We start from the raw sequence: 333,783 nt of genomic DNA, 5'->3' as shown, positions 1-333,783 counted from the left end.
CCCGTCCGCCGCTAACATCAGGGAGCAAGCTCCCATCTGTCCGCTCGACTTGCATGTATTAGGCACGCCGCCAGCGTTCGTCCTGAGCCAGGATCAAACTCTCCGATAAATGGATCACAGGTTAAGTTCACCGCATTCTGCGGCGACACCTGTGTGACCTGCATCGTGCAGGCCCTAGTTTGACTGACTACGCACATCGCTGTGCGATTTATTTAAAAATGAATTAACAGGTACGTTTTGTCTTGTTTAGTTTTCAAAGATCATTCTGTTACTTACTTCTCAATGAAGCAGCTTTACCAATATAACATTTAGCTTCTTTTTTGTCAACAACTTTTTTTCGAATTGTTTGAAGCTTCTTGTTTTGTCTGCTGTTCATCAGCGACGTTTAATAATATAACACCTGTATTCATTTAAAGCAATAGTTTTTTTTAAAAAATCTATAAAACAAATAAACTATAATCTTCGTCATGGTATCTATCCCGTATTTATCATATAGCTATTTTAAAAGAACATCTATTCAGTAATGCAATCTTGTTGTTTTTTTCTTTTTCTTGTATAGTAGAAACGAACTAAATACTGATGACCACAAGGGGAGCATTAAAGCTGAGAGTGAGCGGTTTCGTTCTGACCCTTTGAACCTGTTAGTTAACGCTGGCGTAGGGATGTGGCAAAGTCAAATGAATTGCAGATTGTAAAGCAGTGCGTGGAACTTTTCTCATCCTTCCGCGTGCTGCTTTTTTGTTGTCCTTTTGGTTTGTCTATTGATGGAAGGGGATTTTATGAATCAATCTAAGCAACTGGTTCGTCTTATTGAAATTGCAATTATGACTGCGGCTGCTGTTATTTTAGACATCGTCTCGGGAATGTTTCTCCGTATGCCTCAAGGAGGCTCGGTCTCCATCATGATGATTCCGATCTTTTTGATTTCCTTTCGGTGGGGTGTCAAAGCTGGCCTTACTACCGGTCTGCTGACAGGTCTTGTTCAAATAGCGATCGGAAACTTATTCGCACAACACCCTGTCCAGCTATTGCTAGATTACCTTATCGCGTTTGCAGCTATCGGATTAAGCGGATTTTTCGCTTCTTCTGTCCGTAAAGCCGCTGTATCCAAAACAAAAGGGAAACTGATTGTTTCAGTGGTCAGCGCAGTTTTTATCGGCAGTTTCCTGCGCTATGCCGCACATGTCATTTCAGGGGCTGTGTTTTTCGGCAGCTTCGCTCCAAAAGGAACGCCTGTATGGATTTATTCTTTAACTTATAATGCTACCTATATGGTTCCTTCATTCATCATCTGTGCAATTGTCCTTTGTTTATTGTTTATGACAGCACCGCGTTTGCTCAAAACTGACAGAGCTTAACGAGAAACCCCCAGCGCAATCCGCTGGGGGTTGTTTTTTGCTATCTGTTAAGGACTGTTTTCAAAGCAGGAAGATCCGGCCAGCCAAACCCTACTTCTTTCAGCCTTTCTCCTGCAATTTCAAAGCTGTCCTCCGCTTCTCTTTCAGGGGAATAGGACTGATAAAATGTAATTGAGGGGTTCTTCTCCATCACCCAAACAAACATGCTCGAAAACCCATGATGAAGCAAAAACTCTGCTCCTTTTGCTAAGAGCGCTCTTCCTGCCCCTTGCCGCTGATGTTCTTCTAAAAGGTAAATAGCGTATAGCTCGCCGTCATAGCCTTTTTGTTCAGAGCTGATAGGTCCAAATGAAGCAAAGCCGAATATCGAGCCTTTTTCATCCTGAGCGACAAATACACCCTTTAACGAGCGGCTTTTCCATTTGTCTTCAAATTCCTTATAATTCAGACTGTTTAAGTAATCAGCCGGGACAATTCCGCGATATGTTGTCCTCCAGCTGTCCACATGCACCTTTGCAATGTCCTTTATATCTTCTACCTTTGCTTCTCGTAAGATTACCATCTGCTGCAATCCTTTCCGCAGTCATTATTCTGGTTTTTGGACCGTTTTTGCTTCTTTTATTTCATTTGTTAATTCGTTAATGCTTTGTTTTACGTTTCCTTTTCCTGAAAAGTTCTCAATCATTTCTTTTACGTCAATTCCCGACGATGCTTTCAAGCTTTCTTGCAGGCTTGACATTAAGTTTGTCGCATAGCTGGTTACTTTGTTGGCGCCGCTTGATTCACCGCTTCCACCTGTATCAACAACGGTGATTTTATCAATATTTGAAAGAGGTGCAGCAGCTTGTTTCGCGTATTCCGGAAGCATTTTTACGATCATGTCGAAGATCGCAGCCTGCCCGTACTGCTCGAAGGCAGCCGCAATTTTCTCTTTTGCTTCCGCTTCTGCCAGACCTTTTAGGCGGATAACCTCAGCTTCTGTTTCCCCTTTCGCTTTTTCAGCTTCTGCTTTTGCCAGTCCGTCAATTCTGACTTTTTCCGCCTCAGCCTTCGCCATTGCTTCTATACTGTACTTCTTGGCATCGGCTTCCGCGAGCTGTTTGGCTTTCTCGGCTGCTGCGGACTGCTCGACTGAATAACGGTCTGCATCGGCTTTTTTCTTTACCTCTGAGTCGTATTGGCGTTCACGGCGAAGAATTTCTTTTTCTTCCAGTTCTATTTGTTTTTGGCGTTCGATAATTTTAACCTGCATTTCCTGCTCTGTGACTTGCTGGCGCGCCCTGGCAGTCTCTAAATCATATGCCTGGTCGGCATTCGCTTTTGCCGTATCTTGTTCTCTGCGGTATTCAGCCATTTTGAGCTGATTGATTTTTTCAGCTTCAGCGATTTCTGTCGCCCGTTCAAGCTCTGATTTTTTTGCATCTTTGTCCGCTTCTGCCCGCTTAATCCGGGTTTCTTTATCAGCCTCTGCTGTTGCGATATCAGCATCACGCTTTACCTGGGCAATTCTCGGTTTCCCTAATGATTCAAGATAACCGTTTTTATCACGTACATCTTTAATGGTAAAGGAGACGATTACAAGCCCCATTTTCGCGAGGTCCTGTGAAGCGACACGCTGCACCTCTTGAGAAAATTTCTCCCTGTTTTTATAGATTTCTTCAACTGTCATTGAGCCGAGAATGGAACGAAGATGGCCTTCTAAAACCTCCCGCGCTTCCTGCTCACGGTCTTCTTTTGATTTCCCTAAAAATTGTTCGGCTGCTGTAGCGATTTCTCCTATAGAACCGCCGATTTTAATAATCGCAGTTCCATCGGCCATTACAGGCACTCCTTGTTCTGTATAGACTTCAGGTGTCGAAACATCCAGTTTGCTTGATAATAGGCTTAGCGGCTCTGCCTGCTGGAAGACGGGTAGAACAAAGGTTCCTCCGCCGCGGACGATTTTAATACGGTTGCCGCCTTCATCGACATGAACGTTTTTATTGCCGAGATAGCTCCCCGTTACGATTAACGCTTCATCAGGCCCTGCCGTACGATACTTTGTGATAAACACGGCTATTAGTGCAATTAATAAAAAGAATACAACTCCGATGACAATTATAATCGGCATTGTCATATCACATTCCTCCTTGTTTTATATAGGTTCATGCGGAGTAACCGAAAGAACTCCGTTGTTGACATCTACAACTAAAACCGTTGTTCCGTAACTGATCTGCTGATTCTCAAAGCTGACCGCTGACTTCGAGATGGTGCCGCCTATCCCTTCAATGACTACTTCACCAAACCCGTCAACAGGAACAGCTGTAATCACTTTACCGACTCTTCCTTTTAGATCAGCTTCTTTATAAGCCAAAGATTCTTCAGCGGATGATAATGGTATGAGTACAAAGATGTGAAGCAATGTCACCAGAATGATCGAAAGGATGCAAGATAAAAACGCGAGCAACATGCTGGACAGGGGCAATATGAGCTCGCCTATATATCCGCCTGCTGAAAAACATGTGAAAAATGCGAGCACCAATGTCGGATTAAGAAGCGGAATGCCTTCTGACAGCCCTGCAAATACATCTCCGAAAAATAGAAATAACAGCGTAAGACTGCCCGCAATAATAAGCGTATAAAGATAAATTGTTTGTATAGGAACGCCCAATAACTCCAAATGCCTCATCCTTTCCTCATCAATGCATTGATGAACGGCTGCCGTTACCATTTATACGAGACACAATGGAAAAGGTTTCAAAATTTTTAGATAAATACTCCCTGTTAAGTGCTTTATAAATGATAATTGCTTATATATATGGTAATGTCATTTTAGGAGGAGATATGATGAGTATCTTTAATGAAGCCAGATTAGAAACGTGGAACGAAGTGAAAGGACTTTCTGACGAAAAGCTGAATCAAAAGCCTTCTGCTGAAGAATGGAGCATACGTGAAGTTCTTGACCATTTGAAAAAAATCGATATGGCCGCACAAAAAATGCTGAAGGAACGGGTAAAGGAAGCTCCTGTTAAAGAAGTTGAAGAAAAACCGCTTGAGACTGCACAGGACAGAAACAATAAACGGAAAGCTCCGAGTCACCTTGAGCCTGAGCATGATTTTATTTCAGGCAGTCAAATGAAACGCGAGCTTGATGTAGTGAGAGAGCAGCTGACAGCTGCAATTGCCTCTCTGAAAGAAGAAGATTTTGAGAGAGTGCTTCCGCATCCTGTGTTTCAAGAGCTGACTGTCAGACAGTGGATCGATTTTATCGGCCACCATGAAAAACGGCACCTCAGCCAGATTAAAGAAATTAAAGAAAAGGTAGAAAGGGTCTGATTTGGTCAGACCCTTTCTGCTTTTCGTTTGACTTTCCGCTGATAGGAATGAACTTCTATTTCATCACCTGAATAAACAGCACCGGGTCTCTCAACAATGCAGACAATCCCTCTTATGCCCAGTGCGTGGCGGACGAAAGCAGGCGCCAGCTTCGGCTTGTCCGGATAATAAGATTGAATGACTTCGCCCGGCTGGATACACGGATCATTTTCTCCCTCACACAGCAAAGCGGCTCCGCTTGGGAAAATGAGCCGGCTTCCTTCTTTTAATGATGTGAAATCATGTATGCCGCTGACTGCCACATTCGCCCCAAGCCATTCCGGCAAAATGTTCGGCACTCCCATTTTTAAAGCAATTAGATCACATTCCTCTATTGATACAATAGAAATTTGTCTGCGGTTGAAAATTTCTGTCCCTTTTGAAAACATTGGTTCTCTGGCTCCCGCTTTTTTGGTCAGGCCAAAATGCAAGTCGCCCGGGATGCCGCCATAATCAAAATCAAGCTTTTCCATTTGCTTTGTTACGAAACTTTCTGTATCTGCGATATATAAGCCTTCCGTTTTTGCAGTCATACGCTTCCACATCAGCCGGTACCTTCCTTCTTCTCTAAAATTTCCATCTATGCTTCATTATCCAAAAAAAATCCCGCTCTGTAAATGAGCGGGACATCGATTATACTGTTTTAGGTGTAAGGTTAAAGCAGCGCTTGTAGATCCAATTGTATGCTTTTTCATTTAAATCTCTAGGATTTCCGAAGGTTTGCGGATCTTTCATTGCTTCTTTTGACAAGCGTTCGATCATATCGGGTGATACTCCCTGCTCTTCTAAAGTCGGTACTTCTAAATCTTCAACAAGGTCATACATCCAATTAACAGATGCTTTCGCAGCTTCTTCTGTTGTCATATTGCTTGTATCAATACCGAACGCTTTCGCAATACGTGCAAACTTCTCAGGATAGCCCTTCCAGTTGTACTCCATGACAGGACCCATCATCGCAGCCACACATTGACCGTGAGCGACTGGGATAATACCGCCAAGCGTTTGGCTCATCGCATGAGCCGCGCCCGCTGATTCACTGCCGTAAGAAAGACCTGCAAGCATCGCAGCCTGCGCCATTCCGTATCTTGCTTCCAGATCCTCTCCGTCAGCAAATGCTCTTCTAATGTAATGAGCGGCATATTCAATCGCCATCAAGGCAACTGCATCCGTAATTGGCTGCGCAAATTTCATAGTATAGCACTCAATGGCATGAGCAAGCGCATCAATTCCCGTCATGGCTGTTACATGCGGAGGCATTGAAATATGAAGCTCAGGATCAATGATGGTCAGGTGCGCTGCGATCAGCGGACCGCCCGTGTTGAATTTGAATTCTCTTTCTTCATCTGTGATAACCGCCCACTGGGTTACTTCTGATCCTGTTCCGGCCGTTGTCGGAATTGTCGTCAGCGGAGGAATGCGGTTTTCCAGCGGTTTTTTTCCATCTGCCGCTTCATAATCAAGCACGCTTCCTTCGTGAGTTGCTTCTACTCCGATTGCTTTCGCTGTATCCATGGAGCTTCCGCCTCCGACTGCCACTAAACCATTACAGTTCTCTTTTTTGTATAGCTCAGATCCTTCATTCACCAGACGGACAGGCGGGTTTGGCTCTACTTTATTAAAGAGCACCACTTCAATGCCTGCTTCTTTAAGTGATTCGATAACAGGATCAGCAACGCCGGCTTTATAAATCCCAGGGTCTGTGACAAGAAGTGCTTTTGAAACACCCAGCGCAGCTACTTCTTCACCCGTATGCTTGACGGCTCCGATTCCGTGCTTAATCACAGTCGGAATTTCAAATGTGTGGAATTTTTGCATGCTTTCTACTTTCATATTTAATGTCATCATCAATCTCCCCCTCTTATGAATTGAACCAATTAACCGCTGCCGGTTTTGTATTGCGATACACATGTTTGACTTCTGTGTATTCTTCAAGGCCTATTTTTCCAAGCTCGCGTCCGAACCCGGATTGCTTATAGCCGCCCCATGGCGCCTGCGCAAAATACGGATGGAAATCGTTAATCCAAACGGTTCCCATTCTCAAGCGGGCTGCTACGCGTTCACACTTTTCAATATCTTTTGACCATACCGCTCCGGCCAAGCCATAGATGGTATCATTTGCAAGCGCGATTACCTCTTCTTCCGAGCTGAAGGTTTCGACTGTCAATACAGGACCGAAAACCTCTTCCTGAACGATTCTCATGCCAGACTTGCAGTTAGAGAAAATAGTAGGTTCATAGAAAAACCCGTTTTGCAGCGCAGGATCTTCCGGGCGTTTGCCGCCTGTCTCCAGCTTTGCGCCTTCTTGTATTCCGATCTCTACATATTTTTCTACCTTTGCCCTGTGCTCTGCAGAAATAAGCGGGCCGCTTTCTGTCTCTGCGTGAAAACCGTTTCCAAGTTTTATGCGCTTTGCCCGTTTGACAAGCTCTGCTAAAAATTGATCGTGAATGGCATCTTCAACAAGCAAGCGGGAACCGGCAGAGCACACTTGGCCGGCGTGGAAAAAAACAGCGTTTAACGCCTGATCAACCGCAACCTCTAAATCTGCGTCCTTGAAAACGATATTGGGATTTTTCCCGCCCAATTCAAGCGCGATTTTTTTGACGTTTCCGCTTGCCGCCTGCATGATTTTTTTGCCTGTTTCGATTCCACCCGTAAACGAAATCAAATCGACGTCTTTGTTTGCGGCAAGCTCGTCGCCCACTGTGGCTCCCGGTCCAAGGACAAGATTCGCGACCCCTTTTGGAACACCGGCTTCTTCCATCAGCTTAAAGACTTTGATTGTGGTCAGCGGCGTGATCTCACTCGGCTTCATGACGATCGTATTTCCTGCAGCCAGTGCGGGCGCGATTTTCCAGCTTGCTTGGAGGAGCGGATAATTCCACGGAGTAATCTGGCCGCAAACCCCGATTGGCTCTCTGATGATTTTGCTTTCCGAATCAGGGATCGGAGATGAAATGATCTCTCCGCCATCTTTATCCGCCAATCCGGCGTAGTATTGAAAAACATTGGCGATATCGTCCATATCGGCCTTACTTTCTTCGAGAGTTTTTCCCGTATCAAGAGATTCAAGCTCAGCCAGCTCATCAAGATCGCGTCTGATTAATTCCGCAATTTTCAGAACAATATTCCCGCGTTCAAGTCCAGATAGAGATGGCCATTCTCCTTTGTCAAATGCTCTTCGCGCGGCTGCGATTGCCTTGATGGCGTCCTCTCGCCCTCCCTCGCTTACGGTTGCAATTTCTTCTTGATTAAATGGATTGATAATGCTTCGGATCTGCTCTTTTTCGGCACTGATCCATTCTCCGTCAATGTATAATGTTTGACTCATATAAGCCTCCTTGACGTAATAAAGTTTGTTAAATAAAAATTTAACGTTTTTAACAACCTTAATCTAACACATGGTTTTTAAACTGTCAAAGCCCCATCTTGATTTTTCATTTTGACTTTTCTTTATGTTTCGTTAAGATAAAGAACATAAAGAAATAACTTAACGAATTTAATTTTCTAAAGGAAAAGAGGGTCAGTATGGATGAAAATCCAGAGTTTGCAACTATAGAACAGGCACGGGATCTTGTTATCGACTCCATTGCTGAAACGATGGATCTTTACGGAATTACCCGCAGTGTCGGGATTTTATATGGGACGATGTATATGAGGGATGAGATGACGCTTGACGAAATGCGTGAGGAATTGCAAATGAGCAAGCCAAGCATGAGCACAGGCGTCAAAAAGCTTCAGGACTTAAATGTAGTGAAAAAAACATTTCACCGGGGCATCCGTAAGCATACATTTGTGGCTGAAAAAGATTTCTTTAAATTTTTCACTAATTTCTTTCCGCCAAAATGGGAGCGGGAAGTTCAAGTAAATGTAGCAGCGATTGAGGAAGCTCAGGCTGATTTACAAGAGGTTTTAAGCAAGGAAGGTCTCAGTGAGGACATAAAAAATGAAGCGCTCCAGTTATACGAGCAGCTGGAAAGCTCTAAAGCCTACTATGACTGGCTGAAACGTCTTGCTGAATCGGTGCAGAGCGGGGAAATTTTTAAGTTTATACCGATCGAAACAAAGTAAAACAGAAAAACGCCTGGGAAACCGGGCGTTTTTTTGTTCGTTTATATGTAATTACTACAAATTTGAAAAATACGGGAAAAACACCCCATTTACTTCCAAAATATTTGATGGTAATTTTATGTAGGTAAAATTTGTATTTGGCCATTCAGAGGAGGTGAAAAGCGGGCAGGCCAGTATATTTTATAACTTTTTAGGGGGAATTTTATTATGAAACGCAAATTATTATCTTCTTTGGCAATCAGTGCATTAAGTCTCGGCTTACTCGTTTCTGCACCTACGGCTTCTTTCGCGGCTGAATCTAAATCAACTTCCGCTCATACTGAGTCTACTATGAGAACACAGTCATCAGCTTCATTGTTTGCAACAATCACAGGAGCCAGCAAAACTGAATGGTCTTTCTCTGATATCGAATTGACGTATCGTCCAAACACGCTTCTAAGCCTTGGCGTTATGGAATTTACATTGCCAAGCGGATTTACTGCAAATACGAAAGACACGATGAACGGAAATGCTTTGCGTACAACACAGATCCTCAACAACGGGAAAACAGTAAGAATTCCTCTGGCACTTGATTTGTTAGGAGCTGGCGAATTCAAATTAAAACTGAATAACAAAACACTTCCTGCCGCTGGTACATATACTTTCCGTGCGGAGAATAAATCGTTGAGCATCGGAAATAAATTTTACGCAGAAGCCAGCATTGACGTGGCTAAGCGCAGCACTCCTCCGACTCAGCCATGCGGCTGCAACTAATCTAAAAGACCGGTTCACGCCGGTCTTTTTTGCGTTTTCACCTCCCCTTTTTTCTCTATTTCCAGTTATCTTTTTTCTTGTTTAAAATTTAAATTGACAAACACTAGAAACAGGAGTAAATTCTTGAGTGTTCAATTTCATACAAACTCTTTTACCGCTTAATCAAACACGAACGGGGGAACCAACGATTGGCTGTTTTATTAACAGCCTTGGGGTGAATCTTACTAAGTAAGAGGGGGTACTCTGAATCCCTAATCCGACAGCTAACCTCGTAGGCGTATACAGAGAGGAGGTCTATTTTCGGCCATTCTTTGCAATGGCCTTTTTTGCTTCAAAAACGTTAATTTACTAAGGGAGATATGAACATTGGGAAGAATTAAAAATAAGCAATTTGCCGTGATCGGGCTGGGCCGTTTTGGCGGCAGCATTTGCAAAGAGCTGCATAGAATGGGCCACGAGGTCCTTGCGATTGATATCAACGAAGAAAAGGTAAATGCATACGCTTCTTACGCAACTCATGCAGTGATTGCCAACGCCACCGAAGAGAACGAATTGCTTTCATTGGGAATACGTAATTTTGAATATGTGATTGTTGCCATCGGAGCGAATATTCAAGCGAGTACGCTGACTACCTTACTATTAAAGGAGTTTGACATCCCGAACATTTGGGTAAAGGCGCAAAACTATTATCATCATAAGGTGCTTGAAAAAATCGGCGCTGACCGCATTATTCATCCTGAAAAGGATATGGGCGTCAAAATCGCACAAAGCCTTTCTGATGAAAACGTTTTGAATTACATTGATTTATCTGATGATTACAGTATTGTCGAGCTGCTGGCAACACGCAAGCTTGATTCAAAATCGATTATTGATCTGAATGTAAGAGCGAAGTACGGCTGCACGATCCTGGCTATTAAACATCATGGAGATATTCGTCTTTCTCCCGCACCTGAAGACATCATTCACGAACAGGATTGCCTGGTGATCATGGGGCACAAAAAGGATATTAAACGTTTTGAAAACGAAGGGATGTAGACAAAGGTGACACTTCAAAAGGATAAAGTGATCAAATGGGTTCGGTTTACACCGCCTCAAGTGCTTGCAATCGGTTTTTTCCTTATCATTATCATCGGTTCTGGGCTGTTAATGCTTCCGATTTCTACAACGAAGCCATTGTCATGGATAGACGCCCTTTTTACTGCGGCTTCCGCTACAACCGTTACTGGGCTTGCAGTTGTCGACACCGGCACTCAATTTACACTTTTCGGGCAAACGGTCATCATGGGGCTGATTCAGATCGGCGGGCTTGGATTTATGACATTTGCCGTTTTGATCGTCATGATATTAGGAAAAAAAATCGGATTAAAAGAACGAATGCTTGTCCAGGAAGCCTTAAACCAGCCGACAATCGGCGGCGTCATAGGCCTTGTCAAAGTCCTGTTTCTGTTTTCGATTAGTATTGAATTGATAGCAGCACTCATTTTATCCATCCGGCTTGTGCCTCAGTATGGCTTGGCATCCGGCTTGTTTGCCAGCCTGTTTCACGCGATATCTGCTTTTAACAATGCCGGGTTTTCGTTGTGGCCGGATAATTTGATGAGCTACGTTGGCGATCCTACAGTAAACCTTGTGATCACTTTCTTATTTATTACAGGAGGGATCGGATTTACAGTTCTGTTTGACGTTATGAAAAATCGGCGCTTTAAAGCCTTTTCTTTACATACGAAGCTCATGCTGACAGGAACGCTGATTCTGAATGCGATTGCTATGCTTGTGATCTTTATTTTAGAGTACAGCAACCCTGGCACGCTTGGCCACCTGCATATAGGGGATAAACTGTGGGCTTCCTATTTTCAGGCAGTGACGCCGAGAACCGCAGGCTTCAATTCCCTCGATTTCGGAAGCATGAGAGAAGGAACAATTGTATTTACTTTATTATTGATGTTTATCGGAGCAGGAAGCGCCTCAACGGCGAGCGGCATTAAGCTGACTACGTTCATCGTGATTTTAACGTCTGTTATCGCTTATTTGCGAGGTAAAAAAGAAACGGTTATTTTCCGCCGTTCCATCAAATATCCGATTATCATTAAGGCTTTAGCTGTGAGCGTCACCAGTCTATTCATCGTGTTTTTAGGAATTTTCGCCCTGACGATCACAGAACAAGCGCCCTTTATTCAAATTGTATTTGAAACCTTTTCCGCATTCGGAACTGTCGGTCTATCAATGGGATTGACTCCTGAACTCACAGCAGCAGGAAAATGTATTATTATTGTCATCATGTTCATCGGAAGAATTGGTCCTTTGACGTTCGTCTTTTCATTCGCGAGAACAGAGAAATCAAATATTCGTTACCCTGACGGCGAGGTATTTACGGGATGATAACAAAAAATCCGGCGATTTAGGCGCCGGATTTTTTTATGATTCGATATGAGATTGATTTTGTCTTTTTTCCTGCTCCGCAATGATTTCGTTATCTTCTGCGTTATCACGGGTCACTTTTTGTGTAAGAATCGCACCGACCGCTACAAGTATCATAACAGCAATGTAGTAGCCTTTTTCATTGAGTTCCAGGTTATCAGCATTATAGAGTCCGACACTAAACAAAAATACTCCCGCAAAAAAAGTGAAATAAGCTAATACTGTAAAAGCAACCGTGTTTCTCCGTCTATATTTCTGCACCTTTGTTCCCTCCTGAAAGCATAGTCAATAAGTGATAACTTCCGTGGAATATTATACCTCAAATTCCCCGGAATGGAACAAAGAATTAAAAATACCAGTAAAAAGGTCTCAGGTTGCTTCCTTTATTTCAACAGCTGAATCATCAATCCAGCCGATGAGTTTATCATTGATTTGAAATTGGTACCATACGGACTGGCCTTTCTGCTTTTTAGATACAACCTTTATGTCCTTGCCGACGTAAGATTGGGCAGATGTCAGTTTAATGGACCGATCATCAGTAGAAGGCTTGGACCATACGTCTTGAACGGCACTGTCTTTGATAGAACCGTATAAATCCACTGATTTCAGGGATGGATTTACCTCATCGTACTCATCTAAATCGTATTTTTCTACAATAGCGCTGATTTTGTCAGCGTAGTCAGGGTCTGTAGCATATCCTGCTGTTTGCAAGGCAGTTGCCGCTTCCTTATAATCCTCAGCCTCAAGTACCGGTTTATACTTCTTTTTATTCCACGATGTGCCGCGGACAAACAATTGGGCGTGGTCATCCATAGATTCAAAAAACGTGCTGTATTTTCGAAACTTCGCGCGAATGGTTTTTCTTTTCCCTTTTTCAAATTCGTCCGTTTCCATCGTGACGTGATGGCCTTTATAATTTCCTTTTACGCCAAAAAGGTTGTTGGCCTGAGCAGAAAGCTCGCTGTTCCCCCAGTCAGATTCGAGAATGGCCTGAGCGATCGTGATGCTTGGGAGGACATGATATTTCTCATACAAAATTTGTGCATGTCCGGACAGGCTGTCAATAAATACTTGCTGTTCATCAATTTCTTCAGGTTCTTTGGATGTTTCAATCGGTTTTGATAAAGTTGTCGCTAATACAAACAGGGCTAGCGGAATCGATACAATGAAAAATAGTGAAATGAAGAGTCTACGTTTTTTCAGTTTTTTACGGGCCATGAAAACCTTCCTTCAAGTTAAAAGATTACGAATGTAAAAGAATCTACTTTTAGAATTTTACTTGCACTTCTAATATTTTTCAATTCTTTAGGGATAAAGTTGTGAAAGGATTGCAAACAAAAAACCTTTTCCCTCAAGGAAAAGGTTTTGATCATATATCAAATTTCTGTTTACACTTTCTGAGTGCATTACGATATTCTGTATCATGTATTACTTTATGTGATTTGACAGCAGCCTTTGACAGTGCTGAAACGGCCGGTTTTTCCGGAGCCGATTTCGCTTTATCATGCGGTTTATGAGCCAGCTTGTGCCCCATACCTGTGGCGTTCATACAGAATGATAAGCAAACGAGCAGCACGCTCAGGACAAAAGAAATGAAAAAGAGATCATGATAAGCAGTCATCATAGAATCCTGCATCGTACTGCTTTGTCTGGCAGCATCTTTTTTCGTAAAGAAGCCGATGAGGATTGGAACTCCCATATAAACAAACAATCTTAAAAACTGAACAGCTGTCATTCTCTTGACCAAATCAGGCAGCGGGCCGCCCATGGCAGCTCCCATCAGCCCAGCGGCAACTGTCAGCCCTGTTCCAGCCGCAAGCATAATAAACAGCACTGCGAATATAGAGAGTGACGATTGATCCTGCATATGCAGCCATTGAAAATTCACAAACACGAGAATGAGGCCGCCGATAATACCGAGCATCCCTGGCCCGACTCTATCATAAAACAGTGCGCTCAAAATGGCCGCGATCGCCACTCCGATTAAAAGAGTCAAGTTTAAAAGAATGAGATGCTCCTGAGAAATATCATACATTTGACGGAGCAAGCCTTGAAAAGCAGCAAGGCTGACAGCTACCGTTATCGTCCCTGCAGCTATGATAAATAAGCCGAGCACCGGTTTTGGCAGCAGCATCAGTTTAATAGAAATAAAGGGGTTCTTCACTTTATATTCCACAATCAATAGAACAAGGAGCAAACATAACGTAATCCCGAAACCCGTCCATACATAACCTGATGAAAGCCCCCATTTTTGCAGAAAAATGAAAGTAACCGCTGAGGCTGCGGCAAGGCAAACAGATAAAAGGATTCCCGCACCATCTAGCGGCTGTTCTTGTTCTGCCGCCCCATGATGCTCATCATGAAGAAAGAAATAGCTCACCGCGACACCGATCAGTGACAGTGCGCCAAAGATAAAAAACAGCCATCTCCAGTGGCCGCAGCTTGTTGCAATTGTTCCTAGGATCGTACCGATGATAACAGAGCCATAAAATCCCCCGATCAGCACCAGCAGTGCATAATTCCTGCGGTCAATCGGAAATGACAGAACAAGCATAGGGATCATAATCATCAGCATGACGCCTGTAGCCGCTCCCTGTAAAAAGCGCCCTGCCGCCATCCATGCAATATCGCTCGAAAATGCGAAGAGCAGTGAGCCAAGTATAAAAACGGGTAATGAAGCCAAATAGATCGGACGGGCACCGAATTTTTTCCTCAGCAGCGGTCCTGCCGGCACTAATAAAGCAAAGGCCATATTGCCGATCAATATTGGATTTACTGATGTGAAGTCACTTGTTCCAACCGTCTTCTGAACAAGGCCTTGAACTGACGACAACGCCGTGTTAGACATCAATCCCGGCCCGACCGCTAAAACGGCAAGCAAAGAAATCACCCAATAGTGTTTTGTCTTCATGTTGTCATTCCTTCCTATATGAATACATACGAAACACATCTTTTTTTGAAAACAAAAGAAGCTAATAGATTTTGCATGCCATTAGCTTTCATTCTAATTCTCTCCCCATCAGGGGACATAATATTATTTTATGATAATATGTGAAGAAATGAGCATATACTCAAACATTATTCCAAACCGATGGTATTTTGTCAATGGCGCAAATTTCAAGCACAAAACATGAACAGCTTTGCCCGGAGCCATAGGGCTCGAAATCCACTTCGTGAGCTTCCATAACCGAGTCAATCAAAGTAAGCCATTTTAAAAGTGCATCGGAAAATTCTTTCGCCTTCTTCTTAGGTAACGGCGGCGCTTTTCCGTTCACTTTTTTAATAAATTTGAATTAATAAACATGAATAAGTTGTTGGCCGCACATTTTTTTGTGTTCACTAGGCGTTTGCCGCCTCTAAATTGTATATAGGTAAATATCATGAATTAATCTGCGAAATACCTATGCTAGTCAATAAATGACCCGGGAGGCAAAAACGTATGGAACTGTATGAGTGTATCCAAAACATTTTTAGCGGCTTGAAAAATCCATCGGTTAAAGATTTGGAAACTTCTTTAAAACAAATTCCAAACGCATCAACATTGAGTCAACCGTATATTAAGGAACCAGACCAGTACGCTTACGGCCGAAATGCAATATTTAGAAACAACGAATTGGAAGTTATCGTTATTAACATTCCGCCACACAAGGAGACAGCAGTACACGATCATGGTCAATCCATTGGTTGCGCAATGGTGTTAGAAGGAAAACTTCTCAATTCTATTTATCGCTCAACCGGCGATCACGCGGAACTCTCCAATTCATACTTTGTCCACAAAGGAGAATGTCTTATTTCAACCAAAGGTTTAATTCACAAAATGTCCAATCCTGCTTCAGAACGAATGGTGTCTCTTCATGTTTACTCCCCCCCTTTGGAAGACATGACGGTCTTTGAGGAACAAAGTGGTGTATTGGAAAGTTCATGATTTACAGGTGAACTGCTCAACTTTGACTTAGGATCAACAGAAGAGGGCAGCGAATGATCCTTTTATTAAAAACAAAAAAACCCTTATAGAATAAGGGTTTACAGGTATGGAGCCAAGGGGGCTCGAACCCCTGACCTCTACGCTGCCAGTGTGGAGATGTGTTTCTGATGCGAACAGACGTTTTATTTCCAAACCCTATTTTATAGGGTTTTCTTACATAAGTTTCTGATTAAAAATTTTCTTTTTTGATTAAAAATGAGGAAGTTGGTCCCCAATTCGTCCCCATCTGTCCCCAAATCCAACTTATTGACAAAGGAACTTACGTTCGAATATCATCCTTGTAGGAGATGATCAAATGACTGATTTTGAACGGAAAGTATATCAGATCATAGTGAACATGCAGTTATATGGTAAGAATCCAACTTTGAACGATTTGAAAAGGAAAACAGGAAAGAGTGAAGAGAATATTCGTGCAGCTGTGAAGAGCCTTTTGATGAAAGGTGAATTGAAGTGGGATAAACTGCAGAAAAAATGGATAATAAATTGAGGTAATTAAAAAAAGCTCACCTATTGGTGTGCTTCCTCTTCTAATCTATAATTAGTACGGTCAACTACCCATTCCCGATTTAACATGACTGTTTCCTTGAATAATTCATACTCTTCGTTTTTCAAATTCCCAACTGGAGATTCAATCCTCATATTTTTGACATTACTCCAAGAGGTTTTATGTGTCCTTATATAACACTCTTCATTAAGCCCCAGTTTATTTTTTAAACCAGAATCTATATGTATATCATGTTTTGGATGAGGTAGTCTTTGTTTTAAAGTAGAGATCGGTAATATCTCATAATCGATACTCATAGGATTGGGGCAGTCGTCTTCAAATCCTATAACCAAAACAGGGCGAGCTTTCACCTTTATTTTTCTCGCCCTAGTATCATAATACTTTTCTAGAGATGTAAAAATTTTTCCTATATTATTTATTGGATCGGACAAAGATTAGTGCACCTCACAATCGATAAGTTGCTCATCATTAATCATTATGTCGTTTATAATGTCTTCTTTTTTTATAATATCGGATCCGTTTTCGTCATCACGTAAACCTAACCTTGAAATTTTATAAGCAGTGTCTTCATGACTCAAATTCCTAAGGTATCCAGCTGTATACTTACCATAATCATGAATAACTTCCCTTAAAGTATATTCCTCCTCTAAGGTTAATTCGTCTTTGTAGAATTCCAGCATTTTAAAGCTGCCTCTTACCCTACGGCTTACCGGCCCATGAACCCATCCTTCAAAATCGTTATTAAATAACCATTCTCCGAATGTAGCATAATGATGTTTTTGAGCGAAATACAGCAGTTTGTGCATCTTCATTTCTGTTAAATCATTTTCACCATCAGAAACATTAAAAATTGATGTGTAAAGCGATTCTAGTGCTGCTGCAATTGGTAAAATGTCACGGGGCATATTAAACACCTCCATCAAATAAAAAGAAACTGTTTGTTTCTTTCTTATTCCATAATATGTGAAACTTGTTCGGATGTAAATAATAATGATTAAAACTTATTAACAATTATTAAACCTTAATAATCAGTTTTAAACCAAAAGTTTTATAAATGAGTTGTTCTGAATAAAACAAAAACCCTCCTCATCTCGAGAAGGGTTTCATTCATCATACGGCCGGTACTTCTTCCGGCCGGCTTCTAATTCCTTTTTAAGGGCTTGTACATGTCCAAGCAAAAACAATGCAACGGTCCCAACCTTTTTCACCGGCTTGAGCTTTCCGGAAGTCACAAGGGTGCTTAAACGCTGCCGGGTGACTCCAAGCAGCTCCCCCGCTTCCGCTGCAGTCAAAACTTCTTCCTGGATAAACTTAATTTTTTCGCTTTCTTTCATGTCGGCTTTCTCTCCACATCATAATGAATCCTTTTAACAAGGTAATAACAACGGCTATCATCAATACAGTATGCGCAATCTTTCCAGACATACCCTCATCGGTCAGATCAATTGCCACGATCCCGGCAATCAATATGAGCAAAACGGCAAAATCTGCTGTGCTGTACTGCTTAAAATATTTTTTCATATTATCGTGGACGTGATATAATGGTATGAGCAAGGGGATTTACTCCCCTTTGCTCACTGTGTATCAGCGCTTCTTGCTTACCCGGCGGGAGCGCTTTTTCTTTTTCTTGCTATGCTTTTCGCTTTCCTTCTGCCATATGTCGTAGATGTGTTTAATAATGGTCACGATACCAGCGATAGCAAGAATCCAGTTTCTCACCTCGTCCACTTCAGCACCTCCTTTCTATACTTTAATTATACAATATCTATTTACAATCGTCAATAGATTTAATAAAAAAAGAGCTGGTATTACACCTGCTCTCTATCTTAATAAACTGCTATTAAGGGTTTAGTCCTCAGTACGATGAGTTCTGTAATAATTCTCAGCGGTATAGATTCCCCAATCCCAAAAATTCGATCCCTGAGATAAAATATACCGATCTAAAAATATCTCAAAATTAAGTTGCAGTGGTTCATAATCTACAAACCTGAGGAACCATAAATAGTTTGGATCTGTGGAAATTCTGGTTTTGTCAATTAACAAATAACATCCGTCTAACAGATGTGCGACGGGAATAAACTGAGGCTTTAAAAAACCATTTTGCATATACTTTTCAATCTCTTCTAAATTAAGAATATGCAACCCCCCACCTACATTCTCGCCGTAAATCAACAAATCAAATATTCTGGCCCCGTTATGCAGTTTTAAAAAGGTTTTATAATCTTCAGGAAGTGACACTTTTATTTTCTTCTCAAAACTCTCAATCTCTAGATCTGTTGCACCTTTAGAGAAACTACATTCTGTTTCTAAAAGAGCTCCTTCATCCCCTAAAATTTTCAAACGTCCTTTTTCATCAATTAATTCTTTTAGACCTTGGATCGTTTTTTCAACAAAAACTGTCATTAAGCCACCTCTTACTTACTAATATTTATCCCACCAACGATTTAATACGTTTTGGTGTATATCACGAGGAAGAGGGAACAAATTATCAAAGTTATTCTTTCCCCCATACTTTAACGGAAGTACATGGTGAACATCTAATGCTGACCAATTCCACTTTGGATCACCGTATTTGTCGATGTACTTCTTTATATAGTTGCCTCTTTCCTTTCTATTCCATTCTTCTCTTTTATCTGCAGGTACAACTGGGAAATTCGCTTTAGCTGGTATTGGCATTGTCTTTTTGCTGTGGTTATTTCTTATTTCTGGATACAGCCATCCTATTTTATTGGCAAGAACAGGAGCCAACGTTCCAGTGGAAGTATCAGGTACTGTTCCTTTCCAACCGGCTACCGTAGTATGTTGGGACATATAAAACTTTGTCTTTTTAGGATAATAGGACTTTGAATATGATTTACCTACTTTAATATCCTTCCCTAAGAATTCTCTGCTATGGACAAAAACCCTTCCGTATTTTCCGCTATAAGTGTTGCTATCATATAAATCGTTTCTAGCTTCAATAACTATCGGCTTTTCGCCGACTATGCTTGCTATTTTAATTGTAGTTGTGATGGATTTTTTGTTGGGGTCATATATTGTTGTGTAGGACATCGAAACTAAGCTGGCTGCTTTGGGATGTGCTTTCTCATCTTTTTTCTCAACGACTGGCACATTAACAATGTTGTTTTCTTCTTTAGCTACAGGATTCTTGTAGGTTATTTCATTGTGATTACTCTTGTTAGCAAGTTGTCGTGCTTTCTTAATGACAGAAGCTTGGTCATCGTTTGTGCTCTTAGCCACTCCATTCTTATCTACTGTTAAAGTTTCTTTTTCCTCAATGGTTACTGGTTTTGCCAATCCAAATGAGTTCTCTTCTGCTGCTTTCGTTTGTGGTGAAAATCCAATAGTAGCAATCAATAGAGTTAAGACGAGCAAACAAATCGAATTCTTTAACAATTTCATACAAATCCTCCTTAATTTGTTTTCTGGTCTAATATACTATATTTTTACTTTTATTTCAACAATATGTAAATTATTTGACTACTATTATTAGGTCTTCCCAAAAGAGAAGACCCAGTAGACCTATTTTAATAGAGATTCAAGCTTCGCTTTTGTAGCTGGTCCATAAATGCCATCAGCTTTTAATCCATTCATCAACTGGAACCGTCTGACGGCATCTGCTGTTTTTGGTCCATAATAGCTATCGATACCGAAGTTTTTGGCTTTCTTATCTGGATAGAAATGCAATGCTGCCAGTGCTGTTTGGATCTGCTTAACAGCATCGCTGTGGATCAAAGGACTTTTCACTTTGAAAATGCCGGAAGGCAGACTGAAGGACGATTTCTTTTTGCTTGAGCTTGGTTTTTTCACCGTCTTAGATGAAGTTGTTTTCTTACTTGATGTTTTGCCGCCAAGCGCTTTTAATTCAGCATCAATCGCCGCTTTGACTTCATTCCAGCGTCCTTCTGACAAGATACGATGCGGGCAATACTTTCCGCTCCAGTCTTGGTGCTTCCGCACACGATCAATACCCCATCCTCGTTCTTTAAGCAGCTGCGCCACAAACTTGATAGCTAACTTTTCAGCAGCGTAGTATTTAGCGCCTCCTGACTTGCTGTAGCAGATTTCAACGCCGATAGACTTACGGTTTCCGGTGCCATTTGTGCCGTCTCCTGTGTGCCATGCATTGCGATCAATTGGGATTCCCTGCCTTACCTCTTTATCATCAACAGCAAAGTGGAAACTCGTTGAACTAGTGTTTCCGATCATATAGCTGACCTCATTAGCAGCAGATGCATCATTGTAAGTGTTATGAATGGTGATGTATTCCGCAGTCATCGAATTAGGACATTTCAAAGCGTATTTTGCTTCTGATACAAGGTTCTTTTTCACTGCAATTGTCATGAAAATCTCTCCTATTCTGTTTTTGAAATAGAAAGAGCCACCAGCTGGCAGCTCATTTGGTTAGATCGTGATTTTTCAGGACGGCTTTTTGCTTGTGTCCTTTTGCTGTCACGTAGTTGTTTTTGAACCATGCAGCAAGTGTCGTACCGATAGTAAAGATCAGAGAGCCGGCAGTGTATAGCGCATCAGCCAGTTGGTTCACTTGTGCATCAGTAATATCCAAGGGTGATTTACCGAACATCAGCATTGTTTGGTTGATAAGCGCAATTAAAAGAAGCGCAGTCCGAACGACTGTGCCTTTGTCAAAGTTTTTCATATGTTATTTTCCTCCTTAATGTTGCAGCACATTATAAAAAATAGCGATTAGTCCCCCTATAACTCCGGTGGAAATCGCTGTAATGATAGCGCCCGTGATTGTGCGCTTGATCCAAGTTGTATTCTCTTCAATTTTGTTGAGCTTTTCATTGAGTGACATGATTTGCTGATCTTGCCTATCCGAGGATCGTTCAAGCGAGCTTACCCGTCTTTCAAGCGATTTTTGTTCTAGTTTGAACTCTGCCATCTCTTTTTGTATTGCATTCACATCCGGTACCTCCGTCAGTTGCGACATTAGTACGCCCCCCTTTTATCTATTTCATGCGATTTCACCTCCTTTGAGGCAAAATAAAAACACCTATGCGTTTACAGGTGTGCTTTCTGGTTCTGTCTGATTTTCAGTTTGTGCTGCCGCTGCTTCTCCTTCTAACTTTTCCAGTTTGTTTACTGCGACCGTATACAAGGCTTTATATTCAGCCAGTTTTTCGTTTTTCTCATTTAGTTCAGCCAGCAAAGAGGCCGCTTTGTACGTTGCAATTTCAAATTGTTCCTGTAATTGTTCTTTTGTCATTTCTTGCATTCAAAACACTCCTTATTCTTGGTCAGGATATGCGTCTCCGCGAGTCAGAGTAGTTATATCATCATATTCACTTTGTGATATCCAGCCTTTTTGAACCGCATTCCTCATTTCCTTCGTTAATACAGTCCCATTAATCCAGCAGTCTTCGAAAAAGCCATAAAGAACACTGCGGTTTTCCATGCTTCATCCCCCAGTTAACTTTGATTCATCAGCATATTGCACACACGTTGAAGGTCAAGAACCTGCTCTTTTAGTTTTTCCACTTCCGTTTTCTCTTCCTCGCCTTTATTCCCCAATTCAATAGGTTCAAGTTTCATTTTCCGCCTCCTGTTCTTTGGTGAAACTATAAATTGCGCCATTTATTTCTCCTGTAGGATTAACAACTACATCAATAATTTTATAAAGGAGACGATACTTTTCGCTTTCTTCATAGCTTGGATAATAACCATCCTGATCAACAGTTGATTTGTACAACAAATAATCAACCTTATCATTCTCTGTGTCATAAACCAGATGCAAAATATATGCTACTTTTCTCGTCTCTTCAGCATTAATAGTAAATTCCGCTGGGTCTATAAGATATGGTTTCTCTAAGCTTCCGTCATGATAGGTGCCACCTGTTAAGGAAAAGCCAGAGACTGTTTTTGTAACCGTCAGATTTTCTGTATATCTATAGTCATTGGTCAAATTTATTTGCTCAAGCAATGTTTATCACCTTCTATTGAGCTTCATATAAAACTAACATTCGCACTGTAATTTTGCGCCCTGCAACACCGGTAGATGTCCCAGTTCCTCTAACATGAACTTCAAATCCTCCAGAGCTTTGATGTTCTATGCCAACAGTAACAGCGTTAGAATAAGCACCGTAAGGAGTAGCCATAACTGCAAATATGTTCTCGGGTGTATCATAATAAGCATCAACCCAAGGGTTAATTGTTACTTTCGCATAGGCTGTTGAACTTCCATTATCGGGCATAGAAACATCCACACTTGTAACACACATACTTAAATTATATTGCAAGCCTCCGTGAATATCTGAAATGTAAGTTGTAACATTCCCGGAAGCCAGGGGCTGTTTATTTTTAGTTACGTTCCCTGGATAAATATTTGATCCAGCCGGCAAAGTCGCAGGTCCACCTTCAATAAGTGTTCCGTTTTTTGATTTAAGGCGTATTCCACCTGTTACATCAGCTTCGAAATTTGCTGTTTTAAAAGTCGCTAATGTCGAAGAACCGCTGAATTTCGCTGTATTGTACGCATAGCTAAAAACACTTGAGTTTTCTGAGTTCGCTGGCGTATTTGAAGCAGTTATGCTCAGCACATCACCTGGGACGCTTGCAGCTTTATCAATAGACATGTCTATCACGGATTGATAAGAACCGTTTGATCTGCTGCCATATAAGTCTATCTTCGGAATATCCTCCAAAACATAATCATATCCGGATCCGTATATACTCACTTTCCCATCGCCAATTTTGACTGATCTATACACAGTTCTTTTACCGCCAGAGTCTTGATCCCCGCTTTCTTGTGAAATGGAACTAGAAGTGATTTTCAACTCTGTATAATCTCCGTAGGTACCGGAAGCAGTGCTCCTGTTAAACTGATAAAATTCCTTACCATCAAAGTACGATTTATAGTTATCAGTGGTATTCAAAGCTTCAAATTTACCACCCTTGATTAAAGAGCCCTCAATCGTGATCCCTTTTATAGTACCTGCATTGATTTTATCGGCAGACAAATCTTTTATTTTCGCGTTAGTGATTGCACCGTCAATAATCTGAGCAGTATCAATAATAGCTGTGCCAAGATGAGCTTTTTTTATTGCCGCGTTCTGGATGGCAGCTGTACCAATAGCCGCTTCAGCAATTTGTGCGCTCGTTATGGCCGCTTTTTGTATGTGTGTTGTGCCAATAGCTGCCGATTGAATATATTCTCCATAGATAGCGCCATCAGTGAGCATGACGTCATAAGGGCTGTATCCGTATTCCTTGATCTCCTCGCCCTTTCTGACTTGAATCTTGCGAAAAACAAAACTGCATGGTTCTGTATTTCCGTTTGTATTTCGGCCGCCGATTCCAATAGTATAATCAGATCCAGTTGCTGGCGCTGCGAATTTGATATTGACCCTCACGAATTGATCGGACGGAAAACTGGATATGTCGTTCAGGTCTGCTCCGCTTATCAAGGTGAATTCTTTGTCCTTTTTCAAATGAATGAAGTTTAAGTTAGTCGTGTTGTTTCGCTTTACCTCAAATGATAGAGTGTATACTTGCCCCTCAACTAAAGACATCCGCTGTATGTTATTCGGTGAACCTCTGTAGCCAGCTACTCCGAATACAGTAGTATCGCCATTGATCACTTGTGAAACAGTCATTTCATTGAAAGTCTTTTGTTCAACACTGAGAGTAGAATCGCTGTAGGTGTAGAATTGATTTGCTTTCAGCAAAGACCCTGGGAATATATTACCTTCATCAAAATCTCTGGCTATCTTATCAGCTGTAACTGCCAAGTTAGCCAGCTTTTCGGCTGTAACTGCACCGAAAACAATATCATTGGTCAGTATTCGCTTAGTAGTGGCCGAGAATTCGGCTGTAAAATCGCTTGCTGTACCCCTTGTATTGATTGCTCGAATACGGTAATACCAAAGTTCATTGACGCCTGTAAAATGCTCGTAGCCTCCTGTTTTCCCTCTGAAAATTAGATTCTCTTTTAAGGGGGTGAAGCCCTTAATCTGAGAAGCATATACCTCATAGGCAGCGATGTAACTGGATGGGATATAGTCCCAAGTAAGAGCAATATTTTGAAATAGCGCTTTTACTTGAACGTTTGTCGGGACCGGTGGTTTTGTATCCGGGAAACTGCCATCAGTGACTTCGCCAACGTCTGGCTTCCTCTCCCAAGTACCTCGGTTCTTGTCGAGTATATTCTCTATCTGATCAATCCGATCATCACCTTGGAGCACTGATAAAAATTGCCCTATTTCCACAACACAGGTATTGTCCGGATCTGTAATGTCATATTCCATGGAAATGATGCGCTGTGACGTTTCTATTGGAATAGCAAAGTTTCGGTCTATGGCAATTGTTGTATCGCCCAGTTCTACGTGCTCATGCTCATAACCTGGTACATTCTGAAGCAACTGAACTGAAAGCTCATAATTCACCTCAGTTTTTGATGCTGTTGTAATGAGATGGTTGTATGTGGCTTTTAAAAGCTCCACTGGATCAGTGATATCTTCATTGTTGTATTGCCCTTCTCTGTGGATCAATTCACCGTTTTTAAGGCGCCCCAGCCTTTTTAATAGATCCGGATCGCCAACCCATTCCTGCCCCAGTGGTTTATCGACAGGATCTCCTTTTGATTTCTTCCACTCTACTTCGGAGAAGTCAATAAACCGCGAATAACCGCCCGTCTCCTCCCCGTCTTCGTCTGTTGAGGCAATAGAGGCACCATATCCCCAAAGAGCTGTCAATGGGTAGCTGATGACTGTCCTTTTGATATTCTCTGTATCTTTATCTATCTCAAAGCGTTTCCCGCTGTCTTTTCCTCGTCGTGGCAATATCTTGATAATTCTCTTTGTGATCTTGTTTCCATCAAATTCGATAGAATCTTGAAGTTCGCCGCCCCAGATGTTTATCACTTCAGCAATACATTCTAAAGCCGTTTTCTTATAAAACGTGGTGGAGTTTGTACCGAGTTCAGCGCTTACCTCTGCCACCCACCGAGAACGAGCGAGTACATTGTCCAGAACATATTGTGCTGTTTTGTCAGTTGGCCGGAAGTCTTTAACAAAGGTTTCTGCCAGCTCCATCATGGCAGCTTCACATGTAACCAGTGTATTAACCTCTGAGTTTTCATCTGTATCATCGAGCTCTTTTATTACAAACAATCGGAGAATGCCGTCTTTATCTCTAAAAATGACTTGATTCTCCTCAAACAAATAGCGCGCATCAGGATGGGAAGCATCTGCTACAAAAGAAAAAGAAGAGCCTTTATTCAGCTCTTCTTTGTATTTGGCATCCCAAAATCTGCACGCTTCTTGTCCGTCGCTGGACAGCACTGTCAGCACTTGATCATCTGGTGAAAGAATATACATGTCAGCCATTAACGGACCCCCTTACAAATAAGCCTCATCGAATTTGATGCTGCTTGCGTGGCTTAACTTCAATTTTGTTGGTACTTTTGGTGGCAGCGTGAACCACTCAGACTGTATTTGTAGAGCAGTCATGATCAATTTACCGCTGCATGTCACTTTTCTCTTTGATGAATCAATAATGAGAGTGTCGCCGGCGATGAAGTTGTAAACGACTTTTATTTTCTTAGAAACAGATCCATCACCATTTAAAATAGCCACTTCATATAAAGTGGCCGCCTCTTTAAAAACGCATTCGATTTTTGGTTCAATCTCCGCATACCCCGGGTTTGTGAAAACCTGTACCCCGGGATTTAGTTCTGATTCCGCAGCCGCTCCATATTTTTTAGGATCAGGGCAGATAAAGGTCAATGTAGCCTGTTGAAAGCCACCCTGCTCCTCGCTTTCAGATACACTCTCAAATATTGCGTAATAGGTTCTGTCGGGCTCATCATGGAAAACGAGGGGTTTCGGCTCGTCTGTATGGAGAATATAAGTCAGTTCTTCTTGCTTCTTCTTCAATTCCTCTTCACTGCTGAATGCAAAAAGAACGTCTATAGTTATCGTTCTAATTGGTAGTCTGGTGCCACGATAGAAACCGCCTGGACGGTTCCCGATCGTGGCTGTGTTTACCTCTCGGCTCATTACTCCCCGCCCAGTGGTTGATTTCACATAAAAGAAGGGTGAAATATCGATCCCATTGAATGTGATTTTCCACTGATTGGGCAAAATCTCCTGATAGTTGATCAATTAAATCTCACCCTCCTTGCATTTGATCTTCTTTGTGCGTCTGTTACAGGCTTTTCTACGCCTTGTCCGACTTTCTTGCTGTCCATTTCGATAATGATAGTTCTTTCAGGTAACTCAAGGTTTTTGACATCTGCACTCAGTTCTTTTCTGACAGTGCCAAGGTCGCTTCTTGATATGGATGTATCGTAAGCAAGATTCATATCTTTCTGCTCGATATACATGGCATCGCTGACAGCAGTCATCGCCCGCTGAACCGTTCCGATACCGTTCTGAATACCAACTGCGATTCCCGCTGGCACCATCACACCAACTTGATCCCTCATTAACCGTGAAGGAGAATGGATCTTCAGCTTTTTCTTGATTGTCTTCTCGATTGTGGAGGCAATAGTGTTGGCTTCCTTCGCAAGCTCACCTTTCATATTTCTCATTCCGGAAATAATGCCGGCCATCGTGTTATAGCCGATTGCTTTCCCGCTGTTTTTCAGTGAGCCCAGCTGCTTCACATTGACAGTAAGCTCACCAATTTTTCTCATGTAGTCGTTCTTCAGGAGGCTCAATTCTTTATTGGCAGCTGAACGAAGCTCATTAATTTTCTTGGCAGTCTCGTTCTTCAGGCCAGTCAATTCCTGAGCAGCCTGCGTGCTTGCGAGTTTATGCTTCTCTGTCCAAAGTCTGACGTACTCATCCAATTCAGACGAAGTCATACGAGCAATTGCATTGATCTGATCTGCTGAACCGACACCCATTTCTTTCAGTTCATCAGCAAAAGCTTTCGGCGCCCTGCCTGCGATGCTTGCAATATCGCTGTCAAATTGCTTTAGTTTCGCCAGCTGATTTTTAAGGTTTGATGTCAACTTTGAGCCATTAACCTTCTCACTTGAAGCATCGTCAAATAGACCGATTGCGTTGTAAATCGCATTTGTTCGGTCTTGGAGCTCCTTCTTATAGGCATCGTTTGCCGCTTTTATGTCTGAGGTTAGTTTGTCATTGATGCTTTTGAATTTGGACAGATATGTGTTATTGGCTGAGAGAATACCTTTGTTGATTTTATCTGCCGCTTTTCTTTCATTCTCTTTTTGCTTCCTGACCTTATCAGCCATCGCTTTTTGAGTTTGATAAATCTCACGCTGTACCTTGATTTGCTGATCAGAAGTCAGTTTGTTCTTCTTACTGATCTTCTGGAGAGTCTTGACGTATGTGTTACCACTGATCTTCCCTGTATCGTACTTGGCCTCAGCTCGTTTAATCTGATCAGACACCTTTTTGGTGTACGCAAGCTTTGCTTTTGCTTCTTTGCGTTGCTGCTCTTTCAAAAGCTTTTTCTGTTTGTCAGAGGCATTTTTAGCAGCCTGATAGATTTCACGCTGGATTTTCCGGCTTTGCTCGCTTGTCAGCTTGTTTTGCTTCTGGATTTTCTGCAACGTCTTGATATAAGTGTCAGCGCCCATTTTCTTGGTGTCATATTTAACTTCAGCGTTTTTAATTTTGTTGGTCACTTTCACTTCAGCAGCTTTTTGAGCCGCTTTAGCCGCTCTCGCCGCAGCCGCTTTTACTTTGGCCTGTGACTTATCAATACCGGCTGCCATACCGGTGCCGACGTGATAACCAACTTGATCGCGCATAACCCTTGATGGCGAGTGAATTCCAAGAAGTTTTTTCATGCCGTTAGGGATTGCGTTTGCCATCGATTTAATTTTGCTGGCTAACGCTCCCGCCATGCCGCTGATACCATTTATCAGACCTTGAATAATGTTACGGCCAATGGTTTTCAGATTGATTCCTTTGAAAAACTTCATCACGCTGTTCCAGATACTAACTATCTTTTCTCGGGTGGCAATTATGCGATTTGCGATCTGATTTTTCATGTAAAGGAAGGCATTTGACGCCGCTGATTTTATTCCGTTCCAAATGGATTGAACTTTACTTTTGATTGCATTCCATGTGCTAAGAATTTTTTCACGGGTCGCCAAAATCCGGTTTGCTATTTGGTTTTTCATGTACAAAAAGGCTGCAGATGCGGCCGATTTCAACGCATTCCATATCGCAGACACTTTGCTCTTTATAGCATTCCATACACTGAGTATCTTTTCTCGAGTAGCCAGAATTCTGTTTGCAATCTGGTTTTTCATATAGAGAAACGCTGCAGATGCGGCGCTTTTCATGCCATTCCACACTTTAGTAACTGAGTTTTTAATCCCGTTCCAGACTTTTGAAGCGAATGATTTAACGGCATTCCAGACCGTCATGACGATCTTTCTTTGCAACTCGAAATTTGCCTTTATAAGCGTAACAAGAGCCGACCATACTTTCGAAGCCGCATTCTTAATCCCTGTCCAAGCAGATGAAAGCCACTTAGAAACAACGCCCCAGACTTTGATTGTATAAGCCTTGATCTTATCCCAGTTCGCAATGATGAGGACAACCAGACCCACTACAGCCGCGGTGATCCATCCAATAGGACCCATAGCAATGACCCAAGATGCCGCCATTCTCGCCGCGTTTGCAGCAGCCTGAGCCGCAAGAATGACAAGACGTTTTCCGAAGGCAATCATTTGAGTGATTCCAGCTGCCAACATAGATGCAAATGAGCTTATTTGAGCCGCTGTCCACGCTGCGGCCATTCTCGCTGCCTGCGCAACAGATTGAGCCGCCATAACAGCCATGTTTTTAATCCATAGGCCCATTTGCACTATCCCAGCTCTAAGGGAAGTTACAAAAGAGCTTATTTTCATGATTGTCCACGCTGTTGCTGTGCGAGTTGCCTGTGCAATTGACTGTGCCGCCATAACAGTCATATTCTTGATCCACAAACCCATTTGAACTATGCCGCTCTTTAGGGAAGATACAAGAGCAGATATTTTCATCGCTGTCCATGACGCTGCCATTTTAACTGCATTTGCTGTGGATGCTGCAGCCGCGGCCGTGTATCTCGCAATGAATCGTCCTACTTCTAAAATGGCAGTTTTTAATTGAGTCACAAGTCCAGCTAGCTTTATTCCTGCAGCCGTATCTTTAAAGGTTCTTAGGTATTGTGCCGCATCCCTAAAATCTTTAAGTCCATTTGTAACAGCACTCACAGCGACCATAGCAGGAACTATAGCTCTCAATGCTCCCACTAATGAAATTCCAACAGCGATAAACTGACCAATTGCAGGATTTGCTTGCATCGCTGCATTAGTGAATTTCAAGAAACTATTTACTGTTTGTAAAATGGTTTGTCCTAACGGAGCCATACCAACAAGCAAATTGATGATTGTTTTGGCAATTTCACCAATCGTACTCCAAACAGTTGGACCGTTCGTTTTGATGTAGTCAATAAACGACTGAAATTCTTTCGTTTTCGTGACGCTGCCGGCCCATTCATTAAACCTCTGAGTCATGTTGACAAGGGATGTCATCATGTCCTGAGACATCGGGGCAAAACCGGTAAATAACTTTGTTAGACCGCCTGATAAGTTCCCGATGATCTGCAGCAATTTAGGACCGTTTGTTTTGACATATTCAATAAACGTTTGGAACTTCTTCGAAGAACCTAAATTGGCTGACCACTTCACCCATGAAGCTGTGGCCTTTTCCAAACTGGCCGACATATCGTTCCCAAGAGGTCCAAAAGCAACAATCAGATTCATAACTGTTCTGAGGACGTTGCCGGCTATTTTTCCAAACGTGACGAAAGCCTGACCAGCATTTTTGTTCATGTAGTCTATAAAGCGCCGCATGTCGGTGTCTTTAAACGCCGCATTCATGCTTTTTGCTAATGTAACGCCGCCATTTGCCACGCTTTTGAACATAGGTCTTAAACTATTCAGAACACCCTTAAACGTCGTCAGCGAGCTCGTGAACGTTTTTAAAATCGGTTTCTGTACAGATTGAGCGATGCTCTGCCAATTCGCTTTAAAATCTTCTAATGTATCAAGGGCCTTCTTCTCTTCTTTTCCAAGAGATTGCTGGATGACCTTGATCTTCTCCATGATTTTTGCGCGTTCCTTGGCGTCGGTGGTTTCATCGAGCTTTTCCTGAAGCTTTTTCAAGTCCTCAGATGCTTTAAATACACCGCTTAATGAAGAGACCGCCAGCGCCCCGAATGAAGCCGCCCCTGTTCCTGCTACTGCAAAAGCACTTCCGAGCCCCATAACTCCACCAGCTGCCACACCAAGCATCGGGCCAAGTGATCCTATGGCGCCAGTAATACTGGCAAGAACCGGAGAAATTGCAGGCAATACAGCAGTGAATGCGCCAGCAAGTGAATGCTGAATAACCGTTGAAACAGAATTTGTGATTTTCGCTAAACGATTCATGGAGTTTTCAAAACGGTCAATTCGAGCTTCTATATGAATCCAAACTCTGTTAGGAAGAGATCTTAATGTTGTCCGAGCAATTGCCACTGATCTTGCTAAATTTGATGAATCACCGTTAATGTTGGTTGTTACCCGATTGGGCAATGATGCAAGTTCTGTTCGCGCCGCCGATACTGCCCGTTGTATGTCGTCAGAGTCTGCGTCTAAATCGACTCGAGTTCTCTGATGCCGATGAATAAAGTTGTCGATCTGCTGTTCTGCTTGTCTGACTCGCGCTTGGAAGCTTGCGGTTTCTGCTTCAACTTCAACAGTATGAGTATCAGCCATTCGCCGCATCATATCATTGACTCGGTCCATACTTCTGTTGAATCTCTGCGTCTGAGCTTCTATAACAGCAGTAAGCCTCTCGATCATGTCCTCACCCCTTTTCTTTGGATTGTTTTCCGAAATAAGACCGCACAGCGTCATTTAACATCTGCACGCCTTTGGCTCTCGGACCGAGCTTGTTTATGTCTGATTCACGCCATTTGTTTTCGTCGCTTGTCAGAGAACGTTCAAGCTCTCTGCGGGCTTTTCTAGCGTCAAACATCTTAGACTCTTTTGGTCTCTTTTCGTTTAAAGCATAACGATGAAACATTGCATTTCTCGCCAGCAGCTCTATCTCGTCAATTTCACGCAGCTTGGCTGCTTTTAGCTTTCGTTTATACTCGTTTGGAGTCCATGACATAATGACATCGTTGTCATAGACACCCATCCAACGAGCTGCATTTTCAATTACTTGGAGATAGTCGATCCCGTCTTCTCTTTGTACGCTTCTTCCATCGTCTCCAGCATGTCCTTGTTCATTTCGTCTTCCTCCAGACGCTTCGCTTCCATTTCCGGAGTTTCGTTCGGGCTGACCTTCTTCGGTTTCGCCAGCTTGTTCATCATCTTCCATTGCTGACGGATCTTTCCTTTGAAAAAACCCGCTGAATCCAGTGTGTTAAAAGCTTCTTTCACCATCTCATCAACGGCGTTGCCAGTTTCATCTTCTTCAATGATCTTGGCAATAGCATCCTCAATCTGCTCGACAGAAGGTTTGCCTTTTTTCAAGTGAGCAAGTGCGCAATCCCAAAATGCAGAAAGGTAAACCGCATCATCATTCAGTAAGCTATTGTAAATCGTTAATGTGCCGCCTGATTTGTCACCGTTTTTATCTTCTTTCGCATATTTCTCATTCGCTGTTCTGTCGAATGCGAAATCACAACGTGCAGCATAATCTTTTCCGTCAATTGTTAAGTGAGCCATATATAAAACCTCCAAATTTTTATATTAAAAAGAGCCCTGGCAACAGCCGGGCTCCTATGCTTCTTCTTTATTTGTGCGAATCGTGAATTTCTCTGACCAAGCCGATTCCCCAGCATCGTTAACCGCAGAGACATTGAAAATGTATGAACTATCGGGTTTAAGAGTCGGATTGGACAGATATGAGTTTGTCGTGACAGTTGCTATCTTTGCATAATATCTGTAAATGTTGTACGAGGTCGCCCCTTTCACCGCGTCCCATTTAAATCCCGCTTGATTTGAAGTGACGCTTGTCATGGTTATGTTACGGGGTGTATCAGGGCGCAGTCGCTTGAGTTCTTGTAATAATCTCGGTCATCGGTGATTCCCCAGCATCGTTAACCGCAGAGACATTGACCGTCAGCTGGGTATCTGCTGCAATGCCAGTCAATGTGTGGGATGTGCCAGTAACTTCACTATCAAGTTTCTTTTCTGACCCTCTGTACACTTTATATGACGTTGCCCCATCTACCGCTTCCCACTTCACGGTCACGCTGTCAGTAGTAGCCGTGAACGATAGATTTTGGGGCGCATTAGGGTGTAGTTGTGCCGCCAAACTGCTCAAATTTCGTTGCACCAGCTGAAGACTCAATTGCCGCAAGAACTTCATCAGGTAATGGATCAAGCTCGCCTTTAAAAGTTTTGCCTAGTACCGGTAATGTCACTGATGTTTCAACGAATCCATCCTGTGGTTGACTAACCTCTAAACTCTCAATAATGGCATGGCCATAAACTGCATTATGCTTCCCGTTTGCATTTTTATTTTTATTGGCCTTCCATACTTTGATAGCCTGTTCATTGTCGTAAGCTGTCTCAATTGCTTCCTGCCCTGGATCTGAAACAGCAGCATAATAAGTCAGCTCAAAAGATTCGTTTTTTGTTCCGTAGCCAACAATGCGTCCTGATTTCGTGGATTCATCAAGAGTGTCCTGTTCTTTTGTATGAGATCCTTCTGTCTGGAAAGCAATGAACAAACCATCAGTTCCTGTTGCGTTCATTGGCTGAACGAAATAAATCTCATCTTTACCATTCAATAATTCTGCCATTTTGTTCATCCTCTCAATTGTTTATTGTGTATCGCATCCTGAGAATGCCGTGTCTGGTGTATCCGTCAATGTCGGTGATCACCTGCATGCCGCGCATCTCAGAACGGCATAAAGAAAAGCCCTCTATTTCTAGGGGCTCTCTCGTTATTGCTTGCAGCATCAAATCAAGAATCTGCATCGCTTCTTTTTTGCCGTTATAGTCGCTCCAGCAATGGAGAACAACATTGATGATTTCACCTTTAGACGTTTTTGTTTCAAATGGCGAAACGTCATCATCGCCTGTTGTTACATATGGCTTTTTCTGATCTTTCGAGACTGCATCAAGCACACCAGTGACGCGTGCATTCAGCTCTTCATCAGTTGATAGCCTTTGAAATATAGCCGTCTGCAACGGCCACATGGCTGACCGCATAATGACAGCCCCTTTCTATCACATTTGACTGGCGAAGTACCGCATACCTTCCTCAATAGACGGATTCCAGAACGGCTGGGCCCGCATCCCCCGCGTCATAACCCATTGGTTAAGCTTGGTATCATAATAGACCCAAGGAGTCTGCCGGCCGCCTCCGTCCTCCGCATAGATTCCGGTACCGTATTCGACATAAATTGCATAATCAGCACCAACAGAAATGACGGCCGTTAAGCCGCCGTCACGATAGTCAACCTCTATTGAATTTTTCAGGTTCCCGCCGTCAATCATGGCTGTTGGAGCATTTAAGACGGCGTTGCTGTAAATCAGCTCGGCCGTGTCAGTTACTATCCGTTTGGCTTCTTCAATCACATTGTTCCTGAACTCTTCAGTGGCTCTGCGCATTTGCCTGACCCATCTGCCACTAACTCTCGCCATTAGACTTCAGCACCCCCGACACCTGACATTTCAAATTCAAGACCTCATGCATACCACCTTGATCAATTGGCTCTGATTTGAGAATGAGGATCTTGTTTTCGTAAATGATCCTCATTGTTTTCTCGATATCAGTCCGATAAGGGAAATACACATTGCATTCAACCGGGTTTTGCAGCTGCTGAGCCTGATAATATTCCCGGGAACTGACGCCACTGACTAAAGCTTCAGTTGTGGTGTAGTCAACGTAACCTTCTTCATAACCACCGCCACCGTCCGGCACCTTGCCCATCCGCTGAAACGTGATTTCATGGGGAAATTCCTCATAAATCATTTAACTCTCAGCCTTCGATATGGCGTAAGGTGTTTTGTAATGTGCCGAGGAAATTCAGTATTGAACGAATACGATACATCCCCCATGCTTCTTCCTGAGAGTCCAGAAGGAGTCATGTTATATTCTGCAGCCTTCGCAACAAAAAGCTTCACACCAGCTGGCAAAGCCTCCGGATCGAAAGTGTTACTACAAAAATCACTTGCAGACTCAATCAAAATAGGGACTATTTCAGACAAATATTCGTCATGCCTATCTGTCTTAATCCCTGTCATTCGCTTTACTTGTGCGATGTCCACTAAATCACCTACTCTTCACCTAAGACAATCTTGATCAGTTCGTCTTTAGGCGCTTTAGGGTCAAAATCATATTCATTCTCTTTCAAGAAAGCAATAATCTCATCTTTGTTTACTTTCTGCAGTTGAGCCTCAGTCATATCAAAAAGATCGGCAACTGGCTTTTTGACCTCATCCACTCTCTTAAACCCAATATGAGAGTAAACCACCTCAAAAGCCTTTTCAGTGCATTCAATTGTTTTGGAGCCATTAGATGCTTTCATATCACGCGCTTCCTCCTTCCAGTGCTTTCAGACGGTTTTCAATATCAGTGAGTTTTGCTGTTACATCATCACCAAGCTTAGCTAACGTAACAGCCTTTGCAGCGATATTTGCGTTTTGCACACTGCTGGACCCAATATTTCGACTTTGAACAGAACCATCACCAATATTGATGTTTTTTACTTCTCCGTCGCCAATCATTTGAGAAGTGATGCTTTTAGCAGCAGGCGTTGAACCGGGCAAGCCGGTCACTTTTGCGCCTGATTTGATCTCTAATTCGCCACCGATCACCAATTTGTCGCCGTTATTTGTCTTATAGTTTTTAGATGTGTATCCCATAAGCTTACGCCCCCGTTGCTGGAGTAATAGCTGCAAACGCATCATCAGTCAATGTCATGAAACCGACTTGCTGAGTCACACGAAGAGCAACCATGTCACGCTCATACAAGTTGATTGGGTTTCCGTCTGCATCAACAATTGTTGTCAATGTTGCATCCTCAGAGATTTTGTATTCCATGCCTTGAGGGATGCCGTAGCGTGTATAGTTCCAGTCAGCCGCAAGTAATGCCGCTTTTTCGTAATCCCATGACTTAGAATCCACATAGCCGATCGGAAGACCAAGAGCCTGTTGAGTTGCGCCGCCAGTTGCATCGTTGAAGATCGGAAGCCCGTTACCGTCCTTAGTACCGCGAAGTTTTTGACGGAATCGGCGTGTTGTTGTAAAGCCGTTCACATCCTTATCAGCATCCTCGACTAGGGCCATTACTCCATTAAGCTCGTCATATAGGTTGCCAAGTGAGTTTAAAGCAACAGTGTTACCGGATTCCTTAATTTTTTCAAATACAGAAACACCTTGACCAAATGGTGAATCGACACCGAATAACGCAGCCTGATCGAATTTAATAGCAAAGGCTTCAGCGATAGCCGGGCGCATTTGTGTGAAGAAATCAGCGATGGTATAACGCAAGAATTCTTTAGAAACAGGGATGATGACACCCAATTTCTTTGAAATCATTTTTGCTGTTAACCATTGGGCCTTAGAAGTTTTGATTCTCTCGCCTTCTCCAACCCAGTAAGCCCCTGGTCCAGAAGCCAAGTATGTGAATTCTTTCTCCGGCTTAGTCATTTCTTCATATTTTGCGAGTTTTGTAACAGCAGATTGAGTCATAAACTCTTTTAAAACTAGAGTACCTTGTTCAGTTGGGACCTTTCCGTTTACTGCGTCTTGCATCAATGCATTGTTTGGATCAAATGTTGGCATAAAGATAGCCCTCCTTATTTTCTAATACTTGCTTCAGCTGCAAGCGAGCTAATATCTAAACTTTGATTTGTCGGTTCATTGCTGCCGGACTGAACATCACGGCCATTCTCTTGGAACTTGGATTCAATCGCCTTTTGAAGTGCAGCATTGTATTTCTCTTCGAATGCTCCGAGGTTCTTCATCGTTGATTCTTCATCCTCACCGAGAAAGAACTCCACTACATCGGCCGGCAGTTGCTTTTCAGAAGCATAAGAGACAGCTTTATTTAAAAGCTTTTCACGTTGTGCTGCTGTCTTTTGATCCTTCAGCTCTTTCTCCAGCTTCCTGATTCGCTTTTGTTCCTCTGTTTCTTCCGGATAAAGCTCTTTTACCTTTGCATCAACCAGAGCATCGAGGTTGTTCGCCTTCCATGTATCAAGGCTTTTCGTAAAATGAGAATCCAACCGAGGCTGAATAAATCGTTTCCCTTCGTCTGTTTCAAGGAACCCTTCCACCTTATCTGCTGATACGGCCGAAAGTTCTCCTACAAATGCTTTTACTTCTTCGTTCTCTTTATTTTCTTCGAGAAATTTTTTCACTTCTTCTAATGTTGGCATTACAATTCTTCCTCCTTTGCCCTCTACAGTGCGCGCCTGTTATGAGTGCATGAAAAATAAGCCTTTTAACGTCATGCTCGGGACGGGTGGTTAATTAGTTCACTCGTGAAAACTCCATTTTGAGTTCTTTAATACATATTTGATAGCTTCTTCTAGGGGAGCATTCGAATAGTTTTGTTCTGTGCCCAAATCCTTTATTTTTTCTTCTTGAGTGCACACATCTTTTAGATATTTTGAGTCAATATAAAATGTTTTCACTTCACCATTAGAAACTTTGTCTATATCCTTTAAGCTTTCCACGACTTTTGTGCCGTCCCGATAAAAATATCTATCGGTATCAATGTGATAATTGGCAATTTCGGCAAGCTGTTGAAATGGCAAGGCGTGGTGTAATGGATGGCCTATCTCATCTGTGAATTTATATTTCAATAACTCATCAATTATGGAAAGTAGATCATCCTTTGTCTTGTTGGTCCTGTACTCCTCTTGAAATTTAACAATCTTTTCAGCAGTCTTTGTATCAAATGCTTTAGGGGCAAACAGTGATTGCTTCAACTCACTGATAATCTCGTTGTAACTATCAGAGTCATTATATTGAATTGCATTATTCAACATTTCTAGGAGGTATTTAATACGTTCGTTCTCTTTCATGAATTATTTCCCCTTTTCCTCAATGGATTTGTACCACTCTTCATAGGTTTGGTATGGGATAGTCTCACCAGCACCATTGCCGCGCTTGCGGGCCCTTCTTGTATCCGGCAGCACGCCGTTTACTTTGAAAGCAATCGTACAACGGCAGTTAATATCATCCTTGGCGTTATTCATGTGCCCCGGAGCCGGTCCGACACCGCCATATATTGATTTGAATAGGCCGTTTCGTTCAACAGTCTTGCCATCAAGCTTCCTGTGACCGGAACGAGTCTTAAGATCAAGAGTCGCATTCCACATCTTTTCGAGTTTGCTCTTTTTAGAAGCCTTCTCAGCGCTTTTCATCCTCGCCGAGACTTGTACCCTATGAGTCTCTGTTCTTGCCACGTCACGAGCCTTTCTGCGGGCAAATTCGGTCGTTTGCTCAATACGCCGGGCAATCTTCGAGTAATCTTCACCAGCCTGAATGCCTTGAGCAATTGAAATCTGTATTTGCCGAACATAATCATCCCTGTGACGCTTATATAAAGCTGAGAGAGTCAATTCAGCTATCGGGTTTAATATGGCCTGCTTGATTACTTCGACAGTAGGAATGCTGAAGCCTAAGTCAACCGCAGCCTCCATCTCGTACAAATAGGCAGAGCGCATGTAACTCTCAAGGAATTGTTTAGCAGCCAAAGCCTCAACGATTGTGAGGATAGTTTTGAATGCCTTACTGGATTCCTCAGTCATGCGCTCCATTTCTTTTTTAAACCTGTTGTATTTATTCATATCAGCCATCGATAGCTGACCATCTCTGCTGTATTTCGCATAAAGGGCCGCGATTTGTTGATTGATCTCTTTCAGCCGTTGAGCAAAAACGACATCAATCTTTTTCGCGTCCTCTGTGATCATGTCATCCAGGTACTTATCAATATCATTCTGGTTCATCTTCATCACCGCCCGTATCCGTAGGGATTTCTCTCAACGGCGGCATACTTTTCCCGTACTCCTCTTCTTCATCTTTCATCTTCTGAAGCTCATACTGAACATCATCGACAAACGACAGGAGAGATAGACGGGTTTCTTCGCTGATGTTGCCTTTAAGCTGCGATGTTGTCTGTGCCTCTTCAAGAACGTTGGCTGGAAGGTTACGCTTGAATCCGAACCATACTTTCAAATAATCTTCTGCTTTAGCTTTATTTTTCGTTGCCCAAGCTGAAAAGATCAACTTGTATTGATAACGGAGGGCAGCAGTCATTTTCCGTTCCATCGTGATACATTTATTCTCAAGCGCCATCAATTTAAATTTCATTGCAACGCCAGTGACATTGCCGCCAAATGATTCATCAGAGAAATTGACCGACTTTGCAAAACGGAGAATGTTTTCTTCCAGACGGTTCAAATGATTTTCAATAATCGCGTCATTTATATCTTTTGTTAGATAGCTCACATCATCTTTTTCATCGTAAAGCTCAAGAATTCCAGTCTTTTTAAGCTGTTGGAGTGTGTCCTCATCTGCTCCCAATCCCTTTAGGATCAAGTATGCTAGTCTGTACTGCTCAATTTCATTTGAGGCGTCTGACAGTGTCCTGTCATAGGCATCAATAAGAGACAATACCTTCTCGGCATCGCCTTTGAGCTCTTTATTGTTTGCCAGCCCGAATAAAGGGCAGCCATCGAACATATGAGGCTGTTTGTTGTCCAAGGTAAAAGCTGAACTATCCTTCGTACTGAAATAATAAATCGTTTTGCTATCGTAAAATTCCGCTTTTTGCTGCCCGTTATATGTCTCGTAATAACGCAAAGCATATTCTGGTTCATGAATATTCCCATCGCTGAGGAAAACAGCTTCCCATGGTTCAATATTTTTGACTCGTTCGTTACCAGATCGATCAATGTAAGCCAGCCGAGCTCCATAACCGCAAATGGTAGCCATCTTCCCCCATTCACTATCTTCGTCAGCAATATTATTCAAGGTGTTGAAATCATCAATCATTTGCTTTCTGGTTGAAGTAGTGCCAGTCTCTCGCTTATCGTCAAACTCATAAGTGATCGGATGCCCGAAGAGATAGCCCACTTTTGTATCAACTATGTCTGAATCAAACGAGTTATTGAGTTTGTTATTGACTTTATGATCTATCCGCTTAACATGGCCGGTCTCAAAATCCTCGTATTCAATGGCTTCTCTGGTTAAGATCGGCACGCCCTGGACCTCAGCCTGGTAACGATCATATAGTTTTTTCATTCTGTCATGATCGTTTTTATGTGCTTCGATGATTTCTGCAATCAATTCAGGTGTAATGCCTGAAGCTCTGATCTGGTCTAAGAACTTTATCAACCTCTAAACCTCCTTGTTACCCCATGCCCTTTAAGGCTAGATACCTCATAATCATCTAAGCCGTACCAAATGGCCGAGAATGTATGCGGATCAATGTTGAATTCGTCTTCGATGATGTTCCCGTCTTTGTCCACTTTGAACGTGAGGTCCTTCAGTTCCCTAACGACATCAGGACATTGATCGGAGCAGATAATTTTTTTGAATCGTTTTACTTTCTTGGTGTATTGCAGGCGCGAACCTTGAAACTTCTTTGCGGGTTTCATGAGGAAGCCCTGCTGCCTAAAGAATCGAATTGTTTTAGGCTCGGCACTGTCGGCCTTGATCAAAACGCGCTTAAGTTCTTTTAAGTCCTCAGCTGTTTTGTCATCGGTCGTATCGTTTTTGTAATATTGCCAGTAGATGTACAGAATCTTTTCCTTATGGTCGATAGCCATACGAACCAAAGCGTTATAAGAATCAACAAAACCGAAGTCCATACCATTCTTCAGAACCGGCCTGTCAATTGCTCTTATCGCATTCATCACTTCTTCATGCGGCCGCTCTTCAAACTGCGGCAGAACAAGTTTTCCGTTAACGCCAAAACGACCTTTCCGGGCAATACGGTAAAGGTCTGGGTCATGTGTTTTTAAGTCTTCTAGCTGCTCGATATAGCTTTCAGGCAAAAATAAATTATCATCAGCAGTCGAGTGATGATAATAGGTTTTGTTTCTTATGATCGTTTTCTCTTTATAAAGTTCTTCGTCATCCAAGACAAAAAACTGATTCGTGTCATCTTTAAAAAAGTGTTTATACGACCAATTCCCTTTGCTGACGGGGTTTGTAGATAGAATCATATGGAGTTGCAAAGTCGGATGCCGCAAACGCCCCAGCAGCTCTTTAAAACCGTCATATTTCACTTCTGAACACTCTTCAATCCATACAATCGAAATATTATTGATCGATTTCAGCTTCGCCGGCTTATCCATCCCTTTAAAGATGATCTTGCTGCCGTTTGGAAAGCGTATCTGCATCGGTGAGGAGACACATCGGATTTTATGATCCAACCCTATGTCGGTAATGATCTCTTCGAGTAGGGAAAAAGTCGAATCTCTATGGGTGTCGTAAACCTCTCGGACCACCAAGGCTGTTCGCTTTTCTTTGAGCAATTTCAGAACAATCTTCAAAGCAACATGATAGCTTTTGGATGATCCATAACCACCAACAAGGAAATAAAACTTTTGTGACCAATCAAAAAGAAAGTTTCTAAAACGGGGATTCACCTCTTTTTCCATCAGCGTCCTCCCTTATCCTTGATGATAATTTCGAATGACGAATCCTCATCTTTATTTGTCAGGCGTTCTACTTCTGCCTTTGTTTTGTCGATATTCAAGCGCATTTGCTCCAATTTAAGGCGCCGTTCATCTTGTTCATGGGCCAGCTGATCAAATTGCTTTATCAAGCTCCTGAGCTCTCCCATTGCCCGAGATTGGGCATTCAGGAATGTAGCATGACGATCCCAAGCAAATTGTATTTCAAGCTCTTCTTCAGCAATGGACTTTTCAAAATACTCGTTTCCGTCTTCATCCTCTTCAGGTCGATAAACGTATTTCGCCTTTTTCAGTTCTTTTGCAAGATCATCCTTATCCTGCACGAACATGATGCGCTGCGCCCGGATAATAGCCGCATATTGAATCTGTATCTGATCCCATATCATATCAGCTGGAGAACGCTCCTGAATCTCTTCCATGATTTCAAGCGTCTCTTCTGGCAGGAATTTAGAGAAAAAGCCGTGAGTCACAGCGTTTTGATTCTTCTGTGGTGCGCCGCCGTTGTTCCCTAATGCATTTTTGTTGCCCGGTTGCCCGCCTTTTTTTGTGTGCACACTTTTTTCAATGGGTGCACCCTTTTTCCTTTCCCAACCATGCCGCTGCTTCCACGATTTAATGGTGTTCACTGACACCCCGTATTTTTCGGCAAGGTCCTTGTATTTCATGCCTTTGACGTAATCCTTATACGCCTGAATGTGCTTTTCGGCCATCTACATTCACCGCCGCCCCCTTCTGATTCGTGTTGTTTTGGAAAAGATATTCCCTCTAAACCACCACCGTGCTCAAGCCGTTAACCGCCAATTGTCTATCCTGAGACTTACCGGAAGCAGTTTACAGGGAACAAAAAAAGCACCCCGCAGGATGCTAAATAGTTTCTTTCATTTTTTCAAAAATAAGTTGCCGAACATCATCATCTAAAGTCTCTCTCTGGGATTCTTTAGGCATTAATGTCCAAGGTATAAGAATGTTTTTATTTGGTTCGAATGCTTTTACCATATAAACATCCTCGCTATTGCTAGCTGTTGAAACATCCCATTGCCAAATACTTTGTGGCGACCCGTTATAATCACTTATTTGAAGCATATATTGATTTTCAATTACGAATTTGTCAACCTTTCTCATTTTCTCACCTCCCACCTTATTATCGGATAAGGAGCGTGACAAAGGAACTATTCGCAAAATTTGTCGAACGAAACTGTTGAATAAAACCATAATTTGTCGGGGATATTAATGTACACGCAATACTGCTGCTGTTTTATCACCGATTCACTATGTAAGACCTCCCAGTTGAGTTGATCCTCGCTTACCACTGGGAGGTTTTACTCATTGTATGAAATTTGTGGTGACGCAGGAATAATCCGCCGCGCCGATCCTGCCTCCCATTTTACACCGCCGATTTAAACGAGTTCAAATATTGCAGAAAGTTGGCTTCTTTGACTTTATTGACGATGTTGCCGATTATGGTTGTTTTGATCTTTCTGATGGTATCCCGGGAGCAATCAAGGTGGTTTGCGATAGCAGTGTAGCTCATGCCTTCCATCATGCAATCATAAACGATACGGTGTTTTTCTTCTTCAATGTGTTCCATGGCGTTGTCCAGGTAATGCACAATAGATTCATATTTGTGGAGGCGTCTCTCTCTTCGGTCCATCTGTCGCAATTCTGCCTGACTGACGCCTGCTGATCCCCTTGGCATGCCCGCTTCATCCCCGTATGTTGCAGTGAGCTTTCCGCCAATAAAGTCCACTTTGTTTAATACACGGTTGAGCCTTTTGATCTCCCGCAGCATGAATTTATAATCACGAATCCATTCCTCAATCTCCCATGCAATCATTTGATCTGTCATAGTGCTTTCCCTCCTGATAGTTAAATAGAGTAAGTGTCATTCCAGTTGTTTGCTTTTTGCTCTGCGATATATTGAGGCCTCGATACCTCTTTCACGCTGATACTGAAGGTTTTAACCAAGAAGGCTTTCAACTCGTTGTAGAGCTCTTCTTTGCCGCAAAAGATATTCACAAGCTTTCCGTTTTTATAAGCGAATCCGTATTTCACCCTGAAACTCTCCTTTTACTTTCTGCGTTTATAAGCGCCGCCTTTGCCACGTCTGAGTGTTTGCATGTTCGTGTTCATCATGGATTGCCAGAAACGATCTGAGCGCTCCTGTTGCTTCTGTGATGGTTTCTTTTTGGACTGTTTCATGTATCATCACTCCTTTCACCGCTAGTAATCGCGATAGACATTCAGATAGTTGCGAAATAAAAAACGGACACCGATCAAAGCACAGATTTCTCTGTACAGCGATCAGTGTCCGCAGGCTTTCCGTCTTGGACTTATTCAGTTAAAGCAGCACGTATGTAGCAATTGTGCCGATAATAGATGTGATACATATTGCTGTTAAGTGATTCCGTAGCTGTGAATCCTTATCCTCTCCTATAACTCCCATAAGAGAGATAACCAGAACCAGTAGGAGAACTATTTTCATGGCTATTATCACTTGTCTTCCCTCTTCTCTATATACTTATCAATATCTTTAAAGTAAGCCGCAGCCGTGAATGAAATAATTGCCCCGATCAAAGCTAGGTTCGCTTTCATGTCCGGCCTGTAATCGTGTTGGAAATATATCCAGAATCCGCATCCCATCAGCAGAAACAGTATCCTGAGTATCATAGGTTGCTCTCCATCACTCCGCGTCCTCCTTCTTAACTATCCATTTATTAACGAGGTAGCCGCTAATGAAACCACCAGACGTTATGAATCCTGTTTTGATGTAACCATTTCCATAATGATGACTTAGCAAAGCGCCCGCCATAGTGAATATCATCGGCGCCAGAAAAATAATGATCATTCTATTGATCTGTTTCACTCCGCACCCTCCGATCTAGGTTTATAAATTAAAACTGGTTCAATTCTTCCCGGCGCATAATCGATGTTGTATCCCTCACAATACGGGCAGCATTCCGGCTCCTTTTCCCTCTCTAATAAAAGCAATGAATCGCAGTCTCTGCATTTGTATTCGTACATAACTAGATTTCTCTCCATCACTCCGCGCCCTCCAATAACTCAGGATTTTGATAAACGTCGCCGAGTAGTTCGAAATTCGGTTCAATGTTATATAAAGGCCCTGCTCCCACTCCCTCTACATAAAATCCATAAGTGTCCTTTGAGAATTCGACTTTACCCAACACTTTGTCATAACCAGGATGCCAAGTTGATTCTCGTTTCCCCTTTATAATGTCAGCTTGATAAATTACACCAACATCGAAAAAGCCGATTCCAAACATGAGAACAGATTTCCCATCATGGCTATGTGCTACCGTTTTACCTCTTATTCTACACCGTCGTAAATCCCAAGCGCCGCTCGCTTCGATAATAAGCGTCAAATCTTCCTCGTGTCCGTAATGCATTTCCTCGCCGTCCCAAACTCTGTATGCTGTGATCATTTATTTTCACTCTCCTTTTCCTTTTCATAAGACTCAATTCGTTCGTTAATCAGATCCAAAACACTAGGCTGGCCCTCGTTCATCTTTTTGATCATCGCTTTCCAATCGTTATAATCGATTTCATTCACGCTATTTCCTCCTCAACGCCCATGCTGCAGCCGCATTTCGGGCAGCGTGCATCTGGGCGGATTTTTATATCTAATTCGTTGTGACCACATTCAGGGCAGCTGTATTCGATCATGGCCGCGCCTCCAAGCTAAATAAAGATTGTTGAAAGTAACTTTGTTCAGCAGCTACGGGGTTTATCCAAAGGACTTCTTCACGTTTGGCTCCTGCTTCGGCCGAAACTTGCCGGACTTCCCTTTTCCAATGCTTGAGCCGTTCATCATACACTGGATGAGCATATCCTGAGAGAAGAACAGGACCAGGGTGTTTGTCCAATGTTTCAAGTAACTCAACATGATCATCAATTGTCATTTCATGCTTGTAATGCCGCTTTGTCCGCGTCTCGATGATATAGGGAGGATCAGCGTAAACAAGAACCTCTTTTCGCTTATACCGTTCAAGCAGCTGGACAGCTGGCTGATGCTCAATCTGTGCCTCTTTCAATCGCTTGGCTACTAACAATATCTTCGCCGGCAGTTTGCCCCATTCTTTAGCCGTGTCAGGCCCGTTACTGCTGATAAGGCTCCGCCAACCTGTCCGATCACTTGTTTTTGCTCCTATGGCCTGCCAGCAACGGATAAGGAATCGGCGGGCGTCCTCTAATTCATTGCCTGATTCAGAGTCATAGGAGCCGTAATACTCCTCTCTAGATAACGGCGTCCATTCGATCAATCTTGCAAGCTCTTCCGGATGGTCCCGAATCACCTTGAAAAGATTGACCACGCTGCTATCCAGATCATTTATCGTTTCAATGGTTGAAGGCTGCTTATTAAAAAACAATGCTCCGGATCCAAAGAAAGGTTCAACGTATGTTTTATGCTCGGGCATATGGCTAATGATCCAATCTGTCATTGACCATTTACTCCCCGGGTAGTGTAAAATTCTCGGAAACCCCATGTCTTAACCCCCTATCCCCGGCAGAACTGCGATTGCAAAGAATAAAACCACAACCATCGCCCCAATGAGCCAACCGTTTGTCTTATCACGCTTGGCAATGATGGTTTCATCACCGATCATTTTCAGATCGTCTGACTTTGCCACGAGCACCGGTATGTAATCTGGATGCACTTTCAAATATTCCGCCGCCTGCTCAACTGTCATCGCTTCGTCTTTCGTGGATTTGACTGCCCGCTGCAGCTCAACTTGTAAAGGAATCATTCTGCATCACCCTCCTTACACTACTGAAGCCGATACTGAAATTGTCTGCTCGACGCTTATGCTCACTGCTTTTCTGTAAAATGTTTCACCATCTATAACAATTGATGTTTTCCTCGCTTTCTTGTATAACGACGGAAATTTTTCGACAGATGAAGCAGAAACTAGCCCCCACACTTTCCATTCATCCATTGAGCTCTCAAGATCTCTGGCCTCGTAATGACATCCATCCCAAAATTCCTGTTCTAACCATTTGTCTAATTCCAAGGAGTCTTCAAATATATAGGCTTCGTCACATTCATCTTCATGAAAGACAAAGAAATATTCGTTCCAAGCTCCATAACCATTTGATTTAACAAAATCAACAAACGCCTTCCAGTTACTTTTTAGGCCGCCTTGATCAACATGTTTCACTGTCATTCTGCTTCCCCCTCACAATAACATTCACTTTCTTTTTCGCCGCATTCTTCACAAATTTTTTCGACCTGCCAACCCTCGAAGCGATACTGCGGCATGGAATAATAATCTTTATTGCATTTCGAACACGTTACAGTTCCGTCGCTGTCCGAATCCCAGTTGGCATAGCATTCTTCTTCTACGCAACCGCAGTACGGGCAAATTTGTTTATACGAATTCATTTCACATCACCCTCCAATTCATTTTGAGCAACTGTTATCGCGAAATTGAGATTGGTAATGATCTTCTCTAATGCCTGTTTGTATCGCTTCCTATCGCCGCTTAGATGCTGAATATCCTTTTGAGCCTGCCGGAACTGATGAACCGTTACTTCCTGCTGGCGTTTGTTTTCCTCGATGATTTCCCGCTGCTTAACAGCCAGTTCAGCTTGCTCAATAAGCCAAGCAATTTCCTTCTGCGGAATGTATGTCAGTTTTTTCAGACGTTCAATTCTCTCTTTCATGCCCGTTCCTCCCCCGCAGGGGAAAGCCCCTGCTATTTGAATTTGTGGCCGATCCTATAATCTAAACGAGACAGACCGCCCTTAATTGTTTGAATGATTGTTTCTCCGTGTTCTGGGGCTTCAAGGACATGTGCAGTGCCCTCGTTCCCATCTAAAATAAGAATTTGTATTTTGCCCGGCTCGATTGCCTGTTGGATTGTTGTATCTTTGCTTAAATTAATTTCTCTTGGGTTGTACATTCTTAGCGCCCCCTGTGCTATGATAGAAGTACCAGTTCATATCAAGGCACTGAGGCCACGCGCTTCGGTGCTTTTTTTGTTTAATAGTGATCCGGTTTCCATCCGGCCATCGTGAATGTTGGCGATGGTTTCAGATCCTCCCGGTAAACGATCGGATGCTTTTTGACGTATTCAGCCAGCTGTTCCGGCGTCATCTTCCATTCTTCAACCGGTCCTGGCAGGTAAGGATTGATGCTTTGCTGTTCCATGGTATCTACCTCCTGAATTGATTTTGGGAATTTCCGTGCCGCCGAGCTTCTTGCAATCAGAACCCATTCGGCTGGCGCATGCCTTAAACTGAGAGCAACGTGTCATACAGGCCATGAGCTTATCTTCTTCCTGCACCCACAACGGCCGATCGTCTGCGATTACCACGTTTAACAGTGGACTTTCCCGCCTTTCTTTTGAGTTTTTTCAGCTCGTCCAGCTCGATGAAGCCAAGTGACTTATCCAGAGCCAGCACCTTGAGTGGCGTATCATATCGGCGCTCATACAACTTGCGTTTGATGGCAAATTCCTTTGTTTCCACGCCCTTGATGTCAATGATCTCGATGCTGCCGTCCAAGTTATGAACCTCAAAGTCTGCAATATATTCAATCTTCCGAAAAGTTTTGCCGTTCTTTTTGAATGCCTCTTGCAGCAGGAACCCTGGCTGCAGCTTAAAATCTTTGATCTTCTTACTCACCTTGAGCCATTTCAGCTGCTCATAGTATTTGGCTTCGGCCCGGCTATCGAACATGATGCCGTCCACCTGTGTTTTCCTGGCGCCGTACTTATTTTCTGGCATGTGAAGCCTCTCCTATTCTGATTAGTAATGTAAAAGGAAGGAATGTGCATTTTATAAACCGCATCCCTCCAACCGAAAGGATTTCAAAACCGATATTCCAATTTAGTAGCGCCAATCCCCAGAAGAATCTTGGCATCATTCTTCCGCCTCCATATCTCTGACTATTTCCTTATCGGCCCGTTCCCTCGTGCCCTCGTTACCTCCCGTCAATCTGTTCCCATTGCTGGATCTGCTTTTCCTTGTATGGCGCCGTCAGTATGATGGCCGGCAGCAGGATCACCGCTTTAAGCACTGCGCATCAGCTCCATTTGTCTGATCTTTTCCTCAAGCACCCGAATAGCCGGTGTGAGATCCTTGCCGCCCTTTTGTTCAGCAGGCCCGAACAAATACATTCCTTTGGATCCTATAACGTTCGTTTTCTCGTTCAATCCCAATCACCCAATCTATGATTTAATTCCATCCGGTTTCCCTGAATGATCACCGTGTAATACTTACACATCTGGTAAATCCGTGACCCCAGCGCCTCGTCAACGTCCAGCAGTTCGTCTGTTGTGAGCTCAGAAGAGATCAGCAGAGGCTTATGGTTCAGGTAGCGATAATTCACAACTGACTGGATCTGTTCGACTTGCCATTCAGTTGCCCGGGGCTTCCCGCTTACTGGCTTGAATAAGTCATCTATGAACAACACATCTACTTTCCGCATGGCGTCCAGCTTTGTTTCCAGCTGATCAAAGTCAGTTTTCAGATCACTCATGCCCTCAACGTAAGGGAAGTACATGCAGTGAATTGATTTCTTCTTTATCAGGTTGTTCATGATGGCCGTTAGCAGATGGGTTTTGCCGCTTCCCGGCTGTCCCAGCAGAGCAATGCTATTGGCGCGCTCTCCTCTGATCTTTTCAAAGTCTTTGAAGTATTCCACCGCACATTCATAGGCATCTTTGATCATTTGAGGCTTGCCGTTTGTATTGAAATTTCCAAATAAGAGCATTTCAAATTCCTCCGTAATTCCGCTGGCTGCCATGAGCCGCGCTATTTTCTTCCGTTTCACACACTCACATTGCTTGGAATAAGTGTCCTTCCATTCCCGGGCCTTATCCGGCGCGCATACCTTTCCTGAAAGAAATTCATCTTCCGGCACCATGCTCTCAGGAACTAATAGATCAAGCTGTTTGTCTAAATTCCATTTTGTATCCTTGTGAACCCGATAAATCACAACGCCGCGATCCTTGCACTCGGAGCACTCATACTCAACCTTTTCTTCTGAGTCGGCCAGTTCTGTTTCCCAGGAACGCGATTTTGCTTGAAGACCCTTCATCATTGCTTGGAACGCTGTGTCTATGCTGACTGCTTTGTTTATTGCCATATTGTTGTTTCTCCTTTCTCTTTTGGCTGAACGGGTTTGACAGGATCGCCTCAATGTAGTTCAGGCCAACGTTGCTGCCTTTATTTCTGAAAGCCTGCTTCATTGCTTCCATGACCTTCTCTTCGCCGTAATCATCCACCATGTAGCCGATTCTTTGCGCCTCAATGGAGCCGATAGAACGAGCGACCTTATTTTCGAATAGATCAAAAGCGTTTTTCATTTTTGGATCAACCTCCTGCGTTTCTTGTGGTGCTGGTGCAGGTTCAGGAACAGGCTTTTCTGATGGTTCCTGCTCTGATACAGGCGTTTCAAATGAGATCAGCCTGTATTGCCCTGCCTTCCTCCCCTGCGGCTTATATTCAATTCTTTTAAGATCAATCAGCATCTTTCTGTGTTTGATCAACGTATTTTCGGAAATCTCGATCTTTGCTTGCAAAGTGGTATTTGAAGTGGTGAACCACTCCCTCCACCCTGCCTTGTTGTTGATGTGCAAAAGATGAAACCATAATGCTTGAGTTGTAGCAGACAACGGATTCGTTTCTAGCCAATTCATGAAGCCGTTCATTTCTTTCAGGTAGTTCATGGCTCACCTACTTCCTTTCACACAGTGCTGTCATTCCGCTGATGCGGACTAAACGTAAGCCAGGTTCATTTGTTCTGAGATAGCCTTCAACGTAAGCACGGAACAGCTGCGCGCGATTTGGCGCCCCTTCCGCTAGCCACTTGTAACAGAAGGGAATACTAACCTTAATCAAATGGGAGGTCATCGTCACTGATGTCTACAGGCTTACCGTCAAAAGGATCAGCATCCTGCGCACTTGGTTTTTCATTCGGCTGTTGGGGCTCACTCAAAAACTGATTGCCGCCTAAATCTAGAACATTATCGTCATATACGGACTGAGCTTCTGCTGTAATATCTTTTCTGACCGTCTCGTCTTGAGCTACTTGTCTTTGAATCTCAATACTGATCGGCAGATACTTCCACATTCTACGAATAACTGTTTTCTTCGCCATTTCTTCATAGTCTGTTTGCCATGGCCCGTTATCTTTTGATTTACTTCTCAAACGTACATTTTCAATGTCTTGTTTGCTGAATACATCGAATTGATAACCGCCGTCTTTAAAATGAGCAACCGCATAAACATGAGTCATTTCGCCTCTGTGTCCCGTGCTCGGCTTATGAACCAGCTTAGGATGCAGCCCCAATTCGTAGTCGAATTCGTCTTTTTCATAAACTGCATGAGCATATATGCTTTCGATATGTCCCGAACGCCTGGCGAGATCAATCATTCCTTTATAGCCGATTATGAATTGAACCTCTTTTACCCATTGATCCGGTGCCCCATTTTGCCCTTTGATCTTTTTGTTAAACGGTACAAAATAACAATGTCCAACCAATCCAGGTTCGAGTCCTAATTGAGCTGACTGCATGACTGCACCGAGCAATGAAGCTGGGGAACACTGCTGCAATCCCGGGTTGCTTCTAATAGTTGTTAAAGCAATCCTTGTGATCCGTTCAGGTGTGATATGTTCAGGTAAAGCCTTTTGAAGCTCCGGTTTCATATCATTGAGATAATCTGCTAACGTTTTAGGCTTATCCTCTTTTTGAACGCTATTCACTTTGTTTGCTAACTGATTGCGAACGTCGTCGTTTTTAGCCATTGTCTTTTAACTCCTTCACACTGAATCTTCTATGAGTCGATACTTTATTGAATTTTTCAAAGAGCTCAGGGTGTTCTGCAGCAAATGCTTTTGTATCAAAACGATTTGTCGTAACGGTTTTCCAAGTAACAAGCGCTTTTTCAGCATTGCCTACCTCATACTCCCCGAGCATCCCTTTTAATTGGTTTTCAGCTTCTTTGAGCCTTTCTTTGGCTTCTTTCTCCTCAGCCTTAGCTGACTTGTATTGTTCAATTAGCTTATTTGCCGCCAGAGGAAGCTCTGTTTCATCTTCGAATCCTACAGGGTACATATGCGTTAAAAGCTCAGTAGAAGCCTCAGAACCATCAAACATAGGAGGGATTTCATTCTCGATATGGTTTTTCCAGAAGTCCTGTTCAATTTGAATCAGGTATGCAATGAGCTCTTCGTCTCGTTCAACCTTTTTGTAAACAAACTTGTTGCCGCCAATCAGAACAGCGATCCACCAAGCTCTTAACCCGGTAACAGCCATATAATGCTGACATTGAACCAGATACGCGTCCGGCACCTCCTCGCCGTCCCATTCACCTTTTAGGTATTCTGATGCTGTTTTGCATTCCAGTCCTGCTCGTTCGCCGACTATTAATCTATCAACGTTCGCAAGCATAAACGGGTAATCAGGATGCTGTAAGATTGCTTTCCGCCGCCGCACCTTCTTGCCAGTTCTCTTTGAAAATTCACGGGCAACGGTTTCTTCGTGAATGTGCCCCCAATATGCAGCCTCACTGGTTATATGCTCTTGAGGTGCCTGGCCGAGCTTGTCCAGATAAACTGACATTGGCGTTTTCCACTTACTCAGCCCAGCAATTGCAGCAGCATCAGAACCCCCGATGCCAGCGCGCCGAGCCTCAAGCCATTGATCCTCCGTCATGTTGTCCGTAGGCATGTAAACTTGTGCAAGCATCAGATCAGCCCCACCTTTCTTTTGTATGCTTCTGTTCCTAGCCGCTGCCATTCTCGGTAGTGATCCATTGAAGGGAAACTAAACTGTGCTTTACCGTTTTTGGTGAATACAATTGAACCGCCGACCTGTCTCAAACGTTGCTGATCCTCCGCACGCTCGCTGAATGCCACTTTAACTGCTTTAGCCATGTATAAAACCTCCATTGTGTTTTTTGAGGCGTTTTGGTATAATTAAGTAAATATTTAAGTCAAAACGCCTTACCGAGTCCACTCTGCCAAGTGGACTTTTTTATTGCCCATTTACAAACTGGAAACCTAGTTGCTCCCTCAGATAGCGATCAAGATTCTCTCTCAAGATCACCGCGCCGCAATCGATTACATATTCATCGACTGGTGTTACTTCATCCCCGAAAAAATCCTTTTGTGTTTCTGGCTCAGTCAGCCTATCGTGCCAGTTGTTCAGAATCATTGGGTTTTCGATCATTCATATTCTCCTTTCTGTAATTTGCTGTACGTTCATCCCAAATCAAGTGCAGTTCGCTATGATTTCGGATTCTTTCACACCATGCTCTGACCTCCAACGCTGTTGCAGGTTTGTGGACAAAGTGAACCATCATCCCAAACACCTACTTATCACTGCCAAATTGATGCCGCGCTGTTGCATTTTCATAGCTGTTTCATATAAACGCCCTTTATTAGCCAGTCGGCTGATATCCTCTGTAAGAACTTTGATACTTCCGGCGAGACTGATTGCCTCTTCATAATCACCATCACGTAATGCCTCCGAAAGCATGATAGAAAGCTCCTCCGCTGATTCGATTTTTCTTTTTGCTGCATCTACATCTGACTTCAAAAACTGATTAGTTTTCATGCAAAAACCGCCTTCCTTTCTTCTTGTTTTGACATGGCTACCTGATCCATCAACGCTTTACGGGTCCACCTATCTGCCAGCTCTTGCATATTCAGTCCGTGATTCCGAACTAATGAGTAGATCAGTGTTTTATTTGCCGGGATTAGATCAAATATTTGTTTAATATCTCCCATTGGTAGATCGTTTGAACGGCCCGGCCGATCACTTGCCAACCATCGTGCCAATTGCTTAGTAGCCTGCAATGCTTCTTCAAGCTGATGAATCATATTTATTACCGCAGCGCTTGCGCTTTCATTTAATGCAGGATCAATCGGCGCAACCGCTGTCGGATGCAGCTTAAACAAGTAATGTACGAGATCAATGTGTTCATAGGCTTCGCAGGCTTCAAACCACTTAATGCACAACTCAGGTGTTAGTCTGCTAAAACCGTTTTCAACGTCTGAGACATAACGCTGATCTTTTCCTCCGATTAAAATTCCGATTTGATATTGTGCAAGACCTGCCGCCTTGCGGGCTCTGCGCATAATCTGCGGTAAATTCCGCAAATTGTATGGGTTGTTCTCCATATGTTTGCCTCCTGATATATAAGTTATTTACTGGTAAAATTTAATTAATGAAGGGATGGTGGTTGTCCCTTTGCCATAAATGGCTATTTCAATCTCCCCAAAATTGTGGAGATTAGTACCTCACTCCTCAAAGTTGTGGAGTGAAGCGCGATTAAGCCGATTGAGACGACATGAATTTATTTACAAAATAAATCTGACCTTTACCGGTTACCTTTGGTGTCCGTGTGGTTCTGATTGAGCCGTCAAGGTTGCTTACCGTTCTTTTCTTAATTTCGAACAGCCCCATATCCATACTGCGTTGGGTTGGGAGATTAAATGACTCACCTTTTTTGCGAATCAGATACCCATTGTCACGCAACCATTGAAATAATTTGTTCGGCCCGATATCTACACCGTTTTGCTGAATGATTTTCGCTAATTCACCAACAAGCACAGAGGACTCGGACGATTCAACCGCCTCAGCGAAAATCACTTTCGGTTTCATGGTTTCTATTTGCTTGCTTTGCTCTTTCATAGTGTGAAGAGTAGTTTTGAAAAGCAGCTTTGTATTTTCATCAGCTTGCGGCAAGTATGTTTGGATGAATAACTCGTCATTTGCAACGTAGCCGCCCGTTTTTCTGATTGTCGGGATGACTTCGATTGCTAACCAGTCTTGGAATTGCTCAGCAATTTGGTTAGATGCTTTGAAAGCTAGCTTGTACACTAGTGGTTCAGGGATGAAATCACCTTTCCCCACTTCTGGGGAAGACTGTGGTAAATACTCATTCACACGTTCCCAACGGATATATTGTTTGTTGTTCTTTTCTTGTATGATCCCTAATGATTTTGCAACTCTTTCAACATCAAAAAGAATTTGGTCATTTTCAACCTTGGCAGCAACTTCGAATAAATCATTCTTGAACGTTTGTAATTGATTCATTCATGAACCTCCTTAATAGAGTTGTCATTCACTAAACGGAAATTTTCGTTCAGTAGGTCCTTTGCTATTGCGCTTGTTTCATATTTGCTTGTTCCTGTGCTTCGATCCACGCATCTATGTTGTGCTTAGTGAAGAAAATACGTGTTCGCACCCGAAAGTGAGGAATTTCTTTTTCACGAACCATTGTGTAAATCGTGTCGTGATGAACACCAAGATATTCAGCCGCTTCTTGAACAGTCATTGTGTTGCGAGCCATTTCGTAACCTCCTATGAAAGTTTAGTTGGACTATCTTTGTCAAAGAGTTTTGTTTGATAATCTCATACTTACATAATCATAGTATGAGATTCTTGTCCTTTTCGATTTAAAAAAAGGTCCTTAATATCACAACCCAATATCTCAGCCACCTTAAATGCATCTTCCATTTTTGGTGTAGAGTAACCGTTCTCCCAGTTTGAAATAGTGGATTTTTTATACTTTAGTTGATTTGCTAATTTTTCTTGTGTCAACCCTTTCGCTTTTCGGGCTTTAACAAGGTTGTGATTTTTCATTTACTCACCCCCTGTATAAGTTTCTTGTACTTCTTGTCTTTATTGTAAGTATAAGAATCTTGTATGTCAATAAAAAGTATGAATTTCTTATACAAAATTTTAATCTGTAACATATTGTTGTACAATTATCTTGTACTTAAATAAGATCAGCGGTCTAAGTGGAGGAAATCAGTATGTTGTCTAAAAGATTAAAGCTTATCCGGAAGAGAAGAGGTTTAACACAAACAGGATTAGCTAGTAAAGTTAAAACAACAAAAGGTACAATTAGCAACTATGAAAACGGACATAGTACACCTTCAAACGAAATGCTTCGTGATCTTGCAGATGCTCTTGATACGACTACTGACTACCTCTTAGGCAGAACTGACATTGACACAAATGTTAGTAGGACTGTTTCTTACTCTGAAAGTGATATTGAAACTGATCCAGACTTGCAAATAGCGTTTCGAGAAGCTTCAGATTTTTCCGAAGAAAACCGAAAACAAGCTATTGACTTTATCAATTATCTGAAAGAGAAAGAAAAGGCGAAAGGTCGTAAAATTCCAAATTCATCTGATGAGTAAACAGAAGCAAAAAATAATTACATAACAAACACATTTGTCTTTATTTATTATTATTGTTTTGTTTAGTTTAATTAATGCTGAACACTTCGCCTCAAAATTTGAGGTAAACTATTCAGTTGAAATGATTTCAACCTCAAAAATTGAGGTGATCTTTGAGGTTATATTCTCTTTCAACAGCAAATTTTGAGGTGATCCGCTAAGTGAATTCACCATCTTACCCCCGTTAATATTATGAATCTATTAACATTTTTGGCAAAATCCTCTTGAATTTTTGGCAGTTTTAGCCGATTATTAATAGGTATTCTAATTTATGAACTGGGGGAATTAGGTTGAAAAAGTGGTTCGTTTTATTCATGTCTTTGGGACTGGCACTTGCGTTAGCAGCATGTAGCTCGACAGATGATGTCTCTACAGGGAGTAGTGATTCAAAAGACAAAAAAACTGAAGAGACTAAAGATGACGGCTCTAAAAAAGTCGATGCAAGCAAACAATCTGCTGAAGCTCTGGGAATGAAAGTTAACCTGGGCGACGTAAAGATCATGAAAGACAAAATAAACGTTGGACTAAACATTGAAAATACTACCGACAAGGTCCTAACTTTCTATCCTGACCAAGGAAATGCAGTTATTGGCAGCATGCAGTTATCTGCAAACATGTTCTTAACAGATGGAGAAGTTGGCGGAGAAGTTCAAGGTGGCGTTAAACAAGAAGGAGTTCTTGAATTCACAGCTCCTGAAGGAAAAGAGATTGACGTTGATAGCGTTAAAGAAATCAAATTGAACTTTGGTGAAGTTATAACTGAAGACTTTATGCATAACAAAGCAGTATCAATCACAGTACCAGTTAAGTAAGGAGATTTTGAAATGAAAAGAACAACTGAATTTGTTTTAGGTCTAATCGGGAGTATTTTTGGTTTTTTCGGAGCAATAATCGCTTTATTTGTAGGTGGAATTGATGCCTCTATTAATTCGACTGGAACAAGTGAAATTATTGGATTAGGTTGGGGCGCCGTGTTCCTATCAATTCTTGGTATTGTTGCCTCTATCCTTGTCAAAAGCAAACCTAAACTAGGTGGAGTTTTACTTATTATTTCTGGTGTTGGTGGATTAATCTGCATATTCTTGTTCTACTTACTGCCTGCTGTACTTCTTATTATCCCTGGTATCATGGGACTCGTTAGAAAAGACAAATCTCAGACAACAGCAGCGTAACGAAGAGCCCTCCAAAGGGCTTTTCTTTCACACCAAAAACAGAACATACATTCCCATCAGGTGGTGCTATTATGACAATTCAGTTATCTCATCTAGAAGAAGAAGTAAAGAAGATTTATACAAAATTGAATATGTTTACTCCTGAAGAGATTGACATGGAACGGATTGCGGCTGCTTTTCAGATTTGGATTCACTACGAAAGAAAAGGCAGCAGCATGTTTTGTATAAATGGTCTTTATAGCATGGTTTTGGATTCAAGGACTTCTCGTCAACAGCAATGGGAGGACTTTGTCCATGAACTCGGGCATGTGATTAAACATTGCGGAAACCAATTCAATATGAATCGTATGTTTCGCCAGCTGCAAGAGTACCAGGCCAATAGTTTCATGTATCACTTTTGTGTACCAACATTTATGCTCGAAAAGATTTCGTTGCCGCGCATGCAATCGGAGGCTATAAAGTTAATTGGGGATACCTTTAACGTCACATACCCTTTCGCAGCTAAACGGCTGGAAATGTACAAAAGAAAACAGTTTTCTATTCTCTGGCATCAAAAGCTCTATCAAATGAATTAATAGAACAAGGAGGTTGCCACATGGCTAGTATTGAACGACGTGGTGAAAAATCTTTTAGATTAATAGTTGAAAATGGTTATGACGCAAACGGTAAAAGAGATAGAAAAAAGAAATCGATTCGTATCGAAGATCCAAAAATATTAAAGTCTAAACGGAAATTACAGGAGTATCTCGAAGATCAGCTGCACCGTTTCAGAATTGAAGTAGAGGCCGGCGAATATATTGCTCCTGAAAAAGCTACTTTTGAATCATTTGCGGAGAAATGGGTTGAAAAGAAACTCTTTAATAAAAGTGGAAAACCTTACTCTTATAAAGCATCTGAGAAACACTCAGGACACTTACACAATCATATCCTCCCTGCATTTGGGCATAAACAAATAGACAAAATAAAAACACTTCACGTTGTTGATTTTATAGATGATTTATCTAAAGATGGGGCTCGGAAAGATGGAAAGCCTGGCGGACTTGGTGATAGAACAATTCTTGATGTATTTCAAACTCTACAGGCAATGTTCAAGACAGCTACAGAAGAATGGAAACTCATTAAAGACAACCCTATGGAGGGATTAAGTCAGCCGCATGTGGAACCGAAAGAAATGCAGTATTTTCAGACTGATGAAGCTGAAGAATGTATTCGAGTTTTATATGAGATTGATATTAAATGGCGTTTATACTTTTTGGGTGCAATGATTGGCGGTTTACGGCGTGGTGAAGGACTTGCCTTTCAATGGCACTTGGATGTGGATTGGGACAGAGGAGGATTCTATGTAAATCGCTCAATATCTAAAACAGTCAACGGGCAGCCGCTTGTAAAGGCACCTAAATCTCGCAGTTCCAAACGTTTTGTTAAAATGCCAGATTTCTATATGGAGGATTTAGCAAAGTATTATCGCATGTGGAAGAAAGAAAAACTTATGCTCGGTGATGCCTGGGAAGGCGAGGACAATCAATACATCTTTCATAGTGGAACAGGAAAGCCATATTACTACACTACCCCTACTGCAAAGTGGGCTAAAATCAAAAAGAAGTATGGGCTTAAAAATATTAGGCTCCATGATCTGCGGCATACGATGGTGGCTCTCCTAATAGAAGCCGGCGAAAATATGAGCGCAATTCAAAAACGTGCCGGTCACGCAAGCAGACGAATTACATCTGATATTTATGGCCACGTTACCGAAAAACTTGAAAATGAAACAGCTCAATATTTTGATCAATTTAACCCTAATTTGAAGGTGAAAAGCAACTAAATGACCCCAAAATAAAATTTTCGTCCCCAAATTGTCCCCAATTGCTTTTTTGGGTTATTGGCTCTGTTCCTGACAAATAAAAAAACCCTTATAGAATAAGGGTTTAAAGGTATGGAGCCAAGGGGGCTCGAACCCCTGACCTCTACGCTGCCAGCGTAGCGCTCTCCCAGCTGAGCTATGGCCCCGTATGTAACGTCATGTTTATTATAGATGATTTTTTTTTGAAAAACAAGCTGTTTCCTCTTGAATGAACAGAAAAAATAAGGCTCCAAAAGAGCCTTATTTTTCGGTTTACATCATGATTAAAAGTAAAATCACACCGAGGATGATTCGGTAGATGGCAAATGGGACAAGTTTGATTTTATTGATCAGTTTTAAGAAGAAACGGACGACAAACAGCGCGACAACAAAGGCGCAGATAAAGCCGACGATGAAAAACGGCATCAGATCCGAGCTTAAGCTGTCCCAATGCTTCACAAGGCTTAAAAAGCTCGCTCCCATCATGATCGGCATCGCCATAATAAACGTAAAGTCGGCTGCCGCGCGGTGGTTTAATCCGAGAATAACGCCCCCGGAAATGGTTGAACCTGAACGCGAGAAACCCGGCCAAAGGGCAAGACATTGGAATAAGCCGACCCCTATCGCCTGCTTATATGAAATGCGGTCGAGAGTGTCTGTCGCTGTTTTTCGTTTATTTACCCAATCAGCAAAAAGCATCAGGACTGCCCCGGCGATTAAACCGATGGCAACAGTTTTAACGGAAAATAAATATTCATCAATGTAATCCTCAAACAAAAAGCCGAGGACAGCTGCAGGCACGAGTCCGACGGCAATTTGCGCAATGCTTAATTTATGTCCCTGCTCCTGGTCGCTTGTAATATTCTTTTTTAAGCCGAGCAAATTCAAAATCCGGTCTTTAAACACGATTGCTACCGCTAAAATGGAGCCTAGCTGAATAACCACTTTGAATGAGTTGGCAGCTTCTTCTGACATCAGATCGCTTGATTTAAGCCAGATATCGTCTACTATGATCATATGTCCTGTCGAAGAAACCGGCGCGTACTCTGTTAATCCTTCTACGATTCCTAAAATGGCAGCTACAAACAATTCCCATAGAGTCATGATTTTGATTCTCCCCATTAGACATTTATTTTTTTACATAACGGGAGCTTTCCATAAATGGAAAGCCCGTCTTACATAACTATAAACGAAAATCACACTTTATGACCCGACGTATTTTCTTTTTTTTCTTCATCGTATAAGTGTGACTGCATTTTAAACCAGTCAAATAAATGTGTTGTAATGACTTTGGCAACTGCATAGCCCGGAATTGCCAGAATGATTCCAACAACGCCAAACAGCTTGCCGGCTGTTAATAGCAGAAAAATAATCGTAATCGGGTGGATGTGAAGGTTTTTCCCCATAATTTGCGGAGAGATCAATTTCCCTTCAATCAGCTGAACAATGGTCCATACGATGACCAGCTTAAGCAGCATGAGCGGCGATGTCACTATGGCGATGATAATCGCTGGCGTAATGGCAATCGTCGGTCCTAAATATGGAACGATGCTTGTACAAGCCGCAATGACAGCAAGCAATGAAGCATAATCCAGCCCGATAATCAAATAACCGATAAACAGCAAAAACCCGATACAGAAGCTGACAATGATCTGGCCTCTGATATAAGAGCTTAACCGATGATTCATTTCGCTTAAGACTGTATAAGTCTGTTCTTTCAATCGAGTCGGCACAAACTTCAGTATATAGACCGGCAACTTTCTTCCGTCTTTTAATAAATAGAAAAGAATAAACGGAACCGTGACGATCGAAATGATAATCTCAGTCAGTGCGCCGATAAAATTCCCAACGCCGGTAAAGGTGCTGTTCACAATCGTCGCCGCCTGATCTGAAATCTTTGTTGCGAGATCAGATATATTGATGTTCATCGTTTGCTGGGCCTGGTTGACGAAATTGCTGCCGATGAGCTGTTTCGTCTGACTTTCTACGATATCCACATATCTCGGGATGTTGTCAATCAAGCTCATAATTTGTTCTTTTAAAAAGGGGATGATGGACACGATCGTGATCGTGATCAGCCCGATAATCAATAGATATAACAGCAAAATAGAATAGATTCTTCTTATTCTTCTTCTCTCAAGGAAATCGACGACTGGGTTTAACAGATAAAACACAATACCCGTTAAAATAATCGGCAGTGAAATCGTTTTGAGAAGAACAATAATCGGGGTAAAAATGAATGATGTTTTTGTAAAAACAAGAATATTTAAACCAATCAGCAGCAGCACAAGCAAAAATAAAACAAACTTATTGTCCAAGAAGAATCGCTTGAATCTGCCGCTCCATGTTTGCAACGTCTCCACTATCGTTCCTCCGTCATACTTAGTTTAATTAAATTGTACACTATCGTCCCTATAATGAAAAATAATAACGGCTAATTGTTGGAAAAACTTCCTTGCTTTAAAAATGCGATTTGATCTATCATGTGCTTTTCTCCTTTTTAAGCTATAATTTAGCTATATCATACAAAAGGAGCGATAAGAGTGATACGTTTTGCAATAGTAGGAACCAACTGGATTACAGACCGCTTTCTTGAGTCAGCAGCGGAGATAGAAGATTTCCAGCTGACAGCCGTTTATTCAAGATCGGCTGAACGCGCTGCCGAGTTTGCCGCTAAACACGGTGCTGAGCACACCTTCTCAGATCTTCAGGAAATGGCGGCAAGCGATTGCTTTGATGCCGTATACATAGCCAGTCCGAATGCCTTTCACAAGGAACAAGCCGTTCTCTTTATGAACCATGGCAAGCATGTGCTTTGCGAGAAGCCGTTTGCTTCGAATACAAAAGAAACGGAAGAAATGATCTCAGCAGCTAAGGCAAACGGCGTTGTCCTCATGGAAGCGATGAAGACCACTTTCCTGCCGAATTTCAAAGAGCTGAAAAACCACTTACATAAAATCGGCACTGTCCGCAGATTTACCGCAAGCTACTGCCAGTACTCCTCACGGTATGACGCGTTCAGAAACGGAACCGTCTTGAATGCGTTTCAGCCTGAGCTTTCCAACGGATCATTAATGGATATCGGTGTCTATTGTATTTATCCTGCAGTCGTGCTGTTTGGTGAGCCGCAGAATGTGAAGGCGAGCGGATATGCTTTGTCCTCCGGAGTGGATGGAGAAGGAACCGTCATTCTGTCTTACGACGGGTTCGAAGCCGTTTTGATGCATTCTAAAATCTCTACTTCCTATGCTCCGGCGGAAATCCAGGGTGAAGACGGAACGATTGTGATCGATACGATTCACCGGCCTGAACGAGTGGAAATCCGCTATCGCGACGGCCGCCTGGAAAACATCTCGATTCCTGATCCTAAACCGGCGATGTTCTACGAAGCAGAGGAATTTGTCACGCTCATAAAAGAGAAAAAGCAGGAATCGGAAGAAAATACATTTGAACGGTCTTTGATCACCGCCAAAATCATGGAAGAAGCAAGAAAGCAAATGGGGATTGTGTACCCTGCCGATCAAGCCTAAAAAATCCGCCCGCGAGCAAAGGCCGCGGCGGATTTTTTATTAGACAATCGGAGTAGATGCATTCCTTTTCAAAAGCACCTTTTGTTCATACTCTTTTATGTCATGGAGCCATGCCTCTTTTACCGGCACGCCCATTTGTTCACAGTAGGAATCCCAGATGGCCCCGAAAGGATATGTTTTGAATTCCTCCATCAGCGCCAGCCTTTCTGTAAAGCGGCCCTCTTCCTGCAATTGTTTTAAATAGCCGTTCGGGAGAAGTAAGGCATACAATATAGCTTTGACCATATTTCTCGTTCCGATGGTCCAGGCGGCAACACGGTTAATGCTGGCATCGAAAAAATCGAGGCCGATAGCGACCTTCTCAAGTGCCTGATTGCGTACAATTTCAAGCGCGATTTCTCTCAATTCATCATCTAAAACCACAACATGGTCGCTATCCCAGCGAACGGGACGGGACACGTGCAAGGCGAGTTTATCTGTGTAAAGCAGCATGGACGAGATCTTATTTGATACCGTTTCAGTCGGGTGGTAATGGCCTGTATCAAGTAAACAAAGCTTATGATTCGTCAAAGCATAAGCTAAATAAAACTCATGAGATCCGACAACATATGATTCGGAACCAAGCCCGAACAGCTTGCTCTCGAGTGAATCAAGATTGTGTTGTTCACTGATCTCCTCTGCGAAGATCCGATCCAGTGATTCTTTTAATCTTTTACGCGGTGTCAGCCTGTCACTCGGGATATCCTTATAGCCGTCGGGAATCCAAATATTCGTCAAGCAAGGTGTGCCTAATTCTTTCCCGAAATATTCCCCAATACGGCGGCACGCGATGCAATGCCTGATCCAATATTCCCTGATGTTCGGATCGGGGTGTGAAAGGGTGAGTCCGTCTGCCGCTTTCTCATGCGAAAACAAGGTGGGATTAAAATCTAAACCAAGACCGAGATCTTTTGCCCATTTCACCCAGTTTTCAAAATGCTGCGGCTTCAATTCGTCCCGTTCAGTCGCTTCCCCGTTTGTTTCTGCATATATCGCATGCAGGTTCACGCGGTGCTTTCCAGGAATGAGAGAAAGAGCCTTCTCCAAATCTCTTCTTAATTCTTCAGGGGTTTGCGCTTTTCCGGGATAATTGCCGGTCACATCAATTCCGCCTGAAAGCTCTCCCTTATTTACTTCAAAGCCTTCAATGTCGTCACCCTGCCAGCAGTGGATTGAAATGGGCACTTGCTCTAATTGCCGAAGCGCCTCTTCAACATCGATTCCCCATTTTTCATACGCCTGTTTTGCACTGTCATAATTGGCTTTTATGGTCATGCGTCTCTCTCCCTTTTTCAGTTTTTTAATCCAAATAAAAAACTTCCTTAAGATCTATCGAAACAGGACTGAAATCCGGATTGGTTTTCATTAATGGCGACATCGCTTTCCACCATCTCTGGCAAACTTCAGTGTCCGCCATCTTTCTCCACTTCTCCTCATCCTCTATTTCTAAATAAGCAAAAAGCCGGCCTGTTTCTTCGTCTAAAAAAATGGAATAATGGTGGGCTCCATGAGCTTTGAGTGCTTCTGCCATTTCAGGCCAAATGTCATCATGCCGCTGTTTGTATTCCTCGTACTTGTCTTGATGGACAAACATGATACTGGCTTTTCTTTTCACACCTAATCACCTCTTCACCTTTTAGATAGCGCTTTCAAAATAGTTTGCCGAAATGACTGAATGATCGTGCTTCTGTCAATGTCTTTAGGTGTAAACACTTTGATCGGAAAGGAATTTCTGACGGCTTGCCGGGCTTCTTTTATGTCTTTGACTTCTTTGGCAGCAATCATTTGCATTAGTATATTTCCGATGGCGGTTGCCTCTATGGGCCCTGCGTATACCGCTTTTCCGCTCATGTCTGCCGTTAATTGATTTAAGAAGTCATTCCGGGCTCCGCCGCCAATGATATGAAGCTGCTGAATCGAATTTCCTGTGATCGTTTCCAGCTCTTTGATGGCTATCGCATAGATGATGGCTAAATTGCTGTAGATGCAGCAGGCAAGTTCGCCTGCAGTGCGGGGAATCTTCTGGCGGGTTTCTCTGCAATAATGTTGTAATTCCTCTATCATGCTGTCTGGATTCAGGAAACGTTCATCATTTAAGTTTATAAACTGCAGGAATGGTTTTGTTTTTCGGGCTTCTTCTGCAAGCTGCTGGAAAGAGTAATCTGCTTGTAATTGCTGTCTTACTTCCTGTATCACCCACATGCCGATGATGTTTTTGAGAAAGCGAATGGTGTTGTTTGCGCCGCGTTCATTTGTATAGTTGTTTTTTAAAGCCAGATCAGTTAATATCGGCGTTTTGTTTTCAACCCCGATTAACGACCATGTTCCGCTGCTGATATACGCCCAGCTATCGTTTACACCTGGAGCCGCGATGACGGCCGAGGCAGTATCATGCGTTGCGACTGTTATCACCTTGCAAGCCGGCAGATCATAATCCGGGAACCAATCATTTTTCAGCATGCCGAGCTCACACCCCGGTTCAGTCAGCGGCGCAAATTGATGTTCCTGAACAGACACGGCTTCAAGCAATTCAGGGTCAAGCTTTCCAGTTGAGACGTTTAAAAGCTGTGTTGTGGATGCATTTGTGATTTCCGTTACGGCTTTTCCGGTTAAACAATAGCCTAAATAATCAGGAACCATAATAATTTTGTCTGTTGTTTTCAGCAGCTCACGGTCTTCTTCATACAATTGATAAATCGTGTTAAAAGGCTGAAATTGTATTCCTGTTTTTTGATAGATTGTGTCTTTTGACAGGGTGTATTCCAGTTTATCTATTGTGTGTTCTGTTCTTTTATCCCGGTAGGACATCACTTCCTGCAAACGATTGCCTTTGTCGTCCAGTAAGACATAATCAACTGCCCATGTATCAATGCCTACGGTGCAGCGTTCATACCCAAGCGCTTTCACCTTTTGCAGTCCTTGCAGGATTTGTTTTAGCAAATGATCAATATCCCAGAAGCAATGTCCGTCTCTTTGAATGAAGCCGTTAGCGAATCTGTGAATCTCTTGTACTTCAAGCTTCCCTTCCTTCAGTTCACCTACCATGACTCTCCCGCTTGATGCGCCTATATCAATGGCAGTATATATCATTCTTTCACCCTCTCTTCGGAAGGGGAACAGCTGTCACGTTCACCTTTTTGTCTTCAAGAGCTTTTACCGATACCGGATCAAGTCCGGAATCAGTAATAAGGCGGCTGATATCTTGCAGCGAGGCGATATGTGAAAACTCGCGGTTCCCCCATTTGCTTGAATCGGCCATCAAAATGGTCTGATCAGACCTTTCGATCATCCGTTTTTTGAGCAGTGCCTGCCACTCGTTTGAGTCGCTCATCCCGTTGTTTATGTCAAATCCTTTACATGACAGAAAGGTTTTGTTGACATGGTAGGTCTCAAGTGAACGTTCTGCTAACGGGCCGGCAAATGATAATGATTTTGCCAGCAAAATGCCGCCTGTTGAAATGACTGATATGTTTTCTTTATTGCTGAGTTCAATAGCTGCCTTCATTGAGTTTGTAATGACAGTGAGCTCAATATCAGGGAGTATTTTCGCCATGTACCAGGCGGTGGTGCTTGCATCGAGAATGATTCGGTCTCCGCTCTTTACATATTTGACTGCTTCGTGAGCGATGGCTTTTTTTTCTATGACATTTGTGATTTCCCGTTCAGAAAAATGAACTTCTGATTCCTGCTGCTGAATACTGACCGCTCCTCCGTGGCTTCGGCTCAGTTTATGTTCTTTCTCAAGCTTCTCAAGATCGCGCCGAATGGTTTCTTCTGTGACAGAAAATATGTCACTTAATTCGGATACGCGGATGCTTGAACGCATATTCACTATTTCGACTATTTTTTGCTGCCGTTCTGCTACTAACATCGGTAACGCCCTTCCTCATATTGTAATCCGTCTTGTTATTTTTATCATAGCATACTTCTAACGCGTGAAAGCAGCAGGGACGCCGCCGTCTACCGTGATCATGCAGCCCGTTGTTTTTTCGGCTTTAGAAGAAGCGAAAAATGCGATGGCTTCGGCAATATCCTGCGGGTAAATATTGACGAGCAACGCCGTGCGTTTCCGGTAATGTTCCTCAAGCTGATCTGGTTCAATCCCGTATGCTGCGGCCCGTTCCTCCCGCCAGCTTGATCCCCAGATAGCCGATCCTTGAAGTACCGCATCCGGCAAAACGGAGTTTACCCGAATCCCGTATTCCCCTCCTTCTGCTGCGATACACCTTGCCAAATGGGTTTCAAGCGCTTTTACCGAGCTGTAGGCAGATGCGTTTTTACCCGCATAAACTGAATTTTTTGATCCGACAAATACCATACTTCCGCCTCTGTTTTGCTGTTTCATTTGTTTAAACGCTTCACGGGCCACAAGAAAATAGCCTGTTCCTAATACGTTCATATTAAGATTCCATTCTTTTAGACTTGTTTCGTCAAATGGGCTTGATGTGGCCAGCCCGGCATTATTGACGACGATATCAATGCCGCCGTAAGCAAGCGCTGCTTGTTCTAAGGCTGACCGTACTTCCTCTTCCTTTGTCACATCCATTTTGACAGCCATTGCCCGTCCTTCTCCGTATGCATCGTTTATTTCCCCGGCAATTTTCTGTGCGCCTTCTATATTTAGATCAGCTGCGATCACGTGCCCTCCTTCAGCTGCAAAGCGGCGGCATGCTGCACTGCCGATTCCGCCGGCTCCTCCTGTTATCAACGCTACTTTACGGGAAAATTCTGCTTCCGGCGGGGCCAGCGTGAGCTTGTATAATTCTAGCGGCCAATATTCGACATGGTAGGATTCATTTTCATTTAAAGAAACAAAGTGCCCAAGAGCTGTTGACCCTTTCATAACAGCGATGGCCCTCCGATATAAAGCGCCGCTTACTTTAGACATGGCGTAACTTTTTCCCGTATTCACCATTCCGATGCCAGGAATCAATATTACCCGCGGGGCTGATTCAAAGATTTGGTCCCCCTCCTGCTGATTGCGTGTAAAGTAAGCCTGATATTCTGATGTAAAACGTTCGACTCCTGATTTGATCAGATCCGCCAGCTTATGCACATCTTGAGTTTTCGGATTCCACTCAATGTACAGCGGAACCCGCTTTGTGTGAACAAGATGATCCGGACATGCCGCACCGATTTGCGAAAGCGCTGGCGCTTGGACACTGTTGACAAATTCTAAGACGTCATCATGATCATCATAGGAAAGGATCATTTTCTTTTCTTCACTGACAGCTCCTCTGATCACAGGCATGATGGCTGCTAATATTTGTTTTCTTTGATCCTCCGGCAGCGGCTGATATCTTTTGCCTCCGAATATCTCATGTTGATTGATACGATCGTTAATATATTGCTCAGCTTCTTGAATGATGGATATCGTTTTTTCATAACATGTTTCAGACGTCTCGCCCCAAGTGACTAATCCGTGTTTCTCCATTAACACAAGCTCTGCGTTGGGATTGTTCGCTACGCCTTCAGCGATCATTTTAGATAAAGTAAATCCAGGGCGTACGTATGGCACCCAAACAAACCGGTTTCTGTAAATGTCTTCAGCGATTTGTTTTCCATTATCAGCGCAGCAAATGCTGATAATCGCATCGGGGTGGGTATGGTCAACGTGATTGTATGGCAGAAAAGCGTGTAGCAGCGTTTCAATTGAAGGGCGGGGATGCTTGCTGTCAATCATACAATGAGACAAGTAGTCTACCATTTCTTCATCTGACATGTGGTCCCTTTCGATCAGCGGGCGGATGTCATCTAATCTCAAACCGGTAAAGTTATGCGCTCTCATTGTTGCCAGATCAGAACCGCTTCCTTTCACCCACATGACTTCTGTTTCACGGCCTCTGAAATCCTTTTCCGTTGTTTTCATAGACGTATTCCCGCCACCCCAGTTGCAGACAGTGCGATCTGACCCGATCAGATTGGACCTGTACACCAATTCCTCTACGCCTTTTTGCAGCTGTGCAGCATGATCTGAATCCCATACATGTTTCACCATATTTGATATTCCTCCATCCCCTTTTTATTTGTATCCGTTTTCATTATATATGATCTTTGTTTGTTTTTGAATTCTTTTTGTTTATTTTTGTTTTAATAAAAAAAGAAAGCGGCAGGATATGCCGCTTTCTCTTTCCATTACGATTCAATTTTAAATTTCTTCGTGATGTCCTGAAGTTCTTCCGCCATGTTTGCCAACGTTTCAGCTGAAGAGCTGATTTCTTCCATAGACGCAAGCTGTTCTTCCGCCGAAGCTGCGATGTCTTGAATGCCTGCAGAGCTTTCTTTCGCCACTGCAGAAATGTCTTCAACCGCACTTGACACTTCTTGTGATCCGTCTGACAGCTGTTCCACCGTCGCGTTCAGGTTTTGCAATTCGCCGGAAATTTGAGTTGTCATCTCATAGATTTGTTTAAAGCTTTCCGCTGTTTGGTCAGTAATCTGCAAGCCTTCCTTCACTTCATGATTCACGGATTGGAACATCGCAAGTGAAGTGCTGATTTCTCTGACAATCTCTTGAATTAACCCTTCAATTTCCTTAGCTGAGTCTGCTGATTGTACGGCAAGTTTTCTAACCTCTTCCGCTACTACTGAGAAGCCTCTTCCGTATTCTCCCGCTCTTGCCGCCTCAATCGCAGCATTTAATGCCAGCAGGTTGGTTTGATCAGCAATACCGTTAATCACATTTAAGATGCTTGTGATGTCTTGCGATTTTGTTTCTAGACCTTTCACAACCGCTTCCGCTTTTTGAACGGATTGGTCGATTGTTTTCATTTGGCCGACTGTGTGTTCAACCAGTTTCTCTCCGCTGCCCGCTGCCTCAGAGGACTGGATCGATGATTTCGTAATCGTTGAAGAGGCTTGAGCCACTTTTGAAATCCCGTGGTTCATTTGAGAAAGATGGTTTGAGCTTATTTCCAGTTTCTCGCTTTGCGCCTCATTGCCATCTGAGAACTGTTCGATGGCGAGTGTAATGTGTTCAGTTGCTTTGCTCGTTTGGGCTGCGCTTGCCGTCAGCTCTTCAGAAGATGATGCCACGTTTTCTACAGACGTTTGAATGACACCAATAACAGAACGCAATGATGCAGACATTTCGTTAAAGCTTTCGCCAAGCTGGCCGAACTCGTTTTTCGAGTGAATATCAATGACTTCTGTGAGATCCCCGCTGCTGATTTTTGCGGATGTAGAAACCAGTTTTCTTAACGGCTTGGTGATGGCCCGGATAATAAAGAGAATGAGTATGCCGCCGATCGCAATTGACACGCATAGAATGATAACCGCTGTGTTCAGTACCGGACTTGAAGCATCTTGCAATTCACTGACAAAGTATGTGCCCGCGATTTTCCAGCCTGTCAGTTTATTAGTCGTGAAGGCCATTTTCTTTTCTTTGCCTTCGAAGATATATTCAAATGAGCCGTCTTCTTTGGAATATACTTGGTTTGTCCAGTTGCCTGATCCTGTTGTCCCAGGCTTAATCGTCGGATGGGCGATATATTTTTTGTTGCCTGTTGTAATAAATGCAAAGCCATTTTTGCCAATTTTGATTCTCTGTGAAGCAGTAAGCACTTCATCCAGATTTAAATCAAGTGCTATGACTCCTGAGCCGTCTTTTATTTGTTTTGAAATTGTGACAACCATATCCCCTGTTGCTTCATCAGTATACGGTTCTGAGAAAACAGCCTGTCCTTTTTTCGCAACGGCTTGTTTGTACCAGTCACGTCCTGTCGGATCGAAGCCTTTAGGGACACCGCTATCCGGATATTTGTAAAGCTTCTTACTTTCGGAAGCCGCATAGATTGCTCCTACATCGTCGTTTAGTGTCGTGTACTGCTTAAGTTTCTCTTTCAGTAAGGTTTTGTTTTTGCCTTGTAATATGTCTTTATCGATTGTCTCACTATAATAATCTATTGCTTTCACTTTATCTTCCAGTTTATTTTGCAGCGTACTGTTGAGCTCTTCAACATTTCCCTTCGCGCTGTTTATCAGCTCTCTGTCTAACGCATTCCAAGCTGATTGATAACTGAAATATGCTAAAACCCCAACCGGCAAAATAAGCACTGCCAGAAATGCAGCGATAAGCGGTTTGCTGATCGATGGCTGTTTGATCCATTTTATGAATTTTCCCATTCTTGCTGACTCCTCCTTTAAGCTAAATCTAATATCGTCAAACTAGGATAAAAGGTTTAATAAAAAAACTAAAAAAAACACCCAAGCGTACAGGCTTGGGTGTTTGGGCTCATTATTCGATTTTAAATCGTTTGGTCATGTCGCGAAGCTCTTCCGCCATAGACGAAAGGGTTTCTGCTGACGAACTGATTTCTTCCATGGAAGCAAGCTGCTCTTCAGCTGATGCGGCGATATCTTGGATATGAGCTGAGCTTTCTTTTGAAATCGATGCTATGTGCTCGGATGCTCCCGAAACTTCCTCAGAGCTCGCAGAAAGCTGCTGAACCGTCGCACTCATATTTTGCAGTTCGCCGGCGATTTGGTTCGTCATTTCAGAAATGCGTTTAAAGCTCATTTCTGTTTTATCTGTGATGTCAAGGCCTGTCTGCACCTCTTGATTGACAGACTGGAACATGCCGAGAGATGTATTGATTTCCTTCACAATTTCGATGATTAATCCTTCAATCTCTTTTGCTGAATCTGCTGATTGAACTGCCAGCTTTCTCACTTCTTCCGCTACAACGGAGAAGCCGCGGCCGTACTCGCCTGCGCGCGCCGCTTCAATCGCTGCGTTTAGGGCAAGCAGGTTCGTCTGATCTGCGATACCGTTAATTACACGCAAAATATTGGTGATATCTTTCGATTTCGTTTCCAATCCGCGTACGACTTGTTCTGCTTCTTTAACGGACCTGTCAATGACGTTCATTTGGCCGACGGTTTGATGAACAAGCTTGCCGCCTTCACTTGCAATTTCTGTCGATTGAACAGATGAATCTGTAATTACTTCAGAAGCTTGAGCCATATTCGTCAATCCGTCATTCATTTGATAAATGTGCTCTGCTGCGGTTTCAATGTTTTCGTTTTGTTTTTCATTGCCGTTAGAAAATTGTTCAATCGCCAATGTAATGTGCTCTGTTGCCTTGCTCGTTTGCGCGGCTGATGCGGTCAGCTCCTCAGAGGAAGCCGCAACATTGTCCACGGAATCCTGGATAGTGTGGATGAGAGAACGAAGTGACGACGCCATATTGTTGAAGCTTTTGCCGAGTTCGCCCAATTCATCTTTTGAACGGATATCAATGGTTTCCGTCAAATCTCCCTCGCTGATCCGCTTAGAGGAACCGACAAGCTGTTTCAGCGGCGTTGTAATTGACCGAATGATCAATGTCATGACGATAATCCCTATGATAATAGCTGCTGCCAAGACAATTAAAGCAATGTGAAGGACAGGCTGGGCTGCCTCATGAATTTCATCCAAATACATGGTGCCGCCGATTTTCCATCCCGTTAACTTGTTTGTGTCAAAGGCCATTTTTTTCTTATCGCCGTCCATCGTGTATTGAAAATCGCCTTTATCCGCATTTAGCACCTTGTCGAGCCAGTCGCCCTTCAATTCAGTTCCTGAGGTTTCATTAGGATGAGCGACAACCTTTTTGTCCTTCGTCATGATAAATGCGTAGCCTTGTTTACCGATATTGACTTTTTTAGTTGTTTTCAGCAGATTTTCAATCGTCATGTTGATTGCGATAACGCCTGAACCATCTTTTGTCTGTTGGGCGATGGTCACAACCATTGTATTTGTAGAAGCGGTTTTATAAGGGTCAGTCACAACAACTTTTCCTTTATTCGCAACCGCTTTTTTGTACCAGTCGCGTTCAACCGGATTATAGCCGCTCGGCATCGGAAGATCCGGGTAACGGGTGAAACGCCCGTTTTTGTCACTTGTATAAATGGATTCTACATCTTTATGAATGCTGATATATTGTGAGAATTTCTCTTTAATGCTTGCATCGCTTTTTGCTTTATATTTCTCTTTTGTCAGCCATTCGCTGAAGTAAGCGGCGCTGTTTTCTTTTTCACCGATGCTGGAGTTAATAATTTCGTTTAATTGCTGTACATTTTCCAATGCGCTCCCCATCATCTGTCTGTCGAGTGAGCTGCTTGCTGATTGATAAGCAATGGCTGCCAATATGACAACCGGTATGATGAGGATCGACAGAAAGGAAACGAGAAGTTTCCGTGTAATTGATCTTTGTTTTATGAGTTGGAGTATTTTTTTCATCATTCATTTCTCCTTTTTTATGCTACCCTTCATATCGGCAGGAAATGGGTAAATATATACAGTAAAAAAGAAGAAATTTAACAAAAGTAACTAATTTCCCATAAATAGATAGTTATTTAGCCCTATTATTTATCCACTTTAAATCGTTTTGTCAGATCACGGAGCTCTTCAGACATTCTTTCAAGCGTCTGTGCTGATGAACTGATCTCCTCCATGGATGCCAGCTGTTCCTCAGCAGAAGCGGCGATATCTTGGATGCCGTCCGAGCTTTCTTTGGAAATGGCCGTGATATCATTTGAAGCAGCGGAAATTTCTTGAGCTCCTGCTGACAGTTCCTCAACCGTCGCATTCATGTTTTGCAGTTCGTAAGCAATTTGATTGGTCATGTGCGATATATGTTTGAAGCTTTGTTTTGTTTCATCCGTCATGACAAGCCCTGTTTCAACTTCTTTGTTTACGGACTGAAGCACGTTCAATGATGTGTGAATTTCTTTTACAATTTCGCTGATCAGCGATTCAATTTCTTTTGCCGAGTCAGCTGACTGTACCGCGAGTTTTCTCACTTCTTCAGCGACGACGGAAAAGCCCCGTCCGTATTCCCCCGCTCTGGCCGCTTCAATGGCGGCATTTAAAGCCAAAAGATTGGTTTGATCCGCAATGCCATTGATGACACGCAAAATATTTGTGATATCCTTTGATTTGATTTCCAGCCCCTTCACCACCTGTTCTGCTTCTTTCACAGTGTAGTCAATCGTATTCATTTGGCTGGCTGTTTTCTGTACGAGTGTCTCACCCTTGCTTGATACTTCTGTTGAATCTGCGGATGTTTCTGTAATCACTGCGGCAGCCCGCGCCAGTTCAGACAACCCGTCGTTCATTTCATTAATTTGTTCGGTTGTCGTCTCAATTTTGTCGCTTTGGCTTTCGCTGCCGTTTGAAAATTGTTCGATGGCCATCGTAATATGCTCAGTGGCTCTGCTTGTCTGGTCTACGGATGCAGTCAATTCTTCTGATGATGAAGCAACGTGTTCTACTGAGTCTTTGATGCCGTGAATGAGTGAGCGGAGCGAGTGGGCCATATGATTGAAGCTCTGGCTCAGAACGCCCAGTTCATCTTTTGAATTGATTTCAATCGTTTCGGTTAGATCGCCTTCACTGATTTTTTCAGCTGATGCGACAATGCGTCTCAATGGTTTTGTGATGGACCGAATCACAAAATAAATCGCCGTCATTCCAGCTGTGATGGCAATCGCCAGAACGATTGAAGCCATGGTCAGAACTTTGCTTGCAGCATCTCGGATCTCGTCCGCATACATCGTGCCGCTGATTTTCCAGCCTGTTGTTTCGCTTGTGGCAAATGCCATTTTCTTCTCTTTTCCATTGTATGTATATTCAAAGTCGCCGCTTTTATTTTTGTAGAGCTTATCAACCCAGTCTCCTTTTAATTCTGCTCCCGCTTTTTCTCCGGAATAGGCGATGACTTTTTTGTTTTGGCTTAAGATAAAAGCATAGCCTTCTTTTCCGATATTGATTCCTTTCGCGGTTTTGACCAGGTCATCAATTTTCATATCTATGGCGACAACACCTGATCCATCCTCCGTCTGGCGGGCGATGGTAACGACCATTTTTCCTGATGAAATGGATTCATAAGGCTCAGTAACGATTGTTTTTCCTTTATTGTCCATTGCTTCTTTGTACCAATCCCGTTCTAAAGCATTAAAGTCACTCGGCATGTCTGCGTACGGATAACGTGTGAATTCCCCGTCTTTGCTGCTGGAAAATACCGCAGCGACATTGTCATTCATTTGAATAAATTGTTTAAATTCCTCTTTCAGCTCTGTTTTCTTTTTATCCTTAAACTTATCTGCTGTAGCCCAATCGCTGAAAAACGCGAGGCTTTTTTCAGTCGTGCTGATTTTATCATCAATGATGTTATCTAATATTTGAACGTTTTCCTTTGCGCTTTGCGTCATCTGTATATCAAGAGAGGCAACTGCTGATTGATAAGCGCTTACCGAAAGGACGGTAATGGGAACAATTAAGATCAGCAGGAAAGAAATAATAAGTCTCCTGGCAATTGATGACCTGCGAATAGTGGTGAGTGTTTTTTTCATTTCCTTTTGAACCTTCTTTCAATAATTTACAAATTATATCGGCGGATCTTCCTTTATATTACATTGAAAATGCAGGTAAAAATGAAAAATAGTTCTAAACTCACCGGATATACTAGGTCTTTGTTATTAATTCCTCATAAAAAAACAGCGCCTTGATAAGCGCTGTTTTTTTATGCTTTTATTCAATTTTAAATTGCTTTGTCAGATCACGAAGCTCTTCTGCCATCTGCGCAAGGGTGGTCGCTGATGAACTGATTTCTTCCATTGAGGCAAGCTGCTCCTCGGCTGAGGCAGCAATGTCTTGAATGCTTGCCGAGCTTTCTTTCGACACATCGGCAATGCCGCTGACTGCTGCTGAAACATGCTGTGAACGGTCTGACAGCTGTTCAACTGTGGAATTCATCGTCTGCAATTTGCCTGCGATTTCGTTTGTCATGCTGAAAATGCTCTGGAAGCTTTCTTTTGTATTGTCTGTGACAACAAGTCCAGACTGTACTTCCTGATTCACTGCTTTAAACATATGAAGAGAGGTTTCGATTTCTGCTACGATTTCTTGGATCAGCTTTTCGATTTCTTTTGCTGAATCAGCAGATTGAACAGCCAGTTTGCGCACTTCCTCCGCTACGACAGAGAAGCCGCGGCCTGATTCTCCGGCACGCGCCGCTTCAATGGCTGCGTTTAATGCCAGCAGATTTGTTTGGTCAGCGATGCCGTTAATGACTCTCAAAATGCTTGTGATGTCTTTTGATTTTCCTTCTAAGCCTTTGACTACAGCTTCAGCCTGCTGAACTGATTGATTAATTGAGTTCATCTGTCCGACTGTCTGCTGGACAAACTTTTCACCCGTTCCGGCGATTTCTGTTGATTGAATAGACGCCTTTGTAATATCTGATGATGTTTGTGAGACTTGCTGGAGCCCTTCATTCATTAAATTCAGCTGATGAGAGCTGGAATCCACCTTTTCGCTTTGCTCCTCGTTTCCGTTTGAGAACTGCTCAATCGCCATCGTAATATGCTCGGTGGCTTTACTTGTCTGTCCGGCAGATGCGGTAAGCTGTTCGGACGATGCGGCCACATTGTTCACCGAGTCCTGTATAGTGCTGATCAGTGAGCGGAGAGATTGTGCCATTCCATTGAAGCTTTCCCCTAGCTCTCCAAGCTCATCCTTCGAACGGATTTCGATCGTTTCTGTCAGATCTCCGCTGCTGATTGTTTTCGATGATTGAACGAGACGTTTTAACGGTTTTGTAATCGAACGAACGATAAACAGAATTAAAAGCCCGCCTGCCGCAATGGAAGCGATCAGCACGATCATGCCTGTTATCAAAACAGACTTTGAGGCATCCTTGATTTCACTCATATACATTGTGCCGGCAATTTTCCACCCAGTCAGTTCATTTGTTGTATAGGTCATCTTTTTATCTTCGTTACCCAGAGTGTACTGGAGGTCACCGCTGTCATTGGCATACATTTTGGCAACCCACTCTCCTGACAGCTTTTCTCCAGCCTTATGGTCCTGGTGGGCAACATAGGTTTTGTTTTTCGTTGCAATGAAAACATAGCCTTCTTTTCCGACCTTGATTTGTTTCATCTGTTCTAACAATTTATCAATGGTAATATCCATGGCGACAACGCCAGATCCGTCCTTCAGCTGCTGGGCAATAGTAATGACCATGCTTCCGTCATTCGCTGCCACGTAAGGATCTGTCACTACAATTTCACCGCCGGCCTTCATCGCATCTTGATACCAAGGGCGCTGTCTCGGATCGTATCCATCCGGCAATTGTTCTTTCGGCGCTTGTACATAGGTGCCGTTTTCTGCGCCTCCATAAATTCTGGCTACTCCTTGATTAATTGAGACATATTGTGAAAACTTAGCCTTGAGCTCTTCTTGATTAGACTTTCCTTTGAACGCGGAGCTTTTAAGAGATTCACTGAAAAAGGTGACTGCTTTCGCTTTTGCTCCCAGATCATTTGTAACTGTTGTATTAAATGTATCTACACTGTTTTTCGCATTTCCCATAATTTCCTGATCCAGCTTTCCGCTGGCGCTTCGGTAAGAACTAAATTCCAATATAAGAATAGGGATAATGAGAATTGCAATAAATGAGACGATTAATTTCCTTGAGATAGACGGTTTCTTCAGCCAGTTGATAAAAGTCTTCATGTCCAGTTTCTCCTTCGGGTTTGATACAGTATATATCGGCTGCTTAAAAAAGTTTTAAAATAAAAAATGGAAGAAGTTCTTTTTCGGCTGCCTTCTGTTTTTTAAAACTTTCATTGCCCAAGCCCTTTGCATATCTTATAAAAAACAAGGGGGGCTAAAGATGATTATTGTATCCGGACAATTGCTCCGTCCCCAAGATATTGAAAACTGGAAGATTGATAAGAATTTGAATCCGCTGTTAAAAGAGATGATTGAGACGCCCGTTCAGTTTGATTATCATTCAATTGCTGAACTGATGTTTGAGCTGAACCTGCGGATGAATATCGTTGCAGCAGCAAAAACGCTGCACAAAAGCGGAGCGAAGTTTGCCACTTTTTTGAAAACATATGGGAATACAAAGTATTGGAGGGTTTCACCGGAAGGCGCCTTGGAACTGAAATATAGAATGCCGCCTTCAAAAGCCATTCGGGATATTGCAGAAAACGGCCCGTTTTATGCGTTTGAATGTGCGACCGCAATTGTTGTTATTTATTATCTGGCCTTGATTGATACAATCGGGGAAGAAAAATTTGATGCCAACTTTGACAGGATTATTTTATATGACTGGCATTATGAGAAATTGCCGATATATACGGAAACAGGACATCACTTTTTCCTCGGAGATTGTTTGTATTTTAAGAATCCCGAATTCGATCCGCAAAAAGCGCAGTGGAGAGGCGAAAATGTGATTTTACTGGGAGAAGATAAATATTTTGCCCATGGCCTTGGAATTTTAAGCGGACAGCAAATTATCGATAAGCTGAATTCTTTTAGAAGAAAGGGAGCCGTACAGCCGGCCTACCTTATGTCTCAGGCGACCAGATTGGATGTTCCGTCTCTTTACCGCATCGTCCGCTAAAAGCCCCATCGCCTATTTCCGGGACGATGGGGTTTCAAATGCTTTTCGTTTTCGATAAAAAGGGGCTGTGCCAAAATACTGGTTCGCAGCCCATTCCATTTTTTCAAGGTCATTTCTTGTCACGATTGGATCTAAGCTGCTCCATTTAATAAAGCGGACAAAATAGTAGCCTTTGATAGGAGCCATTGTAACTTTTGAGTGAGGCCAGCCTTCAAATACAAACTCAATTTTCCCTCTTTTTTTATAAGAATATTGAAGAATGTTCATCATCTGTCACCTCTGTTTATCAAGTTACGTTCGGCAAAGCTCGGCTAACAGCGTCTTCACATCAGCGGGCCCGTTAAGCATTCCGACAGATTGCCCGGCCCACAGAGACATGTACCCGGAATCTTTTTCACTGGCTGCGTGCTTTCTCATCGGCTTTGTTAACGTGTTTTGCAATGGATAAGGAAGCGCGTTTGCCTCCTCAGTTTGCTGCTCTTTCATCCATTGATTGACTATACCCCTTGCAGGCTTACCTGAAAACAATGAGGTGAGGCGCGTGTCTGTCCCCCGCGCTTTTTTTAATTCGCGGCTGTACGCTTCAGATACTTCGCATTCCTTACACATGAGAAACGGCGTCCCAACCTGTACACCTTGGGCTCCGAGACAATGAGCGGCTTGGGCGCCGCGCCGGTCGGCAATTCCGCCTGCAGCGATTACTGGAACGGAAACGGCGTCTGCCGCTTGGGGAACCAGCGACATGAGGCCCAGAGCGGATTCCCCGCTGACAGGCAGAAAGGAACCGCGGTGGCCGCCCGCTTCGCTTCCTTGCAGTACGATGATGTCCATTCCGCGTTCTTCAAGCAGGACAGCTTCCTGCGGAGTCGTAGCTGTTCCGATGAGAGAGCAGCCATTTTTCTTTAACGCTTGAATGCTTTCGTCCGGCGGAATGCCAAACGTAAATGAACAGGCTTTTACATTGTGTTTGAGAATGATGTTTATTTTTTCATGGAAGTCCTTCCATTCTTCTTCCTCTGAAGAGAATGGAGGAGCCTGTTCGGCAAACGGAATTCTGTTTTTCCAAGTTTGAATGATGTCCTCATCCGGTTCTTTTCTGCTTTCCGGAACAAACACATTCACCTGAAATACTCGATCAGTCAGCTGCTGCATCTCAATGATTTGCTTTTCGAGCATGTCGGGACTGAGATATCCTGACGCCAAGCTGCCGAGCGCGCCTTCATTCGAAACAGCGGCTGCCAGTCCGGGCGTGACAAGCCCGCCGGCCATTGGCGCTTGGATGACAGGTTTAGTCAGCGATAATGCTTTCATCCATTCTGTCATGAAACCCCTCCTGTTACCCTATGATTTTGATATAACATGTCCGTGTACGCGGCCCGTCAAATTCGCAGAAATATATGCCCTGCCACGTTCCAAGAATGAGTCGGCCGTTGTCAATAATGACATGCTGTGAAGCTCCGACCGTACTCGACTTCATGTGTGCAGCTGTATTGCCCTCCATATGGCGATCCAGCTCGTGTTCCCATGGATAGACCTCATCAAACCTTCTGAGCATATCTTTTTTGACATCGGGATCGGCATTTTCATTAATTGTAATGCCCGCAGTCGTATGAGGACAGTAAATCAGCGCCGCGCCGCTCGTTACACCTGTTTCTTGAAGAAACGCTTCCACCTCGCGGGTGATCTCAATCATTTCATCTCGTTTGGTCGTTTTGATTTGCAATGTTTTCAGCATTTGTTTCTCCTTTCATTTGTCCGCTCTATTTGCTAATTCGTTCTGTGTTCTTTTTTTCCTGTTAAACCGCTCACATAAACTTGATAAAAACAAAAACTCCAGTCTTTGGCTGGAGTTTAGCGCCATACATATATTCTTGCTTCATACGGCTTTAACAGTACTGATGTCATGTGCTTATGCGGCTCTGTTTCCACATTTGACAATACGAGTGCGTCTGATGACAATGGCAATCCGGAGCGCTTGAAAAAAGCTGGCGTTCCTGTCAGATTGGCTGCAATCAGTGCAGTATGGCTCTCGTTTTTCCGAAGATACGCAAAGATTTGCTGATCTTCCGGTAAAATGAGCTCGTATGTTCCATTGATAAAAACATCGTATGTTTGACGCAGCTTGATCAGGCTCTTGTAAAAGTGGTATACAGATGTTTTATCGTTTTTTTGCGCCTCGGCATTCAGCCATTTGTAATTCTCATTGATTCCGATCCACGGTTTTGCATCAGAAAATCCGGCGTATGGACCAGCAGTCCATTGCATCGGCGTTCGTGAATTGTCCCTTCCCTTTTTCCAGACAATTTTCATCACGTCCTCGTGGGAAGCACCTTTCGCCGTTTCTATATCATACAGGCGTTTCATGGCGACATCATCATAGTCCTCAATAGATGGAAATGCCACGTTTGTCATGCCGAGTTCCTGCCCCTGATAAATAAACGGTGTGCCTTTCATGAGAAAATAGACAGAAGCAAGCGCTTTTGCACTTTCTTTCAGGTACACTCCGTCGTCTCCCCACACAGAAACGGAACGGGGCTGGTCGTGATTTTCCATAAACAGAGCATTCCAGCCGATCCCTTCAAGACTGTCCTGCCACTCTGTTAGAATTCGTTTGAAGGAAACGATATCAATGCTTTCATTGATCTCTACATCCCACAGGCCGAGATGCTCAAATTGAAAAATCATGCTGAAGATGCCGTTTTTTTCACCAGCCCATTCAGCCGCTTCCTTTGCAGCGACACCATTTGCCTCTCCGACTGTCATAATCGGATAGCGGGAAAATGTGTTTTCCTTTAGCTCTGTTAGCAAATCCATAATGCCGTCAGCATTCATATGATAAGGAAAGGAAGGAACGCAGTCCAGCCCTTTGGGATTCGGCATATCTGGAAGCCCCTCTTTTTTCTTAATATGCGTAATGGCATCCACCCGAAATCCGTCAATTCCTTTTTCGAGCCACCAATTGATCATGTCGTAAACGGCATTTCTCACTTTTTCATTTTCCCAATTCAAATCAGGCTGTTTTTTATCAAAAAGGTGAAGATAATACTGGCTTGTCTTTTGATCATACTGCCATGCCGGCCCGCCGAAAATACTTTCCCAATTGTTTGGCGCTTTTCCGTTTTTGCCGTCCTTCCAAATATACCAGTCGCGCTTTTCCGAGTGTATGGATGAACGGGATTCAATGAACCACGGGTGTTCGTCGCTTGTATGGTTCACGACAAGGTCCATAATCAGCTTCATGCCCAGCTCATGAATGTCACCAAGCAGCTGGTCGAAATCAGCCATGGTGCCGAAATCGCTTAATATGTTTTTGTAATCCCTGATATCATAGCCGTTATCCGCATTGGGCGAATCGTACAAAGGGCAAATCCAGATGACGTCAGCGCCCAGCTCTTTTATGTAGTGAAGCTTGGATCTGATTCCTTGAATATCCCCGATCCCGTCGCCATTTGAATCTTTAAAACTGCGGGGGTAAATTTGGTAGACAACCGCTTCCTTCCACCAAGCCTTTTTCATACAGCCACTCCCTCCTAAGTGTCCCGGTCTATATATCTTATGTAGAAAAAAGGCTTTACAGCATTGCTTTTTCAGAAAACCGCCGACGTCATAAAAAAACAGCCGCTCAATCTTCGGCTGCTTTTTATAAAAAGTCAGTTTTTTTAATTTCTATAAAACGGATGTGATGATCTTCGGCGTCGAGGATTTTAAACTCACAACCCTCCGCGTGTATCACATCTCCTGCTTTCAGCTCCATTTTTTGCGTCAGAAGCCAGCCTGCAATCGTATCAATTTCTTCATTTTCAATGGCAATGTCGAGCAGATCGTTTACTTCGTCTATTAGCGCTTTTCCATCCATTACATAATGGTGCTCGCCTTTTTTTAAAATGTGCGGCGTTTCATCCTGATCATATTCATCGCGGATTTCCCCGACGATTTCCTCGATAATATCCTCGACAGTGACAAGACCTGCCGTTCCCCCGTATTCATCTACGAGAATCGCCATGTGAATCCGCTCCTTCTGCATGCGGATCAAAAGCTGCTGAACAGGGATGCTTTCAATGACTCTGATGACGGGCCTCATAATCTGCTTCAGCTTGATCGGCTGTCCGAGAAAATAAGCTTTAAACATATCTTTGCTGTTGATGATCCCTAAAATATGATCCTTGTCTTCTTTAATGACAGGGTAACGTGTATACCGTTCATTAATGATGTGATGGATCGCTTCTTCAAGCGACTGCTCCAGAGAGATAACCGCAATTTCTGTCCGCGGAATCATAATCTCTCTCGCTACCCGGTTGTCGAATTCAAAAATCTTATTCACATAGCGGAATTCAGACTGATTGATTTCTCCCTTTTCATAGCTTTCTGAAAGGATCAGCCTCAGTTCCTCCTCGCTGATGACAACCTCATGCTCTTTCACTGAATGAAAGCCAAACAATTTCACAAGAAAACTTGCAGAGCCGTTCAACGCTTTAATAAATGGATACGTGATTTTATAAAACCAGATCAGCGGCTTTGCAATCCATAAACTAACAGCTTCAGCCTTTTGAATGGAAACCGTTTTCGGGGCAAGCTCACCCATCACCACATGCAAAAAAGTGACGATGATAAATGCAACGATAAATGTGACAATGTGGTTAAACGGTTCCGGCATGCCTGTCATTGTAAATAAGGGATGAAGAATACGTTCAAATGTCGGTTCACCAAGCCATCCAAGGCCGAGGGCAGTAATCGTAATCCCGAGCTGGCAGGCTGATAAATACTCATCAAGGTTGGAGATGATTTTATGTGCGGCAAGCGCCCGGCTGTCACCGCTTTCGATGAGCTGATTGATCTTTGAACCTCTGATTTTGACGATCGCAAATTCCGCTGCAACGAAAAGAGCCGTAATGCCAATCAAAACAAAAATGGCGATCAGTTGTAAAATAAGCAAAAAAAGCCCTTACCATAAATGGTAAGGGGCCACCTCCTTAACGTTAATTCTCATTACGACCGTTTAAGAAGATCATCACAAAGCGAAGAAGCTCAAACAGGGAAACCAGGGCGGCGGCCACATAAGTTAAGGCGGCGGCGCTCAGCACTTTATTTACCCCATTCTCTTCATTGTTCCGGATGAATCCTTCTGACACAATAATTTGCTTCGCGCGTGAACTTGCATTGAATTCGACAGGCAATGTAATCAGCTGGAAAAAGACAGCGGCTGAAAACAAAATGATGCCAAGCCCGATCAGATTCAGGCTACCGAGAAGCATGCCTCCTAAGAAAAGCAAAGGAGCTACACCGGATGCAAAATTCACGACTGGGAAGATTTTATGTCTCAGCACAAGCGCACCATATGACTCCTGATGCTGCAAGGCATGTCCGACTTCATGGGAAGCTACGGATATGGCGGAAATTGAGCGGCCGTAATAGACCGGCTCAGATAAACGCACCACCCGTCTTGTCGGGTCGTAATGGTCTGTTAAAGTGCCTCTTACCGGTTCGACCGGCACGTCGTAAAGACCGTTTATATCTAAAATCCGTCTTGCCGTTTCTGCCCCTGTACGTCCGCTTGAGGCTTCCACTTTTGAATATTTTTCAAAGTTGCTCTTTACTTTAAATTGTGCCCAAAACGACAATCCCAATGCGGCTATTGTTAAAAATATAAACAGCATTTTTCATCATCCTTTTTCCATGATCATTTCTCTATTACGATTATTTTAATGAGTTTTCTTTTCCGTGTACAGAAATGCGCTTCTTCCTCCGGCTCGGAGCACACAATCCGATCAGCAGAAAGAACAGACCTGCTGAAAACAAATAAAAGGAAAAGCTGCCGACCAGCTCTTTCAGAAAATGAAGCCAGGAGAAGCTGCCGGAAAAGTGATTATATGAATTCAAATCGAAAATAAACAAAATCACCGAGGATGCCGCCAGCTGCGTACCGATCAAAACCACGATCGTTCTTTGCAAGATCGTCATCTTTTTCATCCTTTTTGTTTTAGTTTATGGAGAAATCCATTTTTATATGTTTTGTTCATTTTTTGAAAAACATCATCGGAAGTGGGACATACTGTTAGAAAAAAGCACGGGTGTGATGGAAGCCATGAAAGTGACGAGTGAGGAAAAGGAACAGCTGAGCACAGCAATCGACCGAATGAATGAAGGGCTGGATGCATTTATCCAGCTTTATAATGAATCGGAAATCGATGAGCCGCTTATTCAGCTTGAAGATGATACAGCCGATTTAATGAAGCAGGCACGAGATACGTACGGCCAGGAAAAGCTAAACGAGAAATTAAATACAATTATTAAACAGATTTTATCCATCTCATTATCTGAAGAAGGAGAAAAAGAATGAAATCAAATCGGATATTTATTTCATGGCTCAGGTGGCCGTTATTTATCCGAATCGGGGTTATTATTTTATTTCTGATTCTTTTATTCGGCCAAATCATTTATGTTCTTGAGCCGAAGCAGTTCACTTCAGTATTTGAAGGCATTTGGTGGGCTGTCGTTACCGTTTCAACAGTCGGCTATGGAGACTATGTGCCGCACACGCCGCTTGGACAGGCAGCCGGAATACTGCTGATTTTGAGCGGAGCAAGCTTTGTCACCGCATATTTCGCCACGTTATCTGCAGCCGCAATCAGCAGACAGCACCGCTACATCGAAGGAAAAGTCGCTTACAAAGGGCGGGGCCACATCATTATGATCGGGTGGAATGAAAAATCAAACCGGCTGCTGAAGGAGCTGCAGCTTACGGCCCCTTCCAAGACGGTTGTGCTGATCGATGAATCTTTAAAAGAAGGCCCGCTTATCGAAAACGTCCATTTCATACGCGGGCACGCTGCCGATGATGAGACATTGAAACGGGCCAATGTTGCTGAAGCGGAGTCAGTGATGGTGACAGCTGATCAGTATAAAAGTGAAGCTGAAGCAGATATGCTGTCAGTGCTGATTCTTTTATCTGTTAAAGGGCTTAACCCCCTTGCATACTGTATCGTCGAGATTTTGACTGACCGGTTTGTCACCAATGCGGAGCGGGCAGGCGCTAATCAAATCATCGGAACTTCAGAATTTATCAGCCGGGCAATGCTGCAGCATTATCAAGTCAAATTACGGCCGTCTAAGCAGAACGGAATTAAGCTGACACTTGATCAACATGTGAAGCTTCTTTCTGTTCCTGACAATCTAAAGGGAGCTGCTTACAAAACGTGCGTCCTCCATTTCCTTGATCACAACACGACAATTATCGGCATACAAAAAGAGGAAGGGCCGATGATTTCCCCTCCTCTTACATATAAAGTGCTCGAAACAGACCAATTTCTTGCGATCTAATGCAGCAGAACATCCTCCAATTCTTTCACAAGGGAGGCGCCGATATCCAAATACGCCGGATCAATTTCCGCGTCGCGCCTTTCCGGCTCGGAAAATTGATTAAACAGTGATTGGAATGGCCCTCCCTCGGCATAATCGTCAAGATCCGCCTGAAACACCTGCCTCAGCATAAATGGCGTTCCGATCCGAACAGCCGCCCCGCGTTCATCGAGACTGCCCTGTACCGCATTGACGGGAATCCTTAAAAACAAATAGCCGTCTCTATCATCAATTTTATAATCAAAGTAGCCGTGATCGTATTCCCAGCCGCCGTTTATCACATAACCGAGCGGCTTCATTACTTGTTCCAGTTCTTGAAGCAGAAAAGACTGCCCATCTATCGCGGAAGGTATTGGTATCATCAAAAAATGCTCCTTTTTCACTTATCCTGTCCCGTCGAACAAGACTTCATTCAGAGGCGGACTACATGGAAATCGTTGTTTCTTTCGTGCGGCCAACAAAAAAGAAAGCGCATTCAATTAAAAAGTAAACAGCCATTGCCGCTGCAAGCCCTGCAGCAGATTCCCATGAAACATAAACAACTGCGGCATAGAGTCCTAATTTAGTGAAAAGAGTATGAGATCGTTTTAAATGCATCATCCGGTGTACCGCATCGGTAAAAAGCGCAAGCGGCAAACCAATGAGAATAAAGGCGTGGATGAAAAAGTGTGATAGCGTGCCGCCGAAGCTTGAAGAAAACTCTGTATACACGGCATCAAAGGAGATTAGAATGCTTAGAACAGCTGCAGAAAAAACGGCAATGATGAGATGTTTAACCATTTGTTTCATGAACATCAGCACCTTTCTGATTTTATAAAAAGCCGACCGGCGATGCCAGTCAGCTTTCTCACATTAATCTTCCAGACGTTTTTCAAGCTCTGCTTTTTTCTCTTCAAAGCCAGGTTTGCCGAGTAACGCAAACATATTGACTTTATACGCCTCTACTCCAGGCTGGTCAAATGGATTGACGCCAAGGAGATAACCGCTCATCGCGCAGGCTTTTTCGAAGAAATATACAAGGTATCCAAAAGTATATGCATTCAGCTCAGGAATGTTGACGATTAAGTTCGGAACATTTCCGTCTGTATGGGCAAGCATCGTGCCTTGGAACGCTTTCTTGTTAACGAAATCAATCGTTTTTCCGGCTAAATAGTTTAAGCCGTCAAGATCGTTATCCGCTTCTTCGATTGTCAGTTCATGTTTAGGTTTCTCTACGTTCAGCACCGTTTCGAATAAATCTCTGCGGCCTTCTTGTACATACTGGCCTAATGAATGAAGATCTGTTGAATAGTTAGCTGAAGAAGGATAAATGCCCTTCTCATCTTTCCCTTCACTTTCTCCGAACAGCTGCTTCCACCATTCCGCAAAGTATTGAAGCGCCGGTTCGTAGTTGATGAGCATTTCGATTGTTTTGCCTTTATTATAAAGCACATTGCGAACAACCGCATATTGGTATGCAGGGTTTTCTTCCAATTCAGAAGTCGCAAAATCTTTGCTCGCATCCAGTGCGCCTTTCATCATGTCGTCAATGTTGACGCCGCTGACAGCAATCGGCAAGAGGCCTACAGCTGTTAATACAGAATAACGGCCGCCGACGTCATCAGGAATGACAAATGATTCAAAACCTTCTTCGTTAGAAAGCGTTTTTAATGCGCCGCGCTCTTTATCAGTTGTCGCGTAAATCCGGGCTTTCGCTTCTTCTTTGCCGTATTTCTCCTCAAGAAGCTTACGGAAAATACGGAAAGCGATTGCAGGTTCAGTTGTTGTGCCTGATTTAGAAATCACATTAATAGAGAAGTCAACATCTTCAAGAAGATCCATGACATCTCTCATATAAGATGAACTGATGTTGTTTCCGATGAAAATAACTTGCGGATTGCCGCGTTTTGCCTTTGGCAATGTATTATAAAACGCGTGATTAAGCGCTTCGATCGCAGCCCGCGCACCGAGATAAGAACCGCCGATGCCGACAACAAGCAATACATCAGAGTCAGATTTGATTTTTTCGGCGCTTTTTTTGATGCGCGCGAATTCTTCTTTATCATAATGTTCAGGGAGGTCCACCCAGCCTAGAAAATCGCTGCCAGCGCCTGTTTTTTCATGAATATTATGGTGTGCTGTTTTTACAAAGTCCCGCAGGTATGTAAGTTCATGTTCGTTGAAGAAAGTCAACGCTTTTGAGTAGTCAAAGCGTACATGCGTCATTGCTTGTCCCTCCATAACGGTATAATGTTTTCATCTTTCACTTTATATGAACTTATCTGTGAAATCAAGTCAAGAAGAAAGGGCGGAATGACTGGATTCCGCCCTTTGGGATTATAGAGACGCGCGAAGGATGGCAAGTACGTCATCTTTGTTCAGTTTTTGGAAGTTGCCGAAGCCGCCGTGTTCCATTTCTTTGGCTGCGATATCAGCAATCAGCTCAAGCTTATCTTCTCCGATATTGTAATCGGCAAGTCGGGAAGGCGCGCCGAGGCTTGTCCAGAATGCAGACAGCTTGTCGATTCCTTCAAGTGCGATTTCTTTATCTGTTTTGCCTTCAGTATCAATGTCAAACATGTTGAGCATGAGGTTTTTGAAGCGGCCGACATTTGTATCAAGCGTATATCTCATCCAGTTCGGGAACAGAATCGCGAGTCCGCCGGCATGCGGAATATCATACACAGCTGAAACAGCGTGTTCCATTGTATGAGAAGCCCAGTCGCCGAAGTAGCCCATTTGGAGCGTGCCGTTTAATGCGATAGTGCCTGCATACAGGATTGTTTCACGAAGCTCGTAATTTTCCAGATCTTCAAGAAGCTTAGGAGCTGTTTCGATAACCGTCTGCAGAACCGCAAAGCACATTCTGTCTTGAAGCGGCGTGTTTTCGACATTATGGAAGTATTGCTCAAATACGTGGCTCATCATGTCAACCATGCCGTATACTGTTTGATTTTCTGGGACAGTGAACGTATTTACAGGATCTAAAATGGAGAAACGCGGATGAGTCACATTGCTGCCCCATACATATTTCTCGTTTGTTTCCCAGTTTGTAATCACGGAATCAGGGTTCATTTCAGAGCCTGTCGCAGCAAGGGTTAAAACAGTGCCGAACGGGAGCGCATCCTCTGCTGTTACTTTTTTGCTGAAAATATCCCAAGCGTCGCCGTCGTATTTGACGCCGGCAGCAATCGCTTTTGTGCAGTCAATGACACTGCCTCCGCCGACTGCAAGCAGAAAATCAATGTGATGCTCTCTGCATAGGTCTATGCCTTTTTCCACTGTCGCAAGACGCGGGTTCGGTTCTACACCTGACAGCTCATGAACCACAGCGCCTTCTTCTTTTAAAATGCCTGTGACTTGATCATAGAGGCCGTTGCGTTTAATGCTTCCGCCGCCGTAAACAAGCAGCACATTCTTGCCGTATTGCTTTAATTCTTTTCTTAATTGTTCAATCTGGCCTTTTCCGAAGATCAGCTTCGTCGGATTATAATAAGTAAAATTTTCCATTGTAAAACCTCCAAATAATGCTGGTAAAAAAAACAGATTTTCCATTGTAACACAAGTTAACAAAAAGAAAAAGGGAAGCAGCCGAACAGCTGTTTCCCCTTTTTTTATAGAGATGCTTTCAAAATGGCAAGCACATCTTCTTTGTTGAGTGATTTAAACTGGCCGAATGTACCGTTAGCCATAGCCTTGTCTGCAATTGTATCAAGCTGCTCATCATTAATATCGTAATCAGCAAGACGGTTCGGAGCGCCAAGGCTTGTCCAGAATGCAGACAGCTTATCGATACCTTCAAGTGCAATTTCTTCATCTGTTTTACCTGCTTCTTCAACCTCAAACACGCGAACTGCAAGCTGTTTCATGCGGGCAGGGTTTTCAGATAATGTGTGTCTCATCCAGTTCGGGAACAGAATCGCCAGTCCGCCGGCATGCGGAATGTCATAAACGGCTGATACTGCATGTTCAATATTATGAGTTGCCCAATCCCCTCTTGCACCCATAGAAAGCATGCCGTTTAATGCGATTGTTCCTGTATACAGGATCGTCTCACGCAATTCGTAATTTTCGAGATCATTGATCAGCTTAGGCGCTGTTTCAATGACTGTACGCAGAAGTGATTCACACATACGGTCCTGATACGGCGTATTTGATACATGATGGAAGTATTGTTCAAATACGTGGCTCATCATGTCAACCATACCGTAGATCGTGTGATTTTTAGGAACGGTGAATGTATTCACCGGATCAAGAATCGAGAATTTAGGGAATACGAGCGGGCTGCCCCAGCCGTATTTTTCTTTTGTTTCCCAGTTTGTAATCACCGAGCCTGAGTTCATTTCAGAACCAGTCGCAGCGAGAGTCAATACGGTTCCGAATGGCAGAGCATCCTTCGGCTGATGTTTTTTTGTGACGATATCCCACGCATCACCATCATACTTCGCTCCTGCGGCAATCGCTTTTGTACAGTCGATTACACTTCCGCCGCCGACAGCCAGCAAGAAATCAATGTTGTGTTCTTTACAGATGGCAACACCTTTATTAACAGTCGACACACGCGGATTCGGTTCAACGCCTGCTAATTCCTGCACGGTCACTCCGGCTTTATCCAGCTGTTCAATCACTTGATCATACAGGCCGCTGCGTTTAATGCTTCCGCCTCCGTAGACAAGCAATACGTTTTTCCCGTAAGGTTTGAGTTCCTCCGGCAGTCTTTCCACTTCCCCACGCCCGAAAATTAACTTGGTCGGATTCCAGTATGTAAAGTTTTGCATGACATCTCCTCCTTAGATTTTTTATTATGCAGAATGTCCTTACTACATGTAAAGCAATCAGCTCTCACCGGGTTGCATATCGCTTGGTTTTATATGGCAGGATACTGGGAAAGAAACCGATATAGGTAAGGGAAGGCTGGATTCCCTCAATATGGAGAATGCATGTATAGATTCTCCAATATGTCACAATCTATAACTGTTTTAATAATTCATGGAGGAGGTTGCAGAACATGAGTACCATTCAGAGAATTTGTCTTGTTTTAACCATCATTGGCGCTATTAACTGGGGACTGATCGGATTTTTCCAATTTGACTTAGTAGCGGCCATCTTCGGCGGCCAAGGTTCAGCCCTTTCCCGCATCATTTACGGACTTGTCGGAATCGCCGGTTTAATCAACCTCGGTCTGCTGTTTAAGCCAAACGAGGAAAGATCACGTGAAGAGGCAGCAAATCCTGAAATGCGATAGGATAAAAAAGCACCGAACATTCCTGTCCGGTGCTTTTTTCGTGCTTATTTTTTGATAAGGTCTTTGCGGTTGGACATTTCGATCCACTCTTCAAGCTTATCTTTTAATGTGTTGAAACCTTGTGGTGCAGAAGCTTCTTCGCTTACTTGCGCAGCTTTAGGTTTTCTTGGTTTGCTTTCTTTTTTCTCAGGCGCAGCTTGTGTCGCACGAATTGAAAGGCTGATTTTTCCTTTTTCTTCATCAACAGCAAGTACTTTTACTTGTACTTCGTCGCCAACTGAAAGGTGCTCGTTGATATCTTTTACGAAACCGTGAGTCACTTCAGAAATGTGTACTAAACCTTGAGTTTCTTCATCTAATGCAACAAACGCACCATACGCTTGTAATCCTGTAACTTTACCAGTGTAAACACTGCCCACTTCAAATTTTGCTGCCATTCATAACAACTCCTAAGTTAAATTAAATATCTGTTTATACGCAATTTAAAATTATATCACACATGTCTTATTTCCGCAAAGAAAACTTTTTTGTAAAAAATCTGGTTTATGCGCAGCAAAAAGGGGGTAAACTGAAAATACCAAAGGCTTTCTAGTATTCCCCCCTTTTATTGGATGCGAACAAAAGGTTCGTATCTTTTTTTATGTTGTTTTGTGCAGGAAGCGTTTTATTCTGACTAATGCTTCTTGAAGCTGCTCGATCGAGGTTGCGTATGAACAGCGGATATAACCTTCACCGCTCGGACCAAACACACTTCCCGGAACAACAGCCACTTTTTCCTGCGTCAGAAGCGCCTCGGCAAACTGCTCCGAACTCATTCCCGTGCTTTTGATCGACGGAAAAGCATAGAAAGCGCCGCCCGGATGATGACAGCTGAGGCCGATTTCATTGAGCGTTTCTACAAACAAATTCCGTCTTCTTCGGTAGCTTTTTTTCATTTTTTCTACATCTTCCATGCCGTTCTTCAGACCTTCCAAAGCGGCAAACTGCGCCATTGCCGGCGCGCACATCATCGCATACTGGTGAATTTTAAGCATTGCATCCCGAAGAACGGATGGTGCTGCCGCAAAGCCGAGTCTCCAGCCCGTCATCGCAAACGCTTTTGAAAAGCCTGAGATGACAACCGTCCGTTCCTTCATTCCCGGTAATGCCGCTATGCTTGTAAATTCCTCATCATATGTCAGCTCAGCGTAGATTTCGTCAGCTAAGACGATTACATCATGTTTTTTGGCAAACTCAGCAATCTCATTCAGCTCTTCCTTCGAATAAACCGAACCTGTCGGATTCGATGGCGAGCAGATGAGAATGGCTTTCGTTTTTTCAGTGACTGCCGCTTCAAAATCCGCAGCCGTTGCTTTAAATCCTTTGTCTGCCGTTGTGTGGACATGAACCGGAATGCCTCCCGCCAAAGAAACAAGCGCATCGTACGCCACAAAACACGGCTCAGGAATGATGACTTCCTCACCTGGATTCACAATAGCGCGGATTGCAATATCTAAAGCCTGACTTGCCCCTACTGTCACAATCAGCTCATTGTCTGGCGAGTAGCGAAGGTCAAACCTACTGCTCAAATAACGGCTGATTTCCTCACGCAGTGAGTACAAACCGGCATTGGCTGTGTATGACGTATAGCCCTGTTCAAGCGAGAGAATGCTTGCTTCACGGACATTCCATGCGGTAACAAAATCAGGTTCGCCGACGCCTAAAGAAATGACGCCTTCCATCGTTGCCGCCAAATCAAAGAATTTGCGGATGCCGGACGGCTTTATTTGTTGTACATAGTCAGATAAATACGAAGTCATTTACGGGGACACCACGATTCTTTTGTCGTCGTCTCCTGTTTCAAACACTTTGCCGTCATGCTTGTATTTTTTCAGGATAAAATGAGTTGTCGTAGATACAACTGAATCAAGTGTGGACAGTTTATCTGAAACAAAACGCGCTACATCAGACATCGAATTGCCCCGAATCACGACAGACAAATCGTACACGCCTGACATCAGGTAAACTGATTCAACCTCCTGGAACCGGTAAATCCGTTCCGCCACTTCATCAAAACCGACTCCCCGCTTCGGCGTTACTTTGACGTCAATCATGGCTGTTACGCCTTCATGCCCGTCGACTTTTCGCCAGTCAATCATAGCGGAATAATCGATGATAACCTTTTCTTTTTCCAGTTTGTCAATAATTGTTTTTACTTCATTTACAGGGATCCCCGCCATCTTTGCAATTGTTTCTAAATCGGCGCGGCTGTTTTCGTCTAAAATTTCTAATATTTCTGTTTCTTTCTCTGTCAATTTCATTCGATTCACACCTTTGCAATGTCAAGAAATCTTCATGACATTATATCACGTTTTTTGACGAATGCTAAGAAAAAAACAAGGAGAAACTTCCGCTAGAATTGTCAATTTAAGGGCACAATACAGACATCTTATAAAAGGGAGTGACACAGAATGGAGGGGGTTTCACCAATAAGGCGGCTTACGGTCGATGGAGTCAATGTATACTATGAACATTATCAAAATCCGGGCAGGCAAACGCTTGTCTGCGTACACGGTTTTTTATCGTCTGCTTTCAGCTTCAGAAAAATAATCCCACTTCTCCGGGACAAGTACGACATCATCGCGCTTGATTTGCCTCCTTTCGGCCAATCCGAAAAATCGAAAACATTTATCTATACCTATCAAAACCTCGCGAAGCTTGTCATTGGGATTTTGGAACACTTGCAAGTCAAACAGGCTGCGCTTGTCGGCCATTCTATGGGCGGACAGATATCGCTGTCTGCTGTTCTGCAAAAGCCGGAGCTTTTTTCAAAGGTTGTGCTGCTTTGCAGTTCAGGGTATTTAAAACGTTCGCACCCGACAATCACTTTCGGGACCCACCTCCCGTATTTTCATCTTTATATCAAGCGCTGGCTCTCGAAAGAAGGCGTGATGAAAAATTTATTAAATGTTGTGCATGACAAATCGCTGATTGATGAAGAGATGATTGACGGCTATGGCAGGCCGTTTCAAGACGGGCAGATTTTCAAAGCCATGACAAGGTTTATCCGCCATAGAGAAGGAGATTTAGAACCCGAACAATTAAAGAAAATGAACAAGCCTGCTTTATTGATTTGGGGCGAGGAAGACCGAATCGTTCCTGTGGAGATCGGTAAACGGCTGCACGGGGATTTGCCTGATTCCGTGCTGTACTCACTTGGCCAGACTGGACACCTGGTGCCTGAGGAACGGCCTGAATTCGTTTCCGAACATATTGCAGAGTTTATTAAATAACAAAAAACCGGTGTAGAACCGGTTTTTTAAGGCGTGCAGGAGCTGCTGTCTTTAATAAATAAAAGCTGGCCAGCCACTTCCCGGCAGCTGTCGATCGGCAGCGTTTGTTCAAAAGAAACTTCAAATATATGCTGAATGCTTTTCGCCAACACGTCGGGATCGTCTTCATCATAGACAGCCTGCACGACATCAACAGCTTCCGTTTCGTAAAATTCTTCTCCATATTTAAACGGGTCCCATTTGGCAATGATCTTGATCATTTCCCTGACCGCTTGACTTTCTTCCATAATCATCACCGCTTATAATAAGATTTGCAGTTCTATTTTATCATAGTTACGTTAAGAAGAAGAAACCATGAGGGGGTAACAGAATGAACTTTGATAAACGAGAAGAACGCCTAGGCACCCAATCGGTCAAATGGGACAAAACAGGCGAATTATTCGGCGTGACAGACGCACTCCCGATGTGGGTGGCTGATATGGATTTCCGCGCGCCGGAAGAGATAAATGAAGCATTAAAAGAGCGCCTTGACCACGGGATTTTCGGTTATACGGCCCCAGATCAAAAAACGAAGGATGCTGTGTGCGGATGGATGCAAAACAGGCACGGCTGGAAGGTGAACCCCGAAAGCATCACATTCAGCCCGGGCGTTGTCACAGCTTTGAGCATGGCGGTACAAGCTTTCACGGAACCTGAAGACCAAGTGGTTGTCCAGCCTCCTGTTTATACACCTTTTTACCATATGATTGAGAAAAACGGCAGGCGCGTTTTACATAATCCGCTGCTAGAAAAAGATGGCACATATGCAATGGATTTTGAGGACTTGGAGGCGAAGCTCAGTGATCCAAGCGTTAAAATGTTTATTTTATGCAATCCTCATAACCCTTCAGGGCGTTCGTGGAGCCGGGAGGATTTACTGAAGCTCGGCGAATTGTGCCTTGAGCACGGCGTTACAGTTGTATCAGATGAAATCCATTCCGACTTGATGCTGTACGGAAACAAACACACGCCGTTTGCTTCTTTCTCTGACGATTTCGCTGAGATATCCGTGACATGTGCTGCGCCAAGCAAAACATTTAATATCGCCGGATTGCAGGCGTCGGCCATCATTATTCCGGACCGGCTGAAGCGCGCCAAGTTTTCCGCAAGTCTGCAGCGCAATGGTTTAGGCGGGCTGAACGCGTTTGCAGTTACGGCGATCGAAGCTGCTTACTCAAAAGGCGGACCGTGGCTCGATGAATTGATCTCTTACCTTGAGAAAAACATGAACGAAGCTGAAGCCTTTTTGAGCACCGAGCTCCCAAAAGTCAAAATGATGAAGCCGGATGCATCTTACCTGCTCTGGCTCGACTTCAGCGCTTACGGCTTGTCCGACGCGGAGCTTCAGCAAAGGATGCTGAAAAAGGGGAAAATTATTTTAGAGCCCGGGACGAAATACGGGCCTGGCGGAGAAGGATTTATGCGCCTGAACGCGGGATGCCCTCTCGCAACCTTACAGGACGGCCTGCGCCGCATCAAAGCCGCATTAGCGTAAATATAGCTGTTAAACGCCTTTACGTCTTCATTCGTAAAGGCGTTCTTTATAAAGGAATTTTATATTTTACTTCTAATATTTAGTGTTATAATAGATTCATATTTTATACGAAAGGATTTCACACGAATGGAAATTCTAAAAGACTATCTCCTGCATATTTGCTTTATTTTGTTTCCTATTCTTCTCTACCAAGTGTTTTGGCTTGGAAAGCCGGCGATCCTTGTGCCAAAAATAAACAGCGGATTGGTCACGTTATTTGCCTGCGGCGCCTCCATTTTATGCATTATATTCCCTATTCATGAAATGAACTACATACAATACGGCCTCCAGATGATTCCCGTTATCATTTGTTTATTTTACGTTAGTACTGCTTCCGGGCTTACAGTCGCCGCATCTGTCTTATGTTTTGAACTGCTGTTTTATGAACCTTCCGCAATGTTTGTTTTCACTTTGCTGCCTTTTCTTACTATCATCCCAATTTTATTTCAGAAAAAATGGCCATTCATGTCCAAAGCGAGAAAACTGCTGCTGTCTTTATTGATCGGCTGCTTGGAGATCTTCTTATTTTTCGCCTCCAGCTGGATTTTTTCCGCCTTGAATATTTTAAATTTTCAAAAATCAGGAATCTTACTTTATGAGGCGGCTGTCTCTGGGCTGTTCCGCTCCAGCGTTCTTCTTTTAAGCATCTATATTATCGAAAGCATCGCCGAAAATATCGCCCTGCGTTCACAGCTGATCCATTCAGAAAAAATGACGATTGTGAGTGAACTGGCAGCGAGCGTCGCTCATGAAGTCAGAAATCCGCTGACAGTAGTCCGCGGGTTTGTCCAGCTGCTTTTTAATGACGAAACCCTTCAAAACAAATCGAGTACAGATTACAAAAAGCTTGTACTGTCAGAGCTTGACCGGGCGCAAGGCATTATTACAAACTATCTCGATATGGCCAAACAGCAATTGTACGAAAAAGAGGTTTTTGATTTATCAGCTCTTATCAAAGAGACAAGCTCCCTTATGGTGTCGTATGCCAATTACAAGTCTGTAACCGTTGAGGCCGAAGCAGAGCCGGGCCTTTCATTATACGGAGACGCAACAAAGCTGAAGCAGGCTGTCATCAACCTGATGAAAAACAGCATTGAAGCGGTTCCCCACGGGAAGGGAATGATCCACATATCAGCCAAAAGAAGCGGCCATACGATCATGATTAACATCTCAGATAATGGAGTCGGCATGACAGACCATCAAATGCAAAAACTCGGTGAACCTTATTATTCATTAAAAACGAACGGAACGGGACTCGGGCTCACAGTGACCTTTTCCATTATTGAGCATCATCACGGGACCATTTCGTTTAACAGCAGCTTCCAAAGAGGCACCACGGTGACGATTAAGCTTCCCGCCGACCTTCCTCACTAGCAAATCGATTGGAACTTTAATAGAATAAATGCGAGGTGATGACAGATGAGCACGTTTGAGACAGGCTCTATCGTTAAAGGATTTTATAAAACAGGTGTATACATAGGAGAAATCACGGCTTGCAGGCCGCAGCATTATTTAGTGAAAGTCAAAGCGGTTCTCACCCATCCCGCTCAAGGGGACCTTCATCATCCAAAACAGGCTGATGTGCCGTTTTTCCATGAGAGAAGAGCGCTCGCATACGGTGAACAGACCAATATCCCCCATCATATGGTGAAGCCTTATGATGGCGAAGTGCCGGATTATACCGAGTCTCTGCGGGAGGCGGTAGCACAGCTGAGAGCCAAATTGAATGAGGATGGTTCGGAGTGGGCAAAGCGCTCCCTGAATAATCTGGACGTTTTAGAAAAAGAATATTTTAACCGGCCATAACCCAGTCTGACAAAAGATTGGGTTTTTTTAAGTTGCGCGTTTAAACAGTTCGGATAAATCGATTCTTTCGCCGATTGTCGGCGGTTTTGGCTTTTCGAGATACTGCTTATCCTGCTCAACAAGCTTAAAAAGCTTATATGCTGTGAGGGCGTCATCAAGCGCTTTATGATGGGTGCCGGTTCCGGTATCTCCATACTCCTCGGCAGCTTTCCATAAACCCGTCAGTGTCCGGTCTCCAAAAAAGTTTTTGTATTCAAGCGATAAATCTCTCATTTCTCCCTTAAACGGGAAAGGAATATGGTTAAACATACAGTTTTGCTTCAGCACTTTCATGTCCATGTTTCCCCACGTAATAATCGTGCTGTTCTTCTCAGGATCAAGCTCGTTTAGTTTGCGGATGAAATCCTCGAACCTCATCCCCTCGTCTACCTGCTTTTGGGTTATTTTTAAAAACGATTTGCAGCGTTTTGTCAGCTTCGGGAATTTTTTCGGTCTGATATAGCTCGAAAACGTCTCAACTACTTCATCATCAACCGACTTTACAATTCCGGCTTCAATGATTTCCGGGAAGAAATTTTGCGGGCTGTACTTTCCATCAGGCATCGTAAATTCGAAATCAATAATGAGTAAGCTGTTTGTCGTCACCTTTTTACACCTGCCTTTCCTCCGATCAGAAAATGCTATCTTTATAGTATATCAATTCCCCTTCTCGACCTTTCTTCATTTTCTAAAAATAATGAATTTCCCCAGCCGCTTTGTTTCTTTTAAATCGTGAATCGTTTCTTTATAATTAGTAAGGAACCCGAAATAATAAGAAGGTGATGTTATTTCTATCCGCAAGAAAAACTTTGTCATTGTGTGGCTGGCGAATTTCTTTGTATCAGCCAGCACAACGATGATCGTTCCTTTTCTCTCCTTATACATTGAGACGCTCAGCACTTTTTCAAACGGCTTTGTGCAAAGGTGGAGCGGCTATGTGTTCGGCATTACATTTCTCATGGCGTTTTTGGTATCCCCGTTTTGGGGGCGGTTCGGAGACAAACGCGGATACAAGAAAATCCTTATGGCAACCGGAACGGGCATTGCCCTCAGTATTTTATTCATGGGCTTTGTTACATCGGTGTACCAATTGTTTTTTCTGCGTATGGCAATGGGGCTTGTAACCGGATTCATCCCGACATCTCTTGCGATGATTTCGGCACAGACTCCGAAGAGCTCAGCCGGTAAAACCCTCGGCACGCTGCAAATGGGGCAAGTGTCCGGAAGCTTGTTCGGCCCGCTTTTGGGAGGCATGCTTGCTGATCGTTTCGGCTTTACGTATACCTTTTTTATCACATCCTTTGTGATTTTCTTATCCGTTCTTCTCGTGTTATTCGGTGTCAACGAACAGCCTCTTGCAGAAAAGGCAGCCAAACGTACGTCTTACTCGAGAAAAGAAGTGCTCTCTTATATTTTTCACCAGCCGGCGCTTTGGGTCATGATGCTGTTAACCATGCTGATTCAAACAGGAAATTTCAGTATCCAGCCGCTGCTCGCTTTATATGTAAATGAGCTGCACGGACCTGTCAATCTGGCCTTTTTTTCAGGCATGGCATTTTCAGCAACGGGACTCGGAAGTTTGCTGCTGGCTAGAAAATGGGGAGATCTGGGCGATCGCTACGGCCACCGCCGCATTTTAATCGGACTTTTACTCGCCGCCTCTATCTTTTTTATTCCGCAGGCGCTCGCGTCATCGCTCAGCGTGCTCCTTGTTTTCAGATTTTTATTCGGAATGGCGATGGGCGGCTTGCTTCCATGCATCACGGCAGCGATCCGCGTACAGGCTCCCGGCAGCATCCAAGGAGAAGTTCTCGGCTACAATGTCAGCTTTCGCTTTTTAGGAAATGTGCTTGGGCCTCTTCTCGGCGGAATCATATCGAGCCATTTTACAATTTCGGCCGCCTTTTATGTCACAGCGTTTCTCTTTTTCGCCGGCGCCTGCCTGCTTTGGATCATGCAAAAATTCCGGAAAGATTCTTATGCCAAAGCAAGCTGATTCTCAGAAAAAACTAAGGAATCTTCTAAATTTAACCTTCTCGTAAACTCAAAAGAATGGTACGATATGGCTAGAATTTAGGAGAAAAGAGAGTGACCATGTTACGAAAAATAATCGGATGGATTTTGCTCCTTTGCATAATCCCATTGTTTGCATTTACAGTTATCGCTTCCGGAAAAGAAGTAAAACAAATGAAGTCCCTGGATCAGGTGCTTGATAAAAATATTAATCTGAAAGATATCAGCCTTGTTCAGAACAGCTACATGTATGACAGGGACGGCTCCCTTGTCTCGGAAATCGTCAGCGATCACGAAAACCGCGTGCTCGTTCCATTTGACAAGATTCCCGAGGAAGTCAAACAGATTTTCTTAACGTCTGAGGACAAACATTTTTACGAGCATAAAGGCTTTGACTTTATGGGAATGGTGCGGGCAACTGCTTCTAACGTAAAAGACAAAAAAATTGACCAGGGCGCCAGCACCATCACACAGCAGCTTTCAAGAAACTTGTATTTAAGCCACGAACGCTCCTTCAGCCGCAAGCTGACTGAGCTCGCATATTCTTATCAGCTAGAGAAAAAGTATACGAAAAATGAAATTCTTGAAGCTTACTTAAATACTATTTATTTCAACAATGGCGTTTACGGCGTCGGTTCAGCGGCTGAATTCTATTTCAGCAAACCGCTCAAATCTCTCACAGTGGGAGAAATGGCTTTTATTTGCGCTATACCTAATAACCCTACATTATATGATCCTCTCAAGCATTTTGACTACACGAAAAGCCGTCAAGAACGTTTGCTTAAAGGGTTAAAAAATGCCGGTGTCATTACGGATAAAGAGCTGAAAAAAGCCGTAAAACAAAAAATCAAACTGGATGTTGAAAAAAGAGAAGATAAATATCCGGACTATGTTTCCTATGTCAATGATGAATTCACTCAGCTGGTGTCTGAATCAGAAGGCTTTGATAAACGTCTTCAAAAAGCGTCAGGAAAACAAAAAGAAAAGATCGAAAACGAGCTGTCCGCAAGAGTCAGCACTCTGATGAAAGACGGCGTAAAAATTTATACCGCACTTGATCCGTACATGCAAAATCAAGTTGTGGCACAAATGAATTCCAAGCTCCCGTATGCGGACGTACAGGGCGGAGCGGCTGTGATTAATCATCAGACGCATCAAATCATCGCTCTATCCGGCGGGAAAAACTATCAAAAATATGATTTTAACCGCGCCTACCAGGCATACAGACAGCCGGGTTCATCCATTAAGCCGCTTCTTGATTACGGCCCTTATATTGAACAGACCGGCGCGACAGCAAGCAGCTCCATTGATGCCAGCAAGTTTTGCAGCAGAGATTACTGTCCGCAAAACTACAATAACCGCACGTACGGCACAGTGACGCTCGATACAGCGTTTAAAAATTCATATAATACACCGGCCATCAGAATGCTGGACCGTGTGGGAATCCAAAGAGCATTCAGTTATATTGAGCCATATCATTTTTCCAAACTTGTCGACAGCGACTATCTTCTCCCGGCGGCGCTTGGCGGATTTACAAACGGCATGACGCCTCTTGAGATGACAAAGGCATATACGACATTCGGCAACAGCGGAAGCTATACGCCGAGCCATGCGATTACAAAGGTGACAGATTTAAAGGGAAAAACGCTTTATAAATGGAATGATAAGTCGACTCAAATATTCAGCGTCCGCACGAACATGCAGCTGAAAAAACTAATGTCTTCCGTTGTGAAAAGCGGGACAGGGAAAAAAGCATATTTTAAAGCGCCTTACATCGGCGGTAAAACAGGAACATCAAATGATTATCACGATATGTGGTTCGTCGGCCTGACAGATACGTATACAATGGGTGTTTGGGTCGGAAAAGATACACCGAGCAGCGTTGAATATCTTCACAGCATCAGCCCTCAGCTTTCCATCTGGAAAGGAACGCTGCAAACGGCTTATTAAAGAATCGGAGGGGATCTGGCGTGCAATCAGAACAAATTCCAAATCGCGTTTTGCTGTTTGACGGCGTGTGCAATTTATGCAACGGCGCCGTGCAATTTATCATTAAGCGTGATCCGGACGGATTGATTTCTTTTACATCGCTGCAGTCGGAAACAGGTCAGAGCTTGCTGAAAAAAAGCGGGCTCCCGACTGATCAGTTTGACAGCTTTGTCTTTATTGAAGACGGCCGAGTTTACACAAAGTCAACTGCAGCCATAAAGGTTTTCAGGCATCTGCGGGGCCCATGGCGGCTCTTCGTCCTGTTTTTCGCAGTGCCGAAGCCTGTCAGAGATATGGTCTATTCTTTCATTGCCAAAAACCGCTATAAGTGGTTTGGCAAAAAAAATGAATGTATGCTCCCCTCCCCTTCTATTAAAAAAAGATTTTTACCGTAAACGAAAAAATGGCTAGCTTACACAGGTAAGCTAGCCATTATGCTATTATAAAGCTTGATAAATATGAACAGAATACCGATAACAAAGGTAAACCAAAACAGCAGTTCCAATAAAATGAATCCGACTAATGACATGAGAGAAAGCGTTGAATAAATCCGGTATACGATAAACACAAAGTAAGCGAGCGTGACGACCGCAAACCAGATCACAATCCAGATGACATTTTGCAAGAGCACAAAGGATAAAATCCCGCCTCCTAAATAAATCATGGAACCCATTCTGATTTTTTTCAGATTGTTCCCTTCCGGATCGTTAGCAAAAAACAGCAATGACAGCTCAGTCACGGTATTCGCAATTAATTTCAGAGCGGACAGAACCATAAAGTATAAAAGGGCAAAGGCAGCAAATAACGCAAGCCTGATCCCTTTCTCTGAAAAATAGTCGAGCATTCCATCATACATTCCAAATGAAGACAGCATCTTCAACGCATAAAGTGAAGTTGAAATGGATAAAGACGAACTAAAAAGCAGGATCGCAATCAGCGGAAAGTATCCCGTCAAATAAGTATTTTTCATATAAAAAAGTCCCTTTCTATAATCTACCTCATTTATTATGGAGGACTTAAAACACATTGACAAGATAAATTATTCCATTTTTTCTCCTTTTTACGAATTACGATCCCAAATCTTCACAAAGCAGCTTTTTGAGAGTAAAGTAGTACGCAGGAATCATAAAACGTAAGGAAGTTTACTATGAAAAAAACATTGAAACTGCAAACCAGACTCACCATATTTGTTTGTATCGTTGTGTTGATCGCACTGCTCATTACGTTTTTTACAGTCGGTGCCCAAACCACCAAACGGATTAGAGATCAGGAAAAAGCCACAGCGATGCAGACCGCTGAAATGGTAGCCGAAGCGCCGATCACAGCCTCTGCTTTAGAGAGCGGAAAAAACCAGAAGGAACTGCAAAGCTACACAAAGCGGGTTCAGAAAATCACCGGCACGGAATTTGTCGTTGTCATGGATATGAACGGCATTCGCAAAACCCATCCTGACCCAAGCAAAATCGGAAAAAAATTCATGGGCGGTGATGAAGCCGAAGTACTAAAAGGACATGTCCACATCAGCACAGCCTCTGGCACGCTCGGGAAATCACAGAGAGCATTCGTCCCTGTCTACGCCGAGAATGGAAAACAGGTCGGTGCAGTTGCGGTCGGGATCACTGTAAATGAAATTGATGAAGTGATCAGCCACAGCTTACGGCCGCTCTACTTTATTATCTGCGTCAGCATTTTCGTTGGTGTGATGGGAGCTGTTATCGTCGCCCGTACGGTGAAAAATATTATGTACGGACTTGAACCTTATGAAATTGCGACTCTTCTTGAAGAACGGAGCGCGATGCTGGAATCGACGAAGGAAGGAATACTCGCTGTCGATGAACACGGCAAAATCAAACTAGCCAATGCGGAAGCAAAGCGCCTATTCGTGAAAATGGGCATTAATACAAATCCCGTTGATCAGGATGTAAATGACATCTTGCCGAAAAGCCGCTTGAAAAAGGTCATTGAGACAAAGAAACCTCTTCAAGACAGAGACGTCCGCATTAACGGATTAGAGCTTGTATTTAATGAAGTTCCCATCCAGCTGAAAGGACAAACCGTCGGAGCGATTGCGACATTCCGCGACAAAACCGAGGTAAAACATTTAGCTGAACAGCTTTCCGGTGTTAAAATGTATGCAAACGCACTGAGAGCGCAGTCTCATGAATTTATGAACAAGCTGCATGTGATATTAGGTCTCGTCCAGCTGAAAGAGTATGACGATCTTGGAGATTATATTAAAGATATTGCGATTCAGCAAAAATCAGAAACAAGCGAAATTATAAATGATGTCAAAAGCTCCGTGCTAGCTGGTTTTCTGCTCGGAAAACAAAGCTTCATACGGGAACAGGGCGCAAATCTTGATATTGAATGCAGCGGTGTCATCCCGAACGCGGCAGATCCTTCAGTCATTCATGAACTTATTACAATCATCGGAAATCTCATCAACAATGCCTTGGACGCCGTTGCCAATATGCCGAAAAAACAAATTACCATGTCCATGCGTTTTCATAACAGCATACTGGACATTGAAATTACCGATACAGGAGCAGGCATGTCTGAAGAAGATCAAGCCAAAGTCTTTGAACAAGGCTATTCAACAAAGGGCAAAAACCGGGGATTTGGCCTTTATTTCACACAGCAAAGCATCGAAAATTTAAAGGGCCAAATGATCCTCACAAGCGAAGAGAATGAAGGAACGACATTCAGTCTTCGCATCCCGTACGAACCGAAGGAGGAAAATCATGATTAATGTACTAATAGTTGAAGATGACCCCATGGTGGGTGAATTAAATAAACGATACTTAAGCCAGATAGAAGGCTTTCAGCTGAAAGGCATTGCCTCTTCCTTTCAAAGTGCTCTGCATATTTTAGGAGAGCATCACATCGACCTCATTTTGCTCGATATTTATATGCCGGGTAAAAACGGGCTTGAACTGCTGACGGAACTGAGAGCCCAAAATGAAGCGGTTGACGTCATTGTCATCTCAGCGGCCAGTGAGCTTGACGTTATCAAGAAAACACTTCGTTACGGAGCTGTCGATTATTTAATCAAACCGTTTGAATTTGAACGTTTCCAAACTGCCCTGTCTGATTACAGACGAAAACAAAAGGTATATTCAACCCATCGCAACATGAGCCAAAAAGAACTGGACGCCGAACTTTTTCAAAAGAAAGAAGCAACAGAAAAAGTGCAGCTTCCTAAAGGCCTGACAAAAAGCACGCTGAAGCTGATTTGGTCCAGTATCCAGTCATTTGAAAATGAATCATTTACGACAGAAGACCTGGCAAAGCACACAGAAATCTCTCAAGTATCCATACGAAAATACTTAAAGTTTCTTGAAGATATACAGGTTCTGAATGTAGAAATGGCGTACGGAACAATCGGAAGACCTGTGTTTCAGTACAACGTCAACACAGGAAACCTTAACGCAATTAAGCAATTTCTATAAAAAACCGCACTGTTCACTCTGAGCAGTGCGGTTTTTTCTGTCATATCTCTTGCCAAGATCCTTGATTCTATTGATGATAAGTTATACAAGAATAATAAAAGACTTTTTTACACTTTTGATCAAACAATTCTAAAAATAGATATTTTTTAAAAAATTATGCGAAATTCTATTTATTTCTTGTAAGTAAAATGATAAATTATGATTGGTTAGTTGATCCCAAAAACTAAGTCATAAGTCTCACTTCAGAAAAAGATGTCACGGTTTTCCGCCCGGAATGCCTTCCGCATCCTTCTCTTCCCCGCCTTTCGAAGGAAACACTCACACCACGCTTATTCAGGGAAGATCAGAACTGTCTCAGCGCATTCCATTTATTATTATCGGAAAATTTTATCGATTCTAAGAATTTGTTCAGGACAGCCCATCACATGACTGACCGGATCAGCTTTGAACCAAATTTTTCTGGGGGGTTATATCTTGAATAAACGAAAAATCGGATTGGCGATGTCACTTGTGATCGCAGCAGGCACCATTTTAGGAGCATGCGGAACCAGCGATAAAAGCAGCGGCACAAACACTGACAAAAACAAATTCAGTGTGGCAATGGTTACTGACGTAGGCGGAGTGGATGACAAATCCTTCAACCAATCAGCCTGGGAAGGCATTCAAGCCTTCGGGAAAGAGAACGGGCTGGAAAAAGGCAAAAACGGTTACGATTACCTTCAATCAAAATCAGATGCTGACTACACAACAAACTTAAATAAATTAGCACGTGAGAATTTCGACTTGATTTACGGCGTCGGCTACTTAATGGAGGACTCAATCAGCGAAATTGCTGACCAGCGCAAAAATACAAACTTTGCGATCATAGATGCTGTTGTCGATAAAGACAACGTCGCAAGTGTTACGTTTAAAGAGCAGGAAGGCTCATTTCTCGTCGGAGTGGCCGCAGCCTTATCAAGCAAATCACAAAAAATCGGATTTGTAGGCGGCATGGAATCTGAGTTAATCAAAAAATTCGAGGTCGGCTTCCGTGCCGGCGTGCAGGCCGTAAACCCTAAAGCCGTTGTCCAAGTAAAATATGCGGGCGGTTTCGATAAAGCCGATGTCGGCAAAGCCACCGCCGAAAGCATGTATAAATCGGGCGTAGATGTGATTTATCACTCCGCAGGCGCCACTGGCACAGGTGTCTTTACTGAAGCGAAAAACCTGAAAAAAGAAGATCCGAAACGCGATGTCTGGGTCATCGGTGTCGATAAAGACCAATACGCAGAAGGCCAGGTAGAAGGAACAGATGATAACGTCACCCTCACTTCCATGGTCAAAAAAGTAGATACAGCGGTTGAAGATTTAACGAAAAAAGCAAGCGAAGGAAAGTTCCCGGGCGGTGAGACGCTCACCTACGGCCTTGATCAAGACGGGGTCGGCATTTCCCCATCTAAACAAAATCTATCGGATGATGTGATCAAAGCGGTTGATAAATGGAAGAAAAAAATCATCGACGGATTGGAAGTGCCGGCAACTGAGAGAGAGTTGAAAACCTTCAAAGCTGAATAAGAATCGCAGGGATAAGGAGGTCGAGCCCTTATCCCTTGTTTTTCTTTTATATTGAATAAAGGAGCGGTCAAATCAGTGGAATATGTCATTGAAATGCTCAATATCCGCAAGGAGTTTCCAGGTATCGTCGCCAATGACAATATCAATCTTCAGGTCAAAAAAGGCGAAATACACGCGCTGCTCGGTGAAAACGGAGCGGGGAAATCAACGTTGATGAATGTCCTTTTCGGGCTGTATCAGCCGGAGCGGGGTGAAATTCGGGTGCGCAGCGAGAAGGTGCACATCAACAGCCCGAACAAAGCGAATGACCTTGGAATCGGAATGGTGCATCAGCACTTTATGCTTGTTGACACCTTTACAGTTGCTGAAAATATTATTCTCGGGAAAGAGCCAAAAAAGTTTGGCAGAATTGACCGGAAGCGGGCTGCCCAAGAGGTGCAGGACATTTCCGATCGATACGGCCTTCAGATCAATCCTAAAGCAAAAGTTGCTGACATATCAGTCGGCATGCAGCAGCGCGCAGAAATATTAAAAACCCTCTACCGCGGGGCTGACATTCTGATTTTTGACGAACCGACGGCTGTATTGACGCCTCATGAAATCAAAGAACTGATGCAAATCATGAAGAATCTGGTCAATGAAGGGAAATCAATCATCTTAATCACCCATAAACTGAAAGAGATTATGGAGGTTTGTGATCGCGTGACCATTATCCGCAAAGGAAAAGGCATCAAAACACTTGATGTCCGTGATACAAACCAAGATGAGCTCGCCAGTCTTATGGTCGGCCGCGAAGTCTCGTTCAAAACTGAAAAGAAGGCTGCACATCCGGGAGCGGAAGTGCTTGCGATTGACGGAATGACCGTAAAGGATACCCGCGGAGTTGAGGCAGTCAGGAATCTGTCGCTTTCTGTTAAAGCGGGAGAAATCGTCGGCATAGCCGGTGTCGACGGAAACGGGCAGTCGGAGCTGATTGAAGCGATAACAGGACTCCGCAAAACAGATTCAGGAACAATCACCTTAAACGGTAAACAGATCCAAAACCTGCCGCCCAGAAAAGTCACCGAATCCGGAATCGGGCATATTCCCCAGGACCGCCATAAACACGGTCTCGTCCTCGATTTTCCGATCGGAGAAAATATGGTGCTGCAAAGCTATTACAAAAAGCCGTATTCAGCATTTGGCGTGTTACATAAAGGCGACATGTATAAAAAAGCACGCAGCCTGATCAGCGAGTACGACGTCAGAACGCCGGATGAATATACACACGCCCGGGCATTGTCAGGCGGAAACCAGCAAAAAGCGATTATCGGGCGGGAAATAGACCGGAACCCTGATTTATTAATCGCTGCCCAGCCGACCCGCGGCCTTGATGTCGGAGCGATTGAATTTGTCCATAAAAAGCTTATTGAGCAGCGTGATGCCGGAAAAGCCGTTCTTCTCCTCTCGTTTGAGCTTGATGAAATTATGAATCTCAGTGACAGAATCGCCGTTATTTTTGAAGGACACATTATAGCCAGCGTCGATCCGCAGGGCACCACTGAGCAGGAGCTCGGTCTCTTGATGGCAGGAAGTACGCAAAAGGAAGCGGGGAAAGCAAATGGTTAAACGACTCTCTCATTTACTCGTGCCGCTCATTGCAATCATCCTCGGTCTTGCGGCCGGCGCGCTGATTATGCTTGCGAGTGGATACAGTGTGATCAGCGGCTATTCGGCTTTGTGGAATGGGATATTCGGAGAAATCTATTATGTCGGAGAAACCATCCGGCAAATTACGCCTTATATTTTATCCGGATTAGCTGTTGCCTTTGCATTCCGAACCGGGCTCTTTAATATCGGCGTCGAGGGGCAGCTGCTCGTTGGCTGGACAGCAGCGGTTTGGGTCGGGACGGCATTTGACGGACCGGCTTATATTCATATGCCGCTTGCACTGATTACAGCGGCAGCTGCCGGAGGATTATGGGGTTTGATTCCCGGCGTTTTGAAGGCGCGCTTCTACGTTCATGAGGTCATTGTCACCATTATGATGAATTATATCGCGCTTCATATGACCAATTACATCATTTCAAACGTCTTGACAGATCGTCAGGATAAAACGGAGAAAATTCACGAATCCGCCTCCCTCCGCTCGCCGTTTCTTGAACAGATCACCGATTACTCACGGCTGCATTGGGGGATCATCGTCGCCCTTCTCGCAGCAGTTGTCATGTGGTTTATCATCAACAAAACAACAAAGGGATTTGAACTTCGGGCGGTCGGATTCAACCAGCACGCTTCCCAATATGCGGGCATGAGCGTACGGAAGAATATCATGACCTCCATGCTCATCTCAGGTGCCTTTGCAGGGCTTGCCGGCGCCATGGAGGGCCTTGGGACATTCGAGTACGCAGCCGTGAAAGGTGCATTTACCGGCGTAGGCTTTGACGGTATCGCTGTCGCTCTTCTCGGGGGGAACACAGCTGTCGGAGTTGTGCTGGCGGCATGCCTGCTTGGCGGCCTGAAAATCGGCGCTTTAAATATGCCGATTGAATCCGGCGTTCCATCAGAGGTCGTCGATATTGTGATTGCCATTATCATTCTGTTTGTGGCTTCAAGCTACGCGATTCGTTTTGTCATGGACAAATTGAAGAAAAAGGGGGCGAACTAAGTGGACTTTGTGCAGATTTTATCCATCATTGTCCCAGCCACACTCGTCTATGCGGCCCCGCTAATTTTAACTGCTCTCGGCGGCGTGTTTTCTGAGAGATCAGGTGTTGTGAATATCGGCCTTGAAGGCCTCATGATTATCGGGGCGTTCACCAGCGTGTTATTTAATTTATTTCTAGGTCAGGAATTGGGCGCCGCCGCGCCTTGGCTTTCGCTTCTTGCCGCCATGGCAGCAGGCGCGCTGTTCTCACTGATTCACGCGGCAGCGGCGATTTCGTTTCGCGCCGATCAGACAGTCAGCGGCGTCGCCATTAACATGCTGGCGCTTGGGGCAACTTTATTTATCATAAAACTGATCTACGGCAAAGCGCAGACAGATAAAATCCCTGAGCCTTTTTATAAAACGAATATTCCCGGCTTGAGCGACATTCCCGTATTGGGAAAGATCTTCTTTTCGGATGTCTATTATACGTCTATTCTTGCCATTGCACTGGCCTTTATTTCTTGGTTTCTCTTGTTCAAAACACCGTTTGGCCTTCGCATCCGTTCTGTCGGAGAGCATCCGATGGCAGCGGATACGATGGGAATCAACGTATATAAAATGCGCTACACCGGCGTGATGATCAGCGGATTGTTCGGCGGGCTCGGAGGCGGCGTATATGCTTCCACGATTGCGCTTGATTTCACGCACTCTACCATCTCCGGGCAAGGCTTTATCGCCCTGGCAGCACTTGTATTCGGAAAATGGCATCCGATTGGAGCACTGGGCGCCGCCCTGTTTTTCGGATTCGCCCAAAGCTTAAGCATTATCGGCTCACTGCTCCCTCTTTTTAAAGACATACCAAATGTGTATATGCTGATGGCGCCTTATGTATTAACGATTATCGCTTTAACCGGCTTTATCGGGCGGGCTGATGCGCCAAAAGCCAATGGTGTGCCTTATATTAAAGGAAAACGATAAACCATTCTCCCTTGGGAAGACGCTTCTCAGGGGATTTTTTCTAATCCAAAAGACCCTCTTAATTTAGTTGTTTATCACTTTTTTAACTTAAAAAAATATGAAGTGTTAACGCTTTCTTGTAGACTGTAACAAACAATACATGGGGGTGTATAACATGGGAGCAATTCCAAAAACGGGGACAATTTCACCTGAGCAAAAAGTCACACAGGAGAAAAACCTGTTTCAAAAAATATGGTCCTGGGAAATCGGTGTGATTCCTCTGCCATTATACACAGTATTAGCTATTATTATTATTCTTGCAGCCTATTACAATGAGCTGCCCGCAAATATGCTTGGCGGGTTTGCCATCATTATGATTTTGGGTGTGTTTCTTGGAGACATTGGCCAGCGCATTCCGATATTGAAGGATATTGGCGGCCCTGCCATTTTATCTTTGTTTGTTCCTTCATTTTTAGTCTTTTACAATGTGCTGAATTCAACATCTTTAGACGCTGTAACCAATCTGATGAAAACATCTAACTTCCTTTATTTCTATATCGCTTGTCTTGTTGTGGGAAGTATCCTCGGAATGAACAGAACTGTTTTAATACAGGGTTTTATCAGAATGTTTGTTCCACTGGTTGCAGGAACGATCGCAGCAGTTGCGGCCGGCATACTCGTCGGATTTATTTTTGGCTACAGTGCCTACGATTCCTTTTTCTTTGTCGTTGTTCCGATTATTGCTGGGGGCATAGGCGAAGGAATTTTGCCGCTCTCGATCGCCTATTCACAAATACTCGGTTCATCCGCTGATGTGTATGTGTCTCAGCTGGTCCCTGCTGCTATTATCGGAAATGTTTTTGCTATCATCTGTGCAGCCTTAATGAAAAAGCTTGGCGATAAGCGTCCAGATCTGAATGGAAACGGCCGTCTCGTCAAATCTAAAAAAGCAAATGAGATTTTCAATCAAAAAGAAGCCGAAGCAAAAATTGATTTTAAACTGATGGGAGCCGGTGTTCTGCTCGCGTGTACATTCTTTATCTTCGGCGGGTTATTGGAGAAATTCATCTTCATCCCGGGCGCGATCTTAATGATTATTTCAGCGGCGGCTGTCAAGTATGCGAATGTTCTTCCGAAAAAAATGGAAGATGGCGCTTACCAGCTTTATAAGTTTATTTCTTCAAGCTTCACTTGGCCGCTGATGGTTGGTCTCGGCATCCTCTTTATTCCATTGGATGACGTGGCGTCTGTGATTTCTATTCCGTTTGTCATCATTTGTATTTCAGTTGTTGTCGCGATGATTGCTTCTGGATATTTTGTAGGCAAGCTGATGAACATGTACCCGGTTGAATCCGCCATTGTTACCTGCTGCCACAGCGGTCTAGGCGGAACAGGTGATGTTGCGATTTTATCAGCGTCAGGAAGAATGGGCCTTATGCCATTCGCCCAAATTTCCACCCGTCTCGGCGGTGCAGGTACAGTCATTTGCGCGACAATTCTGCTTCGTTTCTTCACTTCATAAACAGAAAAAGAGTTCCGTCATATGCGGAACTCTTTTTTTATCTGTTCACAATTCGAATATACTCTCGGGGACCGAACGGCAGATCCTTTGATTCCATTTCACTCATTCTGGCTGAAAGGTGGTGCTCCAATAAATACAGCTCCCACTCATCACTAGCCGCACCACTGCGTCCGTCATACTGATTCAAAATGAATGCCCCTGTGAATACTGAGCAGAATAAACCTGAGCACATCAGAACCTTGCTCTTCACATGATCAGCTCCTTACATTCAGCTTGATCAGGATTGATTTTAAATATACAAATAACATCATTTTTGTTAGACTTATTTTAAGGTCAAAGGAACTCATAAAAACCTATTGCAGCAGTTCGAAGCATGGCGGCTTCCAAAAAAGTGCGATATAATTTGGACTGGGTCGTTTGACCGTATATTTGATACATAGCGCATTTTTTAATTGAGAACGAGAAAAAGGAGGTCTTATCTTTGCAGCTCTTACATTTTGCTATTTTATCGCCTTTTTTATTTGCCATTATCATTCCCTTCTTGGCAAAATACGCAAAAAGAGTGCACACGGGCTGGTTTGTGTTGATCCTGCCCGTCTTGCTGTTTATATACTTTCTCCCAATGATCAGGATGACACATTCGGGAGAAACACTGCGGTCGGTATTGGAGTGGATTCCTTCACTTGGCATTAACTTTACCGTTTATATAGACGGTCTCGGATTGTTATTCGCCTTGCTGATCACAGGCATCGGCTCTTTGGTCACTCTTTACAGCATTTTTTATTTATCGAAAGAAAAAGAACAGCTCGGGCCCTTTTATGTCTATTTATTGATGTTTATGGGTGCGATGCTCGGTGTCGTTCTTGTAGACAATGTCATGGTTCTCTATATGTTTTGGGAACTGACAAGCCTTTCATCCTTCTTGCTGATCGGATATTGGTATAAGCGTGAAAAGTCGCGCTACGGCGCTGCCAAATCACTTTTAATTACGGTCAGCGGCGGGCTGTGCATGCTCGGCGGATTTATTCTCCTTTATCTGATAACAGATTCCTTCAGTATTAGAGAGATGATTCATCAGGTTCAATTAATTGCCGGACACGACTTGTTTATCCCAGCTATGATTCTCATTTTATTAGGGGCATTTACAAAGTCCGCGCAATTCCCTTTTTATATCTGGCTGCCTGATGCGATGGAAGCTCCGACGCCTGTCAGCGCATATCTCCATTCAGCTACTATGGTGAAAGCCGGCATTTATGTAATTGCGAGATTCAGTCCTATTTTCGCCTTTTCAGCTCAGTGGTTTTGGATCGTTTCCCTCGTTGGGCTCTTTACGATGGTATGGGGTTCATTCCATGCCGTGAAACAAACTGATTTAAAATCGATTTTGGCGTTTTCAACCGTCAGCCAGCTCGGTATGGTCATCTCCATGCTTGGGGTCAGTGCCGCAGCTCTTCATTACGGCCATACAGAATATTATACAGTTGCCGCCATGGCTGCCATTTTCCATTTAATCAACCACGCTACCTTTAAAGGAAGCTTGTTCATGGCAGTCGGGATTATCGATCACGAAACAGGCACTCGGGACATCCGGAAGCTCGGCGGCCTGATGGCGATTATGCCGATTACATTTACCATTTCCTTAATCGGGACATTTTCAATGGCCGGACTTCCGCCGTTTAACGGATTTTTGAGTAAGGAAATGTTTTTCACAAGCATGCTTCGCGTAACACATTTCGATCTGTTCAACGTGCAGACATGGGGCGCTTTATTTCCTGTTCTGGCCTGGATCGGAAGCGTATTTACATTTATCTACAGCATGAAATTGCTGTTTAAAACGTTCAGGGGAAGTTACCAGCCTGAGCAGCTTGAAAAACAGGCTCACGAAGCGCCGGTTGGCATGCTCATATCTCCTGTCATTCTGGTCGCGTTCGCTGTCAGTCTCTTCTTTTTCCCAAATATCCTGTCCTACAGCTTGATTGAGCCGGCGATGAACTCGATCTATCCGACACTGCTGGACAGCCATGAGAAATTCCATGTTCACATTTCGCAATGGCATGGGCTGAATACGGAAGTGCTGATGACTGCAGGAATTATTGTTATCGGCACCATTGGATATTTGACGATGAATAAGTGGAAGGGAATCTATAAGCTATTTCCTTCGAAGCTCACACTCAATCGGTTATACGACAAGCTTGTGACTCTGATGGAAAAAGGTTCTTACCGAGTCACCAAACAATATATGACCGGCTTTTTAAGGGATTATTTGCTGTATATCTTCGCTGGTTTCATCATTCTGATGGGCGGCGCTTTTGTCATCAAAGGCGGATTTTCCTTTACAACGGAAGGCATGGCTAAAATCGGCGTATACGAAATTATTCTGACGCTTGTCATGATCAGCGGCACAGCGGCGACTGTTTTTGCCAGATCAAGACTGACGGCGATTATTTCACTCGGTGTTGTCGGTTATACGCTCGCATTGTTTTTTGTGATTTTCAGAGCGCCGGACTTGGCATTGACCCAGCTTGTCATTGAAACGATTTCTGTCGCACTGTTTCTGCTTTGTTTCTACCATCTGCCGAAGCTGCGGCTGAAAAAGAAAACGAGAACATTCCGGATGACGAATTTCATCATTTCTTTAGGCGTCGGGATTATCGTCACTCTGCTCGGCATCGCATCTTCAAGCCAGCGTACAAAAGACAGCATCGCATCCTTCTTCACAAAACACAGCCACGATCTCGGCGGAGGGGATAATGTCGTCAATGTCATCCTCGTTGATTTCAGGGGCTTTGATACGATGTTTGAAATAACGGTGCTGACGATTGCCGCTCTTGGCATTTACAGCATGATTAAAACAAAAGTAAAAGAGGAGGGGAAAAGCGGTGAATGAACAAAAAACAAATGACTTAATTCTTCAAACCGTGACAAAGCTTGTATCCTTTATCATTTTGCTTTTCTCTTTCTATTTATTTTTATCAGGGCATAACGCGCCTGGAGGAGGCTTTGTCGGCGGGCTGATCACGTCCTCTTCCATCGTTCTATTGCTGCTGGCATATGATTTAAAAACCGTGCGTTCGATTTTGCCGGTTAATTTCATTTATGTCGCGGGAGCCGGACTTCTGCTCGCTGTATTAACCGGCGTTGGCTCCTTTGTCTTCGGAGCTCCTTTTTTAACCCATACATTCGGATATTTTCAGCTGCCGATCCTTGGGAAAACGGAGCTTGCCACGGCGACGATATTCGATTTAGGCGTTTATCTTGTTGTCGTAGGCATTACGATGACCATTATTCAAACGATTGGAGAGGAAGAATAATGGAAATCTTAATGGCTGTTTTAGCCGGTATTATTTTTATGGCAGCTACGTATTTGCTGCTGTCTAAAAGCCTGCTCCGCGTCATTATCGGGACAGCACTGTTAAGCCATGGCGTTCATTTAATGCTTTTGACTATGGGAGGATTAAAGAAAGGCGCTGCTCCGATTTTGAGCGAGCATGCCAAATCATTTGTCGATCCGCTTCCGCAAGCCCTGATTTTGACGGCAATTGTCATTTCATTTGGCGTTACATCATTCATCCTCGTCATGGCCTTTAGGGCTTATCAGGAATTGAAATCGGACGATATGGATCAAATGAGGGGAAATGATCAACATGAATAATTTTGTTATTTTGCCAATCCTGATCCCGCTCCTGTCGGCCATTCTGCTGATTTTCATGACGAAGAATCTGATGCTCATGCGAATCTTCAGCACTGCGGCATCGGCAATCGGGATTGTGATCAGCGGCATACTCGTACAGACTGTCTTTACAAAAGGTATCCAGACACTCAGTCTGGGCGGCTGGAAAGCGCCGTACGGCATTGTGCTCGTCGCAGACCAATTCGCCAGCCTGCTCGTTCTCACAACAGCGGTAATCGGTTTATTGGTTGGGCTTTATTCCTTCCGTTCCGTTGGTGAAAAACGGGAGCGTTCCTTTTATTACTCCGGCGTGCAGTTCTTGCTTGCCGGCGTCAGCGGAGCGTTTTTAACAGGCGATTTATTTAATATGTACGTATTTTTTGAGCTTCTGCTTATTGCTTCCTATATGCTGATTGTATTAGGCGGCACAAAAATTCAGCTGCGGGAGTCCATTAAATATATTGTGTTTAATATCGTGTCGTCGGCCATGTTTGTCATCGGTGTCGGCTTTTTATACGCTGTAACCGGTACGTTGAACATGGCGGACTTAAGCGCCAAAATCAGTGAATCCGGGCAAACAGGCCTGATTACTGTCATCGGTGTCCTGCTGCTGATTGTATTCGGTATGAAGGGCGGAATCTTCCCCCTCTACTTTTGGCTTCCGGGCTCGTATTACGCGCCTCCGGCGGCAATCTCCGCGTTGTTCGGCGCATTGCTGACAAAAGTCGGTTTATATGCGATCACGAGGGTTTTCACATTGATTTTTATTCACGATACAGCCTTTACCCATCAGCTGATGATTTGGCTGGCGGCACTGACTGTGATTTTCGGTGTTATCGGTTCACTCGCTTATACGGATGTCATGAAAATTGTGATCTACAACATTATCACCGCTGTCGGCGTGATTTTGTTCGGTGTGGCAGTTCATACCCCCGCATCCATTCAAGGCGCAATTTACTACCTGATTCACGATATGCTGATTAAAGGCGCTTTATTTATGCTGGCGGGCACGCTGATCGCATTGACTGGAACAGCGAGCCTGCATAAAATGGGCGGGCTGATCAAACGCTACCCTGTTCTTGGATGGATGTTTTTCATTTCAGCTATTTCTCTTGCGGGCATCCCGCCTCTCAGCGGATTTGTCGGCAAATTTAAAATTGCGGAGGGCGGCTTCGCGGAAGGTGAATTTACGATTTCCATGCTGATTCTGCTTTCGAGTCTGCTCGTACTATACTCTGTGCTGAGGATCTTTATACATGCGTTTTGGGGCGAAGAAAAAGAAACACCAAAACCAAATCATAGAACAGCTAAAGGACTTCTTTATCCGGCAGCTATTTTTCTCTTACTGTCTCTGCTCTTCGGTTTGGGCACAGAATGGGTGTCCCCTTACGTTGATCAAGCGGCTGAGACGCTGCTGAATCCGGAAAAATATATTGAAGCTGTTTTGAAGGAGTAGATCGCATGGCATTTCAAATTTTATTAAATGTGTTTCTCGCATTTTGCTGGATGTTCTTGAGCAATGATCCAAGCGCCGCAGGATTTATCACAGGCTATGCTCTGGGAATGCTCTCTCTCTTTTTCTTCCGGCGCTTTTTTACCCGCCAGTTTTATCTATGGAAAATGTTTTCTATTATCAAACTCTTTTTGATTTTTTTAAAGGAACTGTACCTTGCCAATGTCAGTGTGATGAAATCAGTCCTATCGCCGAAACTGAATATCAGACCGGGCATTTTTGCTTTTAAAACAGAGCTCACGAAGGATTGGGAAATCACCCTGCTGTCACTGCTCATTACGTTAACGCCGGGAACCTTGGTGATGGATATTTCCGATGACAGGACGATTCTTTACATTCACGCGATGGATATTGAGGATGCGGAAAAAGCCATTTTTGATATTCGGGAGTCATTTGAGAAAGCCATACAGGAGGTGAGCCGCTGATGTTTACGCTGATTCTGCAAATCGCGCTCGGCATTATGGCAGTGTCTACCCTTTTGTATGTCATTCGTGTCATTAAAGGACCGACTGTGCCTGACCGGGTTGTGGCTCTGGATGCAATCGGCATCAATCTGATCGCGATCACGGCGCTTGTCTCCATTTTGCTGAAAACAAGTGCGTTTCTGGATATTATTTTGCTGCTGGGGATCTTATCGTTTATCGGAACAATTGCATTTTCTAAGTTCCTGGAGAAAGGAGAGATTATCGAAAATGATCGAAATCGCTAAAGTCGTCGTGGCTGTATTCATTCTGCTCGGCTCTCTTGTATGCCTTGCCGCTTCATTTGGGACGCTTCGTCTTCCTGATATGTATACACGCTCACACGCTGCTTCTAAAGGCTCAACATTAGGCGTCAATATGGTTCTGCTCGGTGTCTTCTTCTTTTTGTGGTTTATAACCGGGGAAATATCGGCTAAAATCCTGCTCGGGATTTTCTTTATCTTTATTACGTCGCCTGTCGGAGGACACTTGATCTGCCGTGCTGCGTACAACTCCGGCGTCAAGCTTGATGAGAAAAGTGTACAGGATGACTATAACGGGATCAGAAACTTTGTGATTAAACGAAAAGAGGATTCTTACTTATAAAAATAAGCAGCCGGACAGGCAGAGTTCCGGCTGTTTTTTTATTTCTTGATGACAGCCAGCGTGCATCTGGATATACAGATCAGCCTCTCTTGCTCGTCATAGATGTGTATTTGATAGACAATGGTCGTTCTGCCTTTATGAACAGGTTCGGCTACTGCCTTTACCGTTCCTTCCTTTACGGATTTCAAATGATTGGCGTTAATCTCCAAACCGACACAAGCTTGTGTTGTGTGATCAATCAGATTTTGCGCACCTGCGCTCGCCGCGGTCTCCGCCAGAGCAACTGAAGCGCCTCCATGCAAATATCCGAACGGCTGCACCGTCCGATGATCCACCGGCATGACCGCAATGCATCGTTCCGCCGTGCTTTCAACAATCTCGATTCCAAGCGCTTCAAGCAATGTGTGTTTCATATCCATCATATACAACTCCCTTATTTAAAGTACACCGTCTGATTTTGCAATCAAAACCGCTTCCGTCCGGGAACCGACATTCAGCTTATTGAAAATTGATGTCAGGCTGTATTCAATGGACCGCTTGCTTAAATGAAGCGCATCTGCGATTTCTTGGTTTGTAAATCCCTTTTCAACTTCTTGAAGAATCAGGCATTCTCTAGGTGTGAGCACATCTTGTTCTTTTTGAGAGGAAGGAGCCGGCTTTGTTTTTTGCTGAGTCATCAGCTGTTTAAAATAAGCAAAATCGACTAAAATTTCTCCGTTGAGTACGTGGTATATGTATTGGGTGATCTTTTCTTTCGATTCGGTTTTGCTGATGGCACCGTGCAGACCCGCACGAATCGCTTCCTCAAAATAATCCTCGACCTCATAACCGGTATACACGATAATTTTACAATGAGGATTCTCTTGTAAAATCTGTTTAGAAAGCTCCATCCCATTGACCTCGCCGCCTAAATTCAGATCCATTAAAATGAGATCATATGACGAGAAATCATGCTGCTTGATAAACTGTTCGCTCGGTTCAGGACTGAGACAATCAACAGACAGATTCGAATCCGTTTCCAAAATTGTCTTGGTGCCTTCCATGACAGCCGGATGGTCATCAATCACTAGTATCTTTTTCATGTTTTCCTCCCTTTTACTCACTCATTTCCATTTTATAAAAAAGACTTGGCCTGTGCCAAGTCGTTTCCGTTATAAAACCATTACAATTCGATTTCAATATCAGCCTTAAAGCCCTTTCCTTCACTTGTTTCAATCCGAAGGCGTCCATCTAAAGCCCTGACTCTCTCCTTAATGCCAGAAAGCCCCATACTCATGGAATGCTCATTATTTTTTTCTTGATCAAACCCTACGCCATTGTCCTCATAATGAAGAACGATTTTGTTTTGAATACTGATGAGCATAATCAGCACATCCGTCGCCTGAGAGTGCTTGACCGCATTAGACAGAAACTCTTGAATGATCCGGTACAAATTCAGCTGCGAATCCAGATCAAGCGAAGCCGTAAATCTGCCGGTATTTAAACGGATATGAAACGGCACCCGCTCCTGCTGCTGCGCCACAAGCTTCGACAGCGCCTTCACCAGCCCAAGATCATACAGAAGCTGCGGCCGCAGCTCATGACACGTCTCCCTCGTCATCGAAATCACATCAGACATCTGCTCATTCATCTGTACGAGCTTGTCCTGCACCTCTTCACGGCATGGATCATCATCCTTCTTAAAATCAGCCAAAAACAGCTCACACTGGCGTTTTAAGGAAATCAAATCCTGAAGAACGGAATCGTGGAGATCGCGGGCGAGATCAGAGCGTTGTTTTTCTTCGATCGTGTACATGAGTTTTTTGAGCCATACTGGATTTGATTCTTGTTGTTTTATTTCTTCTAAATGACTCATCAGCTCTTCAATTTTCATGACGTTTTCGATCGATACGTTTGTATAAAAAGCCAAGGTTTTCAGCCAAGAAAGTTCCTCAAGTGTGAGACGGGGCGTATTCATTTTAGATAAACAAAGAATCACAAATGATTTACCGCCGCGTTCACCTATCTTCATGACAAAGCCTTTATTAAATTCAACGATTTTCCCTATTTCGGGTGTTACTTTTCTAAATTCTTTTTGATATACTTTTTCAAATGAATTTACGATCTCATCATCATATAGTTTAATACTTCCATCAGCTGAAACTTCATAAACATGGGCTCGGCTAACAAGGGAGACCTCAAGTATAGTAGTTTTCAGTTCTTCAAATACTTGAGTCAGGGAAGTTGAGTCTCTAATCAGCTGCGTAAATTTATATATACTGTCTTGATAATTGAATTTTTCCGAAACCCTTTTTAATCTAAATTTAAAATCAAGAACTTCTTTATAATAAAACACTGCCACCATAATAATATACATCAGAATCGCAAGTCTGAAATAATAATAATCTCCAGCTGGACTTCCCATTAACTCAAATACAGTAACTAAAATAATTGTGGGCGTTAATGCTAAAATTCCATAATATTTTAACCTACTTAAAATAAAATCCACATTATAAATTTTATTTGTCATAAATTGATAAACCAAAGAAAATGGTATTAGGAACATAAATGAAGCAGCTATAAAAGAAGAAATCCCATCAGTGCTTAAGAATACATAAGGTACTATATATAAAAACAAAAACGGCGAAAAAGATAAAATATTAATTATGGTAAGAACTTTTAAAATATGCGCTTGTTCAGTATCCTTACTTTTAATTAAAATAGATCCAAAATATACGCTCACGATTATAAATGAAATAAAGAACGAAAGTAAATTTATTTTAGGCACATAATGTCTAAAGAAAAGGTGAGTTCGCAACAATTCAAAAACTAGATTTAGTACTGGAATTGCATATACTATAAAAACTTTTTTGTTAAATAACACAGTGCCTAGCTCTTTAAAATACTGATATAAGAAAAGAAGATAGTTAAACATTACAGATGTTAAAGTGAATACCATTATACATCTGCTTAACCAATCTCCCTTTGCAGATCCACCCGCACTTAAATAAGCTAAAGAAGCAGATAACAAAAAAATTATTAAAATCAAAGCAGAGAGTAGTTTTTTCGATTCATTTATTTTAAGAATGAAGAAACAACAAAATAGACAAGCTATATAAAATATTAGTGGGATCACAAAAGTAGTAAAATTTCCATCATTCATTAAATCAGGCTTAATTTTAACCTTTGCTCCATTTCTCTCGACGACTATTGAGTTCACATGGTTTGAATTGTATTTTTGAACTTCAAGAGGACGCTTAACTTTATGATTATTGATACTTTTGATGACGTCCCCTTTTTGTATTCCTGAATAATAAGCCGTAGAGAACTCCTCAATATTTGTTATTACAACTTCATTGTCTTGATTTTTGGCTACTGCTGCACCAACTAAAAGTTTACTCGAACTTATATACGTTAAATAACTTACATAGACTAAACTCACTAAAATCAAAAAAATTGAAACTTTGTTGTACCATGCCTTCATTTAATAAAGCCTCACGAAGGAACCCAATTACCATTAGTATAAATTTGCAATCCTCTAAAGGCATCAACTATACTTTTCAATTGATCCTTATCTATATTCAATAAAGAGGCTCTACCTTCCATGACCTCATCTAAAACTTCTGGATTTTTCACTAAGTATCCGACTATTTCCTGCATATAAATCCTCCTTTATTTTATGATTCCTGTTATTAATTCTTTTATTTTATTCTCTTGTAATTCTAATCTAGCAATTTCTTTTTTTAGTTTTTGTAATGACAAGTGTTTCATCACAAGTAAATATTGCACTACGCCTGCCTCAGTTAGTTTTTCTTTTATATGTTTGGGATTTAATGATAAGAACAACTCAGCATTTTCATACCAACTCAAGATTTCTACAGAAGCTTCATTAAAACGTTTATTTAAGTATAAGTATGCCAATGTGTTTTTCTTCTGAATAAAATCGTTATTTAAATAATATAAACCTTGGTAATCATTTTCAATTTGTGCAATAATGCCGAGTTCATAAGAATAAGAAGCCACGATGGGATGGTATTTGCCGGTTGCCAGCATTACTCCCATAACACAGGGCAGTGCTGTTAGCGCTCCTGATTTATTTTTGATCATTTCAAGACAGGCTTCTTCAGTTTTCGGCGCATTCACAATATCATCATGCTGGCCTTGAATTGATTGTAATGCAAAATTCAATATCTTTTGTGAAAATTGTGGTTCATGACTAGCTTGACACATCACTTGTATACTTAGGGTGTATAGAGCTGTAACTGCATTTAAAGCGATAGACGAATCAATCTTCATCCATACAGCATTTCTATTATCTTTATCCTCTAAGTCATCATAAATATCGAATGAGAGTATAAGCAATTCAATTCCGGCAGCTAGCAATTCGATTGCTTTTTTGTCCTGACCGTTAAAAGCTAAATAATGATGAAGGGCCAAATCGGCAAACTCAAAAGTCTCCTTAGACTCAATAAAATTCTGAAGATATCGTTCCAAGTCACGATTCATTATTTTTTGGCTAACAATCTCCTTCATTTTCTCCTTGATTCGGACAGAATCTAAACACATCTGCTCAATAACGACTTCCCCCCTCCCATTCCATTTTACTAAATGGGACATTTAAAGGACAGCAGGTTTTTCGTTTTTTAACAATCATATAATACTTTATCCATTTATTGTATGGGTGGAACGAAAAAAAAGACTTGTTTCCAAGTCTTTTTTACGAAATTTTCATTGCGTAATTGTATTTATCGAGCTGATCAATGCTTTTGTTAATGTTTCGTAATGAATCTGTTGTTTCTTTAATATCAAGTTCGAGTCGGAATAACAATTGTTTTACTTCTTCAAGTTTCTTTTCCATCGTTTCCACACTCCTTTTTTTGAAAGATCAATGAATTGTGTATGGTGAACGAGTCCTAGGTATTTGATCTGTTACTAATAGTGTATCTGCTTTTGGCTTATTTTTCACCGAAAAATATACAAAAAAGTCCTGCGTGACACCGCAAATATCAATAGGCCCTTATACTCAAAGGAATCACAATGAGAACGGGACTATATTTCTATGCAGAGGAGCGTTTCTTTCCCCTGAAATTGAGAAAGATTCTTAATTCCCTTGATTTTAACGTGTTTCGCATTTTCACTAAGCAAGACTATAGTCCTTCATACCGTATTTTCAAAATTAAATATGCGATTCTTGGCGTATCCTGACCGACAAACACCGAAAAGACCGCAACGCTAAAGTTGTGGCCTTTTCGCTTTGTCATATTCGGCTATTTGAGATCTATACATATAGAAACATCCTTTTGTGTGAGGTGCTCCCATGAGATATCATTATCCTTGGTTTTACGCCTATCCGTATGAGATTCGCCGCCCGCCTGCTCCCGCTGTCCAAACAGATACCTTTATCCGTTCAGCGAGAGAGGCCGCAGGGCTGTTCGCCGATGCCCAGCTCGTTTTAGGCCGCATTGCGGGCTCGCGGGAGCTCTCGCGCCGCATCCTGACCGCAGCCGAGCAGTCAGATAAACAAACTGTAAAGCGCCTGATCAAACAAATGGGCGTCCGGCATGAAGTGGATGCGGTCTTTAATCCCGACGGCATCTACATCAGCCTCATCGGGACGCAAAGCCGAATGATTCTTGCTTTGCGGTGGTCAGAAGACCGCAATCACTTTGCGTCCATAAGCTTATGACACCACTCCAGAGCCTCAAGATAACATTCATACGCTTCTTCTTTGTCCAGTTCTTTGCCTAATTCTGTGCAGGTGTCCCAGTTGTTGCTTTCAATTAATTTCACAAGCTCGAGCATTTGGTAGTAGTCGTTTTGATGGCCTAATAACGCTTGTCCGACTTCATCTTTTAAAGGCAATTCTTGAATAATATCCTCTATTTCTCTGTGCAGCAGGGTGTCTATGAGAGAAAACATTCCGATCAGCATATAAGAAGCAGGCTGCGGCCGGGCTGTTTTTCTCGCCAGCAGTTCACAAAGCTTTGCTCTCATCAAAGAAATCTTAATGATTTCGTGCTTGCTGGAATTCCCTTTTCTGCTTAAATCCTTAAAGGAAAGAATGTATATCCACCGTTTGATTTCATTAAACCCAAGCAGCATAATGGCCTGTTGAATGCTTTCAATTTTCTGGCTCAGTCGGCTGTGGGATGAGTTTAAAAATTTTAAGATTTGATAGGACAGTGATAAATCCCGCTCTATGTACTCTGTCACACGTTTTATGTTAGGCTGTTCTTTGCTCAATTCGTTAAGCAGTTCATAATAAGAATAGAAATGAGTCGACAGATCATGCCCGCTGATAATGCGCGGCTCGCTGAAAAAGTAGCCCTGGAATAATTGAAATCCGTCTTGGGCTGCCTGTTTATATTCTTTTCGGGTCTCTACTTTTTCCGCTAAAAAAATCAAACCGCTGCAGCCGTAGGTTTGCAAAATTTTTCTGCGTTCCATTCGTGTTGTTTTGAGAAAATCAATTTTCAATATATCAATATAGCTCATGAGCTTTTCCAGTAAGTCTTCATTTTGCGGATTTATGGCATAAAAATCATCAAGCGCCAGCATATACCCCATTTTTTTTAGCTCTCTGCATCTTGAGATGAGGGCCGGCGTGATCGGTATATCTTCAAGGATTTCAATGACAAGCTGTTTCGGATTGAAGGAGGTGGGAAGATTCGAGAACATCAGGCTTTCCGTAAAATTAACAAAACAGCGTTTCCCTTCCGTCAGCTTCTCAATACCGATGTTTAAAAAGCTGTTGATCACCAAATCTGTTGTTGCCTGATCGCCGTCTTTAGCGCTATACACATTCTCTTCACTCTCTCTATACAGCAGTTCATAAGCAACAACCTGCTCTTTTCTATTAAAAATAGGCTGTCTTGCAACAAACACCCTCATTGGTTTATCCCCCTTACAATGCGCGCGGCTTTCACCCCTAAGTATATCAAATAATTTGACGAAAATTGTCTAAACATGAAAAATAATATTCATAAAGAAAAACTGGCCTCTTCGCGAACGAATGGCCAGTTTTCTTTATTCTTCTTCAAGCTCTTCATCAAGTCTGCTTTTCACTTCGTGGATCCGCTGCATTTTATTGCTCCAGCAGTCCTCGCTTAAATCAACTGGATATTCCTCCGGCTTGCTGATTCTCTTATATTCCTCCCACAGCAGGCTGAGGTTATCCTGCACATACTGCTGTATGTCTGAGATCTCAGGGTTTTGATAGCAAAGAATACCCTTTTCAAAAATCAGCTCATGAAGATCCTTCGCATAAAAATTCGTGACAAATTTGCTGATGAATGTATGAACCGGGTGGAACATTCTGAGCCGCTTCTGATCATTCACCTGCTCATCATAAAGCGCAATATAGTCGCCTTCAGAATGATGATTGGACTGATTGATAATGCGGTATACTTTCTTTCTGCCCGGTGTCGTCACTTTTTCAGGATTGGACGAAATTTTAATCGTGTCGACCATTTTCCCGTCTTCTTCAATGGCAACGAGCTTGTAAACTGCGCCGAGAGCCGGCTGGTCATAGGCGGTAATCAGCTTCGTACCGACACCCCAGACATCAATGCGCGCTCCCTGAGCCTTTAAATTCATAATGGTATGCTCATCCAAATCACTTGAAGCAATGACTTTCGCGTCTGTAAACCCTGCTTCATCAAGCATTTTCCGGGCTTTTTTTGACAGGTACGCCAAATCGCCGCTGTCCAGGCGGATGCCAATGAAATTGATGCGGTCTCCGAATTCCTTAGCAACTCTAATCGCATTCGGCATGCCTGAACGAAGCGTGTCATACGTGTCGACTAAGAAGACGCAATCCTTATGCGTTTCCGCGTATTTTTTGAAAGCTGTATATTCATCGCGGTAAGCCTGCACAAGCGCATGCGCATGCGTGCCGGATACCGGGATATTAAAGCGCTTTCCAGCTCTTACATTGCTTGTTGCGCTGAAGCCGCCGATTAAAGCTGCTCTCGCTCCCCACATGGCCGCATCCATTTCATGCGCCCGTCTTGTTCCAAATTCAAGTGCGACTTCATCGCCGATGACGCCTTTAATCCGGGCAGCCTTTGTTGCGATTAATGTTTGGTAGTTCACAATGTTGAGCAAAGCCGTTTCAATCAGCTGTGCTTCTACCAAGGGGGCCTCCACCCTCATAATCGGCTCATTGTTAAAGACGAGCTCTCCTTCTTTCATGGAGTAAAGAGAACCTGTAAAAGATAAACCGCGCAAATATTCAATAAAATCTTCATGATACCCGAGCTCATCCTGTAAATAACTCAGGTCGCTATCCGTAAACTTGAAATTTTCCAAGTATTCGATGGCTTTTTCCAAGCCCGCAAAAACCGCATAGCCATTTTCAAACGGAAGCCTTCTGAAAAAAAGCTCAAAAATCGCTTTCTTTTCATGAATGCCGTCTCTCCAGTAAGTTTCTGCCATGTTGATTTGATAAAGGTCTGTATGTAATGACAGGCTGTCATCTTTAAATCCGTACTCTAACACTGTTTTTCCCCTTCCTTACTCTGCCACTTGCGCTCCGATGCTATTTGCAAAATGGGAAAGAGCCCACGTGTGCCCCTCCTGATTAAAGCTGGCAACAGCCTGTTTATGCACAACAATCCGGAAACCTTTGTTGTATGCGTCAACCGCTGTATGCAACACACAAATATCTGTGCAGACGCCGGCAAGATGCAGCTCGCCAATCTGCCGCTCTCTGAGTTTGAGCTCTAAATCAGTACCCGCAAAAGCAGAATATCTCGTTTTTTCCATGTAGTAAACATTTGGTTCATGTTCATGTTTCTGATATAGAGGCAAAAGCTTTCTGTACAGATCTTTTCCTTCCGTGCCTTTTATGTTATGCGGAGGAAAAAGACGGGTTTCAGGGTGATATTGATCCCCTTCATCATGAGAATCTACTGCTAATACGACGTAATCACCGTTTGTGATGAATTCTTCGGTCAAATTGACGATCGCCTCTTCAATCATTCTGCCGGGCTCCCCGCAGGTCAATTTTCCGTCACTCGCCACAAAATCATTCGTATAATCAATACAAATAAGTGCTTTTTTCATAGCCGGCCTCCCCGCCATCAGTATGAGAACATTATATCTTATCTCCAGTTGTAAGTGAATTGCCATGAACAAAAAGACAAACGATCCGTTTGTCTCTTAAGGTTTCAGCACTGACCGGTTAAAAATGTCGTCCTGAACATATATCAATTCACGATTCATAGCGATATCAGCCGCAATCACAAGGCCTAAAGGCGTATGAAACTGAAAATCAGATACGATCTTGAAGTTCACTCCGTTCCGGTTCGCCATTTGGATATAGGGAGAGTAAGACTGGTACTGAAGCTCTCCATTAATCAAAAGAGTGATGTTTTTGCTGTTTTTGAGTGCGTGTTCCGCTTCTTCATACGGTTTGCTTCTGAGCACCTGTCCTTTCGTCAGTGCCAAAAGGACTCTTTCCCTTAATGAGCCTAAAAACAAATGGCGCTCGTCTGGCTTTGTCTCCAAGGGCCCATACATTCCTTGCTGCAAATAGAGATCCATTTTATCATCACTCAAAAGCTCGTCCTCCCGTCTTGTTTGTCTTCATTATCACCTGATCAGGCAGGAGCTAAACTTTCAATGGCCGTTTACATTTCTGTTACCCAATGAATGATTTTTTTGGCCAGCTCACCAGCCGGGTCTTCCTCTGTATGCCGGCGCAAAGAAGCTTCCAGCCGTTCAGGCAGAGATGCTTTATCTTCCTCATAAGAAATGATCGTGCTCCACTCCAGCTGCGGAACCGCTACAAGCGTGCGCAGTTCTTTTCTGTTTTCATGCAGATACACGTCCGTGATCATTCCGGTTTCCGTATTGATATTCGCTTTTCTGATTTTCATAACATAACCTCACTATTTAAAGACTAACCATATTATACAATAAAAAAAGCAACAGCCTCTCCGAAAAGGCTGTTACCCGTTAAACGACACTGTTTCATCAATGATATCGGCATCTTTGAGGATGGTTTTACTGTGTTCATTATTGATCTTTATATAATCACCTAATTGAAACGCACCCGATCCCGCTCCGGTATGATCAACGCTTTTCGGCGAAATCGCAAACACATCTCCAAAGCTGGCCGCTGCATCACCTGATATGGACATAATATAAATCGGACCTACAATCGCAGGCATTTCCCCACCTCCGCATTGACTTACAGCATCATATGCAAAGAGGCGCAAATGGTGCCCGCCTATTCAGCGGGCTTTGCGTTTTCTTCAAGGCGTGACCGCTGACGCAGTTTGATTAAGCGGACAATATTCAGGAAGAATGCCTTCACTACCGCGTAGACCGGCACCGCTAAAATCATGCCGAGAATTCCGCCGAAGCTTCCGGCTCCGATCAACAGCAAAATAATTGTAAGCGGGTGCGTATTCAGCCGCTTTCCGATCACGAGAGGAGACAGCAAGTTCCCGTCAAGCTGCTGAACGACGACAACTACAATAATCGCAAACAGCGCTTTGGCCGGCGAATCCATAAAACCGACAATGACAGCCGGCGCAGCACCGAGAAAAGGCCCGACATAAGGAATGATATTGGTAATCGCCATGACAATCCCAAGAATCAGGGCATACGGCAGCCCGGCTATTAAGTAGCCAATAAAACACGCTGTTCCGACAAACAGACAGATTAACAGCTGTCCCTGAAAATAAGCCGCAAGCGTATCGGATAAATCTTTAAAAATCTTCAAGCCTTCTGTCCGATATGAAGCCGGAAGAATTTTTACTGCCAAGTTCGGAAAGCGGTGTCCGTCTTTCAGCATATAAAAAAGGATAAATGGAACAGTGATAATAACAAGCGTGATGTTTGTCACGACGCCAAACACCGCAGATAAACTGGACGTGATATTTTGCGGCAGGTTTTGGAGAAAGCTTGTCAACGACTGTTCAATTTTTGATATCGATACATAATCCTGATTCATCATCCAGGTAAACCATTGGGAATGGGACAAATCTTTTGTCAGCGCCTGAATCTGTTTTATATAATCAGGAAGATTGTTAAACAGCCCGGTAACCTGCGATGTAATAACAGGTCCGACCGACGCTGAAACGAAGGCAAGCAAACCGATAAAGAGTAAGTAGATCAATAGAATGGATAATGTCCGCGGAATTTTTTTCTCAAGCAAGCGGACGACCGGATTAAAAATGAAATACAAAATTCCCGCAATCAGCATCGGGAAAAACAGTGTCGAGATAAAAACAATAAACGGCTGAAATACAAATGAAACTTTTGTTGCTACGTAAATAATCAGCAAAACAAATAAAATCTGCAATGTCCAAAAATGGACTTTTGATTTCAACAAGCTTTGTTCCTCCTAGTTTTTCTTTATGTGTCAGATAAAAGGACTTATACCCCATCATTGTAACAAAAATGAACTCATATCAGAACTCTTAATATGATGAAAGGAGTGTTGGTGATGCAGGCTGTGACATACGATAAAGATTCCGGACTGGTTTATATCCACCTTCTTCATCCGAAAGAGAGCAGGAATGTACGGTCAGAGGAGCTTAAAGTCAATGATTGTATCCTGCTGGATATCGGCCAAAACGGCAAAATCGCCGGATTCGAATGTTTTGGTGAGGCAGCACTGCTCTGTGCCCCGTTTGCCGGGAAATCACGGCTCTATGTAAAAGATGCAGACGGCTATCACTTTCGTGTTCGTCAACAGGCTTCAGTCCGTTCCAGCTATACAGTGTACGGTGTCACTTTTTGTTTTTCAGATGGCGGCTGCCAGGAATTTGCCGGTTTTGACCTTGACGAATCGATGTATCACAGTGCGTTTTTGCAGCGCTTAACTGAAAAATAGGACGTCCCGATGTACGCCTATTTTTCATGCGCAAGCACTGTTAAACCCGCTCACTGTAATCTGGCGTGACGGAAATCATGTGCTGGATTCTAATCAAACAAACAGCATTTCGGGCTCCTTCAATTGTGATATGGTCAGGGTTTACATCGATCAGTCTGCCTCTGACCGTATCTCGTACTGTCTGTATAACGAACCTTGAGCCGATGAGCTTTTTAATGGTCTGATAGACATAAGGATCGACTAAAGAGACCAGTTGCGGGCTACCTTGGTTGACCATACTTCAATCCCCTTTTTATGTTTTATCTCAGCTTATGCCGCAATTATGGATAATGACACAGGCTTACCTGAGAAAACGAGGGATGCGGGGATTTTAGGAGAATATGTTTGGAAGCGGGTGTAAAGGAAATGGTAATGAAGCGGAGACAGCGTAGAAAGCTGGCGCTGTTCCGTGTAAAAAGCGGGACTTATACTTGCTTTATCATGGATGCCTGGGCTTGGTCGATTAATTGGTCCAGCTTTTCTATTTTTTGACGTGCAGTTGAAGGATCAATTTGACGGTAATGATGGTGGCCGCCCGGCTCTTCATCAAGTTCGTCCGCTTTTTTGACAATCTGCTGCAGCGTGTTTTTATCTAATTCACCTTCAGGCAAATAGGAATCGGTATGAAGCAAAATGGCAAGGGCAATTTCTTTTGCCGCTTTCGGTTCCTCGCCAAGCCGAATTAGAAGCTTATGCGCCCGTTCTGCTCCTTTGATGGCATGAATGTCATTTCGTTTGTATTTCTCATAATCCCACTCACCGTCCGTATACCATTCATAATGGCCGATGTCATGCAGCAGTGCCGCTTTTGCAGCTAAATCAGGGTTGATGCCAGCCTTTACAGACAGCCTGTATGCATGATAAGCGCAAGCAATCGCATGTGCCACGCCTGAGCGCTGCATATATTTTTGTGCAATTGGATGGGTGAAAACATCCATTAATGTAACCTTTCTCATGGAAACCCCTCCTTTAGATATTTTTAGAATCCTAACATAATTTGCAGAGAAACTCAATTCTTATGTCACATCATTTTATCTTCTTATCATCATTGTTATACCCTAAAAGCAGAGTTTCAGTCAGTATATGCGGCTGTTCAACAAAGTGCGCGGACTGTTGCCTTTTTATAAAAAAAAGAGCAGAAAATCTCTGCTCTACAAAAACTCTTTTATATCATAAATGCGGCCGTTTTCCGCGCCTGTTTCTAATAAAGAAAGCAGCGTATCGGCAATAAAGGCCGGACTGCGAAGGCTTCCTGTTTTATTTAATTTCCGGAATCGTTCAATGTCGTGGAAATCCTTTTTCGATGAAGAACGGATGACGGCTTGCATCTCAGTGTCCATAACACCCGGTGAGAAAGAAATCATGTTCACGGGCAGTTCTTCATCCTCCTGTTCAAATCCGAATGTCCTCGTAAACATGTCAAGCCCGGCTTTTGAGCTGCAATACGCGCTCCATCCCTTGTATGGTTTTTTGGCGGCGCCTGACGTAATGTTGACAACCGTTTTTTTGCCGCTGTATGAAGCAAACCGTTTTGTAAACAGCTGACTCAAAAGCACGGGCGCTGTCAGGTTCAGCTGATAATGGCGCTGCAGTTCGTCAAGAGACGCTTCGCCGGCGCGTTTGATCGGTGTTACCATTCCAGCGTTATTGATCAGGGTAATACCTGAATAACGATCTGGATTGATGGATGAAAGCAATGATTCAAATTGCTGTTCAGCTTCTTCGAGATTGATGAGGTCTATATGATGCTGCGTCAGTTTTTCATGTGAGACATCAGCTTTTGTCCTGGATAAGGCATGGACTTCATGGCCCTTCTCTAAAGCCTGCAATGCGATGGCTTCACCCAGTCCTTTTGACGCTCCGGTAATGATATAAAGTTCCATTGGAAACCTCCTCCTTCCGTTCCTATTGTACGTACCGCTTTTACTCAACACAAGCACGGGAGCCTATGCCTTTTTGTTCTCCTGCGCTGTGACTTTTGGGATGAGGAACACAATGCCTGCTATTCCGAGCAGAATCAGCACGACATAGATAATCGGAAGCAGCAGAGAAGATGTTTCTTGTTCTTCTTCTGTTTCCGTGGATGACGCCTTTGTGATTGGTTTTTCAGCAAAGGTAATCCCAAGCTGTTTCGATTGAGCCGCAATCGTGTTGGATTCCTCGGTATTTGTTGATGTAAACAAATCTTTTAACAGCTCTGCATCCTTATCCTCCGGCTTATCAAAGGTGATATCCTTCTGTTCTTCAGGCAGTTCTGTTTTTTCTTCATAGTAGGTATCTTCATGCAAATAATTCGTATCGATTTCAATGTCTTTTTTCTCATATTGGTTTGGCGCGACATCTGTATTTTCTTCGGTTTCGGCAGCGGCGGCAGAGGGTATGAAAAGGGAAAAGGAGAGCATACAAATCATGATCCCCTTTTCCATGCTGCGATTACGCTTCATACGTTTCATCGCTTTCTGCTGTTTTTTCTGCCATCAGCCGGATAATAAGCGGCAGAGCCGCGGCAATCACCGTAATGATCAGTAGAACCGATATTCCCATTGCAAACAAATGCCCAGTACCATACTGGATGTCGATATATACATTCGATACCGGATCTTCAAATGTAAAGTTCGGCATAATCAAATCAATAAGCGGTGCGACGTAGAATAGAATCATTGCTGCCGAAGCCACCCATCCAGGGATCGATCCGAATCTGAATGCCGCACGGATGAAGGCTGAGCTTGCGACCAGCAGTAGAATCGTAAACACTGACCACTTAATCGTTTGATCGTCCGGCAATGAATAAATATTCAAACCGAACAAGCTGATCATCAATCCGACAAGGATATTCAGAATTCCAAATAGCGCTCCTTTGACGAGAAGCGGCGCGTTTTGGTAATACGAGCTGAAATAGCCGATTAACAGACTGCTGATCAACACAATGACAAGGATGACAACCGGCGGCACCGTTTGAGTTTTTTCTTCCGGAACCTCTCCGCTGATCTTAAGCGGATTCGCCAAGTAATCATATACATAGCCGTTGTTTTGCCCGTCTACTAATGTATTCCCCAATATGCCGTATACGTCATTCCGCACGAGTTTCGTTGAGGCGACATTTTTCCCCCAGTTGTTGTTTAAGGTGTCAGCTTTCGTCTGTACATCATTGACGCTTTGCTGCATGTTGGTTGTGTAATCGATAATGCCTGACTGGCGGTCAGATAATGAACCCATCATGTCTGACATTTGCAGCACTTCCTGGCCGACCGTATCTTGTACACTCAGCGCCATTGTGCCAGACAGCCCGTCGTTACTGAACGTCGCAGATTCCTGTGTTGCGCCCGTTACCAGCTGTTCTGACGCTTTTGCGGCACTTTCAGAGATTTTCGTCAGCTCGTCCAGAACACCTGCTTGAGTGTCACGGATAAAACCGCTGTATTCGTCCGCAAATTTGGTCATGCCGTCGATAAAGCTGTTAATGTCTTCATCGGTTTGCATCGTGTTGTTTTTGAGATCTTCCCAGCTGGCTGATTCTGCAGGTGAGAGAGCCAGGATGGATTTGACGTTGCCCTGCTGACCGTCAATGGCATTGGTTTTTGCAATGCTGTCGATAGTTCCGGATAATACAGAGTCATAAACAGATAAATATTTATAGTATCTCATTAAAGCGGAGATGCTTTCTGTATTAATTTCTCCCGGGAATTGAAGCTGATCTTTATTTTCAAGCTCACGAATCGCGCTGTAAATCCCTTCGAACTCCCTCTTCCGTTTCGCTTCAAGATTTTCAAGTTTACCTTCTAGCTTCTTTACTTGGTCTTTCAAGTCATCAATTTCATCATTAAGACCATCCATTTGCTCTTTTAGTTCTTCTAATTTCTTTTTCAGCTCTTCATTATGGGCAGTTTCTTTTTCTTTGAGCTCTTCTTCAATTTGCTTGATTCGCTCAGACGCTTTGCTGAGCTGTTCTTTTGCTTTTGCGATATCAGAAATCTCATCGTTTCCTGTTTGATCTTCGTCCTCAGGCTGAGTCGTGCCGCCGTCGCCTCCGGTATCTCCTGAATCGCCGGTTCCGTCTTCATTTGCCAGCTGGATCAATTGAAGGGCAGAATCTGATGAAGCGGTCTGTTCAGCAGATGTGCCTGTTTCGGTTTTTCCGCTGTCTGACTCATCATTAGAGGCATCTCCGTTCTGCTCCTGACCGTCTGTTCCCTGCTGCTGGTCTTGATCCTGAGTATTGCCGTCCGTTTGTCCGTCATTCCCGGTATCACTGCTGTTATCATCGTTTCCGGTGTCTCCCTGTGAATCATCGGGATTTGTGTTGTTTCCGTCATCAGGATTTTCCGGGTTGTCAGTGGACGGTTCGTCTGTTCCAGGATTTTCAGTTCCAGGGTTCTCTGGCGTCGGCTCCTCTTTTTCAGGCTCTTTTAGATTGTCCGAAATGTCCTGAATGTCTGCTGCGATGTTTTTCAGTTCTTCACGCTGTTTTTCAAGATCTATTTTCAGTTCTTCAGGGTTTTCTTCCTTTGGATCTTTATCTTCATCATCTGAACCATCATCTCCATCAGGCTCCGGATCGCCTTTCGCAACAGTAAGCGCTGCGCGAGACTCAACAAGGAGTCCGTATACTTGGTTTAATGCAGCCTGCCTTGATGTTGCCTGATATTGATCGATTAAATCACTTTGGATTTTTGCCATGCCAAGTTCCTGCTGAGGCACCTGGCCTTCCCTGATTTGCTGTGCGGCTGCCAGAACTGTGCTGGTTTGCCCAAGCTGTGTTTTCACTTGGCTGATCCCTGTTGATAGTCCGCTCATGCGTTCGCTGAACTGATTCGCCTTTTGCTGAGCTTGGATGGCATCCAGGCCTGTGTGGATTTGCTGCTGGGTTGAATCCTGGGCTGCCAAAAGCAGTTTTTTCTGATTTTCTTGATATTCTTTGTATCTTTCAACTGTATCAACGAATTCTTTCAGCGTGTTTTTGGCTTCCTCCGCTGTTGAAGCTTTTTCTTTTGTCGTGCCCTGCGCTTCATTCATTGATTTCTTCAGCTCATCGATTAAGTCTTTTTGCTGTTTGATTTCACCTGCTAAATCATTAGAGCTTGGTTTGTAAAAGTTGTACATGACATTCTGGAATTCAGATTCTTTATTGACGATTTTGTCAAATTCTCCTCTGATGTTGTCCACTTTTTGCGAAACAAAGTTCCAGTATAAGGCCGACATTTTTTTGTTCATTGTCTTTTGGGCATCCTCAAGCTCACGCTGAACTTTTTCTTTGTTGACCGCATTCAGGTTATCTTGAATGCTGAATTCGAGCGTTGCTTTTTGAGGATGATCTTTGTCATAGCTCAAAATATTTTTTGAGAAATCTGAGGGGATGTAGACGATCGCATCGTATTTCTTTGACGCGAGACCAGTCTCGGCCGCGCTTCGGTTTACGACCGTCCACGAATAATCGGGACGTTCACCCAGAACGGCCGCTACTTCCTTGCCGAAATGGGCGGATTTGTCCTCTTCATCAGACTTCACCTCATCACTCAATACGCCTGTGTCTTCATTCACCACCGCGATTTGCCGCGTGGAATTGACTGCTTTTTTCGTCGGATCGTCTCCGATAAAGCGGAAAAACAAAACCGGCAGCAGCAAAATGATGATGACGGCGGATATTAACTTGATCAAGCTTTTTCGTTGTTCTGTCATCTAGCACTCTCCCTTTCAGCAGAACATAAAGGAATTTGAACTTTTTGCTCCTTCCCGTTTTCCACAACATATCCGAAGCCCGGCTGAATCTCAGGCTCCTGTCTTTGGTACGGGAGAGGAATGACATTTTGCTCAGATTTTTTCATCAGCAGAATCGCGTGGCGAATTTGCTTCATCTCTGTCGTCAAGGAGTCATAGCCTTTTGAGAATTCGCTGTGGTTTCCGCCCGGGATAAAGCTGAAGCCAAGATGCGCGTATGATTTCATGAAGTTTGCCAGACGGTCTTGTATTCTCGTATCAATCGTCTGCTGGAATCTCGTAATCCCGTCAATCATCAGCACCACTTGTGAGAATCGCAGGTTTTGCACATCTCCCTGGCGGACGGCTTCTATATACATGGCTTCTCTTGTTTTAAAAATATCTTCTGCTGTTTCGATCCACTGCTCAATATCTTCTTTCGTTTCCAAATATGAGACGTCTGATTCCTTCGCATATTGGGACAAGCCGCGGTCAATCGAGTCAAACAGGCCGATCATTTCGGTTTCATCATCAATCAGATGTTCAAGCATTACTTTTAAGACGTTTGTTTTCCCGCGCTGGGTCTGACCTAAAATCAGGCAGTGCTTATGCTTGCCCAAATCAAAATAGACTGGGCTGACTGTTTCTTCATGAAGCCCGATCGGTACAGATAAAGGCTTGCGTTCCAGCTTGAAGCGGAGAGAAAATTCTCTTGTCGACAGGCTCTCAGGCAGCATCGGAATCGGTGCCGGCAGGTCCATTGAAGCAAAGCGCTCCTGAAGATGCTGAACGTCTGATTTCAGGCCGTTGAACATGCTGATATCATCGTCCGCGTCAACAGGCAGGAACATTTGCGCGAAATAAAGCTCTTCCTTTTGAATGATGACGCGCCCCGGAATCGGTTCAAGATTGAACTTCGGCCGTCCGTAAATGGAATATCCCTCAGATTGATCCATGAGATAATGGACAACCTTTGTTTTCAGGTTATTTAACAATGACTGGCGGACTGCATTCACACGCGTTGCTGTCAGCATGAAGTAGATACCCAAGCTCTGTCCGTCTCTGGAAAGCTGGACAAATTCCGATTCAAGCTCATGCATCTCATCCTTGACGATGTCAAAGTTGTCAATGGTGATGAAAATGAACGGAAGCTCTTCCTCGCTCAGCGCATTGTACATTTTGATGTGGCTGATTTCTTTTTCCCTGAACAGACGTTTACGGCGGTCAATTTCTTCTTTGATTCGAATCATGAACTTTTCAATTTTTCTTGACTGGTCCATCAGGAAGTAATCCGCTGTATGAGGCAACTTCGCTAATGGCAGAAGCGTTCCGTTTCCGAAATCAAAGATATAGACATGAAGTTCTTCTGGTGTGTATACGTCCGCAAAGCTCATCAGGAACGTTGCGGCTGCAATCGATTTTCCGTAGCCAGAAGAGCCGAATATGCCGATATTTCCGTCTTCCATCATCTTATAAGCAATCGGCGCCTGTCTTTGCAGATCAGGTTCGTCGACATACGCGAAGTGGAAATGGTCTTTTTCTTCTGAAGGAAAAAGAGTGCGCGGGATACGTTCCGCAAGCGGCGGCAGCCAAGGGCTTGGCAACTTCTCGATTCCCATTTCATCTTGGATGCGTTCAATTTCGTCAACTACTGCTTCGATTTCTGTTTGAACGTCTTTTTTCGCGATATCTTCGGTATCAACTTCGGAAAGCGGGATCAGACCCGTATCCGTGACGATCGCGATTTCATCCTCTGTTCCGTAGACTTCCTCTAAGTAAGGCGCACCGCTCCAAGCTGATTGAAACAGCTCATACACTTCATTGTTGCCGACCTGCAAATACCCGCGTCCTGTCACGGTAATGTTTGCGGCATCGCTGTTTTTCAAAATTTCTTTACTGTCGGTGGCATCCTGAACCTTCAGCGCTACTTTAAAGCGCGAGTTGCTCCAGATCTGGTCGTCAATGATGCCGCCCGGCTTCTGTGTCGCCAAAATCAAATGAACGCCGAGGCTTCGCCCGATACGCGCGGCACTGACAAGCTCTCTGATAAAATCCGGCTCCTCGCTTTTCAGCTCGGCGAATTCATCAGAAATTAAGAACAAATGAGGCATCGCCACTTCTGCTTTCCCCTGCTTGTACAGCTTTGTATAGTCATTGATGTGATTGACTTGATATTGATCAAACAGGCGCTGCCTTTTTTTCAGCTCGCTTTTTATGGAAGCAAGCGCACGCATACTGAAGTTTTTGCTGCCTTCAATATTTGTGATTGTGCCGAGCAAGTGAGGAATATTGCGAAACGGCTGTGCCATCCCTCCGCCCTTATAGTCAATTAATAAGAAAGCCGCTTCATGCGGGTGAAAATGCACCGCAAGTGACAAAATGTAGGTCTGGAGAAATTCACTTTTCCCTGACCCCGTTGTCCCTGCAAGCAACCCGTGCGGACCGTGGGCTTTTTCGTGAAGGTTCAGGTACACAATGTCATCTTTTCCTTTATAGCCGATCGGCACTGACAGCGACTTCGCCGATTCACTCGTCATCCATCTTTGCTGAATGCCGATTTCCTTTACTTCCTTCGCATGGAAAAGCTCCAGGAACGATACCGTTTCCGGAATGGAATTCGTAATGCCGACCTGGTGATTCAGCGTCCGCAGCGTGCGTGAAAACCGTTCGTTGTCCCCGCGCTGATGATAATCGAGGCGGAACGGAATTCTTACCGCTTTTTTCTTTTGTATTAAAATGTCGCCTTCATGCTCATTGATGTAGCGGACAAGAGTCGTAATGTTTTCCGACAAGCTTTCCTTTGTTTCCGCAGCGACAATTGTAGAGATGCCCAGATGCTCATGCTGTCCTTCTAAATATTCGAGTATGACGTGCTCTGAGATCAGCTGCTGATTCGTAATGACAAATACAAAATGCGGTTTGAACTGCAGTTTTTCTTTGTCATCTTCGAGATCGCGCTCTCTGATCAATTCGTAAAGCGAAGATAGGAGCTGGTCTCGGGTTTGCTCATTATATATAAAACCTTTCGCATAAATATGGGGCATTTGAAATTGCGGCAGCCACTTCATCCACTCCCAGTCTTTATACTCTTCTTCATGAAAAATAAAAACGAAACGCAAATCGTGATAGCTGTTGAAGAACGACAGCTGTCCGATCAGCTGGTGAATCTCATTTTTCACAATTTGCGATTTACCGACAAGCCCCATCGGACCTTCCGCCAAATCAACCGTAACCGGGGCATTGCGAATGTCCTTATAGACACGCTGCATGTGCTGGGATTTCTCCATGAGGTCATCGATATCACGATTGGCCAAGTCCCCGCCGCTCATATTGATTTCATAGCTTGAAGGGACTGTTCCCGTCCCAAGCCGCAGCTGGAGATAATCCTTGCTTTCAAGCGATTTTTCCCAGATCCGGTCACTGATTTCACTTGTTAAGTATTTCATTTGTTCGAATGAAGGAAAATGAAATTCCAGAACCTGCTTTTGCTTTTCAGCAAGCGCCTGAAGCTCTTTCCGCTTATTGTCTAGGTAAAGCTTATACACGCGCTCCCGTTTTTCTTCGCGTTTTTTCCGCTGGTTTTTATCCCGGAAATATTGCACCGTCGAGGTAATGAGGGTCATCATAAACATCGCCAGAGAAACGAGTATGAATATGCCGCGCGGCTGAATGATTGCGACAACGCCCATCACGATCAGCATCACAAGCGGAGGCAGAATGACGAGCCACAGCCCTCTATTGGTTTGATCGCTCTCCTGAGAGGGAAAACTGAAAGAAACGCGGTCATCCGGCAGGTCGTACACCATTCGCGGCGTTCTTCTGTACTGCGGATATTTTTTCTGCATCTCTGTGCTCGGTTTGACCGTTTCTGTTAATGCCGTTTCAAACGGGGCAAAATGAACAATTTCTAAAAGGTCTTGTTCCGTCACTCTCATTTGCGTAAAGTTCCAGAAAATTTCATCCCCCGGCTGGAGCGTTGTATTGTCGATGATCTTCTCTCCGTTCAAGAAGATCGTCCCTCTTTCAGGACGAACCGACCAGCTTCTGCCGACAAGAAGCAAAGAGAACGTGCTGTGTTCTGCAAAAGCAAACTCTTGCGGATTCAGATAAATATCTGCATTTGTCTTTTCTGAAGAGCATATGATTTCATCCCGATTCCCCGTAAAATAAACGGATTTATGAGGCTCACTGCCCGTCAATATCAAGCGTATATCCTGCTGATCCGTTTGGAGAGAAAATGATGTATCCGGCTCAATCGTGCCGAGACAATCATTTCCCAGGAAAACTTCGTATTGGCCGCCGGATTCGTTTCTTTGAAGGGAAATCACTCCGCTTTCAAACGGAATAGTGCCGATCGTAACGGAATCCTTCACATCAGGCCCTATGGTCACCGGATGGGACGACGGGAGGTCAGTCAGTTTCAGTTTTTGAACGTTATTTTGGTAAAAAACCCATAATAGACTCAAATGGCGAACCTCCTAACGGCCGAATAGCAGCATGCGATGACCCGCGCTTCATGTATCACGTTATTTGTCATCTTTTTTCTCATCTTTCTTTTCTGTTTCTTTTTCTTTCTTCAATTGTTCTTCTTTTTTCGCTTTTTCCTCGGCTGCGGCTTTTTCTTCTGCCGCTTTCTCTTCAGCTTGTTGTTTTTCTTCGTCTGTTTGTTCTTCGGCTGTATCGACTAAAGACGTGTCAGTATTAGACTGTCCTTGATTGTCGTCATGTTCCTTTTTTGCTTTTTCAAGCTCACTATTTACTGAATCGAGTTCTTTTTGTATTTCTTCATCATTTGTATCTTCAGATAAAAGCTGCTGTTTATATTTAGCAAGGCCAAAATAAATATAATCATTGTACTCAAGTTTACGGCCAATACTGATAGCTTCTTTGTAATTCCCTCGGCCATAATCAATCCAATACAAGAAATGCTGAGGGTCTGATTGCAGAGTGACTAAATTATTTTCAATATTTTTCGTTTTTGCACTCCCTAGATTTTCAACCTCAACATAAGACGTCGCCAGCTGATACTGCACCGATTCAGGCAGGCTTTCCGCATCGTATTTAGACAGTGTGCTGATAACCTCACTGTACTGCTTGTTTAGGAAAGCGCGGTTGCTGTCCACTATCGCCTGGTGCTTTGGCTGTGCGAAAAATAAAGCGTACATCGAATAAATAAGGGCCGGCACCAGCAAAACAATGAGCCCCAGGCCGATATATCGCTGAATGTTCCACTTTTTTCTCGGGATATGTATGTATGTTTTCGCTTTGGCTTCGAGCTCATCGATATAAGTTTGAATCTGCTCGAGCAGGTCATCATAGGTCGCCGCATCCAATATCGCCTTAGCCTCTGCGGAGAACGTCAGCGTATCATTGAATTTCAGGTAGTCTTCAAATGCAAACGCGCCGTCAACTGCCAAAGCTGCTGCCGCTTTCAGCTCCCGCCACACTCTTTCCTCATCACGCTCGTAAGGAGGAATGCTTTCTTTTACTCCATAATGGAGAAAATAAGGCGTTAGGCCTTTATCGAATACAATATTTTCAGGAGCGACAATCAAATTCAGCCTCGACAGATTGTGCTGCTGTACAGCTTGAACAAGCTGATAGGCGAACTGCCATTTGCTTTTTTTATCTTTAGCTTTCATTAAGCGGAATGCTTTATAGGAGGGAGGAGGTTGGATTGTGATGATTACTTCATCATCCGTCACATCGATCTCTTTATGAAAAAATGGATTTACATCTTTGATCACGTTGGCTTCGAGACCGTCCAGAAGCTTTATTTTTTCCCGCTGAAAGGTAAATGTATAGCCGGCATCTGTTTTCTCGGCAACGGCTTCTAATTGGTTTTCTAAATATGATTTTTGTTTATCCGACATTCAACCAGATCCTTTCATAATATTTCAAGCCGGTCTCCGTTTGTAATGCCGCAATCAGACAGCTTGCATTCTCCGGAAAACACCGTATCCTTATTAACCACTCTGATCCAGTGCCCTTCGCGCGGAGGTATAGCTACGCTTTGAGCCTGCCAAGCAATATCAATTACTTTTTTCACCGGGTGGTAATCTGACAATCTGAGATCAAAGACACTGCCGTTATAATGTTTCAAATCTATTGTAATATCAATATACATTTTAGGATCACCCTTACATAGAAAGAGCGCCGTCTTCTCGTGAATCAGGCGCTCCTTCCCTTTCATACTGTTATCCGCGGATTTGATTTGCGATGTCTTGGTCAGTAGACTCAAGTGTATTTGCTGTTTGATCAAGCTGCTGATTCACATCTTGAAGCAAATCTGACATTTTGATAAATGAAGGTTTGAGCTGCTCGTATTGATCTGCGAACGCTTCGCTTGAAGCACCTTCCCACATGCTTTTCAAATCAGAGATCATTCGGTTTAAACGATCAACCTGATTCAATACTTCTTGGCTTTCAACGCCGTATTGCTTCGCCATCGCTCTTAGCTCTTCGGGTGTGACACGAATTAATCCTGCCATATTCCTCATTACCTCCTGTGCCATCAGCCTAAATATGGGCTAATTCACTTATTTTTAGAACGTCATTATTATAAAAACAGTTTTTCGGTACAGTCAAACAAATATGTTTTAATTTTACAAAATGAGTCCAATGGTTTACCCCAAATCACTTAAAAATGACATAAATTGTTAAATAGGTAGGTTCATTTTCTCAATCTTCTCTTCATCCTCCGAATAATCCAAAAGACCCAAATGATTCTCCAACTCCCAAAAAAAACCTTTCAGAAAATTTGATGCTAGAGCACCATTTCTGAAAGGTTCAGTTTTTTCTTTCCTTAATCAGTCTCGCCCCCGATGACTTTCTTAGAAGAATAATAGGATAAGCTTTCGTATCATATAAGGCATACAACTGTACTGCAAAGAGGCGGATGCACCGCCAATCATATAAGACGTTTCTCTCAGTATGCCATGTAATTGTTTTTTTGGCTTCCGCTCTTTGTTGTTGATTTTCACAAACAACAACAATCATAATAAAAGGAAGGGGATGAGATGTCAAAGAGAAATCAAGCATGAAAAGTAGGGAGATTTATGACCATGCCGAATGATCCGTTTAAATACAGTTTTGACAGACTTGAAGATGTGGCTGATCATATCAGCGACGTTCTGCGTTGCCCGATTACTATAGAAGATTTCAACCACAAGCTGCTTGCCTACAGCACACACAGCGACTGTACAGATCCTGCCCGAACGTCTACAATCATTGGCAGAAGAGTACCGGAGAAGGTCATTAACAAGTTGTGGAAAGACGGGACGATTCCAGCTCTTTTAAAAACAGACCAGCCGATCAGAGTAAAGCAAATAGATGAAGTCGGCCTAAGCAATCGCGTTGCAATTTCCATTTGGAAAAACAACCAAGTGCTTGGCTTCATATGGGCGCTTGAGATCCAAAAAACATTGTCTGACGATGATCTGATGACACTGCAAATGGCGGCTAAAGCAGTAAGAAACAAGCTTCTCAAACTCCAAATCAGAAAAACGAAAAATGAAGAACGCAGCCAAGAGTTTTTCTGGAAAATGCTGACCGGACACATTTATCAGGAGCAAGACATGGCGGATGGGTTCCACAAGCTTGGAATGGTCGCCCCTTCTGAGTTTTCCGTTATGATCATCCGGATAAACGGCGAGCTGACAGAAAAAATCGAACAGCAGCTGCAATATTTGCAGGAAACAACCCAGCAGGTTCACGTTCTGCTGACAACAGTAGATTCCAATGAACTCATTATTTTAACCGCTCCTAAAACAGATCACCCTTTTCAAGATTTAAAGCAGTTTGCTTTCAGTACGCAAAAACAGCTGAAGGAACGTTATAAAATAGAAGACGTTTCGATCGCTTTTGGCGGAATATACAATACTATTTCTTTTGTCTCCCGCTCCTATCAGGAAGCATTATCCGTCTTAAAAGCCAAGGAACGGTTCGCAGAAGAGACAAAACATCTTTTCAGTTTTTCTGAGCTAGGCATTTATCAATACTTGGATGTCCTAGATGAAAAACGGAAACAGACGGGATATTTTAATTATTCACTTTCCAAACTGGAACAGTATGACCGCGATCACCAGTCTAATATGGTAGAAACGCTAGAGCGTTTTATTGAAGCAGACAGCAACGTGAATACCGCTTCCAAGGTTTTGAATATACACGTTAATACGTTGAATTACCGTCTCAAGCGCATCAGCCAGATCGCTGAAATCGATTTAAAAAATGTGAATCAAAAATTCACCATCTATTTAGATATCAAGCTTCGGCACATGGATTTGTGAAATTTCACAAATCCATGTTTTTTTATTTTCTTATTCAAACAAAGAATTTTCCAAAAAATCAAGCTACACTAAAAACATCATAGATACAGGAGGAGACAGATATGATCATAGGGGTTCCTAAAGAGATAAAAAACAATGAAAACCGCGTCGCACTAACACCTGGAGGCGTTTCTCAGCTCGTTTCAAACGGCCACCGGGTACTGGTTGAAACAGGCGCGGGCCTTGGAAGCGGATTTGAAAATGAAGCCTATGAATCAGCAGGAGCGGAAATCATTGCTGATCCAAAACAGGTCTGGGACGCCGAAATGGTCATGAAGGTCAAAGAACCGCTGCCGGAAGAATATGTCTACTTCCGCGAAGGACTTGTGCTGTTTACGTACCTTCATTTAGCAGCTGAGCCTGAGCTTGCACAGGCCTTGAAGGATAAAGGGGTTACGGCCATCGCCTATGAAACGGTTAGTGACGGCCGGACATTGCCGCTTCTGACGCCAATGTCAGAGGTTGCAGGCAGAATGGCAGCGCAAATCGGAGCTCAATTCTTAGAGAAACCTAAAGGCGGAAAAGGCATTCTGCTTGCCGGAGTGCCAGGCGTTTCCCGCGGAAAAGTAACGATTATCGGAGGAGGCGTTGTCGGCACAAACGCGGCCAAAATGGCTGTCGGCCTCGGTGCAGATGTGACCATCATCGACTTAAACGCAGACCGCCTGCGCCAGCTTGATGACATCTTCGGCCATCAGATTAAAACGCTAATTTCTAATCCGGTCAATATCGCAGATGCTGTGGCAGAAGCGGATCTTCTCATTTGCGCGGTATTAATTCCGGGTGCTAAAGCTCCAACTCTTGTGACTGAGGAAATGGTAAAACAAATGAAACCTGGTTCAGTGATTGTCGATGTTGCGATCGATCAAGGCGGCATTGTCGAAACTGTCGACCATATTACTACCCATGATCAGCCGACATATGAAAAACACGGTGTTCTCCACTATGCTGTAGCAAACATGCCGGGTGCTGTCCCTCGTACATCAACAATCGCCCTGACTAACGTTACTGTTCCATACGCGCTGCAAATTGCTAACAAAGGGGCAGTAAAAGCGCTAACAGACAATGCGGCACTGAGAGCTGGTTTAAACACAGCAAACGGACACGTGACCTATGAGGCTGTGGCAAAAGATTTAGGATATGAGTATGTGCCTGCCGAGAAAGCTTTACAGGATGAGTCATCTGTGGCGGGTGCTTAATTCACATTGAGCTTGCAGAAAGATTTCTGCAGGCTTTTTTTATCTTTTAAAAGGAAAAAAGAGACCATTTCACGAACTAAAACTATGAAGTTGATCATAAAGGAGGATTCATATGGCTGTTCAGCAATATGGCGTGTTAAAAGGCATTGTCTTAGACATGAAGCGTGAAACCGATGATGACAGTCCTCATTTCCAAGTCAAAGTGCTCGGTGAAGAGAATACGTATTACAGGTGCGCCATCAATGTGATGTCCAGTTCTGAGGAATCTGAAGTATTGTATTTGGCTGACGATCAGTTTGATTCAAGCTCGATTACCATCCTTCCGAACATGCCGTATGGATATACAAGGATCAATGAGGCAAACCGTGAAGTGGCGCTGGATTATGTGCGGGGCAATTTGTTTGACCCGCGGAAAATGAAGCCTTTGCCGCATGAAATCACGGGGCCAGATAATGATTTAAATGATTTTATTGAAACGTATATGAAGAAAGCGAAAGACGAGAAAGCGCCGGTTTATATATTCGGTTCAAAATTTGGGCCGGAACAGGCTCCGGATAAAATATTCGGGTTTACTCCGACCAACGGCATGCACAATATCCATATGAATCAAGGGAATGCAATGGATACCCGCTGGAAAAAAGACAACGGCTCTTGGCATGACGGAGGCATTCTGATTCAATTTGCAGATCAGTGGGCCGCTGTGTTTTTAGCGTTTTTATCCCAATCGTGGTGTACAGATGAAAACGGGAACCCGGTCAGAGACTGTGATCATACCCAAACTTCTGCATAAGATAGAAAAAGAGACTGCAGCAAGCAGTCTCTTTTTTTGCGATTACACATTTTCAACAGGCTTTAAGCTGTTTGGCCTCATATCGCTCCAATGCGATTGGATATAGTCCAGACAAGCTTCACGCCCTTTTTGCTCATGAACGACTGTCCAGCCGCTCGGCACATCTATAAAACCGGGCCATAGGGAATACTGGCCCTCTTCATTGATCAGCACCAAATATGTGCCATCCGCATTTTCAAAAGGATTTGCCATCTATTGCTTCCCCCTTATTTATTCATCTCTTCCAGTTTGACAGCGAGAACCTTGCCGATTTGAGCAAGCGGTTCCGGCTGACAAAGATCTTTATGACGGCAGTCGATGTCGATTTGTTCAATTTGTCCGTGAATATAAGGCTTCCACGAATCAGGTTCAATCGGATCAAACCAATCAGGAATGATTGTTGATCTGAAAAACAAGACATTTCCACGGAAGGGTTTCGGCTTATATGAGCCTAAAATGCCGACAGAATTGACATACGTATTCTTCAGATTTAAAATGACCGATTCATCCAGGCTCGCAAGCGCGCTGCCGTCACGGCGAAGAATCTCGATCGCTGTTTCAAAATCAAGCGGTTTGTCCCCTAAGCTGTCCGGGTCGTACCCGCCTAACGCCAGAAGGGCAATAAGCGCTTCCTCATCATCCGGCGCCTCTTTTATAGGAAGGAAGTGGTTCGGATAGGCGTCCAGCATCACCAATAGGGATACTTCTTCTCCTTGATTTTGCAGCTGGGTGGCCATCGCTTGAACGACATTCCCGCCTAGGGACCAGCCTAGCAAATGGTACGGGCCTTTCGGCTGGATTGTTCTGATTTGTTCAATATAATCGGCAGCCATGTCGTCAAGTGTTTTTGGAAGCTCATCCCGCTGTCCGATTCCGCGTGCTTGCAAGCCGTAGATCGGATAATCTGTTCCTAAATTGGTCATCAAACCAGCATAGCACCAGCTGAGTCCGCCTGCCGGATGTACACAGAATAAAGGAAGCTTGTCTCCACTAGTTCGGAGCGGCAGCAGAACGTCGAGTGCGCTTTGGCTTGAACCCATCTCAAGTCTTTCAGCAAGCCCGGCCACAGTCGGCGCTTCGAATAGGTTGCCGATGCTAAGTTCAACGCCGAGCGCTTCACGAATACGGCTCATCAGCTGAACAGCAAGCAAGGAATGTCCGCCTAAATCAAAGAAACGGTCATCAATGCCGACACGCGGCAAGTGTAGCACCTCCATAAACAGGTCACAGAGGATTTCTTCCTGCGGCGTTCTCGGTCCGCGTCCTGTTACTGCCGCTGCGAAATCCGGAGCAGGCAGCGCTTTACGGTCAAGCTTTCCGTTCGGTGTCAGCGGCAATTCTTTCATCGTCACAAAGGCAGAAGGCACCATGTAATCCGGCAATCTCTCAGCAGCATATTTGCGCAGTTCCGCCATATCAAGCGTTTCTTCTGAAGAAGGTATGACATAAGCTGCCAAACGTTTATCTCCCGGCTGATCCTCACGCACGATTACTGCCGCATCTTCAAGCTGCGAATGCTGAACGAGCGCGGCTTCAATTTCTCCCAGTTCAATCCGGAAGCCCCGAATTTTCACTTGGTGATCGGCACGGCCGACATAGTCGAGAGAGCCGTCAGCGCGGAGGCGGGCCACATCCCCAGTGCGATACATCCGAGTGCCCGGAGGACCAAACGGATCAGCTATGAAGCGTTCTGCTGTTAATCCAGCCCGGCCTAAATAACCTCGTGCCAACCCAGCTCCTGATACATACAGCTCTCCGGCAACACCCGGCGGGACCGGCTGCAAGCGCTCATCCAGCACATATACGCCAAGATCCGGAATGCCGCAGCCGATCAAGCTGTTTGCCCGTAAAGCTGCAACGCTTCGGTCTAATTCGATATAACTCACATGAACCGTCGTTTCTGTAATACCATACATATTGATCAGCTGCGGTCTATTTTCAGGATGGCGGTTATACCAATCCTCTAGACGGCTGAGTTCAAGCGCTTCTCCGCCAAAAATGATACAGCGAAGGCTGAGCGCCTGTCCGAGATCCGGTTGCTCTCGTTCAGCCTGCATAAACTGATAGAAAGCGGACGGTGTCTGATTCAGAACGGTTACACCCTCTTTTACCAGCAGGCGCAGAAACGCTTCTGGTGATCTGCTGACGTGATGAGGCACGATGACAAGACGTCCGCCATGCAGCAGAGGCCCCCAAATCTCCCACACAGAAAAGTCAAACGCATAGGAATGGAACATGGTCCAAATATCGTCTGAGCTGAAATGGAACCAGTGATCAGTTGCTGCAAATAAACGTGTTACGTTTTGGTGAGGGATCATCACACCTTTTGGAACACCCGTTGAACCGGATGTATAAATGACATACGCCGTATTCAAAGGAGAAAGCGGCTGAATTCTATCCGTATTATTCGGATTCTCAGTAGGGTATGTGTTTAGTTTCTCTGACAGTTTTGGATCATCCAGCACGATTTTCGGCACGTTTTCGGCTGGCGGAATGTGCTCTGCAGCTTTTGTGTTCGTCATGATAAACGCAGGCTGCGCATCTTCCAGCATAAAAGCGATTCGGTCAGCCGGATAGTCCGGATCGAGTGGCAGATAAGCCGCGCCGGCTTTCAGCACCGCTAATAGCCCGACAGCCATTTCCAATGACCGAGGCAGTGCCAAGGCCACAAATTGCTCTGGACCGACGCCTTCGCTGATCAGCATTCGGGCAAGCCGATTTGCTCTTTCATTCAGCTCTGCATAGCTCAGTGACTGATCTTCGTAAACAACAGCAATGGCATCAGGGCTTAAAGCAGCCTGCTTCTCAAACTGCTCCGGCAAACTTGCGTGCGGAATTTTTTCAGAAACATTTTGCCATTCTGTCGCCATGTTGCTGCGCTCCTCCGGTGCAAGGATGTCCAGATTTCCGATTTGCTGGTCAGGATCAGACTCAGCAGCCTCCAGCAGGCGCATCAGACGGTCAGCAAGAGCCTGAGCAGTTTCCCGCTTGAAAAGATCAGTGCTGTATTCTAGCAGTCCATCCAATCCGTTTGGTGTCCCGTCAGCAAGACGGTTTTCACTGATTTCCAGCGTCAAATCAAACTTGGCAGAACCGACACTGTGGATCCGCAGGCTGCTTTCCATGTCAGGAAGAGGCAGTTCAGCATCTGGTGTGTTTTGGAACGCAAGCATGATTTGGAATAAAGGATGCGTCGCCCGTGAGCGAGCCGGATTGAGCACCTCTACAAGTCTCTCAAACGGCAGATCTTGATTTTCATAGGCTGCCAGATTCACTTCCCGCACTCTGTCAAGAAGCTCACGGAAGCTTGGGTCACCAGACGTATCGGTTCTGAGCACCAATGTATTGATAAACAGTCCCACAAGATCGCCTAGCGCATCATCATTCCGACCCGCGATCGGACTGCCGATCGGAATGTCAGTGCCCGCTCCCAGTCTTGTCAATAAAGCGGCGAGACCGGATTGAAGCACCATAAACAGGCTCACCCTATTTGCGCGAGCCAGCTGCTGCAATCGCTTGTGAAGCTCAGGCTCAATACGGAAATGAATCGTATCCCCATCATGACTCGGCTCAGCCGGACGTGAATAATCGGTTGGCAGTTCAAGCTGATCAGGCAGATTTTTCAAGGTTTCTTTCCAGAAAGCAAGCTGTCCGGCAATCAAACTATTTGGATCATCTCCGCTCCCAAGCAGTTCTTGCTGCCAAAGCGCATAGTCTGCATACTGCACAGCAAGGGGCGCCCATTCGGGAGCTTTTCCGTGACAGCGAGCCTCATAAGCCGCCCCAAGGTCACGGGTCAGCGGCGTTAAGGACCAGCCGTCCCCGACAATATGATGCACGAGGAGAAGAAGCACGTACTCGTCAGGCCCGATGACAAATAGCTCGGCACGAAAAGCAGGTTCAGCTGCAAGATCAAAGCTGTAACGCACGGCTTCAGCAAACCGCTCAGAAAGCTCCTTCTCAGTAATCTCATTAACATGTAAATCAGGCCTTGCTTGATCAGCGTCTAAAATATGCTGATAGGATGTCCCCTGTGATTCAGGGAAGATCGTCCGAAGGCTTTCATGGCGGCAGACGAGATCATATAGTGCAGCTTGCAGCACTCCTTGGTCCAGTTCACCCGACAGACGGGCAGCAACCGGTATATTATAAGTAGGGCTCGGCCCTTCAAGACAATGGAGGAACCATAGCCGGCGCTGAGCAAAAGAAAGCGGAATTCTTTCAGGCCGCTCAGCTCTCTGCAATGCGGGACGTGCACTCTGCGCCTGATCAAGATGGGCAGCGAGTCCGGCTACTGTCGGTTCGTCAAAGAGCTTGGCAATACCAAGTTCGGCTCCCATTACCTCGCGAATGCGGCTCATTAGACGGGCTGCAAGAAGAGAGTGACCGCCCAGCTCGAAGAAACTGTCATCGATGCCGACCCGTGCCAAACCGAGAACCTCGGCAAACAAGTCACACAATATCCCTTCCTGAGGAGTTCGCGGTCCCCTATCACTGACAGATGTGCTTAAATCAGGCGCCGGCAGTGCTTTCCGATCGAGCTTGCCATTAGGTGTCAATGGCAGTTCGTCCATCTCTACAAATGCCGCCGGCACCATATAATCAGGAAGACTGGCACCCACATAACGGCGAAGCTCGGCAGTATCAATAGCTGAAGCAGCGACTACATATGCCACCAATCTTTTGCCTCCCGGCTGATCTTCCCGAACGACAACCGCGGCCTGTTCGATGTCCGGATGCTTAGCAAGCACGGCATCAATTTCTCCAAGTTCAATTCGGAATCCGCGAATTTTGATTTGATGATCCGCCCGCCCGATATAATCCAAAGACCCATCAGCGCGCCAGCGGGCCTGATCTCCGGTCCGATACATCCGAGCCCCCGGCGGTCCGTATGGATCTGCAACAAAACGCTCAGCCGTTAAATCAGGGCGGCGGAAATAACCTCTAGCCAAGCCTGTTCCTGCAATATAAAGCTCTCCTACAACTCCCGGCGGCACCGGCTGCAAACCGTTATCAAGCACATACACCTGCGTATTCCAAATCGGTTTGCCAATTGGCGGAACGCCCTTCAGTCCTTCTTCAAGAAAAGCTGCTGCAGACCAAATCGTTGTTTCAGTCGGACCGTATAAGTTCGTGACTGGACAATGAAGCTCATGAAGCGCCTGTAAAAGACCGCTCGGCAGCGCCTCGCCTCCGACAAGTACTCTGAGTCCCCGAAGTTTCTCAGGTTCATTCGTCACCAAGGCATGCCACAGTGTCGGTGTCGCCTGCATGATATTGATATCGAAATATTCAATCATTTGAGCTAATGCCTGTGGCTCACGGATCGTTTCTTTCTGTGCGATCACGATTTGCGCCCCGCTGATAAGCGGAAGATATAACTCCAATGCTGAAATATCAAAAGCGACAGTCGTCACAGCCAACAGCCTGTCTTCTTCTCCTAGAGAAAATACCTCCTGCATGGACAGCAGGAAATTGCTTAAGCTTTTAAGTGTAACAACGACACCCTTCGGTCTTCCTGTTGATCCTGAGGTATAGATGATGTACGCAGGATGGGCAAGAGAAACTGATACATTCGGATTGTCAGGCGAATAGCGTTTTACAACCTCCTGTGTAACAGCTTGGTCAAGCACAAGCTGCGGAACAGCCAGGTCATCAGGCAGACGGGCTGCTATTTCCTCAGTCGTTATGATGCATGATGGGTTTGCATCCTCCAGCATGTAGGAAATTCGGTCGGCCGGAAACTCCGGATCTAACGGAAGATACGCCGCACCAGTCTTCAGTACAGCAAGCATCGAAGCTACCATCTCTGGAGAACGCGGCAGCGCCAAAGCGACAAACTGCTCCGGACCAAGGCCTTTTTCGATCAACAGATGCGCGAGGCGGTTTGCCTCTTCATTCAGCTCTTGATAGTTTACTTGAACATCATCACATATGAGAGCGATACGTTCTGGCGTAAGAACTGCCTGCTTCTCGAACATGTCCTGAAGGCTGAGCAGGTTCTCAGGTTTTGCCGTCTCATTCCATTCACTAATGACTTGTTTTTTCTCCTCTGGCAATAGGAGCTCCATTTGCCCAATCAGCATGTCCTCCCCAGCTGAAGCTATTTGCAGCAGCTGCAAAATACGCTGCTGATGAAGCTTAATATCAGACTCGCTGTATACCTCAGGATTCGCGTCTACATCAATTCGCAGCCCGCTGCCATCCGTTCTGTCATATACATTGATTGATAGATCATCAACAGGACCGGCTGAAAGATTATGCGTTGTGCCCCGGGCCCCGGCAAAGTCGAGACCGTAATCAAACGGCATGAGATTGATTTGAGGGCCAAATAATCTATGGTTTTCTCCTATCAATTTCAGATCGCGTCGAAGCTCTTCATGGCGATACTTATGATGTCGCCGAATACTGCGGATTTCCCGGGAAATTTGCTGAATAAGTTCTGAAAAGCTCATCGAAGAGCTTACAGACAGCCAAAGCGGGAGAAGGTTCATCACCATAGCCGGTACATTCAGTGATGCGGACCCTATCCGTCCCATCATGGGCAGACCGAGCACAACATCCTCAGAGCCGGTCATTCGGTGCACATAAACAGCTGACACCGCAATCACGACTTCATGCCAGCTTCCTGAGAAATAGCGCGCCGCTTCTTTTAACGCGTATACATCAGATAGAGCCAGATACGCCGTATGACGAAGAAAACTGTTAGATGTTCTTGGTGCCCGGTCTGCCAAACTTACAACCTCAGGTCCATCAGCAAAACGATCCAGCCAGAATTGACGATCCTTCTCATACTGCTCGGATCCGCGGTAATCTGTATCCTCCTCCAAAATGGCTTGGAGAGACCCAAAGGAACGATCTTTAGCTGATTGTCCTTTCACAAGCGCGGCATACGTACTTGCCACACGCTGAGCAATCAGGGAAAAACCGAAGCCGTCGATCGCAATATGGTGAATGCGCTGATACCAAAAGAAACGATCAGGCCCGGCTATAAAAAGAGCTTCATTGAACAAAGGGTCATATCCTAAATCGACCGGCTTTGCCAAATCTGCTTTCATCCAGTCTAATGCTGTTTTTTCCGGATCAGGCTCAGAGCTGACGTCAATGACGTGCAGCTGGACATCCGGAGACGGGTTTATCATCTGCCAAGGCCCGTCCATATTTTCACCGAAGCGGACATGCAGCGATTCCGCTTCCTTTATCACATGCCGCAAAGCTTCTTCAAATAGAGCAATATTGATTGGTCCATTGATTTCTATATATTCCGCTGTATTGTAGATTGGATTGTCCGGATCAAGCTGCTGAGCAAACCATATGCCGGTTTGCGCTCCGGTCAAAGAATATTGAAGGTCTTTTGTATCAGGCATCCGTTTGTTTACCCTCCTTTTATAAATAATCCGCGTTTGGCAGCACTTGCTGGCTGCGGGTTGTAAGCAATTTCTGCCATTCTTCGATCGTCGGGCGTTCAGCCAGTTCCACGAATGTTACCTCGGCTCCTTCACGGCGCCATTGTTCTACTAATGTCATGATCCTTACCGAATCAAGCCCCCGGTCGAGCAAATCCTCTTGATCTGTAATGTCTTCAGGTGTTTCTTGAAGAAGCTCAGCAATTTGTTTACGGATACTCTCACATGTAAACACTTCACTGCCAGTAGTCATTGACGTTTTCTGAGCAGCAGCAGGCACCTGCTTCAGCTGGTCGAGAAGACTGTCAGTCATTATGGTAAACGCACAGCGCCCAGCTGCATAATCCAGCGCCATTTGATGTTTTTCTAATGAAAAATCAGCAACTGCATCTCCCACAAAAAAAGCTTCGATATCCTCCATAAATGCTTCACATGCTGTAACGAGACAGCCGATATGGGCGTAAATTCCGGAAATGATCAGCTGATCACGTCCCTCTTTGCGCATAATCTCAAGCAGATTCGTTCTCTTAAACGCGCTGTATCTCCATTTTGTCAGCACGAGATCATCATCTTCCGGTGCCAGCTCAGTTACAATTTTCTCCTCATAAGGGCCGCTGTTTAATCCCGGACCCCAAAAGTCTGTCAGCAGCGCCCGGTCTGCCGGATTTTGACTTCCAGGCTGTGCAGTATAGACGACAGGTATTCCAAGCTGGGCACATTGATCCTTCAGCTTGCGTATATTCGCCGAAAGCTCTGTTACCGGAGAAGCTCCAGCTGTGAAAGCATCGACAAAATAGTTTTGCATATCGTGTATTAATAGGACCGCCCGATTTGGATCAGGCACCCATGAGACTTTGTTTTGCGGCATATCAGACGCTGTCGGCATTTGATACGGCTGAATGGCAGGTATAGCCATTTGAACACTTCCTCTCAAATTGTTGTTTTATTTTTTTGATCCTGCAAGAAGCTTCTCGGAAATGGCTTCACGGAGCGCTTTTTTACTGACTTTTCCTACCCCTGTCTGCGGAAAGGACTCAACAAATTCAATCCGGTCAGGGATTTTATATGCCGCCAGTCCGCGCTCTCTCAAAAACGCTTTGAGCTCTGCGGCTTTCGGAGCTTCATTCCGGGGAATAATGAACACACAAGATCTTTCGCCAAGAAATTGGTCAGGCATAGAGACCATTGCGGCATCATGGACAGCCGGATGCGCCAGCAGATGATTTTCCACCTCTTCAGCCGCCACTTTTTCTCCTCCGCGGTTAATTTGATCCTTCGCCCGGCCTTCAACGACGATATAGCCGTCTGATGTCAGTCTGACGATATCACCCGTGCGGTAAAAACCATCCTCAGTAAATGAAGCAGCGTTATGCTCTTCTGCCTTATAGTAACCCCGAATTGTATACGGTCCCCGTGTCAGCAGATGTCCTGTTTCACCAGGTTTTACGTCACGATCCTGATCATCCCAAACACGTACCTCATCATATGGGGACATCGGTTTTCCTTGGGTGTTGACAATGACCTCTTCAGGGTCATCCAATCTCGTATAATTGACGAGCCCCTCTGCCATTCCGAACACCTGCTGCAGCGTGCAGCCGAAAACAGCGTTTACCCTGCGCGCAGCTTCAGCACTGAACTTGGCGCCGCCAACCTGCAGCACTTGAAGGCTGGATAGATCGTCTTGGCGTGAGGATGCCGCATCCATCCATACCATCGCAAGGGGCGGAACAAGAGCGGTAATCGTGACTTGTTCCCGTTCAATCAAAGGAAATGCGTCATCAGGACTTGGAGAAGAAGATAACACCACTCTTCCTCCGGCGTATAATACGCCGAGAACCCCAGGCGAGCTGAGCGGATAATTGTGCGCCATCGGCAATGCTGCCAAGTACACCGTACTGTGGTCGAGCCAGCAAACCTCTGCACTCAGCTTCAGGCTGTAAATGTAGTCATCGTGCGTCCGCGGAATCAGTTTTGATAAGCCGGTGCTTCCACCAGAAAGCTGAAGGAACGCCACATCTGAAGATTTGACTTCAGGCAGTTTTACAGGTTTTGTATGCAAATCCTCCAGGGACAGAAATTCCTCTGCCTCACCTGCGACAATGACGTGTTTCAAAGACGGTAGCTTGCTTTGTACCTGTCTGGCGAGTGATCGGTAGTCAAAGCCGGAATAGGAGTCGGGAATGATATAAGCAGCCGCTTCAGCAAACTCGCAAAAATATGTAATTTCACTGCTTCGATGAGAAGGCAGTGCAAAGACCGGGAGCGCCCCCAGACGGAAGAGCGCAAAAATGACTTCAAAAAACTCTGCGATATTCGGCAGCTGCACCACGACACGATCCGTCTGTTTAATGCCGAGCTTCTGAAATCCGGCAGCCAGACGATCAACCCTCGTGTCAAGCTCTTGATAGCTCCAATGGGTGTTTCCGCAAGTAATTGCAATGCGATCGCCATGTTTGGCAGCCCGGTCCCTTAACAAATCTCCAAACGTCTCGCCGGCCCAGCAGCCGTTCTTTCGATATGTCTCAGCTAACTCATCAGGCCAAGGAGTAAATCCATTCAGCATGTTGTATCCCTCCAGCAATTCATTCTGATCATATGTGATTCACGCCCATTGCCCGCAGCATCGTCCGAAACTTCGCGGATGTCTCCTGAAGCTCGTCCTCAGCTTTTGATCCAGCAACAACACCGGCTCCGGCATACAGGCGAAGTAAGCGTTCTTCTGCCTCTGCGCAACGGATCGTCACGACCCATTCTCCGTCACCTGCATCGTCACACCAGCCGACCATGCCGGTAAAGAAACCGCGGTCAAACGGTTCAATGCTGAGAATCGCTTCTCTTGCAAGATCAGTCGGTGTTCCGCAGACGGCCGGCGTCGGGTGGAGCGCAGCCGCCAATTCCAGTGCGGTCACGGACGGATCGGAAAGCTCCCCCTTAATCACGCTGGACAGATGCCACATCGTCTCCGTTTTGATCAGTGAAGGCTTTTCCGGAACATCCAGCGTCCGGCAGAAAGGCCGTAGCGCTGCCGCAACCGCGTCAGCCACAACCGCGTGCTCATGGAGATCCTTTGCGGAAGAAAGCAATTCTTTTGCCCGGCGCTGGTCTTCAGCAGGATCGTCACTGCGAGGCCTTGATCCGGCTAATGGATTGGAAACAACCTGAGTGCCCATTCTTGAAACGAGAAGTTCCGGACTTGCACCGAGCAATGTTCGGCGGGAAGACGTTTCCGCTTCGCTGGACACGTCCGCGGCAAACGTGTAGCCGTGCGTGTTGTGCTGCGCCAGATGGCGAAGCAGTTCATCCGTCTGAATCGGTTCAGACGATGTCAAATGCAGTGATCTGGACAGGACGATCTTGCTGAGTGTCCCATCGGCAATGCGTGCCAGTCCTTGTTCCACACCATTTTTGTAATCCTCTGGTGCAGGAACAGGCTCTATGTGGTATGTATGCCCAGACTGCTGTTCCTTCTCCGCATGATCAAATTGAAGCGGTCCTGACCAGCTCACTTCTTCAGGAACAACGAGCCGAGCTGCTTTTACATGATCAAAAGGAACGGCACCGACAACAAGCGGACGGCTTTGCCCCGATTGCTTTGCTTGATTCAGCGTCTCTGCAATACGGCCGGAAAGGGTTTCTATTTGGTTTTGCCCGTCTGCCTCCGGTACGATTTCACTAATTCCTTTCGCTAACAGTACACGATGAGGAGAAGCTAAGAAAAAAGCACCCGGCTCATACTCATGAAGCAATTGCTCCGCTTTTGTTTGTGATATAACGTTTTGTTCCGACATTCTCATGAACCTCCTTTAAATTGAGTTACACGCCTAAGGTCGCGCCGCCATCTACGCATAAATTATGCATCGTAATATGCCCTGCCTGGCCAGAAACCAAAAAGAGCACAGCATTTGCAATATCTGAAGGCTGAGCCAGTTTTTTGAGCGGGATCCCTGTTTTAAATGTCTCAAGTGATCCTTTTATGACTTGCTCCGCTCCATTTTCATCGGCCCATAATGACCACTGCATGTCTGTTTCCGTTGATCCGGGAGACACAATATTGCAGCGGATATTATATTCTGCAAGCTCCAGGCCAAGGCATTTCGTAAACATCACTGCCGCTGCCTTTGAAGAGGCATATGCCGCCATAGATGTCCTTGGCACCCCCGCAGCATTCGATCCGACCGTTACAATCGAACCCGATTTCCGGTCCATCATATATTTGCTGACTGAACGCGAGGAGTTAAAAACGCCGGTCGAATTCACTGAGAACGTGGCTTCCCATTCCTCATCGCTGAGTGAATGGATCAGTCCCGGGCGAAGGACACCCGCTACATTCACCAAAATATCGATCGGCCCCATTTCACGTTCGATGCGCGCCGTGATCCCGTCAATCGCTGCGCTGTCTCTTACATCCGCGGGAAAGGCTTCCGCATGGCAGCCTTCCGCTTTGAGGCTGCTCACAACCTTTTCCAGCTTTTCAGGATTATAATCAACTGCCGCAATGTGTGCGCCTTGACTGGCAAGCGTCCGTGCAACAGCTTCACCTATTCCTTGGGCAGCTCCTGTTATAAAAGCAATTTTGCCCTTTATACCCATTGCATTCATATCATCAATTCCTTTCTTCACTTCAGATGCCGAACGGACATCCAGCGAAAAAGACTGCTGCGCCTCAAAAAAAGCGCAATCTATTGATAATGATTATCATTATCAATTATAAAAATAATCATATCCAAATGTCATGTGACAGTCAAATATAATTTCAGTGACGTTTTTAGAACCAAGGCTGAGAATGTCTCAGCCCATTGAAATATGCGGTCCGTCAGGGTGAAGCGCAAAACGCAGCGCCCGGCTGACCAAAACAGGAAGAACCGAAATATGTCCTTCTCCTGAAAACTCGCAAAATTCTGCCCGTATGCCTTGTTCAGATAAAACGGCCAGCCTCTCGTAAAGCTCCCTCGCATTATCGTTCATCCGGCTTTTATGATGCTGCTCCAATTCTCCTGCTGCAAGCAGGATATTGATAGACTGATTGTTTTTCTTGAAGCAGGAGGCGAAATGGTCCGCTTTCTCGAGAATAAATGGTTTATTCCAATGAATCGACGGACTTCCCGCGACATACGTTTGAAACGCATCCGGCTTCGTTAACAGCACCTGCAGCACGAACAGCCCGCCAAGCGAGTGCCCAAAGATCGTTTGTCTGTTTCTGTCAATCTGGTAATCTCGTTCTATCTCCGGTTTTAGATCCTCCTCAATAAATCTGAAAAAGCCCTCTGCTCCGCCATGCTCCGGCCATTCTTTGCCGTCGGGCCTTACAGGAAGATTCGATTGAGCTGTTGGCATAGTAAAATCCCGGTGGCGCGCTGAGGAGAACGGCTCTGCCGTCGCATAGCCAATGCCCACGATCACAGCAGGGATCACCCCGGTTTTTTCAGGACGGCGCCCCTGTATTCGAACGGCTTCCGCCATCGTTCCGAAGACAGAATTGGCATCCAGCAGATAAATAACCGGATAACCAGCGGGCGGCGGAGGCGTACTCGGCTTCGAGATAAAAATTTGATAGGCACGGTTTTCATTTCGTGAAGACAACATACGCACTTCTGTACCAGGAATGGTAAATGCGTTTTGTGTCCCGCCTTTCACCCGGTCTGTTGTATTCTCATTCATGCAGTACGACATTCCTCTCCTTAAACTAAACCGCAATGTATGATAATGATTTTCACTATCAACTAGACAACTCAAATAATAGGTTTTCTTCCAGAGAAAGTCAACTTTTTCCCGAATAAAAAAGGCACCTTCATCAAATAAGGTACCTGAAGACTATCGATATGGAAATAAAAACCTACAAAAGATGCAGATGGTCCTGCTTGAAATAGAACCTTAATCCCATGTAAATCTTTGATTTTGCCAAGGATCGCCTCTCATGTGATAGCCGTTCTGCTCCCAAAAGCCGGGGTGATTTTCTTTCGTAAATTGGATGCCGCGCAGCCACTTGGCACTTTTCCAAAAATACAGATGCGGAAACACGCCCCGCAGCGGGAAGCCGTGTTCAGGCGTTAAAGGCTCGCCATGATGCGCATAAGCAAGAAGTGAAGTTTCTGCCAAAAAATCATCAAGCGGCAGATTGGTCGTCCAGCCCTCTTCCGCATGTAAAATGACGTAGCCCGCCTCTTCTTTTACACCCGCTTTTTCCGCTATATCACGAGCCCGCACGCCTTGCCACACATTATCAAGCCTTGACCAGCCAGTAACGCAATGAATGTCATTTTTCGATTCGTACTGAGGAAAGGCTTTGACATCTTCAAAGCTTAGCAGCATCGGATGGTCAACCAATCCGTATACTTGCAGATTCCATTTGGCCATATCTTTGTAATACGGGACATTTCCCGTATGAAGCACAGGAAATGAGGTTGTGACGTTTTGATTTGGCGGCACTCTCCCAGATTGGTCAGATTGTTTTGTTTTTCCGAAATACATATAGAACCCTCCTTTTTGTTAACCTAATTCCAATTTATGTTGACAATCCATTTGTACTTTATTACTCTATGATTGTGTATGTAAACCTAAGGGGGAACAACTATGAAACAACGTAAACTTCGTGCGGCAGATATGGCGCTGATCGGCATGTTCGCCGCACTTATGGCTGTCGGCGCCAACATTACATCAGTAGCACCCTTTTTACAAGTAGCCGGCATTCCGCTGTCGATGCAGCCGTTTTTCTGTCTCTTGGCAGCCTTGCTTCTCGGCAGCAAACGAGCAGGTATTGCCATGATTGTATATGCACTTGTCGGATTGGCCGGAGCGCCTGTTTTTGCTCAATTTTCAGCAGGCTTCGCACCGTTTGTGGGAAAAAGCGGCGGGTTTATTATCTCATACATCCCGGCAGCATTTGCAGCTGGATGGTTCTTAGAACGCAAAATTAAGCCAAGCAAAATCCGGTTTCTGATTGCTTCTCTTATCGGAACGGCCATCATGTATATCATCGGGACTACTTATATGTATCTTGCACTGAATCTGTGGATTCATACGCCGGTGAGATATGGTACGGCTTGGGGATTTATGACTTGGTTTATGGTAAAAGACACGGCGCTGGCTGTGATTCTGGCGTTTATCGCCCCTGCGATCTACCGCTCTATTCATAAAGCAACCGGCTTTAACCGAAATCACATATCGTCCACGTAAAAACCGTTCTATTGGACGTTTTTTTACCATAATGAGAAAAGGGCTCCCCAGTAAAGGGGAGCCTTTTTCCTATAAAACAAGCGCTGCAATCCAGCCAAAGATAACAAGCGGAATATTATAAAATATAAATGTCGGCACACAAGTGTCCCAAATGTGGTGATGCTGGCCGTCCGCACTCAAACCTGAAGTCGGCCCAAGTGTACTGTCGCTTGCAGGTGAACCGGCATCGCCAAGCGCAGCAGCCGCTCCGATAATCGCAATCGTTGCCATCGGGCTGAAACCGAGCTGCATGCATAGAGGCACAAAAATGGTTGTGATAACAGGAATCGTCGCAAAAGAAGAGCCGATTCCCATTGTAATTAACAAGCCGACAATGAGCATCAGCAATGCGCCCAATGACTGACTGTGTCCGATAAAACCAGCTGACGTTTTGACCAGTGACTCGACATCTCCGGTTTTCGTCAATACATTTGAAAATCCGGCTGCAACGAGCATAACGAAACCGATAAAGGCCATTAGGACCATTCCATCAGTAATTAGTGAGTCCGCTTCATCACGCTTCATCACACCGCTGACAAACAGAATAATCAGACCTGCCAGCGCCCCCATAATCATCCCTTCTACTCCCAAAGTCTGAGATAAGTAGAGCTGGACGCCGAGTGACACGACGATGGCAAGCACCGCGATAGCCAGGCTTTTTTTCGTATAAGGCGATGCTTCTGCACCTGAGATGTCTTTTGTTTCGTAATGTTTAGGTTTACGGAATACGATGACTGATAAAATAAGGCCGACAACCATACCTGCAACAGGGATGATCATTGCATATGGTATGTCAGCAAGCGGAACGTTTAACCCGGCATCCGCCATATTGTCCTTGAGCATCCCCTGGAAGATTTGGCCGAAACCGACCGGCAGTAAAATATAAGGCGCCGTTAAACCGAATGTAATCACACACGCAATCAGACGGCGGTCCATTTCAAGTTCATTAAAGATTTTCAAAAGCGGCGGAATCAGCACCGGAATAAATGCGATGTGAACCGGAACCACGTTTTGCGAAAAACAAGATACAATTAAAATAATCAGCACAATCAGAACTTTAGACAGTGCTTTTTTGCGAGAATCTTCTTTATTTCCGATTAATTTAACAGAGGCTTCCACCATTGCGTCCGGTAGACCCGTTTTCGTTAAAGCCGCAGCAAACGCGCCAAGCATGGCATAGCTGACTGCAACGGTGGCATTTCCGCCGAGTCCGTCCGTAAAAGCTTTAACCGTTTCGCCAAGACCGAGCCCGCCTGTTAACCCGCCGGCCAGAGCGCCTATAATTAATGCGATAACAATATTGACACGCAGCAGGCTTAAGACAAGCATAAGCAGCACCGCGATGACGACTGCATTCATGATACCCCTCCAAAAAATCCTTTAGTTTGCTAATGTAGTAGATAAATAAAGTACGAACGTATCGTATCATAATTGATACACTTTAGTCAACTAAAGATTTTGGAAGAAAAAATCCCTGCCGTATACTGCAGCAGGGATTCATCATTATTCGCTTTTATCTTCTTCCAATGTAAATCGTTCCGCCAGTGTGGCCAGTGTTCTGGCCATAACACCGGTGGCCCCGGACGGCCCGAAGCAGGTTGCTTTATTGGAAGTCGCAGTGCCCGCAATATCAAGATGCACCCAAGGTGTTGCTTCAGCAAATTCACCAAGAAACGTTCCTGCCATAATCGCATGTCCTTCGCGTCCCGGCGAATTGCTGAGATCCGCCATTTGGCTGCTTTTCACACGCTTTTTATCCTTCTCTGTTATTGGCAGCTGCCAGATCGCCTCGCCGCACTCTTCCGCAGCATCAGCTACCTGCTGATAAAAGCCTTGATCATTTGTCATAGCTCCTGTCGTTTCTGTTCCTAATGCCACAACGACACCGCCGGTAAGCGTAGCCACATCAACAAGAACTGAGGCGCCATGCTGTTTGGCGTATGTAATGCCATCAGCAAGCACAAGCCTTCCTTCAGCATCCGTATTGAGAATTTCAATTGTTTTTCCGCTTAATGATACGATCACATCATCAGGCTTCATCGCCCCTCCGGAGATCATGTTGTCGGTTGACGGAATGACAGCCAGCACGTTTTGCTCGGGACGAAGCTCTCCGATCGTTTCCATAGCTCCGAGAACCGCAGCTGCTCCTCCCATATCAGATTTCATGCCGACAATTCCAGATTTCGTTTTAATGGAGTAGCCGCCTGTGTCAAAGGTAATCCCTTTTCCGACAAGTCCGACGACGTCTTCCCAATCCTTTTTGCCCTGATACTTCAAAACAATCATTTTCGGCGGTTCGGAAGAGCCTTGGTTTACCGCAAGTATTCCGCCCATGCCGAGCTCTTCCATCTCTGACTTCTCCAATATCTCACACTCAAAATCATATTTCGCCGCAAGCTCCTCTGCATAAGAAGCGAGGTCAGTCGCTGTCAGCATATTTCCGGGCATATTCACAAGCGTTCTTGCCGAATTTGTCCCTTGCCCGTATGCCTGGCCGACGCGAAGTCCCGCCTGCACTTCCTGTGTATCTTCATCTGTGACGGCGTACACGGTTTCAATTTGTTTATCCGGCTCATTTGATTTGTGCTTATAATCCTGCACCTCATAGGAAGCAAGCAGGCAGCTCTCAGCTAAAGCATGAGCGGCATCGGCTGGAGGCACGTCTTCCGCAATAAATGTGTCAAGCAGGACAGCTGTTTCTTGTTTTCGGTCTTTATGAATGGCTTGAAAAACATGGGCAAACCGTTCCTTCGCCTGTTCAAACGAATAATTTGCTTCTCTTCCCAGACCAACGAAATAAATCCGTTTCATACCCGCAGAAGATGGAGGGAATACTTTTGATACTTGATTCGGTTTCGAAGAGACATCACCATCTTTCAAAAGCTGTGTCAGATGGCCTTCCAGCATCTCATCAATTTCCAATGCTTTGCCTGTCAGCTGGCTTTTTTGAAAAAGTCCGACCACAAGGGTTTCTGTATGCTCTAATTGCTGAACCGCATAAAACATAAGGCTTACACTCCTAACGTAATGGGTATTTGTAATGAACAATGGTATAATAGGAAAAACATTCTTTCCATTACACTTATTTTATCAAACAACAGTCTAAGACTTGCTTTTTTCTTTTGAAACACGAAGGATTTTTTAAATAGAAAGGATGTCGCCGATGGAACTTTTAACGAATTTTCCTTTATTATCAAGCCTGGCCGCGATTATTTTTGCTCAGGTCATCAAAGTGCCCATACAGTTTATCGTGTCCAGAAAACTGGACTGGTCGCTGGTCACAAGCACAGGCGGCATGCCGAGCTCTCACTCCGCAGCGGTCACTGCGCTTTCTACGGGCGTAGCCTTGGAGCATGGATTAGGCTCCTCTCTCTTTGCGGTTTCTGCCATTTTTGCCGTCATTACCATGTTTGACGCAACTGGCGTCAGACGTCACGCCGGTGAGCAGGCAACAGTCATCAATAAGCTTGTCGTTGATTTTAACCGCTTCGTACATGAAGCAAAGGACTTCCCGAAGGCCAAAGATAAAGAAAAGCAAAAAAAGCTGAAGGAGCTTCTCGGACATCAGCCGATCGAGGTCTTTTTCGGAGGCTTAACAGGTATTTTACTGACATTGATACTCGCTTACTTTTTCATGTAAAAAACGCTCCAGCAGTTGCTGGAGCGTTTTATTCTTTCACAGTTTTATATTGATTTCTGAACACCTGCAAAGACTTTGTTTCATTGAGCTTCTCAAGCTCATCCTCGGTGACCTTTCCCGTCCCCTTTTTAATCACATATACATCAAGGCTTTTTTTGCCCCATTCATTGTACACATCTTTGACGGTTTCAAAGTACAGATCAAGGCGGTTTCCCTTAATCGCTGATCCCGTGTCGGCCACAACTCCGAGACCATAGTTCGGGATAAATAAAATCGTGCCGATCGGGAAAACGGACGGATCAGCGGCAACCGTGGAGTATAAATCCCGTTTCACTTTCACACCTGAATATGTAAGCCCGTATAATGGATCGCCGGGCTTCTTTCCCGTCGATTCAACTCCTGCTGTGTAGCCTGTTGCGGTTACTCTTTGGACCGGATACTCGTCCCAGTCAAATGCTTCTTCTAACGGTTTTGTTTTATCCTTGGCCGCTGACATGGTTTGTGTTTTTTTCTGTTGCAATGCTTTTAATGTCAGTCCTGCATGCTTCAAGTGCTTTTCTTGATGTTCCTGCACCCATTTTGACAAGTCCTTCGCTTCGATTCCTGACACTGATAAAAATGTCGTGCCAAATGCAAGCAGAAATAAACAGGTCATCAGCAAACGTCTGATCATATTCAACATCATTCACCTCTCCTCCGGATCATTGTTCCCAATTGGAGAGAGCAATATTCAAAATGGTGAATGAGCTGAAAGCACAAAAAAAGCTTTCTTTTAGAAGAAAGCGGCATTTAAAACATTTGATATCCTCTTTTTCTGAGCATGTTGATCGCTATACCGGACACGATGGCGCCAGCCAAACCGCTGGCCAAAATCAGCACATCGGCAGCCGCTAATGATACGACACGATGAAACAGGCCGGCAAAGGATTCTCCCGGCGACTGGACATAGCTGATCAGCTTTTCCTTGCTGATAATGAAAAGGCATACAATCGGATAAATCACAGCCATAATCCAAGACATTCTCAGCAGCATGTTTAATAAGAAACCGATTCCAAAAAACAAGACAAAAAACAAAACAATTGAGATGATTACGACTGGCAGACTAATCAACCTATCCCACCCCCTGCGTTATTTTTAGTGTAACGCGGGGGCTGAAATAAAGTCAACGGCTGGAAAAAGAATGACTGTCTTTTCCTGTCCCCTGGCAAGACGGACAAGTCTCTGAACCGCCGAGGATCAATTGAAAATACCCTTTCCCTGAGCAAAATGGGCATGTATGCGAAGCGGTTGTCGTTGCAGTTTTCATCTGATCATCACCATTTTTCTTAATTTTCTGATAATATAACATATCGAGCTGTCAACAATAAAGTCAGATCATGTGACAAATCTTTTGATGTAAGCGGAAACATACTTGTTTTCCTCTTGTTCTCTTTTTATTTTGGCGTTTTTCAATAAAGAAAACCCGCTTCCGCGGGTTTTTAGAAAAACTTGAACTTGCCTTTTTTCAGCGTCAGTCCGAGTCCGCCGATCAAAAACAGCGAGCGGTTATCAATGACTTTTTTCATAAACGAAGCCGGCGTGCCTTTCAGCTTTCTGCCATAAACGACTCCAACCGCGTTATGCTCGCCAAGAGAAGCCACCGTTCCTTTAATGTCGGGCTTGAATTCCTCAAGCTCCCCGCCTTTAATGAGCCTGCCAATGTTTTTAGCAACCGTTATCCCCTGTTGCATCGCAATTTGCGCAGTCGGGGGATACGGGCGCTCTGTATCCTCATTCATAAACAGCGAGCTGTCACCGAGTATAAAGACGTTGTCATGTCCAGGTGCACGAAGATCCGGATTCACTTTGACCCGTCCGCGCATATTTTCAAAACCGGCTTCCTCCACAATCGGATGGCCGCGGACACCTGCCGCCCATACAACAGTTTGCGATTTGATCTGCTCTGGTTCTTCATCTTTTTTGCCGACTCTGACTCCTTCCGGTGTACATTCTTGCACAGCCGTTCCGATCTTAAACTCAATTCCGTTTTCCTCAAGATAATGAACCGCATAATCGACAAGCTCAGGATCAAATCCCGGCAAAACGGTCGGCGCCGCTTCCACACAAATAATGCGCACAAGACTCCTGTCAACGTCATATTCCTTGCAGAGCTCAGGCACGCGGGCTGCCAGCTCGCCAAGAAATTCAATCCCCGTAAATCCGGCTCCGCCTACAACAATGGTTAACCTGTCCGGCCGTTTTTCCGCTTCCGTATTGTAAGTCGCAAACTGCAGCTCAATATGTTCCCTCAGCAGGCGCGACGTGTTGATGTTGGCAATCGGAAACGCATATTCTTTCAAACCTTTAATGCCGAACGTTTCGGGCACAGCGCCGAGTCCGATGACTAAATAATCGTACTGCAGCTCTCCATTTGCAAGCACAACTTTTTTCTCATCTATTTTGATTGCCTTTACGGTATCCTGTACAAAATTGACCCGCGACTGGTTGATTACATCTTTTATCTGATAACGGCAGCGGTCATGGTGGAGCGTACCCGCGCTCGCTTCATGCATCCATGTCGTTTCATAATGATAATTGTGTTTATTCACAAGCGTAATATCAGCATCATTCGGCCCGACAAACTTTGTCAGCCTAGTTACCGTCATCAATCCGCCATATCCTGCACCTAAAATCACGATTTTGGGCTTATTCAATGCCATCACATCCACCTTCTCTTTTTTTGCTTTTGTTAGACGCATAATAAAATCATCATTTGTGTTAGCTTCAGCTTATTGGCGGGATTTTATGAAATATATTGAAAAGTTTTTTGTGAAGTCCTCACGCATAGCACTACTATCATATTTATCCGGCTGGCCCAAGAAACATTCAGAAAAAGATCAATTCATTTGGTTATCATCGTATCGGTCGGCGGAAATATTTTCAAGAACGGATGCGCACGCCATACACTTAGGATTTTTTCTGCTGACTCGTCAATTTAAACGGCAATATGGTATAATTAATAACAATTTTCATTTAGGAGGCAATTTTCGTATGCGAGAGGATACAAAGGTTTATGATATTACAATTATAGGCGGGGGACCGGTCGGCTTATTCACCGCTTTTTACGGAGGCATGAGACAGGCAAGCGTCAAAATTATCGAAAGCCTGCCTCAGCTCGGCGGACAGCTTAGCGCCCTTTACCCTGAGAAATATATATACGATGTAGCGGGCTTCCCGAAAATCCGCGCACAAGAACTTATCAATAACCTAAAAGAGCAAATGGCGAAATTCGACCAAACCATTTGTCTGGAGCAAGCGGTTGAATCTGTTGAGAAACAAGCGGACGGCGTGTTTAAGCTCGTGACAAATGAAGAAACCCACTATTCTAAAACAGTCATCATTACTGCAGGAAACGGCGCATTCAAACCGAGAAAGCTGGAACTTGAAAATGCCGAGCAGTATGAAGGCAAAAACCTTCACTACTTCGTTGACGATTTGCAAAAATTCGCCGGCAGACGCGTTGCGATCCTTGGCGGTGGAGATTCAGCAGTTGACTGGGCGCTTATGCTTGAACCAATCGCAAAAGAAGTATCCATCATTCACCGCCGCGATAAGTTCCGCGCGCACGAGCACAGTGTGGAAAACCTTCATGCGTCGAAGGTTAATGTCCTGACACCATTCGTCCCTGCGGAGCTGATCGGGGAAGACAAAATTGAACAGCTTGTGCTTGAAGAAGTGAAAGGCGATCGAAAAGAGATTTTAGAAATCGATGACTTAATCGTCAACTACGGTTTCGTTTCATCTCTTGGACCGATCAAAAACTGGGGTCTGGACATCGAGAAAAATTCCATTGTCGTGAAATCAACAATGGAAACAAACATCGAAGGCTTCTTTGCAGCAGGTGACATTTGCACATACGAAGGAAAAGTCAACCTGATTGCAAGCGGCTTCGGCGAGGCGCCGACAGCAGTGAACAACGCCAAAGCTTACATGGATCCGAAAGCCCGCGTACAGCCTCTTCACTCAACAAGTCTTTTTGAAAATAAATAATAAAAAAAGGAGTTTGTGTCAACGACACAGCTCCTTTTTTTATTTGAAGATATTTATATAATTCATCGCAGTTCCAAGAACCAGCGCAATCACAAGGGCTGCGACGATCCAGATCATTGCCATAATAATGCGGTCTTGGATCTTTTGGGATTTCGGTGTTCTTTCTTCGTTTTGCGTCATCTCATTCGCTCCTTTCACATGTCCATGTCATAAAGAAAGCCTGGTGCTGAACGACCAAGCTTTGCTGAACGTATATCATTCGCGTTTTGATCCGCTCTCTAAGACTTTTCGTTAAGACTATGATACCCAAACTCACTGAGCATGACAAGCTTCGGCACTTGTACATACGTGCCAGCAAATAATAATGTTTGACATCCTAAATAAAACAGAGTACATTATAGAAGGCGAACATTTCATATAATATCATTTTAAATATTCGTTTTTAGGAGTGAAAACCATGGAAAACGTATTTGATTACGAAGATATTCAGCTAATTCCTGCAAAATGCATTGTAAATAGCAGATCAGAATGTGATACATCCGTACGTTTAGGCGGACGTACATTTAAATTGCCCGTCGTCCCTGCCAATATGCAGACGATTATAGATGAAAAACTAGCGATTTCATTAGCCGAAAATGGCTACTTTTATGTGATGCACCGATTTGAAACTGAAAAACGGATTGATTTTATTAAAGATATGAACGCACGCGGATTATTCTCTTCTATCAGCGTGGGCGTCAAAGATGAGGAGTATGAATTTGTCCTCCAGCTGGCAAAAGAAAATCTGGCTCCTGAATACGTGACTATTGACATTGCTCACGGGCACTCAAATGCTGTCATTGAAATGATCCAGCACCTAAAAAAACATTTGCCGGACAGCTTTGTTATTGCTGGCAATGTCGGAACGCCGGAAGCGGTCAGAGAAATTGAAAATGCGGGAGCGGATGCCACTAAAGTCGGCATCGGACCGGGAAAAGTATGTATTACGAAAATCAAAACCGGCTTCGGCACAGGCGGCTGGCAATTAGCGGCGCTACGCTGGTGTGCCAAAGCAGCCAGCAAACCGATTATCGCGGATGGCGGCATCCGTACACATGGCGACATCGCAAAATCAATCAGATTTGGCGCAACGATGGTCATGATCGGTTCACTATTCGCCGGACACGAAGAATCTTCAGGCCAAACGATCGAAAAAGACGGAAAGCTCTACAAAGAGTACTTCGGCTCAGCCTCTGAATTCCAAAAAGGCGAAAAGAAAAATGTAGAAGGCAAAAAAATGCACGTGGCGCATAAAGGCTCAATCAAGGATACGCTGATTGAAATGGAACAGGATCTGCAATCTTCTATTTCTTATGCAGGCGGAACAAAGCTTGATGCGATCCGAAATGTGGATTATGTGATTGTGAAGAATTCGATTTTTAATGGGGATAAATATTAATAATACAAAAACGCCAAGTCAGCGGTTTTCCGCTTGACTTGGCGTTTACTGTTATTAGCACCTTCAGGCCCACTGGCATACGGAGGGTTTCATAAAAGTGGGCTTATATTTGCTTTTTGAATCTCTTTTCCATCAATTCTGCCATTTGTTTTGAATTTAGATTTCCTTCATTTTGTAATTCTTTAATGATGTTCGTATAATCCGTTTCATCTCGGTTCTGGCTTAATTTATATGCCACCTGAATGTCTCCTACCTTAATCTTAAATCCAACTATACCTTTCAATTCACTTTCTAAAAGAGTTGGAGAAAGTTTATCCCATAAAACTGGATTTTCTCGATGTTTTTCGTATTTTCCCAACATAATTGTTAATTCTTCAATTAATTCATCTTTCTCTAAAATGCTTGCTTTACCATACATGTGGACAGCCTGATAATTCCACGTCGGAACATTTTCGCGGGAATACCAAGAAGAAGAAATATAAGCGTGCGGTCCCTGAAACATCACAAGCACATCTTCACATGCTGCAAATGTTCTCCACTGAGGATTTCCATAAGCCATATGCCCAGTAATATAGCAATCATCACCTTTTTTATTGAATCCTAAGGGCAAATGAGTGGCAATTGGTTTCCCTTGTTTTGTTGTGACAATCGTGCCAAAAGAGTTATTTTGAACAAAATCAACAATTTCATCAACATTTGTGACCTTATAATACTTTGGAATATACATGTTAATCCCCATTTCAACAAGTTATAGGAGTGTTTTGGCCATGATATAGTCTATTTGTTCTTCATCGCCCATATAAAAAGAGTGAGCGCCGGTTTGAACAAACCCCATTTTCTTATAAAAAGCAATGGCATTTTCATTTTTTTCCCATACACCCAGCCAGACTTTCTTTTTATTACGTTCCAAGGCAATTTCCATAGCTTTGTTTAATAGATGTTTGCCAAGCCCATGTTTTTGAAATTTGTTCTTTATATAAATCCTCTCTATTTCAAGTGATTCTTTACCCATTTCTTCAGACTGAGCATCATCGGTGTTGATCTTTAAATATCCAGCGACTTCATGATTAAAATAAACAAAAAAGAACTGCGAAGAAGTATTGGATAATTCCTTTTCCAACTGTTTAGCGTTAAATGCACTTTCCAAATAGGCTTTCATATTTTCAGGTGAATTCTGGTCTTTAAATGTATCATTGAATGTTTCAATACTAATTTCTTGAAGTATTTTTAAGTCTTCTTGGCTGCACTTTTTTATATTTATGGTCATTTATGTCGCTCCTTTATATAATCAATAATTTCTCGTGTTTTTCTAAATTTCCAGTCCTTTTCTATACTTTTTCTTTTTATAAATGGAAATACATTTTTCCTTTCTCTGTTGGAAAAAGTTTTTTGTTCGATCTACCTTTATCCTTTCGGCTAACTTTTTCATGAGGATTCCTGGGTTTGTACATATTCGGACAAGGTACAGATACGGCCCTTGCTGCCACTTCAATTTCATGAAGAATCTCCCTCACATGTATTTTTTGTTGCAAATACAATAAAAATACCGTACGTTAAATATAACCCAACTTTGTTGCATTTACAATATAAATGAAGATGAAGGAGGCCGCGTAAAGTGAATTTTGTCTATTTAAGCCATAATAAAAACGCCTCCCTTAACGATGGTTTATCGCTAAGAAAAGCGTCATGAACAATCTAACGGTTACTCGTAGGATGCAATCACGCAATCCTCCAAAACTGGTGAGATGATCGATTCATATCTCGAAATATCGGGGCGCCTAGCACTCTTCAGGCTTACCTGCATTCGTTGCTGTTCTAAAAGAAGAACCGCAGCCGCATGAGGCGATGGCGTTTGGATTGTCGATGGTGAAGCCGCCGCCGAGCATGGATTGTTTATAGTCAATCACAGTGCCGTTCATGATATCAAGGCTTTCTTTGTCAACAAGAACCGTGATGCCATGCTGATCAAACATACTGTCTTTTTCGCCCTTTTCATGCTCAAAGCCCATGCCGTAAGAAAGACCGCTGCAGCCGCCGCCTTTGACGCCGACACGCAGAAACGCGTTTTCTTCTTCATGCTCTTTCATCATATCTTTTATATGCAAAGCTGCTGCTTCTGTTATTGTTACCGGGTTGCTCATCTTTGTGAACCTCCTTTTAAAAACCGGATGTTGTCTTTTATTATAAACATGATCGGTTCAATTCTCAAACAAGGTGTTTTACAAAAAATAGACACCTTCACAAACGGTCTCAGCCGGCCCTGTCATCATCACATGGCCGTTGTCCTTCCAGTTAATCACCAAGTCTCCGCCTGCTAAATGCACCGTGATGTCTTGATTTCGTTTTGATACGCCGTTTAACACTGATGCGACCGCCGCTGCACACGCTCCTGTCCCGCATGCCTGAGTAATGCCTGATCCCCGTTCCCAGACGCGGAAATGCAGTTCATGTTCATTCACGGTTTCGACGAATTCCACATTGATGCCTTCCGGAAATCTCGGATCTTTCTCAATCACCGGTCCCAGTGTCGTCAGGGGTGCCTGTTCAATGTCAGCGATCGGAAAAACGATATGCGGATTTCCCATTGAAACAGCAGTGCCTGTTAGTTCGGCTTCACCAAACGTCATCGTTTGATTGATCGTGTGCTCTTTCCCGCCGCCAAGCATTGGCAGCTCGGCTTTTGTCAGGCGCGGTTCGCCCATATCGACAGTGACAACATTCACTTTTCCGTTTTCAGCTTGAACCTCCGCTTTCACTAGCCCGGAGAGGGTTTCAATCAGAAAAGATGTTTCCTCAACCAGCTTATGCTCATATGCGTATTTTGCGACGCAGCGCAGGCCGTTGCCGCAGTTTTTCCCTTCAGACCCATCATTATTAAAAATCCGCATTTTGACAGGCGCTTGATCTGAAGGGCATATCAGGATCATTCCGTCAGAACCGATCCCTGTATAAACAGAAGAAACCTGAACGGCAATCTCAGACAGTTTTTCTTCCGGCAGCTGTTCTTCAAATTGATTCACATAGATATAGCTGTTTCCCAGGCCGTGCATTTTGGTAAATCGAAATGAGTTCATAGGTGCCTCCAACTTTTTTTCTTTTACTTAGTATAAAAGCTATTATAAACGGACACAATACAATTATCCCCCGTTTTTCATACATAAAAGCTCCTTGCACTGACGCAAGGAGCTTTTATCGTTTATATAAACATGCCAGCAATGGCTGCGCTGAGCAGATTGGCTAATGTTCCCGCTAGAACAGCCTTCAAGCCAAGGCGTGCGATATCTGAACGGCGGCTCGGCGCTAAACCGCCAAGCGTACCGAGCATAATCGCAATTGATGAAAAATTGGCGAATCCGCATAATGCGAAACTGATAATGGTAGCGGTTTTCTTAGAAAACTCGCCGATGTGCGGACCGAAGTTAGAATAAGCAACAAACTCATTCAGCACCAATTTCTGGCCGATATAACTTCCTGCCTGCAACGCTTCATGCCAAGGCACGCCAATCAAAAAGGCAATTGGAGAAAACACATAGCCGAGGATAGATTCTAATGTGACGCCTTTTAAGCCGAACAAGCTGAAAACTCCGCCAAGAATACCGTTTACTACGGCGATTAATGCAACGAACGCAAGCAGCATCGCTCCAACGTTTAAAGCAATTTGCAGGCCTGTTGACGCTCCCTTTGCAGCTGCGTCAATGACATTGGCTGCGCCTTCGCCTTCATCCATTTTGAAATCGCTTTTTACGGTTTGGGGCTTTTCCGTTTCGGGTATAATCAATTTACCGAAGACAAGACCCGCGGGAGCAGCCATAAAGCTGGCCGCAAGCAAGTATTCAATCGGAATACCGAGAAGCGCGTACCCAAACAAGGTTGAACCCGCAACAGCCGATAGACCGCTCGTCATAATCGTGAACAATTCAGAGCGCGTCAGCCCTGCAATAAGGGGTCTGATCACTAACGGAGATTCAGATTGTCCTACAAAAATATTAGCAGCAGCTGCAAGAGATTCCGTTTTGCTTGTCCCAAGGAGCTTCGACAACCCGCCGCCAATGACACGGAAAATGAGCTGCATGATTTTTAAATGATATAAAACGGCGATCAGTGCTGAGAAGAAAATGATAACGGGCAGTACACTTAATGCAAATGCCGGACTGTCACCGACTTTCAGAAGCGGTCCAAAAATAAAACTGATGCCTTCATTCGCATAATCAATCAGAAGCTGTACACGGCTTGAAAACCATAAAAAAACAGCGCGTCCTGCTTCCCATTTCAACACGATGTATCCAAACGCCACCTGTGTGCATAAACCAATGATGACGGTTCTTATCTTAATATTGCTTTTCTTTTCTGAAAATAAAAACGCGATAGCAATGATCGCAACTGCGCCGAGCAGTCCCCACAGAACACTCATGAATACACCTACACCTCTTAACATTTTATTTAAAAAAATATCTTTTATACGATAACAATAATATTTTTTGATGTCTACACATTTTTTAGTTCTTTTGTATGACAAAATAAAAAAGGGCCTGGACAGGCCCTTTTCTTCAAAACATTGGATTTTCTTCAATAAATGTATATATATTCTCAACAAGCTCAGCAGGCGTTTCACCCATGACGACTTCTCCGTTTACAAGAGCGAAAAGCGACTCCATGCATGTCCCGCAGTAGCTTAAGCAGCCGTATTCGAGAACATCCAGGTTTGGGTCCTTCTCCAAAATCGCCCGGGCTTCCTGAGAGCCGTGAGCCAGATTGCTGACACAAAATTCAATCATTGGATTCATGCGGTTTCACCTCACATATGTCCATTATCGCGAATTTTTTACCATTCGTCAAAGATAACAGATTCATCAAAATTTATTATCGTAACATATCATTCCTCAAATAACGTTTTACTAATTTGTGATTAAAGGCTAATTTGTAGGTTATTTTGAAACTATTATTGTGATTTTAGATCAAATTCGATATAATTCTAGATGTTATTTTACATAGTTCGTATTTTCTTCAATGTGTCTATCATACTCTTCGGATTAAAGGGGAATTCAAATGAAAAAATTGGTCTTGATCGGCGGAGGTTACGGGAACATGCGTGTTCTTCATCGCTTATTGCCAAACCAGCTGCCTGATGATGTTTCAATCACGTTAATTGACAGAAATCCTTATCACTGCTTGAAAACAGAATATTATGCCCTTGCCGCAGGCACAATTTCTGACCATCATATCAGAGTGTCATTCCCAGAGCACCCTCGCCTGGATGTCCAATACGGTGATATCTCATCAATTGATATTGCACAAAAACAAGTGCTGTTCCAAGATCGTGAACCGATTTCTTACGATGACGCCGTGATCGGGCTCGGCTGTGAGGATAAATATCACAACGTGCCGGGAGCGCCTGAATTCACCTACAGCATTCAAACCATCGACCAGTCCCGCGAAACCTATCAAAAGCTGAATAACCTGAGCGCTAATGCCACTGTCGCCATTGTCGGAGCGGGCCTTAGCGGCGTTGAGCTTGCAAGTGAATTGAGAGAAAGCCGTGATGACCTGAACATTATTTTGTTCGACCGCGGCAATCTCATTTTATCAAGCTTTCCCGAGCGCTTGAGCAAATATGTGCAAAAATGGTTCGAAGAGCACGGTGTCCGCATCATTAATAGGGCAAATATCACTAAAGTAGAAGAAGGCATTGTGTATAACCACGATGATCCGATTTCTGCAGATGCCATTGTATGGACAGCCGGCATCCAGCCCAACAAAGTCGTCAGAGACTTAGATGTGGAGAAGGACGCACAAGGGCGTATCGTATTAACGCCTCATCACAATATTCCTGGTGATGAACATCTGTACGTAGTCGGCGATTGCGCCAGCCTTCCTCATGCACCGAGCGCCCAGCTGGCAGAGGCTCAAGCAGAGCAGATTGTCCAAATCTTGCAAAAACGCTGGAATGGAGAAGCCCTTCCAGAATCAATGCCGCAGTTCAAGCTGAAAGGCGTTCTCGGTTCACTCGGTAAAAAAGCCGGCTTCGGTCTTGTTGCTGACCGCCCGCTGATCGGCCGTGTTCCGCGTATGCTGAAATCCGGCTTGCTGTGGATGTACAAACACCATAACGGTTAATGATAGAGAAGAACCGCTGATCATATCAGCGGTTTTCTGCATACCCATGCTTCTCCATTTCCTCATAAACGTCTTTTAATTTCGGATTGCCTTCACCGACAATTTTGTCTGCTACGAGCACAAGCGGATAAAAATACTCGTCATTTCTGATTTTCTCCGCAAGCTCTTTCGCATGTTCATTGTCAGGCGGCTCATGAATATCGATGTATTGCATCATAAAAGGCTGATTTGGATATTTTCTTTTCAGCGCTGCCTCAAGCCATTCGTATGTATCCTTGGCCGTCGGCATATTGACACAGCTTGCACAAATGGTTTCTGCCCCGTACACGCTGAGCATGACTGGTTTTGTCACTGATAAACCCTCCTTCTCCTTTCTATTCAGTATACAGAGCCAAGAGACATTTTTATAGAAAAAAACCGTTTTTGTGTTCAAGTCTGAATGTGCTATAATAGGGAAAGCAACTTTGCAAACCAAACAATAGATTTTTATTGTTACACTGAATATAATGGTTTTATGACGACGAAAGGAGCGAATGTCATGACTGAAGTTGAAATGAAAGAACAGGTGCAGGAAGTACTGGACAAACTTCGTCCGTTTTTACTTCGTGACGGCGGTGACTGTGAGCTTGTAGACGTAGATGAAGGTATCGTAAAGCTTCGTCTTCTAGGCGCATGCGGCAGCTGCCCAAGTTCAACAATTACGCTGAAAGCCGGAATTGAACGCGCTCTTCTTGAAGAAGTGCCGGGTGTCGTTGAAGTAGAACAAGTCTTTTAATAAAGCAGCCAGGCTGATATTTCCATCAGCCTGGCTTTTTTTTAGAGATATTGATCAAACCATGAGCTGATATAATTCAGGCGTTTGATCCGCTGTCCCGGGTGACCGCTGCGTGACAAATTGTGCGATGCTTTCGGAAAACGGACGAACATGGTTTCCTTGCCCATTTTTTTCAAGGCAATAAATAGCTGCTCAGCCTGCTCGATCGGGCACCGGTCATCTTGCTCGCCATGCAGAATCAAAAGCGGTGTCTCGACATTTGCTGCGTACTTTATAGGGGAACGGTCCCAGAGCTTTTCTGTGTCTTCAAACACGTCATGCTCAAGCTGCCAGTCTGTGAAGAAATAGCCGATATCACTGACGCCGTGAAAGCTGATCCAATTTGATATGGAGCGCTGGGTGACGGCAGCTTTAAAGCGGTTCGTCTTCCCGACGATCCAGTTGGTCATAAAGCCTCCGTAGCTTCCTCCCGTGACACCGAGCCGCTTCGGATCAATCTGCGGATCTCGTTTGATAGCCTCGTCCACAGCCTGCATCACATCCTCATAATCCTTTCCTCCATAATCTCCTCTGACGGCATTCACAAATTCCTGCCCGTAGCCGTGGCTTCCTCTCGGATTGATATAAACTACCGCGTACCCTTTCGCTGCCAGCACTTGAAATTCATGAAAATATGTATGCCCGTACATCATGTGCGGTCCGCCGTGTATGTTGAGAATAAGAGGGTATGATGTCTCATCTTCCGCCTGTGCAGGCTTCATCAGCCAGCCGTTCACCGTCACGCCGTCTTCTGTGACAAATTGAATATCTTCAGGTATTGAAATCGTATGCTCGCCGACAAACTTGTCATTCGCGCCAGTCAGCCGTTTCTCTTCCTGCCCAAGCGGGATGCTGTATAGCTCGCTCGGTCTGTCCGGCTTTGTCACACTGGCAATAAAGTGTTGTTCGTCAGGTGAAATGGAAAAGCTATTGATGTACTCTTTTTCGAGACGAATCGGATACACAAGGCCTTCAATCGAGATATAATAGATTCCCGTGCTGCCTTGATCTGTGCCGATAACATAAAACCCTTGGCAGTCTTTCGTCCAAACCGGGTGCTGTTCGGCACCTCCGATCAATGAATCTCCAATCAGCGCATCCGCTAAATGAACGTCTAGCATCTCAGTCAGACATGTGAGGCGGTCTTGTTCGATATCATAGAGCCACGCCTTTTCGAGCGTTGCATTATGATATTCCTTTTCATGCCCAAGCAAAGCAAGATACCTTCCGTCCGGTGAAAATGAGCTTGGTCCGAATGAGCCGCGATGAGGTGTAATCTGCTTAAGATCTCCAGACTCCAGCGACATGATATAAACATCATGCGGCTTGCTGGCATCATCCGTCTCAGTCAAATTAGCTGAGAAAACAAGCCATTTGCCATCAGAAGAAAAGGCAGGGTCGCCATGATCGGCTTTGTGATTTGTCAGCTGCTTCACCTTACCAGACTTCACGCTGACAAGCACAAGCTGGGCATACGCACCTCTCGTCAGCCCTTTGCCGTCCCGTTTATAGGATAGACCTTGCACTTCAATGGGTTCAAAGCTGTCCGGCTCCGTTTTTTCTTGGTCATCAATCCTTTCTCCCTCTCCCAAACTGACATTGACCAGCACCGATTCGCCATCCGGGGACCATATTGGTTTTGACACGCCATACGGGATATCAGTCAATTTTCTCGCTTCTCCACCTTCAGCGCTTATGATATACAGCTGTGCCGCATCGCCTTCACGATCAGATATAAAGGCAAGCGTGCGCCCGTCCGGAGACCATCTTGGGTCCGTGCTCCGCTTTTTTCCGTGTGTCCAAGGAACAGATCTGCCCGTTTTCGTTTCATAGATCCATATATTTGATGTATACGAATCTTTCTCTTGGTTCACTTGTGACTTCACATATGCGGCACGGCTGCCGTCTGGGGCATATTGAGGATCGGTCACAGAGACAATCGCTGTGATGTCTTCTGCGGTTATCAGCTTTTTCATTTTCATCTCCTCCTTTTTACAAGTATTTCGTTTTTCTAAATAAAAACTCCTTTATCTCCAGCAGAAAAAAAGCGCCCTCCGCTGACGCTGAGGAACGCTTGGCATGATCTATACACTTTTTACTTGATATAAAGGATTTCGCTCTATTATACTTCCCTCTTTCGGAACGGTCAAAGCGTCAACTTCACAATGAGGGAAATGAAGCGCGAGCTGTTCTTTCAGCTCTTCTCCCTTTCCTTTTTCAGTCATGACGAGAATCGTCGGGCCTGCCCCGCTGAGCGCCGTTCCATATGCGCCCCTCATCTCGGCGACATGTTCTACCTTGGACAACTCAGGGACAAGCATCGCCCGGTACGGCTGATGAAACATATCCTTCTTCATGATTTTCCCGACGAGCGCCCAATCCTTGGACATGATCGCAGCGATGAGTATATTGCTGACGGCACTTGCTTTTACGGCGTCGGCATATGGAAACTCTTTCGGAAGCACGTCTCTTGCGTCTCTTGTCAGCACCTCGTAAAAAGGAATGACAACGACAACGTCAATGTCAGCATCCGGGACGCGTATCATTTGTGTCTCGTCTTCTTCATGCAGGCCAATAACAAGTCCGCCAACGAGAGAAGCGCCCGCATTGTCCGGATGTCCTTCTTCAAGACTGGCTAAATGCAGCTTGTCCGCTTCAGACAGCTTTAAGCTGCATAATTCATCAGCCAGTTCAATGGCCGCTACAATCGCCGCGGCGCTGCTGCCAAGGCCGCGTGCGAGCGGAATGTCGCTCCACACCTTCACATGGACAGGCGGCATTTCTTTGCCGTACAAATCTGCTGTCCGTTTTGCCACTTGATAGATCATATTATCTGTACCCGCCGGAATTCCGGCGACTGTTTCTGTTTCAGCTTCAAAAGACCATTTGTCGCTTTCAAAGACGGTCAGCTTCAAATATCTGCTGAGCGCCATTCCGACTGAATCAAAGCCGGGGCCTAGGTTAGCCGTGCTTCCGGGAACAGTGACAGTGAACAGCATGTCGGCTTCGTTCATACACGGGCCGCTCCTTTTACATATTCAAGGATGCTGTCTTCATCAGTCGGCAATGTGACAGGCTTGATTTCCGAAATGTCGACCGCTGTGTTCGGATCTTTCAGTCCGTTTCCTGTTAACACAGCGACGACCTTGCTGCCTTTCGGTATTTCTCCGGATTTCACCTGTTTCAGCACTCCTGCGATAGACGCGCAAGAACCCGGTTCTGCAAACACGCCTTCTTCACGGGCGATCAGTTGATACGCGTGAAGAATTTCATCATCAGTGACTTCGTCAATTTTCCCATTGGATTCCTCAGCTGCTTTTACAGCTTTGTCCCAGCTTGCCGGGTTTCCGATACGAATGGCCGTTGCTATTGTTTCGGGATTTTCAATTACTTCATTGCGCACGATTGCCGCCGCGCCTTCCGCTTCAAAGCCGCGCATTTTCGGAAGGCCTGTGCCGTTTTTCTCATGATATTCCTTGAAGCCCTTCCAGTACGCAGTGATGTTTCCCGCGTTTCCGACCGGGATCGCTAACACATCCGGCGCTTCTCCCAGCTGCTCGCACACTTCGAAGGCAGCTGTTTTTTGGCCTTCTATGCGGTAAGGGTTAACTGAGTTGACAAGGGCAATCGGTGATTTCTCACAGATGGAACGGACAATTTTAAGCGCATCGTCAAAGTTTCCGTCAATTGCAATAATCTCGGCTCCGTACATGACAGCCTGAGCGAGTTTACCAAATGCGATTTTGCCGTTCGGGATGATGACGATGCATTTCATGTTAGCGCGGGCTGCATAAGCCGCCGCAGCAGCGGAAGTGTTTCCTGTTGACGCGCACATAATCGTGTCGTTGCCTTCTTCTTTTGCTTTCGCCACAGCCATGACCATTCCGCGATCTTTAAATGATCCCGTAGGATTGACGCCTTCTGTTTTAACATGAAGCTCAATTCCGAGCTGCTCAGACAGCTTCGGCAGATAAATAAGCGGTGTGTTTCCTTCATGTAAAGTAAGCGCCGGTGTTTGATCTGTTACAGGTAAAAAATCTTTATATTGATGGATAAGTCCTTTCCACATTAGCTCCAACCGTTCCCTTCTACACGATATGTGCTTTTGACTTCTTGAACGACTTCCAAATCATTTAGGTTTTGCAGGATATCACTGAAATCAGCTTCAGATGTATGGTGTGTCACAATCACGATTTCGGCTAACTCATCATGGCCTTTAATCGGCAGCTGAAGGATCTTTTCAAAGCTCACGCCCCGTTCTGAGAACACAGACGTAATTTTCGAGAATGAACCGACCTCATCTTTTACATGAATTCTTAAAAACTGCTGTGCGTAAATGTCAGACGGCGATTTCATATTTTTCTCATATTGCGGCCCAACAAAGCTGTTGCCGGTTACGCCGAGGCGCATATTTTTCATGACAGCGACAAGGTCAGAAACAACAGAGGTCGCAGTCGGCATGCTTCCGGCTCCCGGTCCGTAGAACATCGTCTCACCGACAGCCTCGCCGTATACATAAACGGCGTTAAACTCATTATGAACAGCAGAAAGCGGGTGGTGGTCAGGAAGCAGTGTCGGCTGTACGCTGACTTCAATTTTGCTGCCGTCACGCTGAGCAATCCCGATCAGCTTCATCGTATAGCCGAGGCGTTTGCTGAAGCTGATGTCCTCGTCTGTAATTTGGGAGATCCCCTTTACTTTGACGTCTTCCAGATCCACGTTCATTGAGAAGCCGAGGCGCGCCAATATCGCCATTTTCCGTGCGGCGTCAAGCCCTTCCACGTCTGAAGTCGGATCAGCTTCGGCAAAGCCAAGATCCTGCGCTTCCTTGAGCACTTCCTCATAAGGGCTTTTTTCTTTAATCATTTTTGTTAAGATAAAGTTCGTTGTTCCGTTCACAATCCCCATCATTTTTGTAATCCGGTCTGATGAGAGACCTTCCTCTAACGTACGCAGAATCGGAATCCCGCCGGCAACACTGGCTTCAAAGTAGATATCACAGCCATTTTCCTTCGCTTCCGCAAGCAGCTCAGAGCCGTACACAGCCATTAAATCCTTGTTTGCTGTGACAACATGCTTTTTCGATCTCAGCGCGTCGAGCAAATATTGTTTTGTCTGTTCAACTCCGCCGATCACCTCGATGACGACATCAACATCTGGATCATCGATGACATCATACACTTCGGTCGTGAGCACTTCCTTTGGCAAATCTACTTCTCTCTTTTTCTCTAGATCTTTTACAAGCACTTTTTTTATCGTAACCGGACAGCCGACCTGATGCATCAGCTTATCCTGATGGTCTTGAATAATTTTAACGACACCGCTTCCGACGGTACCTAAACCTAAAAGCCCTACACGAATCGCTTTCAAAAAAACTCCACCTTTCTATTGATTGTCCTCTCAAAAAAGACAATTGTTAACTCAACACAGACATATAAGTTACAAACATTATATAAGCCCTCTCCTGTTTTGACAAGACAGCAATCGGCTGAATTTTACGAATGTAAACGCTTAACACATTGATATGACAAGATTCTTTATTTTCTAATTATTTTTGTCAGATTTTCTCCTCCCCCTGGGCTGCCGTTGCCGAGCCAGCTCACGCGGGGAACAAATGGCTTCTGCGCCCGCATATTCATGAATTCCTGCGCTGTATTGAGAAATTGCTCATAGCGGCCGCAGTCGCTAAGAATGAAGTCAAGCTGTTCTTCATAATAATGCTTTTCTGATTCTGACGACATGTAGTAGCTCTCCACGATTTCAAAATAATGAAGCGGGAAGAGCAGGCGGCTGTACAGAAGACGTTTCGAAAACGAAGACAGCGGCGTGACTTGCCCGTATTCCTGTAAAAAGAGAAAGCCCTGCTGATTAAAATCCTGTCTGTGATGCAAAAACGTATGTCTCATATATTCAGCCAAATCGCGTGAGGCGTGGTCAAAAACCCAATCCGCCGGAATCCTAAGCAAGGATTCGGATGACCATGTATGTCTTTCCATCCGCTGATGGCATATCGTTCCTGAATCAGCGGCTTGGGGCTTGTCATCCAGCTCAGTGTCCACTAAATATTGTATCGCGTTTTCTGACAGACCTAAATAATATGGAAATGACTCGATCATTTTTTTATCGAATGGCTCGTGCGGAGGGGTATGAACCTTCCGCTGCCAAAACGCTTCCAGCTGATCAATGCGTTTTCCCCACAGATCCTTCCACTGGCCGATTCTTCCGGCTGCCTTCACTTCATACGGATACCCTCGGCCTTTTCGGTGAAATTCCGCCAGCTCCGCTCCAATGGAGAACGCCCGGTTTGAAACAGGGGGTGCCGCCTTCAGCAGAGCGTACGTTTTTCCTTCATGTTCAAACGTTAGCTCACCTTCTTTTGTAAAGATAAAAACCGAAACGTATGGGTCACTTTGTTCTTGTAAATACTGACTCATGTAATAAAGCTCCGCCAGTTCCGTATCTGAGAATTGGGAAACGGGGACAATCAGAAAGAATGAATTCGGCGTCTGAAAGCATTGATATGTGTGCTGGTACATGGAAAGCTGCCTGATATGAATACCGTATTTTTCTTTTATTGTACCTTTCACAATGATCACCTGCCTGTAGAATTAGGGCTCATCACATCGTAGTCATACACGTCCGGAATTATGAATACATATTTTAATCCGACGAAGGCGCAAGAAAAAGTCGTAAACATCTCAAACATTTTGTATAAACTAGTAAAAAAGATTGGGTGAAGCTGATGTCAGAAAACGAACAAATCAGTCAGATGGAAGCAAAAGCAAGAGCACGGATGAAGGAGCGCGGCGTTGAGGTGTCAGACATTGCCGAGCTTGTCTTTTTTCTGCAGAAAAAATATCATCCGGATTTAACCATTGATGAATGCACGTTGAACGTCAATCGCGTTCTCGCAAAACGCGAGGTGCAAAATGCGATTTTAACGGGCATTGAATTGGATGTTCTTGCTGAGCAGAAAAAACTGTCTGAACCGCTGCAAACGATGCTGGAAACAGATGAGAGCCTATATGGAGTAGATGAAGTTCTGGCATTTTCCATCGTGAACATTTACGGATCAATCGGGTTTACGAACTACGGCTACATCGACAAAGAAAAACCCGGAATCCTTACACATTTGAATGATAAATCAACCGGCGAGTGCCATACCTTTCTAGATGACATCGTCGGTGCGATTTCCGCCGCGGCCTCAAGCAGGCTCGCACACCGCGCGCGGCACACAGAATAAGGGCACCCTTTTGGGGCGCCCTTTTTTAAATGTTTGGAATCCATTCAGTCAGAGAGTCAATGGCATGAGTCGGTTTTTCCATATCGTCTGTCATATGCTCTCTTTTCGTTACGCCTGTGTGAACAAGCAGCGTATCCATACCGGCGTTAATGCCGGCCATAATGTCCGTCGCGTAGTTGTCGCCGACCATAAGTGTTTCCGACACATCTGTGCCGAGAACGCGCATCGCCTGCTCCATAATAATTGATTCCGGCTTGCCGATAAATACGGGCTGTACGCCTGTCGATACGGTTAATACAGATGTCAGTGAGCCGTTTCCAGGCAGAAGGCCTCTTTCAGTCGGTATCGCAATATCTCCGTTAGTGGAAATAAAGCGGGCGCCATTTCTGATTGCAAGGCAGCCGACAGCAAATTTTTCGTATGTAATGGCCCGGTCAATACCAACAACGACAAAATCCGCGTTTTCCTCGCCAAACGTCAGGCCGTTTTCTTCAATCGCCTGGCGGATGCCTTCTTCCCCGATCACATACACAGACGCGTCTTTTTTCTGCTGGGCAATATGCTGGGCAGTCGCCATGCTTGTCGTAAAGACCTGCTCTTCTGTTGCCGGAATATCAAAAGACATAAGCTTGTCCGCCACCTGCTTCGGTGTGCGCGAAGAGTTGTTTGTCACGAAAAGATAAGGAACGCCGCGATCTTTCAGCGTTCTGACAAATTCACACGCTTCCTCGATTTTTTCCGTGCCATTGTACATTGTTCCGTCTAAATCAATTAAATACCCTTTATATGTTTTCATTTCCAACACTCCAGTTGTTATTTAAACGCGGAAACAGGGCCAAGCTCTGTTTCCAAGTAGCTTCTGATCCGTTGCGGGAAGTCTTGCAGAGCTGTCTGATGTGCCGTGATCAGCCTGTAAAGCTCTGCGCTGTCAGCGAGCAGGTACTGCTGAACCAATGTTTTGCGGTAGGCGATCAATTTTTTGAGCTCCGTTCCCTCTTGTTCTGTGACAACTTTTTCATCAACAAGTATGTCCATAATGTCATCATAGCTGCCCGGGTCCCGCATAATAAAACCGTCAATCATGTCATTTCCTGTATCCAGAATGCATTCGATTAGCAAATGGCCTATACGCTGAAGCGCCAGTCCCCCGATTTCAGACTGCCAGTCTGTTTGTGAGTTAAAAAGCGCCAGCTGGTGCTCAAAGAACCCAAGTGTTTGCTCGATCTTGTTTCTGTCAACAAAATACATGACAGCATCCCCTTTGTGTATGTTTATTTTCTGATCCGTTTCAAGACAAAATACGCACAGCCGAAATTGCAGTATTCGTAAATGTATTCATCTAATGTACTGATTTTCGTTTCGAAGGTTGCCTTTTGATTCTGGTCGTCAAAGAAGCCCTTGAGCCTAAGCTGACCGTATCCCCAGTCTCCCACAATATAATCGTATTTATTTAAAATATCGGAGTAGCGGGCTTTAAAAGCCTCTTCGTTGAAGCCGTCTTTGAAATTGTGCACCAATTCAAATTCGGCATTTTGAATAAGAATCATGATCTCACCTCTTTTTCACTCATTCCTATCATAATTCATTGCCCCGTCCCCATCAATTGCTAAAGAATAAATCATGCGATTTGGCTACCCTACACATAAGGAGGGATTTATAAATGAAACCAACTGCTGTCAGCCTCTGCCTGTTGGCCGGTCTTTTATCCGGATGCGGAGGCGCAGGATTAGATAATGCCGAGCAAAATGTCCAAAACCAGACGCGGAATCAAACCAGGCCCATTTATGTGTCTGACCGCAACGAGGCTTTTAACCGGCATGATGAGAACGAACAATTTGGCTATGTCCGTTATCAAAAAGAACAATTTGACGGCGAACAGCAGGAAGCACCGGTGATGAATCGGGAAGAAACCGCTCACATCATATCAAGTTTAACGGTTCAGCTCCCTCATATTCAAGATGCTGCCACACTGGTGACCGATCGAGAAGCGCTTGTCGTGTACAAAACCGATTCCAAAAACCGCGGGCTGACCGCCGATCAGGTGAAGAAAACGGCAGCTTCTGTGATACCGCGATACTATCATGTGTATATTTCTGATAATCCAAACCATATGCAATCCATCGAAAATTACAGCAATCTCGGTTCCGGTTCAAGGGATATTAGAGAGATCATGTCGGGGACCATTCAAGAAATGAAAAACTCCCCTCAAGGAAGCCCTGTCTCAGAGAATGAAAATGCCAACGGAGAAACCCGTCAGGACATGAAAATCGACAGGAATGACAAAAACGCCAGATGATCTGGCGTTTTGGCATTATGCTTGTGCTTGGCGCTTTTTAGATGCTTCGTTCACCTGTTCATCCGCATGGTAAGATGAACGGACAAGCGGACCGGCTTCGCAGTGGCTGAAGCCTTTTTGCATTGCGATTTCCTTTAATTCTGCAAATTCATCAGGGTGATAGTATTTTTGGACTTTTAAGTGTTTCTTTGTCGGCTGCAAATATTGGCCGATTGCCATAATATCCACATTGTTTGCCAAGAGGTCGTCCATGACTTCAATAATCTCTTCTTTCGTTTCGCCAAGTCCGATCATGATGCTTGATTTTGTCGGAATGTCAGGCTGCATTTCTTTCGCACGGCGCAAAAATTCCAACGAACGGTCGTACGTCGCACGCGCGCGAACTCTTGGCGTCAAGCGGCGAACCGTTTCGATATTGTGATTCAGGATGTCTGGACGTGTATCCATTAAGGTTTTCAGGTTATCATAATTTCCGCCCATATCAGACGGCAGCACCTCAATTGTTGTGAACGGGCTTTTTCTGCGGATCGCACGAACAGTTTCCGCGAAAATGCCTGCTCCGCCGTCTTTCTGGTCGTCACGCGCAACAGCCGTAATGACCGCGTGTTTCAGATTCATAAGCGCGACAGAATCCGCTACGCGTTCCGGCTCTTGCAGATCAAGCTCAGTTGGAAGGCCCGTTTTGACAGCACAGAAACGGCATGCTCTTGTACAAACAGAACCTAAAATCATAAATGTCGCTGTACGTCTGACCGCCCAGCATTCATGAATATTCGGACATTTTGCTTCTTCGCATACGGTATGCAGGTTGTTTTCCCGCATGAGTTTTTTGAGGCCTGTATAGTTTTCATTTGTATTTAATTTGATTTTGAGCCATTCGGGCTTTCTGAGGTGTTCGTCTTTCTTTGCCAATTCCCATCATCTCCAATATCCAATATACTCAATTTCTGACACGAAACATTCTGAAAACGAGAAAGGTATTTCTGCAACAAAAATAATGTTTTTCTAACTAAAGAAAGTCTTTTCTCTAGACACTTTAACATAGGAAAAATTTCTCGACAAGGGAAGATGATTACTGACATTTTTAAGCCGGCTTGCCGCAAACTATGTGTATTCAATATGAAAGGAGATTATTTTGTGAAAGTTTTGTTAACCGCTCTTCTTCTCCTTTTGTTTGCGCTTGAGCCTTATGCGTCTGGAAAAGAGCTTTCAGATCCAGTGCTGTCGAAACGGATGGAATTATATCATAAAGTCGAGGCTGTGACGCAGATTCCTTGGTATGCGCTCGCCGCTGTAGATCAATACGAGGAAAATGTGCGGAGCAACCGAAAAGATCTGCCTGACAAAGCGGGAATCATCAGCATCTATATACCGGATGAAATCTGGAGCGGGCCTGAAAACCCGAATCCGAAAGACGATGCGCCGTTAAGCATTAAAGTATTTGACGGGATCGGAATGGATGGTGACGGAGACGGAAAAGCCGAGGTCAGCAATGATGAAGATATTTTGTATACGTTCAGCCAATACTTGCTGTCGTATGGCACAGATGAGGACAACATCCGCATTGGGCTTTGGGATTATTACCGGCGTGATCAGACAGTTGGGATCATATCTGAATTCATGAAGCTGTTTAAAGCCTACGGCCATATTGATCTAGGCGAGCATGCGTTTCCGCTTCCAATCAGAACCGATTACAGCTATCGCAGCACGTGGGGAGATGCCCGGGGCTTTGGGGGGAGACGGATTCATGAAGGCACGGATATCTTTGCCCATTACGGCCTTCCTGTCAGATCCACCTGTTACGGCGTAGTTGAAATGAAGGGCTGGAACCGCTTCGGAGGATGGAGAATCGGCATAAGAGACATTAACAATACGTATCATTATTTTGCCCATCTTAATGGGTTTGCCAAAGGGATTAAAACAGGACAAATTGTTGAGCCCGGCCAAGTAATCGGATCAGTCGGCAGCTCAGGATACGGCCCGCCGGGAACCGCTGGGAAATTCCCGCCGCATCTTCACTACGGCATGTACAAAGATAACGGAAAAACCGAATGGTCGTTTGATCCATACCCGCATTTGAGAGCGTGGGAGCGGTATGAATACAGAAAAAAGAAATAACAAAAAGCCGCCTCTTCGACAGGCGGCTTATTTGCTGCTTTTTTCATTTTTTGATTCGGCACTGTCCTCTTTTTTGCTGCTCGGAAGCTGGACAGAAGGCGTGACACCCGAGGCGCCGCTTCCGTTATAAAACTGCGGCACTTCGCCCTGAACTGCTTTAATCGATACAGGCACATTATTTGTGACGACAGCGGTTTTGCTTGCGAACGGAATAATGACCTTCACTTTAATTTCAACAAAGATGCTGATATCAATTAGTGCATTATTTATGCCATACGGCTTGATTTTGGTTTTGACATCTGTAAAAGCGTCACCGATTAAATTGAACCGGACCGGGATTTTCGGGCCGAGGTTTCCGAGGAGGCTGTTGCCGGTTACCTGCCCCAGCGGAATGTTGATCATAATATTTTCACTGGCGCCGCTGTGTCCGGTGTGGGTTTCCATCTCTTTCAGATGAGCCTGAAGCTGCTTTGTCACTTTTGTTTTCACACTGTTTACAACCTGTGTATTAAAATCGATTGTCGTTAAATTTCCGTTTTCATCAGAATTCATTTGAAACATATCTTTCATATTCTCACTGTCAGACATATAATCCTCAATTGAATCTTGGATCACCTCTGTCGCCACACGCTTCGTTTCCATCTCGCCGATGCTCATTAAAACAGGTTTAATCGAGCCATTGATCATCCAAAGGCTGACTGTTGTTGACAGGATAAAAAAGACAACTGACAAGAGCAGCACGTAACGGAAAGGCAAAGGTCCTCTCTTGCGAAAAGGGCCGCGATATCTTGGCAAGAAAATCCCCCCTTACATATCACAATGTATGCTTGTAAGAGGGGACATAGTAATAGCCGGGCCAAATTTTTATTTCACCATTTTTAAAAGCGCTTCTCTGCCGCTCATGCCGGCATGGATGCCGAGATCTTCCGCGGCATGCGTGACGGATTCTAAAGGTGCGTCTAACAGCTGGTCAATTGTTCGTACACCAACTGCGCGCCCCGCCACAATGCCCCGCTCCTTTAATTTTTCATTCAGCAGCGCCACATCAAGCGCGCCGCACATAATGTATCCGTGATCATTGGTGACGGCCATAAAATTCGTTTTTGGAAGCTTCACTGTCACAGCTGTAAAAGGCTGTCCTTCTATCATGATTGGTGTCAGATTTACCACGTCAACCACTCCCTTCATTCATCACTTTATGATGAAGGGCACAGCTTGTTGTGGGCTGACTCCCTTATTGCGCGAGCTTCCAAGCGAGCAGATCCCGCAAAAATTCAGGCATAAAATATTCTTTTTCTGCGGCGTCGCGGATGATCGGAAACATCCTGCCGAGCGTAAACATGTCGAGAACCGCAACGGAGTATTGTTTATGTTTTTCAATCTCTTCCCCGTTCAGCGTGATCCGTGTGACATGCGTGATTCCGTCATCCAGGCGTTTCGTTTCTACATCAACACCAGCGTACACCATTTTTCCCATCACTTCTCCGCGGAAGCCGAGCCCTTTGATCCGGAGCTGCTCCATTTGTTCTGAAGCGGCATGGACAATGGTCTCTTTGAGTTCTTCTCCCGTCAGGCGGACAGCCACCGGGTTGATCGGGTGAGGACAGATGCGGTGCAGATCCAGCTTCGTCACTGGACCCGCTTTCAGCGGACCGAGAATGACACCGGAATTCACCATACTGATGTCCGTCCCGCACCATTCCTTTAACGCGTACGCCAGAAGCAAAGGCAGCTCTGATTCTTCAAACCACTTCACCTCAGCATCTTGTGCAAGCTCCGCAACGGCATCGGACAGCTTCTCCTCGGCTTCACGTTCTTTCTCATTAAGAAACGCTTTAGTTTCGGCGGATTCTCCTGGCCATTCCGCCATGTTCTGCACAGACGCTGTTTTGCTGATGATGCTTCGCTGTACACTGTCCACCGTGATTTCTACACAGCCGACATAATGCCCGTATTTCTCTGCGCTGGCAAGCAATACACCGTTTACTACTTGTCCATCTTCAAGCAAATGATGGGTGTGCGATTCGAGGATCACATCAATCTCAGGTACCGCTTCAGCCACTGCCTGATCATCAAGAATGCCTAAATGCGACAGCAAAACGACGATATCAGCCTGCCCTTTCACTTCCTGAATGGTTTCCTTTATGCTTTCAAGAGCATCGGTTACTGTCCATCCCAGCTTGTCATAAACGGGGTAATAAGGCACAGTTACGCCTAAGAAAGCAATGGACATACCGTTTTTCAATGATTTGATATGGTAAGGAACCGCCCAGGACGGACGGTTTCCTGTTTTGTCATACAGGTTGGAGACGATAACGGGAAATTCAGCATGATCATATAGTGCGGCAAGCTCTTCATGCGGAAGCGTAATCCCTTCGTTATTGCCGATCGCCGCTCCATCAATGTGAAGACGGTTTAAGAGATCAACATTCGCTTTTCCGAATGTCGCCTCTGTCACGAATTGAAAACGATCAAGATGATCGCCAATATCAAAAACGAGCGTCTCTTCGCTGTCTGACTGATGCTCTTTTCTTTTCTGCTCGATATAATCTACAATTTTCGGCCAGTTTTCAAAATGGCTGTGCAAATCATTTGTATGATATAAGCGGAGCTTCTCCTTCATATTATCTCTCCCTAATCGTTCAGCTGAAAATGCCTTCATAAATGAGCTGGCAGCCGATCAAGATCAGTACGATCCGCATGATCATAACGATCGTTTCCGTCTGCATTTTCCTATTGATGGCGGCGCCAAGCTTTCCGCCGAACCAAGCGCCGGGCACCAGCGCTAGGGCATACAGCCAATTGACGTGCCCGGAAATAACATGTGAAACAGACCCTGTCATAGAGGACAGGAAAATAATAAACATGGACGTTGCCACCGCCACCTTTGGCGGGAACAGGAATAACAGCATCATCGCCGGAACCATCAGCGAACCGCCGCCTATTCCGAAAAGCCCGCCTAAAAAGCCGACAACAAAGGCAATCGCAATGCCAATAGGAGCCTGATATGAGTACGTATAAGGCTCACCGGCATCATCCTGAAATGTCCGAATAATCCCTTTGTGCGCTTTGTTGATCGGCCGGGCTTTCGCTTTCAGCATTAAGGATAATGAAATAAGAATCATAAAAATGCCAAACCATACGGAAAACGAGTTTGAATTGAACAGCTTTGACACGTAAGCCCCGATAATGCTGCCGGGACCTGAGCCAATAAAGAAAATGAGACCGCTCTTATAATCAACGGTTTTATATTTAATATAAGCCAAAGTTGAAGAAAGACCCGTAAAAATAATGACCAAAAGCGAAGTTCCAATCGCGACCTGCGGCGTCACATCCTGAAACAGCGGCGTCACTGTGCTTAAAAACATCAGAGACGGCACGATGACAATTCCGCCGCCAAGCCCAATCAGACTTCCCACCGTACCTGCGATTAATCCCAGTACGGCCAAAATCACAAACGACATCAATGAAAACCTCTTTTCTAAAATAAATCGAGCTGTCTCGGAGCAAGTCCGCTGTACTCGATATCAAGCAGCTCAAGCATTTGCTTGCCGTTATCCGCGGCGTCTCCGCCGGAATTGTTATTGAACAGGACAAAAACATCCTTACATTGCTGCTGCAATTCATCCAGGTGCTTTTTCCAATCCTCCAGCTCCTGTTGGTTGTAGCGGTATAAGTACCTGACCTCCCGCCAGTTTTTCCCGCCATCAGGCTTCATCCAGCCCTGCTTGTTGCGTCCGTGAAACCTGACGAGCGTTTTGTTTTCATCGGTGGCGCGCAAAACAGTCGGAACGCTGCCTTCTCCGATTTGCGGTTCATCACAAACACTGTGAATCCAGCCTTCCGCTTTCATAAATGAAAGTGTCTGCTCATAAAATGGCGGCGAGAACCAGGAGCGGTTTCTGAATTCAAGCGCACAAGGGATATCTCCCATTTGATGCTTGCACCACCTCAAATAGGCGACATTCTCCTTCTTGCAGTCAAACCACGGCGGAAATTGAAACAGCACCATGGCAAGCTTATTGCTATGTAAATATGGCGTTAAAGACACCTTAAACGCTTCAAACATCTCCTCTTTTGAGTCAAAGGGAATTTCGCCGCGCTGATGCCCCGTCATGCCCTGATACGCTTTCACGATAAATTGGAAGGTTTCCGGCGTTTCCTTCACCCACTTTTCATTATTGCGCGCCGGCTGAATCGCGTAAAAGCTCGCGTCTAATTCAACGATCGGAAAATGGGAGGAATAGGCCTGCAATTTTTTCTGGCTGGCCGTTTTCGGCGGATAGATGCTGTCATGATCCCCCCATCCCGTCAGTCCGATATAAATCACACTCATTCACCTCTCTTCCAGTTTATCACACGTGTTTTCAGGTTTCCTCGGAAATGCTGTTCATATGGCGGGAAAATGCAGAACGAAGATGCTGATATTGTTCCTCATTCGTATCTAAAAACGCCTCTTCTCTTGAGGAAGGAATATGCTGATAATCAATAGGCGCCTGAAACTGCTCACTCGTAAAATCGAACATCACACCATTGATGCTGTTGTAAAAATGCCAGCTTTCACCGACTTTTGTTTTGAAAATGGCGCCGCCGAAATGATCCTGAATCACCAATGCCGTCACACCGCATTGGCCGCATGACGGGCATTCTTCCGTCCATTTAGAGCTCGTATGGCGCGACCATGATTGCTTGAGTATGTATTTGACATGTTCCATTTCCACCGCCTCCTTAAAAAAAAGATACCACGTTGATTGCATTTTAAAAACTGATCAGATCCTTTGTATGATAAATTAGTGGTAATGAATGACACCTGGAGGCGAATCATGAAAATTAACCTGCTTACGATTGGTACGAGGGGCGATGTACAGCCCTTTATCGCATTAGGAAAAGAATTATCCAGACGCGGACATTATGTGACGATTTGCACTGAAGGCTCGTTCAAAGATCTGGCGGAGAATAACAAACTCTCCTTTTCACCCATCGGAACGGATTACACACATTTGACGCAATCAGAAGAAGGAAAAAACATGCTGAAAGGGAACCCGCTATCAATTGTCAGCCAAATGAAAACAGTCATTTATCCGATGATGGAACAAATGTTAGAGGATATATGGGCGGCCTCTAAAGATGCTGATGCAATCATTTATCACCCTAAAGTATTTGGCGGATATGATATTGCCGAAGCCCTGCACATTCCTGCCTTTATCGCCCATCCGGTTCCTATTGTAGCTCCCACCCGTCATTTTACTAATCCGGTCTTTCCGTTCTCATTGCAGAGCGGAACGCTTAACAAGGCCAGTTTTAAAATCAATCGATTATTGACCGCAGCGTTTTTTTCGCTGATTAATAAGTGGAGACATGAGACACTCAGCCTGCCCGATAAACGTTCTGTTTTTAAAGATGATTCCGTACTGAATGGAAAGCTTATTCCTGTTCTGTATGGGTGCAGTCCTTCCATCATTCCCTTTGACCAACAATGGAAAGGCCATGTTTCAATGCAGGGATTCTGGTTTTTAGCCGAAGATGACTGGAACCCTCCACCTGAGCTATTGCATTTTTTAGAAGCGGGGCCGCCTCCTTTTACCGTTAGCTTTAGCAGTATGCCATTACAAAACCCGGATCACATTCTGAACATGCTTCAGCAAGCATTCAAAGAAACCGGACAGCGTGCCATTTTGCTGACGGGCTCGAGCGGAATCAAACAGATGACAGATTCACCTCATATTTATACAGCTGGCTCCATTCCTCACGGATGGATTTTCCCTCAATCATGAGCTGTCATTCATCATGGAGGGGCTGGGACTACGGCCGCAGCATTGAAGGCCGGCAAACCTATGGTGATATGCCCGTTCTCTGGGGATCAGCCTTTTTGGGCAAGAAAAACGCGAGACATCGGAGTGGCTGCTGCCCCTCTGAAAGAAAGAGATATGACAGTTGCAGCCTTCGTTTCCAGAATCAATGAACTGATATCAAACAACACTTATTCTCAACGTGCATCTGAAGCTGCCTCTCTTATTGATAAAGAAGATGGAGTAAGACATACTGCGGATTTTATTGAAGAAAAACTAGAGGAGAAAAACCCGGCAAAATAAATCTGCCGGGTTTTTTACGATGGAACGATCAGCGCTCCCTCAATTGCTCTTTCTGTTTTGTCACTGCCACTGTACACACACCGGCCTCTGCTGTATGTAGCCGAAATGCCGCAGGGAAATGTATGCCCTTCGTAAATGCTTTGCTTATGCTTTGCAAACATCGATTCTTTTGTGACAGTGTACGGCTCCATGCTGACGAGCACAAAATCGGCATCACACCCCGCTTCAAGCCGTCCTTTTTGCTGAAGGCCGAATCGTTTTGCAGGGGCCGCCGCTGTCCATTCTGCGATGGTTTCAAACGGAATCTGATGCTCAAGCGCCAGTTCCAGCATTCCTAATAAAGTGAACTGCCCGCCGCTGATTCCGCCCCATGATAAAAACAGATTGTCCTCCCGCTTCAAGGACGGACGGCAAGGGGAATGATCAGAGGAGACCATGTCAATGTGCCCCGCAATGAGCGCCTCGATCAACGCCTCCATTGATCGCTGCGACCGGAGCGGAGGCGCGCATTTTGCGACAGAGCCCTTTTCTCGTAAATCGTCATGGCTGAACAAGACATAATGCGGGCATGTTTCGACCGAAACATCAAGCCCTTCCTGTTTCGCCTCTCTGATCAGCCGGACCGCTTTCGCCGTGCTGATATGGACAAAATGGACCGGACAGCCTGTCACCTTCGCATACTGAATCGTGCGATACACCGCTTCAGCTTCGGCTTCCTCCGGGCGGGAGGCGGCGTACGCATCCGCATCCACTTTTCCTTTATTGGCCAAGACCATCTGCAAATAGCTTGTGATTGCGTCGCTCTCGGCATGAAGAGCGAGGATTTTTCCTGCAGCGGCGATTTCTGTCATGCCTTTGAGCAAGGTCCTTTCGTCAACAGAGCGGAACTCGTCTGTGCCTGATTTTGATAAAAACGCTTTAAACCCGATCGCTCCCGCTTCAGCCATTGGGCGGATGTCCTCGATATGGCCAGGCACAAGGCCGCCCCATAGCGCAAAATCCACGACTGATTTTTGCCTGCCAAGTTCAGCTTTTGCGAGAAGATGTTCTGCCGTCACAGTTGATGGAATGCAATTGAGCGGCATATCAAAATAAGTGGTGCAGCCGCCTGCTGCCATCATCTGCGAACCTGTTTCAATCCCCTCCCAATCCTCTCTGCCCGGTTCATTGAAATGAACATGGCAGTCTATCGCACCGGGAAACACGTATTTTCCATCTGCCTGGATCATTGCTGCCCCGCTTGCTTCAATGTCTGAACCAATCTCGGCAATGACACCGTTTTGAACTGCAATATCAGCATTTTTAACGCCATCTGGCGTAACTGTCTTCGCACCTTTTATCACCAAATCGTAAGCCATATTGATCCCTCCATGTAAGGATAACGATTTTTCATGTCAGTTTATGTAACACAATCAGTTCTATTTTCAACAGTTTACTGCTACTATGATCGTATTACATCAGCAAAACCGCTAGAATTCCTATTGAAAATTATTCATCTTAACCAATGTTTTTTATAGAAAAGGAGAATGCTCTATGAATATTTTTGATGTGATGAAAATACCGGCTTATGAAAACGCCAATTTAGTCGCGGGAAAAGCAGGAGGAGAAAGAGAGGTGCAGCATGTCAATATGATGGACGCTCCGGATATCGCAGACTTTCTGCATAAGAACGAATTGCTCGTCACTACCGCGTACCACCTGAAGGATACCCCTCACCAGTTATCTGAACTGATTCGGCAAATGGCAAAACGCGGCTGCGCGGGCCTCGGCATTAAAACAAAACGCTATCTGGAGGATATCCCGAAAGAAATCATCGAACTGGCCGATTCATACGCGTTTCCGATCATCGAGCTCCCGGAACACATCCGCCTTGGCGATATTGTGAATGCAACACTCAGCCACATTCTCGATATGCGTTCTAACGAGCTGCAGCAAGCCATTTACGCGCACAAAAAATTCACAAACCACATTATGAGCGGCAAGGGGCTGCAATCTCTCCTCAAAAAGGTGTCAGACCTCCTTCAGCTTCCCGTGCTGCTTCTTGACCAGCATGCCAAAATGCTCTCTGCGTCCCATCAGATTTCAGTTGAGACCGAAAAGCTGAAAGGCACCCTGAATACTGTATCCGGGCCGTTTTTCACTTGTTTCTCTACAATCTCGGATCAAAAAACGTATTCTGTCCTTCCTATTTATAATCACGAAAAAAACTGCGGCTACCTGCTGATACCGGACATGGTGCAGGCCGGCGACAAAGGGTTGATTCTCACGATTGAACAAGCGGCCAACGTGATTTCCTTTGAACTGCTGAAGGAAAATGCGCTGAAGCAATTCAGCCGGCGGGCGCGCAATGAGTTTTTCAGCAATTTTATTGAGCGGTCATTTTCTTCAGATGATGAAATTAAAAACCGGGCGAAAGAATTCAAGCTGCGCTGGGATCAAAAATACATGTGCATTGCCGGAAAACTTGACCGTAATGACGAATCGATCAGCTTTACAGAAAATCAGCTCGCCTCAGACAGCGTATTCGAATTTCTTGAAGGCGAATTCTCGGCCTTCCCGTTTCCGCCCCACCTCTTTATTAAAGGAAACGTCGGCATTATTCTGATCGAAGCAACAGACAGCTGGAGTGAAATGCACGCCTCGGTGATCAGCTTTTTAGAGCAGTTCCAATCACAGGTGAGGGCCCAATTTAAACGGACCGTGTCCTTTGGGATCAGCAATATATGCCAAAAGCTCATTGATGTTCCCGACGCGTTCACAGAGGCTTCTGATGCTCTGCAATCGGGGCATTTGTCAAGAAGCACGGAGTTTATTCAAGTGTATCACGCCAAAGATGTCCCTGAGCTTCTTCGCCTGCTCCCGGTTGAGGATTTGAAGAAATTTTACAACTCCACGCTTCAAAGCCTCGCTGAAAAACAGCAGGAGGATCAAAGCCTCCTTCATACACTGTCCGTCTATTTAGAGACACACTGCCAAATTTCCGAGACGGCAAAGCGTCTGTACGTTCATCGCAATACCGTCATCTACCGCCTTGAAAAATGTGAGGAGCTGCTTGGCAAAAGCTTAAAAGATCCTGAGACGACGATGCGTTTACGGCTTGCCTTACGGATGCAGCGGCTGATCAGCTAATGTTTGTTACATTCTCTTACAAACCGAATCGTTTTTCGTCACTTTCAGCAATAACACCTGTCTTTTTCGGCTACTGTATCCAATGACACCCGACAATCGGCACGCTATCATGTTACTAAAGTTCACATTAAAAGGAGGGGCTATAGTGAAACAAAGATCGTTTGCGGTATTTACTCTTGGCCTTCAGCATGTGCTGGCTATGTATGCAGGTGCGATTTTGGTGCCCCTGCTTGTAGGCAGGGCGCTGAATGTAACATCTGAACAGCTGTCTTACCTATTGGCGATTGACCTGTTAACGTGCGGCGTCGCGACGCTTTTGCAAACCTTGCGCGGAGCGTACATCGGCATCGGGCTTCCCGTCATGCTTGGCAGTTCATTCGTAGCCGTTACCCCGATGATTGCAATCGGAGCCAATTACGGCATTCACGCCATTTACGGTTCAATCATCGCGGCTGGTGTGTTTATCTTTTTGTTTGCGCGTTTTTTCGGCAAGCTGACCGTGTTATTCCCTCCTGTCGTAACAGGAACCGTTGTAACCTTGATCGGCCTTTCTCTTGTTCCGACAGGTGTGAAAAATATGGCTGGCGGCAGCGCCAATCCCGAATACGGTTCGCTCGAAAACCTTCTTCTCTCTGTCGGCGTCCTTATACTGATCCTAGTCCTCAACCGCTTTCTCAAAGGGGTTGCCCGAACGCTGTCCGTTCTGATCGGAATCGCTGCCGGGACAGCGGCAGCAGCCATCATGGGCAAAGTCAGCTTTTCTGCTGTCGCCGAAGCCCCGTTCTTTCAAATTCCGAAGCCATTTTACTTCGGAGCCCCTTCATTTGAAATCGGCCCGATCTTAACGATGCTGATCGTTGGAATCGTCATTATTGTAGAATCAACCGGCGTTTTCTACGCGATCGGAAAGATATGCGGCAGACCTCTAACCGAAAAAGATCTTGTCAAAGGCTATCGGGCGGAGGGAATCGCCATTCTCATCGGCGGGCTCTTCAACGCCTTTCCCTACAACACCTTTGCGCAAAACGCCGGCTTATTGCAGCTGACGAAAGTGAAAACGAGAAATGTCGTCGTTACCGCAGGCTGTATCCTTGTCTGTCTCGGACTGATTCCGAAGATTGCCGCCCTTGCTTCAGCTGTTCCTGCAGCTGTGCTTGGAGGCGCGACCGTTGTCATGTTCGGCATGGTGATAGCGTCCGGCGTCAAAATGCTCAGCACAGCGGATCTCACAAATCAATATCACCTCCTGACCATCGCATGCTCAATCGCACTCGGCATCGGCGCCAGCACGGTGCCCGGGATTTTCGCTGAATTCCCTGCTCCAATCCGGATTCTGGTCAGTGACGGCACCATCACCGGAAGCCTGACCGCCATCTTTTTGAATCTATTTTTCAGCTTGCGCGGCAAAAAAGAAACAACAGCGCAGAAACCAGAACTTCCGGTATTAGACCATACACTTGCATTAGAAAAAGAGGTGTAAAAAGACATGAAGGAACAGTACAATTCCTTTCAGCTAATGATGCTCGGACTTCAGCATATGCTTGCCATGTATGCGGGAGCGATTCTCGTTCCGCTGATCGTTGGAGCGGCGATCGGGCTGAATGCAGGGCAGCTGACGTATTTAATTGCGATCGATTTGTTCATGTGCGGGACGGCGACTCTTTTGCAGCTGTGGAAAAACCGGTACTTCGGCATCGGCCTCCCCGTTGTGCTCGGATGTACGTTTACCGCAGTCGGCCCGATGATTTCCATTGGCAGCACATATGGTGTCTCAGCGATATATGGTGCCATTATCGCCGCAGGGCTGATTGTCGTCTTAGCTGCGGGCTTTTTCGGAAAGCTTGTCCGTTTTTTTCCGCCTGTCGTGACCGGTTCAGTCGTCATGATCATCGGCATCAGCCTGATTCCAACAGCAATGAATAACATGGCCGGGGGTGAAGGAAGCAAAGACTTTGGCACACTGGACAACGTGCTCCTCGGGTTTGGGGTCACAGCTTTTATCTTATTGATGTTTTATTTCTTTAAAGGCTTTATCCGCTCCATTGCGATTTTGCTCGGCCTTGTCGCCGGAACGGCGGCCGCATTCTTCATGGGAAAAGTCGATTTTTCTGACGTCATAGAGGCATCCTGGCTTCATGTTCCGTCTCTGTTTTATTTCGGCCCGCCGACCTTCGAGCTGCCGGCTGTTGTCACGATGCTCCTCGTTGCCATTGTCAGCCTTGTTGAATCGACAGGTGTTTACTTTGCGCTCGCTGATATCACAAACCGCAGACTGTCGAAGAGGGATCTGGAAAAGGGCTACCGGGCGGAAGGTCTTGCGATTGTGCTGGGCGGCTTATTTAACGCGTTTCCCTATACCGCCTTCTCGCAAAATGTCGGCATCGTTCAGCTTTCAAAAATGAAAAGTGTCAACGTCATCACGATCACAGGAATTATGCTCATGGCGATCGGGCTGGTTCCAAAAGCCGCAGCATTGACAACAGTGATTCCAAACCCAGTTCTCGGCGGCGCGATGATTGTCATGTTCGGCATGGTCATTTCTTACGGGATCAAAATGCTCTCCAGCGTTGACTTCGATTCGCAAGGCAATCTGCTGATCATCGCCTCTTCCGTCAGCTTAGGGCTCGGCGCCACAACAGTTCCCGCTTTGTTTTCGTCTCTTCCGGGTGCGGCCTCAGTTTTGGCAGGAAGCGGAATTGTGATCGGCAGTTTGACGGCAATTGCACTGCACGCTTTTTTTCAAACCAAGCAGCCGGATGGCGCTGAAATGAAAACGTAAAGGAAGATGCCAATGTTCACAATGGATGACCTGAATCAAATGGACGCACAAACACTGACAGACACGCTTGGATCTATTTTTGAACACTCTTCATGGATTGCGGAGAAAGCCGCGACATTGCGGCCATTTTCTTCCCTTTCCGACCTTCACCACAAAATGGCCGGCATTGTAAAAGCCGCTGATCGCCAGACACAGCTTGGTTTAATCAATAAGCACCCTCGTCTCGGAACAAAGAAAACAATGAGCGCTTCCTCGGTAAGAGAGCAGCAAAACGCGGGTCTCAGCACGCTTGAACAGCAGGAATACGAGGAATTTCTCAAGCTGAATGAACACTATTATGAACGCTTCGGCTTTCCTTTCATTTTAGCGGTAAAGGGAAAGACGAAACAGGATATTCATGAAGCCCTGCTGGCAAGGCTGAAGAACGAATGGGAAACGGAGTTCCAGCAGGCTCTTGAAGAAATTTACCGCATCGCCCGCTTTCGTCTGGCGGACATCATAACTGAAAAAGGAGAGACGCAAATGAATAGAACCATGTCTTACGGCAAAGGCAATGTATTTGCATACCGAACGTTTTTAAAGCCGCTCATAGGAGTAAAGCAAATCCCAGAGTCATCTTTTACAGGGAGAGCCAATACCGTTGTCGGCGTTGATGTGACATGTGAAATTGGCGGGGATGCCTTTTTGCCATCATTTACAGATGGAGATAATACACTCGTCGTAGCTACAGACTCAATGAAAAACTTTATTCAGCGCCATCTCGCTTCCTATGAAGGGACAACAGCCGAGGGATTCTTACACTATGTGGCTCACCGATTTTTAGATACCTATTCTCATATGGACACGATCACTCTGACCGGCGAAGACATTTCGTTTGAAGCGATGCCTGCATACGAGGAGCAAGAGCTCGGTACCAGCCACCTCGTCTTCAGAAGATCGCGCAATGAACGCGCCCGGTCTGTTCTAAAAGCGGAACGAACCGGGGATACAATAACGATCAAAGAGCAATACAGCGAAATCATGGATCTTCAGCTCGTCAAGATAAGCGGCAACTCCTTCGTCGGCTTTATCCGGGACAAATATACAACACTCCCGGAAGACGGCAACCGCCCGCTGTTTGTCCATTTAAACATCAGCTGGCATTATGAAAACACAAATGACGCATATGCTGCCGATCCCGCCCGCTATGTTGCGGCTGAACAAGTCCGAGACTTAGCGAGCACCGTTTTTCACGAGCTCGAAACCCCTTCAATCCAAAACTTAATCTATCATATCGGCTGCAAAATATTAATGAGATTCCCGCAGCTCACCGATGTCAGCTTCCAATCTCAAAATCACACATGGGATACGGTCGTCGAAGAGATCCCAGGCTCAAAAGGTAAAGTCTACACCGAACCGCGCCCGCCATTTGGTTTCCAGCGCTTTACCGTGACAAGAGAGGACGCCGAGAAAGAAAAACAGAAAGCCGCTGAAGCATTAGGGAGCCTGAAGGCATAATGGGAAAGCTGACAACCCATATCTTGGATTTAACCTGCGGCAAACCCGCAGCGAACGTAAAAATTGAATTGAAGCGGCTGGGCGAAGGCAGCAGCAGCCTTGTCAAAGAGGCATTCACCAACGATGACGGCCGAGTCCATGCTCCGCTGCTGGCTGGTGAAGAGCTGGTGTCCGGGGAATATGTGATGGAGTTCCATGCAGGAGACTATTTTGCAAGAAAAAAAGCGAGTACAGCCGGCCAGCCGTTTTTAACCATTATCACCGTCCGTTTTCAGCTTGCAGACCCAGATACTGATTATCATATCCCGCTTTTGCTGTCGCCGTTTGGTTATCAGGTGTATAGGGGGAGTTAAGAAAAAGGAGGAAGCCCGCCGGTGAGGCGGGCTTAGATGATGTTCAGGGGTTAAGTTGGAACCTAAAAAAACTTCTGGGAAAACTTTTTATATCCACCTAACATGATCTCCGAGTTTCAAAAAAGCATCATCCTAAAAGATAAGACTTTTCATTTAATATATAGATTTATCTAAAAAACTGAACTCCTCCTTGTGGGCCTCCTAGTTGAGAAGCTGAAACTTGGGCAGAACCAGCAACACAATTACCGCCAACTCCTAAAGGAAAGACGATTGTAACAAGTTCTTGGCCAGCTTGAGTAAAGCTGGATCTGTGTATAAACACCCTTGTGCCTGCAGCCAGCACTTGACCATTAGGCAAAGTTAGATTACCGGGAATCGATATAAACGTACCGACCAAACCTTCAAAAGCACGACTTTCACCCGTATATGGGTAATAATAATTTGGATACATAAAAAATTACCTCTTTCTTATAATGAATTCGCCTTTCGCTTACTTTATATTCCATTTATTACGATTGTGTGAAAATAACTTTTAAAAAACTTTCTCCCGAAATCCCCGCCTATGGGTGTCATGTTTCGTCCCATAATTTCTTCCCAATCATACTCGTAGAGGCAGGGATAGCCCAGGGTAATAGCATTGAAGGAAATAAAGTCGCTGGCTCGAAATCCTGCAGCAAGACACCTTATTCATGGAACATGACCAAAAGAGCAGGGATAAACCCCGCTCCGCCTTTCGGCTTCCCGCTCCCGAAGACCAATAGATCTTTTTCTTTATCGCCCATGAAATTAAATAAGATTGATTCATAATCACCTGTACGTACACTTGATTTCCTTTTGGAGCAGCACCGCTTCAATTCCCTTTAGCGTTTTGGTTGCCCGGCGAATGCTTACTCTCTTTTGCTCCCTTTATTTCCTTTTTGCGTTTTTATTCCTTTTAGGTGCACCAACGGGTTAGTAACGTTACCTTTCAGATTCTGTTCCATTTATCTTGATTTTGTTTTTAATAGTTTTTAATTATGCATTTCTATTAAGCCTTTAGACAAAATATTCATTTTTTCTTATTTAGACTTAAATCTATGTCGAAAATTATCGTTTGCCATATCTTATACTATCCTCACTAAAGGAGGTGGCAATATGGGTTATTCAAATGGTTATGGTAGCTCCTTCGCTTTAATCGTGGTGCTATTCATTTTATTAATCATTGTTGGTACTTCTTTCTTTGGTAGTTACTAATTTTTACTCTTGCCTAACCTCCGCCGTAGTAGCACCTCCTAGTTCGGCTGACGCCATAAGAAGTTTTTATGGCGTTATGCTACGTGATTAACTAATCATATCTGACATATTTTTTGAACCAGGGATATATAAACATCGTATTCGATTCAATCGTTTCTGAAGACATAAAAAAGACCCTCCGTATAGAAGGGATTTTAGGAGTAATCGTTCTTCAGGTTTGAAGACGATCTGAAGCAATATGAAATGCGTTTTGAGTTTGGTTTTCTGTTAAGTTGGTTACGAAACTACATACTAAAACGAATGACAAACTCAGAATAAGACATATCATCTTCTTAAAAGTCATACACTCATTCTTCCCTTTGAATTTGTCAAAAATCTAAATACGTTTGGATTCTTAGAATAAAAAAAGGGAGCCATGCTCCCTTTTATTCATTCTATTACAGAATTTTCCAATGTGTATGATCCACCAGTTTTTGCAGTGCTATATCCAGCAACCCTTATACTATAAGTATAGCTTTTACTGACTGCAATAGTGTGCTTCGATAATTCTGAGGAATCATAAGAATTCACAAGAGTTACTTTTCCAGTATTGATATCTTCTTTGTAAATACTAACTTTTAACGCGGTTGTGTTACTACTTTTGGACAAATAAAATTTTACTTTTGTAGCTGATCCCGGATGGAATTGCCACTCATCTCCTTCTTTAGCAGCAGCGGCATCAGCAAAAGATCCACTTACTTTGTCATTAAGAGGAAGTATACCTTTAAATTCATAGGCTGATGCACTTCCCATAGCAGTAAAGATTAACATCAAAACAAAACACATTGATACTAATAACTTTTTCATATTAAATCTCCTCCTTAAAATTAAAGTCTTTGTATTATTACTCGCCCTAATTTACAAATACTTCCACAAGGTAATAATTTCATATTTTTTACACAAAAGGGAAACTAAAGATATCGATCATGATTATTTTACAGTGTAATCCTGTATTAATGAGCTTTCTTCCCATTTATTGTTTACTTTCCATTTGCGAACAGTGCTGCTTGTTACGCCTAATTCTTCGGTAGTGTCTTTTAACTTCTCGGTTCCTCCCGCTCTTGTCACATTTCACCACCCATTTTTGAGTTTGTTTTAATAGGTTTTGATTATGATTTTCTATTAAGACTTTAAACAAAATATTCATTTTTTCTTATTTAGACTTCAATCTATGTCGAAAATGATCGTTTGCCATATCCTATACTATCCTCATTAAAGGAGGTGGCAATATGGGTTACTCAAATGGATATGGCAGCTCCTTCACTTTGATCGTGGTGCTATTCATTCTATTAATCATTGTTGGAGCATCTTTCTTTGGAGGCTATCCAGAAGGCGTTCCAATTTAGTATGTTATAAGCACCTCCCTGTTCGGTCTAGACGCCATAAGAAATTTTTATGGCGTTTTGCTATGTGATTTGCTGACAAAGTTTCTGAACTAAGGAAATATAAACATCGTTTTTGAGACATAAAAAAAGATCCTCCGCTTTAGAAGGTTTTGAAGACGATTTGAAGCAATATGAAAAGTATATGTGTTTGGTTTTCTGTTAAACTGGTTCCCAACCACATTCTAAACAAATGATAAACATAAGATGCTTCGTAGCAGCTGCGGTCTCACAGGCAATCACTTCACCATACGAATATTTCTTATTCTTTTCTAGGTTTTATTAACTCAAAAACAAAAAAAGAACAGGTTTATCCCTGCCCTTTTTTCCTTTTCACATCATCTAATCTTAGAACCACAATACTTAATAAAATCAAACCAATAAACGTACCGTACTTTCCTGTGTCTAAATGTGTGAGTGGAGCTATAAAATATTCAATTATGAATATGATTATAGCAATTGAAACTAATATACGATTCATTTAGTAATTAACACCTCGTTTATGCATTTCTCCAAGGCATATTAATGGTTGACGCAATTAACTAATGATAGTTTACTCGTCCACAGTGCTTCAGCAAGGGCACCAGCGATGGAGCATCCGGCTGCTCTTTCATTATATTACAATTTCGAAAACTAATAAGCCCGCTTTTAAAAACCGGACTCCCTTTTTCCATCGTTCAGCTCTTTTCTAATCCTGCATGCAGACCGCATAATCCCTCCATACCCGGTACACCGGCACAAATTCCCCGCCAGCCCTTCTTCTATGTCTTCATCAGACGGATGCGTTTTTTCCTCAAAGAGTGCTTTAAGCGCCATTATCATTCCTGGGGTGCAGTAGCCGCATTGAAAGCCGCCTTCTTCCAGGAAAGCAGTTTGGCAGATATCCAGTTCTTCTTTTTGAACTCCCTCGATGGTTGTAATGGAATGGCCGTCCACTTGATAAGCCATGGTCATACATGCATTGGCCAGCTTTTCGTCAATTAAGATGGAACATGCTCCGCAACGGCCGATTCCGCAGGACACCTTTGTCCCGGTCAGTTGAAATTCTGTTCGCAGCAGGTCAATCAGACGTGCCGTGGGAACGGCTGCAACCTCACACTCCTGCCCATTCACAGTCATTCGGAATTTTTCCTTTTTTACAGGAAATGGCCCGGCTTCTTTTACGTCCATTGCTTCAGCCCCTTTCTGTCTATCGCGGTTAGAAGCTCTTCTCTTGAAATTGGCAGCTTATTTATCCAGCAGCCGACCGCATCATGTACAGCCTTTACAATCGCTGGGGTGATGGCGATCGTTCCGATTTCGCCAACACCTCGCGGGCCGTAGAAATCCCCTTCCAACAGCTCTTCTATCGCGGTCAGCTTCATATCGGGAACATCCTTCACACCGGGAATGACATACTGGTCGAGATTTTCCGCCGCGTAACGGCCGTCCGTCATTTTAGCTTCCTCCATCAGCGTATAGCCGAGTGCCATAGCAGCGCCGCCTTCAATTTGCCCCCGATAGCCCTGCGGACTGACAACCGGACCTGCCGCAATGGCGTGCTCACAATCTATCACTCTGACATCGCCTGTTAATAGATCAACCTCCACCTCAACAGCAGCCGCTCCAAATGAGTAGAGAAAATGGCCGCCGACTACAGGATCAGGTGTTGTCGGAAAGTCGAATGCCGTTTCCGCTGCCAAAGGGCCTTTTTCAGCCAGCTCTCTATACGTCGCCACGAGTTCCTTTGTGTTTTGATCACGCAAGCCCGCTGCACCGAAAATAAGGTTTTCCGCTGAACAGCCGCTCCATTCTGCCACCCGTTTTTTTAGTTGAGATAGAAACGGCTTCTTCAAACGCTGGATCGCGTGCCACACCATGCTTGTGCCGCGGGATGCTGTGGAGGAGCCTGACTTCGGCACTTTTGCGGTATCCCCAATGACAATGGATATATCCTCTGCCGCACAGCCCAGCTCATCCATGACAATATGTTCAATCGCCGCTAGAATCCCCTGTCCGCATTCTTCAAATCCGAACGAAGCTGTGATTTTGCCATCACTCGAAAGGGACAAACGGCCTCCTGCCGTATCCATTCGGCCATAACCCAGCCCGCCGCCGTGCATCGTAATTGCCGCTCCCGTGCCTCTCCGTATATACCCGGAGTTCTTGCGTTTTCTTGTGAGAATGGGAGATTCAGAAATGGCATTCAACACCTGCGCCGCTCCGTCAGTCGGTGCAATCCGATGCTCAAGCGGCCCCAAGTCATGCGGTTTTCTGATATTTTTTCTTCTCAGCTCCAACGGATCGATGCCGAGCATATCACTGAGACGATCAAGATGGGTTTCGAGTGCAAATGTGATTTGATTGCCGCCAAAGCCCCGGAATTCTCCCGCAACCCCGTTGTTCGTAAACACAGAAATCCCTTCCGTCCGGATATTTGGAATACGGTACGGACCCGCAGCATGCTCGACAGAAAAATCAAGAACAGCCGGTCCAAGCGTAGCGTAAGCACCTGTGTCCGCCACAATTTTCACATCATGAGCCAAAATTTTTCCTGCCTGATCTGCACCTGTTTTGATTGTAATCTTCATCGGGTGGCGCTTAATGCCCGAGCGTACAGATTCCTTTCTGGTCTGATGAATTTTGACAGGAAGTCCGCTTTTCAAGGCCAAAAGCGCGGCATACGGCTGGATATTCAGCTCATCCTTTCCGCCGAACGAGCCGCCCATCGGACTCGACACAACTCTGATTTTCTCTTCAGACATGTCAAACACACGGGAAAGCTGGAAACGGTCTTTATAGCCGTGCTGCGTTCCTGCATAGATCGTAAAGCCCCCATCGTCTTCCGGAACAGCTACGCCTCCTTCTGTTTCCATATACGTATGCATCTGACGCGGCAGCCCGTAGGTTTCTTCGAGGACTATGTCACATGCTCGAAACCCTTCTTCCACATCGCCGTGTGAAAAAAACGCACGGTGAAGGATGTTCCCGTCCTCGTGCAGTCTATGCGCGTCAGGCCGAAGCGCTTTTTCCGGTGAATCAATGATCTCCAGTTCTTTATATTCAACGCGAATCAACTCCAGCGCCGCTTCCGCGATTTCCTCCGTTTCCGCAGCAACTGCGGCGATCGCATCCCCGACATACCGCACCCTGTCCTCACATAAAACCGGCTGATCAGGGATGACAATGCCAAAGCGGTTTAAGCCGGGAACGTCTATATGAGTAACGACTGCCCGCACACCTTCCATTTCTTCCGCTTTCATGGTGCAAATCGACACGATCTCCGCATGAGGATAAGCGCTTCTTAGCACTTTGCCATACAGCATTCCTGGAAAGCTGAGATCGGTCATATATTTCAGTTCCCCTGTGACCTTTCTTCTTCCATCCGGCCTCACTCTTGACGGTTTGTTGACGATCATTTATTCCCCTCCCTCAGCCATCAGCTCTGCCATAATGACGTTGGCCACGGCTTTTTTTCTGTATGGCGCTGACATAAAAGCATCTGCTGAAAACGGCAGCTCATTGATAAGTGTTTCGTACAGCTCGTGAGGATCCCACCCTGACACCATCCACTTCGCTTCGCTTTCCACTAATCTTTCCGGTGTGATATCAGCATGGCCAGCGGCGAGGCGAATGCCGCCGTCTTTTAAAAAACGTCCAGCTGCAACAGCAACAGCTCCTGTAAAAGCCTGGCGCCTCCCAAGCTTGCGGTAAAACACACGCTCTCCCTTTGCGTGCGGAATGTTGACACGCGTGACGATGGCATTTCCAAAGTCTTCATCTATGAGCCAATCGCCAAGCTGCAGCCTGATCAGCTCCTTTTGATATACGATAAGCTCAGCATCTAGCACAAGCAGGAGGGGAATCAAATCCCCGATTTTACTCGCTATGTTGCCGCCAATCGTGGCCCGGCTGCGAATTCCGGGTGCGGCGACAGCGGAAGCAGCGTCGCTGAAACAACCGAGCGCACTCTTAATCAAAGGGTTCTTTCTGCATTCACTCAGCGTTGTGAGTGCCCCGATCGAGAGGTGGGTGTCACTGGCGCTGATCCCTCTCATCTCTTCAATTCCTTCAAGACTGACGAGATGCTGTTTCGGAAGAACCCCTTTGTCCCACTGAAGCTGAAGCAGCGTGCTTCCCGATGCGGCACACACATCCGGGGCATGCTGCTCCAAAAGCGAATAGGCCTCATCAAGCGCTGCCGGCCTCCATAATTGAATATTCATCCTTGCTTTTGTCACTTGGCCGTTCAAACCATCGCCCTCCTTACCATGTCGTATTCCTCCGGTGTATCAATATCTTTCAACTCCGCGCTTTCCTTCGCCTCCAAAACCGCTCCTGTTCCAAGCTGTCCGCTTTTCAGGAGCCTGCGAGCCCCCTCATCTCCCTTTAACTCCTTTACATAAGGAAAACAAGCCGATGAGAAATAGATTGGCGGGGTGAACGCGCCTAAAAATGATGACACGGCAAATGACTCAGGAGCGATTGCCACAAGGGCATTGAGATGATTGACGGAAAGCTGCGGCTGGTCGGCTAACAAAATGACAACGCCTTCAGCTCCCATGCTTTCTGCTTTTCTCACCCCGCTGCTGACTGAATGTCCTTGACCCTTTTCTGCGTCTTGACAAACGTGCAGGGTCCAGCGTTTTCGAAAAGGCGGAGCGTGATAAGGCGCTCCCATCCACTCAAGGGAAGCATGTTCTGTTCTCTCGACAATCAGCACATGATCTAGGCGGGACAGAAGAGCTGTTTTCAAAGAAAGCGATCCGATGGTTTCTCCTTTTAGCGGCAAAGCCAGCTTGTTTTGGCCCATTCTTTTGCTTTTGCCGGCAGCGAGAAACACTCCGATAATATAGGGGCTTCTCATACAACCGCCAGCCGTTTTCTTGTTTGAATGATTTCCGCGACAACGCTGACGGCAATTTCCTCAGGGCCTTCCGCACCGATTTTCAGCCCGACCGGACTGTAAAAGTGAGCCGGCGGCTGTTTTCCGTTCAGCAGCCGTTTGGTACGGTTTGCCGAACCCAACAATCCGATATAATGAAGATGTTGAGAAAATAAGCAGTCGACGATCGCTTGATCATGCTGAAAATGGTGGGTTGCCACAACAGCTGCATCCTGCGGAAAAAACTGAAATTCATTGAGCATATGTTCTGGAAAAGCGGTGATCAGCTGATCCGCTTTTGGAAAAAGGGAGGATGTGCAATAAGCGGGACGCCAATCTGTCACGATAACAGAAAACCCTGTATCAGCCGCCAAATTGGCAAGCGGCACAATATCCGGTCCCGCTCCGAACAGAATGAGACGCGGCTTCGGTTCAATTCGCTGAATAAACATGTTGGTTGATGAATCAAAATGCGGTAAATGAAGCGTAGAAGCGATACGTTGAATGTCCTGCAGAGGCGCGTCCGGCCAGTTCCCAAAACGCCCGTTCTCAGACAGAAATAAATAACGGGAGGATTGAATCTGTTTAACGGCTGTTACAGCTTTGCCTGAATGAAGGCAGTCCCTCACGATTTCATAGTGCCGTCTTCTTTCCTGAGTGATTCGCTCCGCATGAATATGAATCATGCCGTTGCACCCGGCCCCCATGCCCCAGGAAAGATCGTCCTCCGCCCGCATGTCATAGGAAATCAGCGCTGACGTCAGCTGATCGGCCATCTCACTAATTCTTTGGAATAAATCTTCTTCCACACATCCGCCGCTCAGCAAGCCGACCCGTTCGCCATTTTTCTTAAAGAGCATAGAGGCGCCTGCTTTTCGATACGCGGAGCCCTCAACTTGAACAATTGTCGCCAGCACAGCCTCATCCTGATATTCCAGGAGCGCATCTAATATCATGTGCAAATTTCCCAATGCTGCATCCTCCTCTCAAAAATCGCTGTTAGAAACAACTAGTTCAGCGTGGTTTTGTAGGTAACTTGTATAAAGAATAGATGATGGAAGGAAAAATGACTCATGCTTCGTCAGAAAATGCAACACAGGGAAAGAGGATTTGTAAAAAGAGTCAAACGAAGAAAAACAGATTGGAGAAAAAGCGAAAACGTATTACTAAAAAAGCTTGCGGAGTTCCCGCAAGCTTAGATTGTTGACAAAATCCTAAAACGGTTTATAGTTTTAGGATTTTGTCATCTTTTCAGCGTGATTGAAAACCCTTGAAGTCTAGAAAAGGCGAGCATCGGAGCACAGCGAATGTTAAAATTCGTGAGCACCGAAGCGCAGCCTTGACAACGAATGCGAGGGTTTGTCGACACGCTGAAGCTTGCGGAGTTCCCGCAAGCTTTTCTTTATACCGCAGCCTGGCGGCCGGCGTTTTCATACACATCAAGCGCTGCCTGGAGTGCTTTTCCTGCTTCGATTCCTGCGCCATGTCTGAGAAGCACAGCCTCTAAACCGGCAAGCACGAACAATACGTTTTCTTTTCTGCAGCTGTAGCCCATCGTGCCGATTCTCCAGATCTTCCCCGCCAGCGGGCCGAATGAGCTGGCGATTTCGATGCCGAATTGCGCCAGCAGCATGTGGCGGACAGACTCGCCGTCAATGCCATCAGGGATTTCTACACAGGTGACAACAGGCATTTTGCAGCCGTCATCTCCAAACAGCCTCAGCCCCATCGCCTTAATCCCTGCTGCTAATGCGGTCTCATGGTAGCGATGGCGCTCAAAACGGGCTTCAAGACCTTCTTCAAGCACCAGTCTGACACCCTCACGCAAGGCGTACAGCATCGTCGTCGCTTCTGTATGATGATTGAGCCGTCTTTCGCTCCAATAATCCTCAAGCTGGCTCAAATCAAAATAATTGCTTGTGATCGGCCGATTTCCTGAAATCCTGTCAGTTTGTGTCGCAATCCCGCGCTCCACCTTTTTTCGGGCCGCAATGACATCCGCCACCCGCTCATTATATGTAATCGGCGCCATTCCCGATGGAACAGACAAGCATTTTTGCGTGCCGCCGATGGCCGCGTCAATGTTCCATTCATCCACCTTTACCTCACACCCGCCGATCGTAGCGACTGCATCGACGATAAACAATGCTTCCTGGACACGGCAGGCTTCGCCGATGGCTTTCAGCGGGTGCATCCGACCTGTCGATGTTTCCCCATGCACCATCGCCACGATTTTCGGTTTCACTTTTTTCATTTCCCTTATGATGTCATCCGGGTCAAAAACCGTTCCCCACTCGCACTCAAGCGTATGAACATTCGCCCCGTACCGCTCGGCAATTTCAGTCAGCAAATAACCGAAGCGCCCATAAATCGGAATGAGCACATCATCTCCCGGCTCAATCACACTCGCCAGCACCGCTTCGATACCCGCCCGTGAAGTGCCATCAATCGGGTATGCCCAGCGGTTTTTCGTTTGAAATACCTCCCGAAGCATCTCCATCGTTTCATTCATGATATCTGTAAACGCCGGATCAAATTGGCCGACAACCGGGGTGCTCATCACTCTTAATACACGCGGATCAACCTCAACAGGACCCGGTGTCATAATTGTTCTTAACGGTGTACATAACTCTTTTCTGCCTGACACAGCCATTCCTCCTTTATCAGTAAGCCAGTTTGTATAATAAATCAGTCAATGTGCGGACGCCGATCTCAAGCTGTCTGGCTGAGGTATATTCCTTCGATGAGTGGCTGATGCCGCCGCGGCTTGGTACAAACAGCATACAAGCAGGATGGCGCCTTCCGATCATTTGCGCGTCATGCCCTGCTCCGCTCACCATTTCTTCACACCTGATGCCGTTTTCTGCCGCTGTTTCCAGAGCCGCAGCCTTCAGTCTTTCGTCCATCGGTACAGGCTCTATCCGCATATATTCATCAATTACAGCGCGAATCCCTTTTTGATGGCAAATGCCGTTGATCAAAGCAGCCATGTCTTCATGAAATTGTTCCAGCACGTGCTCATGCTGATGGCGAATATCGATTGAAAACTGCACGCGTCCCGGTATCACATTGGCTACATTGGGCTCTGCAGTTATTTTTCCGCATGTCAGACGGAGCTCATCCGGCTGCTCTTCCGACCGCAGCAGCAGTTCATGAATAATATGGCTGCTGGCTGCGAGCGGGTCTTTGCGCCATTTCATGGAGGTTGTTCCCGCGTGGTTGCATTCCCCCTCCAGCGTGACGAGATATCGCCTCTGCCCCGCAATACTTGTCACAATGCCAAGATCCCGACCTGACATTTCCAATGTCTGTCCCTGTTCTATATGAAGCTCGACAAAGGCGCTGATATCTGTCCTGTACGGAGCCTGATACACACCTTTGCCAAAACCGCACTCATACATCGCTGATTGCAGAGAGACGCCTGTTTCGTCTTTCGGTTCTACTCCATCCTGTAATGAAAAAACGCCCGTCATATTCCCTGATCCCCAATAGGTCATTGGAAAACGGCTGCCCTCCTCCTCACATAAGGACACCGCTTCGAGTGTTTTTTTCGGCGCTCCGTACGTTTCTTTGAGCTGCTTTATCGCGAGCATTGCCGCAAGGACGCCATAGGCGCCGTCATACTTTCCCCCACTGATGACAGTATCGATATGTGAACCGGTTACAATCACTTCATCCGGAGACTGGGTGCCCGAAAGCCTTCCAAACACATTGCCGACATCGTCGAATCTTGTTTCAAGTCCGAATGAAGACATTTCCCTTTTCAAGGCAAGCTGCGCGTCCATCCATTCTTTTGTATATAAAAGCCTCGTCACACCGTCGTCAGCGGATGCGCCGTATTGGGCGAGCCATTCGATATAATCTGCGATGCCGCTTTTTACTGAAAGCTTCTGCTTTTCCATGTACTCCCCCCTCTGGCCGTTATGGTGACTTCATTATAGAAGGAGGAACACGATAGTTCATTGGCAGATTAACCAAAAAAACGTTTATTTTTTAGTCATAGTATCTATCCGGCATCAAGCAGCCAGAAAACACCCTACCTCTCAGGGCTATTCTCATATAAAGCCAAAAGAAAACACAGTAAGGGAGAGAGCCAATATGCAGCAATGGATTAAAGAAACAGCAAGAGGAAAAAAGGGGTCAAAACACCTTTCATAGGAACAAGCTAAACTTGCGGGAGAAGCGATATTTTCTGGCGAGGCAAGCGATGTGCAGATCGCAGCGTTTCTGATCGCGGAACGGATCAAAACAGAATCGCCGGACGAATTGCTGGGCATCACCGAAGCAATGCGGGCGCATTCCTCGGTGCTTCAATTACCGCCACACATCGGCGGACATGCCGTCGATTTTGCCGGGCGTATACGGGCAGGCGCTCTTTTCTCGCCACCATTCCTGCGTCTCTTTTACTCTCGGAAAGAGGCATACCGGCATTTCTTCACAGCAGCGACGTGCTTCCGCTGAAATATGCAACAAGCCGGAGCAAAAACGGGGCCTAAAGTTATTGGAACAGTGGATATCCGCCTCCTCCAAAGGGACTAATTTACAATTTTAATGAAAAATATACAAAATGACACTTCTATCCTTTATTTCAATTTTAGATAATAGACATGATCTGATAAAAGGAGGGCAAGTGATGACAAAAAAAGCAAGGTTTCTGCCGCTCGTCTGTGTATTACTGATTTCCGGATGGTTTGCGCCCGCCGCTACAGCAAGCGCGCAAACCGCATTGAGCCTGAACGACCGATTGGCGTCTTCCCCTTCAAGAACCGGGGACCTTCTCTCATTAACCGCTCCCGCTGCACCCTACGCTGACACAGATACCTATTATGAAGGGGCTGAAGGAAAAACTGGAGAATCGCTAAAAAGCACCCTGCACCGCATCATCAGCGGACACACGATGCTGTCCTACAGCGAAGTATGGAACGCGCTGAAAGAAACCGATGAAGATCCGGCAAACCCGAATAACGTCATCCTGCTCTATACGAATGAATCGCGGTCGAAAAACCTGAACGGCGGCAATGTCGGCGATTGGAACCGCGAGCACGTCTGGGCAAAATCCCATGGCGATTTTGGTACAAGCATGGGGCCTGGCACCGACATTCACCATTTGCGCCCGGCTGATGTTCAAGTTAACAGCGCCAGAGGAAATATGGATTTTGACAATGGCGGCACTGAATATGCGAAAGCGCCCGGAAATTATTATGACGGAGATTCATGGGAGCCCCGTGATGATGTGAAGGGCGATGTCGCCCGCATGCTGTTTTACATGGCTGTCCGTTACGAAGGGGATGACGGCTACCCTGATCTTGAGCTTAATGATAAAACAGGCAACGGCTCAGCCCCTTACCACGGAAAACAATCTGCCCTGCTCGAATGGAATAGGCAGGACCCGGTTGATGACCGCGAGCGAAAAAGAAATGAAATCATTTATGAAAAGTATCAGCACAACCGCAATCCATTTATCGACCACCCTGAATGGGCGGACGACATTTGGCCGTAAGAAAAAGGTGCTCCTTTTAAGGAGCACCTTTCCTAATACACACCCTCTTCCGTCTCCGCATCGAAAAAGACGACGTGATCCATTTTCACCGACAGCTGGATCGAATCGCCTGCGGCGATTCGCGTGTTTCCATCCAGGCGGACCGTAAGCCGCTCGTCCCCAGCCATGACATGCACAATCAGCTCCGATCCCAGATTTTCATTCACTTCCACCCTCGCTTTAAGCACTGAATCAAACAGCTGATCATTTCCCATCAATTGTGTCATATGCTCCGGCCGGACGCCGGCAATCATCTGTTCTCCGGCGTATCCTTTTTCCTTAAGGCTCTTCGCTTTTCCTTCAGGAATATGAAGCCGGATTGAAGGGTTTGTGAAAAACAGCTCGCCATGCTGCTCTTCAATGACGCCTTTCAGAAAGTTCATTCCCGGGGAGCCGATGAAGCCTGCGACAAACAGATTCGCCGGGTAATGATAAATGTCATGAGGTTTCGCCACTTGCTGGATTTCCCCTTCATTCATCACGACAATCCGATCGCCCATTGTCATCGCTTCGGTCTGGTCATGCGTGACATAAATGATGGTTGCCTCCAAACGCTGGTGCAGCTTGCTGATTTCTGTCCGCATCGTCACTCTCAGCTTCGCATCCAAATTGGAAAGCGGCTCGTCCATTAAAAAGACCTTCGGCTCCCTCACAATCGATCTGCCAAGCGCCACCCTTTGCCGCTGCCCGCCGGAGAGCGCCTTCGGTTTTCTCTTCAGCAAATGTTCAATCTCTAAAATTCTAGCTGTCGCATGAACCCGCTCGGCAATTTCCTGTTTCGACATCTTTCTAAGCTTTAATCCGAACGCCATATTATCAAAAACCGTCATATGCGGATAAAGCGCATAGTTTTGGAATACCATCGCAATATCACGTTCTTTCGGCGGAAGATCATTGACCCGCTCCCCATCAATAAGAAGGTTTCCTTCAGAGATGCTTTCCAGTCCCGCCACCATCCGCAGCGTTGTCGATTTTCCGCATCCTGACGGCCCCACCAGCACCAAAAGCTCCTTATCCTTTACATTTAAATCAAAGTCCTTCACCGTTAATTGTGAATGATATGATTTTTTGACATGCTCAAATGTTAATGAAGCCATCAGAAATGTCCCCCTATCTTTTGACCCGTTATTTCGTCACTGGAAACAACTCGGTCTTTCTGTTATTTTTAGAGTAATCGATTCCTATTTTTGCTATATTTCTAAAATAAAAAATGTAAATTTGTATTATAACGTCATAATACATTATAATATGAATAATAGGTTAAAAGGAGGCTACCCCTTGTTAAACAACGGAAGTTCTACACCTTTATACATTCAGCTAAAACAAATCATCACTGATGACATCAAAAAGGGCGTGTATTCCCCAACCACCAAGCTGCCTACCGAAAACGAGCTTTGCAGCAAGTATAATGTCAGCCGCATTACTGTCAGGAAAGCCATTCTTGATTTAGTCGAAGAAGGCTATCTGATCAGGCAGCAGGGAAAGGGAACGTTCGTTAAAAGCCCTAAATTAAAGCGAGAGCTGATCGCTGTAAACGGCTACTCGGAATTTATGGAATCGACCGGCAAAAAACCGAAGCATCAGGTGCTGTCCCATGACATCATTCCAGCGTCAAAACCCATCGCCGAAAAGCTTCAAATCCATCCCGAGAGCCCTGTCGTTGAATTAAAACGGATTTTATATAACGATGATCAGCCTCTCACCTTTGAAGTGACGCATTATCCGCTTGATTTGTTTCCCGGCATTGATACCTTTATTGCTGACGGCGTATCCATGCATGATATTTTGAAACAGCAATACCAAGTTGTTCCCACCCACAATACGAAGCTATTAAATGTTGTATATGCCCAGCAGGAGGAAAGCAAATACCTGGATTGCGATATCGGGGATGCACTGTTTGAAATTGATAAAACGGCTTTTACATCAAACAACCAGCCAATCTACTGCTCACTGTTTTTGATGCACACAAACCGTGTCACCTTTACGATCAACAGCCCTTACACATAACAGGCATAAAAAACGAGACACTGCTTATAGTATTCTCGTTTTTTCACTGCTTCCCCCGTCCTCCAAACGAAAAGGATGGCCGTAGCCGAATGCCCCGTACACGCCGCATGTTTTCGCAGCCGTTTCGGCCGCTTGGCGCAAAGCTTGCGTCATGTCCTGCTTCTCGCAAAAGGCAGTCAAAAAGCCCGCTATAAATGAATCTCCGGCTCCAAGTGTATCTATTATATCAGTTTCCACAATCGGCTGATGATAGATTCGGCCTCCCGCAGACAGGATTGCTCCTTGTCCCCCGCGGGTCAGACAAACGAATTTGGCTCCATACCCATGAGCTGTTTTCGCAAGCTCACCGCACTCCGACTCACTCAGATCGCTTCCTGAAAAAAACGCATACGTCACATAAGGACAGACCTTCCTCAAATAATCATCCTCCCGATTGGTTGAAAAATCAAAGGAAACCGGGATCAGTCCGCACAGCTGCGGAAGATCGTTCTCAAGCCGGCTGTACACACTGGTATGCAGCAGATCATGCCCGCTGATAAAGGCTAGATCTTTCTCCTGGAACACTAGACGGAGCCGGGACTGAATGCCGCCTTTATTTGATCTGACAAAAATACGGTCCCCCTGTTCATCAAGGGTGACAATCGCCATCCCGTTTTCTCCGTGCGCCTGGCGGATATAATCCGCATTGACCTTCTCCAATTTCAGTACGTTCAAAAGATGTGCCGCTGCTTCGTCATTGCCGACGATTCCGATATAGGAAGCCTCATGCCCGAGCCGTTTGGCAAGCACCGCGACGTTTAAGGCATTTCCTCCCGGGTAGAACGTTTCTTGATCCTGATAGTAATCTACAACGTTATCTCCAACCGCAATCAATTTCATTATGCTTCCTCCTTATCCTTTTACACTTCCGCTCGCAATCCCGCGGACAAAATATTTCTGCATAAATAAAAATAGAATAATAATCGGCGCGGCTGAAATCGTTAATCCCGCCAGCAGGACGCCCCAATCTGTCTGTAATGCGTCTCTGAACTGCATCAGCCCGGCTGGAATGGTCCGCAAATTCTCATCATCTATGAAAATAATCGCAAACATGAACTCATTCCACGTATGGTAAGCCGTTAAAATACCGGATGTCACCAAAATCGGCACACTCATTGGTAAGAAAATTCTGAAAAATACTCCGAAACTCGTACACCCATCTAAATAAGCCGCCTCCTCCAATTCTTTGGAAATAGAAAGAAAATAAGAGCGGATCAAAATGATGGTGAATGGAATCCGGTAAGCCGCATACGGCAAGATTAACGCCCAATACGTATTGTAAAGGCCCAGCGACTGAATAATAGAATACAGCGGCACAAGACTGACCTGCGGCGTCAGCATCAAACCGCCAAGACAAAGCACCAAAAAGAATCCTTTTCCCTTAAACTCAAACCGGGAAAGGCCGTACGCCGCCCATGCACTGATAAAGACAGTAATCACACACGTCAGCGCCGTGACGATGACACTGTTCATAAAATAAGAAGAAATCCCCTGATTCCAGGCGGACACAAAGTTTTCCGGATGCCACGAAGACGGCAGCGACCAGCTGTGCTCAAAGATATCGTCCGAGCTTTTAAAGGCGCTCATGACCATCCATAACAGCGGATAGGCGATCGCAATAAGATAAAGAAACAGAAAAACCCACACAGACGTTTCTCCGATGTACCATTTTCGTCTCGGTTTTCTTTTCATCTCAATGTGCCGGTCAGGCACTGGCTCCAATCTGAACGAATCTGTCTTCTTCTGAGGCAGCATCTGTTAGTCCTCCTTTCCGGTTTTAAAGAACTTCATTTGCATGAGCGACAATGCGAGGGTAATGATTAACACAACGGTGGCAATCGCTGACGCATAGCCCATCATATCCTTTGTAAAGGCGCTTTTATATAAAAACGTGCTTAACACTTCTGAAGCGTTTCCCGGCCCGCCGCCTGTCAATATGTACGGTTCATTAAATACCGTAAAGGCGCCGGTCAGCGTCATGACCACCGCAACAAAAGACATCTCTTTCGTCTGGGGAACGGTAATATGAAAAAACTGCTGAATTTTCCCCGCGCCGTCAAGCCGGGCCGCTTCATACAGTTCATCCGGTATTTTTTGAATTGACACAATGTACAGCATCGCAATATAACCGACAGATTGCCATTGAGACACAAAAATGACAGATAGCATAGCCGTGCTGTCATCACCGAGCCAAGCCCTCGTCAGCTGATCAAGACCGATTGCCTGTAGCAGCTGATTCAAAAGCCCCGTCTCAGGGTTGTAAATAAAATCAAACAAAAGCGCGATCACCGTCATGGAGATGACAACCGGCAAAAAGAAAACGGTGCGAAAAAACGGCGACCATTTTCTGACCAGCTTATCCTCAAGCACCGCCGCCAAAATCAAACCGCCAAATACCTGGCATACAATAGAGATCACTGCGTAAAGCACATTATTGGTAAGTGCCTGATAAAAGACAGGATCATGAAATAATTCAACATAGTTTTTTAAGCCGATAAACGTTTTTTCAGGAGAAAAAGAGCTCCACTGAAACAGGCTGAGAAAGACATTCTCAAAAATCGGGATATAAACGAAAAGTAAAAAAACGAGAGCGGGCACCAAAAACAAATAGGGGATTACCTTATTCTGATTGACCAAGGATATCTCATCTCCTTTATAAAAAGAAAAGGTGCAAAGCTCACCTTTTCTTTGATTTATTCAGCTGACGCCCTCACTTGCTTCGCTGCTTTTTGAACGGCTTTCATCACCTGCTCCGGTGTCATGTCGCCGCCAAGCATTTGCTGGACGCCCGTTAAGTACGCGTCTGCGATTTCAACATCAACATCCATATCAAACCATGGAACCATTGATTCGGCATCAACAATTTGCTGAACCGCTTCACGCTGAATGGCTGTAGAATTTTCTTCAGTAGCAGTTCCTTGCACCGCACTGTATTTCCCGACATCTTTGACGAGCTTTTCACCCATTTTTTTCGACGTCAGAAACTGCAAAAATTCCATCGCTTCCTTCGGATGTTTTGTTTTTGAGGAAATCATGAACCCTTCCGGCGCTCCCGTTAATGCCTCTGAAGAACCTTTTTGCCCGCTGATTTCAGGAAATGGGAACATCCCCAGATTCACCGGTTCAACCAGCTTGATTTCCGCTGTTTCCGCATATATCATCGCCGACTTTCCGCTCTTAAATTGCTGTCTCACATACTCGTGGTCGACGGAGTTTACATGTTTATTGAAGTAAGGCATCAGCTCCTGAAGCTTTTCAAGTGCTCTCACATAGCCTTCATCAGTAAATTCACCCGTTTTGGCGTTATAATCCTTTTGTCGTGTTTTTTCATCGACCATCCGCTGATTGAGCGTGCCGATATAGTGCGAGATTGTCCAAGTCGCCTTTGTTCCGAAGCTGATCGGTGTGTAGCCCTTTTCTTTGAGCTTCTTTGACACATCGATTAATTCATCCCATGTCTTCGGGGGATCAAGGTTCAGCTTTTGAAAAATGTCTTTATTATAGAAGAATGATTTAGCGTCCATTTGCCACGGTACGCCATATTGCTTGCTTTCATAAGTAAATGGTGTAATTTGTGATTGAACGATCTGTGATGACCAATCTGTATCATTTTTGTAGTAGGACGAGAGATCAAGTGCCTTATTGCCTCTGATGAATTTAAACGCAAACTCGTCACTCCAAGAGAAGTAAATGTCAGGAGGGCTGGTGGTTCCCAGCATAACCTTAATTTTGTCTTTATAGGAGTCATTCAAAACGGCTTCAATTTGAATGTCGATATCCGGATGATCTTTTTCAAATTCTTTTACAACCTCTTCAAAATAACTTTTTTCCGGCTCCTTTGGCCATCTGTGGAAAAATTTCAATGTCACCTTTCCGTCCGCTGAACTGCTTTGGCTTGAACAGCCTGCGATGGTGAGCATACTGACAGCTGCAATGATCAAGAACAACAACATTTTCTTCAAAGGGTTGGCCTCCTCTGGACATTAGACTATAATGTTATATAACATTATAGTCTAATGCATAATGGTTCCGCATTTTCAGATCAATACTCAACTTTCCACATGTATCTTCTATGAGATAAAGGATGATTTCTCGCCTCTGCCAGCTCGTCCGCATAGCTTCTCAGCACACGGTTGAGAACGAGCGGGGCAAGGTAGCCTTTAACTGAATCGTCAATCGCAGTGAAATCGTAAGATGCAGCATCAAGCACAGTGAGCTTTTTGCCATACTTTTTCGAGAAGGTAAGCGCCCGCTCTTCAAGAGGTCTAGTTTCATCTAAACCGAGCAGGATGATAAACGGCACGGATTCATCAATAATCTCAAACGGTCCGTGAAAATATTCTCCGGCATGAATGGCGTGGGAATGAATCCATTGCATTTCCATGAGAATGCAGATGCTGTAGGAGTAAGCGACACCGTAGTTTGCACCGCTTGCCATTGTATAAATAATGCTTTCTTTTTCATGAGCTTTTGCAAATTGCTGTGCATTGTCAGCTTCCTGCTTAAGGGCTTCATCATACACAGCCTGCAATTGATCTAACCCTTCAATTGCTTGTTCAAATTTCGTATTGTTTTCTAATACTTGCAGGGTGCCGAAAACGATTTGATACAGAACGCCATAGTTCGTATTCATTGCAAGCGCCTCATCACCCCAATCGTACTGGGCAACATATTGCGCTTCCTGTGCTAAAGGAGAATCCGGTTTATACGTCATCGCAATCGTAAGTGCGCCTTTGCCCCTCGCAAACGCAGCAGCTTTGACTGTTTCCGGGGTATTTCCCGAATGCGAGCACAAAATAACAAGAGATTTTTCACCAAGCTGAACAGGGTTGCGCTGAATAAATTCGTTAGAGCTGTAAAGGTCGGAGTTCATTGATTTTGACTCCCTGTCAAACACATACTTACTCGGATACATAATGGCCGAAGAGCCTCCGCATGCGACAAAGAATACATGGTCAATGGTTTTCCCTTTCAAATCCTGCAAGAAAGCTTGAACCTCACGATTTACTTTTGCTGTGGCTTGACTCAAATCCTTCACTCCTCATTTTTATTATATAACGTTATATAACATTATATATTGTTATATTAAAGTCCGCAGCTAGGATTGTCAATATTATTTTCTGAAATTTCTCAATAATTCACTTGGACGATAGACAAAGGGTCTACATGCGGAAAATGCCCAAACCAAAAGCCAGAACTTAACATAAGCTCTGGCTTCGCTGTTCAATCCGCAGACTGACGTCTTATTTAAAAAATGCCTTGTCTATATTGTACTTCGAGTGCTGTGTATTGATGATATATGTTTCGTAAATGTCTCTTTCCATTGGATTATCGACTACACATACTTCAATTTTATATACTTCGTCTCTGTGATGTTTGATCGGTGAGACAGTGTCTTCAAAATGCTTCTTAATTCTCTGTCTTAACTTTCTGGCTTTACCGACAAACAGCAGCTCGTCATGAATGTTGTAAAACATGAAGATGCCGCCTTTATCCCTTGGTATCTGGTGAAAGTCAATGAATCCGTGAATCGCCTTTATTTTCGGCTCGTTATCATTAGCTGACTGCTGTCGTTCAGTGATGGTGACATTCGGTGCGGGTATATCAATTTTTATCAAAATTAGTTCACGTCCTCTTTTTCATTAAAGATAAATGCTAACACAGACAGAAAAGAAAAGCCAGAACAGCTTTATTATATTTGTTTGTTATGCTTTTACTTATTATGCAACGCTCCGGCTGGATCATAAGGGCTAAGATCTATTTCTGTCTGCTTTCCGAGAACTAGTTTTGCGAGCTCTGACCCCAAGAATGGCCCCATCGTTAATCCCGAGGCGCCTAAACCGTTAGCGGCAAAAAGACCTTGAACGTCCGGTACAGCGCCCACAACCGGGAGAAACCCAGGTGTAAACGGCCTGAAGCCCACTCTTGTTTCAATGGCAGCGGCATCAGCAAGTCCCGGAGCCGCTGCTAGCGCTTTGCTCAATACTTCGTGCTGGCCTCCGGCCGTCACACGCAGATCATCAAGTCCGGCATCGTTTTCGTGCGTGGCGCCAGCTACAATTCTGCCGTTATCAAACGAAAGAATGTACTGATCGTTCGGCGGCATCACAACCGGCCAAGATCCTGTATCCGTTTCCGTCATTTCAAAATGCATAATCTGCGCTTTCTGAAAGGACACTTGAAAATGAATGCCAAGAGGCTTCATGACCTCATTGGCCCATGCCCCCGCCGTCACAATCACCGCGTCAGCCGCAAACTGCTGTGTGTCTGTTTGCACCCCGGTAACCGTGCTGTTTTCAAAAAGCAAGGACGCATTTCCTTTGATGATCTTTGCGCCTCGTCTCTCTGCAGCGCTTAAAAGCGACCGGCACAGCGCTCTTCCATTCACCCGGGCGGCACCGCTGATATGAACCGATTCATAACCATCAGCTAAAATCGGAAACAGCTTTTTCGTTTCACTTGCAGACAAGCGGGTAATGTCGCCGATTTCCGGCGCATCCTCCCGTCTCTTATATGCCCTTTCCTCCATCTTATCGAGCTTTGACGGATCAGGATGAATGCTGATCGCACCGACACGTTTATATCCTGTATCCGTTTCTCCGTCCTCTTCCAACTGATTGATTAAATCCGCATAGTATCGCGCCCCGCCCTTAGCAAGCTGATACCAATCCTGATTGCGGCGCTGAGAGAGCCAAGGACAGACGATCCCCGCCGCCGCATCAGTCGCTTGTCCAGGTTCGTTCCGATCAATGACAGTAACTCGAGCTCCTGATTTTGCGAGATGATAAGCCGTCGACGCACCTAGTATACCGGCGCCGATGATGATGTAAGATTTCATATGCAAACACCTTTTCTATTATAATGTCTATTCATTTTACCAAATAGAGTGCTTTCCTTCGACCTTTTGCCCTAATGTGGAAAAACCGCGAAGTTCGTCCAATCTCTTCACTCTCCTATCGAATATCCTGTCACTATCAATAGAGAAAGGATGATACCATGAGCGAAAATCGTCATGAAAATGAAGAAAACCAAAAGCGCAATGTATCAGTTGCTAAAGTTGAAAACAGCGGCAATGCAAAAGTCGTAGTCAACGTGAATACAGATCAGGATCAGGCACAGGCACAGTCTCAAGACGGAGAAGAGTAATGAACGAGAATATCATTCCTATCAATAGACATACTCAAGATATGCCTAACAATGGATCTATGATCGAAAACAGCGGCAACTCAGAGGTCCATATCGATATCCACATTGATACAATGCCGATCGCCTTTGCCATTTTATGCTCAGCATTAGCCGCAAAGCAGATGTCAAAAGAGGAATTCGACATGGCCTATACTCGTTTACAAGAGATGAACAGGGAGCATAACAGCAATACATCTGTAAAACAAATCATCAATCAGGAGATCGAAGAGTAAGAAACCGCGGCCCCCGGCCAGCGGTTTTTCTCCTGCATACAAAAAGGACGCGACTGAAAACCAGCCACGTCCTTTTTTATGAAACAATTACCCGATTGAAACTTAATTAATCGTAAATAATACAGTTATAATTTTTGATTAGAATTCACCAATAAATCGCTTAGAAATATGGTTATTTCATGCATTGATTACTTCTGTACAATTTGAATAAGGTTACCGCATGTATCGTCGAAGACAGCTATTGTGACTTGGCCCATTTTTGTCGGTTCCATAGTAAAGTTCACGCCTTTTTCCATTAATCGTTTGTACTCTTTTTGAATATCTGCAACGCCAAACATTGTTGCTGGGAAGCCTTCGGAGAATATCTTCTTTTGATACTCCTTGGCGGCAGGATGTTCATTCGGTTCAAGTAAAAGCTCGGTTCCGTCTTGATCATCTTGAGAAACAAGCGTTATCCACCTGAATTTCCCCATGGGAACGTCCTCCTTTTTTACAAACCCCAGTTTTTCTGTATAAAACTCCAGTGCCTTGTCTTGATCTTGTACGAATATACTGGTAACAATGATTTTCATACTGTTTTTGCCTCCTTTGATTATTTATGACGCACGGTACTGTGCTAACAGTCTGGCTGCCAGCAAAACAACCCGCACATTTGTCAGACATCCTTTTCCGATTTTATAAAATTACTCTATCCATCCTTTCAGCAAATTTTTAAGTGGTTCGTTGTTGAATATAAGTACTCGATATTTTCCCTTTCGTTTTGACTTTACAAGCCCTGCATCTTCCAGTACAGAAAGATGTTTAGCTATCGCCTGCCGCGTAATGGAAAGGCCGTGCTTCGTAATGAGACGTATCGTAAGTTCATACAACGTCAGCTCGTTGCGTTCGGATAGTTCGTCTAATATAAGCCGCCGAGTCGAATCGCCGAGTGCTTTGAATAAAGTGTCTTTGTCCCAATTCATATATTGAGTATAAGCAACTATATGGTTGCATGTCAAGAATAAGCAACTGTACGGTTGCGTGATATAGGAACTGAATCATGTAGCCGTTAAAGTCACATAATAGTAGTTTGAACCTTATAGAAAAGATTACTTGTGCAAGCAGGATATATTGCCCCGATTGAAATTATTAAAAAGGACAAAAGAGACGGCATAATGTGGTCATTATCACAACAAGAACAGGCTTTTGACAAAAAAGAAAAAGAAAAAACTGCCTGAACCTGGCGCCAGTCTGAAATATGTATCTAATCGACTAGGACATAAAACCATCTAAACAACAGCGGATACTTATTTTGATATCACTAAAAAAATAAAAGGAGGCGAACTTCAAAAGTTCGCCTCCTACACACGAAATCGGCACGCCGACAATTTTAAAATTTATAATAATCCCTTAAACCCTTGATAAAACAAGGTGTCTTCATCATTAACCAATAGAACCTTCCATCTCGAACTTGATTAAACGGTTCATTTCAACTGCGTATTCCATTGGAAGCTCTTTTGTGAATGGCTCGATGAAGCCCATTACGATCATTTCAGTTGCTTCTTCTTCGGAAATACCGCGGCTCATCAAGTAGAAGAGCTGCTCTTCAGATACTTTAGACACTTTCGCTTCGTGCTCCAATGAAATGTTATCATTTAAGATTTCATTGTAAGGAATTGTGTCTGACGTTGATTTGTTATCCATAATGAGCGTATCGCACTCGATGTTAGAACGGGCGCCTTCCGCTTTGCGTCCGAAGTGGACGATTCCGCGGTACGTTACTTTTCCGCCTTGTTTTGAAATCGATTTTGATACGATTGTAGATGATGTGTTTGGTGCAAGGTGAATCATTTTCGCACCCGCATCCTGATGCTGGCCTTTACCCGCAAGAGCGATAGAAAGCGTCATACCGCGCGCGCCTTCGCCTTTTAGGATACAAGCCGGATATTTCATTGTCAGTTTAGAACCGATGTTGCCGTCGATCCATTCCATTGTTGCGTTTTCTTCACAGATCGTACGCTTCGTTACAAGGTTGTAAACGTTGTTCGCCCAGTTTTGGATCGTTGTATAACGGCAGTAGCCGCCTTTTTTCACGATGATCTCAACAACCGCACTGTGAAGTGAGTTTGTTGTGTAAACAGGCGCAGTACAGCCTTCAACATAATGAACGCTTGCTTCTTCGTCAACGATGATCAGCGTACGCTCGAACTGACCCATGTTTTCAGAGTTGATGCGGAAGTAAGCTTGAAGCGGTGTTTCCACCTTTACGCCTTTAGGGACGTAGATGAAAGATCCGCCGGACCAAACTGCTGAGTTAAGCGCCGCAAACTTGTTATCAGTCGGCGGGATCACTTTTGCCCAGTGCTCACGGAAAATATCTTCATTTTCTTTCAGCGCGCTGTCAGTGTCTTTAAAGACGATGCCTTGCGCTTCAAGATCTTCTTTCATGTTGTGGTATACAACCTCAGATTCGTACTGAGCAGAAACACCCGCAAGGTATTTTTGTTCAGCTTCTGGAATACCGAGCTTGTCGAATGTTTGCTTAATTTCGTCAGGAACTTCATCCCAAGAACGCTCTGAACGCTCAGACGGTTTTACGTAGTACGTAATTTCGTCAAAGTTCAGTGAGTTTAAATCTCCGCCCCATTGAGGCATCGGCATGTTGTAGAAATGCTCAAGTGATTTCAAGCGGAAATCAAGCATCCATTGAGGCTCTTCTTTCATGCGAGAAATTTCTTCTACGATTTCTTTTGTCAATCCGCGCTCTGAACGGAAAATGGAAACGTCCTTGTCGTGAAAACCATACTTGTATTCACCAATATCAGGCATTTTTTTAGCCATCCATTTTCACTCCAATCCTTTTAATTGCCGCCTTCTTCTTTTGCGACTCCTTTTTCAAGTGCTTTCCATGACAGGGTTGCACATTTGATACGGGCAGGGAATTTTGAAACGCCTTGAAGGGCTTCAATATCCCCCAGATCTATAGAATCATCATACTCTTTCCCTTGCATCATATCCGAGAAAATCTTAGACATGGAAAGGGCTGTTTCAATATCTTTCCCTTTAATCGCCTGAGTCATCATCGAAGCGGATGCCATTGAAATGGAACAACCTTCCCCTTCAAATTTCGCATCTTCCACGATGTCTCCGTCAAGCTTCATTGTCAGTCTGATTCGGTCGCCGCACGTCGGATTGTTCATATCCACGACGATGCTGTCATTCAAAACCCCTTTGTTGCGCGGGTTTTTGTAATGATCCATAATCACCTGTCTGTACAATGTATCTAAATTTGCATTAAAAGACATTTGTAAAATACTCCTTTGTCTTTTGAAGAGCTTCCACAAGCTTATCAATCTCTTCCTCTGTATTATACAGATAAAAGCTTGCTCTTGCAGTAGCAGTTACATCCAGCCATTTCATCAGCGGCTGCGCGCAATGATGGCCGGCTCTGACAGCGATTCCCTCCGCATCAAGCACGGTTGCCACATCATGCGGATGAACATCATCAAGGTTAAATGTAACAAGCCCGGCACGCTCTTCTGGTCCGTAAACCGTCACGCCGTCAAGCTGACGGAAGCGTTCAAGCGCATAAGCTGCAAGCTTGTGCTCGTGGCGGGAAATCTCATCAAGACCGATTTCTTCGAGAAAATCAATGGCGGCACCGAGGCCGATTGCTCCTGCAATAATCGGCGTACCCGCTTCGAATTTCCACGGAAGCTCTTTCCAAGTTGATTCATAAAGCCCGACAAAGTCGATCATTTCACCGCCGAATTCAGCAGGCTCCATGTTTTCCAGCAGGGCTTTCTTTCCGTACAGCACACCAATACCGGTAGGGCCGCACATTTTGTGGGAAGAAAGCGCAAAGAAGTCGCAATCGAGATCCTGCACGTCAATTTTCATGTGAGGCGTGCTTTGTGCACCGTCCACCACAATAACAGCCCCATTGTCATGAGCGATTTTCGCCATTTCTTTAATCGGGTTGATCGTGCCGAGGACGTTAGATACATGAGACACTGCAACAATTTTTGTGTTGCTTGTGACCGTTTCTCTGACGTCTTCTAAAGAAATCGTTCCGTCTTCCTGCAGCGGAATATATTTTAATGTGGCGCCAGTCGCTTTTACAGCCTGCTGCCACGGAATGATATTCGCATGATGCTCCATATAGGTGATGACCACTTCATCACCCGGTTTCAAGTTGGCGCGCGCATAGCTTAACGCCACCATATTCAGTGATGTGGTCGTGCCTTTTGTGAAAATAATCTCAGCCATTGACTTCGCGTTAATAAACTTGCGGACTTTTTCACGCGCTCCTTCATAACCGTCTGTCGCTCTGGTTCCAAGTGTATGGACGCCCCGGTGAACATTGGAATTGTATTGGTTATAATACTTATCCAGTGTTTCAATGACAGCACGCGGCTTCTGGGAAGTCGCCGCGCTGTCGAGATAAACGAGATCATGTCCGTTCACTTGCTGATGAAGGATCGGGAACTGTTCACGAATATCTGTGATATTCATTACTTCACTTTCCTTTCGATAACAGAAACTAATTGTTTCTTAACGCCTTCAATCGGAAGTTCATTTACTACCGGTGCAAGGAATCCGTAGATGACTAAGCGTTCTGCTTCTTCTTTCGCAATACCGCGGCTCATCAGGTAGTAAAGCTGAATAGGGTCCACACGGCCGACAGATGCCGCATGTCCTGCAGTTACATCGTCTTCGTCAATTAAAAGAATAGGGTTTGCGTCTCCGCGTGCTTTTTCGCTGAGCATCAGCACACGTGATTCTTGCTCCGCATTCGCTTTAGAAGCGCCATGTTCGATTTTGCCGATCCCGTTAAAGATAGAAGAAGCGGAATCCTTCATTACACCGTGCTTCAAGATGTATCCTTCTGAAGCTTTACCAAAATGAATGATTTGTGTTGTAAAGTTTTCTGTTTGCTCTCCTCTTCCGACAACAACCGTTTTCGTATCGCCGTATGTGCCGTCACCGTAAAGGTTTGTTGTGTTTTCGGAAATCGTGTCGCCGTCGTTCATCAGGCCGAGAGCCCACTCGATTTTGCTGTCGCGTCCGCGCGCAGCACCTCGGCGGTTAACATATGTTGTCACACCGCTAGACAGGGTATCCACCGCACCGTATGTCACGCTGGCATTATCACCTGTGATGACCTCACTGATAATATTGAACACAGCGTCTTTAGGGTTTACAGTGCTGATGTAGTTTTCTACATATGTTACAGAGCTGTGGTCTTCAGCCACAATCAGCACGTGGTTGAATAGAGCTGTATCGTTGCTTTCGTGGACATAAACAGCCTGAACCGGCGTCTCCACCTGAACATTTTTCGGAACATAAAGGAATGCTCCTCCGTTAACAAGAGCTGCGTGAAGTGCAGTTAATTTATGCTCATCAACCTTCACGCCGTCCTTCATAAAGTATTTCTCCACCAAGTCGCTGTGCTCGCGTGCGGCAGTCAGAATATCAGTGAAGATGACGCCTTTGTCTTTCAATTCTTGTGAAAGAGAAAGGTATGCCGGTGTCTGGTCACGCTGTACGTATAATGTTTTATCTTCATTTTCAACATCAATCAGCGCTTTTACTTCATCAGTCAAATCTTCTAATGAAGAAAGCGGTTCGTTATCAACTGTATGCTTCGCGAAGTTCGTGAAGTTCCAGTTTGTGATTTTTGTTTTGTCAGGCTTCGGCATCGGCAGATCCTCAGCTTGTTCAAGAGCCTGTAAGCGCAGGTTTTTCAGCCAGGCAGGTTCTTGATGCTTTTCGGAAAAGCTTTTGAGATACTCCTGATCTACGGATAGTTTTGTACCTAGTGTCATATTAATCCCCCTAACGCTTACGCTTCTTGGCCTACAGTTTCGTCTTCAATGCCAAGTTCTTGTTTGATCCAGTCATAACCTTCTGCTTCAAGACGCTGTGCAAGTTCTGCACCGCCGGATTTTACAACGCGGCCTTGCATCATAACGTGAACAACATCCGGAGTGATGTAGTTTAACAGGCGCTGATAGTGAGTGATCATCAGGCAGCCGAAGTTTTCGCTGCGCATTTTGTTGATTCCTTTAGATACAACTTTCAGAGCATCAATATCAAGACCTGAGTCGATTTCATCAAGGATGGCGATTTTCGGTTCAATCATCATTAACTGAAGGATTTCATTGCGTTTTTTCTCCCCGCCTGAGAAGCCTTCGTTAAGGTAACGCTGAGCCATTTCAGGGTCCATTTCAAGGAACTCCATGTTTTCGTCCATTTTGCGGATGAATTTCATAAGAGAAATTTCATCGCCTTCTTCTCTGCGCGCATTGATTGCTGAACGAAGGAAGTCGGCATTTGTCACACCGCTGATTTCACTTGGGTACTGCATCGCAAGGAATAAACCTGCCTGCGCACGCTCGTCCACTTCCATCTCCAGTACATCTTTGCCGTCAAGCGTGATACTGCCTTTTGTTACTTCATATTTAGGATGCCCCATAATAGCAGCTGACAGAGTGGATTTACCAGTTCCGTTCGGTCCCATTACTGCGTGGAACTCTCCGCCTTTTATTTCAAGGTTTACACCCTTTAAGATCTCTTTCCCTTCGATTTCAACGTGAAGATCTTTGATCGTTAATGTTGAAGCAGCCATATCTATACCTCCAAAAATATATAATCATTATTCTCAATTTATTCTCATTCTAATTTTATAACAAATGAAAAGTAAATACAACTTTTTATCGTGCCTTGCACATTCCTCAAGTTTAACAAAGATCAGCACTTTATTAAAGCGATTGAAAAAGAAAAAGAGTGGATTCCCACCCTTTTTTAAAGATTATTTTCTCAATAAGCTCCCGCAGAAATCCGCTTGCTTTTTTCATAATCAAGCTCTCTCTGCCGCTCTACTTTCATTCTTGTTTCCAGCCGGCGTCCGTATTCCTCGTATCCAATTCCGTGAGACAGCTGCATCGCTTTTTCCATTTCTGACGTATAATCGAGGTCCAGTCTGTCCTGGCTGCTGCAAATAATGAATCAATCCCTTCATATATTTGCTTCTATTGTATCAGCGCTGAGATGGGTGCCGCAAAAAGGATATGGCTTGAAATAGCGGCAGATGAGACGAAAGCATCCTTTTAGATCAAATGAGAATGGTTTTTCGGAATATTCCTTCTCTTAATGCGTGGTGTTTCCGAATTCCTCTATGCACTGCTGGACGACTGTCACGCCTTGGCTGAGAGCCGCGCCGCCTCCAAATGCCGCTGCCACACTGACGGCTTCGAGAATGTTTTCTTCTGTCGCTCCCTCATCAAGACAGCCTTTTGTGTGATAGATCATGCAATATTCATCCTGGGCATTGATGGCGATTCCGAGGGCGATCAGCTGTTTTTCTCTTTCAGTCAGAGAATTGCCGGCAAAGCATTGTTCAGTAAACTCGTTAAACTTTCTTCCCATCAGCGGCATCTTTTGTTCAAATGTGCCTAAACCTAATTTATACTGTTTTAGCGCGTCCTGCATGCTTCCTCTGTCTTGATTCAAAGAAAATCCCTCCATCTGTTTAACATTCCTTTTTATTATGAACAGCTTTTAGGAAAATACCCGAAAAAAACCCCGGATTTCTCATCCGGGGTTTCAGTCTTATTCAGATACAGGAAGCACAGCTCCGTCGTATTTTTTGTCGATGAAGTCTTTGATCTCTTTAGAGTGAAGAACTTCCATCAGCGCTTTGATTTTTGCAGAATCTTCTTCGCCTTTTCTTACTGCGACGATGTTAGCGTATGGGTTGTTTTTCGTTGATTCTACTTCAATCGCGTCTTTTTTAGGATTTAATTTATTTTGGATCGCATAGTTTACATTGATGAAGACCGCGTCTCCTTCTTTGTTATCATATGCTTTTGCCGTTAATTCAGGCGCTACTTTTTTGAACTCAAGGTTTTTCGGGTTTTTCTTAATGTCTTTCAAAGTTGCGTCAACTGCTTCCACTTTAGAATCAAGTGTAATTAATCCTGCATTTTCAAGCATTGCAAGCATACGGCCTTGTTCAGCAACGTTGTTTGTCAGGATAATTGTCGCACCGTCTGGAAGGTCTTTTAATGATTTGTATTTTTTAGAGTAAATACCGAATGGCTCTAAGTGAACAGCACCGGCATTCACAAGTTTGTAATCTGTGTTTTCTTTCATTTCTTGCTCAAGGTAAGGAATGTGCTGGAAGTAGTTCGCATCCACTTCTTTATCAGATAAAGCTTTGTTGTACATCTTGTAATCACTAAGCACTTTCACTTTCAGCGTGTAGCCTTTTTCTTTCAGCAGTGGTTCAGCTTCTTTTAAAATTTCCGCATGCGGTGTTTTTGTTGCCGCAACGACAATTTCTTTCTTGCCGGATTCAGCGCCGTTATTCGAACCGCAGGCAGCCATAACTCCTGCAAATACAAGCAATAATGCACCCAAAAATAGCTTTTTCAATGTAAATCCTCCCTTATCGTTTGTCTATAATATTTGTTATGACATCACCGATGATTTGAATAATAAATACGATGATTAAAATAAACACAGTAGCAACGAAGGTAACATCAGTATTATTAGACTGATAGCCTTCTACGTACGCAAGGTTTCCAAGGCCTCCTGAACCGATGGCACCGGCAATTGCCGTTGAGCCGATCAATGCGATGGCCGTAACCGTAATACCAGAAATCAGAGCCGGCATCGACTCCGGAAGCAGCACTTTGAAAATAATTGTAGACGTTTTAGCGCCCATTGATTTAGCAGCTTCAATAACACCCTTATCCACCTCGCGAAGCGCGATTTCAGCAAGACGCGCGTAAAACGGTGCAGAGCCGATAACCAAGGCCGGCAATGCGGCATTTGGCCCTAAGATGGTGCCGACTAAAAACTTCGTAAACCCTAGCAGTAAAATAATTAAAATGAGGAACGGAATCGATCTGAATATGTTGACAATGGCCGCAATTACAGAGTTGACCGCTTTATTCTGCCAAAGGCTCCCTTTGCTTGTCAGGAAGAGCAGCAAACCGAGGATCACCCCGATGACAAAGGCAAACAGTAAAGAGATCAGCGTCATATAAAGTGTTTCATATGTCGCGTTCCACAATTCAGTTAAATCAACGTTCGGGAAGTATTTTTCAAACATTCGTGATCACCTCTGCTTTCACCTGTTTGTCATTAATAAACCGGATCACGTTTTGTACTTCTTCCTCGTCTCCGTCAATGTGGATGAACAGTGAACCGTACGCCCCATCCTTCGTCTGCGAGATTTTCCCTTGCAGAATATTGACACTGATATTAAAGTTTCTGATCATCTCTGTAATCAGAGGCTGTTCAGCTGAATCGCCGACAAATGTGAGCTGAACCGTTTTTCCTGATGCTGTTTCATTAAGAAGGTGCTGAAGCGTTTCTTTCGTTTCTTCCGGTTCTGTCACCTGCTGAACAAATCGTTTTGTCATTTCTTCCTTCGGATTTTTGAAGACATCGAGAACTTCGCCTTCTTCAACAACCTTTCCGTTTTCCATGACAGCGACTCTGTTGCAGATTTTGCGGATCACATGCATTTCGTGTGTGATCAGCACAATCGTCAAACCGAGTCTTTCATTAATATCGGACAACAAATCCAAAATTGAATCTGTCGTTTGCGGATCTAATGCTGATGTCGCTTCATCACAAAGGAGAACCTTCGGATTGTTTGCAAGCGCTCTGGCGATTCCGACACGCTGCTTTTGCCCGCCGCTCAGCTGAGACGGGTAAGATTTTTCTTTTCCTTCTAAACCTACCAGTTTAATCAGTTCATTGGCGCGCTTGATCCGCTCGCTCTTTTTCACCCCGGCAATTTCTAAAGGAAACATGATATTATCTCTGACGGTCCGCGACCAAAGCAAATTGAAATGCTGGAAAATCATACTGATTTCATGGCGTGCTTTTCTTAAACCGCGTCCATTTACTTCATTAATCTTGGTTCCCGCCACTTCCACGGTTCCTGAGGTTGGTTTCTCAAGGCCGTTCAGCAGACGGATTAAGGAACTTTTACCAGCTCCGCTATATCCTATAATTCCAAAAATCTCACCTTTTTTAATGGAAAGCGAGACATTTTGGACAGCATTGACATCTCCATGTTTCGACTTATAAACTTTTGAAACATTTTGAAGATTGATCAAAGCAATCACCTGCCTTAACACTATTCTAAGAAATCTTCCGGGTTTTTTTGCAAAAGAAAAGCCTTTCTGCACACTTGAGCAGAAAGGCTTATATAAAAATGCCTTTCTCTCATCTTTCAAAGCTGAACGCTTCGTGTGAATTGGCACCATTTCAACAGCGTTGATGGTTGCCGGGCTTCATAGGGCACTTCCCTCCACCTCTCTTGATAAGAGAAATATATAGTCTTTTTCGTCCGGAAATTCTTAATGTAGAATAGCATGGCGAATGATTAAATGTCAATAAAATAAATAATGTCAACTTTTACTATTATAATAATTTCCTATTTTTTAATTTTTCAAAATCCTCTGAAAAAATCCATTTGTCAGCCAGAGAATGGCTTCTAGTTTTAACAGGGCTCTGAATGACCCCTTCACTTTTAGGCTTCCGCTCTGGATCAGGTGCTGAAGGGAAATGTCTCCGTGCAATAAATGAATGATTTCTGCTTGGTTTCCGTAAAAGGTCAGGTTGGACGTTTGGGGCGGAGAAATTTTTTTCATTTCTCCCTGTTCGTTTATTGAGACGGTTAAGGCTTCTGTTTCTCCTTGGAAGGTAATGAGCAATGTTGAAGCGTTCAAAAGGGGTTTTAAAAACAGATGCTGATACTCATCTTCTAAAACTTCCGCTTTCTCCATATGTACAACCTCCTATTTGTTGGTCATACATACACATTTCTCTTTCTGGCGCAAGAACCCCTTTATAAAACGAACGACAATTTCATTGAAATGTGCTGAGAAATATGTCATAAATGGGACGCGGAAGATGATTTTTGTTTGATCAGCTCATATAAATAAGAAACGGAATGAAACGCATATCCCCTTTCGACCACTTTTCCGCCTTTAAACAGCAGAAAACAAGGGACACTTTCAATTTGATGCGCTTTTGCGAATGTCGGAGAGTAATTGACATTGTTTTTATAGAAGGCGACATCGGGCAGCATTTCTTTCACGACTGTCAGCATTTTGCTTGCAAGCTGGCAGGTGCCGCAAAACGGAGTATATAAATATAGGAGATACACATCATCAGCAATGTGCTCAAGCTCGTGTTCTTGGAGTTCTTTCATGCTATACACCTCGGGACTTTCTTTCAAGAAAAATAGTATGCACATTCAAATTCGCGCGCAGCAATACAGCGGCGACATGGTGTCTGGGCGCAGCCGCCACTTCCTTATAGGCTCTGTCGATATGCAAATGGCAGGCTTCGTTAAATTCTCTTTTCAGCTGTTTTCTCAATTTCTCGCCTGAATCATCAGCATCAACTAATATGTAGACGTCTTTATCATAAAGCTCGTCAGCCAATTCCTCAAGCTTCAGCTGGCTGATTGTTCCGTTTGTGCAGATAATGCGCACTGGTTCATTCAGGACGCTTTCGATTTTCTCTTTATCTGATTTCCCTTCGACAATCATAACCTTTTCCAGCTCTTCCATCTTCATCTTCTTCACCTGCCGCGTCAAATTTGAAACGTTCAGATTGTAAAAGAAGGCAGTGAAATTCACCGCCAACATTAACACCAGCCGTTTTCGTAGTCACAATCCACATATTTTTCATCGTTTTCCGAGACCACATCGGCTGTCTTATAAAATTTCTCATTTTCAAAGGAATAACCGGATTTTAGCTCATATTCATCCATGCTTGTCATTTGGCCGATCATCTCATTATCATGATATAACGAGAGCCGGCCATTTTGAAAGCGGCCTGTCACATCATTGGTAACATCGAGCTTTTGTTTGCTGAAAGCCATATTGGACACCTCCCATAACGTTAGCGTGTCCAATTGCCTTTACAGCTATCCTGTTTTAGTCTTCTTGTGTCATCTCTTCGTATTGCTCTGCTGTCATCAGTTTTTCAATTTCAGAAGCGTCAGACGGCTCAACGACGATCATCCATGCTTTTTCGTACGGAGATTCGTTAACGAATTCCGGACTGTCATCAAGATCTTCGTTTACTTCTACAACAGTTCCGTTAATCGGTGCATAAAGCTCAGATACCGTTTTAACGGATTCAACACTGCCGAATGGCTCGTCCGCTTTGATTTCAGCGCCAACTTCAGGAAGTTCGACAAACACGATGTCGCCTAGCTCGGACTGGGCAAAATGCGTAATCCCGATTCTGGCTTTTTCTCCTTCAACTTTTACCCACTCGTGTTCTCCTGAGTAACGCAAATCTTTAGGTATGCTCAATTGAATCCCTCCATTTTTTACAGCACTACAATAAGAAGATACCACACTTTTCGAAAAAAATTTACATTAAGCCCAGTTTTCTTCAAATTGCTCTTCTTTAAAACCGACTGTCACTTTTTCGCCGTCTGTTGTAAGCGGGCGTTTGATCAGCATTCCGTCTGAAGCCAGCAGTTCAAGCTGTTCATCCTCCGACATATGATAAAGCTTTTCCTTGAGATTCAGCTCGCGGTATTTCATGCCGCTCGTGTTGAAAAATTTCTTGAGATCCAGCCCGCTTTTTTCATAAATCGCTTTTAGTTCTTCTTTGCTTGGAGGCTGCTCTGCAATATGTATTTCGTTTATTTCTTTCCCATGCTCTTCAAGCCATTTCTTTGCTTTGCGGCACGTTCCGCATTTAGGGTACCAGTAAAAAGTTAACGACATCTTCTTCCCCCTCAATAAAATAATCGAGGTTATTTTAACACAATTTGTTTTAAAAACCTAAAACGGTGCTTCTTAAAAAAAGCTCCGCACATGCGGAGCTCTTGGGCAATCAGACAATATATTTTTCAGCTTCAAAAATGCCCGCTGCCGCTTCGCGCTTTTTCTGAATGACGTTTTTAGGCGTTACGCGCGTCAGCTTGCGCAGAGCGGAAAGCATCATGCGAAGTGAATCTCCTTCTTCCATTGCGATAAGGGACTCCTTCGCGTGCGCTTCAATTTCGTTAAAGGCTTCCTGAACGAAAATTTCCGTATACAGCACCTTTTGCGCTGCTTTTTCTGCGCCTTGTGCGGCAATGGCCTTTTCCGTTCTGAGCACAGCTGATTCCATTGCGTACACATTGCTGACGATATCCGCGACGTTTACGAGAATTTCTTGTTCGCGATCGATGGCTTTTCCGTATTTTTGCGCAGCGAGGCCGGCGGCGAATAGCGCGATTTTTTTGGCTTGCTTGACGATATATTTCTCCTGCTCTAAAACGCCGCTGCCAGGCTCTTCAGGCATAAGCATCATGAGTTCTTCCTGCAGTGATTGTGCTTTTTCAAATAGAGGGAGCTCGCCTTTGAGCGCTTTTTTCAGGAAGGTGCTTGGCACGATCAACCGGTTGATTTCGTTTGTGCCTTCAAAAATCCGATTGATCCTTGAATCCCTATAGGCTCTTTCTACTTCGTACTCCTGCATAAAACCGTAGCCTCCATGAATCTGCACACCTTCATCAACGATATAATCAAGCGTTTCAGAGCCGAATACCTTATTCAGAGAGCATTCGATGGCATATTCAGCAATTGACTTGGCAATTTGCCGTCCGTCCTTGAGATCTTCGGCCGTAAACTGGCTCATATTGTCTTCAAACAGCCCGACGGTTCTGTACACAGAGCTTTCCATCGCGTACAGCCTCGATGCCATTGTCGCCATTTTTTCCTGTGTCAGCGAAAATGCTGCAATCGGCGTTTTAAATTGGCGGCGCTGATTTGCGTATGCCGCAGAGAGCTCGATTACCCGCTTAGACGCGCCAATTGTGCCAACCGCCAGCTTGTAGCGGCCGATATTTAAAATATTAAAGGCGATGATATGCCCTTTGCCGATTTCTCCAAGCAGGTTTTCTTTTGGGACTTCAGCTTGATCCAGAATGAGGGTTCTTGTCGATGATCCTTTAATCCCCATTTTCTTTTCTTCCGGACCCGTGGATACTCCCGGGAAATCTTTTTCTACAATAAAGGCCGAGAACTTTTCGCCGTCCACCTTAGCGTAAACGACAAATACATCAGCAAAGGCAGAGTTGGTAATCCACTGTTTTTCCCCGGTTAATACGTAATGGGTTCCCGCTTCATTCAGCACGGCTGTTGTTTTTGCTCCAAGCGCATCAGAGCCAGAGCCCGGCTCAGTCAATGCATAAGCCGCGATCTTTTCGCCTGAAGCGAGCCCGGGCAAATATTTTTTCTTTTGTTCTTCTGATCCGAAAAAGACGATCGGCAAGGAACCGATGCCGACATGCGCCCCATAAGAAAGCGAAAAGCTTCCCGCACGCGAAAATTTTTCAGTGATGAGTGCCGAGCTGATTTTATCAAGGCCGAGTCCTCCGTATTCCTCCGGCACATCGGCGCCAAGCAGTCCCAGTTCGCCCGCTTTCTTCAACAGCCTGACGGAATGCTCGAACTGATGGTTTTCGATATCATCTATATGAGGGAGAACATCTTGCTCAATGTAATCCTCTGTTGTTTTCGCAATCATTTTATGCTCGTCAGTGAAATCCTCCGGTGTATACATTTGGTCGTATGTGACATCCTCGATTAAGAAACCGCCGCCTTTTTGTACTTCAGCCGCTTTTTTTGCCATTTGTTTTTCCCCCTTTAGCATAATTCAAATACACCGGCCGCTCCCATCCCGCCGCCGATACACATTGTGACGACTCCAAATTGCTCGTTTCTCCGTTTCATTTCATGAATCAATGAGAGTGTAAGCTTTGTACCCGTACAGCCAAGCGGGTGTCCGAGTGCGATTGCGCCCCCGTTGACATTCACTTTTTCTTCATCAATTCCCAGCTCTCTGATGACTTGAATGGCCTGTGATGCAAAAGCTTCGTTCAGTTCAAACAAGCCGATGTCCTGCAGCTGAAGCCCGGCAAGTTTTAAGGCACGCGGAATGGCTTCCACCGGACCGATGCCCATCACTTCCGGCGGTACGCCGCCTACGGCAAAGGAGCGGAATTTTACAAGCGGGGCTAAGCCCAGCGCATCAGCCTTTTCCCGGTCCATCAGCATGACAGCCGCCGCTCCGTCACTCGTCTGCGAGGAGTTGCCCGCAGTAACCGTTCCGTCTACGGAAAAAGCCGGACGCAATGTCGCTAAGATGTCGGCTGTCGTTTGCGGGCGAACGCCTTCATCTTGAGAAAACACAAACTGTTTTTCCTGCGGCTTATGGTTGTCTCCGATTTCTGTCACCGTCACTTCGACGGGTACAATCTCATCTTTAAATTTTCCCTCTGCAAGGGCTTTGGCCGCGTTCTGGTGGCTGCGAACAGCAAACGCATCCTGATCCTCGCGGGAGACGCCGTATTTTTTCGCGACCTGCTCGGCTGTGTGGCCCATGCTCATGTAATATTCCGGCGCCTTTTCTGCCAATGCGAGGTTCGGACGGGTCACATGCCCCATCATCGGAACCTGCGACATGGATTCTGCTCCGCCCGCGATCGCTGTATCGTAGGCGCCGAGCATAATCTTTTCTGCCGCATATGCGATGGACTGAAGACCTGAAGAGCAGTAGCGATTGACTGTAATCGCCGGGACCGTGTACGGCAGGCCAGCGAGCGCGCCGATATTTCTCGCCATATTAAGCCCCTGTTCTGCTTCAGGTGTCGCACAGCCGATAATCAAGTCGTCAATATTGCCTTCGTAGCCGCCTGCCCGTTTCAGTGTTTCTTTTACGCAAATCGCTCCCAAATCATCCGGGCGAACGGTGGCCAGCGATCCTTTTTTTGCTTTCCCAACCGGTGTTCTTGCACCTGACACAATGACTGCCTCTTTCATAAGCTCCCTCCTAATTCCGTAAAGGTTTACCTTTCACAAGCATATGCTGCATTCTCGCTTGAGATTTCGCCTCTCCAGCCAAACTCAAAAACGCCTCTCTCTCGATCTCCAATAAATACTCTTCATCAACCTCAGTACCGAACGGCACTTTTCCGCCGGCAATGACATAAGCGAGTTTTTTCGCGATCTTGAAATCATGCTCAGATATATAGCCGGACAGTTTCATTTGCTCGGCGCCAAGCAAGAGTGCCGCATAACCGGTTTCTCCCGCCACCTTGACCTTTTTCTTTACTGGCGGCCGCCAGCCGGTGTCGTATAAAGATGCGGCAAGCTGCTTTGCATCATACAGCAGGTGGTCCTGATTTATACTGATGTGATCTGTTTCTGTTAAGATGTTCATCTCTCGAGCCTCTTGGGCGGAAGCGGACACTTTCGCCATCGCAATCGTTTCAAATGTTTTCATTGCCGCATTCATCGGATCAAGACCGCGGTGAAGATGGTTGATGTACAGCTCTTTGTTTCCTCCTCCGCCAGGGATGAGGCCGACACCGGATTCCACAAGTCCCATATAGGCTTCGCTTGCTGCTTGAATGCGCGCCGCCGGCAGGCACACTTCCGTTCCTCCGCCGAGCGTCATGCCAAATGGAGCGGCGACAACCGGTTTCGCACTGTATTTGATCTTCATCATCGTCTCCTGGAAACGGCGTATCACGAAATCAACTTCCAAATAGTTGTCATCTTGGACTTCCATTAGGATCATGCCAAGATTCGCACCGACGCAGAAATTTTTTCCTTGATTCCCGATGACAAGACCTTTGTAGTTCCGCTCTGTTTCCTCTAACGCTTTGTTGATTATTTGTATGATATCGAGGCCGATCGCATTGCTTTTCGAATGAAATTCAAGAAGGACCACATCATCTCCAAGATCGATCAGGCTTGCTCCGCTGTTTTTCGCAATCACGCCGTTTGTTTCCTTGAGCGCTTGTAAATGAATCCGTTTTTTGTTTTCTTTCACGGCTCTGTATTCGCCGCGGTCATAATAAAATATCGTTCCGTTCTCTTTGATGTAGAAGGTTTCATTTCCTTTGTCCAGCATGTCTTTGATCCAGCCAGGCACATCTGCTCCAAGCTGTTCAAGCTTTTCCGCCGATCGCTTGAGGCCTATGGCATCCCACATTTCAAATGGGCCCAGCTCCCAGCCAAAACCCCACTTCATGGCTTGGTCAATCGCATGAATATCATCAGCAATTTCCCCAAGCAGTTCGGCTGAGTAAAGCAAGGTTTGAGAAGTGATATTCCACAGCAGCCTGCCTGCTCTGTCATCCGAGTAAATAAGCGCTTTCATTTTGGCTTTTGTCCCTTTTGCCTGTTTTGCTGCTTCAAGTGAGGCTGTTTTCATTTTTGTCCGCTCGCCGTAAGTAAGCGTCACTGGATCAAGCTCATAAATCGTTTTTCCTTCTTTTTTATAAAAGCCTTGGCCGGCCTTGCTTCCGATCCACCCTTTCTGCAGCATATCGTTCATGAAGCCTGGCAGGCGGAACACTTCTTTCTCGTCACCATCCGCTTTGTCATACACATTTCGAGCGACGTGGGCGAATGTATCGAGCCCGACAACATCAAGCGTTCTGAAGGTCGCGCTTTTCGGTCTTCCGATCAGCGGGCCTGTGATTGAATCAACCTCCCCGACCTGATAGCCGCCTTTCAGCATTTCTTGGACTGTAACGAGAAGCCCGTACGTTCCGATGCGGTTTGCGATAAAGTTCGGTGTGTCCTTTGCTGTGACGACGCCTTTACCGAGGACATTTTCACCAAAGGATGCCATAAACGTTAAAATAGCAGGGTCCGTTTCCTTAATCGGAATGATCTCCAGCAGCTTTAAATAGCGGGCGGGATTAAAAAAGTGTGTTCCGAGAAAATGAGCTTTAAAATCATCCGATCTGCCTTCTGCCATTTTCTGCACTGATATGCCGGATGTGTTGCTTGAAACAATGCTTCCAGGCTTTCGATGTTCATCCACAAGAGCGAAAATTTGCTTTTTGACCTCTAGGTTTTCGACAACAACCTCAATAATCCAATCTGCTTCTTTCAGCTTTGCTGCATCATCCTCCAGATTACCTGGAGTGATATAGGAGGTATTTTTCGCTGATGTGAGGGGAGCCGGCTTTTGTTTCAGCAGTTTTTTCACCGCCTGCCGGCTCAGCCTGCTGCGCACCTCCGGACTGTCCTTCGTCAGCCCCCTTTTTTCCTCTTCCTTTGTCAAATCGTTCGGCACAATATCTAGCAGCAGGACAGGAATTCCGATGTTAGCCAAATGCGCTGCAATCCCGGAACCCATTACCCCCGATCCTAAAACGGCTGCCTTCCGAATGTGTTTGTGCATGAGACATCCCCCTTGAACATTGAATGAATAGTCATTCATTTTTTGACCAAAAAAAATGAAACCCGTTTCTTCTTTCATCTTAAAAGATTTCCGGTTCGACTTCAATAGCTAATTTGTTATTTTTTGAATGAAGCGTATAAAAGACGGGCAACTTAAGCCCGGAGGTGAAGGGAATGGTGCGAGAGAAAAAAAATCCGTCTTCAGCGGCAGTCAGCGCGGCTAGCGTAAAGGGAGACGCCGGTCCGACCCAGCATTACGGCGGCGGAAAACGGACAAGTCAAAATCAGCAGTATAAAAAACATAACATGGAACAATCATGACGCAGCTGCTTCTCGCGGCTGCTTTCACTTTTTCAAGATTCCTTTTAACACAAACGCTGCATTGGCGGGCCGTTCGGCAATTCTTCTCATAAAGTAGCTGAACCAGTCCGTTCCATATGGGACATACACACGCATTCTGTACCCTTCTTTGGCAAGTTCCTTCTGCCGCTCCGGCCTGATGCCGTACAGCATTTGAAACTCAAATTGTGACGCTGGGATATGATGTTCAGCAACGAGCTGTTTCGTAAACGCAATGATATCATCGTCATGTGTGGCGACAGCCGTGTAGTTCCCGCTTAACAGCTGCAGCTTTATTAAGCTTTGAAAATGAAGGTCTGTTCCTTTTTTGTCAGGAAACGCTACAGCCGCAGATTCTTTATAAGCGCCTTTCACGAGCCTGAGAATTGGCTTTAGATCGCGCATATGTCTGATATCTTCTGCCGCCCGGTACAGATATGCCTGAATCACCGTGCCGAGCATCTCAAATTCCTGTTTGCATTGCCTGTAGATGGCAAGTGTCTGTTCATAATGAGAATAGTCTTCCATATCAATAGTCACAGCAACGCCATATTGCTTCGCAGCAGATAGAATAGCACGCAAATGAGAAAGGGCAAGTTCTTCTGAAAGATCGAGCCCGATTGATGTCAGCTTTAATGAAAGTTCTGAGTCCAGTTGGTGTTCAGCAATGGCTTGAATGGCTTTTTTGCATTCCCCTGCGACTTGATTCGCTTCTTTTTCCGAAGCGGCATACTCGCCTAAATAATCGATTGTTGCGCACAATCCGGATCTGTTTAGTCTTTTGACGGTCTTAACCGCCGATTCAATTGTATCCCCTGCGACAAACCTTCGTGCTCCAAGCCGCGTTCCGTATGCTTTTGCGAACTTGGTAAGTGTTTTATTTTTTGATAAGAATAAAAACATATGTCTCAACATCCCGATTCCCTCCTGCCGTCATCTTCAAAACACCTGTATATAACTCCCAGACTGAAGGAAACTATAAATGAACAGAAATCAAAGGAGGATCACAATGGACAATCAGCAGCAATCTCAAATGCCGCCTTCCGTTATTTCGACAAAGGATCATTTGTATCTGAATGACATGCTGAACTGGAATTTGCTCGCGATGAAAAAAGCACATTTCATGGCGCAGCAGTGCCAGGATCAATCATTAAAACAAGAATTCGACCGCGTCGGACACATGCATCATGATCACTATCAAAGAATATTAAAGCATCTGCAGCCAGGCCAGCAGCAGTCCGGCTACATCCAATAAGGAGGCGCCAGAATGAATCAGCAAAATCAGAAAATCAGCAACCCTCAGACACCTATACCGACAACTTCGGAGATGAATGACAGAGATTTCGTCAACGAACTGCTGACAACAGAAAAATACATGACAACAGCTTATTGCACAGCCTTGCACGAATTCAGCCACGAGTCTCTTTATCAGGATATTCAATCCATTTTTGATGAGTCACAAAAAGCGCAAAGAAAACTGTATGACCTCATGTTCCAATATGGATGGTATTCTGTTGAAGCGGAGGATGCCCAGAAGCTGCAGCAGTCCTATCAAAAGTTCCAGCAGACCATTCAGCAGCAGTCTCCATACCAGCAATAACACTATCAGTAAAAGGGATACGATGTTCTTTCGGACATCTATCCTTTTTTTGTGTAAAATAAGTTGACTTTTCATTTACGCTTATTTATATTTAATAAGCATTAACTATTTTGTTATCAAAATATATATACAGTGTATGTAACAGAGGGGAAATGAATATGAAGAGTGCGGATCAGTTAATGTCCGATATTCAATTATCGCTTCAGGCGCTCTTTCAAAAGATACAGCCTGAAATGCTGGAAAGCATGGAGAAACAAGGTGTCACTCCAGCGCAGCTGTTTGTGCTGGCCAGCTTAAAGAAACACGGCAGCCTCAAAATTTCTGAAATTGCCGAGCGTATGGAGGTCAAGCCAAGCGCGGTGACGTTAATGGCAGATCGCCTTGAACAAAAAAATCTCATCGCCAGAACACACAACACAAAAGACAGACGAGTGATAGATATCAGTCTTACTGATGAAGGAGACAGAAAGTTCGAGGAGGTTTTGGCAGGCAGAAAGGCCATTATGGCACGGTACCTTTCCTTCTTGACAGAGGAGGAAATGCTTCAGGCGGCCCATATTACAAAAAAGCTCGCACAGGCTGCAGCGGAAACTGATGAAAAGCAAAATATGAAAGAAGGAAACGGATGAAATGAGTAATGAAGGCAAACAATCAAAACGGACGTTATTAATAACAGGCTTAATTATTGCCATGTTTTTTTCAGCTCTTGACGGTACCATTGTCGGAACGGCCATGCCGAAAATTGTCGGTGATCTCGGCGGTTTGAGCATGATGACCTGGCTGACAACTGCATATTTGTTAACATCAACAACCATCGTTCCAATTGCCGGTAAACTGGCCGATTTATTGGGACGCCGCATTGTCTATGTATCAGGTTTGATTATTTTTATGGCAGCTTCTGCTTTGTGCGGAATGGCCAATAATATGACAGAATTGATTATCTTCCGTGGACTTCAAGGAATCGGCGGAGGCATCATGATGCCGATGGCTATGATTGTTATCGGTGACTTGTTCACAGGAAAACAGCGTGCTAAATTCCAAGGGGTCTTTGGCGCAATTTACGGGCTTGCTTCAGTGATTGGGCCGCAAATCGGCGGCTGGATTGTAGACTCGCTAAACTGGAAATGGGTTTTCTATATTAACCTTCCAGTCGGAATTATTGCGGTTATTTTTATTGCCAGAGGATTGCAGGGCCGCCAGCAGACTGGTCCGATCAACTTCGATATCGCTGGTATTTTCACGATGATTGTCGGAGTTGTCAGCCTTCTTCTCGCCCTAAGCTTTGGCGGGAAAGATTACGCGTGGGATTCATGGCAGATTCTTGGTTTATTCGCACTCGCGCTAATCGGCATTGTCAGCTTTATTATCGTAGAATCAAAAGCAAAAGAGCCAATCCTGCCAATGTATCTATTTAAAAACAGAACGTTTACATTTTTAAACCTGATCGGCTTTTTTATGAGTATCGGAATGTTTGGTGCAATTACGTTTGTTCCTTTCTTTATGCAGGGAATTGTCGGTGTAAGCGCGTCTGAATCAGGCACGATTATGACACCGATGATGATCTCTATGATTATTACAAGTATTATCGGCGGCCAGCTTGTTTACAAAATTGGCATTAAACCGCAAATCATTACAGGCATGCTGGTTATGGCCGGAGGATTCCTTCTGTTAACAACTTTGGATCTTGATACGAGCAAGCTTGTCGCTACATCGTATATGGCGATTATTGGTCTGGGAATGGGTCTGGTTATGCCGATTCTGACACTGGCTTTACAGGAAAGCTTTTCGAAGGAAGAGCTTGGGGTTGTCACCTCATCCAGCCAATTCTTCCGTTCTATCGGAGGAACATTTGGTATTACCATGCTGGGAGCCGTTATGAATGCGAGATCCGGAAGTTTATTAACTGATAAACTGGTGCCATATTTAGACTCACTTCCGGCACAGGCAAGCTCATTTGCCGCCCAGCTAAAGGGTATGATTGATACAAATCCGCAAGGGCTGCTGCAATCACTGTTCAGCCCGGACGCAATCAAACAAATCCCTGCGGCTTTCTCATCCCATATTATGCCGATTTTAAAAACATCGTTGATGGATTCGCTCCACAGCGTGTTTTATACAGGCCTAATCTTTATCGCAGTCGGAGCCGTATTTACATTGTTCTTAAAACCTATCAAGCTATCGAATAAGAAAACGGGAGAACAAGTAAAGGAGAAAGCGGCACAAGCCGTTGAATCACCTTCCCATTAATAGAAAACCCCGCGGGTACCAATCCGCGGGGTTTTTTTATTGTATCATCTGAGCCCTTCCGTTTCCGAAAGACCAATCCTCATCCTGATTTCCGGCCAGCATGATAAACACATCTTCTTTTCTTACACCAAGCTCGGAATGAATCCCACTTGCGATTGAGCGGTAAAGCGCTTTTTTCTGTACAGTTGTTCTTGAATGCTTCAACGTAAAATGAATGTATATCAGTTCATCAGTACGCTCAACCTGCAGATAAGACGGATCATAAAAAAATTCGCTTTTCTCATATTGCCTGATGACTTGAAAATAGTCATCTTCCGGCACATTGATTTCTTCGATCATCGATTGGTGGATGGTTCTGCTTAGTTTTTGAAGCCACGCTTCGCTTCTCCCCGCCCGCAAATGAATTTGTACAAATGGCATCCCCGCATCTCCTCTCTTTACAGCGTCTGTCCGCTGTCAATTGTGATGATTTGGCCTGTGAGTGATTCCTGTTCAACAAGCGAACAGATCAATTTGGCGACCTCTTCCGGTTCAGCAATACGCTGTAACAGCAAAGAGCCGATCATGCTTTTCATTTTATCTTCCCGGCCAGCCCACCATCTCGTTGCGACAGCTCCCGGTGCTACACCGCTCACTCTGATTTCGGGCGCTAAGGCGTGGGCCAATGATTTCGTTAAACCGTGCACCGCCGATTTTGACACTGCGTAAGGCATAGATGAGCCCGCCCCGGTTAAACCTGCGATACTGCCGACATTTACGATCGCTCCAGCCTTGCTTTTTTTCATAAACGGAACAACGGCCCGCGCGCAGAAAAACATCCCTTTCACATTGACAGCGTACAGCTCATCCCAGATGTCTTCTGTCGCAGCTTCTAGATCATCCATTGGAATATGCCGCGTAATGCTGGCGTTGTTGACTAAAACATCAATCGTGCCGTGTGTTTTCACAATCGATTGAACCATGTCCTGCACTTCGCTGTTTTTGGATACATCCGCTTGGATGGCGAAGGCTTGCCCGCCTTCTTTTTTAATCATTTCCACGGTTTCCTCCGCTTCGGATTGCGAGCGTGAATAATTCACCGCAACAACCGCTCCGCGTTTTGCCAATTCCATGCTGGCAGCTCTTCCGATTCCTGTGCCGCCCCCTGTTACGAGAGCTATTTTGTTGATTACATTCATTGCCGCCACTCCTTGTTGTTAATTAAATGATCTTGCTGTTTCCATTGTAATCCAGATTGGATGTTACGTATAATGATTGTTAAAGATACTTGATATCACTCAGATTGATATCAAATGAACGGAGGAATTCAAAATGGAAAGCGGAGATTTACGTGTGTTTCAAATGGTAGCCCGTGAAGGCACAATTACGAAAGCCGCCCTGCAGCTTGGCTATGTGCAATCGAATGTCACAGCAAGAATTCAACAATTGGAAGCTGAGCTTGGCACCATTCTGTTTTTGCGCCATAATCGCGGCATGACACTTTCTGCAAGCGGAAAACTGCTGCTGGACTACGCAAATAAAATTATCGGCCTGCTGGATGAAGCGTCTAAAGCGCTCTCATCCTCCGTCGAACCAAGCGGGCCGCTTATGATCGGCTCTACTCAGACAACCGCCGCGGTAAGGCTTCCGAAGCTTCTAGCTGCTTATTATGAAGAGCATCCAAACGTACAGCTATCTTTAACAACAGGGCATACACAATTTCTCATTGATAAAGTTCTTCGTTATGAATTGGATGGCGCGTTTATCGGATGCGAATGCAATCATCCTGAGCTCAAATCCTATCCTGCATTTGAGGAAGAACCAGTGGTTGTTTCGGCTGCTTCTGTTTCCAATGCAGAGGAAGCCATCACAAAGCCGATTCTCGTTTACAGCACAGGCTGTTCGTATCGAGAGACACTTGAAAAATGGCTGCGCTCTGTCGGCGTCACACAGCCGGTCATTATGGAATTTGGCACGCTTGAAGCGATTATCGGCGGGGTTACAGCAGGTCTTGGCATTTCTTTGCTGCCGAGAACGGTTGTGCAGAAACACGAGGCTGAAGGGTCGATTCGATTGTACCCGCTGCCTGAAGCCCTCAGACAGATGAAAACAGAATTTATTGTTCGAAAAGATTCGTTTATCAGCAGCGCGTTGCGGACCTTTATGGATTCCTTTGCGCCTGATAAAACGGCAGCATCACAAAAAAGCAGTCTGCTCTGATTGGCAGACTGCTTTTTCAGCTATTGTTTGTTTCGATGCGCTTCATTTAATTCCTTAATATGCTGAATGATATCTTTAATGCCCTGCTTTGCATCAGGATATGTCGCATTCCAATGCTTAGCGAGCGGAGGCATGCTTTTGGCTATATGCGTGTACAAAATCCATTGCTTCACTTCTTCTTTTAGCTCATTGTTTGATTCACCAAGCAGAAGCTCAGTATATTTCTCCAGCAATCCATCTAACTGCTCCTGAAGTTTTTGTTCCATTTTCCATCTTCCTTTCGAAAAAAACAGCAAGGAGCTTTCTCAGGGTGAAAGCTCCTTCCGCTGGCGTTATTTATCCATGTGATGTGAAAGCCGCTTCCTGGACAATGCATCTGCCCTTGCCATGAGGGATGCAAAGAGGCGTTCCAAACAGCGGGTCCTGTGTGACCTGACAGTTCATAGAAAACACATTTTGCACAAGATCACAAGTAATGACCTCTTCAGGACGGCCTTCAGCATAAATACGTTTATCTTTTATAGCCACGAGATGATGCGCATAGCGGCACGCCAAGTTTAAGTCATGGAGAACCATAACAATCGTCCGCTCTTCCTTTTCATTCAGCTCAAACAGCAAATCAAGAATTTCTATTTGGTGCGTCATGTCTAAATACGTCGTCGGCTCGTCTAAAAGGATGATATCCGTTTCCTGCGCAAGCGTCATCGCGATCCAAGCCCGCTGGCGCTGTCCTCCTGACAAAGAATCGACGGCGCGGTCAGCCATGTCCTCAAGCTTTGTTGCTTTAAGCGCTCTCTCAACTGCTGCCTCATCCTCTTTTGACCACTGTTTCAGCCAGTTTTGGTAAGGATATCTTCCTTGTTTGACCAGCTGATGCACTGTCAGCCCCTCTGGAGCCGAAGGACCTTGCGGCAGGATGGCGAGCTCTTTTGCGACTTCCTTCGTCGGAAGCTTGGCAATCGCTCTTCCTTCCAGCAGCACTGAACCGCCTCTCGGCTTCATCAGACGCGCTAATGAACGTAAAAGTGTCGATTTTCCGCAGCCATTGCTGCCAATAAATACGGTGATTTCACCTTTTGGAATTGTTAAATTCAACTCATCGATAATAACGGCATCCCCGTATCCTAAGCTCAGCGTTTCTGTAGAAATTGCACTCATACCCATAACCGCTCCTTTTTGCTGGCTTTTTAGCAGCACTATGTATTGCACGTTTTCTATATACATGCGTTTTAAGTCAATTGTCATCAATGCAAGTTGATTCGATATTCAGCCATTTGATATGGTCATATATCCCTCATTGTAGCAGAAAACAATGACTTTGAAAATCATTTTCAATTAGTTTTTTGGACATAATTGGCGTTTATGGGTTTTTTATCACAAGGTTATTTCTTAATTTCTCTGACTGAGCCGTCCTTCAGCTTCAGTTTTAAGTCGATATGATCATAATGGCTGTCCAAATTAAATGCTGCCAGCACACTGTGGATCACTTCTGTTTCTGCCATTTGGTCTGTCACGGAAAGCTCGCTCAGGATTATTTTCATCTCATCTAATGCTTCTTCTCCCTCCTGTTTGACGCCGGAGAGCTTATCCTGTATTTCCGCTGTTTCCTGAGTCCCGTTTTTTGTATATATGCTTTCATAACGATTATGCTCACCATCCCCATAGCTCACCCGAAGCGAGAAATTGCTGTAAGGAACGGACTTCTGCTGGGTGAGGGCTGTATTTTCTCCTTCTGCCTGCTGCTGATCTTCATTGAGACGGCAGCCCGCAATCAGAACCACTGCGAGACAAACAGCCCCGGCTGCTCTGATCAAATGCATATGTTTCCCCCCTGTAGGATTCCATTTGTTTTAGGTATATCCAGAGAATGAAATCCTCATTCAGAGGAGAATTGAAAAAGAAGCCGAGGCAACTTACGCCACGGCTTTTCTTTAAGATTCAGTCATTTGCAAAAAGGCTTCCGCATCCCGAACGGCCAGCTTGATTGCATTCTCCCAGAAATCACGCTTCGTGATATCAGCGCCCAAATGCTTCATCGCCAAATCTTCAACGGTCATAGAAGCCGTATCGCGCAATAGCGCTATATACTTTTCTTCGAACGCATTTTTTTCTTCAAGCGCCAATGCATAAATACCAAGAGAAAACAGGTAGCCGAACGTATAAGGGAAATTGTAAAATGGCACCCTCGTGATATGAAAGTGAAGCTTTGACGCCCAAAAAAGCGGATGATACTCCCCTAACGCATCGCAATATGCCTCTTTTTGCGCCTCTTCCATCAGCTCATTCAAGCGGTCGGCCGGGACAGCTCCCCGCTTTCGTTCTTCGTAAAATCTCGTTTCGAATAGGAATCTGGCATGGATATTCATGAAGAACGCAACGCTTCTTTGCACTTTATCTTCAAGAAGGACAAGCTTTTCCTCCTTCGTCTGCGCCTGCTGGACAGTCGCGTCCGCCACAATCATCTCTGCAAACGTCGAGGCCGTTTCCGCGACGTTCATAGCGTAGGAACGGTTTAACGGCCTGACGTTGAGCATCGCTTCCTGATGGAACGCGTGTCCGAGCTCATGTGCAAGCGTTGAGACATTTGAGGCACTTCCCGAAAACGTCATGAAAATCCGTGATTCACCGCTGTCCGGAAAGCTCGTGCAAAAGCCGCCGACTCTTTTTCCGCTCCTGTCTTCCGCTTCAATCCAGCGGTCCCGAAACGCTTTTTCAGTGAAAGAGGACAGTTTTTTGCCTAACGTTGAAAACTGGCTGACGATAACATTTGCGGCTTCATCATATGAATAAGCCTTTCCATCAGAACCGATCGGCGCCTGAACATCGTACCAGCTGAGCTTTTCAAGGCCGAGCATTGATGCTTTCCGGTTCAGATACTGAACGAACGGCTGTTTGTTTTCAGCTATGACCTGCCACATCGTATCCAGTGTTTCTTTTTTCATCCGGTTGATCTGCAGCGGCTCCTTCAGGACGTTCTCCCAGCCGCGCGCTTTATAGGTTTCAAGCCGGAATCCCGCTAAATGATTCAGTGTGCTGCTGAACACATCCTGCTTGCTCTCCCAGGCTTGATGCAAGCGTTCATATATTGTTTTTCTGACAGCGCGGTCTTGATGGGCCATCACATTTTCAGCTTGGCCAACAGACAATTGCTTGTTCTCACCGTTTTCCTCATACGGTATCGTCATTTTCCCGACAACCATATTGTATAAGTCACTCCAAGCGTGATACCCGTCCACCGCAAGGTTTCCAATCAGTTTCTCTTTACCCGGGCTGAGCTTTTCGGCAACCCGCTGTCTTCTTTCATTTAATATGTACGATACATCACGTAATCCCGGTTTTGTAAGCAGTGTATTCCACACGTCTTGGTCAATGTCCACAAGCTTATGATCCAATGTGACGAGAGAGGACTGAAAATTTGCAGAAAGCTGATTCATCAGCGATTTATGCTCATTAGCCTTATGATCACTGATATTCTGGGCCATAAGGCAAGCGACATAAGCGCCGGCCTGCTGAAGCCTGACGGATGTCTGTTCGAATAAATCAAGCAAAGACGTCAGTTCTTCAGTATCTTCAGGCGATTCAGGCATCTGAAACGCATCAGTCATGTCTTGAAATGCATGCAGACTTTGTGACAGCTTCTTGATATATCCCTTGAATTCTTCGGATTGGCTCCCTCCCTTAAAAAATGAATCAAGATCCCATCTTTGGTCTACCCCTTGCAGCGCCATAACACAAAACCCCTTTCCTTCTTTCATTTTATTATAGAACAATTCTGAATTATTGTATAAAAATTTCTTTGATAGGCGTAATTTTCCGTTCATGATTGTACAATAGCTGTAGCAGTTTAATAGGAGGTATATGATGAATAAAAAAATTGCCATCGTAACAGGAGCGTCAAAAGGCTTTGGTCAGCTGGCAGCTGTGAAGCTCGCCAAGTCATTTTTCGTGATTGCCACAACAAGACAGCCTGAGAAAGCTGAACAGCTTCGAGAATTGGCCGCAGCACACAATGTGTCTGATTCTATTCACATTACCGCTCTCGATGTCACAGATGAACAATCTATCGCTTCATTCGGAAAAGCTGTTAGCACTTACGCTCCCATTGATATTCTGGTGAACAACGCCGGAACGGCTTATGGAGGATTTGTCGAGGATGTGCCGATGGAACATTTCAGACAACAATTTGAAACAAATGTCTTCGGATTAATTCATGTGACAAAAACCGTTTTGCCTTACATAAGAAAGCATAGCGGCGCAAAGATTATAAATGTGAGCAGCATCAGCGGTCTGACCGGATTTCCTGCGCTGTCGCCTTATGCAGCTTCCAAGCATGCACTGGAGGGTTTTTCTGAAAGCCTGCGTATGGAGCTGCTTCCGTTCGGAATCGAAACCGCTTTGATCGAGCCGGGCTCATACAAGACATCAATCTGGTCAACATCATTATCAACTTATATGTCGGTGCCCGCTGACGATTCAGCTTATCATCGATACTATAAAAAGATCCTTTCCTACGTTGAAAAAAACGCAGATGAAAGTGGAGATCCCCAAGAGGTTGCCGACCTCATTTATCAATTGTCAACAAAACAGCGCTTAAAGAAATTGCGATATCCGATCGGAAAAGGCATCAAGCTCACCTTGTTATTCCGATCGCTTTTTCCTTGGTCTGCGTGGGAATCTATCCTCAAGAAAAAACTTTTCAGTTGATCTAAATTATAATTATTATAATTTAGTATTGATTTTTAATTAATAGGTGGTATAATTAAGTTAACAGATCACAAGGAGGACGTTATCTTATGAAAACTGAAAATGCAAAAACAAACCAAACATTAGTTGAGAATTCAATGAACACACAATTATCAAACTGGTTTCTGTTATACTCTAAGCTCCACCGTTTCCATTGGTATGTGAAAGGGCCTCATTTCTTTACATTGCATGAAAAATTTGAAGAACTGTATGACCATGCGGCTGAAACGGTCGATACCATCGCTGAGCGCCTGCTAGCGATTGGCGGACAGCCTGTTGCCACATTGAAGGAATACACTGAGCATGCGTCTATCACAGACGGCGGAAACGAAACATCAGCGTCAGAAATGGTACAAGCATTGGTAAATGACTACAAACAAATCAGCAGCGAATCTAAATTCGTGATCGGCCTGGCTGAAGAAAATCAAGACAATGCGACAGCGGACTTGTTTGTCGGACTAATTGATGAAGTTGAAAAACAAGTGTGGATGCTTTCCGCTTACTTAGGATAAAAAAAAGCTGAACCCTTTTCGGGTTCAGCTTTTTGATTACCGCTTAGCTTGTGCTGCTTTCTGTCTGCTTGGTCAGTGTCACGTTCAAGGTTTTCGTTTTTCCGTTTCGCAGTACTTGAATTGTCGTTTTATCTCCGACTTTCAAGTCTTTGTAAAGGATCTGGCGGATATCCGCGCTGCTTTCCACGTCTTTACCGTTTAGTTTGACAATGACATCCTCAGATTTGATACCGGCTTTTGCTGCAGGTGAATTCCCTTGAACTTCTTTTACATAAACACCTTTGCCCAATTGATCTCCAAACAGGCCGAGTGTATTTTCCTGATAGGTTTCTGGCACTTGTGACATGTCAATCATTTGCACGCCTAAAAACGGACGGTCTACCTTCCCGTTTTCCAGCAGCTGGTCAACAATCGGCTCTACATCATTGCTTGGTATCGCAAATCCAAGTGACTCCACGCCGCTTTCGCTCACCTTTAAACTGTTGATGCCGATGACTTGGCCGCTTGCATTGATTAACGGACCTCCGCTGTTCCCCGGATTGATCGCTGCGTCAGTTTGCAGCACGTTCATTTCCACCGTTCCTTGCGTTGTATCTACATCAATTGTCCGGTTCAATCCGCTGATGATGCCTTGTGTCACCGTACCGGAAAACTGCTGTCCGAGCGGGTTTCCGATGGCGATTACCTTTTCGCCCGTGCGCAGCTTTGAAGAGTCACCGAAGCTCGCCACTTTTTTGACGTTCTTGCTGCTGATTTCCAGAACGGCCAAATCAGTTATGGTATCGCTGCCGACAAGTTTGGCAGTCTCCGTTTCTCCGTTGTATAACGTGACAGTCAGCTTATTCGCGCCTTGAACAACATGGTTGTTTGTAATGATATACGCTTTATTGCTGTCTTTCTTGAAAATGACGCCTGACCCCGTTCCGCTTTCACTTTCTGAGCTGGAGCCGCCTCCCGTGCCGAATGTGTTATTTTGGGAGGTTTGGATGTTGGAGATACCGACAATCGTCGGCTCTAAATCCTCTACCATATCAGCGACGTTTGAAGCGTTAGTGATCGGTGTCGTTGTAAAATTATCAGACTGCACCTGTTTATTGGCGGAAACGGTCTCAGTCGTCTGGTTTTGGTCTGACGGCAGATAAGGCGCGATGCCGAGCATCAGGCCCCCGCCGATAATTCCGCCTAAAATCGGGCTCAGCCAAGCGGCTTTCCGTTTCTTTTCTTTTTTCACAGCCGTTTCTGTCTTCTCCCTTTCTAAAGCAGAAGCCGTTTCCTGCTTTCCCGCTTCATACGAAACAGGCGCGTCAAGAAATTTCTGTTCAGAATGTTCAATCAGCTGCCGGTTTTCTGTATTCTGATGTTCTGTATGTGAAGATTCTGCTTGAGGTTGATCGTTTTGGTCATCACGTCGATAATCCATGTTCTTACACTCCCTTAACGGTTTTTCATTTATCGTTACATATTAATCGCATGTACAAGTTCAATTGTCCCAATGATGAGGAGAAAAGCAAAGCACCAAAATAGAATATGTTTGATCATCCTACATCTTCCTCGCTCTTTTTCTCTTCCTTTCTTCCCTTATACATATCATAAACAAACATTGTGGGATAAAAATGAAAAGAATATGTGAAATTATGAAAATTGCCTGCCGTATGTTAAAACTAGTTTATAATGACGTTGAAAGGATGTGAAGAGCCTTGTCATACACCATTTATCTAGTTGAAGATGAGGATAACCTGAACGAACTGCTGACGAAGTATTTAGAGAATGAGGGCTGGAACATTACATCTTTTACGAAAGGTGAAGACGCCAGAAAGAAAATGACGCCGTCTCCCCACCTTTGGATTCTCGATATCATGCTGCCGGATACCGACGGCTATACATTAATAAAAGAAATCAAAGCGAAAGATCCTGACGTGCCGGTCATTTTTATTTCCGCCCGAGATGCAGATATTGACAGAGTGCTTGGCTTAGAGCTTGGCAGCAATGACTACATTTCAAAGCCGTTTTTGCCGCGGGAGCTGATAATACGTGTACAAAAGCTGCTACAGCTCGTTTATAAGGAAGCTCCGCCTGTACAAAAAAATGAAATCGCCGTCTCTTCGTATCGGGTCGCGGAAGACGCCCGCGAGGTCTATGATGAAAATGGAAATATCATCAATTTGACGTCAAAGGAATTTGATCTGCTGCTTTTATTTATCCATCATAAAGGACATCCATACTCTCGAGAGGATATTCTCGTAAAAGTATGGGGGCATGACTACTTCGGCACAGACCGGGTTGTTGATGACCTCGTCCGGAGACTGCGCAGAAAGATGCCTGAATTGAAGGTGGAGACGATTTACGGGTTCGGCTACAGGATGATGTCATCATGAAAAACAAGCCGCTCGCGTTTCAAATATGGGTTGTCATATCCGGCATCCTATTAGCGATATCTATTTTACTGCTAGTGTTATTTTCAAACACGCTGCGCGATTTCTTTACCAATGAAACGTATACGACAATTGAAAATGAGCAGCATGTTCTGACGGAGTACCGCCTGCCGGGTTCAATTGAAAGGCGCTATTACAGTGAGGAAGCCACAGCGCCTACGACTGTGCGCTCTGTGCAGCACGTGCTCCTGCCCGAAAATGAAGCTGCTTCTTCAGACAAGGATTTGAGAATCCTGTCATCTTCGTTTATCCATAAGGTGTACAAGCTGGCTGATAAGCAGGAGGCCAAAAAGAAACGGTACAGCGCCGACGTCGATGGAGAGAAAGTGTTTTTTGTCATTAAAAAGGGGCTTTCCGTCAATGGACAATCAGCTATGATGCTCTCCTACGCGCTTGATTCCTATCGGGACGATCTGGCCTATACCCTATTCAGACAGCTTCTGTTTATTTTAGCTGTTGTCATTTTATTAAGCTGGATTCCAGCCATTTGGCTTGCGAAGTATTTATCAAGGCCTCTCGTGTCATTTGAAAAACACGTCAAACGGATTTCCGAACAGGATTGGGATGACCCAGTGAAAGTGGATCGGAAAGATGAAATCGGCAAATTGGGCCATACCATCGAGGAGATGCGTCAAAAGCTTGTGCAAAAGGACGAAACAGAAAGAACCCTATTGCAAAATATCTCTCACGATTTAAAAACACCGGTTATGGTTATCAGAGGTTATACACAATCTATTAAAGACGGGATTTTTCCTAAAGGAGATCTTGAAAATACAGTAGATGTCATTGAAGGCGAAGCTCTTAAGCTGGAGAAAAAAATAAAGGATTTATTATATTTAACAAAGCTGGATTATTTAGCAAAGCAAAAAGTGCAGCACGACATGTTCAGTATCGTGGAAGTGACAGAAGAAGTCATCGAAAGACTGAAGTGGGCACGGAAAGAATTATCGTGGGATATTGATGTAGAAGAAGACATTCTGATGCCGGGCGATCCGGAGCAATGGAACAAACTCCTTGAGAATATTCTGGAAAATCAAATCCGCTATGCTGCGACAAAAATAGAAATCAGCATGAAACAAGATGATCGGAATATCGTGATCACCATCAAAAATGACGGTCCGCATATTGAAGATGAGATGCTCTCCAGCCTCTATGAGCCTTTTAATAAAGGGAAGAAAGGCGAATTCGGCATTGGTCTCAGCATCGTAAAACGAATTTTAACTCTTCATAAGGCCTCTATCTCAATTGAAAATGACAAAACGGGTGTAACATACCGCATAGCAGTGCCAAAATAGACTGTAGATGTTTTTGCAGTCTATTTTTTTATGTGAAAGAATAGCCGTTAAAGTCTCTGTAATTTGTTTTGAGCGGCTGTTTGCATTGATGAACCCATTTTTTCTCTGATAAGGTCTGCTTCGGATATTTGACTTTCTCCACTTTGATTCCTCTGTTTCGCAAGCGGCTGATCATTTCGTCCAATTCTCTCATTCTAGATTCACCCTTTCGCTTGAGCTTTGACCGTTCGGTCATCTCAATTTATAATATAAATAATACATGATAAAAAAACAAGTTACAATAAGGTTAATTTTATAACAGAAGGTGTGACTATATGGTCATATCCTATGCAGGCCTCCGGGCTCCGAAAGGGTGGAACCATTGAAGGAAAAAGAAAAGCTGATTATTGAAACAGCCTTAAAACTGTTTGCCCAAAAAGGATACAACTCAACATCAGTACAGGAAATCGCAAAAGAATGCAAAATATCTAAAGGCGCTTTTTATATTTATTTTCCTTCGAAAGAAGCGCTTCTTCTCTCTATGCTGAACTACTATTATGATAAAACGTTTACCCGAATTTTAAATATTAAAACGAAGGGCGACAGCCCCAGAACGGCTTACCGCAAACAGCTGACCGTGCTCTATGAAAACATCCTTGAACACAAGGATTTTATCAGCATGCAGATGAAGGAAGGCTCTCTGCCTTACACAGAGGAAGTGGAGCAATGCGCAAAAAAAATCCGCCAGTCCTCACTTCAATTTCATATCGACAGCCTGCTGAACATTTACGGAAAAAAGGCGGAACCGTATACTGCAGAGCTTTGTTTCTTAATAGAGGGCATCAGCCAGATTTACCTGGAATGCATGATTTTGCTCGGGTACAATGTGAAGCCGGATCAATTAGCTGATATCATTATTAATAGAATTGATGATATGGTAAAAGGCATGTCTGAACGAAACGATAAGCCTTTCATCACATTGGAAGAGGCAAGCTCTTTATTTGGGCCTCTTACGCACGGACGGCCTGACCCGCTGACTGAATCGATTGTGAAAAGCCTTCGTGACAAAATAAACAGCTTAAACACAAACTCCTCTCTTGAATTATCGGAGAGCTTGGACATACTTGAAGCAGAAATGAAGAAAAAAACACCGAAGCTGGCGATCATAAAAGGAATGATCCATAATCTGACGGAGTCTGAGGCTCTCGCCAAAGATGCGGAGCAGCTTAAATATCTATTAAAACAGCAACATATTTAGAAGAACGGCTGCTTTAAAAGCAGCCGTTTTTTCTTTCTATTACGCCTTTGGTTTTACCATATCTTCCGGTTTAACCATTTCGTTAAATTGCTCCTCTGTCAGCAATTCAAGCTTCAATGCCGCTTCTTTCAGCGTCAATCCCTCTTTATGGGCAAGCTTGGCGATTTTCGCCGCGTTTTCATATCCGATATGCGGATTCAGCGCCGTAACAAGCATTAATGAATTTGACAGGTTTTCCTGGATGGTTTCTTTATCTGGCTCAATACCGACAGCACATTTATCATGGAATGAATTCATGCCGTCACTCAGCAGCTGCACAGACTGCAGGAAGTTGTAAATAATCACAGGCTTAAACACGTTCAGTTCAAAGTTACCCTGACTCGCTGCAAAGCCGATTGTCGCATCGTTCCCCATGATTTGCGCTGCGATCATTGTCAATGCTTCACTTTGTGTCGGATTGACTTTACCAGGCATAATGGAGCTGCCCGGCTCATTTTCAGGGATGACAATCTCCCCGATGCCGCAGCGAGGTCCGCTTGCAAGCCATCTGACATCGTTGGCGATTTTCATTAAGTCAGCCGCAAGCGCTTTTAATGCGCCATGCGCATAAGTAATTTCGTCATGGCTTGTCAGCGCGTGGAATTTATTCGGCGAGCTGCTGAACGTTTGGCCGGTCAGTTTTGTGATTTCTTCTGAGACAAGCTCTCCAAACTCTGGGTGAGCGTTGATTCCCGTACCGACAGCCGTTCCACCGATTGCAAGCGCGCGCATTTTGTCTGTCGCTTCTAAAATCATTTCCTTCGAACGATCCAGCATGTACACCCATCCGCTGATTTCCTGTCCGAGAGTCAGAGGCGTAGCATCCTGAAGGTGCGTGCGTCCGATTTTGACAATATCATTGTATGCTTTCGCTTTTTCATCCAATGTGCTGCGAAGCTGGTCAAGCGCCGGCACAAGCTGCTCGTAAACAGCCAAAACGGCAGCAACGTGCATCGCAGTCGGGAATGTGTCGTTTGAGCTTTGGCTGCGGTTCACGTCATCATTTGGATGAATCGTTTGATCAGAGTTCTTTTCTTTTAATAAAGCAGTCGCGCGGTTGGCTACCACTTCGTTCATGTTCATGTTGCTTTGTGTGCCGCTTCCGGTCTGCCATACGACAAGCGGGAAGTTATCATCGTATTTGCCTTTGAGCACATCATCACAAACCGCTGCAATCGCTTCCGCTTTTTCCGCATCCAGATTGCCGAGGCGTTTATTAGCGAGTGCTGTGCTTCGTTTTAATATTGCAAACGCCTTCACAACACGCATCGGCATTTTTTCAGAACCGATCTTAAAGTTCTCCTTGCTTCGCTGTGTTTGGGCGCCCCAAAATTTATCAGCAGGAACTTTTACTTCTCCCATGGTGTCACGTTCAATTCTGTATTCCATTTATGTATCCCTCCATAACGGTTGCTTCAATAGATCATAATTCGCCAGTGAAATAAAAAATCCTTTTTATTTTTCGATCTTGGCAGATTTTAATTTCAATTCAAGATATACGCGGGAATCCTTTGAATATTTGTACTTCGGATTCGTCCTGCCGTACTCCTTTGATGTATAAGAAACATCATAATGCTTCTCAAATGATCTGATGAGCTGTTCTATTTCTTCTTGTTTTCCAGCAAGCCTTACCTGTGCCACTTCGTCTCCTCCGCTTTCATAAAAAAACTTACATCATGAAATACTCTAACACAGTATATCATTTTTTTAACAGGAAAAGATAACCTCTACTAAGGTTTTGGATAAGAGGTGACCTCGTTGGAACAAACAGAATTTAAGGAATATATACACGATAATTTAGCATTGGTGCTTCCAAAATTAAAAGAAAACGATGATCTCGTAAAAAACAAAAAAATGCTCTCCAACGGGCTGGTTTTTTACTATCTCTATTTTAGTGAATTGAATGATCAGAAGAAGGTTTCAGAGTCGATTAAAACCTTAATCAAAGATGAGGAGACCCTTACGCTTGATCAAGTCAAAAAACGCCTTGACCAGCTTGACGCAAGACCCGTTGAAACCGCGAAAAAAACGATCGAGTCCATTCTCAGCGGCAATTGTGCTGTGTTTATCAACGGATTGGACAAAGTCTATATTCTGTCTACAGGAAAGAAAAAAACAAGAAGCCTGGCAGAGCCGACAACTGAAAAAGTGGTTCGCGGCCCAAAAGTCGCGTTTGTAGAAGATCTCAATACAAATCTCGCTCTGATCAGACAAAGAACCTCTCATCCGAAATTAATCACCAAAAAAATCATGATCGGCCAAAACAAGCTGAAGCCGGCGGCCATTATGTATATTGAAGGGAAAGCAAAAAATTCCGTCATAAAAGAAGTGAAGGCGCGGCTTAAAAATGTCCAGCTGGAGGATATCCAGGACAGCGGAACGCTTGAGGAGCTCATTGAAGATAATAAATACTCGCCTTTTCCGCAGATTCAAAATACGGAAAGGCCTGACAAGGTATCCTCGGCCCTGTTTAACGGCCGTGTGGCCATTTTGGTCGACAGTTCACCATTTGTGCTGCTGGTTCCGGTTTCTCTCGGCATACTGATGCAGTCTCCGGATGACTACTATGAACGCTGGATTTCAGCATCTCTTATCCGGTCGCTGCGTTTCGCTTCTATCTTTATCACCTTGTTTTTGTCATCGATTTATATCGCACTAGTGTCATTCCATCAAGGGCTGCTGCCGACCGCGCTCGCCGTTACGATTTCGGCAAACAGGGAAAATGTGCCGTTTCCGCCGATATTTGAAGCCTTGCTGATGGAAGTGACAATCGAGCTGCTAAGAGAAGCCGGGCTGCGTCTCCCCAATCCGCTCGGCCAGACGATTGGTCTCGTCGGGGGCGTTGTCATCGGACAGGCAGCTGTAGAAGCCAACCTTGTCAGTTCGATTATGGTTATCGTTGTCAGCGTCATTGCCCTAGCATCCTTTACCGTTCCCCAATACGGAATGGGTCTGTCTTTCCGCGTGCTGCGTTTTATTTCGATGTTTTCGGCCGCAATACTCGGGCTGTACGGGATTATTTTATTTATGCTGGTCGTTTATACGCACCTAACGAGACAAACGAGCTTTGGATCTCCGTATTTTTCGCCTAATGGATTCTTCAGTCTGAAAAATACAGATGATTCCATTATCCGTCTACCAATTAAAAACAAACCAAAAGAGGCGAATAATCCAAATGAGCCAAAAACAGACTCCACTGAAACTTAATACCTTTCAAGGTATTTCTGTTGTTGCAAATACAATGCTCGGGGCCGGTCTTTTAACATTGCCCCGAGCGCTGACCACCAAGGGTAATACTCCTGACGGCTGGATTGTGCTGATATTAGAAGGTGTCATTTTCATTTTTTTCATTTATTTAAACACGCTCATTCAGAAAAAACATCAATATCCCTCACTGTTTGAGTATCTGCGGGAAGGCCTTGGGAAATGGATTGGCAGCATCTTAGGGCTTTTGATCTCCTGCTATTTTATCGGAGTGGCCAGTTTTGAAACCAGGGCGATGGCTGAAATGGTGAAGTTTTTCCTGCTTGAGAGAACACCGATTCAGATCATTATTTTAACGTTTATCTGCTGCGGCATCTATTTAATCGTTGGGGGGCTCAGTGATGTTTCGCGGCTGTTTCCCTTTTATTTAATGGTAACGATTATTATTTTGCTGATTGTGTTTGGGATCAGTTTTAAAATTTTTGACATCAATAATTTGCGCCCTGTATTAGGTGAAGGCCTTGGACCCATTGCGAACTCCCTGACTGTCGTTTCGATTTCTTTCTTAGGAATGGAAGTGATGCTGTTTCTTCCTGAACATATGAAGAAAAAAAAATACACATTCAGATACGCGGCTTTCGGCTTTCTGATTCCGATTATGTTATACATCCTGACGTATATCATCGTTGTCGGGGCTTTAACGGCTCCCGAGGTGAAGACACTGATCTGGCCTACCATCTCTCTCTTTCAGTCCTTTGAACTCAAAGGCATATTCATTGAACGGTTTGAATCGTTTTTACTGATCGTCTGGATCATCCAATTTTTCACAACGTTCGTCATCTATGGATATTTCGCCGCTAACGGGCTGAAGAAGACGTTTGGATTATCGACTAAAAAAAGCATGGTGATCATCGGTGCGGCTGTCTATTATTTTTCTTTATGGCCGGATGATGCCAATCAAGTCATGATGTACAGCGATTATCTCGGATACATTTTCATCGGCGTGTTTCTGCTTCCCTTCATTCTCTTTTTCATTGTAGCTCTCAAAAGGAGGATTTCAGCAAAATGAAATTCCGGATTTTAAGTATGTTCATATGCACCCTATTGCTGTCCGGATGCTGGGACAGCCGGAATATTGAGGAATTAAGCCTGATCATCGGTGTTGGCTTAGACAAGCCGGATGATAAAAATTTAGAACTGACACAGCAGATTCTCGTGCCGAAAAAAATCAGCGCCAAGGAAGGCTCTTCATCTGATCCGACACAGCTTGCTGTCACAAAAGGTGAAACGGTCCATCAAATGATGAGAACATCGGCATTAAAGCATAACCCTACGTTTTCTCAGCATCTGCGTCTCATTCTGTTTTCCAAGAGCGTGATTGCGGATCAGATTGGAATGGACGCAATCATTAACCAGTTTGTCAGAGACAACGGGACAAGGAGGAGTTCGTACGTCTTTGTCACCGATGGACGGACTAAGGATATATTTAAAATGAATGATCAAGGTGAGCCCGCATCGAATGTGATTTACGATCTAACGGAAAATAATGCGGTGACGATCAGAATGATGGAGCCTGTTACATTGGGGGAGATCTCAGAACACTTGACCTCTGACGATTCGTTCCTCATTCCTCATGTCGGTAAGGAAAACGGCAAACTCGCGATAAACGGGGCTGCTATCATCAAAGATAAATTATGGAACCGGAATTTAACACCGGGTGAGGTTCAAAATATCAACTTATTTACAGGCACTGTCGAAGGAGGGGTCATTGATATGAGGCATAATGGCAATCTTTTTTCTTATGAAGTGTACTCCAGCAATCACAAGATTAAAACTGACTATAAGGACGGAAAGTTCAAATTCACCGTCACACGCAATATTGAAGGGCGTTTATCCGAGGACTGGAATCCGAATGAAGATTCCTTTAAGGACTCGTATATCAAAGAAATAGAAAAGACAGTCGAAAAACGACTAGACGAAACTGTAACCACATTTATTACGGGTAAACTGCAGAAAGATATAAAAGCGGACGTGACCGGATTGGGAAACGAAGTCAGAATCCATTATCCTCAGAAATGGAAAAAGATTTCAAAAAAGTGGGATGATTATTTCAGCAATGCGGAAATAGACTACCGCGTCAATGTGGTTGTCAGAGACTTCGGGACGAAAGGCGCGTCCAAATAGCGGACGCCTATTTGACGAGGTGATTTCGATGTGCGTACACCGCTGCCTGCGTCCGGTCACTGACATCCAGCTTTGATAAAATATTGGTGATATGGGTTTTGACTGTTTTAATGGTGATAAACAGTTCCTCGCCTATTTCTTTGTTTGTTTTTCCTTCTGCGATCAGGCAGAGAATTTCGAGCTCCCGTTTCGTAAGTGATTCATGCGGGAGCGCGTGTTCACCTGAGTGGCGCAGCCGGGATAATACTTTTCCCGCCACTTTTGATTCCAGTTTTGGCTCTCCCTTGCTTGCGGCGCGGATGGCATCGGCGATTTCCGCCGCTTTTGAGGTTTTCAATAGATAGCTGAGCGCGCCCGCTTCAATGACAGGATACACTTTGTCATCATCAATGAAGCTTGTGAGCACAATAATTTTAGGATCTGGAAGCTCCCGGCAAATTTGCTTTGTGGCCTCAATGCCATCCATGCCCTCCATGACAAGATCCATTAAAATGACATCGGGCGACAATTCCGCAGCAAGCCGCACGCCTTCGCTGCCGTCAGACGCTTCGCCGATGACTTCAATATCGGGCTGCGCCTCCAAAAAAGCCGCGAGCCCCATTCTGACCATTTCATGATCATCAATCAATAATACTCGAATCACGTTCGTTCTCTCCTTTTTTTTCCGGGAAAATCGGGACCTTCACTTCGATTTGTGTGCCTTTTCCTTCTACTGAAATCACTTCGGCGACCCCGCCGATTTCGCTTGCACGTTCTTTCATAGAGTTCAAGCCGTATGAGGATGCTTTCACCTGATCCATTTTAAAGCCTTTTCCGTTATCAATGACCTTAAGCCGGAGCTGATTGTTCTTTACGCCCAGAATCACGGATACTTTTGAGGCTTTTGAATGTCTGAAAACGTTTGAAAGGGCCTCCTGAACGATTCTGAACAAATGATCTTCCATACCCTTGGATATGGGCGTGTCCTGAATATCCCACTCAATATCAAGCGGCTGTTTCTTCCGGAACTCGTCCAAAAGCTCTGTAAGCCCCTCTTTCAGTCCTTTTCCTTCAAGGGTAACAGGCCTTAAATGGAGCAGCAGCGCCCTCATTTCATTTTGGGCTTCACCTGCCATATGCTCGACCAGCTTGATCCGCTTGACCGTTTTATCATCAGCTTCCTTGACGTGTTCCAACACAGCTGATGTCATCATCGATATTGCAAAGAGCTGCTGGCTGACTGCATCATGAAGATCTCTTGCCAATCGCTGGCGTTCTTCTGTGATGACCGACTTTTTCATTTGCGCTTGCCATTCCGCACGTTCATTGGAAAGTTTCTGCAAGGAAGCGACTTGAAGCTCCACGCGCTTCGCCATTTCATTCAGCTGATCGGCGGCCAGGCCGATTTCATCATCTCCAAGCGGCGGTAACCGATAAGCGAAATTGCCGTTTTCAAAGATTAAAATCGATTCGACTAATGTATCAACCCTTGTCTTCAGCCGGTTGCCGTACATATACCCTGATGCAAAACCGACTGTCAGGCTGATCAGCAGCAATATCAGGATAAACGGAATCCCAAACCAGCTTGACGACAGTAAAACAAGCGGATCGAGCCGATAGTAAAACATCATAAAGGAAATCAAGCAGGCAAAAAGGAGCAGGCTGATTCCCGTTGTCATGCGGATGGCGCGCCACTGGAGGCTCGCAAGCAGTTTTTTTCTCATACGTACTTCACATCCACATCACCGATAAATAAGGAAACGGACACTTTGACCCGGCGCTTTGAGTCACTGAAATCGGATGACGCGGCATATACCTTCGTGCTTAATCCGCTTTTCTTCGAGCCGATCAGATTGATATCACCGATAAAAACAGCTGAGCTGACGGCCACTTCAAGGTCTGATGGTACATAAATATCAACGTTTCCAATGACTCCGCTAATGACGATTGTACTTTCCCCCTCGGGAATCATCGCTTTAGACAAGTCGATTTTGATATCACCGATAAAACCAGAGATATTTAAATCATTCAGGTCAAACGGCTGCTTCATCATTTGCAGCTCTCCGATAAAAAAGCTGCGCATATCGGGATGTTTCACTTCTTTTGGCGGCTCATGCTGTTCTTTTTTATTGAGATCGACCCGTTTTTCATTTGGTTCAAATATCGGCTTCCCTTTGACAAGCCTGTAGCCGGCGTAAATCAGAAATGCGGCAAACGCATAGCCGAATAAATTAAAGGTGATGCTGAATAGGTTTTTCAAAAATAGAAATGCGGCAAAGATGTACATGACGGAACCGAGCCAATCACGGGAATATTTTTTTAAGAAATAGCCGGCAATCAGAAAAAAGAGCGGCCAAAACAGCAGATCGCCTATTCCGATAATTTGCAAAAACATACTGATGCCGAATAAAGCAATAATAAATCCAAGAAGCTGTTTTTTTGTCATTCCTGGTGTCCGCCTCCTTTCTTCTGCCTGGTGCTACTGTATCGCTAGATCCCCGCTGTCCGTTTTGATATCGATTGGATGCCGGCCGCTTCCTTGCGAGCCTGTGATTTGATGATGATCTTTATGTGCTGTATCAGCAAATGAATACGGCGAACTGACGCTCCCGCTCGCTGATTTTGCATTGACTGTAAAGCTGCCGTTTTTGGGAAGGCTCAAATCCGCATCGCCGCTTGTCAGCGTGACAGATACAGGGCCCGTTACCTTTTTCAGTGCAGCATCAAGGTTTCCTGAAGTCATCTTCACATCAAGAGAGCCTGATACATCAGCCAGCTTTGCGTCTCCTGAAGCTAAGTCAATGCCGGCTGTTTTGGAGACGGCATTTGAAATGGTGACATCTCCGGATGATCCCTTCACTTTCAGGTCTTGAAGGCGGACGTCCGTCACTCTCATATTTCCGCTCGCAGATACTGCGTTCAGCCCCGAAAGCGCAAGACGATGATTCCCGTCCACAGACACGTCACCGCTTGAGGTTCGCACCGTCAGATCACCTTTATAATCATACGGAAGCCGGACGACAAGGGAAGAACGGTTAAACCCATTCAAAAATTGAAATTCTTTTTCCTTTGCGGTCAGCTCCAGTTTTCTTCTGTTTTCAGTAACAAATAACTTCCCGGAGTCTCCTGATATGCCTGCCGATATGTCATTTCGTTCTTCCGCTATGATCCGGACATTCTTGTTATCCGACTCAATGACCACGCTGCCGATGTCCCGCGGCGATGCGCTGGCTGAATTAGCTTCTGTGCCGCTTACGAAACCCAAGCCTGCAGCAAACACGTCTTTTACCACGACGGCGAAAAATATAAGAATACCGGCAATGATCAGCAGTTTGCCCAGCATTTTTTTCATTCGATTTCATCCTTCTCATTCATTCTATTATAAAGGAAAAGCCTATGAATTGATACGTGCGGAAGGGAAGGACTTGACCGCAAATCCTTCCCCGTTCCGCTTATTCATTTGCTGCTTTTGACGTCTGGTCTGATTTTTGCAGTGAGAGCGATCGCATTTTTTCAATCTCCGCTTCCACATCATCTGCGTATTCTTTGCGTGTGAGTTCTGTGCCGGCTTCCGCTGACTTTGAATAATTCGCACGGATTTCCATTTCCTCAATACGGTTTTCAATACGCAAAAATTCACGATACGCGCTTTCGCTGTCAATTTTGTCAAATGTCGTATTCATATGCTCTTTTGCCTTCGCGGCATTTGCACGGGCAATCAGCGCCTGTTTTTTATCCTTTACGTCCTGAAGCTTTGTTTCAAGTGCAGCCAGCTGTTCTTTCAGCTCAGCAAGCTGGCTGTTCGCTTGTTCATAGGACGCTTTATGCTCAGCCGCCTTCCCTTCTAAGTACTTCATTTCAGTCAGGGCCTTTTTTGCCAGTTCTTCTTCGCCTGAGTCAAATGCGAGCTGTGCCTGATTTTTGCGTTTTCCAGCCACTTCAGCTGCTTCTTCAAATTTTTTCTTGAATTGATAGGCAATCGTGTGCTGTTTTATAATCGTTTGTTTTGCTTTGGCAATGTCACTTTCCATATCACGTACATATTGATTCAGCATCACCTTTGGGTTTTCCATTTTATCAAGACCTTCATGAACTGACGCAACAAACATATCTCTGATTCTTTTTAATACCATACCTGATTCCTCCTAATATACTGATATTATTTTTTCTTCAAAAATTCTTCCCATTCGTCATCAAAGTGAGATTGGTAGCCAGCTGAAGCCGGTTCAGGATCAAAAGATGACACACCGTTATCAGCTGATCCGTTTTTCATCAGCTTCCAGCCGTAATACACCATAGCGGCCGCCAGCGCAATTCCGACGACAAACGGAAGTGAACAAATGAGCATGATCGCTCCGATACCGCCCAAGATGATTCCTGTGATGGTTTTTCCTGCAGCAAACCTTTTGATTCCTGCGTATGTCATCAAGCCCCCGATAGCGAGCGGGATGATAAAGCCGAAGCTTCCTCCTCCAAAAAAGACGGAGATCCCAAATACAATTAATAAGAATCCGCCTATTGTTTTCTTGTTTATCTTCATGCAGATCCTCCTTTCGTTTTCCTTGTCTTCATCTTAAACAAATTAGCATCTGCGCAAAACGAATCAGAGATTGATTTTCATATAAGACCGGAGTCGTATCTTGTGCCGGACCCATAGGCACAAAAAAACGCCATGCACGAGGCATGGCGTTTCAAAACCCTTTACAGATGAACACTTGCTTCCCTTTCTTTGATCAGGTCGGACCGTTCTGCTTTAGCCAGCTTTGTGAATAGCAAAATTCCGATACCCGCAATAATTTCGACAACCCCTCCGACAGCGATCACTGTTCCTGAACCAAAAGCGTTTGCGGCATATCCGCAAACGACAGCTCCGGCAGGAATGGAAATATTTGAGATCATATGTATAACGGCGTAGACCTGCGGCTGATCCTCACTATCCACAGATGTCTGGATAATCGTGTACTCAGGAACATTAACAGCACTGACTGCAGCGCCAAAGGTGAACGCAGCGAGAAAGACGAGCGGCAAAAAGGTATTCATCCCGGTAATAAAGAATGCAAATCCTTCAATAATGCCGGCAGTTACGAAGAGCAGGCCGTACCTGTTTACTTTGACTTTCGCCAGCACAAATCCTAATAAAAACGCGCCTGCGGCGGTGGTAGCCTTTAAAAGCGAGTAAACGATCGGCTGGCCGTTTAAATCTTCTGCAACGTAAACGGCTGAGAGCGCTTCCCAAGGGGCAGCCGCGAAATTCATAAAGATACAATAAATGGCGAGCGGATATAAAATCTGATGTCTTCTCACAAGTGTAAAACCGCGTTTCAGTCTGCCGATATATGTGCCTCTCTGCTTAACGGCAGCAGACTCTGATTGAGATTCAACCGCAGTGTACTTAATAAAAAGGACGAGAAAACCAGAAACCAAATAGAGAACAAGTGCGATAAGCATTGTATAAGAAGGGCTGATAAATGTAAGAAAAGCGCCGCATAACGTGACAGCTCCGAGCCGGACAATTTGAGCGGAGGATTGCAGCACAGCGTTTGCTTTTTGAATGCCCTGTTCATTTACGATTTGGGGAATCAAAGCTATGGAGGCGGGATTGTAGGCAGCCCCTGTAGCAGAATGCACAATCATAAGTGTCATAACAAACCACAGCGGAGAGAAGCCCGCAAAATGACAAAGAGGAATAATTAAGACAATCGCAGCCCTCGTCAGATCTGAAAAGTACATCCAAAATTTCAGCGTATTCTGTTTCATGAAAGGGCCCGTCACAGGTGCCAGCACTGCTTCCGGCAGAAAGGTAACAGCAATCAATAAAGCAGTCCCGATCGCACCTTTGCCGTCATAAATTAAAAACCATAATATTGAATTAAATGCGAACATATCGCCGGATATCTTGACTATTCTTGAGAAAAAAAGATAATTGAAATTTCTCTTCCAGATGCTATCACTTTCAATTAAATTCACCATCTATCAGAGCCCCCCACTGCCTATTTTTTACATCTATTTATTCCAATATCTCATTTTTCCATTTTTCAGTCAATAATTCATAAGGTTCATTTTTTGTCGTAAAATGGGAGATTGACAGAATGAAAAACAAAAAAGCCGGCATGTAGGGAATACGCCGGCTTTTATTTTCTCTTTTTATGATTCGCTGCTATTTCGGTCCCGAAACACAATAGCACTTCTTTCATATTCTACATCGTCAATGCCGCTTCTCACGTTTACAACCCGTGCGGCGGCAAAGAAATAGTCGGACAGACGATTCAAATAACGAAGCACTGTTTCATGGATCTCCTCCGATTTCATCAGCGCCACCACTCGACGTTCGGCCCGCCTAGCAATGGTGCGCGCCGCATGGAGAAGCGAAGCGCTCTTCGATCCGCCCGGAAGAATAAATTTCTTCAGTTCTGGCGCTTCTGATGTATAGGCATCAATGCGCGTTTCTAAAAAGGAAACGGATTCTTCCTTTAGTTTGTAGTCTTTTCTTTCTGTGACGATTGCCAGATCGCCTCCGCAATCAAACAGCTCATGCTGAATGATCAGCAGCTCGGCTGTCAAATCTTCAAAGCCGGGCTGCCCGGAAAGCTCTGACAAAGCAAGCCCAACAAAGCTGTTCAGCTCGTCAATCGTGCCGTAGCTTTCGACGCGGAGGCTGTCCTTGTCCGTTCTGCCTCCGACTAAGCTCGTTTGTCCCTTATCGCCTGTTTTTGTATATAGTTTCATACATGTGTCTCCTTTACAGACTTATTCAAACAGCTCTGCAGCCTCTTTTACCAATTCAGCTGTTCCTATTTGTATCAATTGATTCAGCCGCTTTTCTGTGTTTTCAGATTGCTGAGTTTGTGTCGCAGCGATGAGAATATCACCCTCTGCCCGTCCGTCTCCCAGCACTTTCATCCGTTCTGCTTCGGCAGTCATGAGAGCTCTGACAAAGCATTGATCTGCCGCATAGCCGTTGATCAAAATCCATATCGAAAAGCCGGTCATGACACATATCAAAATGGATAGCTCTCCATCTTCATACGTCCGATACACGAAGCGGTCAAGCCTTTTTGGAGAAACCATCGCACAAGTTTCCGGCAGATGAAAGCCGTTTTCTGACAGATAGGCCGTAAGCCCTTCTATAGGATCTGACTGAACTGGCAGCCGTTTATGGATCAGCGTCCTGCTCCACGAAAACCCTGCACCGACAGGCGCTGAGGACAGTGTACGAAGCGGGATTTCCGTTTGCAGAAGAATGTCATCATGCCCCGTTTGAAGCAAAGATTCAAACGGGATAGGCTGCTGCTTCACGCTGTCTTTTTCAGGCTGTATCGCAATCATCGGTTTTGGGGAGCTGTGATGGACCAAGGTGGTGACATCTGTATCGTACACGGCCTTTATGTGATGTTCTGTGACCGAATATTCCGGCTTTTGCTTAGGCCCGGCTGTACCATTTTTCATAAACAAGAGCTCATCACAGTACAGGCTCGCGGTGTTCAAATCATGAAAAACGCTGACAGCTGCCAAACCGTTTTCTCTTGTCAGGCGTTTGATGAGATCGAGCAGTTCTTTTTGATAAGCCAGATCAAGAAAATTTGTCGGCTCGTCCAAAAATAAAATACGCGGCTGCTGCGCCAAAGCTTGGGCCAAATACACCCGCTGCTGTTCCCCTCCGCTCAGATCTCGGATCGATTTTCCTGCAAAAGCGGCCACTCCGGTTTGCTCCATTGCTTCCTGTACAATGGCTTCATCCTTTTCAGTCTGCTGTCTGAACAGCCCTGTTTGGAATGGATATCTGCCGAAGGCTACAGTTTCTTTGACCGTAAAGGTAAAGGCTTGATCCGTTTTTTGCGGCAGGACGGCCATGATTTGCGCCAGTTCCTTCGGTTTATAGTCTGCCAGCGGTTTTCCAGCCAAATAAACACTGCCTTCCTTGGCCGGCAGCGTACCAGTCAGCAAGTGTAAAAGCGTGGTTTTTCCGCTTCCATTAGGGCCGAGAATACCGAGAAATTCACCCTTCTCCACTGTTAAGCTGACATTGTTGATCAGCCGGCTGTCTCCGTATCCTCCCGACAGCCCTTCTGCCTTCATCATAAGCTTCTCCCCCCGCGGTGCTGCCGAATTAAAATAAGGGCAAAAACAGGTGCCCCCGCCAAGGACGTAATAATCCCAATCGGCAGTTCAATCGGCTCAATGATCGTTCTGGAAAGCAGATCAGCTAAAACAAGAAAACCTGCTCCGAGGAAGGCGGACAGCGGCAGTAAATGCCGATGGTCCGTTCCCCACAAAAGCCTTGTGATATGCGGAATCACAAGACCGACAAAGCCGATCGTGCCGGATACAGCCACAGCGCTTCCCGTCAAAAGAGAGCCAGCTATCAAAATCAGCATTTTTCTCTGCTGAACGCTGACTCCGAGAAGCTTTGCTTTGTCTTCTCCATATGTCATTACGTTCAGCTCTCTTCCGTTGATGATCAGTAAAATAGTTCCCAAAAGAAAAAACGGGAGAAACAGAACAACATAGCTCCAGCCCCTCATGGAGACACTGCCGAGCAGCCAATGTACAATCGGCAGCAGGTTGTCGCCAGTCAGAGCAATGATAAGAGAAATAAATGCGCCCAAAAAAGAGTTAATGATGACACCGGTCAAAATCAGGGTAGAAACAGACATTGAAGCATGAACGAGGCGGCTGAAGGAAAGGACCGCCACCATCGTGGCAAGTGCCGCGGCTACACTCACAATCGGGAGTGTAAACCCTCCGATGACAGGAAGCTGCAGGCTAAAGAATAGGGTCACAACCGCTCCGACTGAAGCACCGGATGAAACACCAAGTGTGTAGGGGTCAGCAAGCGGATTTTTCAACAGCCCCTGAAAAGCAGCCCCTGCGATAGAAAGAGCCGCCCCCACAAGGGCGGCCAGCACAACTCTCGGCAGTCTGATATTCATCATAATATTGGTGTACATCGGGTCATCAGAACCGATAGAGCCGCCAAAGACTTCATGCCAAAAGACACGAAAGATAGCAGGTATAGGAATTTGCAGGCTGCCGCAAGACATTCCTAATATGATGCTCACGGCTAAAAATGAAAAACTGATGATATATGCGGCGTAACGATTATTCCTTAAACGTATCCGGGTAAATGCTTTCCGCAAGTTCTTCGACCCCTTCGATCAGACGGGGGCCGGAACGTGTCACAAGATCAGGATCCACATCATACACGCGATGATGTTTCACAGCATCGATTTCGCTCCAGCCATCGCGTTTTTCCACTGCTTTCGCTTTCACTCCGTCCGTTGTAACGATAGCATCAGGATTGAGTTTTACGATCGCCTCGTCTGTCATTTGCACCCAGCCTGTTTGGTCCGCTGCTGCGTTTTTAGCATGGATGACATTCAGCATTTCATTCATAAACGTGTCTTTTCCGGTTGTGTAAATGTCAGGATCAGGAGAAACCTCGATAAATACGCTTTTCTCCTCGTCTTTTGAAATGGTTTTCGCTTTTTCTTGAATATCCTGCAAATCGGATTTCATGCTTTTCACGAGCTGATCGGCTTTTTTCTCTGCGCCGGCAGCTTCTCCGATCATTTCGATTGATTTGTACACCTCGGAAAATGATTGTGCATCATTGACAGTCAGCACGGTAATGCCCGCGTCCTTCAGCTGTTTGATGGCATCGGCTGACGCTGACATGGAAGACTCATGGGCAAGAACGAGATCCGGCTTGAGAGAAATGACTTTTTCAACGTTTACATTCATATCTCCGACCTTATCAACCTTTTTGACTTCCTTTGGATATGTATCGTTTGTGGTGACGCCAACCACTTTGTCACCGAGGCCGAGAGCGTATGTAATTTCGGTGTTGCTCGGCATTAATGAAACAATCTTTTTCGGCTCCTTTTTGATTGTCACATCTTGATTTGACGCATCATCAATGGTGACAGGAAACGCTTCTGTCTTTTGTTTTGCCTTGGAATCCTTCTGATCTGCAGCATTTCCGCAGCCTGTCATCATAACAGCAGCCAGCAGAAGCGCAGTCCATATTCCGGCTAGTTTCTTCATAACCTTTCCTCCTAAGTGAACTAAAAAAAGCATCTCTACGATGGTAAAGATGCTGTAAACAACACAAAAAAGCCTATTGTTTACACATCATCTGTCCTCGCAGACTTCGTGCTGATCAAACAGGCAGGTATCCTGGCTCTTGGCGCTATAGCCAATTACAGTGGCGGGACCGCACCGGCTTTTACCGGTTTCCCTATTAAGCCGGCTGTTGTTCACGGACCGGCACCTATTTGACATTCGTATCCTTTTTTCGGAGTAATTATACTATATGACTGACAGGCTTGTATATGCGTCCTGAATGACTTTTCCCCGGTATATGTATGGGAGCAAAATCCTCGTAAACACTAAATTTGATCTTGTATACTTAATACTATCATCAATAAAAAGGAATGATTCTTATGGATTTACAGCTAAGAGATAAACTCGTCTTAATCACCGGTTCGACTTCAGGCATCGGGAAAGCTGCAGCAAAAAGCTTTCTGCAAGAGGGTGCGGCTGTCATTGTCAACGGACGCAAACAAGAGACTGTCGATCGCACAGTTGAAGAGCTTTCTGCATATGGAACCGTGCACGGTGCGGCTGGCGATTTGTCAAAAACAGATGAAGCAGCGGCTTTTATTGAAAAAGTAAATGAAATCGGTGATATCGATATCCTCGTCAACAACCTTGGTTTCTTCGAGGTAAAAGACTTTGCCGATGTAACAGATGAAGAGTGGAATCAATATTTCGAAGTGAACGTGATGAGCGCGGTTCGGACAAGCCGTCACTTCCTTCCAAAAATGCTTGCCAAAAACAGCGGACGCATTTTAAATATCGCAAGTGAAGCAGGCATCAAACCGCTTCCAACGATGATTCCATACTCCATGACAAAAACAGCGCTGATCAGCCTTTCAAGAGGGATGGCTGAAATGACGAAAGGCACGAATGTGACGGTCAACTCAGTGCTTCCGGGGCCCACTTGGACAGAGGGCGTCGCATCCTATATGGAAGGTGCCGCACAAGCTGCCGGCCAGGATACAGATACATTCATTAAGGACTATTTTAAAGTCAATGAGCCGACTTCTCTTATTCAGCGATACGCGACAGCAGAAGAAGTTGCTAACACGATCGTATTCCTCGCGTCTGACGCCGCATCTGCCATCAACGGCACGGCACAGCGTGTGGAAGGCGGTATTATCCGTTCTCTGTAATATGCAAAAAACGCATCCCTATTTCGGATGCGTTTTTTTATACGTCTCCAGCGAATGGAACCGGCTGGTATCCGCCTGTTTCCAGTTTTGCTGAAAACAATCCTCCCGCGTGAGGCTGCTCGTATCTTTCTGTTTCTGTCATTTGTTCCGTTGCCGTTGTAATGTAAAGGGTTTTTAAGTCCCTGCCGCCGAACGCGCAGCACGTGACATATTTAGCCGGCACGCTGATTGAATCGATTTCTTTTTTCTGAAACGGATCAATGTGAACAACGCGGCTGCCGCCAAAAAGCGCCACCCACAGCATGCCATTTTGGTCGATTGTCATGCCGTCCGGCAATCCGTCTGATTGATCAAAACGATAGACGGGTTCTGGATTTGAGACATCTCCGCTTTCGGGATCATAGCTGTAACGCACAATCTCCTGCGTCGGCGTGTCGATGTAATACATCGAATTCCGCTCGCGATCCCAATCCAAACCGTTTGAGGTAGAGACTTGATCTTTGATTTTGGCAAGACTGCCATCTAGGTCCAAACGGTACAGCGAGGCCTGTTTTTGTTCGCCTTCCATGCTCGTCGTCCCCGCCCAAAGCCGTCCGTACGGGTCACATTTAGCGTCATTAAAACGCAGGCTCTCATGCATGTCCTTCGGCTGTTTGATTTTTTCCAGGCTGTCATCCTGAAGATGATACAGGTAAAACCCGTCCTTCATCGTCATAATCAGTTCATCTTTTGCGTATTTCGCAAGCGCCGTCACAAAGGATTTAAATTTGATCGACTGGTTGACTTTTTCTTCAGGGTCGAAGATGTGGAGCTCGCTCCCTAAGATATCAACCCAATATAAGCGGCCGTTTTCTTCATCCCATAACGGGCCTTCACCAATGACTGCCCTAGTGTCTGCTTCCAATACTGCATCCATGTGCTACACCTCTTTAGCTTCAGTCTACATATTGTTATTCCCGGCAAAAAGGTGTCCAAACCACATGTTTATTGTTTTTTGAAAAGGATGGTGATGACCGACCCAATGTTTATTCTGCTGTTCACATGAATCGTCCCGTTATGCAGATGGACAAGCTCCTTGGCAATCGCAAGCCCGAGGCCCGTTCCGGCAGCAGGATCTTTTGTGTTCGTCCCTCTGTAGTAACGGTTAAACAAATTGGTGATCGTTTCTTCATCCATTCCCTTCCCATTATCCTTTACCTTCAAAGAAATATGATTTTTTGCTTGTTCCAGAATGACCTGAATCTCCGTTCCTTTGTCGTTGTGCTTCACGGCATTCCCAAGCAGGTTTTCTAATATGCGTCTGAACCACGCTTCATCAAGCGCAAATTCAATATGCTCTTCTTTGGATACAAAGGAGATATCATACCCTTCAGAAAATGGATTTTTCTTAAAATCCTCAATGACATTTTTAAAAAACGGGATAAGGCTTGTGAGCTTTCTCTCAATTGGAAGAGCATCATTTTTCAGCCGATACGTTAAATTTAAGTCTTCAATCAGCTTGGACATGTATTCAGATTTTTCTCTGACAACCTGTCCCATTTCTTTCACTTCTTCCGGCGACCAATCATACTGCTTCGACTCGAGCATCATGCTGTAGCCGTAAATGCTGCTAAGCGGTGTTTTTAAGTCATGCGACAAACCGGCAATCCATTCTTCCCTTGTCGCCTGGATTTTTTCTCTGTTTCTTTTATCCCGCCTCAGCGTTTCAGTCAGCTGATCCATTGATTCAAAAATCTCACCGAAGAAGCGGTACGGCTGTTTAATTTTCCCCTTTTTGTTTTTGCTGATAGGACGGCCTTTCCGGTTTTTCGGTTCCTCGAGCTTCCCTTTAGATAGATTAACCAGCCATTTAATCGTGTGAAAAATCGGCAGCCCGAATCGGAACATATACCAAACAGTCATCCAAATGATATACAGGAACAGAACACCCATAATCAGGAACATCGCCTTTAGCACAACCTTCAGAAATGATTTGTTAAACTCCTGATCGGTTACATAGACAGGGTTCGGCACCGTAGCGACCATCCATCTGTCTTTATTGAGGATCTTAACGGAAATTTCCCGTTTATAGTTCCAAGGCTTAGAGCTGTATTTAAGCAGCTCCAGCTGGTTCATCGTTTTTCTTTCACTTTTTGTGCTGTTGATGCTGTCGAGAATGTTTCCATTGCTGTCTAATAGGTAAATGGCACCTTTTTCCCGCTTAATATAGTCGATGGTACTGGACTTATAATGTGCTAAAGAATCTATCTTTTGTTCTCGCTTTTCAACGGAAGTCAGCAGCTGTTCGCTCTTTGATTTCCAGCCGGACAATAGAAGATACGACTTATCTTCAATATTGATGGCCCAGTAATTCAGCTTATAGTTATGAAGCTTTTTGGTTTTATAAATAGACAAAAGCTCTTTCTTGGTATAGGTGCCGGGCACGTCTTTCGGCACGCTGTACGAATAAGCGGTTTTCCCTTTCGAATCAATGATTTGCATCCAGCCATGCTGTTTATCGACAGATTTCTTCAGAAAATTATCCACTTCCCATGACCCATCTTCGTTTACATCGAGATATGCTTCAAGTGTGTCAGTTGTTGCCTTTGTCAGCCCTGAATTGGATTCCGCATCGCTAAACCGAGCGTCTAAATAGAAAAACGAAGCAACAAGCATAACCGTAAGCAGCAGGATCACAATCAGCATCTGCCCGAAAAAGTGAAACAGAAACTTCCATCTTAACCTCATGACCGCTTGCCTTCAGGATTTGGGATAAAACGATAGCCGAGACCGCGAACGGTTACGATATACTCCGGATTGCTCGGATCGCGCTCAATTTTTTCCCGAAGCTTGCGGATATGAACCATAACGGTGTTGTTGTCGCCATAGGAAGGATAGCCCCAAACTTTTTCATAAATTTGATCTTTGGAAAGCACCACATTAGGATGTTCACAAAAATACTGCAATAGCTGCAAAAGCTGAGCTGAACAAGCGACAGCTTCCCCGCCTACGATCAGCTCGGCATTTTGCGGAGAAAATGTAAAATAATCATATGTATAGGTTTGATTTGAGCTCGTTTCTTTCGACTGATATGTGCGCTTGAGGTGCGCTCTGATCCGCGCTGCTAATTCCAGCGGATTAAATGGTTTTGTGATATAGTCATCAGCCCCAACCGCAAAGCCCGACAATTTGTCCGCGTCGGACGATCTTGCCGTCAGGAAAAAAATCGGAGCGTCTGAATACTCTCTGATCAGCGTGCAGGCTTCAAAACCGGACATTCCGCCCATCATGACATCCAGTACGATCAAATCAACCTTATTGGCCTTCACAACCGGAATTGCTTCTTCTGCGCTTGCAGCATCCAGTATATTTCGATAACCTTCTTTTTCGAGAACGCGTTTGATCATGTCCACAATCGCTTTCTCATCGTCTACGATTAAAATTGACGCATTTTCCACTTTTATGTTCCTTTCTGTCACTGTTTTTTTCATCTTATCATTATATCGTTTATTTTTGGTACATTTTTGAATAGGGAAAGTCTGCCGGGCATGACAAACAGAAAACGGGAATATGGAAGTTCCCGTTTTTTCGTATTTTCAGATGAAAGTTATGAGTTCTCGTCCACCATATACAAAATAAACTCCCAAAACCCCGGAACGTCCTGGCACAAAAGCATATCAGCCTTTTCAAACATTTTGATCTTCAGCTCCTGCTCCAAATCTTCTCTTTCTTGGTAGGACGTATTGCTGAGTTTTTTTCTGATCATCGGCGAAAAGCATGCAATCAGATGTTCAATGTCATACATGTCGTCTTTTTGTTTCTTTTGTTCAAACTGGCCGTTCACAGCTACTTTTCCCCCTTTTTTTGCACCGCTAGCTGCTTTCTGATATTCTCAAGCCCCTTTTTATGAATGTTGGAGATGTTTTGCCGTGACTCCCCTAATGAATCCGCAATCTCCTGCATCGTGGCACCGTGAAGATAGACTTTCGTCAGCACGCTTTTTTGTTTGTCAGTCAGCTTCTGGATCGCTTGATAAAGCTGATAATCCTGGACATGCTGGCTCAAATCATCCTGCCGGTCTAAAAATGCTTCAAACGCATCACTTCCTGTTTCGGAAGGAAGGCGTTCTCCTGCTTCCGGGTGATCAACCGTCAGCGGATACCGTTTTTGGTTTTTGCGAACCCGCTTATCAAAATCAATAGAAAAGATGCGAATCATTGAATTCATATACTTGACGATGCGGATCTCCTTATAAAATTGCCTGAATTGCTCGTCCAATGATTTTGCATCTTTTTCGTTCGGGCTTTCCATTATGTTTTTGAACAAACGGTAATGCTGAGGATTGCTCAAAAAATGCTTCACGATGGGATGCTTCATTATCTCCTTACATTTTGACCGCAAAAGACCTTGATAGTCCATCAAACCGCCTCCCTACTAAATTAAATGAAGGAAAGCAAAAAAAAGTAAACTACTACTTTCTGACTAGCGCTTGTGCAAATGCTCCGGCTGCAGTTTACGTTTTCTTGGATTTCCTTCACTTACATACATGACTGCCAAAAAAGAAGGGAGGTATTTTCCATGGATCAGGTTTTTATAGAGGAAGTCGTAAAACAGATCGGCAATCTGGGGTTTCCTGCGCTGATTGCAATGTACCTGCTGACCCGATTTGAGAAAAAGTTTGATCAGCTGATAGAACTGATGACAGAGCTGAAAGACCAGAAAGCAAAAAATTAATTTTCAATCGAAGTTGACTTTTTACTGTTTTTTTTCACTTAACAAGACAGAAGGGAAAACGAAAGGCCTTTCACCTTCTCTTTCTGCTTAACATTTATTTTTAAGGAGGAGACAGTTACATGAAAAAACAAAACGACATTCCGCAGCCAATCAGAGGAGACAAAGGAGCCACGGTGAAAATCCCGCGCAATATTGAAAGAGACCGGCAAAATCCTGATATGCTTGTTCCGCCGGAAACCGATCATGGAACCGTAAGCAATATGAAATTTTCGTTCTCTGATACTCATAACCGGTTAGAAAAAGGCGGATATGCCCGTGAAGTCACCGTACGGGAGCTGCCGATCTCAGAGAACCTTGCATCTGTAAATATGCGGCTGAAGCCAGGTGCCATTCGCGAGCTGCATTGGCATAAAGAAGCAGAATGGGCTTATATGATTTACGGAAGTGCTAGAGTCACAATTGTGGATGAAAAAGGGCGCAGCTTTATTGATGATGTAGGTGAAGGAGATCTTTGGTACTTCCCGTCAGGCCTGCCGCACTCCATTCAAGCGCTGGATGAAGGAGCCGAGTTCCTGCTCGTGTTTGACGATGGATCATTCTCTGAAAACAGCACGTTCCAGCTGACAGACTGGCTTGCCCACACCCCTAAAGAAGTCATTGCTGCGAACTTTGGTGTGACAAAAGAAAAAATCGCCAATCTGCCGGGCAAAGAAAAATATATATTTGAAACCCAAATCCCAGGCAGTTTAAAAGATGACATTGTGGAAGGGCCGAATGGCGAAGTGCCTTACCCGTTTACTTACCGCCTTCTTGAACAAGAGCCGATTGAATCAGAGGGAGGAAAAGTATACATTGCGGATTCGACAAACTTTACGGTGTCTAAAACAATCGCATCTGCCCTCGTGACGGTAGAACCAGGCGCCATGAGAGAGCTGCATTGGCATCCGAATACTCACGAATGGCAATATTACATCTCCGGCAAAGCAAGAATGACCGTTTTTGCATCTGACGGCCATGCCAGAACGTTTAACTACCAGGCCGGTGATGTCGGATATGTCCCATTTGCAATGGGTCATTACGTTGAAAACATCGGGGATGAACCGCTTGTCTTTTTAGAAATCTTCAAAGACGACCATTATGCCGATGTCTCTTTAAACCAATGGCTTGCCATGCTTCCTGAAAAATTTGTTCAAGCACACCTTGACTTAGGCAAAGACTTTACCGATGTCCTTTCGAAGGAGAAACATCCGGTTGTGAAAAAGAAATGCAGTAAATAATAGACTTGCAGCTTGCAGAGAGCACTCGTTCTCTGCAAGCACTAAAAAGGAGCTGAACCAGTGAAACAACAAACTTCTTCAAAACGTTTATTGCGGCTCTCCATACAGTACATGCTGGCTGCAGTAGCAGTGGTGTTGACTTATTATGGAATCATTTTTACTTTGTTTTCTTTAGCGGGAACGAGCTACCGCTCAGCAGCTCATGTCCTGCTTTTTGCCGTGTTATTCCTTGTTCTCGGGTTATGCTTTGAACCATTTGAACGCCTGATGATACATAGTTTTACATTTTTTAAGACAGGAAAACGCCTATTCATTCTCCTTGCCGGCATCGTACAGCTGCTGTTTTTATGGATGACTGCTCATACAACAGACCAATTGATCAGCGACATCTGGCTGTCCACCACAGAAGAAATGATTGTCGCATCTGTTTTTCTGATTTTAGACAAATGCAACTCGGCTCTTCCCAGCTAAAAAAAAGAACGCATTCCAATTGAATGCGTTCTTTTTATTCATAGCGAAGCGCGTCTACAGGCTGAAGCTTCGATGCCTTGATGGACGGAAGCAAGCCGAAAATAATGCCGACTGCCATTGAAAAGATGAGTGCTCCGACAACAGCCGGAACGGAGACAATAAAAGGCATCGGAAAAACGACTGTCAGCAGCTTAGCGATGCCGAAGCCTGCCAGCACACCGAGTATTCCGCCAATACTTGTCAGCACGACAGCCTCGGTTAAAAATTGAAATAAAATCACACGACGCTTAGCACCGAGCGCTTTCTTAATCCCGATTTCCCTCGTGCGCTCCGTGACGGAAACGAGCATGATGTTCATGACGCCGATACCGCCGACCAAAAGTGAAATACTGGCGATCCCGCCAAGCAGCAATGCAAATGACTGATTAAAGGACTCCACTTCCTGCGCGATCTCCTGAAGATCCATCACACTATACTCTGCTTTTTCCAGCTCAGCTTCAGACAGTCCTTGGTTTAAAAGATCCGCAGCCATTACGCCGGCTTCTTGGATATGCTCAGAAGAATCGGCCTGCACGGCAATCTGCGTTGGCGCGTCAAAGCCTTCAATGAGCGGCCATACTTTTTTCGGGACGTACAAAACCGGGTTTGCGTAGTCGCCTTCAAACATGCTTTCCTGCTGATTTTTTTCTTTAAAAACACCGGCAACCTTAAACGGCACACCATTCATCTCAATGTTTTTATGCAGAGCGTCTCCGTCTGGAAACAGTTCATCTCTGGCAGCTTCATTGATCATCACCACTTGGTGGGTGCTGTTTAAATCGTTTTCCGTCAGCTTTCTCCCCTCGGTTATACGGATTGGGAACATATCAAAGTAATCACCGTCAACACCGTACACTTGAGGGTACGAAACATTTGTTAAATGAAAAACGCTCGCGCCTTCAGACAAGTAATATAAAGATAATCCTTTGACCATAGGATCAGATTTGATCGCCTTTACTGTTTCTTCAGCTACAGGCGGCGCGGACGTATACGAAACCTGAGGGCCGCCGCCCTCCTCTTCTCCGCCCGACGGCTGGTAGACAACATTGATCGCGTTATTTCCCATACCGATCATGCTTTGCTTTAATTGTTCGCTTTGGCCCTTCAGCATCGAAACAATCGCGATGATTGCCGCTATGCCGATAATGACACCGAGCATTGTCAGAATCGATCTTAATTTATGAGAGAAAATGGATTGAAAGGAGATTCGAATATGTTCAAGCATGGCTGATATCTCCTCTCTCATCTAATACCAATTCTCCATCCCGGATAAAAACCGTTCTGTCAGCTTTTCTGGCGACGTCCGGGTCGTGGGTAATCATAATAATGGTCTTGCCTTCCTGATGCAGTTCGGAAAACAGCGATAAAATTTGTTCGCTTGATTTGGTATCAAGCGCCCCGGTCGGTTCATCAGCTAAAATAAACCTCGGCTGATTGACAAGGGCCCTCGCTATCGCCACCCGCTGCTTTTGCCCGCCGGACAGCTTCGGCGGCTTGTAAGAGACCCTGTCTTTTAAACCGACCTTCTCCAGGGCTTCATAAGCTCTTTGCCTTCTCTCTTTTTTCTTCACTTTATTGTAGATCATCGGCAGCTCAACATTTTGCAGCGCGGTAAGACGCGGCAGCAGATGAAAGGTCTGAAACACAAACCCGATTGATTCGTTGCGAATTTCGGCTAAGGCACCGTCTTTCCCTTTCAATATATCTATCTGGTCAAGCGTATAGGTTCCGGACGTTGGCCTGTCCAAACAGCCGATGATATTCATTAACGTCGACTTTCCAGAACCGGAAGGCCCCATAATAGCCAGAAACTCACCCGCCTGGACAGTCAGGTTGATATGTTTCAAGATTGGAACTTCTTCTTTTCCCAGCTTGTACGATTTCGAAATATTATTCAGTGTCAGCATTGACTGTAACCTGCTTTCCTTCCTTGACCGCGGGATCAGGATAGATCACATAATCTTCCGGCGTCAGGCCGCTCTTAATTTCTACCATGTCATTTTCATCAGTCTCCCCGATTTCAACAGGCTGTTTGAACGCTTTCTGCTTCTCATCGGCTTTCCACACATACGGTTCGCCGTCATCCTGAATCACCATGTCGGTCGGCAGCTTGATCTTGTCCGCATCAGCATCATCACTCATCACTTCGATGTTGACATGATAGCCGACTTCAAGGCCCTTATGGCTGTCTAATAAAATTGTGAAAGGATAGTTAGAGGATTGAGGATTCATTTCTTCCTCAGCAAAACTTTCTGATTCCTCCCCCTCGCCTGCTCCCGCGGGAAGCTTGCCGATCGAGGTGACCTTTCCTTTCCACTCGCCTTCACCGCCTGTTTTCAGCGTGACTCTGACTTTGCTGCCTTTTTTGATTGTGTCCATTAACAGCTCGTTGATTTGGCTTTTGACTAGATATTTGCCCGTCGAAACAATCTGGATATACGGACCTGCTGCCTGGTCACCTGTTGCTCCGTCAGCGATATCCTGATTGACGCTTTGAACGATCCCGTCATGCTTGCTTGTAATGACATTGGAACCTTTGTTTTTCGTCAGGCCAGCCAGCTCTTTTTGATGCTGCTTCAGCTCAAGCTGGCTTGTTTTCAAATCGAAATTGGCCTGATCAAGCTCATCTTGAAGCTGTGATTTCTCTTCTTTTCCGGCCGTTTTCAGTTGTTTTTCCGTTTCCGTTATTGATTTTTGCAAACGGCTGATTTGAAGGTTTGTCATTTCGATTTGCAAATTGGCTTGCTCAACTTCGTCAGAATGATCTTCACCCTCATACTCAAAAAGCTTATCGCCCTTTTTGACCTGATCGCCTTCTTTGACGTATGTTTTTTTAATGCTGCCTTTCTCTGAATCTATGTATACTTTCTGCTGTTTCTCAGGTTCAACCTTTCCAGAAAACGTTTGGCCTGATTCTGATTCTCCTCCCATGTATACCGCTACTGATTCAGCATAGGGCTCCGTTGATACGGCAACTTGGTTCATGTGAGTAAAAAAGTAAAAACCGCCGGCGCCGATCCCCGCCAATACAAGCACACCGGCACATATCGCACCGCCAATAAGCCATTTTTTCTTTTTGGACACAACGATCTCCTCTTTCTGTAAACAATGTAATATTTTCGAAACATTCTAACCAATATTATCTATTAATTCAAAAAGACTTGCAATCTTTTTATTGAAAGGATGAAACCAAATAAAAAAATGGTATTTTTCACAGCCGAAAATAAAAAATCCCGGCTCAGAACCGGGATTTTTCTCACACTGAAAGAAGCGTTTTTTCGTTTTTAATCAGGTCATAGGTCAAGCACACAGGTTTATTTGTACGGGGATCAGTCACGATTTCAGCATCAATCTGAAATACCCGCTTCAAAATGTCCGGAGTCATGACCTCCAGTGCAGTGCCTTCTTTGATGACCGTGCCTTTTTTGAGCGCGATCATATAATGAGAAAAACGGGCTGCATGGTTAAGATCATGAATGACCATTAAAATCGTCCGCCCCTGCTCTTTGTTGAGTCTGTCTAGCAGCTGCAGAATTTCAAGCTGGTGTGCGAGATCAAGATACGTTGTAGGTTCATCCAGAAGCAGCAGTTCCGTCCCTTGCGCAAGCGCCATGGCAATCCACACGCGCTGACGCTGTCCGCCTGACAATGCCTCAATCGGCCGTTCAGCGAATTCAGCCATGCCTGTTTCTTCAAGCGCCCATTTGATAATTTGGCGGTCTTCATCATTTAATCTGCCAAATCCTGATTGATGCGGAAATCTGCCGTACGACACCAATTCATACACCGTTAAACCGCTCGGCGCTTCAGGTGTCTGCGGCAGAATCGCCATATCTTTCGCAATGTCCTTTGTAGACATTTTATGAATCGCTTTGCCGTTTAAATAGACGGCACCTGCATGTGAACGCATAATTCTGGACATTGTTTTTAATATCGTGGATTTCCCGCAGCCGTTCGGACCAATTAAGGTGGTAATTTTCCCTTTAGGAATCGAGATATTTAAATCCTCTACTATTACCCTGTCTCCATAACCGATTCCAAGCTGATCTGTTGATAATGAATTCATATTCGGCCCCCTCCTCTAATTCGCTTTCATCAATAAATAAATAAAGTAAGGCGCACCTAACACGGAAATGACAAGTCCGACCGGAATTTCTGACGGTGCCAATACATTTCTTGCCAGGGTATCAGCGAGTAAAAACAGAAATGCGCCGATGAAGGCGGAGACCGGTATCAGCGTCTGATGACGGGGACCGGTAAGCCTTCTTGCCACATGGGGCACGATCAATCCGAGAAACGCGATGCCCCCTGCAGCTGCCACGCATGAAGCGGCAAGAGTGACCGCTGCCAGAAGGAGAATCCGTCTTTCCCTTTCAACAGCAGTGCCCAGCCCGGTCGCTAATTGGTCTCCGAGCTGCAAAATGTTCAAATAGCGCGCCTTATATAAAGTAAACGGAAGCAAGATCACAATCCAAGGGAGGATTGCCCAGATCATATTCCAGTTCGCCCCCCATATCGAGCCGGAGATCCAAACCGCCGCTTGCATAAAATCATGAGGGTCCATCTTGAGCTGAAAAATCAGCAACAGGGCGTTAAATCCGGCATTCACGCCAATGCCGACTAAAATCAGCCGAATCGGAGTCACACCTTTTTTCCAAGCCAGAAGATAAATGAGAAACGCGGCGAGGATTGCACCTGCCAAAGCACTGAACGGCAGCATAAATGTTCCGAAAAAGCTGAGATCTGAAGCTGATCCTTGAAAAAAGTAAATAAAAAGCACAACAGCAAGTGAGCCGCCGGCGTTAATTCCGAGAATACCGGGCTCTGCCAGATCATTTTGAGACACGCTTTGCAAAATGGCTCCGGCAACAGCAATCCCAGCCCCAACGAGCAAGGAAAGGATGATCCGGGGCAGCCTGAATTCAAATAAGACAAGCTCGTCACGCGCCGTTCCTTGGCCGAAAAAGACCTGAAGCGTTTTAAGCGGTGCAATTTTGATGACGCCTAAATTCAGACTGATAAAAAAGACCAGCACGATGAGCAGAAAGGTCACAGCCATCACAACGAGCGGTTTTTTCGTTTTTGTTTTCATTACAGCCCTCTCCTTTCACGACGTGCCAAATAAAAGAAAAAGGGAACGCCGATGAGAGAGGTCAGCGCGCCAACAGGCGTTTCAAAGGGCGCGTTTACGAGTCTTGCCGCAATGTCAGCAAACACAAGCAAAACAGCACCAAGAACCGCCGAGCAAGGAATGATCCACCGATAATCCACACCGACCAAAAACCGGGTAATATGCGGAATGATCAGCCCGATAAATGCGATGGTGCCGGCAATAGAAACTGCAGCTCCCGTCAGAATCACAACGACAAGCATGCCTAACAGTTTCACCGCTGATGTATATTGTCCAAGCCCTTTCGCCAGATCGTCACCAAGACTTAGTACTGTCACGGACCGGGCGATGATAAACGCAGGCGTTAAACCGACAGCCCCTGCGATAAGCAAAAGCTGGACACCTGACCATTTCACACCCGCTACCCCGCCAGCATACCAAAAGCTGATATCCTGAGCGACATCAAAACGGATTGCGATAGCAGTTGAAATGCCCGTAAAGAAATAAGTAACTGCTGTTCCCGCCAGAGCAAGCTTTACAGGCGTAAGTCCGCCTTTTGAAAACATGCCGATGCCCATTACCGTTGATGCCCCCAGCCCCGCTCCGACAAAGGACCATAGCACAAGCCCCATAGCCGAAAGTCCGGGAAAAAAGGCAAACGCAATCGAAATGGCAAACGCAGAGCCCGATGTAACGCCCATAATTGAAGGCTCTGCCAAAGGGTTTCTCGTCATCCCCTGCATGATCGCCCCTGAAACCGCTAATAAAGCCCCTACAAGCGCGGCCGCAGCCGTTCTCGGCAGCCGGAGATCATGTATGATTTGGTGGGACGTCTCTGTCGGCTGAAAATGGAAAATGGCGTCCCACACAGTGCGCAAATGAATATCCGCAGCACCGAGGGATATGGATAAAAGTGCGCCAAGGCATAGCAAGCATATCCCTGCAATAAGGACCATGACTGCGCCAAATGACCTTGACGTCCATTGGATTTCTTCTGATGTGGTCTGTATATTTTTCTTTTGACTCAACAGCCGTACTTCCTTTCATCAATGATAATGATTATCAATTGCTGTTCCAGTATATCACTTTTTTCCGCTGATTTAATAGAGCGTTTTAAATAAAAATGAGAATATATTCGCAAAAAATATCGTGCCAACCGGCACTTGCGATGGTATAATCACATTGATAATGATTCTCTTTATCATCTATCTTTCAGAAAGAAGGTATGAGATATGATCCATACATACAAGAAAATCGGAGCAGCGTTTTTTGCCCTCCTATTGATTGCAGCGCTGGCAGCCTGCGGAAATAACTCAGAAAGCAAAGGCTCTTCCTCTGATTCAAAAGACGAAGAAACCTTTACATACAAGGCTGAAAACGGAAATATAAAAATTCCTAAGCACCCTAAACGAGTGGTTGTCATGGCAGACGGCTACTACGGATACTTCAAAACACTGGGGATCAACGTCGTCGGTGCGCCTGAGAATGTATTTAAAAACCCTTACTACAAAGGAAAAACCGACGGTGTCACAAACATCGGAGACGGCACTTCCGTTGAAAAAGTCATTGATTTGAACCCTGACCTGATTATCGTCTGGACAACGCAAGGCGCTGATATGAAAAAGCTTGAAAAAATCGCGCCGACTGTCGCGGTAAAATACGATAAGCTCGACAACATCGAACAGCTGAAAGAATTTGCAAAAATGACGGGAACTGAAGATAAAGCCGAAAAATGGCTGGCTGAGTGGGATAAAAAAGTTGCGTCAGCTAAAACAAAAATCAAAAAAGCCGTCGGTGACAAAACCATTTCTATTATGCAAACGAACGGAAAAGACATTTACGTATTCGGTAAAGATTTCGGAAGAGGCGGAAGCATCATTTACAAAGATCTCGGCCTGCAGGCTACAAAGCTGACAAAGGAAAAAGCCATTGACCAAGGCCCTGGATATACAAGTATTTCATTAGAGAAGCTCCCTGACTTCGCCGGGGATTATATTTTCGCAGGCCCATGGCAATCAGGCGGTGACGATGGCGGCGTATTTGACAGCTCCATTTGGAAGAACCTAAGCGCCGTTAAAAATGACCATGTCTATAAGATTGACCCCATTGGCTTCTATTTCACAGATCCGATTTCATTGGAGGGCCAGCTGAAGTTTATTACGGAAAGCTTAACAAAATAAACAAAAGAGCCGCCTGCCTGCGGCTCTTTTTTCATTCAATTCAATAAAAGGTGCGGTTCATTTTGATCCACATGGGATATTTTCTTACTCAATTCATATGAAGCTGTATCATCATCGCGATCAGTTTTTTAACGGGCTTATATCGGAAAACCTTTTTCTGATGTGCTTCTTGTATTTATATTAGTAATTGTTCTGTTTCTGGAGGGGCTGAAAAAACGTTTTTTGCTTTCAGCTCTCCTGTCAGCTATTTTAACGATCGGATTACGAACAGGAGAGATTGCGTTTTTATAAAAAAGACACCTGACAAAGCAAATCAGGTGTCTTTTGTTATGCTTATTTTTCTTTCTGGAACTTTTTAGAAACAAATGGATAAACGATCAAACCGACAAAGAATAAACCGATGCCGAGAATAAATGTCGTTAAATCCGCTGTGCCTGTTACGATAACAAACACTGAGTACGCGCATGCTAATATTGCAATCAATCCGTCTTTTACACGGGAGCCTTTCAGCTGGTCATACGTTTCGCCTTTGATGACAAGCTTCAAGCTGTAGATCGCTGATACCAAATATGGAATTAAATACGCAAGCGTTGCCGCTGTCGTTAAAAATGTAAATGCGTCACTTATTGTCCGGGAAATAACCGAGAAAATGAAGACCTGTGACATAACGTTTGTAATAATTAGTGCGATAACCGGACTTCCTTTTTTATTCGTTTTCGCAAATAATGCCGGGAAATCTCCTGCTTTAGCGGCTTGGTATGGGACCTCAGAGCCAAGCAATATCCAGCCGAGCATCGTTCCGAATAAACAAAGGATTGCCAAAAGTGCCATAATGACGCTTCCCGCGTTTCCGACAATCGCATAAAGCACATCAACGAACGGTTTTTCAGAGCCGACAAGCTTATCATGCGGCAGAACACCCATCGTAATTAAAGTCACAATAATATAAATGCTCAAAGCAATCAGCAAGCCGGTAATTGTCGCACGTTTCACATCACGCTGAGAGCTCGCACGGCCGGACAGGATAACCGCTGATTCAATTCCGACAAACGCCCACAGTGTAGAAATCGCGGCGTTATGCACCTGGCCGCCAATTCCAATGCTTGTGCCGTTTTCTCCTTGAATCGGGAAATAAAAATGATCGAATAATGTCGTTTGAAACACAAACAATCCGGCAACGATAAAGAAGACAAAACCTAATACTTTAGAAAGCGTTGTGACAAAGTTCAATTTACTTGCACCGTTAATGCTTGCAACAAGAATCGTGTGCGTTCCCCATAACAAGATCGTACATACAGCAAACGTCATCAATTGGCCGAGTGTCACCTCTTGCCCGCCGATCGAAAACATTTCACGTTTATCAACCAAGATCGGGAAGAACGAAGTCAAGTAACCGGCGAGACTAGTGATGATCGCTACGTTACTGATCCAGCTCGCCACCCAGTAGCCCCACACCATTGTGAAACCGGCAGCGTTCCCTTTCTTCGGATCAGAGAACAGCGCTCTTGCATAACTTTGCGGCCCCGCTGTCAGTTCAGGCTTGCGAATGGACAAGTGCCCGAAGACAAGTGCAATCATCAGCACACCGGCACCTGTCAAAAGCCAGGCGGACGTGGCGCCTAACGGACTCGCAATTGAAGCAAGCGAGCTCGGCAAGGAGAAAATTCCTGATCCAACCATATTTCCAACGACAAACGCCGTTAATAACCAAAAACCCCATTTTTTCGTCTGTTCCATTCCAGTACCTCCATGATTCTTTGTACGGACCAGACCCCGAGATCATGTAAACGCAAAAAAAGCCTGAACAAAAGTCCATGCTTAAAGAAACACACACCCTTGATCTCCGGATAGCCCTCCGCGAAAAAGCACGCGGCAGTCCTGCACTTATTCAGATACAGTCCCAGCATAGAGAAGGATCGGCTTTCTCCACACTTCGGCGCTGATGCCTTTTACACATGTTTAACAGCCCCTGTCAGCCTGGCATGTGTGACTCATCATCCGCGCAACCTCTACCTCACCGAGAAAGAGTGAGGATTTAAATATTCAGTTACTTCCAGAAGGTTATCAAAGAAAGAGTGATCTGTCAAAGGGAACAGATGGAAAATACGGATAGAGCCAAGCCCTATCCGCATTGTGGTTTATCGATTATTTTTCTTTTTTTGCACAGCTTCTTGAAGCGGATCATCTTTTAGAGCTGAACCGGCATCTTCAAGAGCTCCCTGGATTACGTTTTTTTCTTTATCAGAACGTTTTCCTTTATCTTTATTAAAGAAACCCATTCGAATCACCTCTTTTAGAAAATAGGTACATCTTTAAGATGCCTTTTTCCTTAAAAAATTATGCGGGAAATTTTTTATCGTCCAAAGTCCTGTTGATCAAACATACATTCTCTTGATATATTTGTAATTCAGAGATTTTTGCAAAAGATAAAAGGAGAAGCGAGAAATGACAGGAAAAACACACATCATGGGAGGCATCGCTTCTTGTACGGCAGCGGCTTATTATTATGGATTTGATCCGGTGCTTATGGCTGCGTCCGGCGCGGTTGGGGCATTAATTCCCGATATCTGCCACACACAAAGCAAAATCGGGAGAAGATTTCCTATCTTATCGAAAGCGGTCAGCTCTGTTTTTGGACACAGAACCTTTACGCACAGCCTGCTGTTTCTGCTCATCATGTTTTTTATCACAGCCACATATATTCCAAATAAAAACATATCAACCGGGCTGATGATCGGAATGGCGAGCCACTTGGTTCTTGACGCTTGGACGGTGAACGGAATCAAATTATTATTCCCTTCAACGATTCGCGTACGGCTCCCATTATATATGAAGACAGGCAGTTTTTCTGAGCAGCTTGTGTTAGCCGGCCTGACAATTGCTTCATGTTATTATTTTTATATGCTGTTTCATGGGCGCATGTTTTAAACGTGAGTGCTGACACTTGTCTGAACGGACTGTTTTTAGTAGGTTTTACATAAGAAGCATTTCATGCAGAGATCAAGGAAACGTGAGGAGTCATATTGATGAAAGGAACCTTTTTTCACAATCAGCGGTTTTTATGTTTTTCGATCGTATTCATGTGGATCAAAACGTATGTGATTTATAAACTGGGCTTTGATTTGCAGATTGATACTCTGTTGGAGGAGCTGATTTTGCTGATCAATCCGCTCAGCTTTATCCTTCCTTTATTCGGGATCGGCCTGCTTCTGAAAGAAAACAAACAGCGGGTCTTTTTGCTGATTGCCAATTTGGTTCTGACTGTTATCTTGATCTCCAATACGATTTTTTACGGCTTTTATATCGATTTTATTACCATCCCGGTTTTGTTTCAGGCCAGTAACATGAGCGATATGGGCAGCAGTGTAAAAGAACTGTTTAATCCTCTGTTTATCGCCCTGTTTGCGGATTTGGTTTTTCTTCTGCTGCTGGCCAGAAAAGAGAAGCATCCGCAGACAAAAGCCGCCCCCCGCACAGTCAAACGGTACTATGCAGCTTCCTGCGGCATGATTCTATGCACCCTGGCACTTGCAGAAGTACAGCAGCCGAAGCTTTTGGCACATTCCTTTGACCGGGAAATGCTCGTCAAAAGCATCGGTCTGTTTCAGTTCCATATCTACGATACGATTTCTCAGACTGTGAATATAAGCGCGAAAGCATTTGCAGATGAAGACAGCATGACCACCATTAAAAACTACACAGAAGCAGACTACAGCAAGCCTGACCCAAGCAAATTCGGGGTGGCAAAGGGGCGCAATGTCATTTTTGTCACGCTTGAATCGACCCAAAGCTTTGTTCTGAATGAAAAGGTAAATGGAAAAGAAATCACTCCGTTCATGAATGATCTCATCAAAAAAAGCTATTACTTTGATCATTTCTATCAGCAAACCGAACAAGGCAAAACATCTGATTCAGAATTCATCGTCGCTAACTCACTGTATCCTTCCCTTAGCGGCGCCGTCTTTTTCACGAAAAGCGACCATCAATTTCATACGATGTACAAATCGCTGAAGCAACATGATTATTATTCAGCCGTCTTTCACGCCAACCATAAAACATTTTGGAACCGAGATGTGATGTACAAATCATTTGGGATTGACCGCTTTTTTGATGTTGATGATTTCCATGTCACTCCCGGGACATCGACAAGCTGGGGCTTAAAGGATAAGGAATTTTTAGAACAGTCCGCCGGCAAGCTGAAAAGCCTGCCGCAGCCGTTTTACAGCAGTTTCATCACGTTAACGAATCATTTTCCGTTTGAGATCGATGAGAAGGATCAGCTGATTGATGAATACGATTCAAGCAGCGACCTGTTAAACCGCTATGTGACCACGGTGCGCTATGAAGATGAGGCATTGAAACATTTTATCAAAAAGCTGAAGGACGAAGGCTTATACGAAAATTCGATGATTGTATTTATGGGAGATCATTACGGCATTTCAGAAGCCCATAACGATGCGATGGCTGAGTTTTTAGGAAAAAATGAAATCACGCCGTATGACAACGTTCAGCTCCAGCGGGTGCCGTTTATCATACATATCCCGGGAATCACAGATCAAAAGCCAGAAACCATCCCTGATGCCGGAGGGCAGGTCGATGTCAGGCCGACACTGATGCATCTGCTCGGCGTTGATACAAAAGGCAATATTCAATTTGGCAATGATTTGCTGTCCAACGACCGCACCCCATTCGCCGTGCTGAGAAACGGCAGTTTTATTACGAACGACTATGTATACACGAAAAACACGTGCTACAGCCAAAAAACAGGGGAAGTGCTGGAAGATCAGGATGCGTGCCTTTCTTATAAGGAGAAAGCAAACGAAGAACTTTCTCTCTCTGATAAAATCTTAAACGGTGACCTGCTCCGTTTTTATGAATAAAAAATCCCTCTTTACAGAGGGATTTTTTACGTTTCAAACATCACTTTGCCGGTCAGCTTCGTTTGATAGCCGTTTAAATGAGACAGATTCGCCTTGTATTCCTCAGAATTCAAGATCTCCTTCACGGCCTTCAGCAGCTGCTCATGTTTTTTCAAAATGACGATATCATATTGTTCATCAATGAGCGGGATAAAATCAACACTGCCCATATGTGCAGCATGCTGCGCTCCGATTCCCGCGTCAGCCTGTCCGCTTGAAACTTGTGAAGCGACAGCGTAATGATCGGTCACGATATCGCTGTATCCCTTTACATCAGCCGAATTCACACCAAGCAAGCCAAGCTGTTCATCAAGGAGCACCCTTGCGCCCGAACCCTTTTCCCTGTTGATGACCCGGATATCGGTTCTTTTCAAGTCTTCCCAGCCTTGAATGTTTTTCGGATTCCCTTTTTGAACATACAGTCCGGCTTTGCGGAGAACGACATTGATCAGACAAAACGGTTCACCTGACAAAATCCGTTTTACATAAGGCGCATTATACTGCCTCGTTTCGGCATCGTATAAATGGAGGCTGACAATGTCACACTTGCCTTGATACATATCAATCAGGCTGTTTAAGCTTCCTTTGTATTTGCGGAGCGGCGTCTCCTGGATGATCTTCTCCAAATGCTTGCTGAGCAGATCCATCGAAATGTCCTGTCCGCTGATCATGACATTCGGTCTGCCGCCCGGCTCCGCCTCCTGCATCTTTTTCGGCTCTTCAGCTATAGCAATGGGCTGAGACATTCTCATATTCATCTTATATTGCTTTAAATCTTCTTCATCCACACGCATCTGCCTGCCGACACGGTAAGCAGGGATCATGCCTTTTTTAATCAAATCATAAACGGTCAGCTTTGATACCTTCAGCAGACCTGCAACTTCTTCTATCGTATAGGAAGAGGTTTCATTCATATTCATCACTCTCCTACTTCATTATACCTTTTCATCGAATGTAAAAAAACCCACATAAACCAAACATAATCCGTTATAATTAGATATAACTAATCATAAGGGGTGCAATCATGTTTAAAAAGTATTCCATGTTAACAGCAGCCTTAACCGCTTTTCTGCTTGCAGCAGGCTGCTCTGCAAACCAGTCTTCAACGGACAGCGAGAAAGAAGTAACGTTAACGATCTCAGCTGCCGCCAGTGCACAGGATGCGCTTGAGGAAATCCAAAAGAACTACGAAAAAGAACATCAAAACATTACAATCCAAGATAACTTTGGCTCTTCCGGCGCCTTGCAAAAACAAATTTCTCAAGGAGCAGGAGCAGATCTGTTCTTCTCAGCTGCTGAGGATAAATTTCAAAAGCTGGTGGATGATGGGGATATCGCCAAAAAAGACAGCACTGATTTAGTCGGCAATGAAATTGTGCTGGTCGTGCCGAAAAACGGAGAGTCGCCTGTGACAAGCTTCAGCAATCTGGCTGACTCAGAAAAAATCGCCCTCGGAACGCCGGAATCTGTGCCAGCAGGAGCTTACGGGAAAGAATCACTGACCAAGCTGTCTCTATGGGACAAAGTGAAGGATAAGATCGTTTACGGAAAAGACGTTCGCCAAGTTCTTTCTTATGTTGAAACCGGCAATGTGGATGCAGGTGTTGTTTATAAAACAGATGCACTGATCTCTAAAAAGGTCAACATCATTGACGAGGCAAAAGCAGATACACACAGCCCGATTGTCTATCCGTTAGGAATTGTAAAAGATACAAAACACCGTAAGGAAGCGAAGGAATTTTACGATTACCTGCAATCTGATGAAGCAATGAAAGTATTTGAGAAATATGGTTTTACTGCCGAATAGCATAAGCGCTTCAGAGTTTTTCACACCTGTTGTGCTTTCCTTCCAAGTGGCGGCAGTTGCCGGAATTGTTGTCATTATTCTCGGAACACTGGCTGGAGCGTGGATGTCGCGGGCATCATTTTTCGGAAAAACGGCTCTCGAAACTTTTTTTATGCTTCCTCTCGTTCTTCCGCCTACTGTTGTCGGTTTTATTTTGATCGTCATTTTCGGAAAGCACAGTTTCATTGGACAAGCCATCGAATGGGTCTTTCAGCAGCCTGTCATTTTCACCTGGTGGGCCGCTGTGATTGCCTCAGCTGTTGTGGCCTTTCCGCTTATGTATCAATCCGCCAAAACCGGGTTTGCTGACATTGATCCCGATATACAGGGCGCGGCAATGGTAGACGGCGCAAGCAGCTGGCAGGTATTTATCCATATTTCCGTCCCGCTCGCCTATCCTTCATTGCTGACCGGAAGCATCCTCAGCCTTGCGCGGGCGCTCGGAGAATTTGGCGCCACACTCATGTTTGCAGGGAACATCCCCGGTGTCACGCAAACACTGCCGACGGCCATTTATGTCGCATTGGATTCCGGCAACAATGCCCTTGCCTGGGCGTGGGTCGTCTGTATCGTTTGCATTTCCTTTTTGATGCTGTTTTTCATTCAACAGAAAAACACACACTAAAAAACTCCCCGTCCGTGACGGGGAGTTTTTCATTAAAACAGAAGCTCGTCGGGATTTGGGCCGACACGCTCATCTTTGTTTAATGCGTCAATTTTGTCCATGTCTTCTTGAGACAATTCGAAATCAAAAATATCAGCGTTTTCGATAATACGGTGTTCTTTGATGGATTTTGGAATTGTTACAACTTCATGTTGAAGGTCCCAACGCAAAATCACTTGAGCCACAGATTTATTGTGTTTTTCAGCAATCTGTGCGAGCACTTCGTTATCCAGAAGCTGTCCCTGCATGAGCGGAGACCATGCCTCAAGCTGGATGCCTTGCGCTTTACAGTAATCTCTTAATTCTTTTTGCGTCAAACGCGGGTGAAATTCCACTTGATTAATCATCGGTTTGATTTCAGCATCTTTCAATAGTTCTTCTAAATGATGAACTTGGAAGTTGCTGACGCCGATCGCGCGGATTTTGCCGTCCTTGTACAGCTTTTCAAGCGCGCGCCATGTATCTTTATATTTATCCTTGCCAGGCCAGTGGATTAAATATAGATCTAAGTAATCAAGCTGAAGTCTTTCCAAGCTTTTTTCAAAGGCAGCAAGCGTTGTTTCGTAGCCTTGATCTTCATTCCATACTTTTGATGTAATGAAGAGCTCTTCTCTTGCCACACCGGATTCTTTAATTCCGATGCCAACGCCTTCTTCATTTTTGTAGATCGCTGCTGTATCAATGCTGCGGTAGCCATTTTTAATTGCCGCTTTCACTGATTCAGTCGCTTCATTTCCGTTTTCTACTTTATAAACACCAAGACCGAACCAAGGCATTTCAACTCCGTTATGTAGCTTTACAGTATCTTTTAAACTTGTTGCCACTTGAACATCCACCCTTTCAATGAAATATAAGTGTCTATATTATCTCACATTCCTCTCAGCAGATACCAATAATACGCTTAAGAGCCTCTTTTTGCTTCTTTTTTCACAGCACGGTCAAACTGACACACTATTTTTTTCCTATTTTAACAATATTGAGATTACAAAAAAAGTGAGCAGGGTATGCGAATAGTGTAAACCACAATATACAAAGGAGGAACCACATTGAAACGTATTCGTATTCCAATGACACTTGCGCTTGGTGCCGCTTTGACAATTGCCCCTTTGTCCTTAGCTTCCGCTGAAGAAAACCCCGCTCCAAAGATCTCGCAGACAACAACAGCCGGAACAACTGCCGCTGAGGTAGGTTTAAATGTAAACCTAGATGTGCTTGGAATTGCCAACCAGATCGCCGATGCCATTAAGTCCGCACAGAACCGGGATGGATTTGTGAAAAACCTCATGGAGTCTTCCTTCTACGCCTCCGGCCAAAAATATAACGTCATGGTATTTAATTTAAGCCAGGAATATGAAGATCACTTAAACGGTGTGCAATTTTACGGCTCAGCCGTTTACGACGGCATTACGTACGGCATTTGGGTATTTGAAGACGGAACCTTTACAAACAAAGGCGATGGCGGCTGGATCAACTGGGCCTTCAGAGGCTGGTTCGACCGGGATGGCAGCACTGTCGAATTCCATCGCCCCTAGTATTGAAAAAAGCTGGCGCTCTAACGCCAGCTTTTTTGCTGCTTTTATTCACCGCCTTCAAGCATGGCGGCTTCCACATCATTAATGTATTGGCGAAGCTCATGGGAGATGTCTCGGGAAATTTCCCGCTCCTCAAAGAGCGTCTGAATTTCATTTCTGATCGCCTGCACAGCCTTCAGCTTCACTTCCAGCTTCTGATTTTCAAAATGAGCGCTTGATTTCAGCTCATGATGGCTGTGCTCCAGCCTGAAAATCAACTGTTTATAAAACGAAATGACAGATAAAAACACTTCTTTATGTTCTTCCGTTTTATGTTTTTCCAGATAGTCTATCGCTGCTTTTGCCGTTTTCACTCTCGTTGCCCGTATCAATCCCGCTTCATTTAAAATCGACATCTCCGGCTTTTTATGTTCACCGAAGAAAATCCAATACATTAGCCGCTTGAGCCTTGTTTTTGATAATCCGACCTTAAATGGGTTGGCATACAAAATTTCTAATTCATTAAACCGTTCTTGCAGCACGTTTGCCGTTTCTTCCGGGATGTCCCCTCGCTCCAGCATTTTCACCAGAGCCTCTTGCTCAGCGTTAACCCCTTGCGCACGGACTTTTCGCTCTTGCTTTTTGATACGATTAGATGATGTATACTGCTGAAAACGAAGATTTTTCATTTTCTCATTGTATTCAGCTATCACCGCAAGAGAGGCTGTTTTATTTGTATCGTTCATGTCCTCTTTAATCGTTTGGAGAGCTGTTTTGATCAATTTGCGTCTCGCCGTCAGCAGCTTCTTATTTCGTTCCTTGTCCTCTTCTTCTTTTTCAGTCAGAAGCGGCAGCACAACGGTGGCAATGACAAGTGTGCATAAAATGACGCCGGCTGCTAGAAAGAGAATCAGATTTCTTTCCGGAAACGGCGTGCCGTCCTCCAGAAAATACGGTATGGAGAAAGAACCCGCAAGCGTTACAGCTCCGCGCACGCCGGAAATCGAAATTAACAGCGTCGAACGAAGACCAGGTTTATAAATGTTCTGATCCTTATTAAAGAACCACTTGCCGTTCCAGAAGAACAGCACCCACAGAAATCTGAGGAGCATTAACGTAAATGTGATCACAAGGATATAGCCGATCACCTTCATGTTGCTGATGGCGGTGTCGTTAAAAATGACAGAAATGACGTCCGGAATCTGTGTCCCAAGAATAACGAAGACCAGGCCGTTCAAAATAAATAAAATAATGTTCCACGTACTTGAGGAGACGATTTGCAGCTTGATCATCGTTGATTCCAGACGATCCTGTTCAACTGCATGGGTAATGCCTCCCGCCACAACGGCCAAAATGCCGGAAACGCCGATTTCTTCCGCTGCCAAATAAATGACAAACGGCGTCAGAATTTGAATCAGCATATGCATCGTGACATCCTGCATACCAAGGCGGCGCAGGAAGAGACGAAAACGAATAATGAAGAACGAAATGACAACCCCGCACAGCAAGCCTCCGAGAGAAATAAATACAAAGCTGACAGCCGCTTGTGCTAATGAAAATGCACCAGTCACTGCTGCCGCAATCGCAAACTTAAAGGCTACCAGACCTGATGCATCATTCATCAGCCCTTCCCCTTCAAGCAGGCGAAGAATCCCTTTTGGCATTTTCACTCTTCCTGATAATGCGCTGACAGCGACGACATCAGTCGGTGAAAGAATGGCCGCAAGTCCAAAGGCCGCTGCCAGCGGAATATCAGGAATCATCCAGTGAATCGTGTAGCCTCCTACAATCACAGTCGCAAATACAAGACCGAGTGCAAGCAATAAAATCGGGGCTCTTAAATTCCAAAGCTCTGCCCGCGGCGTTCTCTTCCCATCATTAAATAGAAGAGGCGCGATAAACAAAACAAAAAACAATTCAGTACTTAATTCAAAATGAAGCCCCTGTGGAAATGAGGCGGCAAGAATCCCAAGCGCCACCTGAATCAGAGGCACTGGAATAAACGGAATAAACCGGTTCACGATATTGGATATCGCAATAATCGTTAATAAAACGAGAACAACTAAAAATATGTCCAAATGCATGACCTCCTTCGTCTGTTGTGTTTGTGCATGATGAGTCGATGAAGCTGCTTGTTTAAAAGAGGCTCTAGGCTAGGATGGCCCTACATTCCGATATGTGATTTCGCAGGAGTTCCCTCCACACTTGTCTTCTTTTATAGTACCCTTTTTAGGGTATTATTTCTCATGATATGCTCACAGTGAACTTTTTTGCCGAAGAGCAATTTTCAGATAAAAAGAGACAGGGAGCTATTCCCTGTCTCTCGTCTTTCTTTATCAATCATGAAAATTTGTGCCGTCAGTCGTTGCTTTAATGATACCGGCGCGAATGACAAAGTCACCGAAGTGCTCGCCTTCGTCGCGTTCTTTCGCATAGCAGGAAAGAAGGACGCGCAGCTCGCTTAAAATGTCGTCTTCACCGATGTTTTCACGGTACATTTTGCTTAAACGGCTTCCGTCAAATGCAGCGCCAAGATACATATTATATTTGCCCGGCGCCTTTCCGATAAATCCGATCTCACCGAGCGCATGGCGTGCACAACCGTTCGGGCACCCTGTCATGCGAATGGTAATTTCCTGATCACGAAGGCCGTTTTCGTCAATGATCTCTTCAACCTTATCTAAAAGGGTCGGCAAGTAACGTTCTGCTTCAGCCATTGCCAATCCGCAGGTCGGAAGAGCGACGCACGCCATAGAGCTGCGGCGGAGCGCTGAATAATGCTTGCCGTCAGTGAGTCCGTATTGCTCGATTAACGCACTGATTTCATCTTTTTTATCGCTTGAAACGTTCGCAATAATCAAGTTCTGATTGGCTGTCAGACGGAACTCGCCTGTATGAACTTTGGCGATTTCCCGCAAGCCTGTCATCAGCTTATAATCATCGTAATCCGTCACACGGCCGCCTTCAACAAACAGCGTAAAATGCCATTTATCCTCAATGCCTTCTACCCAGCCGTAGCGGTCGCCGTTATGATCGAAATGATACGGCTTCTCTTCTTCCAGGCTCCAGCCGAGACGGTTTTCCAATTCTTCTTTTACGGTTTCTAAACCGAGGCGGTCAACCGTGTATTTGAACCGCGCATTTTTGCGGACAGAACGGTTTCCGTAATCACGCTGAATTGTAATCGTTTTTTCAGCAATGTCATACAGTTGCTCAGGACGGCAGAACCCAATCACCTTGGCTAATTGCGGATATGTCGCTGTGTCGCCATGCGTCATTCCCATACCGCCGCCGATGGCCACGTTAAAACCGATCAGTTTGCCATCTTCAACAATCGCAATGAATCCAAGGTCTTGTGAAAAGACGTCAATATCATTAGACGGCGGAACGGCAATACCGATTTTAAATTTCCGCGGCAGATAGAGCGGTCCGTACATTGGCTCGACTTCTTCCGGCGTGCCGGCCACTCTTTCCTCATCAAGCCAAATTTCATGATATGCCCTCGTCCGCGGCAGCAGATCATCACTTAATTTTTTAGACCACTCGTATACTTCTGAGTGGATTTCAGACTGATAAGGATTCGATGCACACATGACATTGCGGTTTACGTCTCCGCAGGCTGCGATCGTATCCAAAAGAGCCGAGTGGATCGTCTGAATGGTTTTCTTCATGTTCCATTTCAGAATCCCGTGCATTTGGAACGTTTCACGTGTCGTCAGTTTTAATGTGCCGTTCCCGTATTTCTGAGAAAGGTCATCCATGACAAGCCATTGCTCAGGCGTTGAAACGCCTCCTGGCATACGCACGCGCAGCATGAACTGATATGCCGGTTCAAGCTTTTGCTTTTGGCGTTCATTGCGGAGGTCGCGGTCATCCTGCAAATAACTGCCGTGGTGTTTCATCAGGCGGTTGTCATCATCCGGAATTCCGGCACTGATCCGATCGAGCATCACTTCTTTCAGTGTGCCGCGCAAATAATCACTTTCTTTTTTAATGCGTTCAACATCACTTGGAGAGCCGCCCGGTGCTTTTAAGATTTTGGTCACCATGTTGAAAAACTCCTTTCAAGTCAAATCAGTATACATCACGCTGATAGCGTTTTTGCTGCTGCATATCGGCAAGATAAGCTTCCGCATCTTCGCGGCTCATACTGCCTTCTTTCTCGATAATTTCAAGCAATGTGTTATGGACGTCATGCGCCATGTGCTTTTCATCACCGCAAATGTACACAGCCGCACCTTCTTGAAGCCATTCGAACAATTCTGCGCTCTGTTCAAGCATGCGGTGCTGCACATATACTTTTTCTTCCGTATCACGTGAAAACGCGACATCCATTTTTGTCAGCACACCGTCTTTGAGCCAATTCTGCCACTCTGTCTGATAAAGGAAATCCGTGACAAAATGCTGATCGCCAAAGAACATCCATGCTTTTCCTTCCGCTCCCGTCTCTTCGCGCTCCTGCATAAAGGAACGGAACGGCGCGACGCCTGTCCCAGGTCCAACCATGATGATCGGCGTTTCAGGATCTTTCGGAAGCTTAAAGTTTTGATTGTGCTGGACATAAACAGGCAGTGTGTCTCCCGGCTGCAGGCGCTCCGCGCATAAAATCGAGCAGACGCCTTTACGTTCACGGCCGTGCGCATCGTAGCGGACTGCACCGATTGTTAAATGCACTTCATCCGGATTTGCGGATAAACTGCTCGCGATCGAATAGAGGCGGGCCGGCATTTTTCGCAGAATCGTGACAAACTCCTGCGCAGATACACTGAACGGGCCATAATCACGAATAAGATCAAGCAAATCGCGTCCTTCAATATACGCTTTTACATTCCCCTCATTCCCCGGGGCCAAAAGCTCTCTAAGCTCATTGCTGCCTGTCAGCTGGGCTGCCTGTTCAAGAAGCGGTTTTGTGAGAACGGTAATCTCATAGTAAGAAATCAGCGCTTCTTTCAGCGGGCGGACATCGCCTTGCTTATTAAGCGTCACAATTTCCTCCGGCTCCCAATTCATTTCCTTAAGCAGCAGCTCGACAAGCTCCGGATCGTTTTCCGGATAAACGCCGAGGCTGTCACCAGGCTCGTAAGTCAGGCCAGAGCCTTCAAGAGACAGCTCCACATGGCGTGTTTCTTTATTTGATCCTCTGCCGTTCAAATTTAAATTTTCTAACACTTCAGCCCGAAACGGGTTTGTTCTGGAATAGGAAGACTCACCGGTTTGAGGCGATGCTGCTGGCGCAGGTGCGGCACTTCCGCCCCCGGCTTCACTTAAACCCTCAAATACGCTTTCAAGCCATTCCGCTGCCGGCTCATCATAGTCAAGATCGCAATCAACGCGCGGAGAAATCCGTTTTCCGCCGAGTTCTTCTAAGCGCTGATCAAATTCTTTCCCTGTCTGGCAGAAAAATTCGTACGAACTGTCACCAAGCGCCAAAACGGAAAAACGAAGAGCTTCAAGCTTAGGCGCCCGTCTTCCATGGAGAAATTCATGAAACGACAGCGCGTTATCAGGCGGCTCGCCTTCACCGTGCGTACTGACGACGATCAAAAGATTATTTACTTTCTTCAGCTGATTCGGCTTAAAATCGCTCATGGACGAGACAGTTACTTGAAAACCGCGCTGCTCAAGCTGCTTGCCGGCATTTTCTGCAAGCCCCTGTGCGTTGCCCGTCTGTGAACCGTAAAGAACGGTTACTTCCTTTGAAACGGCCGCTGCTACAGACACAGCCGCCGGCGCCCCTGCAGTTTCTTGGGCGGAAACAGATTGCGCGGATAAATATCCGCTCAGCCAGATTTTCTGAGATTCGGTCAAGGTTGGCAGAAGGCGGTTAAGGAGCTCTGCCTGCTCCTGATTAAACGGACTGTTCATTACCTGAAGTTGCAACGTATCCACCTCACAAAGTTATAAACTGATCGAAAATTGCATCTAATTGAACTTTACCGGAATACTAGGCTTAAGTAAAATATATTTACATGATGATAACTATTAAGAATCCTAATGATAAAACCGCCTTATTTCATTTAAATAAAAAAAAGAGAAGGGTTCCCTTCTCTTCATACAGCATTTTCATATAAATGAGACGGCACAGCCGTTATAAACGGACTTGCCTTACCTGTATAAAACACCGTCAGCGTATGCATCGCACGGGTACAGGCAGTGTATAACAGCCTGCGATCGTGCTCTGTTTGATAATGTTCTTCTGAAGCATCATAGACAAGTACTGCGTCAAACTCAATTCCCTTCGCTAAATACACCGGAATGACACAAACTCCCTTTTGGAATGTTTGATTTTCTTTATGAATCAGTCGAACATCTATATATTCACTCATATGAGCGTGCGCCTGTATGCATTGCTGCGCAGTCTTGCAAATGACGGCTATCGTTTCGTGACCTTGCTTCTTGAGCCGTTCAATTTCTTTCGTAAGCTTTTGACAAAGATCCTCTCGTCCTTCAGTTTCGAAAACGAAAGGCATTTCCCCGTTTCTATTAAAAGGCTCAATGTCCGCTCCGTCCTGAAGCATCGCTTTTGTTAACTCGACAATCTGCCTTGTCGACCTGTACGTTCTCTTTAAACGAACATATTCAGCCGCCTCACCTTCAAAGCACGCATCCATACGCTTTACGCCATGTATGGCATGGGCGTAGATGGACTGATTGATATCACCGAGTACTGTCATGCTGGCAGCCGGAAAAATGCTTCTCATGTACGCCATCTGAAACGGTGAATAGTCCTGAGCTTCGTCGATAAAAAGATGTTTGATCTTCGTATTTTTCTTTCTGCCTTCAATCAGATCCTGCATATAAAGAAACGGTGCCGCATCCTCATAGAGCAATTTATTTTCTGCAAATGCCGATCGGGTCAGCTCTCCTATTGCTGCCATCTTCTCATGCTGAGATTTCCCTCCCCAGCCAGAAAACAATTGCAGGTACAGCTGTTTCACATCAAGAAATGCAAGGAGTCTGACCGCCTGTTTGAGCGGTTTGAAAGCCTTTTTTACAATGATAGCGGCAAGCAGCTGCTGCTCTCTTTGATAATCGTTAAACGTACTCTCACTGAACCGTTTCCTTTCCTGGAGCTTTTTGTACACGTCCAGGTAATCCTCTTTGTCGAGCAGCTCAGCTTCCTGAACGACCCAATCCTTACGACGTTCCTTTTTCTCAAGCTTGTTTAGCTCACTCAGGAGCCACTTCGCTGTCTGCTCCATCCGATTTGGAATGGACTGTCTTTGATCCAGTGAGTAAAAATAGGATTGAATTTGTTCCTTTGTGATCAGCTTTTGTCCGCGGAAGATGATATTTTTAAAGATCATCCCTTTAGAAGACAGCCGTGTGACGTATTCATCAATGAATTGCTGAAAAGCTAAGCCCGCCTTCCATGTGATTCCCGCAAGCCTTGTTGGAAAACCGCCATCCTTTGTTTCAGTCAGGCAATATTCAAGCTGATCAAAGGGGCTTTCACATTGAAACTTGCGGCCAAGCCGATGCTCGATATATTCCTGAAACGTCGCCTGCTCCATGTTCTCTTCCCCTAACTCAGGCAAAACAGAAGAGACATAGCTGTTAAATAAAAAGTTGGGAGAAAATAAAACGATTTGTCCGGCATCTATGACGCCGCGGTGCCTGTATAACAAATAAGCGACACGCTGAAGCGCTGCCGATGTTTTCCCGCTTCCAGCCGCTCCCTGCACGATTAGGAATTTACTTTTTTCATTACGGATGATCTGATTTTGTTCTTTCTGGATTGTAGACACGATGTTTTTCATTTGGGTATTAGAGTGATGGCTTAATACTTCTTGCAGCATTTCATCGCCGATCGTCATATCAGTATTAAACATCGCCTTGAGGGCGCCGTTTTTAATGATAAACTGGCGTTTCAGTACCATTTCTCCTTCTATCGTTTCACCGGGCACTTCGTACTCCGCTTTTCCTGGGGAATAATTGTAGTACATGCTTGATATCGGCGCCCTCCAGTCATAGATCAGAAAGTGTTCCTCCTTCTCATCCATACAAGAAGCTAAACCGATATAAATTCGCTCTGCCTGCTCCTCACCGTTTTCAATAAAATCAATCCGGCCGAAATAAGGCGAAGCTTTTAATTGATGAATTCGTTTGAGCTGCTGATCCATTCGCCGATGATTCCGTTCCCGATCAGACAGCAGCTCTGCCTGCTGCTTAATGCTTGCCATCGTTTCAACCGCTTCATGGGCATCATCAAGATTAACCGTAACATCCTCCCAAAAGCTTTTTCTTAATCCGATAATATCATGCTTTAACCCGCCCGCAGACGTTTCCAGAAACCGCTCTTTTTTGCCGAGCTCCTGCAGCACCTCATCTATTCTTGACTGCTCTTCCTTCCATTCCTTATCCTGCTGATTCATGACGGCACCTCCAGAAAATAGTTGACAAACACCGATGAAACACTGTAAAATATAATTGGATACATATAATCAATATATGATAAAAATACGCAAATACAATTTATCTTAGCACATTCACCCAATATCAATCAAGGTTTGGGTTATTTATATGCAAAAAAACCGATTTCAAATTGAAATCGGTTTTTTAATGTTAGTTATCTAAACGAAAAGAACGGTTTGGCAGCTTCCAATTAAACATATAGGAACAAACGCGGCAAACAACGAGCACGAAAAACAGTACGTACAAGCCGAACGAGTTTCCCAGCCAGCCCAAGCCGACGATTAAACCGCCGAGAGCCGCCCAGACCGCATAAATTTCTGCTTTCAGAACAAGCGGTTTGCGCCCGGCAAGAAGATCGCGAATGATTCCGCCGCCGCTTCCCGTCAGCACCGCTGCCACGATGACGGCACTAAGCGGATGGCCCATTTTGACGGCATACAGTGCGCCTTGGATAGCGAAGGCTGCGAGACCGATCGCATCTGATAAATTGCCCCACTTATTCCAATGCTTCAGCAGCAGCTTCGGGAACAAAAACACAATCGTAATGGATAAGAGCGCGATTTGAAAGTACGCTCCCTGCTCCCATAGTGCTGACACCGGAACACCGATCAGCAAATTGCGGATCGCTCCTCCTCCAAAAGCTGTGACAATCCCTAATATATAAACTCCTAAAATATCATATTCCTCTTCCATCGCAACGATTGCGCCGCTGACTGCAAACGCAATGATACCAATCACACTGAGCAGCTCCCAAGCCATTCTGATGACTCCCTTTATGTTTGTTAAATTTTCTGACGACCTCTAGATTTTATAATCGCTCAACCGTAAAATCAATAACATTTTCACGATAAAAAAAGATAAATTTAGAGAGAGTACACCAAACGCTATCGAGCATAAGTTTTCGAGATAAAAAAAGCGCCCGGCATACAGCGGGCGCTTTTTTGTTATTCAGATTTTTCGCCTTTCAGCAGACACATAAAAACGATAATCAGGATAAAAGCAATCAGGGCCAGGAATGGAATGGTAATAAAACCAAACCAGTTAATATATTGGCCTGAGCACGGCACGCCGCTTACACACGGCTTAATGCCGGTAAAGCCGGGCACTTTTTGCTCTAAGTAGTGCATGATCGAAATAAATGCCCCGATAATCGCCATGGGGAGCACATATTTTTTCACGCGTGTATCACCTTGAAAGGTGGCGATGCCTAAAATCAGGACGAGCGGATACATGAGGATACGCTGGTACCAGCACAGTTCACATGGAATGAACTTTCTGATTTCACTGAAATACAGGCTGCCAAGCATAGCGACAAGAGCCACAACCCAGGAAGCATATAAAAATACAATTCTATTTTTCATATGATTACTTCCCTTTCAGCTCTTTTTCTATCGTTTTTTTGATTTCATTATAATCTGAAAAATCACTAATCACTTTATCATTGACGTAAATCGTCGGTGTTGCCTGTATGTTCATTTTATTATTAAGGTCAGAATCCTTTTCCACTTGAGAAGCGAATGTTTCCTTATCAAGATTGTCCTTGAGCGTCTCAGGTTTTACCTTTGTGGTGCTTTTTGCAAGATCACCGAGAACGGCTGGGGTTACCCATTCCTGTTCTGTATCCGGCTGTTTTTCGAACAGCTTTTCATGGAATGCCCAGAAAGAGTCAGGATCTTCTTTCCATACTTCTTCCGATGCAAGAGCCGCTAATCTAGAACCTTTTCCATGAAACATGACGTTCACGAATGAAAATTTCACATCGCCCTTATCAATAAAGTCTTTTTGTATTTTTGGGAAGATGTCACTGTTAAACACCTTACAAGACGGGCATTTGTAATCTCCGAATTCTACTACAGTAACCGGTGCATCATCCTTGCCAAGCACAGGCTGGCCTTTGATAGACGGCTGTCCGGAAACCGCTTCATTGCCTTGTTCCGTTTTGTTATTAATGATTACAATGGCTGCTAGCAATACAACAACCACAATCGTAAGGATGACCGCGAATTTCGCAGAAGACTGCTGTTTCTTTTTCACTCCGACACCTCATCGTTTTCAAATTAAAAAAGAAGCGGATCGCAATTGACCCACTTCTTTATTTTAACAAGACAAGTGCCTATAAGAAAACCCCGAAAAAATGAATTCTCTCCGACAATTTATCTGTTTTTGAGACGCATAACGCGCATGGCGTTTGCCACAGCGAGCAGGGTAACACCGACATCTGAGAAAACCGCTTCCCACATGGTCGCAATTCCAAATGCTCCAAGAATGAGAAAGATCGCTTTTACACCTAACGCAAAGCCGATGTTTTGCCACACGATTCGCCTTGTCCGTTTCGCAATCCGAATCGCTTCCGCTATTTTCGACGGCTGATCTGTCATCAGCACGACGTCTGCGGCTTCTACCGCAGCGTCTGAGCCAAGGCCTCCCATGGCCGCTCCGATATCCGCACGCGCAAGAACCGGCGTATCATTGATGCCGTCACCGACAAAAATGAGTTTTTCGTTTGGCGAAAGCTTGGCTTCCAATGCTTCGACCCGCGATACTTTATCCTGCGGCAGCAGCTCCGCATACACCTCGTCGATGCCAAGCTGTTTTCCGACGGCTTCTCCCGTTTGTTTCGAATCACCTGTCAGCATAACTGTCTGTTTGATTCCAAGCGACTTCAGATCAGCAACCGCCTGTGCTGCATCTTCTTTTACTTCATCCGCTATGATGATTGCTCCGGCATAGCGTTGATCAACAGCAACGTGCACGATTGTTCCGGCATGTTCATCCGGGACGCCCTTAACCTGTTCTTTTTCCATGAGCTTCTTATTCCCAGCAAGGATTTCTGTTCCGTTTACTTTTGCAAAAATGCCGTGGCCGGATATTTCCTCATATGACTCTATCGCATCAGATGAAAGTATTTTCCCGTAAGCTTTACGCACAGATTCAGCAATTGGATGCTGGGAGTGAAGCTCAGCATATGCCGCCGCTTCAAGTAATGTGTCCTTTGTAAATCCTTCTGCAGGTTTGATTTCTGTCACTTCAAAGCTGCCTTTTGTTAATGTTCCTGTTTTATCAAACACCGCGTATTTGACTTGATTCAAGGCTTCTAAATAATTGCTTCCCTTCACAAGCACTCCGGCCTTTGAGGCTGCGCCGATTCCGCCGAAGAAACCGAGCGGTATAGAGACAACAAGTGCACATGGACAAGAAATTACTAAGAAAATAAGTGCGCGGTACACCCAATCGGAAAGCGCGGCACCAGAAATCACCAGCGGCGGGACAAAGGCCAGCAATACCGCGATGATCACAACAGCAGGTGTATAATACTTGGCAAACTTCGTGATAAAGTTTTCTGTCCGGGCTTTGCGGCTGCTCGCATTTTGAACCAAATCTAATATTTTCGATACTGCAGATTCCTGGTAGCCCTTTGTGACTTCAATATGCAGAACGCCGTTTTGATTGATAAAGCCTGACATCACATCTTGTCCCTCTGCAGCTTTTCTCGGAACGGACTCACCTGTCAAAGCAGACGTATCGACCATCGCTGATCCCTGCACGACCTTACCGTCAAGGGGTATGCTTTCTCCCGGATTGACCACAATGATGTCTCCTGTCTGTACGTCCTCCGGAGAAACCAGTTCGATGCCGTTCTCTGTTTTGACATTGGCGTAATCAGGCCGTATGTCCATTAACGCACTGATTGATTTTCTGGACCGGCTGACCGCGGCTCCTTGAAAAAGCTCACCGATTTGGTAAAACAGCATAACGGCGACACCTTCAGGGTATTGCTGAATCAGAAAAGCACCGATTGTGGCAAGAGCCATTAAGAAATGTTCATCAAACACCTGACCGCGGCTGATGTTTTTGACTGCACGGATGATAATGTCACCGCCGATGATCAAGTAGGCAGCGAGGAAAAGTATAAATTCAATGGTTCCGGAATGAACGAAATATGCCGCTGCTCCGAGAATGATAGCCGCCGCCATTCTGATCAGCATCTTGATCATTCGATGACGATAGCCGTCATCAGCTGGTTTCTGTTTATGCTTTTGACGAACCGTTACATGCGGATCGATTGATTTCACCTTTTTCTCTACCTTACTGGTGACCCATTGCTCTTCTTTTCCATCGGCTGAGACAGTCAAGGTGCTTGCTGCAAAATTAACCGCGCATCCGTCAATGCCCTTTATGCCTTTAACTCCGTTTTCGATTTTTTGAGCACAATTGCTGCAATCCAAACCGTCCAGAACGTATTCCTGTTTCACTAGTCTCACCTTACCTTCCGATTTAGGGTTCCCTCTTCAAAGCGTATCAATGAGTATTGGTATTGAATTTATATATATGAGCACATACTCATATATTGGTTACGTCTATTATATGTCGTTTTCCAAGAAAGTGTCAATGAAAAACAAAAACCGGCATATGGCCGGTTTTTATTTTACTTTCTGCAGACGCAGCGCATTCAGAACAACAGAAACGGAGCTGAATGCCATTGCCGCTCCCGCTATCCACGGCGCTAAAAATCCGAGCGCTGCGATTGGGATGCCGAGGCTGTTATAGCCAAGCGCCCAGAATAAGTTTTGTTTAATGTTTTTCATCGTCAGTCTGCTCATGCGGATGGCGTCGGCAATGCTGTTCAGATCTCCGCGAATCAACGTAATGTCCGCTGTTTCCATGGCAATGTCCGTGCCTGTTCCAATTGCCATGCCGATATCGGCTGTTGCAAGCGCCGGCGCATCGTTAATTCCGTCGCCTACCATGGCCGTCTGGCGGCCTTCTTTCTGCAGGCGGGAAATTTCCGCCGCCTTTTGTTCAGGAAGGACTTCCGCAATGACACTCGTAATTCCTGCTTCCTTCGCGATGGCTTCTGCGGTTCTGCGATTGTCACCTGTCATCATGATGACATCCAGGCCCAACTCTTTCAGACGGGCCACTGCCGCCCGTGACGTGTCTTTTATCGTATCAGCAACGGCTACAAGCCCCGCTGCTTCTCCATCAATGGATACAAGCATAACCGTTTTTCCTTCTGCCTCAAGTTCTTCCATTTGCGCAAGAAGTGCACCATGTTCAACCTGTTCGCTCTCCATTAACTTTCTTGTGCCGACGAGAATGGTTTTGCCTCCGGCTTCAGCCGAAATGCCTGCCCCAATCTTTGCTTCAAAGCGGGTCAGCCTCGGTATCTCAAGCCCTTTTTCTTTCACGCCGGCAACAATCGCTTCACCGAGCGGATGCTCTGATCCCGTTTCGGCTGCCGCCGCAAATTGAAGCAGATCTGTTTCTTCAAAACGGCCGAACGGAATGGCATCAGTCAGTCTCGGCTTCCCGTTTGTCACAGTTCCGGTTTTATCAAGAACAATCGTATCGAGACGATGTGTTTTTTCTAAATGCTCGCCGCCTTTAAAGAGAATTCCGAATTCAGCAGCGCGTCCAGATCCGGCCATAATGCTCGTCGGAGTGGCAAGGCCGAGGGCGCAAGGACATGCAATGACAAGAACCGCAATGAACTTGCTGATCGCTTCGGCAAAATCGCCGGGAGCCGCCCAAAGATACCAAATGAAGAAAGTGAGAACGGCAATTCCCAATACGATAGGCACAAAAATGCCGGAAATCTGATCAGCGAGACGCTGGATCGGCGCTTTTGACCCTTGTGCTTCCTCGACAATTTTGATGATATGAGAAAGTGCCGTATCCTTTCCAACGTTGACAGCTTTGATTTTCAGGAAGCCGTTTGAGTTGACAGTTGCACCTGTCACGCTGTCACCTGGATTTTTGTCAACAGGAAGACTTTCTCCTGTAATCATCGATTCATCTACTGCCGAGCGGCCTTCAACCACTTCCCCGTCGACAGGAATTCGTTCGCCCGGTTTGACGTAAACAATGTCATTGACTAGTACTTCGTCTATCGGAATGATTTGCTCCTGTCCGTCTCTTACGACAGTCGCTGTTTTCGCTTGGAGCTTCATCAGCTTTTTAATTGCATCCGAAGAACGGCCTTTTGCTTTTGTTTCAAACAGCTTGCCTAATAAAATCAGCGTCAGCAAAATCGCGCTTGTTTCATAGTAAAGACCGTCTGTATGCCCATGGGAACCGATGCTTTGGATGGTAAGATAAAGACTGTAAGCGTAAGCTGCCGTCGTTCCGAGCGCGACCAATACATCCATATTGGCGCTTTTATTTCTGAGCGCCTTATACGCACCCGCATAAAACGGCCAGCCGATCAGAAACTGGACTGGTGTCGCCAGCGCAAACTGCATCCACGGATTGAGAAATATATCCGGCACCCAAATAAACGATGTAAACGTAAAATGGCTCACCATCGCCCAAAGCAATGGAAATGACAGAACCGCTGAAAAGATCAGTCTCGCCGTTTGCTTCCGTTCTTCTTTCTTTTTAGAAGCTGCCGTTTCTCGTTCCTCATCACCCTTCAGCTGAAGCTTATATCCCAGCTTATCTACCGCTTCTTTCAAATCGCCGACAGACGCTTCTTTCGGATTGTACTCGACCGTAACCGTTTCTAAAGCGAAGTTTACAGGAGCATTTGTAACGCCTTCTATTTTATTAAGCCGCTTTTCAATCCGATTGGCGCAGGCCGCACACGTCATGCCTTCGATATCAAATTCAGCTTTTTCTGTTACGACGTGATAGCCTAGCTTTTCAATTTTTTCCTGAATCGCCTCAGCCCCTGTTTCAGCAGGATCGTAGGTGACATTTGATGTTTCCGTTGCCAGATTGACATTGGCATCCGTAACTCCGGGCATCCGCTTCAGGCCTTTTTCAATTCTGGAGGCACATGCCGCACAGGTCATACCCGATACCTGCATCGCGATTTCCTTTTGTTCACTCAATCTACTCACTCCTTCAGATACACCCGGGGGGTATATAAAAATGAAAGAAATATCGCGCCTCCCTAAAGGCGCGACACCTTGAATCAATCGGCTACATCATAGCCCTGATCTTCTATCGCATCCGCAATGTCCTTGACTGATACTTTGTCAGCATCAAACGAAACATCGACTTTTCCCGCTTCCAGATTGACATGAACAGCACTGACGCCGTCCAGTTCTCCTACGCTCGTTTCCACAGCTTTGACGCAGTGCTGACAAGACATTCCTTCAACTTGCAATGTTTTTTGTTCCATTTGAATTCCTCCTGTTTATCTTTCTGTTTTCATCCTACCATACCCCCGTAGGGTATTACAACAAAAAAAGACTTTATGATTTTGTGAACTTTTTAAATACGTCCAAAAGCTCAGAAATGGCCTGTTCCCCGTCTCCGCTTTTGATGGCATCTGCTACACAGTGATGGGCGTGGTCCTCAAGCAAGTGAAGCGCCACATTTTTCATTGCCGCCTGAACAGCTGAAATCTGCACAAGAATATCTACACAATATCTATCGTTTTCCACCATATTTTGAATGCCTCTGACCTGGCCTTCTATCCGCTTCAGCCGGTTTGTGATTTGATCCTTTTCTTTCGAGCTTTTATGGTTTAATGCTTTATGTTCGTTATGCTTCTCCATACGTACACCTCTGTTTCTTATATTAATTCCCATTATACTGATTGTCCAAACTGTTGTCTAAGCATGCCGCCGCAAAAAATGAATCAGTTAGGTTTTACCATTTATACAGGAGGGTATATATCTCTTGTGAAAACGCTTTTAAAGGGGAGAAGAAAAGTGGATACAATAAAGGTTGGGATATTAGGGTACGGACTGTCTGGTTCTGTTTTTCACGCGCCGCTGCTTGCTGTTCTGGAAGAGTATCACATCAGCAAAGTCATGACATCGCGGACAGAAGAAGTGAAACGGGATTTTCCGGATGCAGAAGTTGTGCATGAACTTGAGGACATCACAAATGACCCGGCCATTGAGCTTGTCATTGTCACCACACCGAGCGGCCTTCATTACGAGCACGCTATGGCATGCATTCAGGCCGGAAAACATGTTGTGATCGAAAAACCGATGACAGCGAAGGCCGAAGAAGGGGAGAAATTAAAGAAGGCTGCCGATGAAAAAGGTGTATTGTTAAGTGTCTATCATAACCGGCGCTGGGATAACGACTTTTTAACGATTAAAAAGCTGATCGCTGACGGATCCCTTGAAGATATCAATACATATCAAGTCTCCTATGACCGCTACAGACCTGAGGTTCAAGCACGGTGGCGGGAAAAAGAGGGCTCGGCCACTGGTACGCTGTATGATCTCGGCTCCCACATCATAGACCAAGCCCTGCATTTGTTCGGGTTGCCAAAAGCCGTGACTGCAAACGTAATGGCCCAGCGTGAAAATGCCGAAACCGTTGACTATTTTCATTTGACTCTGGATTACGGCAAACTCCAAGCCATTCTATACGGAGGATCGATCGTTCCGGCAAACGGCCCTCGTTATCAAATCCACGGACAGCATGCCAGCTTTATGAAATACGGAATCGACGGACAGGAAGACGCACTCAGAGCGGGAAGAAAACCGGAGGATGACAGCTGGGGAGCGGATGATCCGGAGTTTTACGGAAAGCTGACAACCGTTCATGGCACGGACAAAAAAACAGAAACCATCCCATCAGTAAATGGCTCCTACCTTAGCTATTACCGCAAAATAGCAGAGAGTATACGAGAAGGCTCTGCGTTGCCCGTCACCGCTGAGGAAGGAATTGATGTTATTCGCATCATTGAAGCCGCGATGAAAAGCAGTGAAGAGAAACGAACCATTATGCTGGAGAAATAAACAAAAGCCTCCCCAAGAAAAGGGAGGCTTTTTCATTAAAATGTTTTTCCTGCTTCTTTCGCACGCGCAATCGCGTCTTCTTTGATTTGCTGTGCTTTATCAGGCTCCGCATTATGTCCCTCTACGAAAATGCCATCGAATGATGGTACACCGAAGAAGTTCATCATGATGCCGATGTAACGGTGACCCATTTCCATTTCAGCCGCAGGGCCTTCAGAATAGTAGCCGCCGCGCGCTTGGATATGAATCGCTTTTTTATCAGTTAACAAGCCGATCGGGCCTTGTTCAGTGTATTTGAATGATTTTTCTGCAACTGCAACAGAATCAAGATACGCTTTCATTACTGGCGGGAATGAGAAGTTCCATAAAGGAGTAACGAATACGTACTTATCAGCAGATGCAAATTGATCACTAAGCTCTCCCAGACGGCCCACTTTCGCTTTTTCGCTTTCAGAAAGCTCGTCAAAGCCTGTGCCTGACTGCAGCTTGCCCCATCCGCTGAATACATCCGCGTCAATGTGCGGGATGTTTTCTTTGTACAAATCGATATGTACAACTTCATCATTTGGGTTCGCTTCTTTGTAAGATTCGATGAATGCTTTACCTGTTGCCATACTGTAAGAAGTTGCTTCATCATGCGGGTGAGCAGTGATATACAATACTTTTGCCATTTTTACCAGCCCTTTCATTTTTAAAAATCACACATCAATTATTATCATACAGATGCATTATGATTATTCTTTCTCTACTAGTCTTTATTATAGGGGCACTAAAAATTACTTTCAAGTAAAACATCTTGAATTAAAGATTATTTCACTTTTCGAAAGCTGTCCGCAAGCCCGAATACAGTGCGGAGAGCTCTTTACTGATACGCGGGTAATAAGGAACATGCGGCACTTGTATGTCAGCCGGCGTCCTTTTCATCAAAGCGGATTGCTCAGCCTGTTCAAAAAACACTTTTAGCTGGTTCATCTCTTTTTCAGAAAACGGAGCAGTCGGTCGATGATGAGCTTGGGCCGAGAGCAAATAATACCCTAAGTGCTGAGCACCGGAAATGGCAGGCCAGAGTACATCCGCATTCGCGTTAGGAAATTCCCCAAGCGCCTTGTCATACGCATCCCGAAGCCTAACCAGACTCACCCTTAACTTGTTCTCGTCTGCTTTCTGTCCGGTCAACAGTTTCTCCATAAACTGCCCTTCCAGCCGGATCACGTCCCGCATTAGTTCAGGCAGCCGCTTCGTTGAAAACCGTCTCCATAAAACCATCGTTCCCAATAGCCCGATTACGCTGCCAACAGCTACATCCGTCAGCCTCGCTATCATAAAATAACCGACGTCCGAGCCGCCATGCATGCTTTCTGTTATGACAAGCGCATTTGCGGTCAAAAAAGGAACCGCCAGCGCATAATTGCGGACAATCAGCATCTCAAGAAGACATTGCAGCGCTGCAATACACAACGCAATATAAACACCGCCCGGCTTAACAAACAGGATTGCGCCTGCCAGCCCAACACCGATCACGGTTCCGATTGAACGCTGAATGGCCCTGTGAAGCGTAAAGAGAACAGTAGTGCCAAGCATGACCGCTGCTGCCGAAAGCGGAATCCAATAGGAGCGTGCAAAGCCGAATGTGAGGGCAAACATATGGGCGGCAAACAGCACAATTCCGTACTTTAACGCCCGTATCAAAACGGGAGACTGCCAGTCAAAGGCATTTCTCAAAAAGTAAAAAGAGGCTGGCAGGCGGCTCGGTTCCCCGTCCGATTGCTTATCATTCCGTCCTGAAGCGATAGACAAAGCCTCATTGATTTCTTCAAACAGCTTCCGGCTTGGCTCTGATTCATTCTCCTTGATCTGAAATGCACTGGAACTACGAGCATGCCCAAGCGCATCTCCGGTTTGACGGAGTGCCTTTTCAATCTCGGCCGTCTCTCTGTCTGGCGTTTCAGCTGAAAAATGAATAATGGCAAGAAATATGTCGTCAGCTTTTTCGAGCAGGCGGAAAAATCGTTCATCATGCTGTGATTTTTTTCGCCTGTTCCCCTTACCGAGAACCGTTTGACGAGCTGTTCTGAGCATAAGCACCGTCTGATGCTGCGCGTTATGAAAGCCTTGCGTACCGACGGCTGAAAGACATGAAGCCAGCTGATGATATGTTTGTTGCAGCACCGCCTCCTCCGGTCCATGTTTGTTCCATAACCAGCCGATTAAGGCGATTCCCATGGCGAAAATGCCGCCGAGAAACGTCAGTCCCGCTCTGAACAACGCTTGTGAAGGATCGGCCGGCAGCCCGGAGCTGACTAAAAAGGCAAGGACAAAAAACATCGGCGCAGGACCTTGTATACCGAGCGCACTAAAAATAAACATCGCAGCTGCACCAATCAAGCACAGGACAGCCGCCATCATCCAAACCGTCCCAGACAAAATCGTGCCTAATCCAAATGAGAGCGCGATCCCAATGGAAACCAAAAGCAGCTTCAAAGCGCGCTTTTTATACGATTCACCGCCCGCATATAAATAAACAAAGCCCCCGATGCTTGCAGTTAAACCATAATCCGTGTGACCCGCCAATGCGCCGATCAGCACAGGAAACCCTGAAGCGATCCCTGATCCGATCGCCTTTTTCCATGGAAATGGATTCGCATGAATGCGAAAGGCATCCTTCACGATGCTTGGCATGGTTCTTTGATTGTTCTCAACAGTTTTATTCATTTGACAAAATCCTTTTCTATGAATGTATAGGATTTTTCCCTATTATTCACTATAGTATGCCCCAAAAACGCCTTCGCTTCTCAATAGATGCCCGCAAAAAAAGCAGAGACCATACGTCTCTGCCTGCTTTCCATCAGTTTATTCGCAATATCCTGAATCGGCTTGATCCAGTTGCTGTACGTCAGCTCGGCAGCTTTTTTCCGATCCTTCTCCTTACATGCCTCAATGATTTGTTCATGTTCTTCAATCGAATTTTGCGGCGATTTAAAAAAAGACAAAAATAAAAGCAGCGCCTAACAGCACTGCTTTGTCCATTTGCTTTCTTTTAAGAGAAGATGAATAAAAATTATAGGATAAATCAATAGATACCCATTAAACAGCCACCAAACAAGATCGAAGTCTCGGCTGAATGTCCAGAATGAAATCGCCTGAAGGCCTGAACAACAGGTCAGCACAAGAGAAATCAGCGCCATCAGCTTCCAGTCAGCACTGTTCTTCCGCTGCAAGTACAAGCTGTACAATCCTGTGAAAGAGATCAAGATATCCAGCGGGAAAAAGGACCAGTTCCAGGCGATCACAAACGGATGGTCATGATGTTTAAAAGCCCAGCTTTCCGGTATTAGCGAAAACCCAGCTGACAGCCAGTACAAGATAAAACCGATATCAGTCACGAGAAAAAACAGTTTCATATACCTCATTTGTACTGCCCGCTTTTATGTACCGGCTCAGTCTGCGCCCCATGATTGATCAGGTTTAAAGACACAACACCGGCGATAATCAATCCGATTGAAATGAGTTTCATTACGCTAACATTCTCTTGAAAAAACAAAAAACCAACGACTGTAATCAGGACAATCCCCATCCCTGACCATACAGCATAAGCAACAGAGACATCAATTGATTTTAGCGTAAGCGTCAGAAAGAAAAGACTCCCGCCATAAAAGAAAATCAACAGGACACTGGGAGTAAGTTTTGTAAAACCCGACGATAGCTTCATGCTGACCGTCCCAGCAACTTCAAACAGAATCGCTAAGCATAGAAACACCCAATTCACGTAGCATCAGCCTCCTCATCAGCTGTTATGCCGTTAAACAATACATCTACAATCGATTCAAGAACCTCTCCTGTCGTAAACTGATGTTTGAGCGGATATTCAGGGTCATACACTTGGTTGATGCTTCCTATATACATGTGAACAAACAGGTCCGGATTGATGTTTCTGATTCTCTTTTGCTGTTTGCACTCGTTTAATAATTCAAGGACAATTGTCCATTCTTCCTTAATAAACGTATCTAATGTAAGCCACGCATCGTAATGGTATTTCTTCAGATCACTTAATAATCCCATATTCAGCAGTTCCATCCCCTGCGGAAGACCGATCAGCATTTTTTTCACTTTTTCAAGAATGTCTAAACTTTCTTTTTCATAGATGTCTTTTTCCATTTGCTTCATCTCTGCGATAAATTGCTCAACAACCGCTTCCGCAAGCTTGTCTTTTGATGAATAATGCGCATAGAGCGTCCGCTTGCTCGTTCCCAGCACTGCTGCCAAATCATTCATCGTAAATGAAAATCCTTTCTGCCTGATCAGCCGGATGGTTTCCTCCAGAATTCTTTTTTCCAAATCAATCCCTCACTTTCGGTACTAACAAAACTATATCAGTACCAAAATTATACGACAGCAATTTATGGAAATCAACAACACTAAAAAAACCTCTCCCAAAAGGAGAGGTTTAAAAGACACTGCGAACCAAACCGCCGTCCACCCGAAGCGCCGCGCCATTGATCGCGGAGGAAAGCGGACTGCTTAAAAATGTAACGAAGTGGGCGATTTCTTCCGGATGGATCAGTCTTTGAATAATGGATGTCGGCCGGTTTTCTTTCATAAAACGTGCCTCAGCTTCTTGAACAGTCAGGTTTTCATCAGGATACAACGAGTTCAGCATGGTTTCCACACCCTCTGTTAAGGTAGAGCCCGGCATAACGGTGTTGACCGTCACATTCGTGCCGGTTGCCAGCTCCGCCAAACTGCGGGAAATGGACAACTGCATCGTTTTCGTCGCACTGTAATGGGCCATTTCCTGTGACGGCATAACCGCCGCTTCACTGGCAATGAAAATCACGCGCCCTTCTTTTTTCTCTATCATGTTGTGCAAATACTTGCGTGTCAGCCTTACCCCGCTCATAATGTTCACTTCAAAAAAACGAAACCATTCATCATCGGGAATATCAAAGTACTCCGCCGGTTCAAAAACCCCTAAATTGTTGATCAAAATATCAACCTCTGGATATGCCTGAAACAGCTCATTGCAGCCTTCTTCTGTTCCCAAATCAAATGCAGCCGGATATAGGACCGCTTCAGAATGTTGTGTTTTCAATTCATCTATCGTCTGATTCACTTTCTCTTCCCGGCGTCCGTTAATGATCACTGCCGCGCCTTCTTCAGCTAACGAAGAGGCAATGGCTTTTCCGATCCCCGATGTCGAACCAGTCACCAGTGCGGTTTTTCCTTGTAAATTCAGCTTCATTCGTTCATCCCTCCGTTTTTGATTCCTCTTATTTATTGACAGAAATGCGTTTGGTGAAACATCTGCTCTGCAATCAGTATGAAACAGCTGGGATTGAAATGGAAGTACGCACTTTTTGGTGCCTGTGATCTGGAGAAAAAATAAAGCAGAACCCTCAAAGAGGTTCTGCTTTATTGTCAGTATGTATGGAGACGGTGGGAGTCGAACCCACGTCCAGAAACATCGATTACTTAAGCGTCTACGAGCGTAGCCTGCATATTTATGGTTTCACTCATCTTCTTGCCTGCGGGCGGGCCTTCCGAGAGCTAGTCTGTTCATCTCTTCTTACGTTCTCAGACGGGAACGCAAGCGTAGCCTACTTGGATGTGCTCTTCACAGACACATAGGCAATGTCAGGAAGGGCTCGCTGCGCTTATTAGGCAGCTAATGCTACGTTTTGGTTAAAACTGTTAGTTTTGCCAGTTATATTTAAGTGCGTGTTTACGAGATCGCCTCTCGGCTCGCAGCTCAAGCTCGATCCATCCCTGTCGAATCCGTAACGTCCCCTTGTTATAAGGGAAATACGGGAGAAAATATCAAGCTCTCACTCAAACTGGCTATAGTCTTATTATAACACGATCACGGTTCTTTTCAATTGTCAAATCCTTGAAATGAAAAGCATTATGATCTGATCGTGAACACAGTATAGCACAGGCCTGATTTTTGAATCAAGCACTATGCCTTTAGAAGCCTTTTTGACTGTCTCTGAACGCTCTTTCGATTTCCCGCTTCGCGTCCTTGCGCTTCAGGTCTTCCCGTTTGTCATAGTTCTTCTTCCCTTTTCCAAGGCCGAGAAGCACTTTGGCAAAGCCGTTTTTCAGATACAGCTTCAGCGGAACGAGGGAATAGCCTTTTTCCTTTGTTAACCCGATCAGCTTATTAATCTCCTTACGATGCATTAACAGCTTTCTCGTCCGGAGCGGATCGTGGTTATAGCGGTTTCCCTGCTCATACGGGCTGACGTGCATATTGTGAAGAAACACTTCTCCCCGTTCGATTTTGGCAAAGGAATCCTTAAGGTTTACGCGGCCAGCGCGAATCGATTTGATCTCGGTTCCTTGCAGAACGATGCCTGTTTCATAGGTTTCTTCTATAAAATAATCGTGATTGGCTTTCTTATTTTGAGATAATACTTTTCCTGACCCTTTTGGCATGCCAGAACCTCCTCTCTCTAAGGAAAAACTGTCCACCTTTTGCGATACGCTCTATTTTACCAAATGTCACGTACCGCTACAATGAAAAGCTGTTTCCGAAAGAAAGCAAATAGAGCGCTGTGGCCCTATTTGCTGGTTGAGCTGCTATTTCTTCTTTTTCCGTTTCTGTTTCGGCGCGTTTTGGAAGCCGCGTTTTTTCTTTTTCTTCTTCGGCTTAGTGAACCACTCCCCTTTTTCCTCAGACGGAGCTGGAGAAACAGGCGTATTGGTGCTTTGGACGCGCTTTCTGGCTGGCTTTCCGCGTTTTCTGCTCCGACTGCTGTCCAGTTCTCTCGGACGACGCGGAGTGCCCTTCATGCCGACGATTTCAAAGTCGATATTGCGCTCGTCTTTGTTGACATCGACAACCTTGACTGTGATTTCATCTCCAATGCGGAAGACGTTGCCTGTCCGCTCGCCGATCATCGCAAAATGCTGTTCGTCAAAGCGGTAGTAGTCATCCGTCATAAAGCTGACGTGGACGAGTCCTTCAATTGTATTCGGCAGCTCGACGAACATTCCGAAGTTTGTCACTGAGCTGATCATCCCGTCAAACTCTTCACCGATTTTATCAAGCATGTATTCCGCTTTTTTCAGATCATCCGTTTCACGCTCGGCGTCAACTGCACGGCGCTCCATTGTTGAGGTATGCTCGGCGATATCCGGCAGGCGTTCAGCCCACTTTTCCTGTGTCGCTTCATCGACTTTGCCGTTGATTAAGTACGTTCTAATCAGACGGTGGACGATTAAGTCCGGATAACGGCGAATCGGTGATGTGAAATGCGTATAGAATTCCGTTGACAGACCAAAATGCCCCAAGCTTTGCGGGTCGTATTTCGCCTGTTTCATCGAACGGAGCATGACAGTAGATATAACGGTTTCTTCAGGTCTGTCACGCACAGCGTCCAGAATGCTTTGCAGCGCGCGCGGATGAATATTTCCCGCCGTTCCTTTCACCACATAGCCAAATGTCGTCACGAACTCTAAAAACTTTTGCAGCTTTTCAGCATTCGGCTCTTCGTGAATCCGGTATATAAACGGTACGTTCATCCAATGGAAATGCTCCGCTACCGTTTCGTTCGCCACAAGCATAAATTCTTCAATCAGTTTCTCGGCGACAGAGCGTTCTCTGATGACAACGTCTTTAACCGCGCCTTCGTCATCGACAAGCACTTTCGCTTCTTTGAAATCAAAATCAACGGCGCCGCGGTTCATCCGCTTATCGCGCAGAATTTCTGCCAGGCGCTCCATATCTTTAAACATCGGAACGAGAGGCTCGTATTTTTGTTTCAGCTCTTCATCATCGTCAACAAGAATTTTATTCACATCTGAATAAGTCATTCTTTCCGTTGTTTTGATGACACTTTGGAAGATTTGGTGCTCCGTCACCTGTCCCTGACTGTTAATTGTCATTTCACAAGAAAGTGTCAGGCGGTCAACCTTCGGATTTAAGGAACAGATGCCGTTTGACAGTCTGTGCGGAATCATCGGGATGACTCGGTCAACCAAATACACACTCGTCCCTCTTTCAAGCGCTTCTTTGTCAATCGGCGAGTTTTCGGTTACGTAATGGCTGACATCAGCAATGTGAACGCCAAGCTTGTAGCTTCCGTCATCAAGCTTCGTCACGGTAACTGCATCATCCAAATCCTTCGCGTCCGCACCATCAATGGTGACAATCACCTGATCACGGAGATCACGGCGGTCTTTCAGGTCTTTTTCGTCAATTGTGTCAGGCGTACTTGATGCCTGTTCCATTGCGTCAGCAGGAAATTCTCCCGGCAGGCCGTGCTTATGAATGACCGATAAAATATCAATGCCCGGATCATTTTTGTGGCCGAGAATGGTTTCAATCTCGCCCTCTGCGTTCATGCGGCCTTCAGGATAGCTCGTCAGCTTGACCACAACCTTGTGCCCTTCCGCCGCTCCGTTTTTCCCGTTTTTCGGGATAAAGATGTCACTCGTGATTTTTTTGTCGTCCGGAATGACAAAGCCGAAGTTTCTTGTTTCTGTATACGTACCGACAACCCGCTGAATCGCTCTTTCTAAAATGCGGATGACGGTCCCTTCCTGTCTTGAGCCGCTTGACTGTGAATTCAGCCGAACCATGACGATATCGCCGTTCATTGCCGTATTCAGCTCAGTAGGCGGAATAAACACATCGCTTAATGACGTATCCTCAGGCAGCAAAAAGGCGAATCCTTTTGCATGTGCTGAAATCTTTCCTTTTATTAAATTCATCTTCTCCGGAATGCCGTAGCGGTCACTTCTCGTCCGTACGATAAGCCCTTTGTCTTCCAAAGTGACTAACGCTTTAACAAGCTCTTTAAACTCCTCGGCTTCCGTAATATTTAACATCTCCTCAAGTTCCTGAACGGTCAGAGGCTTATACGCCTCTTCCTTCATAAACGAGAGAAGCTTATCCATAAATGCTTCTTTTTCCATTATCCGACCTCCTGTTGATTACCAATCGAGCTTCTCTAAAAATTCATACACATCCTGATGGACGAGGTCACGTTCTTTGTCGAGCGTAATGACATGGCCTGATTCCTCGTACCATTTCAGCTGTTTCTCATCAGTTTCCACTTCGTTGTAAATAATATTTGCGCTTTCGGTATTAATCATGTGATCATGACGGGCCTGCACCACAAATGTCGGTGAATAAATCATATCGACATTGTTTCGCACATCGGCAATTAAGTCTTGCAGCGCCTTAAGGGTATTCATCGGCGTTTTTTCGAATTCCTTCATTTCTTCTTCAATTTGCTCCGGGCTTTTCCCCTCGAACTTTTTGTAATTGCGAGCGTATGAAAGGACGCCCTGATACATGACCTCTTCACTCTTAATATGCATTGGCGCGCACATTGGGACAATTCCCTTTATGGGTACAGTGTAACCCAATTTCAGCGAAAAAACCCCGCCAAGCGACAGTCCGCAGGCAGCAATGCTCTCATAGCCTTCAGATTTTAAGTATTCATAGCCATCCATCACGTTTTGCCACCAGTCTTCAGGCCCTGTATGTACAAGTTCTTCAGGGGGAACGCCGTGTCCTTCATATTGAGGCGCGTGGCACGTATAGCCCCGTTCATTCAAATAACGTCCCAGCATTCGTACGTCCGCTGTATTTCCTGTAAAGCCATGCAGTAAAAGCACCGCTTTGTCTCCGCCTTTAAATGTAAATGGTTTTGGTGTCACAACTTTCATGCTCATGTCTCCCTTTCTATCTGCACGATCATTTTAGTTTTCCACAGTTTGATCAGAAAAAAACGCTCTGAATATCAGCCAGAAACGTGAAAAAGGCCTGACTTCACATCAGACCTTATACAAACATTGCCCTATAGGATATAAGCAAGCGCAATCGTTAACACGAAAAACAAGACTGCCAGCACAACCGTGATGCGGTGCAAAATCAAATCAAGACCTCTTGCTTTTTGTTTCCCGAAGAGCTGCTCCGCTCCGCCTGAAATCGCACCAGATAATCCGGCGCTTTTACTGGATTGAAGCAAAACGACAATAATAAGTGCAATGCTGACGATAACCAATAAGGTAATCAAAACCGCGTGCATCCCTTACACCTCCAGACTCACTGGCCTACATTACTTCTATTTTACATGAAAAGGGTTGGCATGTCACGCTGTATCAGACGCCAAAAGGCCGGATAAGACGTTTTATCTTGGTTACCCTATTCATATGAAAAGGTCAAAAGGAGAAAAACGATGCCCCTTATCAGCATAGCCAGCAGAAAACATCTTTATTATGAGGAATATGGACAGGGAATTCCTATCATTTTTATCCACCCGCCGGGCATGGGACGTATGGTCTTTTATTATCAGCGCCTTCTCTCCGAGCATTTCAGGGTGATTTTTCCCGATTTAAGCGGCCACGGCGACAGTGATCACGCGGATCAGCCCGCCTCTATTTCTTATTACGCAGATGAGATCGTGCAATTCATGGACGCTCTGCACATTGATAATGCTGTGTTGTTCGGATATTCCGCCGGTGGCTTAATCGCCCAGCATATCGGCTTTACCCGCCCGGACAAAGTGTCACATCTTGTTCTGTCCGGCGCTTACCCGGCTGTCCATAACGTAATCGGAGAGAAGATACACAAGACGGGGATGTATCTGCTTGAGAAAAACGCCGGTTTGCTCATAAAAATCCTCGCCGTCAGCCATACAAAAAACAAAGAACTTCGAAACCTATTAACAGGCCATATGAAAAAAGCAGACCTTGCCCATTGGCATCAATATTATCAGGATTCGCTCCGTTACAACTGCATTGAACAGCTGCCCCATTTACACATGCCCATGCTGTTTATGTATGGCGGCCTGCGGGACTGGACCTTCCCAGCCTCAGGCTATTACCGCAAAGCTTGCAGCCATGCCGAATTTTTCAGATTGGAATATCAGGGGCATCAGCTGCCGACAAAACAATGGAAAACATGCAACGAACTGGTGACAGGGTTTGTGCTGACACATCATTCATAGGAATAGAAAACGCTTGGCTTCCTTGCGTTTTTTGTCGCTTTATTGACTTTTGTCAATAAAATCATAGTAAAAAAGATCCTCAAATTTCAAATTAAAATAGTGAAGCATTTTACCGATCACAAGCTGCCCCGGCCGTCTTTCTCCATTCAGCACGCGGCTCAGTGTGGCGGGTGAGACTCCGATTTCCAGCGCAAGCTGATTAAGGGAATAATCGTTATTGACCATATACTGCAAGACATAATCACGTCTAATCTGTATCTTTTCTACTGGCACTTTCCTCACCTTCCGTTCCTGAAAAAACTTTTTTCTATACTTTTACATTACGGCTTATGTTAACTTTTGTCAATACATTTCCAGCCTACCTATTCCCTTTAGTCAATAAACATACTAAAATATGAGTAACAGTGAGGGACGGGGTGAGACATATGGAAAGCTTTGGCGAACAATTGCGGGCATTGCGCGAAGAGAGAAAGTTAACAGTCAATCAGCTGGCGACTTATTCTGGCGTAAGCGCGGCCGGCATCTCCAGAATCGAAAACGGCAAACGGGGCGTTCCCAAACCTGCCACCATCAAAAAACTGGCGGAAGCCTTAAAAATCCCTTATGAAGGGCTTATGTATAAGGCTGGTTACATCGAAGAAGTGCATGAGGACAGAGCTCCTTATGAAACGAGGTGCAAGCTGCTTGAAAAAGCGGAGGCCTATGACCTGAAAAACCTTGCTCTTCTTGAGAACGAAAAGTGGCAATATCTCAATAAAGAGGATTTGCTCATGCTGGATCATTATTTTTCGTTTATATCAGACGAAGCCAAAAAACGGTCTGCTGATGACTAACTCTTGATAGGAATGCGAGGCGATCACCATGTCACCGTTCGGACAGCAATTACGGGAGCTGCGCCGCGCCCGCAAACTGACAGTGAATCAGCTTGCGGTGTACTCAGGCATCAGCTCGGCCACCATTTCAAAAATTGAAAACGGCAAACGCGGCACGCCAAAACCTGCCACTATCAAAAAACTGGCGGCTGTACTGAAAGTGCCCTACGAAAACCTGATGGCTGCCGCTGGTCATATTCAAGCCTTTCCAGAAGAAATCCGCGAGGCTTCGGAAAGCTACCAGTCCATTTACAACATTTACCAGACGGCTGTCACTCGCGGAGCGGAGCACCTTCCGATTTTCAACAGCCAAAAATGGGAACATCTCTCAAAGCAGGATATTGAAAATCTCAGCAAATACTTCGATTTTTTAGCTTCGGAAGCGAAAAAACGCGCCTCTTCCTCATAATCCCCTGTTTCTCTTTCTGCATTTTATCAATCACGCTTGCATACCTTCCCTCGTTATTTGCGTTATAATAGTGACAGACGAGGTGAAAAGTATGAACCAATCAGAAATGTGTCCTAGATTTGAAAAAGCAGTCGACATCTTGAGTAAACGCTGGGTCGCTTTGATCGTATTTCAGCTCTTGAACGGGTCGCAGCGATTTAGCGAAATTGAAGCAGCACTTCCAAATCTAAGCGGCAGAGTTCTGTCAGAACGGCTGAAAGAACTTGAGCTTGAAGGAGTGGTGAAGCGGGATGTCATCCCGGAAACTCCGGTTCGCATCGAATATTCATTGACCGATAAAGGAAAGGCGCTAGCCCCCATTTTGGGTGAGATTTCAAAATGGGCAACGGATTGGATTGACCCTTCCTTTCTTGACTAATTGCTAAAACGGTTCTGATCTCAAAGACGAGAAAAGGAGCCGTTTTTTATTTTTTATTTTCCAGTGAAAAAACGATTTCTCAGCCGATATATAGTACATCCACACATTACGTTTCTAAAGGAGACCACTATATGCGACTGACGATTTCCCGCAAATTCAGCCTGGTATTTTTGACACTGATCCTGATCAATTTACTTATAGGCGGAATAGGCGCTTTTAATATGCAGCACATCATTCAAAAGACAGATGAAATCAACACAAAATGGATTGACGGCATCAAAGAAATTACTTCGATTAATTATTTGACCGAGCATCTGTCTTCTAAAGAAAAGGATTTTCTGATTTTCACAGACAAAAGCAAAATGGATACGCTTGAACAAGACATGAATCAGATCCTTGAAGACATCAATCAAAAGCTTGATAGCTACGAAAAAACGATTTCCACTGACAAAGAACAGAAACTGTTTGAGCAGCTTCAAACTGAAGTAAACACCTATACTGATATTCATGCGCAAATTATAGAAAGCGGCCGCACGAATGATATGGACAAAGCAAGAGGTTTATTGGTGCAGACTGAGGCCAGATTTGAGGATATGAAAAAATCAGTCACTCAGCTCGTTGACTTTAATAAAGAAGGTAGCAACACAGCGGTAAAAGAAACGAAGGACGTATACCATAAAGGGCTCATTTACACTGCTTTGCTTCTGGCAGCTTCGATCATTATCAGTATTTTCATCTGGCTTTATATCACGCGAAACATTGTAAAGCCTATCATTCGCATGAAGGAGTCTGCCAATCATATTGCCGAGGGAGATCTGTCGAATGACATGGAGCCGCTCAACTCAAAAGACGAACTCGGCGATCTGAACGAGGCACTGCAAAAAATGGTAGGCAATCTGAGAGATATTGTCGGGTACTCCAAAGAAATATCAAGCCGGGTTCTTTCTTCCTCACAAGTGCTGGCAACCGCAACGAATGAAACGAGATCCGGCAGCAGACATATTACCGAAACAATGAACGAAATGGCTGAAGGCTCTGAACAGCAGGCCCAAGACGCCGTGACGATTGCAGAATCGATGAATGAGTTCACCGAAAGCATTGATAAAGCCTATAATCGCGGCATCACAATCAGCGATACGTCTCAAAACGTCCTCGAACTCGCAGTAAGCGGAAACGAAAATATGGATACGTCATTACAGCAAATGAAAACCATCCATCATATCGTTCAGGAGGCCGTGCATAAAGTGAGATCACTGGAACAGCATTCTCAGGATATCAACAAGCTCGTTCAGGTCATCAACGGCATTGCCGAGCAAACGAATTTGCTGTCACTTAACGCCGCAATTGAGGCTGCCCGCGCAGGAGAAAGCGGCAAAGGCTTCGCCGTTGTGGCAGAGGAGGTCAGAAAGCTGGCTGACGGCGTTTCTGATTCTGTCCAGGATATTACCCGGATTGTCAACGGGACACAGCAGGAAATCCACACTGTCATTGGGTACTTAGAAAGCAGCTTTACAGAAGTCGAAAAAGGAACAGAAAACCTGACAGACACCGGACAAGCTATGCAGCATATCAGACAATCGGTCACTCACGTTGCAGACAGCATTAAGGAAGTAACGGATGGCCTGAAGCAGTTAACAAACCAATCGATTACCATCAATCAATCGATTGAAAATATCGCTTCTGTATCTGAAGAGTCGGCCGCCGGCATTGAAGAAACATTTTCGATTACCGAGCAGTCCGCCCATTCCATGGATCAAGTGCTCCAGAATGCTGAGGAGCTTGAGCAGCTGGCGAAGGAGCTTAATGAGAAGATGAATCAGTTTACAATCTAAAGAGAAAAAAGAGGCTGGAGTCATCCAAGCCTCTTTTTCTATTCTATGCAGCTGTTTGAACGCGTTTCGCTCTGGTTCGTTTTTTCTTTACCGGACTTAATGCCCGCTCCAGCCAGGCCATGAGCAAATCAGCTGCAACCGCCATCACCGCAGTCGGTATCGCGCCGGCGAGAATAATCGCTGTTCCGTTTGTCGCGTTTGAGCCACGGACGATCATATCTCCAAGGCCGCCGGCTCCGACAAATGTGCCGATTGCTGTAATCCCGATGGCAATGACGAGAGCCGTGCGCAAGCCTGCCATAATGACAGAAAGCGCGAGCGGAAGCTCAACCATCCGGAGAACTTGGAATTTCGTCATGCCCATTGCTTTTCCCGATTCTAAGTAGGCATGTTCAATGCTGACTATGCCTGTGTACGTGTTTCGGATAATCGGCAGAAGGGAATACAGAAATAATGATACAATCACCGTGTTTGCGCCGAGCCCCATGACAAGCATCAAGACGGCCAGCATGGCGAGTGCCGGGATTGTTTGAATAACGTTTGTTACGGCGAACACCCAGGCTGACAAACGGCGAAAATGCGCAACGAGGATTCCGACCGGAACCCCGACGACAGCGGCAAACAAAACGCCGTAAGCCGACATGAGAAAGTGCCGGCCGAATTCTTCCATGACGTAGCTGCCGTTCTGCGCATAATACGTCATGACCTGTTCAAGCACATTCATTGGTTTCTTCCCCCTTTCATGATTCGAAGTAATGATGCTTTTCTAAATATTCCTTGGCAACGACAGAAGGCTCTTTTAAATTGCCGTCGACTTCATAGTTGAGCTCCTGCATTGTGGCTGTGTCCATTTTCCCGATCATTTTCTGAATGACGCCTTCAAGCTCAGGATGTTCTTTGAGCACTTGTTCCGGAACAACCGGAGAGCAGTCGTACGGCGGGAAAAATTGCTTATCATCCTTTAGCATTTTAAGACCATAGGACTTGATTCTTCCATCAGTCGAATACGCAAGCACAATGTCCATTTTTCCGCTCTTCACCGCGTCATACACAAGCCCGATCTGCATTGGATACGTGCCGCCGAATGTCATGCCGTAGGTTTTCGTAAAGTCTTTATAGCCGTTTCCCTTGAGCTTCATCCAATAGTTATCGACACCGAGCTTTAATTGCGGCGCCCATTTTTTAACATCTGATACGGTTTCTAAATGATATTGATCGGCCAGTTCCTTGCTGACCGTAAAGGCATACGTATTATCAAACCCGTAGGAGTCATACCATTTTAAATCGTATCTTTTTTTAAACTCCCGCTGTGTCAGCGCCAGCGCTTTGTCCGGATCTTTCTCAGGTTCCATTCTCAGCGTTCCTGTCAGCGCGTCTCCCGTATATCTTGTGGCCGCAATGTCGATTTCCCCGTTCATTAAGGCCTGCTGCTGCACCGCGTTGGAGCCGAGATTTTTAATGGTTGTTGTTTTGAGATCAGTATGATGTTCGATCAGCTGCCCAAGCATGCTGGCGATAATTTCTGATTCGCTCATGCTTTGCGCGCCGATTTTAATGGTCTGGTCTGAAGCAGCGCTGAGACCCGGAAGTGAACAGCCGCTCAACGTCAGCATTGCTGCTAGCGTTAACCCGATCATCCATTTGAGATATTTTCTTTTCATGAGCCGCCTCCTTATGAAACTTCCTTCAATCTCTGCATGCCGGCAGGTGTCAGTTTTCGTTCACTCACTGCCAGCACGTAATCTATTACAATTGCCAATATCGTGACGGGCACCGCGCCCCCGATGATATATTCCGGCTGATATAAATTCAGTCCGATAAAAATGTAATCACCCAAACCGCCGCCTCCAATAAAGGAAGCGAGCGTTGCCCAGCCGATTAAGTAAATCGTCGATGTTCTGATTCCCGCCATGATCACAGGCGCGGCAAGCGGCAGCTCCACCAGGCGGACTTGTTCAGCCGGCGTCATGCCGATGCCTTTGCCAGACTCGAGCAGATTTTTGTTGACGCCGCGAATGCCGGTATACGTGTTGCGGAGGATCGGTAATACAGAATAGAAAAACAATGCCACAATGGCTGGAACCTTCCCGACACCCAGGAGCGGAATAAAGAAGGCGAGAATCGCCAGACTCGGCAGCGTTTGAATGATATTGACGATACCGATAACGGTGCCGGCGCCCTTCTTCATTCTAGTAAGCACAACTCCGAGGGGTACGGCAACGAGTACGCCTAAAATAACAGCAATGAGCGATATCGTGATATGCTCATATGTTTTATAAAGGAGCTCGCCCCCGTTGGTTTGCAAAAATTGAACAATATGATTCACAACTTATCGCCTCCCTATGACAATACCGCGAGCTGCTTTTCTTCTCCCCAGAGAGAGTCATATACAATGTCGACCAGACTCGCTCTCGTCACAATTCCGATTAAGCGCCGGTTTTCATCCACAACAGGGACGTATTTAACACCCCGTTTTAAAATTTTGCGGACCGTGTCGCGCAGCAGTGTGCCACCCAATACTGTGTAAAGATCTTCATGTAAAACCTCTCCTACGAGATTGGCTTTTTTCCGGCACTGATCAATGATTTCAACATCCACATAGCCTTGCAGAACGTGCCCGTCATCGACGACAAGCAGTGAATCGACACGCTCCTGCCTCATTAGCTGAATCGCTTCAGAAAGCGTTTTATCCGCGGTGATCGTCACAGGCTGTGTGTTCATAATCTGGTCAACCCGTTCCACATCCGGGCTGGATGACTGGATCAGCCGCTCCTTGCCGATAAATTCCTCAACAAATTCATCTGCCGGATTTCTCAAAATGTCATCGGGCGTTCCGACTTGAACGATTTCTCCCGCTTTTAAAATCACAATCCGGTCTGCCAGTTTAATCGCTTCATCCATATCGTGGGTAACAAATACGATGGTTTTATGTAAGGTTTTTTGCAGTTTTTTAAATTCTTCCTGGAGGGAATCCCTCGTAATCGGGTCGAGTGCCCCAAACGGTTCATCCATTAAGATAAGCGGCGGCTCCGCGGCAAGTGCCCGTAATACACCTATTCGCTGCTGCTGCCCCCCGCTTAATTCATGAGGGTAACGGTCTAAATATTCTGGCCCCATATCGACCAATTTTAGAAGCTCACGCGCCCGCTCTTTCCGCTTCTGCTCCGGCCATTTCAACAGCTTAGGGACAAGTGAGATGTTCTGCTGAATAGTCATATGCGGAAACAGGCCGATCTGCTGAATGACATAGCCGATCTTACGCCTAAGCTCTACCGGGTCCTGTTCCATGATGTTTTCACCGTCAATGAAAATCTTGCCGGCAGAAGGCTCAATTAATCGGTTAATCATTTTCATTGTTGTCGTTTTTCCGCAGCCGCTCGGGCCGATAAAACAGATAAATTCGCCTTTTGCAATCTTAAGATTTACGTTGTTCACGGCTTTTTTGCCGCCTTTGTATGTTTTCGAGACATTTTCTAATGTCAGCAAACATCGCACCTCCAAAGTTAAGTTTATTCAATTCGTTCAGTTTGTATTTAATTTTTCAGACAATTGAATGGTTCCCATTATAGAATAAAGTTTATAAAATAAAAAGTTTACAATTTGTTCATATTATTTATAAAGTATGTATAAACGCTGATTTACCCGCATTGACCTGTAATGATCTCCTTATTGCTCCATTTTCCTGCCAAATTCTCTTGTTGCGGCATTTCCGCCGCATCAAAAATGTGGTATATTGACATCGGAATTGTTAGCTGAAAGGATTGAAACCGTTGGAGAAAGATCCGATAACGATCATTGAACAAGCCGAGGACCATTTAATAGAAAGAATCGCGGAAAACATGCATGCATTTGGAATGCCCTCTACCGTTGGACGTGTGCTGGGCATTATTTATATGAATCGAAAACCGATGACGCTGGCCGAATTATCTGAAGCGACCGGCATGAGCAAAACACGCATGAGCCAGGTTGTGCGGGAAATGCTTGATGCCAACATCGCCGAGAAAGTGTTCGAAAAGGGCGTGCGAAAAGATTTATATGAGGTTGAGCAGGACTACTATCAAACGTTTATCACGCTGTTTTCAACCACTTGGAGCAAAGTCGTCAGCAAAAACAAAATGATGCATAAAAAACTCAATCGGGAGCTGCTCAGCGTCTTGGATGAGGAGCTTACCCCTGAAGCGGAAGAAAAAGTGAATGAGCTGCTGAAGGAACTAAAGGAATGGCTCGATTATTATAATTGGCTCGGGCGTTTGATTGAGTTTTTTGAGAGTGAAGAGATTTTTAAATATGTGCCGAAGCCGTAAAAAAACGCCCTGTCATTGGGACTGACCCCATAAGATGAGACAAATAAAAAACACCTTCAAGTTTGAAAACGGATGATTGTTATCCGAAATTAGACTTGGAGGTGTTTTTTCTATGGAGACAAGAGTGAGTTATCCGGTTGAAGT

363 protein-coding genes, 1 tRNA gene, 1 rRNA gene, 1 other RNA gene, 6 pseudogenes and 5 riboswitches are annotated in these 333,783 nt (G+C 44.8%); of the genes and pseudogenes, 100 read left to right on the top strand and 272 right to left on the bottom strand.

All coding sequences use genetic code 11. From position 1 onward, the window contains the following. Positions 1 to 109, bottom strand: a 16S ribosomal RNA gene (locus CVV77_RS19890); the annotation flags it as partial. Positions 110 to 578: 469 nt separating this feature from the next. Next, positions 579 to 680, top strand: a riboswitch (TPP riboswitch). Between the two features lie 99 nt (positions 681 to 779). Here CVV77_RS19890 and thiT point away from each other — a divergent pair. Further along, positions 780 to 1,358, top strand: a complete 579-nt coding sequence (thiT, locus tag CVV77_RS19885) for an energy-coupled thiamine transporter ThiT (RefSeq protein ID WP_100276307.1) — start codon at positions 780 to 782, stop codon at positions 1,356 to 1,358. Between the two features lie 40 nt (positions 1,359 to 1,398). Here the strand turns inward: thiT and CVV77_RS19880 are convergent, their stop codons facing one another. Genes CVV77_RS19880 through CVV77_RS19870 form a run of 3 tightly spaced genes read right to left on the bottom strand, consistent with a single transcriptional unit; the run spans position 1,399 to position 4,017 of the window. Continuing rightward, positions 1,399 to 1,920 carry a GNAT family N-acetyltransferase gene (locus CVV77_RS19880; protein ID WP_100276306.1) on the bottom strand — a complete coding sequence of 174 codons (522 nt, stop codon included), beginning with the start codon at positions 1,918 to 1,920 and terminating at the stop codon, positions 1,399 to 1,401. 24 nt (positions 1,921 to 1,944) lie between these two features. After that, positions 1,945 to 3,474 carry a flotillin lipid rafts scaffold protein FloT gene (gene floT, locus CVV77_RS19875; protein WP_003242269.1) on the bottom strand — a complete coding sequence of 510 codons (1,530 nt, stop codon included), beginning with the start codon at positions 3,472 to 3,474 and terminating at the stop codon, positions 1,945 to 1,947. Between the two features lie 18 nt (positions 3,475 to 3,492). Beyond that, positions 3,493 to 4,017, bottom strand: a complete 525-nt coding sequence (locus tag CVV77_RS19870; RefSeq protein WP_100276305.1) for an NfeD family protein — start codon at positions 4,015 to 4,017, stop codon at positions 3,493 to 3,495. A 167-nt stretch (positions 4,018 to 4,184) separates the two neighbouring features. Here CVV77_RS19870 and CVV77_RS19865 point away from each other — a divergent pair, with 167 nt between their 5' ends. Next, positions 4,185 to 4,673, top strand: coding sequence for a DinB family protein (locus tag CVV77_RS19865; protein WP_100276304.1), 489 nt, complete (start codon positions 4,185 to 4,187; stop codon positions 4,671 to 4,673). A gap of 5 nt (positions 4,674 to 4,678) precedes the next feature. Here CVV77_RS19865 and CVV77_RS19860 read toward each other — a convergent pair whose 3' ends face one another. From CVV77_RS19860 to betB, 3 genes are all read right to left on the bottom strand, one after another. Beyond that, complete coding sequence (locus CVV77_RS19860) at positions 4,679 to 5,257, bottom strand: MOSC domain-containing protein (RefSeq protein ID WP_100276303.1); 579 nt, start codon at positions 5,255 to 5,257, stop codon at positions 4,679 to 4,681. Positions 5,258 to 5,345: 88 nt separating this feature from the next. Next, on the bottom strand, positions 5,346 to 6,554 hold the full coding sequence (gene gbsB, locus CVV77_RS19855) for a choline dehydrogenase (RefSeq protein ID WP_032732389.1): 1,209 nt from the start codon (positions 6,552 to 6,554) through the stop codon (positions 5,346 to 5,348). Positions 6,555 to 6,570: 16 nt separating this feature from the next. Continuing rightward, entirely contained in the window at positions 6,571 to 8,043 is a 1,473-nt protein-coding gene (gene betB / locus CVV77_RS19850; RefSeq protein WP_100276302.1) for a betaine-aldehyde dehydrogenase, read from the bottom strand. Between the two features lie 197 nt (positions 8,044 to 8,240). Between betB and gbsR the strand changes: the two genes are divergently transcribed. The 4 genes from gbsR (at position 8,241) to ktrB (ending at position 11,915) form a co-directional block, all read left to right on the top strand. Further along, the gene (gbsR, locus tag CVV77_RS19845) at positions 8,241 to 8,783 is read left to right on the top strand and encodes a transcriptional regulator GbsR (RefSeq protein ID WP_003242257.1); all 543 of its coding nucleotides are present in this window, start codon (positions 8,241 to 8,243) and stop codon (positions 8,781 to 8,783) included. A gap of 207 nt (positions 8,784 to 8,990) precedes the next feature. After that, positions 8,991 to 9,536 carry a biofilm surface layer hydrophobin BslA gene (bslA, locus tag CVV77_RS19840; protein WP_003242255.1) on the top strand — a complete coding sequence of 182 codons (546 nt, stop codon included), beginning with the start codon at positions 8,991 to 8,993 and terminating at the stop codon, positions 9,534 to 9,536. Positions 9,537 to 9,681: 145 nt separating this feature from the next. After that, positions 9,682 to 9,830, top strand: a riboswitch (cyclic di-AMP (ydaO/yuaA leader). 72 nt (positions 9,831 to 9,902) lie between these two features. After that, on the top strand, positions 9,903 to 10,571 hold the full coding sequence (gene ktrA, locus CVV77_RS19835) for a potassium uptake protein KtrA (protein WP_003242252.1): 669 nt from the start codon (positions 9,903 to 9,905) through the stop codon (positions 10,569 to 10,571). A 6-nt stretch (positions 10,572 to 10,577) separates the two neighbouring features. Beyond that, positions 10,578 to 11,915 (top strand): Ktr system potassium transporter KtrB, encoded by a 1,338-nt coding sequence (ktrB, locus tag CVV77_RS19830; protein ID WP_100276301.1) that lies wholly within the window; start codon positions 10,578 to 10,580, stop codon positions 11,913 to 11,915. A gap of 36 nt (positions 11,916 to 11,951) precedes the next feature. Here the strand turns inward: ktrB and CVV77_RS19825 are convergent, their stop codons facing one another. The 3 genes from CVV77_RS19825 to CVV77_RS19815 form a co-directional block, all read right to left on the bottom strand. Next, positions 11,952 to 12,215 carry a YiaA/YiaB family inner membrane protein gene (locus CVV77_RS19825; protein WP_003242249.1) on the bottom strand — a complete coding sequence of 88 codons (264 nt, stop codon included), beginning with the start codon at positions 12,213 to 12,215 and terminating at the stop codon, positions 11,952 to 11,954. 108 nt (positions 12,216 to 12,323) lie between these two features. Then, positions 12,324 to 13,172, bottom strand: coding sequence for an exo-glucosaminidase LytG (gene lytG, locus CVV77_RS19820; RefSeq protein ID WP_100276300.1), 849 nt, complete (start codon positions 13,170 to 13,172; stop codon positions 12,324 to 12,326). Between the two features lie 151 nt (positions 13,173 to 13,323). Further along, positions 13,324 to 14,865 (bottom strand): MFS transporter, encoded by a 1,542-nt coding sequence (locus tag CVV77_RS19815; RefSeq protein WP_100276299.1) that lies wholly within the window; start codon positions 14,863 to 14,865, stop codon positions 13,324 to 13,326. 528 nt (positions 14,866 to 15,393) lie between these two features. Between CVV77_RS19815 and CVV77_RS19810 the strand changes: the two genes are divergently transcribed. After that, positions 15,394 to 15,879, top strand: coding sequence for a cysteine dioxygenase (locus CVV77_RS19810; RefSeq protein ID WP_019259294.1), 486 nt, complete (start codon positions 15,394 to 15,396; stop codon positions 15,877 to 15,879). Between the two features lie 355 nt (positions 15,880 to 16,234). After that, positions 16,235 to 16,426, top strand: a complete 192-nt coding sequence (locus CVV77_RS19805) for a hypothetical protein (RefSeq protein WP_100276298.1) — start codon at positions 16,235 to 16,237, stop codon at positions 16,424 to 16,426. A 20-nt stretch (positions 16,427 to 16,446) separates the two neighbouring features. Here CVV77_RS19805 and CVV77_RS19800 read toward each other — a convergent pair whose 3' ends face one another. The 63 genes and pseudogenes from CVV77_RS19800 to CVV77_RS19505 all read right to left on the bottom strand — a co-directional run bounded on the left by CVV77_RS19800 (position 16,447) and on the right by CVV77_RS19505 (position 54,715). Next, positions 16,447 to 16,875 (bottom strand): hypothetical protein, encoded by a 429-nt coding sequence (locus CVV77_RS19800; RefSeq protein ID WP_100276297.1) that lies wholly within the window; start codon positions 16,873 to 16,875, stop codon positions 16,447 to 16,449. A 3-nt stretch (positions 16,876 to 16,878) separates the two neighbouring features. Beyond that, entirely contained in the window at positions 16,879 to 17,349 is a 471-nt protein-coding gene (locus CVV77_RS19795) for a Panacea domain-containing protein (RefSeq protein ID WP_100276296.1), read from the bottom strand. A gap of 198 nt (positions 17,350 to 17,547) precedes the next feature. After that, on the bottom strand, positions 17,548 to 17,778 hold the full coding sequence (locus CVV77_RS19790) for a helix-turn-helix domain-containing protein (protein ID WP_017696609.1): 231 nt from the start codon (positions 17,776 to 17,778) through the stop codon (positions 17,548 to 17,550). After that, entirely contained in the window at positions 17,756 to 17,998 is a 243-nt protein-coding gene (locus tag CVV77_RS19785) for a hypothetical protein (RefSeq protein WP_100276295.1), read from the bottom strand. Before CVV77_RS19785 ends, CVV77_RS19790 begins: the two co-directional genes overlap by 23 nt. Positions 17,999 to 18,028: 30 nt before the next feature. Next, on the bottom strand, positions 18,029 to 18,172 hold the full coding sequence (locus CVV77_RS22230; protein WP_010329784.1) for a hypothetical protein: 144 nt from the start codon (positions 18,170 to 18,172) through the stop codon (positions 18,029 to 18,031). A gap of 120 nt (positions 18,173 to 18,292) precedes the next feature. After that, positions 18,293 to 18,847: an SMI1/KNR4 family protein gene (locus CVV77_RS19780; RefSeq protein WP_100276294.1), complete on the bottom strand. Its 555-nt coding sequence runs from the start codon at positions 18,845 to 18,847 to the stop codon at positions 18,293 to 18,295. Positions 18,848 to 18,865: 18 nt separating this feature from the next. Then, the gene (locus CVV77_RS22545; protein ID WP_250622103.1) at positions 18,866 to 19,846 is read right to left on the bottom strand and encodes an HNH endonuclease signature motif containing protein; all 981 of its coding nucleotides are present in this window, start codon (positions 19,844 to 19,846) and stop codon (positions 18,866 to 18,868) included. Positions 19,847 to 19,966: 120 nt separating this feature from the next. Next, positions 19,967 to 20,788, bottom strand: a complete 822-nt coding sequence (locus CVV77_RS19765) for a peptidoglycan recognition protein family protein (RefSeq protein ID WP_100276293.1) — start codon at positions 20,786 to 20,788, stop codon at positions 19,967 to 19,969. A gap of 52 nt (positions 20,789 to 20,840) precedes the next feature. Beyond that, entirely contained in the window at positions 20,841 to 21,104 is a 264-nt protein-coding gene (locus tag CVV77_RS19760) for a phage holin (protein WP_100276292.1), read from the bottom strand. Between the two features lie 15 nt (positions 21,105 to 21,119). After that, positions 21,120 to 21,398 (bottom strand): hemolysin XhlA family protein, encoded by a 279-nt coding sequence (locus tag CVV77_RS19755; RefSeq protein WP_100276291.1) that lies wholly within the window; start codon positions 21,396 to 21,398, stop codon positions 21,120 to 21,122. Positions 21,399 to 21,461: 63 nt separating this feature from the next. After that, positions 21,462 to 21,683 (bottom strand): hypothetical protein, encoded by a 222-nt coding sequence (locus tag CVV77_RS19750; protein ID WP_033884258.1) that lies wholly within the window; start codon positions 21,681 to 21,683, stop codon positions 21,462 to 21,464. Between the two features lie 12 nt (positions 21,684 to 21,695). Continuing rightward, positions 21,696 to 21,863: an XkdX family protein gene (locus CVV77_RS19745; protein WP_100276290.1), complete on the bottom strand. Its 168-nt coding sequence runs from the start codon at positions 21,861 to 21,863 to the stop codon at positions 21,696 to 21,698. 14 nt (positions 21,864 to 21,877) lie between these two features. Further along, positions 21,878 to 22,000 carry a hypothetical protein gene (locus CVV77_RS22540; RefSeq protein ID WP_258460251.1) on the bottom strand — a complete coding sequence of 41 codons (123 nt, stop codon included), beginning with the start codon at positions 21,998 to 22,000 and terminating at the stop codon, positions 21,878 to 21,880. Beyond that, positions 21,990 to 22,388, bottom strand: coding sequence for a hypothetical protein (locus CVV77_RS19740; protein ID WP_100276289.1), 399 nt, complete (start codon positions 22,386 to 22,388; stop codon positions 21,990 to 21,992). Before CVV77_RS19740 ends, CVV77_RS22540 begins: the two co-directional genes overlap by 11 nt. A gap of 13 nt (positions 22,389 to 22,401) precedes the next feature. Beyond that, positions 22,402 to 25,791, bottom strand: coding sequence for a phage tail spike protein (locus CVV77_RS19735; RefSeq protein WP_100276288.1), 3,390 nt, complete (start codon positions 25,789 to 25,791; stop codon positions 22,402 to 22,404). 12 nt (positions 25,792 to 25,803) lie between these two features. Continuing rightward, a complete protein-coding gene (locus tag CVV77_RS19730; RefSeq protein ID WP_100276287.1) occupies positions 25,804 to 26,568 on the bottom strand; it encodes a distal tail protein Dit in 765 nt (254 codons plus the stop codon). Then, a complete protein-coding gene (locus CVV77_RS19725; protein ID WP_100276286.1) occupies positions 26,565 to 31,280 on the bottom strand; it encodes a hypothetical protein in 4,716 nt (1,571 codons plus the stop codon). Before CVV77_RS19725 ends, CVV77_RS19730 begins: the two co-directional genes overlap by 4 nt. A 4-nt stretch (positions 31,281 to 31,284) precedes the next feature. Then, a complete protein-coding gene (locus CVV77_RS19720) occupies positions 31,285 to 31,620 on the bottom strand; it encodes a hypothetical protein (RefSeq protein ID WP_250622102.1) in 336 nt (111 codons plus the stop codon). A 20-nt stretch (positions 31,621 to 31,640) separates the two neighbouring features. Continuing rightward, positions 31,641 to 32,153: a tail assembly chaperone gene (locus CVV77_RS19715; protein ID WP_100276285.1), complete on the bottom strand. Its 513-nt coding sequence runs from the start codon at positions 32,151 to 32,153 to the stop codon at positions 31,641 to 31,643. Positions 32,154 to 32,207: 54 nt separating this feature from the next. Next, entirely contained in the window at positions 32,208 to 32,477 is a 270-nt protein-coding gene (locus CVV77_RS19710; RefSeq protein ID WP_395940386.1) for a fibronectin type III domain-containing protein, read from the bottom strand. Continuing rightward, a complete protein-coding gene (locus CVV77_RS19705) occupies positions 32,467 to 32,799 on the bottom strand; it encodes a fibronectin type III domain-containing protein (RefSeq protein WP_100276283.1) in 333 nt (110 codons plus the stop codon). Before CVV77_RS19705 ends, CVV77_RS19710 begins: the two co-directional genes overlap by 11 nt. Further along, entirely contained in the window at positions 32,723 to 33,235 is a 513-nt protein-coding gene (locus CVV77_RS19700; protein WP_100276282.1) for a phage major tail protein, TP901-1 family, read from the bottom strand. Before CVV77_RS19700 ends, CVV77_RS19705 begins: the two co-directional genes overlap by 77 nt. 13 nt (positions 33,236 to 33,248) lie before the next feature. After that, positions 33,249 to 33,647 (bottom strand): DUF3168 domain-containing protein, encoded by a 399-nt coding sequence (locus tag CVV77_RS19695; protein ID WP_010329801.1) that lies wholly within the window; start codon positions 33,645 to 33,647, stop codon positions 33,249 to 33,251. A gap of 18 nt (positions 33,648 to 33,665) precedes the next feature. Further along, complete coding sequence (locus CVV77_RS19690) at positions 33,666 to 34,082, bottom strand: HK97 gp10 family phage protein (protein ID WP_100276281.1); 417 nt, start codon at positions 34,080 to 34,082, stop codon at positions 33,666 to 33,668. Next, positions 34,069 to 34,413: a phage head closure protein gene (locus tag CVV77_RS19685; RefSeq protein ID WP_100276280.1), complete on the bottom strand. Its 345-nt coding sequence runs from the start codon at positions 34,411 to 34,413 to the stop codon at positions 34,069 to 34,071. The genes CVV77_RS19690 and CVV77_RS19685 overlap by 14 nt, the downstream gene beginning before the upstream one ends. Beyond that, the gene (locus CVV77_RS19680) at positions 34,410 to 34,709 is read right to left on the bottom strand and encodes a phage head-tail connector protein (protein WP_100276279.1); all 300 of its coding nucleotides are present in this window, start codon (positions 34,707 to 34,709) and stop codon (positions 34,410 to 34,412) included. Before CVV77_RS19680 ends, CVV77_RS19685 begins: the two co-directional genes overlap by 4 nt. 8 nt (positions 34,710 to 34,717) lie before the next feature. Further along, on the bottom strand, positions 34,718 to 34,969 hold the full coding sequence (locus tag CVV77_RS19675) for a hypothetical protein (RefSeq protein WP_100276278.1): 252 nt from the start codon (positions 34,967 to 34,969) through the stop codon (positions 34,718 to 34,720). A 1-nt stretch (position 34,970) separates the two neighbouring features. Beyond that, entirely contained in the window at positions 34,971 to 35,306 is a 336-nt protein-coding gene (locus CVV77_RS19670) for a hypothetical protein (protein WP_061187157.1), read from the bottom strand. Between the two features lie 4 nt (positions 35,307 to 35,310). After that, positions 35,311 to 36,228: a phage major capsid protein gene (locus tag CVV77_RS19665; RefSeq protein ID WP_100276277.1), complete on the bottom strand. Its 918-nt coding sequence runs from the start codon at positions 36,226 to 36,228 to the stop codon at positions 35,311 to 35,313. Between the two features lie 14 nt (positions 36,229 to 36,242). Continuing rightward, the gene (locus CVV77_RS19660) at positions 36,243 to 36,824 is read right to left on the bottom strand and encodes a DUF4355 domain-containing protein (protein WP_100276276.1); all 582 of its coding nucleotides are present in this window, start codon (positions 36,822 to 36,824) and stop codon (positions 36,243 to 36,245) included. Positions 36,825 to 36,923: 99 nt separating this feature from the next. After that, positions 36,924 to 37,475 (bottom strand): hypothetical protein, encoded by a 552-nt coding sequence (locus CVV77_RS19655; RefSeq protein WP_100276275.1) that lies wholly within the window; start codon positions 37,473 to 37,475, stop codon positions 36,924 to 36,926. A gap of 3 nt (positions 37,476 to 37,478) precedes the next feature. After that, positions 37,479 to 38,402 (bottom strand): phage minor head protein, encoded by a 924-nt coding sequence (locus tag CVV77_RS19650; protein WP_100276274.1) that lies wholly within the window; start codon positions 38,400 to 38,402, stop codon positions 37,479 to 37,481. Beyond that, entirely contained in the window at positions 38,389 to 39,792 is a 1,404-nt protein-coding gene (locus tag CVV77_RS19645) for a phage portal protein (protein ID WP_100276273.1), read from the bottom strand. The genes CVV77_RS19650 and CVV77_RS19645 overlap by 14 nt, the downstream gene beginning before the upstream one ends. Then, positions 39,789 to 41,063 carry a PBSX family phage terminase large subunit gene (locus CVV77_RS19640; protein ID WP_100276272.1) on the bottom strand — a complete coding sequence of 425 codons (1,275 nt, stop codon included), beginning with the start codon at positions 41,061 to 41,063 and terminating at the stop codon, positions 39,789 to 39,791. Before CVV77_RS19640 ends, CVV77_RS19645 begins: the two co-directional genes overlap by 4 nt. After that, positions 41,063 to 41,809 carry a phage terminase small subunit gene (gene terS / locus CVV77_RS19635; protein WP_100276271.1) on the bottom strand — a complete coding sequence of 249 codons (747 nt, stop codon included), beginning with the start codon at positions 41,807 to 41,809 and terminating at the stop codon, positions 41,063 to 41,065. The genes CVV77_RS19640 and terS overlap by 1 nt, the downstream gene beginning before the upstream one ends. A gap of 154 nt (positions 41,810 to 41,963) precedes the next feature. Continuing rightward, positions 41,964 to 42,221: a hypothetical protein gene (locus CVV77_RS19630; RefSeq protein WP_100276270.1), complete on the bottom strand. Its 258-nt coding sequence runs from the start codon at positions 42,219 to 42,221 to the stop codon at positions 41,964 to 41,966. A gap of 262 nt (positions 42,222 to 42,483) precedes the next feature. Continuing rightward, positions 42,484 to 42,945 (bottom strand): sigma-70 RNA polymerase sigma factor region 4 domain-containing protein, encoded by a 462-nt coding sequence (locus CVV77_RS19625; RefSeq protein ID WP_100276269.1) that lies wholly within the window; start codon positions 42,943 to 42,945, stop codon positions 42,484 to 42,486. Positions 42,946 to 42,981: 36 nt separating this feature from the next. Beyond that, a pseudogene (locus CVV77_RS19620) lies at positions 42,982 to 43,151 on the bottom strand (hypothetical protein). Positions 43,152 to 43,166: 15 nt separating this feature from the next. Beyond that, positions 43,167 to 43,298: a hypothetical protein gene (locus CVV77_RS19615; RefSeq protein ID WP_033884289.1), complete on the bottom strand. Its 132-nt coding sequence runs from the start codon at positions 43,296 to 43,298 to the stop codon at positions 43,167 to 43,169. Between the two features lie 291 nt (positions 43,299 to 43,589). Further along, the gene (locus tag CVV77_RS22225) at positions 43,590 to 43,766 is read right to left on the bottom strand and encodes a hypothetical protein (RefSeq protein ID WP_163226413.1); all 177 of its coding nucleotides are present in this window, start codon (positions 43,764 to 43,766) and stop codon (positions 43,590 to 43,592) included. Between the two features lie 192 nt (positions 43,767 to 43,958). Beyond that, complete coding sequence (locus tag CVV77_RS19605; RefSeq protein ID WP_100276267.1) at positions 43,959 to 44,138, bottom strand: hypothetical protein; 180 nt, start codon at positions 44,136 to 44,138, stop codon at positions 43,959 to 43,961. Beyond that, positions 44,138 to 44,539, bottom strand: a complete 402-nt coding sequence (locus CVV77_RS19600; RefSeq protein ID WP_100276266.1) for a YopX family protein — start codon at positions 44,537 to 44,539, stop codon at positions 44,138 to 44,140. Before CVV77_RS19600 ends, CVV77_RS19605 begins: the two co-directional genes overlap by 1 nt. Next, positions 44,536 to 44,667 carry a hypothetical protein gene (locus CVV77_RS22535; RefSeq protein ID WP_258460244.1) on the bottom strand — a complete coding sequence of 44 codons (132 nt, stop codon included), beginning with the start codon at positions 44,665 to 44,667 and terminating at the stop codon, positions 44,536 to 44,538. Before CVV77_RS22535 ends, CVV77_RS19600 begins: the two co-directional genes overlap by 4 nt. Before the next feature lie 109 nt (positions 44,668 to 44,776). Then, the gene (locus CVV77_RS19595) at positions 44,777 to 45,601 is read right to left on the bottom strand and encodes a DNA adenine methylase (RefSeq protein WP_100276265.1); all 825 of its coding nucleotides are present in this window, start codon (positions 45,599 to 45,601) and stop codon (positions 44,777 to 44,779) included. A gap of 3 nt (positions 45,602 to 45,604) precedes the next feature. Beyond that, on the bottom strand, positions 45,605 to 45,862 hold the full coding sequence (locus tag CVV77_RS19590; protein ID WP_100276264.1) for a hypothetical protein: 258 nt from the start codon (positions 45,860 to 45,862) through the stop codon (positions 45,605 to 45,607). Between the two features lie 15 nt (positions 45,863 to 45,877). Next, on the bottom strand, positions 45,878 to 46,279 hold the full coding sequence (locus CVV77_RS19585; protein WP_100276263.1) for a hypothetical protein: 402 nt from the start codon (positions 46,277 to 46,279) through the stop codon (positions 45,878 to 45,880). After that, positions 46,276 to 46,497 carry a hypothetical protein gene (locus CVV77_RS19580; RefSeq protein ID WP_100276262.1) on the bottom strand — a complete coding sequence of 74 codons (222 nt, stop codon included), beginning with the start codon at positions 46,495 to 46,497 and terminating at the stop codon, positions 46,276 to 46,278. Before CVV77_RS19580 ends, CVV77_RS19585 begins: the two co-directional genes overlap by 4 nt. Further along, positions 46,494 to 46,778, bottom strand: coding sequence for a hypothetical protein (locus CVV77_RS19575; RefSeq protein ID WP_100276261.1), 285 nt, complete (start codon positions 46,776 to 46,778; stop codon positions 46,494 to 46,496). The genes CVV77_RS19580 and CVV77_RS19575 overlap by 4 nt, the downstream gene beginning before the upstream one ends. 32 nt (positions 46,779 to 46,810) lie before the next feature. Next, positions 46,811 to 47,017 (bottom strand): XtrA/YqaO family protein, encoded by a 207-nt coding sequence (locus CVV77_RS19570; protein WP_041517697.1) that lies wholly within the window; start codon positions 47,015 to 47,017, stop codon positions 46,811 to 46,813. Between the two features lie 80 nt (positions 47,018 to 47,097). Then, on the bottom strand, positions 47,098 to 47,265 hold the full coding sequence (locus CVV77_RS22220; RefSeq protein WP_172640595.1) for a hypothetical protein: 168 nt from the start codon (positions 47,263 to 47,265) through the stop codon (positions 47,098 to 47,100). Positions 47,266 to 47,384: 119 nt separating this feature from the next. Then, positions 47,385 to 47,843: a DUF1064 domain-containing protein gene (locus CVV77_RS19560; protein ID WP_100276260.1), complete on the bottom strand. Its 459-nt coding sequence runs from the start codon at positions 47,841 to 47,843 to the stop codon at positions 47,385 to 47,387. A gap of 284 nt (positions 47,844 to 48,127) precedes the next feature. Next, positions 48,128 to 48,271: a hypothetical protein gene (locus CVV77_RS22215; RefSeq protein ID WP_164906841.1), complete on the bottom strand. Its 144-nt coding sequence runs from the start codon at positions 48,269 to 48,271 to the stop codon at positions 48,128 to 48,130. Further along, a complete protein-coding gene (locus tag CVV77_RS19555; RefSeq protein WP_100276259.1) occupies positions 48,268 to 49,206 on the bottom strand; it encodes an ATP-binding protein in 939 nt (312 codons plus the stop codon). The genes CVV77_RS22215 and CVV77_RS19555 overlap by 4 nt, the downstream gene beginning before the upstream one ends. Further along, entirely contained in the window at positions 49,091 to 49,789 is a 699-nt protein-coding gene (locus CVV77_RS19550; RefSeq protein WP_100276258.1) for a DnaD domain protein, read from the bottom strand. Before CVV77_RS19550 ends, CVV77_RS19555 begins: the two co-directional genes overlap by 116 nt. A gap of 164 nt (positions 49,790 to 49,953) precedes the next feature. Beyond that, positions 49,954 to 50,868, bottom strand: a complete 915-nt coding sequence (gene recT, locus CVV77_RS19545) for a recombination protein RecT (protein WP_100276257.1) — start codon at positions 50,866 to 50,868, stop codon at positions 49,954 to 49,956. Continuing rightward, positions 50,861 to 51,811, bottom strand: coding sequence for a YqaJ viral recombinase family nuclease (locus CVV77_RS19540; RefSeq protein WP_100276256.1), 951 nt, complete (start codon positions 51,809 to 51,811; stop codon positions 50,861 to 50,863). The genes recT and CVV77_RS19540 overlap by 8 nt, the downstream gene beginning before the upstream one ends. After that, positions 51,811 to 51,999 carry a hypothetical protein gene (locus CVV77_RS19535; RefSeq protein WP_100276255.1) on the bottom strand — a complete coding sequence of 63 codons (189 nt, stop codon included), beginning with the start codon at positions 51,997 to 51,999 and terminating at the stop codon, positions 51,811 to 51,813. Before CVV77_RS19535 ends, CVV77_RS19540 begins: the two co-directional genes overlap by 1 nt. A 100-nt stretch (positions 52,000 to 52,099) precedes the next feature. Next, positions 52,100 to 52,294 (bottom strand): YqaI family protein, encoded by a 195-nt coding sequence (locus CVV77_RS19530; protein ID WP_100276254.1) that lies wholly within the window; start codon positions 52,292 to 52,294, stop codon positions 52,100 to 52,102. 129 nt (positions 52,295 to 52,423) lie between these two features. Beyond that, the gene (locus CVV77_RS19525) at positions 52,424 to 52,681 is read right to left on the bottom strand and encodes a YqaH family protein (protein WP_033884313.1); all 258 of its coding nucleotides are present in this window, start codon (positions 52,679 to 52,681) and stop codon (positions 52,424 to 52,426) included. Next, positions 52,678 to 53,247 (bottom strand): helix-turn-helix domain-containing protein, encoded by a 570-nt coding sequence (locus CVV77_RS19520; protein WP_100276253.1) that lies wholly within the window; start codon positions 53,245 to 53,247, stop codon positions 52,678 to 52,680. Before CVV77_RS19520 ends, CVV77_RS19525 begins: the two co-directional genes overlap by 4 nt. Positions 53,248 to 53,398: 151 nt before the next feature. Continuing rightward, positions 53,399 to 54,166, bottom strand: coding sequence for a phage antirepressor KilAC domain-containing protein (locus CVV77_RS19515; RefSeq protein ID WP_100276252.1), 768 nt, complete (start codon positions 54,164 to 54,166; stop codon positions 53,399 to 53,401). A 64-nt stretch (positions 54,167 to 54,230) separates the two neighbouring features. Continuing rightward, positions 54,231 to 54,422 (bottom strand): helix-turn-helix domain-containing protein, encoded by a 192-nt coding sequence (locus CVV77_RS19510; RefSeq protein ID WP_100276251.1) that lies wholly within the window; start codon positions 54,420 to 54,422, stop codon positions 54,231 to 54,233. Positions 54,423 to 54,490: 68 nt separating this feature from the next. Next, on the bottom strand, positions 54,491 to 54,715 hold the full coding sequence (locus tag CVV77_RS19505) for a helix-turn-helix domain-containing protein (RefSeq protein ID WP_100276250.1): 225 nt from the start codon (positions 54,713 to 54,715) through the stop codon (positions 54,491 to 54,493). 173 nt (positions 54,716 to 54,888) lie between these two features. On the opposite strand from CVV77_RS19505, the gene CVV77_RS19500 reads away from it, so the two are divergent. The 5 genes from CVV77_RS19500 (at position 54,889) to CVV77_RS19480 (ending at position 58,311) form a co-directional block, all read left to right on the top strand. Further along, the gene (locus CVV77_RS19500; protein WP_033884319.1) at positions 54,889 to 55,278 is read left to right on the top strand and encodes a helix-turn-helix domain-containing protein; all 390 of its coding nucleotides are present in this window, start codon (positions 54,889 to 54,891) and stop codon (positions 55,276 to 55,278) included. A 329-nt stretch (positions 55,279 to 55,607) separates the two neighbouring features. Beyond that, complete coding sequence (locus tag CVV77_RS19495; RefSeq protein ID WP_100276249.1) at positions 55,608 to 56,129, top strand: hypothetical protein; 522 nt, start codon at positions 55,608 to 55,610, stop codon at positions 56,127 to 56,129. A 12-nt stretch (positions 56,130 to 56,141) separates the two neighbouring features. Further along, positions 56,142 to 56,489: a DUF4064 domain-containing protein gene (locus CVV77_RS19490; protein ID WP_072565182.1), complete on the top strand. Its 348-nt coding sequence runs from the start codon at positions 56,142 to 56,144 to the stop codon at positions 56,487 to 56,489. A gap of 71 nt (positions 56,490 to 56,560) precedes the next feature. After that, complete coding sequence (locus CVV77_RS19485; protein WP_100276248.1) at positions 56,561 to 57,064, top strand: ImmA/IrrE family metallo-endopeptidase; 504 nt, start codon at positions 56,561 to 56,563, stop codon at positions 57,062 to 57,064. A gap of 20 nt (positions 57,065 to 57,084) precedes the next feature. Then, a complete protein-coding gene (locus tag CVV77_RS19480) occupies positions 57,085 to 58,311 on the top strand; it encodes a tyrosine-type recombinase/integrase (protein ID WP_100276247.1) in 1,227 nt (408 codons plus the stop codon). Positions 58,312 to 58,423: 112 nt separating this feature from the next. Here the strand turns inward: CVV77_RS19480 and CVV77_RS19475 are convergent. The 3 genes from CVV77_RS19475 to CVV77_RS19465 all read right to left on the bottom strand — a co-directional run bounded on the left by CVV77_RS19475 (position 58,424) and on the right by CVV77_RS19465 (position 60,692). Next, positions 58,424 to 58,496: transfer RNA gene (locus CVV77_RS19475), tRNA-Ala, on the bottom strand. A 106-nt stretch (positions 58,497 to 58,602) separates the two neighbouring features. Continuing rightward, entirely contained in the window at positions 58,603 to 59,433 is an 831-nt protein-coding gene (locus tag CVV77_RS19470) for an undecaprenyl-diphosphate phosphatase (RefSeq protein WP_003242240.1), read from the bottom strand. Between the two features lie 92 nt (positions 59,434 to 59,525). After that, complete coding sequence (locus tag CVV77_RS19465) at positions 59,526 to 60,692, bottom strand: AI-2E family transporter (RefSeq protein ID WP_100276246.1); 1,167 nt, start codon at positions 60,690 to 60,692, stop codon at positions 59,526 to 59,528. Between the two features lie 180 nt (positions 60,693 to 60,872). On the opposite strand from CVV77_RS19465, the gene iolU reads away from it, so the two are divergent. Further along, positions 60,873 to 61,859, top strand: a complete 987-nt coding sequence (gene iolU, locus CVV77_RS19460; protein ID WP_019259296.1) for a scyllo-inositol 2-dehydrogenase — start codon at positions 60,873 to 60,875, stop codon at positions 61,857 to 61,859. Between the two features lie 39 nt (positions 61,860 to 61,898). Here iolU and rhaA read toward each other — a convergent pair whose 3' ends face one another. The 10 genes and pseudogenes from rhaA to mcpB form a co-directional block, all read right to left on the bottom strand. After that, entirely contained in the window at positions 61,899 to 63,173 is a 1,275-nt protein-coding gene (gene rhaA, locus CVV77_RS19455) for an L-rhamnose isomerase (protein ID WP_100276245.1), read from the bottom strand. 25 nt (positions 63,174 to 63,198) lie between these two features. After that, entirely contained in the window at positions 63,199 to 63,513 is a 315-nt protein-coding gene (rhaM, locus tag CVV77_RS19450; RefSeq protein WP_019259298.1) for an L-rhamnose mutarotase, read from the bottom strand. A gap of 14 nt (positions 63,514 to 63,527) precedes the next feature. Further along, entirely contained in the window at positions 63,528 to 64,988 is a 1,461-nt protein-coding gene (rhaB, locus tag CVV77_RS19445; protein WP_100276244.1) for a rhamnulokinase, read from the bottom strand. Positions 64,989 to 64,992: 4 nt separating this feature from the next. Next, a complete protein-coding gene (rhaR, locus tag CVV77_RS19440) occupies positions 64,993 to 65,769 on the bottom strand; it encodes a rhamnose catabolism operon transcriptional regulator RhaR (RefSeq protein WP_100276243.1) in 777 nt (258 codons plus the stop codon). A 57-nt stretch (positions 65,770 to 65,826) separates the two neighbouring features. Next, the gene (locus CVV77_RS19435; protein ID WP_100276242.1) at positions 65,827 to 67,896 is read right to left on the bottom strand and encodes a bifunctional aldolase/short-chain dehydrogenase; all 2,070 of its coding nucleotides are present in this window, start codon (positions 67,894 to 67,896) and stop codon (positions 65,827 to 65,829) included. Between the two features lie 137 nt (positions 67,897 to 68,033). Beyond that, entirely contained in the window at positions 68,034 to 70,022 is a 1,989-nt protein-coding gene (locus tag CVV77_RS19430; protein ID WP_019259302.1) for a methyl-accepting chemotaxis protein, read from the bottom strand. Between the two features lie 112 nt (positions 70,023 to 70,134). Beyond that, positions 70,135 to 71,085 (bottom strand): methyl-accepting chemotaxis protein, encoded by a 951-nt coding sequence (locus tag CVV77_RS22740; protein WP_395940385.1) that lies wholly within the window; start codon positions 71,083 to 71,085, stop codon positions 70,135 to 70,137. Next, positions 71,080 to 71,976: pseudogene (locus CVV77_RS22735) on the bottom strand (cache domain-containing protein); the annotation flags it as partial. The gene CVV77_RS22740 and the pseudogene CVV77_RS22735, both read right to left, overlap by 6 nt. A 269-nt stretch (positions 71,977 to 72,245) precedes the next feature. Beyond that, positions 72,246 to 74,234, bottom strand: coding sequence for a methyl-accepting chemotaxis protein TlpA (gene tlpA, locus CVV77_RS19420; protein WP_100276240.1), 1,989 nt, complete (start codon positions 74,232 to 74,234; stop codon positions 72,246 to 72,248). A gap of 178 nt (positions 74,235 to 74,412) precedes the next feature. Next, entirely contained in the window at positions 74,413 to 76,401 is a 1,989-nt protein-coding gene (mcpB, locus tag CVV77_RS19415) for a methyl-accepting chemotaxis protein McpB (protein ID WP_019259305.1), read from the bottom strand. A 160-nt stretch (positions 76,402 to 76,561) separates the two neighbouring features. On the opposite strand from mcpB, the gene CVV77_RS19410 reads away from it, so the two are divergent. Next, positions 76,562 to 77,299, top strand: a complete 738-nt coding sequence (locus CVV77_RS19410) for a protein-glutamine gamma-glutamyltransferase (protein WP_100276239.1) — start codon at positions 76,562 to 76,564, stop codon at positions 77,297 to 77,299. Positions 77,300 to 77,311: 12 nt separating this feature from the next. On the opposite strand, the gene CVV77_RS19405 is transcribed toward CVV77_RS19410, so the two are convergent. The 8 genes and pseudogenes from CVV77_RS19405 to CVV77_RS19375 form a co-directional block, all read right to left on the bottom strand. Then, positions 77,312 to 77,566, bottom strand: coding sequence for a hypothetical protein (locus tag CVV77_RS19405; protein ID WP_003242211.1), 255 nt, complete (start codon positions 77,564 to 77,566; stop codon positions 77,312 to 77,314). A 24-nt stretch (positions 77,567 to 77,590) separates the two neighbouring features. Beyond that, positions 77,591 to 78,622: a nitronate monooxygenase gene (locus tag CVV77_RS19400; protein WP_100276238.1), complete on the bottom strand. Its 1,032-nt coding sequence runs from the start codon at positions 78,620 to 78,622 to the stop codon at positions 77,591 to 77,593. Positions 78,623 to 78,635: 13 nt separating this feature from the next. Beyond that, positions 78,636 to 79,034: a secondary thiamine-phosphate synthase enzyme YjbQ gene (locus CVV77_RS19395; RefSeq protein WP_003242206.1), complete on the bottom strand. Its 399-nt coding sequence runs from the start codon at positions 79,032 to 79,034 to the stop codon at positions 78,636 to 78,638. Then, positions 78,994 to 79,108: pseudogene (locus CVV77_RS22730) on the bottom strand (hypothetical protein). The gene CVV77_RS19395 and the pseudogene CVV77_RS22730 overlap by 41 nt, the downstream one beginning before the upstream one ends. A 42-nt stretch (positions 79,109 to 79,150) precedes the next feature. Further along, complete coding sequence (locus tag CVV77_RS19390) at positions 79,151 to 80,815, bottom strand: glycoside hydrolase family 13 protein (protein WP_100276237.1); 1,665 nt, start codon at positions 80,813 to 80,815, stop codon at positions 79,151 to 79,153. A 124-nt stretch (positions 80,816 to 80,939) separates the two neighbouring features. Continuing rightward, entirely contained in the window at positions 80,940 to 82,232 is a 1,293-nt protein-coding gene (locus tag CVV77_RS19385; RefSeq protein WP_060399373.1) for a hemolysin family protein, read from the bottom strand. Positions 82,233 to 82,275: 43 nt separating this feature from the next. Next, the gene (locus CVV77_RS19380) at positions 82,276 to 82,953 is read right to left on the bottom strand and encodes a zinc metallopeptidase (protein WP_003242198.1); all 678 of its coding nucleotides are present in this window, start codon (positions 82,951 to 82,953) and stop codon (positions 82,276 to 82,278) included. 40 nt (positions 82,954 to 82,993) lie between these two features. Next, positions 82,994 to 83,257: a YuzI family membrane protein gene (locus CVV77_RS19375; RefSeq protein ID WP_100276236.1), complete on the bottom strand. Its 264-nt coding sequence runs from the start codon at positions 83,255 to 83,257 to the stop codon at positions 82,994 to 82,996. 46 nt (positions 83,258 to 83,303) lie between these two features. On the opposite strand from CVV77_RS19375, the gene mstX reads away from it, so the two are divergent. Beyond that, positions 83,304 to 83,636, top strand: coding sequence for a biofilm formation protein MstX (mstX, locus tag CVV77_RS19370; RefSeq protein ID WP_060399374.1), 333 nt, complete (start codon positions 83,304 to 83,306; stop codon positions 83,634 to 83,636). After that, positions 83,633 to 84,616, top strand: coding sequence for a potassium channel family protein (locus tag CVV77_RS19365; protein WP_019259311.1), 984 nt, complete (start codon positions 83,633 to 83,635; stop codon positions 84,614 to 84,616). The genes mstX and CVV77_RS19365 overlap by 4 nt, the downstream gene beginning before the upstream one ends. Here CVV77_RS19365 and CVV77_RS19360 read toward each other — a convergent pair. The 5 genes from CVV77_RS19360 to CVV77_RS19340 form a co-directional block, all read right to left on the bottom strand. Further along, a complete protein-coding gene (locus CVV77_RS19360) occupies positions 84,613 to 85,017 on the bottom strand; it encodes a YugN-like family protein (protein ID WP_003242191.1) in 405 nt (134 codons plus the stop codon). The two genes, CVV77_RS19365 and CVV77_RS19360, sit on opposite strands and share 4 nt — an antisense overlap. 61 nt (positions 85,018 to 85,078) lie before the next feature. Further along, the gene (locus CVV77_RS19355; protein WP_100276235.1) at positions 85,079 to 85,450 is read right to left on the bottom strand and encodes a hypothetical protein; all 372 of its coding nucleotides are present in this window, start codon (positions 85,448 to 85,450) and stop codon (positions 85,079 to 85,081) included. Between the two features lie 57 nt (positions 85,451 to 85,507). Then, entirely contained in the window at positions 85,508 to 86,860 is a 1,353-nt protein-coding gene (locus CVV77_RS19350; protein WP_003242188.1) for a glucose-6-phosphate isomerase, read from the bottom strand. 111 nt (positions 86,861 to 86,971) lie between these two features. Then, a complete protein-coding gene (locus CVV77_RS19345; protein WP_003242187.1) occupies positions 86,972 to 88,144 on the bottom strand; it encodes an iron-containing alcohol dehydrogenase in 1,173 nt (390 codons plus the stop codon). Between the two features lie 104 nt (positions 88,145 to 88,248). Then, positions 88,249 to 89,412 (bottom strand): iron-containing alcohol dehydrogenase, encoded by a 1,164-nt coding sequence (locus CVV77_RS19340; protein ID WP_100276234.1) that lies wholly within the window; start codon positions 89,410 to 89,412, stop codon positions 88,249 to 88,251. Between the two features lie 230 nt (positions 89,413 to 89,642). Between CVV77_RS19340 and CVV77_RS19335 the strand changes: the two genes are divergently transcribed. After that, positions 89,643 to 89,879: a DUF378 domain-containing protein gene (locus tag CVV77_RS19335; protein WP_003220771.1), complete on the top strand. Its 237-nt coding sequence runs from the start codon at positions 89,643 to 89,645 to the stop codon at positions 89,877 to 89,879. 44 nt (positions 89,880 to 89,923) lie between these two features. On the opposite strand, the gene yugI is transcribed toward CVV77_RS19335, so the two are convergent. The 3 genes from yugI to CVV77_RS19320 all read right to left on the bottom strand — a co-directional run bounded on the left by yugI (position 89,924) and on the right by CVV77_RS19320 (position 92,179). Beyond that, complete coding sequence (yugI, locus tag CVV77_RS19330) at positions 89,924 to 90,316, bottom strand: S1 domain-containing post-transcriptional regulator GSP13 (protein ID WP_019259312.1); 393 nt, start codon at positions 90,314 to 90,316, stop codon at positions 89,924 to 89,926. Between the two features lie 201 nt (positions 90,317 to 90,517). Beyond that, a complete protein-coding gene (locus tag CVV77_RS19325) occupies positions 90,518 to 91,678 on the bottom strand; it encodes an aminotransferase (RefSeq protein WP_084991338.1) in 1,161 nt (386 codons plus the stop codon). Continuing rightward, on the bottom strand, positions 91,679 to 92,179 hold the full coding sequence (locus tag CVV77_RS19320) for an Lrp/AsnC family transcriptional regulator (protein WP_009968070.1): 501 nt from the start codon (positions 92,177 to 92,179) through the stop codon (positions 91,679 to 91,681). It lies immediately after the preceding gene. A 150-nt stretch (positions 92,180 to 92,329) separates the two neighbouring features. On the opposite strand from CVV77_RS19320, the gene CVV77_RS19315 reads away from it, so the two are divergent. Then, complete coding sequence (locus CVV77_RS19315) at positions 92,330 to 93,151, top strand: alpha/beta fold hydrolase (RefSeq protein ID WP_100276233.1); 822 nt, start codon at positions 92,330 to 92,332, stop codon at positions 93,149 to 93,151. Positions 93,152 to 93,177: 26 nt separating this feature from the next. Here CVV77_RS19315 and CVV77_RS19310 read toward each other — a convergent pair whose 3' ends face one another. Then, entirely contained in the window at positions 93,178 to 93,438 is a 261-nt protein-coding gene (locus tag CVV77_RS19310) for a YugE family protein (RefSeq protein ID WP_003241090.1), read from the bottom strand. Positions 93,439 to 93,521: 83 nt separating this feature from the next. On the opposite strand from CVV77_RS19310, the gene patB reads away from it, so the two are divergent. The 3 genes from patB (at position 93,522) to kapB (ending at position 96,530) form a co-directional block, all read left to right on the top strand. After that, positions 93,522 to 94,685 carry a cystathionine beta-lyase PatB gene (patB, locus tag CVV77_RS19305; protein WP_019259315.1) on the top strand — a complete coding sequence of 388 codons (1,164 nt, stop codon included), beginning with the start codon at positions 93,522 to 93,524 and terminating at the stop codon, positions 94,683 to 94,685. Positions 94,686 to 94,811: 126 nt separating this feature from the next. Then, on the top strand, positions 94,812 to 96,098 hold the full coding sequence (gene kinB / locus CVV77_RS19300; RefSeq protein WP_100276232.1) for a sporulation sensor histidine kinase KinB: 1,287 nt from the start codon (positions 94,812 to 94,814) through the stop codon (positions 96,096 to 96,098). A gap of 45 nt (positions 96,099 to 96,143) precedes the next feature. After that, positions 96,144 to 96,530, top strand: coding sequence for a kinase-associated lipoprotein KapB (gene kapB, locus CVV77_RS19295; protein ID WP_019259317.1), 387 nt, complete (start codon positions 96,144 to 96,146; stop codon positions 96,528 to 96,530). Between the two features lie 27 nt (positions 96,531 to 96,557). On the opposite strand, the gene kapD is transcribed toward kapB, so the two are convergent. Further along, a complete protein-coding gene (gene kapD, locus CVV77_RS19290) occupies positions 96,558 to 97,175 on the bottom strand; it encodes a 3'-5' exonuclease KapD (RefSeq protein ID WP_003241081.1) in 618 nt (205 codons plus the stop codon). Between the two features lie 75 nt (positions 97,176 to 97,250). Then, positions 97,251 to 97,454 carry a hypothetical protein gene (locus tag CVV77_RS22530; RefSeq protein ID WP_003241080.1) on the bottom strand — a complete coding sequence of 68 codons (204 nt, stop codon included), beginning with the start codon at positions 97,452 to 97,454 and terminating at the stop codon, positions 97,251 to 97,253. Here CVV77_RS22530 and CVV77_RS19280 point away from each other — a divergent pair. The 3 genes from CVV77_RS19280 (at position 97,357) to CVV77_RS19270 (ending at position 100,966) form a co-directional block, all read left to right on the top strand. Next, positions 97,357 to 98,565: a multidrug efflux MFS transporter gene (locus CVV77_RS19280; RefSeq protein WP_395940384.1), complete on the top strand. Its 1,209-nt coding sequence runs from the start codon at positions 97,357 to 97,359 to the stop codon at positions 98,563 to 98,565. The two genes, CVV77_RS22530 and CVV77_RS19280, sit on opposite strands and share 98 nt — an antisense overlap. A 92-nt stretch (positions 98,566 to 98,657) precedes the next feature. Then, the gene (locus tag CVV77_RS19275) at positions 98,658 to 100,532 is read left to right on the top strand and encodes a transglycosylase domain-containing protein (protein ID WP_003241076.1); all 1,875 of its coding nucleotides are present in this window, start codon (positions 98,658 to 98,660) and stop codon (positions 100,530 to 100,532) included. A 20-nt stretch (positions 100,533 to 100,552) separates the two neighbouring features. Continuing rightward, complete coding sequence (locus CVV77_RS19270) at positions 100,553 to 100,966, top strand: thiol-disulfide oxidoreductase DCC family protein (protein ID WP_003241074.1); 414 nt, start codon at positions 100,553 to 100,555, stop codon at positions 100,964 to 100,966. Between the two features lie 17 nt (positions 100,967 to 100,983). On the opposite strand, the gene CVV77_RS19265 is transcribed toward CVV77_RS19270, so the two are convergent. Then, positions 100,984 to 101,541 carry a YufK family protein gene (locus CVV77_RS19265; RefSeq protein ID WP_003220744.1) on the bottom strand — a complete coding sequence of 186 codons (558 nt, stop codon included), beginning with the start codon at positions 101,539 to 101,541 and terminating at the stop codon, positions 100,984 to 100,986. A gap of 177 nt (positions 101,542 to 101,718) precedes the next feature. Between CVV77_RS19265 and maeL the strand changes: the two genes are divergently transcribed. The 7 genes from maeL to maeN all read left to right on the top strand — a co-directional run bounded on the left by maeL (position 101,719) and on the right by maeN (position 110,682). After that, entirely contained in the window at positions 101,719 to 103,320 is a 1,602-nt protein-coding gene (gene maeL / locus CVV77_RS19260) for a two-component system sensor histidine kinase MaeL (RefSeq protein WP_060399381.1), read from the top strand. Next, a complete protein-coding gene (gene maeM, locus CVV77_RS19255) occupies positions 103,313 to 104,020 on the top strand; it encodes a two-component system response regulator MaeM (protein WP_003241069.1) in 708 nt (235 codons plus the stop codon). The genes maeL and maeM overlap by 8 nt, the downstream gene beginning before the upstream one ends. A 474-nt stretch (positions 104,021 to 104,494) precedes the next feature. Beyond that, positions 104,495 to 105,574 carry a guanosine ABC transporter substrate-binding protein NupN gene (gene nupN / locus CVV77_RS19250; protein WP_100276230.1) on the top strand — a complete coding sequence of 360 codons (1,080 nt, stop codon included), beginning with the start codon at positions 104,495 to 104,497 and terminating at the stop codon, positions 105,572 to 105,574. A gap of 75 nt (positions 105,575 to 105,649) precedes the next feature. Next, the gene (gene nupO / locus CVV77_RS19245) at positions 105,650 to 107,182 is read left to right on the top strand and encodes a guanosine ABC transporter ATP-binding protein NupO (RefSeq protein WP_100276312.1); all 1,533 of its coding nucleotides are present in this window, start codon (positions 105,650 to 105,652) and stop codon (positions 107,180 to 107,182) included. Then, positions 107,175 to 108,221, top strand: a complete 1,047-nt coding sequence (gene nupP, locus CVV77_RS19240; RefSeq protein WP_019259324.1) for a guanosine ABC transporter permease NupP — start codon at positions 107,175 to 107,177, stop codon at positions 108,219 to 108,221. The genes nupO and nupP overlap by 8 nt, the downstream gene beginning before the upstream one ends. Then, positions 108,222 to 109,181 (top strand): guanosine ABC transporter permease NupQ, encoded by a 960-nt coding sequence (nupQ, locus tag CVV77_RS19235; protein WP_100276229.1) that lies wholly within the window; start codon positions 108,222 to 108,224, stop codon positions 109,179 to 109,181. A 154-nt stretch (positions 109,182 to 109,335) separates the two neighbouring features. Next, the gene (gene maeN, locus CVV77_RS19230; protein WP_003241058.1) at positions 109,336 to 110,682 is read left to right on the top strand and encodes a sodium/malate symporter MaeN; all 1,347 of its coding nucleotides are present in this window, start codon (positions 109,336 to 109,338) and stop codon (positions 110,680 to 110,682) included. 37 nt (positions 110,683 to 110,719) lie between these two features. On the opposite strand, the gene CVV77_RS19225 is transcribed toward maeN, so the two are convergent. Beyond that, a complete protein-coding gene (locus tag CVV77_RS19225; RefSeq protein WP_088112168.1) occupies positions 110,720 to 110,932 on the bottom strand; it encodes a hypothetical protein in 213 nt (70 codons plus the stop codon). Between the two features lie 231 nt (positions 110,933 to 111,163). On the opposite strand from CVV77_RS19225, the gene CVV77_RS19220 reads away from it, so the two are divergent. The 7 genes from CVV77_RS19220 to mnhG are packed head-to-tail and all read left to right on the top strand — an operon-like array spanning position 111,164 to position 116,932. Then, entirely contained in the window at positions 111,164 to 113,569 is a 2,406-nt protein-coding gene (locus CVV77_RS19220) for a Na+/H+ antiporter subunit A (protein ID WP_088112167.1), read from the top strand. Beyond that, entirely contained in the window at positions 113,562 to 113,993 is a 432-nt protein-coding gene (locus CVV77_RS19215; RefSeq protein ID WP_003241054.1) for a Na(+)/H(+) antiporter subunit B, read from the top strand. The genes CVV77_RS19220 and CVV77_RS19215 overlap by 8 nt, the downstream gene beginning before the upstream one ends. Then, positions 113,993 to 114,334 (top strand): Na(+)/H(+) antiporter subunit C, encoded by a 342-nt coding sequence (locus CVV77_RS19210; RefSeq protein WP_003220730.1) that lies wholly within the window; start codon positions 113,993 to 113,995, stop codon positions 114,332 to 114,334. The genes CVV77_RS19215 and CVV77_RS19210 overlap by 1 nt, the downstream gene beginning before the upstream one ends. After that, on the top strand, positions 114,327 to 115,808 hold the full coding sequence (locus tag CVV77_RS19205; protein ID WP_088112166.1) for a Na+/H+ antiporter subunit D: 1,482 nt from the start codon (positions 114,327 to 114,329) through the stop codon (positions 115,806 to 115,808). Before CVV77_RS19210 ends, CVV77_RS19205 begins: the two co-directional genes overlap by 8 nt. Before the next feature lie 5 nt (positions 115,809 to 115,813). After that, positions 115,814 to 116,290, top strand: a complete 477-nt coding sequence (locus tag CVV77_RS19200; RefSeq protein WP_003241050.1) for a Na+/H+ antiporter subunit E — start codon at positions 115,814 to 115,816, stop codon at positions 116,288 to 116,290. After that, positions 116,290 to 116,574: a Na(+)/H(+) antiporter subunit F1 gene (locus CVV77_RS19195; RefSeq protein ID WP_003241049.1), complete on the top strand. Its 285-nt coding sequence runs from the start codon at positions 116,290 to 116,292 to the stop codon at positions 116,572 to 116,574. The genes CVV77_RS19200 and CVV77_RS19195 overlap by 1 nt, the downstream gene beginning before the upstream one ends. Further along, positions 116,558 to 116,932 carry a monovalent cation/H(+) antiporter subunit G gene (gene mnhG, locus CVV77_RS19190; RefSeq protein ID WP_019259330.1) on the top strand — a complete coding sequence of 125 codons (375 nt, stop codon included), beginning with the start codon at positions 116,558 to 116,560 and terminating at the stop codon, positions 116,930 to 116,932. The genes CVV77_RS19195 and mnhG overlap by 17 nt, the downstream gene beginning before the upstream one ends. Before the next feature lie 38 nt (positions 116,933 to 116,970). Here mnhG and CVV77_RS19185 read toward each other — a convergent pair whose 3' ends face one another. The 6 genes from CVV77_RS19185 to degQ all read right to left on the bottom strand — a co-directional run bounded on the left by CVV77_RS19185 (position 116,971) and on the right by degQ (position 121,769). Further along, positions 116,971 to 117,351, bottom strand: coding sequence for a hotdog fold thioesterase (locus CVV77_RS19185; protein ID WP_088112164.1), 381 nt, complete (start codon positions 117,349 to 117,351; stop codon positions 116,971 to 116,973). Between the two features lie 18 nt (positions 117,352 to 117,369). Then, on the bottom strand, positions 117,370 to 118,014 hold the full coding sequence (gene comA / locus CVV77_RS19180) for a two-component system response regulator ComA (protein WP_003220716.1): 645 nt from the start codon (positions 118,012 to 118,014) through the stop codon (positions 117,370 to 117,372). Between the two features lie 80 nt (positions 118,015 to 118,094). Next, complete coding sequence (locus tag CVV77_RS19175; protein ID WP_100276228.1) at positions 118,095 to 120,395, bottom strand: histidine kinase; 2,301 nt, start codon at positions 120,393 to 120,395, stop codon at positions 118,095 to 118,097. A gap of 11 nt (positions 120,396 to 120,406) precedes the next feature. Continuing rightward, complete coding sequence (comX, locus tag CVV77_RS19170) at positions 120,407 to 120,571, bottom strand: competence pheromone ComX (protein WP_015384519.1); 165 nt, start codon at positions 120,569 to 120,571, stop codon at positions 120,407 to 120,409. A gap of 12 nt (positions 120,572 to 120,583) precedes the next feature. Further along, positions 120,584 to 121,444, bottom strand: coding sequence for a polyprenyl synthetase family protein (locus tag CVV77_RS19165; protein ID WP_084991345.1), 861 nt, complete (start codon positions 121,442 to 121,444; stop codon positions 120,584 to 120,586). A 184-nt stretch (positions 121,445 to 121,628) separates the two neighbouring features. Continuing rightward, positions 121,629 to 121,769 carry a degradation enzyme regulation protein DegQ gene (degQ, locus tag CVV77_RS19160; protein ID WP_003220708.1) on the bottom strand — a complete coding sequence of 47 codons (141 nt, stop codon included), beginning with the start codon at positions 121,767 to 121,769 and terminating at the stop codon, positions 121,629 to 121,631. Positions 121,770 to 121,948: 179 nt separating this feature from the next. Here degQ and CVV77_RS22100 point away from each other — a divergent pair, with 179 nt between their 5' ends. Next, positions 121,949 to 122,116: a hypothetical protein gene (locus CVV77_RS22100; RefSeq protein WP_119914210.1), complete on the top strand. Its 168-nt coding sequence runs from the start codon at positions 121,949 to 121,951 to the stop codon at positions 122,114 to 122,116. A 112-nt stretch (positions 122,117 to 122,228) separates the two neighbouring features. Continuing rightward, on the top strand, positions 122,229 to 122,597 hold the full coding sequence (locus CVV77_RS19155) for a YuzC family spore coat inner layer protein (RefSeq protein WP_084991317.1): 369 nt from the start codon (positions 122,229 to 122,231) through the stop codon (positions 122,595 to 122,597). Here CVV77_RS19155 and pdeH read toward each other — a convergent pair. The 7 genes from pdeH to CVV77_RS19120 all read right to left on the bottom strand — a co-directional run bounded on the left by pdeH (position 122,573) and on the right by CVV77_RS19120 (position 128,255). After that, positions 122,573 to 123,802 carry a cyclic di-GMP phosphodiesterase gene (gene pdeH, locus CVV77_RS19150; protein ID WP_060399390.1) on the bottom strand — a complete coding sequence of 410 codons (1,230 nt, stop codon included), beginning with the start codon at positions 123,800 to 123,802 and terminating at the stop codon, positions 122,573 to 122,575. The genes CVV77_RS19155 and pdeH overlap by 25 nt on opposite strands. 135 nt (positions 123,803 to 123,937) lie before the next feature. After that, positions 123,938 to 125,410: a nicotinate phosphoribosyltransferase gene (locus tag CVV77_RS19145; protein WP_019259336.1), complete on the bottom strand. Its 1,473-nt coding sequence runs from the start codon at positions 125,408 to 125,410 to the stop codon at positions 123,938 to 123,940. 15 nt (positions 125,411 to 125,425) lie between these two features. Then, a complete protein-coding gene (locus tag CVV77_RS19140) occupies positions 125,426 to 125,977 on the bottom strand; it encodes a cysteine hydrolase family protein (RefSeq protein ID WP_100276227.1) in 552 nt (183 codons plus the stop codon). Positions 125,978 to 126,073: 96 nt separating this feature from the next. Next, positions 126,074 to 126,472 carry a YueI family protein gene (locus CVV77_RS19135; protein ID WP_100276226.1) on the bottom strand — a complete coding sequence of 133 codons (399 nt, stop codon included), beginning with the start codon at positions 126,470 to 126,472 and terminating at the stop codon, positions 126,074 to 126,076. Between the two features lie 71 nt (positions 126,473 to 126,543). Continuing rightward, positions 126,544 to 126,792: a YueH family protein gene (locus tag CVV77_RS19130; RefSeq protein WP_084991310.1), complete on the bottom strand. Its 249-nt coding sequence runs from the start codon at positions 126,790 to 126,792 to the stop codon at positions 126,544 to 126,546. 72 nt (positions 126,793 to 126,864) lie between these two features. Beyond that, positions 126,865 to 127,086, bottom strand: coding sequence for a spore germination protein (locus tag CVV77_RS19125; RefSeq protein ID WP_003241034.1), 222 nt, complete (start codon positions 127,084 to 127,086; stop codon positions 126,865 to 126,867). 59 nt (positions 127,087 to 127,145) lie between these two features. Then, complete coding sequence (locus tag CVV77_RS19120) at positions 127,146 to 128,255, bottom strand: AI-2E family transporter (protein ID WP_003241032.1); 1,110 nt, start codon at positions 128,253 to 128,255, stop codon at positions 127,146 to 127,148. 114 nt (positions 128,256 to 128,369) lie between these two features. Between CVV77_RS19120 and CVV77_RS19115 the strand changes: the two genes are divergently transcribed. Further along, on the top strand, positions 128,370 to 128,759 hold the full coding sequence (locus CVV77_RS19115) for a DUF2283 domain-containing protein (RefSeq protein ID WP_100276225.1): 390 nt from the start codon (positions 128,370 to 128,372) through the stop codon (positions 128,757 to 128,759). 40 nt (positions 128,760 to 128,799) lie between these two features. Here CVV77_RS19115 and CVV77_RS19110 read toward each other — a convergent pair whose 3' ends face one another. From CVV77_RS19110 to CVV77_RS19070, 9 genes are all read right to left on the bottom strand, one after another. Further along, positions 128,800 to 129,036, bottom strand: a complete 237-nt coding sequence (locus CVV77_RS19110; RefSeq protein WP_019259340.1) for a YuzF family protein — start codon at positions 129,034 to 129,036, stop codon at positions 128,800 to 128,802. Between the two features lie 187 nt (positions 129,037 to 129,223). Then, positions 129,224 to 129,754, bottom strand: coding sequence for an HD domain-containing protein (locus CVV77_RS19105; RefSeq protein ID WP_019259341.1), 531 nt, complete (start codon positions 129,752 to 129,754; stop codon positions 129,224 to 129,226). A 195-nt stretch (positions 129,755 to 129,949) separates the two neighbouring features. Next, complete coding sequence (locus tag CVV77_RS19100; RefSeq protein ID WP_100276224.1) at positions 129,950 to 130,681, bottom strand: (S)-benzoin forming benzil reductase; 732 nt, start codon at positions 130,679 to 130,681, stop codon at positions 129,950 to 129,952. Between the two features lie 63 nt (positions 130,682 to 130,744). After that, complete coding sequence (gene essA, locus CVV77_RS19095) at positions 130,745 to 131,200, bottom strand: type VII secretion protein EssA (RefSeq protein WP_100276223.1); 456 nt, start codon at positions 131,198 to 131,200, stop codon at positions 130,745 to 130,747. A 31-nt stretch (positions 131,201 to 131,231) separates the two neighbouring features. Next, on the bottom strand, positions 131,232 to 134,474 hold the full coding sequence (esaA, locus tag CVV77_RS19090) for a type VII secretion protein EsaA (protein WP_100276222.1): 3,243 nt from the start codon (positions 134,472 to 134,474) through the stop codon (positions 131,232 to 131,234). Continuing rightward, positions 134,471 to 138,958 (bottom strand): type VII secretion protein EssC, encoded by a 4,488-nt coding sequence (gene essC / locus CVV77_RS19085; RefSeq protein WP_100276221.1) that lies wholly within the window; start codon positions 138,956 to 138,958, stop codon positions 134,471 to 134,473. Before essC ends, esaA begins: the two co-directional genes overlap by 4 nt. Before the next feature lie 60 nt (positions 138,959 to 139,018). Then, positions 139,019 to 140,365, bottom strand: a complete 1,347-nt coding sequence (essB, locus tag CVV77_RS19080) for a type VII secretion protein EssB (RefSeq protein ID WP_100276220.1) — start codon at positions 140,363 to 140,365, stop codon at positions 139,019 to 139,021. A gap of 14 nt (positions 140,366 to 140,379) precedes the next feature. Continuing rightward, positions 140,380 to 140,619 (bottom strand): ESX secretion system protein YukD, encoded by a 240-nt coding sequence (yukD, locus tag CVV77_RS19075; RefSeq protein ID WP_010329928.1) that lies wholly within the window; start codon positions 140,617 to 140,619, stop codon positions 140,380 to 140,382. 70 nt (positions 140,620 to 140,689) lie between these two features. Further along, positions 140,690 to 140,983, bottom strand: coding sequence for a WXG100 family type VII secretion target (locus CVV77_RS19070; RefSeq protein WP_003220661.1), 294 nt, complete (start codon positions 140,981 to 140,983; stop codon positions 140,690 to 140,692). A gap of 567 nt (positions 140,984 to 141,550) precedes the next feature. Between CVV77_RS19070 and adeR the strand changes: the two genes are divergently transcribed. The 3 genes from adeR to CVV77_RS19050 all read left to right on the top strand — a co-directional run bounded on the left by adeR (position 141,551) and on the right by CVV77_RS19050 (position 144,808). Then, on the top strand, positions 141,551 to 142,780 hold the full coding sequence (gene adeR / locus CVV77_RS19060) for a sporulation transcriptional activator AdeR (protein ID WP_232918846.1): 1,230 nt from the start codon (positions 141,551 to 141,553) through the stop codon (positions 142,778 to 142,780). Positions 142,781 to 142,881: 101 nt separating this feature from the next. Next, positions 142,882 to 144,018 (top strand): alanine dehydrogenase, encoded by a 1,137-nt coding sequence (gene ald, locus CVV77_RS19055; RefSeq protein WP_019259348.1) that lies wholly within the window; start codon positions 142,882 to 142,884, stop codon positions 144,016 to 144,018. 112 nt (positions 144,019 to 144,130) lie between these two features. Beyond that, positions 144,131 to 144,808: a YukJ family protein gene (locus CVV77_RS19050; protein WP_003241004.1), complete on the top strand. Its 678-nt coding sequence runs from the start codon at positions 144,131 to 144,133 to the stop codon at positions 144,806 to 144,808. Between the two features lie 42 nt (positions 144,809 to 144,850). Here the strand turns inward: CVV77_RS19050 and CVV77_RS19045 are convergent, their stop codons facing one another. The 8 genes from CVV77_RS19045 to CVV77_RS19010 form a co-directional block, all read right to left on the bottom strand. Continuing rightward, positions 144,851 to 145,060: an MbtH family protein gene (locus CVV77_RS19045; protein ID WP_014115006.1), complete on the bottom strand. Its 210-nt coding sequence runs from the start codon at positions 145,058 to 145,060 to the stop codon at positions 144,851 to 144,853. Positions 145,061 to 145,074: 14 nt separating this feature from the next. Next, positions 145,075 to 152,214 carry a non-ribosomal peptide synthetase DhbF gene (dhbF, locus tag CVV77_RS19040; protein ID WP_100276218.1) on the bottom strand — a complete coding sequence of 2,380 codons (7,140 nt, stop codon included), beginning with the start codon at positions 152,212 to 152,214 and terminating at the stop codon, positions 145,075 to 145,077. A gap of 19 nt (positions 152,215 to 152,233) precedes the next feature. Further along, positions 152,234 to 153,169: an isochorismatase gene (locus CVV77_RS19035; RefSeq protein WP_100276217.1), complete on the bottom strand. Its 936-nt coding sequence runs from the start codon at positions 153,167 to 153,169 to the stop codon at positions 152,234 to 152,236. Between the two features lie 27 nt (positions 153,170 to 153,196). Next, a complete protein-coding gene (locus CVV77_RS19030) occupies positions 153,197 to 154,816 on the bottom strand; it encodes a (2,3-dihydroxybenzoyl)adenylate synthase (RefSeq protein ID WP_100276216.1) in 1,620 nt (539 codons plus the stop codon). 28 nt (positions 154,817 to 154,844) lie between these two features. Further along, positions 154,845 to 156,041, bottom strand: a complete 1,197-nt coding sequence (gene dhbC / locus CVV77_RS19025) for an isochorismate synthase DhbC (protein ID WP_100276215.1) — start codon at positions 156,039 to 156,041, stop codon at positions 154,845 to 154,847. Between the two features lie 25 nt (positions 156,042 to 156,066). Then, positions 156,067 to 156,852: a 2,3-dihydro-2,3-dihydroxybenzoate dehydrogenase gene (locus tag CVV77_RS19020; protein WP_019259353.1), complete on the bottom strand. Its 786-nt coding sequence runs from the start codon at positions 156,850 to 156,852 to the stop codon at positions 156,067 to 156,069. 189 nt (positions 156,853 to 157,041) lie between these two features. Beyond that, entirely contained in the window at positions 157,042 to 157,911 is an 870-nt protein-coding gene (gene besA / locus CVV77_RS19015) for a ferri-bacillibactin esterase BesA (protein ID WP_019259354.1), read from the bottom strand. Positions 157,912 to 158,124: 213 nt separating this feature from the next. After that, complete coding sequence (locus CVV77_RS19010; protein WP_100276214.1) at positions 158,125 to 158,721, bottom strand: sulfite oxidase-like oxidoreductase; 597 nt, start codon at positions 158,719 to 158,721, stop codon at positions 158,125 to 158,127. 102 nt (positions 158,722 to 158,823) lie between these two features. Here CVV77_RS19010 and CVV77_RS19005 point away from each other — a divergent pair, with 102 nt between their 5' ends. Further along, positions 158,824 to 159,426 carry a biotin transporter BioY gene (locus CVV77_RS19005; RefSeq protein WP_084991288.1) on the top strand — a complete coding sequence of 201 codons (603 nt, stop codon included), beginning with the start codon at positions 158,824 to 158,826 and terminating at the stop codon, positions 159,424 to 159,426. Between the two features lie 69 nt (positions 159,427 to 159,495). On the opposite strand, the gene CVV77_RS19000 is transcribed toward CVV77_RS19005, so the two are convergent. Next, on the bottom strand, positions 159,496 to 160,824 hold the full coding sequence (locus CVV77_RS19000; RefSeq protein WP_100276213.1) for a Na+/H+ antiporter family protein: 1,329 nt from the start codon (positions 160,822 to 160,824) through the stop codon (positions 159,496 to 159,498). Between the two features lie 144 nt (positions 160,825 to 160,968). After that, positions 160,969 to 162,471 (bottom strand): leucyl aminopeptidase, encoded by a 1,503-nt coding sequence (locus CVV77_RS18995; protein WP_100276212.1) that lies wholly within the window; start codon positions 162,469 to 162,471, stop codon positions 160,969 to 160,971. A 157-nt stretch (positions 162,472 to 162,628) separates the two neighbouring features. Between CVV77_RS18995 and CVV77_RS18990 the strand changes: the two genes are divergently transcribed. Beyond that, positions 162,629 to 163,105, top strand: a complete 477-nt coding sequence (locus tag CVV77_RS18990; RefSeq protein ID WP_003240980.1) for a divergent PAP2 family protein — start codon at positions 162,629 to 162,631, stop codon at positions 163,103 to 163,105. A gap of 28 nt (positions 163,106 to 163,133) precedes the next feature. Here CVV77_RS18990 and spsC read toward each other — a convergent pair whose 3' ends face one another. The 4 genes from spsC to CVV77_RS18970 all read right to left on the bottom strand — a co-directional run bounded on the left by spsC (position 163,134) and on the right by CVV77_RS18970 (position 165,804). After that, positions 163,134 to 163,790 carry a stationary phase survival protein SpsC gene (spsC, locus tag CVV77_RS18985; RefSeq protein ID WP_100276211.1) on the bottom strand — a complete coding sequence of 219 codons (657 nt, stop codon included), beginning with the start codon at positions 163,788 to 163,790 and terminating at the stop codon, positions 163,134 to 163,136. Positions 163,791 to 163,894: 104 nt separating this feature from the next. Beyond that, positions 163,895 to 164,215: a YuiB family protein gene (locus CVV77_RS18980; protein WP_003240977.1), complete on the bottom strand. Its 321-nt coding sequence runs from the start codon at positions 164,213 to 164,215 to the stop codon at positions 163,895 to 163,897. A 52-nt stretch (positions 164,216 to 164,267) separates the two neighbouring features. Continuing rightward, positions 164,268 to 164,411, bottom strand: a complete 144-nt coding sequence (locus CVV77_RS18975) for a YuiA family protein (RefSeq protein ID WP_019259359.1) — start codon at positions 164,409 to 164,411, stop codon at positions 164,268 to 164,270. 172 nt (positions 164,412 to 164,583) lie between these two features. Then, on the bottom strand, positions 164,584 to 165,804 hold the full coding sequence (locus tag CVV77_RS18970) for an NAD(P)/FAD-dependent oxidoreductase (protein ID WP_100276210.1): 1,221 nt from the start codon (positions 165,802 to 165,804) through the stop codon (positions 164,584 to 164,586). Between the two features lie 331 nt (positions 165,805 to 166,135). Here CVV77_RS18970 and yumC point away from each other — a divergent pair, with 331 nt between their 5' ends. Next, positions 166,136 to 167,134, top strand: a complete 999-nt coding sequence (gene yumC, locus CVV77_RS18965; protein ID WP_003220618.1) for a ferredoxin--NADP reductase 2 — start codon at positions 166,136 to 166,138, stop codon at positions 167,132 to 167,134. Between the two features lie 39 nt (positions 167,135 to 167,173). Here yumC and CVV77_RS18960 read toward each other — a convergent pair whose 3' ends face one another. After that, on the bottom strand, positions 167,174 to 167,314 hold the full coding sequence (locus CVV77_RS18960; protein WP_100276209.1) for a hypothetical protein: 141 nt from the start codon (positions 167,312 to 167,314) through the stop codon (positions 167,174 to 167,176). A 277-nt stretch (positions 167,315 to 167,591) separates the two neighbouring features. Here CVV77_RS18960 and guaC point away from each other — a divergent pair, with 277 nt between their 5' ends. After that, on the top strand, positions 167,592 to 168,572 hold the full coding sequence (guaC, locus tag CVV77_RS18955) for a GMP reductase (RefSeq protein ID WP_100276208.1): 981 nt from the start codon (positions 167,592 to 167,594) through the stop codon (positions 168,570 to 168,572). Positions 168,573 to 168,675: 103 nt separating this feature from the next. On the opposite strand, the gene CVV77_RS18950 is transcribed toward guaC, so the two are convergent. From CVV77_RS18950 to CVV77_RS18920, 7 genes and pseudogenes are all read right to left on the bottom strand, one after another. Continuing rightward, positions 168,676 to 169,299 carry an FMN-binding negative transcriptional regulator gene (locus tag CVV77_RS18950; RefSeq protein ID WP_100276207.1) on the bottom strand — a complete coding sequence of 208 codons (624 nt, stop codon included), beginning with the start codon at positions 169,297 to 169,299 and terminating at the stop codon, positions 168,676 to 168,678. A gap of 21 nt (positions 169,300 to 169,320) precedes the next feature. After that, the gene (gene paiA / locus CVV77_RS18945; RefSeq protein WP_019259363.1) at positions 169,321 to 169,839 is read right to left on the bottom strand and encodes a spermidine/spermine N(1)-acetyltransferase; all 519 of its coding nucleotides are present in this window, start codon (positions 169,837 to 169,839) and stop codon (positions 169,321 to 169,323) included. Between the two features lie 123 nt (positions 169,840 to 169,962). Next, positions 169,963 to 170,049, bottom strand: a pseudogene (locus CVV77_RS18940) (MarR family transcriptional regulator); the annotation flags it as partial. Positions 170,050 to 170,350: 301 nt separating this feature from the next. Beyond that, positions 170,351 to 170,713 (bottom strand): HesB/IscA family protein, encoded by a 363-nt coding sequence (locus CVV77_RS18935; protein WP_019259365.1) that lies wholly within the window; start codon positions 170,711 to 170,713, stop codon positions 170,351 to 170,353. Between the two features lie 78 nt (positions 170,714 to 170,791). After that, complete coding sequence (gene dapF / locus CVV77_RS18930; RefSeq protein WP_100276206.1) at positions 170,792 to 171,646, bottom strand: diaminopimelate epimerase; 855 nt, start codon at positions 171,644 to 171,646, stop codon at positions 170,792 to 170,794. 122 nt (positions 171,647 to 171,768) lie between these two features. Next, on the bottom strand, positions 171,769 to 172,983 hold the full coding sequence (locus tag CVV77_RS18925) for a NupC/NupG family nucleoside CNT transporter (RefSeq protein ID WP_019259367.1): 1,215 nt from the start codon (positions 172,981 to 172,983) through the stop codon (positions 171,769 to 171,771). 136 nt (positions 172,984 to 173,119) lie between these two features. Then, the gene (locus tag CVV77_RS18920) at positions 173,120 to 173,356 is read right to left on the bottom strand and encodes a YuzB family protein (RefSeq protein ID WP_003222913.1); all 237 of its coding nucleotides are present in this window, start codon (positions 173,354 to 173,356) and stop codon (positions 173,120 to 173,122) included. A 262-nt stretch (positions 173,357 to 173,618) separates the two neighbouring features. Here CVV77_RS18920 and CVV77_RS18915 point away from each other — a divergent pair, with 262 nt between their 5' ends. Then, positions 173,619 to 174,686 carry an NAD(P)/FAD-dependent oxidoreductase gene (locus CVV77_RS18915; protein ID WP_003240960.1) on the top strand — a complete coding sequence of 356 codons (1,068 nt, stop codon included), beginning with the start codon at positions 173,619 to 173,621 and terminating at the stop codon, positions 174,684 to 174,686. Between the two features lie 25 nt (positions 174,687 to 174,711). Here CVV77_RS18915 and CVV77_RS18910 read toward each other — a convergent pair whose 3' ends face one another. Beyond that, the gene (locus CVV77_RS18910; RefSeq protein WP_100276205.1) at positions 174,712 to 175,038 is read right to left on the bottom strand and encodes a YuzD family protein; all 327 of its coding nucleotides are present in this window, start codon (positions 175,036 to 175,038) and stop codon (positions 174,712 to 174,714) included. A gap of 87 nt (positions 175,039 to 175,125) precedes the next feature. On the opposite strand from CVV77_RS18910, the gene CVV77_RS18905 reads away from it, so the two are divergent. Next, on the top strand, positions 175,126 to 175,461 hold the full coding sequence (locus CVV77_RS18905; protein WP_010886606.1) for a NifU family protein: 336 nt from the start codon (positions 175,126 to 175,128) through the stop codon (positions 175,459 to 175,461). Between the two features lie 41 nt (positions 175,462 to 175,502). On the opposite strand, the gene CVV77_RS18900 is transcribed toward CVV77_RS18905, so the two are convergent. From CVV77_RS18900 to cotNH, 5 genes are all read right to left on the bottom strand, one after another. After that, a complete protein-coding gene (locus CVV77_RS18900) occupies positions 175,503 to 177,476 on the bottom strand; it encodes a S9 family peptidase (protein ID WP_100276204.1) in 1,974 nt (657 codons plus the stop codon). Between the two features lie 108 nt (positions 177,477 to 177,584). Beyond that, positions 177,585 to 178,514 carry a homoserine kinase gene (thrB, locus tag CVV77_RS18895; RefSeq protein ID WP_100276203.1) on the bottom strand — a complete coding sequence of 310 codons (930 nt, stop codon included), beginning with the start codon at positions 178,512 to 178,514 and terminating at the stop codon, positions 177,585 to 177,587. After that, a complete protein-coding gene (thrC, locus tag CVV77_RS18890) occupies positions 178,511 to 179,569 on the bottom strand; it encodes a threonine synthase (RefSeq protein WP_084991342.1) in 1,059 nt (352 codons plus the stop codon). Before thrC ends, thrB begins: the two co-directional genes overlap by 4 nt. Beyond that, on the bottom strand, positions 179,569 to 180,870 hold the full coding sequence (locus CVV77_RS18885; RefSeq protein ID WP_003240951.1) for a homoserine dehydrogenase: 1,302 nt from the start codon (positions 180,868 to 180,870) through the stop codon (positions 179,569 to 179,571). Before CVV77_RS18885 ends, thrC begins: the two co-directional genes overlap by 1 nt. Positions 180,871 to 181,037: 167 nt before the next feature. Next, positions 181,038 to 182,090: a spore coat-associated protein CotNH gene (cotNH, locus tag CVV77_RS18880; RefSeq protein ID WP_033878971.1), complete on the bottom strand. Its 1,053-nt coding sequence runs from the start codon at positions 182,088 to 182,090 to the stop codon at positions 181,038 to 181,040. A 152-nt stretch (positions 182,091 to 182,242) separates the two neighbouring features. On the opposite strand from cotNH, the gene CVV77_RS18875 reads away from it, so the two are divergent. Beyond that, positions 182,243 to 182,743, top strand: a complete 501-nt coding sequence (locus tag CVV77_RS18875; protein WP_003240947.1) for a phosphatidylglycerophosphatase A family protein — start codon at positions 182,243 to 182,245, stop codon at positions 182,741 to 182,743. Between the two features lie 25 nt (positions 182,744 to 182,768). Here CVV77_RS18875 and nucF read toward each other — a convergent pair whose 3' ends face one another. Genes nucF through CVV77_RS18860 form a run of 3 tightly spaced genes read right to left on the bottom strand, consistent with a single transcriptional unit; the run spans position 182,769 to position 184,290 of the window. Beyond that, the gene (gene nucF, locus CVV77_RS18870; RefSeq protein ID WP_100276202.1) at positions 182,769 to 183,539 is read right to left on the bottom strand and encodes a 5' nucleotidase NucF; all 771 of its coding nucleotides are present in this window, start codon (positions 183,537 to 183,539) and stop codon (positions 182,769 to 182,771) included. 17 nt (positions 183,540 to 183,556) lie between these two features. Then, a complete protein-coding gene (locus CVV77_RS18865; RefSeq protein ID WP_003240943.1) occupies positions 183,557 to 183,991 on the bottom strand; it encodes a DUF86 domain-containing protein in 435 nt (144 codons plus the stop codon). Positions 183,992 to 184,014: 23 nt separating this feature from the next. Then, positions 184,015 to 184,290, bottom strand: coding sequence for a YutD family protein (locus CVV77_RS18860; protein ID WP_003228682.1), 276 nt, complete (start codon positions 184,288 to 184,290; stop codon positions 184,015 to 184,017). Positions 184,291 to 184,403: 113 nt separating this feature from the next. Here CVV77_RS18860 and CVV77_RS18855 point away from each other — a divergent pair, with 113 nt between their 5' ends. Further along, the gene (locus CVV77_RS18855; protein ID WP_100276201.1) at positions 184,404 to 185,039 is read left to right on the top strand and encodes a YhcN/YlaJ family sporulation lipoprotein; all 636 of its coding nucleotides are present in this window, start codon (positions 184,404 to 184,406) and stop codon (positions 185,037 to 185,039) included. A 15-nt stretch (positions 185,040 to 185,054) separates the two neighbouring features. Here CVV77_RS18855 and lipA read toward each other — a convergent pair whose 3' ends face one another. Continuing rightward, positions 185,055 to 185,951, bottom strand: coding sequence for a lipoyl synthase (gene lipA / locus CVV77_RS18850; RefSeq protein WP_003222888.1), 897 nt, complete (start codon positions 185,949 to 185,951; stop codon positions 185,055 to 185,057). A 225-nt stretch (positions 185,952 to 186,176) separates the two neighbouring features. Here lipA and lytH point away from each other — a divergent pair, with 225 nt between their 5' ends. After that, the gene (gene lytH, locus CVV77_RS18845) at positions 186,177 to 187,157 is read left to right on the top strand and encodes an L-Ala--D-Glu endopeptidase (RefSeq protein ID WP_019259376.1); all 981 of its coding nucleotides are present in this window, start codon (positions 186,177 to 186,179) and stop codon (positions 187,155 to 187,157) included. Positions 187,158 to 187,184: 27 nt separating this feature from the next. On the opposite strand, the gene yunB is transcribed toward lytH, so the two are convergent. From yunB to CVV77_RS18815, 6 genes are all read right to left on the bottom strand, one after another. Beyond that, positions 187,185 to 187,952, bottom strand: coding sequence for a sporulation protein YunB (yunB, locus tag CVV77_RS18840; RefSeq protein ID WP_100276200.1), 768 nt, complete (start codon positions 187,950 to 187,952; stop codon positions 187,185 to 187,187). A gap of 69 nt (positions 187,953 to 188,021) precedes the next feature. Beyond that, positions 188,022 to 188,327 carry a YunC family protein gene (locus CVV77_RS18835; RefSeq protein ID WP_019259378.1) on the bottom strand — a complete coding sequence of 102 codons (306 nt, stop codon included), beginning with the start codon at positions 188,325 to 188,327 and terminating at the stop codon, positions 188,022 to 188,024. A gap of 64 nt (positions 188,328 to 188,391) precedes the next feature. Next, positions 188,392 to 189,780 (bottom strand): bifunctional metallophosphatase/5'-nucleotidase, encoded by a 1,389-nt coding sequence (locus CVV77_RS18830; protein WP_084991261.1) that lies wholly within the window; start codon positions 189,778 to 189,780, stop codon positions 188,392 to 188,394. Between the two features lie 19 nt (positions 189,781 to 189,799). Then, a complete protein-coding gene (locus CVV77_RS18825; protein ID WP_100276199.1) occupies positions 189,800 to 190,621 on the bottom strand; it encodes a sulfite exporter TauE/SafE family protein in 822 nt (273 codons plus the stop codon). A gap of 17 nt (positions 190,622 to 190,638) precedes the next feature. After that, a complete protein-coding gene (locus tag CVV77_RS18820) occupies positions 190,639 to 191,487 on the bottom strand; it encodes a DUF72 domain-containing protein (RefSeq protein WP_029316899.1) in 849 nt (282 codons plus the stop codon). A 37-nt stretch (positions 191,488 to 191,524) separates the two neighbouring features. Beyond that, the gene (locus CVV77_RS18815; protein ID WP_084991257.1) at positions 191,525 to 191,872 is read right to left on the bottom strand and encodes a YunG family protein; all 348 of its coding nucleotides are present in this window, start codon (positions 191,870 to 191,872) and stop codon (positions 191,525 to 191,527) included. 108 nt (positions 191,873 to 191,980) lie between these two features. Between CVV77_RS18815 and CVV77_RS18810 the strand changes: the two genes are divergently transcribed. Both CVV77_RS18810 and CVV77_RS22525 read left to right on the top strand, forming a co-directional pair. After that, a complete protein-coding gene (locus CVV77_RS18810) occupies positions 191,981 to 192,931 on the top strand; it encodes a glycosyltransferase (RefSeq protein ID WP_250622101.1) in 951 nt (316 codons plus the stop codon). Between the two features lie 6 nt (positions 192,932 to 192,937). Beyond that, positions 192,938 to 193,249, top strand: coding sequence for a glycosyltransferase (locus CVV77_RS22525; RefSeq protein WP_258460272.1), 312 nt, complete (start codon positions 192,938 to 192,940; stop codon positions 193,247 to 193,249). A gap of 14 nt (positions 193,250 to 193,263) precedes the next feature. Here CVV77_RS22525 and CVV77_RS18805 read toward each other — a convergent pair whose 3' ends face one another. Beyond that, a complete protein-coding gene (locus CVV77_RS18805; RefSeq protein ID WP_100276198.1) occupies positions 193,264 to 194,607 on the bottom strand; it encodes an allantoinase in 1,344 nt (447 codons plus the stop codon). Positions 194,608 to 194,782: 175 nt separating this feature from the next. On the opposite strand from CVV77_RS18805, the gene pucR reads away from it, so the two are divergent. The 5 genes from pucR to uraH all read left to right on the top strand — a co-directional run bounded on the left by pucR (position 194,783) and on the right by uraH (position 201,007). Next, complete coding sequence (gene pucR, locus CVV77_RS18800; RefSeq protein ID WP_100276197.1) at positions 194,783 to 196,378, top strand: purine catabolism transcriptional regulator PucR; 1,596 nt, start codon at positions 194,783 to 194,785, stop codon at positions 196,376 to 196,378. Positions 196,379 to 196,523: 145 nt separating this feature from the next. Further along, a complete protein-coding gene (gene pucJ, locus CVV77_RS18795; RefSeq protein ID WP_100276196.1) occupies positions 196,524 to 197,858 on the top strand; it encodes a uric acid permease PucJ in 1,335 nt (444 codons plus the stop codon). Positions 197,859 to 197,864: 6 nt separating this feature from the next. Continuing rightward, on the top strand, positions 197,865 to 199,157 hold the full coding sequence (locus CVV77_RS18790; RefSeq protein WP_100276195.1) for a nucleobase:cation symporter-2 family protein: 1,293 nt from the start codon (positions 197,865 to 197,867) through the stop codon (positions 199,155 to 199,157). Positions 199,158 to 199,169: 12 nt separating this feature from the next. Next, positions 199,170 to 200,654 carry a factor-independent urate hydroxylase gene (gene pucL, locus CVV77_RS18785; protein ID WP_100276194.1) on the top strand — a complete coding sequence of 495 codons (1,485 nt, stop codon included), beginning with the start codon at positions 199,170 to 199,172 and terminating at the stop codon, positions 200,652 to 200,654. Further along, positions 200,654 to 201,007, top strand: coding sequence for a hydroxyisourate hydrolase (gene uraH, locus CVV77_RS18780; protein ID WP_084991245.1), 354 nt, complete (start codon positions 200,654 to 200,656; stop codon positions 201,005 to 201,007). Before pucL ends, uraH begins: the two co-directional genes overlap by 1 nt. A 166-nt stretch (positions 201,008 to 201,173) precedes the next feature. Here uraH and CVV77_RS18775 read toward each other — a convergent pair whose 3' ends face one another. Beyond that, on the bottom strand, positions 201,174 to 201,458 hold the full coding sequence (locus CVV77_RS18775; protein ID WP_084991243.1) for a hypothetical protein: 285 nt from the start codon (positions 201,456 to 201,458) through the stop codon (positions 201,174 to 201,176). Between the two features lie 211 nt (positions 201,459 to 201,669). On the opposite strand from CVV77_RS18775, the pseudogene CVV77_RS22725 reads away from it, so the two are divergent. Together CVV77_RS22725 and CVV77_RS18765 are read left to right on the top strand one after the other, a co-directional pair. Beyond that, a pseudogene (locus tag CVV77_RS22725) lies at positions 201,670 to 201,750 on the top strand (hypothetical protein); the annotation flags it as partial. 391 nt (positions 201,751 to 202,141) lie between these two features. After that, positions 202,142 to 202,240 carry a YjcZ family sporulation protein gene (locus CVV77_RS18765; protein ID WP_019259390.1) on the top strand — a complete coding sequence of 33 codons (99 nt, stop codon included), beginning with the start codon at positions 202,142 to 202,144 and terminating at the stop codon, positions 202,238 to 202,240. Positions 202,241 to 202,669: 429 nt separating this feature from the next. Here CVV77_RS18765 and CVV77_RS18760 read toward each other — a convergent pair whose 3' ends face one another. Then, complete coding sequence (locus tag CVV77_RS18760) at positions 202,670 to 203,086, bottom strand: hypothetical protein (protein ID WP_100276193.1); 417 nt, start codon at positions 203,084 to 203,086, stop codon at positions 202,670 to 202,672. Between the two features lie 123 nt (positions 203,087 to 203,209). Beyond that, a complete protein-coding gene (locus CVV77_RS18755; RefSeq protein ID WP_100276192.1) occupies positions 203,210 to 203,347 on the bottom strand; it encodes a phage terminase small subunit-related protein in 138 nt (45 codons plus the stop codon). 161 nt (positions 203,348 to 203,508) lie between these two features. Here CVV77_RS18755 and CVV77_RS18750 point away from each other — a divergent pair, with 161 nt between their 5' ends. Beyond that, on the top strand, positions 203,509 to 203,625 hold the full coding sequence (locus CVV77_RS18750) for a YjcZ family sporulation protein (RefSeq protein WP_100276191.1): 117 nt from the start codon (positions 203,509 to 203,511) through the stop codon (positions 203,623 to 203,625). Between the two features lie 684 nt (positions 203,626 to 204,309). Here CVV77_RS18750 and pucE read toward each other — a convergent pair. The 7 genes from pucE to allC all read right to left on the bottom strand — a co-directional run bounded on the left by pucE (position 204,310) and on the right by allC (position 212,427). Beyond that, the gene (pucE, locus tag CVV77_RS18745; RefSeq protein WP_019259394.1) at positions 204,310 to 204,831 is read right to left on the bottom strand and encodes a xanthine dehydrogenase subunit E; all 522 of its coding nucleotides are present in this window, start codon (positions 204,829 to 204,831) and stop codon (positions 204,310 to 204,312) included. Beyond that, complete coding sequence (pucD, locus tag CVV77_RS18740; RefSeq protein WP_100276190.1) at positions 204,822 to 207,059, bottom strand: xanthine dehydrogenase subunit D; 2,238 nt, start codon at positions 207,057 to 207,059, stop codon at positions 204,822 to 204,824. The genes pucE and pucD overlap by 10 nt, the downstream gene beginning before the upstream one ends. Then, positions 207,060 to 207,893, bottom strand: coding sequence for a xanthine dehydrogenase subunit C (gene pucC / locus CVV77_RS18735; protein ID WP_088112130.1), 834 nt, complete (start codon positions 207,891 to 207,893; stop codon positions 207,060 to 207,062). Further along, on the bottom strand, positions 207,890 to 208,507 hold the full coding sequence (pucB, locus tag CVV77_RS18730) for a xanthine dehydrogenase accessory protein PucB (protein ID WP_088112129.1): 618 nt from the start codon (positions 208,505 to 208,507) through the stop codon (positions 207,890 to 207,892). The genes pucC and pucB overlap by 4 nt, the downstream gene beginning before the upstream one ends. Next, positions 208,504 to 209,496 carry an XdhC family protein gene (locus tag CVV77_RS18725; RefSeq protein WP_100276189.1) on the bottom strand — a complete coding sequence of 331 codons (993 nt, stop codon included), beginning with the start codon at positions 209,494 to 209,496 and terminating at the stop codon, positions 208,504 to 208,506. Before CVV77_RS18725 ends, pucB begins: the two co-directional genes overlap by 4 nt. A gap of 431 nt (positions 209,497 to 209,927) precedes the next feature. Then, positions 209,928 to 211,172, bottom strand: coding sequence for a (S)-ureidoglycine--glyoxylate transaminase (gene pucG / locus CVV77_RS18720; RefSeq protein WP_100276188.1), 1,245 nt, complete (start codon positions 211,170 to 211,172; stop codon positions 209,928 to 209,930). A gap of 16 nt (positions 211,173 to 211,188) precedes the next feature. Continuing rightward, positions 211,189 to 212,427, bottom strand: coding sequence for an allantoate deiminase (allC, locus tag CVV77_RS18715; RefSeq protein WP_100276187.1), 1,239 nt, complete (start codon positions 212,425 to 212,427; stop codon positions 211,189 to 211,191). Between the two features lie 307 nt (positions 212,428 to 212,734). Between allC and CVV77_RS18710 the strand changes: the two genes are divergently transcribed. Together CVV77_RS18710 and CVV77_RS18705 are read left to right on the top strand one after the other, a co-directional pair. Further along, entirely contained in the window at positions 212,735 to 212,986 is a 252-nt protein-coding gene (locus tag CVV77_RS18710; protein WP_250622099.1) for a hypothetical protein, read from the top strand. Between the two features lie 172 nt (positions 212,987 to 213,158). Next, positions 213,159 to 214,025, top strand: coding sequence for an endonuclease I family protein (locus tag CVV77_RS18705; protein ID WP_100276186.1), 867 nt, complete (start codon positions 213,159 to 213,161; stop codon positions 214,023 to 214,025). A 32-nt stretch (positions 214,026 to 214,057) separates the two neighbouring features. Here the strand turns inward: CVV77_RS18705 and CVV77_RS18700 are convergent, their stop codons facing one another. Then, entirely contained in the window at positions 214,058 to 215,161 is a 1,104-nt protein-coding gene (locus CVV77_RS18700) for an ABC transporter ATP-binding protein (RefSeq protein ID WP_100276185.1), read from the bottom strand. Between the two features lie 181 nt (positions 215,162 to 215,342). On the opposite strand from CVV77_RS18700, the gene frlR reads away from it, so the two are divergent. After that, on the top strand, positions 215,343 to 216,071 hold the full coding sequence (gene frlR / locus CVV77_RS18695) for a transcriptional regulator FrlR (protein WP_019259404.1): 729 nt from the start codon (positions 215,343 to 215,345) through the stop codon (positions 216,069 to 216,071). A 24-nt stretch (positions 216,072 to 216,095) separates the two neighbouring features. Here the strand turns inward: frlR and frlD are convergent, their stop codons facing one another. The 7 genes from frlD to CVV77_RS18660 form a co-directional block, all read right to left on the bottom strand. After that, the gene (frlD, locus tag CVV77_RS18690; RefSeq protein WP_100276184.1) at positions 216,096 to 216,950 is read right to left on the bottom strand and encodes a fructosamine kinase FrlD; all 855 of its coding nucleotides are present in this window, start codon (positions 216,948 to 216,950) and stop codon (positions 216,096 to 216,098) included. A gap of 12 nt (positions 216,951 to 216,962) precedes the next feature. Next, positions 216,963 to 217,865 (bottom strand): carbohydrate ABC transporter permease, encoded by a 903-nt coding sequence (locus tag CVV77_RS18685; protein WP_003240884.1) that lies wholly within the window; start codon positions 217,863 to 217,865, stop codon positions 216,963 to 216,965. A 3-nt stretch (positions 217,866 to 217,868) separates the two neighbouring features. Beyond that, the gene (locus tag CVV77_RS18680) at positions 217,869 to 218,747 is read right to left on the bottom strand and encodes a carbohydrate ABC transporter permease (protein ID WP_100276183.1); all 879 of its coding nucleotides are present in this window, start codon (positions 218,745 to 218,747) and stop codon (positions 217,869 to 217,871) included. A 56-nt stretch (positions 218,748 to 218,803) separates the two neighbouring features. Further along, positions 218,804 to 220,072, bottom strand: a complete 1,269-nt coding sequence (locus CVV77_RS18675) for an ABC transporter substrate-binding protein (protein ID WP_100276182.1) — start codon at positions 220,070 to 220,072, stop codon at positions 218,804 to 218,806. Between the two features lie 80 nt (positions 220,073 to 220,152). After that, the gene (gene frlB, locus CVV77_RS18670) at positions 220,153 to 221,139 is read right to left on the bottom strand and encodes a fructosamine deglycase FrlB (protein WP_100276181.1); all 987 of its coding nucleotides are present in this window, start codon (positions 221,137 to 221,139) and stop codon (positions 220,153 to 220,155) included. 214 nt (positions 221,140 to 221,353) lie between these two features. Then, complete coding sequence (locus tag CVV77_RS18665; RefSeq protein ID WP_100276180.1) at positions 221,354 to 221,728, bottom strand: nucleotide excision repair endonuclease; 375 nt, start codon at positions 221,726 to 221,728, stop codon at positions 221,354 to 221,356. Positions 221,729 to 221,823: 95 nt separating this feature from the next. Further along, complete coding sequence (locus tag CVV77_RS18660; RefSeq protein WP_100276179.1) at positions 221,824 to 222,948, bottom strand: NAD(P)/FAD-dependent oxidoreductase; 1,125 nt, start codon at positions 222,946 to 222,948, stop codon at positions 221,824 to 221,826. A 158-nt stretch (positions 222,949 to 223,106) separates the two neighbouring features. On the opposite strand from CVV77_RS18660, the gene CVV77_RS18655 reads away from it, so the two are divergent. After that, a complete protein-coding gene (locus CVV77_RS18655) occupies positions 223,107 to 223,256 on the top strand; it encodes a hypothetical protein (protein WP_003240873.1) in 150 nt (49 codons plus the stop codon). Next, positions 223,256 to 223,528 (top strand): hypothetical protein, encoded by a 273-nt coding sequence (locus tag CVV77_RS18650; protein ID WP_019259410.1) that lies wholly within the window; start codon positions 223,256 to 223,258, stop codon positions 223,526 to 223,528. The genes CVV77_RS18655 and CVV77_RS18650 overlap by 1 nt, the downstream gene beginning before the upstream one ends. A 188-nt stretch (positions 223,529 to 223,716) precedes the next feature. Here CVV77_RS18650 and CVV77_RS18645 read toward each other — a convergent pair whose 3' ends face one another. The 21 genes from CVV77_RS18645 to CVV77_RS18535 form a co-directional block, all read right to left on the bottom strand. Next, the gene (locus CVV77_RS18645; protein WP_019259411.1) at positions 223,717 to 224,100 is read right to left on the bottom strand and encodes a VOC family protein; all 384 of its coding nucleotides are present in this window, start codon (positions 224,098 to 224,100) and stop codon (positions 223,717 to 223,719) included. A gap of 111 nt (positions 224,101 to 224,211) precedes the next feature. After that, complete coding sequence (locus CVV77_RS18640) at positions 224,212 to 224,490, bottom strand: ArsR/SmtB family transcription factor (RefSeq protein ID WP_100276311.1); 279 nt, start codon at positions 224,488 to 224,490, stop codon at positions 224,212 to 224,214. A gap of 460 nt (positions 224,491 to 224,950) precedes the next feature. Further along, positions 224,951 to 226,348 (bottom strand): Fe-S cluster assembly protein SufB, encoded by a 1,398-nt coding sequence (gene sufB, locus CVV77_RS18630; protein WP_003240854.1) that lies wholly within the window; start codon positions 226,346 to 226,348, stop codon positions 224,951 to 224,953. A 20-nt stretch (positions 226,349 to 226,368) separates the two neighbouring features. Further along, the gene (gene sufU / locus CVV77_RS18625; RefSeq protein WP_003222809.1) at positions 226,369 to 226,812 is read right to left on the bottom strand and encodes a Fe-S cluster assembly sulfur transfer protein SufU; all 444 of its coding nucleotides are present in this window, start codon (positions 226,810 to 226,812) and stop codon (positions 226,369 to 226,371) included. Continuing rightward, positions 226,802 to 228,022, bottom strand: a complete 1,221-nt coding sequence (sufS, locus tag CVV77_RS18620; RefSeq protein WP_003240852.1) for a cysteine desulfurase SufS — start codon at positions 228,020 to 228,022, stop codon at positions 226,802 to 226,804. The genes sufU and sufS overlap by 11 nt, the downstream gene beginning before the upstream one ends. Next, positions 228,022 to 229,335 carry a Fe-S cluster assembly protein SufD gene (gene sufD, locus CVV77_RS18615; RefSeq protein WP_003240850.1) on the bottom strand — a complete coding sequence of 438 codons (1,314 nt, stop codon included), beginning with the start codon at positions 229,333 to 229,335 and terminating at the stop codon, positions 228,022 to 228,024. Before sufD ends, sufS begins: the two co-directional genes overlap by 1 nt. Positions 229,336 to 229,352: 17 nt before the next feature. After that, positions 229,353 to 230,138, bottom strand: a complete 786-nt coding sequence (sufC, locus tag CVV77_RS18610) for a Fe-S cluster assembly ATPase SufC (protein ID WP_003151872.1) — start codon at positions 230,136 to 230,138, stop codon at positions 229,353 to 229,355. A gap of 191 nt (positions 230,139 to 230,329) precedes the next feature. Continuing rightward, complete coding sequence (locus tag CVV77_RS18600) at positions 230,330 to 230,467, bottom strand: YuzK family famiily protein (protein ID WP_003228600.1); 138 nt, start codon at positions 230,465 to 230,467, stop codon at positions 230,330 to 230,332. A gap of 192 nt (positions 230,468 to 230,659) precedes the next feature. After that, entirely contained in the window at positions 230,660 to 231,037 is a 378-nt protein-coding gene (locus CVV77_RS18595; protein ID WP_003222796.1) for a carboxymuconolactone decarboxylase family protein, read from the bottom strand. Positions 231,038 to 231,121: 84 nt separating this feature from the next. Continuing rightward, positions 231,122 to 231,946, bottom strand: a complete 825-nt coding sequence (gene metQ / locus CVV77_RS18590) for a methionine ABC transporter substrate-binding lipoprotein MetQ (protein WP_003240839.1) — start codon at positions 231,944 to 231,946, stop codon at positions 231,122 to 231,124. A 13-nt stretch (positions 231,947 to 231,959) separates the two neighbouring features. After that, a complete protein-coding gene (metP, locus tag CVV77_RS18585) occupies positions 231,960 to 232,628 on the bottom strand; it encodes a methionine ABC transporter permease MetP (protein ID WP_003240837.1) in 669 nt (222 codons plus the stop codon). After that, positions 232,621 to 233,646: a methionine ABC transporter ATP-binding protein MetN gene (gene metN / locus CVV77_RS18580; protein ID WP_100276310.1), complete on the bottom strand. Its 1,026-nt coding sequence runs from the start codon at positions 233,644 to 233,646 to the stop codon at positions 232,621 to 232,623. Before metN ends, metP begins: the two co-directional genes overlap by 8 nt. A 106-nt stretch (positions 233,647 to 233,752) precedes the next feature. Beyond that, positions 233,753 to 233,859: riboswitch (SAM riboswitch) on the bottom strand. Between the two features lie 114 nt (positions 233,860 to 233,973). Continuing rightward, complete coding sequence (locus tag CVV77_RS18575) at positions 233,974 to 234,318, bottom strand: SCP2 sterol-binding domain-containing protein (RefSeq protein ID WP_064816394.1); 345 nt, start codon at positions 234,316 to 234,318, stop codon at positions 233,974 to 233,976. 107 nt (positions 234,319 to 234,425) lie between these two features. After that, positions 234,426 to 234,746, bottom strand: coding sequence for a thioredoxin family protein (locus CVV77_RS18570; protein ID WP_100276178.1), 321 nt, complete (start codon positions 234,744 to 234,746; stop codon positions 234,426 to 234,428). Between the two features lies 1 nt (position 234,747). Continuing rightward, positions 234,748 to 235,110 carry a toprim domain-containing protein gene (locus tag CVV77_RS18565; protein WP_181280852.1) on the bottom strand — a complete coding sequence of 121 codons (363 nt, stop codon included), beginning with the start codon at positions 235,108 to 235,110 and terminating at the stop codon, positions 234,748 to 234,750. Positions 235,111 to 235,187: 77 nt separating this feature from the next. Continuing rightward, positions 235,188 to 235,424 carry a YusG family protein gene (locus tag CVV77_RS18560; RefSeq protein WP_084993298.1) on the bottom strand — a complete coding sequence of 79 codons (237 nt, stop codon included), beginning with the start codon at positions 235,422 to 235,424 and terminating at the stop codon, positions 235,188 to 235,190. Between the two features lie 55 nt (positions 235,425 to 235,479). After that, positions 235,480 to 235,863 carry a glycine cleavage system protein GcvH gene (gene gcvH, locus CVV77_RS18555; protein ID WP_003222781.1) on the bottom strand — a complete coding sequence of 128 codons (384 nt, stop codon included), beginning with the start codon at positions 235,861 to 235,863 and terminating at the stop codon, positions 235,480 to 235,482. A gap of 66 nt (positions 235,864 to 235,929) precedes the next feature. Continuing rightward, positions 235,930 to 236,286: an arsenate reductase family protein gene (locus CVV77_RS18550; protein WP_003240824.1), complete on the bottom strand. Its 357-nt coding sequence runs from the start codon at positions 236,284 to 236,286 to the stop codon at positions 235,930 to 235,932. 109 nt (positions 236,287 to 236,395) lie between these two features. Beyond that, positions 236,396 to 238,180 (bottom strand): acyl-CoA dehydrogenase FadE, encoded by a 1,785-nt coding sequence (gene fadE, locus CVV77_RS18545; RefSeq protein ID WP_100276176.1) that lies wholly within the window; start codon positions 238,178 to 238,180, stop codon positions 236,396 to 236,398. 14 nt (positions 238,181 to 238,194) lie between these two features. Then, the gene (locus CVV77_RS18540; RefSeq protein ID WP_003240821.1) at positions 238,195 to 239,370 is read right to left on the bottom strand and encodes an acetyl-CoA C-acetyltransferase; all 1,176 of its coding nucleotides are present in this window, start codon (positions 239,368 to 239,370) and stop codon (positions 238,195 to 238,197) included. Positions 239,371 to 239,380: 10 nt separating this feature from the next. Further along, positions 239,381 to 241,750 carry a 3-hydroxyacyl-CoA dehydrogenase/enoyl-CoA hydratase family protein gene (locus tag CVV77_RS18535; protein WP_142397328.1) on the bottom strand — a complete coding sequence of 790 codons (2,370 nt, stop codon included), beginning with the start codon at positions 241,748 to 241,750 and terminating at the stop codon, positions 239,381 to 239,383. Between the two features lie 173 nt (positions 241,751 to 241,923). Here CVV77_RS18535 and CVV77_RS18530 point away from each other — a divergent pair, with 173 nt between their 5' ends. Beyond that, entirely contained in the window at positions 241,924 to 242,070 is a 147-nt protein-coding gene (locus tag CVV77_RS18530; RefSeq protein ID WP_003240817.1) for a YuzL family protein, read from the top strand. Between the two features lie 24 nt (positions 242,071 to 242,094). Here CVV77_RS18530 and CVV77_RS18525 read toward each other — a convergent pair whose 3' ends face one another. Further along, positions 242,095 to 243,003, bottom strand: a complete 909-nt coding sequence (locus CVV77_RS18525; RefSeq protein ID WP_019259419.1) for a proline dehydrogenase family protein — start codon at positions 243,001 to 243,003, stop codon at positions 242,095 to 242,097. Between the two features lie 94 nt (positions 243,004 to 243,097). Here CVV77_RS18525 and CVV77_RS18520 point away from each other — a divergent pair, with 94 nt between their 5' ends. The 4 genes from CVV77_RS18520 to mdtP all read left to right on the top strand — a co-directional run bounded on the left by CVV77_RS18520 (position 243,098) and on the right by mdtP (position 245,935). Further along, entirely contained in the window at positions 243,098 to 243,343 is a 246-nt protein-coding gene (locus CVV77_RS18520) for a hypothetical protein (RefSeq protein WP_084993306.1), read from the top strand. A 12-nt stretch (positions 243,344 to 243,355) separates the two neighbouring features. Next, complete coding sequence (locus CVV77_RS18515; RefSeq protein WP_100276174.1) at positions 243,356 to 243,688, top strand: spore coat protein; 333 nt, start codon at positions 243,356 to 243,358, stop codon at positions 243,686 to 243,688. A gap of 158 nt (positions 243,689 to 243,846) precedes the next feature. Then, the gene (gene mdtR, locus CVV77_RS18510; protein ID WP_060399445.1) at positions 243,847 to 244,317 is read left to right on the top strand and encodes a MarR family transcriptional regulator MdtR; all 471 of its coding nucleotides are present in this window, start codon (positions 243,847 to 243,849) and stop codon (positions 244,315 to 244,317) included. 1 nt (position 244,318) lies between these two features. Then, positions 244,319 to 245,935: a multidrug efflux MFS transporter MdtP gene (gene mdtP / locus CVV77_RS18505; protein WP_003240811.1), complete on the top strand. Its 1,617-nt coding sequence runs from the start codon at positions 244,319 to 244,321 to the stop codon at positions 245,933 to 245,935. Positions 245,936 to 245,971: 36 nt separating this feature from the next. Here mdtP and CVV77_RS18500 read toward each other — a convergent pair whose 3' ends face one another. After that, entirely contained in the window at positions 245,972 to 246,355 is a 384-nt protein-coding gene (locus CVV77_RS18500; RefSeq protein WP_100276173.1) for a tautomerase family protein, read from the bottom strand. 17 nt (positions 246,356 to 246,372) lie between these two features. Beyond that, a complete protein-coding gene (locus tag CVV77_RS18495; RefSeq protein ID WP_100276172.1) occupies positions 246,373 to 247,113 on the bottom strand; it encodes an SDR family NAD(P)-dependent oxidoreductase in 741 nt (246 codons plus the stop codon). 133 nt (positions 247,114 to 247,246) lie between these two features. Here CVV77_RS18495 and CVV77_RS18490 point away from each other — a divergent pair, with 133 nt between their 5' ends. Then, a complete protein-coding gene (locus CVV77_RS18490) occupies positions 247,247 to 248,134 on the top strand; it encodes a LysR family transcriptional regulator (RefSeq protein ID WP_100276171.1) in 888 nt (295 codons plus the stop codon). A 20-nt stretch (positions 248,135 to 248,154) separates the two neighbouring features. Here the strand turns inward: CVV77_RS18490 and CVV77_RS18485 are convergent. The 4 genes and pseudogenes from CVV77_RS18485 to CVV77_RS18470 form a co-directional block, all read right to left on the bottom strand. Further along, a pseudogene (locus CVV77_RS18485) lies at positions 248,155 to 248,443 on the bottom strand (YusU family protein). 27 nt (positions 248,444 to 248,470) lie between these two features. Further along, positions 248,471 to 249,298, bottom strand: a complete 828-nt coding sequence (locus CVV77_RS18480) for an ABC transporter ATP-binding protein (protein WP_075749192.1) — start codon at positions 249,296 to 249,298, stop codon at positions 248,471 to 248,473. A 218-nt stretch (positions 249,299 to 249,516) separates the two neighbouring features. Further along, positions 249,517 to 249,954, bottom strand: coding sequence for a YusW family protein (locus CVV77_RS18475; protein WP_100276170.1), 438 nt, complete (start codon positions 249,952 to 249,954; stop codon positions 249,517 to 249,519). Between the two features lie 111 nt (positions 249,955 to 250,065). Continuing rightward, on the bottom strand, positions 250,066 to 251,862 hold the full coding sequence (locus CVV77_RS18470) for a M3 family oligoendopeptidase (protein ID WP_100276169.1): 1,797 nt from the start codon (positions 251,860 to 251,862) through the stop codon (positions 250,066 to 250,068). A 133-nt stretch (positions 251,863 to 251,995) separates the two neighbouring features. On the opposite strand from CVV77_RS18470, the gene CVV77_RS18465 reads away from it, so the two are divergent. Further along, positions 251,996 to 252,838, top strand: coding sequence for an oxidoreductase (locus CVV77_RS18465; RefSeq protein ID WP_100276168.1), 843 nt, complete (start codon positions 251,996 to 251,998; stop codon positions 252,836 to 252,838). A gap of 89 nt (positions 252,839 to 252,927) precedes the next feature. After that, positions 252,928 to 253,389: a metalloregulation DNA-binding stress protein MgrA gene (gene mrgA, locus CVV77_RS18460; RefSeq protein WP_003221689.1), complete on the top strand. Its 462-nt coding sequence runs from the start codon at positions 252,928 to 252,930 to the stop codon at positions 253,387 to 253,389. Between the two features lie 43 nt (positions 253,390 to 253,432). Here mrgA and CVV77_RS18455 read toward each other — a convergent pair whose 3' ends face one another. Continuing rightward, positions 253,433 to 254,809 (bottom strand): S1C family serine protease, encoded by a 1,377-nt coding sequence (locus tag CVV77_RS18455; protein WP_100276167.1) that lies wholly within the window; start codon positions 254,807 to 254,809, stop codon positions 253,433 to 253,435. Between the two features lie 277 nt (positions 254,810 to 255,086). Between CVV77_RS18455 and cssR the strand changes: the two genes are divergently transcribed. Together cssR and cssS are read left to right on the top strand one after the other, a co-directional pair. Beyond that, on the top strand, positions 255,087 to 255,764 hold the full coding sequence (cssR, locus tag CVV77_RS18450; RefSeq protein WP_003240782.1) for a two-component system response regulator CssR: 678 nt from the start codon (positions 255,087 to 255,089) through the stop codon (positions 255,762 to 255,764). Beyond that, positions 255,761 to 257,116, top strand: a complete 1,356-nt coding sequence (cssS, locus tag CVV77_RS18445; RefSeq protein ID WP_060399453.1) for a two-component system sensor histidine kinase CssS — start codon at positions 255,761 to 255,763, stop codon at positions 257,114 to 257,116. The genes cssR and cssS overlap by 4 nt, the downstream gene beginning before the upstream one ends. A gap of 28 nt (positions 257,117 to 257,144) precedes the next feature. Here cssS and spxO read toward each other — a convergent pair whose 3' ends face one another. Then, positions 257,145 to 257,309 (bottom strand): anti-adapter protein SpxO, encoded by a 165-nt coding sequence (gene spxO, locus CVV77_RS18440; protein WP_003221681.1) that lies wholly within the window; start codon positions 257,307 to 257,309, stop codon positions 257,145 to 257,147. Positions 257,310 to 257,477: 168 nt separating this feature from the next. Between spxO and CVV77_RS18435 the strand changes: the two genes are divergently transcribed. Beyond that, positions 257,478 to 258,353 (top strand): TetR/AcrR family transcriptional regulator, encoded by an 876-nt coding sequence (locus CVV77_RS18435; RefSeq protein WP_100276166.1) that lies wholly within the window; start codon positions 257,478 to 257,480, stop codon positions 258,351 to 258,353. A gap of 39 nt (positions 258,354 to 258,392) precedes the next feature. Here the strand turns inward: CVV77_RS18435 and fumC are convergent, their stop codons facing one another. Both fumC and CVV77_RS18425 read right to left on the bottom strand, forming a co-directional pair. Beyond that, positions 258,393 to 259,781 carry a class II fumarate hydratase gene (fumC, locus tag CVV77_RS18430; RefSeq protein WP_003240775.1) on the bottom strand — a complete coding sequence of 463 codons (1,389 nt, stop codon included), beginning with the start codon at positions 259,779 to 259,781 and terminating at the stop codon, positions 258,393 to 258,395. Positions 259,782 to 259,847: 66 nt separating this feature from the next. Continuing rightward, a complete protein-coding gene (locus CVV77_RS18425; RefSeq protein ID WP_003221676.1) occupies positions 259,848 to 260,033 on the bottom strand; it encodes a YvzF family protein in 186 nt (61 codons plus the stop codon). 117 nt (positions 260,034 to 260,150) lie between these two features. On the opposite strand from CVV77_RS18425, the gene gerAA reads away from it, so the two are divergent. From gerAA to gerAC, 3 genes are read left to right on the top strand one after another with little or no spacing between them, the layout of a single operon-like run. Continuing rightward, positions 260,151 to 261,599: a spore germination receptor protein GerAA gene (gerAA, locus tag CVV77_RS18420; protein ID WP_100276165.1), complete on the top strand. Its 1,449-nt coding sequence runs from the start codon at positions 260,151 to 260,153 to the stop codon at positions 261,597 to 261,599. Beyond that, positions 261,568 to 262,665: a spore germination receptor protein GerAB gene (gene gerAB / locus CVV77_RS18415; protein ID WP_100276164.1), complete on the top strand. Its 1,098-nt coding sequence runs from the start codon at positions 261,568 to 261,570 to the stop codon at positions 262,663 to 262,665. The genes gerAA and gerAB overlap by 32 nt, the downstream gene beginning before the upstream one ends. Further along, positions 262,662 to 263,780 carry a spore germination receptor protein GerAC gene (gerAC, locus tag CVV77_RS18410; protein ID WP_100276163.1) on the top strand — a complete coding sequence of 373 codons (1,119 nt, stop codon included), beginning with the start codon at positions 262,662 to 262,664 and terminating at the stop codon, positions 263,778 to 263,780. The genes gerAB and gerAC overlap by 4 nt, the downstream gene beginning before the upstream one ends. A gap of 7 nt (positions 263,781 to 263,787) precedes the next feature. Here gerAC and liaR read toward each other — a convergent pair whose 3' ends face one another. From liaR to CVV77_RS18355, 11 genes are all read right to left on the bottom strand, one after another. Next, entirely contained in the window at positions 263,788 to 264,423 is a 636-nt protein-coding gene (liaR, locus tag CVV77_RS18405) for a two-component system response regulator LiaR (RefSeq protein ID WP_003240766.1), read from the bottom strand. Then, positions 264,401 to 265,483 (bottom strand): two-component system sensor histidine kinase LiaS, encoded by a 1,083-nt coding sequence (liaS, locus tag CVV77_RS18400; RefSeq protein WP_100276162.1) that lies wholly within the window; start codon positions 265,481 to 265,483, stop codon positions 264,401 to 264,403. Before liaS ends, liaR begins: the two co-directional genes overlap by 23 nt. Continuing rightward, a complete protein-coding gene (gene liaF, locus CVV77_RS18395; protein WP_100276161.1) occupies positions 265,480 to 266,205 on the bottom strand; it encodes a LiaRS two-component regulatory system accessory protein LiaF in 726 nt (241 codons plus the stop codon). Before liaF ends, liaS begins: the two co-directional genes overlap by 4 nt. Before the next feature lie 33 nt (positions 266,206 to 266,238). Next, on the bottom strand, positions 266,239 to 267,111 hold the full coding sequence (gene liaG, locus CVV77_RS18390) for a LiaG family protein (RefSeq protein ID WP_100276160.1): 873 nt from the start codon (positions 267,109 to 267,111) through the stop codon (positions 266,239 to 266,241). 100 nt (positions 267,112 to 267,211) lie between these two features. Beyond that, complete coding sequence (gene liaH, locus CVV77_RS18385) at positions 267,212 to 267,892, bottom strand: stress responsive protein LiaH (RefSeq protein ID WP_003240760.1); 681 nt, start codon at positions 267,890 to 267,892, stop codon at positions 267,212 to 267,214. A 26-nt stretch (positions 267,893 to 267,918) separates the two neighbouring features. Next, on the bottom strand, positions 267,919 to 268,299 hold the full coding sequence (liaI, locus tag CVV77_RS18380) for a cell envelope stress-induced membrane anchor protein LiaI (protein WP_003240759.1): 381 nt from the start codon (positions 268,297 to 268,299) through the stop codon (positions 267,919 to 267,921). 161 nt (positions 268,300 to 268,460) lie between these two features. After that, a complete protein-coding gene (locus CVV77_RS18375; protein WP_100276159.1) occupies positions 268,461 to 269,729 on the bottom strand; it encodes an MFS transporter in 1,269 nt (422 codons plus the stop codon). A gap of 174 nt (positions 269,730 to 269,903) precedes the next feature. Continuing rightward, on the bottom strand, positions 269,904 to 270,485 hold the full coding sequence (locus tag CVV77_RS18370) for a cob(I)yrinic acid a,c-diamide adenosyltransferase (protein ID WP_100276158.1): 582 nt from the start codon (positions 270,483 to 270,485) through the stop codon (positions 269,904 to 269,906). A gap of 21 nt (positions 270,486 to 270,506) precedes the next feature. Then, entirely contained in the window at positions 270,507 to 271,835 is a 1,329-nt protein-coding gene (locus CVV77_RS18365) for an ABC transporter ATP-binding protein (protein WP_100276309.1), read from the bottom strand. Beyond that, the gene (locus CVV77_RS18360) at positions 271,835 to 272,896 is read right to left on the bottom strand and encodes a FecCD family ABC transporter permease (protein WP_100276157.1); all 1,062 of its coding nucleotides are present in this window, start codon (positions 272,894 to 272,896) and stop codon (positions 271,835 to 271,837) included. Before CVV77_RS18360 ends, CVV77_RS18365 begins: the two co-directional genes overlap by 1 nt. After that, entirely contained in the window at positions 272,859 to 273,803 is a 945-nt protein-coding gene (locus CVV77_RS18355) for an ABC transporter substrate-binding protein (RefSeq protein WP_100276156.1), read from the bottom strand. The genes CVV77_RS18360 and CVV77_RS18355 overlap by 38 nt, the downstream gene beginning before the upstream one ends. A 105-nt stretch (positions 273,804 to 273,908) precedes the next feature. Further along, positions 273,909 to 274,048, bottom strand: a riboswitch (cobalamin riboswitch). Positions 274,049 to 274,201: 153 nt separating this feature from the next. Between CVV77_RS18355 and CVV77_RS18350 the strand changes: the two genes are divergently transcribed. Then, a complete protein-coding gene (locus tag CVV77_RS18350; RefSeq protein ID WP_100276155.1) occupies positions 274,202 to 274,993 on the top strand; it encodes an SDR family NAD(P)-dependent oxidoreductase in 792 nt (263 codons plus the stop codon). A 37-nt stretch (positions 274,994 to 275,030) separates the two neighbouring features. Here CVV77_RS18350 and CVV77_RS18345 read toward each other — a convergent pair whose 3' ends face one another. The 5 genes from CVV77_RS18345 to sigO all read right to left on the bottom strand — a co-directional run bounded on the left by CVV77_RS18345 (position 275,031) and on the right by sigO (position 279,349). Then, on the bottom strand, positions 275,031 to 275,909 hold the full coding sequence (locus tag CVV77_RS18345; RefSeq protein WP_100276154.1) for an SMP-30/gluconolactonase/LRE family protein: 879 nt from the start codon (positions 275,907 to 275,909) through the stop codon (positions 275,031 to 275,033). 68 nt (positions 275,910 to 275,977) lie between these two features. Then, positions 275,978 to 277,720 carry a two-component system sensor histidine kinase YvrG gene (gene yvrG / locus CVV77_RS18340; RefSeq protein ID WP_019259443.1) on the bottom strand — a complete coding sequence of 581 codons (1,743 nt, stop codon included), beginning with the start codon at positions 277,718 to 277,720 and terminating at the stop codon, positions 275,978 to 275,980. Next, positions 277,717 to 278,430, bottom strand: a complete 714-nt coding sequence (gene yvrH / locus CVV77_RS18335; protein WP_003243545.1) for a two-component system response regulator YvrH — start codon at positions 278,428 to 278,430, stop codon at positions 277,717 to 277,719. The genes yvrG and yvrH overlap by 4 nt, the downstream gene beginning before the upstream one ends. Positions 278,431 to 278,579: 149 nt before the next feature. Continuing rightward, positions 278,580 to 278,816: a sigma-O factor regulator RsoA gene (rsoA, locus tag CVV77_RS18330; protein WP_019259445.1), complete on the bottom strand. Its 237-nt coding sequence runs from the start codon at positions 278,814 to 278,816 to the stop codon at positions 278,580 to 278,582. A gap of 2 nt (positions 278,817 to 278,818) precedes the next feature. Next, positions 278,819 to 279,349, bottom strand: a complete 531-nt coding sequence (gene sigO, locus CVV77_RS18325; RefSeq protein WP_100276308.1) for an RNA polymerase sigma factor SigO — start codon at positions 279,347 to 279,349, stop codon at positions 278,819 to 278,821. Positions 279,350 to 279,550: 201 nt separating this feature from the next. Here sigO and CVV77_RS18320 point away from each other — a divergent pair, with 201 nt between their 5' ends. From CVV77_RS18320 to CVV77_RS18310, 3 genes are all read left to right on the top strand, one after another. Next, the gene (locus tag CVV77_RS18320) at positions 279,551 to 279,706 is read left to right on the top strand and encodes a YvrJ family protein (protein ID WP_003221632.1); all 156 of its coding nucleotides are present in this window, start codon (positions 279,551 to 279,553) and stop codon (positions 279,704 to 279,706) included. A 119-nt stretch (positions 279,707 to 279,825) separates the two neighbouring features. Next, positions 279,826 to 280,983: an oxalate decarboxylase gene (gene oxdC, locus CVV77_RS18315; RefSeq protein ID WP_100276153.1), complete on the top strand. Its 1,158-nt coding sequence runs from the start codon at positions 279,826 to 279,828 to the stop codon at positions 280,981 to 280,983. 60 nt (positions 280,984 to 281,043) lie between these two features. Further along, positions 281,044 to 281,454 (top strand): regulatory YrvL family protein, encoded by a 411-nt coding sequence (locus CVV77_RS18310; RefSeq protein ID WP_100276152.1) that lies wholly within the window; start codon positions 281,044 to 281,046, stop codon positions 281,452 to 281,454. Positions 281,455 to 281,488: 34 nt separating this feature from the next. Here CVV77_RS18310 and CVV77_RS18305 read toward each other — a convergent pair whose 3' ends face one another. The 6 genes from CVV77_RS18305 to CVV77_RS18280 form a co-directional block, all read right to left on the bottom strand. Continuing rightward, on the bottom strand, positions 281,489 to 282,718 hold the full coding sequence (locus CVV77_RS18305; RefSeq protein WP_100276151.1) for an ABC transporter permease: 1,230 nt from the start codon (positions 282,716 to 282,718) through the stop codon (positions 281,489 to 281,491). Next, positions 282,711 to 283,400, bottom strand: coding sequence for an ABC transporter ATP-binding protein (locus tag CVV77_RS18300; protein WP_019259450.1), 690 nt, complete (start codon positions 283,398 to 283,400; stop codon positions 282,711 to 282,713). The genes CVV77_RS18305 and CVV77_RS18300 overlap by 8 nt, the downstream gene beginning before the upstream one ends. Beyond that, positions 283,384 to 284,577: an efflux RND transporter periplasmic adaptor subunit gene (locus CVV77_RS18295; protein WP_100276150.1), complete on the bottom strand. Its 1,194-nt coding sequence runs from the start codon at positions 284,575 to 284,577 to the stop codon at positions 283,384 to 283,386. The genes CVV77_RS18300 and CVV77_RS18295 overlap by 17 nt, the downstream gene beginning before the upstream one ends. A gap of 172 nt (positions 284,578 to 284,749) precedes the next feature. Beyond that, a complete protein-coding gene (locus CVV77_RS18290) occupies positions 284,750 to 285,559 on the bottom strand; it encodes an ABC transporter ATP-binding protein (protein WP_003240726.1) in 810 nt (269 codons plus the stop codon). A gap of 15 nt (positions 285,560 to 285,574) precedes the next feature. Then, complete coding sequence (locus CVV77_RS18285) at positions 285,575 to 286,585, bottom strand: FecCD family ABC transporter permease (protein WP_100276149.1); 1,011 nt, start codon at positions 286,583 to 286,585, stop codon at positions 285,575 to 285,577. Beyond that, positions 286,585 to 287,631: a FecCD family ABC transporter permease gene (locus CVV77_RS18280; protein WP_100276148.1), complete on the bottom strand. Its 1,047-nt coding sequence runs from the start codon at positions 287,629 to 287,631 to the stop codon at positions 286,585 to 286,587. The genes CVV77_RS18285 and CVV77_RS18280 overlap by 1 nt, the downstream gene beginning before the upstream one ends. A gap of 204 nt (positions 287,632 to 287,835) precedes the next feature. On the opposite strand from CVV77_RS18280, the gene CVV77_RS18275 reads away from it, so the two are divergent. After that, positions 287,836 to 288,783 (top strand): iron-hydroxamate ABC transporter substrate-binding protein, encoded by a 948-nt coding sequence (locus CVV77_RS18275; RefSeq protein WP_100276147.1) that lies wholly within the window; start codon positions 287,836 to 287,838, stop codon positions 288,781 to 288,783. Positions 288,784 to 289,116: 333 nt separating this feature from the next. On the opposite strand, the gene CVV77_RS18265 is transcribed toward CVV77_RS18275, so the two are convergent. Together CVV77_RS18265 and sspJ are read right to left on the bottom strand one after the other, a co-directional pair. Next, entirely contained in the window at positions 289,117 to 290,520 is a 1,404-nt protein-coding gene (locus CVV77_RS18265) for an amino acid permease (protein WP_019259456.1), read from the bottom strand. Positions 290,521 to 290,623: 103 nt separating this feature from the next. Next, positions 290,624 to 290,803, bottom strand: a riboswitch (Lysine riboswitch). Positions 290,804 to 290,921: 118 nt separating this feature from the next. Continuing rightward, entirely contained in the window at positions 290,922 to 291,062 is a 141-nt protein-coding gene (gene sspJ / locus CVV77_RS18255) for a small acid-soluble spore protein SspJ (protein WP_003240697.1), read from the bottom strand. 166 nt (positions 291,063 to 291,228) lie between these two features. On the opposite strand from sspJ, the gene CVV77_RS18250 reads away from it, so the two are divergent. Next, on the top strand, positions 291,229 to 291,711 hold the full coding sequence (locus CVV77_RS18250) for a metal-dependent hydrolase (protein ID WP_100276146.1): 483 nt from the start codon (positions 291,229 to 291,231) through the stop codon (positions 291,709 to 291,711). Between the two features lie 98 nt (positions 291,712 to 291,809). Continuing rightward, positions 291,810 to 293,663, top strand: a complete 1,854-nt coding sequence (locus CVV77_RS18245) for an LTA synthase family protein (RefSeq protein WP_100276145.1) — start codon at positions 291,810 to 291,812, stop codon at positions 293,661 to 293,663. A gap of 26 nt (positions 293,664 to 293,689) precedes the next feature. Here CVV77_RS18245 and CVV77_RS18240 read toward each other — a convergent pair whose 3' ends face one another. Then, entirely contained in the window at positions 293,690 to 294,616 is a 927-nt protein-coding gene (locus CVV77_RS18240) for a substrate-binding domain-containing protein (RefSeq protein ID WP_100276144.1), read from the bottom strand. Positions 294,617 to 294,726: 110 nt separating this feature from the next. Between CVV77_RS18240 and modA the strand changes: the two genes are divergently transcribed. After that, complete coding sequence (gene modA, locus CVV77_RS18235) at positions 294,727 to 295,509, top strand: molybdate ABC transporter substrate-binding protein (protein ID WP_100276143.1); 783 nt, start codon at positions 294,727 to 294,729, stop codon at positions 295,507 to 295,509. Continuing rightward, positions 295,481 to 296,173 (top strand): molybdate ABC transporter permease subunit, encoded by a 693-nt coding sequence (gene modB, locus CVV77_RS18230; RefSeq protein WP_138140507.1) that lies wholly within the window; start codon positions 295,481 to 295,483, stop codon positions 296,171 to 296,173. Before modA ends, modB begins: the two co-directional genes overlap by 29 nt. A 32-nt stretch (positions 296,174 to 296,205) precedes the next feature. On the opposite strand, the gene pgoN is transcribed toward modB, so the two are convergent. Beyond that, entirely contained in the window at positions 296,206 to 297,036 is an 831-nt protein-coding gene (pgoN, locus tag CVV77_RS18225; protein WP_019259462.1) for a glyoxal/methylglyoxal reductase, read from the bottom strand. Positions 297,037 to 297,258: 222 nt separating this feature from the next. Between pgoN and yvgO the strand changes: the two genes are divergently transcribed. After that, positions 297,259 to 297,744, top strand: coding sequence for a stress response protein YvgO (yvgO, locus tag CVV77_RS18220; protein WP_003240683.1), 486 nt, complete (start codon positions 297,259 to 297,261; stop codon positions 297,742 to 297,744). Positions 297,745 to 297,788: 44 nt separating this feature from the next. On the opposite strand, the gene CVV77_RS18215 is transcribed toward yvgO, so the two are convergent. The 11 genes from CVV77_RS18215 to csoR form a co-directional block, all read right to left on the bottom strand. After that, positions 297,789 to 299,801, bottom strand: coding sequence for a Na+/H+ antiporter (locus tag CVV77_RS18215; protein WP_100276142.1), 2,013 nt, complete (start codon positions 299,799 to 299,801; stop codon positions 297,789 to 297,791). Positions 299,802 to 300,059: 258 nt separating this feature from the next. Continuing rightward, a complete protein-coding gene (gene cysI / locus CVV77_RS18210; RefSeq protein ID WP_100276141.1) occupies positions 300,060 to 301,772 on the bottom strand; it encodes an assimilatory sulfite reductase (NADPH) hemoprotein subunit in 1,713 nt (570 codons plus the stop codon). Positions 301,773 to 301,797: 25 nt separating this feature from the next. After that, entirely contained in the window at positions 301,798 to 303,603 is a 1,806-nt protein-coding gene (locus CVV77_RS18205; protein ID WP_100276140.1) for an assimilatory sulfite reductase (NADPH) flavoprotein subunit, read from the bottom strand. A gap of 170 nt (positions 303,604 to 303,773) precedes the next feature. Beyond that, positions 303,774 to 306,098, bottom strand: a complete 2,325-nt coding sequence (gene helD, locus CVV77_RS18200; protein WP_100276139.1) for an RNA polymerase recycling motor HelD — start codon at positions 306,096 to 306,098, stop codon at positions 303,774 to 303,776. 190 nt (positions 306,099 to 306,288) lie between these two features. Continuing rightward, positions 306,289 to 306,897 (bottom strand): trimeric intracellular cation channel family protein, encoded by a 609-nt coding sequence (locus tag CVV77_RS18195; protein ID WP_003219999.1) that lies wholly within the window; start codon positions 306,895 to 306,897, stop codon positions 306,289 to 306,291. A gap of 185 nt (positions 306,898 to 307,082) precedes the next feature. After that, positions 307,083 to 307,499, bottom strand: coding sequence for a disulfide oxidoreductase (locus CVV77_RS18190; protein WP_003235152.1), 417 nt, complete (start codon positions 307,497 to 307,499; stop codon positions 307,083 to 307,085). Between the two features lie 4 nt (positions 307,500 to 307,503). After that, positions 307,504 to 308,172 carry a disulfide bond formation protein BdbD gene (bdbD, locus tag CVV77_RS18185; RefSeq protein ID WP_100276138.1) on the bottom strand — a complete coding sequence of 223 codons (669 nt, stop codon included), beginning with the start codon at positions 308,170 to 308,172 and terminating at the stop codon, positions 307,504 to 307,506. 119 nt (positions 308,173 to 308,291) lie between these two features. Continuing rightward, positions 308,292 to 310,400, bottom strand: coding sequence for a heavy metal translocating P-type ATPase (locus tag CVV77_RS18180; RefSeq protein WP_142397327.1), 2,109 nt, complete (start codon positions 310,398 to 310,400; stop codon positions 308,292 to 308,294). 159 nt (positions 310,401 to 310,559) lie between these two features. Continuing rightward, positions 310,560 to 312,971, bottom strand: a complete 2,412-nt coding sequence (copA, locus tag CVV77_RS18175) for a copper-exporting P-type ATPase CopA (protein ID WP_100276136.1) — start codon at positions 312,969 to 312,971, stop codon at positions 310,560 to 310,562. 83 nt (positions 312,972 to 313,054) lie between these two features. Further along, complete coding sequence (gene copZ, locus CVV77_RS18170) at positions 313,055 to 313,264, bottom strand: copper chaperone CopZ (RefSeq protein ID WP_040081817.1); 210 nt, start codon at positions 313,262 to 313,264, stop codon at positions 313,055 to 313,057. A gap of 73 nt (positions 313,265 to 313,337) precedes the next feature. Then, positions 313,338 to 313,643: a copper-sensing transcriptional repressor CsoR gene (gene csoR, locus CVV77_RS18165; protein ID WP_014115157.1), complete on the bottom strand. Its 306-nt coding sequence runs from the start codon at positions 313,641 to 313,643 to the stop codon at positions 313,338 to 313,340. Between the two features lie 126 nt (positions 313,644 to 313,769). Here csoR and CVV77_RS18160 point away from each other — a divergent pair, with 126 nt between their 5' ends. Beyond that, on the top strand, positions 313,770 to 314,846 hold the full coding sequence (locus CVV77_RS18160; protein ID WP_100276135.1) for an oxidoreductase: 1,077 nt from the start codon (positions 313,770 to 313,772) through the stop codon (positions 314,844 to 314,846). Between the two features lie 35 nt (positions 314,847 to 314,881). Here the strand turns inward: CVV77_RS18160 and azoRB are convergent, their stop codons facing one another. From azoRB to secG, 12 genes are all read right to left on the bottom strand, one after another. Then, the gene (gene azoRB, locus CVV77_RS18155; protein ID WP_100276134.1) at positions 314,882 to 315,517 is read right to left on the bottom strand and encodes an FMN-dependent NADH-azoreductase AzoRB; all 636 of its coding nucleotides are present in this window, start codon (positions 315,515 to 315,517) and stop codon (positions 314,882 to 314,884) included. 142 nt (positions 315,518 to 315,659) lie between these two features. Next, positions 315,660 to 317,558 (bottom strand): FUSC family protein, encoded by a 1,899-nt coding sequence (locus CVV77_RS18150; protein WP_100276133.1) that lies wholly within the window; start codon positions 317,556 to 317,558, stop codon positions 315,660 to 315,662. Positions 317,559 to 317,638: 80 nt separating this feature from the next. Further along, positions 317,639 to 317,836: a Crp/Fnr family transcriptional regulator gene (locus CVV77_RS18145; protein ID WP_100276132.1), complete on the bottom strand. Its 198-nt coding sequence runs from the start codon at positions 317,834 to 317,836 to the stop codon at positions 317,639 to 317,641. 15 nt (positions 317,837 to 317,851) lie between these two features. Then, a complete protein-coding gene (locus CVV77_RS18140) occupies positions 317,852 to 318,256 on the bottom strand; it encodes a YvaD family protein (protein WP_100276131.1) in 405 nt (134 codons plus the stop codon). Continuing rightward, the gene (locus CVV77_RS18135; RefSeq protein ID WP_100276130.1) at positions 318,253 to 318,612 is read right to left on the bottom strand and encodes a DMT family transporter; all 360 of its coding nucleotides are present in this window, start codon (positions 318,610 to 318,612) and stop codon (positions 318,253 to 318,255) included. The genes CVV77_RS18140 and CVV77_RS18135 overlap by 4 nt, the downstream gene beginning before the upstream one ends. Then, positions 318,609 to 319,181, bottom strand: coding sequence for a TetR/AcrR family transcriptional regulator (locus tag CVV77_RS18130; protein WP_100276129.1), 573 nt, complete (start codon positions 319,179 to 319,181; stop codon positions 318,609 to 318,611). The genes CVV77_RS18135 and CVV77_RS18130 overlap by 4 nt, the downstream gene beginning before the upstream one ends. Before the next feature lie 109 nt (positions 319,182 to 319,290). Then, complete coding sequence (locus CVV77_RS18125; RefSeq protein ID WP_100276128.1) at positions 319,291 to 320,085, bottom strand: SDR family NAD(P)-dependent oxidoreductase; 795 nt, start codon at positions 320,083 to 320,085, stop codon at positions 319,291 to 319,293. A gap of 183 nt (positions 320,086 to 320,268) precedes the next feature. Next, positions 320,269 to 320,631, bottom strand: a transfer-messenger RNA (tmRNA) gene (gene ssrA / locus CVV77_RS18120). A gap of 176 nt (positions 320,632 to 320,807) precedes the next feature. Then, positions 320,808 to 321,278 carry an SsrA-binding protein gene (gene smpB / locus CVV77_RS18115; RefSeq protein WP_003220025.1) on the bottom strand — a complete coding sequence of 157 codons (471 nt, stop codon included), beginning with the start codon at positions 321,276 to 321,278 and terminating at the stop codon, positions 320,808 to 320,810. 144 nt (positions 321,279 to 321,422) lie between these two features. Continuing rightward, entirely contained in the window at positions 321,423 to 323,762 is a 2,340-nt protein-coding gene (rnr, locus tag CVV77_RS18110) for a ribonuclease R (protein WP_019259480.1), read from the bottom strand. Positions 323,763 to 323,780: 18 nt separating this feature from the next. Beyond that, the gene (locus tag CVV77_RS18105; RefSeq protein ID WP_019259481.1) at positions 323,781 to 324,521 is read right to left on the bottom strand and encodes an alpha/beta hydrolase; all 741 of its coding nucleotides are present in this window, start codon (positions 324,519 to 324,521) and stop codon (positions 323,781 to 323,783) included. A 131-nt stretch (positions 324,522 to 324,652) separates the two neighbouring features. Then, positions 324,653 to 324,883: a preprotein translocase subunit SecG gene (gene secG / locus CVV77_RS18100; RefSeq protein ID WP_003220028.1), complete on the bottom strand. Its 231-nt coding sequence runs from the start codon at positions 324,881 to 324,883 to the stop codon at positions 324,653 to 324,655. A 150-nt stretch (positions 324,884 to 325,033) separates the two neighbouring features. On the opposite strand from secG, the gene CVV77_RS18095 reads away from it, so the two are divergent. After that, positions 325,034 to 325,804, top strand: coding sequence for an alpha/beta fold hydrolase (locus CVV77_RS18095; protein WP_100276127.1), 771 nt, complete (start codon positions 325,034 to 325,036; stop codon positions 325,802 to 325,804). 39 nt (positions 325,805 to 325,843) lie between these two features. On the opposite strand, the gene CVV77_RS18090 is transcribed toward CVV77_RS18095, so the two are convergent. Further along, the gene (locus CVV77_RS18090) at positions 325,844 to 326,077 is read right to left on the bottom strand and encodes a helix-turn-helix domain-containing protein (RefSeq protein ID WP_003220031.1); all 234 of its coding nucleotides are present in this window, start codon (positions 326,075 to 326,077) and stop codon (positions 325,844 to 325,846) included. A gap of 152 nt (positions 326,078 to 326,229) precedes the next feature. On the opposite strand from CVV77_RS18090, the gene rghR reads away from it, so the two are divergent. The 4 genes from rghR (at position 326,230) to CVV77_RS18070 (ending at position 329,335) form a co-directional block, all read left to right on the top strand. After that, positions 326,230 to 326,637 carry a transcriptional repressor RghR gene (rghR, locus tag CVV77_RS18085; protein ID WP_100276126.1) on the top strand — a complete coding sequence of 136 codons (408 nt, stop codon included), beginning with the start codon at positions 326,230 to 326,232 and terminating at the stop codon, positions 326,635 to 326,637. A 28-nt stretch (positions 326,638 to 326,665) separates the two neighbouring features. Further along, a complete protein-coding gene (locus CVV77_RS18080; RefSeq protein ID WP_100276125.1) occupies positions 326,666 to 327,085 on the top strand; it encodes a helix-turn-helix domain-containing protein in 420 nt (139 codons plus the stop codon). Between the two features lie 91 nt (positions 327,086 to 327,176). Beyond that, positions 327,177 to 327,503 (top strand): catDE operon transcriptional regulator CatR, encoded by a 327-nt coding sequence (gene catR / locus CVV77_RS18075; protein ID WP_003220037.1) that lies wholly within the window; start codon positions 327,177 to 327,179, stop codon positions 327,501 to 327,503. A 131-nt stretch (positions 327,504 to 327,634) separates the two neighbouring features. Then, the gene (locus tag CVV77_RS18070) at positions 327,635 to 329,335 is read left to right on the top strand and encodes a methyl-accepting chemotaxis protein (RefSeq protein WP_100276124.1); all 1,701 of its coding nucleotides are present in this window, start codon (positions 327,635 to 327,637) and stop codon (positions 329,333 to 329,335) included. Between the two features lie 43 nt (positions 329,336 to 329,378). Here the strand turns inward: CVV77_RS18070 and opuBD are convergent, their stop codons facing one another. Genes opuBD through opuBA form a run of 4 tightly spaced genes read right to left on the bottom strand, consistent with a single transcriptional unit; the run spans position 329,379 to position 332,821 of the window. After that, positions 329,379 to 330,059: a choline ABC transporter permease OpuBD gene (opuBD, locus tag CVV77_RS18065; RefSeq protein WP_100276123.1), complete on the bottom strand. Its 681-nt coding sequence runs from the start codon at positions 330,057 to 330,059 to the stop codon at positions 329,379 to 329,381. Between the two features lie 16 nt (positions 330,060 to 330,075). Then, on the bottom strand, positions 330,076 to 330,996 hold the full coding sequence (gene opuBC / locus CVV77_RS18060) for a choline ABC transporter substrate-binding lipoprotein OpuBC (RefSeq protein ID WP_100276122.1): 921 nt from the start codon (positions 330,994 to 330,996) through the stop codon (positions 330,076 to 330,078). A gap of 11 nt (positions 330,997 to 331,007) precedes the next feature. Continuing rightward, complete coding sequence (opuBB, locus tag CVV77_RS18055; protein WP_100276121.1) at positions 331,008 to 331,661, bottom strand: choline ABC transporter permease OpuBB; 654 nt, start codon at positions 331,659 to 331,661, stop codon at positions 331,008 to 331,010. Between the two features lie 14 nt (positions 331,662 to 331,675). Beyond that, positions 331,676 to 332,821: a choline ABC transporter ATP-binding protein OpuBA gene (gene opuBA / locus CVV77_RS18050; RefSeq protein WP_100276120.1), complete on the bottom strand. Its 1,146-nt coding sequence runs from the start codon at positions 332,819 to 332,821 to the stop codon at positions 331,676 to 331,678. Positions 332,822 to 333,105: 284 nt separating this feature from the next. Between opuBA and CVV77_RS18045 the strand changes: the two genes are divergently transcribed. Further along, positions 333,106 to 333,639 carry a GbsR/MarR family transcriptional regulator gene (locus tag CVV77_RS18045; protein ID WP_100276119.1) on the top strand — a complete coding sequence of 178 codons (534 nt, stop codon included), beginning with the start codon at positions 333,106 to 333,108 and terminating at the stop codon, positions 333,637 to 333,639. Positions 333,640 to 333,783 lie beyond the last annotated feature (144 nt).

It is taken from the genome of Bacillus sp. SN1, from assembly GCF_002796895.1.
Taxonomy (GTDB): domain Bacteria; phylum Bacillota; class Bacilli; order Bacillales; family Bacillaceae; genus Bacillus; species Bacillus inaquosorum.
This window is presented reverse-complemented; position numbering and strand designations above follow the sequence as displayed.

What these genes read in the sequence shown, in the direction of transcription:
- thiT (WP_100276307.1), top strand. Translation starts at nt 780, where the DNA reads ATGAATCAATCTAAGCAACTGGTTCGTCTTATTGAAATTGCAATTATG.
- CVV77_RS19880 (WP_100276306.1), bottom strand. Translation starts at nt 1,920, where the DNA reads ATGGTAATCTTACGAGAAGCAAAGGTAGAAGATATAAAGGACATTGCA.
- floT (WP_003242269.1), bottom strand. Translation starts at nt 3,474, where the DNA reads ATGACAATGCCGATTATAATTGTCATCGGAGTTGTATTCTTTTTATTA.
- CVV77_RS19865 (WP_100276304.1), top strand. Translation starts at nt 4,185, where the DNA reads ATGAGTATCTTTAATGAAGCCAGATTAGAAACGTGGAACGAAGTGAAA.
- CVV77_RS19860 (WP_100276303.1), bottom strand. Translation starts at nt 5,257, where the DNA reads ATGTGGAAGCGTATGACTGCAAAAACGGAAGGCTTATATATCGCAGAT.
- gbsB (WP_032732389.1), bottom strand. Translation starts at nt 6,554, where the DNA reads ATGACATTAAATATGAAAGTAGAAAGCATGCAAAAATTCCACACATTT.
- betB (WP_100276302.1), bottom strand. Translation starts at nt 8,043, where the DNA reads ATGAGTCAAACATTATACATTGACGGAGAATGGATCAGTGCCGAAAAA.
- gbsR (WP_003242257.1), top strand. Translation starts at nt 8,241, where the DNA reads ATGGATGAAAATCCAGAGTTTGCAACTATAGAACAGGCACGGGATCTT.
- bslA (WP_003242255.1), top strand. Translation starts at nt 8,991, where the DNA reads ATGAAACGCAAATTATTATCTTCTTTGGCAATCAGTGCATTAAGTCTC.
- lytG (WP_100276300.1), bottom strand. Translation starts at nt 13,172, where the DNA reads ATGGCCCGTAAAAAACTGAAAAAACGTAGACTCTTCATTTCACTATTT.
- CVV77_RS19815 (WP_100276299.1), bottom strand. Translation starts at nt 14,865, where the DNA reads ATGAAGACAAAACACTATTGGGTGATTTCTTTGCTTGCCGTTTTAGCG.
- CVV77_RS19810 (WP_019259294.1), top strand. Translation starts at nt 15,394, where the DNA reads ATGGAACTGTATGAGTGTATCCAAAACATTTTTAGCGGCTTGAAAAAT.
- CVV77_RS19805 (WP_100276298.1), top strand. Translation starts at nt 16,235, where the DNA reads ATGACTGATTTTGAACGGAAAGTATATCAGATCATAGTGAACATGCAG.
- CVV77_RS19795 (WP_100276296.1), bottom strand. Translation starts at nt 17,349, where the DNA reads ATGCCCCGTGACATTTTACCAATTGCAGCAGCACTAGAATCGCTTTAC.
- CVV77_RS19790 (WP_017696609.1), bottom strand. Translation starts at nt 17,778, where the DNA reads ATGAAAGAAAGCGAAAAAATTAAGTTTATCCAGGAAGAAGTTTTGACT.
- CVV77_RS19780 (WP_100276294.1), bottom strand. Translation starts at nt 18,847, where the DNA reads ATGACAGTTTTTGTTGAAAAAACGATCCAAGGTCTAAAAGAATTAATT.
- CVV77_RS22545 (WP_250622103.1), bottom strand. Translation starts at nt 19,846, where the DNA reads ATGAAATTGTTAAAGAATTCGATTTGTTTGCTCGTCTTAACTCTATTG.
- CVV77_RS19765 (WP_100276293.1), bottom strand. Translation starts at nt 20,788, where the DNA reads ATGACAATTGCAGTGAAAAAGAACCTTGTATCAGAAGCAAAATACGCT.
- CVV77_RS19760 (WP_100276292.1), bottom strand. Translation starts at nt 21,104, where the DNA reads ATGAAAAACTTTGACAAAGGCACAGTCGTTCGGACTGCGCTTCTTTTA.
- CVV77_RS19755 (WP_100276291.1), bottom strand. Translation starts at nt 21,398, where the DNA reads ATGTCGCAACTGACGGAGGTACCGGATGTGAATGCAATACAAAAAGAG.
- CVV77_RS19750 (WP_033884258.1), bottom strand. Translation starts at nt 21,683, where the DNA reads ATGCAAGAAATGACAAAAGAACAATTACAGGAACAATTTGAAATTGCA.
- CVV77_RS19745 (WP_100276290.1), bottom strand. Translation starts at nt 21,863, where the DNA reads ATGGAAAACCGCAGTGTTCTTTATGGCTTTTTCGAAGACTGCTGGATT.
- CVV77_RS22540 (WP_258460251.1), bottom strand. Translation starts at nt 22,000, where the DNA reads ATGAAACTTGAACCTATTGAATTGGGGAATAAAGGCGAGGAAGAGAAA.
- CVV77_RS19735 (WP_100276288.1), bottom strand. Translation starts at nt 25,791, where the DNA reads ATGGCTGACATGTATATTCTTTCACCAGATGATCAAGTGCTGACAGTG.
- CVV77_RS19725 (WP_100276286.1), bottom strand. Translation starts at nt 31,280, where the DNA reads ATGATCGAGAGGCTTACTGCTGTTATAGAAGCTCAGACGCAGAGATTC.
- CVV77_RS19720 (WP_250622102.1), bottom strand. Translation starts at nt 31,620, where the DNA reads ATGGGTGTCTATGACAACGATGTCATTATGTCATGGACTCCAAACGAG.
- CVV77_RS19715 (WP_100276285.1), bottom strand. Translation starts at nt 32,153, where the DNA reads ATGGCTCACTTAACAATTGACGGAAAAGATTATGCTGCACGTTGTGAT.
- CVV77_RS19705 (WP_100276283.1), bottom strand. Translation starts at nt 32,799, where the DNA reads ATGAAGTTCTTGCGGCAATTGAGTCTTCAGCTGGTGCAACGAAATTTG.
- CVV77_RS19700 (WP_100276282.1), bottom strand. Translation starts at nt 33,235, where the DNA reads ATGGCAGAATTATTGAATGGTAAAGATGAGATTTATTTCGTTCAGCCA.
- CVV77_RS19695 (WP_010329801.1), bottom strand. Translation starts at nt 33,647, where the DNA reads ATGCGGTCAGCCATGTGGCCGTTGCAGACGGCTATATTTCAAAGGCTA.
- CVV77_RS19690 (WP_100276281.1), bottom strand. Translation starts at nt 34,082, where the DNA reads ATGGCGAGAGTTAGTGGCAGATGGGTCAGGCAAATGCGCAGAGCCACT.
- CVV77_RS19685 (WP_100276280.1), bottom strand. Translation starts at nt 34,413, where the DNA reads ATGATTTATGAGGAATTTCCCCATGAAATCACGTTTCAGCGGATGGGC.
- CVV77_RS19675 (WP_100276278.1), bottom strand. Translation starts at nt 34,969, where the DNA reads ATGAAAGCATCTAATGGCTCCAAAACAATTGAATGCACTGAAAAGGCT.
- CVV77_RS19670 (WP_061187157.1), bottom strand. Translation starts at nt 35,306, where the DNA reads ATGGGATACACATCTAAAAACTATAAGACAAATAACGGCGACAAATTG.
- CVV77_RS19665 (WP_100276277.1), bottom strand. Translation starts at nt 36,228, where the DNA reads ATGCCAACATTTGATCCAAACAATGCATTGATGCAAGACGCAGTAAAC.
- CVV77_RS19660 (WP_100276276.1), bottom strand. Translation starts at nt 36,824, where the DNA reads ATGCCAACATTAGAAGAAGTGAAAAAATTTCTCGAAGAAAATAAAGAG.
- CVV77_RS19655 (WP_100276275.1), bottom strand. Translation starts at nt 37,475, where the DNA reads ATGAAAGAGAACGAACGTATTAAATACCTCCTAGAAATGTTGAATAAT.
- CVV77_RS19650 (WP_100276274.1), bottom strand. Translation starts at nt 38,402, where the DNA reads ATGAACCAGAATGATATTGATAAGTACCTGGATGACATGATCACAGAG.
- CVV77_RS19640 (WP_100276272.1), bottom strand. Translation starts at nt 41,063, where the DNA reads ATGGAAAAAGAGGTGAATCCCCGTTTTAGAAACTTTCTTTTTGATTGG.
- terS (WP_100276271.1), bottom strand. Translation starts at nt 41,809, where the DNA reads ATGGCCGAAAAGCACATTCAGGCGTATAAGGATTACGTCAAAGGCATG.
- CVV77_RS19630 (WP_100276270.1), bottom strand. Translation starts at nt 42,221, where the DNA reads ATGAGAAAGGTTGACAAATTCGTAATTGAAAATCAATATATGCTTCAA.
- CVV77_RS19625 (WP_100276269.1), bottom strand. Translation starts at nt 42,945, where the DNA reads ATGACAGATCAAATGATTGCATGGGAGATTGAGGAATGGATTCGTGAT.
- CVV77_RS19615 (WP_033884289.1), bottom strand. Translation starts at nt 43,298, where the DNA reads ATGAAACAGTCCAAAAAGAAACCATCACAGAAGCAACAGGAGCGCTCA.
- CVV77_RS22225 (WP_163226413.1), bottom strand. Translation starts at nt 43,766, where the DNA reads ATGATACTCAGGATACTGTTTCTGCTGATGGGATGCGGATTCTGGATA.
- CVV77_RS19605 (WP_100276267.1), bottom strand. Translation starts at nt 44,138, where the DNA reads ATGGAGAGAAATCTAGTTATGTACGAATACAAATGCAGAGACTGCGAT.
- CVV77_RS19600 (WP_100276266.1), bottom strand. Translation starts at nt 44,539, where the DNA reads ATGATCACAGCATACAGAGTTTGGGACGGCGAGGAAATGCATTACGGA.
- CVV77_RS19595 (WP_100276265.1), bottom strand. Translation starts at nt 45,601, where the DNA reads ATGGGGTTTCCGAGAATTTTACACTACCCGGGGAGTAAATGGTCAATG.
- CVV77_RS19590 (WP_100276264.1), bottom strand. Translation starts at nt 45,862, where the DNA reads ATGATTCCTTTACAAGTTGAGCTGCAGCGGGCAGTCAAATCCACGAAA.
- CVV77_RS19585 (WP_100276263.1), bottom strand. Translation starts at nt 46,279, where the DNA reads ATGACAGTGAAACATGTTGATCAAGGCGGCCTAAAAAGTAACTGGAAG.
- CVV77_RS19580 (WP_100276262.1), bottom strand. Translation starts at nt 46,497, where the DNA reads ATGAATTCGTATAAACAAATTTGCCCGTACTGCGGTTGCGTAGAAGAA.
- CVV77_RS19575 (WP_100276261.1), bottom strand. Translation starts at nt 46,778, where the DNA reads ATGAAAGAGAGAATTGAACGTCTGAAAAAACTGACATACATTCCGCAG.
- CVV77_RS19570 (WP_041517697.1), bottom strand. Translation starts at nt 47,017, where the DNA reads ATGTACAACCCAAGAGAAATTAATTTAAGCAAAGATACAACAATCCAA.
- CVV77_RS22220 (WP_172640595.1), bottom strand. Translation starts at nt 47,265, where the DNA reads ATGGAACAGCAAAGCATCAATCCTTACCTGCCAGGACCGGTTGAAGAA.
- CVV77_RS19560 (WP_100276260.1), bottom strand. Translation starts at nt 47,843, where the DNA reads ATGCCAGAAAATAAGTACGGCGCCAGGAAAACACAGGTGGACGGCATC.
- CVV77_RS19555 (WP_100276259.1), bottom strand. Translation starts at nt 49,206, where the DNA reads ATGGCAATAAACAAAGCAGTCAGCATAGACACAGCGTTCCAAGCAATG.
- CVV77_RS19550 (WP_100276258.1), bottom strand. Translation starts at nt 49,789, where the DNA reads ATGAACTACCTGAAAGAAATGAACGGCTTCATGAATTGGCTAGAAACG.
- recT (WP_100276257.1), bottom strand. Translation starts at nt 50,868, where the DNA reads ATGGCTAAAAACGACGACGTTCGCAATCAGTTAGCAAACAAAGTGAAT.
- CVV77_RS19540 (WP_100276256.1), bottom strand. Translation starts at nt 51,811, where the DNA reads ATGCTTGCACAAGTTTACATGCCTACGGACAACATGACGGAGGATCAA.
- CVV77_RS19535 (WP_100276255.1), bottom strand. Translation starts at nt 51,999, where the DNA reads ATGGCTAAAGCAGTTAAAGTGGCATTCAGCGAGCGTGCGGAGGATCAG.
- CVV77_RS19530 (WP_100276254.1), bottom strand. Translation starts at nt 52,294, where the DNA reads ATGATCGAAAACCCAATGATTCTGAACAACTGGCACGATAGGCTGACT.
- CVV77_RS19525 (WP_033884313.1), bottom strand. Translation starts at nt 52,681, where the DNA reads ATGAAAACTAATCAGTTTTTGAAGTCAGATGTAGATGCAGCAAAAAGA.
- CVV77_RS19520 (WP_100276253.1), bottom strand. Translation starts at nt 53,247, where the DNA reads ATGGAGAACAACCCATACAATTTGCGGAATTTACCGCAGATTATGCGC.
- CVV77_RS19515 (WP_100276252.1), bottom strand. Translation starts at nt 54,166, where the DNA reads ATGAATCAATTACAAACGTTCAAGAATGATTTATTCGAAGTTGCTGCC.
- CVV77_RS19510 (WP_100276251.1), bottom strand. Translation starts at nt 54,422, where the DNA reads ATGGCTCGCAACACAATGACTGTTCAAGAAGCGGCTGAATATCTTGGT.
- CVV77_RS19505 (WP_100276250.1), bottom strand. Translation starts at nt 54,715, where the DNA reads ATGAAAAATCACAACCTTGTTAAAGCCCGAAAAGCGAAAGGGTTGACA.
- CVV77_RS19500 (WP_033884319.1), top strand. Translation starts at nt 54,889, where the DNA reads ATGTTGTCTAAAAGATTAAAGCTTATCCGGAAGAGAAGAGGTTTAACA.
- CVV77_RS19490 (WP_072565182.1), top strand. Translation starts at nt 56,142, where the DNA reads ATGAAAAGAACAACTGAATTTGTTTTAGGTCTAATCGGGAGTATTTTT.
- CVV77_RS19485 (WP_100276248.1), top strand. Translation starts at nt 56,561, where the DNA reads ATGACAATTCAGTTATCTCATCTAGAAGAAGAAGTAAAGAAGATTTAT.
- CVV77_RS19480 (WP_100276247.1), top strand. Translation starts at nt 57,085, where the DNA reads ATGGCTAGTATTGAACGACGTGGTGAAAAATCTTTTAGATTAATAGTT.
- CVV77_RS19470 (WP_003242240.1), bottom strand. Translation starts at nt 59,433, where the DNA reads ATGACTCTATGGGAATTGTTTGTAGCTGCCATTTTAGGAATCGTAGAA.
- rhaA (WP_100276245.1), bottom strand. Translation starts at nt 63,173, where the DNA reads ATGACCATAAAAGCCAATTATGACAGTGCAAAACAGGCGTATGAAAAA.
- rhaB (WP_100276244.1), bottom strand. Translation starts at nt 64,988, where the DNA reads ATGATATATACTGCCATTGATATAGGCGCATCAAGCGGGAGAGTCATG.
- rhaR (WP_100276243.1), bottom strand. Translation starts at nt 65,769, where the DNA reads ATGTTAGTAGCAGAACGGCAGCAAAAAATAGTCGAAATAGTGAATATG.
- CVV77_RS19435 (WP_100276242.1), bottom strand. Translation starts at nt 67,896, where the DNA reads ATGGTGAAACATGTATGGGATTCAGATCATGCTGCACAGCTGCAAAAA.
- CVV77_RS19430 (WP_019259302.1), bottom strand. Translation starts at nt 70,022, where the DNA reads ATGGGAAAATTCATAAAATGGATCAAACAGCCATCGATCAGCAAACCG.
- CVV77_RS22740 (WP_395940385.1), bottom strand. Translation starts at nt 71,085, where the DNA reads ATGGCGTCGTCACTTCGTTCTCTCATCCACACTATCCAGGATTCCGTG.
- tlpA (WP_100276240.1), bottom strand. Translation starts at nt 74,234, where the DNA reads ATGAAAAAAACACTCACCACTATTCGCAGGTCATCAATTGCCAGGAGA.
- mcpB (WP_019259305.1), bottom strand. Translation starts at nt 76,401, where the DNA reads ATGAAGACTTTTATCAACTGGCTGAAGAAACCGTCTATCTCAAGGAAA.
- CVV77_RS19410 (WP_100276239.1), top strand. Translation starts at nt 76,562, where the DNA reads ATGATTATTGTATCCGGACAATTGCTCCGTCCCCAAGATATTGAAAAC.
- CVV77_RS19405 (WP_003242211.1), bottom strand. Translation starts at nt 77,566, where the DNA reads ATGAACATTCTTCAATATTCTTATAAAAAAAGAGGGAAAATTGAGTTT.
- CVV77_RS19400 (WP_100276238.1), bottom strand. Translation starts at nt 78,622, where the DNA reads ATGACAGAATGGATGAAAGCATTATCGCTGACTAAACCTGTCATCCAA.
- CVV77_RS19395 (WP_003242206.1), bottom strand. Translation starts at nt 79,034, where the DNA reads ATGCTGAAAACATTGCAAATCAAAACGACCAAACGAGATGAAATGATT.
- CVV77_RS19390 (WP_100276237.1), bottom strand. Translation starts at nt 80,815, where the DNA reads ATGAAAAAGGCTTGGTGGAAGGAAGCGGTTGTCTACCAAATTTACCCC.
- CVV77_RS19380 (WP_003242198.1), bottom strand. Translation starts at nt 82,953, where the DNA reads ATGCTGTTTATATTTTTAACAATAGCCGCATTGGGATTGTCGTTTTGG.
- CVV77_RS19375 (WP_100276236.1), bottom strand. Translation starts at nt 83,257, where the DNA reads ATGACGATCTTGCAAAGAACGATCGTGGTTTTGATCGGTACGCAGCTG.
- mstX (WP_060399374.1), top strand. Translation starts at nt 83,304, where the DNA reads ATGTTTTGTTCATTTTTTGAAAAACATCATCGGAAGTGGGACATACTG.
- CVV77_RS19365 (WP_019259311.1), top strand. Translation starts at nt 83,633, where the DNA reads ATGAAATCAAATCGGATATTTATTTCATGGCTCAGGTGGCCGTTATTT.
- CVV77_RS19360 (WP_003242191.1), bottom strand. Translation starts at nt 85,017, where the DNA reads ATGATACCAATACCTTCCGCGATAGATGGGCAGTCTTTTCTGCTTCAA.
- CVV77_RS19355 (WP_100276235.1), bottom strand. Translation starts at nt 85,450, where the DNA reads ATGTTCATGAAACAAATGGTTAAACATCTCATCATTGCCGTTTTTTCT.
- CVV77_RS19350 (WP_003242188.1), bottom strand. Translation starts at nt 86,860, where the DNA reads ATGACGCATGTACGCTTTGACTACTCAAAAGCGTTGACTTTCTTCAAC.
- CVV77_RS19345 (WP_003242187.1), bottom strand. Translation starts at nt 88,144, where the DNA reads ATGGAAAATTTTACTTATTATAATCCGACGAAGCTGATCTTCGGAAAA.
- CVV77_RS19340 (WP_100276234.1), bottom strand. Translation starts at nt 89,412, where the DNA reads ATGCAAAACTTTACATACTGGAATCCGACCAAGTTAATTTTCGGGCGT.
- CVV77_RS19335 (WP_003220771.1), top strand. Translation starts at nt 89,643, where the DNA reads ATGAGTACCATTCAGAGAATTTGTCTTGTTTTAACCATCATTGGCGCT.
- yugI (WP_019259312.1), bottom strand. Translation starts at nt 90,316, where the DNA reads ATGGCAGCAAAATTTGAAGTGGGCAGTGTTTACACTGGTAAAGTTACA.
- CVV77_RS19325 (WP_084991338.1), bottom strand. Translation starts at nt 91,678, where the DNA reads ATGACTTCGTATTTATCTGACTATGTACAACAAATAAAGCCGTCCGGC.
- CVV77_RS19320 (WP_009968070.1), bottom strand. Translation starts at nt 92,179, where the DNA reads ATGAAATTGACAGAGAAAGAAACAGAAATATTAGAAATTTTAGACGAA.
- CVV77_RS19315 (WP_100276233.1), top strand. Translation starts at nt 92,330, where the DNA reads ATGGAGGGGGTTTCACCAATAAGGCGGCTTACGGTCGATGGAGTCAAT.
- CVV77_RS19310 (WP_003241090.1), bottom strand. Translation starts at nt 93,438, where the DNA reads ATGGAAGAAAGTCAAGCGGTCAGGGAAATGATCAAGATCATTGCCAAA.
- patB (WP_019259315.1), top strand. Translation starts at nt 93,522, where the DNA reads ATGAACTTTGATAAACGAGAAGAACGCCTAGGCACCCAATCGGTCAAA.
- kinB (WP_100276232.1), top strand. Translation starts at nt 94,812, where the DNA reads ATGGAAATTCTAAAAGACTATCTCCTGCATATTTGCTTTATTTTGTTT.
- kapB (WP_019259317.1), top strand. Translation starts at nt 96,144, where the DNA reads ATGAGCACGTTTGAGACAGGCTCTATCGTTAAAGGATTTTATAAAACA.
- CVV77_RS22530 (WP_003241080.1), bottom strand. Translation starts at nt 97,454, where the DNA reads ATGTATAAGGAGAGAAAAGGAACGATCATCGTTGTGCTGGCTGATACA.
- CVV77_RS19265 (WP_003220744.1), bottom strand. Translation starts at nt 101,541, where the DNA reads ATGAAAAATACTTATTTGACGGGATACTTTCCGCTGATTGCGATCCTG.
- maeL (WP_060399381.1), top strand. Translation starts at nt 101,719, where the DNA reads ATGAAAAAAACATTGAAACTGCAAACCAGACTCACCATATTTGTTTGT.
- maeM (WP_003241069.1), top strand. Translation starts at nt 103,313, where the DNA reads ATGATTAATGTACTAATAGTTGAAGATGACCCCATGGTGGGTGAATTA.
- nupP (WP_019259324.1), top strand. Translation starts at nt 107,175, where the DNA reads ATGGTTAAACGACTCTCTCATTTACTCGTGCCGCTCATTGCAATCATC.
- maeN (WP_003241058.1), top strand. Translation starts at nt 109,336, where the DNA reads ATGGGAGCAATTCCAAAAACGGGGACAATTTCACCTGAGCAAAAAGTC.
- CVV77_RS19210 (WP_003220730.1), top strand. Translation starts at nt 113,993, where the DNA reads ATGGAAATCTTAATGGCTGTTTTAGCCGGTATTATTTTTATGGCAGCT.
- CVV77_RS19205 (WP_088112166.1), top strand. Translation starts at nt 114,327, where the DNA reads ATGAATAATTTTGTTATTTTGCCAATCCTGATCCCGCTCCTGTCGGCC.
- CVV77_RS19200 (WP_003241050.1), top strand. Translation starts at nt 115,814, where the DNA reads ATGGCATTTCAAATTTTATTAAATGTGTTTCTCGCATTTTGCTGGATG.
- CVV77_RS19195 (WP_003241049.1), top strand. Translation starts at nt 116,290, where the DNA reads ATGTTTACGCTGATTCTGCAAATCGCGCTCGGCATTATGGCAGTGTCT.
- mnhG (WP_019259330.1), top strand. Translation starts at nt 116,558, where the DNA reads ATGATCGAAATCGCTAAAGTCGTCGTGGCTGTATTCATTCTGCTCGGC.
- CVV77_RS19185 (WP_088112164.1), bottom strand. Translation starts at nt 117,351, where the DNA reads ATGGATATGAAACACACATTGCTTGAAGCGCTTGGAATCGAGATTGTT.
- comA (WP_003220716.1), bottom strand. Translation starts at nt 118,014, where the DNA reads ATGAAAAAGATACTAGTGATTGATGACCATCCGGCTGTCATGGAAGGC.
- CVV77_RS19175 (WP_100276228.1), bottom strand. Translation starts at nt 120,395, where the DNA reads ATGAAGGCATGGTACAACAAAGTTTCAATTTTTTTGATTTTAGTGAGT.
- comX (WP_015384519.1), bottom strand. Translation starts at nt 120,571, where the DNA reads ATGCAGGAAATAGTCGGATACTTAGTGAAAAATCCAGAAGTTTTAGAT.
- CVV77_RS19165 (WP_084991345.1), bottom strand. Translation starts at nt 121,444, where the DNA reads ATGAAGGAGATTGTTAGCCAAAAAATAATGAATCGTGACTTGGAACGA.
- degQ (WP_003220708.1), bottom strand. Translation starts at nt 121,769, where the DNA reads ATGGAAAAGAAACTTGAAGAAGTAAAACAATTGTTATTCCGACTCGAA.
- CVV77_RS22100 (WP_119914210.1), top strand. Translation starts at nt 121,949, where the DNA reads ATGAGAACGGGACTATATTTCTATGCAGAGGAGCGTTTCTTTCCCCTG.
- CVV77_RS19155 (WP_084991317.1), top strand. Translation starts at nt 122,229, where the DNA reads ATGAGATATCATTATCCTTGGTTTTACGCCTATCCGTATGAGATTCGC.
- pdeH (WP_060399390.1), bottom strand. Translation starts at nt 123,802, where the DNA reads ATGAGGGTGTTTGTTGCAAGACAGCCTATTTTTAATAGAAAAGAGCAG.
- CVV77_RS19140 (WP_100276227.1), bottom strand. Translation starts at nt 125,977, where the DNA reads ATGAAAAAAGCACTTATTTGTATTGATTATACGAATGATTTTGTGGCG.
- CVV77_RS19130 (WP_084991310.1), bottom strand. Translation starts at nt 126,792, where the DNA reads ATGAAAATCAGAAAAGCGAATATCAATACGGAAACCGGAATGATCACG.
- CVV77_RS19125 (WP_003241034.1), bottom strand. Translation starts at nt 127,086, where the DNA reads ATGCCTGCGATTGTAGGTCCGATTTATATTATGTCCATATCAGGTGAT.
- CVV77_RS19115 (WP_100276225.1), top strand. Translation starts at nt 128,370, where the DNA reads ATGCAGGCTGTGACATACGATAAAGATTCCGGACTGGTTTATATCCAC.
- CVV77_RS19110 (WP_019259340.1), bottom strand. Translation starts at nt 129,036, where the DNA reads ATGGTCAACCAAGGTAGCCCGCAACTGGTCTCTTTAGTCGATCCTTAT.
- CVV77_RS19105 (WP_019259341.1), bottom strand. Translation starts at nt 129,754, where the DNA reads ATGAGAAAGGTTACATTAATGGATGTTTTCACCCATCCAATTGCACAA.
- CVV77_RS19100 (WP_100276224.1), bottom strand. Translation starts at nt 130,681, where the DNA reads ATGGAACTTTATATCATTACCGGAGCGTCAAAAGGACTGGGTGAAGCC.
- essA (WP_100276223.1), bottom strand. Translation starts at nt 131,200, where the DNA reads ATGCTCTCCTTTTCCCTTTTCATACCCTCTGCCGCCGCTGCCGAAACC.
- esaA (WP_100276222.1), bottom strand. Translation starts at nt 134,474, where the DNA reads ATGACAGAACAACGAAAAAGCTTGATCAAGTTAATATCCGCCGTCATC.
- essB (WP_100276220.1), bottom strand. Translation starts at nt 140,365, where the DNA reads ATGTCGGATAAACAAAAATCATATTTAGAAAACCAATTAGAAGCCGTT.
- yukD (WP_010329928.1), bottom strand. Translation starts at nt 140,619, where the DNA reads ATGTATATTGATATTACAATAGATTTGAAACATTATAACGGCAGTGTC.
- CVV77_RS19070 (WP_003220661.1), bottom strand. Translation starts at nt 140,983, where the DNA reads ATGGCAGGATTAATTCGTGTCACACCCGAAGAGCTAAGAGCGATGGCG.
- adeR (WP_232918846.1), top strand. Translation starts at nt 141,551, where the DNA reads ATGACCATGCCGAATGATCCGTTTAAATACAGTTTTGACAGACTTGAA.
- ald (WP_019259348.1), top strand. Translation starts at nt 142,882, where the DNA reads ATGATCATAGGGGTTCCTAAAGAGATAAAAAACAATGAAAACCGCGTC.
- CVV77_RS19050 (WP_003241004.1), top strand. Translation starts at nt 144,131, where the DNA reads ATGGCTGTTCAGCAATATGGCGTGTTAAAAGGCATTGTCTTAGACATG.
- CVV77_RS19045 (WP_014115006.1), bottom strand. Translation starts at nt 145,060, where the DNA reads ATGGCAAATCCTTTTGAAAATGCGGATGGCACATATTTGGTGCTGATC.
- dhbF (WP_100276218.1), bottom strand. Translation starts at nt 152,214, where the DNA reads ATGCCTGATACAAAAGACCTTCAATATTCTTTGACCGGAGCGCAAACC.
- CVV77_RS19035 (WP_100276217.1), bottom strand. Translation starts at nt 153,169, where the DNA reads ATGGCTATACCTGCCATTCAGCCGTATCAAATGCCGACAGCGTCTGAT.
- CVV77_RS19030 (WP_100276216.1), bottom strand. Translation starts at nt 154,816, where the DNA reads ATGCTGAATGGATTTACTCCTTGGCCTGATGAGTTAGCTGAGACATAT.
- dhbC (WP_100276215.1), bottom strand. Translation starts at nt 156,041, where the DNA reads ATGTCGGAACAAAACGTTATATCACAAACAAAAGCGGAGCAATTGCTT.
- CVV77_RS19020 (WP_019259353.1), bottom strand. Translation starts at nt 156,852, where the DNA reads ATGAATGCAATGGGTATAAAGGGCAAAATTGCTTTTATAACAGGAGCT.
- besA (WP_019259354.1), bottom strand. Translation starts at nt 157,911, where the DNA reads ATGAATGAGAATACAACAGACCGGGTGAAAGGCGGGACACAAAACGCA.
- CVV77_RS19010 (WP_100276214.1), bottom strand. Translation starts at nt 158,721, where the DNA reads ATGTATTTCGGAAAAACAAAACAATCTGACCAATCTGGGAGAGTGCCG.
- CVV77_RS19005 (WP_084991288.1), top strand. Translation starts at nt 158,824, where the DNA reads ATGAAACAACGTAAACTTCGTGCGGCAGATATGGCGCTGATCGGCATG.
- CVV77_RS19000 (WP_100276213.1), bottom strand. Translation starts at nt 160,824, where the DNA reads ATGAATGCAGTCGTCATCGCGGTGCTGCTTATGCTTGTCTTAAGCCTG.
- CVV77_RS18995 (WP_100276212.1), bottom strand. Translation starts at nt 162,471, where the DNA reads ATGTTTTATGCGGTTCAGCAATTAGAGCATACAGAAACCCTTGTGGTC.
- CVV77_RS18990 (WP_003240980.1), top strand. Translation starts at nt 162,629, where the DNA reads ATGGAACTTTTAACGAATTTTCCTTTATTATCAAGCCTGGCCGCGATT.
- spsC (WP_100276211.1), bottom strand. Translation starts at nt 163,790, where the DNA reads ATGATGTTGAATATGATCAGACGTTTGCTGATGACCTGTTTATTTCTG.
- CVV77_RS18975 (WP_019259359.1), bottom strand. Translation starts at nt 164,411, where the DNA reads ATGAAAACTGCAACGACAACCGCTTCGCATACATGCCCATTTTGCTCA.
- CVV77_RS18970 (WP_100276210.1), bottom strand. Translation starts at nt 165,804, where the DNA reads ATGGCATTGAATAAGCCCAAAATCGTGATTTTAGGTGCAGGATATGGC.
- yumC (WP_003220618.1), top strand. Translation starts at nt 166,136, where the DNA reads ATGCGAGAGGATACAAAGGTTTATGATATTACAATTATAGGCGGGGGA.
- CVV77_RS18960 (WP_100276209.1), bottom strand. Translation starts at nt 167,314, where the DNA reads ATGACGCAAAACGAAGAAAGAACACCGAAATCCCAAAAGATCCAAGAC.
- guaC (WP_100276208.1), top strand. Translation starts at nt 167,592, where the DNA reads ATGGAAAACGTATTTGATTACGAAGATATTCAGCTAATTCCTGCAAAA.
- CVV77_RS18950 (WP_100276207.1), bottom strand. Translation starts at nt 169,299, where the DNA reads ATGTATATTCCAAAGTATTATAAGGTCACAAATGTTGATGAAATTGTT.
- paiA (WP_019259363.1), bottom strand. Translation starts at nt 169,839, where the DNA reads ATGACCATAAATATAAAAAAGTGCAGCCAAGAAGACTTAAAAATACTT.
- CVV77_RS18935 (WP_019259365.1), bottom strand. Translation starts at nt 170,713, where the DNA reads ATGAGCAACCCGGTAACAATAACAGAAGCAGCAGCTTTGCATATAAAA.
- dapF (WP_100276206.1), bottom strand. Translation starts at nt 171,646, where the DNA reads ATGAACTCATTTCGATTTACCAAAATGCACGGCCTGGGAAACAGCTAT.
- CVV77_RS18925 (WP_019259367.1), bottom strand. Translation starts at nt 172,983, where the DNA reads ATGAGTGTTCTGTGGGGACTGCTCGGCGCAGTTGCGATCATTGCTATC.
- CVV77_RS18920 (WP_003222913.1), bottom strand. Translation starts at nt 173,356, where the DNA reads ATGAATCCAATGATTGAATTTTGTGTCAGCAATCTGGCTCACGGCTCT.
- CVV77_RS18915 (WP_003240960.1), top strand. Translation starts at nt 173,619, where the DNA reads ATGAAAAAATTGGTCTTGATCGGCGGAGGTTACGGGAACATGCGTGTT.
- CVV77_RS18905 (WP_010886606.1), top strand. Translation starts at nt 175,126, where the DNA reads ATGTGCTATAATAGGGAAAGCAACTTTGCAAACCAAACAATAGATTTT.
- CVV77_RS18900 (WP_100276204.1), bottom strand. Translation starts at nt 177,476, where the DNA reads ATGAAAAAGCTGATAACCGCAGAAGACATCACAGCGATTGTCTCTGTG.
- thrB (WP_100276203.1), bottom strand. Translation starts at nt 178,514, where the DNA reads ATGAACGAAGCCGACATGCTGTTCACTGTCACTGTTCCCGGAAGCACG.
- thrC (WP_084991342.1), bottom strand. Translation starts at nt 179,569, where the DNA reads ATGTGGAAAGGACTTATCCATCAATATAAAGATTTTTTACCTGTAACA.
- CVV77_RS18875 (WP_003240947.1), top strand. Translation starts at nt 182,243, where the DNA reads ATGTCAGAAAACGAACAAATCAGTCAGATGGAAGCAAAAGCAAGAGCA.
- nucF (WP_100276202.1), bottom strand. Translation starts at nt 183,539, where the DNA reads ATGAAAACATATAAAGGGTATTTAATTGATTTAGACGGAACAATGTAC.
- CVV77_RS18865 (WP_003240943.1), bottom strand. Translation starts at nt 183,991, where the DNA reads ATGTATTTTGTTGACAGAAACAAGATCGAGCAAACACTTGGGTTCTTT.
- CVV77_RS18860 (WP_003228682.1), bottom strand. Translation starts at nt 184,290, where the DNA reads ATGATTCTTATTCAAAATGCCGAATTTGAATTGGTGCACAATTTCAAA.
- CVV77_RS18855 (WP_100276201.1), top strand. Translation starts at nt 184,404, where the DNA reads ATGAAACCAACTGCTGTCAGCCTCTGCCTGTTGGCCGGTCTTTTATCC.
- CVV77_RS18830 (WP_084991261.1), bottom strand. Translation starts at nt 189,780, where the DNA reads ATGAAGGAGAAGCTCCGCTTATATCATACAAATGATTTGCACAGCCAT.
- CVV77_RS18825 (WP_100276199.1), bottom strand. Translation starts at nt 190,621, where the DNA reads ATGTCGTTTGTGATTTTGGCCGTACTGGGATTAATCGCAGGTACGGTG.
- CVV77_RS18815 (WP_084991257.1), bottom strand. Translation starts at nt 191,872, where the DNA reads ATGGAACATGTCAAATACATACTCAAGCAATCATGGTCGCGCCATACG.
- CVV77_RS18810 (WP_250622101.1), top strand. Translation starts at nt 191,981, where the DNA reads ATGAAAATTAACCTGCTTACGATTGGTACGAGGGGCGATGTACAGCCC.
- CVV77_RS18805 (WP_100276198.1), bottom strand. Translation starts at nt 194,607, where the DNA reads ATGGCTTACGATTTGGTGATAAAAGGTGCGAAGACAGTTACGCCAGAT.
- pucR (WP_100276197.1), top strand. Translation starts at nt 194,783, where the DNA reads ATGAATATTTTTGATGTGATGAAAATACCGGCTTATGAAAACGCCAAT.
- CVV77_RS18790 (WP_100276195.1), top strand. Translation starts at nt 197,865, where the DNA reads ATGAAGGAACAGTACAATTCCTTTCAGCTAATGATGCTCGGACTTCAG.
- pucL (WP_100276194.1), top strand. Translation starts at nt 199,170, where the DNA reads ATGTTCACAATGGATGACCTGAATCAAATGGACGCACAAACACTGACA.
- uraH (WP_084991245.1), top strand. Translation starts at nt 200,654, where the DNA reads ATGGGAAAGCTGACAACCCATATCTTGGATTTAACCTGCGGCAAACCC.
- CVV77_RS18775 (WP_084991243.1), bottom strand. Translation starts at nt 201,458, where the DNA reads ATGTATCCAAATTATTATTACCCATATACGGGTGAAAGTCGTGCTTTT.
- CVV77_RS18765 (WP_019259390.1), top strand. Translation starts at nt 202,142, where the DNA reads ATGGGTTATTCAAATGGTTATGGTAGCTCCTTCGCTTTAATCGTGGTG.
- CVV77_RS18760 (WP_100276193.1), bottom strand. Translation starts at nt 203,086, where the DNA reads ATGAAAAAGTTATTAGTATCAATGTGTTTTGTTTTGATGTTAATCTTT.
- CVV77_RS18750 (WP_100276191.1), top strand. Translation starts at nt 203,509, where the DNA reads ATGGGTTACTCAAATGGATATGGCAGCTCCTTCACTTTGATCGTGGTG.
- pucE (WP_019259394.1), bottom strand. Translation starts at nt 204,831, where the DNA reads ATGGACGTAAAAGAAGCCGGGCCATTTCCTGTAAAAAAGGAAAAATTC.
- pucD (WP_100276190.1), bottom strand. Translation starts at nt 207,059, where the DNA reads ATGATCGTCAACAAACCGTCAAGAGTGAGGCCGGATGGAAGAAGAAAG.
- pucB (WP_088112129.1), bottom strand. Translation starts at nt 208,507, where the DNA reads ATGAGAAGCCCCTATATTATCGGAGTGTTTCTCGCTGCCGGCAAAAGC.
- allC (WP_100276187.1), bottom strand. Translation starts at nt 212,427, where the DNA reads ATGGAAAAGCAGAAGCTTTCAGTAAAAAGCGGCATCGCAGATTATATC.
- CVV77_RS18705 (WP_100276186.1), top strand. Translation starts at nt 213,159, where the DNA reads ATGACAAAAAAAGCAAGGTTTCTGCCGCTCGTCTGTGTATTACTGATT.
- CVV77_RS18700 (WP_100276185.1), bottom strand. Translation starts at nt 215,161, where the DNA reads ATGGCTTCATTAACATTTGAGCATGTCAAAAAATCATATCATTCACAA.
- frlD (WP_100276184.1), bottom strand. Translation starts at nt 216,950, where the DNA reads ATGAAATTGATTGCGGTTGGAGATAACGTTGTAGATTACTATCAGGAT.
- CVV77_RS18685 (WP_003240884.1), bottom strand. Translation starts at nt 217,865, where the DNA reads ATGCTGCCTCAGAAGAAGACAGATTCGTTCAGATTGGAGCCAGTGCCT.
- CVV77_RS18660 (WP_100276179.1), bottom strand. Translation starts at nt 222,948, where the DNA reads ATGAAATCTTACATCATCATCGGCGCCGGTATACTAGGTGCGTCGACG.
- CVV77_RS18655 (WP_003240873.1), top strand. Translation starts at nt 223,107, where the DNA reads ATGAGCGAAAATCGTCATGAAAATGAAGAAAACCAAAAGCGCAATGTA.
- CVV77_RS18650 (WP_019259410.1), top strand. Translation starts at nt 223,256, where the DNA reads ATGAACGAGAATATCATTCCTATCAATAGACATACTCAAGATATGCCT.
- CVV77_RS18645 (WP_019259411.1), bottom strand. Translation starts at nt 224,100, where the DNA reads ATGAAAATCATTGTTACCAGTATATTCGTACAAGATCAAGACAAGGCA.
- CVV77_RS18640 (WP_100276311.1), bottom strand. Translation starts at nt 224,490, where the DNA reads ATGAATTGGGACAAAGACACTTTATTCAAAGCACTCGGCGATTCGACT.
- sufB (WP_003240854.1), bottom strand. Translation starts at nt 226,348, where the DNA reads ATGGCTAAAAAAATGCCTGATATTGGTGAATACAAGTATGGTTTTCAC.
- sufU (WP_003222809.1), bottom strand. Translation starts at nt 226,812, where the DNA reads ATGTCTTTTAATGCAAATTTAGATACATTGTACAGACAGGTGATTATG.
- sufS (WP_003240852.1), bottom strand. Translation starts at nt 228,022, where the DNA reads ATGAATATCACAGATATTCGTGAACAGTTCCCGATCCTTCATCAGCAA.
- sufD (WP_003240850.1), bottom strand. Translation starts at nt 229,335, where the DNA reads ATGACACTAGGTACAAAACTATCCGTAGATCAGGAGTATCTCAAAAGC.
- sufC (WP_003151872.1), bottom strand. Translation starts at nt 230,138, where the DNA reads ATGGCTGCTTCAACATTAACGATCAAAGATCTTCACGTTGAAATCGAA.
- CVV77_RS18600 (WP_003228600.1), bottom strand. Translation starts at nt 230,467, where the DNA reads ATGGAAAAAGCGATGCAGCTGTCTCACGGAATTGGATACGAGGAATAC.
- CVV77_RS18595 (WP_003222796.1), bottom strand. Translation starts at nt 231,037, where the DNA reads ATGGAGGGATTTTCTTTGAATCAAGACAGAGGAAGCATGCAGGACGCG.
- metP (WP_003240837.1), bottom strand. Translation starts at nt 232,628, where the DNA reads ATGTTTGAAAAATACTTCCCGAACGTTGATTTAACTGAATTGTGGAAC.
- CVV77_RS18575 (WP_064816394.1), bottom strand. Translation starts at nt 234,318, where the DNA reads ATGGAGAAAGCGGAAGTTTTAGAAGATGAGTATCAGCATCTGTTTTTA.
- CVV77_RS18570 (WP_100276178.1), bottom strand. Translation starts at nt 234,746, where the DNA reads ATGAAAGAACTCCAAGAACACGAGCTTGAGCACATTGCTGATGATGTG.
- CVV77_RS18565 (WP_181280852.1), bottom strand. Translation starts at nt 235,110, where the DNA reads ATGGAAGAGCTGGAAAAGGTTATGATTGTCGAAGGGAAATCAGATAAA.
- CVV77_RS18560 (WP_084993298.1), bottom strand. Translation starts at nt 235,424, where the DNA reads ATGGCTTTCAGCAAACAAAAGCTCGATGTTACCAATGATGTGACAGGC.
- CVV77_RS18550 (WP_003240824.1), bottom strand. Translation starts at nt 236,286, where the DNA reads ATGTCGTTAACTTTTTACTGGTACCCTAAATGCGGAACGTGCCGCAAA.
- fadE (WP_100276176.1), bottom strand. Translation starts at nt 238,180, where the DNA reads ATGGCAAAAAAAGCGGCTGAAGTACAAAAAGGCGGCGGTTTCTTAATC.
- CVV77_RS18540 (WP_003240821.1), bottom strand. Translation starts at nt 239,370, where the DNA reads ATGAAAGAGGCAGTCATTGTGTCAGGTGCAAGAACACCGGTTGGGAAA.
- CVV77_RS18535 (WP_142397328.1), bottom strand. Translation starts at nt 241,750, where the DNA reads ATGCACAAACACATTCGGAAGGCAGCCGTTTTAGGATCGGGGGTAATG.
- CVV77_RS18530 (WP_003240817.1), top strand. Translation starts at nt 241,924, where the DNA reads ATGGTGCGAGAGAAAAAAAATCCGTCTTCAGCGGCAGTCAGCGCGGCT.
- CVV77_RS18525 (WP_019259419.1), bottom strand. Translation starts at nt 243,003, where the DNA reads ATGTTGAGACATATGTTTTTATTCTTATCAAAAAATAAAACACTTACC.
- CVV77_RS18520 (WP_084993306.1), top strand. Translation starts at nt 243,098, where the DNA reads ATGGACAATCAGCAGCAATCTCAAATGCCGCCTTCCGTTATTTCGACA.
- CVV77_RS18515 (WP_100276174.1), top strand. Translation starts at nt 243,356, where the DNA reads ATGAATCAGCAAAATCAGAAAATCAGCAACCCTCAGACACCTATACCG.
- mdtR (WP_060399445.1), top strand. Translation starts at nt 243,847, where the DNA reads ATGAAGAGTGCGGATCAGTTAATGTCCGATATTCAATTATCGCTTCAG.
- mdtP (WP_003240811.1), top strand. Translation starts at nt 244,319, where the DNA reads ATGAGTAATGAAGGCAAACAATCAAAACGGACGTTATTAATAACAGGC.
- CVV77_RS18500 (WP_100276173.1), bottom strand. Translation starts at nt 246,355, where the DNA reads ATGCCATTTGTACAAATTCATTTGCGGGCGGGGAGAAGCGAAGCGTGG.
- CVV77_RS18495 (WP_100276172.1), bottom strand. Translation starts at nt 247,113, where the DNA reads ATGAATGTAATCAACAAAATAGCTCTCGTAACAGGGGGCGGCACAGGA.
- CVV77_RS18490 (WP_100276171.1), top strand. Translation starts at nt 247,247, where the DNA reads ATGGAAAGCGGAGATTTACGTGTGTTTCAAATGGTAGCCCGTGAAGGC.
- CVV77_RS18480 (WP_075749192.1), bottom strand. Translation starts at nt 249,298, where the DNA reads ATGGGTATGAGTGCAATTTCTACAGAAACGCTGAGCTTAGGATACGGG.
- CVV77_RS18475 (WP_100276170.1), bottom strand. Translation starts at nt 249,954, where the DNA reads ATGCATTTGATCAGAGCAGCCGGGGCTGTTTGTCTCGCAGTGGTTCTG.
- CVV77_RS18470 (WP_100276169.1), bottom strand. Translation starts at nt 251,862, where the DNA reads ATGGCGCTGCAAGGGGTAGACCAAAGATGGGATCTTGATTCATTTTTT.
- CVV77_RS18465 (WP_100276168.1), top strand. Translation starts at nt 251,996, where the DNA reads ATGAATAAAAAAATTGCCATCGTAACAGGAGCGTCAAAAGGCTTTGGT.
- mrgA (WP_003221689.1), top strand. Translation starts at nt 252,928, where the DNA reads ATGAAAACTGAAAATGCAAAAACAAACCAAACATTAGTTGAGAATTCA.
- CVV77_RS18455 (WP_100276167.1), bottom strand. Translation starts at nt 254,809, where the DNA reads ATGGATTATCGACGTGATGACCAAAACGATCAACCTCAAGCAGAATCT.
- cssS (WP_060399453.1), top strand. Translation starts at nt 255,761, where the DNA reads ATGAAAAACAAGCCGCTCGCGTTTCAAATATGGGTTGTCATATCCGGC.
- spxO (WP_003221681.1), bottom strand. Translation starts at nt 257,309, where the DNA reads ATGAGAGAATTGGACGAAATGATCAGCCGCTTGCGAAACAGAGGAATC.
- fumC (WP_003240775.1), bottom strand. Translation starts at nt 259,781, where the DNA reads ATGGAATACAGAATTGAACGTGACACCATGGGAGAAGTAAAAGTTCCT.
- gerAB (WP_100276164.1), top strand. Translation starts at nt 261,568, where the DNA reads ATGAGCCAAAAACAGACTCCACTGAAACTTAATACCTTTCAAGGTATT.
- gerAC (WP_100276163.1), top strand. Translation starts at nt 262,662, where the DNA reads ATGAAATTCCGGATTTTAAGTATGTTCATATGCACCCTATTGCTGTCC.
- liaS (WP_100276162.1), bottom strand. Translation starts at nt 265,483, where the DNA reads ATGAGAAAAAAACTGCTTGCGAGCCTCCAGTGGCGCGCCATCCGCATG.
- liaF (WP_100276161.1), bottom strand. Translation starts at nt 266,205, where the DNA reads ATGACAAAAAAACAGCTTCTTGGATTTATTATTGCTTTATTCGGCATC.
- liaG (WP_100276160.1), bottom strand. Translation starts at nt 267,111, where the DNA reads ATGAAAAAAATGCTGGGCAAACTGCTGATCATTGCCGGTATTCTTATA.
- liaH (WP_003240760.1), bottom strand. Translation starts at nt 267,892, where the DNA reads ATGGTATTAAAAAGAATCAGAGATATGTTTGTTGCGTCAGTTCATGAA.
- liaI (WP_003240759.1), bottom strand. Translation starts at nt 268,299, where the DNA reads ATGAAGATAAACAAGAAAACAATAGGCGGATTCTTATTAATTGTATTT.
- CVV77_RS18375 (WP_100276159.1), bottom strand. Translation starts at nt 269,729, where the DNA reads ATGGTGAATTTAATTGAAAGTGATAGCATCTGGAAGAGAAATTTCAAT.
- CVV77_RS18370 (WP_100276158.1), bottom strand. Translation starts at nt 270,485, where the DNA reads ATGAAACTATATACAAAAACAGGCGATAAGGGACAAACGAGCTTAGTC.
- CVV77_RS18365 (WP_100276309.1), bottom strand. Translation starts at nt 271,835, where the DNA reads ATGAAGGCAGAAGGGCTGTCGGGAGGATACGGAGACAGCCGGCTGATC.
- CVV77_RS18355 (WP_100276156.1), bottom strand. Translation starts at nt 273,803, where the DNA reads ATGAAGAAACTAGCCGGAATATGGACTGCGCTTCTGCTGGCTGCTGTT.
- CVV77_RS18350 (WP_100276155.1), top strand. Translation starts at nt 274,202, where the DNA reads ATGGATTTACAGCTAAGAGATAAACTCGTCTTAATCACCGGTTCGACT.
- CVV77_RS18345 (WP_100276154.1), bottom strand. Translation starts at nt 275,909, where the DNA reads ATGGATGCAGTATTGGAAGCAGACACTAGGGCAGTCATTGGTGAAGGC.
- yvrG (WP_019259443.1), bottom strand. Translation starts at nt 277,720, where the DNA reads ATGAGGTTAAGATGGAAGTTTCTGTTTCACTTTTTCGGGCAGATGCTG.
- sigO (WP_100276308.1), bottom strand. Translation starts at nt 279,349, where the DNA reads ATGAAGCATCCCATCGTGAAGCATTTTTTGAGCAATCCTCAGCATTAC.
- CVV77_RS18320 (WP_003221632.1), top strand. Translation starts at nt 279,551, where the DNA reads ATGGATCAGGTTTTTATAGAGGAAGTCGTAAAACAGATCGGCAATCTG.
- oxdC (WP_100276153.1), top strand. Translation starts at nt 279,826, where the DNA reads ATGAAAAAACAAAACGACATTCCGCAGCCAATCAGAGGAGACAAAGGA.
- CVV77_RS18305 (WP_100276151.1), bottom strand. Translation starts at nt 282,718, where the DNA reads ATGCTTGAACATATTCGAATCTCCTTTCAATCCATTTTCTCTCATAAA.
- CVV77_RS18300 (WP_019259450.1), bottom strand. Translation starts at nt 283,400, where the DNA reads ATGCTGACACTGAATAATATTTCGAAATCGTACAAGCTGGGAAAAGAA.
- CVV77_RS18290 (WP_003240726.1), bottom strand. Translation starts at nt 285,559, where the DNA reads ATGAATTCATTATCAACAGATCAGCTTGGAATCGGTTATGGAGACAGG.
- CVV77_RS18285 (WP_100276149.1), bottom strand. Translation starts at nt 286,585, where the DNA reads ATGAAAACAAAAACGAAAAAACCGCTCGTTGTGATGGCTGTGACCTTT.
- CVV77_RS18275 (WP_100276147.1), top strand. Translation starts at nt 287,836, where the DNA reads ATGATCCATACATACAAGAAAATCGGAGCAGCGTTTTTTGCCCTCCTA.
- CVV77_RS18265 (WP_019259456.1), bottom strand. Translation starts at nt 290,520, where the DNA reads ATGGAACAGACGAAAAAATGGGGTTTTTGGTTATTAACGGCGTTTGTC.
- sspJ (WP_003240697.1), bottom strand. Translation starts at nt 291,062, where the DNA reads ATGGGTTTCTTTAATAAAGATAAAGGAAAACGTTCTGATAAAGAAAAA.
- CVV77_RS18250 (WP_100276146.1), top strand. Translation starts at nt 291,229, where the DNA reads ATGACAGGAAAAACACACATCATGGGAGGCATCGCTTCTTGTACGGCA.
- CVV77_RS18245 (WP_100276145.1), top strand. Translation starts at nt 291,810, where the DNA reads ATGAAAGGAACCTTTTTTCACAATCAGCGGTTTTTATGTTTTTCGATC.
- CVV77_RS18240 (WP_100276144.1), bottom strand. Translation starts at nt 294,616, where the DNA reads ATGAATGAAACCTCTTCCTATACGATAGAAGAAGTTGCAGGTCTGCTG.
- modA (WP_100276143.1), top strand. Translation starts at nt 294,727, where the DNA reads ATGTTTAAAAAGTATTCCATGTTAACAGCAGCCTTAACCGCTTTTCTG.
- cysI (WP_100276141.1), bottom strand. Translation starts at nt 301,772, where the DNA reads ATGGTGACCAAAATCTTAAAAGCACCGGGCGGCTCTCCAAGTGATGTT.
- helD (WP_100276139.1), bottom strand. Translation starts at nt 306,098, where the DNA reads ATGAATCAGCAGGATAAGGAATGGAAGGAAGAGCAGTCAAGAATAGAT.
- CVV77_RS18195 (WP_003219999.1), bottom strand. Translation starts at nt 306,897, where the DNA reads ATGGCTTGGGAGCTGCTCAGTGTGATTGGTATCATTGCGTTTGCAGTC.
- CVV77_RS18190 (WP_003235152.1), bottom strand. Translation starts at nt 307,499, where the DNA reads ATGAAAAATAGAATTGTATTTTTATATGCTTCCTGGGTTGTGGCTCTT.
- copZ (WP_040081817.1), bottom strand. Translation starts at nt 313,264, where the DNA reads ATGGAACAAAAAACATTGCAAGTTGAAGGAATGTCTTGTCAGCACTGC.
- csoR (WP_014115157.1), bottom strand. Translation starts at nt 313,643, where the DNA reads ATGGAGAAGCATAACGAACATAAAGCATTAAACCATAAAAGCTCGAAA.
- azoRB (WP_100276134.1), bottom strand. Translation starts at nt 315,517, where the DNA reads ATGGCAAAAGTATTGTATATCACTGCTCACCCGCATGATGAAGCAACT.
- CVV77_RS18150 (WP_100276133.1), bottom strand. Translation starts at nt 317,558, where the DNA reads ATGAATAAAACTGTTGAGAACAATCAAAGAACCATGCCAAGCATCGTG.
- CVV77_RS18140 (WP_100276131.1), bottom strand. Translation starts at nt 318,256, where the DNA reads ATGAGGTATATGAAACTGTTTTTTCTCGTGACTGATATCGGTTTTATC.
- CVV77_RS18125 (WP_100276128.1), bottom strand. Translation starts at nt 320,085, where the DNA reads ATGAAGCTGAATTTACAAGGAAAAACCGCACTGGTGACTGGTTCGACA.
- smpB (WP_003220025.1), bottom strand. Translation starts at nt 321,278, where the DNA reads ATGCCAAAAGGGTCAGGAAAAGTATTATCTCAAAATAAGAAAGCCAAT.
- rnr (WP_019259480.1), bottom strand. Translation starts at nt 323,762, where the DNA reads ATGGAAAAAGAAGCATTTATGGATAAGCTTCTCTCGTTTATGAAGGAA.
- CVV77_RS18105 (WP_019259481.1), bottom strand. Translation starts at nt 324,521, where the DNA reads ATGAAAGTTGTGACACCAAAACCATTTACATTTAAAGGCGGAGACAAA.
- secG (WP_003220028.1), bottom strand. Translation starts at nt 324,883, where the DNA reads ATGCACGCGGTTTTGATTACCTTATTGGTTATCGTCAGCATTGCACTT.
- CVV77_RS18095 (WP_100276127.1), top strand. Translation starts at nt 325,034, where the DNA reads ATGCCCCTTATCAGCATAGCCAGCAGAAAACATCTTTATTATGAGGAA.
- rghR (WP_100276126.1), top strand. Translation starts at nt 326,230, where the DNA reads ATGGAAAGCTTTGGCGAACAATTGCGGGCATTGCGCGAAGAGAGAAAG.
- CVV77_RS18080 (WP_100276125.1), top strand. Translation starts at nt 326,666, where the DNA reads ATGTCACCGTTCGGACAGCAATTACGGGAGCTGCGCCGCGCCCGCAAA.
- catR (WP_003220037.1), top strand. Translation starts at nt 327,177, where the DNA reads ATGAACCAATCAGAAATGTGTCCTAGATTTGAAAAAGCAGTCGACATC.
- CVV77_RS18070 (WP_100276124.1), top strand. Translation starts at nt 327,635, where the DNA reads ATGCGACTGACGATTTCCCGCAAATTCAGCCTGGTATTTTTGACACTG.
- opuBD (WP_100276123.1), bottom strand. Translation starts at nt 330,059, where the DNA reads ATGAATGTGCTTGAACAGGTCATGACGTATTATGCGCAGAACGGCAGC.
- opuBC (WP_100276122.1), bottom strand. Translation starts at nt 330,996, where the DNA reads ATGAAAAGAAAATATCTCAAATGGATGATCGGGTTAACGCTAGCAGCA.